The 461,373-nt window shown below is 54.0% G+C and carries 407 protein-coding genes, 18 tRNA genes, 3 rRNA genes, 3 other RNA genes, 7 pseudogenes and 1 other annotated feature (2 of these 439 cut by a window edge); of the genes and pseudogenes, 183 read left to right on the top strand and 255 right to left on the bottom strand.

Features of this window, described 5'->3' with window-relative positions; translation table 11 throughout:
* The 7 genes in view from GKC68_RS07140 to ccmA are tightly spaced (at most 54 nt apart) and all read right to left on the bottom strand, a layout consistent with a single transcriptional unit that may run on beyond the window.
* Positions 1-519, bottom strand: partial view of a DsbE family thiol:disulfide interchange protein gene (locus GKC68_RS07140; protein ID WP_015699815.1) — the 5' portion only. The gene continues 36 nt to the left of window position 1, outside the view; the window shows 519 of its 555 coding nt (coding positions 1-519); the start codon lies at positions 517-519; its stop codon lies off the left edge, out of view.
* Positions 516-2,474, bottom strand: coding sequence for a heme lyase CcmF/NrfE family subunit (locus GKC68_RS07135; RefSeq protein WP_342656712.1), 1,959 nt, complete (start codon positions 2,472-2,474; stop codon positions 516-518). Before GKC68_RS07135 ends, GKC68_RS07140 begins: the two co-directional genes overlap by 4 nt.
* Entirely contained in the window at positions 2,471-2,956 is a 486-nt protein-coding gene (gene ccmE, locus GKC68_RS07130) for a cytochrome c maturation protein CcmE (RefSeq protein WP_206115112.1), read from the bottom strand. The genes GKC68_RS07135 and ccmE overlap by 4 nt, the downstream gene beginning before the upstream one ends.
* Positions 2,953-3,186: a heme exporter protein CcmD gene (ccmD, locus tag GKC68_RS07125; protein ID WP_089528045.1), complete on the bottom strand. Its 234-nt coding sequence runs from the start codon at positions 3,184-3,186 to the stop codon at positions 2,953-2,955. Before ccmD ends, ccmE begins: the two co-directional genes overlap by 4 nt.
* Positions 3,183-3,923: a heme ABC transporter permease gene (locus GKC68_RS07120; protein WP_064366513.1), complete on the bottom strand. Its 741-nt coding sequence runs from the start codon at positions 3,921-3,923 to the stop codon at positions 3,183-3,185. The genes ccmD and GKC68_RS07120 overlap by 4 nt, the downstream gene beginning before the upstream one ends.
* Before the next feature lie 54 nt (positions 3,924-3,977).
* Positions 3,978-4,637: a heme exporter protein CcmB gene (gene ccmB / locus GKC68_RS07115; protein WP_014594214.1), complete on the bottom strand. Its 660-nt coding sequence runs from the start codon at positions 4,635-4,637 to the stop codon at positions 3,978-3,980.
* Positions 4,637-5,254: a cytochrome c biogenesis heme-transporting ATPase CcmA gene (ccmA, locus tag GKC68_RS07110; protein ID WP_110956531.1), complete on the bottom strand. Its 618-nt coding sequence runs from the start codon at positions 5,252-5,254 to the stop codon at positions 4,637-4,639. Before ccmA ends, ccmB begins: the two co-directional genes overlap by 1 nt.
* 243 nt (positions 5,255-5,497) lie before the next feature.
* Here ccmA and GKC68_RS07105 point away from each other — a divergent pair, with 243 nt between their 5' ends.
* From GKC68_RS07105 to GKC68_RS07085, 5 genes are all read left to right on the top strand, one after another.
* Positions 5,498-6,430, top strand: coding sequence for a formate/nitrite transporter family protein (locus GKC68_RS07105; RefSeq protein ID WP_110145352.1), 933 nt, complete (start codon positions 5,498-5,500; stop codon positions 6,428-6,430).
* Positions 6,431-6,503: 73 nt separating this feature from the next.
* Positions 6,504-6,575: transfer RNA gene (locus GKC68_RS07100), tRNA-Arg, on the top strand.
* A gap of 186 nt (positions 6,576-6,761) precedes the next feature.
* A complete protein-coding gene (locus GKC68_RS07095; RefSeq protein ID WP_342656711.1) occupies positions 6,762-8,039 on the top strand; it encodes an integrase arm-type DNA-binding domain-containing protein in 1,278 nt (425 codons plus the stop codon).
* Between the two features lie 62 nt (positions 8,040-8,101).
* Complete coding sequence (locus tag GKC68_RS07090) at positions 8,102-9,076, top strand: hypothetical protein (RefSeq protein ID WP_342656710.1); 975 nt, start codon at positions 8,102-8,104, stop codon at positions 9,074-9,076.
* A 92-nt stretch (positions 9,077-9,168) separates the two neighbouring features.
* The gene (locus GKC68_RS07085) at positions 9,169-9,399 is read left to right on the top strand and encodes an AlpA family phage regulatory protein (protein WP_338131918.1); all 231 of its coding nucleotides are present in this window, start codon (positions 9,169-9,171) and stop codon (positions 9,397-9,399) included.
* 43 nt (positions 9,400-9,442) lie between these two features.
* Here the strand turns inward: GKC68_RS07085 and GKC68_RS07080 are convergent, their stop codons facing one another.
* Positions 9,443-9,622 (bottom strand): hypothetical protein, encoded by a 180-nt coding sequence (locus tag GKC68_RS07080; protein ID WP_072209533.1) that lies wholly within the window; start codon positions 9,620-9,622, stop codon positions 9,443-9,445.
* A gap of 234 nt (positions 9,623-9,856) precedes the next feature.
* Here GKC68_RS07080 and GKC68_RS07075 point away from each other — a divergent pair, with 234 nt between their 5' ends.
* From GKC68_RS07075 to GKC68_RS07035, 9 genes are all read left to right on the top strand, one after another.
* Complete coding sequence (locus tag GKC68_RS07075) at positions 9,857-10,213, top strand: hypothetical protein (RefSeq protein WP_342656709.1); 357 nt, start codon at positions 9,857-9,859, stop codon at positions 10,211-10,213.
* Positions 10,214-10,241: 28 nt separating this feature from the next.
* The gene (locus GKC68_RS07070) at positions 10,242-10,526 is read left to right on the top strand and encodes a hypothetical protein (RefSeq protein WP_072404073.1); all 285 of its coding nucleotides are present in this window, start codon (positions 10,242-10,244) and stop codon (positions 10,524-10,526) included.
* Positions 10,523-10,900, top strand: coding sequence for a DUF5375 family protein (locus GKC68_RS07065; RefSeq protein WP_342656708.1), 378 nt, complete (start codon positions 10,523-10,525; stop codon positions 10,898-10,900). The genes GKC68_RS07070 and GKC68_RS07065 overlap by 4 nt, the downstream gene beginning before the upstream one ends.
* Before the next feature lie 9 nt (positions 10,901-10,909).
* Positions 10,910-13,582: a DUF927 domain-containing protein gene (locus tag GKC68_RS07060; RefSeq protein WP_342656707.1), complete on the top strand. Its 2,673-nt coding sequence runs from the start codon at positions 10,910-10,912 to the stop codon at positions 13,580-13,582.
* A gap of 366 nt (positions 13,583-13,948) precedes the next feature.
* Positions 13,949-14,674, top strand: coding sequence for a septation initiation protein (locus tag GKC68_RS07055; RefSeq protein ID WP_342656706.1), 726 nt, complete (start codon positions 13,949-13,951; stop codon positions 14,672-14,674).
* Entirely contained in the window at positions 14,674-14,949 is a 276-nt protein-coding gene (locus GKC68_RS07050; protein WP_342656705.1) for an ogr/Delta-like zinc finger family protein, read from the top strand. Before GKC68_RS07055 ends, GKC68_RS07050 begins: the two co-directional genes overlap by 1 nt.
* A 16-nt stretch (positions 14,950-14,965) precedes the next feature.
* Positions 14,966-15,790, top strand: a complete 825-nt coding sequence (locus GKC68_RS07045; RefSeq protein WP_342656704.1) for a hypothetical protein — start codon at positions 14,966-14,968, stop codon at positions 15,788-15,790.
* A 272-nt stretch (positions 15,791-16,062) separates the two neighbouring features.
* The gene (locus GKC68_RS07040) at positions 16,063-17,199 is read left to right on the top strand and encodes an AAA family ATPase (protein ID WP_342656703.1); all 1,137 of its coding nucleotides are present in this window, start codon (positions 16,063-16,065) and stop codon (positions 17,197-17,199) included.
* The gene (locus GKC68_RS07035) at positions 17,196-17,882 is read left to right on the top strand and encodes an RloB domain-containing protein (protein ID WP_342656702.1); all 687 of its coding nucleotides are present in this window, start codon (positions 17,196-17,198) and stop codon (positions 17,880-17,882) included. The genes GKC68_RS07040 and GKC68_RS07035 overlap by 4 nt, the downstream gene beginning before the upstream one ends.
* 746 nt (positions 17,883-18,628) lie before the next feature.
* Here GKC68_RS07035 and ugpQ read toward each other — a convergent pair.
* From ugpQ to GKC68_RS07010, 5 genes are read right to left on the bottom strand one after another with little or no spacing between them, the layout of a single operon-like run.
* Entirely contained in the window at positions 18,629-19,330 is a 702-nt protein-coding gene (gene ugpQ, locus GKC68_RS07030; RefSeq protein ID WP_342656701.1) for a glycerophosphodiester phosphodiesterase, read from the bottom strand.
* Positions 19,331-19,345: 15 nt separating this feature from the next.
* Positions 19,346-20,455, bottom strand: a complete 1,110-nt coding sequence (locus GKC68_RS07025) for an ABC transporter ATP-binding protein (RefSeq protein WP_342656700.1) — start codon at positions 20,453-20,455, stop codon at positions 19,346-19,348.
* Between the two features lie 5 nt (positions 20,456-20,460).
* The gene (locus tag GKC68_RS07020; RefSeq protein WP_028725055.1) at positions 20,461-21,525 is read right to left on the bottom strand and encodes a carbohydrate ABC transporter permease; all 1,065 of its coding nucleotides are present in this window, start codon (positions 21,523-21,525) and stop codon (positions 20,461-20,463) included.
* Positions 21,525-22,439: a sugar ABC transporter permease gene (locus GKC68_RS07015; protein WP_201785420.1), complete on the bottom strand. Its 915-nt coding sequence runs from the start codon at positions 22,437-22,439 to the stop codon at positions 21,525-21,527. The genes GKC68_RS07020 and GKC68_RS07015 overlap by 1 nt, the downstream gene beginning before the upstream one ends.
* A gap of 44 nt (positions 22,440-22,483) precedes the next feature.
* On the bottom strand, positions 22,484-23,860 hold the full coding sequence (locus tag GKC68_RS07010) for an extracellular solute-binding protein (RefSeq protein ID WP_028725057.1): 1,377 nt from the start codon (positions 23,858-23,860) through the stop codon (positions 22,484-22,486).
* Positions 23,861-23,953: 93 nt separating this feature from the next.
* On the opposite strand from GKC68_RS07010, the gene GKC68_RS07005 reads away from it, so the two are divergent.
* Complete coding sequence (locus GKC68_RS07005; protein WP_141240212.1) at positions 23,954-25,111, top strand: ROK family transcriptional regulator; 1,158 nt, start codon at positions 23,954-23,956, stop codon at positions 25,109-25,111.
* A gap of 214 nt (positions 25,112-25,325) precedes the next feature.
* Here the strand turns inward: GKC68_RS07005 and GKC68_RS07000 are convergent, their stop codons facing one another.
* The 15 genes and pseudogenes from GKC68_RS07000 to GKC68_RS06930 form a co-directional block, all read right to left on the bottom strand.
* Positions 25,326-26,183 (bottom strand): hypothetical protein, encoded by an 858-nt coding sequence (locus tag GKC68_RS07000; protein ID WP_028725059.1) that lies wholly within the window; start codon positions 26,181-26,183, stop codon positions 25,326-25,328.
* A 134-nt stretch (positions 26,184-26,317) separates the two neighbouring features.
* The gene (locus tag GKC68_RS06995; protein WP_047714241.1) at positions 26,318-26,851 is read right to left on the bottom strand and encodes a fimbrial protein; all 534 of its coding nucleotides are present in this window, start codon (positions 26,849-26,851) and stop codon (positions 26,318-26,320) included.
* 33 nt (positions 26,852-26,884) lie between these two features.
* Positions 26,885-27,388: a fimbrial protein gene (locus tag GKC68_RS06990; RefSeq protein ID WP_089528052.1), complete on the bottom strand. Its 504-nt coding sequence runs from the start codon at positions 27,386-27,388 to the stop codon at positions 26,885-26,887.
* A 9-nt stretch (positions 27,389-27,397) separates the two neighbouring features.
* Positions 27,398-27,910 carry a fimbrial protein gene (locus GKC68_RS06985; RefSeq protein ID WP_028725062.1) on the bottom strand — a complete coding sequence of 171 codons (513 nt, stop codon included), beginning with the start codon at positions 27,908-27,910 and terminating at the stop codon, positions 27,398-27,400.
* The gene (locus GKC68_RS06980) at positions 27,900-28,694 is read right to left on the bottom strand and encodes a fimbria/pilus periplasmic chaperone (protein WP_047714242.1); all 795 of its coding nucleotides are present in this window, start codon (positions 28,692-28,694) and stop codon (positions 27,900-27,902) included. Before GKC68_RS06980 ends, GKC68_RS06985 begins: the two co-directional genes overlap by 11 nt.
* A complete protein-coding gene (locus GKC68_RS06975; protein WP_047714243.1) occupies positions 28,673-29,347 on the bottom strand; it encodes a hypothetical protein in 675 nt (224 codons plus the stop codon). Before GKC68_RS06975 ends, GKC68_RS06980 begins: the two co-directional genes overlap by 22 nt.
* Positions 29,347-29,565, bottom strand: coding sequence for a FaeA/PapI family transcriptional regulator (locus tag GKC68_RS06970; protein WP_028725065.1), 219 nt, complete (start codon positions 29,563-29,565; stop codon positions 29,347-29,349). Before GKC68_RS06970 ends, GKC68_RS06975 begins: the two co-directional genes overlap by 1 nt.
* Positions 29,566-29,726: 161 nt before the next feature.
* Positions 29,727-30,281 carry a fimbrial protein gene (locus GKC68_RS06965; protein ID WP_058707267.1) on the bottom strand — a complete coding sequence of 185 codons (555 nt, stop codon included), beginning with the start codon at positions 30,279-30,281 and terminating at the stop codon, positions 29,727-29,729.
* On the bottom strand, positions 30,281-30,859 hold the full coding sequence (locus GKC68_RS06960; protein WP_342656699.1) for a type 1 fimbrial protein: 579 nt from the start codon (positions 30,857-30,859) through the stop codon (positions 30,281-30,283). The genes GKC68_RS06965 and GKC68_RS06960 overlap by 1 nt, the downstream gene beginning before the upstream one ends.
* 58 nt (positions 30,860-30,917) lie before the next feature.
* Positions 30,918-31,667: pseudogene (locus tag GKC68_RS06955) on the bottom strand (fimbria/pilus periplasmic chaperone).
* Positions 31,668-31,724: 57 nt separating this feature from the next.
* Positions 31,725-34,217 (bottom strand): fimbria/pilus outer membrane usher protein, encoded by a 2,493-nt coding sequence (locus tag GKC68_RS06950; protein ID WP_064366471.1) that lies wholly within the window; start codon positions 34,215-34,217, stop codon positions 31,725-31,727.
* Positions 34,218-34,259: 42 nt separating this feature from the next.
* Entirely contained in the window at positions 34,260-34,796 is a 537-nt protein-coding gene (locus GKC68_RS06945) for a fimbrial protein (protein WP_064366470.1), read from the bottom strand.
* Positions 34,797-34,871: 75 nt separating this feature from the next.
* Positions 34,872-35,447: a fimbrial protein gene (locus GKC68_RS06940; RefSeq protein WP_028725071.1), complete on the bottom strand. Its 576-nt coding sequence runs from the start codon at positions 35,445-35,447 to the stop codon at positions 34,872-34,874.
* A 1,342-nt stretch (positions 35,448-36,789) separates the two neighbouring features.
* Positions 36,790-37,119: an STN domain-containing protein gene (locus GKC68_RS06935; RefSeq protein WP_028725074.1), complete on the bottom strand. Its 330-nt coding sequence runs from the start codon at positions 37,117-37,119 to the stop codon at positions 36,790-36,792.
* Between the two features lie 385 nt (positions 37,120-37,504).
* Positions 37,505-37,744: a hypothetical protein gene (locus GKC68_RS06930; RefSeq protein WP_047715324.1), complete on the bottom strand. Its 240-nt coding sequence runs from the start codon at positions 37,742-37,744 to the stop codon at positions 37,505-37,507.
* A 265-nt stretch (positions 37,745-38,009) separates the two neighbouring features.
* Here GKC68_RS06930 and GKC68_RS06925 point away from each other — a divergent pair, with 265 nt between their 5' ends.
* Positions 38,010-39,230: an MFS transporter gene (locus tag GKC68_RS06925; RefSeq protein ID WP_110956519.1), complete on the top strand. Its 1,221-nt coding sequence runs from the start codon at positions 38,010-38,012 to the stop codon at positions 39,228-39,230.
* A gap of 31 nt (positions 39,231-39,261) precedes the next feature.
* Here the strand turns inward: GKC68_RS06925 and GKC68_RS06920 are convergent, their stop codons facing one another.
* The 5 genes from GKC68_RS06920 to GKC68_RS06900 all read right to left on the bottom strand — a co-directional run bounded on the left by GKC68_RS06920 (position 39,262) and on the right by GKC68_RS06900 (position 43,215).
* A complete protein-coding gene (locus tag GKC68_RS06920) occupies positions 39,262-40,137 on the bottom strand; it encodes an SMP-30/gluconolactonase/LRE family protein (RefSeq protein WP_028725077.1) in 876 nt (291 codons plus the stop codon).
* A gap of 467 nt (positions 40,138-40,604) precedes the next feature.
* Positions 40,605-40,886 carry a lipoprotein gene (locus GKC68_RS06915; protein ID WP_028725078.1) on the bottom strand — a complete coding sequence of 94 codons (282 nt, stop codon included), beginning with the start codon at positions 40,884-40,886 and terminating at the stop codon, positions 40,605-40,607.
* 242 nt (positions 40,887-41,128) lie between these two features.
* Positions 41,129-41,938, bottom strand: a complete 810-nt coding sequence (locus GKC68_RS06910) for a hypothetical protein (RefSeq protein WP_028725079.1) — start codon at positions 41,936-41,938, stop codon at positions 41,129-41,131.
* Positions 41,939-41,969: 31 nt separating this feature from the next.
* Positions 41,970-42,422 carry a universal stress protein gene (locus tag GKC68_RS06905; RefSeq protein WP_028725080.1) on the bottom strand — a complete coding sequence of 151 codons (453 nt, stop codon included), beginning with the start codon at positions 42,420-42,422 and terminating at the stop codon, positions 41,970-41,972.
* A 7-nt stretch (positions 42,423-42,429) separates the two neighbouring features.
* Positions 42,430-43,215: an IclR family transcriptional regulator gene (locus tag GKC68_RS06900; protein ID WP_047715326.1), complete on the bottom strand. Its 786-nt coding sequence runs from the start codon at positions 43,213-43,215 to the stop codon at positions 42,430-42,432.
* 150 nt (positions 43,216-43,365) lie between these two features.
* Here GKC68_RS06900 and GKC68_RS06895 point away from each other — a divergent pair, with 150 nt between their 5' ends.
* The 3 genes from GKC68_RS06895 (at position 43,366) to ypdK (ending at position 46,272) form a co-directional block, all read left to right on the top strand.
* Positions 43,366-44,967, top strand: a complete 1,602-nt coding sequence (locus GKC68_RS06895; protein WP_342656698.1) for an MFS transporter — start codon at positions 43,366-43,368, stop codon at positions 44,965-44,967.
* 6 nt (positions 44,968-44,973) lie between these two features.
* Positions 44,974-46,002 carry an HlyD family secretion protein gene (locus GKC68_RS06890; RefSeq protein ID WP_028725083.1) on the top strand — a complete coding sequence of 343 codons (1,029 nt, stop codon included), beginning with the start codon at positions 44,974-44,976 and terminating at the stop codon, positions 46,000-46,002.
* Positions 46,003-46,200: 198 nt separating this feature from the next.
* Entirely contained in the window at positions 46,201-46,272 is a 72-nt protein-coding gene (gene ypdK / locus GKC68_RS06885) for a membrane protein YpdK (RefSeq protein ID WP_006120362.1), read from the top strand.
* Between the two features lie 50 nt (positions 46,273-46,322).
* Here the strand turns inward: ypdK and alaC are convergent, their stop codons facing one another.
* Positions 46,323-47,558 carry an alanine transaminase gene (gene alaC / locus GKC68_RS06880; RefSeq protein WP_342656697.1) on the bottom strand — a complete coding sequence of 412 codons (1,236 nt, stop codon included), beginning with the start codon at positions 47,556-47,558 and terminating at the stop codon, positions 46,323-46,325.
* A 117-nt stretch (positions 47,559-47,675) separates the two neighbouring features.
* Positions 47,676-48,200 (bottom strand): GNAT family N-acetyltransferase, encoded by a 525-nt coding sequence (locus GKC68_RS06875; protein WP_342656696.1) that lies wholly within the window; start codon positions 48,198-48,200, stop codon positions 47,676-47,678.
* A 265-nt stretch (positions 48,201-48,465) separates the two neighbouring features.
* Here GKC68_RS06875 and GKC68_RS06870 point away from each other — a divergent pair, with 265 nt between their 5' ends.
* Positions 48,466-50,136, top strand: coding sequence for a sensor histidine kinase (locus GKC68_RS06870; RefSeq protein WP_342656876.1), 1,671 nt, complete (start codon positions 48,466-48,468; stop codon positions 50,134-50,136).
* Entirely contained in the window at positions 50,133-50,861 is a 729-nt protein-coding gene (locus GKC68_RS06865; RefSeq protein WP_028725086.1) for a LytTR family DNA-binding domain-containing protein, read from the top strand. The genes GKC68_RS06870 and GKC68_RS06865 overlap by 4 nt, the downstream gene beginning before the upstream one ends.
* A 53-nt stretch (positions 50,862-50,914) precedes the next feature.
* Here the strand turns inward: GKC68_RS06865 and glk are convergent, their stop codons facing one another.
* Both glk and GKC68_RS06855 read right to left on the bottom strand, forming a co-directional pair.
* A complete protein-coding gene (gene glk / locus GKC68_RS06860; protein WP_015699787.1) occupies positions 50,915-51,880 on the bottom strand; it encodes a glucokinase in 966 nt (321 codons plus the stop codon).
* Between the two features lie 162 nt (positions 51,881-52,042).
* The gene (locus GKC68_RS06855; RefSeq protein WP_342656695.1) at positions 52,043-53,695 is read right to left on the bottom strand and encodes a thiamine pyrophosphate-binding protein; all 1,653 of its coding nucleotides are present in this window, start codon (positions 53,693-53,695) and stop codon (positions 52,043-52,045) included.
* Between the two features lie 219 nt (positions 53,696-53,914).
* Between GKC68_RS06855 and mgrA the strand changes: the two genes are divergently transcribed.
* Together mgrA and GKC68_RS06845 are read left to right on the top strand one after the other, a co-directional pair.
* Positions 53,915-54,904, top strand: coding sequence for an L-glyceraldehyde 3-phosphate reductase (mgrA, locus tag GKC68_RS06850; RefSeq protein ID WP_028725088.1), 990 nt, complete (start codon positions 53,915-53,917; stop codon positions 54,902-54,904).
* A 152-nt stretch (positions 54,905-55,056) separates the two neighbouring features.
* Positions 55,057-55,371, top strand: coding sequence for a DUF2502 domain-containing protein (locus tag GKC68_RS06845; RefSeq protein ID WP_342656694.1), 315 nt, complete (start codon positions 55,057-55,059; stop codon positions 55,369-55,371).
* A 56-nt stretch (positions 55,372-55,427) separates the two neighbouring features.
* Here GKC68_RS06845 and GKC68_RS06840 read toward each other — a convergent pair whose 3' ends face one another.
* Together GKC68_RS06840 and GKC68_RS06835 are read right to left on the bottom strand one after the other, a co-directional pair.
* A complete protein-coding gene (locus GKC68_RS06840; RefSeq protein WP_342656693.1) occupies positions 55,428-56,105 on the bottom strand; it encodes an O-methyltransferase in 678 nt (225 codons plus the stop codon).
* Between the two features lie 117 nt (positions 56,106-56,222).
* Positions 56,223-57,464 carry an Nramp family divalent metal transporter gene (locus GKC68_RS06835; RefSeq protein WP_013026627.1) on the bottom strand — a complete coding sequence of 414 codons (1,242 nt, stop codon included), beginning with the start codon at positions 57,462-57,464 and terminating at the stop codon, positions 56,223-56,225.
* Between the two features lie 361 nt (positions 57,465-57,825).
* Between GKC68_RS06835 and GKC68_RS06830 the strand changes: the two genes are divergently transcribed.
* Positions 57,826-59,016, top strand: a complete 1,191-nt coding sequence (locus tag GKC68_RS06830; RefSeq protein WP_013026628.1) for a NupC/NupG family nucleoside CNT transporter — start codon at positions 57,826-57,828, stop codon at positions 59,014-59,016.
* Positions 59,017-59,242: 226 nt separating this feature from the next.
* Positions 59,243-60,004 carry a nucleotidyltransferase domain-containing protein gene (locus GKC68_RS06825; RefSeq protein ID WP_221611627.1) on the top strand — a complete coding sequence of 254 codons (762 nt, stop codon included), beginning with the start codon at positions 59,243-59,245 and terminating at the stop codon, positions 60,002-60,004.
* A 141-nt stretch (positions 60,005-60,145) separates the two neighbouring features.
* Here the strand turns inward: GKC68_RS06825 and GKC68_RS06820 are convergent.
* Positions 60,146-60,221, bottom strand: a tRNA-Ala gene (locus GKC68_RS06820).
* A 46-nt stretch (positions 60,222-60,267) separates the two neighbouring features.
* Positions 60,268-60,343: transfer RNA gene (locus GKC68_RS06815), tRNA-Ala, on the bottom strand.
* 359 nt (positions 60,344-60,702) lie between these two features.
* On the opposite strand from GKC68_RS06815, the gene GKC68_RS06810 reads away from it, so the two are divergent.
* Positions 60,703-61,491, top strand: a complete 789-nt coding sequence (locus GKC68_RS06810; RefSeq protein ID WP_028725094.1) for a formate/nitrite transporter family protein — start codon at positions 60,703-60,705, stop codon at positions 61,489-61,491.
* 112 nt (positions 61,492-61,603) lie between these two features.
* Positions 61,604-61,957 carry a YfeC-like transcriptional regulator gene (locus GKC68_RS06805; RefSeq protein ID WP_047715334.1) on the top strand — a complete coding sequence of 118 codons (354 nt, stop codon included), beginning with the start codon at positions 61,604-61,606 and terminating at the stop codon, positions 61,955-61,957.
* Between the two features lie 135 nt (positions 61,958-62,092).
* Here the strand turns inward: GKC68_RS06805 and gltX are convergent, their stop codons facing one another.
* Positions 62,093-63,511, bottom strand: a complete 1,419-nt coding sequence (gene gltX, locus GKC68_RS06800; RefSeq protein WP_047715335.1) for a glutamate--tRNA ligase — start codon at positions 63,509-63,511, stop codon at positions 62,093-62,095.
* 270 nt (positions 63,512-63,781) lie between these two features.
* Between gltX and GKC68_RS06795 the strand changes: the two genes are divergently transcribed.
* The 7 genes from GKC68_RS06795 to GKC68_RS06765 all read left to right on the top strand — a co-directional run bounded on the left by GKC68_RS06795 (position 63,782) and on the right by GKC68_RS06765 (position 65,046).
* Positions 63,782-63,857, top strand: a tRNA-Val gene (locus tag GKC68_RS06795).
* A gap of 47 nt (positions 63,858-63,904) precedes the next feature.
* A tRNA-Val gene (locus GKC68_RS06790) sits at positions 63,905-63,980 on the top strand.
* 41 nt (positions 63,981-64,021) lie between these two features.
* A tRNA-Val gene (locus GKC68_RS06785) sits at positions 64,022-64,097 on the top strand.
* A gap of 4 nt (positions 64,098-64,101) precedes the next feature.
* Positions 64,102-64,177 (top strand) — tRNA-Lys (locus GKC68_RS06780).
* A gap of 31 nt (positions 64,178-64,208) precedes the next feature.
* Positions 64,209-64,340, top strand: a non-coding RNA gene (locus GKC68_RS06775) — RtT sRNA.
* Between the two features lie 43 nt (positions 64,341-64,383).
* Positions 64,384-64,513, top strand: a non-coding RNA gene (locus GKC68_RS06770) — RtT sRNA.
* A 179-nt stretch (positions 64,514-64,692) separates the two neighbouring features.
* On the top strand, positions 64,693-65,046 hold the full coding sequence (locus tag GKC68_RS06765; protein WP_028725097.1) for a FlxA-like family protein: 354 nt from the start codon (positions 64,693-64,695) through the stop codon (positions 65,044-65,046).
* On the opposite strand, the gene GKC68_RS06760 is transcribed toward GKC68_RS06765, so the two are convergent.
* Positions 65,043-65,963, bottom strand: a complete 921-nt coding sequence (locus GKC68_RS06760; RefSeq protein ID WP_028725098.1) for a LysR family transcriptional regulator — start codon at positions 65,961-65,963, stop codon at positions 65,043-65,045. The two genes, GKC68_RS06765 and GKC68_RS06760, sit on opposite strands and share 4 nt — an antisense overlap.
* Positions 65,964-66,058: 95 nt before the next feature.
* On the opposite strand from GKC68_RS06760, the gene GKC68_RS06755 reads away from it, so the two are divergent.
* Positions 66,059-67,066 (top strand): bile acid:sodium symporter family protein, encoded by a 1,008-nt coding sequence (locus tag GKC68_RS06755; RefSeq protein ID WP_028725099.1) that lies wholly within the window; start codon positions 66,059-66,061, stop codon positions 67,064-67,066.
* 55 nt (positions 67,067-67,121) lie between these two features.
* Here the strand turns inward: GKC68_RS06755 and GKC68_RS06750 are convergent, their stop codons facing one another.
* The 3 genes from GKC68_RS06750 to zipA all read right to left on the bottom strand — a co-directional run bounded on the left by GKC68_RS06750 (position 67,122) and on the right by zipA (position 70,425).
* Entirely contained in the window at positions 67,122-67,340 is a 219-nt protein-coding gene (locus GKC68_RS06750; RefSeq protein ID WP_058706617.1) for a DUF3820 family protein, read from the bottom strand.
* Position 67,341: 1 nt separating this feature from the next.
* Positions 67,342-69,360, bottom strand: coding sequence for an NAD-dependent DNA ligase LigA (ligA, locus tag GKC68_RS06745; protein ID WP_342656692.1), 2,019 nt, complete (start codon positions 69,358-69,360; stop codon positions 67,342-67,344).
* A gap of 66 nt (positions 69,361-69,426) precedes the next feature.
* The gene (gene zipA / locus GKC68_RS06740; RefSeq protein ID WP_342656691.1) at positions 69,427-70,425 is read right to left on the bottom strand and encodes a cell division protein ZipA; all 999 of its coding nucleotides are present in this window, start codon (positions 70,423-70,425) and stop codon (positions 69,427-69,429) included.
* 218 nt (positions 70,426-70,643) lie between these two features.
* Between zipA and cysZ the strand changes: the two genes are divergently transcribed.
* The 5 genes from cysZ to crr all read left to right on the top strand — a co-directional run bounded on the left by cysZ (position 70,644) and on the right by crr (position 75,596).
* The gene (gene cysZ / locus GKC68_RS06735; RefSeq protein WP_342656690.1) at positions 70,644-71,405 is read left to right on the top strand and encodes a sulfate transporter CysZ; all 762 of its coding nucleotides are present in this window, start codon (positions 70,644-70,646) and stop codon (positions 71,403-71,405) included.
* 145 nt (positions 71,406-71,550) lie between these two features.
* Positions 71,551-72,519 (top strand): cysteine synthase A, encoded by a 969-nt coding sequence (gene cysK / locus GKC68_RS06730; RefSeq protein ID WP_028725104.1) that lies wholly within the window; start codon positions 71,551-71,553, stop codon positions 72,517-72,519.
* Positions 72,520-72,907: 388 nt separating this feature from the next.
* Positions 72,908-73,165 (top strand): phosphocarrier protein Hpr, encoded by a 258-nt coding sequence (ptsH, locus tag GKC68_RS06725; protein ID WP_003848868.1) that lies wholly within the window; start codon positions 72,908-72,910, stop codon positions 73,163-73,165.
* 160 nt (positions 73,166-73,325) lie between these two features.
* The gene (gene ptsI / locus GKC68_RS06720) at positions 73,326-75,053 is read left to right on the top strand and encodes a phosphoenolpyruvate-protein phosphotransferase PtsI (protein ID WP_028725105.1); all 1,728 of its coding nucleotides are present in this window, start codon (positions 73,326-73,328) and stop codon (positions 75,051-75,053) included.
* Positions 75,054-75,095: 42 nt separating this feature from the next.
* Entirely contained in the window at positions 75,096-75,596 is a 501-nt protein-coding gene (crr, locus tag GKC68_RS06715; protein ID WP_013026642.1) for a PTS glucose transporter subunit IIA, read from the top strand.
* 48 nt (positions 75,597-75,644) lie between these two features.
* Here crr and GKC68_RS06710 read toward each other — a convergent pair whose 3' ends face one another.
* The 10 genes and pseudogenes from GKC68_RS06710 to GKC68_RS06665 form a co-directional block, all read right to left on the bottom strand.
* Entirely contained in the window at positions 75,645-76,997 is a 1,353-nt protein-coding gene (locus GKC68_RS06710) for an ATP-binding protein (RefSeq protein WP_058706614.1), read from the bottom strand.
* Positions 76,994-77,674 carry a response regulator transcription factor gene (locus GKC68_RS06705; RefSeq protein WP_013026644.1) on the bottom strand — a complete coding sequence of 227 codons (681 nt, stop codon included), beginning with the start codon at positions 77,672-77,674 and terminating at the stop codon, positions 76,994-76,996. Before GKC68_RS06705 ends, GKC68_RS06710 begins: the two co-directional genes overlap by 4 nt.
* 179 nt (positions 77,675-77,853) lie before the next feature.
* Positions 77,854-78,735: a cysteine synthase CysM gene (cysM, locus tag GKC68_RS06700; protein WP_028725107.1), complete on the bottom strand. Its 882-nt coding sequence runs from the start codon at positions 78,733-78,735 to the stop codon at positions 77,854-77,856.
* A 117-nt stretch (positions 78,736-78,852) separates the two neighbouring features.
* Positions 78,853-79,940 (bottom strand): annotated as a pseudogene (gene cysA, locus GKC68_RS06695) (sulfate/thiosulfate ABC transporter ATP-binding protein CysA).
* Positions 79,930-80,805: a sulfate/thiosulfate ABC transporter permease CysW gene (cysW, locus tag GKC68_RS06690; protein WP_058706613.1), complete on the bottom strand. Its 876-nt coding sequence runs from the start codon at positions 80,803-80,805 to the stop codon at positions 79,930-79,932. Before cysW ends, cysA begins: the two are co-directional and overlap by 11 nt.
* Positions 80,805-81,638, bottom strand: a complete 834-nt coding sequence (cysT, locus tag GKC68_RS06685; protein WP_342656689.1) for a sulfate/thiosulfate ABC transporter permease CysT — start codon at positions 81,636-81,638, stop codon at positions 80,805-80,807. Before cysT ends, cysW begins: the two co-directional genes overlap by 1 nt.
* Before the next feature lie 2 nt (positions 81,639-81,640).
* Positions 81,641-82,654 (bottom strand): sulfate ABC transporter substrate-binding protein, encoded by a 1,014-nt coding sequence (locus tag GKC68_RS06680; protein WP_047715342.1) that lies wholly within the window; start codon positions 82,652-82,654, stop codon positions 81,641-81,643.
* A 207-nt stretch (positions 82,655-82,861) separates the two neighbouring features.
* The gene (locus tag GKC68_RS06675) at positions 82,862-83,482 is read right to left on the bottom strand and encodes an RpoE-regulated lipoprotein (protein WP_028725110.1); all 621 of its coding nucleotides are present in this window, start codon (positions 83,480-83,482) and stop codon (positions 82,862-82,864) included.
* Between the two features lie 65 nt (positions 83,483-83,547).
* A complete protein-coding gene (locus GKC68_RS06670; protein ID WP_058706611.1) occupies positions 83,548-84,009 on the bottom strand; it encodes a DUF2919 family protein in 462 nt (153 codons plus the stop codon).
* Positions 83,999-84,424 carry a GNAT family acetyltransferase gene (locus GKC68_RS06665; RefSeq protein WP_006117810.1) on the bottom strand — a complete coding sequence of 142 codons (426 nt, stop codon included), beginning with the start codon at positions 84,422-84,424 and terminating at the stop codon, positions 83,999-84,001. Before GKC68_RS06665 ends, GKC68_RS06670 begins: the two co-directional genes overlap by 11 nt.
* Positions 84,425-84,633: 209 nt before the next feature.
* Between GKC68_RS06665 and amiA the strand changes: the two genes are divergently transcribed.
* Together amiA and hemF are read left to right on the top strand one after the other, a co-directional pair.
* Positions 84,634-85,479, top strand: a complete 846-nt coding sequence (gene amiA / locus GKC68_RS06660) for an N-acetylmuramoyl-L-alanine amidase AmiA (protein ID WP_247103702.1) — start codon at positions 84,634-84,636, stop codon at positions 85,477-85,479.
* Positions 85,480-85,527: 48 nt separating this feature from the next.
* Positions 85,528-86,442: an oxygen-dependent coproporphyrinogen oxidase gene (gene hemF, locus GKC68_RS06655; protein WP_028725113.1), complete on the top strand. Its 915-nt coding sequence runs from the start codon at positions 85,528-85,530 to the stop codon at positions 86,440-86,442.
* 98 nt (positions 86,443-86,540) lie between these two features.
* On the opposite strand, the gene maeB is transcribed toward hemF, so the two are convergent.
* Complete coding sequence (gene maeB, locus GKC68_RS06650; RefSeq protein WP_028725114.1) at positions 86,541-88,820, bottom strand: NADP-dependent oxaloacetate-decarboxylating malate dehydrogenase; 2,280 nt, start codon at positions 88,818-88,820, stop codon at positions 86,541-86,543.
* Positions 88,821-89,181: 361 nt separating this feature from the next.
* Here maeB and tal point away from each other — a divergent pair, with 361 nt between their 5' ends.
* Positions 89,182-90,132, top strand: coding sequence for a transaldolase (tal, locus tag GKC68_RS06645; RefSeq protein ID WP_028725115.1), 951 nt, complete (start codon positions 89,182-89,184; stop codon positions 90,130-90,132).
* Between the two features lie 64 nt (positions 90,133-90,196).
* Positions 90,197-92,197, top strand: a complete 2,001-nt coding sequence (gene tkt / locus GKC68_RS06640; RefSeq protein ID WP_028725116.1) for a transketolase — start codon at positions 90,197-90,199, stop codon at positions 92,195-92,197.
* Between the two features lie 217 nt (positions 92,198-92,414).
* Here the strand turns inward: tkt and GKC68_RS06635 are convergent, their stop codons facing one another.
* Positions 92,415-93,776 carry a 2-hydroxycarboxylate transporter family protein gene (locus GKC68_RS06635; RefSeq protein WP_028725117.1) on the bottom strand — a complete coding sequence of 454 codons (1,362 nt, stop codon included), beginning with the start codon at positions 93,774-93,776 and terminating at the stop codon, positions 92,415-92,417.
* Between the two features lie 305 nt (positions 93,777-94,081).
* On the opposite strand from GKC68_RS06635, the gene GKC68_RS06630 reads away from it, so the two are divergent.
* The 3 genes from GKC68_RS06630 (at position 94,082) to ampH (ending at position 97,771) form a co-directional block, all read left to right on the top strand.
* Positions 94,082-95,719, top strand: a complete 1,638-nt coding sequence (locus tag GKC68_RS06630; protein ID WP_028725118.1) for a sensor histidine kinase — start codon at positions 94,082-94,084, stop codon at positions 95,717-95,719.
* Positions 95,709-96,395: a response regulator gene (locus GKC68_RS06625; RefSeq protein ID WP_013026659.1), complete on the top strand. Its 687-nt coding sequence runs from the start codon at positions 95,709-95,711 to the stop codon at positions 96,393-96,395. The genes GKC68_RS06630 and GKC68_RS06625 overlap by 11 nt, the downstream gene beginning before the upstream one ends.
* A 212-nt stretch (positions 96,396-96,607) precedes the next feature.
* Entirely contained in the window at positions 96,608-97,771 is a 1,164-nt protein-coding gene (ampH, locus tag GKC68_RS06620; RefSeq protein ID WP_014594262.1) for a D-alanyl-D-alanine-carboxypeptidase/endopeptidase AmpH, read from the top strand.
* On the opposite strand, the gene GKC68_RS06615 is transcribed toward ampH, so the two are convergent.
* The gene (locus GKC68_RS06615) at positions 97,768-98,835 is read right to left on the bottom strand and encodes a DUF1176 domain-containing protein (RefSeq protein WP_264214968.1); all 1,068 of its coding nucleotides are present in this window, start codon (positions 98,833-98,835) and stop codon (positions 97,768-97,770) included. The two genes, ampH and GKC68_RS06615, sit on opposite strands and share 4 nt — an antisense overlap.
* Before the next feature lie 490 nt (positions 98,836-99,325).
* Here GKC68_RS06615 and GKC68_RS06610 point away from each other — a divergent pair, with 490 nt between their 5' ends.
* Genes GKC68_RS06610 through GKC68_RS06575 form a run of 8 tightly spaced genes read left to right on the top strand, consistent with a single transcriptional unit; the run spans position 99,326 to position 107,246 of the window.
* Positions 99,326-100,156, top strand: coding sequence for a DeoR/GlpR family DNA-binding transcription regulator (locus tag GKC68_RS06610; RefSeq protein ID WP_110983541.1), 831 nt, complete (start codon positions 99,326-99,328; stop codon positions 100,154-100,156).
* A gap of 11 nt (positions 100,157-100,167) precedes the next feature.
* Positions 100,168-101,148, top strand: coding sequence for a substrate-binding domain-containing protein (locus GKC68_RS06605; RefSeq protein WP_028725122.1), 981 nt, complete (start codon positions 100,168-100,170; stop codon positions 101,146-101,148).
* A 2-nt stretch (positions 101,149-101,150) separates the two neighbouring features.
* Positions 101,151-102,656: a sugar ABC transporter ATP-binding protein gene (locus GKC68_RS06600; protein ID WP_047715347.1), complete on the top strand. Its 1,506-nt coding sequence runs from the start codon at positions 101,151-101,153 to the stop codon at positions 102,654-102,656.
* Entirely contained in the window at positions 102,649-103,638 is a 990-nt protein-coding gene (locus tag GKC68_RS06595) for an ABC transporter permease (protein WP_110145328.1), read from the top strand. Before GKC68_RS06600 ends, GKC68_RS06595 begins: the two co-directional genes overlap by 8 nt.
* Before the next feature lie 14 nt (positions 103,639-103,652).
* The gene (locus GKC68_RS06590) at positions 103,653-104,705 is read left to right on the top strand and encodes an ABC transporter permease (RefSeq protein ID WP_089528072.1); all 1,053 of its coding nucleotides are present in this window, start codon (positions 103,653-103,655) and stop codon (positions 104,703-104,705) included.
* Positions 104,705-105,397 (top strand): D-allulose 6-phosphate 3-epimerase, encoded by a 693-nt coding sequence (gene alsE, locus GKC68_RS06585; RefSeq protein WP_028725126.1) that lies wholly within the window; start codon positions 104,705-104,707, stop codon positions 105,395-105,397. Before GKC68_RS06590 ends, alsE begins: the two co-directional genes overlap by 1 nt.
* On the top strand, positions 105,394-106,290 hold the full coding sequence (alsK, locus tag GKC68_RS06580; RefSeq protein ID WP_028725127.1) for an allose kinase: 897 nt from the start codon (positions 105,394-105,396) through the stop codon (positions 106,288-106,290). The genes alsE and alsK overlap by 4 nt, the downstream gene beginning before the upstream one ends.
* Positions 106,287-107,246 carry a ribokinase gene (locus GKC68_RS06575; RefSeq protein WP_015699767.1) on the top strand — a complete coding sequence of 320 codons (960 nt, stop codon included), beginning with the start codon at positions 106,287-106,289 and terminating at the stop codon, positions 107,244-107,246. Before alsK ends, GKC68_RS06575 begins: the two co-directional genes overlap by 4 nt.
* 45 nt (positions 107,247-107,291) lie before the next feature.
* Here GKC68_RS06575 and nudK read toward each other — a convergent pair whose 3' ends face one another.
* From nudK to GKC68_RS06560, 3 genes are all read right to left on the bottom strand, one after another.
* Positions 107,292-107,870, bottom strand: coding sequence for a GDP-mannose pyrophosphatase NudK (gene nudK / locus GKC68_RS06570; protein WP_028725128.1), 579 nt, complete (start codon positions 107,868-107,870; stop codon positions 107,292-107,294).
* A gap of 155 nt (positions 107,871-108,025) precedes the next feature.
* Entirely contained in the window at positions 108,026-109,498 is a 1,473-nt protein-coding gene (gene ansP / locus GKC68_RS06565) for an L-asparagine permease (protein ID WP_028725129.1), read from the bottom strand.
* A gap of 272 nt (positions 109,499-109,770) precedes the next feature.
* A complete protein-coding gene (locus GKC68_RS06560) occupies positions 109,771-110,043 on the bottom strand; it encodes a DUF1471 domain-containing protein (protein WP_028725130.1) in 273 nt (90 codons plus the stop codon).
* A gap of 253 nt (positions 110,044-110,296) precedes the next feature.
* On the opposite strand from GKC68_RS06560, the gene narQ reads away from it, so the two are divergent.
* From narQ to GKC68_RS06530, 6 genes are all read left to right on the top strand, one after another.
* Positions 110,297-111,985 carry a nitrate/nitrite two-component system sensor histidine kinase NarQ gene (gene narQ / locus GKC68_RS06555; RefSeq protein ID WP_342656688.1) on the top strand — a complete coding sequence of 563 codons (1,689 nt, stop codon included), beginning with the start codon at positions 110,297-110,299 and terminating at the stop codon, positions 111,983-111,985.
* A 189-nt stretch (positions 111,986-112,174) separates the two neighbouring features.
* Complete coding sequence (locus GKC68_RS06550) at positions 112,175-112,807, top strand: response regulator (protein ID WP_064366437.1); 633 nt, start codon at positions 112,175-112,177, stop codon at positions 112,805-112,807.
* A gap of 165 nt (positions 112,808-112,972) precedes the next feature.
* Positions 112,973-116,089 carry a multidrug efflux RND transporter permease AcrD gene (acrD, locus tag GKC68_RS06545; protein WP_342656687.1) on the top strand — a complete coding sequence of 1,039 codons (3,117 nt, stop codon included), beginning with the start codon at positions 112,973-112,975 and terminating at the stop codon, positions 116,087-116,089.
* Between the two features lie 576 nt (positions 116,090-116,665).
* Positions 116,666-117,034, top strand: coding sequence for an ArsC family reductase (locus tag GKC68_RS06540; RefSeq protein ID WP_221611620.1), 369 nt, complete (start codon positions 116,666-116,668; stop codon positions 117,032-117,034).
* 1 nt (position 117,035) lies between these two features.
* Entirely contained in the window at positions 117,036-118,163 is a 1,128-nt protein-coding gene (dapE, locus tag GKC68_RS06535) for a succinyl-diaminopimelate desuccinylase (RefSeq protein WP_028725135.1), read from the top strand.
* Between the two features lie 21 nt (positions 118,164-118,184).
* Complete coding sequence (locus GKC68_RS06530; RefSeq protein WP_028725136.1) at positions 118,185-118,373, top strand: YpfN family protein; 189 nt, start codon at positions 118,185-118,187, stop codon at positions 118,371-118,373.
* A 35-nt stretch (positions 118,374-118,408) separates the two neighbouring features.
* Here GKC68_RS06530 and ypfH read toward each other — a convergent pair whose 3' ends face one another.
* The 6 genes from ypfH to dapA all read right to left on the bottom strand — a co-directional run bounded on the left by ypfH (position 118,409) and on the right by dapA (position 124,905).
* On the bottom strand, positions 118,409-119,089 hold the full coding sequence (gene ypfH, locus GKC68_RS06525; RefSeq protein ID WP_028725137.1) for an esterase: 681 nt from the start codon (positions 119,087-119,089) through the stop codon (positions 118,409-118,411).
* A gap of 73 nt (positions 119,090-119,162) precedes the next feature.
* Positions 119,163-121,130: a GNAT family N-acetyltransferase gene (locus GKC68_RS06520; protein ID WP_342656686.1), complete on the bottom strand. Its 1,968-nt coding sequence runs from the start codon at positions 121,128-121,130 to the stop codon at positions 119,163-119,165.
* Complete coding sequence (locus GKC68_RS06515; RefSeq protein ID WP_342656685.1) at positions 121,127-121,990, bottom strand: neutral zinc metallopeptidase; 864 nt, start codon at positions 121,988-121,990, stop codon at positions 121,127-121,129. Before GKC68_RS06515 ends, GKC68_RS06520 begins: the two co-directional genes overlap by 4 nt.
* 130 nt (positions 121,991-122,120) lie before the next feature.
* A complete protein-coding gene (gene purC / locus GKC68_RS06510) occupies positions 122,121-122,834 on the bottom strand; it encodes a phosphoribosylaminoimidazolesuccinocarboxamide synthase (RefSeq protein ID WP_047715358.1) in 714 nt (237 codons plus the stop codon).
* 146 nt (positions 122,835-122,980) lie between these two features.
* Complete coding sequence (gene bamC / locus GKC68_RS06505; protein WP_028725141.1) at positions 122,981-124,012, bottom strand: outer membrane protein assembly factor BamC; 1,032 nt, start codon at positions 124,010-124,012, stop codon at positions 122,981-122,983.
* A 14-nt stretch (positions 124,013-124,026) separates the two neighbouring features.
* Positions 124,027-124,905 (bottom strand): 4-hydroxy-tetrahydrodipicolinate synthase, encoded by an 879-nt coding sequence (gene dapA / locus GKC68_RS06500; RefSeq protein WP_028725142.1) that lies wholly within the window; start codon positions 124,903-124,905, stop codon positions 124,027-124,029.
* Positions 124,906-125,048: 143 nt separating this feature from the next.
* On the opposite strand from dapA, the gene GKC68_RS06495 reads away from it, so the two are divergent.
* Positions 125,049-125,630, top strand: coding sequence for a glycine cleavage system transcriptional repressor (locus GKC68_RS06495; protein ID WP_089528078.1), 582 nt, complete (start codon positions 125,049-125,051; stop codon positions 125,628-125,630).
* Between the two features lie 142 nt (positions 125,631-125,772).
* The gene (bcp, locus tag GKC68_RS06490) at positions 125,773-126,240 is read left to right on the top strand and encodes a thioredoxin-dependent thiol peroxidase (RefSeq protein ID WP_028725144.1); all 468 of its coding nucleotides are present in this window, start codon (positions 125,773-125,775) and stop codon (positions 126,238-126,240) included.
* Between the two features lie 37 nt (positions 126,241-126,277).
* On the opposite strand, the gene GKC68_RS06485 is transcribed toward bcp, so the two are convergent.
* Positions 126,278-127,348, bottom strand: a complete 1,071-nt coding sequence (locus GKC68_RS06485) for an AI-2E family transporter (protein ID WP_028725145.1) — start codon at positions 127,346-127,348, stop codon at positions 126,278-126,280.
* 214 nt (positions 127,349-127,562) lie between these two features.
* Here GKC68_RS06485 and GKC68_RS06480 point away from each other — a divergent pair.
* Positions 127,563-128,323: pseudogene (locus GKC68_RS06480) on the top strand (AraC family ligand binding domain-containing protein).
* Between the two features lie 52 nt (positions 128,324-128,375).
* Here the strand turns inward: GKC68_RS06480 and GKC68_RS06475 are convergent.
* The 8 genes from GKC68_RS06475 to GKC68_RS06440 all read right to left on the bottom strand — a co-directional run bounded on the left by GKC68_RS06475 (position 128,376) and on the right by GKC68_RS06440 (position 135,905).
* Positions 128,376-129,956 carry a sensor domain-containing diguanylate cyclase gene (locus GKC68_RS06475; protein ID WP_028725146.1) on the bottom strand — a complete coding sequence of 527 codons (1,581 nt, stop codon included), beginning with the start codon at positions 129,954-129,956 and terminating at the stop codon, positions 128,376-128,378.
* A 155-nt stretch (positions 129,957-130,111) separates the two neighbouring features.
* Positions 130,112-130,942, bottom strand: a complete 831-nt coding sequence (locus GKC68_RS06470; protein WP_264227990.1) for a phosphodiesterase — start codon at positions 130,940-130,942, stop codon at positions 130,112-130,114.
* 11 nt (positions 130,943-130,953) lie between these two features.
* Positions 130,954-131,940 (bottom strand): ABC transporter ATP-binding protein, encoded by a 987-nt coding sequence (locus GKC68_RS06465; RefSeq protein WP_047715363.1) that lies wholly within the window; start codon positions 131,938-131,940, stop codon positions 130,954-130,956.
* Entirely contained in the window at positions 131,937-132,752 is an 816-nt protein-coding gene (locus GKC68_RS06460) for an ABC transporter permease (protein WP_264227991.1), read from the bottom strand. Before GKC68_RS06460 ends, GKC68_RS06465 begins: the two co-directional genes overlap by 4 nt.
* Positions 132,749-133,630 (bottom strand): ABC transporter permease, encoded by an 882-nt coding sequence (locus GKC68_RS06455; RefSeq protein WP_028725150.1) that lies wholly within the window; start codon positions 133,628-133,630, stop codon positions 132,749-132,751. Before GKC68_RS06455 ends, GKC68_RS06460 begins: the two co-directional genes overlap by 4 nt.
* Positions 133,630-134,652, bottom strand: coding sequence for an ABC transporter substrate-binding protein (locus GKC68_RS06450; protein WP_028725151.1), 1,023 nt, complete (start codon positions 134,650-134,652; stop codon positions 133,630-133,632). The genes GKC68_RS06455 and GKC68_RS06450 overlap by 1 nt, the downstream gene beginning before the upstream one ends.
* A complete protein-coding gene (locus GKC68_RS06445; protein ID WP_028725152.1) occupies positions 134,636-135,661 on the bottom strand; it encodes a substrate-binding domain-containing protein in 1,026 nt (341 codons plus the stop codon). Before GKC68_RS06445 ends, GKC68_RS06450 begins: the two co-directional genes overlap by 17 nt.
* Before the next feature lie 106 nt (positions 135,662-135,767).
* A complete protein-coding gene (locus tag GKC68_RS06440) occupies positions 135,768-135,905 on the bottom strand; it encodes a hypothetical protein (protein ID WP_155301464.1) in 138 nt (45 codons plus the stop codon).
* Between the two features lie 109 nt (positions 135,906-136,014).
* Here GKC68_RS06440 and GKC68_RS06435 point away from each other — a divergent pair, with 109 nt between their 5' ends.
* Positions 136,015-137,478 carry a M48 family metallopeptidase gene (locus GKC68_RS06435; protein ID WP_014594290.1) on the top strand — a complete coding sequence of 488 codons (1,464 nt, stop codon included), beginning with the start codon at positions 136,015-136,017 and terminating at the stop codon, positions 137,476-137,478.
* Positions 137,479-137,483: 5 nt separating this feature from the next.
* Complete coding sequence (gene arsC / locus GKC68_RS06430; RefSeq protein WP_028725153.1) at positions 137,484-137,831, top strand: arsenate reductase (glutaredoxin); 348 nt, start codon at positions 137,484-137,486, stop codon at positions 137,829-137,831.
* Here arsC and hda read toward each other — a convergent pair.
* The 3 genes from hda to upp all read right to left on the bottom strand — a co-directional run bounded on the left by hda (position 137,828) and on the right by upp (position 140,706).
* Complete coding sequence (gene hda / locus GKC68_RS06425) at positions 137,828-138,535, bottom strand: DnaA inactivator Hda (protein WP_026021027.1); 708 nt, start codon at positions 138,533-138,535, stop codon at positions 137,828-137,830. The two genes, arsC and hda, sit on opposite strands and share 4 nt — an antisense overlap.
* Before the next feature lie 101 nt (positions 138,536-138,636).
* A complete protein-coding gene (uraA, locus tag GKC68_RS06420; protein WP_028725154.1) occupies positions 138,637-139,920 on the bottom strand; it encodes a uracil permease in 1,284 nt (427 codons plus the stop codon).
* 159 nt (positions 139,921-140,079) lie between these two features.
* Positions 140,080-140,706: a uracil phosphoribosyltransferase gene (upp, locus tag GKC68_RS06415; protein WP_013026702.1), complete on the bottom strand. Its 627-nt coding sequence runs from the start codon at positions 140,704-140,706 to the stop codon at positions 140,080-140,082.
* A gap of 230 nt (positions 140,707-140,936) precedes the next feature.
* Here upp and purM point away from each other — a divergent pair, with 230 nt between their 5' ends.
* Complete coding sequence (purM, locus tag GKC68_RS06410) at positions 140,937-141,977, top strand: phosphoribosylformylglycinamidine cyclo-ligase (RefSeq protein ID WP_013026703.1); 1,041 nt, start codon at positions 140,937-140,939, stop codon at positions 141,975-141,977.
* On the top strand, positions 141,974-142,612 hold the full coding sequence (gene purN / locus GKC68_RS06405) for a phosphoribosylglycinamide formyltransferase (protein WP_013026704.1): 639 nt from the start codon (positions 141,974-141,976) through the stop codon (positions 142,610-142,612). Before purM ends, purN begins: the two co-directional genes overlap by 4 nt.
* A 29-nt stretch (positions 142,613-142,641) precedes the next feature.
* Here purN and pstB read toward each other — a convergent pair whose 3' ends face one another.
* Genes pstB through GKC68_RS06390 form a run of 3 tightly spaced genes read right to left on the bottom strand, consistent with a single transcriptional unit; the run spans position 142,642 to position 147,149 of the window.
* Entirely contained in the window at positions 142,642-143,415 is a 774-nt protein-coding gene (gene pstB, locus GKC68_RS06400) for a phosphate ABC transporter ATP-binding protein PstB (RefSeq protein ID WP_028725157.1), read from the bottom strand.
* Between the two features lie 6 nt (positions 143,416-143,421).
* On the bottom strand, positions 143,422-145,056 hold the full coding sequence (gene pstA, locus GKC68_RS06395; protein WP_342656684.1) for a phosphate ABC transporter permease PstA: 1,635 nt from the start codon (positions 145,054-145,056) through the stop codon (positions 143,422-143,424).
* Positions 145,053-147,149 carry an ABC transporter permease subunit gene (locus tag GKC68_RS06390; RefSeq protein WP_342656683.1) on the bottom strand — a complete coding sequence of 699 codons (2,097 nt, stop codon included), beginning with the start codon at positions 147,147-147,149 and terminating at the stop codon, positions 145,053-145,055. The genes pstA and GKC68_RS06390 overlap by 4 nt, the downstream gene beginning before the upstream one ends.
* A 154-nt stretch (positions 147,150-147,303) precedes the next feature.
* Here GKC68_RS06390 and ppk1 point away from each other — a divergent pair, with 154 nt between their 5' ends.
* From ppk1 to mgtE, 5 genes are all read left to right on the top strand, one after another.
* Positions 147,304-149,364 (top strand): polyphosphate kinase 1, encoded by a 2,061-nt coding sequence (ppk1, locus tag GKC68_RS06385; RefSeq protein ID WP_028725160.1) that lies wholly within the window; start codon positions 147,304-147,306, stop codon positions 149,362-149,364.
* Positions 149,365-149,369: 5 nt separating this feature from the next.
* Positions 149,370-150,893 (top strand): exopolyphosphatase, encoded by a 1,524-nt coding sequence (ppx, locus tag GKC68_RS06380; protein ID WP_014594297.1) that lies wholly within the window; start codon positions 149,370-149,372, stop codon positions 150,891-150,893.
* 41 nt (positions 150,894-150,934) lie between these two features.
* Complete coding sequence (gene tehB / locus GKC68_RS06375; RefSeq protein ID WP_241018773.1) at positions 150,935-151,534, top strand: tellurite resistance methyltransferase TehB; 600 nt, start codon at positions 150,935-150,937, stop codon at positions 151,532-151,534.
* A gap of 98 nt (positions 151,535-151,632) precedes the next feature.
* Entirely contained in the window at positions 151,633-151,818 is a 186-nt protein-coding gene (locus GKC68_RS06370; RefSeq protein WP_013026711.1) for a YfgG family protein, read from the top strand.
* A 124-nt stretch (positions 151,819-151,942) separates the two neighbouring features.
* Entirely contained in the window at positions 151,943-153,376 is a 1,434-nt protein-coding gene (mgtE, locus tag GKC68_RS06365) for a magnesium transporter (protein ID WP_028725162.1), read from the top strand.
* Here the strand turns inward: mgtE and GKC68_RS06360 are convergent, their stop codons facing one another.
* Together GKC68_RS06360 and GKC68_RS06355 are read right to left on the bottom strand one after the other, a co-directional pair.
* Positions 153,377-153,880 (bottom strand): DNA-binding protein, encoded by a 504-nt coding sequence (locus GKC68_RS06360; protein ID WP_042678109.1) that lies wholly within the window; start codon positions 153,878-153,880, stop codon positions 153,377-153,379.
* Positions 153,877-154,146: a hypothetical protein gene (locus GKC68_RS06355; RefSeq protein ID WP_028725164.1), complete on the bottom strand. Its 270-nt coding sequence runs from the start codon at positions 154,144-154,146 to the stop codon at positions 153,877-153,879. Before GKC68_RS06355 ends, GKC68_RS06360 begins: the two co-directional genes overlap by 4 nt.
* 189 nt (positions 154,147-154,335) lie before the next feature.
* On the opposite strand from GKC68_RS06355, the gene GKC68_RS06350 reads away from it, so the two are divergent.
* Positions 154,336-154,515 carry a hypothetical protein gene (locus GKC68_RS06350; RefSeq protein ID WP_013026715.1) on the top strand — a complete coding sequence of 60 codons (180 nt, stop codon included), beginning with the start codon at positions 154,336-154,338 and terminating at the stop codon, positions 154,513-154,515.
* Between the two features lie 117 nt (positions 154,516-154,632).
* On the opposite strand, the gene GKC68_RS06345 is transcribed toward GKC68_RS06350, so the two are convergent.
* A complete protein-coding gene (locus GKC68_RS06345) occupies positions 154,633-155,406 on the bottom strand; it encodes a DUF3750 domain-containing protein (protein WP_058706593.1) in 774 nt (257 codons plus the stop codon).
* A gap of 452 nt (positions 155,407-155,858) precedes the next feature.
* Positions 155,859-157,829, bottom strand: coding sequence for a tetratricopeptide repeat protein (locus tag GKC68_RS06340; RefSeq protein ID WP_342656682.1), 1,971 nt, complete (start codon positions 157,827-157,829; stop codon positions 155,859-155,861).
* 359 nt (positions 157,830-158,188) lie between these two features.
* Between GKC68_RS06340 and GKC68_RS06335 the strand changes: the two genes are divergently transcribed.
* Positions 158,189-159,208, top strand: a complete 1,020-nt coding sequence (locus GKC68_RS06335) for an alpha/beta hydrolase (RefSeq protein ID WP_342656681.1) — start codon at positions 158,189-158,191, stop codon at positions 159,206-159,208.
* A 410-nt stretch (positions 159,209-159,618) separates the two neighbouring features.
* Positions 159,619-160,350, top strand: coding sequence for a complement resistance protein TraT (traT, locus tag GKC68_RS06330; RefSeq protein ID WP_058706589.1), 732 nt, complete (start codon positions 159,619-159,621; stop codon positions 160,348-160,350).
* Between the two features lie 189 nt (positions 160,351-160,539).
* On the opposite strand, the gene guaA is transcribed toward traT, so the two are convergent.
* Positions 160,540-162,120: a glutamine-hydrolyzing GMP synthase gene (gene guaA, locus GKC68_RS06325; RefSeq protein WP_028725181.1), complete on the bottom strand. Its 1,581-nt coding sequence runs from the start codon at positions 162,118-162,120 to the stop codon at positions 160,540-160,542.
* 69 nt (positions 162,121-162,189) lie between these two features.
* A complete protein-coding gene (guaB, locus tag GKC68_RS06320; RefSeq protein ID WP_028725182.1) occupies positions 162,190-163,656 on the bottom strand; it encodes an IMP dehydrogenase in 1,467 nt (488 codons plus the stop codon).
* Between the two features lie 168 nt (positions 163,657-163,824).
* Between guaB and xseA the strand changes: the two genes are divergently transcribed.
* From xseA to GKC68_RS06305, 3 genes are read left to right on the top strand one after another with little or no spacing between them, the layout of a single operon-like run.
* Positions 163,825-165,198, top strand: coding sequence for an exodeoxyribonuclease VII large subunit (gene xseA, locus GKC68_RS06315; protein ID WP_028725183.1), 1,374 nt, complete (start codon positions 163,825-163,827; stop codon positions 165,196-165,198).
* Between the two features lie 40 nt (positions 165,199-165,238).
* A complete protein-coding gene (locus GKC68_RS06310) occupies positions 165,239-166,252 on the top strand; it encodes a M4 family metallopeptidase (RefSeq protein ID WP_028725184.1) in 1,014 nt (337 codons plus the stop codon).
* Positions 166,249-166,581 carry a protealysin inhibitor emfourin gene (locus tag GKC68_RS06305; protein WP_028725185.1) on the top strand — a complete coding sequence of 111 codons (333 nt, stop codon included), beginning with the start codon at positions 166,249-166,251 and terminating at the stop codon, positions 166,579-166,581. The genes GKC68_RS06310 and GKC68_RS06305 overlap by 4 nt, the downstream gene beginning before the upstream one ends.
* Before the next feature lie 125 nt (positions 166,582-166,706).
* On the opposite strand, the gene GKC68_RS06300 is transcribed toward GKC68_RS06305, so the two are convergent.
* From GKC68_RS06300 to GKC68_RS06240, 13 genes are all read right to left on the bottom strand, one after another.
* The gene (locus tag GKC68_RS06300; protein WP_047715373.1) at positions 166,707-169,148 is read right to left on the bottom strand and encodes a glucose/quinate/shikimate family membrane-bound PQQ-dependent dehydrogenase; all 2,442 of its coding nucleotides are present in this window, start codon (positions 169,146-169,148) and stop codon (positions 166,707-166,709) included.
* 327 nt (positions 169,149-169,475) lie between these two features.
* The gene (locus GKC68_RS06295) at positions 169,476-169,697 is read right to left on the bottom strand and encodes a zinc ribbon domain-containing protein (RefSeq protein WP_072015877.1); all 222 of its coding nucleotides are present in this window, start codon (positions 169,695-169,697) and stop codon (positions 169,476-169,478) included.
* 71 nt (positions 169,698-169,768) lie between these two features.
* Positions 169,769-171,256, bottom strand: a complete 1,488-nt coding sequence (der, locus tag GKC68_RS06290; RefSeq protein ID WP_028725188.1) for a ribosome biogenesis GTPase Der — start codon at positions 171,254-171,256, stop codon at positions 169,769-169,771.
* A gap of 173 nt (positions 171,257-171,429) precedes the next feature.
* The gene (bamB, locus tag GKC68_RS06285; RefSeq protein WP_028725189.1) at positions 171,430-172,611 is read right to left on the bottom strand and encodes an outer membrane protein assembly factor BamB; all 1,182 of its coding nucleotides are present in this window, start codon (positions 172,609-172,611) and stop codon (positions 171,430-171,432) included.
* Positions 172,612-172,630: 19 nt separating this feature from the next.
* The gene (locus GKC68_RS06280) at positions 172,631-173,248 is read right to left on the bottom strand and encodes a YfgM family protein (RefSeq protein WP_028725190.1); all 618 of its coding nucleotides are present in this window, start codon (positions 173,246-173,248) and stop codon (positions 172,631-172,633) included.
* A 38-nt stretch (positions 173,249-173,286) separates the two neighbouring features.
* On the bottom strand, positions 173,287-174,561 hold the full coding sequence (gene hisS / locus GKC68_RS06275; protein ID WP_028725191.1) for a histidine--tRNA ligase: 1,275 nt from the start codon (positions 174,559-174,561) through the stop codon (positions 173,287-173,289).
* Between the two features lie 105 nt (positions 174,562-174,666).
* The gene (ispG, locus tag GKC68_RS06270) at positions 174,667-175,788 is read right to left on the bottom strand and encodes a flavodoxin-dependent (E)-4-hydroxy-3-methylbut-2-enyl-diphosphate synthase (protein WP_014594315.1); all 1,122 of its coding nucleotides are present in this window, start codon (positions 175,786-175,788) and stop codon (positions 174,667-174,669) included.
* 39 nt (positions 175,789-175,827) lie between these two features.
* Positions 175,828-176,829: a cytoskeleton protein RodZ gene (gene rodZ, locus GKC68_RS06265; RefSeq protein ID WP_110956486.1), complete on the bottom strand. Its 1,002-nt coding sequence runs from the start codon at positions 176,827-176,829 to the stop codon at positions 175,828-175,830.
* On the bottom strand, positions 176,819-177,550 hold the full coding sequence (gene pilW, locus GKC68_RS06260) for a type IV pilus biogenesis/stability protein PilW (RefSeq protein ID WP_342656680.1): 732 nt from the start codon (positions 177,548-177,550) through the stop codon (positions 176,819-176,821). Before pilW ends, rodZ begins: the two co-directional genes overlap by 11 nt.
* 81 nt (positions 177,551-177,631) lie before the next feature.
* A complete protein-coding gene (locus tag GKC68_RS06255) occupies positions 177,632-178,801 on the bottom strand; it encodes a bifunctional tRNA (adenosine(37)-C2)-methyltransferase TrmG/ribosomal RNA large subunit methyltransferase RlmN (protein ID WP_013026737.1) in 1,170 nt (389 codons plus the stop codon).
* Between the two features lie 183 nt (positions 178,802-178,984).
* Entirely contained in the window at positions 178,985-179,416 is a 432-nt protein-coding gene (ndk, locus tag GKC68_RS06250; RefSeq protein WP_003848684.1) for a nucleoside-diphosphate kinase, read from the bottom strand.
* Between the two features lie 176 nt (positions 179,417-179,592).
* Positions 179,593-181,920, bottom strand: coding sequence for a peptidoglycan glycosyltransferase PbpC (gene pbpC / locus GKC68_RS06245; RefSeq protein WP_058706582.1), 2,328 nt, complete (start codon positions 181,918-181,920; stop codon positions 179,593-179,595).
* A gap of 12 nt (positions 181,921-181,932) precedes the next feature.
* Positions 181,933-186,831 carry an alpha-2-macroglobulin gene (locus GKC68_RS06240; protein ID WP_342656679.1) on the bottom strand — a complete coding sequence of 1,633 codons (4,899 nt, stop codon included), beginning with the start codon at positions 186,829-186,831 and terminating at the stop codon, positions 181,933-181,935.
* Between the two features lie 133 nt (positions 186,832-186,964).
* Here GKC68_RS06240 and sseA point away from each other — a divergent pair, with 133 nt between their 5' ends.
* The gene (sseA, locus tag GKC68_RS06235; protein WP_264252618.1) at positions 186,965-187,807 is read left to right on the top strand and encodes a 3-mercaptopyruvate sulfurtransferase; all 843 of its coding nucleotides are present in this window, start codon (positions 186,965-186,967) and stop codon (positions 187,805-187,807) included.
* Positions 187,808-187,843: 36 nt separating this feature from the next.
* On the opposite strand, the gene sseB is transcribed toward sseA, so the two are convergent.
* The 5 genes from sseB to trmJ form a co-directional block, all read right to left on the bottom strand.
* Positions 187,844-188,608, bottom strand: a complete 765-nt coding sequence (gene sseB, locus GKC68_RS06230; RefSeq protein ID WP_058706580.1) for an enhanced serine sensitivity protein SseB — start codon at positions 188,606-188,608, stop codon at positions 187,844-187,846.
* A 51-nt stretch (positions 188,609-188,659) separates the two neighbouring features.
* Positions 188,660-189,946, bottom strand: a complete 1,287-nt coding sequence (pepB, locus tag GKC68_RS06225) for an aminopeptidase PepB (protein ID WP_028725199.1) — start codon at positions 189,944-189,946, stop codon at positions 188,660-188,662.
* A gap of 135 nt (positions 189,947-190,081) precedes the next feature.
* Entirely contained in the window at positions 190,082-191,242 is a 1,161-nt protein-coding gene (locus GKC68_RS06220) for an IscS subfamily cysteine desulfurase (RefSeq protein WP_058706579.1), read from the bottom strand.
* 89 nt (positions 191,243-191,331) lie between these two features.
* A complete protein-coding gene (iscR, locus tag GKC68_RS06215; protein WP_028725201.1) occupies positions 191,332-191,829 on the bottom strand; it encodes a Fe-S cluster assembly transcriptional regulator IscR in 498 nt (165 codons plus the stop codon).
* A 136-nt stretch (positions 191,830-191,965) separates the two neighbouring features.
* On the bottom strand, positions 191,966-192,712 hold the full coding sequence (gene trmJ, locus GKC68_RS06210; RefSeq protein ID WP_028725202.1) for a tRNA (cytosine(32)/uridine(32)-2'-O)-methyltransferase TrmJ: 747 nt from the start codon (positions 192,710-192,712) through the stop codon (positions 191,966-191,968).
* Positions 192,713-192,834: 122 nt separating this feature from the next.
* Here trmJ and suhB point away from each other — a divergent pair, with 122 nt between their 5' ends.
* Positions 192,835-193,638 carry an inositol-1-monophosphatase gene (suhB, locus tag GKC68_RS06205; protein WP_028725203.1) on the top strand — a complete coding sequence of 268 codons (804 nt, stop codon included), beginning with the start codon at positions 192,835-192,837 and terminating at the stop codon, positions 193,636-193,638.
* A 44-nt stretch (positions 193,639-193,682) separates the two neighbouring features.
* Here the strand turns inward: suhB and GKC68_RS06200 are convergent, their stop codons facing one another.
* The 3 genes from GKC68_RS06200 to GKC68_RS06190 all read right to left on the bottom strand — a co-directional run bounded on the left by GKC68_RS06200 (position 193,683) and on the right by GKC68_RS06190 (position 196,483).
* Complete coding sequence (locus GKC68_RS06200; protein WP_028725204.1) at positions 193,683-194,696, bottom strand: YrzE family protein; 1,014 nt, start codon at positions 194,694-194,696, stop codon at positions 193,683-193,685.
* 189 nt (positions 194,697-194,885) lie between these two features.
* Positions 194,886-195,866 carry a nickel/cobalt transporter gene (locus tag GKC68_RS06195; RefSeq protein WP_089528095.1) on the bottom strand — a complete coding sequence of 327 codons (981 nt, stop codon included), beginning with the start codon at positions 195,864-195,866 and terminating at the stop codon, positions 194,886-194,888.
* Positions 195,857-196,483 (bottom strand): DUF1007 family protein, encoded by a 627-nt coding sequence (locus tag GKC68_RS06190; protein ID WP_058706577.1) that lies wholly within the window; start codon positions 196,481-196,483, stop codon positions 195,857-195,859. Before GKC68_RS06190 ends, GKC68_RS06195 begins: the two co-directional genes overlap by 10 nt.
* A gap of 155 nt (positions 196,484-196,638) precedes the next feature.
* Between GKC68_RS06190 and csiE the strand changes: the two genes are divergently transcribed.
* Positions 196,639-197,907, top strand: a complete 1,269-nt coding sequence (gene csiE, locus GKC68_RS06185; RefSeq protein ID WP_064365776.1) for a stationary phase inducible protein CsiE — start codon at positions 196,639-196,641, stop codon at positions 197,905-197,907.
* Here the strand turns inward: csiE and GKC68_RS06180 are convergent.
* Complete coding sequence (locus tag GKC68_RS06180) at positions 197,889-199,037, bottom strand: 3-phenylpropionate MFS transporter (protein ID WP_028725208.1); 1,149 nt, start codon at positions 199,035-199,037, stop codon at positions 197,889-197,891. The genes csiE and GKC68_RS06180 overlap by 19 nt on opposite strands.
* A 130-nt stretch (positions 199,038-199,167) precedes the next feature.
* Positions 199,168-200,421 carry a serine hydroxymethyltransferase gene (gene glyA, locus GKC68_RS06175; protein WP_015699732.1) on the bottom strand — a complete coding sequence of 418 codons (1,254 nt, stop codon included), beginning with the start codon at positions 200,419-200,421 and terminating at the stop codon, positions 199,168-199,170.
* A gap of 324 nt (positions 200,422-200,745) precedes the next feature.
* Here glyA and hmpA point away from each other — a divergent pair, with 324 nt between their 5' ends.
* Positions 200,746-201,930, top strand: coding sequence for an NO-inducible flavohemoprotein (hmpA, locus tag GKC68_RS06170; protein ID WP_342656678.1), 1,185 nt, complete (start codon positions 200,746-200,748; stop codon positions 201,928-201,930).
* Between the two features lie 204 nt (positions 201,931-202,134).
* On the opposite strand, the gene glnB is transcribed toward hmpA, so the two are convergent.
* From glnB to purL, 5 genes are all read right to left on the bottom strand, one after another.
* Positions 202,135-202,473 carry a nitrogen regulatory protein P-II gene (glnB, locus tag GKC68_RS06165; protein WP_003848647.1) on the bottom strand — a complete coding sequence of 113 codons (339 nt, stop codon included), beginning with the start codon at positions 202,471-202,473 and terminating at the stop codon, positions 202,135-202,137.
* An 89-nt stretch (positions 202,474-202,562) separates the two neighbouring features.
* The gene (gene glrR / locus GKC68_RS06160) at positions 202,563-203,897 is read right to left on the bottom strand and encodes a two-component system response regulator GlrR (protein ID WP_058706575.1); all 1,335 of its coding nucleotides are present in this window, start codon (positions 203,895-203,897) and stop codon (positions 202,563-202,565) included.
* Positions 203,897-204,568, bottom strand: coding sequence for a two-component system QseEF-associated lipoprotein QseG (gene qseG / locus GKC68_RS06155; RefSeq protein WP_058706574.1), 672 nt, complete (start codon positions 204,566-204,568; stop codon positions 203,897-203,899). The genes glrR and qseG overlap by 1 nt, the downstream gene beginning before the upstream one ends.
* Before the next feature lie 3 nt (positions 204,569-204,571).
* On the bottom strand, positions 204,572-205,999 hold the full coding sequence (locus tag GKC68_RS06150; protein ID WP_342656677.1) for a HAMP domain-containing sensor histidine kinase: 1,428 nt from the start codon (positions 205,997-205,999) through the stop codon (positions 204,572-204,574).
* A 567-nt stretch (positions 206,000-206,566) separates the two neighbouring features.
* On the bottom strand, positions 206,567-210,457 hold the full coding sequence (purL, locus tag GKC68_RS06145; RefSeq protein ID WP_342656676.1) for a phosphoribosylformylglycinamidine synthase: 3,891 nt from the start codon (positions 210,455-210,457) through the stop codon (positions 206,567-206,569).
* A 267-nt stretch (positions 210,458-210,724) separates the two neighbouring features.
* Here purL and mltF point away from each other — a divergent pair, with 267 nt between their 5' ends.
* Positions 210,725-212,182 (top strand): membrane-bound lytic murein transglycosylase MltF, encoded by a 1,458-nt coding sequence (mltF, locus tag GKC68_RS06140; RefSeq protein WP_058706572.1) that lies wholly within the window; start codon positions 210,725-210,727, stop codon positions 212,180-212,182.
* Here the strand turns inward: mltF and tadA are convergent.
* Together tadA and yfhb are read right to left on the bottom strand one after the other, a co-directional pair.
* Complete coding sequence (gene tadA / locus GKC68_RS06135; RefSeq protein WP_311092664.1) at positions 212,179-212,673, bottom strand: tRNA adenosine(34) deaminase TadA; 495 nt, start codon at positions 212,671-212,673, stop codon at positions 212,179-212,181. The genes mltF and tadA overlap by 4 nt on opposite strands.
* Before the next feature lie 73 nt (positions 212,674-212,746).
* Positions 212,747-213,385 carry a phosphatidylglycerophosphatase C gene (gene yfhb / locus GKC68_RS06130; protein WP_311092663.1) on the bottom strand — a complete coding sequence of 213 codons (639 nt, stop codon included), beginning with the start codon at positions 213,383-213,385 and terminating at the stop codon, positions 212,747-212,749.
* 155 nt (positions 213,386-213,540) lie between these two features.
* Between yfhb and GKC68_RS06125 the strand changes: the two genes are divergently transcribed.
* Positions 213,541-214,380, top strand: coding sequence for a MurR/RpiR family transcriptional regulator (locus GKC68_RS06125; protein ID WP_014594334.1), 840 nt, complete (start codon positions 213,541-213,543; stop codon positions 214,378-214,380).
* Between the two features lie 104 nt (positions 214,381-214,484).
* Here GKC68_RS06125 and GKC68_RS06120 read toward each other — a convergent pair whose 3' ends face one another.
* The gene (locus GKC68_RS06120) at positions 214,485-214,862 is read right to left on the bottom strand and encodes a hypothetical protein (RefSeq protein ID WP_047715392.1); all 378 of its coding nucleotides are present in this window, start codon (positions 214,860-214,862) and stop codon (positions 214,485-214,487) included.
* A gap of 521 nt (positions 214,863-215,383) precedes the next feature.
* On the opposite strand from GKC68_RS06120, the gene GKC68_RS06115 reads away from it, so the two are divergent.
* Positions 215,384-215,632 carry a YfhL family 4Fe-4S dicluster ferredoxin gene (locus tag GKC68_RS06115; RefSeq protein ID WP_013026763.1) on the top strand — a complete coding sequence of 83 codons (249 nt, stop codon included), beginning with the start codon at positions 215,384-215,386 and terminating at the stop codon, positions 215,630-215,632.
* On the opposite strand, the gene acpS is transcribed toward GKC68_RS06115, so the two are convergent.
* The 11 genes from acpS to rpoE form a co-directional block, all read right to left on the bottom strand.
* On the bottom strand, positions 215,629-216,009 hold the full coding sequence (gene acpS / locus GKC68_RS06110) for a holo-ACP synthase (protein ID WP_006120525.1): 381 nt from the start codon (positions 216,007-216,009) through the stop codon (positions 215,629-215,631). The genes GKC68_RS06115 and acpS overlap by 4 nt on opposite strands.
* Positions 216,009-216,740 carry a pyridoxine 5'-phosphate synthase gene (gene pdxJ / locus GKC68_RS06105; protein WP_342656675.1) on the bottom strand — a complete coding sequence of 244 codons (732 nt, stop codon included), beginning with the start codon at positions 216,738-216,740 and terminating at the stop codon, positions 216,009-216,011. The genes acpS and pdxJ overlap by 1 nt, the downstream gene beginning before the upstream one ends.
* A 66-nt stretch (positions 216,741-216,806) precedes the next feature.
* The gene (recO, locus tag GKC68_RS06100) at positions 216,807-217,544 is read right to left on the bottom strand and encodes a DNA repair protein RecO (RefSeq protein WP_028725219.1); all 738 of its coding nucleotides are present in this window, start codon (positions 217,542-217,544) and stop codon (positions 216,807-216,809) included.
* Between the two features lie 4 nt (positions 217,545-217,548).
* On the bottom strand, positions 217,549-218,454 hold the full coding sequence (gene era, locus GKC68_RS06095; RefSeq protein WP_028725220.1) for a GTPase Era: 906 nt from the start codon (positions 218,452-218,454) through the stop codon (positions 217,549-217,551).
* Positions 218,455-218,498: 44 nt separating this feature from the next.
* Positions 218,499-219,179, bottom strand: a complete 681-nt coding sequence (gene rnc, locus GKC68_RS06090) for a ribonuclease III (RefSeq protein ID WP_014594336.1) — start codon at positions 219,177-219,179, stop codon at positions 218,499-218,501.
* Between the two features lie 130 nt (positions 219,180-219,309).
* Positions 219,310-220,284 (bottom strand): signal peptidase I, encoded by a 975-nt coding sequence (lepB, locus tag GKC68_RS06085; protein WP_206116258.1) that lies wholly within the window; start codon positions 220,282-220,284, stop codon positions 219,310-219,312.
* A gap of 9 nt (positions 220,285-220,293) precedes the next feature.
* Positions 220,294-222,093: a translation elongation factor 4 gene (lepA, locus tag GKC68_RS06080; protein WP_028725223.1), complete on the bottom strand. Its 1,800-nt coding sequence runs from the start codon at positions 222,091-222,093 to the stop codon at positions 220,294-220,296.
* 219 nt (positions 222,094-222,312) lie between these two features.
* Positions 222,313-222,777 (bottom strand): SoxR-reducing system protein RseC, encoded by a 465-nt coding sequence (rseC, locus tag GKC68_RS06075; protein WP_013026770.1) that lies wholly within the window; start codon positions 222,775-222,777, stop codon positions 222,313-222,315.
* On the bottom strand, positions 222,774-223,730 hold the full coding sequence (rseB, locus tag GKC68_RS06070) for a sigma-E factor regulatory protein RseB (RefSeq protein ID WP_028725224.1): 957 nt from the start codon (positions 223,728-223,730) through the stop codon (positions 222,774-222,776). The genes rseC and rseB overlap by 4 nt, the downstream gene beginning before the upstream one ends.
* Positions 223,730-224,383, bottom strand: coding sequence for an anti-sigma-E factor RseA (gene rseA, locus GKC68_RS06065; RefSeq protein ID WP_028725225.1), 654 nt, complete (start codon positions 224,381-224,383; stop codon positions 223,730-223,732). Before rseA ends, rseB begins: the two co-directional genes overlap by 1 nt.
* Before the next feature lie 26 nt (positions 224,384-224,409).
* Positions 224,410-224,988 (bottom strand): RNA polymerase sigma factor RpoE, encoded by a 579-nt coding sequence (rpoE, locus tag GKC68_RS06060; protein ID WP_006120509.1) that lies wholly within the window; start codon positions 224,986-224,988, stop codon positions 224,410-224,412.
* 371 nt (positions 224,989-225,359) lie between these two features.
* On the opposite strand from rpoE, the gene nadB reads away from it, so the two are divergent.
* Positions 225,360-227,021: an L-aspartate oxidase gene (nadB, locus tag GKC68_RS06055; protein WP_342656674.1), complete on the top strand. Its 1,662-nt coding sequence runs from the start codon at positions 225,360-225,362 to the stop codon at positions 227,019-227,021.
* Here nadB and GKC68_RS06050 read toward each other — a convergent pair.
* Entirely contained in the window at positions 227,003-227,755 is a 753-nt protein-coding gene (locus GKC68_RS06050; RefSeq protein ID WP_028725227.1) for a tRNA1(Val) (adenine(37)-N6)-methyltransferase, read from the bottom strand. The genes nadB and GKC68_RS06050 overlap by 19 nt on opposite strands.
* 167 nt (positions 227,756-227,922) lie before the next feature.
* On the opposite strand from GKC68_RS06050, the gene srmB reads away from it, so the two are divergent.
* A complete protein-coding gene (srmB, locus tag GKC68_RS06045) occupies positions 227,923-229,251 on the top strand; it encodes an ATP-dependent RNA helicase SrmB (protein ID WP_014594342.1) in 1,329 nt (442 codons plus the stop codon).
* A 207-nt stretch (positions 229,252-229,458) separates the two neighbouring features.
* Here the strand turns inward: srmB and grcA are convergent, their stop codons facing one another.
* On the bottom strand, positions 229,459-229,842 hold the full coding sequence (gene grcA / locus GKC68_RS06040; RefSeq protein WP_028725228.1) for an autonomous glycyl radical cofactor GrcA: 384 nt from the start codon (positions 229,840-229,842) through the stop codon (positions 229,459-229,461).
* Positions 229,843-230,098: 256 nt separating this feature from the next.
* On the opposite strand from grcA, the gene ung reads away from it, so the two are divergent.
* Positions 230,099-230,779, top strand: coding sequence for a uracil-DNA glycosylase (gene ung, locus GKC68_RS06035; RefSeq protein WP_014594344.1), 681 nt, complete (start codon positions 230,099-230,101; stop codon positions 230,777-230,779).
* A 57-nt stretch (positions 230,780-230,836) separates the two neighbouring features.
* Here the strand turns inward: ung and grpE are convergent, their stop codons facing one another.
* Entirely contained in the window at positions 230,837-231,418 is a 582-nt protein-coding gene (grpE, locus tag GKC68_RS06030) for a nucleotide exchange factor GrpE (protein ID WP_342656673.1), read from the bottom strand.
* A gap of 122 nt (positions 231,419-231,540) precedes the next feature.
* On the opposite strand from grpE, the gene nadK reads away from it, so the two are divergent.
* The 3 genes from nadK to bamE all read left to right on the top strand — a co-directional run bounded on the left by nadK (position 231,541) and on the right by bamE (position 234,699).
* A complete protein-coding gene (nadK, locus tag GKC68_RS06025) occupies positions 231,541-232,419 on the top strand; it encodes an NAD(+) kinase (protein ID WP_015699721.1) in 879 nt (292 codons plus the stop codon).
* Positions 232,420-232,503: 84 nt separating this feature from the next.
* Positions 232,504-234,165 (top strand): DNA repair protein RecN, encoded by a 1,662-nt coding sequence (gene recN / locus GKC68_RS06020; protein WP_342656672.1) that lies wholly within the window; start codon positions 232,504-232,506, stop codon positions 234,163-234,165.
* A 186-nt stretch (positions 234,166-234,351) separates the two neighbouring features.
* Positions 234,352-234,699, top strand: coding sequence for an outer membrane protein assembly factor BamE (bamE, locus tag GKC68_RS06015; protein WP_110957477.1), 348 nt, complete (start codon positions 234,352-234,354; stop codon positions 234,697-234,699).
* Positions 234,700-234,831: 132 nt separating this feature from the next.
* Here bamE and GKC68_RS06010 read toward each other — a convergent pair whose 3' ends face one another.
* Positions 234,832-235,125, bottom strand: coding sequence for an RnfH family protein (locus GKC68_RS06010; RefSeq protein ID WP_288430853.1), 294 nt, complete (start codon positions 235,123-235,125; stop codon positions 234,832-234,834).
* A complete protein-coding gene (locus GKC68_RS06005; RefSeq protein WP_006120491.1) occupies positions 235,118-235,552 on the bottom strand; it encodes a type II toxin-antitoxin system RatA family toxin in 435 nt (144 codons plus the stop codon). Before GKC68_RS06005 ends, GKC68_RS06010 begins: the two co-directional genes overlap by 8 nt.
* A 158-nt stretch (positions 235,553-235,710) precedes the next feature.
* Between GKC68_RS06005 and smpB the strand changes: the two genes are divergently transcribed.
* The 8 genes and pseudogenes from smpB to GKC68_RS05965 form a co-directional block, all read left to right on the top strand.
* Positions 235,711-236,193 (top strand): SsrA-binding protein SmpB, encoded by a 483-nt coding sequence (gene smpB, locus GKC68_RS06000; RefSeq protein ID WP_047715397.1) that lies wholly within the window; start codon positions 235,711-235,713, stop codon positions 236,191-236,193.
* Between the two features lie 43 nt (positions 236,194-236,236).
* Positions 236,237-236,599, top strand: a transfer-messenger RNA (tmRNA) gene (gene ssrA, locus GKC68_RS05995).
* Between the two features lie 193 nt (positions 236,600-236,792).
* On the top strand, positions 236,793-237,995 hold the full coding sequence (locus tag GKC68_RS05990; protein ID WP_342656671.1) for an integrase domain-containing protein: 1,203 nt from the start codon (positions 236,793-236,795) through the stop codon (positions 237,993-237,995).
* On the top strand, positions 237,995-239,116 hold the full coding sequence (locus tag GKC68_RS05985) for an SIR2 family protein (protein ID WP_008926726.1): 1,122 nt from the start codon (positions 237,995-237,997) through the stop codon (positions 239,114-239,116). Before GKC68_RS05990 ends, GKC68_RS05985 begins: the two co-directional genes overlap by 1 nt.
* On the top strand, positions 239,104-240,876 hold the full coding sequence (locus tag GKC68_RS05980; RefSeq protein WP_342656670.1) for an ATP-binding protein: 1,773 nt from the start codon (positions 239,104-239,106) through the stop codon (positions 240,874-240,876). The genes GKC68_RS05985 and GKC68_RS05980 overlap by 13 nt, the downstream gene beginning before the upstream one ends.
* Before the next feature lie 307 nt (positions 240,877-241,183).
* Positions 241,184-241,683, top strand: a pseudogene (locus tag GKC68_RS05975) (transposase); the annotation flags it as partial.
* Between the two features lie 50 nt (positions 241,684-241,733).
* Entirely contained in the window at positions 241,734-242,762 is a 1,029-nt protein-coding gene (locus GKC68_RS05970; protein ID WP_110145283.1) for an IS110 family transposase, read from the top strand.
* A 189-nt stretch (positions 242,763-242,951) separates the two neighbouring features.
* Positions 242,952-243,221: pseudogene (locus GKC68_RS05965) on the top strand (IS3 family transposase); the annotation flags it as partial.
* A gap of 310 nt (positions 243,222-243,531) precedes the next feature.
* Here GKC68_RS05965 and GKC68_RS05960 read toward each other — a convergent pair.
* The 5 genes from GKC68_RS05960 to GKC68_RS05940 all read right to left on the bottom strand — a co-directional run bounded on the left by GKC68_RS05960 (position 243,532) and on the right by GKC68_RS05940 (position 249,006).
* Positions 243,532-244,236 carry a fimbria/pilus periplasmic chaperone gene (locus tag GKC68_RS05960; protein ID WP_288428635.1) on the bottom strand — a complete coding sequence of 235 codons (705 nt, stop codon included), beginning with the start codon at positions 244,234-244,236 and terminating at the stop codon, positions 243,532-243,534.
* Positions 244,208-246,571 (bottom strand): fimbria/pilus outer membrane usher protein, encoded by a 2,364-nt coding sequence (locus GKC68_RS05955; protein WP_342656669.1) that lies wholly within the window; start codon positions 246,569-246,571, stop codon positions 244,208-244,210. Before GKC68_RS05955 ends, GKC68_RS05960 begins: the two co-directional genes overlap by 29 nt.
* Positions 246,572-246,629: 58 nt before the next feature.
* The gene (locus GKC68_RS05950) at positions 246,630-247,316 is read right to left on the bottom strand and encodes a DUF1120 domain-containing protein (RefSeq protein ID WP_230624253.1); all 687 of its coding nucleotides are present in this window, start codon (positions 247,314-247,316) and stop codon (positions 246,630-246,632) included.
* A gap of 408 nt (positions 247,317-247,724) precedes the next feature.
* Positions 247,725-248,183: a hypothetical protein gene (locus GKC68_RS05945; RefSeq protein ID WP_247103943.1), complete on the bottom strand. Its 459-nt coding sequence runs from the start codon at positions 248,181-248,183 to the stop codon at positions 247,725-247,727.
* Positions 248,176-249,006, bottom strand: a complete 831-nt coding sequence (locus GKC68_RS05940; protein WP_148667118.1) for a winged helix-turn-helix domain-containing protein — start codon at positions 249,004-249,006, stop codon at positions 248,176-248,178. The genes GKC68_RS05945 and GKC68_RS05940 overlap by 8 nt, the downstream gene beginning before the upstream one ends.
* A gap of 3,284 nt (positions 249,007-252,290) precedes the next feature.
* Between GKC68_RS05940 and GKC68_RS05935 the strand changes: the two genes are divergently transcribed.
* A complete protein-coding gene (locus tag GKC68_RS05935; protein WP_110982857.1) occupies positions 252,291-252,662 on the top strand; it encodes a LuxR C-terminal-related transcriptional regulator in 372 nt (123 codons plus the stop codon).
* A 254-nt stretch (positions 252,663-252,916) separates the two neighbouring features.
* A complete protein-coding gene (locus GKC68_RS05930) occupies positions 252,917-253,204 on the top strand; it encodes a Bor family protein (RefSeq protein ID WP_047713462.1) in 288 nt (95 codons plus the stop codon).
* 616 nt (positions 253,205-253,820) lie between these two features.
* Here the strand turns inward: GKC68_RS05930 and GKC68_RS05925 are convergent.
* The 3 genes from GKC68_RS05925 to GKC68_RS05915 all read right to left on the bottom strand — a co-directional run bounded on the left by GKC68_RS05925 (position 253,821) and on the right by GKC68_RS05915 (position 256,138).
* Complete coding sequence (locus tag GKC68_RS05925) at positions 253,821-254,087, bottom strand: hypothetical protein (RefSeq protein WP_342656668.1); 267 nt, start codon at positions 254,085-254,087, stop codon at positions 253,821-253,823.
* A 164-nt stretch (positions 254,088-254,251) separates the two neighbouring features.
* Positions 254,252-255,202, bottom strand: a complete 951-nt coding sequence (locus GKC68_RS05920) for a LysR family transcriptional regulator (RefSeq protein WP_110145276.1) — start codon at positions 255,200-255,202, stop codon at positions 254,252-254,254.
* Positions 255,203-255,739: 537 nt separating this feature from the next.
* Positions 255,740-256,138, bottom strand: coding sequence for a hypothetical protein (locus GKC68_RS05915; RefSeq protein WP_161935657.1), 399 nt, complete (start codon positions 256,136-256,138; stop codon positions 255,740-255,742).
* A 710-nt stretch (positions 256,139-256,848) separates the two neighbouring features.
* Here GKC68_RS05915 and GKC68_RS05910 point away from each other — a divergent pair.
* The 5 genes from GKC68_RS05910 to GKC68_RS05890 all read left to right on the top strand — a co-directional run bounded on the left by GKC68_RS05910 (position 256,849) and on the right by GKC68_RS05890 (position 262,891).
* A complete protein-coding gene (locus GKC68_RS05910; protein WP_342656667.1) occupies positions 256,849-259,023 on the top strand; it encodes a TonB-dependent receptor in 2,175 nt (724 codons plus the stop codon).
* Positions 259,024-259,253: 230 nt separating this feature from the next.
* A complete protein-coding gene (locus tag GKC68_RS05905; RefSeq protein WP_342656666.1) occupies positions 259,254-260,198 on the top strand; it encodes a siderophore ABC transporter substrate-binding protein in 945 nt (314 codons plus the stop codon).
* Positions 260,195-261,154, top strand: coding sequence for an iron chelate uptake ABC transporter family permease subunit (locus GKC68_RS05900; protein ID WP_047713512.1), 960 nt, complete (start codon positions 260,195-260,197; stop codon positions 261,152-261,154). Before GKC68_RS05905 ends, GKC68_RS05900 begins: the two co-directional genes overlap by 4 nt.
* The gene (locus GKC68_RS05895; protein WP_342656665.1) at positions 261,144-262,136 is read left to right on the top strand and encodes an iron chelate uptake ABC transporter family permease subunit; all 993 of its coding nucleotides are present in this window, start codon (positions 261,144-261,146) and stop codon (positions 262,134-262,136) included. The genes GKC68_RS05900 and GKC68_RS05895 overlap by 11 nt, the downstream gene beginning before the upstream one ends.
* The gene (locus GKC68_RS05890; protein ID WP_047713514.1) at positions 262,133-262,891 is read left to right on the top strand and encodes an ATP-binding cassette domain-containing protein; all 759 of its coding nucleotides are present in this window, start codon (positions 262,133-262,135) and stop codon (positions 262,889-262,891) included. The genes GKC68_RS05895 and GKC68_RS05890 overlap by 4 nt, the downstream gene beginning before the upstream one ends.
* A gap of 120 nt (positions 262,892-263,011) precedes the next feature.
* On the opposite strand, the gene GKC68_RS05885 is transcribed toward GKC68_RS05890, so the two are convergent.
* Positions 263,012-263,728, bottom strand: a complete 717-nt coding sequence (locus GKC68_RS05885; protein WP_028725260.1) for an IclR family transcriptional regulator — start codon at positions 263,726-263,728, stop codon at positions 263,012-263,014.
* A 175-nt stretch (positions 263,729-263,903) separates the two neighbouring features.
* Here GKC68_RS05885 and GKC68_RS05880 point away from each other — a divergent pair, with 175 nt between their 5' ends.
* The 4 genes from GKC68_RS05880 to GKC68_RS05865 are packed head-to-tail and all read left to right on the top strand — an operon-like array spanning position 263,904 to position 267,854.
* Entirely contained in the window at positions 263,904-264,596 is a 693-nt protein-coding gene (locus GKC68_RS05880; protein WP_028725261.1) for a diguanylate cyclase, read from the top strand.
* Positions 264,596-265,534, top strand: a complete 939-nt coding sequence (locus GKC68_RS05875; protein WP_028725262.1) for a hydroxyacid dehydrogenase — start codon at positions 264,596-264,598, stop codon at positions 265,532-265,534. Before GKC68_RS05880 ends, GKC68_RS05875 begins: the two co-directional genes overlap by 1 nt.
* Complete coding sequence (locus GKC68_RS05870) at positions 265,531-266,463, top strand: SMP-30/gluconolactonase/LRE family protein (protein WP_221611590.1); 933 nt, start codon at positions 265,531-265,533, stop codon at positions 266,461-266,463. Before GKC68_RS05875 ends, GKC68_RS05870 begins: the two co-directional genes overlap by 4 nt.
* 38 nt (positions 266,464-266,501) lie before the next feature.
* Positions 266,502-267,854, top strand: coding sequence for an MFS transporter (locus GKC68_RS05865; RefSeq protein ID WP_028725264.1), 1,353 nt, complete (start codon positions 266,502-266,504; stop codon positions 267,852-267,854).
* A 121-nt stretch (positions 267,855-267,975) separates the two neighbouring features.
* Here GKC68_RS05865 and GKC68_RS05860 read toward each other — a convergent pair whose 3' ends face one another.
* Positions 267,976-269,316, bottom strand: coding sequence for an MFS transporter (locus GKC68_RS05860; RefSeq protein ID WP_028725265.1), 1,341 nt, complete (start codon positions 269,314-269,316; stop codon positions 267,976-267,978).
* A 497-nt stretch (positions 269,317-269,813) separates the two neighbouring features.
* Positions 269,814-270,413 (bottom strand): NAD(P)H oxidoreductase, encoded by a 600-nt coding sequence (locus tag GKC68_RS05855; protein WP_342656664.1) that lies wholly within the window; start codon positions 270,411-270,413, stop codon positions 269,814-269,816.
* Between the two features lie 97 nt (positions 270,414-270,510).
* Between GKC68_RS05855 and GKC68_RS05850 the strand changes: the two genes are divergently transcribed.
* Complete coding sequence (locus tag GKC68_RS05850; RefSeq protein WP_028725267.1) at positions 270,511-271,416, top strand: LysR family transcriptional regulator; 906 nt, start codon at positions 270,511-270,513, stop codon at positions 271,414-271,416.
* Here the strand turns inward: GKC68_RS05850 and GKC68_RS05845 are convergent.
* The 5 genes from GKC68_RS05845 to GKC68_RS05825 form a co-directional block, all read right to left on the bottom strand.
* A complete protein-coding gene (locus GKC68_RS05845; RefSeq protein WP_342656663.1) occupies positions 271,406-273,289 on the bottom strand; it encodes a sigma 54-interacting transcriptional regulator in 1,884 nt (627 codons plus the stop codon). The two genes, GKC68_RS05850 and GKC68_RS05845, sit on opposite strands and share 11 nt — an antisense overlap.
* 142 nt (positions 273,290-273,431) lie before the next feature.
* Entirely contained in the window at positions 273,432-274,595 is a 1,164-nt protein-coding gene (locus tag GKC68_RS05840) for a metallo-dependent hydrolase (RefSeq protein WP_206116408.1), read from the bottom strand.
* 13 nt (positions 274,596-274,608) lie between these two features.
* Positions 274,609-276,003: a DASS family sodium-coupled anion symporter gene (locus tag GKC68_RS05835; RefSeq protein WP_047713398.1), complete on the bottom strand. Its 1,395-nt coding sequence runs from the start codon at positions 276,001-276,003 to the stop codon at positions 274,609-274,611.
* 75 nt (positions 276,004-276,078) lie between these two features.
* Complete coding sequence (locus GKC68_RS05830; protein WP_028725271.1) at positions 276,079-276,777, bottom strand: RraA family protein; 699 nt, start codon at positions 276,775-276,777, stop codon at positions 276,079-276,081.
* Position 276,778: 1 nt separating this feature from the next.
* On the bottom strand, positions 276,779-277,738 hold the full coding sequence (locus GKC68_RS05825) for a hydroxyacid dehydrogenase (RefSeq protein ID WP_028725272.1): 960 nt from the start codon (positions 277,736-277,738) through the stop codon (positions 276,779-276,781).
* 825 nt (positions 277,739-278,563) lie between these two features.
* Here GKC68_RS05825 and ompC point away from each other — a divergent pair.
* Both ompC and GKC68_RS05815 read left to right on the top strand, forming a co-directional pair.
* Positions 278,564-279,667 carry a porin OmpC gene (gene ompC, locus GKC68_RS05820; RefSeq protein ID WP_028725273.1) on the top strand — a complete coding sequence of 368 codons (1,104 nt, stop codon included), beginning with the start codon at positions 278,564-278,566 and terminating at the stop codon, positions 279,665-279,667.
* An 85-nt stretch (positions 279,668-279,752) separates the two neighbouring features.
* A pseudogene (locus GKC68_RS05815) lies at positions 279,753-280,141 on the top strand (GFA family protein).
* Between the two features lie 201 nt (positions 280,142-280,342).
* Here GKC68_RS05815 and GKC68_RS05810 read toward each other — a convergent pair.
* Together GKC68_RS05810 and GKC68_RS05805 are read right to left on the bottom strand one after the other, a co-directional pair.
* Complete coding sequence (locus GKC68_RS05810; RefSeq protein WP_342656662.1) at positions 280,343-283,444, bottom strand: efflux RND transporter permease subunit; 3,102 nt, start codon at positions 283,442-283,444, stop codon at positions 280,343-280,345.
* Between the two features lie 147 nt (positions 283,445-283,591).
* Positions 283,592-283,756 (bottom strand): hypothetical protein, encoded by a 165-nt coding sequence (locus GKC68_RS05805; RefSeq protein ID WP_230624234.1) that lies wholly within the window; start codon positions 283,754-283,756, stop codon positions 283,592-283,594.
* 370 nt (positions 283,757-284,126) lie between these two features.
* Here GKC68_RS05805 and GKC68_RS05800 point away from each other — a divergent pair, with 370 nt between their 5' ends.
* The 3 genes from GKC68_RS05800 to GKC68_RS05790 all read left to right on the top strand — a co-directional run bounded on the left by GKC68_RS05800 (position 284,127) and on the right by GKC68_RS05790 (position 286,625).
* Positions 284,127-284,666, top strand: a complete 540-nt coding sequence (locus tag GKC68_RS05800; RefSeq protein ID WP_110957052.1) for a GNAT family protein — start codon at positions 284,127-284,129, stop codon at positions 284,664-284,666.
* 196 nt (positions 284,667-284,862) lie between these two features.
* On the top strand, positions 284,863-285,561 hold the full coding sequence (locus GKC68_RS05795; RefSeq protein ID WP_028725277.1) for a response regulator: 699 nt from the start codon (positions 284,863-284,865) through the stop codon (positions 285,559-285,561).
* Positions 285,558-286,625, top strand: coding sequence for an ATP-binding protein (locus GKC68_RS05790; RefSeq protein WP_028725278.1), 1,068 nt, complete (start codon positions 285,558-285,560; stop codon positions 286,623-286,625). The genes GKC68_RS05795 and GKC68_RS05790 overlap by 4 nt, the downstream gene beginning before the upstream one ends.
* Here the strand turns inward: GKC68_RS05790 and GKC68_RS05785 are convergent.
* A complete protein-coding gene (locus GKC68_RS05785) occupies positions 286,622-287,566 on the bottom strand; it encodes an ATP-grasp fold amidoligase family protein (RefSeq protein WP_342656661.1) in 945 nt (314 codons plus the stop codon). The two genes, GKC68_RS05790 and GKC68_RS05785, sit on opposite strands and share 4 nt — an antisense overlap.
* A 586-nt stretch (positions 287,567-288,152) precedes the next feature.
* On the opposite strand from GKC68_RS05785, the gene GKC68_RS05780 reads away from it, so the two are divergent.
* The 3 genes from GKC68_RS05780 to GKC68_RS05770 are packed head-to-tail and all read left to right on the top strand — an operon-like array spanning position 288,153 to position 290,949.
* A complete protein-coding gene (locus GKC68_RS05780) occupies positions 288,153-289,151 on the top strand; it encodes an ABC transporter substrate-binding protein (protein ID WP_047713973.1) in 999 nt (332 codons plus the stop codon).
* A complete protein-coding gene (locus GKC68_RS05775; RefSeq protein ID WP_047713972.1) occupies positions 289,151-290,188 on the top strand; it encodes an iron ABC transporter permease in 1,038 nt (345 codons plus the stop codon). Before GKC68_RS05780 ends, GKC68_RS05775 begins: the two co-directional genes overlap by 1 nt.
* Positions 290,188-290,949 (top strand): ABC transporter ATP-binding protein, encoded by a 762-nt coding sequence (locus GKC68_RS05770; RefSeq protein WP_028725282.1) that lies wholly within the window; start codon positions 290,188-290,190, stop codon positions 290,947-290,949. Before GKC68_RS05775 ends, GKC68_RS05770 begins: the two co-directional genes overlap by 1 nt.
* A gap of 404 nt (positions 290,950-291,353) precedes the next feature.
* Here the strand turns inward: GKC68_RS05770 and GKC68_RS05765 are convergent, their stop codons facing one another.
* The 4 genes from GKC68_RS05765 to mgtA form a co-directional block, all read right to left on the bottom strand.
* Positions 291,354-291,695, bottom strand: a complete 342-nt coding sequence (locus GKC68_RS05765; RefSeq protein ID WP_254922529.1) for a FaeA/PapI family transcriptional regulator — start codon at positions 291,693-291,695, stop codon at positions 291,354-291,356.
* Between the two features lie 205 nt (positions 291,696-291,900).
* A complete protein-coding gene (locus tag GKC68_RS05760) occupies positions 291,901-292,374 on the bottom strand; it encodes a hypothetical protein (RefSeq protein WP_028725285.1) in 474 nt (157 codons plus the stop codon).
* Complete coding sequence (locus tag GKC68_RS05755; protein ID WP_110145260.1) at positions 292,361-293,140, bottom strand: helix-turn-helix domain-containing protein; 780 nt, start codon at positions 293,138-293,140, stop codon at positions 292,361-292,363. Before GKC68_RS05755 ends, GKC68_RS05760 begins: the two co-directional genes overlap by 14 nt.
* A gap of 478 nt (positions 293,141-293,618) precedes the next feature.
* Positions 293,619-296,291, bottom strand: a complete 2,673-nt coding sequence (mgtA, locus tag GKC68_RS05750) for a magnesium-translocating P-type ATPase (RefSeq protein ID WP_252294980.1) — start codon at positions 296,289-296,291, stop codon at positions 293,619-293,621.
* 678 nt (positions 296,292-296,969) lie between these two features.
* Here mgtA and GKC68_RS05745 point away from each other — a divergent pair.
* Genes GKC68_RS05745 through speG form a run of 6 tightly spaced genes read left to right on the top strand, consistent with a single transcriptional unit; the run spans position 296,970 to position 302,496 of the window.
* Positions 296,970-298,544, top strand: coding sequence for an ABC transporter substrate-binding protein (locus tag GKC68_RS05745; protein ID WP_028725288.1), 1,575 nt, complete (start codon positions 296,970-296,972; stop codon positions 298,542-298,544).
* Positions 298,544-299,596: an ABC transporter permease gene (locus GKC68_RS05740; protein WP_013026851.1), complete on the top strand. Its 1,053-nt coding sequence runs from the start codon at positions 298,544-298,546 to the stop codon at positions 299,594-299,596. The genes GKC68_RS05745 and GKC68_RS05740 overlap by 1 nt, the downstream gene beginning before the upstream one ends.
* Positions 299,593-300,441, top strand: coding sequence for an ABC transporter permease (locus GKC68_RS05735; protein ID WP_024471357.1), 849 nt, complete (start codon positions 299,593-299,595; stop codon positions 300,439-300,441). Before GKC68_RS05740 ends, GKC68_RS05735 begins: the two co-directional genes overlap by 4 nt.
* Complete coding sequence (locus GKC68_RS05730; protein WP_064366114.1) at positions 300,431-301,261, top strand: ABC transporter ATP-binding protein; 831 nt, start codon at positions 300,431-300,433, stop codon at positions 301,259-301,261. The genes GKC68_RS05735 and GKC68_RS05730 overlap by 11 nt, the downstream gene beginning before the upstream one ends.
* Entirely contained in the window at positions 301,254-301,937 is a 684-nt protein-coding gene (locus GKC68_RS05725) for an ABC transporter ATP-binding protein (protein WP_028725290.1), read from the top strand. The genes GKC68_RS05730 and GKC68_RS05725 overlap by 8 nt, the downstream gene beginning before the upstream one ends.
* A gap of 13 nt (positions 301,938-301,950) precedes the next feature.
* Positions 301,951-302,496, top strand: a complete 546-nt coding sequence (speG, locus tag GKC68_RS05720; RefSeq protein ID WP_058706862.1) for a spermidine N1-acetyltransferase — start codon at positions 301,951-301,953, stop codon at positions 302,494-302,496.
* On the opposite strand, the gene GKC68_RS05715 is transcribed toward speG, so the two are convergent.
* The 4 genes from GKC68_RS05715 to GKC68_RS05700 form a co-directional block, all read right to left on the bottom strand.
* On the bottom strand, positions 302,497-302,916 hold the full coding sequence (locus GKC68_RS05715) for a hypothetical protein (RefSeq protein ID WP_028725292.1): 420 nt from the start codon (positions 302,914-302,916) through the stop codon (positions 302,497-302,499).
* A 96-nt stretch (positions 302,917-303,012) separates the two neighbouring features.
* A complete protein-coding gene (gene mmuM / locus GKC68_RS05710) occupies positions 303,013-303,948 on the bottom strand; it encodes a homocysteine S-methyltransferase (RefSeq protein ID WP_047713966.1) in 936 nt (311 codons plus the stop codon).
* A complete protein-coding gene (gene mmuP / locus GKC68_RS05705) occupies positions 303,938-305,344 on the bottom strand; it encodes an S-methylmethionine permease (protein ID WP_028725294.1) in 1,407 nt (468 codons plus the stop codon). Before mmuP ends, mmuM begins: the two co-directional genes overlap by 11 nt.
* Positions 305,345-305,480: 136 nt before the next feature.
* A complete protein-coding gene (locus GKC68_RS05700) occupies positions 305,481-305,816 on the bottom strand; it encodes a DUF2002 family protein (protein ID WP_028725295.1) in 336 nt (111 codons plus the stop codon).
* A 151-nt stretch (positions 305,817-305,967) separates the two neighbouring features.
* Here GKC68_RS05700 and GKC68_RS05695 point away from each other — a divergent pair, with 151 nt between their 5' ends.
* The 12 genes from GKC68_RS05695 to emrB all read left to right on the top strand — a co-directional run bounded on the left by GKC68_RS05695 (position 305,968) and on the right by emrB (position 319,101).
* On the top strand, positions 305,968-306,285 hold the full coding sequence (locus GKC68_RS05695; RefSeq protein ID WP_028725296.1) for a DUF883 family protein: 318 nt from the start codon (positions 305,968-305,970) through the stop codon (positions 306,283-306,285).
* A gap of 290 nt (positions 306,286-306,575) precedes the next feature.
* Positions 306,576-306,818, top strand: a complete 243-nt coding sequence (locus GKC68_RS05690) for a redoxin NrdH (protein WP_028725297.1) — start codon at positions 306,576-306,578, stop codon at positions 306,816-306,818.
* 4 nt (positions 306,819-306,822) lie between these two features.
* A complete protein-coding gene (gene nrdI / locus GKC68_RS05685) occupies positions 306,823-307,236 on the top strand; it encodes a class Ib ribonucleoside-diphosphate reductase assembly flavoprotein NrdI (protein WP_342656660.1) in 414 nt (137 codons plus the stop codon).
* 26 nt (positions 307,237-307,262) lie between these two features.
* Positions 307,263-309,344, top strand: coding sequence for a class 1b ribonucleoside-diphosphate reductase subunit alpha (nrdE, locus tag GKC68_RS05680; RefSeq protein ID WP_252294971.1), 2,082 nt, complete (start codon positions 307,263-307,265; stop codon positions 309,342-309,344).
* A gap of 9 nt (positions 309,345-309,353) precedes the next feature.
* On the top strand, positions 309,354-310,313 hold the full coding sequence (gene nrdF, locus GKC68_RS05675) for a class 1b ribonucleoside-diphosphate reductase subunit beta (RefSeq protein WP_342656659.1): 960 nt from the start codon (positions 309,354-309,356) through the stop codon (positions 310,311-310,313).
* Between the two features lie 366 nt (positions 310,314-310,679).
* Positions 310,680-311,879 (top strand): glycine betaine/L-proline ABC transporter ATP-binding protein ProV, encoded by a 1,200-nt coding sequence (gene proV / locus GKC68_RS05670; protein WP_028725300.1) that lies wholly within the window; start codon positions 310,680-310,682, stop codon positions 311,877-311,879.
* Entirely contained in the window at positions 311,872-313,023 is a 1,152-nt protein-coding gene (proW, locus tag GKC68_RS05665; protein ID WP_064366110.1) for a glycine betaine/L-proline ABC transporter permease ProW, read from the top strand. Before proV ends, proW begins: the two co-directional genes overlap by 8 nt.
* Positions 313,024-313,082: 59 nt before the next feature.
* Positions 313,083-314,081 (top strand): glycine betaine/L-proline ABC transporter substrate-binding protein ProX, encoded by a 999-nt coding sequence (gene proX / locus GKC68_RS05660; protein WP_058706857.1) that lies wholly within the window; start codon positions 313,083-313,085, stop codon positions 314,079-314,081.
* Between the two features lie 146 nt (positions 314,082-314,227).
* Positions 314,228-315,427, top strand: a complete 1,200-nt coding sequence (locus tag GKC68_RS05655) for an MFS transporter (protein ID WP_047714611.1) — start codon at positions 314,228-314,230, stop codon at positions 315,425-315,427.
* Positions 315,428-315,697: 270 nt separating this feature from the next.
* Positions 315,698-316,228, top strand: coding sequence for a transcriptional repressor MprA (gene mprA / locus GKC68_RS05650; protein ID WP_014594402.1), 531 nt, complete (start codon positions 315,698-315,700; stop codon positions 316,226-316,228).
* A 148-nt stretch (positions 316,229-316,376) separates the two neighbouring features.
* Positions 316,377-317,549, top strand: coding sequence for a multidrug efflux MFS transporter periplasmic adaptor subunit EmrA (gene emrA, locus GKC68_RS05645; RefSeq protein ID WP_028725304.1), 1,173 nt, complete (start codon positions 316,377-316,379; stop codon positions 317,547-317,549).
* A gap of 16 nt (positions 317,550-317,565) precedes the next feature.
* Positions 317,566-319,101: a multidrug efflux MFS transporter permease subunit EmrB gene (emrB, locus tag GKC68_RS05640; RefSeq protein ID WP_028725305.1), complete on the top strand. Its 1,536-nt coding sequence runs from the start codon at positions 317,566-317,568 to the stop codon at positions 319,099-319,101.
* Between the two features lie 51 nt (positions 319,102-319,152).
* Here the strand turns inward: emrB and GKC68_RS05635 are convergent, their stop codons facing one another.
* Complete coding sequence (locus GKC68_RS05635) at positions 319,153-320,205, bottom strand: NAD(P)-dependent alcohol dehydrogenase (protein ID WP_342656658.1); 1,053 nt, start codon at positions 320,203-320,205, stop codon at positions 319,153-319,155.
* A 112-nt stretch (positions 320,206-320,317) separates the two neighbouring features.
* Here GKC68_RS05635 and GKC68_RS05630 point away from each other — a divergent pair, with 112 nt between their 5' ends.
* The gene (locus tag GKC68_RS05630) at positions 320,318-320,725 is read left to right on the top strand and encodes a helix-turn-helix domain-containing protein (protein WP_028725307.1); all 408 of its coding nucleotides are present in this window, start codon (positions 320,318-320,320) and stop codon (positions 320,723-320,725) included.
* 83 nt (positions 320,726-320,808) lie between these two features.
* Here GKC68_RS05630 and GKC68_RS05625 read toward each other — a convergent pair whose 3' ends face one another.
* Entirely contained in the window at positions 320,809-321,927 is a 1,119-nt protein-coding gene (locus GKC68_RS05625; protein ID WP_028725308.1) for a tRNA/rRNA methyltransferase, read from the bottom strand.
* Between the two features lie 159 nt (positions 321,928-322,086).
* On the opposite strand from GKC68_RS05625, the gene trxC reads away from it, so the two are divergent.
* The 5 genes and pseudogenes from trxC (at position 322,087) to pssA (ending at position 327,508) form a co-directional block, all read left to right on the top strand.
* Positions 322,087-322,506 carry a thioredoxin TrxC gene (trxC, locus tag GKC68_RS05620; protein ID WP_013026875.1) on the top strand — a complete coding sequence of 140 codons (420 nt, stop codon included), beginning with the start codon at positions 322,087-322,089 and terminating at the stop codon, positions 322,504-322,506.
* Positions 322,507-322,588: 82 nt separating this feature from the next.
* Complete coding sequence (locus GKC68_RS05615) at positions 322,589-323,269, top strand: tRNA-uridine aminocarboxypropyltransferase (protein WP_047714615.1); 681 nt, start codon at positions 322,589-322,591, stop codon at positions 323,267-323,269.
* Between the two features lie 108 nt (positions 323,270-323,377).
* Positions 323,378-326,053, top strand: coding sequence for a bifunctional acetate--CoA ligase family protein/GNAT family N-acetyltransferase (locus tag GKC68_RS05610; RefSeq protein ID WP_047714616.1), 2,676 nt, complete (start codon positions 323,378-323,380; stop codon positions 326,051-326,053).
* 74 nt (positions 326,054-326,127) lie between these two features.
* A pseudogene (locus GKC68_RS05605) lies at positions 326,128-326,163 on the top strand (hypothetical protein).
* Entirely contained in the window at positions 326,153-327,508 is a 1,356-nt protein-coding gene (gene pssA / locus GKC68_RS05600; RefSeq protein WP_028725311.1) for a CDP-diacylglycerol--serine O-phosphatidyltransferase, read from the top strand. The pseudogene GKC68_RS05605 and the gene pssA overlap by 11 nt, the downstream one beginning before the upstream one ends.
* Positions 327,509-327,552: 44 nt before the next feature.
* On the opposite strand, the gene GKC68_RS05595 is transcribed toward pssA, so the two are convergent.
* Positions 327,553-328,848, bottom strand: coding sequence for an MFS family transporter (locus GKC68_RS05595; RefSeq protein ID WP_028725312.1), 1,296 nt, complete (start codon positions 328,846-328,848; stop codon positions 327,553-327,555).
* A 225-nt stretch (positions 328,849-329,073) separates the two neighbouring features.
* The gene (locus GKC68_RS05590) at positions 329,074-330,114 is read right to left on the bottom strand and encodes a zinc-dependent alcohol dehydrogenase family protein (protein ID WP_342656657.1); all 1,041 of its coding nucleotides are present in this window, start codon (positions 330,112-330,114) and stop codon (positions 329,074-329,076) included.
* Positions 330,115-330,246: 132 nt separating this feature from the next.
* Between GKC68_RS05590 and GKC68_RS05585 the strand changes: the two genes are divergently transcribed.
* Positions 330,247-330,708, top strand: a complete 462-nt coding sequence (locus GKC68_RS05585) for an Lrp/AsnC family transcriptional regulator (protein ID WP_342656656.1) — start codon at positions 330,247-330,249, stop codon at positions 330,706-330,708.
* Positions 330,709-330,955: 247 nt separating this feature from the next.
* Here GKC68_RS05585 and rrf read toward each other — a convergent pair.
* The 8 genes from rrf to rluD all read right to left on the bottom strand — a co-directional run bounded on the left by rrf (position 330,956) and on the right by rluD (position 341,179).
* Positions 330,956-331,071 (bottom strand): 5S ribosomal RNA (gene rrf / locus GKC68_RS05580).
* A gap of 207 nt (positions 331,072-331,278) precedes the next feature.
* Positions 331,279-334,182, bottom strand: a 23S ribosomal RNA gene (locus tag GKC68_RS05575).
* 207 nt (positions 334,183-334,389) lie between these two features.
* A tRNA-Ala gene (locus GKC68_RS05570) sits at positions 334,390-334,465 on the bottom strand.
* 142 nt (positions 334,466-334,607) lie between these two features.
* Positions 334,608-334,684 (bottom strand) — tRNA-Ile (locus GKC68_RS05565).
* A gap of 75 nt (positions 334,685-334,759) precedes the next feature.
* Positions 334,760-336,299, bottom strand: a 16S ribosomal RNA gene (locus tag GKC68_RS05560).
* Together the 16S, 23S and 5S rRNA genes with 2 tRNA genes alongside form the textbook arrangement of a ribosomal RNA operon.
* A gap of 475 nt (positions 336,300-336,774) precedes the next feature.
* On the bottom strand, positions 336,775-339,348 hold the full coding sequence (gene clpB / locus GKC68_RS05555; RefSeq protein ID WP_033778005.1) for an ATP-dependent chaperone ClpB: 2,574 nt from the start codon (positions 339,346-339,348) through the stop codon (positions 336,775-336,777).
* A gap of 125 nt (positions 339,349-339,473) precedes the next feature.
* Positions 339,474-340,202 carry a purine nucleoside phosphorylase YfiH gene (gene yfiH / locus GKC68_RS05550; RefSeq protein ID WP_064366803.1) on the bottom strand — a complete coding sequence of 243 codons (729 nt, stop codon included), beginning with the start codon at positions 340,200-340,202 and terminating at the stop codon, positions 339,474-339,476.
* The gene (rluD, locus tag GKC68_RS05545; protein ID WP_064366804.1) at positions 340,199-341,179 is read right to left on the bottom strand and encodes a 23S rRNA pseudouridine(1911/1915/1917) synthase RluD; all 981 of its coding nucleotides are present in this window, start codon (positions 341,177-341,179) and stop codon (positions 340,199-340,201) included. Before rluD ends, yfiH begins: the two co-directional genes overlap by 4 nt.
* A gap of 129 nt (positions 341,180-341,308) precedes the next feature.
* Here rluD and bamD point away from each other — a divergent pair, with 129 nt between their 5' ends.
* From bamD to pheA, 4 genes are all read left to right on the top strand, one after another.
* Positions 341,309-342,040 (top strand): outer membrane protein assembly factor BamD, encoded by a 732-nt coding sequence (gene bamD, locus GKC68_RS05540; RefSeq protein WP_064366805.1) that lies wholly within the window; start codon positions 341,309-341,311, stop codon positions 342,038-342,040.
* Between the two features lie 277 nt (positions 342,041-342,317).
* A complete protein-coding gene (gene raiA, locus GKC68_RS05535; protein ID WP_028723195.1) occupies positions 342,318-342,650 on the top strand; it encodes a ribosome-associated translation inhibitor RaiA in 333 nt (110 codons plus the stop codon).
* 100 nt (positions 342,651-342,750) lie between these two features.
* Positions 342,751-342,874 (top strand) — a sequence feature (Phe leader region).
* The gene (locus tag GKC68_RS05530) at positions 342,752-342,799 is read left to right on the top strand and encodes a hypothetical protein (protein ID WP_193372328.1); all 48 of its coding nucleotides are present in this window, start codon (positions 342,752-342,754) and stop codon (positions 342,797-342,799) included. It overlaps the preceding feature by 48 nt.
* 22 nt (positions 342,875-342,896) lie before the next feature.
* Positions 342,897-344,060 (top strand): bifunctional chorismate mutase/prephenate dehydratase, encoded by a 1,164-nt coding sequence (gene pheA / locus GKC68_RS05525; RefSeq protein WP_028723196.1) that lies wholly within the window; start codon positions 342,897-342,899, stop codon positions 344,058-344,060.
* A 36-nt stretch (positions 344,061-344,096) separates the two neighbouring features.
* Here the strand turns inward: pheA and tyrA are convergent, their stop codons facing one another.
* The gene (gene tyrA / locus GKC68_RS05520; RefSeq protein WP_028723197.1) at positions 344,097-345,218 is read right to left on the bottom strand and encodes a bifunctional chorismate mutase/prephenate dehydrogenase; all 1,122 of its coding nucleotides are present in this window, start codon (positions 345,216-345,218) and stop codon (positions 344,097-344,099) included.
* Positions 345,219-345,224: 6 nt separating this feature from the next.
* Entirely contained in the window at positions 345,225-346,304 is a 1,080-nt protein-coding gene (locus GKC68_RS05515) for a 3-deoxy-7-phosphoheptulonate synthase (protein ID WP_342656655.1), read from the bottom strand.
* A gap of 283 nt (positions 346,305-346,587) precedes the next feature.
* Between GKC68_RS05515 and GKC68_RS05510 the strand changes: the two genes are divergently transcribed.
* Positions 346,588-347,118, top strand: coding sequence for a GNAT family N-acetyltransferase (locus tag GKC68_RS05510; protein WP_110957595.1), 531 nt, complete (start codon positions 346,588-346,590; stop codon positions 347,116-347,118).
* Between the two features lie 18 nt (positions 347,119-347,136).
* On the opposite strand, the gene GKC68_RS05505 is transcribed toward GKC68_RS05510, so the two are convergent.
* The 6 genes from GKC68_RS05505 to ffh all read right to left on the bottom strand — a co-directional run bounded on the left by GKC68_RS05505 (position 347,137) and on the right by ffh (position 351,506).
* Positions 347,137-347,691 (bottom strand): hypothetical protein, encoded by a 555-nt coding sequence (locus tag GKC68_RS05505; protein ID WP_342656654.1) that lies wholly within the window; start codon positions 347,689-347,691, stop codon positions 347,137-347,139.
* Positions 347,692-347,999: 308 nt separating this feature from the next.
* Entirely contained in the window at positions 348,000-348,347 is a 348-nt protein-coding gene (rplS, locus tag GKC68_RS05500; protein WP_006120707.1) for a 50S ribosomal protein L19, read from the bottom strand.
* Between the two features lie 42 nt (positions 348,348-348,389).
* A complete protein-coding gene (trmD, locus tag GKC68_RS05495) occupies positions 348,390-349,151 on the bottom strand; it encodes a tRNA (guanosine(37)-N1)-methyltransferase TrmD (RefSeq protein WP_028723201.1) in 762 nt (253 codons plus the stop codon).
* Between the two features lie 35 nt (positions 349,152-349,186).
* Entirely contained in the window at positions 349,187-349,735 is a 549-nt protein-coding gene (gene rimM / locus GKC68_RS05490; RefSeq protein WP_028723202.1) for a ribosome maturation factor RimM, read from the bottom strand.
* A gap of 18 nt (positions 349,736-349,753) precedes the next feature.
* Positions 349,754-350,002, bottom strand: a complete 249-nt coding sequence (gene rpsP / locus GKC68_RS05485) for a 30S ribosomal protein S16 (protein ID WP_033739514.1) — start codon at positions 350,000-350,002, stop codon at positions 349,754-349,756.
* 142 nt (positions 350,003-350,144) lie between these two features.
* Positions 350,145-351,506: a signal recognition particle protein gene (gene ffh, locus GKC68_RS05480; protein WP_006120711.1), complete on the bottom strand. Its 1,362-nt coding sequence runs from the start codon at positions 351,504-351,506 to the stop codon at positions 350,145-350,147.
* A 189-nt stretch (positions 351,507-351,695) separates the two neighbouring features.
* Here ffh and GKC68_RS05475 point away from each other — a divergent pair, with 189 nt between their 5' ends.
* Both GKC68_RS05475 and GKC68_RS05470 read left to right on the top strand, forming a co-directional pair.
* On the top strand, positions 351,696-352,493 hold the full coding sequence (locus GKC68_RS05475) for an inner membrane protein YpjD (protein ID WP_028723204.1): 798 nt from the start codon (positions 351,696-351,698) through the stop codon (positions 352,491-352,493).
* Positions 352,494-352,510: 17 nt separating this feature from the next.
* Positions 352,511-353,797 (top strand): HlyC/CorC family transporter, encoded by a 1,287-nt coding sequence (locus GKC68_RS05470; protein WP_028723205.1) that lies wholly within the window; start codon positions 352,511-352,513, stop codon positions 353,795-353,797.
* Positions 353,798-353,936: 139 nt separating this feature from the next.
* Here GKC68_RS05470 and luxS read toward each other — a convergent pair whose 3' ends face one another.
* From luxS to mltB, 18 genes are all read right to left on the bottom strand, one after another.
* Positions 353,937-354,452 carry an S-ribosylhomocysteine lyase gene (gene luxS, locus GKC68_RS05465; protein ID WP_013026899.1) on the bottom strand — a complete coding sequence of 172 codons (516 nt, stop codon included), beginning with the start codon at positions 354,450-354,452 and terminating at the stop codon, positions 353,937-353,939.
* A gap of 151 nt (positions 354,453-354,603) precedes the next feature.
* Positions 354,604-356,208, bottom strand: coding sequence for a glutamate--cysteine ligase (gene gshA / locus GKC68_RS05460; protein WP_028723206.1), 1,605 nt, complete (start codon positions 356,206-356,208; stop codon positions 354,604-354,606).
* Positions 356,209-356,239: 31 nt separating this feature from the next.
* Positions 356,240-356,668, bottom strand: a complete 429-nt coding sequence (locus GKC68_RS05455; protein ID WP_013026901.1) for a YqaA family protein — start codon at positions 356,666-356,668, stop codon at positions 356,240-356,242.
* Positions 356,665-357,231 (bottom strand): fructose-1-phosphate/6-phosphogluconate phosphatase, encoded by a 567-nt coding sequence (yqaB, locus tag GKC68_RS05450; RefSeq protein WP_028723207.1) that lies wholly within the window; start codon positions 357,229-357,231, stop codon positions 356,665-356,667. Before yqaB ends, GKC68_RS05455 begins: the two co-directional genes overlap by 4 nt.
* Positions 357,232-357,966: 735 nt before the next feature.
* Positions 357,967-358,043 (bottom strand) — tRNA-Arg (locus tag GKC68_RS05445).
* A gap of 190 nt (positions 358,044-358,233) precedes the next feature.
* A tRNA-Arg gene (locus tag GKC68_RS05440) sits at positions 358,234-358,310 on the bottom strand.
* Positions 358,311-358,631: 321 nt separating this feature from the next.
* Positions 358,632-358,708 (bottom strand) — tRNA-Arg (locus tag GKC68_RS05435).
* A 53-nt stretch (positions 358,709-358,761) separates the two neighbouring features.
* A tRNA-Arg gene (locus GKC68_RS05430) sits at positions 358,762-358,838 on the bottom strand.
* A 270-nt stretch (positions 358,839-359,108) separates the two neighbouring features.
* Positions 359,109-359,185, bottom strand: a tRNA-Arg gene (locus GKC68_RS05425).
* An 8-nt stretch (positions 359,186-359,193) separates the two neighbouring features.
* A tRNA-Ser gene (locus GKC68_RS05420) sits at positions 359,194-359,286 on the bottom strand.
* A 283-nt stretch (positions 359,287-359,569) separates the two neighbouring features.
* Positions 359,570-359,755, bottom strand: coding sequence for a carbon storage regulator CsrA (gene csrA, locus GKC68_RS05415; protein ID WP_006120718.1), 186 nt, complete (start codon positions 359,753-359,755; stop codon positions 359,570-359,572).
* Positions 359,756-360,005: 250 nt separating this feature from the next.
* Positions 360,006-362,633, bottom strand: coding sequence for an alanine--tRNA ligase (gene alaS / locus GKC68_RS05410; RefSeq protein WP_028723208.1), 2,628 nt, complete (start codon positions 362,631-362,633; stop codon positions 360,006-360,008).
* A 131-nt stretch (positions 362,634-362,764) separates the two neighbouring features.
* Positions 362,765-363,277, bottom strand: a complete 513-nt coding sequence (locus GKC68_RS05405; protein ID WP_014594422.1) for a regulatory protein RecX — start codon at positions 363,275-363,277, stop codon at positions 362,765-362,767.
* 113 nt (positions 363,278-363,390) lie between these two features.
* Positions 363,391-364,461: a recombinase RecA gene (gene recA / locus GKC68_RS05400; RefSeq protein WP_028723209.1), complete on the bottom strand. Its 1,071-nt coding sequence runs from the start codon at positions 364,459-364,461 to the stop codon at positions 363,391-363,393.
* 95 nt (positions 364,462-364,556) lie between these two features.
* Positions 364,557-365,051: a nicotinamide-nucleotide amidase gene (gene pncC, locus GKC68_RS05395; protein WP_028723210.1), complete on the bottom strand. Its 495-nt coding sequence runs from the start codon at positions 365,049-365,051 to the stop codon at positions 364,557-364,559.
* Positions 365,052-365,151: 100 nt separating this feature from the next.
* The gene (gene tam / locus GKC68_RS05390; protein ID WP_206115842.1) at positions 365,152-365,928 is read right to left on the bottom strand and encodes a trans-aconitate 2-methyltransferase; all 777 of its coding nucleotides are present in this window, start codon (positions 365,926-365,928) and stop codon (positions 365,152-365,154) included.
* Between the two features lie 183 nt (positions 365,929-366,111).
* Positions 366,112-366,447, bottom strand: coding sequence for a zinc ribbon domain-containing protein YjdM (locus GKC68_RS05385; RefSeq protein WP_014605175.1), 336 nt, complete (start codon positions 366,445-366,447; stop codon positions 366,112-366,114).
* A 73-nt stretch (positions 366,448-366,520) separates the two neighbouring features.
* Positions 366,521-367,603 (bottom strand): lytic murein transglycosylase B, encoded by a 1,083-nt coding sequence (gene mltB / locus GKC68_RS05380; protein ID WP_028723212.1) that lies wholly within the window; start codon positions 367,601-367,603, stop codon positions 366,521-366,523.
* A gap of 339 nt (positions 367,604-367,942) precedes the next feature.
* Here mltB and mutS point away from each other — a divergent pair, with 339 nt between their 5' ends.
* The 3 genes from mutS to GKC68_RS05365 all read left to right on the top strand — a co-directional run bounded on the left by mutS (position 367,943) and on the right by GKC68_RS05365 (position 371,983).
* Positions 367,943-370,504, top strand: coding sequence for a DNA mismatch repair protein MutS (mutS, locus tag GKC68_RS05375; protein WP_064366812.1), 2,562 nt, complete (start codon positions 367,943-367,945; stop codon positions 370,502-370,504).
* Between the two features lie 225 nt (positions 370,505-370,729).
* A complete protein-coding gene (locus GKC68_RS05370) occupies positions 370,730-371,206 on the top strand; it encodes a helix-turn-helix domain-containing protein (RefSeq protein ID WP_342656653.1) in 477 nt (158 codons plus the stop codon).
* Between the two features lie 45 nt (positions 371,207-371,251).
* A complete protein-coding gene (locus tag GKC68_RS05365) occupies positions 371,252-371,983 on the top strand; it encodes a 2-phosphosulfolactate phosphatase (protein ID WP_206115868.1) in 732 nt (243 codons plus the stop codon).
* Between the two features lie 68 nt (positions 371,984-372,051).
* Here the strand turns inward: GKC68_RS05365 and rpoS are convergent, their stop codons facing one another.
* From rpoS to cysG, 13 genes are all read right to left on the bottom strand, one after another.
* Positions 372,052-373,044 (bottom strand): RNA polymerase sigma factor RpoS, encoded by a 993-nt coding sequence (gene rpoS / locus GKC68_RS05360; RefSeq protein WP_006120728.1) that lies wholly within the window; start codon positions 373,042-373,044, stop codon positions 372,052-372,054.
* A gap of 51 nt (positions 373,045-373,095) precedes the next feature.
* Complete coding sequence (nlpD, locus tag GKC68_RS05355) at positions 373,096-374,211, bottom strand: murein hydrolase activator NlpD (RefSeq protein WP_028723220.1); 1,116 nt, start codon at positions 374,209-374,211, stop codon at positions 373,096-373,098.
* A 165-nt stretch (positions 374,212-374,376) separates the two neighbouring features.
* The gene (locus GKC68_RS05350; RefSeq protein ID WP_028723221.1) at positions 374,377-375,003 is read right to left on the bottom strand and encodes a protein-L-isoaspartate(D-aspartate) O-methyltransferase; all 627 of its coding nucleotides are present in this window, start codon (positions 375,001-375,003) and stop codon (positions 374,377-374,379) included.
* On the bottom strand, positions 374,997-375,758 hold the full coding sequence (surE, locus tag GKC68_RS05345; protein ID WP_028723222.1) for a 5'/3'-nucleotidase SurE: 762 nt from the start codon (positions 375,756-375,758) through the stop codon (positions 374,997-374,999). Before surE ends, GKC68_RS05350 begins: the two co-directional genes overlap by 7 nt.
* 282 nt (positions 375,759-376,040) lie before the next feature.
* Entirely contained in the window at positions 376,041-377,081 is a 1,041-nt protein-coding gene (truD, locus tag GKC68_RS05340; RefSeq protein WP_058705472.1) for a tRNA pseudouridine(13) synthase TruD, read from the bottom strand.
* Positions 377,078-377,560, bottom strand: a complete 483-nt coding sequence (ispF, locus tag GKC68_RS05335) for a 2-C-methyl-D-erythritol 2,4-cyclodiphosphate synthase (protein ID WP_028723224.1) — start codon at positions 377,558-377,560, stop codon at positions 377,078-377,080. Before ispF ends, truD begins: the two co-directional genes overlap by 4 nt.
* A complete protein-coding gene (gene ispD / locus GKC68_RS05330) occupies positions 377,560-378,276 on the bottom strand; it encodes a 2-C-methyl-D-erythritol 4-phosphate cytidylyltransferase (protein WP_028723225.1) in 717 nt (238 codons plus the stop codon). The genes ispF and ispD overlap by 1 nt, the downstream gene beginning before the upstream one ends.
* Positions 378,277-378,279: 3 nt before the next feature.
* Entirely contained in the window at positions 378,280-378,597 is a 318-nt protein-coding gene (gene ftsB / locus GKC68_RS05325) for a cell division protein FtsB (RefSeq protein ID WP_024471451.1), read from the bottom strand.
* Between the two features lie 168 nt (positions 378,598-378,765).
* Entirely contained in the window at positions 378,766-379,086 is a 321-nt protein-coding gene (locus tag GKC68_RS05320; protein ID WP_013026921.1) for a DUF3561 family protein, read from the bottom strand.
* A gap of 55 nt (positions 379,087-379,141) precedes the next feature.
* Positions 379,142-379,747: an adenylyl-sulfate kinase gene (gene cysC / locus GKC68_RS05315; protein WP_013026922.1), complete on the bottom strand. Its 606-nt coding sequence runs from the start codon at positions 379,745-379,747 to the stop codon at positions 379,142-379,144.
* A complete protein-coding gene (gene cysN, locus GKC68_RS05310; protein ID WP_028723226.1) occupies positions 379,747-381,174 on the bottom strand; it encodes a sulfate adenylyltransferase subunit CysN in 1,428 nt (475 codons plus the stop codon). Before cysN ends, cysC begins: the two co-directional genes overlap by 1 nt.
* An 11-nt stretch (positions 381,175-381,185) precedes the next feature.
* Positions 381,186-382,094: a sulfate adenylyltransferase subunit CysD gene (gene cysD, locus GKC68_RS05305; RefSeq protein ID WP_006120739.1), complete on the bottom strand. Its 909-nt coding sequence runs from the start codon at positions 382,092-382,094 to the stop codon at positions 381,186-381,188.
* An 11-nt stretch (positions 382,095-382,105) separates the two neighbouring features.
* Entirely contained in the window at positions 382,106-383,521 is a 1,416-nt protein-coding gene (gene cysG / locus GKC68_RS05300; RefSeq protein ID WP_028723227.1) for a siroheme synthase CysG, read from the bottom strand.
* Positions 383,522-383,772: 251 nt separating this feature from the next.
* Here cysG and GKC68_RS05295 point away from each other — a divergent pair, with 251 nt between their 5' ends.
* On the top strand, positions 383,773-384,783 hold the full coding sequence (locus GKC68_RS05295; protein ID WP_047715579.1) for an aminopeptidase: 1,011 nt from the start codon (positions 383,773-383,775) through the stop codon (positions 384,781-384,783).
* Positions 384,784-384,792: 9 nt separating this feature from the next.
* The gene (locus tag GKC68_RS05290; RefSeq protein WP_028723229.1) at positions 384,793-385,077 is read left to right on the top strand and encodes a YciI family protein; all 285 of its coding nucleotides are present in this window, start codon (positions 384,793-384,795) and stop codon (positions 385,075-385,077) included.
* A 67-nt stretch (positions 385,078-385,144) separates the two neighbouring features.
* On the opposite strand, the gene GKC68_RS05285 is transcribed toward GKC68_RS05290, so the two are convergent.
* Entirely contained in the window at positions 385,145-385,897 is a 753-nt protein-coding gene (locus tag GKC68_RS05285) for an IclR family transcriptional regulator (RefSeq protein WP_013026928.1), read from the bottom strand.
* Between the two features lie 362 nt (positions 385,898-386,259).
* Between GKC68_RS05285 and GKC68_RS05280 the strand changes: the two genes are divergently transcribed.
* The 6 genes from GKC68_RS05280 (at position 386,260) to GKC68_RS05255 (ending at position 391,059) form a co-directional block, all read left to right on the top strand.
* A complete protein-coding gene (locus tag GKC68_RS05280) occupies positions 386,260-386,652 on the top strand; it encodes a RidA family protein (RefSeq protein WP_028723230.1) in 393 nt (130 codons plus the stop codon).
* Between the two features lie 123 nt (positions 386,653-386,775).
* Positions 386,776-387,618, top strand: a complete 843-nt coding sequence (locus GKC68_RS05275; protein WP_028723231.1) for a transporter substrate-binding domain-containing protein — start codon at positions 386,776-386,778, stop codon at positions 387,616-387,618.
* Between the two features lie 47 nt (positions 387,619-387,665).
* Positions 387,666-388,403 carry an amino acid ABC transporter permease gene (locus tag GKC68_RS05270; RefSeq protein WP_028723232.1) on the top strand — a complete coding sequence of 246 codons (738 nt, stop codon included), beginning with the start codon at positions 387,666-387,668 and terminating at the stop codon, positions 388,401-388,403.
* Positions 388,400-389,044 carry an amino acid ABC transporter permease gene (locus GKC68_RS05265; RefSeq protein WP_028723233.1) on the top strand — a complete coding sequence of 215 codons (645 nt, stop codon included), beginning with the start codon at positions 388,400-388,402 and terminating at the stop codon, positions 389,042-389,044. The genes GKC68_RS05270 and GKC68_RS05265 overlap by 4 nt, the downstream gene beginning before the upstream one ends.
* Positions 389,041-389,778 (top strand): amino acid ABC transporter ATP-binding protein, encoded by a 738-nt coding sequence (locus GKC68_RS05260; protein ID WP_028723234.1) that lies wholly within the window; start codon positions 389,041-389,043, stop codon positions 389,776-389,778. The genes GKC68_RS05265 and GKC68_RS05260 overlap by 4 nt, the downstream gene beginning before the upstream one ends.
* A gap of 9 nt (positions 389,779-389,787) precedes the next feature.
* Entirely contained in the window at positions 389,788-391,059 is a 1,272-nt protein-coding gene (locus tag GKC68_RS05255; protein ID WP_028723235.1) for an alanine racemase, read from the top strand.
* 94 nt (positions 391,060-391,153) lie between these two features.
* Here the strand turns inward: GKC68_RS05255 and GKC68_RS05250 are convergent, their stop codons facing one another.
* Genes GKC68_RS05250 through cysJ form a run of 3 tightly spaced genes read right to left on the bottom strand, consistent with a single transcriptional unit; the run spans position 391,154 to position 395,405 of the window.
* Entirely contained in the window at positions 391,154-391,885 is a 732-nt protein-coding gene (locus tag GKC68_RS05250; RefSeq protein WP_047715580.1) for a phosphoadenylyl-sulfate reductase, read from the bottom strand.
* Positions 391,882-393,603 (bottom strand): assimilatory sulfite reductase (NADPH) hemoprotein subunit, encoded by a 1,722-nt coding sequence (gene cysI, locus GKC68_RS05245; protein ID WP_028723237.1) that lies wholly within the window; start codon positions 393,601-393,603, stop codon positions 391,882-391,884. Before cysI ends, GKC68_RS05250 begins: the two co-directional genes overlap by 4 nt.
* Positions 393,603-395,405 carry an NADPH-dependent assimilatory sulfite reductase flavoprotein subunit gene (cysJ, locus tag GKC68_RS05240; protein WP_028723238.1) on the bottom strand — a complete coding sequence of 601 codons (1,803 nt, stop codon included), beginning with the start codon at positions 395,403-395,405 and terminating at the stop codon, positions 393,603-393,605. The genes cysI and cysJ overlap by 1 nt, the downstream gene beginning before the upstream one ends.
* A gap of 273 nt (positions 395,406-395,678) precedes the next feature.
* Between cysJ and GKC68_RS05235 the strand changes: the two genes are divergently transcribed.
* From GKC68_RS05235 to GKC68_RS05225, 3 genes are all read left to right on the top strand, one after another.
* Entirely contained in the window at positions 395,679-396,506 is an 828-nt protein-coding gene (locus GKC68_RS05235) for an arylamine N-acetyltransferase (protein WP_342656652.1), read from the top strand.
* 129 nt (positions 396,507-396,635) lie between these two features.
* Positions 396,636-396,995 (top strand): 6-carboxytetrahydropterin synthase QueD, encoded by a 360-nt coding sequence (queD, locus tag GKC68_RS05230; protein ID WP_028723240.1) that lies wholly within the window; start codon positions 396,636-396,638, stop codon positions 396,993-396,995.
* Positions 396,996-397,171: 176 nt separating this feature from the next.
* A complete protein-coding gene (locus tag GKC68_RS05225; protein ID WP_342656651.1) occupies positions 397,172-397,771 on the top strand; it encodes an inorganic diphosphatase in 600 nt (199 codons plus the stop codon).
* A gap of 32 nt (positions 397,772-397,803) precedes the next feature.
* Here the strand turns inward: GKC68_RS05225 and queE are convergent, their stop codons facing one another.
* From queE to rlmD, 6 genes are all read right to left on the bottom strand, one after another.
* Positions 397,804-398,475, bottom strand: a complete 672-nt coding sequence (gene queE / locus GKC68_RS05220) for a 7-carboxy-7-deazaguanine synthase QueE (protein WP_047715583.1) — start codon at positions 398,473-398,475, stop codon at positions 397,804-397,806.
* 399 nt (positions 398,476-398,874) lie between these two features.
* Positions 398,875-400,170 carry a phosphopyruvate hydratase gene (gene eno / locus GKC68_RS05215; protein ID WP_028723242.1) on the bottom strand — a complete coding sequence of 432 codons (1,296 nt, stop codon included), beginning with the start codon at positions 400,168-400,170 and terminating at the stop codon, positions 398,875-398,877.
* 76 nt (positions 400,171-400,246) lie between these two features.
* Entirely contained in the window at positions 400,247-401,884 is a 1,638-nt protein-coding gene (gene pyrG / locus GKC68_RS05210) for a CTP synthase (glutamine hydrolyzing) (RefSeq protein ID WP_028723243.1), read from the bottom strand.
* Between the two features lie 229 nt (positions 401,885-402,113).
* On the bottom strand, positions 402,114-402,902 hold the full coding sequence (gene mazG, locus GKC68_RS05205) for a nucleoside triphosphate pyrophosphohydrolase (protein WP_342656650.1): 789 nt from the start codon (positions 402,900-402,902) through the stop codon (positions 402,114-402,116).
* A 92-nt stretch (positions 402,903-402,994) separates the two neighbouring features.
* Complete coding sequence (relA, locus tag GKC68_RS05200; protein WP_028723245.1) at positions 402,995-405,226, bottom strand: GTP diphosphokinase; 2,232 nt, start codon at positions 405,224-405,226, stop codon at positions 402,995-402,997.
* A 32-nt stretch (positions 405,227-405,258) separates the two neighbouring features.
* On the bottom strand, positions 405,259-406,578 hold the full coding sequence (gene rlmD, locus GKC68_RS05195; RefSeq protein ID WP_342656649.1) for a 23S rRNA (uracil(1939)-C(5))-methyltransferase RlmD: 1,320 nt from the start codon (positions 406,576-406,578) through the stop codon (positions 405,259-405,261).
* A gap of 86 nt (positions 406,579-406,664) precedes the next feature.
* On the opposite strand from rlmD, the gene barA reads away from it, so the two are divergent.
* Positions 406,665-409,394, top strand: coding sequence for a two-component sensor histidine kinase BarA (gene barA, locus GKC68_RS05190; protein ID WP_058705482.1), 2,730 nt, complete (start codon positions 406,665-406,667; stop codon positions 409,392-409,394).
* Positions 409,395-409,450: 56 nt separating this feature from the next.
* Here the strand turns inward: barA and GKC68_RS05185 are convergent, their stop codons facing one another.
* The 6 genes from GKC68_RS05185 to GKC68_RS05160 form a co-directional block, all read right to left on the bottom strand.
* Positions 409,451-410,590 carry a glycerate kinase gene (locus GKC68_RS05185; protein ID WP_028723248.1) on the bottom strand — a complete coding sequence of 380 codons (1,140 nt, stop codon included), beginning with the start codon at positions 410,588-410,590 and terminating at the stop codon, positions 409,451-409,453.
* Positions 410,591-410,664: 74 nt separating this feature from the next.
* On the bottom strand, positions 410,665-411,549 hold the full coding sequence (gene garR / locus GKC68_RS05180) for a 2-hydroxy-3-oxopropionate reductase (RefSeq protein ID WP_028723249.1): 885 nt from the start codon (positions 411,547-411,549) through the stop codon (positions 410,665-410,667).
* An 18-nt stretch (positions 411,550-411,567) separates the two neighbouring features.
* A complete protein-coding gene (gene garL / locus GKC68_RS05175) occupies positions 411,568-412,338 on the bottom strand; it encodes a 2-dehydro-3-deoxyglucarate aldolase (protein WP_342656648.1) in 771 nt (256 codons plus the stop codon).
* A 46-nt stretch (positions 412,339-412,384) separates the two neighbouring features.
* Positions 412,385-413,716 (bottom strand): glucarate dehydratase, encoded by a 1,332-nt coding sequence (gudD, locus tag GKC68_RS05170; RefSeq protein ID WP_342656647.1) that lies wholly within the window; start codon positions 413,714-413,716, stop codon positions 412,385-412,387.
* A 10-nt stretch (positions 413,717-413,726) separates the two neighbouring features.
* Entirely contained in the window at positions 413,727-415,073 is a 1,347-nt protein-coding gene (locus tag GKC68_RS05165) for an enolase C-terminal domain-like protein (RefSeq protein WP_272843208.1), read from the bottom strand.
* Positions 415,074-415,082: 9 nt separating this feature from the next.
* Positions 415,083-416,426 (bottom strand): MFS transporter, encoded by a 1,344-nt coding sequence (locus tag GKC68_RS05160; protein ID WP_028723253.1) that lies wholly within the window; start codon positions 416,424-416,426, stop codon positions 415,083-415,085.
* A 510-nt stretch (positions 416,427-416,936) separates the two neighbouring features.
* Here GKC68_RS05160 and garD point away from each other — a divergent pair.
* Positions 416,937-418,496 (top strand): galactarate dehydratase, encoded by a 1,560-nt coding sequence (gene garD / locus GKC68_RS05155; RefSeq protein ID WP_342656646.1) that lies wholly within the window; start codon positions 416,937-416,939, stop codon positions 418,494-418,496.
* Positions 418,497-418,604: 108 nt separating this feature from the next.
* Here the strand turns inward: garD and GKC68_RS05150 are convergent, their stop codons facing one another.
* The 4 genes from GKC68_RS05150 to syd all read right to left on the bottom strand — a co-directional run bounded on the left by GKC68_RS05150 (position 418,605) and on the right by syd (position 421,303).
* Positions 418,605-419,054, bottom strand: coding sequence for a flavodoxin (locus GKC68_RS05150; RefSeq protein ID WP_089527768.1), 450 nt, complete (start codon positions 419,052-419,054; stop codon positions 418,605-418,607).
* A 12-nt stretch (positions 419,055-419,066) separates the two neighbouring features.
* Entirely contained in the window at positions 419,067-419,846 is a 780-nt protein-coding gene (gene truC, locus GKC68_RS05145; RefSeq protein WP_028723256.1) for a tRNA pseudouridine(65) synthase TruC, read from the bottom strand.
* Positions 419,840-420,175: a YqcC family protein gene (locus tag GKC68_RS05140; RefSeq protein WP_047715589.1), complete on the bottom strand. Its 336-nt coding sequence runs from the start codon at positions 420,173-420,175 to the stop codon at positions 419,840-419,842. Before GKC68_RS05140 ends, truC begins: the two co-directional genes overlap by 7 nt.
* 579 nt (positions 420,176-420,754) lie before the next feature.
* Positions 420,755-421,303: a SecY-interacting protein gene (syd, locus tag GKC68_RS05135; protein ID WP_047715590.1), complete on the bottom strand. Its 549-nt coding sequence runs from the start codon at positions 421,301-421,303 to the stop codon at positions 420,755-420,757.
* Positions 421,304-421,364: 61 nt separating this feature from the next.
* On the opposite strand from syd, the gene queF reads away from it, so the two are divergent.
* The 3 genes from queF (at position 421,365) to xni (ending at position 424,536) form a co-directional block, all read left to right on the top strand.
* A complete protein-coding gene (gene queF, locus GKC68_RS05130) occupies positions 421,365-422,210 on the top strand; it encodes an NADPH-dependent 7-cyano-7-deazaguanine reductase QueF (RefSeq protein WP_024471444.1) in 846 nt (281 codons plus the stop codon).
* Positions 422,211-422,379: 169 nt separating this feature from the next.
* On the top strand, positions 422,380-423,744 hold the full coding sequence (ppnN, locus tag GKC68_RS05125; protein WP_342656645.1) for a nucleotide 5'-monophosphate nucleosidase PpnN: 1,365 nt from the start codon (positions 422,380-422,382) through the stop codon (positions 423,742-423,744).
* A gap of 33 nt (positions 423,745-423,777) precedes the next feature.
* Entirely contained in the window at positions 423,778-424,536 is a 759-nt protein-coding gene (xni, locus tag GKC68_RS05120) for a flap endonuclease Xni (RefSeq protein WP_058705491.1), read from the top strand.
* Between the two features lie 42 nt (positions 424,537-424,578).
* Here xni and rlmM read toward each other — a convergent pair whose 3' ends face one another.
* The 4 genes from rlmM to GKC68_RS05100 form a co-directional block, all read right to left on the bottom strand.
* Entirely contained in the window at positions 424,579-425,679 is a 1,101-nt protein-coding gene (gene rlmM, locus GKC68_RS05115; RefSeq protein WP_028723261.1) for a 23S rRNA (cytidine(2498)-2'-O)-methyltransferase RlmM, read from the bottom strand.
* Positions 425,672-426,067, bottom strand: a complete 396-nt coding sequence (locus GKC68_RS05110) for a DUF423 domain-containing protein (protein ID WP_028723262.1) — start codon at positions 426,065-426,067, stop codon at positions 425,672-425,674. The genes rlmM and GKC68_RS05110 overlap by 8 nt, the downstream gene beginning before the upstream one ends.
* A 48-nt stretch (positions 426,068-426,115) precedes the next feature.
* A complete protein-coding gene (locus GKC68_RS05105) occupies positions 426,116-427,033 on the bottom strand; it encodes a transcriptional regulator GcvA (RefSeq protein WP_014594466.1) in 918 nt (305 codons plus the stop codon).
* A 335-nt stretch (positions 427,034-427,368) separates the two neighbouring features.
* A complete protein-coding gene (locus tag GKC68_RS05100) occupies positions 427,369-427,590 on the bottom strand; it encodes a YgdI/YgdR family lipoprotein (protein ID WP_028723263.1) in 222 nt (73 codons plus the stop codon).
* A 211-nt stretch (positions 427,591-427,801) separates the two neighbouring features.
* Here GKC68_RS05100 and csdA point away from each other — a divergent pair, with 211 nt between their 5' ends.
* Together csdA and csdE are read left to right on the top strand one after the other, a co-directional pair.
* Positions 427,802-429,010: a cysteine desulfurase CsdA gene (csdA, locus tag GKC68_RS05095; protein WP_342656644.1), complete on the top strand. Its 1,209-nt coding sequence runs from the start codon at positions 427,802-427,804 to the stop codon at positions 429,008-429,010.
* Between the two features lie 2 nt (positions 429,011-429,012).
* Positions 429,013-429,462, top strand: a complete 450-nt coding sequence (gene csdE / locus GKC68_RS05090; protein WP_206116001.1) for a cysteine desulfurase sulfur acceptor subunit CsdE — start codon at positions 429,013-429,015, stop codon at positions 429,460-429,462.
* On the opposite strand, the gene tcdA is transcribed toward csdE, so the two are convergent.
* Both tcdA and mltA read right to left on the bottom strand, forming a co-directional pair.
* Complete coding sequence (tcdA, locus tag GKC68_RS05085) at positions 429,459-430,259, bottom strand: tRNA cyclic N6-threonylcarbamoyladenosine(37) synthase TcdA (protein ID WP_058705492.1); 801 nt, start codon at positions 430,257-430,259, stop codon at positions 429,459-429,461. The two genes, csdE and tcdA, sit on opposite strands and share 4 nt — an antisense overlap.
* Before the next feature lie 49 nt (positions 430,260-430,308).
* Positions 430,309-431,457, bottom strand: a complete 1,149-nt coding sequence (gene mltA, locus GKC68_RS05080) for a murein transglycosylase A (RefSeq protein WP_064366837.1) — start codon at positions 431,455-431,457, stop codon at positions 430,309-430,311.
* A gap of 204 nt (positions 431,458-431,661) precedes the next feature.
* On the opposite strand from mltA, the gene GKC68_RS05075 reads away from it, so the two are divergent.
* From GKC68_RS05075 to dsdA, 4 genes are all read left to right on the top strand, one after another.
* A tRNA-Met gene (locus GKC68_RS05075) sits at positions 431,662-431,738 on the top strand.
* Positions 431,739-431,799: 61 nt separating this feature from the next.
* Positions 431,800-431,876, top strand: a tRNA-Met gene (locus GKC68_RS05070).
* Positions 431,877-431,937: 61 nt separating this feature from the next.
* Positions 431,938-432,014: transfer RNA gene (locus GKC68_RS05065), tRNA-Met, on the top strand.
* A 196-nt stretch (positions 432,015-432,210) separates the two neighbouring features.
* Positions 432,211-433,539, top strand: a complete 1,329-nt coding sequence (dsdA, locus tag GKC68_RS05060) for a D-serine ammonia-lyase (RefSeq protein ID WP_247104104.1) — start codon at positions 432,211-432,213, stop codon at positions 433,537-433,539.
* A gap of 128 nt (positions 433,540-433,667) precedes the next feature.
* Here dsdA and amiC read toward each other — a convergent pair whose 3' ends face one another.
* Entirely contained in the window at positions 433,668-434,912 is a 1,245-nt protein-coding gene (amiC, locus tag GKC68_RS05055) for an N-acetylmuramoyl-L-alanine amidase AmiC (protein WP_028723269.1), read from the bottom strand.
* Between the two features lie 233 nt (positions 434,913-435,145).
* Between amiC and argA the strand changes: the two genes are divergently transcribed.
* Complete coding sequence (argA, locus tag GKC68_RS05050) at positions 435,146-436,474, top strand: amino-acid N-acetyltransferase (protein ID WP_028723270.1); 1,329 nt, start codon at positions 435,146-435,148, stop codon at positions 436,472-436,474.
* A gap of 34 nt (positions 436,475-436,508) precedes the next feature.
* Here the strand turns inward: argA and recD are convergent, their stop codons facing one another.
* From recD to rppH, 12 genes are all read right to left on the bottom strand, one after another.
* Positions 436,509-438,356, bottom strand: a complete 1,848-nt coding sequence (gene recD / locus GKC68_RS05045) for an exodeoxyribonuclease V subunit alpha (RefSeq protein WP_228225567.1) — start codon at positions 438,354-438,356, stop codon at positions 436,509-436,511.
* Entirely contained in the window at positions 438,353-441,892 is a 3,540-nt protein-coding gene (gene recB / locus GKC68_RS05040; protein WP_206115924.1) for an exodeoxyribonuclease V subunit beta, read from the bottom strand. The genes recD and recB overlap by 4 nt, the downstream gene beginning before the upstream one ends.
* A complete protein-coding gene (gene ptrA / locus GKC68_RS05035) occupies positions 441,889-444,780 on the bottom strand; it encodes a pitrilysin (RefSeq protein WP_342656643.1) in 2,892 nt (963 codons plus the stop codon). The genes recB and ptrA overlap by 4 nt, the downstream gene beginning before the upstream one ends.
* Positions 444,781-444,881: 101 nt before the next feature.
* Positions 444,882-448,259, bottom strand: coding sequence for an exodeoxyribonuclease V subunit gamma (gene recC / locus GKC68_RS05030; RefSeq protein WP_342656642.1), 3,378 nt, complete (start codon positions 448,257-448,259; stop codon positions 444,882-444,884).
* A gap of 112 nt (positions 448,260-448,371) precedes the next feature.
* On the bottom strand, positions 448,372-448,698 hold the full coding sequence (locus GKC68_RS05025; protein ID WP_228225563.1) for a prepilin-type N-terminal cleavage/methylation domain-containing protein: 327 nt from the start codon (positions 448,696-448,698) through the stop codon (positions 448,372-448,374).
* On the bottom strand, positions 448,658-449,062 hold the full coding sequence (locus GKC68_RS05020) for a DUF2509 family protein (protein ID WP_342656641.1): 405 nt from the start codon (positions 449,060-449,062) through the stop codon (positions 448,658-448,660). The genes GKC68_RS05025 and GKC68_RS05020 overlap by 41 nt, the downstream gene beginning before the upstream one ends.
* Complete coding sequence (locus GKC68_RS05015) at positions 449,059-449,586, bottom strand: prepilin peptidase-dependent protein (RefSeq protein WP_206115930.1); 528 nt, start codon at positions 449,584-449,586, stop codon at positions 449,059-449,061. The genes GKC68_RS05020 and GKC68_RS05015 overlap by 4 nt, the downstream gene beginning before the upstream one ends.
* On the bottom strand, positions 449,583-450,053 hold the full coding sequence (locus tag GKC68_RS05010) for a prepilin peptidase-dependent protein (RefSeq protein WP_028723277.1): 471 nt from the start codon (positions 450,051-450,053) through the stop codon (positions 449,583-449,585). The genes GKC68_RS05015 and GKC68_RS05010 overlap by 4 nt, the downstream gene beginning before the upstream one ends.
* A 192-nt stretch (positions 450,054-450,245) precedes the next feature.
* Positions 450,246-451,040: a thymidylate synthase gene (gene thyA / locus GKC68_RS05005; protein WP_342656640.1), complete on the bottom strand. Its 795-nt coding sequence runs from the start codon at positions 451,038-451,040 to the stop codon at positions 450,246-450,248.
* Positions 451,037-451,918, bottom strand: a complete 882-nt coding sequence (gene lgt, locus GKC68_RS05000) for a prolipoprotein diacylglyceryl transferase (RefSeq protein WP_024471441.1) — start codon at positions 451,916-451,918, stop codon at positions 451,037-451,039. Before lgt ends, thyA begins: the two co-directional genes overlap by 4 nt.
* 109 nt (positions 451,919-452,027) lie before the next feature.
* On the bottom strand, positions 452,028-454,274 hold the full coding sequence (gene ptsP, locus GKC68_RS04995) for a phosphoenolpyruvate--protein phosphotransferase (protein ID WP_028723278.1): 2,247 nt from the start codon (positions 454,272-454,274) through the stop codon (positions 452,028-452,030).
* A 12-nt stretch (positions 454,275-454,286) separates the two neighbouring features.
* On the bottom strand, positions 454,287-454,814 hold the full coding sequence (gene rppH / locus GKC68_RS04990; protein ID WP_013026988.1) for an RNA pyrophosphohydrolase: 528 nt from the start codon (positions 454,812-454,814) through the stop codon (positions 454,287-454,289).
* A 686-nt stretch (positions 454,815-455,500) separates the two neighbouring features.
* Here rppH and mutH point away from each other — a divergent pair.
* The 4 genes from mutH to GKC68_RS04970 all read left to right on the top strand — a co-directional run bounded on the left by mutH (position 455,501) and on the right by GKC68_RS04970 (position 458,507).
* Complete coding sequence (gene mutH / locus GKC68_RS04985; protein WP_028723279.1) at positions 455,501-456,178, top strand: DNA mismatch repair endonuclease MutH; 678 nt, start codon at positions 455,501-455,503, stop codon at positions 456,176-456,178.
* Positions 456,179-456,278: 100 nt separating this feature from the next.
* Entirely contained in the window at positions 456,279-456,989 is a 711-nt protein-coding gene (locus GKC68_RS04980) for a TerC family protein (protein WP_028723280.1), read from the top strand.
* 118 nt (positions 456,990-457,107) lie between these two features.
* Positions 457,108-457,326 carry a YgdI/YgdR family lipoprotein gene (locus tag GKC68_RS04975; protein WP_028723281.1) on the top strand — a complete coding sequence of 73 codons (219 nt, stop codon included), beginning with the start codon at positions 457,108-457,110 and terminating at the stop codon, positions 457,324-457,326.
* Positions 457,327-457,466: 140 nt separating this feature from the next.
* Complete coding sequence (locus GKC68_RS04970) at positions 457,467-458,507, top strand: NADP(H)-dependent aldo-keto reductase (RefSeq protein ID WP_028723282.1); 1,041 nt, start codon at positions 457,467-457,469, stop codon at positions 458,505-458,507.
* Between the two features lie 63 nt (positions 458,508-458,570).
* Here GKC68_RS04970 and lysA read toward each other — a convergent pair whose 3' ends face one another.
* The gene (gene lysA, locus GKC68_RS04965) at positions 458,571-459,827 is read right to left on the bottom strand and encodes a diaminopimelate decarboxylase (protein WP_342656639.1); all 1,257 of its coding nucleotides are present in this window, start codon (positions 459,825-459,827) and stop codon (positions 458,571-458,573) included.
* A 100-nt stretch (positions 459,828-459,927) separates the two neighbouring features.
* Here lysA and GKC68_RS04960 point away from each other — a divergent pair, with 100 nt between their 5' ends.
* Positions 459,928-460,848 carry a LysR family transcriptional regulator gene (locus GKC68_RS04960; protein WP_047715602.1) on the top strand — a complete coding sequence of 307 codons (921 nt, stop codon included), beginning with the start codon at positions 459,928-459,930 and terminating at the stop codon, positions 460,846-460,848.
* Here the strand turns inward: GKC68_RS04960 and GKC68_RS04955 are convergent.
* Positions 460,845-461,373, bottom strand: partial view of an MFS transporter gene (locus tag GKC68_RS04955; protein ID WP_342656638.1) — the 3' end only. 635 nt of this gene lie beyond the right edge of the window; 529 of the gene's 1,164 nt are visible here — the last part of the coding sequence; its start codon lies beyond the right edge, outside the window; it ends in the stop codon at positions 460,845-460,847. The two genes, GKC68_RS04960 and GKC68_RS04955, sit on opposite strands and share 4 nt — an antisense overlap.

Below are 461,373 nucleotides of genomic sequence, written 5' to 3'. Positions count from 1 at the left end.
GGGTTTGACTTCCTGCTGCCAGACGCGCGGGTTCAAATCCCCGGCGTGGCGATAGCGAATAATGCCTTTGCCATCAATCAGAAAGGTTTCAGGTGCGCCATAAACGCCGAGATCGAGGCCTAACATCCCGTTGCCGTCATACAGGCTGAGCGCATAAGGATTACCGAGCGTGTTCAGCCAGTTCACCGCCTTCTGGCGATCGTCCTTGTAGTTCAACCCTACAACCCGAACGCCCTGCTCTGCCAGCTCATTAAGGTAGCGATGCTCGGCGCGGCATGTCGGACACCAGGTTGCCCAAACGTTCAGCAACAGCGGTTTACCGGTGATCAACGTTTGCTGATCATAGGTTTTGCCTGGCTTATCCAGCGCCTCCAGCCTGAACACCGGTAAAGGCTTACCAATCAAGGCCGATTCCAGCCGCGAAGGATCGTCCCCTTCCGCATTACGTGATAACTGCCACAGCAGCGCGGCAGCCAGCAGTAAAAATAATCCCAGCGGAATAAACAGAATTTTTTTCATGCCCTTACCTCGCGATCGGCTTTCTTGCGCGAGCGGTAGCGCGGGTCCAGTAAACAGAACAGCCCTCCGACGGCCATAAACAAGCCGCCAAACCAGATCCAGCGCACAAAGGGTTTGTAGTAGATACGCACCGCCCAGCTACCGTCACTGAGCTCTTCACCCAGCGCGGCGTAAAGATCGCGGGTAAAGCCGCCGTCAATCGCCGCCTCGGTCATCATGGTGCGCGCGGCAGAATAAAAGCGTTTTTCCGCATACAACACGGCTTCTGGCTTGCCCTTGCGGGAAACGTCAATGACCGCCACGCCGCCACTGTAATTCGGGCCTTGTAAGTCCTGAACATCACGAAAAACAAAATGGTAGTGATGGATGTCGATGCTGTCGCCCGCTTTCATGCGCACGTCGCGCTCAACGCTGTATTGGGTGCTGAACGCAATGCCAATAACGGTGACGCCCACGCCGAGATGTCCAAGCACCATGCCCCAGTGACTGCGCGAAAGGTGACGTAATCCGGTAAAAAAACGATGACGATGAGTGGCACGCTCATGCAGCTCCATCAGGGTCAACAGGATGATCCATACCGCCATCAGTAATCCCACCACCGTCATGGCTTCAACACGATCCTGCAACCACCAGGGCAGCAGCACGGAGGCCAGCAGCGTCACGAGCAGCGCTATCAGCAGACGGCGCACCAGCTTTTGTGGTTCATCGCGTCGCCAGCGCACTAACGGCCCAATACCGAGCATTAACGCCAGCGGAGCCATCAGCCAGCTGAACATGGTATTAAAGAAAGGCTCGCCAACCGAAATGCTGCCCAGCCCGAGTTGCTTATGAACCAACGGTAACAGCGTACCCAGCAGGACCACCAGCATGGCCGCGATTAGCACCACGTTATTTCCCAGCAGAAAAGATTCTCGTGACCAGAGCTCATTTTGCACCCGACTGCGCACCTGGCCGCCTTTAATGGCATACAGCAGCAGCGAGCTGCCAATCACGATGACCAAAAATGCGAGAATAAACATGCCGCGCGCCGGATCGGAGGCGAAGGCATGTACCGAGACCAGCACGCCGGAACGGACCAGGAAGGTGCCGAGCAGGCTCAGGGAGAACGCAGTAATTGCCAATAACACGGTCCAGGCTTTGAAGGTGCCGCGTTTTTCCGTCACTGCCAGCGAGTGCATTAACGCGGTACCCGCCAGCCACGGCATAAAGGAAGCGTTTTCCACCGGGTCCCAGAACCACCAGCCGCCCCAGCCCAGTTCGTAATACGCCCAGGCGGAACCCAGCACAATGCCAATGGTCAGGAATAACCAGGCGGCGGTAGTCCAGGGACGCGACCAGCGCGCCCAGGCGGTATCCAGCCGTCCCGCCATTAATGAGGCGATGGCAAAAGCAAAGGCCACAGAGAAGCCGACATAGCCCATATACAGCAAGGGCGGATGAAAGATCAGGCCGATATCCTGCAACATTGGATTAAGATCGTGACCGTCCACGGGAAAATCGGGCAACGTCCGGCTAAACGGGTTTGAGGTGAGGATAATAAACAGCAAAAAGCCCAGATTGATCATCCCCATCACTGACAACACCCGGGCCAGTTCGTCCTGCGGCATACCACGGCTGAAAATCGCCACGGCCAGCGTCCAGCAACTCAACAGCAGCACCCACAGCAGCAACGAGCCTTCATGCGCGCCCCAGGTGGCCGCAATGCGGTAGTAAACCGGCAGCAGTGAGTTTGAGTTGTTGACGACATAGCTCAGAGTAAAGTCGTTAACGATAAACGCCCAGACCAGTAGCATAAAAGCCCCCGCAACGCAGACAAACAGCCCAACGGCAAGCGGACGCGCCATGCCCATCAGGCGGGCATCCTGGCGCCAGGCACCCCACAGCGGATAGACGCTGAGCAACAGCGCTAAGGCTAATCCAAGACAGAGTAAGAAACTGCCCAGTTCTGGCATCATGGTGTAGGTCCTGCCGGGTTATTCGCGACCTGTTGCCCAGAGGGGGCGGGTTTCATCGCGGCGCTAATTTCGGGAGGCGTGTAGTTTTCATCATGTTTTGCCAGCACTTCTTTGGCTTTGATCAGGTTGCCGGGTTCAAGTACGCCCTGCGCGACAACGCCCTGACCTTCGCGGAACAGATCCGGTAAAATGCCGACAAAGCTCACGTTGACCACACCCCGACCATCATAAAGCTGGAAGGAAACCGCCAGCGTGTGGGGATCCCTCGTTACGCTGCCAGGCATCACCACGCCGCCCACGCGCAGGCGCTGTCCGGGCTCAGGCTTGATGTGTGCATCGCCTTTTCCCTCCAGGATTTCACCCGGCGTATAAAACAGATCGATATTGGACCGCAGCGCATACATCACCAGTGCGGTCGCCAGCCCAAGTCCGGTAAGTATCGCCACCACGACATACAGGCGATTTCGACGGCGGGTATTCACTTCTCTTCTCCTGCCGTAGGGTTGGCGGTGCGTTTAACGTTGGCCGCTCGCAGGCGGCGCTCCCGCGCATCACGCTGGCGAATGTCCGCCAGCAAACGTCGGTGTGACCACATACTATGTAAGATCAGGGCGAAAAGCGGCACCAGCGTGCCTGCCACCGCCAGCCAGACATAAAAGGCGTAGCCGCCCATGGCAACGAAGTCATGCCATGAGGCAAAAGCGGGGGTCATACTTTGCTCCTTGTCTTCGCCAAGGCAATTGCCCAGGGACGTTTACGTTCCGTAAGCAGAATCAGGTTACGTAAGCGCATCAGCGTTAAGGTGATAAACAACAGCAGGTCACCCAAAATGGCCCAGCGCAGCGGCGTGCGCATCGGCGGCGCGATCGCCTGTTGCAGCAACCCGGACGATCCCTGATGTAAGGTATTCCACCACTGCACAGAGAAATGAATGATGGGCAGATTGATCACGCCGACCAAAATGAGCACGCCTGCGGCCCGCCCGGCCATGCGACGATCGTCGAAGGCCTGATACAGCGCAATCACGCCCAGATATAAAAACAGCAGCACCAGTTCTGACGTCAGTCTGGCATCCCATATCCACCAGGTTCCCCACATCGGCTTGCCCCAGGCAGAACCGGTGACCAGCGCGATAAAGGTAAACACGGCACCGATCGGTGCCATCGCCGCTGACACTAAATCGGCCATTTTCATCTGCCAGACCAGCCCCGTGAACGCCGCAACGGCCATCGCGCTGTATATCCCCATCGACCACATGGCCGCCGGAACATGGATATACATAATGCGAAAGCTGTCACCCTGCTGGTAGTCTGCCGGTGCATAGCCAAATCCCCAAACCCAGGCCAGCAGCAGTACCGCCGCACTGGCCAGAGCAAACCACGGCAGCAGGCGACTGCACAACTGATAGAGCCGTTCGGGCTTAGCCAGCTGATGTAATGCTTTCCACATGTTCAATTGCTCACATTAAAATAAACGCTAATAACACGTCTGATGCGTGCTGATTTAGTGCAGCGTAATTCGCAACGCCGCAGCGGTAGCAAAAGGCGCCAGCGTTGCACTCGCGACCAGCATTGCCCCCAGCAACGCCAGATAACCGCCAATGGCGACACCCTGTCCTGCGGCATCAATGGCCGCACTGGCAAAGATCAGCACAGGAATCGCCAACGGCAGGACCAACAGGCTGAGCAGCACGCCACCACGACGTAATCCCACAGTCAGCCCCACCCCGATTGCGCCAAGAAAACTCAGCGTTGGTGTTCCCAGCAGCAGCGTCAGGGCCACCGCTCGCCAGCTCGGGATATCCAGGGACAGCAACAGCGCCGCCAGCGGCGAAAGCAGGATTAACGGCAAGCCGGTAACCAGCCAGTGGGCAATCACTTTGCCCAGCACCATGACCGGCAGCGGCGTGGGAGACAATAAAAGTTGCTCCAGCGTGCCGTCATTGAAGTCATCGCGAAACAGCCTTTCCAGCGCCAGCAGCGAGGAGAGCAACGCGGCAACCCATACAATGCCAGGCGCGATCCGGGCCAGTTGCTGAGGATCAGGACCGATACCTAACGGGAAAAGCGTAATCACGATCAGGAAAAACCACAGTGGATTCACCACCTCCGCACCGCGACGACAGGCAATGCGTAATTCACGTTGAATAAGACGACACAACATTACGTCCACTCCATGGCATGCAGGCGAACGGTTTTTATCTGGCCGTTCAGCCCCGGCAGCGCCTGATGACTCGTCACAATAACAGAACCGCCCTGTTGCGCGTGTTCCGCAAAGCGCCCCATTAAGGTCTCGACGCCGACAGGATCAAGAGCGGTTAAAGGTTCATCCAGAATCCACAGGGTTGCCTGGGTCAGCCACAGCCGGGCCAGCGCGATTCGCCGCTGTTGCCCCGCAGAGAGCTGTGCGGCTGGCACGTCTTCATAGCCCGCCAGTCCGACGCTGGCCAGTGCGGTAAAAATGTGCTCATCGCGGCATTTCGGATGATAAAAGCGTAGATTTTCCAGCGCCGACAACGCAGAGGTGATTCCCGGCAGATGCCCAAGATAAAGCATGGCCTGATGCCAGACATCGCGTTGCTGATGAATCCGCTGCGACTGCCAACGCACCTCGCCGTGTTCCGGCGTGCTCAACCCGGCCACAATCCGTAGCAAAGACGTTTTACCGGCCCCGTTTGGCCCTTCAATTTGTACGATATCACCTGCCGACACGCGAAACGTGAGCGCCTCAAAGAGCGCCCGTTCATCACGCACACAAAGCAGATTCATGATTTCCAACATGGAGGGGTAAATCGCGCCAGCCAAATAAGGCGCAAATGATAGCACAATGTTGCAGTGTGCCGAAGACCGTGCGCGGGCCCCTTTCCCGCTGAGGTTGGATATTCGTGCTTTTCACGACGTTAAGCGGACAAAAAGCGCACCACAGCAAAATGTTGTAACTGTTGTTAGCTGTTGTAGAAACCATTTCGCGAGCCAAAAAACGACTACGCTTATAACGCATTTGCACTGTTACCAGGAGAAAACATGAAGCCTTCATCAAGCACCAGTCAGGGATCTAACGACGTAGACAGCGAAGAGAAAGAACAGGGTAAGGAGGATATTGAAGTGGATGAAGACGCCCTGCCCTCGCGCGCCGCCGCTATCCACGAAGAGATTCGCCAGGACGGGGAAAAAGAGCTGGAACGTGACGGCATGGCGCTGCTGTGGTCCGCCATTGCTGCCGGGCTGTCGATGGGCGCCTCGCTGATGGCTAAGGGCATTTTTCAGGTACATCTGGATGGCGTGCCCGGCGCGTTTTTACTGGAAAATCTTGGCTACACCTTTGGCTTTGTGATTGTGATTATGGCACGGCAGCAACTTTTCACTGAAAACACCGTGACCGCCGTCCTGCCCTTTATGCACAAACCCACTATGAGCAATCTTGGCTTATTGCTTCGCCTGTGGGGCATTGTGCTGCTGGGTAATCTTATCGGGACAGCGTTCGCAGCTCTGGCGTTTACTGAAATGCCGATTTTTGATGAAGCCACCCGCCAGGCCTTTACCGACATCAGCATGAAGGTAATGGAACATACGCCGGGCGAGATGTTTGCGAATGCGGTGATTTCAGGTTGGATCATTGCCACCATGGTCTGGATGTTCCCCTATGCCGGTGCCGCCAAGCTGTTTGTCATTGTAATGATGACCTGGCTGGTCGCACTGGGCGATCTGGCGCATATCGTGGTGGGTTCCGTCGAAGTGCTTTACCTGGTATTTAACGGCAGTGTTCCCTGGACCGAGTTTCTCTGGCCCTTTGCTATCCCGACGCTATTAGGCAACCTGACGGGCGGTACGTTGATTTTCGCCCTGATCAGCCATGCGCAGATTCGCAATGATATGGGCGAAGCGGCCCAGGCAAAGGCGAAAGCGGAACGACGCAAAGCCGAGAAAAAACGTCAGCAACAACAAGAAGAACGCTAAATTGCTGACAGAATGAGCAAACGCGCGGCGGTGTAGTGAATCCTGCCGCCTAACTGCGGTATACTGCGCTGGCGTCTCCTTAGTTAAATGGATATAACGAGCCCCTCCTAAGGGCTAGTTGCAGGTTCGATTCCTGCAGGGGACAATTTTCTTTCATTTCACCACGTTTCATAACATCACAAAATCCTCGATAAACTCTTTAAAATCAATGAATGAAGCTTCGAACAGGTTTCAGTTCATTTCATGACATTGCATGCTTCTGATGGTATCGTTGATGGTATTCCCGGTTCGATAAGCCGATACCATCAACCAATAGCTAAGATCACTCCTCATGGCACTTAACGAGCTATCCCCCAAAAAAGTTGAAAACGCCAAGCCCAAAGAGACAGACTACAAGCTGACCGACGGTAGCAGCCTGTATCTCTTAGTCAAAAAGAACGGGACTAAAGCATGGCGAATGAACTACAGGTACAACGGTAAGCAAGCTACGTTAGCGCTGGGCGTCTTCCCGGACGTTTCGCTAGCACTAGCACGTAAACGCAGGGATGAAGCAAGGCAACTTTTGGCTGAGGGTGTTGACCCAAGAGTTACTAAAAGAGTTGTTCCTGCGGAACCAACTTCGCCAATATTTCAAACGATTGCTTTAGAATGGCATCAAGGCTCGATAGGCCATCCTACATGGAAAGAAATTACTCGTATAAAAATTCTGAGAGAAATGGAAAATCATGTTTTTCCATTCATCGGAGATAAACCTGTCAGTTCATTAAAAACGAGTGATCTTCTAAAGTTATTAGTCAGAATGAATGAGCAAGGTATCGGTGCTACGACAGGGAGAGTTAAGACTACTCTTGCAAGTGTTTTTCGTTACGCTATTCAGTGTGGGATCATTGAATACAATCCAACTCATGACCTCAAAGGAGCGATTACTAGTCCTAAAACTAAACATCGCCCTGCTCTACCTTTAGAAAAATTACCTGAATTAATTTTTAAAGTTGAAAACTACACAGGAAGACCACTAACTAAGCTGGCGGTCTTATTTTCTCTTCATACCTTTGTTCGTTCAAGCGAATTAAGGCATGCAAGATGGAACGAAATTGATTTCGAAAACGCAATGTGGACTATTCCTGCGCAAAGAGAATTAATCGATGGTGTAAAATATTCAGAACGCGGGGCTAAAATGGGGAGTATTCATCTTGTGCCATTGTCAAATGAGGCCATAAACATTCTTAAAGAAATAAAAAAATTAAGTTATGAATATAATCTCATTTTTCCGGGTGATAGTAACCCTTATAAACCTATGAGTGAAAATACAGTTAACAAATCATTAAGAACGATTGGTTATGATACAAAAGTAGATATATGTCTTCACGGGTTTAGGGCAATGGCATGCTCAGCTCTTACAGAGTCGGGTCTGTGGTCAAGGGAAGCAGTAGAACGTCAGATGAGCCATCAAGAACGGAATGAAGTTCGAGCTGCCTATATTCACTTAGCTCAACACATGCACGAAAGGCGTAAGATGATGCAATGGTGGTCCAGTTATATTCAAGCTAACAAAGACGGCTACGTTGCGCCTTATGATATGGTAAAAAATAAATCTATTGATTCTTAAAAACACAAGAATGAAAATTTCCATTAATCTCGAAACGATGAAATTTATATAAAGGTGAATCTATGAGTGACCATATAAAACTTAACGTTTGGGAAAGAAACAATATACCTGCTCTTGAGTTTTGCTCTTTAAGAAGATCTGCTGAATTACTTAACTGCAAAATTGATGATCTTATCCATTTTGCGCAGATAGGAATTATAGAATTTTGCTTAGAGCTAAATGGTTTTGAAGCTGCACTACTCATGATGCGTAAAGGTGGGGATTTTAAAGATTGGGAAAATAAGTATCCTCCTAGCGTGTCAAATTACAGTAATAAGTCAGCACTAAGTTACTTTATACCTAAAGCAGATTTTGACTCCGACCCTATTGATGGGGAATCGCACGCTCCTCCAAAACAAATATATCATAACGAAAATAAACCGAACATAAAAAGCCCAATGCTATTACTATCAGGTTTATGGTCGATATGCATACTCAGCCCTACATCATCGTTATATAAAGAATTAAAGGTGTATGGTGAAGCTAAACTTCTTGCATATGATATTGCTTTTAAAGAAGCTAACATGCCTTTTACTAATGCTGCATTTGGTAGTAATGAGTGGGTAATACTAGCAATATCTCCTTACGAAGGTTTGTCATCCATGAAAGGAGGATTATCGCCATCCAAAAAAGAATTAATTGGCACTTTAAAAGTAGATGATGTTTATCTAACCAGGTACCAAATAGAAAAATTAGATAATGGAATGGGTAAAGAGTTACCCAGCTATGTTAATGGAGGTGTGTCTAATATAGAAGGTATTCGAAGAGTACACGGTAATGTTGAAGTATCAGCGACAAAGAGAGAAGCCGTTTATAAAGCAGCTATTTATTGGTTACTAAATGATCCGGAATCTTGCAATGGAAAGCGCGGCAAGCTGACTATTGATGCTTGGGCAGATAAAATCGTTTCTGAAAGGAACAACCCTAGAACAAGAGTTGAACTTGGAAAAGACAAGATAAAAGAATGCCTTAGCTCATCTAAAGCAGGAAAGTTTTAAGTGGCAATATTTTATCCCAACATAAAAACAAAATTGTGGCACTGATAATTTAGCTTTCATATTGCGATTATCTGCCGTGTTAATTACATAACATGGCAGATAATTTCATGACTTTAAAAACATATCCCACTACCGGACATGCCCGCCCTCGCGCCACTGCTGAGTTTTTGCAAATTAGCACGGTCACTCTCTGGCGGTGGCAAAAACATAACCCCGCCTTTCCTAAATCTAAACGTATTTCCCCACGGGTGTCTGTTTACGATGCCCAAGAAATTAGGCAATGGGTCAAAGATCAATCTTCTGGTGTGAGGGAAAACTGGTGAAGAAGTTAAAATACAAGGGAGAAAACATCTCCCTCTTAGTTAATCAATTTTTTGATACTAAACCTCGATTTTGTAGTTCTTTCCGCAGTACACGCTTGATCCATGCCGCCAATGATTCATCACCATCCTGCTGCTGTGCCTGTTCCATAAGTTCACGCAATTCAGGATCAAGCCGGAACTGGAATGGAGGATTTCCCCGCCTTTCATTTTTGTGTGTTGACACGTTAATTACACCCGTTGTAATGTGTTTGTGTGTAATGACACATTACACACAAGAGACTAAAATAGCAACGCCCCGGGATGTTTGCAGCATCGCCGAGGCGTCTCACCAAAACGTTATATGAGGTAACGAATATGGCTAAACAAAAGTTTACCTGGATATCTTGCTCAAGCAACAGTCAGACCGCAGAACACATTCAGCTTTTCAGCACTTCCCGTCGCTGCAAAGGAGGTCGTTATGCCTGATTATCCTCAGCATGGCGAACGCTGGCAGCATTCGCAGGGCTGGACGGTAACGGTGATGCACCTTTCAGCTGCGCCCTTCTCCGTTGCGTGTGCTAACCCTGAGTTCAGTCACGAGGTGACCTACCGCTACGACAGTGACGGGCAGGTCACCTCAGCCCCGCTGACGTGGTTCCTGGAGAGTTACACCTTTAAAGCGGCATCGCCGCGCGCTGATATGTCTGCTGACGGCGGGCATAACGGGTTCAGCCCGCTTGACCTGCACCCGTCGGTGACGTACCGGCGCTGGCGGGAGCCGGTGATGCGCCAGCCCGCTGAGCCGGACGACGGCCACTACTCAAATTACCTCTGACACGCAGCCAGCTTTAACGGAGTAAACCATGAATATTTCAAACGGGCACAACGGTGCTCAGGGCATCCCCTTGCCTGAATCCGGCGTTTTCAGCGCCTTTGAGTACGGCCTTCCTGCCGACGCCTTCGAAAAACTCAACCGGGCCATGCACGCCTGCGATCTGCTCCAGCTGCTGCTGTCAGAGCATCCCGGCGATGCGGGTTCGGTGGCGGGCCATACCGTGCCCGGCATGGCGGCGGTGATGGAGTACCTGCGCGCCGACCTGACCGACGTCACCCGCTGCTGCGCGCTCATCGGGGAGGCTCACGCATGAAAAAGCCACAGGTCTCTGTCTTTCCGGCGGAGCTGACGACCGCCCTTTACCGCCGCGCCATAGCCTCCGCCTGGCGGGCAAAGCATCTGGCCGACACCGGCAGCGAAATGCGCGGTCCGCACCGCATGACGGTGGAGCGCATCGAGATGGCCATCGCCCTGCATCTGGAGGGCACGATGGTAAACGAGTACGGCGAGGCACAGGGCGCGGCGGCGGCGCTGGCGCTACTCACCGACATGGTAGAGCCGACGCTCCTGACCGCACCGCCGGTGCTGACGGCGCGCGGGTGTGAGGTGATGACCGGCCTGTACGCCACGCTTCCGGCGGCGTTTGAATCCTTCTGCGACACCGGCGCGTCGCTGTACCGGCATTAAGGGGGCGTTATGACAGTACAGTCAGTATCACACATCACGACAGCGGCGCGCGGCCGCTGGCCGGTGATTTTTCAGCAGCTCGGCATCAGCGTGCCGGAAGGCGGCAGGCACGGCCCCTGCCCTGAATGCGGCGGCAAAGACCGCTTCCGCATGGATGACCTTGAGGGGCGCGGGACGTGGATTTGCAGCCAGTGCGGCCGGGGTGACGGGCTTGACCTGGTGAAGCTTGTCAAAGACAAAGGCGTTAAGGCGGCCGCGCAGGCGGTGGCGGAGGTGCTGGATTTGCGCGAGGTGCAGACCGTGCCGGTTAAGCCTGCCAGAGAAAAAGCCCCGAAACGCGACATGGCGCCGGTTGTTGACGCGCTGGTGAAGGCCGGCCGCAGTGGTGAAAGCGCCTATCTTGCCGGCAAAGGCTTTGCCGGTTATCCGGCCTGCCTCACCGGCAGCGCACAGCGCATCAGCGGCACGGCCTTTCCGGCGGGTTCCCTGCTGCTGCCGCTGACCACAGCAGACGGCGCGGTGACCGGCGCGCAGCTGATTGCCCCCACGGGGGAGAAAAGCCTGCTGCCGGGCAGCGTCATGAAGGCCGCATTCGTGGCGCTCAGTCCGCTGCCCTCAGAGCCGCCGGTGCAGGCGGTCATCACGGAGGGCTACGCCACGGCGCTGACGGTGAGCCAGCTGACCGCCGGATGCGTGGTGGCTGCCGTCTCGGCGGGCAACCTGCCGAACGTGGCGCAGGCGCTTCGGGCGCGCTGGCCGGAGGTGAAAATCGTCGTCGCCGGTGACAACGATTTTCAGGACGGCGGCGAAAACCCCGGTAAGGCGTTCGCGGAAAAGGCGGCCAGAGCGGTCAGCGGCTGGGTGAGCCTGCCGCCGGGTGAGATAAAGGCCGACTGGAACGACTTTCACCGCGAGCACGGCGTGACACGCGCCCGTGAAGCCTTCCGTAACGGTCTGGTGCTGTGCGGTGAGGGCCGCACGCAGCTGCCGCACGGGTTCCGGCTGACGCAGGAGTATCTCTGGTACGAAAAGCAGGTGCAGCGCAACGGCGAAACCGAAATCCAGAACGTGAAAATCTGCAACCCGCTGCGCGTCACGGCCATCACCTGCGACGCCGACGGCGGCAACTTCGGCCGCCTGCTGGAGTGGGAGGACACCTGGGGCGAGCGCAGGCGCTGGGCGATGCCGATGGAGATGCTGAGCGGCAGCGGTGAGGAGCTGCGCCGCGTGCTGCTGGTCAACGGCCTGTCGTACATCAGCACCACCGGCGAGGCCCGCGCGCGCCTGATGGAGTACATCTCGCTGTGCAAGCCGGAGCGCCGCGTGACCTGCGTGAGCCGCACCGGCTGGCACGGGCAGGTTTACGTGCTCCAGGACGAGGTGAGCGGCGACGGCGCGGACGGCGTCATTCTCCAGACCACCTCCGTGCAGGGCCGCGACTTCCGCGTGTCCGGCACCGTGGAGGAGTGGCGCGAGCACGTGGCGCGCTTCTGCACCGGCAATTCCCGCGTGGCGTTTGCGGTCAGCCTGGCCTTTGCCGCCCCGCTGCTGCGGCTGGTCGGGATGGACGGCGGCGGCTATCACCTCAAGGGGGAATCCACGGACGGCAAGACCACCACCATGAAGGCGGCCACCTCGGTGTGCGGCGGGCCGGACTACTGGCAGACGTGGCGCGCCACCGGCAACGCGCTGGAGGGCTGCGCCAGCCGCCGCAACGACGCCGCCATGATGCTCGACGAAATCCGCGAGGTGGACGGCCGCGAGGCGGGCAACATCGCCTACATGCTGGCAAACGGCCAGGGCAAGGGCCGCGCCGGAACGGACGGAGAGCTGCGCACCCGGAAACAGTGGCGGCTGCTGTTTTTCTCCACCGGCGAGCTGTCGCTGACCGAGCACGCCGCAAAGGCGGGTGAACGCACGTTTGCCGGGATGGAGGTGAGGATGATCCAGATACCCAGCGACTCCGGGAAGTTTGGCGTGTTTGAGGAGCTGCACGGCTTCGACAGCGGAAAGGCGCTGGCCGAACATCTGGAGTGGGCGACGTCCAGCTACTACGGCGCGCCGTTCCGCGAGTGGCTCAGGGCGCTGACCGCCGACCTCAGCGGGCTGACGGCGCAGGCCAAGGCGCTGATGAAGGAGTACACCGCCGCGCTGACGCCGCAGGATGCGGGCAATCAGGTGGGCCGCGCGGTCAACCGCTTTGCCCTGGTGGCGATGGCGGGCGAGCTGGCAACCCGGCTCGGCATCACCGGCTGGCAGGAGGGGGAAGCGCTGCGCGCAACCCGCGTGTGCCTGAATGCCTGGCTGAAAGACCGCGGCCACACGGCCAACCAGGAGGACATCGCGGCGCTGGAGCAGGTGCGCAGCTTCTTCACGGCCAACCAGTACAGCCGGTTTGCCGACTGGCACGACGAGCGCAACCGCCCCGGCAACATGGTGGGCTGGCGCAGGGTGGAAAAAGGCAACACCGCGCAGGGCACCGAGGCGGCCACGACGTTTTACGTCATGCCGTCCGGGTGGAAGGAAATCTGCAGGGGGTTTGACCCGCGCAAGGTGGCGCGACTGTGCGCCGACCGGGGCTACCTGATGGCCTCTGCCGACGGCAAGCTGCAGACCAGCATCCGCCCGCCAGAGATGAACGTGCGCAGGCTGTACGTCTTCAACAGCGAGGTGCCGGGCTGATGCAGAGGCCTTTGCGTGAGTCTTATTTTTAAAGGGTAACAGGTGTAACGGGTGTAACAGCCGCATGCAGTAAGGCGTCATCCTGTTACACCTCTTTCTCATGTGAGGTGTAACAGGTGTAACGCACCCGTCTGCGCTGTTACACCGTGTTACCCGTCGTGTTACACCGGAAGAATAATAAAAAGTGCTTGTAATTCATCGCTGTAACACCTGTTACCCGTGTTACACCGCAAACAGAAGGTAAGTCAGCCAGCCGCCCTTTTCTGGCAGGCGTTGTGTCAGGCACGGCACACGGCCCGCACATGGCTCACCTGTGCCAGCCCCGGCACAATTGACTTACTGAAAACGACCACACAGGAAGCCGACATGACCGACACCGCTTTATCCCTGCCCGCCGCCACGCAGGCCGAAATTGATAAGGTCAGCACCGCTAAGGCGGCATGGCTTGAGGCCCGCCGCGTGCAGGCCGACGCCGCTGAAAATGCCGAAACCATCCGCCAGCGCCGTGCGGAAACCGAAGCCACCGCGAACGCGCAGAACGACGAGTGGCGCGCCCTGTTCCGCGACAGCAGCGGAGCCATGACGCCGGAAATGCGCGCGCTGCGCACCGAAATCGCGCTGAACCGCGAGACGCTGGAGGAGTTCGACGCGCTGCTGGCCTCTCACGCCGAAGAAACGGCCTGCCTGCCTTTCGAGACCGCCGACCGGGCGCAGGAGTACATCAGCGCCCACAACAGCCTGGTGGAGCTGCGCGCCATGCAGCTCTGGCAGGACTTCATGCGTGACCACGGCCAGCCGCTGATTCAGACGCTGAGCCTCCTGCACATCACGCTGGGCCGTCAGGCCGCTCTGGTCACCGGCGTGGTGGACTCCGTGAACGACCCCGACAGCGTGCTGAAGAACTTCATCAAGCGCCACATCACTGAACCGGCCGTTTCCGGTGAGGCCATGCCCGACAGCGACCCGGTGTTCCGCCTGTGCGGCGTGTCTCCCGACGCCGACGCCAGGGCTGACGCGGGCCGCACCCTGTCACCGGCCGCCCGTCACAAGGCCAGAATCCGCCTGGAGTTAAAACAGAAGGAAAGCCGCTGATGGCCCTGAAATGTCCCGAATGCGGTCAGGTGGCCCACACCCGCACCAGCGCCTACGAGGCGCCATCCGTGAAGCGCACCTGGTATCAGTGCCAGAACCTCGACTGCTCCTGCACGTTCACCGCGCTGGAGAGCGTCGAGAAAATCATTATGAAGCCCAACAGGCCCGTGGCGGCAGAGCAGGAGCCGGAAAATGATGCGCCGGTGCGCCAGCCGCAGACGCTGGGCCGTTACGGCTCCGCCTGCACCCGTAAAGACCGCCACGCACAGCCCTGAGACAGAGGAAAACAGCATGACACAGCAAGAAATGACAGAAGAAGAGATTAAGGCAACCGGCCAGTACGTAGGGGAGCTTTTGGCACGAAGTCAGAAGCCGCTCAGGGATGCGGGCTGGCTCATGAAGCTGCCCGAAGCTGAATTAGCAGAACAGACCGCCGCGCTGGTAAAAAGCCTTCCGGCTGGCTGGCAGCCGCGCATTCAGCAACTCCAGGAAAAAATGCTGGCCTGGGTGGAGGCCAGAAAGGCCGAAGCCGCCGCCACGGAGAGCGTTGAGGCGCTGCGCCAGAGCCAGGCACAGACGGAGCAGGCAGGCCAGGACAACCGTGCGCGCTTCCGTGAGCTGCTGGAGCAGAACGGCGGCACCGTCACGCCGGAGATGAAAGCGCTGCGCGCGGAGTATCTGGAGCAGCAGGAAACGGCGACCGAGCTGGCCGGACTGATTACCCAGAGGGAAAAGCAGCTGCCGGGGCTGGCCGACGTGACCGGGCAAAAGGCCCACGCTTACATCACCTGCCATGAGCGAATCATTGACGAGCGCATTGATGCGCTCATTGATGAATTTTTTCTCTTCCACGCCATTGAGCTGACCAGCCTGCTGAGAATGAAGTACAGCCAGTTTGAACGCGATGGCTCACCCCATGCGCCGGGTGTACTTGAAGGGGCGAACGATGCAGACACGCTCTACCGTGGATATATTACGAATCTGATGCTGAGTTGGACGAATAAAAAGCTGCCGCTGATGTTCCGTGATGATGTTATCAGCCTTGCAGGCCCGTACCCCTTCAGGGCTGCCGGAACTGACCGGTGTAAGCGTCAACGGTTCCCCGGCCAGAAGTAAAAACCCCCTCAGCCCGGCACCTGCCGGGCTTTTTTTACGTCTGCTGTGCGAGTGCATGTCTATGCTGCATGAAAACGCATGAGTCTCAGGCACCCAAAAGCGGCAGCAAAGGCCAGCAGCGGCGCGGCCCGGCGCCACTCATGCAGGTGCATGAAAACCGCTACATGAAGTGCGCAGGCGTGGCGGGGCTACGAGCGCGCGCTGATTGAGTATGGTTAAGAATGTGTTATAAGATGATCATCCTCTTGGTGGTAGTCTAAAGGGAACTTACAATGAGAATCATTTCCATAAGTGCAAAAAACTCGCACAGCAATCTGATTATTAATAAGATCAATTTCGATAGTTTCACGCTTCTGGTGGGAGCATCTGGTGTCGGTAAAACCCAAATTCTTTCAGTCATCAACAATGCAAAAAGAATATCTAAAGGTGAAGGCTTTAGTGGCTTTAACTGGCATTTGGATTTTGATATTGATGGGCAACAATACTCATGGTCTGGAGAGTTCGAATCTTTAAAGGATTTTGACGACTTCTCTCGCTTTCTTTACTATGTTAGTGATGACGATAAACCAAAACCAAAACTCGTAAGTGAAAATTTGGTTGTTAATGGTATATCTTTAGCTCGCAGAGACAAAGATAACATCTTTTTTAAAGATAAAATCACAGTAAAACTTTCACCTTATGAAAGTATACTTTCTCTTTTAAAAGCAGAACCGGAAATTGCAACAGTAAATTCAGGCTTTGATCATATTTCAACCATTGATCTAGAAGAAGGTCATTATGCAATATTTGGGCGTGATGGTGATATTGATCCCGATAAAGATTTAACTTTCGATCAAATAAAAGAGTTAAAAAACAGCTTAAGAGCAAAGCTATTTTTATGCCAAGAAAAATTCCCAGAACACTTTTCCTCTATTATTGAAACTTACAAAGACATTTTCCCTTACATTGAAGGTGTTAAAGTACAAAGATATGAAGACCATACAGCACCAAGAGCCTATGCATCAACTTTTGTTATTAAAGTAAAAGAAAGAGGCATTGATAGTTGGATTTCACATGTATCTATGTCATCAGGCATGCTAAAGACGCTACTACAATTATCATATCTTTACCTTAGTCCTAAAGGGACTGTTTTTTTAATTGATGAATTTGAAAATGGATTTGGCGTAAACTGTATCAATGATATTACTGACATTCTTCTAACAACAGGAAGCGGTGTCCAGTTTATTATAACCAGCCATCACCCTTACATAATTAACAATATCCCAATCGATAAATGGAAGATAATTTCAAGAAAAGCCGGTATAATATCATCATTTAAATCTGAAGATTTCAAATTAAATGAATCTAATCATGAGGCTTTTACCAAACTGATCAACTTAGATATTTATTCTGAGGGTGCTGACAGATGAATTTGTATATCTTAGTTGAAGGCAGGCAAACGGAAAAAAAGGTTTATCCTCAGTGGCTTAAACATCTCACACCATCAATTAAAAAAGTAGACTATTTATCTGAAATAAGTGAAAACTCATATTTCTTACTTTCAGGGCAAGGCTATCCCCATATGTTGGACGTCAAGCTCAATGATAGTCTTAAAGACATCAGAGATTCAAAAAAAATCGATTATTTTTGGATAATCCTTGACTCTGATGGTTGCGATATGGATTTAAGAGAAAAAGACATCCATGAAAGGATTGAAAAGTCTGAAATAGATATAGGCGATTGTGAGGTCAAAGTAATTTTTCAGAATCCTTGTATTGAGACTTGGGGTTTGGGGCATAAAGATATGATATCCTTAAATCAACTTCATGGTGAATTAGGTAATCACTTTCGTTTCTATAATGTTAAAGATAACGATCCTGAAAAAATGTCAAAACCTATAAGTTTTTTAGGTTCTGTTGCCGCTTACCATGAGAGTTATCTCAAGGAGATGCTCTTACAAAAGAACATTAGATATACCAAGAAAAATCCAAATGGTTTAATCGAAGGAAGTTTTTTAAGCAAATTGATAGACCGTTCAAATGAAGAAGATAAGCATCTAGGCAGCTTCGCTATTTTTTATAGAATCGCTACTGAACTCGAATCACGACTTTAAATTTGATAACAAGCCCTATATAAATCTAGGGCTTGTTATTTATACATAATCAAGTCTACAAGTATTAACGTTGATGGCCACTTTATACTAAGGTCGCAATTTAAGAGTTGCCTAGCATTTTTTAGCCTTGCTCGTATCAGAATCCCACTCTTTTTGCTAATCCGGATTATCCATATAGATCATATAACCTGTATTACAGCCCATAAATTGAGGAAACTTATCCTTAGTCTAGAGTGCTCCTTAGGAATATTGCTGAAGAAGAAGTGTAAAACCATACTGATCAGCTTTAAAATCAATGATGGTATTCATGATGGTATCAGAAATTAATACATTAATTTAAAACTTTAAAAACAATAACTTATGCTTTAATTCGATTCCTGCAGGGGACACCATGTATGCCTCACTTGACCTCTTCCGCCATTACAAACCTTTTCATCCGTTCTAGACCGAAGGCCAAATCGATCAACGCCATCACCGTTGCCAAACGTTCTGAAAAAGATATAGCCGTGTTTATCTTTTCTGGCAAAACAGCATGCGCTAACAGGACTCAGGGCTAATCATCATATTAAACACGACTCTCCCGGTATCCCGGTTTTAGGCTGTAATTCAGCATTGCAAGAAAAGCGCGAGCGTTCGCGTTATATACGCATATAAGCCATCGTCTCCGTCATTCAATTGTCCCATTAAGATCATGAAGGTAAACATCGGCGACGACAGCAAGTTTTATCGTTTACTTATTCACAGAGCTAACGTCGAACGGTACTAAAAATATCCGGCCGATTAAGGTTAATATAATCGACGCCCGCCGCCGCGATTTCCTGATGAATCGCTATGTCGTCACCACCGTAATAAACCATGATTTCAAGCTCGGCCTGACGGCTCGCTTCAAGGATGGCGCGATTACGCATCTGTTCTACGCTCAACTCAATGATCGATGCATGATGGACGGTTCTTACAAGAGAGGGCGACAGCGCGATATCAAGGGTGATCATTTTACGAAAGTCCGGCGCGGCGGCCTGAAGACCGCGGCGCATTTCCTCGGAAAACGAAAAGAAGAAGGTGTCACGGACCATACCGAGATCCCGTACCAATGCAGCTACTTTAACCGGATCGCAGTATTTCAGCTCGATATAAACGCCCGCACGACCGCGCAAATGCTCAAGATAAGCATCAAGCCGCGGCACCATGGCACCTTTAAAGCGCTCGTCGAACCCGCTTCCCGCATCCAGCGCATCGATATCGCGCGATAAGGCATGACCCACAGGGCCGGTGCCGTTAGTGGTACGATCCAGCGTTTCATCATGGATAACGTAGAGCACGCCGTCGGCGCTCTCTCGCACATCCAGCTCAATGTAATCGGCCCCCTGTTCCAGCGCCAGGTCTGCGGAAAAGAAGGTGTTCTCTGGCGCAAAATGGTTGGCGCCACGGTGTGAGACGATTCGGGTCATTAGGGTATTTTCCTGTTAGCTGGCAGCATGAACATGTTTGCCGGGATGGCAGAACACGGAGAGGTTGGCATGGAGATCGACAATGCGTTTACCGGACGAATTAAAAATCAGAGTCAGCGCGGATTGGCATGTGATACCGATTCGGGAACCAGGCGCATGACGCACGGCTTCACCGTATTCCAGTGCATGGAGCCTGCCGGCTGGCGTGTCGATCGTGTAAAACACTTCGCGCCCCATCGGCTCAACGGTTAACACCTCTCCACACAGCGGCGCATCATCAGGGGCAACCAGGCTGATATCCTCCGGACGCAGGCCAAAACAGACGGGGCCATCGTATCCGTGATTCAGTTCGAGTGACATTTGTCCCAGTTGCAGGAAGCGCCCCAGGGCCTGCCCCTTCACCAGATTCATTGGCGGCGAGCCGATAAATCCTGCCACAAAGAGATCGTCAGGACGTCGGTAAAAGTCCTCTGGCGTACCGATCTGGACGATTTCGCCCTGATTCATACAGATAATCCGATCGGCCATGGTGATGGCTTCCATCTGGTCATGAGTGACGATCAAGGTGGTGAAGCCAAGACGTTTCTGCAGATTCTTGAGCTCTGTCCGCATGGTGATACGGAGTGTTGCATCGAGGTTAGAAAGGGGTTCGTCAAGTAACAGGATATTCGGTTCCTTGACCAGGGCCCGAGCCAGCGCCACGCGCTGCTGCTGCCCACCTGAAAGCTGCGACGGACGTCGATCGAGTAGTGCGCTGATTTGTACAAGACTGGCCGCGTCTTCTACGCGCCTGGCGATTTCATCTCTATCTAATTTTTTAAAGCGCAACGGAAACGCGATGTTCTCACGCACCGTCAAATTCGGGTAAAGCGCATAAGACTGGAAGACGATACCGACATTACGATCGCGGGCATCAATGCGATTGACATTGTGCCCGTCAAACGCGATCTCACCACTGCTCGGCGCATAAAGACCCGCCAGCAGAAACAGCGTCGTTGATTTACCGCATCCAGATGGCCCAAGGATGGCGACGAATTCGCCGTTCTCAATGCTAAGGTTGATCGGTTTCAGGACCTGGGTCTCGCCCCAGTTTTTGGTGACATTGTTGAGAGTGATTGAAGCCATGACAATTATCCCTTAATACCGCCAAAACTCATTTGGGTGATGTATTTCTGTGTGAAGGTGTAGAGAACGAGCACGGGGAGCAGGTAAATAATGCCGACGGCGGCGATCATGCCGTAATCCGCGCCCGTATTGTCCTGTGCAACAAAGAAGAGGTAGAGGCTCATTGTCATCTGGCTTTTGTCGATAAGTAGCGTCTGGACAAAGACGTACTCCTCCCAACCGCGCAAAAAGGTGAAGGTGGCAATCGCAATCAGCCCGCTACGCACCTGAGGCAAAACCACCATGCGGAAGGCCTGAAAACGGGTGGCGCCATCGGTCACCGCACTCATCTCAATATCCCAGGGCACGCCGTCAAAAAAACCTTTAAGAACAAAGATCGCATAAGGCAGCTCCAGCGCGCTCATGACCATCACCACGCCGGAGAGATGGTTGAGCAGCCCCATATAGTGGAGCTGGATAAAGATGGCGATGGTGAGTGCCAGCGCGGGAAAAGCATGTAACAGCAGCAAACCGCGAAGAAAATTCTCCCGGCCGGCAAAGGCAAAGCGGGATAGCGCGTAGGCTGCTGGCGTGGCGACGATCGTCACAATCAGCGTCTGGGAGACGGCAAAGATCAGGGAGCTGCCCAGTGCCGTCCAGACCGACGGCATCAGATCCACACGCGTTGTGCCGGTATTCGCGATATCCCGCAGCCAGAGAAACCGGTAGTTGTGCAACGTCAGATAGGGCATCAGAAAGATCATCACGAGTAACAACACGATGATGCCGAGCGCACTCCAGGACAATACCGGCCTGCGTAAGCGCTCTGCCATAACAGCAAGCACAATCGCGCCGAGATAAGCCACGCCCGCAATGGCGCTGGTGCGCCAAAGAACAAGCCGACTGACAGACGCATCAGAGGTAGTCAGGGATTTCGCCAGCAGCCAGAGGTAAGGCAGCAGGATCGGAACCGAAATCAGCGTCAGGAAGAGAATGACCACAGAGAGGAAGCCGACACGATTGACGGTACCTCTGCGTTCAAGACGGGCCCATTTCGATGTGACAACCGATCTGGTTTGCACGCGTGACATCACAATACCTCGATTTTCGGCGCGGCGAACGTCGCGCGCATATTGCTGACACGCCACTGTATTAAGGTCGCGGCGACGCCAATCACCATCAAACCCAGCGCCAGGGCTGCACCATAGGCATAAGCACCATTTTCAAAGGCACGACGATAGATATAGAGCGCATAGGGTGTGGAGTCGTAAACGGGACCGCCCCCGGTAATGAGCAGAATGTATTCGTAGGTCGTCATCAGGGAGAGCCCCTGATAGATCGTAATAAATCGAATGGGCTGAGACAGCGCGGGGGCCACAACAAAACGCAGCACGCCCCACTCGCTTGCCCCATCTATCCGTGCCGCATTGGCAAGATGTGAAGGGATGGAACGAATCGCTGACGTCAGAATGACCATGGCAAAGGATGCGCCGACCAGGCCATTTGCCACCACGATCAGAAACAAGGGGAAATCATTGCGCAGATTCATCGGCTGCAGCCCGAAGGAACCCGTTATCTGATTAAGCAAACCGGACGGCGTGGGATCGGCCACCCATATCCACAGAATGCTGTAGAGAACGGCCGGCGACATGCGCGGCAAAAGCCAGAGACCGCGAAACAGATTCCCGAGTCGGTCAGGGATTGCCGTTGATGTGATAGCCAGCAGCGCCCCCAGCCCGACATTGAAAAGAAACAGCGTCGCCGTTACGTAAATCAGCGTTGTGAGTAGCACGCCAGGAATACGCGCATCACGCGACACAATCCGCTCAAAGTTGTGCAGTGTAAATTGACCGACCCGAAGATCCGCGCCCATATCGGTAAAGGCAATGACGGTATTAACGATGATGGGCGCCAGGAAAAAGACGACCAACAGCGCGATAGCGGGCGCGAGATAGAAGACGGGCCGGGCGGGCCGGTGCGCCCGAGGCTGGAACTGCGACATCATCTCACCTCCCTCAATATTAACGTTCGCATTGGGTGGGCTAAACCCTATTTGTTGGCAACGGACGAACGGATTTCTATATCGTCGCCGAACTGGAGTTCTAACTCTTCAGCGATAAAATCCACGGCCTGTTTTGCGGTCATTTTGCCTGTTTCCACGGCCTGAAGGCCGCTGAACAGCACCTTGTTGTAGCTGCCAAACTGCGTCTGATTGGGCACGAACTTCGCATGCGCCATCATGGGCGAGGCAGCAGACAATACCCAGTTATCCCGGTATTTCGGCATCGCCGTTTGCGCGTTGCTGATGGCGGTGTGATAGGAGGTCACAGCATGTTCGTTGTTAAAATAGGGCAGCGTTGCTAATGCCACGAGTTCGGCAGCGATGTCGGCATTTTTACTTTTGGCATTCACCGTATAGAGAAGCGGATGCGACAGGTTTGAGGGTTGACCGCCCTTTTTGGCCGCGGGAGCAGGAATCCAGCCTATCTTATGAAAATAACCGTCTTTGTCCGACGGCCAGACCGCCCCATTTTTGTCACCCAGTTGCCAGGCCACCGCCCAAACGCCCTGGTGGAAAATAAACGCCTTCTCCTGCTTGAACGCGCCCTGAATAGCATCCCAGCTCATCGCCGTATTATCGACTGGCGTGACGCCCTGCTTAGCATTACGCGCATACCAGCCAAGAGCGTCGGCCATTTCCGCTTTGGGGAAGATGAGCTTGCCGGTCTTCTCATCCATAAATTTCACGCCGTATGACTGAAAAACCATGAGATAATCAATACCCACGTTCGGGCGGTGCAGCATGCCATACTGGGCCGCTTTACCGTCCACGACCTCTTTGGCCAGCGCAGTCAGATCGTCAAGCGTAAAATCACCCGATTCCACCCTGGCAGGGATAGCGTTAATAAACGCTTCATCCTTACCGATTTTTCTCAACATATCTTTGTTGTAGAAAAACATGCGTATTTCGGCATCCTGCGGTATGCCATAAATCTTGCCATCGTTTGCTTTTGCGGAATCCCACAGCACAGGCAGGATATCGCTGTAGACCCAGGGCGCAGCAGCGATCTTATCGTTCATTTGCAAGGCATAACCGTCCTTAGCAAACTGGCCAATCCACTCATGAGGCAGCACATAGATATCCGGCCCCTGCCCGACAGACATCGCCTTCAGCATGTCCATCGCGAAGTCGTCCCAGCCTTTGACCGCACTGCTGTTGGCCTGAATCACAATATGTTTATCGACCCCCGCAGCCTTGAATTGCTTGTTCATGATGTCGGCGGCATCTTCAATATTGGTGATGCGGTTGGGTGCGCTGCGCTCAGCAAGCGTCGAGAGTTTGATGGTGATCTCTTCGGCATGGGCAAGACCGACACAGAGCGCGGAGATCATTATGCTTGCCAGGAGAGTGCGTTTTTTCGACATGGTTTTTATTCCCGTTGTACCTATTATTTAAGTAAGTTAATTTATTTAAATGACAGGTTCATGACCACGCGATAAAAACAGGGAGAAGCAGGATTGACTTCATCGAAGCATTGGGAAGGAATTGGTACAACGCAGTCTGCGGTGCTGCGTTATCTGCGTCGCAACCACGCCGCATCGCGTGCCGAGCTCGCCGAGGGTTGTGGCGTAACAGCGGCGGCCGTTAGCATGATGACCCGCGATCTCATCAAGCGGGGGATCATCGTTGAAGGGGCGCGTCGCCCGTCTGGCCGGGGCGCTCCGCACATAGATCTCACGCTGAATTCCGCCATTGGTTATGCCGTTGGGATTCATGCCAGCCGCTTCTCCATTACGCTGACGCTGCTTGATTTCACAGGGAAGCGGGTTGACGAAATTGCGCTGCGCGGCCTTTACGATACCTTTGCCACGGCCCGGTCAGCGATTCAGAAGGGCCACAGAGCCCTGCTTGAGAGAAACCATATTGCGGAGCCCTTGGTAATTGGTGCAGGCATCGCCATGCCCACGCGATTCCAACGGGGCGTTGCTCCCCTGCATCTGGCACCCGAGGTGCTGTCCTGGGATGAACCCGGACTGTTCGAGTCCGTTCAGCAGGCGCTGGGCTGTCCGGTGTTAATTGAGAATGATGCCAATGCTGCAGCGATGGGTGAAATGACACTGGGTAATGCGGCTAATCATGAAGACTTTGTCTATCTCTATCTGTCAGAAGGGGTCGGCAGCGGCATTATTTTGGGTAAACAGCGTTATCGCGGTCATCTTGGCAACGCGGGTGAAATTGGTCTGTTGCTGCCTCTCGACAGACCACGTCCCTCGTTTACTGACCTTGCGGCCTGGTGTCAGCATCGCCTCGGCCAGAGACCGGATGGGCGCTCACAAGACATCTGGCAGCGATTCCTTGCTGAGAACGTCAGCGTTCTCGACGAATGGATCGAACGAACAGGCCCGGAAATCGCCCGTCTGGGCTTTATGCTGAACGCTGTTCTTGCCCCCGCGGCGATCTATGTGGGTGGAACACTGCCGCAAAGCGTTCGTGAACGGCTCGCTGTCTGGCTCGATTTCTCCAGGCTGGAGAGCCTAAACGGCAGCCGTGTCGTGCAACCCGAGATTTGCCTGCCGGATATCTCTGCCACGGATACCGTCGCATTTGGGGCCGCCGCCATGGTGCTGCACAACCTTGCCCGGCAGGATGGCGGGGATCGCGACGGGTTTAGCTGACATCTCACCTCACTGAGTAGTTAAAAAGCAGCGCCAATGCGTGGGCGCCTTATTCCGGGGCATGACATGTGAAAACAGTTGCGCCCTGTTACTCTGACTCACAGGGTGATAATTAACAGGCCTGGCTTCCTGTAGCCTTTTAGATCCAACCAGAATGGCCCGTTCAACATCGTCGCCCTGTCAGGCCCGGTAAATATCATCCCTGCCAGCACGATTACGGATAGGAAATAAACAGTACTGCTGTACTGTTAAAAGCGCCTGCCACAGGTTGCCCCTTCAGTTCCGCTTGCAGCTTATAAGCCGTTGAGCCCTGCTCCGTTGAAACCAGCCTTTGGGATTGTATCAACTGCCCATCGATGGTTAATTCAGCTTTCATGCCGTTACTTAAAGGGACAGAGGAATCTTCACTTGTCAGATCGATAATATAGTTGGCCGGTCCCGAGCAATATACGCTGATATCCTTTTCCCGCCGCTGTCCTTCAGCCTCTCCCACATGGACTATGCCAAAATCGATATCCACATTCGGTGTTTCCATCGCGCACCAGGTTTGGGTCGGCGGCGATAACTTACAAGAGTTATAACTGGTGGTAAACGTTGTGCCGAGCGCCGAATTAACATCACTAAGATAGCGTAAACAAACCTGGCCGCGCGTCAGTCGCGAATCGGACCCCACATTGTCAGGGACAGTCGCCATATATTGCCCGCCTGGGTCTATTTTCTCATGCAGACAATCGATAAATTGATGTATGTCATTGGTGGGACAGCCGTCCCCACGGGCAATAATATTCTCGGGTGGAACACGGGTGTTCGCGGGGCCTGCACAGCTTCCGCCAGTTTGCGTGCACCAGTAAAAATAAATCGCAATTCCTGCGTTTGCCGTCACGTAGTGAGGCTCATGAGGAACGATGTTAGTCGTGGCACGTCCAATATGAAATTCGACCTGTGTGCCGGGCAGTTTTTGCGTGTCACCCACAAAAATCGGGAAAGGTGCATTCTCATGTAATAAGGCTTTCACCGGGCATGACGAAAACAGCAGAAAAAACACGCTGGTCAGGAAATAAAAAAAACGCATGAGGTTTCCTCACAGACTATTCATTACAAAAGGCCTTAAACGCCGCCGTTCGCCACAGGATTTCCGACAGAGAGGCGCCAGGTGAAAACCGCGCCATGTGGGCGTCACCTTTCGAGGTAAGGCGTCCGCCGTTTTCACTGAAACTCAGCGCGTAACGTTACCCTGGCCGTGAAATCGCCTTCATTTAGCTCCGCGCCTTCACGCTGAACCAGCACGGCTTCTATCTTCGGTAGCGTCTGGCCATTCACCTTGTACGCTTTGTTGAGTTCAAACGCCGCATCGTTGATATACAGTTTCACGCCCAGATCCGCCTGCTCTGCGGTCACGACCGTTGCGCTCTCGTTATCAAATCCTGCCGCCGTCCCGGCGACAGTTAACACCAGGTTCCATGCCAGATTACTGCCATCGCACTCCAGCCCCGGGTTAACGGCCTGGCGATACAGACCATCGGGAACGCTTTTAATTCTGATGCTTTCCCCAAAGCTGATTTCCAGCGTGCTGTCCCCGTTCAGGATGCAGGACGGCGGGGTGATAAGCGTTCCTTTGAGCGCAAGATTGTTCGCGTAGACATCAGGTGCAATCAGGGCTAATCCCCCCAACAGCAGACTGCCCACCCCTATTCCGGGCCACCGATGTCGACCTTTCGCATATCCTTCATCACCAGGCATCCTGACTCCTTGATTTGTCATGATGTTCCATGTTTACAGGTAATTCGCTATCAACGACGCGACGACGCTGAACTCTCCGCCGTTGAGCGTTACGCCCTCCTGCCTGACGGGCCGAACGGTAAAGGTGAGATCAGGCATGCCCTGCGCGCTGACGTTCGTTTGGATCCAGTCGTTGAGCGGCATCGTTCTGTCACCATAGATCAGGCGAAAACCGAATCCCGCCTGATGACCGGCAAGCAGTTCAGGGTTGAACGCCGCGGTGATGCCATCAATGCGCAACCGCACATCGCGTGAGCTGCAGTCCAGCGGAACCACAACCTCCCGGCTGTAAATGTTGCTGTTGTCATCGTCCAGCCGGGTTGTCATCACGTCATCACCAAAATTCACCGTGATGGTGTCACCGTTATTAACGGTGCAGGGAATACGTTCAATTAGCGTGCCGCGAAACGTCATATCCGCCTTGGGGTTCTCGCTGGCTGCATTAACCGGCAAGCAGAATACGGCGCTAAACACGAGCGGAATATAAACAGGGTGCATGCTGGCTCCTTACTGATACTCAAACACCATCGTTCCATTACCTGTAAAGGTACCGGCCGTGGGCAGAGCGTTGCTCTGTACTGCCAGCACGGCCCATAATTCCGGCAAGGTGCCGTCGTGATAATTGAATGCAACGCTGTTGCCCGGCGTCAGCGTGGCATCCTCATGCATTAGCTGAATACCCAGTGCCGGTTTGCTGGTTGCAAGCAGTGAAGCATTAAATGCAGCCGGTTCACCGCTAATCGTAACTTTTAGCCCCTGTTTAGCCAGAGACGTACACAGCAGGCTGTAAATGATTCGCGTCTTTTTATAATCAATGCCGTTTATCCGGCTAATCACCACATCCTCACCAAAGTCCACGTCGATGGGCTCCTGGTTGTTGACCACGCATTCCGGCGTTTCCACCAGAATGCCGCGTACGGTCAGCGTGGTCATATCCCCATTGTTAACCTCTGCCTGTGCGCTGCTCATCATGAATGCAGTCAGCAGCAGAAGGCTGCACAGCCTGAAGTTAGCTGTCATTACGCACCGCCTGCTGTTGTCTAAAGGAAATCTCATTCGGTATGCGTGATTTCTCTGCCTGACAGGTGTTGCCATTGCAAATAAACGGCAATAACCGTTGGCTGCCGTAATCGCTGACGAACATCAGAACCGGCGTGCTGCCTAACTCACTAACGGTCGGACTGAGCAGTTGGCGGCTTTTCGGTGCCACCATGACGGGTTCAAAACGTGCCAGCCCGTTTCCGGTCAGGCTTCGTCTGATCTCGACGAAGGAAAAATGGTAGGGCGTTGGATTATGCACTTCATACTGGTTTCCCTGCTTAATTAGCGTCAGGGTTTCCGTGCCGGGAACCGTATCTGACATCGGATCCACGTTCAGTCCTTTAGGTCGATAGAAGACTTTGAGCCGGATCTGCATCGCCAGCGTCAGGACGTTGGCTTTATCCGATTTTGGCGGTATTTCCCGCAGATTAAGGTAGAAAACGCTTTCCCTGTCTGTCGGCAATGACGAGATGGCCGGGAGAACCTGAATACGCACCAGCGTCTTGCCGCCAGCTTCAACACGCTGCACCGGCGGCAATACCATCAGCGGGCCGCTGATTTTTTTCCCGTCTACATCTTCCATCCATCCCTGCGCCAGGTAGGGATCTTTTTCATTGCGGTTGGTTACGTTCAGGCTGATCGACTTTTCCCCCTGATTAAGGATCAGGCGCGATCGATCAACCGTCAGCGCGCCATGGGCATTCCCACTGGCTGCCAGCGCCAGAATGCCCCAGAGCTTTATCAATATCGCTTTTGTCCACATAGCAAAATGTCCTGTTGTTTTTCCGGCTGCCCGAGGCAACACCTGTCTCTTTGCGCACCAGGCGTGATGTTCTGCAGCATGCCGCCGCGCTGTCCCACCCCCTGCGCGTGCGCTAACCGGGCAGGGTTCAGCAGGTAATCGCTTTTAAGGCCGCGCAACAGGCGAAAACGAATCAGCAGAGAAACCTGCCCTGTTGCCCCAATTTTCTTCATCACAGTCAGTCGAATACCGCTGTCACGTTTACTGTGTGACTGGTGCGGTTTGCCCTGAATAAAGGCGCGCATATAGGTCACTTCTCGCCGGGTCAGGTAAATGGCCTCTTTTTTTACCGGCACCTTCAGGTGCGCGCATCGTGCCTTGATGTAAAGTTTCTCCATCAGTGCCTGCCGGGATTCGCCTGCGTCTGACAGCAGGATGCGCTTCGGATCCACCAGGCCGCTTAACACCGATAAGACCGGGTTACTGCCGGCAATCACAATCATGCATCCCTTTGCGAGCCGTGGATTCATGCTCCAGGCGAGCAGCGCTTGCATCGTCGGAAAGTAAAATCCCTGCAGGCGAATCTGCTTGCCCAAATGGTCTGACAGCGCCTGCTGTATCGCCTCAAGCCCAAGCTGGAAGAAGGCGTTTGAACACACACTTATGCCAGTCATCAACGACCCGCCCAGTGCCGGGCCGCCCCCCGCCAGGGCTTTTCACGCGGCAGCGCCTTGACCCGCCCTTCTTTCTCAAGATCCAGTAACAGCAATCGGGTTTTGTACACGCTCATATCCAGCGCGTCAGCGATGTCTCGGGTGGAGAGTCCCTTGTCCACGTCCCTGGCGGTGCCCAGCACGGCAAGGCACTGTTGTTTCAGGCGTTGGTTACGCATATCACCTCCCTGATCAGCACCCGGCCGCACGCGCTGGCCGGATGAGTTTGAGTAGCGGCTTGATGACCTGGATCTGACAAGCTGAAGATGTTCAACGGCTGGACCTCCTGATGCTGTGCGCTTTACGGCCTTGACTAAAAGGCGGCAGTGACGGTGCTGTTTTATTCGTATTGCAACTGAAAGGTGATCATTGCGCTGTATTCTCCTAACGTGACCTCGCCATTTGCGGCCGTACGCTGCAATCGGGCCAGCCACACCAGCCGATTTTCTGTGTCGGTGAGTTGAACAGGCGGCTGAAGCACACCGGGAAGTACCACGTTGCCCTGACCATCGTTGACCGCCAGCCCCAACCCTTCCACCGTGCCATTCAGCGCAAAAAGTGCAGAATTTACGGCGTTTTTATCGCCAAAAAACGTGACGCTTACCTGCGAGCCGACAGACAGGTCACACGCTTTTAGCGCAATGGAAAAGTCGACCGGATAGGACTGATGATTGTTGGTAAAGTGCCGGGCGACGACAGGCGAGAAAGCTACCGTCTGATCCACCGAATCCATGTCGACCAGACAGGGCACGGCAAGCAGCGTTCCGCGGAACACCACGTCCGTTGATCCCGCATCCGCTTTCGCCCTGACCACCAGCAGCGCGATGAACATCGTGAGGCCGATCGCTATCAGCAGACCGCCGCCTGCACGACGAAAAAGAATCTGGCTCTCCATCACTCGTACTCCATGCCAATGTTGATAACGGCCTGCCACTCGCCCGCTTCGAGCGGATCGCGGTTACGCCAGAGCTGCGCTTTGAGTACCAGGTCATTGCGCCCTTCGGCAAGCGGAACGGGTTGGCTTAACAGGCCGGGAATCAGGATGTTACCCAAAGGATCCTCCATGCGCAGAGAAAGACCGGATGCGCCTTTTATGCTGAAAAATCGCGCATCATCATCAGCCCTGTCGCCGAGGAGACGCAGTCTGACCGAGCGCTGATCGGCGAGCCATAACCTGTGGCGCAGGTCCTGTGGGGTGCCAGAATGCCGGGCGCCGCTGGGACAGTGATCCAGTACGAGATGAATATCGACGGGCACAGTGACATCGCCGCTCTTGTTTAACGCCGCCAACGCAACAGGGCTGAGCGTAATATGCTGAGCCTGAGATTCCGGCATTAATACACAGGGCGATGTGCTCAATGAGCCTGAGGCCTGCAACATTCCACTTAGCGTATTTTCCCACCGGACTTCCCGTCCGTGAGCGCGCGGGAACGTGGATATCAGCGGCACTGCGATCAGGGTTACTGCCATCATGTGTTTCCATCCGACATACCGTTCAGACGATCGCACTATCACTATTCTGTCTCCTTATTCAGTGCTGAGTGACGGCCACGGGATCGGCCCGACATACCGAGCCCTGGCAGAGAAAGGGCAGAACAGGTTTTCCACCAAAATCATTAATGGTGATAATTTGCGGATCGCGGGAAACCGAGGACTTCACCGTCTCACTCGACATCGGGGCGATCATGACGGGCACAAAGCTTTTCTCAACAGCACGGTTTCCTTTACTGATAATCCCCAGCAACGTCATGTAATAAGGTGTTGGGTTCTCCACGCGGAAACCGCCTTTCACTTTGTGCAGGACTAACTGATCATCATGGCGGCTGAAGCGCTCAGGGGTGATGCTGGCTGGTCGATAGAACAGTTTGATTCGGGTCTGCAGGGCCAGCTGCAACACGTTGGCGCGGTCGCTGCGCGGCGGAATTTCCCGGACGCTGAAATAAAACACACTTTCCCTGTCCTGCGGCAGCGAGGCGGAAGAGGGCAATGCGGTAATGCGAATGACGCTTTTTGCGCCCGGCTCCACGCGCTGCACGGGCGGCGTGACCCTGAGATAGCTGGTGAGCTTATTGCCTTGTGCATCTTCCAGCCAGGCCTGAGCCAGATAGGGCTCTTACTGATTGTCGTTGCTGATATTCAGGATGAGATTTTTTTCGCCACCGTTAAAAATGGCGCGCATGCGGTCAAGGGCAATGGCGGCCTGCGCGGTTTGCCCTGCCAGCGTCACCAGCACACTCGTTATCAACAGTAATGCCCACCTGTCTTTGCATTTTTTCATCATCTCGTTTGCACCTTGTATACGTTTGCTTTCAGATCCCAGACCGGCTGCACCGGAAGGTTACTCGCAGGGCAGCAGCAGTTGACTGTCAGGGATGTGCGACGGAAGCGTTGCCCGGCACTGTGCTTTGTCGCTCCAGAACAGCGTCAGCACCTCGTCGGCTTTAACCCCTGAAATCCAGGCTAAGCCCCCTTCACTCACCATGCCTAACTCCTGATCTTTTGCATTGCGCACGCTGGCCCCGAAAGGAGGAAAAGTGCCGTCAGCCATCGCGACAGTCGCCACGACTTTGGCGCCCTTGAGCACGTCAAAACGGCGGAAACCAATCGCCCCTTCGGTCAGTGAGACTTCCGCAACGGGCGCGCTACTGATTTCGATGTCATCCGGCAACCGATTCACATCGACCTTGACCGTGGCGCGATAGTAGCCGGGTACTGAGGGTTCCACGGCCAGGCCAAATCGGTTAGTCATGCCATTACGGCCTACCGGCACATTCGCCACGCCATCGGTGCTGACCAACACTCGGGTGCCACCTCTGACGCTGCTGCTATGGAGCGCGGCCCCTTCGCGGGTCGCTGTCAGGCCGCCGCTAATCGACAAGCCCGCTGAGGTATAGCCGTTCTGCTGCCAGCCCAGATTGGCGGTGATGTCTGCAGCCGTTCCTGCGTGGCTGTACAGCCCGCTCGCCTGCGTTGTGAGGCTCTCACTTTTCCCGCTTCGCGTTCCGGCCGACAGGCGATAACTGTCACCGTTTTCCAGGCGTTCATACCAGCCTGCGGTTTGGCTGTAAGTCTGTTGACTCCAGTTGCCGTTGTAGCTGGCCGTCCCCTGACCAAAGGGAACACTTATCGTTAGCCAGAGCGCATCATCCTTACGGCCGTAATCGCGCGTTCGCACGGCGGAAACGGTGGCGGAAAGATTGCGCCAACGGTTCAGGTCGAAATAACGACTGGCAGAAAGGCTGTAACGGTCGGCACGCGGGCGATCCCAGTACGTCTGGTGAGACCAGCTCAGGTAGGCAGAAAGGTTGAGATCTGCAAAACTTTTGCTCACCGTAACGGTATAAAGTTCTTTGCTGCTGCCCGTTACGCCATTGCGATAGCGCGCATCAAGATATTCCGTCATGGTCATGTAATTGCGTTCGGAAAAACGGTAGCCCGCAAAGGTCAAATCGCTGTTGAAGTCCTCGAAGCGCTTTGAATAACTCAAACGGTAGGACCGGCCCTGTAAATGTCCGCTGTCCGGTAACGATGTTGCAGACTGGGTGATATCCGCTGAGAGCGCACCAAACCGATAAAGATCACGTGCCACGCCAATGGCCAGACTGTGATAGTCCGCAGAAAGAATACTCCCGCCGTACAGCGACCAACTGTTAGCCACGCCCCATGATATTTCGGCGGTGCCGAATGTCGGTCCTTGCAGGTGGTGGTGAAAATCGGAGGGTCGCCCGGTGGCCAGCTTGTAGCGCACCTGGCCCGGCCGGGTCAGATAGGGCACGGTGGCGGTGGTGACCTGAAAGTGCTGTACGCTACCGTCCTGCTCTTCCACCTTTACGTCCAGTTGCCCGCTCACCGCACTGCTGAGTTCCTGCACGCGGAACGGTCCTGCCGCCACCATGGTTTCGTAAATGATCCGTCCCTGCTGGCTGATGATGACTTTGGCATTGGTGCGTGCAATGCCGCTCACCTCCGGCGCGTAGCCGCGCAGCCTGGGGGGCAGCTGGCTTTCGTCGCTGACCAATGACGCGCCGGTGAAGCGCCATGTATCAAAAATATCCGATCGGAGATAATCCTCACCCAGGGTGAGTTTCGCCATAAGCGACGGCAGCGCGCGATAAAGGTAAAAGCGACTCCAGTCGATACGTTGGGTCGTGCCGCCGCTGGGGCCGCCGGTGTTGTTATAGTTAGCCTGCCAGTCGCCCCGCAGACGCCAGGGCCCGTTGTTTGCACCGAGCGTACCGGTGGCACTGGCTCGCTGTGACTGACTGCCGTGTACTGGACGGGTGAAGCTGGTATTGATGTTATAATCCAGCATCACACCAGGTACGCCATTTTCCCAGCGTGAAGGGGGCAGCCAGGTGGCATCCTGATATTCGAGCCAGGCCTGGGGAACCGAAATATAGAGCGACGACGTTGAAAGATCCCCGCGCAGCCTGACACCGTCCAACGCGGAAAAATCAGCGCAGTCGTCATCATGGTCGAAGCTTATCTTTGCCAGCGCATCGTGCTTAAGACCGAGTAACTCAACCTGCTGACGCGTCAGACAGGCCTGCACATCTTCGGCACCATTCTCATCGCCCTGACGGCGGTTCTCTTTAAACACCACCTCTTGTTCAACGATATTCCGCTCATTCAACCGAAGTGTAAGACTATAGGTACCCGGCATGATGTAACCCGCACGGGCGAAACGGGATAAATCAATATTATTTCGATCTTCGGCATCAAGAATGTCAGTATTAAATTCAACAGCGCGTATCTCAACGCAATAACCCGACAGTATTATTAAAATGCTAAAAAAAAGACGATATCGATGTAATAGTTGCGATTTACCCATTTACGTTATCTTTTGTTATAGCGAATCGTGCAAGAAAGGGATTTACTGATAACTCAGCGTAAAACGTATTGCACCCGCCCAGTCGCCTTCTATAAAGACTTTTCCATCCGGAACCACCTGCATAACATAATCAAACTGATGTTCATTCTGACTCAGGACAACGCGGTGCATAGGGATGCCCGGCAATGCCTGCTCGCCGTCACTGTCAGTCACTTTGAGTGCGATCCCTTTGGCCTCGCCTCTCAGCGAAAATAAAGAGGGTGCGTGAGAAACCGCCTCACCTGAAAGGGTGAGCGCAATACTTCGCCATTTATCTTCATCTCTAAGGTCACAATTCACTAAGCGAATGGAAAACCGTTTTTCATTAAGCCCATTATTATTTTCCAGGATATGCGGCGTAAGTGAGTCGAACACAAATTCTTGCCAGACATCTTCAGTATGAATATTGCACGCCGATGTCAGAATCTGACCATTAACGTAAACGCGGCCCTGCCCCTCATCTTTAATCGGGGACGCCTGGACAGTGGCATGGCAAATAGAAAAGATGAATAGCGTCAAACGCAAATAAACAATATGCATCCTGTTTATGCCTGCAGATAACTCCCCTACCCGATCATGAGCTGACCGGATAAGGGAAACGTTTGTGATCAGGCCTTAGTCATACGCCAACGTAAAGTCAGCAATCGAGGTAAACTCACCGGATTTAATCGCATTATTGTCGTCCAGTCCCTGCAGATAGGCAGAGAATGCCAACGTATTATTGCCTTCAATTAAGGTACGGGCTTCACTGGAACCGCCAACGGGAATAATTGCGCTGGACGCATCGGTGATCACCACGCCCGCACCGGATGCGGTGCCCATAATGCCGAACTTATTATTATCTGTGGAGCCATCGGATTTTAAGGCAGCCGTTCCACCGAAGGTCACTTTCACCGTTGGCGAGGTGATAACAATGTTACCATTACCATCGTCGGTACTGTTCATGCGGCAGTTTTCCAGATCAATAGTGAAAACTTTTGGGCTGGATGTTCCTTGATCTTCAAGCTGTCGAGCTGAAATCTGTCCCAGTTCAACAGTTTGCTTTTCGCTGTCACTCCCGATGGAACATGCAGCATCAATGATATGACCATGGAAAGTGATTTTTCCCTGTCCCTGATTGGCCGCATGCGCACCTGTTGCGCCCATTCCCAGAGCAAGCATCATAACCACTGCAACTTTATTAATTTTCATACCTATTTAATCCCATTAATTGATTAATGCAATAAAAAATAAATATCATCAAACAGATGAATACCTATTTAACAAATATTTATACATTTAACAAAAGCATAGAAATTAATTAAAAATTACACCTTAAAACTGGCGAGGCCAATTATGCATTGGAGTTTTTGATTTACAAACAAAATAAAGAAATCAAATGTATATACGATCTTTAATACTAATTTAATCTTGCCACAAAGCAGATAAAACCATAAAAATTTAAACAATAGATTATTATCTCAATAAAGTGTCAAAATGTAGAATTAAAGATCGAAAAGTAAAACATATTAGAGTTACATATTAATTAAGAAGAATATTCTTAACGGCATCGCCTTTCTGCTCAATGTGATAACATTCCCAATATAGATTGGTTCACGCACAGCATTCGTTCGTTATAGTGACGCTCATGTTAAAAAATTATAACCTGATATAAATTACATGGTTAATAATCATTCCAGATTAGAGTGTCCTTTTTCGAAATTATTTCATTGCATTTGACCTCCGCTTGTGAAAAACCCGTTCGCTTCCAGCTTCGCCAGCGGTGTTTACCTCTGGATGTGATTTCAAGGCGTACCCTGCGCCAGCGCATGTTGTAGCGGTTGGCGAAAAGCTGTTTTTATTACGACATAGTAAAGGCCCCAGGCTACATTGATTTGTTAAAAAACCTTCATAAATAAAAAATAGTTTCTGAGAGGCATATTTACAGGCTGGCAGGAAAAGGCCAGTTAACGCGCGTGGCGTGCCGGGCGAAAATATCGGCAGAGATAGCGACCAGAACGTCCATTCTTTCTGTGGTTTCTGAATACAGCCTTTAGCAAAGCTAAAGAAGGCTATTATCGTTTAAAGAGTGGAAAAACGTGTAATTGTGAATGGCGTGATAAATATAAATTATGAAAATAGAAAAGCATTGCTTTTTTATTTTTTTTATGGCCACTGACAGTGAAAACAGGTTATCCATTTTGATCAAGATATTAATTTTGTCAGGGTTGATTGTTATCACCTTTTAACGCGCCCGTGAGGCATTCAGGCGGGTTAGCCTAAACGCTCTCAACGCTCCGCTGCGGGCGCCAGTGGTGTTTTTTGGCAGAGGGCGGATTGCACCGCTCCTGGCTACCCGGCAAATAAAAGTGACCGTCTGTTGAGCGTGGCGTGCCCCCGGGACAGCCCGCCATCCCGCGTTGCCCGTGCTTTCCTGGAAGGCCGCTTCCGCCATTGCTGTCCGCTCCGCCATGACTGGCGTAGCAGGCTGACATGGATAAGAGCCAGACCATTCCTGTTAGCGCCGCTAAGTTACGCATATTCTTCGCCCTGATTATTTAACCGTGATGGTGTCTGGTTTTTGCGCCACAATGGTAAGTGAGGTGCCTTTAATCGCCTGACTGACCGCTTCCCGAATCGTCATCGTTCCCTGCACAGGATTGACGTGGACAGCGCCGGTTCGTGACAAGTCCGTCTCAATAAAACAGCCTGACGCATGGGCTAACTGCTGTGCCGTTTCGTCAAAGCGTGGGAAATTTATATTGTAAGTCCCTTTGACGTCACATTTACCCAGAGGAATGTGACCATGGGATGAAGGGCTGCATGCCGTAGCGAGGATAGCGAGTATCATTACGCCAAGGCACTTGAGGGGCACTGAATTCATAGATCTCTCCGGCAGGGAAAACAGGCGTTCATTATTCCCACAACGGGTGGAGCCTGTCAGCAGGGGGAATATGTCTGAGTGTGACCACAGGTTAGTGGGCGTCTTCTATCCGAGTCTTTGACCCGCCCCGTCCAGCGTCAGACCCACCAGAGCGCGGGGTGCGGCATCGGGAAGCGCCGCAGCGCGAGACAGAGATGAGAATGTAAAACGAAAACGGCAGCCGGGTCAGGGAGAAGAGATCACTGGGAGAGATGAGGAGGTCGATGCCATCCCTGGCTTTACCACGATTTTACGGTCAGCTTTCAGGTGTGCTGTATGCGTTACGATTACGCGCTGTGCGTTACGCTGAACCGTGCCGGGCGTGGACCCCTTTCCTGTCAGGGCGTCATGCCCGTTGTTGCTGCTGATTGACAAGATATTGTGGTTGATTGATCGCCTTGCGCGCAATCCAGTAGAGCAGAACTCGCTCATCATCACTGTCACGGTCCGCCATTGACAATAATTTTAGCGCCAGCGTAGATTTCGTGACAGGCTGCTGTTCTGTGCTCAATTCGATCACTGCCTGACCGATAATGCAGCAAACTTCATCCTCACTGGTGATGGATTCATATGTCCGGTCTTTCATATTTCCTCCTGTTAAATGGACTTTAAGTCTGGCAAAAAAACACGCAATCTGCTGGTAAAAACCGCTAATAGTAACATTCCCTTACGTCTGTTTACCTGAATTCATCACATGGTTAGCCTGGTTACGTTTATCGTGCCTGCCATTCATGCCGCTCTCACGGCATTTCATTCCGTTCTGCATTCCATTCATGCTCTTTTCCCTCCCGCGCGTCAGGCATTTGTTTAATCTGGCCGCAGTTTCCAGTTTTCCTGTGGGAGTAAAAATAATGAATGAGCGACAACAGGCTGGTGGTCAGCGTACACGCTGGTTAACCCTTTTCGGCACAGTGATTACCCAGTTTGCGTTGGGATCGGTTTATACCTGGAGTTTGTTTAACGGTCAGCTGTCGCAAAAGCTGGCGGCATCGGTGAGCCAGGTGGCTTTTTCATTTGGGTTGCTGAGTCTGGGTCTGGCGGTAGCCTCTTCGCTTGCCGGTAAGCTGCAGGAACGTTTTGGTGTCCGTAAGGTGACCATTGGCGCGGGAGTCATGATGGCGCTGGGCTTATGGCTGACTTCACATGCCGATAACCTGGTCATGCTCTACCTGAGCGCAGGCATTCTGCTGGGGCTGGCTGACGGCGCAGGTTACCTGATGACATTGTCTAACTGCGTGAAATGGTTTCCTGAACGCAAAGGGATGATTTCCGCCTGCGCGATTGGTGCCTATGGCCTGGGCAGCCTGGGGTTCAAATTTATCTGTGGGGCGCTACTGGCTGAGTTTGGGCTTGAAAAAACCTTTGTACTCTGGGGGTTATTAGCCATGACGATGATAGTTATTGGTGCGCTGATGATGCGCGATGCGCCATTGCAACGCTCGTCGACGGCGCAACATCAGGCGGTCCGCAATTATACGTTGGCTGAGTCGGTGCGCCTTCCGCAGTACTGGATGCTGGCGCTGATGTTCCTGACGGCGTGCATGAGCGGGCTTTACGTCATTGGCGTCGCCAAAGATATCGGGGAAGGCCTGGTGCACCTCAGCACTCAGACAGCGGCTAACGCGGTCACCGTCATTGCCGTCGCTAACCTGAGTGGTCGGTTGGTGCTGGGCGTTCTGTCGGACAAAATGGTTCGTATCCGGGTTATCTCCCTGGCCCAGTTGATCGCTCTGACAGGGATGAGCGTATTACTGTTTACGCACATGAACCAGACCACCTTTTTCCTGTCGCTGGCCTGTGTCGCTTTCAGCTTCGGCGGCACGATAACCGTGTTCCCTTCCCTGGTCAGTGACTTTTTCGGCCTGAATAACCTGACGAAAAACTATGGTCTGATTTATTTGGGGTTCGGCATTGGCAGCGTGTTGGGCTCGCTGGTTGCCTCACTGTTTGGCGGTTTTACCGTGACGTTCAGCCTTATCATGACGCTATTGGTCATGTCCTTACTGCTGTCGCTCACTATCCGGATGCCGCAGAGTCAGTCCGGGCACGCGCCGCTGCTGCAACGCCAGTAATTTCAGGGGCCAGGACAGCCTGGCCTCTCTTTTAGCCGCGAAACAGCGGTTCCGCCATGCCGGCCACGTCCAGCTCAACCGCGAAAATGTCTCCCGATTGCGGGTAACGTTCCCGATCTTCTTTACTGAGATTTTCTCGTGAACTGGTGATATACAAGGTCTTTAACTCGCTGCCGCCAAAGGCCACCATCGTTGGCCACTTAACCGGCAGCCTGATCTCATCGACGATTTCACCATTCTGAGGATGGATGCGCACAACCCGGCCGCCATCAAAGAGCGCCGACCAGTAAAAACCTTCGCTGTCTACCGCTGCACCATCGGGTAAACCGCCGCTGGCGTCAAAACGTCGAAAAACCTCCCGCTCGCCCGGTTCGCCCTGCGCATCCAACGGATAGCGGTAAAGCACTGCATTGGGCGTATCCGTGTGATACATCCATTGGCGATCGGCGGAGAATGCCACGCCGTTTGAGATCTTGATATCACGCGCTTTCACCTCAAGTTTCAGGTCTGGCGTCACACGGCACAGCAAACCGCCGTTTTTATCCTGTGGCTCCCACAAGCTGCCGCACCAGAAATTGCCCCAGGGATCGACACGTCCGTCATTGAACCGGCTTTTCTCCGCGATGCCGGGATTATCAGCCACTTTTTTCTGTGGTTTGCCCTGCTCATCCAGCAGCCACACGCCGCCGCGTAGCGCGGCAATGATACCGCCCTGTTCACGTAAGCCTATGCACCCAATCTCCTCCAGTTGAGGAAAGGTCGTCAGTTCGCCACTGAGGGGATCAAAACGATGAATCGCCGGTGCCAGAATATCAACGCACCACAATACCTGCTCCTTTACCGACCAAAGCGGGCATTCCCCTAACTCCGCCTGAAGTTGCAGAATATTTTTTACCTTATGAGCCATGTTTGCCTCCCTTTTCAGACCTGCTAATAATGTAGCTCCGATTTCCCCAACCGGTACAACGCTTTTCTTACTTGTTTTTAAGACAGGTCTTACGCATATTAGCGCTTATTCATCCTGTTCTGATTGGAATAGTCAGATTCTTTATTCACCACCGCCCATTTTGAAATATAAAGAAATAATTATCGAGGTAACTCTACACTGGCTACATGTTTACTCCACTATTTCAGCGTAATATTTTAAGCATCGAAAAAGTGGAGATGTCGTATGAAAGCATTAAGTAGCACGGTCCTGTCCACAGTATCAGCGGGTTATTTTATCAGCGGGTCAAAAATGATATCAGGGCAGAATAACGACAGGCGGCGACAGGAAAGGATGTCCGCCAGATATGAGAAAAACTGAAGGGCAAAGATTTCACACAGCATAATATAAAAAAGAAGGTGGGATTTAATCCCACCTCGTTTTATTCGTTAACTCTTCACCGCGTAATTACACTGATACCAGGTTTTCTTCAGGCCTGGTATTGTGCTGTCCTGAGCAGGCAGATCTTCTACCTTATCGAAACCCTTATCCATACAGTATTTCGCCACATCAATTTCCATGGCATCGCGATTAACTTTTGACGGATCGAAACGGTACTGTACCGTATTTGAGGACGTGTCTTCATCGACCCGCTCAAACGCCCCGGGTTTGCTGGCGGTACAGCCGCTCAGCAAAATAAGTGCCAGTGCACCAATAAGTGTTTTTTTCATTTTTCCCTCACATTTTGACGCAGTGTAAGGTGCTGCAAAATGCGTATCTATAGGAATAGTACGCGACTGTCGAGTATTTACGAAGTTTTACCAATTGATTCAATACAGGTAAACAGTTGGCATAATGTGCCATTAACCTGCGAATCTCCATCTAACGAGAAACAGTCAAAGCACAACACCAGGTATTACTCTACTAATAAGAAGCCTCTCAATTTAGCCCGCGTTAAGCGGGCTTTTTTTGCTTATCCCTCGCCGGAAAGCGCAATCATTCTACGAAGTAGGTTCGCGGCCTGCTTGTCCGGGAGTGCGAGAATGGCACTGTAAAGATCGATGGACATGGCGCACATTGAAGAGCGGTCTACTGCCGTATCTGCTGGCATATTGAGCTGCTGCAGCTTATCGCCCCATTTCTGGTAAAGGCGGTCAACAATATTCTTCAAATCATTCTGAGCCTGATCGCGATCCAGCGGCTGCTCTTCCGTCAGGCTGTTAAGCAGCAAATATTCAGTGGCTTCTGCCTCTTTTTGGTTCAGCGCGGCCGGCAGCGTTTCTGCCAGATTCACACCGCCTTTCACCTGCGGGTAGAGAAACTGGAAACAGAGGCCGGGATCGCGTTTATTCAGCGCCTGCATTTCTTCGACAGAAACGCCAATATAATTAACGATGGCATGATTTGACGCGCGCATCAGGCGCTGATTGATCACATCCGTCAGCCAGCCTCTCAGCTCGCCAACGGCCTGAATCATAGGTTCCCCTTCACGCAGTTTATGGGCGAGTTCGCGTGTCAGTAATTGCCACAGGGCTGGCTCCTGAGTACGCAATACCCGATAGACCGTTGCCTGCGCCATATAGTCCGCAGCCCGTTCGTAGCGTTTTTCCTGCTGTTGCTGCGGCAAAATCCACTTGAACAATAAAATATTCGACAGGATGAGCGGCAGGATAAACAAGACGATGCCCTGCCAGACGCGCAACCGGGTCGTTCTGACCAACATAAAAATGATAATCGCCAGCAGCACAAAGGCCACCAGCGTAATTAAAAGCAGGGAAGTCATACTACGTTGTTAATCCTTACGCACATCGTTGTTAATCCTTACGCACATCAATCAGTACCGGGCAATGCGCGCGTTCAACAACGGCCGCACTCACAGATCCTTTTAATAAACGGTTAAAGGGAGACAAATGGCGTCGCCCCATAATAATCATGCTGGCGTTTAACTGTTGCGACTGCGCCACAATCGTGTCCGCCGCTTCGCCGGCCAGTATCATGCCGCGCGCCTTGACTCCAGCCTGCAATAAGGGGGCCAGCGCATGGCGCACCACCATTTCAGCGGTGTTCTGTTCATCCTGAGCCGCGACAAAATCCGCCGGATCTTCCCCTGCATCAATATCGATAGGCTGGCTGCAGGATGAATAAGCGGGATCGATGCAGCATAACACCATCACTTCTGCACGATGTGCCAGCGCTTCTTCAATCGTCAGGGAAATCACTTTCTTCGCAACCGGGGTGTTATCAATAGCCATTAAGACTGTTTTCATCGGGACGTTATCCTTCGACAGCGGCGATTTTGCCAATTTCGCGAATCAGCGCCTGTTTACATTGCAGCATTTCCTCACGATAACGTGCCTCGTGTTTCTTAAAACGTGCCGTAGGCACCAGTAATGACACCGCAAAGCGGCCGAAGATTGTATCCAGCGCGAAAGCCATGGTTGAAACGCCTTCCAGCGTTTCACCGCGATCGTAGGAAATACTGGTTTTACGCACCTCGTGAATCATCTGCAAAAGCGCCCCCAGCGTTTTAACCGTTTTATCGGTCAGTTCGCGCCAGTCATCGCCTACCCTCGCCTGCACGTCGGCATCGCTTTCCAGCGCCAGCAACGCTCTGCCGCCTGAGGTGCTGTAAAGCGGCAGATCCAGTCCGATGCGCGGCACCACGCGCAGATCGCGTGACGCCACAACATAATGCACAACCGCCAGCTGTGAGCCGCTTGCGCGGGCCAGCGATACGGTTTCATTGGTATCGGCAGAGAGTTTTTCCAGCAGGGGTTTCACTAAATCCACCACATCCGTATTGACGCTGGACAGAAGTTTCAGCAAAGCCGGCCCCAGGCGCAGCCCACCAGCCCCGCTGCTTCGCACCAGCTCTGCGCTATCCAGCGCCGCCACGATACGTTGTACGGTGGAACGTGGCAGATTGACCACCTGCGCAATCTCTCCCAGACTCATGCCACCGGGATGTTCACCTAAGGCATTAAGAATTTTTGCCGCCCGGGCAATCACCTGAATGCCGCCCGTTTTTTCATCCTCGCGGCTGGATGATTGATGAGTCATAGCGTCGTCCTTTTTGAGCTGACTTACTGTAACCCGAAAAGCGCACGTTTTACAGCATGTACCGCATTGCAATACAGCATATTGCCATGTAATATCGCCGCACTGTATCGCATTGCAATACATTGAACCATAATAATGAGAGCACCTGCTATGACAACCCAGCCCGGCAATGCGCCGACGCTGCATCCCTTTACCCTGCGACTGGCATTAGGCCTGCTTGGCGTCTGGATCGCCGCACTAACGTCAGGCCTTAACGATCGGGTCAGTGATATCGCTTTGGCCGATATTCGTGCCGCGCTGGGCATCGACTACGACCAGGGTAGCTGGATTATTTCTGTTTATCAGGCCGCCGAAGTCGCCGCCATGATGATTGCGCCGTGGTTTGCCGTGACGTTTTCCCTGCGCCGTTTTTCGCTGATCATGTCCGCCGGTTTTTTATTATCCGGCGTGCTGCTGCCGCTGATGACGAACCCTGCTCTGTTTATTGCCTTTCGCGTCGTGCAGGGCCTGTTTGGCGGGGCGCTTCCCCCGATGCTGATGACCGTCGCGCTGCGATTTTTGCCCCCTCCGATTAAGCTTTATGGCCTGGGCGCCTATGCGCTTACCGCCACGTTTGGCCCGAACATGGCCGCCTCGCTGGCGGCCTTTTGGACAGATGAAGTCAGCTGGATGTTTGTGTTCTGGCAGGTTGTGCCCGGCATGCTGATTGCCCTCGTATTGATGGCCTGGGGACTCCCTCAGGATCCCCTGCGCACCGAACGGTTTCAGCAGATCGACCTGTTTGGCATGCTCACCGGCTGCAGCGGCATGGCGCTGGTCGTTCTGGTGCTCACGCAAGGCGAACGGCTCGACTGGCTGGATTCGCGACTCATTGCGGCCATGCTTCTTACGGCGTTGCCGCTACTGATTGTGTTTTTGATTAACGAGTGGTTTCATCCGCTGCCGCTGTTTAAGTTGCAGATGCTGAGGCGGCGTAATTTGATGCACGGCTTACTGGTACTGGCGGGCGTACTCATTGTGTCACTGTCCGGCTCGGCGCTGCCTTCAACCTATTTTGCTCAGGTTGAGGGGTTCCGTATTGCCCAGTTTGCGCCGCTGGCCTTAACCATCGGCTTACCGCAGCTGATTATCGCGCCCTTTATCGCCGCTCTGCTGAATATTCGCTGGATTGACTGTCGCTGGGTGCTGTCGCTCGGCCTGGGGTTGCTTATCGCCGCTTGTCTGCTTGGCATGCAGATCACCACTGGCTGGGCGAGAGACAACTTTTGGCTGATTCAGGCCTTACAGGCCGCGGGCCAACCAATGGTCATTTTGCCGGTCCTGATGAGCGCCACCAGCGTCGTTGCCCCGCCGGAAGGCCCGTTCGCCTCGGCGATGTTTAATACCGTGCGGGGATTCTCCAGCATCGCCGCCTCAACCCTGGTGTCATGGTTCGTCAGCCATCGTGAGCAATTTCACTCCAGCATCCTGATTAATCAGGCGGCCAGCAGACCCTGGCTGATGACGGCCCCCGACAGCGGCCAGGCCAGTGGCCGCTATCCGCTTCTGCCAGACGGCAGCGCAAGCTCTGTTGAAAACCTGCGCGCGTTCGCCACCCAGGTTAAGCACCAGGCGCTGGTGCTCGGCCTGAGTGATACCTGGCTGCTGCTGATCGGTTTTGCGCTACTGCTGTTGCTGATCACTGCTCTGCTACCCAAGCGGGTCTGGTCGCCACAAACCTTGATCCACTCTGCAACCTCCACGTCGGGATAACTGAATATGCGTGCTTTAGTAATGAGAAAAACCCTGCTGCTTTCACTGCTGCTGCTGGTTTTACTGGCGATGGCGCTGGCTGTCTGGACAGTCATGACCCGTAACGATTATCGTACCAATGATGCCTGGGTGAATGCTGATTACACCATCGTCGCGCCAAAAGTGTCCGGCTATGTCGCCCATATCGACGTGAAGGATAACCAGCAGGTGGCGGCGGGCGAACGCTTAGCCACGCTGGACGATCGCGATTATCGCGTGGCGCTTGAAAGCGCCGAAGCTGATTTGCAGGTCAGTGAAGCCAAACTGTTGAGCAGCCAGGCACAGCTGGAGCAACAGCAGTCAGTTATTGCGCAGCAAAAGGCCAGCGTCGCGGCCAGTCAGGCCACGGCTCAGTATGCCGGTCAGAGTGCTGAACGTTATAACCGCCTTTACAAAAGCGGTACGGTGGCTGCAGACGAGCAGCAAAAAGCCAGTTCTGCACAGCGTTCGGCCACGGCCACGGTGCGCCAGAGCGAAGCGGCGCTGGCTGCCGCCATTAAGCAGGTTGGCGTATTGCAGGCGGCCGTCAGGTCGTCACAGGCCGATGTCGCCGCAGCGAAAGCCAAGGTCGATCAGGCACGTCTGAATCTTTCCTACACCCGTATTGTGGCGCCGGTAGCAGGCATGGTGGGACAGCGTACGGTACGGCTGGGGGCCTGGGTTTCCGCTGGCACGCGTCTGCTGGCGGTTGTACCGCTGCAGCAAACCTATATCACAGCCAACTATCTGGAAACGCAGCTGAAAGATGTTCGCCCCGGGCAACCCGTGCGCATCAAAGTGGATGCGTTACCCGATCAGGTCTTTACCGGCCATGTCGACAGTATTGCACCCGCGACGGGCGCGACTTTCTCGGCGATTTCTCCCGACAATGCGACAGGCAACTACACTAAGATCGTTCAGCGCTTGCCGGTGAAAATCGTGCTGGATAAAGGCCAGCCGAATCTGGCCCAGCTACGTGTCGGAATGTCCGCCGTTCCGGAAATTAACACTCAGTAAAAAATGTGAACAAACTCTCAGAACCAAACTATTTCTTTTCGGTCTGAATACGCGTAGATTAGCCCCGATCCTGTACTGAGTTATTCAGTTCGTCCGGGAAACCGTTGACCGTTGACCTGAACGGCGGCCTTATCCCTTCTGTCCGCGTTGCGCTGGATCGGGATCGCCAATATCGTAACCGCTCAGAGGAGTTCGTGTGTGAAATATGCATTGATGGGAATTTCTTTCTTCGTACTGCTTTGGGTCGGCACCTTTGTGCTGATGCTGTAGTTTCTGCAAGCAGTCCGTAAGGGGCGACAGACGGTCGCCCCAGTGGCGTACTATATTTGTTCTTCCATGCTTTTCACGCTGCCTGGCAGAATGCCGTCAGCACGAAACATCGCTTTAATCCCTCTTACTGCCTGACGAATACGATCGCTGTTTTCAATCAGCGCAAAGCGGACATGTGTGTCACCGTAATCACCAAATCCCACGCCTGGCGAGACGCAGACTTTCGCCTCCTGCAGCATATGCTTGGCAAATTCCAGTGAACCGAGATGAGCGTAGTAGTCAGGTATTTTTGCCCAGACATACATAGAGGCTTTAGGAATATCAACCATCCAGCCCGCTTCGTGGAGCCCTTTTACCAGCACATCGCGACGGCGTTTATATTGCTCGGCAATATCACGCACGCATTGCTGATCCCCTTCCAGCGCGGCAATCGCCGCCACCTGCAAGGGCGTAAACGTACCGTAATCGTGATAGCTCTTGATACGCGCCAGCGCAGCGACCAGTTCTTTGTTGCCGACCATAAAGCCAATGCGCCAGCCTGCCATGTTGTAGCTTTTTGACAGGGTAAAGAATTCGACTGCCACATCGCGTGCGCCCGGCACCTGCATGATAGAAGGCGCTTTCCAGCCGTCATAAACGATATCGGCATACGCCAGATCGTGGATCACCAGGACGTTATACTGCTTCGCCAGCGCAATCACGCGTTCGAAAAAGTCCAGTTCGACGCATTGAGACGTCGGATTCGAGGGAAAGCCCAGTACCATCATCTTGGGTTTGGGATAGCTTTCCCGGATGGCCCGCTCCAGCTCATTGAAAAAATCAATGCCTTCCACCAGCGGTACAGAACGGACCTGGGCACCGGCGATCACTGCGCCGTAGATATGAATAGGATAACTGGGGTTAGGCACCAGCACCGTATCGCCGTGATCGAGCGTGGCCAGCATCAGGTGGGCCAGGCCTTCTTTGGAGCCAATCGTGACGATAGCTTCAGATTCCGGATCCATATCAACCTGATAACGCTCTTGATACCAGCGTGAGATCGCGCGACGCAGACGAGGAATACCCCGCGACGTCGAGTAACCGTGCGTATCTTCGCGTTGTGCCACCTGGCACAGTTTTTCGACGATATGAGGCGGCGTCGCCCCATCTGGGTTGCCCATTGAAAGATCAATGATGTCTTCACCGCGCCGACGCGCAGCCATCTTCAGTTCAGCGGTGATGTTAAAGACGTAAGGCGGCAGGCGTTCAATGCGTGAGAAACGACGGGTTGTGCTGTTATCAGCCATGATATCCTCTGGAAAACGTTAGCGCCCGGACCGTCCGAGCGACGCTGGTCACTGCGGTGACCACAACAAGAACATAACGTGCCAATAACAACTTTGTCGATAGGAGCAGAAAATTTTTTATATGTGCGGATGGATCCGCTCAAGCAGCCAGTCATTCACCCAGCGGTCATTTAACAGATAATTATGTTGTAGTGTGCGCTGTAGCGTGAAGCCATTTTTTTCCAAAATCCGACGTGATGCCCAGTTCCCCTCCACCACTATCGCCTTGAGTTTGAGGAAATCAGCATCAAACAAACACTCACACAGTGCCTCCAGGGCTTCACTGCCAAAGCCCTGGCCACAGTGGCGATGCAGCAGCATGTAGCCGATCTCGGCCTGGCGAGCAGGCTGCCACTCCGGCGTGCAACCCAATAAGCCAATGGCCTCTCCGCTATCGCGCCGCCTGACGACCAGACACAACATGTGAAAACTGCCCACCTGCCAGGGTGCCAGACGTTGGGTGAAACGTTCGCGGATATCATCTTCGTCGGGAATGTCACTCACCCACTTCATCGTATCGCGATCTTCGTGCACAGCCCTGAACAGTTGCCAGTCTTCAGGGCGTAATGTCGTAAGCGTCAAACGTGAGGTTATTACCTGCATACTCTACTCCCGAGCGATGGCTTAAACGAGGATAACGGCACGAATCACCTTGTCAGGCGTTCGCGCCCTGCCCCAAATTCAGCGAGGGGTAATCTGTTCCCCTTTAATGCACTCAACATTTCCTCTTTTCCCTGTTTTAGATAAATTGATCTAAAACATGAACAGCCGCGCAGACCGTCAGGCATGCTGGCGCATCATCATCACATTTTTTATCATAGCGTTCTTTAACATAGCTGAAGAGTCGCCCGTGACTTCACACTTTAACATGCTCCTCGCCGTCTTTGATCGTGCCGCGCTGATGCTGATCTGCCTGTTTTTTCTGACGCGAACCCGGCCTTTTCGTCAGCTGTTACAAAAGGATGAGCATACCTCGCTGGAAAAAGCCGCCGTCATTACGATCTTTTCCCTGTTTGCCTTATTCAGTACCTGGTCAGGCGTTAACGTGGAGGGATCACTGCTTAACGTGCGGGTGATTGCGGTGATGGCGGGCGGCATTCTCTTTGGCCCCTGGGTGGGGGTTGCCACGGGCGTGATTGCCGGCCTGCACCGTTTTCTGATTGATGTTCATGGCGTTACCTCTGTGCCTTGCCTGATCACCAGCATCATAGCCGGGATCGTCGCGGGGGGAATCAACCGTCGGGTGCAGCGCGAACGGCGCTGGTTGGTAGGGATTCTGGGCGGTATGTTTTGTGAAACTCTGACGATGCTGCTTATTGTGCTATGGGCCAAACCTGTCGCACTTGGGCTGGCGATTGTGTCTGAGATCGCCCTGCCGATGATTCTCGGCGCCTCCAGCATTGGCTTAATCGTATTGCTGGTGCAGAGCGTGGAGGGCGAGAAAGAGGCCATTGCAGCGCGTCAGGCCAAGCTGGCGCTGGATATTGCTAACCAGACGCTGCCGCTGTTCAGGCAGGTGAACAGCGATTCACTTCGGAACATTTGCGATATTATCCGGCGGGAAATCAAAGCGGATGCCGTCGCCATGACCAATAAACAGAAGATTTTGGCCTATGTTGGCTATGGCGAGCACAACTATCAGCACGGCGATGACGGCATCAGCCCCACCACGGCGCAGGCGATTCACAGCGGAAAAATCATCATCAAAAACAATGATGAAGCCCATCGGACAAAAGACATTCATTCAATGATCGTCATTCCACTGCGGGAAAAAGGACAGGTTACCGGCACCTTAAAAATCTACTATCGCCGTGCGTACCGTATTACGGGTTCACTAAAAGAGATGGCCGTGGGCCTGTCGCAGATTATCTCCACCCAGCTTGAAGTTTCCCGCACCGAGCAGTTGCGAGAGATGGCCAATAAAGCGGAACTGCGTGCACTCCAGAGTAAAATAAATCCGCATTTCCTGTTTAATGCGCTCAATGCGATTTCATCTTCTATCCGCCTTAATCCGGATACGGCGCGTCAGTTGGTCATTAACTTATCGCGTTATCTGCGTTACAACCTCGAACTGAATGACGATGAGCTGATCGATATTAAAAAAGAGCTATGGCAGGTAAAGGATTACATCGCCATTGAACAGGCTCGCTTCGGCGACAAGCTGACGATGATTTATGACGTGGATGAGGATTTGCATTTCTCGCTGCCCAGCCTGCTGATTCAGCCGTTGGTCGAAAACGCCATCGTGCATGGCATTCAACCCTGTAAAGGCAAAGGCGTGGTCACGCTGAGCGTGCGCGATTTGGGCGACCAGGTCCGCATTGCCGTGCGGGATACAGGACAAGGCATTAGCGATGAGGAGATCGACAAGGTCGCGCGCAACGACATGCCGGGCAATAAAATCGGTTTGTTAAACGTGCATCACCGGGTCAAATTGCTTTCGGGCCAGGGGCTGCAAATCGTGCGTCATCAACCCGGCACAGAGATTGCCTTTACGCTGGGCAAAAACGGACAGCCACTGGTGGGGAATCTTGCATGAAAGCCATCATCGTAGAGGATGAATTCCTTGCCCAGCAAGAGCTGAGCTGGATGATTCAGCAACACAGTAAAATTGAGATTGACGCCTGCTTTGATGACGGACTCGACGTGCTGAAATATCTGCAACAGCACCGGGTTGATGTGATCTTTCTCGATATTAATATCCCGTCTCTGGATGGCATGTTACTGGCGCAGAATATCCATCAGTTCGTTCACAAGCCGCTGATTGTCTTTATTACCGCCTGGAAAGAGCATGCGGTCGAGGCCTTTGAACTGGAAGCATTTGACTATATTCTCAAGCCCTATCATGAGTCACGTATTATCACGATGCTCAACAAGCTGGAAGCCAGCTGGCAACAGCAGCATGCGATTACCCAGGCACCGAGCGCGCAACATGCCCTCACAGTTAACCTGATCAAAGATGAGCGCATCATCGTTACCGACGTAAACGATATTTACTACGTTGAAGCCCACGAAAAATTAACCTTCGTGTACACGCGCCGTGAAGATTACGTGATGTCGATGAACATCAGCGAATTTTGCGCGCGCCTGCCTGAACAGCAATTCTTTCGCTGTCACCGATCGTACTGCGTCAACCTGAATAAGATCAGAGAGATTGAACCCTGGTTCAATAATACTTATCTGCTGAAGCTAAGGGACAAGGATTTTCAGGTGCCGGTCAGTCGTAGCAAGGTCAAAACCTTCCGGCTGCTCATGCGTTTGTAGAGGAATGGCGGAATGGACACAGCCCTTCCCACCGGGAAGGGCAACGGCAGGCATTAGATAATGCGGCCCAGCGTTTGGCGCAGGTGCGCGCCAGCGCCTAATAAACCGGGTTGATCGTGGGTAATCATATAGACCGGAATCGTGGCGACATAATCGCGAAAGCGCCCTTTGTCTTCGAAGGCCGCCCGGAAGCCCGACGATTTGAAGAACTCCAGGAAGCGCGGCACGATACCGCCCGCGATGTACACTCCACCGAAGGTGCCAAGGTTCAGGGCCAGGTTACCGCCGAAACGTCCCATAATCACGCAGAACAGCGACAGGGCACGACGGCAGTCGGTGCAGCTGTCAGCAAGCGCACGCTCGCTCACTTCTTTGGGCTTGAGATTTTCGGGTACGCGATGATCGACTTTCACAATCGCCCGATAGAGATTGACCAGCCCCGCGCCGGACAGAACGCGCTCGGCCGACACATGGCCTAGCTCTTCCCGCAACACTTCGAGGATTTGATCTTCTTCTTCGCTGTTGGCCGCAAAGTCAACGTGGCCGCCTTCGCCGGGCAGACTGACCCAACGCTTATCAACATGAACCAGATGACTCACGCCCAGCCCGGTACCCGCGCCGTAAATGGCCACAGGCTTATCCTTGACCGGCTCTTTGCCACCAAACTGAATAACATGTTCCGCACCCAGCATAGGGATGGCCATGGAAACCGCTGTGAAGTCGTTAATAATTTCCAGGTGTTCAAAACCGATGTTTTCTTTCAGCTTTTTGGTCGAAAATGCCCAGTCGTGGTTGGTCATCTCCACCCAGTCATCGGTAATCGGGCAGGCAATGGCGATACAACCGTCTTTGATATCCTGCTTTTGTTCATCAAGATAGTGGCGGATGACGGCTTCGAGGCTGTCGTAGTCTGATGTTGCGAATGTTTTGGCCTGGGAGATGCTGCCGTTTTCCACCTCACACAAAGCGAGACGGGCATTGGTGCCGCCGACATCGCCGACCAAGGCATAAGTTGTCATTCTTCTGGTGCTCCGCTTGGGGGTCTTAAAGAGTTGGAGGACACTATAAAATCCTGCCGATAAAACAACAACGCTCACCGAAGTTATTGGTGAGCGTCTGACTCGTGTGTGCAACAGCCTAACCGCGTTAGGCTGGCCTGCACAGAGGCAACTTTCCGAATCTCAACCGCCGTTGCGCTGGCTCAGGCAGGCTGAGACTTTGCGCAATAAAGGCGGCAGGTCATCTTTTTGCATCACCACTTCAATAAACGACAGCCTGCGCTGCTGTGTGAGCTGCGCCATCAGCGCCTGGAGCTGCACGGTTTCACTGATGCGCCAACTCTGCGCCTGGCACGCCAGGCTCATCGCCTGCGGCAGCGCTGTCCAGTTCCATTGGGCAATATCATTATAACGTTGCGCGGCGCCGTGAATCGCCCGCTCCACAGTATAGCCTTCATTATTTAGCAGAAAAATGAGGGGATGCTGTTGATCTCGCAGCATGGATCCTAACTCCTGGATGGTCAACTGGGCCGAACCGTCGCCTATAATCAGGATAACGCGCTGCCCGGAGCGGGCCGTTTGCGCACCAAACGCCGCGGGTAACGTATAGCCGATAGAGCCCCAGAGCGGCTGCACTAAAAGCTGTGCCCCAACGGGCAAGCGCAGAGATGCGGCACCAAATGCCGCCGTTCCCTGATCCGCCAGAATAATATCGCCAGGCTGCAGGAACCCCTGCATTGCCTGCCAAAAAGCAGACTGGCTGATAATGGCGGCATCGGGAACCGGCTCTGCCGCCCGTAGCGCACGCGCGGCCTGCCAGCCTGCCCCCAGGCGTTCGAAGACAGGCAGCAGCGCCTGCAATGCCTCTGCCATCGACAACGGGGCAAACGTCTGTCCCGCTACGCTTGCGCTGTGCGGCTGAATATCGATAAGTCGCGCCTGACTGAACTGCTGCGTAAAACCCGCCGTGATGGTGTCGGTAAACCGTACGCCAGCACAAATCGTCACGTCCACCTCTTCAATTTGCTGCCGCACGTCACCTTCACTGCCCTCACCGGCATAGGTACCGACAAAGCCCGGCTGCTGTTCATCCAGTACACCTTTACCCATTAACAACGTGGCGCAGGGAAACGCACGTCCTGCCCGTAAAGCCGCCAGCGCCGGCTGCTGTTGCCAGCGCTGGGCAAGAAAATCGGCGAGCAGCGAAACTCGCTTCGCAGGTGCCAGTAACCGCTCGGCCGCCTGCTGAAAGGCGATGCGCACCTCATCAGACGACGCGCTAGTGGGCATTAGCGGCTGTTCAGGCGCAGAGGTTTGCCGCTGTGCAACGTCAACCGGCAGCATTAAATAGCCCGGGCGATGCTGCTGGAGCGCAGTGAGTATAACCCTGTCGATTTCAGCCGTGGCATTGTCAGCCGTCAACGCTGCCGTTGCGGCGCTGACCTCCTTCGCCATTCGGATAAAGTGGCCGAAGTCCCCGTCTCCCAGCGTATGATGCACACAATCCCCCTGCTGCATCGCCTGGCTTGATGGCGCGCCCACGATGTGGATGACCGGCAGGTATTCGGCAAAGCTGCCCGCCAGACCGTTGATGGCGCTGAGTTCTCCTACGCCAAAGGTGGTCAACAAGGCGGCTGCGCCCGTGCAACGCGCGTAGCCGTCTGCGGCGTAAGCAGCGTTCAGCTCATTGGCGCATCCCACCCAACCTATATCCGGGTGCGCAATAACGCGGTCCAGAAACTGCAGATTGTAGTCACCCGGTACGCCGAACAAATGCCTGACGCCGCACTCCTGTAAGCGAGCCAACAGATAATCACCAACCGTAAAATCGGACATAGCGAATTCCTTTGAGGGGATTGTTCTGATAAGTATCTGACATGGCGAAAATTTGGCGAGAATGGCAACAAAATTAGCCGATGCATTGCATGGCAAGCCCGCGTTACGACCGTGCATTATTCCGTGAATATGCGACTTCACACGAATTAATACTGAGTGTAAGCGGATACACTGAGGCGGTTTTGGCATATTTATTTGTTTTTTACTCAGGACCTGACTATGACAGCTTTCCCTCATCCGGACCGATATCAGCATATGCAGTGGCGTCGCAGTGGGCGCAGCGGCCTGAAACTTCCCGCGATTTCACTGGGCCTGTGGCATAACTTTGGCGACAACACGCAACTGAACGTGAGCCGTCAACTGCTGCGCCACGCGTTTGACCACGGCATTACGCATTTCGACCTGGCGAATAACTACGGCCCGCCTCCCGGTTCCGCCGAAGTGAATTTTGGCCGCATCATGCGTGAAGATTTTCAGGCTCATCGCGATGAACTGATTATTTCGACCAAAGCCGGGTACACCATGTGGGAAGGTCCTTATGGCGACTGGGGCTCCCGAAAATATCTGGTCGCGAGCCTGGACCAGAGCCTGCGTCGGATGGGGCTGGAATATGTCGATATCTTCTATCATCATCGTCCGGATCCGGACACACCGCTAGAGGAAACCATGCGGGCGCTGGATCATGTCGTCAGGCAGGGTAAAGCGCTGTATGCGGCAATTTCAAACTATCCCGCGGAACGGGCGGCCGACGCGATGGCGATTCTGCGCGATCTGGGCACGCCGTGCCTGATCCACCAGCCTCGTTATTCGCTATTTGAACGTACACCGGAGCAGGGATTACTTCAGACACTGGATGCGCATGGAGCAGGCTGTATTGCGTTCTCGCCGCTGGCGGGTGGCGTGCTGACCGATCGCTATTTGCAGGGCATCCCGCAGGATTCTCGCGTTGCGAGCGACAGCAAATTCCTGAACGAAAGCCAGCTTACCGACGAAAAGATGGAAAAAGTTCGCAGGCTTAATGCTATTGCGCAACAGCGCGGTCAGAAGCTGGCACAGATGGCGCTGACGTGGGTACTGCGCGATCCCCGCATTACCTCGGTACTGATAGGCGCGAGTAAAACGGCGCAAATCGATGATGCCCTACAGATGCTGAGTCAGGCGCCCCTCAGGGATGACGAACTGGCCGCAATTGAGTCCGCGCTGCTGTAACCGCACCGCCTGGTTCGTCAGGCGGCTGCGCCAGAAAACTCTCAAACCTTGAGTTTTAACGGTTTTTCAGACGGCTTCCACAGGTTTCTCCGGCCTGGTACAGGCAAAATAGCATCTCAGCAGCGGAGACACGCTGCCGTCAGGAGAAAATCATGATCCGTGGAATCTTACTGGCTGCCGTTGTAGCCATGTCAATGCCGCTGGCAGTGCACACCGCCCAGGCCTCAGATACCTCCGTGCGTCTCGCGCCCGGCGTGACGCTTCATCTGGGCGATCGCGACCGCCGGGGTTATTACTGGGACGGTCACCACTGGCGTGAGCCGCGCTGGTTTAACGATCGCTATGCTTATAAAGAGCGTCGCTGGTGGCGACACGAAGCGTGGCGACGTCATCAACAGTGGGAACGCGAACGCCGCTGGCACGTTGAACGCCGCGACCACCATCGCTATCCTGAACGCTATCGTTAAAGCGCGCCTGTCAGCCCGTACGGGTTGGCAGGCCACCTGAGGTGATAGTGCCCGCTCTACTTCACTCTGGCCATGACAAAGCCATCCCAGCCCTTTTCGCCTACGGTTTGAATCGCCGTCGCGTCCAGCCGGGGATCGCTGGCAAGCAGCTGAAAAAATTCACGCACACCCTGCAAGTTGCAGTCTGTGGAAGTCGCCTCTGTTACCGCCCCGCCGCGTACAACATTGTCGGCAATAATGATCGTGCCCGGGCGCGCCAGAGTGACTGCCCAACGCAGGTAGTGCGGATTGTTTCGCTTATCCGCATCGATAAAGATCAGGTCGAACGGCCCCTGCAGTTGAGGCAGCACGTCCAGCGCTGCACCGAGACGCAGATCGACACGTTCGGAAAGCCCCGCGCGGTGAATGTTCTGCCTGGCAACCTGCGCATGATGGCTGTCAGCTTCAAGTGTGGTAATTTTCCCTTCCGCACCCAGCGCCTGAGCCATCCAGAGGGTGCTGTAACCGCCCAGCGTGCCAATTTCCAGCACGCGTGATGCATTAATCATTTTGATAAACAGACCGAGCATCTTGCCTTGCAGGGCAGAAACATCGTGCGCAGGCAGCCCCGCCTGACGGTTGGCGACAAGCGCGGCTTGAAAATGGCTACCGGCAGGAATAAGTTGCTGAGAAAAGTAGTCGTCGACCGCAGCCCATTTTGGCTGGTCTTCTGAAGGATAATCCGGTGTCCGCATCGTTCCGCTCCTGAATCAACAAGACAGAAGAAAATATAAACGGATGCGGATAAAGCTCAATGCAACAGGCTTTAAAAGCTAAAGATAGTCTGCCTGACGGGTTGTCAGGCAGCGGCATTACATTCCCATCATCTGGCCGATCAGCAGATAGGCGTTAAGACTCACCACCAGCACCACGATGACGCGGCCGGTGTTTTGCATCAGCCGCGAATTGACCAATGCCTCGCCCATCAGCTCACGGTTGCCGGTGAAGGCCAGCAGCGGAATGAGAGCCAGCGCGATACCGAAGCTCAGCAACACCTGACTCATGACTAACACGCGCGTAGGATCCCAGCCGGCCCAGATCACAATAAATGAAGGCACCATGGTTACTGCGCGTCGCACCCACAGCGGAATATAGAATTTTATAAATCCCTGCATGACCACCTGCCCGGCCAGGGTGCCCACCACGGTAGAAGACAGCCCCGCCGCGACCAGGCTTAAGCCAAACACCGTGGCGGCAGCGTGGCCCAGTAACGGCTGCAACGTGGTGTAAGCCTGATCGAGCTCGGCAATCCCACTGTGGCCGCTAAAATGGAAGGCGGCAGCGGCCGTGGCCATCATCGCCAGGTTGACAAATCCCGCAATGGTCATGGCAATAGCGACATCAAGCTTGGTGGATGAATAGCGCCGGGCCTGACTGTCACTGCTTTTTCCCTGGGTTAATGCGGAATGCAGATAAATCACGTGCGGCATAATGGTGGCGCCCAGCACACCCGCGGCAAGAAAGACCGCATCCGCGTTGGGCAGAGATGGCAGCGCCATGCCTGTCACCAGTTCACTGACCTTGGGCTGGGAGAAAAACAGCTCCACAATGTACGCTGCCGCCACAAACAGCAACAGGCCGCCAATCACCAGCTCCAGCGGCTTTTGCCCCCGGTTTTGCAGCATCAAAATAAGCACGGTGGCCACGCCAGTGAGCACAGCGCCCTGCATCAGGGACACACCCAACAGCAGTTTGAATCCCAGAGCTGCACCGATAAATTCTGCGAGATCGGTCGCCATCGCGATGATCTCCGCCTGCACCCAATAGAACCACACTGCCGGACGGGGAAAGCGATCGCGGATGTGTTCCGCGAGGTTTTTGCCCGTCGCGATGCCCAATTTGGCTGACATTAACTGAATAAGCATCGCCATGATATTGGCCCATACCACGACCCAAAGGAGCTGGTAACCGTAAGCAGCACCCGCCTGGATATTGGTCGCAAAGTTGCCCGGATCGATATAGCCGATAGCGGCGATAAAGGCGGGCCCCAACAGGGCGAGTTTCACTTTTCTTGCTCCGCGAGCGGCGCGCTCGGCGGCACGGCTTTCAAACATATTGGCTACCCTGTCGTTGGTTTACCTGTGCAGCTTAAAGCGGCACAGGCGCAAGTGAAATGCGGTTTTAATAATCAGTGTAATAGATAGTGCTATAATGTATAGCCATTGCTATACATCGGAGGTGCAGAAAGCGTCAAGGTCAGGCGCAATCCCCTTACTCTACGTGTTGTTTAAATTACAGACAATAGGTTTAAGTGAATATGATGTGAACAATTTGGTTACAGGGCGTGATCGGTGAGAGTATTCTGAGAAAATTGGCGATATTGAATACTTATATTGTGGTGGAGATCTCGTTTTTCGGTAAGCCGTTACATAGAATACGCAGCAAAATACAATCCTCCTCAAATTTGGAGCAATCATGTCCCATATTTTGCAGTTTCTTTTAGCACTAGTGGTCGTTGGCGTGCTGGCCCTGCTGGTCAGCCACGACAGAAAAAGTATTCGGGTTCGCTACATCGTACAGCTTCTGGTTATCGAGATCGTTCTGGCATGGTTCTTCCTGAACTCGGAAGCCGGTCTGGGATTCGTCAAAGGATTTGCCGGTTTCTTCGATCATCTTCTGAAATATGCCGCTCAGGGTACTAACTTCGTGTTTGGTAACATGAATGATAAAGGCCTGGCATTCTTCTTCCTGAACGTATTGTGCCCCATCGTGTTCATCTCAGCCCTGATTGGTATTCTTCAGCACTTCCGCATCCTGCCATGGGTCATCCGTGGAATTGGTACCGTGCTGTCTAAGGTCAACGGCATGGGCAAACTGGAATCTTTCAACGCCGTGAGCTCTCTGATTTTGGGACAGTCTGAGAACTTTATCGCGTACAAAGATATTCTGGGCAAAATGTCACAACGCCGTATGTACACCATGGCGGCCACAGCGATGTCGACGGTTTCCATGTCTATCGTGGGCGCTTACATGACCATGCTGCAGCCTAAGTATGTTGTCGCCGCACTGGTGCTGAATATGTTCAGTACCTTTATCGTGCTGTCGCTCATCAACCCTTACCGCGTTGACAGCGAAGAAGATCTGCAACTGCAGGATCTGCATCAGGGTCAGAGCTTCTTTGAAATGCTGGGCGAGTACATTCTTGCCGGTTTCCGCGTCGCCATCATCGTTGCGGCCATGCTGATCGGTTTTATCGCGCTGATTTCGGGCCTGAACGCGCTGTTTGACTTCATCTTCGGCGTGACCTTCCAGGGCGTGCTGGGTTATGTCTTCTACCCCTTTGCGTGGGTGATGGGCGTGCCATCAGGCGAAGCCCTGCAGGTTGGCAGCATCATGGCAACCAAACTGGTTTCCAACGAGTTTGTGGCCATGATGGATCTGCAGAAAATTGCCGGTCAGCTGTCACCGAACGCGGAAGGCATCCTGTCAGTATTCTTAGTCTCATTCGCCAACTTCTCGTCTATCGGCATCGTCGCTGGCGCCATCAAGGGACTCAACGAGGAGCAAGGTAACGTGGTTTCACGCTTCGGTCTGAAACTGCTGTACGGCTCAACGCTGGTCAGTGTGCTGTCTGCGGCGATTGCAGGCCTGGTACTGGCATTCTGAGTTCGCGTTTTGCCAACATTAAGGCGAGTCAAACGACTCGCCTTTTTTTGTCTCCATCCCATTCATAACCCCTTGCCCGCCAGAACCTGCGTGCCTGGCAAGAAAGTTGACCCCACCTGTCGCCCTGATAAATACTGCCCTTGTCTGCTGAGCGGAAGATCTTGCGGTTTATCACGCACCTCCGCATCGTTCAGTCGTCCACTGTGTTTGCTATGCAGGAGCCATTATGAGCCTGGATCCACAGGGTTTTATCCTTACCCTGCCCTTTGCAGACGTTCAGCCCGCGTTTCAGGCTGTCATCGACGATGCCCTGGCCCACCTGAGCGCTGACTATCAGGATAGCCTGCACAGCGTTTATCTTTACGGTAGCGTAGCGTCGGGAAACGCCGTTGAGGGTGCATCTGATTTGGACCTGTGCCTGATATTCAGCCATTCACCTGATCAGGCGCAGCAAAACAGCCTGGCCGCTCTGAAAAAGGCGCTGGCCGTAAAGCATCCGGTAGTCAGTAAAGTCGATTTTGATATCGGCACGCTCGATGAGGCCCGCGCGCCGGAGAACAGCCTTTCCTGGGGATTCTGGCTGAAGCACCATTGCCGCTGTCTCTATGGCCAGGATCTCTCTGTGCTTTTTGGGCTTTACAGGCCATCCCGCGCGCTGGCGTGGGCGATTAACCGCGATGTCACAGAGGTGCTGAGCGAGTATGCTACGCGTCTGTCCCGTGCCAGCCAGCCCTGGCAACAGCGGCCACTTCAGCGCGCGGCCGCCAGAAAACTGATTCGCGCCACCAATATGTTACGTAAAGATAGCGATACGGACTGGCCGCGCAGCCTTGAGGAGCACGTTGCGCGGTTCGTTGCGCGTTATCCGGCGCGTGAAGCGGCAATAGCCTTCTTTTTCGCAGAAAGTCAGGCACCACGGGCGACAGCTGAGGCGTTTATTCTACAACTTAATGACTTCCGTCGATGGCTGACGCAACAATTAGGCTGAATTCAGGCATAACACCGGGTGAGAAGCGCCTGCTGTGTTGCAGAAAGATAATGTTACAGAGGATAAGTCGCACAGGAACGCTATATAAGCTTGTATAGATTGGCGTAGAGAAATATCACGATGGCTGAGAAGCCAGAGATTTGGTGGAGATAAGCGGGATCGAACCGCTGACCTCTTGCATGCCATGCAAGCGCTCTCCCAGCTGAGCTATACCCCCACATCTGGAAATCATTTTTTCAGTACCAAACTTTTGGGAAGAAGTTTGGTGGAGCTAAGCGGGATCGAACCGCTGACCTCTTGCATGCCATGCAAGCGCTCTCCCAGCTGAGCTATAGCCCCGAACCGAAAAAACCGTCGTGTTAAGCGACGGACGGCATAATATGCAACCCCCCATGGAGTGTCAACGGCAAAATCACATTCTGTGTTTGATCGCTGAAAAAGACGGCAAACTCAGCGTGATGACGTGCGTTTGTTTCTCTCCAACCCTTGTTAACATCATGAAAGGAGCCTGATTGAAGAGTAACTTTTTATCGGCAGTTAAGTTAATTCACGGTTAAATATGTTATAGGAATTATCTTGTCTTCCCTGTAATGTCGTGTAAAACTTAGCCCGCTATCTAATACGGCTGCATGGTTTTCTCCAGCGCACCGTTCTTCAACCAGGCGTTTTCGCTCCAATACAAAATCAATAGAGAATATATGTCGCTGCATACACCCAAAGAGATCGCCCAACTGGCGATTCAGGCTGGCGTGGCAAAAAGCCATGCTTCCATTAGCTCCTTAATCATTCTTGGCTTCATGGCAGGTGCCTTTATTGCTACAGGTTTCTTGCTGGATGTTCATGTCATTAACTCTCTCCCTGCTGACTGGGGCTCATTTGGCGGCTTCTTAGGGGCTGCGGTGTTCCCGGTGGGATTGATCCTGACCATTCTGGCCGGTGGCGAACTGTTAACCGGTAATATGATGACGTTGCCTGTTGCCTGGTTTGCACGCCGTATTAGTGGCTACAGCGTATTGCGCAACTGGTTCTGGGTAACGATTGCCAACTTCCTTGGCAGCATCGCTATTGCCTGGTTCTTTGGACACATGCTGGCCATGACCGAGGGTGATTACCTGAAAAAGACCCTGGCGATTGCGAATGCTAAAGTCCATGCCGATTTCCTGCATGCGTTCATTTCTGGCATCGGTTGTAACTGGCTGGTATGTCTTGCCGTGTGGCTGGCCTTTGCCAGTAAAGACGTCGTCGGTAAGATTTTTGGTATGTGGTTCCCTGTCATGGCGTTTGTGGCGATTGGTTTCCAGCACGTTGTCGCGAATATGTTCATTATTCCTGCTGCGATCTTTGCCGGACAGATGAGCTGGGCTGAATATTTGCCTAACTTCGTGGCGGTATTCTTAGGTAACGCCGTCGGCGGTGCCGTTTTCGTTGGTCTGGCTTACTTCCTCGCTTTCCGTCCCGCAGCCGAGCAGCCAAGCACTGCGCAATAAACCATCCCCTGCCTTTTGTTGAGAGACAAAAGGCAATTTCGTTTCCTGTTACTTTCACGCGTTACGATTTGCTGTAATATGTATGGCTAATGTATTGAACAGGGACAGCATCGTGAAAAAGGAATGGCTAACTCCGGAAGAACTGGCAATCGAAACGGGCTACAGTCGGCAGACGGTGAACAAATGGATCAAACGCGAGAACTGGACGACTACGCCAAAACCCGGCGTTCAGGGCGGAAAAGCAAGACTGATTCATATTGATGAACGCGTAAAAAGTTTCATTCAGTCGACGCGCAACCTTAATGAACCCACGGCAAATTATACTCCCCCACCGAATTCATTACCTGCGTTATTGATAAGTTCTGTCCAGCAAATGAGTCAGAACGAGCAAGAGCAGCTCACGGCGTTGATTTTGCGGGAAGGGATAAAAGGTGTGCTTGACCGACTGGGCATTCACGAACAATAAAAAAACCGGAAGCGCGATGCTTCCGGTTTTTTTTCGTCTCAGACAATCACGTCCCGCAGCCTGGTCTTCATCGGTTAATGACAGAAAGCGCTCTGACGCCATCAGCCGCAAGCCGCCTCTCGTGTAAGAGAACGGTTACTGGCTCTGTGCTTCACGCTCAGCAATAAAGGCCAGTGCTTTTTCAATACGCTCAACGCTACGGCTGCGGCCAATGGCTTCCACCGTTACATCCAGTCCGGGAGACTGACCTGCGCCAGTGACGGCGACGCGCAGCGGCATGCCGACTTTGCCCATGCCCACACCCAGCTCATCCGCGCTCTCCTGAATAGCCTGATGCACCGTTTCTGCATTCCAGTCAGTCAAGGCGGCCAGCTTGTCGCGAACCACTTCCAGCGGCTGACGCGCGACTGGACGTAAATGCTTTTTCGCGGCATCGGCATCGAACTCAGCAAAGTCCTGATAGAAATAGTGACAGGATGCCGCCATCTCTTTCAGCGTCTTGCAGCGCTCGCCCAGCAAGGTCACCAACTTCGCCAGTTCCGGGCCAGTGCGGGTATCAATGTTCTGCTGTTCAATATGCCACTGCAGATGGGTTGCCACGTACTCGGGCGGCAGCGTATTAATATAGTGGTGATTTAACCACTGCAGTTTTTCGGTATTAAAGGCACTGGCCGATTTACTGACCGCATCCAGGCTAAACAGCGCCGTCATCTCTTTGACAGAAAAAATTTCCTGATCGCCATGTGACCAGCCCAGACGTACCAGATAGTTAAGCAACGCCTCTGGCAGATAGCCGTCATCACGGTATTGCATCACACCTACTGCACCATGACGTTTAGACAGTTTCTTACCGTCGTCACCCAGAATCATCGAAACGTGGGCATAAACCGGTACCTGTGCGCCTATCGCCTTCAGGATATTGATCTGACGCGGCGTGTTATTGATGTGGTCTTCACCGCGCACTACGTGGGTGATGCCCATATCCCAGTCATCCACCACGACGCAGAAGTTGTAAGTCGGTGAGCCATCGGTACGGCGGATGATCAGATCGTCCAGCTCCTGGTTACTGAACTCAATCGGACCGCGAATCTGATCGTCAAAAATAACAGAGCCTTCCTGTGGATTACGGAAGCGCACTACATGCGGCTCATCAGCGGCATGATGCTCATGGCTGTCACGGCAGCGGCCGTCATAGCGGGGTTTTTCGCCGTTGGCCATCTGCGTTTCACGCAGCGCTTCAAGACGTTCTTTCGAGCAGTAACATTTATAGGCAGTACCCGCTTCCTGCATTTCATCAATGACGGCATTGTAGCGGTCGAAGCGTTTGGTCTGGTAATAAGGGCCTTCATCCCAGTCCAGGCTCAGCCAGTTCATCCCATCCATAATAGCTTCGATGGCTTCCGGTGTAGAACGCTCAAGATCGGTATCTTCAATGCGCAGTACAAACTCGCCCTGATGATGACGGGCAAAGAGCCATGAGTAGAGTGCAGTACGAGCGCCACCTACGTGTAAGAAGCCGGTAGGGCTTGGCGCGAAGCGAGTTTTGATTTTCATTCAGTATTGCCTTAAATGCGCAGGTTCGTTGTCTGGATGACAAAAAACGGGTTAGACGCGAAAACAGTGCGCATATTCTAGCATCTGATGATGAATCCTCAATGCATGCAAGACAGCAGAGCGGCAGCAAAGCCTGTATTTCTGCTAAGAAAACCAGCACATTGGATAAAATCCCTGCGGGATGTTTAAAATTAAACCGAACGCACAATTATGTTTTAAAAAGCGTTGACTCAAAATCAACTATCCCTATAATGCGACTCCACACAGCGGGGGTGATTAGCTCAGTTGGTAGAGCATCTCCCTTACAAGGAGGGGGTCGGCGGTTCGAACCCGTCATCACCCACCACTCTTAAGAAGGTTTAAGGTGGCCCGCAGTGACAAGAGATAAGATATGGGTGATTAGCTCAGTTGGTAGAGCATCTCCCTTACAAGGAGGGGGTCGGCGGTTCGAACCCGTCATCACCCACCATATCTTAGTCAGATGACACTCTTGTGAAGCAGTACCGAAGTGGGTGATTAGCTCAGTTGGTAGAGCATCTCCCTTACAAGGAGGGGGTCGGCGGTTCGAACCCGTCATCACCCACCACTTCGGGTCGTTAGCTCAGTTGGTAGAGCAGTTGACTTTTAATCAATTGGTCGCAGGTTCGAATCCTGCACGACCCACCAATGTTGAAAGGCGCCCTAAAGGCGCCTTTTTGCTGTGCGTAAAACGTGCGGGATGAGAACCTGCCGCAGGTTCGACTGAATCGCAAAGCGATTCAGGCTGATGCGCCAGCATCACCCGCAGGGCGAGGCCCACCGGGCCGAGGCAATCCTGCACGACCCACCAAATTTAAAAAAAAGCGCCTTCAGGCGCTTTTTTCGTTTCTGCGCGCCGATATCTGACGTGCAGGATGAGAACCTGCCGCAGGTTCGACTGAATCGCAATGCGATTCAGGCTGATGCGCCAGCCTCACCCGCAGGGCGAGGCCAGTAAACAAGACTATCCTGCGCCACTCACCCTGTAAAACGTGCAGGATGGTCGTCCCTCAGACACGCCTGCAAACCGCCCTTCATTTTTCTCCTGCTGCGCAAACTGACGCCAGACTGTAAAAATCTTTTCGTAAAATTAACATTCTGGGGCATGAAGCTTTTCCACGAGCGTCCGATAACCTAATACGTCTAATTGCAAGGAGATCATAATGACAACTATTACAACCAGCACCCCCAGCATCGGCAGTGGCTCGACGTCAGACAGCACCAGCGCCTCATCAGATACGGCTGCACAAATCGCCAGCCTGAATAAGCAAATTTCTCGTCTCAACGATCAACTGAAAAGTCTGGGCGATGACAAAACGCTGACGACAGAACAGAAAAAGAAGCAGCAAGACGTTATCAAGGCGCAGATCCAGGTTTTAGAAGCGCAAATCCAGCAGTTACAACGCAAAGAGCAACAGAAAGCTGAAGCAAAGCAGGCACAAAAAGAAGGTAATACTGCATCTGCAGATGGCGTTAACCGTCCAACGCAGACCAATCAACTCGATGTCTATATCTAAAACGCCGGTCTGGACTCGCGTTGTTGCGTCAGCAATCTTGCCTGCTGACGCACCTCCTGCCAGATCGCTTCGGCCGCTGGCGTTAAAGAGCGATTTTTACGCTTAATTAAAGTCAGGGTGCGATTGATCTCCGGATAAAGACGGCGCACCGTCAGCGCCCGTCCTGCCGGAAGCGGTAACGCCAGCGCCGGTAAAATGCTAATCCCAATGCCGGCATCGACCATAGGAAACAGCGTCGCGGGATGGCCGATCTCCTGAACGACATTAACGTTGATATTTTGCTGGCGTAAAGCCGCATCAATTAATACCCGGCTGCCTGAAGCGTAATCCTGCAGCACCATCGTTCGCCCATCTAACAGCGACCAGTTTGCCTGAACAACGTCTGCGAGTGGATCGTCCTCACGACACAACAGCAAAAAAGGTTCATCCAGAATCGCGCAGCCGTCAAAATCGGTGTCGTTAAGCGGTCCGATCACGATGCCAAAATCCACTTCAGCATTGCGGACGCTTTCTAAAACCCACTGCTGAACGCGATCGTGCAAAATGATTTTTATGTCCGGATAGCTATGCTGGCTGGCAGCAAGGCACTGCGGCATCAGGTGCGCAGAGATGGTCTGACTGGCCGCGATGCGCACCGTGCCACTGCGCTGTTCACCATAGCTGCGAATATCAAGCAGCGTGGTATTTATCTCTTCCAGCAGCCTTTCCATGCGAGATGCCAGCTGCTGTCCGGCCTCGGTCAGCACCACTTCACGCGTCGTCCGGTCCAGTAGGCGAACGCCAATTTCATTCTCCAGCTCTTTGATGCTGTGGCTTACGGCCGACTGGCTCAGGCCAATCGCCTGCCCTGCCTGACTAAAACCGCCGTAGTGCGCTACAGCAACAAAGGTGCGAAGCTGACGCAAAGAGTAATTCATCGATTTCTCACATAGATTAATCTAATAAATCAATTTTATTTCTAAACCCACATCGCGCACAATCACTCCAGACTTAATTTAACCGGATTGTAACGATGGGATTTTTACGCATTGACCCAATGATGATTAAGCTGATCATCACTGTACTGTTGGCCTCTTTTATCCCGGCAAGAGGCGGGTTTGTCGACTTTTTCGAATACCTCACCACCGCAGCGATTGCCCTGCTGTTTTTTATGCACGGTGCTAAATTGTCGCGAGAAAAAATCATCGCAGGTAGCAGCCACTGGCGGCTTCACCTGTGGATTATGTGCAGTACATTTGTCCTGTTCCCGGCGATTGGCCTGTTAATTGTCTGGTGGCATCCGGTGAAGGTCGGCCCAGAAATTTATACTGGCTTCCTTTATCTGTGCATCTTACCTGCTACTGTGCAGTCCGCCATTGCCTTTACCTCAATGGCGGGCGGAAACGTTGCTGCCGCGGTCTGTAGCGCCTCGGCATCCAGCCTGCTGGGCGTTTTCATCTCCCCTTTACTGGTGAATCTGGTGATGGATGTTAACAGTAACGGGCCGGGCGATGGCCTGGAGCAGGTGGGTAAAATCATGCTGCAGCTGTTGGTGCCTTTTGTGTTAGGTCACCTGTCGCGCCGTTGGATCAGTGGTTGGGTGGAAAGACACCGCAGCCTGATTGGTATTACGGATCAAACGTCTATTCTGTTGGTGGTCTATTCCGCCTTTAGTGAAGCGGTGGTAAACGGCATCTGGAAACGGGTTGGCGTTGATACGCTGCTGTGGATTCTGGCGGGATGTCTACTGCTGCTGACTATCGTTCTGCTAATTAACTACTTTGCCTCTCGCCTGTTTGGCTTCAACCGTCAGGATGAGATCGTTGTCCTGTTCTGTGGTTCCAAAAAGAGTCTGGCAAACGGCGTGCCGATGGCGAACATTCTGTTCCCCGCCAGTGCCGTGGGCATTATCGTCTTGCCACTGATGATCTTTCATCAGGTGCAGCTGATGGTGTGTTCGTTTATTGCCGGACGTTATAAGAAAACCAACGCGTTACAGGCTAAAAAAGAAAAAGCCGCTGCGGTGGAATCGCAGAAGTAACCGAAACGCACAGGAAATTGCTGCCTCGTATGCTCACTATAACGAGGCAGCGTAATTATTCACCGCGCTTCAGGGGCTTCACCAGGCCTTCCAGCCCTTCAATTTTAATCGTCAACGTCAGTTGCATTAGCTCACCTAAATGTCCTGAAGGAAAGTCGCCATTGCGGGCGAACCACAACAGGTAAGGTTCAGGCAAATCAATCAGCACCCGGCCTTTGTATTTGCCAAACGGCATGACCGTGTTAGCTATCTCAACCAGATACTGTTTGTCCATGTCAGGCTCCCAGCAGTCGAATCATTTCAGCTTCATCAATCACGTCGATGCCCAGCTCCTGCGCCTTCGCCAGTTTTGAACCGGCCGCTTCGCCCGCGATTAGCAGATCGGTTTTCTTCGATACGCTTCCACTGACTTTCGCGCCGAGTTCGGTAAGGCGCGCTTTCGCATCGTCACGGTTCATCTGTGACAGCGAGCCGGTGAGCACCACGGTTTTGCCTGCAAACGGACTGTCAATCTCTTCCGCTTTAACCACCACCACCTGGGGCCAGTTGATACCAATGTCTTCGACCAGCTGGCGAATCACGTCGCGATTGCTCTCTTCTTCCATAAAGTGACGTACGTGCGTCGCCACCACGGTGCCCACATCCTGCACTGCAATCAGCGCGTCCAGATCGGCATCCATCACCTTTTGTAGCTCGCCAAAATGGTTCGCGAGGTTAGCCGCAGTCGCTTCGCCAACCTCGCGAATACCGAGCGCATACAGGAAACGCGCCAGCGTCGTGGACTTGGCTTTCTCCAGAGCGTCGACCACGTTCTGCGCTGACTTCGCGCCCATGCGATCCAGCCCGGTTAAGGTTTCACGGTTAAGCCGGAACAAATCGGCCGGAGTTTTAACGTACTCTTTCTCGACCAGTTGATCGATAATCTTATCGCCCATCCCGTCGACGTCCATGGCGCGGCGTGAGACAAAATGCTTCAGCGCTTCTTTGCGTTGTGCGCCGCAGATCAAACCACCTGTACACCGGGTGACGGCTTCGCCCTCGACACGTTCGACATCAGAACCGCAGACCGGGCACTGCGCGGGGAAAACGATCTCACGGGCGTCCTCAGGCCGTTCACTGGTGACGACATTGACCACCTGAGGAATCACGTCACCAGCACGGCGAATCACAACTTTATCGCCAATACGTAAACCAAGACGTGCTATCTCATCGGCATTATGCAAGGTCGCATTGCTGACCATCACGCCAGCCACCTGCACCGGCTCCAGGCGCGCCACAGGTGTAATCGCGCCAGTGCGGCCCACCTGGAATTCAACGTCGCGCACGACGGTCATCTGTTCCTGAGCGGCAAACTTAAAGGCCACCGCCCAACGCGGTGCACGGGCGACAAAGCCCAGCTTCTCCTGCAGATCCTGAGAATCGACTTTGATCACGACGCCGTCGATGTCAAATCCCAGTTCTGCACGCTGCGCGTCAACCTCGTGATAAAAGGCCAGCGCTTCATCCGCGTTATGGACCAGACGAATACGATCGCTGACTGGCAAGCCCCACGCTTTAAACTGTTGTAGACGCGCCATATGGCTGCGTGGCATCTCGCCACCTTCCAGCAGGCCAATGCCATAACAGAAAAATGTGAGTGGGCGTTTTGCCGTAATACGAGGATCGAGCTGGCGCAGTGAACCCGCCGCAGCGTTGCGCGGATTGGCGAAGACTTTACCTTCGGTGCGGCGCGCTTCCGCATTCAGCTTTTCAAAGCCGCTTTGCGTCATAAACACCTCGCCCCGCACTTCGACGCGGGCAGGAATGTTCTCGCCTTTGAGCCGCAGTGGGATCGCGCGGATTGTGCGCACGTTGCTTGTAATATTCTCGCCGGTCGTGCCGTCACCGCGGGTTGCCGCACGGGTTAACAGTCCGTCTTCATACAACAGGCTCACGGCCAGGCCATCCAGTTTGAGCTCACAGCAGTAGACCAGATCGTCGCTGCTTTTTAGCCGATCCTGCACGCGCTTGTTAAACGCTCTGAAGCTGGCTTCGTCAAAGGCATTATCCAGTGACAACATCGGCACTTCATGGCGAACCTGCTCAAACACCATCAACGGTGCGGCACCGACGCGCTGCGTAGGGGAATCCGGCGTAATCAGGTCAGGATGCTGCGCTTCGAGTTCCCGCAGTTCGCCCATGAGGCGATCGTATTCCACATCCGGTACTTCCGGTGCGTCCATAACGTGATAAAGGTATTCATGATGGCGCAGCGTCGTGCGCAGTTCGGTGATGTGTTCCTGGACGGATTTCATATAACCCCATCAGATAAAAAACCCCCGACAGGCGGGGGTTTATCATAACAAATTGAAAAGTGTGGATTAGTCCCGGGATTCAACCACATCGCGGATACGCGCTTTGTAGGTTTCCAGTTTTTGTGGCGTCATCATACGGCGCTCATCATCGAGAACCACACCGCCCACATCGTCCGCAATACGCTGTGCGGACTGTAGCATCAGCTTAAAGTTTTGATTCGCATCGCCATAGGACGGCACCATCATGAAGATGGACACACCGGGCGTGGTGAAATCAGTCATTTCATCCGGATTGAACGAGCCCGGTTTCACCATATTGGCCAGGCTAAACAGCACAGGGCCGCTGCCCGCCGGGCTGAGGTGACGATGGAAAATATTCATTTCACCAAACTGAAAACCGGCCTGCAAAATCCCCTGTAACAGGGCTTCACCATTTAGCTGACCACCGGAATGGGCGGCGACATGCAGAACCAGCACCGCTTCTTTCGGCTTGCTGCTGGCTACAGGGCACGCTTCAGGTTGCTTAGGTGGCGGCGGGCTGACGACCTCAGGCGCGGGTTCAGGCTCGGCCTGATAAACGGGATTGGGCTGAACGGTATCCAGCGGGTCAGAATCCAGCAGAGGATCTGCCTGTACCGGTGGCGCAACAAAGGTTGGCTGAGGCGCGGGCTGCTGACGTGCAGGCGCTGGCCGCGGCTGTGCGGGTTCAGGCTTGGGTGCTGGCGCAAACAGGGGATCGCTTTCCGGCGCTGATGTGGCAGGCTGGCGTGCACGCTGTGGCGTTACAGGCGCGTGCTGCTCGTCTGGCTGCGTATCGCGAATATCATCGAAGTGAGGTTCCTGATGGTCGCGGGCATGGCGCACACGCACTTGACCCACGCCGTCATCAACGTCGTCGGTAAGCGTCTCATCATCATGTTCATCACGTTGTTTCAAACGTTTGTGCGGGCGATCGCGGAAGACTGAAGAGCGCTCTTTACGGCTGGTCCACAGTCCGTGAATAAGAAGCGCTATAATGGCGATCGCGCCAACAACGATTAATATCAGACGCAAATCCTGCATCATTGTATTCTCTGTTGTTCCAATACCTTGCCACCGCGGCAAACTTTATTCTCTAACTGTATTTGCCCTGCCAGATAAGTGCAAGTCTGTGCAGTATTTTCTCACAAATAAGATAGACCACCCACGCTTTTTCGCTGTTTTTTTACCCAAACGGCACCTGGAGAGGTGAAAAAGCCAGGTTATAGTAGAGGCGCCTTACCATCTTCAGGAGAACGGGCTTTATGGTTGTCAACAATTCGGTTTCCGCTTTTAACGGTTTGCATTACTTCAGCGAGGGCTGGAAGCTGGTCAGATTGCCCGGTATTCGACGCTTTGTGATTATCCCTTTACTGGTCAACATCCTTCTGCTGGGCGGGGCTTTCGTATGGCTTTTTTACCAGCTTGATAGCTGGATCCCGCAGTTGATGTCCCACGTTCCCGACTGGCTACAGTGGCTGAGCTATTTGCTGTGGCCGCTGTCGGTGATTTCCGTGGTACTGGTGTTCAGTTACTTCTTTTCCACCCTTGCCAACCTGATTGCCGCCCCCTTTTGTGGGCTACTGGCCGAACAACTGGAAGCGCGCCTGACCGGCAAACCGCTGCCTAACAGCGGCTGGGTAGGCCTGCTCAAAGATGTTCCCCGCATTATGAAACGCGAATTGCAGAAGCTGGGCTACTACCTGCCACGCGCGCTGGGCTTACTGCTGCTCTACTTTATTCCGGGCTTTGGGCAGACCGTCGCGCCCGTTTTATGGTTTATGTTCAGCGCGTGGATGTTATCGATTCAGTACTGTGACTATCCTTTCGATAATCATAAGGTGGGTTTTCAGCAGATGCGCCAGGCGCTGCGTCAGCACAAGACGGCAAACTTGCAGTTTGGTGCGCTGGTCAGCCTGTTTACAATGATTCCGGTCGTTAATCTGGCCATCATGCCAGTAGCAGTTTGTGGCGCAACGGCAATGTGGGTCGATCGTTATCGCGCAAAGCTTGCTCGTGGCACCTGAGCTAAATCATCAACTATCCTTATGCAATTTCTGGCAGGTCTTATTGCCATGAGACATATAGATATATGATTTCTTTCCTTCCGCCAGAAAGAAGAACAGGTATGCTCTGAGGGTTCCCAATAATTCATACAGTTAAGGACAGGCTATGAGCAAGATTTATGAAGACAACTCTTTGACAATTGGTCATACGCCGCTGGTTCGACTGAACCGCATCGGTAACGGCCGCATCCTTGCGAAGGTCGAGTCCCGTAACCCGAGCTTCAGTGTGAAATGCCGTATCGGTGCCAATATGATTTGGGACGCGGAAAAGCGCGGTATTCTTAAGCCTGGCATTGAACTTGTTGAGCCGACGAGCGGCAACACCGGCATCGCACTGGCCTACGTAGCGGCGGCACGCGGCTATAAACTGACGCTCACCATGCCGGATACCATGTCTGTTGAGCGGCGCAAGCTGCTGAAAGCGTTAGGCGCAAATCTGGTGCTGACCGAAGGCGCAAAAGGCATGAAAGGTGCCATCTCAAAAGCTGAAGAGATTGTTGCCAGCGATCCCGACAAATTCCTGCTGCTGCAGCAGTTCAGCAACCCGGCTAACCCGGAAATTCATGAAAAGACCACCGGCCCGGAAATCTGGGAAGATACGGATGGCGAAGTGGACGTGTTCATCGCCGGTGTGGGTACCGGCGGTACCCTGACCGGGGTAAGTCGTTACATAAAAAACACCAAAGGCAAAAAAGAATTGATCACGGTTGCGGTTGAGCCAGCCGACTCACCGGTCATTGCCCAGGCCATGGCGGGCGAAGAATTGAAACCCGGCCCCCACAAGATTCAGGGGATCGGTGCTGGCTTTATTCCAGGCAACCTGGAACTGTCGCTGATTGACCTGGCAGTGGCTATCACCAACGAAGAAGCCATCTCCACTGCACGTCGTCTGATGGAAGAAGAAGGTATCCTGGCCGGTATTTCATCTGGTGCCGCCGTTGCCGCCGCGTTGAAGCTGCAGGAAGATGAAGCTTACGCCAATAAAAATATCGTCGTGATTCTCCCCTCTTCCGGCGAGCGCTATCTCAGCACCGCCCTGTTTGCCGATCTCTTTACCGAAAAAGAGCTGCAATAGCCCGAACAGGGTGCGGATAATTGCCTAAAAAGCACCCGGATGGGTGCTTTTTTGTGGCCCAGATCTCACTTTCACCATGTCGCAGATTGATTTCACTCACGTGGCTCTGGTATTTAGACTGCCAATTATTTCGAAGCCTGAAATTAATCCTCCTTTGAAGTGGATCAAGCTGAGTCAAGATTCAGATTTAGTGAAAGGGCAAATCACGGCATAATTAACCGGTGACGTGCTCAAATCGCTTTTTGACACTCAGCGGGAATGAAAGACTCATTCAAGCGCATTGTTAGACAGTAAGATGTATACCCGCGCACCTTCACAGGCTAAAGTTAGGGCTCCAGGCTAGACTTTAGATCCATAACACTAATCCTGAAAAAGTTGGGGAAATAGAATGTTCCAGCAAGAAGTTACCATTACCGCACCAAACGGACTGCATACTCGCCCTGCTGCGCAATTTGTCAAAGAAGCTAAAGCCTTCCAGTCAGAAATCACTGTCACCTCCAATGGTAAATCTGCCAGCGCTAAAAGCCTGTTTAAGCTGCAGACGCTGGGTCTGACCCAGGGCACCGTTGTGACCCTTTCTGCGGAAGGTGAAGATGAGCAAAAAGCCGTAGAGCATTTAGTTAAGCTGATGGCGGAACTGGAGTAACGTCCTTTCTGCACCGCTTTAAAACGACTCTTCTGCGCCATTGCGTGCAACATCTTGATCGCGGACAAACTGTCCGCGTTATTGCTTTCGTAGAGTACGTGTCCCACGACTATGGCAATGCAACGAGTCCAGTCAGCCATCGTGATTAAAAGGTAGGGTTATGATTTCAGGCATTTTAGCATCACCAGGTATCGCTTTCGGCAAAGCTCTGCTGCTGAAAGAAGACGAGATCGTCATCAACCATAAAAAGATTTCAGATGATCAGGTTGAGCAGGAGATTCAGCGCTTTCTTCAGGGCCGCGGCAAAGCGGCTGAACAGCTGGAAGCCATTCGCATTAAAGCCAGCGAATCCCTGGGTGAAGAAAAAGCAGCGATCTTCGAAGGCCACATCATGTTGCTGGAAGACGAAGAGCTGGAGCAGGAAATTACCGACCTGATCAAAAAAGATCACGCAACTGCCGATGCCGCGGTGAATTCCGTGATTGACGCTCAGGCTAAAGCGCTGGAAGAACTGGATGATGAATACCTGAAAGAGCGTGCGGCGGACGTGCGCGACATCGGTAAACGCCTGCTGCAAAATATTTTAGGTCTGCATATTGTCGATCTGAGTGCAATCCAGGACGAATCTATTCTGGTGGCGAAAGATTTAACGCCGTCAGAGACCGCACAGCTAAACCTGAAAAAGGTGCTGGGCTTTATTACTGACCTTGGCGGTCGCACGTCGCACACGTCCATCATGGCGCGTTCGTTAGAAATTCCAGCGATCGTCGGCACAGGTAACGTGACCACCTCCATTAAGAACGGTGACTTCATCATTCTGGATGGCGTGAACAATGCGATTCACGTCAATCCGTCTGACGCCGTTCAGGAAGAGCTGAAAGCGGTTCAGAACCAGTATCTGTCCGAAAAACATGAACTGGCCAAGCTGAAAGATCTGCCCGCGGTAACCCTGGATGGTCATCAGGTTGAAGTCTGCGCCAATATCGGCACCGTGCGTGATATCGCCGGTGCAGAGCGTAACGGCGCTGAAGGTGTCGGGTTGTATCGCACCGAGTTCCTGTTTATGGATCGCGATTCGCTGCCGACTGAAGAAGAGCAGTTCCAGGCTTACAAAGCCGTTGCTGAAGCGATGGGCTCGCAGGCCGTTATCGTGCGTACCATGGACATTGGCGGTGATAAAGACCTGCCTTACATGAACCTGCCGAAGGAAGAGAACCCGTTCCTGGGCTGGCGCGCCATCCGTATTGCGATGGATCGTAAAGAAATTCTGCATGCACAGCTGCGCGCTATTCTGCGTGCCTCCTCATTCGGTAAGCTGCGCATCATGTTCCCGATGATTATTTCGGTCGAAGAAGTCCGCAGTCTGAAAGCCGAGCTGGAGATGCTTAAAGCGCAGTTACGCGAAGAAGGCAAAGCGTTTGATGAGTCAATCGAAGTCGGCATTATGGTCGAAACGCCTGCCTCAGCCGTGATTGCCCGTCACCTGGCGAAAGAAGTCGACTTCTTTAGCATTGGGACAAACGATTTGACGCAGTATACTCTCGCAGTAGATCGTGGTAATGATTTGATTTCGCACCTGTATAACCCAATGACACCGTCAGTGCTGAACCTCATCAAGCAAGTTATTGATGCGTCTCATGCTGAAGGTAAATGGACTGGCATGTGTGGTGAGCTGGCAGGTGACGAACGTGCTACACTACTGTTACTGGGAATGGGGCTGGACGAATTCAGCATGAGTGCCATTTCTATCCCTGGCATCAAGAAAATTATTCGTAATACACATTTCGAAGATGCGAAGGCGTTGGCAGAGCAGGCACTGGCTCAACCTACGGCGGAAGACTTAATGAACCTGGTCAACAAGTTCATTAAAGAAAAAACGCTCTGCTGATCCACGAGATGCTGGCCCCAAATTACTGCTTAGGAGAAGATCATGGGTTTGTTTTCTAAACTTTTTGGCGAAAAAACAGATAGCGCTGGGACAATTGATATCGTAGCGCCTCTGTCAGGCGAAATCGTGAACATTGAAGACGTACCAGATGTGGTGTTTGCAGAAAAAATCGTGGGTGACGGTATTGCGATCAAACCAAGCGGCAACAAAATGGTTGCGCCGGTTGACGGGACTATCGGCAAGATTTTCGAAACCAACCACGCCTTTTCAATCGAATCAGATAACGGCATTGAGCTTTTTGTTCACTTCGGTATTGATACCGTTGAACTGAAAGGCGAAGGCTTCAAACGTATCGCTGAAGAAGGTCAGAAGGTTAAAAAAGGCGACGTGGTTATTGAGTTCGATCTGGCACTGCTGGAAGAGAAAGCAAAATCAACGTTGACGCCTGTTGTCATCTCCAACATGGATGAAATCAAAGATCTGACGAAGCTTTCTGGTCAGGTCATTGTGGGTGAAACCCCTGTGATTCGCATCAGGAAGTAAACGAAAAACGGCACCTGAGGGTGCCGTTTTTTTTGCTCGTTTTCCGCGTTAATCCGGCTGCCAGCGCGGCAAACGCAGCGTGAGCTCCAGCCCGCCTTCCGGTCTATTGACGGCGTGCACTTCCCCATGATGCGCCAACACCACTTTACGTACGATAGCCAAACCCAGCCCGTAACCTTTGCCCATCAGCGGCGAATTCACGCGTACAAACGGGTCAAAGATGCTGGAAAGTTTGGTTTCTTCCACACCCGGCCCCTGGTCACGTACGTGAATAGCCAGCCACTGCGATTCCACCTTCAGGCTCACATGAATACGTTGTCCCGGCAGCGAGAAGCGCAGGGCATTGCGTAATACGTTTTCAATGCCACGGCGGCACAGTTCCGCATTGCCTCGCACCGTATGATCGGCGCGCTCATCAACGTCATACACGACATCCACACCAGGGATCTGCGCTTCATAACGCAAGTCTGTCACTACCGCCTCCAGCAATCCCGCAAGGTCAAAATAGTGTTCTCCCGGCATGCTTTCGTGTTCTGCACGCGCCAGAGCCAACAGCTCGCCAATCATCTTATCAAGCCGTTGCGCTTCTTCGTCAATGCGATCCAGTGAAGTACTGACATTCTCTGGCCTTTGACGTGCCAGCCCGGTGGCCAACTGCAGGCGAGCGAGCGGTGAGCGCAGTTCGTGAGAGATATCGTGAAGCAGCGCCTCACGCGCCTTCACCAGCGTATCCAGCCGTTCTACCATCGCATCGAATGCCTGAGCCACGCTCGACAGCTCATCGTGGCGTTTACGCAGCGCCGGGTAAAGCCGGACGCGTAAATCCCCATTAGCCACGCGCGAAAACCCTTCGCGCAGCTGTCGCATCGGCCGGGTCAGGTTCCAGGCCAACAGCAAACTGAACAGCAGCCCTACCGAACCAGCAAAAATAAACATGGGTTCGGGTATGTTCAGAAAGTTGTGTGGTCGCCCTTCCCGACTCAGTTTACGCATTCCTCTGAGGTCATACATCAGTTCATAATCGTTGCCGTCTGCACCCTTTACCTGACGCACCAGCCGATCGGGGAAAAACGCTCTATCAGTGGTATCGGAAACCGGCGGCGGCGCGCTGACGGCGGGCTGAAGGTCATCAACAGGACTCATGCTCAGGAACTGGCGTTCCTCAGGCGTCCACTCTGCTGTCATCACCTTGAGTGCGGCTGGCCCTTCACGTTCCAGCACGGACGTGGCTGATGCCATTAACACATCCGCCAGACGCTGTGTTACCTGGAGTTCAGGCGGATGGTGGCGGGTTCCGGAAAGTGAAAACCCCAGCCAGATAAGCTGGCTAATGATGAAAAATACCAGCCAAAAGCCCAGCAGGATTTTCCAGAACATGCGTCCGCGATAGCTGTGACTCATCGAATGCGATAGCCAATGCTGCGAACGGTCTCAATCGTAATGCTCTCTGCCGTGAGCGCACTGAGCTTCTGACGAATATTACTGATGTGAACATCCACGCTGCGATCGTAAGCTTCGCGCGGTCGGCCCAGACCTTTTTCTGACAGTTCGTCTTTCGTCACTACCCGGTCGGGTGAACGCAGCAGCAAATCGAGCAGGTTAAATTCTGAGGCGGTCAGGTCAAACGTTTTGCCCTTCCACTCCGTAATCCGCCTGGCAGAATTAAGGGTGAGCTCGCCCCACTGCAGTATCTCTTTTTTGTCCTGCTGGGGTGCAAGCTCCTCAACCCGTCGCAGGACCGCGCGCAAACGTGCAACCAGCTCGCGGGGATAACAGGGTTTGGGCATATAGTCATCCGCGCCCATTTCCAGCCCGATGACCCGATCAATATTATCGCCTTTGGCGGTCAGCATAATTACCGGCAGGCGGCTTTGCTGACGAACCTGACGCAGCACGTCGGTGCCGCTCATATCGGGCAACATAATGTCCAGTATCATGGCGCTAAACTCCCCCGACAGCGCTCCCTGAACCCCGGCACTGCCGGTTAACACCAGCTGAGCGTCAAAACCTTCTGTTATCAGGTATTGGCTTAACATGGTGCCTAACTCTACGTCGTCATCTACCAGCAAGATTTTCATTGTTATCTCTCATGCGTAACTGGCGCTATTTTGAACCGAGCCAACGTAATGCGCAGCCGGTTTTACGCGATCCTTACAGATGCGACTAAGCATAGTGCCAACTCCGGTAAACAAAAAAGGCTTATGCGCCCTGGTGGGCAACACACGCCTTTTTTAACGCATCGGTAATAAGGAGGACGCTACTGATAAATTCCGGTTGAGAGATAGCGATCGCCCCGGTCGCAGACGATAGCCACCACCACGCTCCCCGGATTCGCCCGGGCGATGCGCAGTGCGCCAGCAACCGAACCGCCGGAACTGACGCCGCAGAAGATGCCTTCACGTCGCGCTAACGCGCGCATGGTTTCTTCGGCTTCCTGCTGTCCCATATCAATGATGTCATCCACCAACTCAGGGCGATAAATGCCCGGCATGTAAGCCTGCGGCCAGCGGCGGATGCCGGGAATGCTGCTGCCTTCGGTAGGCTGCAGGCCAATCACCTTAACGCCGGTCTGGTGATCCTTTAAAAACCGGCCTACGCCAGTAATGGTTCCCGTGGTACCCATGCTGGAAACAAAGTGGGTCATTCGCTGTTTCGACTGCTGCCACAGCTCAGGCCCGGTGGTTTGGTAATGGCCGAGCGGGTTATCCGGGTTATTGAACTGGTCCAGTACCCTGCCTTCGCCCCGTGCCGCCATCTCCTGAGCCCGATCGCGTGCGCCTTCCATCCCCTGCTCGCGGCTAATCAGCACCAGTTCTGCGCCGTAGGCGCGCATCGCATCCTGCCGCTCCTGACTCATGTTGTCGGGCATCAGCAGCCGCAGCCGATAACCCTTCATCGCGGCAATCATCGCCAGCGCAATGCCGGTGTTGCCACTGGTGGCTTCGATCAACTGGTCGCCCGGAGTAATGTCACCGCGCAACTCGGCCTGGTGGATCATCGACCAGGCGGCCCGATCTTTCACTGAACCGGCAGGGTTATTCCCTTCCAGCTTAAGCCAGACTTCACTGCCGTTGTCAGGCGCCAGGCGCTGTAATCTGATGAGCGGCGTATTGCCGATAGTGTCTTCCAGAGTGGTCACGATGCATTTCCTGGCAAAACCCTCTCCGCCCTGATCCAGGCCACAGCCCGGGTTATCGCGGTATTCAGGTCATTAAAAAGGCGGGACACTGTCCCGCCCTGCGTGAAAAAGAAAATATCAGGCGCTGTGTGCAAAGGCAACCGCCCGTAACGGTGTCGCGCCCTGGTACAGTCGGGCCTGCTGAAGCCCCACGAACAGGCGCTCGCCGCGCAATGGCGCGGTCTGTTCACCGTCAAAGACCAGCGAGAAGGGCTCGCTCTGCCATCCCGTTGGCTGCACCACCAGCTGCCAGAAGTGACCACGAGGACTCACTTCTAAGACCTGAACGGGCAGCGGCGTTTCCAGGCTGCTTCGGCGCGAAACGTCGATTTCCCACGGGCGCAGGAACAGATCGACCGCGCCCTGATGTGCAGAGGTATAGCCTAACGGCCAGTGGTGCGCCCCGACATGGAACTGAGAACCATGCACTTCACCATCGAAGCGGTTAACCTCACCCAGGAATTCCAGCACGAAGCGCGTGGCGGGATCGCGCCAGACTTCATCCGGCGTCCCCACCTGTTCGATGCTGCCCTGGCTCATCACCACCACGCGATCGGCCACTTCCATCGCCTCTTCCTGATCGTGCGTGACGAACACGCTGGTGAACTTCAATTCTTCGTGTAGCTGACGTAACCAACGGCGCAGCTCTTTACGCACCTGAGCGTCCAGCGCACCAAAGGGCTCATCCAGCAACAAAATTTGCGGTTCCACGGCCAGGGCTCTTGCCAGTGCGACGCGCTGCTTCTGCCCCCCGAAAGCTGGGCCGGGAAACGGTTCGCCAGATGGGAAAGCTGCACCATCTCCAGCAGGCGCGTGACGCGTTTTTTTATTTCCGCACTGGACGGACGCTCACGGCGCGGCAGCACGGTCAGGCCAAAGGCAATATTGTCGAAGACCGTCATATGACGGAACAGCGCATAGTGCTGGAAGACAAATCCGACCTGGCGATCGCGGGCGTGCAGGCGGCTGACATCGTGGTCGTGAAAACGAATCTGACCGCTGTTCTGATGTTCCAGTCCAGCAATGATGCGCAGCAGCGTAGTTTTACCCGAACCGGACGGCCCCAGTAAGGCCACCATCTGGCCAGACGGAATATCCAGTGAGATATCGTTCAGCACCGCTGTGCGACCAAAGGATTTGTTGATCTGGTTAATCTCAATGCTCATGATTGTCCTCCAGTTGCAGGCGTTTGTGCTGTTGCTCTAAACGCCATTGCACAATGCTTTTCAGAAACAGCGTCACGATTGCCATCACGGTCAGTAAGGCTGCGGCAGTAAAGGCGCCCACCGTATTGTAATCCTGATGCAGCAATTCAACCTGAAGCGGTAAGGTATAGGTTTCACCGCGAATAGAACCCGAAACCACGGAAACCGCGCCAAACTCACCAATTGCGCGGGCGTTGGTCAGCACGACGCCATACAGCATGGCCCAGCGAATATTCGGCAGCGTCACGCGACGGAACATCTGCCAGCCCGAGGCACCTAACAGCACCGCGGCTTCATCTTCATGGCTGCCCTGGCTCAGCATCACCGGCACCAGTTCGCGCACCACAAACGGACAGGTAACGAAGACGGTGACCAGCACCATGCCAGGCCAGGAGAACATCACCTGAATATTATGGGCATCCAGCCAGCCGCCCGCCGGGCCATTGATGCCCCAGAACAGCAGATACATCAGGCCCGCCACGACAGGCGATACCGCAAAGGGAATATCGAACAGCGTCAAGAGCAGCTGACGTCCTGGAAAGGTAAAGCGTGTCACCAGCCAGGCCAGCAGCGTGCCGAACACTAAATTTACCGGCACAGTAATCAATGCAACCAGCACCGTGAGCCCTATGGCATGGAGCATGTCGCTGTCGGTCAGATTGCTTAAGGTGATGCCCAGTCCTTGATGCAGGGCCTCCCAGAAGATGGACACCATCGGCACGACCAGCAGCAGCAAGGATATCAGCGCACCGAGACCAATAAGCAGCCACTTGGCCCAGTTAACAGGCTGGCGGTCAGCATGATTGAGTTGCGAAATCTCTGCCATTAATGGCCTCCCAGACGACGACCAAAGCGGCTTTGTAAGGTATTGATAGCGAAAAGTAACAGCAGCGATGCCGCCAGAATGACCGAGGCAATGGCGCTGGCTGCCGGATAGTCAAACTCCTGCAGGCGCACGAAGATCATCAGCGAGGTCACTTCAGTTTTCCAGGCAATGTTGCCGGCAATAAAGATCACCGCACCAAACTCGCCCAGACTGCGGGTAAACGACAGCGCGGTGCCCGCGAGTAAGGCCGGTGCCACTTCAGGCAGAACGACCCGGCGGAAGCTCTGCCAGGGCGTGGCGCCCAGCGTTTGAGCCGCTTCCTCATACTCAGGCCCCAGCTCTTCCAGCACCGGCTGCACGGTGCGCACCACAAACGGAATACTGGTGAAGGCCATTGCGAGCGCGATACCGATCCAGGTATAGGAGATCTTGATATCGAGATGCGCGAACCACTGTCCGTACCAGCCGTTCACGGAAAACAGACCGGCCAGCGTCAGGCCAGCAACGGCGGTCGGCAGCGCAAACGGCAGATCCATCAGACCATCGAGCAGCGTGCGGCCCGGAAAACGGTAACGCGTTAAGATCCATGCCATTAACATGCCGAATACGGCATTAAACAGTGAGGCCACTCCGGCCGACAGCAGCGTGACCTTATAGGCTGCGATGAGCTGCGGATTGGTGACAACGTCCCAGTATTGCTGCAACGTCATCTGCGACAGCTGCATAATCAGTGCGCTGATTGGCAGCAGCAGCACCAGGCAGGTAAAGAGCAGGCTGGTGCCCAGGCTGAGACCGAAACCGGGCAGGACGCGTTTTTGGCTGGCTGCAAACATGATCACCGCCCCGCCGCTAATAACTGGTCCAGCTCGCCACCGCTGGCGAAATGGGTTTTCATCACGGTGTCCCAGCCGCCAAAAATGTCTTCAACACGAAACAGGTTCGTGGCAGGAAAACGGGCTTTTTGCTGCGCCATTAACTGCGGATTGTTCACGCGGTAATAGAAATCCGTAATAATTTTCTGCGCCGCAGGAGAATACAGCCAGGTCAGATAGGCTTTCGCTGCATCGGCTGTTTTATTCTGCTCGACGTTTTTATCCACCCAGGCAACGGGAAACTCCGCGAGAATATCGGTTTTAGGCACCACGACTTCGTAGTCGTCTTTGCCGTACTGGTTGCGGATGTTATTCACTTCAGACTCAAAACTGATCAACACATCACCCAGACCGCGTTCAGCAAAGGTGGTCGTCGCACCTCGGCCACCGGTATCGAAGACTTCAACATTTTTCAGAAATTTTGTCATAAAAGCGCGGGTTTTAGCCTGATCGCCCCCGTCAGCGTTGCTGGCGGCGCCCCAGGCAGCAAGATAGGTATAACGTCCGTTGCCGGAGGTTTTGGGATTAGGAAAAATCAGCTTCACATCGTCACGGGTTAAATCAGACCAGTCGTGAATCTGCTTTGGGTTTCCCTTGCGCACCAGGAACGCCATGGTGGAGTAAAACGGCGAACTGTTATTCGGCAGGCGGGTTTGCCAGTCGGCAGGGATCAGTTTGCCTTTATCGTGCAGTACCTGCACATCGGTGACCTGGTTATAGGTCACCACATCGGCACGCAGGCCTTGCAGGATCGCCAACGCCTGTTTGGATGACCCGGCATGGGACATCTTAATGGTCAACTTGTCGTCAGGATGGCTGGCATCCCACTGGCTGACAAACGGCGCATTCAGGGCGACGAATAATTCACGTGCAACATCGTAAGAGCTGTTCAACAGCTCGGTCGCGTTTGCGGCACCGGCCAGACTCAGCGACAGTGCGAGTCCGCTCACGATCTTTTTCATCGCTGGTAAGGTCATGGTTCACCCTGAGGAAATTTGATGCAGATCTCATCTGCTGATACAGCAGTTTATTTATAACTCAGCGTAAACCCGTAACGGTTTTATATATCGTTTACTGATTTCAAAGTCGAAAAAGGCATAAGGCGGCGGGAAAAGACAGAAGAAAAACAGAATTGGACGCGCAGGGCCGGTTATGCCCTGCGGTTGAGCGGTGTAAAAATAGACTTAGCGCTGCCAGACAATTTTGCTGAGCGTCCAGCTCTTGAGTGTGTCATCCGACGGCATTAAGCCTTCCGGGCCGTGCCAGGTGCCGCTGTAAACGTAGCGAAGATGCTGACTGTTGGGCGCGCGACACTCCACGTCACGGTTGTCCAGTCCGCTCGCCAGCACGCAGTTATTGAAGGCTTTGTCGAATTTGGCGCTAAACGCGTCACCGACTTTGCTGCCGTCGGCGCTGGCGATACGGCTGTCCAGCACCTCAATGCGATCGACCTGCGTCTGACCATAAATCACCAGCATCACTTTGCCGTCATCCATAGCCTGCCAGAATGACACAACCTGGCCGTTATGGCCGCGCATGCCCTGACGCAGATCGTACTTGCCTTTCAACCCCTCTTTTATGGCGGCTTCGGTCATGGCCGTTGAGCCATTGATGCCGCCCACGCCCTGCTCTGTGGCCGTAAGCGAGGAGCCAAACCAGTTCCACGGCAGCGCAGCAGACCAGTGATAGCTCAGTGGATTCCACCAGCTTACCTGCTGGCTGCTGTTAGCATCAGTACCGGAGGAACTGGCACACCCACTGACCAGCATGGCCACAGTCAGTAACGTGTAACGAACAGCTTTCATGAAAACTCCTGTTAATAAAAGAACATTAAGGCAGAACTGATTGGAGTCGCAAAGCGGCAAAAAGTTTATTCAGCATGCGGTTGGGGTAAAAAGCAGGCGCGAAGCCGAACGCTGCTGAATAACCAGAGCAGCGCGAGCAGATCGAATAGCGTCAGTAACAGGGGAAGCGGTGAACTGAGGAAGTCCGCCAGATACAGCTGTGCGCCTTGCCAAATCAGGTTAACTGCTACGGAAAGCATCAACACCTGACGCCAGCTGCGCCACAGTCGGGGCAAACGCGAACGATAGCCGGTCAGCAGCAGGCCCGCCAGCGCCGGTAAGCCAAGCGCCAGCCCTACCCAGAAGGCCTGGCGATCGGGGTAAAAGAGCGCCAGAAGATCGTTTCCCTGCTGGCGTGAGGCGCCAGCCATGATCAGCAGCAGCCAGGTACGCGACTGCAGCAGCAGAATCAGCCAAAAAAGAAACGGCAGGCGCAGCTGACCTTTATCGTCGTACTCTTCAGGCGGCCAGACGGAATTAATATTCACGATCTTCGATTAAACGTTTACCCAGCAACACCACATCGACCGTTTCATAGTCGAGTTTTTCATAAAAGGCGACGACCTGATCGTTCTCTTCACGCACCATCAAATGGATTTTTGGGCAGCCGCGCGCAATGAGCTTTTTTTCAAGTCGGTTCATCAAGGCATTGGCAAAACCGCGCCCCTGATAGTCAGGATGCACGGCCAGATAGTAGGCCGCCCCGCGATGCCCGTCGTAGCCGCCCATGACCGTTCCGACGACTTCACCGCCCACTTCAGCCACCAGAAAAAGATCGGCGTCGTGATGCATTTTGCGTTCGATATCCAGTTCCGGATCGTTCCACGGGCGTAACAAATCACAGCGTTCCCAGAGCGTGATCACTTCTTCAAAATCTTCCTGGCGGAAGGTGCGGATTTCCATCTTCTTTTCCTGCTATTTACCACAATTTGCTGATTATCACGCTTTCTTCGTCGGGCGCAACCCTCCCCACTGGCGGCAACGTTAAAAAAAAGGGATTTGGCTGTTAGTGAGCTGAAATACAAAGTAATAACCTGAAATGCTTGAAAGATCGCCCTGGCGCTAACGTTAAGCTATAACACTTTGCATGATTGTTGCTTATGGACCTGCACATGCATTTGCTTAAACGTTTGATTCACCGCCGCCAGCTTCTGCTGTCAGGACTGGCGCTGGCTGTTTTGTCCCCGCGCGCCGTACAGGCGAAAGAACAGCAGGCTTCGCTCTCTTCCCGTCACTCCTCACCCAGGCCAACCGCCAGTAACGGTAAACGCATTGTGATGATCGATCCGGGGCACGGCGGGATTGATTCGGGTGCGGTGGGCGAAGAAGGCGCGGAAGAGAAACATATTGTCCTGGAAATTGCCAACAACGTCCGTCGTGAGCTGCAGTCTCATCCGCGCATTGAAGTGCGGCTGACGCGCGAAAGCGATCACTTTATTCCCCTTTATCAGCGCGTGGAAATTGCCCATCAGCATGGGGCGAATCTGTTTATGTCCATCCATGCCGACGGCTATACCAGCCCCGATGCCAACGGCGCCTCAGTCTTCGCCCTGTCCAACCGCGGTGCCAGCAGTAGCATGGCGCGTTATCTGTCGAACAGAGAAAACGACGCCGACAAGATCGGTGGCGCAAAGGTGGAAGCGCAGGATCACTATCTGCAGCAGATCCTGTTTGACCTGGTGCAAACGGATACCATTAAGAACAGCCTGACGCTGGGCAAACATGTGCTGGATCAGATTCGTCCGGTGCACCACCTTCACAGTCAGCACACGGAACAGGCCGCTTTTGCCGTATTAAAATCGCCGTCGATTCCCTCGGTACTGGTGGAAACCTCGTTTATCACCAATCCACGGGAAGAGCAGCTATTGGGCACCAGCGCGTTTCGTCAAAAAATCGCGTCGGCTATCGCCAAGGGAATAATCAACTACTTTGATGAGTACGATCGCCGAATGTCATAATGAATCAGCTATAATCACGTCCAATTTTTACCAAGAGAAGCTCATCACATGCCAGATATCTCCCGTGTAAAAACGTTCCTGTTGGATTTGCAGGATGAGATTTGTCGCAAGCTGACCGCCGAAGACGGCGGTGCCCATTTTATTGAAGACAGCTGGCAGCGCCCCGGCGGCGGCGGCGGACGAAGCCGCGTGCTGCGTGATGGCGCCGTCTTTGAACAGGCCGGTGTCAACTTTTCGCACGTTCATGGCGACCAGATGCCCGCGTCCGCTACCGCGCATCGGCCTGAACTGGCCGGGTGCAGTTTTGAAGCCATGGGCGTGTCGCTGGTGATTCATCCGCACAATCCCTATGTGCCAACCAGCCATGCCAACGTCCGTTTCTTTATTGCCGAAAAACCGGGTGCCGAGCCTGTCTGGTGGTTTGGCGGCGGCTTCGATATGACACCGTTTTACGGTTTCGAAGAGGATGCGCTGCACTGGCATCAGACGGCATTTGATCTCTGCCAGCCTTTTGGCGAGGACGTGTATCCGCGCTTTAAAAAGTGGTGCGACGACTATTTCTACCTGAAACACCGTGACGAGCAGCGCGGGATTGGTGGCCTGTTCTTCGATGATGTTCATCTGCCAGGCTTTGAAAAAAGCTTCGCGCTGATTCAGGCGGTGGGCCGGGGATTCCTGGATGCCTATCAGCCCATCGTGGCGCGCCGCAAGTCGTTGCCGTTTGGCGAACGTGAACGTCAGTTTCAGCTTTATCGTCGTGGTCGTTACGTGGAATTTAATCTGGTGTGGGATCGCGGCACGCTGTTTGGCCTGCAAACCGGAGGCAGAACGGAATCAATTCTGATGTCTCTGCCGCCTCTGGTACGCTGGGAATATGATTATCATCCTGAGCCGGATTCGCCAGAGGCCGCGCTCTACCGCGATTTTCTGCCGGTCAAAAACTGGCTTAACCTGCCCGAGTGACGTTCGTCTTCCTGCCCCGCGTAACGGGCAGGAAGACAACGTTTACAGCGCTTTCATGCGCGAAGGTGAAAATCGGGGCTGCATGCGGCCCCGTTGTATTACAGCGGCTGGGTTTGTGCCTCAACCACGGCCAGCGCCACCATATTAACGATGCGCCGCACGGAGGCGATACGGGTAAGAACGTGTACCGGTTTGGTCATTCCCATCAGGACCGGCCCCACCGTCACGCCGTCAGCGTGCGAGACGCGCAGCAGGTTGTAGCTGATTCGTGCCGCCTCAACATTGGGCATAATCAACAGGTTGGCGCTGCCTTTCAGCGGGCTGTCGGGCATGATCTCCCGACGAATGCTCTCTACCAGTGCCGCATCGCCGTGCATCTCGCCGTCAATTTCCAGTTCAGGTGCGCGCTGCTGCACCAGCGCCAGTACGTCACGCATTTTTCGAGCGCCAGGGGAATTTGAGGTGCCAAAGCTGGAGTGCGACAGCAGGGCAACCCGCGGTTCAATACCAAATCGCCGCACGGTTTCGGCTGCCATTAACGTGATGTCCGCTAACTGCTCGGGTGTGGGATCTTCATTTACGTAGGTATCCGCGATAAAGGTGTTGCCGTGCGGCAGCAGCAAGGCATTCATGGCCCCTGCCACTTTCACATCGGAACGCAGGCCCAGCACTTTCTCCACAATCTCGTAGTGCTCGTTGTAATCCCCAATAGTGCCGCAGATGAGCGCATCCGCTTCACCGCGATAGACCATGATGGCCCCAATGAGCGTCGGATTTCCGATCACCGCGCGCTGTGCCTGCTCGGGCGTTACGCCGCGCCGCTTCATCATCTGGTAATACTCGTTCCAGTATGCTTTAAAACGGGGATCGGATTCGTTGTTGACGATTTCGAAATCCTTTCCGGCTTCGATCTTCAGCCCCTGCTTTTCAATGCGCATCGCGATGACGTTCGGGCGGCCGATCAAAACAGGCTTTGCCAGCCCCAACGACACTAATTCCTGCGTCGCATGCAGCACCCGCACCTCTTCTCCCTCTGCCAGCACCACCCGCTTCGGCGCTTTGCGCGCCTGAGAGAAAATTGGTTTCATAAACAGATTGGTTTTATAGACGAATTCCGTGAGCTGTTCGCGATAGGCGTCGAAGTCGCTAATGGGCCGGGTAGCCACACCGGAATCCATCGCCGCCTTCGCCACCGCCGGGGCGATCTGCACGATTAACCGGGGATCGAAGGGTTTGGGGATCAGATATTCCGGGCCAAAACTCAGGTCCTGATCGCTATAGGCCGAAGCCACCACATCGCTCTGCTCAGCCTGCGCCAGCTCGGCTATCGCGTGTACCGCCGCCAGCTTCATCTCTTCATTGATGGCCGTTGCGCCAACATCCAGCGCGCCCCGAAAGATAAACGGAAAACACAGGACGTTATTCACCTGATTAGGGTAGTCAGAACGGCCGGTGCAGATAATGGCGTCGGGCCGCACGGCCTTAGCGAGCGGCGGCAGAATTTCTGGCTGCGGATTCGCCAGCGCCAGAATCAGCGGATCGCTGGCCATGGTTTTGACCATGTCAGGCGTCAGGACGTCCGGGCCAGAGCAGCCCAGAAAAATGTCGGCGCCCTCAATAACCTCGGCCAGCGTACGTTTTCCCTGATCTTCAACCGCATAGTCGGCCTTGGTCTCCGCCATATTGGGCTCGCGCCCACGGTAGATCAGCCCTTTTGAATCGCACACCTGAATATTGTGCTTCTGCAAACCCAACGCAACCAGCAGATTCATGCAGGCAATCGCCGAGGCGCCCGCGCCGGAAACCACCAGCCGCACGTCGGAAATCGCCTTCTTGATAATACGCAACCCGTTTAACACCGCCGCAGTGCAGATAATCGCCGTGCCGTGCTGATCGTCGTGGAACACCGGGATTTTCATGCGTTGCCGTAACTGCTGCTCAATGTAGAAACACTCTGGCGCTTTGATATCTTCCAGGTTGATGCCGCCAAAAGTGGGTTCCAGCGCCGCGACAATCTCAATCAGCTTATCGGGATCGTGCTCATCGACCTCAATATCAAACACGTCAATCCCGGCGAACTTCTTGAACAAAACGCCCTTGCCTTCCATCACCGGCTTACCGGCCAGTGCACCAATGTTGCCCAGGCCCAGCACCGCCGTGCCGTTAGAAATGACCGCCACCAGATTACCGCGTGCGGTGTATTTATGGGCGGCCAGGGGATCGGCGGCAATTTCTAAACAGGGTGCGGCGACGCCGGGTGAATAAGCCAGGGCCAGATCGCGCTGGGTGGCCAGCGGTTTAGTGGGCGAGACCTGAATCTTGCCGGGAGTGGGATACTGGTGAAAATCGAGCGCACTTTGCTTCAGTTGGTCATCCATTTGACATCCTTCTTCGCCAGGTAAGTGAACGCCCAGTATAGAAAGCAGACAACCACAAAGCGGTGAGGCGCTTCAAAGAACCTCATTTCTTAAGGCACAGATTGTTACAGTCTGGTCTGCGTCATTTGTCATGGCTGCTATTCTTAATAACCGGGCAGTCGTTATCCGCAGAAATGTCATCCCGGATGATTGCGCGCTACCCTCATCGCACAACATTCAGAGAAAACGCATTTTCACTGCACCCAGTCTGTTGCAAGGTGGTGAGTCGGCGTTACTGCGACCGGTAATGTCTGCACTGATTAGGGCACGAGGCCAGAGGTGTTCCCTTTCGTTACAACGTTTTTTTTCAAGGAGTGTAGAAATGAACCAGCTTGAAGCCCTTAAACAGTTCACTACCGTGGTGGCTGACAGTGGCGATATCGAATCGATTCGAAATTATCACCCACAAGATGCAACCACCAACCCCTCGCTTATTCTGAAAGCATCTGCTCTCCAGCCTTACAAACACCTGATTGATGACGCCATCGACTATGCGAAAAAGCAGGGCGGCAGCAAAGAGACGCAGATCATCAACGCCAGCGACAAAGTGGCAATCAATCTCGGTATGGAAATCCTGAAAAGCATACCGGGCCGTGTCTCGACCGAAGTGGATGCGCGCCTCTCCTTCGATCGTGGCATGTGCGTCACGAAAGCGGAAAAGCTGGTTCGCATGTATGAAGAACACGGTATTGACCGCTCACGCATCCTGATCAAACTGGCTTCGACCTGGGAAGGCATCAAGGCGGCTGAAGAACTGGAAAAAAATGGTATCCAGTGCAACCTGACCCTGCTGTTCTCCTTCGCGCAGGCACGTGCCTGTGCCGAAGCCGGTGTTTACCTGATATCACCTTTTGTGGGCCGTATTTACGACTGGTACAACACCCGCAAACCAATGGATCCGTACCACGTGGATGAAGATCCCGGCGTGAAATCCGTCCGCCGCATTTACGATTACTATAAGAAGCACCGCTATGACACCATCATCATGGGTGCCAGCTTCCGTAAAGTTGAGCAGATACTTGCCCTGGCCGGTTGTGACCGCCTGACGCTTTCGCCTGACCTGCTGGAAGAGTTGCAAAACAGTGACGAGCCCGTAGAGCGCAAGCTCGAACCCTCAACCGAATGTTTCCACCAGCCTTCCCCGCTGTCCGAAGCTGAATTCCGTTGGGAGCATAATCAGGACCCGATGGCGGTAGAGAAACTGGCAGACGGTATTCGCCAGTTCGCCGTTGACCAGCAAAAACTGGAAGATGTGCTGGCGGCGCGCCTGTAGTTTTCCCCCCTCTTTTACCGGGCGGGAGCACTCCCGCCCCGATGCTTAACAAGGGAGACCCTTTATGTCCTCACGCAGAGAGTTGGCGAATGCGATTCGCGCATTAAGTATGGATGCGGTACAAAAAGCAAAATCAGGTCATCCTGGTGCGCCAATGGGCATGGCTGATATCGCTGAAGTCCTGTGGCGCGATTTCCTCAAGCACAACCCAACCAACCCCGCCTGGCTGGATCGCGACCGCTTTATCCTTTCAAATGGCCACGGCTCCATGTTGCTGTACAGCCTGTTGCACCTGACCGGATACGATCTGCCTATTGAAGAGCTGAAAAACTTCCGCCAGCTCCACTCTAAAACGCCGGGCCACCCGGAAATTGGCTATACGCCAGGCGTGGAAACGACCACGGGTCCGCTGGGCCAGGGCCTGGCGAACGCCGTTGGTCTGGCGATTGCTGAGCGCACGCTGGCGGCCCAGTTTAACCGTCCCGATCACGATATCGTCGATCACTTCACCTATGTTTTCATGGGCGACGGTTGTCTGATGGAAGGCATTTCTCATGAAGTCTGCTCGCTGGCCGGTACGCTGGGCCTGGGCAAACTGATTGGCTTCTACGATCACAACGGTATTTCTATTGATGGTGAAACCGAAGGCTGGTTTACCGACGATACGCACAAACGCTTTGAAGCCTATAACTGGCACGTTGTGGGTGAAATCGACGGTCATGACGCCGATGCGGTTAAAGCCGCGATTCAGGAAGCACAGAGCGTCACCGACAAACCGTCACTGATCATCTGCCGTACGGTCATTGGCTTCGGCTCACCGAATAAAGCCGGTAAAGAAGAAGCTCACGGCGCGGCGCTGGGCGAAGAAGAAGTGGCGCTGACCCGCAAGCAACTGGGCTGGAACTACCCGGCGTTTGAGATCCCCAAAGAGATTTACCAGCAGTGGGATGCCAAACAGGCCGGCGCTGAGCGCGAAAAAGCCTGGAACAACAAACTGGCGGCGTATAAGCAGGCTTATCCAGAGCTGGCCGCCGAATACGCGCGCCGCATGGACGGCGGTATGCCGGCAAACTGGGAAGCGGAAACCGCGAAGTTTGTCGCTGAGCTGCAGGCCAATCCGCAAAAAATTGCCAGCCGCAAGGCCTCGCAGAATGCCCTGGAAGCCTATGGCAAACTGCTGCCAGAGTTTCTGGGCGGTTCCGCCGACCTGGCACCGAGCAACCTCACCATCTGGTCTGGCTCAAAATCTATCAAAGACGATCCCGCCGGAAACTATATCCATTACGGCGTGCGTGAATTCGGGATGACGGCGATCGGTAACGGCATTGCCCACCACGGCGGCTTTGTGCCCTATACCGCAACCTTCCTGATGTTCGTTGAGTACGCCCGTAACGCGGCGCGCATGGCGGCACTCATGAAGGCCCGGCAGATTATGGTGTATACCCATGACTCCATTGGCCTGGGCGAGGACGGCCCGACCCACCAGCCGGTTGAGCAAATTGCCAGCCTGCGCGTGACGCCAAACATGAGCGTATGGCGCCCCTGTGACCAGGTGGAGACGGCGATAGCCTGGCAGGCCGCGATTGAGCGCCACCACGGCCCGACAGCGCTGATCCTGTCGCGTCAGAACCTGGCTCAGCCTGAGCGTACCGCAGAGCAGGTGGCTAACATCAAGCGCGGCGGTTATGTGCTGAAGGAGTGCGACGGCACGCCAGACATCATCCTGATTGCGACCGGCTCAGAGGTAGAAATAACTCTGGGTGCCGCGACGAAGCTGACAACTGGCGGTCACAAGGTGCGCGTGGTTTCACTGCCCTCCACTGACCTGTTTGACGCACAGGATGCCGCTTACCGTGAGTCGGTGCTGCCTTCTGCGGTTAAAGCGCGCGTGGCGGTAGAAGCGGGCATCGCCGACTACTGGTATAAATATGTTGGCCTGGACGGTGCCATTGTGGGCATGACAACCTTCGGCGAGTCGGCGCCAGCTGAGAAGCTGTTTGCTGAATTTGGTTTTACGGTGGAAAACATCGTCAGCCATGCAGAAGCACTGCTGAAACCCGCATAACCCACTTGCTGCTGAGCGACCTGCTGCTTCGCGTCAGGTCGCCTGACCAACATGACGTGCCAGCCCTGCGCTGGCACGTCGCTTTTCTGAACACCTGTTTTCGTCTCTCTCAGCCTCTCCCGCTTTCTCAGCCCACTACCAGGGATTCAGGCTATCTCACGCCTGCACCGTTCGGGAGCCATGCTGCTTTGCGAGCGCGTCAGTCGGCGTAACAGGTTTACTTGAGAAAATGGCTCAGTAATAGCAACGAGAGAGAAACGTTAATCGCCCCGCCGATGCGCGTGGCGATCTGCGCAAACGGCATCAGGCCCATGCGGTTACCGGCGGTAAGAATCGCCACATCGCCCGTACCGCCCTGCCCACTCTGGCAGCAGGAAACAATGGCAACATCGATGGGATGCATGCCAATCTTTTTCCCGACAAAGAAGCCCGTTGCAACCAGCGCACTGACCGTGCTGATAATCACCAGCAGGTTGGTGAGCGTAAACGCGGTAACCAGAATATGCCAGGGCGTGATGGCGACACCGACGGCAAACAGAACCGGATAGGTTACCGCCGTGCGGAAGAAGCGATAGACCACCTGAGAACCGGCAATGATACGCGGAGAAACCCCATTCACCAGTTTTACCAGCACGGCCAGAAACAGCATCCCTACCGGCGCAGGCAGCCCTGTCAGCTTCTGCCCTAACATCCCCACCATATAGAGCAGCACCGCCAGCAGCGCCCCGGACGCAATCGCCGTCACGTCAACTTTACCGGAGAAAACGGACTGCAGCGGCTCGGGTTCAACATTGGTCACGTTTGGCATCAGCTGGCCTTCCCCGGTGAGGTGCGGATAACGTTTACCCAGTTGGTTCAGACAGCCGGAGATAATAATGGCGGTCACGCCGCCCAGCATAACCATGGGCAGGATGCGGCCCAGCGCCACGCCCTGATCCATATGGAGCAATGCCGCATAGCCGATGGAGAGCGGAATGGCACCTTCACCGACGCCTCCCGCCATAATGGGCAGAATGATGAAAAAGAAAATCTGGAAGGGTTCCAGCCCCAGCGCTAAACCCACGCCCATGCCGACAACCATCCCCACGATTTCACCACAGAGCATGGGGAAAAAGATGCGCAGAAAGCCCTGGATCAGCACCGTGCGGTTCATGCTCATGATGCTGCCGACAATGATGCAGCAAATGTAAAGATAGAGAATATTGGTCGATTTGTAGAATTGCGTCGTGGACGTTACCACGATGTCGGGAAGCAAACCGTAGTACACCAGCGCAGAAGGAATAAAGGTGGCGCAGATCGCCGCTGCCCCTAAACGGCCCACCACGGGCAGGCGTTTGCCAAACTCTCCGCAGGCAAAGCCAAAAAAGGCCAGCGTGGCGACCATGACCACGATATCGCTTTTTAGCGTTCCACTCAGGCAGTCTACCGCAATGAGCGCACCGGCCAGCACAAACAGCGGCAGAGGAATAATCCCGACTTTCCAGTTATCCATAATATGCCACCACTGCTCTTTCAGGGTTTTCCTGCGCGGTGAACGGGTCAGCGTGTCAGACAGAAAAGAATTATCAGGTGAGCTCATTATTATCCTCTTTGCGTCATCGTTTTTTTTCAGGATGCCGGGAAAAAAGGCGGAATTACGTGAACAAGAAGGTATCTGGCATAAAGTTTTAATGGTGTTATTTCCAGAGCGTGATCCGTATCGTGATAATCGCCGTGGTGTTTATGGTTTTTATTCACCGCTACCGTTATTCGCCCTTCCAGGGGGCTTTTTTAGCGTAGGCATTCGATAAAAATTACTACTTATCAGACAATTAAACCGATGTAGTTCCTATTGTTAAAAAGATGATACATTGAAGTTATTATTCCAAAATACGTGTGACAGTCATGAAGTTGTCATTTCAAACGAAGCTGTTTCTTTCGCTCGTTGTTTTTTCGTCTGTCCTGTTCGTGTTACTGGGAAGCTATTATTACGTCAGCATTACCCGGCAGCTTTATCAGGCGATGAGCATGCGCGCGAAGGTTCAGGCAGACGAGATCGCGCTGATTCCGGAACTGAAAAAAGCGGTGGCGGATCGTGACATCCCGACCATCAATGTGCTCATGAAGGCTATCGCCCGGAAAAGCGATGCCAGTTTTATTGTGATTGGCGATAACCAGGCCCTGCATCTTTTTCACTCGGTGACGGCGGACCGGATTGGCAAACCGCTGGTGGGCGGCGATAACGCAGCGGTGCTGGCAGGGAAAAGTATCACCACCATTCGCACAGGCGGCCTGGGAATGTCACTGCGAAGTAAGGCGCCCATCCTCAACGATCGCGGCCAGGTCGTCGGTATTGTTTCCGTTGGCTACCTCGCCCGCTATCTGGATGCCATCACCTTCAGCAACATGATCAACCTGTTGATCGTAGCGGCGCTGGTGCTTATTGCCCTGTTTATTTTCTCCTGGTTTTTTACCTGTAATATTAAAAAACAGATTTTCTCGCTGGAACCGCGCGAGATCGGCCTGATGGTCCGCCAGCAAAAAGCCATGATGGAATCGATCTATGAAGGCGTCATTGTTATCAATGAACAGCTGCGGATCGAAGTGATTAATCAGGCTGCCCGCAAGCTGCTGGGACTGTCCCAGTCCGCCGAGGCGCTGCGCGGCGAGTCTGTCAGCCAGATCGTCTCCCCCGTGCCCTTTTTATCGCAGCCCGTGATGCTGGAAAAAGATACCCACGATGAGATTTGCCAATTTAACGCGCTGACCGTCATCGCCAGCCGGGTGCGTATCATGCTGGAGGACGCGCTAATGGGATGGGTGATCACCTTTCGCGATTTTAACGACATCGATTCCCTCAGCGCCCAACTCAGCCAGGTGAAACGTTATGTCGATAACCTGCGCATCATGCGTCATGAACAGCTTAACCGCATGAACACGCTTTCCGGGCTGTTGCACATGGGGCGTTTTGACGAAGCGATTGGTTATATTGAAGCGCAGTCCGAGCACGAGCAGGAGTTGCTGGACTTTGTTTCGGCACGATTCACTTCGCCTCTGCTGTGCGGCTTATTACTGGGCAAAGCGGCGCGCGCCAGAGAAAAAGGCGTCATTCTCCACTTTGATCCCGCGTGCCTGATGGATAAGCCGTTTCCCGCGCTGACCGATGCCGAACTGATTTCGGTCATTGGCAACCTGCTGGACAACGCCATTGAAGCCACCCAGCGCGCCCCGTTGCCTCATGAACCTGTTGAAGTACTGATTAAACTCGGTACCCGTGAGCTGATCATTGAAGTGGCGGATCGCGGCGTGGGCATTACGCCGGCGATCCGCGAGCGCATGTTTGAACGTGGCATGACGACCAAAACCCGAGGCGATCACGGCATCGGATTGTATTTAACCGAACGCTATATTACCCGTGCAGGGGGAACCATTGAGGTCAGTGACAACGTTCCCCGTGGCGCGGTGTTCTCGCTGTTTATCCCCTGTGCGCAAACCCACAGCTGTCCCGTAACGGAAACGGAGAAAGCCCGCGATGCAACATGATCCTGTTACTGTCCTGATTGTTGAAGATGAGCCTGAACTGGCTCAGCTTCATGCAGAACTGATTGGTAAGCACCCTGAGCTCAGGCTGGTCGGCATAGCCAGCTCCCTGGCAGAAGCCAGACAGCAGCTTGAACTGACCGCGCCACAGTTGGTGCTGCTGGATAACTACCTGCCTGATGGCAAAGGCATCACCCTGATTGGCGATCCGTTGCTGGCCAACGCGAACTGCTCCATTATTTTTATTACGGCGGCCAGTGATATGGATACCTGCAGCCAGGCCATTCGCAACGGCGCCTTTGATTACGTGCTTAAACCGGTATCCTGGAAACGCCTTAACCGCTCGCTTGCCAACTTCATCGCCTTCGCAGATCAGCAGCGCACATGGAAAATTGTCGATCAAAAAAATGTCGATGTGCTGTATCAGTTGCAGGCGAAGAACTATCCGCACGACAACGGCAGCAAAGGCATCGAGGAAAATACCCTGGCCCGGGTTCAGACACTGTTTACGCCTGCCACAACGCGCCTTTTTTCGGTCGATGAGGTGATGACCGAAACCGGGCTCAGTAAAACAACCGCCCGCCGCTACCTGGAGCACTGCGTGGAAACCGGCTTTCTGACGGTCGAAATGCTGTATGGCAAGGTGGGCCATCCCAGGCGCATGTACAAACGCACCTGACCGAACGGGTGTCCCGCGCTCGCCCTGCGCCGGTTCAGTCAGGTGGCTTTCAGGGGCAAAATGCGTCGCTAATCTCATGACGTCACAGGCCCGTCTGGCCCGCATGCTGTAATCCGAAACAAAAAAAACTGCCCTTTGCTCTTCCCGTCATCCGCAAACGGATTACTATAGGTTTTCACCCGATTCCTATAGCGAAGCCCTCTCCGTTGAAAATGCGCACTCCTTACGTCCTGGCTCTACTGGTTTCTTTGCTTCCCCTTAAAAGCATGGCGCAGGTTGCGCCCGATCCGTTGCTGGCATCCCAAATTGTTGACCGCTATGCAGAACATATCTTCTATGCCAGCGGTGCGACAGGCATGGCGCTGGTCGCAATAGATGGTAATCAGCGGGTTTTCGCCAGCTTTGGTGACACGCGGCCAGGGAACAATATTCGTCCCCAAAAAGATTCGTTAATTCGTATTGCCTCACTCAGCAAGCTGATGACCAGTGAAGTCATGGTGAAAATGGCCGAGCGCGGGGAGATTCGCCTTGACGATCCGCTCAGTAAATATGCACCGCCCGGAAAGCGGGTGCCCAGCTTTGATGGCCAGCCCATTCGGCTGATTAACCTGTCTACCCATACCAGCGGTCTGCCGCGAGAGCAGCCCGGCGGCAAACCCCATCGTCCGGTGTTTGTCTGGCCGACACAGAGTGAACGCTGGCGTTGGTTAAACACGGCCAGCCTGAAAGCCGCCCCCGGCACCAATGCGGCCTATTCCAATCTTGGTTACGACCTGCTGGGCGATGCGCTGTCGCGCGCGGCCGGTAAGCCCTATCCTGCCCTGCTGCAGCAGTTAATTACCCGTCCGCTGGGGATGAAAGACACCACCTTTACGCCGTCACCTGAGCAGTGCGCACGCCTGATGGTGGCGGAAAAAGGCGCCAGCCCCTGTAATAACACGCTGGCGGCCATCGGCAGTGGTGGCGTGTATTCGACGCCTGATGATATGGGGCGCTGGATGCAGCAGTTCCTCAACTCCTCGGTAAATCATCGCACGCCCCAGATCGACCGCCTGCAGACGCTGATCTACCGTCGCGACCAGTTGCATAAAGTTGACGGCATGGATGTGCCGGGCAAAGCCGACGCGCTGGGAATGGGGTGGGTTTATATGGGGCCAGCCAACGGTCGCCCTGGTATTATCCAGAAAACCGGCGGCGGCGGCGGCTTCATCACCTATATGGCGATGGTTCCCCAGCAAAACGTCGGGGTTTTTGTGGTCGTTACCCGCTCGCCTCTGACGCGCTTCACGCCGATGAGTGACGGCGTAAACAACCTGCTCGCTGAGCTGGTGGGCAATCAGAACGGCTCGCCGATGATGGTTCAGGCCATTCCCTAACCGCTCACCGCGGTTGGGGCTGACTGGCTCACCCAAAGCGTGGGCCAGTCGTCGCTGCTGTGCCAGGCATCGCAGGTTGATTCCTCGGCATACTCGGCTAGAACAAAATGCTCGCCGTCAAACTGCCAGCGGGTCGCGGTACCACAGTCGCCAAGTCCGCGTCCTTTGCCAAAGGTATAGAGCTGCCCGCTTGCGGCATCATAATCTGCATTAATCAGCTCCAGCTGGCGCTCTGATGCGCCCGGCGGGGTAAAAGGCAAGGTCAGCGTAAGCCCACGCGCCACATAGGGCGGCGCACGCGTGACTTCAAAAGCCAGATCGATCACGTTATAGGCGCCCATTTCACAGCTGACCAGCAGCAGCGCTTTTTTGTCTGTCAGCGGCGAGACGCTGACTTCGCGACGCAGAGGATCAAGGGAACAGGTATCCGCATTCACCCGCCACGTTCCGTAGTCGATCAGCCCGCTGGTCTCGTCACGCGTCAATGGCGCAGGCGCAGCCATCGCGGGCGGCAGTTGCGGTACGGCCGGTGCGGCCGGGATGCTGGTTCTTCCTCCGCGCCTGACCCAGGCACTCATGCTATTCACCCGGCCCTGCACATCGTCCATAAATAACAACGCGGCTTTCATACCGCGCAACGATATCTGCGGACCGGCATTGAACGTCAGCTGCAGGCTTTTCGCATCCATGGTCAGTTCAAGAAATTCGTTAATGGCGATAGGATTGCTGGTCGCAAGATGGTGTGGCTCAACCGTCCAGTGCTTGAAGTCAGGCCGCAGCCGACGTTGATCGACTAGCAGATTATCTTGCAGCGCCGGGCCGGGCAGCGCGCCGCTGTATGCGCTGCCGTAATCGATGCGCAGTAAAGGTTTGTCATCGGATCCCGCACTGCGGGAAAGCGTCATCACCAGGCCCTGGTCGCCAGGTATGCTGCGCGCAACGCAATGCGCCGCATTATTGCAGGTGAGTTGCCAGTCAGAAAACAGCTTCTGTACCGGATCAGCCTGAGCAGCGGCAACCATAAAAAAAGACAACGCAAACAGCGATTTCATCCCATACCACATTAAGAAAATCGAACCCCAACTTCTTTGAGTGGAAGATGATAGCGCAATAGCGCACGTCACGAGGGACGCATTCTGTGAAGTGCTCAGCAAGCGCAGCTAACCGACTAAAAAACATCCGCTTTACAACAAAAGAAAGGCAGCGATCTCTGCAGAATAGTCATCATGCTGTTTCACTTTGTTGCGCTCAATCGGATTCGTCGGACATTCCCGGCAGTCGAATCGGTCAAATACACATAAACGGTCAAAAACAGGCATGTTATAGTCGCCACAGGCACAGGCATAAAAACTTGTCAGCCCCATTTCTTACGGTTAAATAACCCTAATTTAGTGATATCAGTCACATCTTTAATATACCTATTACATATTTTTTCATAAAAAACCTAACAAATATCTTTTTACGTACGCTGTGAGAAGCGTGACCTGCGTAGCCACGCTCAGGCCACATTTTTGCCGCGTGCCTTCCAGTACTTTATAACCCTCGGAGGCCAGCATGTTGCCGATTGAACGCCAGCAGAGAATTATTGATGAATTAATGCGTAATGGACGCGTGATTGTCGCTGAACTGACCGCCTTGTGTCAGGTTTCACAGGAAACGATTCGTCGGGATTTAGCGCAACTGGAAAAGAAAGGCATACTTCAGCGAAGCCATGGCGGCGCTGTTCCGGTTAAACAATATAATGCAGCCATTCAGATAAATAACCGGGCCATTAATGAGTATGAATTATCTTTCCGGCAGCGAATTAATGAACATGTCGATGCCAAAATGACCATTGCTAAGCGGGCGCTGGGGTTTATCAGCCCAGGTGATTGTTTATTACTCGATAGTAGTACCACGTGTTTTTTTCTGGCCCGACAGTTACCGGATATTGAATTAACTGTATTAACGAATTCTTTACGTATTGTGCAGACCCTGGCGGCGCGCAGCAGTATTCGCACCATCTGCCTGGGTGGCGAATATTCCGATCGCTATGAAGATTTTCACGGCATCGTGACTGAACAACCGTTAAAAGAGTTTCAAATAAATAAAATCTTTTTTTCCTGTAGCAGCCTGGGCAACGACGGTTATTTACGCGAGGGGAATGAACATAATGCACATTTAAAACAACAACTCATTCTGGCAGCTGAACGTAAACATTTATTAATGGATAGCTCTAAGTTTCTTCGGCCCTCATTCGCGCGCGTTTGTCATTATCGCGATGTGGATTTTCTTATTACCGACCAGTTAAAAGATAAAGAGCTGGAACAGGAACTGGCGTGGAACGGGGTAAATATTATCGACTGTTCACAACGGCCTCACTCCGTGCAGCTTATTAATCAATAAATGGAGTCACTATGAAAAAACAGCTTATCGCCTGCTCCCTGATCGCGTTATTCGCATTCCAGGCTCAGGCAGCAGAAAAAATACGTATGGGCATCGTGGTGAAAATTGGCGGTATTCCATGGTTCAACGCGATGGAAGCCGGAATTAAAAGTGAAGCGGCGAAAAGCGGCATAGATGCATGGATGGTCGGACCCACCGCAGCCGATCCCGCCTTACAGGTACGCGCTATCGAGGATTTGATTGCGCAGAAAGTCGATATCATTGGCGTGGTTCCTAACGATCCTAAAGTCCTGGAGCCCGTCTTACAGCGGGCGCGCGATGCGGGCATCAAAGTGATTACCCATGAATCACCGGGTCAGAAATTCGCCAACTGGGACTTTGAGTTAGTGGATGCAGCCACGCACGGCATCAACCATATGAAAGCGCTGGCAGCCTGCATGCATGATGAAGGGCAATACGCCATGTACGTTGGCAGCCTGACGGTGCCGCTCCACCAGCAGTGGACCGACGCCGCGCTGGCGTATCAAAAACAGCATTATCCCAACATGCAGTTAGTCACCGACAAATTTGGCGTAGGTGAATCGCTGGATGATTCTATCCGCACCACTAACGAGCTGATGTCTAAATATCCAAATCTGAAAGGGATTTTAGCCTTTGGCTCACAGGGCCCTATCGGCGCAGGCCGGGCCGTAATGAACCGCAATAAGATTAACCAGGTGTGCGTCATCGGGGCCTTCAGTCCGGGCCAGGGCGCGCAGCTCGTCAATCGGGGCGCGATCAAAGGCGGCTATATCTGGAATCCCCATACAGCCGGTGAAGTGTTTGTCCGTCTTGCCGAGATGATGGAGAAAAACACACCCATTAAAGATGGCATGACCATTGAGGGATTAGGCAAGGTCCGGGTCGATGACACGACGCATACCATTCTGGGCAATAACACCGAAAGCCTGGATAAAGCTAACCTGCCGAAACTGATTAAGCTGGGGCTGTAGAGATGAGACCTGTCGCACCGCAGACGCTCGTAACGTTAGATGCGTTGTCGAAAACGTTTGGTGGTCATCGTGCGCTGAGCGATATTTCGCTGACGCTGCTGGCCGGAGAAGTGCACTGCCTTGCCGGTACCAATGGTTGTGGCAAAAGCACGCTCATCAAGGTGATTTCAGGCGTTCATGCGCCGGATGAGGGCAGCGAGATCCGTCTGGGCGAGGGGGAAATTTTGCCCCGCCTCTCAACCCAGCAGGCCAGAGACTTTGGTATACAGGTGATCTATCAGGATCTGTCTCTGTTCCCTAACCTGAGCGTGGCCGAAAACATTGCGTTTGAACACAACCTGCGTGGCCTGTTCGGCTGGCATCAGCGTAAAAGGCTGCATGCCAGTGCCCAACGTATCGTTGACGAGCTTCAGTTTGAACTCGATCTCAACGAGAAAGTGGCTCACCTCTCCATTGCTCAGCGGCAACAGGTCGCGATTTGCCGGGCACTGGTTGCCGATGCCAGACTGGTGATCATGGACGAACCCACCGCCTCGCTAACCCGAACAGAAGTGAATCAGCTGCTGCGCACGGTGCGCTATCTCAAACAGAAAAACATCTGTGTGGTGTTTGTCAGCCATCGACTGGATGAAGTACTGGAAATCTCCGATCGGGTGACGGTTATTCGCGATGGCCGCAGGGTTGGCAGCTGGCCAGCACAGGACATGACGCCGCACCGTCTGACGGAACTGATGACCGGACAGAAGCTGGAGTATCCGTTAAAAAACGCCACGCGCAGGCGCGATCGCGTGTTGCTCGAGGTCGAGCATCTCAGCCGGAGCGGGCAATATCACGACGTGAATTTTCGTTTATACGAAGGCGAGGTGCTGGGGCTCTGTGGCCTGCTGGGTTCGGGTCGTACCGAACTGGCTCTGTCGCTATTTGGTATGACCCAGCCCGACAGTGGCAAGATTTGGCTGGACACGAAACCGGTACGTTTCCGTAGCCATGAAGACGCCATCAAAGCCGGTATTGGCTATGTCTCAGAAGACCGTCTGACGCTGGGACTGGTTCAGCAACAGTCGGTGGCCGATAACATGGTGCTGCCGATTCTCGATAAGCTGCAAAACCGCTTTCACCTGATTGATGAATACCGTAAGAACAGGCTGATCCTGCAGTGGATTCAGCAGCTTGGCGTCCGGGTTGCCGATCCCGAGCAGGCAATTTCCACGCTTTCCGGCGGCAACCAGCAAAAGATTGTTTTAGCCAAGTGGGTACTCACTCAACCTCGCCTGTTAATTCTTGATTCGCCCACCGTCGGCGTCGATGTCGGCGCGAAGGCCAGCATTTACCAGTTGATCCACGAACTGGCACGAGAAGGCTTATCGATTATGTTGATTTCCGATGAAGTCCCGGAGGTCTGGCACAACTGCGACCGCATTTTGCATTTCCGCGAGGGGACGATCCATGCCGAATACCAGCCAGACCGGGTGCAAGAACAGCAACTGGCGGAGGTCATCAATGCCTGACTTATCCCGTTTACGTCCTCATTCCAGCCAGGGCTGGCTGACCTGGGTTTTACTGCTGTTTATTGGGGTGTTTTCGCTGTCCAGCGACCAGTTCCTCAGCGTACAAAACCTGCTGGATTTAGCCGAGAGCTATGCGGTCACCGGCATCTTCGCGCTTGGGCTCTTTGTGGTGCTGGTCACCGGCGGCATCGATATCTCCTTTGCTGCCGTGGCCTCGGTGGTGCAGTACTTCATCGCCACCCTGTTTGTGCACTATCAGTTTGATCACGCTCTGCTGAGTATTGGCCTGGCGGTGGTCTGCGGCACGCTGTTCGGCATGATCAACGCCTGGCTCATTACCTGGCTGCGGGTGGTCTCCATCATCATCACGATCAGCATGCAGTCGCTGCTGTTTGGGCTGCTGATGTGGTCAACCGGCGGACGCAGCCTCTATCAGTTGCCTGAATGGTGGATCACCCTTCGCAACGTGCTGCCGTTTGAGTGGCAGGGCCAGACGTTTCAGCTTGGCCTGCCCCTGCTCGTCCTGCTGGTCATCGCCACCCTGACGGCCGTGTTACTCAACAAAACGCATCTGGGCCGACAGCTTTATGCCGTGGGCGGTGATGCGGAGTCCGCGCGGCGAATCGGGATTCGCGTGGGTTTGATTCACCTCTTTGCCTACGGCTGGCTGGGCGCGATGGCGGCCATAGGCGGACTGGTGCAGGTTTATCGCATGGGTGAAGTGGTGCCAAACGCGTTGGTCGGCGGTGAACTGGATGTGCTGGCTGCCACCGTGCTGGGGGGTGCCAGCCTGATGGGCGGAAAAGGCACGGTCAGCGGCACCTTGATGGGGGTTTTCCTGATCGCCATTTTAAAGAACGGCCTCAACCTGATTGGCGTATCCAACTATTTCATGAACATCGTGGTCGGTGGCGTGATTATGGTCGCCATTGCCGTCACGCACTATAAAAAGCGCAAAGAGACTGACGTCAGCTTTGTCTGATGGGAGAAGCACACATGAAACCTTTATCTGCGTTGAAACCTGACGGTACCAATACCGGCCTGCTGCTGCTCATCGCGTTTACGCTGGCGCTGTTCAGCATCCTGCTGCCCGGCCGTTTTTTTACCGATGCCACCTTTATCAGCATGGCCTTTCAACTGCCTGAGCTGGGCTTGCTCACCCTGGCGATGTTTATTGCCATTCTGAGTGGCGGATTAAACCTGGCGATTATTACCACCGCCAACCTGACCAGCCTGTTCATCGCCTGGGTGCTACTCGGCATGTTACCAGACGGGGCGGGAACCGGTCAGCAGCTGGCCTGGCTGCTGCTGGCGGTGCTGGGTGCCATGTTGATTGCTGCACTGATTGGCCTGATCACCGGCGTGATGGTAACCCGCATCGGTGCCCATCCCATTCTGGTGACCCTGGCCACCATGATTACCCTCAACGGCATCGGCATCTGGCTGACAAAAGGCGCCGCGGTGAGCGGTATGCCGCCGGTGGTGCGCGCACTGGGCGCCGACACGCTGTTAGGCATCCCTCTGCCGCTGTGGGTCTTTTTCGTGGCCGCAGCGCTGCTGGCGGTGTTCCTCGGGAAAACCCGTGCAGGTAAGTGCATCTATATGGGCGGTAGCAACATTAATGCCACCTGGTTTAGCGGGATTAATACGCACCGCATGATCGTGCTGGTGTATGTAATTTCCAGCCTGCTGTGCGTGCTGGCGGGGCTGGTCATGATGGCGCGATTTAACTCTGCGCGTATGGGCTATGGCGATGCGTACCTGCTGCTGACCGTACTGGCCATTATTCTTGGCGGCACCGATCCCAACGGCGGTTTTGGCCGTGTGACCGGCGTCGTGCTGGCGCTGATCGCCCTGCAGATCCTCTCAACCGGCTTCAACCTGATGAATATCAGCCAGCACGTCAGCCTGGCGATGTGGGGCGCAGTGCTGATTGTGGTGCTGGCCGTGAAACAGGGTAAAGCCCGACTCAATGAACGCCGTGCCATGAAGCGCAGCAAGCGCCTGAGTGCGGTACTGAATCCTCTGACTGAGAAAAAGGAAGTATGATGCGAATTCAAATCTCCCCGTCATTGATGTGTATGAACCTGATGGAGATCAAGCAGCAGTTGGCTGTGCTGAACACCCGCGCTGACTTCCTGCATGTTGATATCATGGATGGTCACTACGTCAAAAATATCACGCTCTCACCGTTCTTTATTGAGCAAATTCGCCCGCACACGCCGGTGGCTATCGATGTGCATTTGATGGTTGAGCAGCCCACCGATTTTATTGAGGCCGTCGCCAACGCCGGAGCGGACTATATTTGCCCGCACGCAGAGACGATCAATCGGGATGCCTTCCGGGTGATCAACCTGATTCGCCGTTTGGGGAAAAAGCCGGGCGTGGTACTGAACCCCGCCACGCCGGTGTCCTTTATTCATCATTACCTGCATCTGCTGGATAAGATTACGGTGATGACAGTGGATCCCGGTTATGCCGGGCAACCCTTCATACCGGAAATGGTGGAGAAGATTCAGGCACTCAGTGCGTTAAAACGCGCCCACGGCCACCACTATTTGATTGAGATCGATGGCTCCTGTAATCAACGCACTTATCGCACCCTGCTGGAAGCCGGAGCGGAAGTGCTGATTGTCGGCACCTCGGGCCTGTTCAACCTGCATGACGATCTCTCCACCGCCTGGACAATGATGCGCGACAGTATTGATGCCGCCCAGGGACTGGCGCAGGAGTCTGCATGAAATCACGCTGGCTTGGCATTGATATTGGCGGCACCAGTACCCGTTTGCAGCTGATGGAAGAAGGCCGGAACTGGTGCGGCTTCCGTAAAGTGCCGACCGCCAGTTGGTCGCAACAGGCGGATGCGCTGGTCGCGCTTGGCGATCTGATTTGCGACACGCTGGAGGCGCAGCCGGTAAGCGGGGTGATGCTTGGCCTGCCGGGCATTCTCAGCCGTGACCGCCAGCAGGTGATCTCGCTGCCCTTTATTCAGGCGCTGGATCAACAACCCGTCGTGGCACGGCTTAGCGCGCGCCTGGGCGTACCGGTTGCCATGGATAAAGATGTAAACCACCTGATGCTGTGGGATCTGTTGCAGCTGGAGACGTTACCCAATCATGCCGTGGGGTTATATCCCGGCACCGGTCTGGGCAACAGCCTGTGGCTGGAAGGCCGCTTTTATCATGGTCATCATGGCGGCTCAGGCGAGCTGGGCCATATTCCGCTGGCGAACAACGACCTGCCCTGCCCGTGCGGCAACCGGGGCTGTGCCGAAACCCTGATATCCGGTCACTGGCTCAGCACCTGGGCGGCAGCACAACAGCCGGATACGGAGATTTCACAACTCTTTTCCCGACATGGCGATCATCCTGATCTGCGGGCGTTTGTGCAGCGGCTGGCACAGCTGATCGCCAGCGAAATGAACATTCTGGATCCCGAATACCTGATTCTGGGTGGTGGCGTACTGTCGATGGCGGATTTTCCCCTGACGCAGTTGCGCAGCGCCATCCAGCAACATCTGCGACCGCCCGTTACGCGCCAGGGTTTAAAAATCGTTTTCAGCCATGCAACCGATCACACGGGCTGTCGCGGTGCCTGTCTGGCCGCCGAGCGCTGTTTTGGAGGAGAAAAATGAAAGGCAAAGTGTGCGTGTTCGGTTCCTTCAACCTGGATATCGTGGCAGGCATGGCCCGCTTTCCGCTACCGGGTGAATCATTAATTGCCCAGCACAGCATGATGGGGCCCGGCGGCAAAGGCGCGAATCAGGCCACCGCCGCGCTTCGTGCGGGCGCCCGGGTGCACTACATCGGCAAAGTGGGCAACGACGACTTCGGCATCTTTGCCCGCCGGCATCTGGAAAAAACCGGCTTTGATGCCATTACGTTGTTCACCTGCAAAGAGAAACCTACCGGCAATGCGTTGATTTACGTGGCCGGTAATGACGCTGAGAATATGATTTCTGTCTATCCTGGGGCGAATCTCACTGTCAGCGCAGCGGAAGTGACGCGCTGCAGGCCGACCGTTGCTGCGGCGGATATTTTGCTGGTACAGCTGGAAAATAATCTGAGCGCGATTCAGCGCATGATCGATCATGCACGGGCGGCAAATACCTTTGTCATCCTTAATCCGGCCCCGTTTCAAAAAATCAGTGACGCGCTGCTGGCAAAGGTCGATCTGCTGACGCCCAACAGCACCGAAGCCATGCTGCTGACCGGGGTGAAGGTCACGGACCTCGCCAGCGCCCGGCAGGCCGCCCTTGTGCTGCACCGCAAAGGCGCACGTCAGGTCATTATTACCCTGGGTACGGCGGGCGCCTTACTGTCTGACGGGCAACAGCTGCTGCATATTCCGGTGTTTCCCGCCACGCCGCTTGATACAACTGGCGCGGGCGATGCCTTTAACGGTGCGCTGGCTGCCCGGCTGGCCGCCGGCGTTTCTCTGGAACAGGCCGCACTGTTCGCTGCGGCGTTTGCCTCCCTGTGCGTTGAACGGCAGGGAGCCGCTCATGCTATGCCCGCTTATGCCGATGCCCTGGCGCGCCTGCAGGCGCACCCGGAATGCGTGGCCGAAAGCGTGCTGGCCTGCGCGTAACCTTCAGGCAGAGGCGCCTTGGTGGCGCGTCTGCTCTGTACTCCATCAGAGCGTGAGCCAGCCTGCAATAAGCGCATGCTGCAATAACATAATGGTTTTGCCATCGCGGATGCGCCCCGTCTTCACCCACTTCATGGCCTCAGGAAACGTGATTTCCAGCACGTCAATGGCTTCATCCTCTACCCCGCCGCCCGCATTTTCCCGCAGCGCGTCGTGATATTCAGCCGCAAAGAAATGCACCAGCTCGGTCACGCCGCCCGGCGACATGTAAACCGAATAGAGTGTTTCCACCTCGCCCACCGCATAGCCGGTTTCTTCAATGGCCTCTTTGCGAATGCAGTCTTCAGGCGAGTCATCATCCAGCAAGCCTGCACAGGCTTCAATCAACATGCCGTCTTCATTACCGTTAACGTAGGTGGCAATGCGGAACTGACGCGTCAGTACCACACTGTTCTTGTCACGGTTATACAGCAGAATGGTGGCACCGTTGCCGCGGTCATAAACTTCACGCTTGTGACGAACGAGTTCGCCCCGGTTGTCGGTAATCTCATAAGTGATATTACGCAGGACAAACCAGTTCTCTGACAGCAGCTTATCTTTGATGATGTTGACCTTGAAGGACATGGACGCTCCACAGTGACAGGAAGGGAGCCTGAAATAATAGGACGTGTGTTAAAAGAAAACTATCTGAATTACAGCCCTTGCGCACGTCACAGTCCATTCTCACAGGCAAAAAAAATGCCAGCTCGCGGGCTGGCATTCAATGCGAAACGTCTCGGTTACGACGATTTTCCGTCGTGCTCGTGATGATCGTGTTCGGTCGCCGCGATGGCGTTCACACGCTTACGCACGCCAAACCAGCCCAGTACCAGAATCACCGCAATCAACGGAATGGAGGCGATAGTATAGGTGCCGTTTGGATAGTCGAACGCCATCAATACCAGCACGCTGAACAGGAACAGCAGCGTCAGCCATGAGGTAAAAGGCGCGCCTGGCAGCTTGAAGCTGACGTCGTCTGCCTTGCCTTCTTTAATCGCTTTACGCAGGCGTAGCTGGCAAAGCACGATAAAGCCCCAGGAAGAGATAATGCCGAGTGACGCCACGTTTAATACGATCTCAAACACCTGAGACGGCACATAGTAGTTAAGCACCACGCCGATGATATAGACGCCGACGGTCACCAGAATCCCGGCATAGGGCACCTGCTGGCTGCTCATTTTAGACATGAACTTCGGTGCGGAACCGCCCATCGACATTGAGCGCAGAATACGGCCGGTAGAGTAGAGACCGGAGTTCAGGCTGGATAACGCCGCACTCAGCACCACAATATTCATAATGCTGCCAATGTAAGGCACGCCCAGCTTAGAGAAGAAGGTCACAAACGGACTTTGCCCAGCCTGGTAGGCATTCCACGGCAACAACATCACTAACAGCACCACGGAACCGACATAGAACAAACCAATACGCCAGATAACGCTGTTGATCGCCTTGGGCAGCATGGTTTCCGGATCTTTACACTCGCCTGCTGCCGTACCGACCAGTTCAATCGAGGCGAAGGCAAATACGACGCCCTGCACCAGCACCAGCGCTGGCAACAGACCATGCGGGAACAAGCCGCCGTTATCCGTGATCAGGTGGAAACCGGTCGCATTGCCATCCAGCGGTTTACCGGTGCCGAGGAACACGACGCCGACAACCAGGAAAACGACAATCGCCAGCACTTTGACCAGCGCGAACCAAAACTCCATTTCGGCGAACCACTTTACGCCGATCATGTTCATGGTACCGACAATCGCCAGCGCCCCTAACGCAAATACCCACTGCGGCACATCACCAAACGCCCCCCAGTAATGCATATAAAGCGCAACGGCAGTGATATCCACAATCCCGGTCATGGCCCAGTTAACAAAGTACATCCAGCCCGCCACATAAGAGGCTTTCTCGCCCATGAACTCACGAGCATAGGAGACAAAGCTTCCGCTGCTGGGACGGTGTAAAACCAGTTCGCCCAGTGCACGCAGGATGAAGAATGAGAAGATACCGCAGACCAGATAGATGATGGCGAGGGCCGGACCTGCCGCCTGTAAACGGGCGCCTGCACCCAGAAACAGCCCCGTACCGATGGCTCCCCCGATGGCAATCATCTGCACGTGACGATTGCCCATGGCCTTCTTATAGCCGGAGTCGTGGGAATTGAGCCAGCGTCGTTTCGCAGCGCGCATGTCCGCTGCGGATTTTTTTGTAGATTTCATAGCCTTCCTGTTTGTCCTGACCATAAGTCATAGCGCATCCAAACGATTGCGTTCAGCACTGCGAAATGGGTTGTCTTCCTCTGTGCGGCCGCCTGTGAGTTTACGGAAAGCGGCGCGGGAATTTACGGCGATGAATCCTAACCGTTATGTAACATCGAAGCAAAAGATACCGAGGGGATAGGCAGGACGATTTGTAAAAAATTTTTCTGAGATCACAAAAAAACCGGCCATAGGCTGGCCGGTAAACACTACAGGGATGGAATGGAGAGGGTTTAGCGGTAAATTTCTGCGGTGCCGGTCCAGAGGCTGGAATCACCTGGTGTGTCCACACCGATGACCCGGAAGTGGCTGGCGCCTTCGGCTTTCGCCTGTTGTGAAAGCTGGCGGGTCACATCGTCAAGTGAACCATTGACGCTGGAAACAGAGACGCTGCCGATTTTTTGCAGATCCTGTGCCTCGCGTTGGTCCACCGCCGTGGCAGCCAGGGTAGAAAATGACGCAGTGGCCAACAGGGCGGCGGTAAGGTAAGCAGGTAATCGTTTCATAAATACTCCTGTACTCGCGTTGGTCGCTGTGGTTAAACACGTTATTGATTATTGGCGAGATAATGCAAGGCAACCTTTTTACGTTGTAAAGCTGTGCGAGTAATGGTCGGTCTGACGTCGGGATTCCTGGGAAACGTCAATCCGGGTGAGTAAAGCTGCTGAACGGTCTCATTTCAGGCTTTTTCATGACAGCTTGCCTGGCGTCCTCTGCCACCTCTTTTATCTTTCCCTGTCAGTGAAGGGGTTATTTGCCGTGATTGTTAAACGCTCTGTTACCCGAAGTATTGCGCAGTCTTTAACGCTGATTGTGTTGCTGGCTTTGCTAACAACCGGTCTGGCTTTGCTCACCCTTTCCAGCAGCCTGCGTGACGCGGAAGCCATTAATCTGGCCGGTTCGCTTCGGATGCAGAGTTACCGGCTGGCCTGGGATGCCAGGCTGGAGCCTCGCCTGCTGGTCGCGCACATGGCGCAGTTCCGGCACACCCTTGATGCACCCGTTTTACAAGGCCTCGATCGCCCCTGGGTGCCACATAACGTGATTAACCACTATCAACGTTTGCGCGCGGGCTGGCCAGCGTTAGCTCAGCATCTTGATGCGGGTGCAGCAGAAGTCTGGCAGCTTCAAATCCCCGTTTACGTGGGGGAAATTGACCGCTTTGTCCTGGAACTGCAGCGTTATGCTGAACTGAAAATGCGGGTGGTGGCGATCAGTAGCCTGACGGGCCTGGTGGCGATCGTGGCGCTGGCGTTGATGACGATACGCTTTACCCGTCAGCAGGTCGTTAAGCCGCTAAACGCGCTGGTGACCGCCAGTCGTTATGTGGAAAAGGGCAATTTTGCGTTCCCGCCTCTGCAGGTCCAGCAGCAGAATGAACTCAAGGTGCTGTCACACACCTTTAGCAGCATGGCCGCCCAGTTGCACGCGCACTATCAGCTTCTTGAGCAGCGGGTCCGCGATAAAACCCGGGATCTGACCCAGGCAAACCGCACGCTTTCGCTGCTCTATCAGAGCTCTCAGATTTTAACGCGCGGCCCCCTGCATCCGGCTCTGTTCGACAGCGTGTTAGCCAGCGTGCTTGCCAGAGAAAAGCTTGCGTTTATTCGCCTGGAAGGCGAGCAGTTTACCTTTGAGTCCGGGCAAATCGCCCCTTCTCAGCCCTGGCATCAGTTACCCTTGCAGCAGGGCGATCACCCTATTGGCACCCTGCACTGGCAAACGACCGTTACGACGCCGCCAGCAGCCTTAATGCAGAGCCTGGCGGCAATGCTGGCCCGGTCAGTCTGGATCTGGCAGACTCAAAAACAGCAGCAGCAGATGCTATTGATTGAAGAGCGCGCCACCATTGCACGCGAGCTGCATGATTCGCTGGCTCAGGCACTGACCTACCTACGTATTCAACTGACACTGCTACGGCGCACTGTCGATGCGCGCGATCGGGCAGCACATGACATTATTGCCGAATTCGATCTTGCGCTGGCTGAAGCTTACCGTCAGCTCCGTGAGTTGCTTGCCACCTTCCGTTTAACGATTGAAAAATCCGATCTGATGGCCGCCCTGCACGCAATGATCGCCCCCTTGCAGAAGCAGTCTGAGGCCGAAATCCATTTCACCTGCCAGCCAGGGCTTGAGGCGCTGGATGCCCAACAGCAGGTACATGTACTCCAGATTGCCCGCGAGGCGCTGCTTAACGCCATTCGCCATGCAAATGCACAGATGATTACCCTCGACTATCAGCGCACAGGTGAAGGCGAACATGTACTGAGCGTGACGGATGATGGTATTGGGATCGGCACGACAGAGGAACCGCAGGGGCATTACGGGCTGACGACCATGACGGAGCGAGCTGAACGGCTAGCCGGATCCTTACAGATTACGGCACAACCACGCGGAACACGTGTCACACTGCGTTTTCCGTCGCGTCCTGCGCTGCCGCGTGAGTAGTGCTGTTACACGCCATTGTGTATTTTAATCACCTCCTGAGATCGTATGAGATGTGGCAGATCAACACCTGAAGGCAGAATTAACCATTACAATCAACATTCTGCGCATCACTATTCTGGAACGGTCTGGAAAGCCGATCGTTCGTACTGCCCTTACCGCAGTCTGACATTCAGGGCACAGGGAGCTAACATGACACAACCTGCCTTAACCATGATGATCGTGGACGATCATCCCCTTATGCGCCGTGGCATCCGCCAGCTACTGGCGCTGGAGCCGCAGTTGCAGGTCATCGCTGAAGCCAGCAACGGGACTGAAGCGCTGGCGGAAGCCCGCCGTCTGGCACCGGATATCATCCTGCTCGATCTCAACATGAAAGGGATGTCAGGGCTGGATACGTTAAAAGCGCTTCGTCATGAAGGCATCAGCTCACGTATTCTGGTGCTGACGGTCTCTGACGCGCGCAGTGACATATACGCCCTGGTGGATGCGGGAGCGGACGGCTACTTACTTAAAGACAGCGAGCCCGAAATCTTGTTGCGCCAGATCATGCAGGCCCTACAGGGTGAGACGGTGTTTAGCGATGCGGTGAGGCACGCTCTGTCCATGCGACATAACAGTGACGATCCCTTCCGCTTGCTGACCGAACGCGAACGCGGCGTGATGCAGGAAGTGGCGCGGGGCTTGTCCAATAAAGAAGTGGCTCATGCACTTCATATCTCGGAAGAAACGGTGAAGGTCCACATTCGTAATGTCCTGCGCAAACTTGATGTACGTTCACGCGTTGCTGCAACAATTATGTGGATTGAGCGCCGAAACAGTTGATAAAAAACGCGCAAACTTACACATTCTCTATAATTTCTCCACTTTTCAAACCCGCCTCGCACGTAAAGTAGAGTCCTACCCGTGCGTGGTTTGCGTGGATTTTTCTGTGCGTCACGCGCTGCATCGCTCATATTAATAATAAAAGCAGTGAGGAGTGTCGGTTCAATGTCGAATTTCTTTATCGACCGCCCAATTTTCGCCTGGGTTTTGGCTATTTTATTGTGTCTTTGCGGCACGCTCGCCATTATTACACTTCCTGTTGAGCAATATCCCGATCTCGCGCCACCCAACGTGCGTATTACCGCTACTTATCCCGGCGCCTCTGCGCAAACGCTGGAAAATACCGTCACCCAGGTTATCGAACAGAACATGACCGGTATCGATAACCTGATGTATATGTCCTCCAACAGCAGCAATACCGGACAGGCGCAAATCACCCTCACCTTTACCGCAGGTACCAATCCCGATGAAGCCCGCCAGCAGGTTCAGAATCAGTTGCAGTCGGCCCTGCGCCAGTTACCTCAACCGGTGCAGTCACAAGGTGTAACCGTCAATAAAACCGGCGACAGTAACATTTTGATGGTGGCGTTTGTCTCCACTGACGGCAGCATGAACAAACAAGATATTGCTGATTATGTCGCCAGTAATATTCAGGAGCCCTTAAGCCGTATTGATGGAGTGGGTCAAGTGGATGCCTACGGTACGCAATATGCTATGCGCATCTGGCTCGATCCCTACAAGCTGACCGCCTATGCCCTGACCACCGATGATGTGGTCAATGCCATTAAATCCCAGAATACCCAAGTGGCCGTGGGCCAGGTGGGCGGTTTACCGGCTGTCAATAATCAGGCGCTGAACGCCACGGTGAACGCGCAGTCGATGTTGCAAACCCCCGATCAGTTTAAAGCTATCACCCTGAAGAATAATCCCGATGGCTCGGTGGTCACGCTGGGCGATGTCGCGACGGTGGCACTCGGTGCTGAAAAATATGACAACCTCAGCCGCTACAATGGCCAGGCTGCCTCCGGCCTGGGCATCAAACTGGCCTCCGGTGCCAACGAGATGAACACCGATAAACTGGTGCGGGCGCGGCTGGATGAGTTATCACACTATTTTCCGCACGGGCTGGAAGCGAAAATCGCGTATGAAACCACGCCCTTTGTTAAAGCCTCTATCACCGACGTGGTCAAAACCCTGCTGGAAGCTATTCTGCTGGTATTTGGCGTGATGTATCTGTTTATGCAGAACTTCCGGGCTACCTTAATTCCCACCATCGCAGTGCCCGTCGTGCTGCTTGGCACCTTTTGTGTCATCTTTGCCTTCGGCTACAGCATCAACACCCTGACCATGTTCGCTATGGTGCTGGCGATTGGTTTGCTGGTGGACGATGCGATTGTGGTCGTCGAGAACGTTGAACGTATCATGAGCGAGGAAGGGATCTCGCCGCGCGCTGCCACCCGCAAATCGATGGGGCAAATCCAGGGGGCACTGGTCGGAATTGCGCTGGTACTCTCCGCCGTATTTATTCCTATGGCCTTTTTTGGCGGCACCGTCGGGGCAATCTACCGCCAGTTTTCGGTGACCATTGTCTCCGCCATGATCCTGTCGGTGTTGGTCGCGATGATCCTGACGCCCGCCCTGTGTGCCACGCTGCTCAAACCCATCGCCAAAGGAGAACACCACGGCGAGCGCGGCTTCTTCCGCTGGTTTAACTACCACTTCAACCGCAATGCCGACCGTTACCAACGCGGTGTCGCCCACATTCTGCGCACGGGCGGCCGCTGGCTGCTGCTGTATGTGGGGTTAATTGGCATCATGGCGTTCCTGTTTCTTCATCTGCCTTCGTCGTTTTTGCCGCAGGAAGATCGGGGCATGATTTTGACCCAGGTCCAGTTGCCCGCCGGTTCCAGCATGGATCAGACTTCAGCGGTGGTGGCAAAAGTTGAAAAATACTATCTGACCAAAGAGAAAGATAACGTGCTGTCGGTCTTCTCAACGATCGGTTCCGGCCCCGGCGGGAACGGGCAGAACGTCGCGCGTCTGTTTATTCGTTTGAAAGACTGGGGTGACAGACCCGGGGCCGATCGCACCTCATTCGCCATCATTAAACGTGCCGGAAAAGCCTTCAAACACATCAATGAGGCCATGGTTATTGCGAGCAGCCCGCCGGCAATTACCGGGTTGGGCAGCTCATCGGGTTTTGACCTGGAAATACAGGATCACGGCGGCATCGGGCATAACAAGCTCATGGCGATGCGCGACATTCTGCTCGACAAGGCCAGTAAAGATAAGCTTTTGTCTCGCGTTCGTCACAACGGCCTGGATGACAGCCCACAGTTACAAATTGATATTGATGAGCGCAAAGCTCAGGCGCTGGGCGTTTCACTGGATACCATTAACGACACGCTGGCCACCGCATGGGGCTCGAGCTACGTGAATGACTTTCTGGATCGTGGGCGGGTGAAAAAAGTGTATGTACAGGCTGATGCGCCCTATCGCATGCTGCCCGGCGATGTCGATAAATGGTACGTGCGTAACAGCAGTGGCACCATGGTGCCCTTCTCGGCATTTGCCACCAGCCGCTGGCAAACCGGTTCACCGCGTCTGGAACGCTATAACGGCTACTCCTCTCTGGAAATCGTGGGGGAAGCCGCAGAGGGCGTGAGTAGCGGTACAGCGATGAATGAAATGGAGAAACTGGTCGAATCCCTGCCGCTTGGCGTGGGTTTCCAGTGGACGGGGGCATCCTATCAGGAGCGGTTATCGGGCTCTCAGGCACCCGCGCTGTACGTGGTTTCGCTGCTGGTTGTCTTCCTCTGCCTGGCAGCCCTGTATGAAAGCTGGTCGATCCCGTTCTCTGTCATGCTTGTCGTGCCGCTTGGCGTGATCGGTGCGCTGATTGCCACCTGGACGCGCGGGCTGGAGAACGACGTCTATTTCCAGGTGGGCTTGCTGACCGTGGTCGGGCTTTCGGCCAAGAACGCCATCCTGATTGTCGAGTTTGCCAACGAACTAAACAGCAAGGGCGGCGAGCTGATTGAATCGACGCTGGCGGCCTCACGCCAGCGTCTGCGGCCGATCCTGATGACGTCGCTGGCCTTCATCTTCGGGGTGCTGCCGATGGCGATCAGCAGCGGCGCAGGGTCAGGCAGCCAGCATTCGGTGGGAACCGGCGTGATGGGCGGGATGATTTCCGCCACGATTCTGGCCATTCTGTTTGTGCCGCTGTTCTTTGTGCTGGTGCGTCGCCGCTTTCCCCTGAAAGAGAAGCATCGGGACTGATTAACCCGCTTTCCTGACGGCGCCTCAATCAGGCAAAAAAAACGGCCTCTGTTCGCAGCGGCCGTTTTATTCGTGTGTGTGGTCAGAATTACAGCAGAGGGGAAAGTGCCCTGCTTTTCTCTTCACGTGTTACTTGTTGCGTAACATCGCTTCGATGAATTCTTTCCAGTTCCCCATTTCGGTGTCAATCATAGAACCCTCTCTTATTGTAGTGGCAATATTACGCCTTTTTTTTCGCCTGGTGAATACGTTTACACCTGTCATTACTATCGGCAAAGGCGACAAAATGCTGAGTATTTTCTGATTTGCTGGCTGACGCACAGTTCAGCAAGGGCCTAAGCTGACAGGTTTTAACGAGGTTTTGACCAGGACGTAGCCTAAAAATCACAATTAAGGAAATTCTTAATTCAGAAATGATAAATCGCGAAATCATTAGAGACGAAACTGAAACCGTTTACCCCTCACAGAGAACGCCTCTGTGCAGGGTATTTTTCGATACAGGCGCGATCGGGCGGATGCTGCATCAGATCACACTATGGTAAACTCCAGAGCTGATTTTAATGACAGGAGCAGGCGATGAGCGCGCAGTGGGTCATGTTTGGGATTAAAAATTGCGACACGATTAAAAAAGCACGTCGCTATTTAGAGGCGGCGGGCGTGGACTATCGCTTCCATGATTATCGTGCTGACGGCCTGACCGATGACCAGCTGCAGCAGTTTATCGACGTACTGGGCTATCAGGATCTGCTCAACACGCGCGGCACCACCTGGCGCAAGCTGCCCGAGGCAGAGCGCGAGGCCATCAGCGATGCCGCCAGTGCAAAAGCGCTGATGCTGGCCCAGCCCGCTATCATCAAGCGCCCTGTCCTGCGCGCACCCGACGGCTCGCTGCTGCTGGGCTTCAGCGAATCTCTTTACCAGAATCGTCTTCAGGAGAAGTCATAATATGTTTTGTCCGGTCATTGAGCTGACGCAGCAGCTTATTCGTCGCCCTTCTCTCAGCCCCGATGACGCCGGATGTCAGGCGCTGCTGATTGCACGCCTGGAAGCGATAGGTTTCCACATCGAAACCATGAACATCAACGACACGCTGAATTTCTGGGCCACGCGCGGCGAAGGCGAAACCCTGGCGTTTGCCGGCCACACCGATATTGTTCCCCCGGGCGATGCCAGCCGCTGGATTAATCCCCCGTTTGAACCCACCATCCGCGACGGCATGCTGTTTGGCCGCGGTGCAGCGGATATGAAAGGATCACTGGCCGCCATGGTTGTTGCCGCCGAGCGGTTTGTCGCCGTTCATCCTCATCACAAGGGGCGTCTGGCCTTTTTAATTACGTCTGACGAAGAAGCCAGCGGCGCGAACGGAACGGTAAAAGTGGTTGAGCGCCTCATGGCGCGTAACGAGCGTCTGGATTATTGCCTGGTCGGAGAACCGTCCAGCAACGAAGTCGTGGGTGACGTCGTGAAAAATGGTCGTCGTGGCTCCATCACCGCGAACCTGACCGTGCATGGCGTACAGGGCCATGTAGCCTATCCCCAACTGGCGGATAATCCCGTGCACCGTGCTCTGCCGGCGCTTAACGAGCTGGTCGCCACGGAATGGGATCAGGGTAACGCCTTTTTCCCGGCCACCAGCATGCAGATCGCCAACATACAGGCGGGAACCGGCAGTAACAACGTCATCCCCGGCGAGCTGTTTGTGCAGTTCAACTTCCGTTTCAGTACGGAACTCACCGATACCCTGATTCAGCAGCGTGTCGCAGAACTGCTGGACCGCCATCAGTTGCGTTACACCATTGAGTGGACGCTTTCCGGCCAGCCATTCCTGACCTCGCGCGGCAAGCTGGTTGATGCCGTGGTCAACGCCGTTACGCACTATAATGAAATTAAGCCGCAGTTGCAGACTTCTGGTGGAACCTCTGACGGACGTTTTATCGCTCGTATGGGCTCGCAGGTGGTGGAACTGGGTCCGGTGAATGCCACGATTCACAAAATTAACGAATGCGTGAAAGCATCAGACTTACAAATGCTGAGTCGGATGTATCAACGCATCATGGAACAATTGATCGCCTGACAGCGAGAAAAGAGCGGGCCTATGGAGTTTATTAAAGATTACTGGTGGATCCTGGTGATTCTGCTGATGGTGGGCGTGTTAATGAACGTCTATAAAGATCTGAAACGCATCGATCATAAAAAATTTATGGATAACAAACCCGATCTCCCGCCCCATCGTGATTTCAACGACAAGTGGGACGAGGACGACGACTGGCCGAAGAAAAAATAACGGTCATGCGCCCCCGCCATCGCGAGGGCGCGCGGTTACATCATCATAATGACATCGTCATCGCCAGGTTTTGCCCCGCCTGAGGCTTCATCGAAGTAACGTTTCGGCACGGTATACTGCAAATGATGCAGCGCAAAATTCATACTGCGCTGATCGATGGCATGCGCCAAATCCTCTACGATATCCAGCGTGACATCACCGCCCAGCGCGGTTAAACGCTGTTCCGCCTGTTGCGCCTGCATCAGCGGGATATGGTCATCGTAATCACCATGGATCAGATGCACGGTGGTCCGCGTGCTGGCCTTTTCCGGCAGCGTCACAAAGCGGCCGCTAAAGGCAATCGCCCGGCCAGCCAGATCGTCGTGGGCTTTGATGCCTTCCAGCACCATGCTGGCCCCCTGTGAAAACCCCACCAGTGCCGTGGCTTCGGGGCGCACCCCGCTTTTCTGCTGCCAGTGACGCACCGACTCGATAAACTGCGGCATGCTGCTGTCTACACAGGCCTGCTCGCTTTTATCATGCAGGCCGGCTTCGTTAAACCATTGACCGCCCGGCCCCGGCGATCCCACCGACACCACCAGCGCCGCCGGAAACGTTTTGGCAAACCAGCTGCCAATTTGGCCCATCGCGTCGGGATTGTCCCCAACGGCATGATAAAGCAGAAACAGCTGGGCAGCCTGGGTGGGCTGCTGAACAATTACATATTTCAGTGTCATATCGACCTCCTGCGACTACTCTACGCCACCGGGCGCAGGATGATAGTGGGAATATTTGAATGTCTTGGTGGATTTATTGCAATTGCTCGCGCAACGCTTCGCCTTCTCTGCCGGGTAACGCCAGTAGCGCAGCGGCGGCTTCAGCGCGCAAGGCCGTAATCAGCGTCTTGCGTCCGTTGAGCCGGGCAGACTGAGCCAGTTCAGCCAGGCTGGTGTCGGCGTTCACCGCCTGTCGCAGGAGCGGCAAAGGCTGCTGGCTGATGCCAACCAGCCGCTGAAGTACCGCCAGGCTCGCTTCCAGCGGGCGCTGCGCCCAGGCAAAACCGGCGGCCAGCCAGGCATCGTGCCGGGTAAACGTCTGGTCGCAGGCTGCCGGTAGCGGCAGGTCCAGCGGAATATGCGGTCTGAGCAGCGGCCAGTCACGGGCCAGGCTTCCCTCCGCCTTCTGCTGCAGCGCTTTGCCGGCCGTCGTCAGACCCCGCACGGCCATTGCCGCATAGCAACCGCTGCTGGCTTCTCGCTGACTGCCAATTCGCGCCAACGTAAAACCACAGGCTTGCCAGAAAGCCCAGAGAGGTTCAGTGTAGCCAAAGCTGACCGAGAGGTAATCATATCCGGCGGCATCCGCGCAGGCGGCGGCCACCAGCTGCTGGCCGATTCCCCGGCGGCGCGCAGGTGCGGCAATGGCAATCCGGCTAATCCGCAAGGCGCGCAGCGTGGCGGCTTCCGTCAGCCCGGCGTGCGCGGCCAGCGACTGCGCCACCAGATTACCGCGCGGCCGCCTGTGGCCCGCCCATACCGCTTGCGCCAGTTCATCCGTCAGCCCGCCCTCTTCTACCAGCCATAGCGCGCCCTGTAGCGCCGGAACCTCGCCCGCCAGCCACAGATGCATGCCTGGCGCATCCAACAGGCGACGCAGATCCAGTGGTGAGGTGCGGTAATGCGCACTGGTCAGCAGTTGGTAAGCCGCCTGCTGGGCGGCGAAGTCCCACACCTCTGCTCGCCGGGGCGCACGCGCCTCCAGGGACGGGGTTTCAGCGGCATCCTCAAACAGCAGAGCCTGGTTGATCCAGTGTTCCAGGGGATCGTGGCGAGCCCAGCGTAGCGGTTCATCCAGCGTAAAGTAGCGCACCTGCTGCAGCTCAGCGCAGAACTTGAGCATAAAGCCACGGCCGCTGCCTTCGTAACCCTGAATGGTCGTTACCAGCAATACGCGCGGGAAACGTGCTACCAGCGCATGGAGCAGCGGAGCGGGAATGGCCGCAGCTTCATCCACGATGAGCCAGTCACACTCGGGCGGGTCGGGCAGCGCCAGAATCGCATCCGGTGCCATGAACCGATAATGTTCTCCGGCGAAAGAGGCTAACACCGTGGTGCTAATTTTTGCCGGCGCGGTGATCAGGCAGCGCGTATTCTGTCGCGCCAGCATGCCTGCGAGCGCCGATTTGCCTCTGCCGCGCGCGGCGGTGATGACCGCCACGCCAGCGGAAAAATGCGCCAGCTCTTGCAGAATGCTTTGCTGCTGACTTGCGGCCTGACAGTGCCAGGCCGGCCGTGACGACCAGTTGGGCAACGCGAGCGGCTGCGGCTGCTGATGTAACAGCGCCTGCTTATCGTCTTCCGTCAGGCGTTGCAGGTGATGGACAAAATGGGGCGTGGTAATCGGCTCGCTGACATCAGCCCAGCGCAGGCTGTCCGCATCGGGCTGCTGCGCCCAGCGCGCCCAGGGGGGCACTAACAGAAGCAGCCAGCTACCGGCCGTCAGCGTTCCGGCCAGCGCCGCCAGCGCCTCGGCATGGAAACCCTGACGGGCATCAAACACGGCATGATGGAATTCGCGCCCCAGCAGCGTGCGAAATGCGGTCGGGGCGCAGTGCGTGACGGTTTCCGGCGGGTTATCACTCAGCCAAAGCCAGTCGCCTTCCAGCGTCTGGCTCCACGAGCGCGCGGTGTCCCGGCACCAGTCGGCTTCGCCGCCGATCACGGCCAGCCGCCGTATACCGGCGGCCTGCATGGCGCAGGTCGCTGCTTTCAGGTTCATCCTTTAACAGCAAAGGTGTCGCACTGGCCAGGGTTACCGCTGTCGAATCCGCGTTTGAACCAGGTATAGCGCTGCGCGGACGTACCATGCGTAAAGCTGTCCGGCACAACCCGGCCCTGGGTTTTCTGCTGCAGACGATCGTCACCAATGGCTTCGGCTGCGTTTAACGCTTCCTGTAAATCCCCCACTTCGAGGATTTTTTCCTGTTCCATATAGTGGCCCCAGACGCCCGCAAAGCAGTCGGCCTGAAGCTCCATTTTCACGGACAGTTGATTAATCTGAGTCTGGCTGGCCCCCTGCTGCATCTGACGTACCCGGGGTTCAATGCCCAGCAACTTCTGCACATGGTGGCCGACTTCATGCGCAATGACATAGCCCTGGGCAAAATCGCCGCCTGCCCCAAGCTTGTTTTTCATTTCGTCATAGAATGACAGGTCGATATAGACAGTCTGGTCTGCCGGGCAGTAAAAAGGTCCCATAACAGACTGTCCGGTGCCGCAGCCGGTGCGCGTCGCGCCGCGATACATCACCAGCTTCGGCGGCGTATACTGTTTGTTCATCTGTTTGAACAACTTGTCCCAGGTATCTTCGGTCGTCGCCAGCATGACCGAAGTAAACTTTGCCGCCTCATCCTGATTCGGGTTGGCGGTGCGCGGCGGCTGTTGGTTGCCCGATGTCACCTCGCCCCCGGTCAGCAACGGGGTCAGGTCATAACCGTAATAACCCGCCACCGCGACCAGAATCAGCATGATAATGCCCGCCTTGCCGCGTGGCAGAGGAATGCGTCCTCCCCGGTTAGCGGATGACTGATTACGGCGATCTTCGACATTGTCGCTTTCGCGACGTCCTTGCCAGCGCATGTTTTTGCTCCCTGTGGCGTATTAACTCAGATGGCATGATTTTAGATGCGTGACGGCGCAATCACCAGCTTTACACCAAAATGAAAAAGGAGAGCCTGGGCTCTCCTTTTCGTGACTTGCTGAGCGTTACTCAGTCAAGTTTGACGCCCAGGCGACGGGCGACCGCTTCATAGGCTTCAATCAGGCCACCCAGGCTCTGACGGAAGCGGTCTTTGTCCATTTTATCCAGGGTTTCTTTGTCCCACAGGCGCGCACCATCGGGTGAGAATTCGTCTCCCAGTACCACTTCGCCGTTGAACAGGCCAAACTCCAGCTTGAAGTCCACCAGAATCAACCCTGCCTCATCAAACAGGTTGCTCAGTACGTCGTTGGCTTTATAGGTGAGCTCACGCATACGGGCCAGATTCTCTTTGCTGACCCAACCAAAGGTTTCGCAGTAAGATTCGTTAACCATCGGATCGTGTTTAGCATCGTCCTTCAGGAACAGGTCGAACAGCGGCGGGTTCAGCACCATCCCTTCTTCAACGCCAAGCCGCTTCACCAGCGAACCGGCCGCACGGTTACGGATTACGCATTCGACCGGGACCATGTCCAGCTTTTTCACCAGCGCTTCGTTATCTGATAGCAGGGCTTCCATCTGTGTCGGGATGCCCGCTTCCTGCAGCTTCGTCATGATGAAATGGTTGAACTTGTTATTCACCATGCCCTTGCGATCAAACTGCTCAATGCGGGCGCCGTCGCCTGCTGATGTATCGTTGCGGAATTCAAGTATCAGCAGATCCGGGTTATCGGTGCTGTATACGGTTTTCGCTTTACCGCGATACAACTCAGCTCGCTTTTGCATCTTATTTCACTCCAAACATGAAAGATCCGGTTCTGAGGCAGGCATTTTGCGTTGATTGCCGTGACGCAATCGATTACCTCGTCTCGCGCTATTATGCCAAAAAACGAAATAAAAAGGCCGGAGAATCTCCGGCCTGGGGTAATTTTTTATTTGTTCATTGCGGCCTGGAACACTGCCACGAGCGCGTCGTTTTGCGCCTGCGTCAGCACATGGCCTTTAGGATCAATAAATTGCAGGCTGGTACGGTTGTCGAGGTCGCCAACCTGAACCTTGTAATCGCCGTTTGGCAACTCAGGATCTTTGGCACCCACGCTGTCCCAGGTGCTGCTGCCCGGCGCTTTGTAGGTCACTTTCATGCTGCCGGTTGAGCGCGTGCTGTCCGTCACTTCCATGCCGACGCGATTCATCGCTGCTGGCAGGCGCTGCCAGGCGACGTTGAATGGCGTTCGTAACACCAGCATCGGCAGGCCGGTGTCGTCGGCACCGCTTTGCACATCAATTGCACCACTGACGCGGCCAGCGGCAGCGTTTTCATTCGAGGTGGCGATCTTGTCCATCCCTGCGGCGATGTCGTTCAGCATCTGCGCGGTATAACGCTGAATCTGCACTGGCGAGGTCACGCTGTTGCCTTCCTGCTGCAGCTCCAGCAGACGGACGGTCAGGACCTGCTGGTAACTCTGCGACTGAACGCTGATTTGGTAACGACCACGGTACTGCTTATCTTCGTCTGCACGGTTCCACTGTACCCAGTCGGTGGTCAGCTGTTGTCCGGCGTCATTACGGGAAGCGATCGGGAAGTTATTAGACTGGACGACACCCACAACCTGCGACCAAATCGATCCCCGGCTGTTTTCAAACATCAGCACACCCGTGTTATTACTGAACTGGGCGCGTGAGCCGTTCATCAGCGCCAGAGGCTGGGCCGGTGGACGAATATCCAGCTGCTTGCCAACCGGCGCTTTGCTGGTTGAAGGCGGAATATCGTATTCCCCGTTCTGGACAGGAAGAATCATGCCCGACGGTGCCTTCAGCTCCCGCAGACCACTGGCCTGCAGGTAGGACTCATCACCGCTGACCTGGCGTTTGTAACGCTGATCGTTCGAACAGGCCGACAATAGCATCAGGGTGGAAAGCCCCACCACTGTTGCAATCGTTGACCGCTTTACTGAGTAATTCATTCACACTCCCTAAATTATCGCAAACCCGCTTTCACCAGCGCCTGCTCCACTTTCGGCTGTGCAACCGCAGTCAGTGGCGTCATGGGCAGACGCAGCGTGTCATTAGCGATTAATCCTAGCTGTTTTGCCGCCCATTTAACCGGGATTGGATTAGGTTCACAGAAAAGCGTCTGGTGCAGGTGCATCAGACGCTGATTGAGACGGCGAGCTTCAACGAAATTACCCTGCTGTGCGAGCCTGCACAGCTCGGCCATTTCGCGTGCTGCTATGTTAGCCGTCACCGAAATGACGCCTTTGCCGCCCAGTTGCATAAAGTCCAGTGCGCTGGCATCGTCGCCGCTCACCAGGATGAACTCATCATTAACCAGCTCTTGGATCTGACTGACTCGTGATAAGTTCCCCGTTGCCTCTTTGATTCCGATAATATTTTTGATTTCGGCGAGGCGGGCAACGGTTTCCGGCAACATATCACAGCCGGTGCGCGAAGGTACGTTATACAGCATTTGTGGCAGGCTGGTACTGTCAGCAATCGCTTTAAAGTGCTGAAACAGGCCTTCCTGCGTGGGGCGGTTATAGTAAGGCGTGACGGTGAGGCAGCCAATAACGCCAGAATTTTCAAAGCGTTTGGTTAGAGAGATGCCTTCAGCGGTGGCGTTCGCACCGGTTCCGGCAATCACGGGAATACGCCCATCCGCCAGTTCCAGGGTTTGCAGCACGACATCACCATGTTCCTCATGGCTCAGTGTGGCAGACTCGCCGGTGGTGCCGACGGAAACGATCGCCGCCGTACCGCTGGCGACATGGTAATCAATCAGTTTTCTCAAACTCGCACGGCAGACATTACCTTTGTCATCCATCGGCGTAACGAGTGCAACAATACTTCCCGTAAACATTGGCGATCCCCTCGACAAACAAGTGCTTCATGGTACGTTTTACACTTAGGGAAAAGCAAGCAAGCTCCGCTATTCCCGCGCTTGTCAGCAGTTTTTTTTATGTTTACCTTATGGTTATTAGCAAATGCACAGGGAATCCTATTTTGCAGCAATCTCAACCCCACCACTTGGTGATCACCGCACTGGGTGTTGACCGCCCGGGTATCGTCAATACGATTACCCGTCACGTCAGCAGTTGCGGTTGCAACATCGAAGACAGTCGCCTTGCCATGCTTGGGGATGAATTCACGTTCATTATGCTGCTGTCCGGTAGCTGGAACGCCATTACGCTGATTGAGTCAACGCTGCCGCTTAAAGGCGCAGAGCTGGAGCTGCTCATCGTGATGAAACGCACCCATGCGACCGCCCGCCCGCCGATGCCGGATACGGCGTTTATGCAGGTCGAAGTCGCTGACTCACCGCATATTATTGAGCGCTTTACGGATTTAACGGACAAGCACCTGATGAACATCGCTGAACTGGTGTCACGCATTCAGCCAGCCCAGCACGACAGGCCCGCTACGCTCTATATTCAGATGACGGCGCACAGCCCGACGCGGAGCGATGGTCCGGCCTTTGAACAGGCCTTTAATGAATTGTGCCAGGAGCTTAACGCGCAGGGTTCGTTGCGTCTCTACAGCCTGAGCGATGCCGATAATCGTGAACCGGCCGCACCCGGCAGGTAAAGACGAGCGCCCCCGTGACTGTTCTGCTACGTTAAAAGTGCAGTCAGGTGAGGAAACCGTCTTAAACAGATAATTTTCCATTTGGCAGTTTCTCGCCTCTTGGTGTATTAACCACAGCATGAACTCAAAATGGAGAGATGTGATGAACCCACTGAAAGCCGGTGATACCGCACCGAAATTTAGCTTGCCCGATCAGGATGGCGAACAAGTAAATTTAGCCGACTTCCAGGGGCAGCGTGTTCTGGTCTATTTCTATCCAAAAGCCATGACGCCGGGTTGCACCGTGCAGGCATGCGGTCTGCGTGACAACATGGATGAGCTGAAAAAAGCTGGCGTCGAGGTGCTGGGGATCAGCACGGATAAACCCGAAAAGCTGTCACGTTTTGCAGAAAAAGAGCTGCTTAACTTCACGCTGCTGTCGGACCAGGAGCATCAGGTTTGCGAGCAGTTTGGCGTCTGGGGTGAAAAAACCTTTATGGGGAAAACTTACGACGGCATTCATCGCATCAGTTTCCTGGTGGATGCGAAGGGCAAAATCGAAAAGGTGTTCGACGATTTTAAAACGTCTAACCACCACGACATCGTGATGGACTACCTCAAGTCAGCCTGATGTCTTCAGGGCGCGGCATCGTCCGCGCCCTGAACGTTTAGCGACTCAGCGTTTCATCTGGCAGGGCTTCAGGCCACGCGTGCACCACCGCCTTGACCAGTGTTGCGAGCGGAATCGCAAAAAACACGCCCCAGAATCCCCACATTCCGCCAAAGATCACCACTGACAAGATGATCACCAGCGGATGCAGATTGACCGCTTCAGAGAACAAAATCGGCACCAGCACATTGCCGTCCAGTGCCTGAATCACCAGATAGACGGTTAACAGCGTCCAGAACTCGCTATCAAGCCCCCACTGAAACAACCCTACGCCAATAACCGGAATGGTGACCAGCATCGCGCCGATATAGGGGATCAGAACCGAAACCCCCACTAATACGGCCAGCAAAAGCGAGTAGTTAAGGCCGAGGAACATGAAAGCCAGCCAGCTGGCGATCCCGACCACCACCATTTCCAGCACCTTGCCGCGAATGTAGTTAGTAATTTGCTGATTCATCTCCTGCCACACTTCCCCCGCCAGCCCGCGATTGCGCGGCAGCACGCGCCGAACGGCGTTCAGCATCTGCTCTTTGTCCTTCAGCAGGAAGAACACCATGAGCGGCACCAGCACGAGATAAATCATCAGGGTCATCAAGCCGACCAGCGAGGCCAGGGAATATTTCACCAGCGAATCGCCTACCCCGCTAAGACGACCGCGCAGGTTTTCAACGATGACGTCAATGATGCCCGCATCGACCAACGCGGGGAAACGTCGGGGTAAGCCCGCCGCATACAGATAGAGCTTGTTCAGCATGTTGGGCAGATCCCGCGTCAGGTTGATGCCCTGCTGCCAGGCGACGGGGGCGACAATCAAAACCAGAACCAGCAGAATCCCGGCAAACAGCACCAATACGATGCTGGTCGCCCAGCTCCGCGTACAGCCAATGCGTTGCAGCCGTACCGTCGGCCATTCAAGCAGGTAAGCGAGAACCAGCGCCACCAGCAAGGGCGCCAGCAACCCACTCAGAAAGAAAAGAATGCAGAATCCCGCCAGCAGAATCACCAGCAGGCCAATCGCCTGCGGGTCGCTAAAACGGCGTTTGTACCATTGAATCAATAAAGCCAGCATGCCGTCAGGTCCATAACGTCAAAAAGGGCCATGATTGTACCGGATATTCTGGTGTGGGAAAGGTGTGAAAAGCAGTCTGTAGCCTGACAGCTTTCGTTGACCAGGCGATGGTGGGCCTGCACGGCCCTGTTAACGGGAGTTTGAACCTGGCTAAGGCTGTCCACTGGCAGGCGAATCACCATCAATTCTGTTCACAGCGGGAAAATGAATGACGATGTTCGAATTATCCATAACGTTTCCGATACAGGTAAAAAATGGCGGGCTGTTTATTTCGCGCGGCGTGGGAACCCATCCTGCACGCAGGCTGACCTCCTGGGCGATCATTTTTGTTGAACGCGGGCAGTTAACAATTCGGGACTATGGCGAGCTGTTCAGCGTGCAGGCAGGCGAAAGCCTGCTGCTGAGACCAGGGCATTTGCATATGGGAGAAGGGATTTTTCCGGCCGAACTGAAATTTTACTGGCTGCATTTTGACTGGCAGAAACAGCCTGAGCAGCATGGCCTACACCAGGCACTGCTCCACCTTCCCCAGCATACTCGCGTTGGCGATCCGGCCTGTATCATCGCCCTGTTCCGGCAGTTCCTCAGCGAGCAGGAAAACATTCACCGCAGCGTCGCGCTGGCGTGTATTTTACTGCTTATACTGCAGCAGCTCGTGGCTCCGGCGCTGCACGAGGATGTTGTCGACAGCCCCGGCGTTGACCTGGCCTGGAAAGCCAATCAGCTTATTCGCACGCAGTATCACCTGGCGCTTTCAACCTCCACGCTGGCGAAAACGCGGCATTGCAATGCCGATTATCTGGGACGTGTTTACCGGCGCGTGTTTCGCCTGACGCTGACGGAAGCCCTTCACCGGCAGCGCGTCAGTGTGGGTTCAATGATGTGGGCTATTTCCGTCAGATATTCCGTAAGCATACAGGGTTAACCCCTGCCAGCTGGAAGCGACGCTATTGCCGGGAGCATATCAATTCCTGATAGCTCGCCCGGATTGCCGGGCGGGCCAGAAACCGTTAGCGCACAGTCTTGATCAAGAGGCTTTTGCGCGTTTGGCAACCACGGTGCAGTTGCGACCGCTGTTCTTAGCCTGATACAGGGCATCGTCAGCCCGCTTCAGGCTGCTTTCCAGCGGCAGCCGCCGGGCATCCCATTCCGCCACGCCGATGGAAATCGAGATATGGCCGACCGTCTCGATAGCGTTATCCGCGATGCTGATGCGTATGCGCTCGGCCATCGCCTCAGCCTCTTTAAGATGCGTATTGGGCAACAGCATTAAAAACTCTTCGCCACCGTTACGGCAAACCACATCCGACTGCCGGGCGCTCTGTCGTAGCGTCTGCGCCACCTGCCGAATCACCCGATCGCCCACGTCGTGTCCCCAGTTGTCATTGACGCTTTTGAAATGATCGATATCAAGGGCGAGCACGGCAAAAGGCTGGCGCATCGTCTGGTAGTAATCGAGCACCGCGTTAAGCCCGCGGCGGTTGAGTAACAGCGTTAGCGAATCGGTCTGCGCTTCCGAACTCAGGCGACCAATCTTGTCCTGTACCAGCCCAATACCGGTTAACAGCGCCCGTTTAACCTGGGCAGCTTCAAAGTACCATGCCCGAATGCCGCCAATTTCGTGGGTGACGCTTGAGGCATCGATCTTGCTGGCCTTGCGGGCCAGTTGCCAAAGCGGCATGGCAATCATCCGTGCCAGAATGACCGCCACCAGCAAAGTCAGCAAGGCAAAGGGCACAGAATGCTTCAGGACTTTCAGGAGCAACCCCGACAGCGGTTGCAGCGTGACGTCGACAGGTTTCAACGCCACCACCATCCAGCCCGTTGTGGGGACGATGGCGTAGCCGGCCAGCCGGGTCGGTTTGTCAGGCTCAGTCAAGACCAGCGAGCCGTTATCTTTTTCCTGACGCTCCCGATCGCTCATCAGGGGCGGCATGGTTTTGCCCACCATCTGGCGGTTTTGGTGATACAGCACCTGATTATCGCCGTCGAGCACAAATACGCTGGTGCCGTCGCGGTAAAACTGTTCACCCAGCAGCGCATTAAGAATACTTTTCTTTTTCAGGTAAATCGTTCCGCCAATATAGCCCAGGTAGCGCCCCTGGTTATTCCAGATCGGCCATGAGACAAAAATCAGCAGGTTATTGGCGGCAGAGAGTGTCGGTCTGCTAATCAGCGGTTGCCGGGTCTGCAGCGCTTCGCGGGACGCATCGCTGGTCAGATGCATCCCGTTTAAGGTCAGCGATTCGGGAGATATTGCGCGCACCGTACCCGTATCATCCACCACGGCGACCGAGTTAAAACTGTCGGTCTGCTCACGTAGACGGTTCACCTCCGCTTTGAGCAGTGCCTCATTATTGAAATCTTTTCCCAGTAAATTAGCACTGAAGTGCAGCTGAGACTGCGCCAGCCGGAAAAAGACTTCGCTGGTGGAGGCCAGTTTGGCAGCGTAAGCGCGATTGGCTTCCAGCGTGCTGTCGATCAGCACCATGCGTTGCACGCGCCAGGTTGCATATAAATTATTGGCAAGCGTGATGACTATGCTGGCAATAACCAGTAGCGCAATAAGCGTGCGTAAGTCCGCCCGGGGACGGTAATTCATTAGCATGGCGGGTACGCCACAGTGCAAAGATTCATTTTGCTGTGCCTGACTCTGTAGTTTTTATCGTGATTGCAGTCCTACAGCGTGTAAGTCTACACGCTGTAGGACAATTTGAGCAGGTTTAAGCGCGGCATTAGCCAAAAAGTCAGCCCGTATGGCTTTTAATCGATTAACCCGTTTTGATCATAAAAGGGCCAGGGACCCTCATAGTCTCCAATCGCACACTGATGCGTGGTCATTCCCTGCTGCGGATGCCAGCGATGCAGTAAAAATCCTGCCGGTTCCAGCATGAAGTTTGCCGGGCCATCCGGTTGCAGATCCAGCGCAACCTGATGAGACACGCCGGGAGCAATGCAGGCCAGCGTACCAGCAAAGCGGGTCTGAATTGCGCGGTGTACATGGCCGCACAGCACACGTTCGACCTGCGGATGACGACTGACGATCGCCGCCAGCGCATCAGGGACGCGTAAACGCTGGCGATCCATATGATCGATACCGCAGACAAACGGCGGGTGATGCAGCATCACCAGCGTGGGGCTGTCCGGTGACGCAGTCAGTGCGGCATCCAGCCAGTCAAGCTGCTGGTCATCAAGCTCGCCCCACGGCTGCTGCGGCACACTGGAATCGAGCGCCAGCAGTTGAACCCCCTTGACCTCCCGTTGCCAGTTGAGCGTCGGGCCCTGTTGCAAATAGGGATGATCGGGAAACGCCGCCCGTAGCGCCTGGCGATCGTCATGATTTCCCGCCATCAGGTAAAACGGCAACGCCAGGGTGGCCAGCGCCTGCCGCAGCGTCTGATACTCTTCTGCCGTACCAAAATCCACCAGGTCACCGGTTATGACCACCGCATCGGGCCGGGGCGTCAGGCCATTCAGGGTTGCGATCGCCCGTAACAGGGCATTATACGTATCGACTTTTTTATACGACAGACGACCGTGCGCTTTAATATGCAAGTCGCTGATTTGAGCAATCAACACAGGTTTAACGGACAAACGGTGACTCCTTAAAGGGTAAATTCGAGCGCGGCCTGCTCAGCCAGCGACCAGCTCACTCGCTGCCCGGCGTGCCAGGTTTCCCGTGCGTGACGTTCAACCTGAATCGGCTTGTCCAGCCCGATATCAATCATCAGGCGTTGAGACGCGCCGAGAAAGGTGCTGGCAACAATGCAGCCATGCTGCGCATAGTGGCCTTCGTCTGCCAGCAGCACATCTTCTGGCCGACAAAAACGCACTGGATGGCCTTGTTCGTCACGTGCGATGCAGTTAATCGCGCCAACGAAATCCGCCACAAAACGCGAGGCCGGACGCTGATAGATGGCCTGCGGCGTATCGATCTGCACCAGGCGCCCCTGCTCCATGACGGCTATACGATCGCCAAGCGCCATCGCTTCCTGCTGATCGTGAGTGACATACACGGCGGTGATAGCCAGCTTTTTTAACAGGCCCCCGATTTCCAGACGCAGACGCTCACGCAGTTTGGCATCCAGCGCCGCCAGCGGTTCGTCAAACAGCAGCACTTTAGGCCGCGCTGCCAGCGCTCTTGCCAGCGCCACGCGCTGTTTCTGGCCGCCGGAGAGCTTGTCGATATGACGATGTGCCAGTGACGTGAGATCGACCAGTTCCAGCATCTCATTGACCCGGGCCTCACGCTCGGGGCGCGGAATGCCCTGTACTTTCAGCCCATAGGCTACGTTCTGCGCCACGTTAAGCGTGGGGAACAGGGCGTAGTTTTGAAACACCATTCCTACGTTACGCTTCTCAATAGGCAGGTTGGTCACGTTACGATCGTCAAACCAGACTTCACCCGGCGCGTCAGTGCTCTCCAGCCCGCTGATAATGCGCAGCGTTGTCGTTTTTCCACAGCCGGACGGGCCCAGCAGAACCAGGGTTTCCCCTGCGCGTACGCTAAGATCCAGCGGATGCAGCGCCTGATGGTGATGAAAGCGACGCGCACAGCCGCGCAGCGTGACGTTAACCGCATCAACATTCATGCTTTTTGCTCCCTTGGTTGTTGGCGAGACTGGCGTTCAAGCCAGTGATTACAGGCGTTGAGCATCAACAGCAGCGGTAGAATCATTAAAATAAAGATCAGGGTATAAGCAGAACCGACTTCCAGCCGCATCGAGGCATAGCTGTCGGCCAGGCCCACTGGCAGGGTTTTGGTCAGTGGCGTATGCAACATCCAGGTGATATTAAATTCGCCTACCGATAACGTAATCACCATAAAGGCCCCGGCGAGAATGCCGTTGCGGCAGTTGGGAACCACCACGGTGAAAAAGCGACGCCAGAAGCCGGCCCCGAGGCTGGCGGCAGCTTCCTCCAGTCGGGGCAGCTGTATCGCCTGCATCACCGCCAGTACCGGGCGGATCATAAACGGCAGCGTAAAAAGAACGTGACCAATCAGGATAAACACCCAGCTGTCACGCAGGCTGCTGAACTGGCCATACAGCAGGATAATGCCCAGTGCGGTGGCCAGGCCCGGAAGCGCCACTGGCAACATCAGGCACTCTTCAATGCGCGATGCCCAGCGAGAGGGCGATTTCAGTAAGCCCCAGGCGGCCGGTACGCCGATCGCCACGGTGACGATCAAGCAGCTGACGGCAATGAGCAACGACAGCCAAAAGGTGTCGCTGTACATCTCCCAAACCTGCATCACCCATTTCAGCGTCAGTCCGCTGCGCAGGCCAACAAAATAGTTCTGCGTCATGCCCGCCAGCATCGACAGGATCACCGGCACAATCATGAACAGTGCAGTCAGTGTGGTGATCGTAACCTGCAGGTAAAACAGCCCACGGCGCTTCATGATGACGGCTCCTGTTTTGACTGGGTGAGGACGCGCGCCAGCATTAAGCCAGCCCAGGCGACAGCGCCCATGACCACCGATAACGCCGCCGCCGTGGCGAAGTTTGCGTAGTTGGTGAATTCGCCATAAATGGTCAGCGGCAGCACACTCAGGTCAGTTCCCAGGGTAAACGCAGTGCCAAATGCGCCCATACTGGTGGCAAAGCAGAGCGCACCGCTGGAGAGCAGCGCCGGTTTAAGTCCCGGCACGATCACATCCCAGACAATGCGCCACTGGCTGGCGCCTAACGAACGGGCGGCCTCTTCCAGCGAGCGATCCAGTTTTTCACTCGCGGCCACCAACGTCACAATGGCGCGCGGCAGCGAAAAATAGAGATAACCAATAAACAGCCCGGTGAGTGAGTAGGCCAGTGTCCAGCGCTCGTCAAACAGGCGCAGGCTGATCTGCGCCAGCACACCCTGTCGTCCTGCCAGCATCACCACTAAAAACCCCACCACCACGCCGGGAAACGCCAGAGGAAAGGTCAGCAGGGCCAGCAGAGTGGCGCGTCCGGTGAAACGCTGGCGAGCGAGGAAGCACCCTACCACGGTGGCGATGACCAACGTCAGTAGCGTTACCGTCAGCGACAGCAGCACGGTATTCACCAGGCTTTGCAGATACTGCGGCTGGGTAATTACCGTCCAGTAGCCACTGTGATGTGTGCTGCGATCCGGCGTCATGCCCATCTGTAATAATCGGGCAAAAGGTAACAGCCAGAACGCGGCAAAAAACAGTAAGGCTGGCAGCAGCATCCATGGCCAGTTTGCCCCCTGCTCGCGTCGGCGTGACCGGTGGCGCGTGGCCACCGGTAAATCGCTGCGGGCGTCAGACGCTGCCATTACCGAATCTCACTCAGATAGCGGGCAGAGAAGGCTTTCTGTGCATCGGCCATCTGCTGATAGTCCACGGTGTGCGCACGGGCGTAATCACTGTCTGGCAGGAAGCGCTTTTTGGCCTCGGCAGACATGGCTGAAGGCCGTACCGGGCGCAGATAGGCATTGGCCCAGATGGCCTGGCCTTTATCCGACAGCACGTAGTCCATGACTTTTTTGCCGTTAGCGGCGTGCGGGGCGTTTTTCACCAGGCTGATGACGTAAGGCACCGTGACCGTCCCTTCCTGGGGGATCACAAACACCACATTGGCATGATCTTTATATTTGGCGCGATAAGCGTTGAAGTCGTAATCCAGCAAAATGGGGATCTCGCCGGAGATCACCCGGGCATAGGCCGTCTGTTTCGGCACGACAGGTTTGTTCGCCTGCAGCTTTTTAAACCAGGCCAGCGCGGGAGTGAAGTCCTGCATACTGCCGCCTTTGGCCTGATTCACCGCCACGGCGGCCACGTAACCCACAAACGCACTGGCCGGATCGAGATAGCCCACCATTCCTTTGTATTCTGGCTTCAGCAGATCGTCCCAGGATGTTGGAATGGGTGCGCCGCCCAGCGCATCTACGTTGACCATAAAGCCCATCGTGCCGGAATGCAGCGCAACCCATTTCCCTTCTGGATCTTTCATGCCTGCCGGCACCTGGTCCCAGTTGGCCGGCTTATAGTCAGCAATCACGCCTGCCTGAGCCGCCTGAATACCAAAGCTGACGCCGTAATACACCACGTCGGCAACGGGATTATTTTTCTCGGCGACCAGTTGAGCCAGCGCCTGCCCAGAGTTCTTGTTGTCCTGCGGCACCACAATGCCGGTGTCTTTTTTGATAGCCTGCAGCTCGGTCGCCCAGTCTGCCCATTCAGGTGGGCAGTTGTAACAGATAGCATTCTCAGCAGCCTGCACCAGCTGGCTGGAAAATGCGCAGGCGGTGAAGAGCGCCGCCCTGGCAAGCACGGTGATTTTATTGTGTGTAGACATGATGGTTCCCTGATGTTGACGAATGAAAGACGGCAGCGATGCTCTCGCCTGAACGCAACCAGTGGTCCAGCAGGCACGAGTCATCATGAGAGGGTTGAAGAAGCATATCGATGGCACAGGCACCTAACCGATCGCTGGGCTGTACCACGCTGGCCAGCGAGGGTGAAAGCTGTTCGCCTATCGCAATGCCATCAAACCCCATGACCGACAGCTGGTGCGGAACCTGAATGCCGGCACGGGCGGCCGCGCCCAGCAGGCTGATCGCCAGGAGATCGTTACTGCAGATAACGGCGGTCAGCGGGTCCGGGCTGTTGATCAGCGGTAAAAGGGGCTCGAATCTGGATTGGGTATGGCTGGGCATATCAATTAGCGCCCTCGGGACAAATCCTGCCTGCTGCATCGCATCGCAATAGCCAAGATAGCGCTGACGGGCACGATCCGACTGCAGCATCGGTCCCGCCGCCATTACGATATGCTGATGGCCCAGCGCAATAAGGTGTGCCGTGGCTTCGGCCATTGCGCGACGGTTATCGACATAGACGCAGCGCCAGTTTTGCTGTTGCGGCACGTTATGCGCCAGAACAAACGGCATCCGCGCCTCTGCCAGCGGGGCTAATACGCTGCTGCTGTCCGCGTCGGAGACGGTCAGCACCATGCCCGCGACGCGCTGGCGCAGCATATGTTCAATAATGGCAGCTTCACGCTCGGGCTGGTAATCGGTCGTGGCCACCAGCAGGCCATAGCCCGCCAGACGCGCCTGTTGCTCCATAGCCTGAAGCTGCAAGGCAAACACCGGGTTACTGAGCGAAGGCAGCAAAACGCCCAGCGTTGTGGAGCTTTGCGTACGGAGCTGGCGCGCAATGTGGTTAGGTCTGAAACCCAGCTGCTCCGAGGCCTCCAGCACTTTTTTTAACGTGCCGGGCTTAAGCAGATGGGGATCGGAAAAGGCACGCGCCGCGGTTGCTCGCGAAACGCCGGCCAGAACCGCCACGCTGATTAAATCACTCATTTCCCCCCCCGGTTAATCGATAATGAGATCGATCTCATTGGCGCTTAACCTAACGGGGTTGTGTGACATCAACATCACGGAGAGATGACATTGCGGTGACAGCGGTTCACCACGTCGTCAACGCGCGGGCAGCACGACGAATGCCTTTTTCTGACTGCTGATACAGGGCGGTTGGGGTTGGCAAGCACCCGATAAGCCCGGAAGGGGCAATGCGCCGATCCCGGCTGCCACAACGCCATTTCATTCTTCCCTGGCTGTGGTTAAGATACCAAGACCGTAGCGCTGTTGATGAAAAAACAGAACATTTCCGCTGCTTACCTGTCCAAATCAGGGATTCATTACAGGATTAAGGCATGTTGAACCGGTTTAAAAAGACGCTGCTTGCTGCGCTACTCCCTGCACTGATGTTATCCGGCCCGTTGACCGCCCGTGCGGATATCAGTGATTCGCTGCCGGATATGGGGACCACGGCAGGATCGACCCTGTCGATTAATCAGGAGCTACAGATGGGCGACTTCTACGTCCGCCAGCTCCGCGCCAGTGCCCCGCTGATTAACGATCCTTTGCTGAATCAGTACATCAACCAACTTGGGCAGCGGCTGGTTTCGCATGCGGACGCCGTTAAAACGCCCTTCCACTTTTTCCTGATTCAGAACGATGAGCTCAACGCCTTCGCCTTCTTTGGTGGCAATGTGGTGTTGCATGCGGCCCTGTTCCGTTTTACGGATAACGAAAGCCAGCTGGCCTCAGTCATGGCCCATGAAATCTCCCACGTCACGCAGCGCCATCTGGCGCGGGCAATGGAAGATCAAAAACGTAATGCACCGCTCACCTGGGTGGGCGCGCTGGGTTCAATTTTACTGGCGATGGCCAGCCCACAAATGGGCATGGCCGCATTGACCGGTACGCTGGCCGGTACCCAACAGGGGATTATCAGCTTTACCCAAAATAATGAACAGGAAGCCGATCGCATCGGTATACAGGTTTTACAGCGTGCCGGTTTTGACCCGCAAGCCATGCCCAACTTTCTGCAAAAACTGGCCGATCAGAGCCGCTTTTCTTCGAAGCCTCCGGAAATCCTGTTAACCCATCCCCTGCCTGACAGCCGTCTTGCCGATGCGCGCAACCGTGCGAACCAGATGCGTCCGGTGGTGGTGCAGTCGTCTCAAGACTTTTATCTGGCCAAAGTGCGGTCATTAGGCATGTATTCGACCGGCCGTAACCAGTTAACTGACGAACTGCTTACGCAATATGCTAACGGTAATTCCCGCGAACAGCTGGCCTCGCAGTACGGTAAAGCCGTGCAGTTCCTGCAGGCTAAAAGCTTTGGTGAGGCGAAAAGGATCGTGGCACCGTTACTGGCGAAACAACCTGAAAATGTCTGGCTGCTGGACCTGATGACTGACATTGATATCGGCCTGAATCAGCCTCAGCAGGCGATAGCGATGCTGACCGCGACCCAGGCGTCAAAAACCAGCCCGGTCGTCCAGTTGAACCTCGCTAATGCCTATGTGGAAGCGAAACAGCCGGCGAACGCCAGCCGTATTCTCAACCGCTACACCTGGACTCATAAAGACGATACCAACGGATGGGACCTGCTGGCCCAGGCTTCCGCGCAGCAGGGGCTGACAGATGAGGAGCTCTTTGCCCGCGCCGAAAGTCTGGCGCTGAGCGGTCAGCTGGATCAGGCCATTAGCGCCCTGAGCCGGGCCAGTTCACTGGTGCCGCTCGGCAGCCTGAAACAGGCCCGTTACGATGCCCGCATCGACCAGCTACGCCAGCTCCAGCAACGCTTTAAGCAGTATCAACGAGGATAAACAGTATGGTGACCTTTTATCATAATCCGCGCTGCAGCAAGAGCCGGGAAACCCTGGCGCTGCTCACAGAGCGCGGCATCGCCCCCGAGATCGTGCACTATCTGGACACGCCGCCGGATCGCCAGACGTTACAGATCCTGCTGCAAAAGCTGGGTATGCAAAGTGCCCGTGAGTTAATGCGTCGTAAGGATCCGCTTTATGCGGCGCTGGGGCTGGATCGGCCTGACATCGGGGAAAGCGCGTTGCTGGACGCGCTGCTGGAAAATCCCAAACTGATTGAGCGCCCTATTGTGATCAACGGCGATCGCGCCCGGCTGGGACGTCCGCCAGAGGCGGTACTGGACATCCTTTAAAGGCCAAGGGTTTCTTTTACGAAAGGAATCGTCAGCTTACGCTGGGCGCTAATGGATGCGCTGTCGAGGCGATCCAACGTATCAAACAGCGTGCGCATTTCCCGGTCAAGGCGCTTTAGCAAAAAGCGCCCGACGTCTTCAGGCAGTTCAAATCCCCGTAGTCCTGCGCGCAGCTGTAAAGCCTGCAGTTTATCCTCATCGGAGAGCGGCTGTAACCGATAAATCTGCCCCCAGTCGAGGCGCGATGCCAGATCGGGCAGATGCAGATTGAGCTGACGCGGTGGGCGATCGCCGGTAATAAACAACCGGGTATTGCCGGTTTCCAGAATGCGGTTATAGAGATCGAAAATCGCCATTTCCCAGGCCTCTTCGCCCGCAATGCACTGAATATTATCAATGCAAACCAGCGGCAGTTGCTCCATGCCTTCCAGCACGTCCGGGACAAACCAGGTACGTTTATCGAGCGGCACATAGCCCACGGCTTCGCCGCGTGCAGACATTTCAGCGCAGGCGGCATGCAGCAGATGGCTGCGACCGCCCCCTTCACGAGACCAGAAATAAAGATAGCTGCCATGTTGCTGGCTAAGCGCACCCTTAATCGCGGCAATAAGCGAGGGGTTTTCACCCGGCCAGAAGCTGGCAAAGGTTTCGTCGTCAGGTAAATAGAGTGGCAATGACAATTGTGCCGGCGTGTTCAGAAGCACCTCAGCAAGAGAACAAGCAAGAATCGGGGCAAGTCTATCATAGTTTTTAGCCAGAGATGAATCGGGCATCCCTGCCCGACTTTTGACAGCTGACGGTGGGATTACGACTCGCGGTTGTCTTCCGCATCCAGAATCACTTCTTCAGGACGCAGGAGGGAAATGACGCGAAAAATTAAGGCCAGCGCAACGCCGACCAACGTGGCCAGCGCCATGCCTTTCAGCTCGGCAGCCCCGATATGCACTTTCGCCCCGCTGACGCCAATAATCAGGATAACGGAGGTCAGAATCAGGTTTTGCGCTTTGTTGTAATCCACTTTGGACTCAATCAGGACACGGATACCTGACGCGCCGATAACGCCATACAGCAGCAGGGATACGCCGCCCATCACCGGCACCGGAATCGCCTGAATAGCGGCCGCCAGTTTGCCGACGCAGGAGAGCAAGATCGCGAAAATGGCCGCGCCGCCAATCACCCAGGTACTGTAAACGCGGGTAATCGCCATGACGCCAATGTTTTCGCCGTATGTGGTGTTCGGTGTTGATCCAAAGAACCCGGAAATGACCGTCGATAAGCCATTGGCGAACATGGAACGATGCAGTCCGGGATCGCGCACCAGATCTCTTTTAACGATGTTCGCCGTCACGACCAGATGGCCCACATGCTCGGCAATGACCACCAGAGCGGCGGGCAGAATGGTCAACATGGCAATCCATTCAAAGCGCGGCGTATAAAACGTCGGTAAGGCAAACCAGTGCGCCCGCTCAACGCCGCTCCAGTCCACGATGCCCATGAAGGCGGAAAGCGCGTAACCGGCCAGCACACCGATCAGGATAGGAATGATCGCCATAAATCCACGGAACAAGACCGATCCAAACACGGTAACCGCCAGGGTCACCAGCGAAATCAGCACGGTTGTGCCGTTTGGCGACTGGCCTTCGGCTGGAAGCAGCCCCGCCATATTCGCGGCCACGCCAGCCAGTTCCAGACCAATGACGGCAACGATAGCCCCCATTGCTGCTGGCGGAAACATCACGTCCAGCCAGCCTGTTCCGGCTTTTTTGACGATCAGCGCGACAAGGCAGAACAACACGCCACACAGAATAAAACCGCCCAGCGCCACTTCATAACCCAGCGGCAGCAGGAGCAACACGGGTGAAATAAAGGCAAAGCTGGATCCCAGATAGGCAGGGATTTTCCCCTTACAAATAAACAGATACAGCAGCGTGCCGATGCCGTTAAACAGCAATACCGTCGCCGGATTGATATGGAACAGAATCGGCACCAGCACGGTGGCGCCAAACATGGCGAACAGGTGCTGCAGGCTGAGCGGAATCGTTTGCAGTAATGGCGGCCGTTCGCTAACGCCGATCGCGCGACGAGTCATTAAAAGTCCCCTTGAGTTAATTAACTGTTTTTAGGCAAAAAAAAGCCGACTCTCTGGTCGGCTGATGTATTTCATTGTCTGTCACGACAGAAAAAAGCGGCTCGGCCTGCTTCTGCAGGCTGAAAACAGCGTGATGCATGGCGCCGCGAATTTTCGTCATTACTTGGTGCCGAAGATTTTATCACCGGCATCACCCAGGCCTGGGATGATATAACCCTTGTCGTTAAGACCCTGATCCACAGAAGCGGTGTAAAGTTCCACATCCGGATGCGCTTTTTCCAGCGCGGCAATCCCTTCAGGCGCCGCAACCAGCACCAGCACTTTGATACTGCTGCAGCCCGCTTTCTTTAGCAGGTCTATCGTGGCAATCATTGAGCCGCCCGTGGCCAGCATGGGGTCAACCACCAGTGCCAGGCGCTCTTCGATATTCGAAACCAGTTTCTGGAAGTAAGGCACCGGCTCCAGGGTTTCTTCATCACGGTAGACGCCAACCACGCTGATGCGCGCGCTGGGCACGTGCTCCAGTACGCCTTCCATCATGCCCAGACCGGCTCGCAGAATAGGCACGACGGTGATTTTTTTACCTTTGATTTGATCAACCTGAACCGGGCCATTCCAGCCCTCAATGGTGACCTTTTCGGTTTCCAGATCGGCGGTCGCTTCATAGGTCAGCAGACTGCCGACTTCAGAGGCCAGCTCGCGGAAACGCTTTGTACTGATATCATGCTCACGCATCAGTCCCAGTTTATGTTTGACCAGCGGGTGTTTGACTTCCACGATCTTCATTGTTGTTCTCCCGGAGTGAGTTGAGCTAAAAAAAAATCGCGGGATTATACCGCCTTTTCGCCTCAGTGCCACATGTGCTTGCGCAATCAGAGGCATTTTGTCATGGCAAAGTAAGGATTGATGAAAATCGCCGGGGACGCAATCTGAGACTCGCAAACGTTTGCCTGCACTGGTAGAATTGCCGCGCTTTATATTAAACCACCAACCGCAACTCGCGTGGGGACCTCGCAGTGACCGACAAGACCTCTCTCAGTTACAAAGACGCCGGTGTTGATATTGATGCTGGTAACGCTCTGGTTGACCGTATTAAAGGCGTAGTGAAAAAGACGCGTCGCCCGGAAGTTATGGGTGGACTAGGCGGCTTCGGTGCGCTTTGTGCGCTGCCGCAAAAATACCGTGAACCCGTGCTGGTCTCCGGCACCGACGGCGTAGGCACCAAACTGCGTCTGGCGATGGATCTTAAGCGCCACGATGCCATCGGCATTGATCTGGTCGCGATGTGTGTCAACGATCTGGTGGTACAAGGCGCTGAGCCGCTCTTCTTCCTGGATTACTACGCCACCGGCAAACTGGATGTGGATACCGCGTCGGCGGTCATCACCGGTATCGCCGAGGGTTGCCTGCAGTCAGGCTGCGCACTGGTAGGCGGCGAAACGGCCGAAATGCCGGGTATGTATCATGGCGAAGACTACGACGTGGCCGGCTTCTGCGTTGGCGTCGTTGAGAAATCAGAAATCATTGACGGCAGCAAAGTGCAGGACGGCGATGTCCTGATCGCATTAGGCTCCAGCGGCCCGCACTCCAATGGTTATTCCCTGGTGCGCAAAATTCTGGAAGTCAGCGGGACCGATCCGCAGGTTGAGCAACTCGAAGGCAAACCGCTGGCCGATCATTTGCTGGAACCTACCCGTATTTATGTCAAAAACATTCTGAGCCTGATCGAACAGGTCGATGTGCACGCTATCGCGCATCTCACCGGCGGCGGCTTCTGGGAAAACATTCCACGCGTGCTGCCCGATAACACTCAGGCCGTGATTGACGAAAAAAGCTGGGAATGGCCGGCTGTGTTTAGCTGGATGCAGCAGGCCGGTAACGTCAGCCGTCACGAAATGTACCGTACGTTCAACTGTGGCGTGGGTATGCTGATTGCCCTGAGCCCTGCCGACGCGGATAAAGCCGTTGAACTGATGCGCGCCGCCGGTGAAAATGCCTGGAAAATCGGCGTGATTAAGGCATCAGAAGCGGAAGAGCGTGTGGTCATCACGTCATGAAAAAGCTGGTTGTGCTGATCTCCGGCAACGGAAGTAATCTTCAGTCCATCCTTGACGCCTGTGCAAACGGGCGTATTCACGGCAGCGTCGCTGCCGTGTTCAGTAATAAAGCCTCCGCCTATGGCTTAGTCCGCGCAGAGCGGGCAGGCATTCCGGCTATTGCGCTGGACGCCCGTGACTTTAGCGACCGTGAAAGTTTTGATCGCCAGCTTATGCGAGAGATCGACGCCTGCGCGCCGGATGTTGTGGTGCTGGCAGGATATATGCGCATTTTAAGCCCGGGTTTTGTGGCGCATTATCACGACCGGCTGCTGAATATTCACCCGTCGCTCCTGCCCAAATATCCCGGACTGCATACTCATCGCCAGGCTCTGGAAAATGGCGATGCGGAACATGGCACGTCAGTGCATTTCGTAACGGATGAACTGGACGGTGGTCCGGTGATTCTGCAGGCCAAGGTGCCCGTTTTTGCCGAAGACAGCGAAGCGGACATTACCGAGCGTGTGCAACATCAGGAACATGCCATCTATCCGCTGGTGATTAACTGGTTTGTTGAAGGCCGCCTGGCCATGCGTGAGGGAAAGGCCTGGCTGGATGGTAAGCCGTTACCGCTTCAGGGCTACGCCCACGAGTAACAGGCAGGGAGCCCGGCTCCCTGCCCTTTTCAACCATAGCGCCCGGTGATGTAATCTTCCGTCCGGCGCACCTTCGGCGTCGTGAAAATCCTGTCTGTTGTGTCGAACTCCACCAGCGATCCCTGATGCATAAAGGCCGTGTAATCCGACACACGTGAGGCCTGCTGCATATTATGGGTGACCAGCACCAGCGTGAAGTGCTGTTTCAGGGTGCTCATCAGTTCTTCGATCACCAGCGTTGAAATCGGGTCCAGCGCCGACGTCGGCTCATCCAGTAACAGAACGTCCGGCTCAATCGCAATGGCGCGGGCGATAACCAGCCTCTGCTGCTGCCCCGTGGAGAGCGTCAGGGCATTCTGTGCCAGCTGATCTTTCACTTCTCCCCATAACGCCGCCGCACGGAGTGCGCGTTCACAGGCCTCATTCAGCACCCGTTTGTCACGCACGCCCTGCAAGCGCAATCCGTACACCACGTTTTCGTAGACCGACTTGGGAAAAGGATTGGGTCGCTGAAAAACCATACCGACCCGGCGACGCAGCGCAGAGACATCCTGGGCAGGCCGCATGATCGACTGCTGCTCCAGAAGAATCTCGCCGTCGATGCGGCAGTTATCGATCACGTCATTCATACGATTAAAGCAGCGCAGCAACGTTGATTTGCCGCAGCCGGACGGCCCAATCAGGGCGGTAATACGGTTTTTGGGTAGCTGCAGCGAGATGTCCTGAAGCACCTGGCGCTCACCGTACCAGAGCGACAGGTGATCAACGGTTAGCGCAATATCAGTTTCGGGCATTGTAGTCATCGTCAGTTATTGAGTCATCAGGCGATAGCGTTCACGCAGACGGTGACGCAGGCCCATGGCTAGCAGGTTCAGCAACAGAATAATGAGCACCAGCAGCAGCGCCGTGGCAAACACCAGCGGCCGATCGGCCTCGGTATTGGGGCTTTGAAAGGCTAAATCATAAATCTGAAAGCCCAGATGCATAAATTTTCTGTCGAGGTGCAGATAGGGAAACACCGCATCAACCGGCAATTCCGGTACCATTTTTACCACGCCGACCAGCATCAATGGCGCGGTTTCCCCCGCGGCGCGCGCTACCGCCAGAATCAGCCCGGTTAACATCGCCGGAACCGCCATCGGCAGCACCACGTTCCATAAGGTCTCGGCCTGGGTCGCTCCCAGCGCCAGCGATCCCTGTCTCAGGCTGTTCGGGATGCGCGATAAGCCCTCTTCCGTAGCCACGATCACCACTGGCAGGGTCAGCAGGGCCAGCGTGAGCGATGCCCAGAGCAAGCCCGGCGTACCGAAGGTGGGATTCGGCAGCGCGCTGCTATAGAACAGTCGATCGACCGAACCGCCCACCAGCCAGACAAAGAAGCCCAGTCCGAACACACCATAGACAATGGATGGCACGCCCGCCAGGTTGACCACCGCGATGCGCACCAGTCGGGTCAGGGCATTGCGTCCGGCATATTCATGCAGCCAGACGGCTGCAATCACCCCCAACGGCATGACAACCACGGACATCAGCAGCACCATCAGAACCGTGCCGAAGATGGCGGGGAAAACGCCAAAATCGCTTTCGCCCTCAGCAGGCGAATCACTGACGAAGCGCCACAGTTGGTGGAAGAAGTGCCCTGTTTTTTCTGTCAACGTCATGGCATTGGGCTGCCAGGCGGTCACGATCTGCGACAGCGGGATACTGTGCTCGATACCGTTAACGTCACGCAGAATTAAGGCGTCACGCTGACTTTCCTCTTGCAGGTTGTTCAGCCTGCCATTGAGCTGAATAAGCCGACGCTCAAGTGCAGCCCGATTGGCGTCATATTCTGACTGCGCCTGCAAATCAAACTGCTTTGCCTCACGCTGCTGTTCAGCCTGATCGTCTAGCTGATCCAGTTGCTGATTCAGCCGGGCCATATCAACACGACGGATTTCGCTGGCCTGGCGTACCAGGATCTGCACCTGTTCAAGGCGCTGCTGTAAAAGTGCATTGATGTTTTTAGCCGTCAGCGCTTCATTGTCTTCACGCAGGCCCACAAACCAGCCGTAAGCATTGCCGTGACTGCGGCGCTGTAACACCATAATGTCCTCTGGCTGGCTGACTGCCGGTGTATTCTTGCTGAGCGCAATACGAAAATCCGGTGCGGCCCAGTCACGGTTGCCGGTTTTAATCAAATAGCGATGCAGCGTCGCGTGCGGGTCATCTGCATTGCCAGCCGGGGCCGGATACTGTGACTGCCGCTCAAGGGTTTCACCCAGCAGCCGGGTGTGACTGCCGTCAGGCTGCGTAAAGGTATAGAGCTCAACCTGATGAGGCCAAAAGGTACGCAGCCCCTGCCATCCCAGCAATCCTATCAATAAGGTAAACGCCAACAGGCACACCGTCACAGCACCGGCCGTTAACCAGCGCCAGCGGTCGTTTTGTCGCATCACCGTCATGCCTGCTCCTTGTACTGACTAAAGCGATGACGCAGGCGCTGCCGGATGAGCTCTGCCAGGGTATTAATCATTAACGTAAATATCAGCAACAAAAACGCACTCAGGAACAGAATTCGGTAATGGGCGCTGCCCACGGCCGCTTCAGGCATCTCGATCGCGATGTTGGCGGAAAGCGTACGCAGGCCGCTGAACAAGCCGCCTTCACTTTGCGGCGTATTACCGGTCGCCATTAATAAAATCATGGTTTCGCCGACCGCCCTGCCAAAGCCAATCATCAAGGCGGCAAAAATCCCCGCCGACGCGCCCGGCAGCACAACGCGCGTCAGGGTTTGCCAGGGCGTGGCACCCAGCGCCAGCGATCCTTGTCCCAGCGAGGCAGGCACGCTAAACAGGGCATCTTCAGCCAGGGTAAAAATTAACGGTACCAGCGCAAACCCCATCGCCAGCGCCGCCACCAACAGGTTACGTTGCGCGTAATGCGGTAGCCAGTCGCCGGCATCAGGTACGATCAGGGTCGGCAACCCTAATGTCAGCAGAGTGACACTCAGCAGCACAGGCAGAAGCAACAACACCTCTCGTCCTGGCTGGCGCCAGCGCTCAGGCAGGCGACGGCTCACTGCCCCACAGCCAAGCAGACTGCCGGCAAGCGTCATGGGCAGCAGCAACACGCCCACCAACGCCTGGCCTACGTGCGGCGCTAACCATAATCCGGCGATCAGTCCGATCACCACGCTGGGCAGGGCCCCCATCATCTCAATGGCGGGCTTAACCCAACGACGCAGGCCCGGTGCCATAAACCACGCGGTATACATCGCGGCGGCCAGCGCCAGCGGCGTGGCGAACAGCAGGGCCATACTGGCCGCTTTCAGTGTGCCCACGACCATTGGGATCAGGCTGAATTTCGCCTGGTAGCTGTCGCCGGCATTGGTGGATTGCCAGACCCAGTCGGCCCTGGGATAGTTTTCATACCAGATTTTTTGCCAGAAATTACGCCAGGTCACATCCGGCCAGGGATTCGTCAGCTTCAGCGTTTCCCAGCCTGACTGCCGCTCCAGCAGCAGGCTGTCACCACGGGGGGAGAATTGGGCCTGAAGAATACCCGCAGCCAGCTGGCGTTGCAGGACAGGCCCGTTCTGTTTACTGGCGAACACCTTCAGCATGCCGGTCTGATCAACCGTGGCAAACACTCGCCGCTGTGGCTCACCGATCATCGTGGCCTGTCCGGCGCTGTGCTCAAAGGTCCGGATGCGGTGTAAGCGCAGACCCTGTTGACCCGCGATGGAGAACCACTGAGAAATGCCGCTGTCATCCTGGATCAGCAGGCTTTGCCCGCCAGCCAGTAACAGCAACTGCCGGGGCGGCTGAGCCAGCGTCTGCGTTTCGCGCAGCCATGCTTGCGCGTCATCAATTTGCCAGACCTGCAGCAGGTTACCTTCGGTGGTATACAGCAGGTCGCCTTTGGGCGACAGTAACAGATGCTGAGGTTGCCGGACCGGCAGCGTAATCAGCGACGCCTGCTGGTTGCTGCCCAGCGTCAGTAGGTTTACTCCGGACTCACCGGAGGCGGCGATGCGCCACTGGTCAGGGGTAATCGTGGCCAGCGCCATCTTTTTAATCCCGCCCTGTGGCAGGCGAAACACCTTGTCGCCCAATGGGAAATGCCATTCACCTTCGCCCTGGCTTATCACCGGTTGTAGCAGCGTTAAACTGCCCTGGGCATTAAGCAGCAACGTCTTGTCGTCTGCGCTGGTCACGATCTGCTCCGGCACGGGCGAAAGCCCTAATGCCGGGGCTGCCGGTTGTCCGTTCAGCGGAATAAAGCGCGCCTTTCCGTCGCGGCTGATGCGCCAACCTACGTCGCCCAGATTGCCGATCGCCAGAGCCGGTGCCGAATCCCACAGACGTTGGCTGCTGACGCTTTGCACGCCCGGCGCGCTGAATAACGGCAGGACCACCCAAAGCAGCCAAAAGAACACCAGCATCATCAGCAGCAGAATGGCCGCTCCGCAACACGTGACGAGGCGCCGCGTGAAACGGTCAATAGCACGACGTCGGCGATCGCTAAACTGCACAGGAATATGGTTTACGCTCATGCGGCCCTGGTTATGCGGCAGAAATGAGTCGCTATGTTGCCCGTAGCGGGTTGATAAGACAACTTTTGCTGTTGGACAACCCTGCCATACTCTCGCCATAATGCGGTTGGATACTGTATCGTCGTCAGTCCTGCAACCGTCATACGGAGTGAGAATGGGTCAGGTAAAGCTTTATATCGAAAAAGAAATGAGCTGGTTGTGCTTTAACGAACGTGTTTTGCAGGAAGCGGCAGATAAAAGTAATCCGCTGATTGAACGTATGCGTTTTTTAGGTATTTACTCGAACAACCTCGACGAATTTTACAAGGTACGTTTCGCCGATCTGAAACGCCGTATCCTGATTGGCGAAGAGCAAGGCTCCGCCAGCACGCCACGCCATTTGTTAAAAAAGATCCAACAGCGCGTCCTGAAGTCAGATCAGGAATTTGACGCCCTGTATAACGACCTGCTGCTGGAGATGGCGCGTAATCAAATTTTCCTGATAAACGAACGTCAGCTGTCACCTAACCAGCAAAGCTGGCTGCGCCACTACTTTAAGCATGAGCTGCGTCAGCACATCACGCCGATTTTAATTACTCATGAAACCGATTTAACCGAGTTTCTGAAAGACGATTACACCTACCTGGCGGTTGAAATTATTCGCGGTCAGGATATTCAGTACGCCCTGCTGGAAATTCCATCGGATAAAGTGCCACGCTTCATCAATCTGCCAGCCGAACCGCCACGTCGCCGTAAGCCTATGATCCTGCTCGATAACATCCTGCGGTATTGTCTGGATGATATTTTTAAAGGTTTCTACGACTACGACACGCTCAACGCCTATTCGATGAAAATGACGCGTGATGCGGAGTATGACCTGGTGACAGAAATGGAATCCAGCCTGCTGGAACTCATGTCGTCCAGCCTGAAACAGCGTCTGACCGCTGAACCGGTGCGTTTTGTTTATCAGCGCGACATGCCGGATTCGATGGTGGCGCTGCTGTGCGACAAGCTGTCGATTTCAAATTACGACTCCGTGTTGGCGGGGGGGCGCTACCACAACTTTAAAGATTTTATCGGCTTCCCTAACGTCGGGAAAAACAACCTGGTTAACCGGCCGATGCCGCAAATCCGCCATATTGGCTTTGACGGTTTCCGTAACGGTTTCGATGCCATTCGTAATCGCGACGTGCTGCTTTACTATCCGTACCACACCTTCGAGCATGTTCTTGAACTGCTACGTCAGGCGTCATTCGACCCGAGCGTGCTGGCGATCAAAATCAATATTTACCGCGTCGCCAAGCATTCGCGCATTATGGATGCGATGATTCATGCCGCCTATAACGGGAAAAAAGTGACCGTTGTAGTCGAGCTGCAGGCCCGTTTCGACGAAGAAGCCAATATTTACTGGGCAAAACGCCTGACCGAAGCCGGTGTACACGTTATTTTCTCCGCGCCCGGGCTGAAGATTCACGCCAAGCTGTTTTTGATTTCCCGCCGGGAAGGCGAGGAGATCGTGCGCTACGCCCACATCGGTACGGGTAACTTCAATGAAAAAACGGCTCGTCTTTACACGGACTATTCCCTGTTAACCGCCGATGCGCGTATCACCAATGAAGTGCGCCGGGTCTTCAACTTTATTGAAAATCCCTATCGCCCGGTGACCTTTGACCACTTAATGGTTTCTCCGCAAAACTCGCGTCGCATGTTGTATGATTTGATCGATAACGAAATCGCCAACGCGCAGCAAAAACGCCCGAGTGGGATTACGCTGAAAATTAACAACCTGGTGGACAAAGGGCTGGTGGACAGGCTTTATACCGCATCCAGCGTTGGCGTAAATGTTAATTTACTGGTGCGCGGAATGTGCTCATTGATTCCAGACTTGCCCGGGATAAGTGAAAACATTCGTGTGATTAGTATTGTTGACCGCTTCCTGGAACACGACCGCGTATACATTTTTGAAAACGGTGGTGATAAGAAAGTGTTTCTCTCGTCCGCGGACTGGATGACGCGTAACATTGATTATCGCATCGAAGTGGCCGTGGCAATCCTTGATCCACAGATAAAGCAGCGCATCCTGGACATTATTGCTATTCAGCTTAGCGACACCGTTAAAGCACGTGTTGTGGATAAAGAGCTGACTAACCAGTACGTTCAGCGCGGTAATCGTCGTAAAGTACGGTCGCAGATGGCCATTTACGATTACATTAAGAAGCTGGAACAACCTGAATAACGCCTATGCCTATATCCCAAAAAAGTACGCCGAAACCACAAGAGTTTGCGGCAATTGACCTTGGCTCCAACAGTTTCCACATGGTAATTGCCCGCGTGGTGGATGGCGCTTTGCAGGTTCTGGGGCGTCTGAAGCAACGGGTACATCTGGCCGATGGGCTGGATGCCAAAAATTACCTGAGCGAAGAGGCAATGGAACGTGGGCTGAACTGCCTGGCGCTGTTTGCTGAACGTCTGCAGGGCTTTAACGCCAGCAACGTGACGATCGTGGGCACACATACGTTACGGCAGGCGGTGAATGCCGAAACCTTTTTGCAGCGCGCGGCTGACGTGATTCCTTACCCGATTGAGGTGATTTCCGGTCACGAAGAAGCGCGCCTGATTTTTATGGGCGTTGAACATACGCAGCCGGAAAAAGGCCGTAAGCTGGTCATCGACATCGGTGGCGGTTCAACGGAATTAGTGATCGGTGAAGATTTTGAGCCGCAGCTGGTAGAAAGCCGTCGCATGGGCTGCGTGAGTTTTGCCCAGCTTTATTTTCCCGGCGGTGAAATCAGCGTTGAGAACTTTCGTCGCGCCCGCCTGGCCGCCACGCAGAAGCTGGAAACGCTGGCCTGGCAGTACCGTCTGCACGGCTGGCAATATGCGTTGGGCGCGTCTGGCACCATCAAAGCCGCCTGTGAGGTGCTGCTGGCGATGGGTGAGAAAGAGAAGCTGATTACCCCTGAGCGCCTGACGAAACTGTATGACGAAGTCATTAAGCACAAGTCCTTTGCTGCGCTGAGCCTGCCGGGCCTGTCTGAGGAGCGTAAAAGCGTGTTCGTTCCGGGCCTGGCCATTCTCTGCGGCGTCTTTGACGCGCTGGCTATCCGTGAACTGACGCTGAGTGATGGCGCACTTCGTGAAGGTGTGCTGTACGAAATGGAAGGCCGTTTCCGCCATCGTGATATTCGCAGCCGTACGGCTCAGAGCCTGGCGAATCACTACGCCATCGACAGCGATCAGGCCCGACGCGTCCTGGAGACGACGGAACAGCTTTATCTGCAGTGGCGCGATCAAAATCCCAAACTGGCGAATCCGCAGCTGGCTGCGCTACTGAAATGGGCAGCCATGTTGCATGAGGTGGGGCTGACCATTAATCACAGTGGTTTACAGCGCCATTCAGCCTATATCCTGCAGAACACCAATCTGCCAGGCTTCAATCAGGATCAGCAAATGCTGCTGGCGGCACTGGTCAGATTTCACCGTAAAGCGGTGAAGGTAGATGAGCTGCCGCGCGTGACGCTGTTTAAGAAGAAGCAGTTTTTGCCCCTTATCTTCCTGCTTCGTCTGGGGACCTTGCTGAATAACCAGCGCCAGGCCACGACTCGCCCGGACGCGTTAAAACTCACCTGCGATGACGGTCACTGGACGCTCACTTTTCCGGCAGGCTATTTCAGTCAGAATAACCTGGTGCAACTTGACCTGGAGCGTGAGCAAACCTACTGGGATGAAGTAACCGGCTGGAAACTGATTCTCGCAGAAGCCTGATTGTGCGGGCACTGACTGCCCGCATCACCGAACCGATGACGATGACATTACGAACTGAACATTATTTTGCCGATACCTACGGCTTAACGCCCACCCATTCTGAAGTGGTCGACGCTTTGCCTAAGCTGACGCCCGGCAAAGCGCTTGACCTGGGATGCGGAAGCGGGCGCAACACGCTGTTTCTGAATCAACATGGCTTCGACGTGACGGCCTGGGACCATAATCCGGCAAGCCTGTCACGCCTGAATCAGATTGTTACCGCCGAAGGGCTGACTGGCATTCATACGGCGCAGCAGGATTTAAACCAGGTGCGTTTCAACGGCGCCTACCAGCTGGCGCTCTCTACGGTGGTGATGATGTTTTTAAAGCCGGAAACGATCCCCCAGCTTATTGCCGATATGCAGGCCTGCACCGTGAAAAATGGCTTCAACCTGATTGTTGCCGCCATGAATACCGAGGATGCACCCTGTCCGTCTGACTTCACTTTTGCCTTTAAATCCGGCGAGTTAAGTCATTACTATCGCAACTGGCACATTGTGAAGTACAACGAAAACTGGGGTCAGTTACATCGCAAAGATGAAAATGGCAACCGGATAAACTGCCGGTTTGCGACGCTCCTGGCGCAGAAAGCCAGTTATTAACATTGTTGTATTTTTTTTAAACAGCGGTTGATTTCAGCGGGCGACTGTGACTAAATATTGCTGTCGCCCGTCTTGGGTTTTTACAGGAATTACACTGCGTGAACAGCGCCCTTTCTCCACGAAGACGTAAAAAAAGCGTCAGCATGACGCGGATTGTTTTACTCATCAGTTTTATCATTCTGTTTAGTCGCCTCGTCTTTATCCTGCCCGCGGCTTTCGAGCATCATCAGCAAAAACAAACCGACTCTCCTCCGGCGATCACCACGCTTTCTGACAGCCGTTAATCCTAAGATGTCATAACCTGATTAATCGACGCGCGATCCCCCGCATCAGCGCCATTTTTTACATCCCTTTTACGGTCAAAACGCTACACTTCGTGCAGGTGCTTTCAGACTATAGGGATGCAATGTGTCAGCCTCACACACTCAACGTTTAAGTGAAATTCGTCATCGTATTCTGACGCTGCTGCTCAATGAGCACGATCTGGTGGATGAATTGCTGGATAAAGCCAGCCATCTCACCGCTGAGCAGCAACGTGAAAATGCGTTAAATCATGAAATTCTTCAGCAAGACATCAACCAGCTTCATGCCGCTGACCTTGCCGATATTCTTGAAGCCTTGCCTGAAGAAGCGCGTCTGGCACTCTGGAGCCTGGTACCGGGTGAGAAACGCGGTCATGTGCTGGTTGAAGCCTCTGAAACCGTCTGGGACAGCCTGACCGAAGCGATGAGCGATCGCGCCATCCTGCAGGCTATGGAACCCCTGGACATAGACGATCAGGCCTGGCTGGTACGTTACCTGCCTCGCGACCTCACCGGACGCCTGCTGACCTCACTTGAGCCCAATCTGCGCGCCCGCATCCTGAGCGTAATGCAGTTCGACCGGGATCGTGTGGGTCGGATTATGGACTTCAATATCCTCACGGTGCGCGAGGATGTGACCTTAGCCACAGTGCAGCGCTTTTTGCGTAAAGGCAAAAGCATGCCGGACGGTACAGACAAAATCTTTATCACCAATGAAAACAACCAGCTGCTGGGCGAACTGCTGTTAACCGATATCCTGCTGAACAAACCCAAGACCATGGTCAGCGACGTGATGAATTCGCATCCCACCACGTTTCAGCTTGATGATAAAGCCGAAGATGCAGCCAGTGCCTTTGAACGTTACAACCTGATCTCAGCGGCGGTCACTGACGCACAGGGTAAACTCATCGGTCGCATAACCATTGAAGATGTTGTTGATCTGGTTAACAAAGAGAACGAAAGCAATATCCGAAAAATGGGCGGGATCAGCCAGGAAGAAGATGTTTTCGCGCCGGTGCGCAAATCCGTGCGCAACCGCTGGGCATGGCTGGCAATCAATTTGTGTACGGCATTTATTGCCTCGCGCGTCATTGGTCTGTTTGAAGGCACTATCTCGCAGATTGTCGCCCTTGCTACGCTCATGCCGATTATTGCCGGGATTGGTGGGAACACCGGTAATCAGACCATCACCATGATTGTTCGCGCCCTGGCCCTGCATCAGGTTGAGCCGGGCAACTTTTCGTTCCTGTTTATGCGTGAACTCGGCGTCGCGTTGATTAACGGCTTGTTCTGGGGCGCGATTATGGGCGGAGTGACATGGCTCATGTACGATAACATGGCGCTGGGCGGCGTCATGATGCTGGCGATGGTGCTGAATCTCCTGCTGGCTGCGGTTATGGGCGTCATGGTGCCGCTGGTCATGACGAAAATGAAACGCGATCCCGCCGTGGGCTCAAGCGTCTTGATTACCGCCATCACCGATACGGGTGGTTTCTTTATTTTTCTGGGCCTGGCGACACTCTTTCTGATACCGCACTGATCACGAATGTTGATAACCATAGCGCTGCAGGGATCCCATCACGTTAAGCCGACGCGTCACCTGTGCCAGCTCACAGGTGACCGCAGGCAGTTGGTAGTGATTACGCTGTGCCAGCCACTCCAGCACATCGGCTAAATGCCAGATGGCCGTTTTGCCATCGTGAACCGGCAGCGGAAACTGTTTGCTGTGCGTGACCATCAGTTTACGCATGTTCTGACGGGATACGCCGATAAGATCGGCGACATCAGTTAGGCCGACAAAGTCAGGTGCGGCTTCAACCATGACAGCGCCCGGAATGGCAGACTGCACATCCTCTATCGCACTGCCGAGTGCGTGGCTCGCCGAATCTGCTTTGCGCGTAAACTCCAGTGCCAGCTTACCTGCCATACCGGCACCGACCAGCGCGTCGTCGCATCCTGCCTCCGCCAGTTTTTCCAGTAATGCGTCAATGGATTTGGCTGATTCAGGCAGTTCAAACCGCAGGGTGAAATGATAGTCCGTCATAATCCTTCCCTCTTTTTCCACTCACGGGTGGCCATACAGTTGTCTACCACGCGCCGTAGCGCTTTGGCATGGTTTTGCGCGCTTTTCGGGGTGCGCCAGATACAGGTCAGACAGTATTCACCACAGCGGCACGCCGACAGATTTGCCGGGCAGTACATTTTGCCCCATGCGTGATGGCCTTTAGCAACCACCAGCCATCCATGGAACTCTGCGTAACATAATGCGGCTTCAATCTCTTTGCTGGGATGTCGCTTTCTGACCACCATGGTGCCTATCATTCCTTGTTTTTAATGGGTTGTCAACTGACAACTCACTTATCCTTAATGCGGTAGATGAGCAGCATGGAGGTTGTCGGGCAGCAGGTAAAACAGGTTGCGGCTAAAATGGAAAAGGTTACGCAAAAAATTGTCAGTCTGACGTGACGGGCTAAAATCAATGTCAACAAAGGAGGAAGTATGTTTAAAACTGATGACCTGGTTCAATCGAAAACGGGCGGCCCCAAAATGGTGGTGCTACGTGCCGAAGGGGAAACGCTGTGGTGCGCTCGCGTGGACGATGCTACTCAAAAAGAAATCGAAGTTAACGCGGACAGCGTAAATCTCTACCATGAAGATGGCGATTTTGGCGTTTGTTAAAATGGGTGATGTGACTCAGGCGGACCGTCACGATCAAGACAATCCGAAGTTGGGTTACGCGGCCGCCCAACCTTCGGATAACCTGTTCCGCCTGCCGCGTCATCCATCAAACGGCTGTCAGATTTTATTTTCCTGCAGATTATTGTTTCCTAAACCGCCAATAAAAGGCAGTCTCAGCCGAAACGGCGCAAAGCCTATCCCCACGCTCAGTCCCAAAAGATTCACTTCAACCCCTTCTTCCGCCCCCAGCGTCATGCCCGCGACGCCAAGTATTGATACCTGAACCCCACGACCTGACGGCGGCAAGCCCACGGGGCGCCATAATGGCCGGTAGTCTTTTCCCAGGGCGTTGGCAGGCAGATCAAGCTTGAGATCCGGCACATTGCGACCAATGTGCGCCATAAAAGTATTACTGTTTGGCCCGGGCCAGGCATGATAGGTCGTGGGCCAGGGGTAGGATTTTATGGCGGCTTCAATCTGCGGGATCAGTTTTTGCGCATCCGGGCCACGATGCTCGACCAACAGTCGCGGTTTTGCCCCATACCAGTAGCCGTCAGGCAACGATGAATTACGTCTCACCTTATCGCCGCTCCCCCAGCTAATGACTTCGTAACGTGTATAGCGGCTTTCACCAGCACGTTTAAAGATAATCCACGGATGCACCGCGATAGCGCCTTTCCAGCCGTATGTCGGTGCGGCATAGACCTGAACGATGGCCTGACTGGCGTTGGCCTGTGGATCGGGCGCGACACCGGCCGAATCCCTTCGGGCAGTTGCCCAACCGCCCTGACCGGTGGCATCGCCCCCGCGCGTCGCCTGTGCCAGGCTTGCCGCTAACGACAGTAAAATCACGGTGAGAAAACAGAGACTGAAGATTTTCAGGGTCAGCATCGCGGTTCCTGTAGGTAAGAGATAAGGGATGATTTTGCAATGAAATAGAAAGTTTGTATTCATTAACTATGCTGCGATGTCATCCCGATATTGGTTCATCCTGGTGAGCGGCTGCGGGCTTAGCGCCAGCCGTAATGAAAGGCCGCCGTGACCATCACCTCCCGCGCTGAAAGGCGGGCTAAACAGAATCAGCCAGCCTGAGCGAGATCCGGCTCAGGTTCAGGACGCAAGCAGGAATGCTTCTCGGGCATGCACAGCGGACAGCCGCCTGGGCCGCCCCTGGCTTTGCCCTGCCGTCAGGACACAAGGCGGTGCTGCCCATCCCGAATGCGCGAGCAGCCTTCACGTCAGGCAGGATAAAAACGCATAAGGCGGATAAGAGATTCCACATGCTTTTCATGCCTGGCGATTTCAACGACAGCATAGGTTATCCTGAACTCGTCGTTTGAAAACTAGCCTGTTGTCGCCTTTTCCGCTACACGCTGCAACCACGCGTCATAGCGCTGCTGCGCCTCCGGCGCGACAGGTTGGCTGCGTGAGTTTATCTCACCTTCGATGCCAAATATTTTCCACATCAGCGGCGCGAGTCCTGCAATCACGCTGCTTTGAATGCTCTCCATTCTCAGCAATTCCAGACTGGATGTTTGGTAGCCCGGCAGTGCCTCGGAGTGATAATCGAAAGCTTTGCCCAACCCGGAAAGATACATGATTTTAGCGGCAGTCAGGGATGGCCAGTGACGGACAATATTCAGCGGCCAGTCCAACATGGCGCGCTCATTCCAGACTTCCGAATACGGAACCTGTTGGTTAGCCAGCAACGTCAGCATTAACGATTGCCCCAGCCCGGTCAGATAGACAGGCAACGCGTCAGCCGGAGGGCGTTGATAAAAGGCATCCAGGGGGTGTTCGCGCGTCAGGCCGGCCTGCATCAGTAATTTTTGCTCCAACTTCTGCATCACGTTGCCTAACCCGGCATCCGTTGCCTCTTCAGCTTCGGTCAACTGTTTACTGCGCGTGGTACAGTTCCACAGCGACAACGCAATCTGCCAACGTCGCTGTTCGCCCTCGCCAGTGCAACCAATTTCTCCCGTCACCACATACTTCATGTCAGGCGGCAGGATCGCATAAATATCCTCACCCACCATCGGTTCGCCAGTAAGAACAGGACCGTGGCCCTCCGCCATCAGAAGATAGGTGCACGCTGCATAATCACTCCAGTAATGTACGGCTTCAGCCAGATAGAGCGGAATTGCACGCGACAGTCGGCCAAGCTCATCTTCACGCTGTATGCCCTGGGCTGCGGTGCCATCCGGTATTTTTGATAACGCAAAGAAACCGATCTTCGCTGTCTCTTCGGGTTTTTGGTTAAACAGCCAGTCGGCTTTGCATAAGCCGTAATGCCAAATGGGCTGCGTAACGGATAACGTTGTGATTTTCACATCATCAGGCGCCACCTGCTGAACGGGTTCCGTTTGGCAACGTTTCTCTTCAAACGCTTGACTGTAATAATCAAGATGCTGCTTGAACGGGGCAAAATTCAGTGCATACAGCTGGTTAAGAAGCGTGAGTCCCTGATCCGTCTGCCCTTGCTCAAGGTAAGCCTGCAGTAAATTTATCCCGGCCTTGGGATCGTGCTTTTGAATATCGTAATGGGGTGCCACGAGGGCAATCAGAAGCGGAATCTCGCCATTTTTTCCCAGGTCGCCAGAGATCATATACAGCGCCTCAGCATCGTAGCGTCCGCCCGACAGCACCTCTTCATAAAGCGCACGAGCCTTGTCGGTTTCGTTATGCTCCAGATAAAAACGGGCCATCCAGAGCTGTGCCCGCCAGCTTCCCGGCATCGCGGCAACGCTGCGCAATCCCTCAATGTAAGCGTTCTCGCCTCCGCGCTCGCGCTGAATGCTCACCCACCAGAGTAAGCCGTTATCCAGGTTCGGATCGGTTTGAATAGCCTGCCAGAGCGTCTCATCTGCCCGTTTGTCCTCACCGCGCTCGGCAAACACTTTTGCCAGATTGGTGAGTAAGGTTCCTGTCGCGCCAGATTTATCCATTCCCTCTCGCAGGGTTTGTTCTGCCGCATCCAGGTGGCCGGTTTCCATCAGTACAATGCCGTGAAGGGTATGACTTCGTTCAGGATTACGGTCAATGTCCACCAAGCGCTCCGCTGCCGCAACCAGATCGGACCCAAATCCGTCTTTCAACCCCATCAAAATCGCGTTGTACAACGCGTCTGCATCATCCCAATTCTTTTCCAGATCGGGCAGAAAGACCTTCTCACGCCATTCGTTGCGTGCAATGTGCATTTCCTGTCCATGAGCATCGTAAGCCACAATCATCTCCCGTTCCTGAGCGGGCTCGTCTGGTGCGGTATCAGCGGGTTGGTTTTTATTGCGCAAAGAAGAGAGAAGACGCTTAAACATAGTTAATTCAGTCCTTGAGTTTGAGTCATCAAAAAGCCTGATTGCCCGTCGCTATCATGCCATGAAATGGACACATGCAGGCTGTTTTACACGCTGACAGCGTTGCGGTTCAGAGATGAGTGTAGCGCTCAAAAAAACAACTGGCACGAAATCGATTAACCCGCGGGTAAATCGTAAAAAAATGCCATCCCATACAGACGCCACGCCGCTTCCGGCGCCTTTTCGCCATCAGCAATACGCTCGCTCCAGTTATGAAATTTAAATAGCGCACTATTTAATAGTTTACAACTTAAGGATTACCTGTCATCTTAGCCAAACTAAATAGCACGCTACTTAATCGCAAACACAAGGAAATCAAAATGAACGTGAAACTCACCGCAGGTGCTTTATTGTTAGCCAGCCAGATCACATCAGCATGGGCCAGCCCTGTGGAGAATGCGCCTGAACCTACCGTTGGCGTCGCCGCCTTTCTTAAAGCTCTCAACAGCGGCGGCGGCAAGCCCATCGAGACCTTAACGCCGAAAGAAGCACGCGCAGTGCTCACCGGCGCGCAGCAAGGCGCCGCGCTGCCGCCCGCACTGATTTCTGAAAAAACCATCACAGCATTGGGCAAACCACTCAAACTGACGATTGTTAAACCCCAACACGCAACCGGCGTGCTCCCGGTATTCATGTTCTTCCACGGTGGCGGCTGGGTGCTGGGTGACTTCCCAACGCACGAACGTCTGGTGCGAGACCTTGTGAACGAATCCGGCGCTGCGGCGGTATTTGTGAATTACGAGCCCTCACCCGAAGCCCATTATCCGGTCGCGATTACCCAGGCTTATGAAGCGACAAAATGGGTAGCCGAGCACGGTGCGGAAATTGGCGTTGACGGTAAGCGCCTGGCGCTGGTCGGTAACAGCGTGGGAGGCAACATGGTGGCCGCCGTCGCGCTGCAGGCCAAACAACATAAAACCCCGGCGATTCGTTACGATGTGATGCTGTGGCCCGTTACCGATGCTCATTTTGATGATGGGTCTTATCATCAATTCGCCAATGGCTACTTCCTGACGCGAAACATGATGAAGTGGTTCTGGGATAACTACACCACGTCAGATAAAGATCGGAATAACATTCTGGCTTCTCCGCTGCGTGCCACTGAGGCGCAACTGGCCGGTTTGCCGCCTACGCTGATCCAGACTGCCGAACTCGACGTGCTGCGCGATGAAGGTGAAGCCTTTGGTCGCAAGCTGGATGCCGCCGGTGTGCCGGTAACGGTGACCCGCTACAATGGCATGATCCACGACTTCGGTTTACTGAATGCATTAAGTAAAGAGCCTACGGTGCGCACGGCGATTAGCCAGGCATCTGCGGAACTTAAGGCGCATCTGAAATAAAAAAACGCGTCTTGATCCGTGAAGACCGATCTCCGCCAGAACCCTGGCGGAGTCATAAAACCAGTCACTTTTGCTGACTGGTTTTTATGGCTGCGGTAAGCAGGCACCTGCATTTTAATGACTATGCTCAATCTGAACATTCATCCAGCTTGTCTGTAGTCGTCACCTTGTGACGCACGTAACATTTCCCTTACTGCCCTCGTTAATCGAAAGTAAACATCGTTGCTTCTGAAGAGCCGATAACGTCTTGATTACCTGAATCGAATCATAAATAAAAATTAATTATTTTTTGCCCCCTGCCGATAACTCGCACGTATTTCTGACAGAGAGGATCATCTTTGCGGGGGTACGTTTTGGCTAAAAACTTCGGGGGATTTCTTCCTCATTTTTTCGTTTAACAAGGAACTCAAATGAAAAACCGCTCTCTTCTGGTCGCCGCTGTTGCCGCTTCGTGTTTGATGCTTACGGGATGTGGTGCGATGAGCACCGCAATCAAAAAACGTAATCTTGAAGTAAAAACACAAATGAGCCAGACCGTGTGGTTGGAGCCCGCCAGTGAAAAAACAGTCTGGATACAAGTCCGCAACACATCAGACAAGGATATGAGCGACTTGCAGACGCTTTTATCACAAGATCTGCGTGCCAAGGGCTACAGCATTACTTCCAGCCCAGACAGCGCATACTACTGGATTCAGGCAAACATTTTAAAAGCAGAGAAAATGGATTTGCGTCAGTCTCAGGGATTTCTGACAAGTGGCTATGAAGGCGCAGCAACAGGCGCCGCTTTAGGTGCCGGTATCTCGGCTTACAATGGCAACTCGGGCGGTGCCGTACTTGGCATAGGTCTGGCCGCAGGCCTGGCCGGATTAGCTGCCGACGCACTGGTGGAAGATGTAAACTTTACCATGGTGACTGATTTACAAATTTCCGAGCGTAATAAATCAGCAGTCACGACTGACAATATTTCAGCATTGCGCCAGGGTACATCCGGAATCAAACTCCAGACCAGCAGCGAACAAGGCAATCGCATGAAATACCAGACGCGTGTGGTATCAAATGCAAACAAAGTAAACCTGAAATTTGAAGAAGCTAAGCCTGTATTAGAAGCACAACTGGCAAAATCTGTTGCTGGCATCATGTAACTGACGCATGACAAGCATTTGTGCAGCCTGTAGCTCAAACGGATTATTGTTTTCATCCGATATGATGCCGGCAGTGTAAGTGCCTTTGTTGGTATTGATGCATCAGTTTACTTCTTAATCACAGACGAAATAAAAAGCCCGCATTGCAGCGGGCTTTTTTGATGATGTCTTCAGTAAACGGACGCTAAATCATTCCCACTCAATCGTCGCCGGTGGCTTGCCGGAGATGTCATAAACCACCCGGGAAATACCGTTAACTTCGTTGATGATGCGGTTGGACACGCGGCCGAGGAAGTCGTACGGCAGGTGCGCCCAGTGGGCGGTCATGAAGTCGATGGTTTCTACCGCACGCAGTGAAACGACCCAGTCATACTTGCGGCCATCGCCCATGACGCCAACAGAACGTACAGGCAGGAACACGGTAAAGGCCTGGCTGACTTTGTTGTAGAGATCGGCTTTATGCAGCTCTTCAATAAAGATGGCATCCGCACGACGCAACAGGTCACAGTACTCTTTCTTCACTTCACCCAGCACGCGCACGCCAAGGCCTGGCCCCGGGAACGGATGACGATAGAGCATATCGTAAGGCAGGCCCAGCTCCAGACCGATCTTGCGCACTTCGTCTTTAAACAGCTCGCGCAGCGGCTCGACCAGCCCCATTTTCATCTCTTTCGGCAGGCCGCCGACGTTGTGGTGCGACTTGATCACGTGCGCTTTACCGGTAGCAGAGGCAGCCGATTCGATCACATCAGGGTAGATGGTACCCTGCGCCAGCCACTTCACGTCTTCCAGTCGCAGTGCCTGCTCGTCAAAGACTTCAACAAAGACGCGGCCGATGATTTTACGCTTCGCTTCCGGATCGTTTTCCCCGGCCAGGGCATCCAGGAAGCGTGCTTCACCGTCAACGTGCACAATGTTCAGACCAAAATGGTCACCGAACATGTCCAGCACCTGCTCGGCCTCGTTCAGACGCAGCAGGCCGTTATCGACGAATACGCAGGTCAGGTTTTTACCGATGGCGCGATGCAGTAGCATGGCGGTCACTGACGAATCCACACCGCCAGATAAGCCCAGAATCACTTTGTCGTTGCCGACCTGCACACGCAGGCGCTCGACGGCATCTTCGATGATTTTTGCCGGTGTCCAGAGCGCTTCACATTCACAAATATCGATAACAAAACGTTCCAGCATGCGCAGCCCCTGACGCGTATGCGTCACTTCGGGATGGAACTGCACGCCGTAGAAGCGTTTCTCTTCGTTCGCCATGATGGCAAATGGACAGGTTTCTGTACTGGCAACGGTGACAAAGTCAGCAGGGATAGCGGTCACTTTGTCACCGTGACTCATCCAGACGTCCAGCAACGGTTTACCGGCTGCGCTGATGGCGTCTTCGATATCGCGAATCAGGGCGCTTGCCGTGTTGACTTCAACCTGCGCATAGCCAAACTCACGCTCGTTGGATCCTTCCACCTTGCCGCCCAGCTGCATCGCCATGGTCTGCATGCCATAACACACACCCAGAACCGGCACGCCAGCTGCGAACACATAGTCAGGCGCGCGCGGACTGCCATGCTCAGTTGTGCTTTCCGGGCCGCCAGACAGAATGATGCCGCTGGGATTAAACTGGCGAATCTGCTCTTCGGTGACATCCCAGGCCCAGAGTTCACAGTACACGCCAAGCTCACGTACGCGGCGCGCAACCAGCTGCGTATATTGAGAACCAAAATCGAGAATCAGAATGCGGTGCTTATGGATATTTTCCGTCGTCATTGAGGGGTTTCCAGAACGGTGACTTAAAGTAAAGCGCCCGGCTGTTGCCGGGCGGGAAATCTTACGGGGTTATGAACCCATGCGGTAGTTCGGTGACTCTTTGGTGATGGTCACGTCGTGCACGTGGCTTTCATTAATGCCCGCGCCGCTGATGCGCACGAATTCGGCTTTGGTACGCAGATCATCAATGGTCTGGCAGCCGGTCAGGCCCATGCAGGAACGCAGGCCGCCCATTTGCTGATGCACGATCTCTTTCAGGCGGCCTTTATAAGCCACGCGGCCTTCGATACCTTCTGGCACCAGCTTGTCAGCAGCGTTATCGGTCTGGAAGTAACGATCCGATGAACCCTTAGACATGGCACCCAGCGAGCCCATTCCACGGTAGGATTTAAAAGAGCGGCCCTGATAAAGTTCGATTTCACCCGGCGATTCTTCGGTCCCGGCCAGCATCGATCCCACCATGACGCAGGACGCGCCCGCGGCAATCGCCTTTGCGATATCCCCAGAGAAACGAATACCGCCGTCTGCGATAACCGGAATGCCGGTGCCTTCCAGCGCGGCCACGGCATCTGAAACGGCAGTGATCTGAGGGACACCCACACCGGTAACGATACGCGTAGTACAGATGGAGCCCGGGCCGATACCGACTTTAACTGCGCTCACGCCCGCTTCAACCAGGGCCAGCGCGCCCGCACCTGTTGCAACGTTGCCGCCGACGATTTCAAGGTCAGGATACTTAGCGCGGGTTTCACGGATACGCTGCAGTACGCCTTCTGAATGGCCATGCGACGAGTCAATCAGCAGGACGTCCACACCGGCAGCAACCAGCGCATCTACGCGCTCTTCGTTGCCCGCACCGGCGCCTACAGCCGCACCGACGCGCAGACGACCCTGCGCATCTTTACAGGCGTTAGGTTTACGTTCGGCTTTCTGGAAGTCTTTAACGGTGATCATGCCCAGCAGATGGAAGCTGTCATCCACGACCAGCGCTTTCTCGACGCGTTTTTCGTGCATTTTTTGCAGGACGACATCACGGGCTTCACCCTCTTTCACCGTCACCAGACGCTCTTTTGGCGTCATCACGGCCGTCACGGGCTGGGTAAGATCGGTGACGAAGCGCACATCGCGACCGGTGATAATACCCACCAGCTCGTTATCCGCGTTTACGACCGGGTAACCGGCAAAACCGTTGCGTTCGGTCAGTTCTTGCACTTCCGCCAGCGTGGTGGTGGGCAACACGGTCTGCGGTTCGGTGACAACGCCGCTTTCATGCTTTTTAACCTTACGCACTTCATCTGCCTGGCGATCAATCGACATATTTTTGTGAATGAAGCCCAGACCGCCCTCTTGCGCCAGCGCAATAGCCAGACCTGCTTCGGTCACGGTATCCATTGCAGCAGAAAGCATGGGAATATTCAGACGAATGTTTTTGGTCAGCTGAGTGCTGAGATCGGCCGTATTCGGCAGGACGGTGGAGTGTGCAGGAACGAGCAGGACGTCGTCAAAAGTGAGTGCTTCTTTAGCGATTCTTAACATGGCAATACTCCACCTCGGGTGCGTGAGAATAGATAAAATATTGCCGCGGCATTATACAGGCCGTAATCGATTGCCTCCACTATTTTTTGAGAAAAAGTCTTGATCCGCGCAATTAGCAATGTAGTATCGACTGATTAACCTACTGATTTGGAATTTGATCTTCGTCACATGTCGCTGCCGCCAAACGCCAATATTTTTACCGTCAGCCGTCTCAATACGACAGTGCGTCAGCTGCTGGAGAATGAGATGGGCCTGGTTTGGCTAAGCGCCGAGATCTCCAATTTCACCCAGCCCGCTTCGGGTCACTGGTACTTTACCCTGAAAGATGATGGCGCCCAGGTCCGCTGCGCCATGTTTCGCAACAGTAACCGTCGTGTGACCTTCCGGCCTCAGCATGGCCAGCAGGTCCTGGTTCGCGCAAATATCACACTTTATGAACCGCGCGGCGATTATCAGCTGATTATTGAAAGTATGCATCCCGCCGGTGAAGGCCTGCTGCAGCAGCAGTTTGAGCAGCTGAAAGCCAGGCTGGCGCAGGAGGGCTTGTTCGAACCCGAACACAAGAAGCCCTTACCACAGCCGGCTAAGCAGGTTGGCGTGGTCACCTCTGCCACGGGCGCAGCCCTGCACGATGTTCTGCGCGTGCTGCATCGTCGCGATCCCTCACTGCCCGTTGTGATTTATCCCACTGCCGTTCAGGGCGCAGATGCGCCTGCCGCTATCGTGCGCGCAATTGAGCTTGCGAACCAACGTGCCGAGTGCGACGTACTGATCGTGGGGCGCGGCGGCGGTTCGCTGGAAGATCTGTGGAGTTTTAATGACGAGCGCGTTGCGCGTGCGATTTTTGCCAGTCGCATTCCCGTAGTCAGCGCGGTTGGCCATGAAACCGACGTCACCATTGCCGATTTTGTTGCTGACCTGCGCGCGCCAACGCCTTCCGCCGCGGCAGAGATTGTCAGCCGTAATCAACTTGAACTCCTGCGCCAGCTGCAGTCACAGCAACAGCGGCTGGAGATGGCAATGGATTATTATCTGGCGCGCCAGCAGCGGGTATTCAGCCGTCTGGATCACCGCCTGCAGCAGCAGCATCCTCAACTGCGTCTGGCCCGCCAGCAAACCGCACTGTTTCGCCTGCAGCAGCGGTTGGGTGAGGCGATGGAACAGCGGCTTCGCCATGCCACTCGCCAGCAGGACCGCCTGTCACAGCGCCTGGCGCAGCAGCAGCCACAGCAGCGCCTGTATCTGGCGCAAAAAAGCCTACAAAGCTGGCACTATCGTCTGCAACAAAGCATGGAAAAATTGCTTAACCGTGACAAAAACCGCTTCGGTCAGCTGGCGGCCCAACTGGAAGGCGTCAGTCCTTTAGCCACGCTGGCGCGTGGGTTTAGCGTTACGACCGACAACGCTGGCCAGGTGGTGAAGAAAACGCGGCAGGTGAGCACAGGCGATTTACTGCGTACCCGTCTCGATGATGGTTGGGTAGAAAGTCAGGTCACGCAGCTTATTCCCGAAAAACCGAAACGAAAGAAAAGCATTTCTTAACTATACTTCCTGGTACATCCCTCGTGCCAAGGAGTTAACAATGGCTTTCAGCGTTATCCCTCCCTATATTCTCCGTAAGATTATCGCCCACGGTTCCGGTCATCAGCAGGAGCAGGCGCGCCGTACCCTCACCCACGTTCAGCACCTGATGGCGGAGCACTGGCAAAAGACGGCGGCGCCGAAAACCACGCAGGCCGGGAAGATTGAGCGTGAAATCTATGATGCCAAAAATAAGGAAACGTTGCCGGGAACCCTGGTGCGCAAAGAAGGCCAGTCTTCAAATGGCGACGTTGCTGCCGATGAAGCCTGGAACTATCTGGGCATCACACACGACTTTTTCTGGCAAATCTATAAGCGAAATTCACTGGATAATCACGGACTGAAATTAGCGGGCACCGTTCACTACGGTGAGAAGTACCAAAACGCGTTCTGGAACGGTCAGCAGATGGTGTTCGGCGATGGTGATGGTGAAATCTTTAACCGTTTCACCATCGCGATTGATGTTGTGGCACACGAGTTGTCGCACGGCGTCACAGAAACTGAAGCCGGTTTGATCTACTTTGAACAGGCTGGCGCGCTGAATGAGTCCATGTCTGACGTCTTCGGCTCCCTGGTGAAACAGTTCAGCCTGAAGCAGACGGCCGATAAGGCCGACTGGATTATTGGTGAAGGCTTGCTGGCAAAAGGCATCAATGGCAAAGGTTTACGATCGATGTCGCATCCCGGCACCGCTTATGACGACCCGATGCTGGGGAAAGATCCGCAGCCGGGCCACATGAAGGACTATATCAAAACGCGTGAGGATAACGGTGGCGTGCACCTGAACTCCGGTATTCCCAATCGGGCCTTTTATCTGGCCGCAAAAGCCCTGGGCGGATTTGCCTGGGAGCAGGCAGGTCAGGCCTGGTATGACACGTTGTGCGATAAAGACTTACGGCAGGATGCTGACTTCAACGCCTTTGCACAGTTAACCGTACAGCATGGCAAAAAGCGCTTTGACACGAAGGTAGCAGGCGCAATTGAACAGGCGTGGAAAGAGGTAGGCGTGTTATGAGTCAACTCCCCGAGCTCACCGATGACGCAACCATTGTGGTAACACATGAAGGCGGTTTTGCTTTTATTCCGGGCTTACGGAGTGAGCGTCGATTCCCCTTGGGCGAACTGCCTCCTCCTGAAAAAGCACGCGTCTGTCAGGTGCTGGAACAGGCGATGCCCTTGGGCAAGCCCGAGGAAAAAGCTGCAGAGGTGGGACGCGGGGATCAATGCTACTTTCGCATCCAGATTCAATATGCAACACAGCGGCAGTCGGGAACGGTGGTCATACTGGTGCCTGAACAGTTGGCCCCGCCAGAACTCAAGTCGTTGTTGCGCGAAGGTAAGTAAGAGCGGCCTTCTCAGAAGGCCGTTTCTGCCCTGGCATCCATCGCACTATCCCGGACGATTCATCCGCAGAGATTATTCGCCAGACGTAAAAAAGGGCCATTACGGCCCTTGTGTTTTATTACCGCTTACTTGCTGTCTGGCAGCGCATAAGCAATCACATAATCACCGCGGTCAGGCGACTGACGTGCGCCGCCTGCTGAAATTACGATGTACTGCTTACCGGTTTTCGGCGAGACATAGCTCATCGGGCCGCCCTGACTGCCAACAGGCAGGCGGGCTTTCCACACTTCTTTACCCGTGGCGCTGTCAAACGCGCGCAGATAGTAATCCTGCGTACCGGCAATAAATACCAGTCCACCTTGTGTCGCCAGCGTACCGCCCAGCGTTGGCATACCAATCGGCATTTTCGCGCGCATTTTGATGCCAAACGGGCCGGTATCCTCTACCGTGCCAACCGGCACCTGCCAGACGATTTTCTGGGTTTTCATATCAATGGCTGACAGGGTACCAAACGGCGGCGCCTGACAAGGAATGCCCAGCGGTGACATAAAGCGGTTTTTATTCACGGCATACGGCGTGCCTTTCAGCGGAACAGCACCCATACCGGTATTAATAGCTTCACCGCCGTTGCTGCCACGGGAAACCTTGCTGGTATCAACCGGAATCATCTGTACCCACAATCCTAAACGCATGTCGTTTACAAACAACAGGTTGTTATTCGGATCGGTGGACATGCTACCCCAGTTCATCCCGCCCAGCGAACCCGGGAAGCTCAGCGACTTATCGGTCCCTGGTACGGTAAACAGGCCGTTGTAGCGCATTGATTTAAAGGCAATACGGCAGGCCAACTGATCGAACGGCGTGGCACCCCACATATCCGACTCTTTCAGCGTCTGATTACCAATCATCGGCATGCCGGTCGAATGCGGCTGGGTTTTCGTATATTGCTCATTCGGGATATCACCCTGCGGCATCGGCAGTTCTTCGACCTTTGTGAGCGGCTTACCGGTCAGGCGGTCCAGCACAAAGATCATGCCGGTTTTACCCCCAATGACGACGGCGGGTTTAGTGCTGCCGTCTTTCATCGGGAAGTCGATCAGGCTTGGCTGCATCGGCAGGTCGAAGTCCCACAGATCGTTATGCACGGTCTGATAAACCCACTTCTCTTTACCGGTTGTTGCATCGAGTGCCAGTACGGAGGCACCGTATTTATGATCGAGTGCGTTGCGGTTTGCGCCCCACAGGTCAACCGATGAGCTGCCCATCGGAATAAACACGGTGTTCATGGCCGGATCGTAGGACATCGGCGCCCATGAGTTTGGCGTACTGCGCGTATAGTCCTTGCCCGGCATCAGAATAGCATTCGGATCGGTATTACCCGGGTCAAAGGCCCAACGCATCTGGCCGGTGATCACGTCAAAACCGCGTAATACGCCGCCAGGCATATCTGTTTTGACGTTGTCAGCCACGCGCCCGCCTACGACAACGGTGGTACCGGCAATCGTGGGTGCAGAGGTGAGCTGATAAAGCGGATCGGGCGCATCGCCCAGGCCCTTTTTGAGATCCACGATGCCGTGGTTACCAAAGTCCTCACAGAACTCGCCGTTATCAGCATTAATGGCAATCAGGCGCGCATCGATGGTGTTCATCAGAATACGGCGCTGACAGGTGTCCCCGGCCGCCAGCGTGGCGCCCGGCACCGGCGTTGAGCCCGGCTGAGTCGGCTGGTTGAGCGGCTTAGTCGCGTCAAAATAGGCCAGACCGCGGCAGCGTGGCCAGACTTCTGCCTGCGCATTAATTTCACGTTTCCAGATCTGCTTGCCGCTGTCTGCTTCGACGGCGATGACATTATTGTGCGGCGTGCAGAGATAAAGCGTATTACCGACCTGCAGCGGGGTTTCCTGATCTTCCGCACCGTTACCGGTGGGGCTTTCTGGAATGTCACCCGTGCGGTACGTCCAGGCGACCTGCAGATCTTTGACGTTATCGCGTGTAATCTGGTCCAGCGCAACAAAGCGGCTTCCCCCTGCGGTATTGCCGTAGTGATCCCAGTTTTGCTGTTGCTTTGACTTATCTACCGGAATCAGCGGCAGTTCCTGACCGGTTGAGGCAACGGTAGGATGGGGCTGAAACATCTGAACTAAGGTCGCGACCATGCCCACGGCAATCACGGCAGAAAAGGCATACGACACTTTTGCCAGCGAAGGCTTGTTTTCGCGCTTGCGCAGTGCAGGCCAGGTGATGAACGCCAGAATCATCAGGCCCGCAGGCACCATCAGGCGGGAAACCAGAGGCCAGAATTGCAGTCCGGCGTCAATGACGGCCCAGATTAACGTTCCGACAAACACCAGCAGGAACAGGACAACCGCGGAAGATTTCGCACGGAAAAACTGAATGGCCGACAGCACCGTAACGATGCCTGCCACCAGAAAATACCAACTGCCGCCAAGCGTCGCGAGTTGTCCCCCGCCAACCGCAAAGAACAGGCCGGTTGCCAGTAGCACCAGCCCGAGCAGCACGGACCATATTCTCAACCCTTTACCGGATCGAGATGATGTTTCAGCCATAACACTTACTCTCCTGATAAACAAAGCCACTCCAGCCCGCTACGCGACCCGGCTTATCGCCAGTCACGTTGCAGGTAAAAGAAACAGCGTTGTTTTATTCTAATTAAAGCGGACCCGCGTTCATGAAATGCATGATGTGCACCGGAGACAGCCCGCACGGGGGCGGCCCCGTCATGACGCGGCAAAATTGTACCACCTGGTACGTTATCCCGTGAAGGTTTAAACGGACTTGTTACGAAGCAATAGCATTTTCGCTACAAATTACTACGCCGTTACGGTTCGCAGCGTTGGGATCTTCATGTGTTGCATGGGTAAAGTGGCCAGACGTCAGACAGGAAAAATCTTGTAAGTGAGACGACGTCTGGAAATTAAGCCGTGACCATGATGGCAAAAATAGTCGGTTGCGCCGCAACTTTTGAGTTGCTCAAGGGGCTGATGGCAGTCGGGGCAGACAGGCTGGTAGCGATAACGAACACCGCACCCGGTGCAGATAAGATCGCTCTCGCCAGGGGCCAGGGGTTGGTAACATTTTTCACAGGTTGCGCGCATACTTTCACCCGACTATGCAAATAAACGCAATCTTAGGGCAAAAAAAAGAGGGCCACCTGGCCCTCGATCAATTAACGCTTATTCTTCTTCATATGCGCCATCAAACGCTTACGCTTGCGCTGTTGCGTCGGTGTCAGCAGATTGCGTTTGCCTTCGTAAGGGTTTTCACCCTCTTTAAACTGAATGCGGATAGGCGTTCCCATCACGTTAAGTGAACGGCGGAAATAGTTCATCAAATAACGTTTGTAGGAATCCGGCAGGTCTTTAACCTGGTTACCGTGGATCACCACAATCGGTGGGTTGTAACCGCCCGCATGGGCATATTTCAGTTTAACGCGACGACCGCGCACCAGCGGTGGCTGATGGTCTTCCGCCGCCATATTCATGATGCGCGTCAGGAGCGAGGTATTGACACGTTTTGTCGAGCAGTCGTAGGCTTCCGTAACGGACTCAAACAGGTTGCCTACGCCGCTGCCGTGCAACGCAGAAATAAAGTGCACGCGTGCGAAATCGATAAAGCCCAGGCGAAAATCCAGCGTCTCTTTGACTTCGTCACGTACTTCCTGCGACAGGCCATCCCATTTATTTACGACGATAACCAGGGAGCGCCCACTGTTGAGAATAAAGCCCAGCAGCGACAGATCCTGATCGGAAATGCCGGCACGGGCGTCAATCACCAGCATGACGACGTTAGCATCTTCGATCGCCTGCAACGTTTTAATGACTGAGAATTTCTCTACCGTATCCGTAATTTTACCGCGCTTACGAACGCCCGCCGTATCGATCAACACATACTCGCGACCGTCACGTTCCATCGGAATGTAAATACTGTCACGGGTGGTGCCCGGCATGTCGTAAACGACCACGCGATCTTCACCGAGGATACGATTGGTCAACGTAGACTTACCTACGTTAGGACGGCCAACAATCGCCAGCTTAATCGGTAAGGTTGTAGGATCGAAATCGTCTTCTTCTTCTTCCTCTTCCTCACCGTTTTCTTCTGCCGCTAAAGCTGCCCAGTAAGCTTCGTTTTCATCTTCTTCGGTGACCTCAACCGGATCGACCTTTTCCATCCACGGCAGCAGCGCCGTTTCCAGCAGGCTGGTTACGCCACGACCGTGCGAGGCCGCGATAGCGTAAATTTCACCCAGGCCCAGAGAATAGAAATCCACTACCGCCTGATCCGGATCCAGTCCGTCGGTTTTATTCGCCACCAGAAACGTTGCTTTTTGACGAGAGCGGAGATGCTTTGCAATTTGCTGATCGGCGGCCATCATGCCTGCGCGAGCATCGACCATAAACAGCACAACGTCGGCTTCTTCAATCGCCAGCAGCGACTGCTCCGCCATGCGCGTTTCAACACCGTCTTCGGTGCCATCAATACCGCCGGTATCGATAACAATAAATTCGCGCCCTTCCACTTCGGCGCGACCATATTTGCGATCGCGAGTCAGTCCAGGAAAATCCGCTACCAGCGCATCTCGTGTGCGGGTTAAACGGTTAAATAGCGTAGATTTTCCCACATTGGGACGCCCAACCAGCGCGACCACAGGTACCATAACAATGCCTCAATAATGTATTAAATCGCCCGAATGGCGTGATTATAACGGCTTTAGCCGCTCAGTTCAGGCTTAAGGCGCTAAGGATACCATGCCTGACTAAAAACGAAACGGCCCCTGATAAAATCAGGAGCCGTTGTGCCAGGGAACCCCCCTGCCTGACAACTTACCCGCTAGCGAGTAATGGCGTAAACTTCACCGTCTTTCGACTGAATCAGCAGTTTGTCGCTGGCGACGACTGGCTCAGTCTGGAAGCCTGAGCTGTCCAGCTTTTGCTGGGCAACAAAACGACCGTCGGTAGTGTTCATCCAGTGCAGGTAACCTTCGCTGTCGCCGACCACAAGGTAGCCGTTATAGAGAACCGGTGAAGTCAGATTACGATGCAGCAGCTCGCTTTGACGCCAGATAGCGACACCGCCATCCGCGTTCAGGGCAATGACACGATCGTCCTGATCCACAAGGTAGATACGTCCGGCATCAACAATCAGATCTTTCACACCGCCAATTTCACGTTTCCACAGAATCTGGCCGGAGCGCAGATCCAGCGCGGAAAGGTTACCATTGTATGCCAGCGCATAAACGACGCCATTCACAATGACCGGCGTGGTATCCACGTCGCTCAGGCGATCAATTTCCGTTGCGCCGCTGGGCTGTGAAATACGCTGCTGCCAAATCAACTGGCCCTGGTTCAGGATAACGGCACTGACACGGCCGTTATCGCCGCCCACGATGGCACCACCAAAGGCAACAGACGGCGCAGATTCTCCGCGCAGCGACAGCGCGGGCATGTCCAGGTTCACGGTCCACTTCACCGCTCCCGTGGCCTGATCAAGGCCCTGCAGCATGCCGTTACTGGTATGAATTAATACCAGACCATCGCTGACCACAGGACGCGACAGCGCTTCACCCGCCGCTTTCGCCTGCCAGACAATGGCACCATCGCTGGTGTTCAGGGCATAAACCTGGCCGCGCTCACTGCCGATATAGAGGCGATCGCCGCTGACGGTGATGCCGCCGGACAGCATGGCAGAGAGGTTTTTCGAGAAGAAGCCGGTTTTCTCAGAGAGATCGACTTTCCATTTTTCTTTACCATCGACCGCGTCGAGCGCTTTTACGATACCAAAGCGGTCAGCAGCATAAACGGTGCCGTCTTGCCAGGTGGGGTGCAGGTTGGAGTAAAAATCACCGATACCATCACCCACGCCGGTACTCCATACCGTCTGAGGCGTAAACTGGTTTTCCACCTTCGGCAATGGGGCCATTTTCACTACATCTTCTTCGCCGCTGAACAGCGAGCAACCGCTGAGCAAGGTGACTGAGATCAGCCCCGGCAGCAGGTATTTACGTAATTCCATGCGCTCTCTCTTGACTGGCTTAGCTTAAGTTATTCATCTTCATCTGCATCATTTGCTTCAATGCCGGAGACGCGTCAGATTCTACGCCTTTACTCCATGCATCGCGCGCACCCTGCTTATCGCCTTTGCTCAGCAGCGCTTCACCGCGGATGTCAGCAACAATGGCCGTCCAGCCATCACCCTTCACACCGTCAAGGGTTTTAAGTGCCGCATCAGCCTGATTCTGTTGCAGTTGAATGCGTGCCAGACGCAGGTTGATCACCGCCTGCAGGTTGGCATCTTTCGTGTCTTTCAATCCGTTTTGCAGCAAGGTAGCGGCTTTGTCCAACTGATTGCTGTCAACATACTGCTTCGCCAGATCCAGTGCCGCCAGCGCGCCATACGTGTTGCTGTTTTCGCTGGCGAACGTGTTGACGGCTTCCAGGGTTTCTGGCTTTCCGGCCTGCATTGCGCTGGTGAGTTTCTGGTACTCAGCCGACACCGTTTTAGCAGAGTCCTGCTCATGGCTGGACCAGTAGCGCCAGCCACCTAACGCAGCAATACCGATAACGACGCCAACGACTAATGCTTTGCCGTTGTTGGCAAAAAAGCGACGCAGCGCATCAACCTGTTCGTTCTCATTGCTATACACTTCCACGCAATCCTTCTCCTTTCAATGGTTGTGCTATGACGCGCTTACTGTAACAGCGCGCGCAGTGCAGCCGCCGCATCTGCCTGCGCCAGCGTTTGCTGTTCGCCATTGCGCAGATCTTTTATCACGACCTGGCCTGCCTTCTGTTCATCTTCACCCAGCACCAGGGCAACGCGGGCGCCCCATTTATCCGCACGGGCGAACTGCTTCTTGAAGTTACCGCCGCCAAAGTTGGTCATCAGCTTCATTTCAGGCAACTGGTCGCGCAGTTTTTCTGCCAGCTGCATCGCCGCTGACTGAACGCCCTGACCTGAAGCGATAACATAGACATCGACATTGCGCGCGGGTTCAAATTCCGGATTCACCGCCTGCACTAACAACACCAGGCGTTCCATTCCCATTGCGAAACCGACACCCGGTGTGGCACGGCCACCCAACTGTTCTACCAGCCCATCATAACGACCGCCACCACAAACGGTACCCTGGGAACCCAGACTGTCGGTGACCCATTCAATCACCGTGCGGTTGTAATAATCCAGCCCACGCACCAGCCGCTGATTAACCGTGTAAGCAATACCCGCGTCGTCTAACAGCGCGCGCAGCCCGTCAAAATGCTCGCGTGACTCTGCATCCAGATAATCGCCCAACTGAGGCGCATCGTTCAGCAGCGTCTGAATATCAGGATTTTTACTGTCGAGCACGCGCATCGGGTTACTGTACATACGGCGCTTACAGTCTTCATCCAGCGCCTCTTTATGCTGTTCCAGAAACGCCACCAGCGCATCACGATAGTTGGCACGAGCTTCAGGCGAACCAATGGAGTTCAGTTCCAGTCGAACATGGTCGGCGATGCCCAACGCTTTCCACCAGCGTGCGTTCAGCATGATCAGTTCGGCATCGATGTCCGGCCCCTGCAGACCAAAGACTTCAACGCCTATCTGATGAAACTGGCGGTAACGCCCTTTCTGAGGACGCTCGTAGCGGAACATCGGCCCCATGTACCACAGACGCTGTTCCTGGTTATAAAGCAGACCGTGTTCGATACCTGCGCGCACGCAGCCCGCCGTGCCTTCCGGACGAAGCGTCAGGCTTTCGCCATTGCGATCGTCAAAGGTGTACATCTCTTTTTCAACCACATCGGTGACTTCACCGATAGCGCGTTTGAACAGGGGAGTTTGCTCGACGATAGGCAAGCGGATTTCGCTGTAACCATAACTCGCCAGCACTGACTTCAGTACATCTTCAACCCGTTGCCAGATGGCCGTATCCGCAGGCAGAAAATCGTTCATCCCGCGAATCGCTTGAATATTCTTCGCCACGTTAAAATCTCTTAATACAAAAAAACCTGTCCGGCATCATACCTCATGAGGATGAAACCGCACAGGCTCAGCTAAAAAAGTCATGCATGCCGTACACGCAAGGGATTATTTTTCCAGTTGCTGCACGTCAATACGACGGGTTTCATCCAGCATGGCCGCTTTGGCACGAATGCGCGCTTCCAGTTGATCGATCATATCGTCATTGTCCAGACGTTCGCGCTGGCGCACGCCATCTTCGTAGAAACCGCTTTTCTTATTACTGCCAGTCACGCCCAGCGTGGAAACGGTGGCTTCGCCAGGCCCATTCACCACGCAACCGATGATGGAGACGTCCATCGGCGTGATAATGTCTTCCAGTCGCTGCTCCAGCGCGTTTACCGTGCCAATCACGTCAAACTCCTGACGTGAACAGGTCGGGCAGGCGATGAAGTTGATCCCGCGAGAGCGGATGCGCAGCGACTTCAGGATATCAAAGCCAACCTTTACCTCTTCGACCGGATCGGCTGCCAGAGAAATACGCAGCGTGTCGCCAATGCCTTCGGCCAGTAACAGCCCCAGACCAATCGCCGATTTCACCGCACCGGCACGTGCGCCACCCGCTTCGGTAATACCAAGATGCAGCGGCTGCTCGATCTGCTTTGCCAGCAGACGGTAGGATTCAACCGCCAGAAAAACATCCGAGGCTTTCACGCTGACTTTAAACTGATCGAAGTTAAGACGATCCAGATGATCGACATGGCGCATCGCCGATTCCAGCAGGGCCTGCGGTGTAGGCTCACCGTATTTTTCCTGCAGATCTTTTTCCAGCGATCCGGCGTTAACGCCAATACGAATGGGGATGTTGTTATCGCGGGCGCAGTCAACCACCGCACGAATACGCTCGTTATTACCGATATTACCCGGATTGATACGCAGGCAGTCCACTCCGTACTCCGCGACTTTTAGCGCAATACGGTAGTCAAAGTGGATATCAGCCACCAGGGGGACGTTTACCTGCTGCTTAATCAGCTTAAACGCTTCGGCGGCATCCATCGTGGGCACTGAGACACGGACGATATCGACGCCTACGCGCTCAAGGGCTTTGATCTGATTGACCGTCGCGGCGACGTCAGTCGTGCGGGTATTGGTCATCGACTGAACGGCGATGGGTGCACCATCGCCAATGGGCACCTGGCCGACGTAAATACGTTTGGACTTACGGCGGATAATGGGTGCTTGGTTATGCATATTTCTTCTCCACAATTGCCCGGAACACGCGTTACGCTGTTATTGCGCACCCAACGTCAGGCGAGCAACCTGGTTATTACGGATAAAGCGACTTAAATCAACGGGTTTATTCTGATATTCAACATGAACGGCGGAAGGTGCGCCAATTTTCAGACGATACGGAGCCGTGCCTGACAGGCTCAGCTTGCCACCGCTGCGCTGGATACCGCTAAACAGTTTCTTACCCGTTGCATCGCTGACTTCCAGCCAGCAGTCGCCGGTAAAGGTCATCACCACGGCATTCGGATCCGCCGCCGGTTCGCTAACCGCCGCCGCGCCCACTGGCATCTGCTGCGCCGTACTTGTGCTGGCCGGTGCAGGGCTGGTCGTAGTCGGTGCCTGAGAAGGCGAAACAACGGCGTTATTCTCTTCCTGCTGGGCAGCAGCGGCAGTGCTGTTACTGTTTTCAGCAGGCGCTGTGCCGGTGGATTCATCGGCGTTCGCCGGTGTGCTGGCGGCATTATTGCTCAACGGCACGCTGGTGCTGTTATCGTTTGATGCACCGTTTGTCTGTCCCAGGGGGATAGACTGGCTGCTGTCGCTGTTACTGCCGTTTTGATCGGCCATCGACACCAGCTCATCCTGTGAGGCTTTATGGTTCTGCCACCACCAGGCGCCTGTCAGGCCGATCACGACAAAGACCACCAGCCAGGTAAAAATCATCAGCCAGCCGTCGCGTTTCTTACGCCGTTTGCCAAGGGAGAAGCTTTGCATCGGCTCAATTTTTGCGGCACGAACCGGCGTCTGCTTTTCCAACATCGGCAGCAGTTCCTCTTCAGGAATGTGCACCAGACGCGCATATGAACGGATGTAACCGCGCAGGAAGGTAGAGGCTAAATCCGCAGGTGATTTGTCTTCTTCAATATCACGTACGGTAGTAAGTTTCAGGCACAGGCGTTCAGCAACATGTTGCTGCGTGAGTCCCATTTGTTCACGGGCCAGACGCAGGCGTGTACCTGTGGAATGAACTGCAGAATTTTCTTGAGTGGCTTCAGTATTCATTAGCTAAATAACGCTGGTACTGTATCGATTGCGGAAAACGTCGCGCTAACTGGTCGCCATAACGTGAAACGTCTGCGGCATTTCCCTGTTGCGCGGCGAAACGTATGTGTAACGCCAGGCTGCGTGCCGTCTCCGGCAGCGGCTGGTAAAGCTCTAATAATAACGCTACGTTAGCCCACTGGTCATGTTCGACCGCGCTTTCAGCTTCGGCTAGTAGCGACGCTCCTTTACTCTGGTCCGCATCGAGCGCATATGACAAAGCAGCACGCGCTGCTTCTCTGTTTCCTGCCCGCAGATAACAATACCCCGACAGTTCATACGCATCGATACGGGCGTCTCCTTCCTGCGCACCCTTCGCCCGGATAAACTGTTGATGCGCTTCATCATACTGCCCTAAAGCGCAAAGAAACGCACCGTAATTGTTAGGGATGTAACCATTATGTGGCGCAATTCGCTGCGCATGCTGAAAATGATAATGCGCTGCGGCAGTGTGTCCCTGTCGCTGAGCCAGTCGGGCCAATGCCAGGGGCACACGGTAATCCTGGGGAGCGGCCGCCTGCGCCCGCAGGAGATTACGGCGCGCAGCAGGATAATCCTCTACCGCGAGGTAGTGCATACCCAGTTGCAAGCGAATCTCCGCTGCCCCCGGTTGGGTCGGCGAACGGACACAACCGCTTACAACAAAAACGGCCAGTAATGCCGTGCACATTCCTTTGCCCATCGCCTTTCCATCCTGTTATCGCTGTGGCTGGCAGCAGCCTGCCACGCAGAGACGGAATGGAAAACCCTGTTAGTCAGCCTTTCAGAGCGCCTTCACAGATATGGCTTCGCCCGCCATTTTCTTACGCAGGGTGCGTTTCGTACGGTCAATCACTTCACCGGCCAACTGGCCGCAGGCGGCATCAATATCATCCCCACGGGTTTTACGCACGATAGTGGTAAAGCCGTAATCCATTAACACCTTGGAGAAGCGGTCAATACGACTGTTCGAACTGCGACCATAAGGTGCACCGGGGAAGGGGTTCCATGGAATCAGGTTGATCTTACACGGCGTTTCTTTCAGCAATGCCGCCAGTTCATGCGCGTCATCGGTGCTGTCGTTGACATGATCCAGCAACACGTATTCGATCGTGACGCGTCCCTGGTTCGCATTGGACTTACCAATATAACGTTTGACCGCCGCCAGGAAGGTTTCAATATTGTATTTCTTGTTAATGGGTACGATGTCGTCACGCAGTTTGTCGTTTGGCGCATGCAGCGAAATCGCCAACGCAACGTCGATCATGTCGCCCAGCTTGTCCAGAGCAGGCACAACGCCCGAGGTCGACAGGGTGACACGGCGTTTTGACAAGCCAAAACCGAAGTCATCCAGCATGATTTCCATGGCCGGAACCACATTGTTCAGGTTAAGCAACGGCTCACCCATGCCCATCATCACCACGTTGGTGATAGGACGCTGACCGGTCACTTTGGCCGCACCGACGATTTTTGCGGCACGCCAGACCTGACCAATAATTTCTGACACGCGCAGATTGCGGTTAAAGCCCTGCTGCGCCGTCGAGCAGAATTTGCATTCCAGCGCGCAACCCACCTGAGAGGAGACACATAAGGTGGCGCGATCCCCTTCCGGGATATACACCGTTTCAACCAGCTGATCGCCGACGCGAATAGCCCATTTAATGGTGCCATCCGTCGAGCGCATCTCTTCAGCCACTTCCGGGGCGCGAATTTCGGTGAGTTCCATTAACCGGTTACGCAGCTTCTTGTTAATGTCGGTCATCTGCTCGAAATCATCGCAGCAGTAGTGGTAAATCCACTTCATCACCTGATCGGCACGGAAAGGTTTTTCACCGAGCGAGACAAAAAACTCACGCATTTGCTGACGGTTGAGATCCAGCAAATTGATTTTTTGGCTTTTGGGTGAGACGGAAATAGGCGAGGTGGACGCGGACGTCACAATCTGTTCGGACATAATGTTCTCTGGCCTCGTTGTTACACGTTATGGCGCTGTTGGGAAAAGAAAAAAATTGCGCCTTCACTAAGCTGGCTCAATGAAGGCGCAATATTGTACAACATCTGCTGCCTGATAACAGGCTAGAGTTGCCCGTGTTCAGCAGATTTTTGTAAAGCCCTGTACGCGTCAGTCGTTAAGCAATTAACGGGTGCGCGGGCAGATTTCGTTTTCGCCGAAGAAATAGGCAATTTCACGGGCGGCTGATTCGGCAGAATCTGAACCGTGGGTTGCGTTCTCGGTGAAGCTGTCAGCGTAGTCTGCACGCAGTGTGCCAGCCAGCGCGTTAGCAGGGTTCGTTGCACCCATCAGGTCACGGTGACGCTGAACGGCATTTTCACCTTCCAGAACAGAAACCACAACCGGACCAGAAGTCATGAATTCAACCAGACCGTCGAAGAACGGCTTGCCCTGGTGCTCTGCGTAAAAACCTTCAGCCTGCTCTTTGCTCAGCTGCAGCATTTTTGCGCCAACGATTTTGAAGCCTGCGCTTTCAAAACGGTTGTAGATGGCACCGATCACGTTTTTAGCGACGGCGTTTGGCTTGATGATAGAAAAAGTACGTTCGATTGCCATGATGACCTCTGTCTTGACGTTCTGAAGAAACCGAGGGCGCGCGCCCCGGCTAAGAAACGGCGCCGATTATAGGGGTTGAGTGTGACGTTGCCTATCACCGAACCCATAATTTATTGAAAAATCTTGATCTGAGTCAGGGCCAATACTTTTCAACTCTGATTTAGCGCAAAAAACACTCACCCACGGGTAAAAACGACAGAGGTCAGCTGACCAGCCTCATCCATGACCACCAGCTGATAGTCCCCTGCCCGATCAAGAGATAGTGACAGGGTGCCGTTCTGACTTTGCGTTTCGAGCGGCTCGCCGTTTAAAAACCACCAGCGCTGAACGCCCTGACCGCCCTGCACCGCCACCGGTATCACCAGCGTGGTAGTGCCCGGCAGCGGCTGAACGCGCTGTCCGTCAATAAGGCCAGTCACAATCAGCGGCGCGCTACTGCCCTGCTGCAAGGGTGGACACCGGGGATCAACCGCCGGTAAGCGCTGCGCCCGACGCTCCTGCGGCGGCAGCCAGGCTTCCAGCGGCAAAGGCCACGCCAGACGTTCATGGCTGATGGCATGCGGGCAATCCGCCGCAACCCGTAATCCCTGCTCGTTCTGCCAGTAATGCAGGTGCAATCCGCTCAGGCTTTCCTGCCCCGGTGCCAGCAAGGTCGGCGGCAGCGTGTCGTTCAGCACCCAACTCTGCCGCCGTTGTCGGCAGTTCTCGTCTCCCTCAGGCAGCGGCTGCCCGCCAGGCCAGCAGATGCCTGCCACGCTGACCGACGCCGGTCGCGGATCGGTGGGGATGGCCCGGCCAGCCAGGCGGTTCATCAATACGCTGTTAACCTGATTCATGACGGGAACCGCAGACGCGAAACCAAACTGCCCTGCAACCGGCGTTGCATCCGGTCGTCCGACCCAAACGCCAGTCAGATAACGCGGATTGATTCCCACGGCCCACGCGTCACGGTAGCCGTAGCTGGTGCCGGTCTTCCATGCCAGCGGTACCACCGCGGGCGCGCTGCCATCACCCGCAGGCTGAGCCTCACCGCCCAGAATACGGCGGATAATCCAGGCCGCACCGGGCGAAAGCAGTGGGCGTTCCTGTAAGGGCTGGTCTGCCATCCAGCGCAGCTGACCGGCGTTGCCATGTCGGGCGAAGGCGCTATAGGCGGCCACGATATCATCCATGCGCGCTCCGGTGCCGCCGAGAATCAACGACAGGTTAGGCTCTGCACCCGGTGGAAAACGCAGATTTAGCCCCACGTTGCGCAGGCGTGCGGCCACATTTTTCGGGCCCAGCGCCTCCAGCAACTGCACGGCGGGCAGATTGAGCGATCGCACCAGCGCCTCGCTGGCGCTGACCGGGCCATGAAAACCGGTATCGAAGTTACCGGGACGGTAATCGCCAAAACGACGCGGAACATCCTGCAGTAAAGACTCGGCATGGATCAGCCCCTCGTCCAGCGCCATGCCATAGACAAAGGGTTTCAGGACCGATCCCGGCGAGCGAACGCTGGCAATCATATCCACATGACCAAAACGGCTGTCGTCGCCGAAATCGGCGGAACCCACGTAGCCCCGCACCGCCATAGTGGTGTGATCCACCACCAGGATCGCCAGTGAGGTGCGCGGAGGAAGTTGGTTTTTCACATTCAGCGCCATGCTTTCCAGTTCGCGCTGCAGCGACGGATCCAGCGTAGAGACGATTTTATCGTGCGTAGTCATCGATAGCAGTCGCCGCGCCAGTAATGGCGCCATCTGCGGCATCTGGCGCGGCGGGAGCCAGACCGGCTCCTGGCGGATTTCAGCGACCTGTCGGGTCGACCAGACATGATACTGCGCCAGCCGATCCAACACCTTATTACGTGCCGCTTCTGCCCGCTCAGGCCAGCGATCGGGCCGCAGACGGCTGGGTGCCTGTGGCAATACGGCCATTAGCGCCGCCTCGCCCCTTGTCATCTGTGACGGCGCTTTACCCAGCCAGCTCCAGCTTGCCGCTCCAATCCCTTCCAGCGTGCCGCCAAAGGGCGCACGATTGAGATAAAGCGTTAAGATATCGGATTTAGAGAGATGCCACTCCAGTTGCAGCGCGCGCCATGCCTGAATCAGCTTGCCGCGCAGCGTTCGCGGCTGTGGGTCGATGATTCTGGCCACCTGCATGGTTAAGGTGCTGCCCCCCGAAATGACGCTGCCATGACGCAAGTCCTGCCAGGCCGCGCGAAGCAGGGCGAGCGGATTGATACCGGGATGGTACCAGAACCAGCGATCTTCATAGGTCAGCAACGCCTGTATGTACGTCGGCGACACGTCAGCGGGAGTGACCGGATAGCGCCAGATGCCCTGGTTGTCAGCGAAGCGCCACAGAGGTGTGCCGTCCTCGGCGACCACCACACGTGCCGGCTGAACCTCTTTAAGGGGCAAGGGGAATAACCGATCCAGAATCAGCGGGATAAGCAGCAAGGCCAGAATAAACAGCGGCAGGACGACCCACCGCTTTTTGATGTGCCTGTTTTTGATCACAACCCGGCCCGGCTACTGTTGTACATGCAGCTGTTGCGGCGTAGCTCCAACTGCCCGCCACTCAGGTACGTACATCGATTCCACCTGCGGTGGCGGCATATGGTAGCTGCCCGGCGTCACTGCGCGCGCCAGATACATCAAGGTTGCAGGACGATACGTATCCACCGCCAGCGCGGCAACGAAGCGATCGTCACGGAACTCAATATGCCGGATGTTGGCCTGCTGCATATCCATCATGCTCTCTTTTAACGCATCCGCACTGTCACCCAGGCTGGCACTGCTGTCTGCCAGATTCTGGTTTTCCAGCTCCAGTCCGGCCGGTAACAGATCCACCACCAGCGCATCGCTGATGCGGCGTTTCGCGGCCACGGTAAGACGGACAACCAGCAATTCACCGCTGCGCAGATTATTGAGATCCGCCGGTTTACCGTCCAGGGTGAAGTACTCTCGCTTAACGGACAGCATATGGCTGACCGGATTCGGCGGCGTCAGCGGATAACCCACCACATTCAGACTGCCATACAGCGGTGCCGAGCCAGGATTGCTCACGTCAACGCCTTGCGCCAGCTGTTGACTATCCAGCCCTTTATTCACAGGCCCACTGCTGCTTACGGGCGGTTGATGCCCCTGTAATATCGCCTGCCAATCCTTACCCTGTGCGGTTTGTAGCGTGCGCGCCGCCAGGTAAAGCGCATTATTCTCCTGTGTTGAGAACCAACGTTTGCCGTTCAGCTCTTTCGACAAAGAGAGCAGCAGGCTGTTTTGCAGTTCCGGCTGCAGCTGATATTCCGCTAACAGCGCGATCATCATTCCCTCATCGCGCACCGTGCTGCCGTAGTCGCCAAACCAGCTGCTTTCAGGTCGTGACAGCGTGGCGCCCTGCATCACAGCCAGCGGCGAACGCTGCCCATCCCCCATCAGCTTCAGCGCGACGCCCAACTGCATCAGCGCCAGCCCCGATTTGGCCTTGTCACGCTTTTCGTAAAGCGCACGCAACGCACCCAGTGGCGCCCGCTGCTGACGCGCCAGCACCAGGCCGGCATAAGCCTGAACGCTGAAACGCAATGCATCGGTGTCGGCACTGCCAGCGGCGGTGATTTGTGAAGGGTCCTGTAAATATCGCAGCAGCCGTGCGTTAGCCCGATCAATTACGTCAGGGGGCAAGGCATAGCCCGCTTCGCTGGCGCGCAGTAAAAAGTCAGTAACGTAAGGTGTGAGCCAGAACTCCTCTTCACTCTGCTTACTCCACAACCCAAAGCTGCCGTCAGCACGCTGCATCCCGGCCAGACGGGCGATGCCGGTGTCAACGGCGGCCCGACGAACGTCATCACTGCTGGTTTTTATTCCCATAGCGCTGAGCTGCGCCTGACTGGTATAGAGTGACGGCCAGAGACCGCTGGTGGTCTGCTCCAGACAGCCATAGGGATAGGCATAAAGCGCACTGATATAGCTGGCGATATTTAACGGCGGACGATTACTCAGGGTCAGTTGTCCACTCAGGGTTTCTGCATCCAGACCCGCAAATGCCGCCGCCGTGACCTGCCAGGGGCGATCGTGGTCAATTACGGCGGCAAAATTGAGGGTTTGCGCAGGATAAGGCGGCCTGACGCCAATCTTCCACGTCTGCTGACTGGGGCGCACCGTCTCCCCGGGCAGGTTCAGTCCTGAAATCTGCACCTGCACTTCGCCGTCACCAAACCCGGTTTTCGCCGTCACGGGCACCTGCAGGGTGGTCCTTTCGCCTTTTGCCAGCGTCACATTTTGTGTGGCCGCGCCCGACAGTTCTGTCAGACCTTTGGCAGTCAAATCGACCTTCAGCGTTTGCGGCAGATCCGTCAGGTTGGTGATATCCAGCGCCAGTGACGCGCTGTCGCCGCTGGCCAGAAAACGCGGCGTAGCCAGCTCGCTGACCAGCGGTGCAGCCACCACCAGCTTACGTTCGGCAGCGCCAAAGCTGTCATCACTCCAGACCTGCGCCATTAAGCGCAGCTCGCCGTTAAAGGCCGGAATGGGCAGCGTAATGGCGCCCTTGCCGTTTTTATCCAGCGTAACGGCCTGCAACTGCTGCGCCACGATATTGACGTGGGTGACCGGTTTTTTACCGCCGCGCGTCATGGATTCGTCTTCACCGTCCCCGCCAAAGCGCAGAGCGGCCAGCCGTCCCCCACCGTCAATCAGTTGACCAAACACATCGTACTGATCGACGTTATAACGCTTGCGACCAAAAAAAGCCGTCCAGGGATCCGGGGTTTTATAATCCGTTACGCTTAATACGCCGCTGTCCACCGCTGACAGCAGGACCTGTACCTTGTCAGGCAGCGGGCCGCCTTCACGGCTGGCCTGAACCTTCACCGTCAGGTTCTGCTCAGGACGGACCTTATCGGGTGCGTCCAGCGTCAGCGTTAACCGTCGCGCCTCGGTCGCCATCGGCAGATGTAACAGTCCGACCGCCCGTTTCGGCGTGGCGCCACTGGCCTTGTCCCCTTCCCGCACCACAATGGCACTGAAATAGAGATCGTGACGCTGCCAGTTGTCCGCGATCGGCACGTCCACCTGGGTTCCACCCTGCGGCACCGTTAAGGGTTGCCACCAGAGCGTCCCGCTACTGGATTCCACCATCAGATAGCCTTTCCCGGCCGTGGGCGATTCGACCTGCAAATGGACGGTTTCACCCGGCTGATACGCGGCTTTGTCCAGCTTCAGTTTGACCTGGTCCGGACGCAGTGCGCCCGTACCATTGGTATTATCCTGCCAGTCATAGCCCGCCTGAAAACGCACGCTGCTGATGATTTTTTCACCCGACTGGACCTCAAGCCGGTAGCTGCCCCACTCAACCGGGAAGCTGACCCTGGTGCTGCCGTCAGCGGGAATGCTGACAGATTGCTCATCTTCCTGCAGGTCTTTGGCATCGTAACGTGACTGCCAGCCTTCACTGTCAGAGAAGCTCCAGTAGTAGTCACGCCGTTCACGAATTAAACGTACGTCAAGCTTATCTGCCGCCAGCTTAGCGCCCTGACTGTTGGCATAAACAATATCGAATTCTGCCGGGCTGTTTTCCGGCACGGTCGGCTCATCGTGATAGCTGTCACTGCGGTAATCGTAAACCGACTTGTTGCCAAACAGCGGACGGATACCGGGCAACGCGTCCGCTGGCCAGATGGCCTGAGTAGCACGTCGGGTGACCGGACGACCGCCGGTTTCCAGCAGGCTGGCCTGCAGTATCAGGTTCAGCGGTGAGTGAAGCTGATCCCACTGATTATCCACGGTCAGTTGCGCCTTGCCGTTGGCGTCAAGCTTAAGATCGACATCGTCCAGACTGCGCTTCAGGCCCTGTTCGGTGATGTCACCAAACTGGTAGCCCGGCAGCGCAGCAACCGCCTCACGGGCCGGACGCAGATAGAGCTGTCCCTGCAGCTGATTCCCTGCCGCAGGGGCACCATAAAGATAGCGCCCCTCAATGTCGAACGTAACATCGGCGTCCGCTGGCTGGGGTTGTTCATCGTTTTTCAGCGTTAATGCCATGCGCTCAGGCAGAAAATCCTCAACGCGGAAATGCCACTGTCGCAGCTGGTTATCACCGGTATTCAGCCGCAGCATCCAGCCGCCGGTCATCGCCGAAGCCGGTAAAGCAAACCGCTGCTGATAGAAACCGTCCTGCGGCTGCCAGACCACCGTGCGCACTACTTCGCCGTCGGGCTGTACCAGCTCAGCCTTAACTGGCTGGGCGGGTAAAGGCTTGCCGTCCGCATCGCGCAGCAGCGCATTGACGATCACCGTTTCGCCAGGCCGATAAATATCGCGTGGGCCGAAGACGAAGAGCTGTTTGTCATAGCCTTCGGGCCCCGCTACGGGGAATTCGGCTAAATCCAGAGCCGGACGCGCCAGGTCGATCAGCGAGGTTTGTTCGCCCTGCATGGCCAGCAGGAACTTGCCTTTTTCGTCTGCATTAAGGCGCAAATGACCGCTGCTGTCGCTGGTGCCGCTTTGCAGCACCTGGCCTTTATCATTCAACAGCCTGATACTGACGCCGGAAAGCGGTGCGCCGTTTTCCAGACTCTGTGCGAAGAGTTCAAACTGGGTGGGAAAGCGGTGCAGCGACAGGCCGATATCGCTCAGGGTAAACAGCGTTGCAGGCATGCTGTAGTGATAAGTGCCCGCCTGCTTCATCACCGCCAGATAAACCCCTGGCTGCTGAAGCGGCTTAATGTCTTTCAGCGGCAACTGCAGTTTTTCCCGCGTGTTACGGGCCGGGTTGAGTTCAAAGCGGCCGGTATACACCAGTTGGCTGGTTTTCAGCAATTCCTGAGATTGCCAGGTAGACAGGTTGTTACCGTAATTCCACTGGGAAAGGAATTCCGCCAGGCCCGCATTTTTGATTCGGAAAAAATCCACATCTACCTGGTCTACGTTCAACGCCAGCACCGGCAGCCCCTGAGCGATACGCAATGGCAACAGGGAGCCTCGGCTGGCAAAGCCCACCATCGGCTCAATGTCGCGGGTAGTGATTTTTTTGCTGTAGGCCATTGTCAGGATCTCACCGCTGGCGGCGCGCAAGCCCGAATCGACGGTCACGGTGAACTGACGAGAGGGGTCAGGATGGCGAAAACGCAGGGCTTTACGGTTGCTGGAAAGCTCCCAACCACCATCGACTTTGCCGCGTTTATCGTCGGTCAACCTGACCTTTTGCGCCAGATCCTGTTTGTCATCCAGCGGCTGATTAAAGGTTAAAACCAACGCCGCCGCGCCATCAAGCTGTAATTCAGAGAGATCGATAACGGTGAGCGGTTTGCTGGCCTGCGCGCTGGCGGCAGGCGTTTCAGCGCTAACGGAAAAAGCAGGTAACGTGGCGACAGACAGCAGCGAACCACCGATCAGCATGCTGAACAGCAGCCGGTTAATGCGTTTTTTCATGGTAAATCCTTCACCGGGCCCCAGGGGAATTGTTTTGTAACGCTAAACGATTTCACATTTTAATCAACCCTCCCTTGAGATGGTGCGCACATTACACGACACTGGCATGACAGATTGCAGAGAAGAGGTTGTTATGACGACGCCACTGTTTGTGACCGCCGACTGGTTACAAGAACACTACAACGATGAAACGCTGCAGGTACTGGACGCACGTATGCTGCCGCCTGGCATGGATGCGGTTCGCAATATCCAGGCTGAATACCTGGCGGGTCATTTACCCCACGCACCTTTCTTTAATATTGAAGCACTTTCCGATCACACCAGCCCCTATCCACATATGCTACCGCGCGCTGAAAGCTTTGCCGTGGCGATGCGCGAGCTGGGCATCAGCAGTGATAAACACCTGATTGTTTATGATGAGGGCAACCTGTTTTCTGCCCCGCGCGCCTGGTGGATGCTGCGCGCTTTCGGCGTGGCCCAGGTTTCCATTCTGGCGGGCGGTTTGCAGGGCTGGAAAGCCGCGGGCTTTGCGCTGGCAGAGGGGGAGGTGAACCTGCCTGAGGGCGAATTTGAGGCTGAGTTCGATGACGGACTGGTGAAACGCCTGACTGACGTGCTGTTAATTAGCCATGAAGGCGGCGCACAAATTGTGGATGCCCGAGCGGCTAACCGCTTCAATGCTGAAGTGGATGAGCCGCGCCCCGGCTTACATCGTGGGCACATTCCCAACAGTCTGAATCTGCCATGGAACGCGTTGGTTGAGCAGGGAAAACTGAAGCCGGCGTCCGAACTGCGCGCCCTTTTTGCTCAGGCGGGCGTGGACCTGTCGCAACCCGTTGTCGCCACCTGTGGCTCAGGCGTTACGGCGGTCGTGTTGATTCTGGCGCTGACGTCGCTGGGCGTTCGGGAGGCTACGCTCTATGACGGTTCCTGGGGCGAATGGGGAAGCCGGGACGATTTGCCGATTGCGAAATGAATCAGGGAAGCGCGGCCGGTGAGGCCGCGCGCAGGATCAGAGTATACGCTGACCGCCTTTGAACTCGCGCAGGAAACTCCCCCAGCGACGTTCATAAAATGGCGTAATGTGGGCGGTAAAGAAGTGGCTGATGCCGCGATCGTCTGCCGTGACCTCGCAAATATCAATGGGTGCATCATCCAGTAACGTGTCGCTGGCGACGCTGCCAGCGGCCTGAATAATGGCCTCAATATCGCTGTCCGCTTCAATCCCAATCAGCAGGTTGGGTTGCTCATCCGCGCGTTCACGAATGCTGGCAACAAAGGCGCGTTTCACCTGCTTATATTTACTGAGCAGCTGGGTCAGAGAGTCAATCATCTGGGCAGGCGGTTCTGCCACTTCCGACAGCAGCAGTGACTGACCGCCTTCCAGCACGCTTTGCTGAGTGAGTGCACTGCCCTCTTCGCCCAGCAGATGGCTGATTTCCGCTGCCGAGAACTCTTTTCCCGTCGGCAGTTTTGGGTTCAAAAACAGGGTTTCGCCACGCGTCATTTCAAACAGGGTGCGCACGGGTAAACGTAAATACGCCTGTTCGCGCTCAACGGCTTCGCTCATCGCCTGTTCGGAGGTAAAAAACGGAATGACGCTGCTGCCATCCTCTTTTTCCCAGTGCTGGAGATCCACCGGCGTACTGGCATCCAGTTGCTGGCTGGTGCTTTCGCCGGGCACCCAGACGTCAGCTTCCAGCAACAGCTGGAAAAATTCAGGCCGGTGAGCAGGCTCGGTGGCGGCCAGCTTCAGCACCTCTTCAAGACGGTTCATAGTTTACTTCTACCTTGATAAAGCGGTGACCAGGTCACCGCTGGATTGCGCTTATTTCAGTAACAGGTTGGCGAGGGTACGGACCCCCAGACCGGTTGCACCGGCAGCCCACTGATCGACCGCGCTTTTGCGATAGGTCGCTGAGCAGTCAATATGTAACCATCCCTGCTGATAGTGGCTGACGAAGTACGACAGGAACGCGGCCGCGCTGCTGGCACCCGCCGAATGCGCCGGACTGGCAATGTTATTCAGATCGGCAAAGTTCGACGGCAGATGGTTGCGATGGAATTCCGCCAGCGGCAAACGCCAGAAAGGTTCGTTTTCGCTGACTGCGCTGCCCATCGCCGACTGCGCCAGGCCATCGTCAAAGGTAAACAGCGCGTGATAATCATTGCCGACCGCCGTCTTCGCGGCACCGGTCAGGGTGGCCGCATCGATCAGAAGCGTCGGGTTCTGCTCGCTGGCATCAATCAGGCCATCAGCCAGTACCAGGCGACCTTCAGCGTCGGTGTTCATCACCTCTACCGACTTGCCGTTGCGGTAGCGAATGATATCGCCCAGTTTAAAGGCATTGCTGCTGACCATGTTATCCGCGCAGCAGAGGTAAAGTTTAACCCGCTTATTCAGCCCGCGCGCGATCGCCAGCGCCAGCGCACCGGTAACAGTGGCCGCGCCGCCCATGTCCGACTTCATTGAGTCCATGCCAGCGCTCGGTTTCAGGCTGTAGCCGCCGGTATCAAAGGTAATGCCTTTGCCCACCAGACAGGCGTAAACAGGTGCCTCGCTGTCTCCGGTTGGGTTGAAATCCAGCGCCAGAAAGACCGGCGGGCGGTTAGAGCCGCGACCGACGGTGTGCAGGCCCATGTAGCCTTGTTCGCGTAAGTCGTCGCCTTTGGTGATGCGATAGCTGACGGCCTCACCACCCAGCTCACTAAGCAGGTCAATGGCGCTGTGCGCCAGCGTTTCCGGGCCCAGATCGTCTGCTGGTAAATTAATGGTGTCGCGCACCCAGCCAACAATTTTACGGCGGCGATCGAACTCCGCCTGCTCGTGTTCACCCAGTTGCGGCCAGTCCACCTGGTTTTTGCCCTTAGGCCCGCGATAACCCTGCCAGAATGCCCAGCACTGCTCAAGGTGCCAGCCTTCGCCAGCCAGTGACACATGACGAATGCCCTGGCCATCCAGTTTACGGGCGGCGCGTTGAATGGTCATCAAGGCATCCGCTTCACGCAGGTGCAGGGTCATGCCGTTATCATTGCTGCTTAACAGCGCTTTTTCGCCCCAGCGCGCATCGGCGGGCTGGCTGCTGAGCGTAATATTCATCGGTTGTGTATTCATTGTAGGGCTCCGTATTCGTTATTCGTTTCATCCAGCCTGTTTTAAGACGGCTTTTTCATTCAGATGTTACGCTGCACGCCGCAGATGTTGTCAGCGCACAGTTTGTCAGCCTCGGCTGGCAAATGCATCATGAGTTCATGAGTTCATGAGTTCACGCAGGCGCGTAACGGACTTCTGCACCAGCGCGATGGCATAATCGATCTCGTCTTCCGTGGTAAAACGCCCCAGCGAGAAGCGAAGCGAGCTGTGTGCCAGCTCTTCGTTCAGGCCAAGCGCACGCAGGACATAGGAGGGTTCAAGACTGGCAGAAGTACAGGCCGATCCAGACGACAGCGCAAGATCTTTTAACGCCATGATCAATGACTCACCTTCAACGTCGGTGAAACTTACGTTGAGAATGTTGGGACAGCTGTGCTGCAAATCGCCATTTACGCTGACGCCGCCGATCTGGCGCAGCCCCTGCCACAGCCGATCCCGAAGGGCAGACAAGCGGGCCATCTCTTCTTCGCGAACGTCACGGGCAATGCGATAGGCTTCACCCATCCCCACGATCTGGTGCACAGGTAAGGTGCCCGAACGCATATTGCGTTCATGGCCGCCACCATGGATTTGTGCATCGATCTGAACGCGCGGCTTACGGCGCACATACAGCGCGCCGATCCCTTTGGGGCCATATACTTTATGGGCGGAAAAGGACATCAGATCGACAGGGAGTTCACTCAGATCGACAGGGAGCTTACCTACACTCTGTGTGGCATCAACATGGAACAGGATGCCACGTTCGCGGCAGAGCGCGCCCATCGCGGCGATATCCTGAATCACGCCAGTTTCATTGTTCACGTGCATGATCGACACCAGAACGGTGTCTTCACGCAGTGCAGCGCGCAAATTCTCAATCGCGATCAGACCATTCGCGGCGGGCGTCAGCCAGGTGATGTCAAAGCCTTCACGTTCAAGTTGCAGGCAGGTATCAATCACCGCTTTATGTTCGGTTACGCTGGTGACGATATGCTTGCCGCGTGCCTGATTGAAATGGGCCGCGCCTTTAATGGCGAGGTTGTCGGATTCTGTGGCACCGGAGGTAAACACGATTTCACGCGGGTCAGCGTTCACCAGCTCTGCCACCTGATTACGCGCAACGTCTACCGCTTCTTCAGCCTGCCAGCCAAAACGGTGTGAACGAGAGGCCGGGTTACCAAACGTGCCATCCAGCGTCAGGAATTGCATCATTTTGCTGGCCACACGCGGATCGGCCGGGGTGGTTGCGGCGTAATCCAGGTAAATCGGTAATTTCATTGCGCTACAGCTCCGTATAGAAAATCATACGTATTTATAGCAGATTCAGCCCCTACCGCGTTAGCAGTAAGGGCCGGAGAAGAGGAGGATTACGAGGCGCGAAGATTGACGTTGATTTCCTGAGCACGGGCGTTCTGGAAACGGCGGTTGTCATTGGCGTTCTGACGGTCGGCCACGTCCAGGATTTCCTGATTATTCACCAGCTCAGCCAGCGTAATGTTGTTCAGGAACTCACTAATGCGCACACTCAGATCGCGCCACAGGACATGAGTCAGGCAGCGTTCGCCGCCCTGGCAGCCTTCTTTGCCCTGGCACTTAGTGGCGTCCACGGACTCATCGACCGCCGTGATCACTTCACCCACCGCAATCGCGCTGGCTTCTTTACCCAGCAGATAACCGCCACCCGGACCGCGGACGCTTGCTACCAGACTGTGTTTGCGTAAACGCGAGAACAGTTGCTCCAGATAGGAAAGCGAAATGCCCTGGCGTTCAGAGATGTCAGCCAGTGGAACCGGGCCCTGGTGAGAGTGAAGGGCAACATCCAGCATGGCGGTGACAGCATAACGTCCTTTGGATGTCAGTCTCATAGCATACAACCTCAATAGCGTCCGGTTATCGGAGGATTAGCGAAGATGGCAACAAGTCTGACATTCCTGAGTAATTTGGTCAACTATTTAACCAAGTAAATTACTCAAGTATTTAACCTGGTAATTTACTCAACTATTATTCGCCGTCCGTTCTGGTTCCTTTTCGCTTCTCGAAAGACGAGAGCATACCGCGCAAAATATTGAGCTCATCGCGTTCAGGACGGGCGCGCGTATACAGACGACGCAGTTTGCTCATGACCTGGCCCGGGTTGGCTTCACGGATAAACCCGCTTTCCAGCATCATGTTTTGCATGTGCAGATAGAAGCGTTCCAGATCATCCACTAGCGGATAAGGGGAAGCGTCGTACTGTGGTTTTGGGGTTTGGGTCTCTTGCGCCTGAAGCCAGGCCATACGCACTTCATAAGCAATAATCTGCACGGCCATCGCCAGATTCAGCGAGCTGTATTCCGGATTCGCCTGAATGGCCACGTGGTAGTGACACTTTTGCAATTCGTCGTTTGTCAGTCCGACGCGTTCACGGCCAAACACCAGCGCGACAGGCGCCTGCTGCCCTTCTTCAATACTTTTCACGCCGCATTCGCGGGCGTCCAGCATCGGCCACGGCAGAGATCGCGAGCGGGCGCTGGTGCCGACCACCAGACTGCACCCGGCAATCGCTTCATCCAGGGAGTCAACAATCTTTGCCTCACCGATAACATCACTGGCACCCGCTGCCAGTGAGATAGCCTGGGAGTCTGGCTTCACCAGCGGATTCACCAGATAGAGGTTAGTTAACCCCATGGTTTTCATGGCGCGCGCTACGGAGCCCATGTTGCCGGTATGAGAAGTTTCCACCAGCACGATACGAATATTTTGCAGCATAAGAGTTGGGATCGGTCAGAAAATGATGACGCGTACTCTAACATAAAGCAGGACATTTACCGAACACCCTGCTATACTCCGCGCCGTTTTCCCCGTTCTTTAACATCCAGCGAGAGATACCGATGCATCCAATGCTCAACATTGCCGTGCGCGCAGCGCGCAAGGCCGGAAATTTAATTGCCAAGAATTATGAAACCCCGGACGCTGTCGAAGCCAGCCAGAAAGGCAGCAACGACTTCGTAACGAATGTTGACCGCGACGCAGAACGCCTGATTATCGAAGTCATTCGTAAATCTTACCCAAAACATACCATTATCACTGAAGAAAGCGGTGAGCTTGAGGGCGAAGATCAGGATATTCAATGGGTAATCGATCCGCTGGATGGCACCACCAACTTTATTAAACGCCTGCCCCACTTCTCTGTTTCTATTGCCGTTCGTATTAAAGGCCGTACGGAAGTGGCTGTCGTTTACGATCCTATGCGTAATGAACTGTTCAGCGCCGTACGCGGACAGGGCGCACAGCTGAATGGTTACCGCCTGCGCGGCAGTATCGCTCGCGATCTGGATGGCACCATTCTTGCCACCGGTTTCCCCTTTAAGCTCAAACAGCACGCCCCAGCTTATATGAACATCATGACGAAGCTGTTTACGCAGTGTGCCGATTTCCGTCGCACCGGCTCCGCTGCGCTGGATCTGGCGTACGTCGCCGCAGGCCGCGTTGATGGCTACTTTGAAATTGGTTTGAAACCGTGGGATTTCGCGGCGGGTGAACTGCTGGTGCGCGAAGCGGGTGGACTGGTCACTGACTTCACAGGCAACCACGGCTACCTGCATTCAGGCAACATTGTTGCCGGTAATCCTCGCGTGGTGAAATCGCTGTTATCAGCGATGCGCGAAGAGCTGAGCGAAGCGCTGAAGCGCTAAAAGAAAAGGCGGCACGATAACGTGCCGCCTTTTTTATTGCTGGGTTAGCGACGTTCGTTCGTTAACACCTGACGTGGCTGAGTACGACGTCCTACCATTCCCATCACGCCTGCCAGTACCGCTTCAATAATCAGGATAAAGAATGCATACCAGCTGGCTTTCGCGGTTGCTTTCGCCGCCTGCTCGCCGGCTTCACGCGCTTTCTGCTCTGCCTGTTTTTTCAGTTCCTGATATTTCTGCATAGCCTGTTGATAGCTTTGTTCTGCCTGATTGACGATCTGTTCAGCTTCCTGATCGCTTTTTCCGGTCCGTGCTTTAATAATATTTTTTAAAGCATCACGATCGGCGGCCTGTAACGTATCTGAATGACGCGCAATAACGCCTTTAAACCAGTTTGCTAAATCTGTGTCTGCCGTTTGTGGGTGATTAGCCGTGTTATTTGCCTGATTCTCGGCATTCTGCGCTTCATTATTAGCATCCTGCTTCAGCTTTTCGGGTTGTAATTCGGGCTTACCCGTTTGACGCAGCGTCGTTTCCAGTTCTTGCTGCATATTGTCTAAATTAATATTGTTTTGCTGCAGTTTCTCTTTCGCCATTTGGGTAACCGATGGCGCAGCGGCTGAAATACCACTGCCGACCGCCTGAAAACCGCTACCAAGAATATTCATGGCACCGCCTAACACGCTGCTGGCAAGGCTGACAGCCAGATAAATAGTTAACACGGTGCTAATACCAAACATCAGCAATCCATGCAGTGCGCCTTCGCGCTGCGCCAGACGTCCGGCAACGTAGGCACCGGCCACGATGGCGAGTAGCATTTCTATGGCCGTCCAGACCAGCGCCCCGGTGCCCAGATGTTTAAAGGGGTTGTCTTCCTGTAAAGGATCAATCGTGGTAGCACCAATTGCCGTTCCCAACAAGGTTAATAATATATGAATTATCAACGCACAAATAACACCGGCAAAAACGGCACTCCATGAAATACGTTTAAGGGGCACACCCGCTGTTCCAGTTACCAGCGGATCGTTATAGCCATTATTAATACGGGTATCAGCCATGAGATATTTTCCTCGCAACACACGGTCGTGCCGTTTTTTATTCATTCCCAAATTGGGAGTGGGTTTAACTATTAACAGCGTAGACAGTGAAAACAAATTTCACCACTAAACAGTCAGCAGAAAAATAAAAAATAGTGAGGAAAAAAATGTAAATTCAGCAGCGGAAAACAACTTCCGCTGCTACAGGAATTAAAAGGGTCGGATACCGCCGGTAAAACCAGGCTGAGCAGACTGCCAGAGCGCACAGCCCACAACAATCAACGTCAGGCTGCCTACTAACGCCAGCACAGGCAACAGGCTGCGCGCACCTTTACCCACCTGGCTGTTCGCGCCCAGGCGTTGCGCCAGCGCGCGGGAACGCTGCACCAGTAAGCCAATGGCAGAAATGGTCAGGGCCGTCCCCACCGCCATAACGGCGGCAGAAAGGACGCCCCACAGATATACACCAATCACTTTAGAAAACAGCAGCATCATGATCGCGCCTGAACAGGGACGCAGCCCCATGGAAATCACCACCAGCAGCTGCGTTTTGCCATTAACGGCGCCCGCCATTTGCTGTGCGCTGGGCAAATGCGCATGGCCACAGCCACAGTGTTCATCATGCTGATGATGAGGACGCAGCGCATGAATCCTCATTGTCGGCTGAGGACGCAACAGCAGCCAAAGCGCCTTTATCGCCCGGTAGCCTATCCAGATACCCAAGGCAATAACCAACACATAACTGCTCTTCTCCAGCCAGAAACTACTAAGGTGCAGCTGCCGCGATGAGGTTTTCAGCACCACCAGCATCAGCGTGACCAGGATGATAGCCACTGAGCCCTGTAGCAACGAGGCCAGTAGCGTGAGTTTCATGCTGGTTTTGAGTTTTGCCGGATGCGTTGCCAGAAAGGTCGTGATCACGACTTTACCGTGACCTGGCCCTAGCGCATGCAGCACGCCATAGATCAGGCTGAATGCCAGTAACGACAGTCCGGCATGATGAGGCTGCTCGGCAACCTGCTGCAGGAGCTGGGTCATCTGGCGGTGCAGCACTTTTTGCCAGAGCACGCTTTGCAGGAGTATCTGGGGCCAGTGTAGCCAGATGGCCGCGCCCAAACTAACCAACCCTGCCGTAAACAGTGCCAGCGGCCACAGACGTTTTTTGGCGTGGGTCGTGAGCGTCAGTGACATGTCAGTATCACCGTTTGTGCAAACTGCCTTCCCAGATCCATATCCTCGGGCGGTGCATCAGCCTTGTCGAGCGAAAGCGCATACTGTTTCAAAGAGTCATCCGGTTTGGGCGTATGTAAGGTGAAGGCACAGCGTGACTGTAAAGATTGCGGTACAGTTAACGCATCAGGTTTGTCGTAGAACATATCCACAAAGTAGGTCGGATCGAAGGTTAAAATCTCAAAGCGTTCATTTTTGAGTAAAGGCGGCTCGGCCAGCGGTAGAACAAATTCCAGTACCGCCTTATTGCCGCTGCGCGACAGATTGTACTCGGTTGGTAAATTCAAGAATTTCACCCGCTGCTTGTTATGCCAGATTTCAGAAAAGTAATGCTGTCCCAGCACGTTCGCCATCACTCCCGCTGCCAGCTTTTTCCATACCACCGTCCCCGGTTTGGCATCGCTCGCGTCATACAGCAGGTCGGCGGAGGTAATCTCATCCATGGTCCACGTCATTTTCAGGCCGGTAAAACGATCGTCCTTCGTGACCAGCTCGGTTTTCATATCGATAAAGCTGTGTGGATGTGCCAGCGCTGACGAACTGACCAGGGTAAATAGTGCAAAAAATATGCGTCTCATAATGTTATAAAGTAACGTTCCTGATGAAAAGGTTTCTTAAGTAACAAAATTTTGTGACCCGCCTTAAACCTCTGAACAAAAAAACGGGTAAACCGTTCAAGGGTTCAGGAGGTTGACTATTCTTAGCTAAAAATAGCCAGCTGGAATAATGATTGATGAGTTCTGCTACATCTTCAGCACCACTCTTCACCGGTTCACAGCGTCGCTGTCATCTGTTGTTGTTGCTGTTTCTGCCCACTCCCGCCCTGACGCTTAAAAGATTAAGCCTGCTGAACGGAGTGGACATCGCCACCGCGAGACAGGACATCGCGGAAGTAGGTGACGAGATTCAGCGCTATCATCGACTGGAACTCCATCAGATGGTGGATGGCAGCCTGCGCATTCATGGTACAGAGCTGGATCGACGCATTTGCTTAATCCATAATTTGCGACGCAGCCTGCGGCTGTCGCAGGCCTTTGTCTGCGAGCATTTTGCCGCGCCCTTACGTCTGCGTCTGAAGCAGATGAAAATTGAAAAAGCGCTGTACGATGAAACCAATTTACAGGCGCTGATCCAGCACTGCAGCCTGTGCCTTAATCGCCCGTTCAGCACGCGCGATCAACTGTTTTTACAAATATTTATGAAATACGGCCTGTGCCAGCGCCAGCCTGCGATCTTTACGGCGCAGCAGCAGGCATGGCTGTCAGCGAAAGCAGAACGTCAGGCCGCAAAAGATGTCATTCATCACTGGCAAAAGCGCTGTCATCTGACGCCGGACGCCAGCGAAACGGATTTCTGGACGCTGTTATTCAGTCTGATCCATTTTCCGGACGCCAACCGTGTCGACCATCCCAGCGAGCAGCGACTGATGCGCGCCACACAGCGGCTCATTGATGATTTTGAGCACGTCGCCGGCACCACTTTTCATGACCGCAGCGAACTCCAGCAGCAGTTATATACCCACCTGGCACAGGCGCTGGATCGCACCTACTTTACAATGGCTATTGATGACAGTGTGGCACAAGACGTAACCAGGCTTTATCCGCGCCTGCTGCGCACCACACAGCAGGCACTGGACGGTTTCGAGCAGACATTTCAGGTTCAGTTCGCGCCTGAAGAGGTCAGCCTGGTGACGGTGATTTTGGGTGCATGGCTAATGCAAAGCAGCGCATTGCAGGAAAAACAGGTGCTGCTGCTGACCGGTGACGATCCCGAACTGGAACAGGATGTCGAGCAGCAAATCCGCGAGATCACCTTGCTGCCTGTTAACATCACCTATCAGCGCGTTGAAGATTTCCAGCGCGACGGCGCACCGCGCGAAGTCGATGTCATTATTTCGCCCTATGTCACCTCGCTGCCCCTTTTCTCTCCCCCACTTATCCACGCCGAACTGCCGCTGACTGAATACCATCAGCAGCGCATTCGCTATTTGCTGGAATCCTGACGCGGCCGCAGGAACAGGGCGGGCAGTGCCACCAGCGCCATCACCCAGAAGAGATGACCGTGCAGGTGAGTAAAGAGTACGCCGCAAATCATGGTCATGACGGCAATTCCGCCGCCCATTGCCAGCGCCGAATAGAGCGACTGCAAACGGATCACATCCGCCCCCTGCCGTGAAGCGATAAAGCGCATGGCGGCCAGATGGCATACCGTAAAGCTACCGCAGTGGAGGAGTTGCCCCACAATCAGCAGCGGCAACGCGGTGCTGGCGCCGAGCAGGCCCCAGCGAACCAGCGCACAGATGCCTGACAGCAACAGTAGATCCTGTGCGCGCCAGCGGTGAAACAGTCGATGGCTTAAGGCAAACACCACGATTTCCGCTACCACGCCCAGCGACCACAGATACCCCACTACCGATGCAGAATAACCGCTCTCCTGCCACCAGATGGCGCTGAAGCCATAATAAGCCGCATGCGCGCCCTGTAATAACGTCACGCACACCATAAAGCGCCAGACCGCGTTTTCCTTTATCAGATCGCGCCAGGCCTGCCAGCCTCCACCGACTCTGCCCTGCCTTTCGCTGCCCTGGGGATGGGTACGCGGGGTAAGCAGCATTCCTGCCAGCATACTGACCAACCCAACCGACAGCAGCATTAAGATCGCCGGCGAAGAGAAGGCGCTCACCAGCATACCGGTCAGAGCTGAGCTGATCACAAACGCCAGCGAACCCCACAAGCGAACGGGCCCGTAGGCAAGGCCAATTTGCTGCGTCCAGGTGGCGGCCAGTGCATCGCTTAAAGGAACCAGCGGCGAGAAAAACAGGTTAAAACCGGTCATGACTAACAGCAGCCACATCCACTGCTGCCCAACCCAATAGCCCGCCGCAATAAAGCAGGTCAGCAGGGCCAGCAGGCGTAATGCCGTAATCAGTTGTCCGGGATTTTTAACCTGAGAGGCAATGAATAAGCTGCCCACAAAGCGCGCCACCATGCCGCACCCCAACAGCAGGCCAATTTGTTCAGCATTCAGGCCCACACCTTTGAGCCAGACGCCCCAGAAAGGAAGATAAATGCCGTAGCAGAAAAAGTAGGTGAAGTAGCTTAGTCCAAGCCACTTGGCGGAGCCGATTGCCATGTTCCCTCCAGCAACGATGCTTCCAGGCAATGATATGGGGTCGTTACTTTGTCAGAGCCGGGTTATGCAGGCAATAAAAAAGGATGGCCATGGCCATCCTCTTGTCAGACTGTGTTTCCAACAGAAAGGGTTACGCGTAAACCGGCAGGCGCGCACAGATATCCAGTACTTTCTGCTTGGTACGCTCAATGGTGGCTTCGTCGTTGATGTTATCTAACACATCTGCGATCCAACCGGCCAGTTCGCGTACGTCTGCTTCTTTGAAGCCACGGCGCGTAACGGCAGGCGTACCGATTCGAACACCCGAGGTGACAAACGGGCTTTTCGGATCGTTTGGCACGCTGTTTTTGTTTACGGTGATATTCGCGCGGCCCAGTGCGGCATCGGCTTCTTTACCGGTCATGTTTTTGCTGACCAGATCGATCAGGAACAGGTGGTTATAGGTGCCGCCTGATACGATGTTATAGCCACGCGCGATCAGCACTTCTACCATTGCCTTAGCGTTTTTGGCGACCTGCTGCTGGTAGGCCTTGAACTCAGGCTCCATCGCTTCTTTGAAGGCCACGGCTTTACCGGCGATCACGTGCATTAGCGGGCCGCCCTGTCCGCCAGGGAAGACGGCTGAGTTAAGCTTTTTGTACAGCTCTTCATCGCCGCCCTGCGCCAGGATGATACCGCCGCGCGGACCAGCCAGGGTTTTGTGCGTCGTGGAAGTCACGATATGTGCATGGGGAACCGGGTTAGGGTAAACATCGGCAGCAATCAGACCGGCAACGTGCGCCATATCCACAAACAGCCATGCGCCAACGCTGTCAGCAATCTCACGCATTTTAGCCCAGTCGCAAATACCGGAATACGCCGAGAAACCGCCGATGATCATTTTAGGCTTATGAGTCTGTGCCAGCTCAGCCAGTTCGGTATAGTCAATTTTACCGGTTTCGTCGATGCCGTAAGGCACAACGTTGTACAGTTTGCCCGACAGGTTAACCGGTGAACCGTGTGTCAGGTGACCGCCATGTGCCAGATTCATGCCCAGAATGGTATCGCCGGGCTGCAGCAGCGCGGTGAAAACGGCAAAGTTAGCCTGAGAACCAGAATGAGGCTGCACGTTCGCATAGTCAGCGCCAAACAGGGCTTTAGCACGGTCGATAGCCAGTTGTTCAACAATGTCTACGTACTCGCAGCCACCGTAGTAGCGCTTGCCCGGATAGCCTTCGGCATATTTGTTAGTGAGCTGAGAACCTTGCGCCTGCATAACACGCGGGCTGGTGTAGTTTTCAGAAGCAATCAGTTCAATGTGCTCTTCCTGACGCACTTTCTCTTGCTCCATCGCCTGCCACAACTCGGCATCATAATCGGCAATGTTCATTTCACGCTTTAACATCCGCATCTCCTGACTGGCTATCTTTAAATCGGCAATTAACGCCCCTGAAGGCGAAGGCAGACAGTGTAAACCGTTTTATCGGGGTAAGGTAGGGTGAATTCCCTCTTTTTACGCAAACGTTTGGCTCCCGGGACGCCATGCCTTTTTATCCCCTTTTTGCAACGATTGACCGCCAATATCATTTCTTCACGCTGTAAAAGATTTTTTGCGCTTTTGTGGCGAAAACCGGCCAGTTGCTGCCAGTAACATCCAGCATGTGATTTACAGCATGAAAGAAACGATCATAAGATGCATTTTAAATGAAACTTTAAATGAGGTCTTGCCATGCTTGATGCTCAGACCATTGCTACCGTGAAATCATCCCTTCCCGCCCTGGCCGCCTGCGGCCCCGATTTGACTGCGCATTTCTATGACCGCATGCTTAACCAGCATCCTGAACTAAAAAATGTCTTTAACATGAATAATCAGCGTAACGGCGGGCAGCGTGAAGCCCTGTTCAATGCGATCTGTGCCTACGGCGCAAACCTCGAAAACCTGACGGCGATACTGCCGGCTGTCGAAAAAATTGCGCAAAAACACACCAGCCTGAATATCCAGCCCGCGCAGTATGCAATTGTGGGTGAGCATTTACTTGCTACCATCAAAACACTGCTGAATCCCGGTGATGACGTGCTGGCGGCATGGCGACGTGCTTACGGCGTACTGGCGGATGTGTTTATCCAGCGCGAAGAAGCGATTTATCGGGCGTCAGAGCAGCAAAAAGGCGGGTGGCGCGGGACACGGCCGTTTCGCATCAGCGCGATTGAGCAGCAAAGTGCCGTGATTAAGAGCTTTACTTTTGCGCCTGTGGACGGTGGTCCGGTTGCCTCCTTTAAACCCGGTCAGTATCTGACGCTTCACTTGCAGCCTGCAGGTTGTGAATATCATCAAATTCGTCAGTACTCACTTACCACAGGGAGCAACGAGAAAACATACCGTATTGCGGTGAAACAGGCGCCACAGGGAATCCTCTCCGGCTGGCTGCATCAACATGCAGAAGTGGGCAGTGAAGTGCAGTTGGCCGCCCCGCACGGTGATTTTTTTCTGCAGGTGAGCCCGACAACGCCGGTCACGCTTATTTCCGCCGGCGTTGGACAAACCCCAATGCTGGCAATGCTCCATGCGCTGGCTGAACAACGGCATCTCGCGCCCGTCAACTGGCTTCACGCCGCCGAAAATGGCAAACAGCATGCCTTCGCAGACGAAGTGACCACCCTCGGTGCCCTGCTTCCTGATTTTGTACAGCACATCTGGTATCGCGAGCCGGACGAACCCGATGCAGGCCGCTACGATACGCAAGGCATGATGGACCTGGCTACCCTGTCAGCGCGGCTGCGGGATGTGAATACCCACTTTTATCTCTGTGGGTCACTTGGCTTTATGCAATTTATCGTTAAGCGGTTGCATGCGGTCGGCATTTCGGCGGACAGAATTCACTATGAGCTGTTCGATCCACATAAAGCGATATGATCGGCGACTGCAAACGGCGCCCTTGAAGCAGTGGCGCCAGCCGTTCGGTACGCAGTGCTGCATTAACGCGGGTGGGGTAACACTTTGTGCTAAAACAGACAGCTTTTCGCCCCTCCCTTATATCAGGACGGGGCGAGATCCCGACGAATGAAACTTTTCCAACATTGCCGGGATTTCAGCTAAAGATTTTGCATCTAAAGTGAATTAAATCGCTTCTTCGTCTTCTTCACCAGTACGGATACGCACTACGCGGGCAACATCGAAAACAAAGATTTTACCGTCGCCGATTTTTCCGGTTTGTGCGGTGCGCATGATGGTTTCGACGCAGGTATCAACGATATCATCTCCGACAACCATTTCGATTTTCACCTTGGGCAGGAAGTCCACCATGTACTCTGCGCCACGGTAGAGTTCCGTATGGCCTTTCTGGCGACCAAATCCTTTTACTTCGCTCACAGTCATGCCGGTAATGCCGACTTCAGCAAGTGCCTCACGCACGTCATCGAGCTTGAAGGGTTTAATAATTGCGTCGATCTTTTTCATGTCAGATCCTTTCCTCGAGCCCTCCATGGTCAGAGGGATATTAAAGTATAAATGTCGCTGGCAGCGCCACAGACTAGGGGGGCAAAAAATTACTCTTTAAAGTCGCTGGCGTCCAGTTCATGCCGTGACAGCAGCTTATAGAATTCGGTACGGTTACGTCCAGCCAGACGAGCAGCGTTGGTGACATTCCCTTTGGTCATCTGTAGCAGCTTACGCAGATAGTTCAGTTCGAACTGATTCCGTGCTTCAACAAAGGTCGGTAGCGCGCTGTTTTCTCCAGTCAGCGCCTGCTCTACCAGCGCATCACTGATAACAGGCGAGGAGCTGAGTGCGACACACTGCTCGATAACGTTAACCAACTGACGCACGTTACCTGGCCAGCTGGCAGACATCAGGCGCTTCATCGCATCGACGGAGAAGCTGCGGATCTGCGGCTTATGCCGTTCTGCCGTTTGACGCAGCAAATGGTTAGCCAGTAGTGGGATATCTTCGGTACGTTGATGCAGCGCGGGGATTTTCAGGTTCACCACGTTCAGGCGATAAAAGAGATCTTCACGAAACGCGTTCTTTTCCATCGCTTTCGGCAGATCCCGGTGCGTGGCCGAGATAATCCGGACATCAATATCGATATCATTATTGCTGCCCAGCGGCCGGACTTTACGCTCCTGCAGCACGCGCAGTAACTTCACCTGCAGTGCAGGCGGCATATCGCCAATTTCGTCCAGAAACAGCGTGCCGCCTTCCGCGGCTTTAAACAGGCCTTCACGCGCGCTGACCGCACCGGTAAAGGCGCCTTTGGCGTGACCGAACAACTCTGATTCCAGAAGCTGCTCAGGTAAGGCACCGCAGTTAATGGCCACAAACGGCTTTTGCGCACGCGGACTGGCGGCATGGATAGCCTGTGCCAGGACTTCTTTACCGGTGCCGCTTTGTCCGTTAATCAGCACGCTGACGTCTGACTGAGCAACCATGTGTGCCTGTTCAAGTAAGCGCAGCATCTGCGGGCTACGGGTCACTATTGCTTCACGCCAGCGGTCGTCGCTGACTGGCGCTCGCTGCGCCAGGGCTTCGTCTATCGCCTTATACAGTGCATCGCGATCCACGGGCTTGGTCAGGAAGCTGAACACGCCCTGCTGCGTTGCCGCTACGGCTTCCGGGATTGAACCATGCGCCGTTAAAATGATGACCGGTAAACCCGTGTGACGCTTTTGAATTTCAGCAAATAATGCCAGACCGTCCATTTCATCCATGCGCAGATCGCTGATGACCAGCTCAATCTTCTCTTTCTGCAACAGCCGAAGCGCATCGGGCCCACTGGCCGCGGTCGTCACCTGATATCCCTCACTGGTCAGGCGCATGCCTAACAGTTTGAGCAGGCTGGGATCATCATCCACCAAAAGCAGGTGGGCCGCTTGTTTCACCATTACTGATCTTCCTCTTGTGGCAGTGCCGTTCCGTGACTGCCGTCAGGCATATCAGAGGTTTTGCGCGACGAAAGCTGGCGCTCAATATCGGTTAACCGCTCCAGTTTGCGCTGGGTATCACTGAGCTGCTGACGCAGTTTTATCTGTTGTTGACGCAGCGAATCTGACTGGGCATCGCTGCTCTGTTGCAAATGGGCATAGCGTGACCGCATGGCGCTGAGTTCAAGCTGGGCGACCTGATTACTGCGCCAGAGCTGAATTAACGCACGCATAGTGGGGGGGAACTGCTCGCTGTAGCCATCAAGCACGTTGACATAATCGCGGCGTTCCAGTGGCGTCACATTACCGTTTGCCATTAATACCCCTTGCTTAAAGGCTCGCGACCAGCCGTCCACCGGCCAGCGGTGTGCCTCCGCTCGTGCTTCAGCGGGAGAAAGTCGTTCGGCACAGTCTATACTGCGCATCCAGTAAAGGGGATTCGTCATGGCGGCGCTGTTCTCAATACGCCAGATATCGACGCAGCGCGTAGTGAGATAGTCGACCAGCCGTGCTTCGGGCACCACAACGCTGCCCGACGCGGGCTGGGCTGTTGCGGTGACCGGGGATGAGGCACACCCACTGAGGATCATGCTGCTCAGTGCGCTTATCATGAGGGCGGCGAAAAATTTCATGCTTCAGACTTTCCCGGCTGTGGTGTTCAGTTCAATGCGAAAACAAACATCAGCGTCGTCACGGGTAACCAATTGCAGGCTACCGTGCATGCGGCGCAGACAATCCTTTGCGATGCTTAACCCCAGTCCGCTGCCTTTGACCGGCCCTTTACGCTGATGACTGCCCTGAAAAAAAGGTTCAAAAATCATCTCCTGCTCATTTTCGGGAATGGGCGTACCGCTGTTAGCGACATCAATGATTATCCGATCACCTTGCCGCTGGCTGTGCAGCCAAATGTTACCGGATTCATTGCCATAGTTCACGGCGTTAGAGTAGAGGTTGTCAATCACGCTCATCAATAGCATAGGTTCTGCCAGGCAATCTGTGGCTTTCAGATCGATATTGACATGCATAAGCTTGGTTCGGGCTAAGAGTGCATGCGCATTAACAACGTCATACACGATGTCATTCAGATCCACCGTTTCCAGGGTAATCGGGCCATCAGCCAGTTTGCGGTTGTAATCAAGTAGCTGTTCAATAAGGCGTTGCAGGTGGCGACTGCTGTTATCCAGTATTGAGACGATTTCTTTCTGTTCAGGGTTTAGTATGCCCGCAACCTCATCAGCCAGCAGCTCTGTACCTTCACGCAGGCTGGCTAGCGGCGTTTTAAGTTCGTGTGAAAGATGACGTAAAAATTCATGTCGCTGGGTTTCCAGCCAGGCCAGGCGTTCACTTAACCAGATTATACGTTGCCCCAAAGAGCGTAACTCGCGCGGACCACGAAACACCATGCTGCTGCCCAGTTCGCGTCCTTCGCCAAGTCGGTTAATCATCCGCTCTACGCTTTTTACCGGGCCGATGATCATGCGGGTAAACAGCAGGGTTAACGTCAGGCTGATAATAAACAGGATAAGCGCCTGCCAGCCAAAAAACTGACCACGGTCGGCTATTTCACGTTGCAGTTGCAGACCACGTGCAAACACCACTTCTCGCGTATCCTGCACCAGTTGCACGTTTGTCGCAGAAAATTTTTCCAGCGCCTGTGACGCACCGGTCACAGGATTACCATTATCGCACTGCATGGTTTCCAGCTGCGGCAAAATGGCCTGCAACGTTTTAAACGCCGGTAAATCGGGCAGGCTGTCGGCATGGGAACTGAGCATCTGACCATAGCGGATACGCTGCGTCTGATAGAGCTTTGCCAGAGACGGATCGCCCAGCACACAGTACTGGCGATAACTCCGTTCCAGCTCGATAGCAGTGCGTGCCATCGCCTCGCTGCGCCTGACGTCAGTAAAGGTATTTCGGTTGGTGTCGGCAGCCTGATTACTTAACGCTGAGAGACTTTCCCAGGCCTGCCAGGCCAGCACCAACAGCGGCAGGAGCACCAGCAAAAAAGCCATCAGCACCAACTGGCGCAGGGACCCGGGAAATAAACGCCATTTTTTCACGCGACGGCTTCCTTAAAGATACGCTTACCGGATGCTAACGGAGTCAGCCCAGAGAAGGAAGAGGCAGAAAAGAAAACGGCAGGCGCAATGGCCTGCCGTTGACGCACCGCCATAGCAGTACGCGAGAATGGGTGGAGCCTAACTCAACGTTGCGTCCGATGCTTGATAACGATGCAGAACATACGATTATCGGTTGGGTGGACGACAGGCTCCGTTTGGTGCGTCATTCGGATTTTATGAGCTCTGCCCGCTATCGGGTGGCAATCATAAACAGATGAATGAGCAACAGGAATAGTATAGCAAGGTTCATGCCAGCTTTTAAAGCACCTTTACAATCAATAGGTTGAAAACCCATTCAGCTGAATTCGCTCATTTCAGACTGTCTGGTCTGCTAAATGTGTCGCCAGATGCCAACACAATTTTGCCCTTCCCTTTCAATCTATAGAAATCATAAAGATAGATGTCACCAATCGGCGACAACAAAAGGTGACGAATGTCTCCTTTTGCCAACAAAGTGGGGAATAAAAAAGGGAGGCGCTCAGGCCTCCCGGTCTTTTTTCGCCGTTCTTAACCCAATTGTTTCCGTGCATTGCGGAAAATGCGCATCCAGGGGCTGTCTTCGCCCCATTCAGCCGGGTGCCATGAGTTGCTGACCGTGCGGAACACACGCTCTGGATGCGGCATCATAATCGTGACGCGTCCACTTTCATTGGTCACCGCAGTAATACCGTTTGGTGAGCCATTCGGGTTTGCCGGATAGGCTTCCGTCACCTTGCCTGTGTTATCGACATAACGCAGCGCCACCAGCCCTTTCGATTCCAGTGCGGCAAGGTGTGCGCCATCACGCACCTCCACGAAGCCCTCGCCGTGCGATACGGCAATCGGCATACGGGAACCGGCCATGCCATCCAACAGTAACGACGGGCTGGCAGCCACTTCAACCAGGCTGAAGCGTGCTTCAAAACGTTCCGACTGGTTACGGACAAAGCGCGGCCACAACTCACTACCCGGAATCAATTCACGCAGGTTAGACATCATCTGGCAGCCGTTACACACGCCCAGCGCCAGCGTTTGTGGGCGATGGAAGAACGACTCGAACTGATCGCGTACGCGCGGGTTAAACAGAATGGATTTCGCCCAGCCTTCACCCGCGCCCAATACGTCACCGTAGGAGAAACCGCCACAGGCCACCAGCGCCTGGAAAGGTTCCAGATCGATCCGGCCCGCCAGCAGGTCACTCATATGCACGTCAACCGCGGTAAAACCTGCCCGATCAAAGGCGGCCGCCATTTCCACATGCGAGTTAACGCCCTGCTCGCGCAGCACGGCAACGCGAGGACGCGCACCGGTTGCAATCATCGGTGCCGCAACGTCTTCGTCTGGCTTAAAGGTCAGGTTAACGTTCAGTCCGGGATCGGTGTCATCCTGCTTTGCCTGATGTTCCTGATCGGCACAGGCCGGGTTATCACGCAGACGCTGCATCTGCCAGGTGGTTTCTGCCCACCAGGTCCGTAAGGTGGTGCGGCTTTCGCTGTAAACCGCGCTGTCGCCTGAGCGAATCACAAAGCGATCGCCCGACTGTGCGCTGCCCAGCACATGGCTGCAGTGCGCCAGGCCATGTTCAGCAAGAATCTGCTCCACGGCTGCGCGATCCGATGCGTTGATTTGAATCACCGCACCCAGCTCTTCGGTGAACAGCGCAGCCAGTGCATCGCTGCCCAGCGCCGCGATATCGACCTCAATGCCACAGTGACCGGTGAAAGCCATTTCCGCCAGGGTAACCAGCAGTCCGCCGTCTGAGCGGTCATGGTAAGCCAGCAGTTTTTGCTGGCTTACCAGCGCCTGAATGGCAGTAAAGAAGCCAGCCAGCTGCGTTGCATCACGCACATCAGCAGGCTTGTTGCCCAGTTGACGATAAACCTGTGCCAGCGCCGTCGCGCCTAAGGTATTAGCGCCGTTGCCAAGGTCGATTAACAGCAGCAGGTTGTCCCGATCGGCGACCAGCTGTGGCGTCACATTGCGACGCACGTCTTCCACTCTTGCAAAAGCCGTGATCACCAGCGACAGCGGCGAGGTCATTTCGCGCTGTTCGGTGCCTTCCTGCCAGCGGGTTTTCATCGACATAGAGTCTTTACCCACCGGAATGGTGATCCCGAGCGCCGGGCACAGCGCTTCGCCAACGGCTTTTACGGCTTCATACAGGCCCGCATCTTCCCCCGGATGGCCCGCTGCAGACATCCAGTTAGCCGAGAGTTTCACCCGCTTCAACGAACCGATCGGCGTTGCCGCCAGGTTAGTCAGTGCTTCACCTACGGCCAGACGGGCCGAGGCGGCGAAGTCCAGCAGTGCGACAGGCGCACGCTCGCCCAGCGCGAAGGCTTCGCCATGGTAGCTGTCAAGGCTGGCCGTCGTAACGGCGCAGTTGGCAACCGGGATCTGCCAAGGGCCCACCATCTGATCGCGCGCCACCATGCCGGTTACGCTGCGATCGCCGATGGTGATCAGGAAGGTTTTTTCCGCTACGGTTGGCAAGTGCAGCACGCGATTTACCGCGTCCGTCAGCGTAATGCCATCGCGCTGCAGGGCATCGCCCTTCGCCTGCAGTTTCACCACATCGCGCGTCATTTTCGGGGTTTTGCCCAGCAGGACGTCCAGCGGCATATCAATCGGGCTGTTATCAAAGTGGCTGTCGTTCAGGGTCAGGTGCTGCTCTTCGGTGGCTTCACCAATCACGGCAAAAGGCGCGCGCTCACGTTCGCAAATCGCGGCAAATTCGGCCAGCTTTTCAGGAGCAACGGCCATCACATAGCGCTCTTGTGACTCGTTACACCAGACTTCAAGCGGGCTCATTCCCGGTTCATCACTCAGGATGTCGCGCAGGTTGAAGCGACCGCCACGTCCACCGTCGCTGACCAGTTCCGGCATGGCGTTGGACAGGCCGCCCGCGCCCACATCGTGGATAAACAGAATCGGGTTGTCATCGCCCCGTTGCCAGCAACGGTCAATAACTTCCTGGCAGCGACGCTCCATTTCAGGGTTGTCACGCTGCACCGAGGCAAAGTCGAGATCCGCATCGGACTGGCCTGATGCCATGGATGATGCCGCACCGCCGCCCAGGCCGATATTCATCGCCGGCCCGCCCAGCACGACCAGTTTGGCCCCGACGGTGATTTCACCTTTCTGAACGTGGTCCGCACGAATGTTTCCGATGCCGCCCGCCAGCATAATGGGCTTATGGTAGCCGCGCAGCTCAGTACCGTTGTGGCTGTTAACCTGCTCTTCATAGGTCCGGAAGTAACCGTTTAGGGCCGGACGACCAAATTCGTTGTTAAAGGCTGCGCCGCCCAGTGGGCCTTCGGTCATAATATCCAGCGCGCTGACGATGCGCGCTGGCTTGCCAAAATCTTCCTCCCAGGGCTGTTCAAAGCCGGGGATGCGCAGGTTCGACACCGAGAACCCCACTAGGCCAGCTTTCGGCTTGGCACCGCGTCCCGTCGCGCCTTCATCACGAATTTCACCGCCGGAGCCGGTTGCCGCGCCAGGCCAGGGCGAAATCGCGGTTGGGTGGTTGTGCGTTTCAACCTTCATCAGAATATGCGCCGCTTCCTGGTGGTACGCATATTCACCTTTTTCAGCATCCGCGAAGAAGCGTCCCACCTCAGAACCTTCCATCACTGCCGCATTGTCTTTATAGGCTGACAGAACATAATCCGGCGTTTGCTCAAAGGTGTTCTTAATCATTTTGAACAGCGATTTTGGCTGTTTTTCGCCGTCGATAATCCAGTCAGCGTTAAAAATCTTGTGACGACAGTGCTCGGAGTTCGCCTGGGCAAACATATAAAGTTCGATGTCGTTAGGGTTACGGCCCAGCTTCGTAAAGGCCGCCAGCAGGTAGTCAATTTCGTCGTCGGCCAGTGCCAGACCCAACGAGGTATTGGCCTGAACCAGCGCCTGACGGCCCTCACCCAGCACATCAACGCTTTTGACCGGCTGAGGTTCATGGTGAGTAAACAGCTGCTCAGCCTCGCTGAAATCGCTGTAAACCGTCTCCATCATACGGTCGTGCAGCAGTGCGGACAGCGTTTGCCATTGGCTTTCAGAAAGCTGAGGTGCCTGGACATAAAAGGCCATGCCTCGCTCCAGACGACGCACCTGCGACAGATCGCAGTTATGCGCAATGTCCGTGGCTTTTGATGACCATGGCGATATCGTACCAGGACGTGGCGTGACCAGAATTAAACGCCCTTGTGGCGCATGTTCAGCGAGAGAAGGACCGTACTTGAGCAGGCGCTGCAGACGGGATTTTTCATCCTCACTCAGCGGCGCGCTGACATCGGCAAAATGGACGTACTCAGCGTAAATATCACTCACCGGCAGATGAGCGTCCTGAAAGCGGGCCAGCAATTTGTTTACACGAAATGCCGACAGGGCGGGCGAACCACGCAGAATTTCCATCATAAGATCTCTCGTCTTCGAAGCGCCGGGCGACGCTTCATTGGGCGCAACAGGGGAAAACGGGGCGTATTATAAAGAAACCCACTCCGCGACGAAACCGTTTGCGCAAAATTTATGGCCACCAAGATTTGCCTGAAATTTGCGCAAAAACTGCTTTATAAGTTGCTCTGCCGGTGTTTGTTGCGCAAAATGCCCCTCGCTCTGGGAGTTAAAACAAGATCAATACTGCCTTAAAAGACAGAGGCCTTGGAGCCATCGAGAGATAACTATTTGAAACGCCTAAAATTTAATTATCTGGTTATCGGTCTGCTTACCGTGCTGCTGGCTCTGGCACTGTGGCCGTCTATTCCCTGGTACGGGGGAGGACAAGATACGATTTCACAGATTAAATCACGGGGAGTGCTACGCGTCAGTACCGTAAACTCACCGTTGACTTACTACACCGTAAATAAAGCACCGGCCGGGATGGACTACGAGCTGGCGAAGCGTTTTGCCGATTATCTGGGCGTTAAGCTTGATATCACAGTGCGCGCCAACCTCAGCGAGCTGTTCGATGCGCTCGACGACGGCAAAGCGGATCTGCTGGCGGCAGGTCTGATTTATAACGATGAGCGTTTGTCACGTTATCAGATCGGCCCGGGCTACTACAGCGTTTCGCAGCAGCTGGTCTATCGCGTTGACAAACCGCGGCCAAAAAACCTGGGTGACTTAAAGGGGCGGCTGGTTGTTGCCTCTGGATCGGCTTATCTGTCGACGCTTAAAACCGCCCGGGCGGATCACTATCCCGATCTCGACTGGGCCATCTCGACCGATCAAAGTCCGAAAGCCCTGCTGGAAGCCGTGGCTGAGGGCAAGCTGGATTACACGATTGGCGATTCCGTGACGATTGCCCTGCTTCAGCGCATTCATCCCCAACTGGCCGTGGCTTTCGACGTCACCGATGAAGAACCGGTAACGTGGTATTTACCGCACGAAAGCGATGACAGCCTGAACGCCGCCATGCTGGATTTCTTTAACAGCATGGGAGAAGAAGGGGCGATGGCAAGACTTGAAGAGAAATATCTTGGTCACGTCGGCACCTTCGACTACGTGGATACCCGCACCTTCCTGCGTTCCATTGATAACGTGCTGCCCGATATCAAACCCCTGTTTGAAAAGTACGCCAAAAATATCGACTGGCGGCTGCTGGCGGCGATTTCCTATCAGGAGTCGCACTGGAATCCGCAGGCGACGTCGCCTACCGGCGTCCGCGGCATGATGATGTTAACGCGAAATACCGCTGACAGCGTTGACGTAGGTGACCGTACCGATCCTGAGCAGAGCATCCGTGGCGGCAGCGAGTATCTGCAAAACATGATGGAAAAGGTGCCACAAACAATTCCGGAAGATGAGCGTATCTGGTTTGCCCTGGCGGCCTATAACATGGGCTATGCGCATATGCTGGATGTGCGTAAGCTCACGGCTAAACAGGGTGGAAATCCCGACAGCTGGGCAGATGTCAAACTGCGGCTACCCATGTTGAGCCAGAAGCGCTACTACTCACAAACCACCTATGGCTATGCACGCGGTCAGGAAGCCTATAATTACGTAGAGAATATCCGCAAATATGAAATTAGCCTGGTGGGCTATTTGCAGGAGCAGGAAAAACGCATTGCCCAACAGGCGGCTCTGGAGGCAGAGCTGGGCAAAGGTTATCCTGCCGTCACGCCTGAGGTGGCAATGAATTAACTTTCGCGCTGCGCCTGACGCAGCGCTTTTTGTTGCTGGCGGCGCATGCGGAAAAAGCCGCTCAGCATTGCCGCGCACTCCTCTTCCAGCACCCCCTGATGCAGCGCCACCTGATGATTCATTCCCGGATGCCCCAGAATATCAATCAGTGAGCCGGCTGCGCCGGTTTTTACATCGTGCGCGCCATAAACCAGACGGCCAATGCGACTGTGCACCATCGCGCCCGCACACATAATGCAGGGCTCCAGCGTGACGTAAAGCGTGGTATTGAGCAGGCGATAATTCTCCAGCACTTTCCCGCCCTGACGTAAGGCCATGATCTCCGCATGGGCGGTAGGATCGTGCTGCCCGATAGGCCGGTTCCAGCCCTCGCCTATCACCCGATCGCCCTGAACCAGCACCGCACCGACCGGCACCTCGCCCTGCTCCCATGCGCGCTGCGCCAGCGTAAGCGCCCGGCGCATCCAGTATTCATCTTGTTCTTGAGTCACGCAGACCACTCCCGGCAGCAAAAAAGCGGCGCATTATAACCATCGAATCCGTAAAACCGAAGCGTGGCAGCGGTTATTCCAGCTGTTGTAATTCGCCACCCGGGGTGACGCGCCAGCGGTGCTGGCAGAAGAACAGCAGCGGGTTATCCTGTTTGCTGTCGCTGTAACCGCTATACAGCTGTAACGGCGTGCCGATTTGCTCTTCAAGCTGCACCACTTTTTCATGGCCGAGACAGCGCATTTTCAATATGCGTCCGCCTAAACCGGGCTGCATCTGGCTGGCGATGAGCTTCACCCGGGGGAGAAATGCGGAGTCGTAATAGACCTGCTCCACCAGCGACTGCGGTGAGCCCGTAATCAGCCATACATCGGCGTCATCGCTACTCAGGTATTCACTGAGTCTTTTCTGCACCACGGGAAAGGCTCTAACGCGTTGTCGAAACCATTGCGCGAATTCGGCCTCCAGCTGCAGCAGTGTTGCTTCAGAGCGGCCAAAGGTGATCGACCACAGCAGCAAACTCATCGGCCAGCGCGCGGCGCGTCCCTTAAACAGTAAACCTGCGCCCACAACCGGCAGCAACGGCACCACCAGCAGCAGATTAAGCGGCCTGCGGCGCAGCAGATAGCGCATGAACGTGCCAAACATGTCCTGTTGGTGCAATGTGCCATCAAGGTCGAAAAACACCACGCGACGTTGTATATCGTTGGTCAAACAACACTCCTTTTTACCTAATTGGCATCAACAGCCTCTATTGTAGTCATCTTCGTGCAACGAGGCGATGGCTGTCATTTTTTATTCCAGTGACTACAATGCGCATAGAATCATTTATTCCATGCGGAACATCCGCTAAATCATAAGGATTGAGCATGAGTTCATTGCTGCGCATTCGCCAGCTTTATCCCTCTCTGGCGCTGAACGAGCGTCGGCTGGCGGATTTTTTACTGTCACAACCGGATCGGGCACGGCATCTGAGTTCACAAAAGCTGGCGGAAGAATCCGGGGTCAGCCAGTCGAGCGTGGTTAAATTCGCACAAAAACTGGGATACAAAGGCTTTCCGGCACTTAAGCTGGCGCTGAGTGAATCGCTGGCAGATAAAGATGCCATCACCGTGCACAACCAGATCCTGAGCGACGATCCGCTCAAAGCCGTGGGTGAAAAGTTACTTACGGAGAAGCTCTCTGCGATTCGCGCCACGCTGGATATCAACAGTGAAGAGAAATTAAACGCCGTCCTGCAGTTACTCAAGCGCGCACGCCGCATTTTGCTGGTCGGCATTGGCGCTTCCGGCCTGGTGGCAAAGGATTTTTCATGGAAGCTGATGAAAATTGGTATTAATGCGGTGGCGGAACAGGATATGCACGCGCTGCTGGCCAGTGTTCAGGCTATGTCATCTGGCGATGTACTGCTGGCAATCTCCTACACCGGCGAACGACGTGAAATCAACCTGGCCGCGCAGGAAGCCGTTCGCGTAGGGGCGGATGTGCTGGCCTTTACCGGCTTTACGCCTAACACATTGCAGCAGTGCGCCACCCATTGCCTGTACACCGTAGCAGAAGAGCAGAGCACGCGCAGCGCCGCCATCTCATCTACCACCGCGCAGCTGGCGTTAACGGATCTGCTGTTTATGGCCCTGGTGCAGAACGATCCAGAGCGAGCATCCAGCCATATTCGTCACAGCGAAGCGCTGGTTAAGAAGCTGATCTAGGCAGAAAGCTCAAGGCATATACTTTGTCGAGACCATAACGAAAGAAGCCAGCATTCGCGCTGGCTTCTCAGAGAATTATAACGGTTAACCGGTATATGAACGGATTAGCTACCGCTGATGTCTTGCGTCGAAATAGGCAAGTACTGGCTCATACCGGTGCTGGCAGAATCCACAGCAGCCTTGTTTTTAGCAACCAGATAGAAGGTGTCAGCATAAGAATGCGGAGCGTGATCGGCGGAATAAAGCGCGAATTTTACGACTTTCTTTCCACCCTCATACTTACATTCCATGTCCCAGCTAATAGTCGAGCCAGGTGTCGCTTTACATTTTCCCTTTCCATAGGTGTATTGCAGGAAATTATTCGTTTTATTTTCTGCCGACGCAACGAAATCTGGTCGAGATCCGCCCGCTGACAGGCTTCCGTAAGCGGTTGTTGCGGCAAGAAGAGCTACGCCCACTACCAAAAAAATTCTTTTTTTCACCTGACACAATCCATCGATATTGTTGATGAATGGATATTATCGGAAAAATCTTAAGCGCGCATCTGATCTTCGCATTTTCTATGACAAAATATTTCTATTGCGCATTTTCCCTGCTAAATCCTTACAAAGGGCGGACAGGATGACGTGAGACACTTTTAACGCCTTCTCTCGCTTTAATCACCCAAGTTGCTGCTCAAAGAAAACCATCATTTATCATAAAATTCAGCCCTGTACTTCATTCACAAAAAAGAGATTTATAAACATGTGGTTACGCAATAAACCAGCTGCATTTTCGCTTTACCCCCTCGCCGTCATTTTTGCTTAAGGCAGAATATGATACTGTTCGCCACGTTTATTACAGCCGAATCCCGTTTGCAGGTCATTGACACAGTCTGCTAGTTTAAAACGGCAATAATGTAAGATATGTCGGGAAATAAAGTGTCATGGCAGGCTGTCCCGACCGCCGTCTTTGCCAGGCAAAGCATAAAAGACAAAAATTATTTATTGATTAAGATACCGCGATGTCTCTACTGATTACCGAACGATGCATTAACTGCGATATGTGCGAACCTGAATGCCCGAACCAGGCAATTGCGATGGGTGAGGCTATCTATGAAATTGATGTGAGCCGCTGCACGGAGTGCGTGGGTCATTACGATCTTCCAACCTGTCAGCGCGTTTGCCCGATTGATAACACGATCGTCATTGATCCACAGCACATCGAATCACGCGATGCGCTGTGGGATAAGTTTGTGCAGCTGCACGGTTAACTTTCGATGATCACCGTTGCGCAGGCATAGTGACGCTCATCTGCCAGCGTGACATGCACATGCTGCACGCCAAGACGTTGCGCCACCTCGGCGGCATGATCGAAGAAACGCAGCAGCGGTTTACCCAGCGCGTCGTTATAAACTTCGAACTGATTAAACGCCAGCCCGCCCCGAATGCCAGTACCAAAGGCTTTTGCCGCCGCCTCTTTAACCGCAAAACGTTTAGCCAGGAAACGAACCGGCTGACGGTGCTGTTGATATTGCTGCCACTCGGCCTCGCTCAGGACACGCCGCGCAAGACGATCGCCTGAACGTGAAATCACATCGGCAATGCGTTCTATTTCGACGATATCGCTGCCCAGTCCCAGGATAGCCATTAGCGACGCGCTTCTCGCAGCAGTGCTTTCATGGCTTTCACCGCCTCAGGCAGACCACTCATCACGGCACGTCCAATAATCGCATGACCGATATTCAGCTCATGCATCTCCGGCAGGGCGGCGATTGGCAGTACGTTGTGGTAAGTCAGCCCATGACCGGCGTTGACTTTTAGTTCACGGCTGGCAGCAAAGGTGGCGGCCTGACGGATACGTGCCAGTTCAGCGTCGCGCGCTGGGCCTTCAGGCGCTTCAGCATAGGCACCGGTATGAATTTCAATATAGGGCGCGCCGCTGGTCACCGCCGCCTCGATTTGGCGGTGATCGGGATCGATAAACAGGGACACCAGAATGCCCGCTTCGCTGAGCTGTTTCACCGCGGCGTTCAGCTTCTCCTGCTGGCCCGCGACGTCCAGTCCGCCTTCGGTGGTGACTTCCTCGCGCTTTTCCGGCACCAGGCAGCAGAAATGCGGTTTGATTTCACAGGCGATAGCCAGCATCTCCTCGGTCACGGCCATTTCGAGATTCATGCGCGTTTCAATGGTATCGCGCAGGATGCGCACATCCCTGTCGGTAATGTGGCGACGATCTTCGCGCAGGTGCACGGTAATGCCGTCTGCACCCGCCTGTTCGGCAATAAACGCCGCCTGTACCGGATCGGGATAATGGGTTCCACGCGCATTGCGAACGGTAGCGATGTGGTCGATATTCACGCCTAACAGTAACTCAGCCATGACAATCCTCGGTTCATTATGGTCATTGCGTTGAGTGTACCGCGCAGAGATAAGGCCAGGCTACGGTCAGTGCTCTGTCTCGTCAGAAATAGTGGGCTTTTTTTTCGGGGTAAACTGGCGAAAAAGCTCCTGGCTTTTTAGCGGCTTACCGCCCAGGTAGGGTTTGAGGGCCATACGCGTGAAACGTTTGGCTGCGCGCAGGGTTTCTGCATCCGGGAATTCGCGGGTAAACAGCGCCTGCAGTTCACGCCCGGTAAAGCTACGCTGGTTCAGCACCAGGCTGGCAATAAAGCCTTTCTCTTCACGGTAGCTGTAGGTCATGGTTTCGCTGACCGGTTCACCACTGCCCGCACAGTGCAGGAAGTCTACGCCATAACCCAAATGCCCCAGCAGCGCCAGCTCAAAACGGCGCAGCGCAGGCTCTGGTGATCCTTCGCCTGCCGCCAGCATCTGAATGCATTGCAGGTAGTCGAAAAACAGTTCAGAGAAGGGAATGTGCTGTTCCAGTACGCGAGATAGCAGCTCGTTAACGTACAGGCCGCAATATAGCGTGATGCCACTGAGAGGTAATGCCAGGGAGACCGCTTCAGCGTTGCGCAGGGTTTTGACTTCCCCACGCCCGCTCCAGCGCACCAGTAAAGGCGTGAAAGGCTGTAAGGTGCCTTTCAGCTGGGAACGCCGTGAACGTGCTCCTTTTGCCAGAACACGTACGCGGCCTTCACTTTCACTAAACAGATCGAGCAGCAGGCTGGTCTCGCTGAAAGGACGACTATGCAGCACAAAGGCGCGTTGCCAGCCTTCCATTTAATCAGAGATCGTCTGTGTAACCCAGGCTGCGCAGCGCACGTTCGTCGTCCGCCCAGCCGGATTTAACTTTGACCCACAGTTCGAGATGCACTTTCGCATCGAACATTTCTTCCATGTCTTTACGGGCTTCAATACCAATGGTTTTGATTTTGGCGCCTTTGTTGCCAATCACCATTTTTTTCTGCCCTTCACGCTCGACCAGAATCAACCCGTTGATATCGTAGCCGCCGCGATCGTTGGACACAAACTGCTCTATTTCAACCGTGACCGAGTAAGGCAGCTCAGCGCCCAGAAAACGCATCAGCTTTTCACGGATGATTTCTGAGGCCATAAAGCGCTGCGAACGGTCGGTAATATAATCTTCCGGGAAATGGTGATCGGATTCCGGCAGATGCTTGCGGGCAATGGCGGCGATGGTATCCACATTTTTACCGGTTTCTGCTGAAATCGGCACGATATCGATAAAGTTCATCTGCTGGCTCAGGAACTGCAGGTGCGGCAGCAGAATACTTTTGTCCTGAATATTGTCGACTTTATTGATCGCCAGCAGCACGGGCACTTTGCCATCGCGCAGCTTGTTTAATACCATTTCGTCATCTGGCGTCCAGCGCGTGCCGTCCACCACAAAGATGATGAGTTCAACGTCACCGATAGAACTGCTGGCAGCACGGTTCATCAGGCGGTTAATCGCCCGTTTCTCTTCCATGTGCAGGCCTGGCGTATCCACATAGATCGCCTGGTAGGCGCCTTCCGTATGGATACCCATAATACGGTGACGAGTGGTTTGCGGCTTACGCGACGTAATCGACACCTTCTGCCCCAGCAACTGGTTCAGTAAGGTGGATTTACCGACGTTGGGTCGGCCAACTATCGCGACAAAGCCGCTGTATGTAACGTTTTCGCTCATTCGAATCCTGAGGTTTTAGCGCCGGTTAAAGCGCCGGGATAATACTATTCCAGACCAAGTTTAATCAGCGCCTGTTCGGCGGCTGCTTGTTCGGCTTTACGGCGGCTGGAGCCTACGCCCACCACCGGTTCTGCCATGCCACTCACCTGACAGTGAATGGTGAATTCCTGATCGTGGGCTTCGCCACGTACCTGCACGACTAAGTAACTGGGTAGTGGCAGATGCCGCCCTTGCAGGTACTCCTGCAGGCGCGTTTTCGGATCTTTTTGTTTGTCACCCGGACTGATTTCATCCAGGCGGGTCTGATACCAGTCGAGGATCAGTTTTTCCACCGTTTGAATATCACTGTCGAGGAAAACGCCGCCAATCAGCGCTTCGACGGTGTCCGCCAGAATGGACTCACGGCGAAAGCCCCCGCTTTTTAATTCACCGGGGCCTAAACGCAGGCATTCTCCCAAATCGAACTCGCGCGCCATTTCTGCCAGCGTGTTTCCCCTGACCAGGGTAGCACGCATACGGCTCATATCCCCTTCATCCACGCGAGGAAAACGGTGATAGAGCGCGTTAGCAATCACATAGCTGAGAATGGAATCGCCTAAAAACTCAAGACGTTCGTTATGTTTACTGCTGGCGCTTCGATGGGTCAGGGCCTGCTGTAAAAGTTCAGAATGTGTAAAAGTGTAGCCCAGTTTGCGCTGAAGCTTGTTAATCAAGATGGGATTCATGCGATTCCAGTTCTGTTTTGCGTCTGTCACTCTGCATACCAAACAGGGCTGGAGAACCAACTCATTCTGTTTGGTGTGCAGTGGCCCCCACCCGGAGGGCCACCCTTTTCACCTGACTGTCAGGCTATGGTTAATGGATACCACCGATACGACTGAGTCGTACGCCGGTTGGCCACTGACCTTCTTGTTTTTCGAAACTCATCCAGATGGCGACCGCTTTACCCACCAGGTTACGCTCGGGAACAAAGCCCCAGTAGCGACTGTCGGCGCTGTTATCGCGGTTATCACCCATCATGAAATATTGCCCCTGCGGTACGACCCAGCTGGCCTGCGGCTGGCCGGGCTGCTGATAGTACATGCTCGCCTGGCTTTGTGCTTCTGTTACCAACAGGATGTTATGCGTCACGTCGCCCAGGGTTTCTTTGCGCGTCGCCAGACGTAATCCCCCCCGCATGGTGTCATTCAGCGGTAGCTGATAGAAACCGTTGCCCGCTTCGTTACCATCAAACCCGCTAAAGGTTTGAACAAATTTGCTGGGTTCAATATTGCTATAGGTGACGGGCAGCGCTTTGCTACAAGGCTTGCCGTTATCGCAGGCCGGATTAATGGTCAGCGTTTTACTGTACGGATCGTAGGTCACCCGATCGCCAGGCAGACCGATCACGCGCTTGATGTAATCCAGGCTGGGATCCTTCGGGTATTTAAACACCGCGATATCGCCGCGTTTTGGATGCCCGGTAGGGATCAGCGTGGTTTGCGTAATCGGATCTTTAATGCCATAGGCAAATTTTTCAACCAGAATAAAATCACCAATCAGCAGGGTTGGCATCATGGAACCGGACGGGATCTGGAATGGCTCATACACAAACGAGCGCACAAAGAACACCACGGCAAGCACCGGAAACACCGATGCGGCGGTTTCAATCCAGCCCGGCTTAGGGGCCATCTTCGCCAGCGCTTTGCTGTCGAGTGTTCCGCCCGCCTGCGCCTGCGCCGCCGCCTGCAACGTACGGCGCTTTGGTGCCCACTTAATACGATCGATCACCCAAAGAATGCCGGTAATCAACGTCGCTATCGCCAAACCTAGCGCGAACATATTAGCCATTTGAGATCCTTATTTGCTGTCTTTACCGACATGCAGAATGGCGAGGAATGCTTCCTGCGGCAGCTCAACGTTACCGACCTGCTTCATTCGCTTCTTACCATCTTTCTGCTTCTGCAACAGCTTTTTCTTACGACTCACGTCACCGCCATAACACTTGGCGAGTACGTTCTTACGTAGCTGTTTAACGGTTGAGCGAGCGATAATGTGGTTGCCGATTGCCGCCTGAATCGCAATATCAAACTGCTGACGTGGGATGAGCTCTTTCATTTTCTCAACCAGTTCACGTCCACGATAGGGTGCGTTATCACGGTGGGTAATCAGCGCCAGCGCATCGACACGTTCTGAGTTAATCAGCACGTCGACGCGCACCATGTCAGAGGCCTGAAAACGTTTAAAATTGTAGTCCAGTGAGGCATAGCCGCGTGACGTTGATTTCAGACGGTCAAAGAAGTCGAGAACCACTTCCGCCATCGGAATCTCATAGGTCAGGGCCACCTGGTTGCCGTGGTAAACCATGTTGGTCTGAACGCCACGTTTCTCGATGCACAGCGTGATGACGTTGCCCAGGTATTCCTGCGGCAGCAGCATATGACACTCGGCAATCGGTTCGCGCAGCTCTTCAATATTATTAAGCGGTGGCAGCTTCGAAGGGCTGTCTACGTAAACGACTTCACCGCTTGTGGTTTCGACTTCGTACACCACCGTCGGCGCGGTCGTAATCAAATCCAGATCGTATTCGCGTTCCAGACGTTCCTGAATGATCTCCATGTGCAGCAGCCCAAGGAAGCCACAGCGGAAACCAAAGCCCAGCGCCGTTGAGCTTTCTGGCTCGTAGAACAGCGAGGCATCGTTCAGGCTCAGCTTGCCCAACGCATCACGAAACGCTTCGTAATCATCAGAACTGATGGGGAACAGACCGGCATAAACCTGCGGCTTCACTTTTTTAAAGCCGGGTAAGGCTTTATCCGCAGGGTTGCGTGCCGTGGTCAGCGTATCGCCCACGGGTGCGCCAAGAATGTCTTTGATGGCGCACACCAGCCAGCCGACTTCACCGCAGTTCAGCTCGGTACGGTCAACCTGCTTCGGCGTGAAGATACCCAGACGGTCAGCATTGTAGACCTGCCCGGTGCTCAGCACCTTGATTTTGTCGCCTTTGCGCATAGTGCCGTTTTTCACGCGCACCAGGGATACAACGCCGAGGTAGTTATCAAACCAGGAGTCAATAATCAGCGCCTGCAAAGGGGCATCCGGATCGCCCTCTGGTGCCGGGATGTCACGAACTAAACGCTCCAGCACTTCCGGTACGCCTACGCCGGTTTTGGCTGAGCAACGCACGGCGTCGGTCGCGTCAATGCCTACGATGTCTTCGATTTCCTGCGCGGCACGATCGGGATCGGCGGCTGGCAAATCGATCTTATTCAGCACCGGCACTACTTCCAGATCCATCTCAATCGCGGTGTAGCAGTTGGCCAGGGTTTGTGCTTCCACGCCCTGTCCGGCATCAACCACCAGCAGTGCGCCTTCACAGGCGGCCAGTGAGCGGGAAACCTCATACGAGAAGTCAACGTGTCCCGGCGTGTCGATGAAATTGAGCTGGTAAGTTTCGCCGTCTTTTGCTTTGTAATCGAGCGTTACGCTCTGCGCCTTAATCGTAATGCCACGTTCACGCTCTAGGTCCATTGAGTCAAGAACCTGCGCGGCCATCTCGCGGTCGGTTAATCCCCCGCAAATCTGAATTAAGCGGTCAGAGAGCGTGGATTTACCGTGGTCAATGTGGGCGATGATGGAGAAATTTCTTATGTGCTTCATTTATAGGAATATCTTCACGTAGAGAATCAGTTAGAAACCTGAGCACAGACACATTCAGGAAGATCGCTCTTAACCCACAATCTTGTCAGCCTCATTAATGACGACGCATATTACACTGTTAAGGCCGCGCATAAAAGAATGGAACGTTGTGGAAGCGAAACAGTTTTTGGCGAGGCGCCATAATGACAGAAGCCGCAGCAAGTGCGGCTTGAGTGAGGATCAGGCTTCGCTTTCAACGCGCAGCGCGTCCGGCGGCAAAGCGATGTTCAAAATAACGGGCTGGAATGCCTCGCGATCGCCAAATTTCATCGAAATGCCTTTGGCCACGATAAAGCCCCCCACGCCGCCCAACAGCGCGCCGCAGGCCGCCGCGAGGTCGCTGCCAAACAGCGCCTGAAACAGGCCGGCAAACAGGAACAGACCAAACAGCGGCGTCATATAAACCAGCAGCGCGGAACCCAGCAGGCTGCTCTCTTTGATACCAAGTTCAACACGCTGGCCCGGCGTCAACGGCTTACTGCTGGCGATCTGCATCACGTGCGCGTTCTTTGGCCCCAGCTTATTCAGCATATGGCTACCGCAGCCTTTGCGTGCCTGACAGCTGTTGCAGGACGTTTTGGCTTCAGTGTGCAGCGTGGCGATGCCATCCTGCCATGCCACCACAGTGGCCCATTCTCTCATCATTTTTTTGCCCCGAATTCGACGCTGTCTGCGATACGTTTGGCCGTCACGGGCGGTAGTTCGCCGACGACCGTAATTTCGTTATTATCGCGTATTACGGTTTGCACCGTACGACGTCCCGTGCGCAATGTCTGTGCGGTGCTGTTTTTATCTGCCTGAGTGACATTGACCGCAAAGCTAAACAGGCCATCGCTGTAGAGCCGTGATTCAACCGATTTATTTAACGCGGGAATGGTGCGACGGCTTTGCGAGACCAGCGCCATGCCGGCAGGTAGCCAGGCGGGCTGCCAGTCTAACGAAACGTTATCGGTTTTAGTTAACGACAGCGACGGCGGCAGATTCGCTTTCTCCAGCCCCTGCATCAGATTGCGAACGCCGTCGTCCACCGCGAAGCTGATAACGCGAAACTGCTCCATCGTTTCACCATCCCGGTCAAGTAAATCGACCCGGAGCGGCAGCTTGGTATCCACGTCCAGCCAGACAACGTAGCTGTAGCGCGTGCCATCGCGTGAAACGATGCGCACGACGTCGCACATCTGGTCGGCAATGCGTGAACGGCCCACGGTGATAAAATCGTAGGCGGTATCCAGCTTGCCAAAGTCGGCGTAAATAATAGACGGTAGCGCATCCACAATGTGGTTGCCCGGTAGCGAGAAAGGCTCAATGCCAGGTTCAAAATAGCTGATATCGTTGCCGCGTTGAATCACTTCACGACGCGGACCGTCCATCTGCAACACCTGCGCATAAACGCGATCGTCGATAACCGCATGACGATAGCGCAGAGATTCCATGCCAAGGCGGGAAACGTTAATGTAGGCGAATTCGTAGTTGAGGGTCTGGCTTGCCTGCTCCATCTGCTGCAATAACGCCCCAGACGCAGAAACCTGCGCTGGGGCGGCAGATGACCACAACAGGCTGCCTGCCAGAAGGCTGACGGCATACCATAGCGGCTTCATTACTGCTGCTGCATTCCTAATGACTGATTACCAGGGACATTGGCCTGCGCTTGTTTAGGCGCATTGGTTTCGAACTGCAGCTGATCCGCATGCAGGCGACGCTGGAGTTCATAGTCCTGCAGCATGGCATTCACGCGACGGCGTTGATCCTGTACCTGCTGACTCGCATTACCGTTACCAAAGGCATCCGATGGCACGCCCAGGCTCACGGGAGAGGCTTTACCCATGACAGGTAAAGTGTTGAAGACCGGCGAATCAGAACTTTCGACGCTGCCGCTACCCGGTTGGTTATAGTGCTGAACGCCAACGATGACCGCCAGGGAAACACAGGCGGCAACACCAACCTGGGTAATCTGTGCCGCCCACGGGCGAACTTTATGCCAGAATGGCATTTTTTCCCAGCGAGAAGGTTCGGGCTGTGCTTCGGGGATCAAGGTTGTGACGTTGCGCTGAGGCTCTTTTTCAATCGCAGCAGCGACGCGTGCAGCAATGTCAAAATGCAGGTGCTCACCCACGTCACCGCGCATGGTATCGCGGATAAGATGGTAGCGCTCCCAGCTTTTTTGTAATTCTGCGTCTTTAGACAGCGCTGAAAACAGCTCATTGTCTAAAGCCTCACCATCCATTAAAGCGGAAAGTTTTTCTTTCTGCATGCCTAATACCCTTCCAGTAGCCGTTATCACTGACGTTGGATAAGCGGTTGAACTTTATTATCAATGGCCTCACGTGCACGGAAGATGCGGGACCTGACCGTGCCCACCGGGCAATCCATAATGACGGCGATCTCTTCATAGCTCAGACCGTCAAGTTCCCTGAGGGTAATTGCCATTCGCAAGTCCTCAGGAAGCGCCTCAATGGTACGAAAGACGATTTGTTTCAGTTCATCTGACAACATTAAGTTCTCAGGGTTCGAAATTTCTTTCAATGCACCCGCACTTTCGAAATTTTCAGCATCAATTGCATCAACATCACTGGAAGGCGGACGACGCCCCTGAGCGACCAAATAATTTTTTGCTGTATTCACTGCTATACGATACAGCCAGGTGTAAAACGCGCTATCGCCCCGGAACGAGTCCAGCGCACGATAAGCCTTAATAAATGATTCCTGAACGACATCAGGCACATCGCCTGAAGGGACATATCGTGAGACCAGGCTCGCCACTTTATGCTGGTAACGAATTACCAGTAAGTTAAACGCCTTTTGATCTCCCTTCTGAACCCGTTCAACAAGAACCTGGTCCGCTAACTGCTCGCTCATCCGAGGTAATGTCTCCCCAAATACTTTCTTATGCGTTAAGGAACTGCCAGCACACCGCTATTGAGCAAGCATGCGCTTTGAGTCATTGCGTGGCAAAAAGTTCACTCTCGGCCTCTTTTAAGCCACTTTGCGGCAAAATCACACAGTTTGTTCATTTTCGTTCAGTGTAACGCGCGCAAATCGCAGGCAGAGTAACCTATGACAACAGCTTTTTCATCCTTAAATCCTTGTAATCGATTAAGTTTGGTATAAAAAACCCGATTTAAACCTGCAAAACATTAACCTCTTGATATAACTAATAAATTAATTTTCAGACATGCATATTGCCGTGTTTATGTTCAAAATACTTCACAAAAAACGTCCAAACGCTTATGCTCGGTCCATTCTTGTTTAGTAAATTAAACACCATGACAACTTTCTCTTCCTCTGATTATCAGTGTGATGTCCTTATCGTCGGCAGCGGTGCAGCAGGATTGTCGCTGGCCTTGCGTCTGGCAAAGCATTATCAGGTCACCGTATTAAGCAAAGCGCAGGTCAATGAAGGCTCGACGCTGTATGCGCAAGGCGGGATTGCGGCGGTTTTTGACGAAACCGACAGCATTGATTCACATGTGGAAGACACGCTGATCGCGGGTGCAGGTTTGTGTGATCGGGCCGCCGTCTCCTTTGTGGCCAGTAATGCGCGGCACTGCGTGCAATGGCTGATTGATAACGGCGTGGCATTTGATACCGATCCTCAGGCTGCAGGCGAGATGCGCTATCACCTGACGCGTGAAGGCGGCCACAGCCACCGCCGTATCCTGCACAGCGCGGATGCGACGGGCCGCGAAGTGGAAACCACGCTGGTAGGCAAAGCGTTGCATCATCCCAATATCCGCATTCTCGAACGCACCAACGCAGTGGATCTGATTCTTTCGGATAAGCTCGGCCTGCCGGGCCCGCGCCGGGTGACCGGCGCCTGGATTTGGAACCGTAATCGTGAACGGGTTGAGACCTGCCGCGCACGTGCCGTGGTGCTGGCGACGGGCGGCGCGGCCAAAGTGTATCAGTACACGACCAACCCCGATATCGCCTCCGGTGATGGCATTGCGATGGCCTGGCGGGCGGGATGTCGCGTGGCTAATCTGGAGTTTAACCAGTTTCATCCGACCTGCCTGTTTCATCCCCAGGCACAAAACTTTCTGCTCACTGAAGCGCTGCGCGGCGAAGGAGCCTGGCTGGTGCGGCCCGACGGCTCGCGTTTTATGCCCGACTTCGATGCGCGCGCTGAACTGGCGCCGCGCGACATTGTCGCCCGCGCCATCGATCACGAGATGAAACGCCTTGGCGTTGACTGTATGTATCTGGATATCAGCCATCAGCCTGAAGCCTTTGTGCGTTCACACTTCCCGATGATCTACGAAAAACTGCTGACCTTTGGTTTCGATCTGACCAAAGACAGGATCCCGGTGGTGCCTGCCGCGCACTACACCTGCGGCGGCGTCATGGTCAACGCGCAGGGCCGCACCGATATCAACGGCCTGTATGCCATCGGTGAAGTCAGCTATACCGGCCTGCACGGTGCCAATCGCATGGCCTCCAACTCGCTGCTTGAATGCCTTGTCTATGGCTGGTCGGCAGCGGAGGATCTGCTGCGTGTTTTACCGGAGGTTGAAGCCGTTGATAACCTGCCGGCCTGGGACGACAGCCAGGTGGATGATGCCGATGAACGGGTGGTGATTCAGCATAACTGGCATGAGCTGCGGCTGTTTATGTGGGATTACGTGGGCATTGTCCGCACCACCAAACGGCTGGAGCGGGCACTGCGCCGCATTACCCTGCTGCAACAGGAGATAGACGAGTATTACCACCATTTCCGACTGTCCAATAACCTGCTGGAGCTGCGTAACCTGGTGCAGGTGGCTGAGCTGATGGTGCGCTGTGCGCTACAGAGAAAAGAGAGCCGTGGGCTGCATTTTATCCGCGACTATCCGGATTTGCTCCCTGAGGCCCAGCCTACCGTGCTGCAACCGGGTCAGGACATAAATAAATAGAAGTCACGCGTCAGGCTTTGCCAGGCGTCTGAGTACTGTCTGTCTGCATCGCGAATCGCCAGCCGCTCAAACAGGGTTTCCCCGGGGCTGGGTGAAAAGCCCAACAGAACCCGATGCGGGGGACGATGTGCGTACTCTGCGACATCAAAACGAAAGCGTAAGTGCCAGCCGTCAGCCTGTGCCAGGGCGATAACCTGCTGCCCTGTCGCTTCGGGTAAGACCACACAGAAAAATCCCTCTTCTTCGATCAGCGCGGCCGCACAGCGCAATAACGTCGGATGATCTAATGAACCGGTGGCACGTGCGCTGTCTCTTGCCGGGGTTGCGCAGGCCACGCCGGGATCAAAGTAAGGGGGATTACTGACGATAAGCGAGTAACGCGCTTCGCAGTTTTCAGCCCACTGGGCGATATCCTGTTGATGCACCTGCATACGCGCTGCCCACGGCGACTGCTGGATGTTTTCATGCGCCTGTTGCGCGGCGTCCGGATCTAACTCTACGGCATCAACCTCGACATTCGACGGGGTACGCTGGGCCAGCATCAGGGCTATCAGGCCCGAACCGGTGCCGATATCGAGAATCCTCTTTACCCCGGCGACCGGTGCCCATGCACCCAGCAAAATACCATCTGTGCCGACCTTCATCGCACAGCGGTCATGTGCAACAAAAAACTGCTTGAAGGTAAAACCATTCTTTTTTAATTGTGGCCGCGCCTGCGGCTTGTCCTGCATCATACTCAGCGACCATTCACCTTTTATCCTGCCGAACGGCAAGGCGTAAGTGTAACGTGGTGGGTTGGGGAATTCACGCCGTTGACGTAATCTGGCGCAGTCAATACCGATAAACAGATGAAGATTATGTTCGATCTGTCTATAATCAGCGCCCCAAACTGAGGTAGAACATGACCGTAACCACATTTTCCGAACTTGAACTCGACGAAAGCCTGCTCGAAGCGCTGCAGGAGAAAGGCTATACGCGCCCGACAGCAATTCAGGCTGCTGCCATTCCCCCCGCGCTGGAGGGCCGCGACGTTCTGGGTTCGGCACCTACCGGGACCGGGAAAACCGCCGCGTATTTATTACCGGTGTTGCAGCACCTGCTCGATTTTCCGCGCAAGAAGTCTGGCCCGCCGCGTATTTTAATTTTAACGCCAACCCGTGAGCTGGCCATGCAGGTTGCCGACCAGGCACGGGAACTGGCCAAACACACGCATCTGGATATCGCCACCATCACTGGCGGCGTGGCCTTTATGAACCACGCTGAAGTGTTTAGCGAAAATCAGGATGTCGTGGTTGCCACCACTGGCCGTCTGCTGCAATACATTAAAGAAGAAAACTTTGACTGCCGCGCCGTAGAAACCCTGATCCTGGATGAAGCCGACCGCATGCTGGACATGGGCTTTGCTCAGGATATTGAAACTATCGCGGGCGAAACGCGCTGGCGCAAACAGACGATGCTGTTTTCTGCCACGCTGGAAGGCGAGCATATCAAGGATTTTGCCGAGCGCCTGCTGAATGAACCGGTTGAACTGGAAGCCGATCCCAGCCGTCGCGAGCGCAAGAAGATCCAGCAGTGGTATCACCGCGCCGACGATCTTGAGCACAAGACAAAGCTGCTGGTTCATCTGTTAAAGCAGCCGGAAGTGACCCGCTCAATTGTGTTTGTGCGCAAGCGCGAACGTCTGCATGAGCTGGTCAGCTGGCTGCATGATGCCGGTATCCGCACCAGCTACCTTGAAGGTGAAATGGTGCAGGCTAAACGCAATGAGGCGATTAAACGCCTGGTCGAGGGCCGCGTTAATGTGCTGGTGGCGACCGATATTGCCGCACGCGGCATTGACGTCGACGATGTCAGCCACGTCATCAACTTCGATATGCCGCGCACCGCGGACACCTATCTGCACCGCATTGGCCGTACTGGCCGGGCCGGTCGGAAAGGTATCGCGATTTCGCTGGTTGAAGCACATGATCATCTGCTGCTGGGTAAAGTCAGCCGCTACGTTGATGAGCCGATTAAAGCGCGGGTGATTGACGAGCTACGTCCTGTTACGCGCGCGCCTTCAGCAAAAACGACAGGAAAGCCGTCGAAAAAGGCGCTTGCCAAGCGTGCAGAGAAAAAAGCGAAAGAAGAAGAGAAACCGCGCGTTAAAAAGCGTCACCGTGACCTCAAAAACGTGGGCAAGCGTCGCAAGCCGAGCGGCAGTACGCCGGGCAGCGAGAGTGCGGAATAAATCAGCACGGACTTAAAAAAATCGCCTCCAGTGAGGCGATTTTTGTTTTAAAAGGCCTGTAAATACGCGTTTAGCGTGATTTCAGACTCGAACTGGCGACCCTGGCCTGCCAGCCCAAACGCGCGCTGACCCAATTACATTTATCATATTGTTAATATTGATAAATTTTGCAGACAAGTGCAGCGTTTTATTTCAGCACCCGATCCGTTACAAACTTTCAGTAAAGGTGCGGGCAATCACATCGCGCTGCTGTTCCGCGGTCAGTGAGTTAAAGCGCACGGCGTAGCCCGAAACACGGATTGTCAGTTGGGGATACTTTTCGGGATGTTTTACCGCATCTTCCAGCGTTTCGCGGCGCAATACGTTGACGTTGAGATGCTGACCGCCCTCTACGCGAACCTGAGGTTTCACCTCAACCGGCACGTCGCGATAAGCCACGTCGCCTAACGCCCCAATCTTCACAATCTCATCCTCCTGATAGCCTGCAACGGCACAGAGGCAGCGCGCTTCGGCTTTTTCTTCGTCCAGCAGCCAGAAAGAGTTAATTAACGCCGGATTACTCGATTGGGTAATCTGAATACCTGTGATCATTTCAATCCCTCCTGCAAGGTGCGAACTTCGTCTACACCGTGACTCAGTCAATTTGAGCTGTTGGTATACCACCCGATGTCTGCCATAGTTTTGACCTGCATCAATTACAGCCGGGCGTTTTATCGCCACCCTGGTAAGCTTTTGATTTTAAAAACCCGTGTCGAGAAAATTTTGTTTAATTCTTCAAAAATTTTTGGGCTTCATGTCTGAAGACTGAACCGCTAAGCTTAGGGTTCGAAATACAAGGGAGTTGATCATGGCTGAAAAGCTGACCTGGCACGACGTGCTGGCCGAAGAGAAAGAAAAACCCTACTTCATTGAAACCCTAAAGCATGTCGCGAATCAGCGGGCCGCAGGCGTAACGGTTTATCCGCCTCAGAAAGATGTGTTTAACGCGTTTCGCTTAACCGAATTAGGTGACGTTAACGTCGTGATTCTGGGGCAGGACCCTTATCACGGCCCGAATCAGGCACACGGGCTGGCTTTCTCTGTGCTACCGGGCGTGCAGACGCCGCCGTCACTGCAGAACATGTACAAAGAACTGCAGCAGGACATCCCGGGATTTGAGCGGCCCAGCCATGGTTATCTGGCAAGCTGGGCGGAACAGGGCGTGATGTTACTGAACACCGTACTGACCGTTGAAGCCGGTAAAGCCCACTCTCACGCCCGCCTGGGATGGGAAACCTTTACCGATACGGTGATTAAAGCTATCAACGAACAGCGTGAAGGCGTGATCTTTCTACTGTGGGGCTCGCACGCCCAGAAGAAAGGCAGCATTATCGATCGCCAGCGCCATCACGTGCTGCAGGCGCCGCACCCTTCCCCGCTTTCAGCGCATCGTGGCTTCTTTGGCTGCCAGCACTTTTCTCAAACCAATGCGCTGTTACGCGATGCCGGTAAAACGCCGATTAACTGGACGCCAGTATTACCTGAGTAAACGCCATAAACACAAACGGCCGCGTCAGAGCGCGGCCGTTGCAGGGTAAGACAGTAATCAGGCTTTCGCTTTCGCCACGGCAACCATGGCCGGACGCAGCAGACGGCCGTTAAGCGTATAACCGCGTTGCATGACCATCATGACGTGATTAGGCTCGACATCTTCAGACTCCATCATTGACATCGCCTGGTGCACTTCAGGATTAAAGGGCACACCGGTTTCGCCGACCACTTCAACACCGAATTTACGCACCGCGCCCAGCAGGGATTTCAGCGTAAGCTCAATGCCTTCAACCATGGAGGCAGACTTCTCGTCTTCTTTGTTGGCCAGTTCCAGTGCACGTTCCAGGCTATCGATCACCGGAAGCAGCTCATTGGCAAACTTCTCCAGCGCAAACTTGTGCGCTTTTTCAATATCCATCTCGGTGCGGCGGCGAACATTTTCAATTTCTGCCTGCGCACGTAGCTGCGCATCACGCACGCCCGTCTGCAACTGGGCTAACTCAGCTTCAAGCTGAGCGATGCGCTCATCACGCGGATCCACCTCTACTGCTGTCTCCGCGTCCTGAGGTTGGTGTTGATCCTGTTGAATTTCGTCTGAGACTTGCTCGTTTGAGGTGTTCTGTTCTTTACTACTCATGAATTTCTCCGCGTTTTGCACATTCACGTCGCTGGTTGGCTTATTATGGGGATTGGTTTGACGGATTCAAGGGAACACGTCACATCATCGTGCCGATTTGGCTTATGAGGAACACCCACTCGATGAACAAACACTTTAACTGCATTGGTATTGTGGGCCATCCACGCCATCCTACCGCGCTCACCACACATGAGATGCTGTGTCGCTGGCTGACTGCCAAAGGCTATCCCGTTATCGTTGAACAGCAGATTGCACAGGAACTGTCGCTGGGGGATGTTCAGACCGGTACGCTGGCTGAGATTGGCCAACAGGCCGATCTGGCCGTCGTGGTGGGCGGCGACGGCAATATGTTAGGCGCCGCCAGAGTACTGGCGCGTTATGACATAAAAGTGATTGGCATTAACCGCGGTAATTTAGGGTTTTTAACCGATCTTGACCCCGATAACGCCCATCACCAGCTCGATGAAGTGCTGAACGGCAACTATTTTGTCGAAAGCCGCTTTCTGCTGGAAGCGCAGGTCTGCAAGACAGATTGCTCTCCGCGTATTGGCAGCGCCATCAATGAAGTGGTGCTGCATCCGGGCAAAGTTGCGCACATGATTGAGTTTGAAGTGTACATCGACGAAGTTTTTGCCTTCTCGCAGCGTTCCGATGGCCTGATTATTTCTACCCCTACCGGTTCCACCGCCTATTCGCTTTCCGCGGGCGGCCCGATTTTAACACCGTCGCTCGACGCCATTACCATTGTGCCCATGTTCCCGCACACCTTGTCGGCGCGCCCGCTGGTGATCAACAGCAGCAGTACGATTCGGCTGCGTTTCTCGGCACGGCGTAATGACCTTGAGATCAGCTGTGACAGCCAGATTGCGCTGCCTATCCAGGAAGGAGAAGATGTGTTGATTCGCCGTAGCGAAAATCATCTCAACCTTATCCATCCTAAAAATTACAGTTATTTCAATACGCTGAGCTCAAAACTGGGCTGGTCAAAAAAATTGTTCTGAAAATGAGCGCGCCCTCTTTACTGGATAAAAAACCAGTTTATACTGTATGAAAAACCATATGTGTTTATTCATACAGGTGACGCTATGCTGGCACAACTGACCATCAGCAATTTCGCTATCGTTCGTGAGCTCGACATTGATTTTCAACGCGGTATGACCGCCATCACCGGTGAAACCGGTGCAGGTAAGTCTATTGCTATCGATGCGCTTGGGTTGTGCCTCGGCGGTCGCGCCGATGCGGACATGGTGCGTCAGGGGGCCAGCCGTGCTGACCTGTGTGCGCGCTTTCAAATCAAAGCGTCGCCTTCTGCCCAGCGCTGGCTGAGTGATAATCATCTGGACGACGGCAACGAGTGCCTGCTGCGTCGCGTCATCAGCGCCGATGGTCGCTCACGCGGTTTTATCAACGGTACGGCCGTTCCTCTCTCGCAGTTACGCGATTTGGGCCAGTTGCTGATCCAAATCCACGGCCAGCATGCCCATCAGCTGCTGCTCAAACCCGATCATCAAAAGCACCTGCTGGATGCCTACGCCGGTCATGACGGCCTGCTCATTCAGATGCGGGCATCCTATCAGACATGGCACCAGAGCTGCCGTACGCTGGCGCAGCATCAGCAACAGGCGCAGGAGCGGGAATCCCGCCGTGAGCTGTTGCAGTATCAGCTTAAAGAGCTGAACGAGTTTGCGCCGGTAGCAGGGGAATTTGAGCAGATTGACGAAGAGTACAAACGCCTGGCCAATAGCGGCCAGTTGCTGTCAACCAGCCAGCAGGCGCTTCAGCTGCTAGCCGACAGCGACGACACCAATCTGAACAGCATGCTGTACAGCGCGCGTCAGATGCTGTCTGAACTCACTGCGATGGATGACAAGGTCAGCGGGGTTTACAACCTGCTGGAAGAAGCCGCCATTCAGCTGAGCGAAGCCAGTGACGAACTGCGCCACTACTGCGACAGTCTGGATCTGGACCCGAACCGCCTCTATGAGCTGGAACAGCGTATCTCCCGACAAATCGCGCTGGCCCGCAAGCATCATGTGACACCAGAGGGCCTGCCCGCCGTGCATCAACAACTGCTGGATGAAGCGGAACTGCTGTCACAGCAGGAAAGCGATCAGGAAAGCCTGCAGACGTTGGTAACCGAACACTACAAGGCTGCCCTGGCGTGCGCGGAGCAACTGCACGCGCAACGCAGCCGTTATGCAACCGAGTTACAGCAGCTGATTACCCAGAGCATGCATCTGCTCTCGATGCCGCACGGCCGCTTTGCCATTGAGCTGATTTTTAACCCGGAGCAACTGACCGCCGACGGCGCCAGCCGCATTGATTTTCAGGTAACGACCAACCCCGGACAGCCGTTGCAGCCGTTAGGTAAAGTCGCCTCTGGTGGTGAACTGTCGCGTATCGCGCTGGCGATTCAGGTTATTACCGCGAAGAAAATGGAAACGCCGGCGATGATTTTCGACGAAGTTGACGTAGGAATTAGCGGTCCGACCGCCGCCGTGGTCGGTAAGATGCTGCGCCAGTTAGGTGAATCTACCCAGGTGATGTGCGTAACCCACCTGCCGCAGGTTGCGGGTTGTGGCCATCAGCATTTCTTTGTCAGCAAGGAAACCGATGGCGAAATGACCGAAACGCATATGCAGCCTCTGGATAAGCGCGCACGCCTGCAGGAACTGGCGCGGTTACTGGGCGGCAGCGAGGTCACCCGCAACACACTGGCTAACGCGAAAGAACTTTTAGCGGCCTGATATGCACTTTTTTACCACAGCGTGGTCATATGCATGCTCTGTAGAGGTTTCCAATAGCGAAAAGGTTTATTATCATCGACAGCTAATGTCGCCTGAATAATAAAGCCTGCCGCAGGCAGAGTTCAGAATTTGATGGCAGAAGAACAGCCTGTAAAAGGCGTTTCGCCCCGGAAAAGGAATGTATAGATGCGCTGTAAAACGCTGACTGCCGCGGCAGTGGTAATGTTAATGATGACCGCCGGATGTTCCACTTTAGAGCGCGTTGTTTATCGCCCCGATATCAATCAGGGCAACTATCTGGTTGCTAACGATGTTGCCAAGATTCACAACGGTATGACTCAGCAGCAGGTTGCCTATACGCTGGGTACGCCAATGATGAAAGATCCCTTTGGCAGCAATGTCTGGTACTACGTCTTCCGTGAGGAGCCAGGCCACGAGAAGGTGAAACAGCAAACGCTGACCCTGACCTTTGACCGTAGCGGCGTACTGACCAACATCGATAACAAGCCCACGCTGTCTTCACAGGATAATTAATCCAGGACGCCAGGGTCGTTACCGATAAGCGACTTAGCATCACCGAACGCAGTAAGAGCGAACGTAAAAGACAGAACGTACAAAGGCGCTTAATCAGGCGCCTTTTTCATGCTCAGAAATCGCAACGAGAGATTATTTTTTACTGCTTGCCGCGCGCTCTGCTCGTTGACGACGAAGCTCTTTTGGATCGGCAATCAGCGGACGATAAATTTCAACCCGGTCGCCTTCATGCACGGTATCGCTCAGTTTTACCGGATGGCTGTAAATCCCCACCTTGCTGCTGGCGAGATCGATTTCAGGCCGCAGTTCCAGCAAGCCTGATTGGCGGATAGCCTGTTCAACCGTGCTGCCCTCTTCCAGTTTTACGTAATGCTGATACTGTTTTTCAGGCAGGGCGTACACTACCTCGACAGAGATATCAGGCACTGTAAACCTCTTTGGCGCGCTGGGTAAAGGCCTGCACCATGCTGTTGGCCAGCTCTTTAAAGATTCGACCAAATGCCATTTCGACCAGCATGTTGGTGAACTCAAACTCCAGGCTCAACTCGACCTTGCAGGCATCATCCCCGAGATCGATAAAGCGCCAACCGCCGGTGAGCTTACGGAACGGCCCATCGACCAGTTGCATATGAATGCTCTGGTTGTCAGTCAGCGTATTTCGGGTGGTAAACGTTTTGCTGATGCCCGCTTTCGACACATCGACTGACGCCGTCATTTGATTCTCTGAGGCATCCAGTACGCGGCTTCCGGTGCAGCCCGGCAGGAATTGCGGGTACGCATCCACATCATTTACAAGTTGGTACATTTGTCCGGCGCTAAAGGGGACAAGCGCCGAACGACTAATCTGAGCCATAATGGTTCCTGTTCGTCACAAAACCGCTAAATAATAGCATTTTCAGCGATTAAACAAAAATTCCTCGTTGCCATGGTGTGCTAGAATACCCTGTTTCCTGCTGCCCCGCTGGACTGGGGATGCGATAACCGACCAAGTGATGTAAAATACGCGGCATTATGACAAAGAAAAAAGCACACAAACCCGGTTCTGCCACCATTGCCATGAACAAGCGCGCCCGCCACGAATACTTCATTGAAGAAGAGTTCGAAGCCGGCCTGTCGCTACAGGGATGGGAAGTTAAATCACTCCGCGCGGGTAAAGCCAACATCAGCGACAGCTACATTCTGCTGCGCGACGGTGAAGCTTATCTGTTCGGCTCCACCTTTCAGCCGCTGGCGGTGGCTTCATCGCACGTGGTCTGCGATCCTACCCGCAGCCGTAAACTGCTGTTGAAGCAGCGTGAGCTGGACTCACTTTACGGCCGTGTGAATCGCGAAGGCTATACCGTTGTGGCGCTGTCGCTCTACTGGAAAAACGCCTGGTGTAAGCTAAAGATTGGCGTTGCTCGCGGTAAGAAAGAGCACGACAAGCGCAACGACATCAAAGATCGCGAATGGCAAATGGATAAAGCGCGTATCATGAAGAACGCCAGTCGTTAAACACTGGATTTCGATACGCTTTTTTGCTAGTATTTGAAGTTCTGGGGCTGATTCTGGATTCGACGGGATTGTGAAGCCTTAGGAGCATGCCGAGGGGCGGTTGGCCTCGTAAAAAGCCGCAAAAAAATAGTCGCAAACGACGAAAACTACGCTTTAGCAGCTTAATAACCTGCTTAGAGCCCTCTCTCCCTAGCCTCCGCTCTTAGGACGGGGATCAAGAGAGGTCAAACCCAAAAGAGATCGCGTGGATGCCTTGCCTGGGGTTGAAGCGTTAAACTTAATCAGGCTAGTCTGTTAGTGGCGTGTCTGTCCGCAGCTGACCGGCGAATGTAAAGACTGTACTAAGCATGTAGTGCCGACGGTGTAGTAATTTCGGACGCGGGTTCAACTCCCGCCAGCTCCACCAAAATTCTCCATCGGTGATTACCAGAGTCATCCGATGAAGTCCTAAGAGTCCGCACGGCGCAAGCCCTGCGGGCTTTTTTGTGTCTGTAACCTTCCGAGGCGATCCGCCTGAATCCAGAGATAATTGGTACACGAATTGGTACACGTTATAATGTGTACTAAAAACGTGTACCAATTATGGACGGAAACCAGTCATGGCGCGGATGACACGCCCACTCACCAATAACGAAATCCTCAAAGCTAAGCCTCAAGAGAAAGACTTCACACTGCATGATGGCGATGGACTTTTCCTGCTCGTCAAAACATCAGGTAAGAAGCTGTGGCGTTTTCGCTACCAGCGACCAAATAGTAGTAGCCGCACAAATCTGAGCCTAGGCTCTTACCCTGCCCTGACGCTCGCTGTAGCACGCCAGATGCGTGACCAGTATCTGTCGCTACTTGCGCAAGGGATCGACCCGCAAAAACAGCAAGAGGAAGTATCAGAGCAACGACAAATTGAGCTGGATAGCATTTTTTCAGTTGTGGCCGGAAAATGGTTCCAGCTTAAGAGCAAAAGCGTTACCGAAGATTATGCGAAGGATATTTGGCGATCGCTGGAGAAAGATATCTTCCCTTCCATTGGTGAGATTCCTGTTCAAGCACTCAAGGCCAGAACGATCGTTGAGGCATTGGAGCCGATAAAAGCTCGCGGGGCGCTTGAAACAGTCCGTCGCTTGGTTCAGCGTATCAACGAAATCATGATTTATGCGGTAAACACTGGCCTGATTGATGCTAATCCAGCATCAGGAGTTGGCATGGCCTTTGAAAAACCAAAAAAGCAAAACATGCCGACACTGCGGCCAGAAGAATTACCCAAGTTAATGCGTTCTTTGGTAATGTCGAATCTGTCCGTTACGACTCGCTGCCTTATTGAATGGCAACTCCTGACTCTGGTACGCCCTTCTGAGGCCTCTGGTGCTCTGTGGGCAGAGATTGATCGCGATGCAAAGATTTGGACAATTCCGGCAAAACGAATGAAGGCCAAACGTGAGCACATCATACCTTTATCGCCTCAGGCATTGGAAATTCTGGATGTGATGGAACCTATCAGTGCTCACCGTGAACATATCTTTCCGAGCAGGTATGATCCAAAAAGAGCTATGAATAGCCAGACAGCTAATGCTGCTTTAAAACGTATTGGGTTTGGAGGTAAGCTCGTAGCTCATGGATTAAGGTCAATCGCAAGTACAGCAATGAATGAGGCTGGCTTCAATCCTGACGTAATAGAATCAGCATTAGCTCACACTGATAAAAATGAAGTTCGTAGGGCTTATAATCGATCAATTTATCTAGATCAGAGGATTGATTTAATGAATTGGTGGGGTAAACAAGTGAGTAAGCATAAGGAGTTAAGCTAATGGATAAAGAGTTCCCTTGCAAAGCTTCAAATATTTATGACAAAAACATAAATTTTTTGTTCGGTTCAGGAGCCTCTGCTGCATACATACCTACTTTATGGCTAGATGATGACACAACATATGAAACCTTACTCTCACACGATGATGTTAAAGGTAAAACTGATGTAGAAAACTACATATTAAGCGCCTATTACAACAGCATTATTCATAAAACATTTTGCATTGAGCCAGAACCGATATCCAAGAAGTTCTCTAAAACCTTACAAGATTACAATAGATTTTTGTACGAACTGGTTTCTCTATTGGAAAGAAAAGGCTCGAATCAAATTAAAAGAGGAAACATCTTCACTACAAACTATGATCTCTTTTTTGAAACAGCAGCTGACATCGCGCTCAACAAAAAAAGCTTTTATTTTAATGATGGTGCTCTGGGGTTTAGAGAGCGAAGCCTAAATATTAGTAACTTCCATTTATCGCACTGGCACCAAGGAACTCACGATTTATATAAACAAGAGGTTCCAACAGTCAACATAATCAAAATGCATGGGTCGGTATCTTGGAATAAAAATAATGAGCAAAAAATTAACATCGCTTACCCCAAGATGGCGCCAGAAAAAACAAATTTAGAGTGCAATATAACCATAAAGGACTTTACCAAGAGTTTTAACAATACAGATGAAGACCTTTCTGATTACTTGGATCTTAGTCAAAAAGATATTGAAACCCTTTCTGAATTTAGAGTTCAATATAACAGGTTAGCAATAGTTAGCCCTACAAAAGAAAAGTTTTCTGAGACTGTTTTTCAGCAACATTATTATCAAAGCCTTAGACTTTTAAGTTATGAACTTGAAAAACCACAAACTGTTTTAATCTGCTTTGGTTTTTCATTTCAAGACGAGCATATTTTAGAAATAATTAAGCGTTCTCTCAGCAATCCAACATTGAAAGTTTTTGTATTTTGCTACAGTAAAGATAGTCGACGCTCCATAAATGAAACAATTAATGATTCGAGAATATCATATATTTACCCTAAAAATGATGCGCATAACATTTCTTTCGATGCTTTCATAGATAGAATTTTTACATCTGACAATGGAGATTGGATTTCATGGACGGATTGAATGTTGGCTATGTTACTCAAGTAAAAGGGACGATGGTTGTCGTGAAAGTTGATCATGCTTTGTATCAATCAACATACTTTCATCATGGTAAAATCCTTCGAGGTATAACTATCAACGAGTTCGTCCTAATTCGCAAGGGTTATCAGGATATAGTCGGAAAAATAATCGGTGAAGAAATCATTGAGAACTTTAATGTTCGACAAGATGAGATAGAACAAAAAAAATATGACAGATTCATTGAGCTAAGCATACTAGGTTATTTTTTTGAAGACCGGTTCTATTCTGGCATTAAATTCCTTCCAATGATAAATGACCAGCTTTATTTGATATCAGATGAAAAAATCTCTGAAATTTACAACTTCAGGAAAGGAAAAAACACACCTCTAATTAATATAGGGAAGTCTATTCTTGAAGAGTTGCCAATTAGCATTCCTATCAATGGTGTATTTAACTCGCACATAGGTATTTTTGGTAATACTGGCAGTGGGAAATCAAATACTTTGGCAAAACTATATCATTCACTTTTAACTCTCATTAAGGACAATGACGACTTTAAGCGAAAATCAAAAATTGCAGTCATTGACTTCAATGGCGAGTATGGAACTTTAGCTAAAACCTTTCCAAACATTACCAGCATCTTAGAATTGAATACTAAAAACCCTCAAGATAAGTTACATTTTTCCGAAGGTGAATTTTGGGACGATGAGTTGTTATCGGTTTTATTTTCAGCAACTGAAAAAACTCAAAAGCCATTCCTCACCCATCTTGTGAGAAACAAGAGTAATTACGATAACGACCTTGAAACTTATCTAAAAAGAACTATATCCCTCATGTTTGGAACTAATCAACACAGGGAAACCATTAACTTACTCAAAGGCTTAATTCCTTATTTCAGCGAAGGGGAACAAAAGCGAATCGCCGATGAATTGGCTCTTTTTTCTTGGCATTCAAACGCTAATAAATACGAGCATCCAAATGGATTCATCAACAAACACTCTGATGCATTGCCCCAATTGACTTGCACCTATAATACCTCGATAGCAGTAAGCAATGTTTTTGATGAAATATTCATACGTTCAACTTTACAACTAATAAACTCCGTATCTAAAAACTACGTTCAATATGAACACATATCACCACTAATAAACAAGATCACAGCAACAGGCCCATCCTTATCAAAGGTGATTGAAGTAACAACGCAAGAAAAAAAAAGGCTTCCACTTTCCATTATATCGTTAAAGAATTGCAATCAATCTACAAAAAAAACAATCCCCATGATGATTGCCAAGTGTTCTTTTTTAGAACATAAATCAACAGACAATGATTGTGAAAGCTTCCATTTAATTATTGACGAAGCTCATAACATTTTATCAGAAAGTTCAACAAGAGAGGCTGAAAGCTGGAAAGATTACAGACTGGAATTATTTGAAGAAATAATCAAAGAGGGTAGGAAATTTGGTTATTTTGTAACTATTTCCAGTCAGCGCCCTTTTGATATATCACCTACAATCATATCTCAATTACATAATTATTTCATACATAGATTAGTAAATGAGAATGATCTTTTTCTGTTGAAAAATACGTTAAGTACTCTTGATGCAGCATCGAGATCATTAATTCCTACACTTCCTCCCGGAGCCTGCATAGTCTCAGGAACAGCCTTTCACACTCCATTGATTGTTCAAATGGAAAGGCTTACTGAAGACACAGCTCCGCAGAGTGATACATTAAGTCTTGAAAATTTGTGGGGACTTTCTTAGACGCGCGCAATGCTATCCCCGCCACGCCTGCCCGCTTTATGCATCGTTTTTCATGCAGATGCATGATGCGGTTAGAGCCGCGCCCGGTATGGCCTGAACGGGGAGAAGCGGTGCATGATTTTGCATGCAGATCCATTCACGCTTTGCATGCATCACTCTTTACAAAGCTGCTGACCAGAAAAAGGGCTTCAGAAAGACAAATGACAGACACTAAAAAGCCGCTGGTTGTGTAAGCATCCCGGTAAACCGAACCATTCACTTTTAGAGATCTTCCGACATACTGATTATGTCCCCTGAGGAGATCGCCATGCGTAAAGTCCGATTCACTGAGCACCAGATCATCGCCGTTCTGAAATCTGTAGAAGCTGGTCGAACCGTTAAAGATGTGTGTCGCGAGGCCGGGATTTCTGAAGCCAGCTATTACAACTGGAAGGCTAAATATGGCGGGATGGAAGCCGCTGATATTAAAAAAATGAAAGATCCTGAGGACGAGAATCGTCGTCTTAAACAGATGTTTGCCGACCTCAGCCTTGAAAACCGCGCGATGAAAGACTTCATCGAAAAAAAGCCCTAAAACCAGCGATAAAGCGTGAGCTCGTCAGCTATCTGACTGCGCAGTTTACGATGAGCATACGCCAGGCCTGCAGGACGTTATCGCTGAGCAGGACTGTGTTTCATTATCAACCGGACACGCGACGTGATGAACCGGTGATTCAGAGGCTGACAGAGGCGGCTGAACGTTATCCCCGCTACGAATTTAAGAAACTTTTTCAGATGCTGCGCAGGCAGGGCAACGTCTGGAACCACATGCTGTAATCTTAAAACGATCCCGATCCGTGATATTTGAGGTGACAGCCATGAAAACCTTCGTTGGGCTTGATGTTTCTCAAAAGAAAACAAGCATCTGCGTTATAGACCATAACGGCAATAAAATTCGTATGGCTAACGTCGATACGCATCCCGGTGTTATCGCCAATTATCTCTTTTCTGAAGGATTTGATAACTCGAAAGTGGGTCTGGAAACAGGGCCACTTTGCGTCTGGCTTTACCATTCACTCAAGAGCTTTGGCCTGGACATTGATTGTATCCATGCCCGCCATGTTCATGCAGCATTGTCGATGCAGTTGAATAAAACTGATCAAAATGACGCTTTTGGTATTGCCCGGCTGGTCCTTTCCGGATGGTACAAACCAGTACATGTCAAAAGCCTTGAATGCCATCAGCAAAGACTCATTCTGACCAGCCGGGAAAAACTGGTTCAGCTCAGGGTTGCCGTAACTAATCAGATCCGAGGGCTCCTGAAAACATTCGGTGTTGTTCTTCCCCCCGGGAAAAACAGTGTGTTTGAGCGTTCTGTACTTGAGTCATCACCTTCGCTGGAAACCGTTAAACCCGCAGTGATTATGTTGCTAAATACGTGGGAACATCTTTCTGACCAGATAAAAAAATTTAACTCCATGCTGGAAAAGCTTGCCCGAAAAGATCCAGTTTGTCAGATATTACGATCTATTCCGGGTGTGGGTGTTCTGACAGCATTAAGCTTTAAAACATCAATTGATGATCCTTCGCGTTTCAGACGAGTAAGTGATGTCGGCGCTTTCCTCGGATTAACGCCCAAAAAGTACCAATCCGGTGAGGTAGACAGGAATGGGGGAATTTCAAAACAGGGCAACAGAATGACGCGCACACTTCTCTACGAAGCAGCATCCTGTCTGTTGACGCGTTATGGCACTGATACAAGCCTGGCCATATGGGCAAATGGACTCCGGCACAGAATGGGCTACAAGAAAGTTATTGTTGCCCTTGCGAGAAAACTGACAACACTGATGCTAAGTATGTGGAAATCAGAGACTACTTATAATGAACGGCTTAACGCTATAAATTAAGAAGTGGGAAGTCACAATCAAATCAGACTGAGACCGTCTTAAACTTCAATTCCGGGACTCGCTTTGCAGGGTGAAAGCCTTGCGGGAATCACATAGGAATGAAGACGACGTCTTGCAACATGTTGTAGCATTGAAAAAATGACTACGAAGACGACAAAGACTCCATCTGATCCTGATATTGACTGATTAGACGACAAGCGTGTACACGGGATTTACTGTTTGGTGAAACTGAATTTTCGTCGTAAGGGTAAACAACGCCTACCGGTACGCAATCCGATTCAGCTGGCAACGCCCAAAACACTCAATCAGAGCTGGTCGATTGATTTTATGCACCACGCGCTGATATGCGGCAGACGCTTTCGTACCTTCAATCTGGTGGAGGATTTTAACCGCGGCCCCCTGGCAACAGAAACCGACCTGAATATCCGAGCAGAGCTTGTTGTCAGGGTTCTGGAAAGAAATAGTGGAAAATCGTGATTATAAATTGAAAATTCGGATGGATAACCATGTTTAGTCGATTTTGGCGAACAGGTGCCTTGTCAGATGCGGATGTGGTCAGAACGATGATTATATCCCGGACATTCAGTGCACTACTCTGCTGCTGAGGTATGGCAGGAAACCTGTACGCCATGAGTCATTAAACCTTCAGCAGGGTTTTAAAACGAACACTCCGTTGTGTCAACAGGAACCCGCAATCCCAGTCAGTTGACTGGGATTGACACTGTTTAACTGTATGTACGGCAAAAAAATGATTCAGTTGATACCGTTTTCAGAGTGTGACCTTGTTCGTTTTTATTCTGTAATTATACTCGCTGACGCTTGTCAGATTGACATGCATTCCCGCTGAGAGGCTGCGGGCGGAAACCGCACACAGTTCCTCACCTGGCAGGACATACGGCTTTTTAAAGGTAATCTCAATTCTGCCTTCATCAGTGATTAGGGTAGGTGAAAAGCGAAACACTTTGGCTGTAGGGTTCATCATACAAAGGCTTTGATCCTTTATGCGATAGCGAATACGTTCCCAGATATCTTTCTGTTCCATATCTTTTCGCACGTTTACCACGACTGGCAAATCCTGGCCGAGAAGGATCTTGATTTTTCCTTCACTGACATCTCCCCCTGACGGCAGCCCTGAAAAGATAACGCGGGCAATATGCTCCTGTCTGTCGGGAGTATTGGTCTGATATATCACCCTCACACTCTGGCTTTCACCCGGCCCCATAAGTACGGTCTGCGGCTCGGTAAAAATGGTTCCACCCGCCAGCTTGTCATCTGGCAGCTGAACGATTTTACTGTAAAGTAAAACACTTTCAGACCCGCTGTTTTTTATGTCTATGGTCGCCTCCTCTTTTCCGGCCGGGATCAGAACAGCAGAAACAGAAGGCTGAATTTCTGCCATTGCCTGCTGAAGGACAACCGACGACATCAGCAGGACTGTTAAGGCATTACGAGCTTGAACAAGTAAACATGACATTTTTGATCTTTTCCTTTTTCTTGAGGCTGCCGGGCGACAGTCTGCACTTAACATTGATGTCCGCAGGGGACGCCATACCTGAATGTTCTATTTTCTGTACATCCTCCTCACTAATCAGAAGTACGTCCCTGTCGATGAACCGGGCGAGCATTTTCCCGTCCCGATCGTAAAAAACATCATTCTGGTGAACCCACGAAGGTTTGTTGGTCCATTTCATAAGCAATAGCCGGTTCCGATAGGTGCTGAAACGAAAGTAAGGCACGGCACCTCGGACGGCAGAAAATTCTCTGATGTTGTTTGAAATAATGACGCCCTTGGGTAATCCTTCAGGATTCACGCGTATAAAATCGCCCATGTTGGCTCTGACCGGGCTGATGATGACTTTTCCGTCATGATTAGTGACGCCGCCTCCCTGTAACGAAGAGACTTTCAGATACTGGCTGACACCGGTATCCACGATAGCCCAGGTGTCACTGATGGGGGACGGAGAAAAGATAACCCCGTGCCGGCTCGCGGCGATGGAGCCTGAAACATATGCCGCGGATGTCAGGTATGACTGACTGTTTTGTTTAGTCTGCGAAAGTGAAAGACTCGCCGAGGTGTAGGGGGTGGTCACGGAATTATCAACGGAAAACGTCTCATTCTGCTGTGCGCCCGTCGTGCGCGTATGGCTTGCGGTGAGTGTATAATCATCGCTGATACCGGCGCTCAGTGAATTGATGAAGCGGGATGTGTCCGCATAATGATAATACTGGCTACGCCATGATGAACGTCCTGAACCCCAGCGCAACGGAACGTTAAGGGCCAGATTCATGCTGAATTTATCCTTTTCAGAATGCCCCGGTGCCAGCGACATGTAGGCCAGATTCACCCCCACAGAGGCATGAGAGAGTGAGAGGTTCAGCCCGGCTGAAACAGAATCAAAACCTGCAGAGTCATAAAAGTTATAATGGGTGAATGCGAGGTTTCCGCTCACGCGTTCGCTGAGCCTGCTGCTGTAAACAAGGCCTGTACTGCTTCGCAGGCTGTTAGCTGCCTTCGTTGATCCCTGCCCCAGATAACTGAATTGCCGGCTGTTGCGCGTGTGGCTGAGACTGTAATGACTGATGGTGGCGTCCAGATTCACGCTTGAGCCGGCTTCGCCTGCTTCGTTGTGGGAAAAGATGAATGTCTGGCTTGAACGCAGCCGTCCGGTTTCAAGAGTATTGCTGAGCGAGATTGCGCGGTAGCGGGCCGTGGTGACCGCTGCAACGGAAGGCTGCAACCGATCGCTGAAGCGTTTACTGTACCCGCCCCCCGCTACCTGCATGCGCTTATCGCCGACCCTAACCCCCGAAAAGGCGTAATATCCCGGCAGACCGTCCTGGCTGGTGCTGATCTGAGCGCGGGAAATCAGCCTTGATTCGATTACCTGCCCGTTACGGCGGATTAAGACGGTGACATCATTTGTTAAATCGGCAACCGGTATATTTCTCAGGCTCGCATGACCTTTCTGCACGGTTTCTTTCCAGAGGAGCAGGTTATTCTGCAAAAACTCAACCGTGAGAACCTCATTCGCATCGTAATCAAAATTCACGAAGGCCTGGTGGTAGCCTGTTGCTGAAGAGACTATTGCGCCGTCAATGTAGCCCGTGCCGAATCCGCCATCGCTGACGACTGTCCGGCCCACCCTGACCCTGAAACTGCCAAGATCACGTTCGGCGTATCCGTCACGCACGGTACTGTATCTCGTGGCAGACTGCCGGCTACGGAATTCACTGTATGTCCCGTGGGCACGGATAACGATATTCGCTGCGTTCATACCGGTTTCGTAATCAACATTCAGGCTGCTCACAGGTTGTCCCGCGGCGCTAAAGTGGTAACCATAAGCGCTGTAATTGACGAAGGCGCCGGTGCCTCCACTGATGCGGTTTTTGCCGTCCCGAACGTTAAGGTACTGAGCAGGACCACTCAGCTTCAGCGTTCTGGCCAAACGGTCATAGGCCACGCTGAATACCTTATCAAGATGGTAAAACTGTCGGTGATTGTGCCTGATGTCGGTTCTGTGCCAGACATTACTGGTGATGCCTGATTTCTCTTTTATTTCTTTTTCATAATAAAGAGTGCCGTTCTGCCAGAATACAGAGCCGGTGGTTATATATTTGCCGTTGACGTAGATGTCTGTCTCAGAATAACCCTGTGGAATGACGTGTCTGTTCAGAGCGTTATCCAGTTGCGCAGCCGAAATGCCGTTGGCCTCCAGCAGCTTCCGGTCAAACTTGAGCGTTTCTGCGGATGAAGCAGAAAAATAAAAAAGGGTAAAAAAAATTAAAAGCGTACAGTGGATTTTTATCATAATTAATAAGGCATCCCGGCAGAGTGAGATGCCTTCCGTAAATTAATTAAAGGCGGGATCAGAAATAACGGACGTTGACCTGCGCAGTTCCCTGCCAGTCAACCTGTTGCGCATTGGTGATCATTTCCCCGTGGTTGAGCTGAGGCTCGACATCAAAAACCCATGAGATGGATTGTCCGGATGCGGGTTTATTTGTACCTTGATCCCAAGGCGTGTAATCCTCTTTCTTGTTATAGGCCCAGTCTTTGGTGTTTACGCGACCGAATGCAGTTCCGTTATGCGCACCACTGGCCGTATAACCGAAAGTGGTTGAATTGGTGACGCCATCCACTGTCGTGGAAACAGGATTCAGGGTGAAATTGCCGAGCTTATTCCCGGTAACAGGATCGAAACCGAGTCCGAATGCGCGGTTGATATCCGCATGGTTGGTTCTTCCGTCTGTGTTCTGCCCCACCATAACGCTGTCCTGATTGGGATCGGTCGCCCAGAACGCCACACTCTGGGGTGAAGGGCAATTGAACTGAAGGGTGACTTTTTTGGCCGGGAAGTTGTTGAATGCCTTTTGATTTAAACTGGCATGCTGTGTAATGCCCCAGTCAAGGTTGTCGCCACCGACGATGGTTGCAATACAGGCATTCGGAGCAATAATGCCATGAACATTAATATTGGTGGCTGAATAAGCACTGCTTCCCGTCAGGATAATGCCCGTGACTGATGCGAACGCGATAATTTTTTTAGTGAACATATGTTTCTCCATTTCAGATTAATAAATTTTCAGAGCCGAATTTCCCGGCCGAAAAAATCCTATCCCGAAAAAAAACGCAGCGACTCATACAAAAACCTCTGCTGATTAAGAAATAAATAAAATCATATAGATCATACACTTAATCACTAAATCTCTCTGATTTTATAAGAGAGTGACTGGCTGAGAGAGAATATAATGTGGTCTGTAAGAGAAAAGAGATTAATGAAGTTTTTATAAGGCGATTGCGCAACACCTCAGAGGTATAAAACCACCGCTGACTGTCAGGCAGAAAATAAGAATATGAAGGAACTTTATTTTGAGTGGATGTATACAGGAAGGAAACTGTACATCGCGTTATTAACATGATGTACAGTAGAAATTGAGAGATATCCTGTAATTCTACAGAACTCAGGGAGCTTTTTCACAAAGGTATTGCGGCACTACGCCAGAATAAATGAGCCACTGATTGTCACTGAGTGGCCGAATTTTAAGAAAAACGGTCTGGTTTTTACGGTTGAAGAAAGCGGGTAACCATTTATCTTCATCGTCTGGTGAAAGCGTCATAAGGGGGGAATTAATCACAACTGAAGATCTGAGTGCATAATCCCTCCCCCTCTTTTTATAAGTAAAGCCAATATTTCTGCTAATGTGCCCTGTTATCTGATTATCGTCGTAAAGAACACCTGAGAGCGTGAGTACGCCTTTTCCTGCGTTGAGGGAAAGGAGTGATACAATATCCAGCCTTTCCGTGTTTTTGATTACGGAAAACTCCGCTTTGCAGGTCAAAAACTTTTCTTTTTTGTGGAAATAAAGAAACATCAGGGAGGATGAAACCAGCAGTAATGCCGTTATGAATAACTTAATCACTTTTGATGTGCTCTATGAAATAATAAGAATGGCAGTTTGCGCGATGCGGTCCCCCCAGTGCATTCTGGCAGGAAATGACGGAAGTCCGCTCGGAGTTTTTGTAGGTTGTGATATACAGATAAGCCTGATTATTACAGTCAGGTATTAAATTCATGATGTTTTTATCCAGGTGCATTTCGCTGAGGCCACTGTCAGGATTAGTGAAAACATGACAGCCGGAAAAAGCGCTCGCGACAGGAGTGAAGTAAGTCTGAACCCTGCCTGCAGATGACCCGGATAACAGGAAGCTTTCTGTGAGAACGGTGACAGCTATGGCGGTGGAGCAGAAAAATAAAGGTCTGCTTAATACCCGGTAGCCTTCACCATAGCTTTTCTTTTCTCCCCCAACCGGATTTTTTTCTGAATGTTCAGTGTTGCGGGGGCTTGCTTCTCCGGTCGTCTCTGTGTTCAGAGGCGTTTGCGCCTCTGCAATGATTGCCGCAGATCGCGGGCTTTCACGGACGATCTCAGTCCGTGGTGAGAGTATAAAACCACGCCGGGGCATGGTACGAATGGTTTCATCGTTTATACCGGTACAGATAAGTGCCCTCCGCAGGTTTGAAATGTTCTGGTAAAGTGAGGTGGCTGTAGGCTCCATGCCAAAGCGTCGCCATGCGAAATCGTAAAGTTGCTGGTGAGTGACAAGTTCACCTGCTTTCTCAATGAGCAACTCCATACATAACGTTGCCGAAGCACTGAGCCGGACGCTGTTTTTTTTCCCCGATATTGTCTTTTTATCCGGTTCAAATATCACTGTTCTGTTTATTATGATTTTTCTGCTCAAAATTCCCTCCTGATGGCGTCTGCATTCATGTAAGTATAAAGTTCATCCAATCCACACTGAGCTAAAGTGTAATTAAAACATGAAACCTTTAAATAATTATTAATGATGCATATTAAACGACACTGTCATAATTCTTTAAACTCCCTTGTGTACTTTTAGTTATTCAAGTTTTGCAGGCATCCTTTTTTTGTAGCTAAACAGACAGTCTTTACTTTGTATTTACCCTAATATCACTCACATCACAGAAAAAGGATTTGTTTATTTTACAAAAAATCAGCCATCCAGCACCGATAATAATTCACAGAAGTGTAAGGTAATGAAAATTAATATCAGCTTAGAACACTATCTTCAGAAGTTATCAAGGATGTTTTTTATTTTTTCGACTCTGCATAATTTGCACACTTTTTTCTTGATGGCTTCATAGAAAGCCACATCGCGAAATTATGAAAAAAATATTGTCCAGAGGCAAATCAGCCGCTTGTGGATTGTTGAAAACTTAAGACATCACGTCCATTTGAGTCAGAATATACACGCCTTTACTGACCCTCATCGGTGTTTTCAGGCTCCGCTGTTTTTTTCTCTGGAGGAAGGGACGTTTTAGGACCGAAAGATACGGATTCATGAGTGGCAATTGACTCATGACTGCGGTTTCTGAGTGGGCAGTAGAACGGGCTGTGAGGGGGGAGCAACTGAGTGAATATTTTGAACTTGTCGGGGGCCGGAGAGTTTTAACCTGAACTCACCCTGCCAGCGCTAAACTGACGGTTCACAAAACCCGCCTGCAGCGCATGCAAGGCTGAGGTTTTTTCAGTTCTGCTGACCATGGGACTGGCGGGCCGTATCCCTCTGGTAAATAAGCTGCCTCAGACGGCCGGGGGCACGCCGTTTGCCGGCATCACTACTGCCAACCAACGCGACTGTTGACTCTCTTACGCGTTTCAAGCCCGTCGCAGGTAAGGGACCACAGTATTGCGCAGTTTTTTTGCACTGATTTTCAGATATCTAAAACAGGCGCGTCGGTGTAGGGCTGATGAACAGCTTTCATGTTGCACTATGACGTACTGGAGGCGGCCCCCTGTCTGGTTTAACAGATCAGTATGTTTGTTTAGCTCCGGCCTGAGAGATTTCTCAGGTGTTGGCGCAGAGATGAATTCTGCTGAACCTGCATGATGCACATGTATGCAGACATGTGGCTTTGTGTCAGGTTTACAGCTATGAAAATGGCTGTTCGCAGTGTACTGATGTGCCGGTGAAACAGAACGTTTTTCTGGGAGGTTTAGCCATACTGAAGCCGGCATGGGCTGTCTACGTTGCGGGGGGGACGAGAGCAAAAAAATTCTTCTGTTCCACCCTCCCTTTAAGAGATGATTGCTTTTTCTCTCACCAGGCACGACGTTTCCACCCGCCGCTGCATGTATTTCCGCTGAGGCACGTGTACATGCCAGCAGAAGCACCAGCGCTGAAAAAAAGCTAAACATTTTTATGACAACCAACATCGGATAAGTACCTGTTACATGAGACAGACGCTATGTTCTGTCAGAAGCTTTGGGTATGACAGTGCAATGTGGTGAAATTTATTTTTCCTGATATGAAAACAAGATGGCTTTGCTTTTGGCTTATGTCGATAAATATTCATCCCTCTGGTATCGGAGGAACGTAAGCTTCCCATACAGACCGCGTTGACGCCTCTTGGGGATAAATGCGCTCAGACTTAATCTCACAGATTTTGTTGAATTAACAGAATCAATCCGACAAGGTCTTCTCTGGGGGTGAAGCTGTCGTTTAACAGTGATATTTGATGGAATGATTGTCCGGAACTAAAGCATTTGCATCTGCTTTTTCAGACAAAGAAAATGACTGTTAACGGCTCCCTCCTGACATTCTCTCGCGGCTTTGTTACTCACTCTTACTCCTGGCCTCGATACGGCATTTGTTCTTACACCCTTTGCGCTGAGGGCTGAAAAAAAGGCTTTTCATGCTGCTCCGGGCATTAGTGCCGGCTGCGTTTTAAGGGGTAAACTGGTTGCCTGAGGTCTTGGTGCTCTTCTGGCGGTTTCAGAGAGGGCTTACACAGTGTTGAAAGCGTAAAGTTCCTCCTCAAGCCGTTCCGGCGTGTAGTCTCCCGGCTGCGGCCAGATAATATCCGTGCGGCTAAAACGCTTAAGCATTTTATGCGTAGCCTAAGTGCTGATGTTCAGATGCTCAGCGATTTCACGATAGGCCAGGGCGGCGTTGAACCTCATGCTGAGTGCAGTAGTGATCCTGGGGTTACTGATGTAAGGCGTGTTTCTGTCCACGGTAGTGTCCACGTTCGTGAAAGTGTCCATGGCAGGAAACACGTTAAAAAATAAAAGACGGTCTGCGTGTGACGCTTACGGAGAAACCCGCCAGAGTGATATAAAGCAGTATGAATCACACTCACTTGTGCTGCTGTGATGCGATGACAACGGCAACTGCCGCCAGGCGGGCTTATGAGTTACCGGACGTTTTAACGCCTACCTCTCGTGCGGTTCTCTCTTTGCCTTCAGGAATTTCCGTGCGGGCGTTAACAGCACGGAATCGACAATTTCAGTGCCTCTGCCATATACCAGACTCAGCTGCCTCACACCTCTAAACCGTCCAGTCTTTCCCGTCAAAACACCTTAGTTTTCATTTCAGGAAAAGTGAATTTTCTCTTTAAAGCGTTTCTGCCGGGTCCGTCGTTCATTACAGTATTCCGCACGTTCAGCGTTTTGTGTGTAAAACCACAGGAAGATGACGCAAATGAAAAGATGTACTGCCGAACCGGGCTGCATCTCTCCCTCTGCATCCGGCCCTCTTCTGTTATTCCTGCAGTCCGAGGGACCTGGCAAAATGCTCGTTACGGGAGACCGGGCAAACATGCTGTCTGATCCGGACAGGCGCATTAACAGAGTCTGGTGCGCAACCGGACACTGTAATCGGCAGCATATTGGTTTGATCGCTAACATCAATGGCAGAAATGAGGAATTTCCGTGTCTCACCACACGCATGAATTCTGCGACCACATCAGAGGCCGATGCGCTGCGGCTCCTTTTTCGGGCGAGTAATGCTGACGTTGCACGGTACAGGATACCTCTGCCTGTGAACTCAGACTCATGTTTCAAATACACGCGGGGTAACGCTTTTGAGGCCCACCTATTTGCGGAACCGAACTGCATTGCTCAGTTACGGCCCAGCGCGACCGGAGGCGGCAAGTGAAGCATGCTGACTACGCGATACAGCCGGGGCCAAAACTCACCGCAGGCTGACAGGCAGAGGTATTTATGGAGCTTACTGACAGGGAAGGAAACAGCATCACCCTCAGCGATAACGAGGTGGCGATCCTCTGGTTTTTGATTACCGGCATGACATCAAGGCGAATGTCTTACTGGCTGGATATGCCTGAGAAGTTGGTCAGTTATTACAAAATCCGGGCGATGAAAAAAGTCAAAGTCAAAAATAACGTTGAACTCCTCATGTGGTTTACTGAAGACCGGCACCGCTCTGAGGAACGGCATACCGAGCCTGAAACAGGCTGTTCATGGAAAGTCGCTCCCGCCACGGCCATAATCCATATTAACTCTACGGCTGAAGGTTGCCTGGATAAGTCCACCGGTGTAAAGCTGACGGGAAAAGGCCATACCTGTCCTGAGTGAATTACATTAATTGCTGACTGCGGATGAGTAAAAAGCGTAATGACGCAGGGTTATATCCAGCTCACGAGTCGGCAATGTTTATTTAATTTCCGAAAACAGGAAGCTGATAGTAGTCAGGGTATAATTGTGCGTACCAGTTTCATGACGTGTGATTTATTAAGGACAGTCAAGGTGGTTAAGACAAGGTTTAGGTAATAGATAATTTTTAATGAAATAATCTGACTTTATTCCATTTAATGCCATCTGGAGGGTGTTTGAAAAATATTGTCATACTCGTTCTCGCTTTTATGCTCGTTGGTTGTGCAAAGCAGTCGTTTGATATAAGGCCCAACAACCGTACTCACCCCGTGAAAGAAGAAACACACCATTTCTTCATTTCAGGGCTGGGCCAGGATAAAACCATTGATGCCGCTGCGGTCTGTGGCAGTGCTGATAAAGTGGCACGCACTGAAACGCAGCTTACTTTCATGAACGGCTTAGTGAACGTCCTGACATTCGGTATTTATACGCCACGCGAAGCGCGGGTATACTGTACGAAATAGTCTTTATAAGGGTTTACCGGACCTTATCCAACACAATCTGAACAGACTGCTGTATCCAGTCACCGGCTGCATCAGTCTGTTCATCACGGGTACTCATTATAATTCTTATGAAAAATATATTTCTCAGCAACACCTTCTTTTTTACCTTTATTCTGCTGCTGTGCTACGGCATGGCAGGATGTACAAAATACTATAAAGTTGAATTCAGCGAGTGGTCATTAAAAAACGATATCTGCCCGCAAAATACTGCTGCGGCAAATCTTTCCGGGCAGTGTGGCTAAGTCATCTCTTCATGGAGGTGAGGCTGCTCTTCAGCGTAAAAAGATCGCATATTGGGGCCGCTATTCAGCGCTCCTGCCGGAGTATTTCAGTTGGCAGGCATGCATTTTCCGGAGATACATGGCTCTGTCTTCAGAACTGATGAATTAAAATAGAGGGAATTAAAAGCGCAAAAAAAAATACAGCTTATGCAGCTATTCTTCGCTGCATGAAAAGACATCTAGTCCTCTCTGTCACAAAATTTTTTAGTATAAGCATGCTTCATGTCTGTTATGCTTTTATAAGCAGCGCGTAACTCAGAAAAATAATCACTTCCGTTATCGTGAGTGTCGATGCACTATTTTATTTTCATCTCTGTATAAAATAATTCATTTTTTTCAACCCCCGCAGAACAAAATAAGTTCAGGAAAGTGATGATGTCGGTACACTCCACAAAGTGATAGCCCTTTAGAACGTTCTTTAGGGACCGGACGTATAAGGTTTCATCTAAACCGGGCTGCGCGCGGCTTAATTTTTTACTGCCTGACAGCCACTTTTTTTCTACAGCGTCATTCATCTTCGCTGTTCCATTTAAGAGAGAGTGTATTACGGCGTAATCTTTCATGTCTGCCTGAGGTATGAAGCCCCCTCCGCCAGGTGGCGGGGGTGACGAGATGAAGTGAATAGTAAACGGATGTCAGAGGGGCGGCATTACTATGATATGAAAAGTGATTTTTACAAAATGTAAACCTGATCGCTTTACGGGGCCGCGCCGCTGCATGTCGGGCTTCAGTCTCCGCTGGGAGAAGTGCCCGGGGTGAGGGTAAAAAGGTTACTCCATTTGTTTTCCACAAAGCGGCTGAAGTCGCTGAAGAGCGCGGAGTAATGTTTCCTGTAGCGCCATACCATATAGGCAGGTAAAGGAGAAAGCTCCCATCCGGGAAGGATCTGGCAGAGACGTTGAGTGAGCCCCTGATTTTTGATCACCCAGCAGGGAACCCCCAGGCATATTCCGCGGTTCCGGAGCGTCATGTGCAGAAGACTCTGGATACTGTTTGAGTAAAACTCTGCCGGAGAGTCAATGCATACCCGCGCGACGGTTTCGCCACACCGGAACGCAACGGGATTACGCATTGAGGGATGGCTGAGTCTGAGCAGGCTGTGACCGCTGAGATCTTCAGGCCTGCGCGGTACCCCGTTTATCCGGAGATATTCTGACGAGGCATACATGCCAAACGGAACCGCATTGAGTTTTTTCTGGATAAGATCGGGGCTGTCAAGATACCCGCTTTTGATGACGAGATCGTCAAACTCCGGCGAGTCGGCGCTGAAGCTGCCCGCCTCCCGTGACAGAAGGTGTATTCTGACGCCGGGGTGATGATCTGTGTATTCCATGACCCAGTCACTGATGACACTGTCGCACAGTATACCTGGCGCGGAAAGCCGCAGCTCTCCCTTGATCTCGTCCCTGCACTCCAGACCGCTGAGCAGGTTATGGTAGGTTTCGCACATGATCAGCGCCTTTTCATAGGCCGTCTGACCGGCGGCGGTGATCTCAAAGCGGTGAGCATTACGGCTGATCAGGCGGGCCGAAAAAATGTCTTCCAGCCTTGCCACAACCTTACTGACAGAGGCGACGGATATCATTAACTCTCTGGCCGCAGCGGAAAAACTTTTCTTTTCCACTACCTTTATATAGATCAGCCACTCAAAAATCAGAGCATTTTTTTTATTTCTCATAAACCCGGTTCTTTTCTCTATGTCCGTATAATTTTCGCAGCCTCATGCCAATTGACTAACAGCATAATGATGCGACGCCTGAGGCGATTCAAAGACCGCGCTGTTGCTCTTATTACTGTTATCCCGTCCATCACGTCCATTTTAGGCAAAGGGATGCCTGAGGCTCTGCAGAAGCATCACGCCGTCTTTTTTGCTGACATCCTGAATGTTTTTCAGCTCATAAACTGCTGTCGCTGATTTAATGCGTGCTGACGTCACACCAGACTACCTTACTCTCCGCTTTTCTGTAGGGATGCTGATTCTCTGTAACGGACAGAATAAGTCTGGGAGATCGTCATTAAACCGCGATGAGTTTGGCACTATTTTACGTTTTTTCAGGGAGATGTCTGCATGTTTTACACAAATGAAAATTTACTTTTCTTTATTTACACTTCCTTTTTTTCTCTGCTGGCCTGATTTTTAGTTCTCATTTTTTAAACATGAGAGGGAGCCCGAAAAAATTCCGGGCACCCCCCCGGCTGCTCTTCTGCCCGGCCATTATGGACTCTGAGGTAAAAGAAACGCACGGCGATGCCGCTGGAAACCCCGGGAGAGTTTGATGCAGAGATCAGAAGACGAAAAAATGGCGGCGCCAGGTGCGACCGTCAGCGCGGTCAGGCAGTACCTGAGAAAGCGTGCTGCCATGGCGCAGAATGAGGTGGTGCGGCTTGTAAGACTGGCACAGGGTGAGTGCCGGTCAGGCAGAGGCGACTGGTCATGCCGGTACTGGGGCTGTCCGCCGATCAAGGCTCGATTGCAGATATGGCGGCGACGCTGAAAGCCTGTGGCGATGATATACACGGCCAGCATATCGCCAATTGCGGGCACTTCCAGCCGGAGGAACAGCCCGAAGCCACTGCCAACGCACTGGCCGCGTTTTTTGGCCAGTACAGGCATTAGACCAGTCTCTGTGCATGGATAACAAAACCATCGGCACAGTTTTGCTGGCCGTTCGGTGTGGACAATAAAGGTGAATGCGCCTTCCTGACGCCGCGTCCCTTTGCTTTGAGAGCCGCGGAGTATTACAGGCGCGTTGACGTCAAAAACGTGCCAGAGGGTGGAGCAGCCCGGAACACGTTTTAGCGGATGCGCCCGCTATCCACTGCACTTTCCCCCACCGCCTCTGAGTAGGATATTCATCATCATCCTGAATAAAAGATTCGCCTGATTTTCCAGTTACCCACAGATTACCCGTTACCTGTTCCGCAATTCCGGCCTGATCATTGTTAAAATATAAATAAAACGCTTATTGAAAGTTAATAACTAAGCCAAAAACTGTTAACTCCCTGTATATTTCCTTAAAGACAAAGAAGAAAATATCTAATATTTAAGCGTGACTTATAGACAGCTTATTATTCAAACCAGCATTAATAAAAATGTAAATTTAGCCAAAGATAATCCCAAAACCGTGCAGACTTAATCAGTTAGATCAGGCGCTTTTTGGGCACCCTGGTATTCACACGACGCTTCCCGGCAATTTAATTCGTTAAAAAAACCACTCAATTTCATGACGGATTTATTTTTTCGGTAATTGATAATGATTATTGAGTTGATTCCTATTTGCATATGGAATTATGCTTTCTTTCGCTCAGGGATATCTCAACTGGATGACAATCGTTAAAGGATTAATCGTTATGCTGCCGTTGAAAAAAATGACCCGCCATATTGCCACGAGTTTATTGGTTCCCGCTGTTGGCATGATCTCCCCCGCTCTGGCTGAGTCTGACAGGAATGAAGACAGTGAAGATGTCATGGTGGTAACGGCATCGGCGATTGAACAGCGACTGAAAGATGCTCCTGCATCAATCTCTGTGATCACGGCAGAACAGCTGGAAAGAGACATTGGTAAATCCGCCACGGACTTGGCCGATATTCTTGAACGTGTCGCAGGCGTGACCAAAGCCATTGGCACAGATGTCAGTTCCGGTATTCAGCTGCGCGGAATGCCCGCGGCTTATACGCTGTTATTGGTTGACGGCAAACGCATCGGCTCAAGTAACGGTATTAAAAGCACCCAGCAAAACTATTTCGACGATATTAACTGGATCCCCGTTGATGCGATTGAACGCATTGAAGTGGTCAGAGGGCCGATGTCCGCGCTCTATGGTTCGGATGCAATGGGTGGAGTCGTCAATATTATCACAAAGAAAAATAGCGATACCTGGCACGGCGCATTAACGGCAGGCACCCGGCGGCCGCAGGATGGCAACCGGGGCAATACCCAGACCTGGACAGGCAGCATCGGTGGTCCGCTGGGTCAGGGATTTGATTTGCGTGTTAACGGTTCGTGGAATAAGCGCGAAGCGGATAAAAGCGAAACCGACGCGTTGCGTTGGGGAAGCGGCCAGGAAGGCCGCAAAAATGAAAATTACGGCGCAGAACTCGGCTGGGATATCACCCCTCATCAGCGCATCGCCGTTTCCACTCAGCAGGGAACCGAGCGAGGTATTCCCGGTGAATCCTTGGATGGCAGTGAAATTGCGCTGCGCGGTGTGGATAAACTTGAACGTGAAAATTATGCGCTCGATTATCGCGGTATTTTTGATTTCGGCACGGCAAAGCTGAACGTTTATCAAAATAAATTTAAAAACTGGGTAACCGATATTCCGGTGATTTCTGGCGGTACGGTGACGGGCAGTCAGGATGTGGCGCTGTGGAATCAAGAACGCATTGTTGAAGGCGATATTAACCTGCCATTTGAATTCGGTTTACCGCATAACCTGACTGTCGGCGCACAGTGGAAAAAAGAAGAGCTGAACAACCCTCGCTCTGTTGGCGTGGTAGCGGACGCCTCCAGCAGCTATGGCAAACATCACGCTCAGGCCAAAAGTACCGGCCTGTTTGTCGAAGATCAAATCGACCTGCTGGATACTGTTTCACTGACGCTGGGCCTGCGCAAAGATAATACCGATTACGGTAACAGGACAACGCCACGCGCCTATCTGGTTTGGCAGGCCACGGATACGCTGACGTTAAAAGGGGGATATTCAGAAGGTTTTAAAGCACCCAGCGTGCGCCAGGCCAGTAAAGGCTTTATTGAATCCTCAAAAGGCGCTGGATGTAACGGCTATGCCGATTACCACGGCGGCGGCTGTTACACGATGGGCAGCGATAAACTCAAGCCTGAAACGTCACAAAACTGGGAAGTGGGCGCGATCTTCGATTATGAAGGATGGAGCGCGGGGCTGACGTTCTTCGACAGCCGCTTCAAAGACAAAATCGCCTCTGCGCCTGTTGGCTATTTACCCGGTGATACCTCAGGCCGCTACTGGCTTGAACGCGTCAATCTTGATAGGGCGCGAACCCAGGGCCTGGAAGGCAATGTGACCCTTCCCCTGATTTCAGAAGAAATGGGCCCCTGGATGAAGCGCCTGTCGCTGAGTAATACGTTCACGCGAATGCTCAAAGCCGAAGATTCTCTGGGCGTGATGCTCGTGACAACGCCAACGCTCGCCACGTGGTCCTCCCTTGACTGGCAGGTCAATGACGACATCAGCCTTTCATTTACCGCAAAATACTACGGAAAGATGCTGGGGCTGAACAGCAGCGCAGACCAGGCGGCGAGAGGCAATACCGCGACGGCACGCATCCGCAATGCCTACATGATTTATGGCCTGTCTGGCCAGTACCGGGCAACGAAAAACCTTAAGTTTAATGCCGGGCTGGACAATCTTTTTGATAAAAACCCTGTCTCTGACCATCCATCCTCAAGCGGGGTTTCAGGCAACAACTACGCGGTTCCCGGCCGCACGATGTATGCCTCAATAACGGCGTCATTCTGATCGTCTCACTGATGCTCTCATGCCTCCCCGTCATTAGCGCTGTCACCGGATGATTTATCTCAGCGAGCGTGGGATGGACAGAGAGCAGCCTGAACAGTAACTGGCCCGGCATGACGTTTTATGCATAACGGCCGCTACGTGATACAGGTGCGTAAAGCTGGAATTCAGAACAGCCTGTAACCCAAAAACCATGACCTTAAACGGACCCTAACCACGCGCAAGGAGAACACATGCGTTTCCCATTTCTGTCTATTCTATTGCCCCTGGCCTGGTTACTGACGGTTTTGCCTGCAGCATCTGCGGGTGAAGCATCAACGGTCAGGGTAGCGCATCTGCAGGGAACCACGACGCTGCCGCAGCATCCTCAACGCGTGGTGATCCTTAATCCGTCCACGCTGGATATTGCCGATGCATTAGGCATCACACCGGCGGGCGTCCCGCAAGCCGGTTTTACCTATCCGGCGCATCTGGCTAAATATAATGGTCAGAGCTATTTCAATGCCGGAACGCTGTTTGAGCCCGCCTATGAAACCTTAAGCGCCGCCGCACCGGAGGCGATCTTTGCCGGTGGCAGAGCCCTGGCAGCCTACAACAAACTCAGCGGTATCGCCCCCACCCTTTCTCTGGATATTGATCCGCATGATTTCATGCAAAGCCTGACGCAGCGCACAACGCGACTGGGGGAGATCTTTGGCAAACAGGCGCAGGCAGCAGCCGTTTTAACCGCATTTAATGCGCAGATTGCAGACCTTCGCCCCCTCGCCGCCCGGTCGGGGAGCGCCATGATGTTGATGGTTAACGGCGGCAAACTCAGCGCCTATACGCCGCACTCCCGCTTTGGTTTTGTGTTTGATGTGCTGCAGTTCAAGCCTGCTCTCTCTCTGCCCAGCGCCAGCAAACATGGCAATGCCATTTCACCCGAGTTGATCATGCAGGCGAATCCCGACTGGCTGTTCGTTCTGGACCGTGACAGCGCCATTGGCAGTAAAGAAGGCCTGTCGGCCCGTCAGGTTCTGGATAATCCGCTGGTGCGCCGCACCACCGCATGGAAAAAGCAACAGATTATCTGGCTGGATTCCGCCTCGCTGTATATTGCCGGCGGGATCCAGAGCTACAGCCTCATGATGAGCCAGATCAAACAACAACTGCTCGCTGCCGGAGAGCAGCCTGAATGAAATACGGGGCTTATCTCATCGGCCTGGGGCTGCTGTCTGCGCTAATCATGCTGAGCCTGGTCACGGGCGTGAGCCGTGTGTCATTAATCGACCTGTGGCACGATGCCGAAATGCGGGAAATTCTGTTTGTCAGCCGCTTTCCACGTACCGTCGCGCTGGTGCTGGCCGGCAGCGCGATGAGCGTGGCGGGCCAGATCATGCAGATGCTGACGCAGAACCGCTTTGTTGAACCCTCTGTGGTGGGTACCACCCAGTCCGCAAGCCTGGGGCTTCTGCTGGTGATGGTCTGGTATCCGGCGGCGCCCGTTATTGTCAAAATGTGCATCGCCTCCCTGTTTGCGCTGGCCGGAACGGTGCTGTTTATGCTGCTCATTCAGCGCATCCGGCAGAAAAGCGCGTTTATTGTGCCGCTGGCTGGCATCATGCTGGGCGCCGTTTTCAGCTCGGTAACGACATTTTTGGGGATGCAGTTTGATATCCTGCAGTCGCTGGGCAGTTGGGAATCCGGCGACTTTTCGAGTGTGATGCAGGGCCGCTATGAGCTGATCTGGATTGTCGGACTGATTACCCTGCTGGCGGCCTTGATTGCCGATCGCTTCACGGTGGCCGGTCTGGGCCAGGACTTCTCGGTTAACGTCGGGCTGAACTATCGCCAGATCCAGTTAACGGGGATGGCGATGATCGCCATTGTCAGCGGCGTGGTGATCGTTGTCGTCGGTGTCCTGCCTTTCCTGGGGTTGGTTGTGCCGAATATTGTCAGCATGATTTTCGGCGATAACCTGCGCCGCACCGTGCCCTGGGTCGCGATGACAGGTGCCATACTGGTTTTGAGCTGCGATATCCTGGGGCGGCTGATTATTTATCCCTTTGAAGTCCCGGTCAGTGCTTTACTCGGCGTACTGGGCGCGGCGGTTTTTCTGGTGCTGATTATCAGAGGAAGGCGCTATGGCAACTGATCTGTCACCGCTGTCCCGATCCCTGAAAAACGTTTCCTCGCCCGTCTGGCGAATCAGCCTGTTAGCCCTGCTTGCGGTTATTGTTTCCCTTGTCTTTATGACCCTGCATCTGCAGGGAAACATCAGCTACGTGTTGAAACATCGAGGGCAGATTTTATTCACCATCGTGCTGGTCGCCTTTGCATCGGGCATCAGTACGCTGCTTTTTCAAACCATCACGCAAAACCGCATTTTGTCGCCCTCGGTCATGGGCCTTGAGTCGCTTTTTGTGTTTATCCAAACCCTGCTGGTGTTTTTTGTTCAGCTTTCGCAACTGAGCCAGGTGGGAAGTATGGTGCCGTTTCTTGGCGAAACGGCACTGTTGATGATCTTTGCCACGCTGCTCTATCGCTGGCTATTTAACCGCAGTGGACTGGATCTTCACCGGGTACTGTTAACGGGCCTGGTGTTTGGCACCCTCTTTCGCAGCCTTTCGGGTCTGATGCAGCGTTTGCTCTCCCCTGGCGAATTCGCCGTGCTGCAAAGCCGGATGTTTGCCACTTTTACCCATGCTGACCCGATGGTGCTGGCCCTTTCGGCCGTGCTGATTACTGTAATTACGATCATCGTCTGGCGCATACGGCACCGCCTGGACGTTATTGCGTTAGGGCGCAATAGCGCGACGGCGCTTGGTGTCCCTTTTCAGCGTTATGTCACCGGCCTGTTGCTGTTGGTTTCGCTCCTGGTGGCAATTTCAACTGCGCTGGTCGGGCCGATGACATTTCTGGGACTATTGGTGGTCAATCTTGCCTGGCCCGTGGTGGGATCGTGGCGTCATCGCTACCTGCTACCGGGAACGGTGCTGATTGGCATCATCATGCTGACGGGCGGACAGTTAATCCTGGAGCAGGTGTTTAACATGGCGGGAACGCTGTCCGTCATTATTGAATTTTTAGGCGGTGGACTGTTTATTTACCTGATTCTGAAAAAGGTGGCGACGTGATTGAAGTTGTGAATGTGAATAAGGTTTACGGCCCGTTATCTGTCCTTAAAAACATCAACGAAACCCTGCCTTCATCGGGCATTACCTCAATCATCGGGCCCAATGGGGCAGGCAAATCAACCCTACTGTCGGTGATTAGCCGCCTGTTGCAGCCCGACAGCGGTGAGGTCAGAATCGATTCGCTCATCGTCAATGAAGCGCACAGTGAGAAGCTGGCGCAAATTATGTCGGTGCTGCGACAGGAAAATCAGGTCACCAGCCGGCTCTCGGTGTACGATCTGGTGAGTTTTGGTCGCTATCCCTATTCCAAAGGGCGCATCACGGAAAATGATAAGCATCATATCCATCAGGCACTCTATTTTCTGGATTTGCTCCCGCTTGCTGAACGTTATCTTGACGAGCTCTCAGGAGGCCAGCGACAGCGCGCTTTTGTCGCGATGGTGCTGTGTCAAAATACAAAATACGTGCTGCTGGATGAGCCACTGAATAATCTGGATATGAAACACAGCGTGACCATGATGAAGCAGCTTCGGCGAGCCGCTGACGAGCTGGGAAAATCCATCATTCTGGTTATCCATGATATTAACTTCGCCTCGACGTATTCAGACCATATTATTGCCATGAAAAACGGTGCGGTTTTTTTTCGCGGTACGCCGGCTGATATGATGAAACCCGATCTTATTGAGCGCCTTTTTGACATACCTGTCGTGGTTGAAAACGTGGCGGGACAGCACATTGCGGTCTACTACCGTTAGCCTTGCGCACCGGGCGAAACGCCGGGGGTTATGCCGTCGGCGCTTTCAGTCAACCTGCAGGCCAAGGCGCGCATGTAGAGCCTGTGGCTGTATTCATGCACGCGTTCAGCAACAGGTTTTTTACGCGTTGTGTGCGTAAACAACATCACAGAACGCTTTTCTCGCGCCGAGTTGAGCGGAAAGTCTGGCTGCGGACTCTCGCATCAGTTCACCCAATCCCGTCTCTTTGCGATCCAGCGTTAACCGTGATGACGGGCCGGTTAACGCGAGGGCAGCCGTTAATTTATCCCCTTCACCAAACACCGGAATGGCAAAGGCGGCAGTATGGGGATCGCGCGCGCCCGAGGTATAGAGTGGTAAATCCGGTGCCTCATCAAACAAGGTTTCGCCCATTCCCCAGTGACGCAGCACCTGGCTAATCGCCGAGTTATCCAGCGGATACAGCGAGCCCGGCAGTCGTGTATGTCGTAACCCATCGGATGATTCGGCACGAAAGACACAAAGACGCTGGCCGCTATCAATCACATACCAGCTGGCACTTTCCCTGGTGGCTGAGGCCAGCGTTTGCAGTTCGGGCTGAACCACGCTGGCCAGATGAAACGACTGTTCATAGAGCTTGCCCAGGTAAAGCAGCCTTGGCCCCAGGGTATAAATGCCGTTATCCCTTCTGACTACGTAACTCATGCGTTCCAGCGAATTCATCAGTCGATATACGGTGGTTTTGTGGTAGCCCGAAAGCTGCGACAGCGTCGTCAGGGACAGGCTTTCTTCGCCTGGCTTAAAACAATCCAGCAAGGCCAGCGCCTTCTCTACCGCAATAACGCCTTCGTTTCCCATTTCGCTTCTCCTGATTTTTGCTGGCACCGAGTGTACCCGAAACTGTGAGTCACATCTTGTTTACATCACAAACAAACTCGCAACACTGGCGTCGGGGTCAGTGTCACCGATATAGTTATTTCATTATGTACAACAGAGTTTTACCCAGTAAAACAATCAACCTGTGAGGTGACCCATGTCCGCCAACGAAAAACCGATGATCAACCGTGACGTTACGCGAGTCAGCAGTGATTATGTCAGACGTGCCGCTGAATTTCAGGCCGCGATTATTGCGGATGTCGCGGGCAGACGTGGCACATTGCATGGCCGCGTCAAACCGCTGGGCGCACATATGAAAGTGGCCGGGCCGGCGGTGACGGTGGAAGTGCGTCCGGGTGATAACCTGGCGATCCATGCTGCGCTGGCTGTGGCCAAACCCGGCGATGTCATTGTCGTAGATGGCAAGGGCGATATCAGCTGCGCGCTGTTAGGCGAGATCATGGCAACCCAGGCCGAAGCATCCGGCATTGCCGGGATTATCATCGATGGTGCGGTCAGGGATGCGGACGCACTGAGCACGCATACTTATCCCGTTTTCTCGGCCGGGCTCAATCCCTGCGGCCCAACGAAGTTCATTCCTGGTCGCGTGAATTACCCGGTTTCCGTCGCGGGTGCCACGATTAGCGCAGGCGATCTGGTGGTGGGTGACATTGATGGCGTGGTGGTGGTGCCACGCGATGAAGTAGAAGTGGTATTGGAGCTGGCGGCAAAAAAACTGGATATGGAAACCCGGCGTATTGCGGCGATCAAAGCCGGTGACAAAAGACCGGGCTGGTTGAACGGTGCCCTGCGTGCAGCGGGCATGTTAGCGGAAGGGGAGGAACTGTGATGCGCAAAAAAAACACCGTTATCATTACCGGGGCAGATATCGCTCCCGCCGCGCTCGCGATGCTGCAGGATTATGAGGTGGTCTTTGCCGGCACTAAGCCGTCAGAAGACGATCTGGTTGCGCTTTGTGAGCGGCACAATCCGGTCGGGATTGTGGTGCGCTATGGAAAAATTAACGCCCGCATCATGGATGCAGCGCCTGCCCTGCGCGTGATCTCCAAGCATGGCAGCGGCATTGACGTTATCGATCAAACGGCGGCGGCCGAACGAAACATCAGCGTCCAGTCTGCGCCCGGTGCCAATGCGGCAGCGGTGGCAGAACATACCTGGGCGATGATTCTGGCCTGCACCAAATCCCTGCTCCCGCTGGATCGCCGAATGCGTGACGGCCACTGGGATAAATCCACCCACAAGTCGCTTGAACTTGAAGGCCGGACGCTTGGTCTGGTGGGGCTGGGCGCGATTGGCGGTCGGGTAGCCGAGATTGGCCGCGTGTTCGGCATGCAGGTTATCGCTTACGATCCCTGGGCGAAAACGCTGCCCACGGGCTGCGAGCAGGTGGACGACTTAGCCACGCTGTATGCGCGCGCAGATATTGTGTCGCTGCACTGCCCGCTGACCGCACAAAACAGCAAGATGATCAATGACCTGGCGCTGGCACAGTTTAAATCCGGCGCCGTTCTGGTCAATACCGCGCGCGGTGGACTGATTGATGATGATGCCCTGATTCGTGCCCTTAACAGCGGCAGACTCAGCGGCGCGGCGCTGGACAGCTTCACCGTTGAGCCGCTGACTGCGCCGCACATCTGGCAAACGGTAGAAAACGTCATTATTACGCCGCACATCGGCGGCGTGAGTGATAATTCTTACGTGAAAATGGGCACGGCCTCCGTGACCAATCTGCTTAAGGTATTAGCGCAAAGGGAAGCCACCGTATGATGTGCCTGACCACACCGGAGGTCAGGCAGACATCGGTTTTTACCCGGTTACCCGACCGCTTCCGCGTACCTGACCATCACAATGCCTGGGCCACCGCGAATCGCGGCGGCCAGCTTACCGACTCTTTTCTTGAAGGGCCGGTCTGGCATCCCTCGGGCTGTCTTTACCTGACCGACATTCCCTATGGCCGCATATTCCGCGTTGATATGGCAGGCAACTGGGAACTTGTCGTGCAGTACGAAGGCGAGCCCAATGGCATGAAACTGACCGATCCCGATACGCTGCTTATCACGGATTATCGTCACGGGTTAATGAAGCTCTGCCTCAAGACACACGCGATCACGCCGTGGCTGTCGCGCCGTAACAGCGAGAGTTTTCGTGGCGTGAACGATTTAACGCCCGACAGCCGGGGGAACCTCTATTTCACCGATCAGGGGCAAACCGGGCTGCACGATCCCACAGGCCGGGTTTACCGCCTCAGCCAGGACGGACGGCTGGATATTCTGCTGGATAACTGCCCAAGCCCAAACGGGCTGGTGCTCTCGCCAGACGAAAAAGTGCTGTATGTCGCGATGACGCGCGGCAATGCGATCTGGCGCGTGCCGCTTCAGCGCGATGGTTCCGTCAGCAAGGTCAGTCAGTATTTTACCTCGCACGGTCCCAGCGGTCCCGATGGATTAGCCATGAACGCGCACGGCGAGCTGCTGATTGCCAATCCTGGCCTGGGCCGCGTCTGGCTGCTGAACGATCTGGCTGAGCCCGCAGAAATGCTCACCAGCCCCGTCGGACGCTCCACCACCAATCTCTGTTTTGGTGGCGAAAATTTACAGCAGCTGTTTATTACCGAATCGGTCAGCGGCAGCATTCTTACCTGTTCAATGAAAACACCAGGCCATCCACTGCCCTTCCTGTCCACCGATTTTCTCTGAGAACAACACTGCGTTTTCTGAACGCAGCGGAGGCAACCATGAATCTGCATTCTGTAAGCACTGGCTCACCTGTTGAGCCAGCAGCCGTGTCTGCATCCCATGAAGACATGAATCAAACGGATTTTGAACAAAGCGAACGGGCGGCGGCTAAAGCGTTCCGCCGTATCCTGCCTTTTATTTTCATCTGCTACGTGGTCAGTTATCTGGATCGCACCAATGTCAGCTTCGCTGCACTGGGCATGAACGCCGATCTGGGCATTACGGCTGAGCAGTTCGGGTTTGGTGCCGGGATGTTTTTTATCGGCTATTTCCTGTTTGAGGTGCCCAGTAACCTGATTATGCAAAAAGTGGGGGCTCGTATCTGGATCGCCCGCATCATGATCTCATGGGGCATCATCTCCATGGCGACCGCCTTCGTTACCGGGCCGGTCAGCTTTGCCTTTGCCCGTTTCTGCCTGGGCGTGGCTGAAGCAGGCTTTACACCAGGTATTTATCTGTTCTTCACCTACTGGTTTCCCGGAAGCTGGCGCGCAAAAATCACGGCGGCATTTTTAGTCGGCATCCCCGTGGCGAATATCATTGGGGCGCCCTTATCCGGCATGTTGATGCAAATTACCGGGCATGAGCATATCCGTAACTGGCAATGGTTGCTGCTGCTGGAAGGGTTTCCGGCCGTTATCCTCGGCGTCCTGTGCCTGTTCTTCCTCAACGATCGCCCGGCAAAGGCCAACTGGCTGAGCGAGGCGGAAAAAAAGTTGCTGAGCCGACGACTGGCAAACGAGCAACAGCAAATTGAAAAAGCGCACGGTGCCAGCCTGCGTGATGCACTGCGCAATCCCCTGCTTTACCTGCTGGCTTTTATTAATTTTTGCGGCATTGTCGGTTCTATTGGCGTGGGCCTGTGGATGCCGCAGATCATCAAGCAGATTGGCGTGAGCCATACCGCCACGGGTTTTCTGACCGCGCTACCTTATGTTTGTGGTGCCTTCAGCATGCTGTTCTGGGCGCAGCGGGCCAATGCCTCCGGCCACCGCATTCGCTGGATCAGCGCTGCGCTGGTTATCGCCGCCATCGCGCTGGCCTGCAGCGCCGTCGTGAATGAGCCGGTGGTGAAGATGCTTGCGCTGTGTTTTACCGTCAGCGGCATTCTGGCTTTTCAGGCGTCATTCTGGGCACTGCCTTCGGGTTTTCTCACAGGAAGCGCGGCCGCAGGCGGATTAGCCATGATTGTTTCTGTCGGCAATCTGGGGGGATTTGTCGGGCCTTCGCTTATTGGCTATGTGCGTCAGACAAGCGGGGGGTTTATGTGGGCGCTGCTGGCAGTTTCTGCCGTGTTGCTGATTGGCGCGTTTACCGTGGCGTTAATCAAAGATCCTTACCGCAAAGCATAGTCATCCCCCTCCCTGAGGCGCTGCGGCGCCTTTACCTTTCCTGTTAAGCCTTATTCCGCCATGTCATCGACGACAAAAAAAGCGCCCGCAGGCGCTTGACTGGTTTTTCAGATTGAACTCACTATTTGCTTGCCGGTGACAGGCTCTGTTCAACCTCGATTTTTGCGGCGCTTTTGCGGCCCATGATCAGCACTGCAATACCGCCGGCCGCGCAGAGTACTGCCAGTGGCACCATCGCCAGCGCATGGCTGCCGGTTTGCTCATTGATAATGCCGTAGACGTTGACCATCAGGCCACCACCAATCAAGTTCGCCATTGCGCCGATAGCCGCTAAGCCCGCCGCTGCGGTGGTAGAAGACATCCAGCCGGACGCCAGCGCCCAGAACGGGCCTTTCATGGAGTAAGCACCAATCAGAACCAGCGACAGAATCACCACGCTTCCCGCCAGCGACTGCGTAAGGAAGGCAGAGAGCAGCCCGCCCGCGATCAGGAAAAGCGTTAACGCGGTATGCCAGCGGCGTTCGCCCGTGCGGTCAGAGCTACGTCCCCAGACAATCATCAACACCGACGCCAGGCCATAAGGAATCGCGTTGACCAGCCCGGTGGTGAAGTTGTCGAGCCCAAACGACTTAAGCAACTGCGGCGACCAGACGCTGAGCGTTGAACCCGCAGCCGAAGCCCCTGCGTAAATCAGCGCCATCACCCAGATATGTTTGTGACGCAGGAGCCGCCACAACGAAATATGACCAATCACTTTACGTTTTGCGTTCTCTTCAGCCAGCGTGCTACTCAGCCAGTTACGCTGCTCTTCGGTTAACCAGGTCGCATTTTCAGGGCGATTGCTTAACAGGAAAAAGGCGGCAACGCCTAAAAGCACGGCCGGAATGCCTTCTAAAATAAACAGCCAGTGCCAGCCGCGTAACCCGAACCAGCCATCCAGCGAAAGTATTGCGCCCGAGATCGGTGAACCAATGAAGTTTGCCGCCGGAATGGCCACCATAAACGTCGCGATGACGCGGGCGCGGTACTTACCGGGGATCCAGTAGGTTAAATACAGGATAACGCCGGGGAAAAACCCTGCCTCGGCAGCACCCAGCAAGAAGCGCAGGAAATAGAGCATTTCAGCGCTTGAAACAAAGGCGGTGCAGACGGACACGATGCCCCAGGTCACCATAATGCGAGATATCCAAATCTTTGCGCCAATCTTTTGCATTGCTAAGTTGCTGGGTACTTCGAACAGAAAATAGCCGACAAAAAACAGACTGCTTGCCAGACCAAATACCGCTTTGGACAGGCCGAGATCCTTGTTCATTTGCAATGCCGCCATCCCGATGTTGCCCCGGTCAATGATAGCGATCAGATAGCAGACGATCAGGAAGGGGAGGATCCGTCTTATCACGCGTTTTACGGTCTGCTGTTCAATATCGGAGCTTAATGCGCCGTTCGGCATCTTTTCGGACATGGTGTTCCTCGCAGAATTGTCATGGTTTTACGCCTGGATACATCGCATGTTTTACTATGTAAAACCGTGGTGTACAAAGTACACTCATTATCTGGTCAAACTTTTTCCGCCGCAGGTAAATGTTATGAGGTTGTGTTATTTGTCACAAAAAGGTATCAGCATTAGCGGCGATATGTGACGCTGGAGGGGTTTTTACGTTTTGAAACGGGAGCGGGGTTAGGGAAATGCGACAGTCAAAATATCAGCAGAGACCGGCAAGGCTGGCTATTGAATTCCCACCCGCCCGCGGGATAAGGGTTGCCTCCAGTCCAGACGACCGAGAGGCGAGACGCGATTTCTGGCTGAGCCTCAAGCGCCTACGCAATGTCCGTGGCGGGCCCCAACACCAGAATGAACAGGGGGCGGCTATCCTCACGTAATGCTTCGTGAATGATCGCCTGAGCCCCCGCACTCACAGGCCGGGGTTTGTCGCTCAGCGCGTCAACTGCGCCCTGCCCTTATTCAACCAGCCTGTCTATCACCGCCTGCGCCTGCGCAAACAGTTGCTCGTAGTGTGACTGACGGTCATCAATCGTCTCCTCAACACCTAAGGTGTTATAGAGGAAATGGACCTCCACGTCAGCGTTCTCCAGGTAACCCGCTACGCCCATTGTGTAATCCGTGATGTTTTTCTCCCAGCCGTATTTAATAAAGCTTTGCTGAGAACCACCGACCAGTGCCAGCCAGCGTACTTTTTTATTTTTTAACGCGCTGTTGTCACCGTAGGCCAGACCGTAGTTCCATACGCGTTCCAGATAGCCTTTGAGCATGGCGGGATAGCTGTACCACCACAGTGGAAAGACAAAAATGATCGCATCACGATCGTCAAGCTCACTGAACAGACGATGCACCTCCGGAGAGTAGCGCTTAGCCGGATTATCCCACTCAGGTTCGTCCTCTTCCCGCATCACCGGATCAAAGCCACTGCGGTAGAGATCCAGCGTCTTAACATGTGCGCCCCGCTGCTCCGCCCGGTGGCACAGGCTTTCTACCATCTGTGCGGTGAGTGAATCGGCACGGGGATGTGACCAGACGATATACAGGTTTGTTGATTTCATCTTTCACCTCATCTTGTGTTGAGGCATTCACATTACGCTCGCCATATTAGTGTGTGAAACGTATGATTTGAGATGGGTTAATGAGAGATTTTCACCAATGAAACTGAACGTTTATGACTTTGCGACTTTTATCGCGGTTTCACGGCACAAAAGTTTTCGCGCGGCCGGTGACGAGCTTGGCCTGTCGCCCTCGGCGGTCAGCCACGCAATAAAGCAACTCGAGCAGCGGCTGAAAATCCGACTCTTCAATCGCACAACGCGCAGCGTTGCCCTGACAGAAGCCGGGGCAAATCTCTATGAGCGTTTGCGCCCGGCCTTTGATGAAATCACCGTGATACTCGATGAGGCTAACTGCTTTCGTCAGACGCCCATGGGCTCGTTAAAAATTAACTCATCGCGTCTTGCCTCACGCATGGTATTAATCCCACTGGTGGCAACATTCAGTCGGCTTTATCCGGATATCCGTGTGGAAATCACCACGGAAGACCGGCTGGTCGATATCGTGAAAGAGGGATTTGACGCGGGTATTCGCCTCAGCAGCAGGCTGGAAAAAGATATGATCGCGCTTCCCGTCGGGCCCAAAATCAGGTTGGTTGTGGTGGCTACCCCGGACTATTTCGCCCGCCATGCACCGCCTGAGCACCCGCGTGACATCGTTAATCATCAGTGCGTGATGTTCCGTCACGGCAGCGGTCGCATTTATCAATGGGAATTCAGCGGCCCGGAAGGCAGGCTTGAGATACTGCCGGCCGGTAATATCCTGCTGGACGATATGGACGCTCAACGTGATGCCGTGCTGTGCGGTGCCGGACTGGGCTACCTCTATCACGAACAAGTAAAAGATGAGCTGGCAGCTGGCCGTCTGGTTCCGGTACTGGAAGCGTGGTTACCAGAGCAGCCCAGCCTGCAGTTTTACTATCCTAATCGCCACTATATGTCATCGGCGTTGAGGGCATTTATTGACCACATCAAAGCCGCTTCACCAGCCGCGGCTAGCCGTTAAGATCGTACTCTTTTAACTTACGCAACAGGGTCGTCGGGCTGATGCCAAGGATGGCTGCCGCCCTGACCTTATCCCCTTGAGTTTGGGTGATGATACGCGTGATGAGGTGTTTTTCCTGCTTTTTAAGCAAATGTGTTTCACTCTCCGCAGGCTCAAAAAACGGGGATTGCTGGCTGGCAGAGCCAAAATCATCGGCAATCCGCGCGGCCCTGAGCAGTTCGTCTTTGTCCACAATATCGCTGTCGTGAAACACGGCCAGCCTGTAGATAACCGACTGTAATTCGCGGATGTTACCCGGCCAGCTGTGCCGCCTCAAGACATCCAGCGCATCCGGAGTAAACGCGATCTCTTTTCCCTGCTGATGCAGTAAATGCCGCGCCAGTAATTCAATATCCCCTTCGCGCTCAGCCAGTGCAGGCAGCCTGAGTTCCAGGATATTGATTCGGTAGTAAAGATCCTGGCGAAAAACGCCCGCCTGAACCAAAACATGCAGATCTTTATTGCTGGCGGTAATCAGCCGAAAGTCTGCCGCAATGAGCGCCTCTCCCCCCAGACGGACAAACTGCTTTTCCTGCAGGACACGCAGTAATTTAACCTGCACATTGAGCGGCGCTTCGCTGATCTCATCAATAAAAACCGTTCCCTTCATCGCCATTTCGAACACGCCGGGCTTGCCACCTTTCCGCGCATGAGTAAATGCCCCCTCAGCATAACCAAACAGCTCGCTTTCCAGGAGGTTTTCAGGAATGGCAGCACAGTTGATTGCGATAAAGGGGCCATGTTTTCGGATGCTGTGATGATGAATACTCTGCGCAAAGAGTTCTTTGCCGGTGCCGGTATCACCCAAAATATGAATGGGGGCATCATGACGCGCGCACAGCCTGGCTTTATCAATCGCGATGTTAATGCTGGCTGAATTACCAATAATGTCATCAAAAGCGTAGCGAGTATAAAAGCTTTGCTGTTTTATCTTTTTGTCTGCACTGTTTCGCCACTGGCTCTTCCCCTGAATAAACCCGGTAACAATGGAATAGCCATCCTGGCGCTTGGTGTAATGCTTTATTGAGGTACAGATTAAATCACCGTCGAGTTCTACGATCATTTCCTTTACGTCTGACTCATCGATAATTGAGCGATAAACCTCTTTGAAAGCGTCTTTGCGGTAAATTTTATCACCAGCATGACACTTAAAAAGGGTTTTCCCTCTGTTGTTAATGCTCACCACCTCCCCCATTTGGTCAATGCACATAATGCCTTCACGGGACTGATTCATCGCGGAATAGCTCATATCCAACTTCAGACTTTCCTGATGGATATATTTCAGCAAACTGAAGGCCTCGTTAATGGCTTGCTCAATTGAATTATTATCTGTGTCCCCCATCACAACATTGAGGTCATATTTCTTCGCCATCTCTGCAACCGTCAGACCGCCTATAACGACTTTGTAGTTATTTTCTGCAAGATTTTTCACAACACTTTCTATGTCATAGTGATTATAGACCTGACAGATTTTTAAATTTTCATTAGTCATGTTTTGGTAATGCTTGAGCGCGTTACAAAATTGGGGAAAACCTACCGCAGCAATTTTTTGCGTTTTATTTTTAGCCTGCTTAAGAATACGATAAATGCCATGAAAATCATGCGTTATCTCGATCACCGGAATGGTGACATTGCTACGTAGAAGCGCGGCAGTTCCGCCACGACTAATAATGATTTTCGTTCCAGACCGAATCATTTCATTCGCTTTATCTAATACTTCTGAATAGCCCGTTTCGTACACTGGCAGCTCAAGATGCTTTTCAATAAGAACATTTAAAATGCGTTGGGTAATGGTTTTTGAAACGGAGAAAATGACGATTTCATTAGACTTCATTGAAGATTCGCTTTTGTCGCTCGCTATTTCATCGAGTATAAGGATAACGATGAATGATATATTGACAGACGTCATTCCAGCTTGAGTAAAAAAGCCTTGTTATATTCAGGTCACAAGGCTTGAGAGGCGAGTAAGTTAAAAATTAGCCATGCAGGCGCCGATAGCAGATCTGACCATTACTGATCGTGACGCAGTTATCGATATAGCGTTCGCCTTGCAGTCTGACTCCCTGCGTATCTTCGAAAACAATTTTTTCATTGCGCAGTTTTACCACCGAAATATCGGCAAATGCCTTCGGCTCCAGCGTACCTATCTGCCCTTGCATTTTCATGAGTCGTGCCGGCGTGCTCGTGACCGCCCTGATAACCTCAAACAAAGACATGCCCATATTGAGATATTTAGACATGACATGTAGCAGACTGTAGACCTTATCGCTACGCAGACTGTTGCGCTGCGTTAAGTCGGTGCTAATGATATCCGGGTAGAACTCCTGATCCATCGCGTTGCGGGCAACGTTAAAATCGAAATGCGCCACACCATTTGAACAGTCAAAGACTACCCCTCTTTGCTGTGCCGCCAGAACAGACGGGTACACCTCGCCCCGACCGTTAAGAATGGTATGGCCTATGCCGTGGAAACAGTGCGCATAGATATCATCCGCGTTGAAATGCTGAATGAGTTCATTCGCCGGCAGACAGGAATCGGTGACATGCACACAGAGTGACGTCTCCAGCTCACGCGCCAGCGCAACCGTGGTTAAAAACGGATCGCTGCTGTACGACTTGCCTTTGGCAATATCCTGGCTGTAACGCAGTTTTAGCCCAAGGATATTCTCTTTATTTTCGCTTAATACCTGCCTGATTCGTGGCAGGTTATAGTTGGCCGGATTGGTGTTTTCCAGGTATCCCGTTGGCCCGCCACCCAGCGTAGACAAGCCAACATTGACCACATTAAGATAACTTTTTATCTTCACGGTAGCCGTATTAATCACGCTGTTACGGAACAACTTATAATTTACCCAGCCACTACTGCCGGCATCAACAACGCTGGTTACGCCGTTGGGTAAACAAACCACATCCGGGTTAACGCCTATCGCCGTCCCGCCGTGGAAAACATGCGCATGAAAGTCGATCAATCCGGGGAGAACAAGGCAACCCGCCGCATCAATCACCGTTTCCGCCTCGGTACTGTCAACGTTTTCAAGGTCAACAATACGGTTGCCGATGATGCCAATATCCCGCCGGAGGTAATCTTGTTTGTCACTGTCCACCGTCAGGCCATTTCTGATAAGCAAATCCAGTTTCATCTTTATCCTCCGGTTAAATACCTATCAATTTCCAGTAAGGAAGACCAATCAGGAAATAAACGATGACGTTAATCAGCACCATCATGGTGCCCAACAGCCAGAAGGTTTTTTGCGGCACGTAGCCACTGGAGAAGGTAAATACGCCAGCGCCGTTACCGTAGTGCGTCAGAAGTGCGCCGTAACCCGCCGAGAATGCCAGAGACAAGGCAACATATACCGGTTCTGCCTGGGTGGTCATACCGAGGGTGAACAGCACGGGATAGAAGGAGACAACAAATGCGCTGTTGGATACAAAGAAGTAACGCACAGCAAGACTGATAAAGATCAGCACGCCGATTGCGCTAAATTCGCTGAGATGAGACAGATCAAGGTAGTTTTTAATAACGCCGACCAGGAAGACATAAAATCCCCCTTTTGACAGCGCAACGGCGCATCCGTAAAACGCACCGTACCAGACAAATGTCTGCCAGGCCGCTTTCTCGCTGACAACATGTTCCCAACTAAGGACTTTAAATAACAACAGACAGGCGAGAAAGGCAAATCCGACCGGGATGAAAGGAATACCGGTAATTGATCCCGTCATCCATCCCAAAACGCCCATGATGAAGAAGACGATAAGCAGCTTCTCTTCACGTTTGATCGGCCCCAGTTCACGCAGCCCCTGCTCAGCAATCTCATTAACGTTATCGATCTTTTTCAGTTCTGGCGCATAGACTTTGTAAAGGAGCCATGGACAAAGCAGCAGGATAAATCCGGCTGGAATGATGGCAGCCTTAAACCAGGTCATCCAGTCCAGATTAACCTTCATGATTTCGTTAGCCAGTGAAACAGTAATAGCGTTGGTTGCCATACCGGTTAAAAACAGGCTCGACGTCCCCATCGACACCACATACATCAGGATAGTGAGATAGGCGCCGATCCGGCGGCTACCCTCGTCAGGCTTCGATCCCAGTGCCTCAGCTATATTTCTGAAAATGGGATAAACGATACCACCAGAACGCGACATATTCGATCCGGTTGCCGGAGCCAGCACCGTATCCGTTACCATCATCAGATAACCCAGCGTCAGCGTATTTTTACCGTAGCGTTTCAACAGAACGTAAGCGATACGCTTACCGAGCCCGGTAATGACAAATGCCTTACAAATAATAAAGGCACTGATAATAAACCAGACCATTGAGGTGCCGTAACCCGCGAAAAGAATATGTGGATCGATGAAGATCGATGCGATGCCCAAAATGATCAGCATAATTATCGCATCAGTGAAAGGTCGGAATACCAGTCCGCACAGCATCGCCAGATAAATGCCAACCATATGCCAGGTCGTGGCGGAAATCTCTTCAGGATTCGGTATTATCCAAAATAAAACCGGAAAGAATACGATCGGGAAAAGTTTTAAATAAAACATATTTTATTACCTTTGCTTTATCACCACGGAAGCATGGCTTCCGTGGCTTGAGCTAATCAATGTTTGCCAGGCAGACTAACGAAATACGTCGTCAATAAACTCAACGCGCTTCTCGTCCAGTGTTTTTCTGACCCAGGCGCGGTTTGCGGTTCCGTTTTTGGCCGCCTCGACTTTGCTCGCGTCAAATTTTGAATAGGCTTTTGCTTTTTCAAGCAAGGCTTCCGCATCAGCCAAGGGAACAACAATCACGCCATCCGCATCACCGACAATGAGATCGCCGGGCGATACCGCAACCCCGCCAACGGCAATTGGCGTATTGACCTCGCCGGGGCCTTCTTTAAACGGGCCAGCCGGGTTTGACCCCGTGGCAAACAGAGGAAAGTCCAGTACCGATAAGGCATCAATATCGCGGATGGGACCATCAAGAACGATACCGGCGATCTTCTTGCAGTGATGGGCATAAGCCACCATGATTTCGCCCATCAGCGCCCGGGAACGGTCACCTTCGTTGGATACCACGATGACGTCGTTTTCCGTGGCCATATCCAGTGCTGCATGAAGCATCAGGTTGTCGCCAGCCCGGGCTTTAACGGTAATGGCATAACCCGCCATGACCGGTTTTTGTGGTGAAGAAATACGCTGAATACCGTTGCCCAGTACGGCAATACGATTCATGGTGTCTGCAATATTCGCAGCGGGAAGCTGCGCGTACGCTTTGAGTAATTCAGGGTTGCCTTCAGGGCGTTTTAAATAAATACGATTGCCAATAGTCATCTTATTCTCCAAAGCCAGGAACGGGCCAGGTGGGTTTTTTACCTGATAAAACCTCATCGATACCGATTGCGGTATGCAGTGAAGCTCTGTCGGTGGCTTCTTTTGTGGCGGCACCAATATGCGGACCAATCACGACATTACTGAGTGAGAAAACAGGATCGTTCGGGTCAAAGGGTTCTTTCTTTAAGACGTCCAGGCCGGCACCGGCGATAAGATGATTAGCAAGCGCGTGATAAAGCGCTTTTTCATCCACAAGCTTGCCGCGAGCGGTATTAATGAAATATGCAGTGGGCTTCATCATGGCAAATTGCTTTTCGCCGACGAAATCCTGGGTTTCCGAGGTGGTTGGACAATGCAGAGAGACAAAGTCACTTTCCTGAAAAATGCGGTCAAAGTCCTCGGTACGCTCCACGCCCTCTGGCATTTCCGCCTGGGTTTTGTAGGGATCGTAAGCAATGACTTTCATGTTGAAACCGTGCAGGGCTTTGAGCGCCACGCGCGAGCCAATATTACCGACGCCTACTAAGCCAAGCGTTTTACCGTCCAGTTCGACCTTTGGCGTGCGCAATTTAGCCCAGTAGTAATCCTCCAGCATCTTCTCTTCAACCAGCCTGAAGTTACGCGAGCAGTGCAACATGTAGAAAATAGCCAGTTCTGCTACGGACATGCTGTTAGCAACGGGCGCGTTCAGAACAACAACGCCATGACGTTTGGCCGATTCAAGGTCAACAGTGTCGTAGCCCGCGCCGTGCCGGGCGACGACTTTCAGCTTCTTTGCTGCCTCAAAAACGCGGTCAGACATTTTTGATAGCCGGACAATAATGCCATCGCAGTCTGGAATATCACGAACAATGTCGTCTTCTTCCATTCCTGAACCAGCAATAAGCTCATAACCCCGACTTTCTAAATAAGCGCGCCCTTCTGCCATTATTTCCTGAGGGAGCAAAATTTTATATGCCATGTAAACTTCTCCTGTGTTGAATACGCAGAATGTATTGCAGCGTGCGTGCCAACACCGAAAGAATAACAATCAAAAAATTATAATCATTTGATTTTATGATATTTCATAGCCTCAACGCCCCAGATATGCGGTCGCATAAGGGTGATGATTATCACGAATAAAAAACAGGAGCTTTTCAAAAAGAAAAGAGAGAATGATTTACCATTTCATTCTGAAAGTGAAGATGTGCGGCAGTTAACAGTGAATGGATATTGAGAAACTGAACAGTTTTGCTGAGGACGTAGATCCGGGAAGATAAACGCGGTGAACAAATACTTGTGATAAACATATCCCCTTTATGTAAACACCTCGTTCTTATCACACACTATTTTAACAGAGTGCAATAGAGACGCTGAACATTATCAACCCGTCTCTCAGGGTAAGATCTCACCTTGCGTGTCAATAAATGCAAAATCTTTAATTACGTAAAAAAATCTCCCTCATCTTTATTCTTTTATTAATGAAGTAATAAAAACCAGAGAATACCAAAAAAAATAATCAACAAATAAGTCATAATAAGAACAAAACAAAGAACTCATAAAAAACAACGGAGAATTAAAGAAATAGCAACAATGAAAATATAAAAAAAATAATATCAAAACAAACAGAAAACACATCAGACCTTTTATTTAGACGCAGATCATACAAACATAAATAAATCGAAATGGCAGGAAACTTATTGTTGAATTCATACCGCATTGTCATTTAAAAGTAGTGAGCCATTTAAGCGCGCCTCATCCATCAGTGGCTCTGGTTAATATAAAATAAAATTACAGGATTTTTCTCATGAAACTTAAATTAGTTGCAGTGGCCGTAACGACATTGTTAGCAGCAGGTGTAACAAATGCTGCAGAAATCTATAACAAAGACGGTAATAAATTAGATCTTTACGGTAAAATGCAGGGATTGCACTATTTCACCAGTGATAAAGGTGAGCGTGGTGACAATTCATATGCTCGCCTCGGCGTAAAAGGGGAAACGCAGATCACCGACCAACTGACCGGATTTGGTCAGTGGGAATACAACATGCAGGCGAACCGCGATGAAAAATCTGAGAGTCAGTCATGGACGCGCTTAGGCTTCGCGGGGCTCAAATACGGTGACTATGGTTCGTTCAACTATGGCCGTAACTACGGCGTGGTTTACGACGTTACCTCCTGGACCGACGTGTTGCCGGAGTTTGGCGGCGATACCTATGGCTCTGATAATTTTATGCAACAACGTGCCAATGGTCTGGCGACCTACCGTAATACCGACTTCTTTGGCATGGTATCCGGACTTAACTTTGCCTTACAGTATCAAGGCAGAAACGGCGGTGCTGATGCTGAAGGCAACGGTGTGACCAATAACAACCGTAATGCAGCGAAGCAAAACGGCGACGGCTATGGTGCAGCAGTAACCTATGCCTCTCCTCTGGGCATCAATGCCGGTGTGGCCTATTCTCATTCCAAACGCACGCTGGACCAGAACGGTCTGGCATTGGGTGAAGGTGATAATGCCGAAACGTATTCAGCCGCGCTGAAATACGATGCCAATGCCGTTTATCTGGCGGCACAATATACCCAAACCTACAACGCCACCCGCATTGGTAATGGCAACCCAGGTTTCGCCAACAAAGCGCAAAACTTCGAAGTCGTCGCGCAGTATCAGTTCGACTTCGGTCTGCGCCCCAGCATCGCGTATCTGCAGTCAAAAGGGAAAGATCTTGAACACTTTGGCGACCGGGATCTAGTGAAATATATTGATTTAGGTGCGGCCTATTACTTCAACAAAAATATGTCAGCCATCATCGATTATAAAATCAACCTGCTGGATGAAACCGACTTCACTCAGGCAGCGGGCATTTCAACCGACAATATTCTGGCCGTCGGTCTGGTTTATCAATTCTGATTCCGACACACTCGTGTTAAGCCAGCTCTCAGAGCTGGCTTTTTTATCACCCGCCTATTTATCGCTCTGGGGTACAAGGAGGGTCTTGACAACATTTACCGGGCGTTGCCTTTGTGATGCGTGTCAGTTCGCCGTCGAGATCGATAAACTAACGTGCATGCCGGTCATTGCACGTTGTGTCAAAAACGGTCAGGTGGGATTGCCATCTACATTAAAGCGGCCAGTGCGCCAGCATGAAACAGGCAGTCAGCCTTACCCACATGTTTCACCTTGTCGTTACAGGGTAAACGCTATTTTTGCCCCGGCCAGGGTTCTCCAGTGTGGTTGTTGTTGACTGACAGCCAACGGTATTTTATTTCCTGTAAACAGCCTGACCTGACTGAAGATGTGCAGCGCCGTCTGGTGCTGGCCGCTGAAATCTACACCGAGACTCAGCCTGCCTTCTGGCGCCTTACAGGGCAATATGCCCGCTAGAGTGGCAAAGCGTTCGAAGCCGGGATGCCGCACCGCTAATCGGTTCCCTCAGCCATCCCTCATGCACCGACGCCATCAGCGCTGTCACGCCACGTCACAGCAGTAAAGATCATCACGCCATCTTAACGACCTTATGCGCTATCTGACCCGACAAGCGGACGAATGGCTATGTTGCCCTCGCCCGGCCTGATTCAGAGGCGCTTAGCGCTGCTTCGGTTTTATTTTTTCGACCGCCTTCATCACTGAAAAATAGAACAGGGGTACAAAGAATATGGCCAGTAGCGTGCCGCTGATCATCCCACCAAATACGCCGCTGCCGATCGCCTGCTGCGTTCTGGCACTTGCTCCGCTAGCCAGCATCAAAGGTACCACACCCAGGGTAAAGGCCAGCGACGTCATCAGGATTGGGCGTAAACGCATCCGCGAGGCTTCCAGCGTTGCCTCAACCAGCCCTTTGCCGCCTTCGTGCATCTGTTTAGCAAATTCGACAATCAGAATGGCATTTTTTGCCGACAGTCCAATAATCGTAATCATGCCGACTTTGAAGAATACGTCGTTCTGCATCCCCATCAGGCTGACGGCAATGACCGCGCCCAGCAGGCCAAGCGGCACGACCAGCATGACAGAGACCGGCACTGACCAGCTTTCATAAAGCGCCGCCAGCACCAGGAACACCACCAGCATGGACAGCACCATCAGCACAGGCGCTTCAGAGGCCGATTGCTGCTCCTGTAACGAGCCACCGGTCAACTCTATTGCAAAGCCTTCTGGCAGCTTTTTCGCCAGCCGGCTCATCTCGTTCAACGCATCGCCACTTGAATAGCCGTGTGCGGGATTGCCGGTTATCTTGATTGACTGATAACCCTGATAACGAACCAGCTGCAACGGGGAGGTTTCCCACTCCGCATGAACAAACTCAGAGAGCGGTACCATTCCGCCGGACGCATTGCGCACGTATAACCTGAGAATATCTTCGGGTTGCATACGATATTTCGCATCGGCCTGAATGATGACCTGCTGCATACGATCGCTGTTGGGAAAATCATTGACGTAAAGCGAACCTATCGCGCCGGAAAGCGTCTGGCTAATCTCATCAAAAGCCACGCCCATCGCAAAGGCTTTTTGTCGATCGATATTCAGCCGGATCATCTGCCCATCGGGTAAGCCGTCAACGTACACATCCCGGACGACAGAACTTTTCGCCGCTAGCGCCAGCAACTGCGCTTCCGCCTTTTTCAGCGCCGCATAGCCTTTGCCGCCGCGATCCTGCAGGCGCAATGTAAAGCCCGATGAGTTGCCCAGCTCGTCAATAGCCGGGGGGATAAGATTAAAGGTTTCCGCTTCAGGATTCGCTGACATCACTTTCTGCGCGCGCCCGGCTTCAGAAAAGACGGTGGCCCCCTGACGATCTCCCCATCCTTTTAAGGTGGTGAAGGCCATGGCGGAGTTAGGCCCGGAACCCGCGAAGCTGAAACCCATTATCGCGATAGTTGACTGCGTCGCCGGGCTCGAAAGCACCTGCTGTTCAAAAGCTTTTACCACGTTCAGCGTGCGTTCGCTGGTCGCGTCCGAGGGGAGCTGAATAGAGGTCATAAAGTAGCCCTGATCCTCCTCCGGCAGAAACGAAGACGGCAGGTTTTTTATCGCCAGGAAGAACAGCAGGCACAGCGCCGCATAAACCGCTAACGCACCGCCTACCCGTTTTAATAAACGGCTTACGCCTTGGCCATAAAGGTAAGTCATTGCTGCAAACTTATGGTTGAACCAGCCAAAGAAGCCTTTTTTCTGATGAGCATGCCGATCAACAGGTTTTAACAGCGTGGCACACAGCGCCGGCGTCAGGCTCAGCGCCAGGAAGGCGGAGATCAGGATAGAAACCGCCATTGAGAGCGTAAACTGCCGGTATATCGCCCCAACGGAACCACTGGCCATCGCCATGGGGATAAAGACCGCGCTCAGCACCAGCGTAATCCCGATGACCGCACCGGTAATCTCCTTCATCGCCTTTTGCGTTGCCGCTTTCGGGCCCAGCCCCTCTTCCGTCATGATTCGTTCGACGTTCTCCACCACCACTATCGCATCGTCAACGATGATTCCAATCGCCAGCACCATACCGAACATGGTTAATACGTTGACCGAGAACCCCGCCAGCAGCATCACGGTAAAAGTGCCCAGCAGCGCAATCGGCGCAACAATCGCCGGGATAAAGGTATAGCGAACATTCTGTAAGAACAGATACATCACGAGGAAGACCAGTATCATGGCTTCGATAAAGGTATGAATGACCTTCTCAATCGAGATCTTCACGAAGGGCGTCGTATCAAACGGAATGCTGTAAGCCATTCCCTCTGGCATAGCCTGACGCAGCTCGTTCAGACGGAGCTTGATCCGCTCTGCGGTTTTAACCGCATTGGCGCCTGGCGAAAGCTGAATCGCTGCCGCGGTAGAAACACGTCCGTTTTCACGGGTGGCAAAACTGTAGGTTTGCGATCCGAGCTCAACCCGCGCCACGTCGCTCAGCACCACGCGAGATCCATCCGGATTGGCGCGCAGGGTAATACTGGCGAATTCCTGGGGTGAACCAAGCTGGCCTTTAACCAGTAGCGGATAGCTGACCTGCTGGCCAGCAACCGCCGGTGCGTCACCGGTCCGTCCGGGCGCGATCTGGGTATTTTCCGTGTTGATTGCCCGACTGATATCGCTGACGGTCAGGCGATACTGGCTAAGCTTGACCGGATCGACCCAGACCCGCATCGCTTTCTCTGCGCCAAACAGCTGCACGCGGCCCACGCCTTCAATTCGACGAAGCTCTTCCGTGATATTGCGTGAAAAGTAGTCGCTCAGATCGGCCTCAGTGAGTTTGCCATCTTTAGACGTCAGCCCGACGATCATCAAAAAGTTAGCGCCCGAAGCCTCAACGCTCAGGCCATTCTGCCTTACGACCTGGGGCAAGCGCGGCTCAATCACTTTGATACGGTTTTGCACATCAACCTGAGCCAGCTCAGGATCGGTGCCGGGCGCAAAGGTCACCGTAATAGATGCCATACCGCTGGTATCGCTGGACGATTCGTAATACAGCACGTGCTTTGCCGAGGAAAGCTCACGCTCAATCAGCGCCACTACGCTGTTGTTCATCGTTTCCGGCGTCGATCCCGGATATGAGGCGGTGATGCTGATCGTCGGCGGTGCCACCGAGGGATAAAGCGCTACGGGTAATTTGGGAATGGAGAGCAGGCCAAACAAAATAATAAAGACGGCAATAACCCAGGCAAATACCGGTCGATTAATAAAAAACTGAGGCATGATTTACCCTGACTGAATATAAAAAAGATGAGGGCAGAAAACCGTCACCTGGTACGCTGTAAGCCACGCACGTGTGCGTGCTTTTTAGAGTGAAACGCCAGTTTGTCAATTCATCATGGTAATAACTGGCTTGTTTGCTATGTACATTTACGCATCCTTCAGTCGGCGCAGCGTGGCCTTATACAGAAGCCGGGTCACGCGCCCGCCCCGGCAGGCCAGCGCATTGGTGGTTACCGCCTCCCAGAAGGGCGTCTGGACGGTTCGCTCATGGCGATTAATCTGTTTCACAGGCCGGTAGATCGTCGCGATCACGCTTCTCTCCTGAACGCTTAACGCTCGCTGTAGCAGTACGACGCTGGAAGAATGCAAACCGGTGGTGAAGAGCAGTAAAAATAAAAAGCAAAAACCGGACCTCACTAAATTACGCGGCGTCATCACGAATACTCTCCAATAATGCGCATTATTCCGGAGTGTACCCGCCTGACAATGACCTATTATGTAAAGTTTATGGAGAGAGTATGGATAAGTAAAAATAAAAAAACGTCACATTCAGCGCAATATATTTGATAGACAATACAAAAGCGCAGGACGTAATATACGCTGAACGTTGACAGCGACAGAGATTATCAGGACACAAAATTACAAGATATTCTCCTTTATTTTATCCCGGGAAAAGTTTGAGATGAAAATAGCTGAAAGTGAACGCGTCTTCATCAGACGATTTTTACAACAGGATGCTCAGGGCCTGTTGAATTATTTATCCGCGCCTTATCCGGCCTGCTTTTTCGATGAGAAACTGGCCGATCTTGAGGCCGCCGTCCAGGAGGCGCGGAAAAGGAGCATTGACGCCACACAGTTTGCCCTGTGTCTGCAACAGACAGGCGACTTAATCGGTCATCTTTTTGCCTGTGATGACGAAGAACCGGATGCCCGTACCCGGAACGTAGGATGGTATCTGAATCCTGCCTACCAAGGCCATGGCTATGCTCAGGAAGCCGTAACCTGCCTGTTTAATTATTTATTTCGGGAAAAAAATGTCAGGCGCATTTATGCCTATGTCGCCGATGACAACGCAGGTTCGCAGCGGTTATGCCAGCGTTTGGGCATGCGGCTGGAAGGATGCTTTAAAGAGCATGTGTCATTCACGGATCACAATGGCATCGCGATTTATGAAAATACCCAGGTTTACGCCATCCTGCAAAAAGAGTGGCGTATCAGCTAACAGGCGTTCCATGCTTTCTGTCGCCGCGTGACGTGGCTGTTGGCTAAGGTCTGATTGCGGGTTTCATGCTGTTGCGCAGTGCTTTTGCTGGCCTGCCTGTCATGACAGGCGTAATGTTCCTGATGAAAGGACGCGCTTCTCCTCCGGCTGTGCTGCCCCATCATCCGCAACAGGTGTTTTTAATTTTGAGGGCGTTATGAGCAACGACAATCTAATCCTTGTGGCAGAGGATGACTTTGAAATCTCTGATATATTAATGAGTTATATCAAACGCGCCGGAATGAAAGCGGTACATGCAGCAGAGGGGGAAAGCGCTCTGGCCTTAATTAAAACCTTACAGCCTGACCTGGTGCTGCTGGATATCCAGTTACCGCTAATCGATGGCTGGAATGTGCTTTCAACGTTGCGTAAAGAAAGCAACACGCCGGTGATCATGGTGACCGCGCTGGATCAGGATATTGATAAGCTGATGGGGCTTCGCCTGGGTGCCGACGACTATATCGTTAAACCCTTTAATCCTTCAGAAGTGGTGGCCCGTATTGAGGCCGTGCTGCGCAGAGCAAAAAATCAGGCTGTCCCTCAATCCCTGATCAGAACCCGCTTTATGACCATCTACACCGATGAGTTCTGTGTGGAGATCCACAGCAATGGACAGACGTTTACGCCTGTGTTGACCACCACAGAATTCAAGCTTCTGACGCACATGGCAAAATATCCCCGTAAGGTCTTCAGCCGTGAAGAGCTGCTCAATGCCTGCCTGCCCGAAAGTGACACGCTAGACAGAACCGTAGACAGCCACATGAGTAAGTTGCGTAAAAAATTTGAGGGCTGTGGCTTAAACGGCGTACCGGAAAGCATTCGTGGGATTGGTTATCGGCTGGGTGAACAGAAGTGAATAAAGATAAAGCGCTTAGTCGGCAAATTCTTCTGTTTATGCTGTCCCTGACGTTCAGCATCATTATTGTGGCCGTGGTCGGTTCCTATCTGTTTTACAGCTTCATTATTGACAACTTCCCCGGCGGTTTGTCCGCCAGCAACAGTGAAAGCATGACGGTCTTTGACTGGGTCTGGATCGCTATCAGCTCGATCATCAGCTTCCTGATTGCCTTAGTGTTTGCTTTCAAACTCTCCGCCAAAATACTCAATCCCCTGAGTTCCGTTGCCACCAGTTTGCGACGGATTTCTCAGGGCGATTTGAGCGCACGTGCCGCAAACGGTCAGAGCAGCCTGGGTGAGGTGAATACCTTAGTCAGGGATTTTAACGAAATGGCGGAAAAGCTGCAGACGCTGGAAAACCAAAGAAAGTCCTGGAATGCGGCGATCGCCCATGAACTCAGAACGCCGGTCACGATTTTACGCGGCAGGCTGCAGGGGCTGGTTGAAGAGGTGTTTGAACCCGATCCGCCGTTGTTCAAAAGCCTGCTGAGGCAGACTGAAGGATTATCACGGCTTATCGACGATTTGCGCGTCGTGGGAGCGGCAGAAGGCGGATCCTTTACGCTGGATGTGAAAGCCGTGGTAATGAGCGACGTGCTGGAAAACGCTGGCGCATCGTTTGGTCACCCGTTTCGGGAGCAGGGATTTAACCTCATCATCGAGCAAAATAATGTCGTGACGCGGTGTGATCCGCTGCGCATTATTCAGTGCCTGACCATTTTATTTGATAACGCGCTTAATTACGCCACGCCGGGCATCGTCAGGGTCCGAAGCGGACATCAGGACAACCTGTTTTTTATTGAAGTGGAAGATACGGGGCCGGGCGTGCCCGACGACTTCCAGCGTCATATGTTTGAGCCGTTTCAACGCGGCGCCGCTGGTCGTGCGATAAACCCGGCGGGATGCGGGCTGGGTTTATCCGTCGCGAAGGCGATTATGCAGGCTCATGGGGGGGATATTCGTTACCGGACATCATCCCAGGGCGGCTCCCTTTTTTTACTGCGCTGGCCTGACGCGGACTAGCGCAAATCCGCCTCTGGGCTTGAAGGAAGGCGGAAGGTTTTATGGTACGCCTGCTGTTGCCACATCGCGCCAAGTATCGTGTCCCATTCCTGGGGAATGATTTTGAGCTTACCGCGCTGTGGCGTAAGCGTGATCTCGCTGAAGTACAGGCTGTCGTCCTTCAGCATTAAATCGACCCGGCAATAGTCGATATCTTTTGCCAGCGCCTGCGCAACAGAGAGGGCGCGATAAAACAGCGCCGGTTCCGGTATAAAAGCAGGATGATGGGGATAGGCTATCCGGAAGGGCTGCAGTTCCCATTTTCTGTTGTACACATTCACGTACTCCCTGCCCTGTTCATCAGTAAAGTCCGCTTCGATAATGCTCGCATTGCCGTCGAAGCAGTGAATACGCAACATTTCGGGCGTAGTGCTTCGGTCCCTTCCCTCAAACAGTTCGATATATTCTTCACACAGAATGGTGGGCGTAATGTCTTTGTATTGCCACTCTCGCGTGCAGTAATACATGTTCTTTTTCAGGGCTAAATCCAGCGTTAATAAAGCAGACTGACTATCGAACGCCGTTTTGTCTTTGCAGATTATCGTGCTGCCACTGTCGTGATTGCACTTTAAAACGAAGGTATCGGGCAACACGGTAAAATCAATCTCTTTGGTGCTTTTATAGGTCTTAATTAAGGGCGCGATCCTGACTTCATCCGTGCGGCTGGCGACGTAGTGACGCACAGCGAGCTTATCTGCCAGCAGCGTATAAAGCGGCTTCCTGTCATAGAGTAGCCTGTAGCACATTTTTTCATTCAACGTGACAGGATGAATCAGATCCGGCTCTCTGTTTAACAACGGGCGCAGTCGTTGCGTATGGAAAAGTACGTCGCTAATAAAAAAACACCTGATGATTTTGAGGTTATATTCAACATATTTAGCGATATAATTCAGCGTCTTCATCTTATCCTCCACGAAAGTGGCAGGATGATAAGCAGAATAGATTGCTGGAGTTTGTGTGGATGATGGAGCAGAGATGGAGCCGCCAGCGCTTGCCGAAAACGTTGCTGGCGCTGCCGACGCGCTTCGCCAGGGAAACGCAGACGCATTCCCGCGTGCGGTGCCCGCAACCCAGTCCGTCAGTCCGTCAGTCCGTCAGTCCGTCAGTCCGTCAGTCCGTCAGTCCGTCAGTCCGTCAGTCCGTCAGTCCGTCAGTCCGTCAGTCCGTCAGTCCGTCAGGAACGCTAAACCGCATATTGCCGTGCTTCACTCTCTTCCTATGGTTAATATTATTTCATCTATCATTGCATTAACTATTACTCCCCTAATTGTGATGAAGGTTTTACTCATCTGTTTTAGCTCAGTGTTATTTATTTTAATAATGACCAGGCTGGCACGTTGATTTGTTTCACTCAAGTAATCTTTATACATTTCAGCTAAAAGCCAACTCATATAATAATGATTTCTATTTACATTTTAGGTCTGATAAAATCCGCCGCGCCAGAATGTTAAAAAGCACGCAGTCTCATTTATTAATGGACAGATACAAATGAAAAAAATGCTTAGCCTGTTAAGTTTTATTTTCCTGACAACGAGTTCCGCCTGGGCGACCACCTATCCTCTGACGATTGAAAACTGTGGTCAGAAAGAGACATTCACCAAGGCACCTGAACGCGTGGTGGCGCTGGGGCAGAATACCGCTGAAATTCTGCTGCTGCTGGGGCTACAGGATAAAATGGTTGCCAGTGCATTCTGGCCGACCAAAGTCTTACCGCAGTTAGCGGAAAAAAATGCCAAAGTGCCGGTACTGACCGTCGAGATCCCCACGCTGGAATCCATCCTGGCGAAGAACCCCGATTTTGTTGCGGCACAGATTCAGCTGCTGATGGGGCCGAACAGCAAGGTCGCCAAACGCGAAGACTTTGCGTCAGTGGGCATCAACACCTATCTGTCTCCGGGCATGTGTGCCACAAAACAGAACACCGGCGATATCTACGGTAGCCGCGCCACGCTGTGGAATATGTCCTACGTTTATCAAGAGATCGCCGATTTTGCCAAAATCTTTAACGTAGAAGATCGCGGCCAGCAGGTGATCAACGACTTTAAAGCACGCGAAAGCGCCCTGAGACAGGCCTTCCCGAAAGGGAAGAAAGATCTCTCCTTCCTGTTTTGGTTCTCCAGCTCCTCGCCCTCTGCCGACGCTTACGTCGGCGGTAAAAACGGCGCATCCGGTTTTATTGCCAATGTGTTAGGCGGCCATAATGCCATCACCACTGAAACTGAATGGCCCACCGTAAGCTGGGAAAGCATTATTGCCACCAATCCGGATGTGATCGTTGTGACCAGCCTTGACCGTAATCGCTGGAAACTGGATAACGCCGAAGAAAAGATTAAGTTCCTGAAAAGCGATCCGGCGGTCAGCCAGCTGGATGCGGTGAAAAAAGGCCATATCGTGGTGATGGACGGTCAGGCAATGAACCCGACGATTCGTACCCTTTACGGGGCAGAACAGATTGGCGAACAGTTACGTAAGATGGATCTGAAGTAATGCGTGAAGGGGTTGTTCAGGCACGGCGTGGCATGGGTTTTATTGCTGTCGCAATCATCGCCATCGTCGTGCTGTTTATAGTTATCGCGCTCGGCGTCAGCGTAGGCGAATTATCGATACCGTTGAAATCCGTGGTGTACACCGTGACCAATAAACTGGGCATGACGGATGTGCCCGTGAACCGTATACACGAAAGCGTTATCTGGGACTTTCGTTTAAGCCGTGCGCTGGTTGCGGCGCTGAGCGGTGCCGGTCTGGCCATTTGCGGTGCTGTACTGCAAAGCCTGTTGAAAAATGCCCTTGCCGAACCTTACGTACTGGGCGTTTCTGCCGGCGCATCGACGGGTGCGGTGTTGATCGTGGTCTCGGGCGTCGGGGCCGGTGCGATTTCCCTGTCGCTGGGCGCCTTTACCGGCGCCTTTGCCGCCTTTGCCTTTGTTGCACTGCTGACCAATGGCGCACGCGGTGGCACAGAGCGTACCATTCTGGCGGGTGTGGCAGCGTCGCAGCTTTTCAATGCGATTACCGCCTATACCATCAGTACGTCAGCCAATGCCCAACAGGCGCGTGACGTGATGTTCTGGTTGTTAGGTAGCTTCAGCGGCGTGCGCTGGCCTGAGTTTCAGCTGGTTTTGGTGATAGTGGTCATCGGTTTAGCGGTCTGCCTGTACTATTCCCGCGCGCTGGACGCCTTTACCTTCGGTGACGACGCCGCCGCCTCGCTGGGGATTCCGGTCGGCGTGGTGCGTCTGGTGCTGTTCACGGCAACCGCCCTGATGACCGCCACGATTGTCAGTATGGCTGGCTCGATCGGTTTTGTCGGCCTGGTTGTTCCCCACGTGATGCGCTTCTTTTTCGGCCCGTTACACCGCCGCTTACTGATTGCCTGTGCCATCGCGGGCGCGATTCTGATGGTCCTGGCGGATATTGCTTCACGTATGTTGATTGCGCCGCAGAGCCTGCCGGTTGGCGTCGTGACCGCGCTGGTTGGCGTGCCTTTCTTTGCAATTATTATTTATCGCTCCAGGACGCAATAATGAGTATCAGCGCGGAAAACCTTACCTGGCGGGTAGGAAAAAAAGTCATCGTAAACGATGTGTCCCTGGCGGTCTCGTCGGGCGAAACCGTGGGCTTGCTGGGGCCGAACGGCTCCGGTAAATCGTCGCTGCTGCGCCTGCTGGCCGGTCTGCGTAAGCAACACAAGGGCAAGGTGATGCTGGATGGCAAGGATCTGTCCCTGATTGCCAGAAAGCAGCTTGCCCGCCGTGTGGCTTTTGTTGAGCAACATGCGTTAACCAGCGCCAATATGACCGTACGTGACGTCGTAAAGCTTGGAAGGATTCCGCATCACTCCCCTTTTTCCAGCTGGACACATCATGATGATGAGATAGTGGAAGCCGCGCTGACGCGGGTGGATATGTGCTCACGCTGCGATCAGGGCTGGCAGAGCCTGTCCGGCGGTGAACGCCAGCGCGTACACATCGCCAGAGCATTGGCCCAGGCGCCCAATGAAATTCTGCTCGATGAGCCCACTAACCACCTGGATATTCACCATCAGCTCCAGCTGATGAAGCTCATTAGCGAGCTTCCGGTCACCAGCATTGTCGCTATCCACGATCTGAATCATGCGGCGCTGTTTTGTGACCGGCTGATTGTGATGCTGGGGGGCGAACTGATTGCGCAGGGATCGCCTGATGAGATACTTACAGAGTCGCTGCTGTGGGACGTATTCAAGGTCAGGACGAAAATCGAGACGTCGCCCGTCCATGGCAAGAAGCATATTCATTACTATGCCTGATTCAGTGCTGCGTTAAATGTTTAACGCGATGTCACCGTTTCCGCTGCGCCCGGCCAGCCGTTTGTGATCGCCTGTTCTGCCTGCCGGTTTGTGTTCACTGTTGGCTTTTATGCGGTCGTGCCACTGCAGGCCTCTTTCTGCGCAAGGACAGGCTGCCAGTCTGGGCGCATGCTACGGCGCGCGGGCAGCGAGGGCGTTTTTGCCGTGCTGGCCGAAATCGCATCATGGGCAGCCTGCTGCTGCGCTACGCCCCTTCCCCGAGGCCATATTAAGCTGGCGCTTTTCCTTTCGTGCACGCCGTTGCCCTGCTGATAATATGTAGTCCCTTAAAAAAGCGTAGCGTTCATGGCTGCTTATTATCACGACAGAAATATTATCACGACAGAAATAAGATAATGAAAAATTTAGAGGATGAACCACTTGCAGGATTTACGCCCGGGCTCTTTTTTTAATAATCCACTATTTTCCAGTTTTAATAACCAGTTTCGCGCAGCATAAATAGACATATCGCATTCATCCGCGACATCACGCGTCACGATGCCTTCCGCCTGGCGCTTTATCAGGCACATCATCACATCTTTCATTTTTGGTTTTCTTTCCGTTTCCTGAAGCTGATTCCATTTCGCCTCACACTGAATTTTATAAGCTAAATTTTTCATCGCTGGCTCCTCGTAAGGTAAAAATCCGACTTCATTCTCGAAATCAAACGCTTGTATAAGCGCATATCGGTAACGGCTCTCCGCCACAACCGACCGCAATCTTAGCCGACGATGCAATTTAACAATTTTCGCCCTCAGGCAACCATAAACACTTAAACATGCTTGTTTTTAGATTTAATATCCTGAATTTATAAAAAAATACAAAATAATAAACCAGAAAAAGACAGCGGCGAGGCAAGAAGAATGAGGACAGGCGAGGGGCAGGCAAGGCCGTGCCTGCCCGGTCAATCCGTTAGCGGGTATGACAGATAATCAGTGGCATCACACGGCTACCGATAAGTACGGCATCGTTCATACCGGTTATTTTGCTGATATAAAGATAGGAGAAGTTGGTATTCAATACGCTGTCAGGAACATTATCCCGCACACCCGGATGAAGGGTAAAATGATTGAGTTTATACAGAGACTGAATATAAGGTGAATAGCGGAATTCGGCATTGCGCCTTAATACGTAATCCTTGCCATTTTTATGTACGATGCCATCAACGGAGACCATTGCGTCGCCAGAATAACGCAGCGTCAGCACAAAACTGGCGTCCAGATGAAAGTCAGTAGCGGCATCGCGCTGCTTTAAATTGGCCGCGCAGGTAAATTCAAACATGTCACTGTGCGATCGCACGTAATAATAGCTGGCATACATGACCACGCCCGCCAGGGCAATGATGAGGCACAGCAATAAGGCCAGACGTCGTTTAGGGTTTATCATTATCTGGCCTCCATCCCAGCTCGGTATAATTTGAGCACGCTATTTTTTCGTCTTTCGTTCTCACACAGTACGAGACATAGACGTTGCCGCTGTGGCCTGCCGTAACATTTCTGTCCACATAAAACATATACCGACCGCCCTTCTGACACGCCATTCCGCTGTCTGCAATCAGCTTGTGCCACACGCGTTCAACAGGAAAGGTCGATTCACCGGGGTGAACAGGAAGATAAAAGACGTCACAGCCGTCAAGCCGGGCGACGCTGACGGGCGTGATGCTTTTCTCTTTCAGAAGTAGCGGAAGAAGAAGCACGCCGAGTAACAGCAAGATAAAACCGCCAGACAGCCAGTAGGCGCGCCAGCTGCGTCGCGTGACGGATGTGGAAGTGGGCGCCGGTTCGCCCGCGGAATTTGGGGGCTGAAGGGCCGATTTTTGGATGCGAATGGCGGGATTGAAAACGAAGCCCACCTTGTACACCGTGGTAATCGCCTCCTGCTCTATGCCCAGTGAAGACAGGCCGCGTCGAATGGCAGAAACGTAGGCATTGAGGCTGTTGGAAGAAGGCGTTGCGCCCGTCTCTTGCCAGAAGTTATCCAGGATCTGCTCGCGGGACAGCACGACGCCGGCGCTTTTCAGGAACATTTCCAGTAAATGGTTGCAGGCAGGCGATAGCGGCACGCTGGTCTCGCTGGAATCCACCAGGCATAGCAGGCCCTGAGCCGGTATAAACCGCACCAAATCGTCAATCACATACTCCGTTTGTTGCATCCTGTTCACCGGCAACAAACTGCGTGTTTAGTCAATAAGCAACACATGCGTGGCAACAAACCCTTATCGGCATGGGAGAAAAGCGCAATGGCTCGCGAAGGCATACAAAGGGTGAACGCGGAATCCGCTACGGCAGGACCTGGCCCTCGTCATGGCGATAGCAGGTTCAGGTGGTTAACAACCTGCACCCGCAGCAGTGAACGCGGCCAGCCCCATACCGGCTCACCTCAAGATCCCCCGACACTGGCGGCTGGCGCGGTAAATAATGTGAAATTGTATCAGAGAAATCTGACGGGAGAGAGATAATGACCAGCAGCTTGATTACATTTATGGCATCACTTTCGAAGGATTGATCCAAAACAAAGTGTGCGATCGGCAGCAATACGGGGAGAGCACGGCGGGCGGTGGATGCCTGGCCAACGCGGTTTCGGCATCCACCTGTCGTTTATGACGTTATCGGTGTATTCCTGCAGCCGGATTAATACCAGCGGCCGAAACGTTTGATATAAAACATTTTCATTCCCTGCGCGACCAGGCAATAGCTGAATAGCGTCAGCACCAGCCAGGGGAAATAGTGCCATGGCAGGGGCACTAACCCGACCATTGCGCCCAGCGGCGAGAACGGCAGCAGAATACCGGCGGCGGAAATACCCAGCGTGGTCAGCAGCACTGGTAACCGGGCACAGCTCTGAACAAAGGGGATTTTCTGCGTCCGTAACATGTGCACCACCAGCGTCTGGGACAGTAACCCTTCAACAAACCAGCCGGACTGGAACAGCGACTGCGCACCGGCGTGATTGGCGCCAAACACATACCACATCAGGGCAAAGGTTGTGACATCGAAAATGGAAGACGTTGGCCCCATCCACAGCATAAAACGTTTGATGTTACCCGCATCCCATTTACGCGGTTTGCGCAGAAACTCGCGATCCATTTTATCCCAGGGCAACGCCAACTGAGAGACGTCATACATCAGGTTCTGAATCAGGAGCTGTACAGAGAGCATGGGCAGAAAAGGAATAAACGCACTTGCTATCAGCACGGAAAACACGTTGCCGAAATTCGAACTGGCCGTCATGTTCAGGTACTTGATGATATTGCCAAAGGTCTCACGCCCTTTTAGCACGCCTTCGCCCAGTACCGCTAAGTCTTTTTCCAGCAGAATAATGTCGGACGACTCTTTGGCAATATCCGTCGCGCTGTCGACCGAAATGCCGACATCCGCCTCGCGCAGCGCGGGCGCATCATTAATGCCATCGCCGAGAAAGCCAACGGTATGTCCATTCTGTTGCAGCAGTTTAAGCACGCGTGACTTCTGCTGAGGCGTAAGTTTGGTGAAGATCATGCAGCGCTCGACGTCCCGGCGCAGCTCGTCGTCACTCATGGCCTCGATTTCATTACCGGTCAGCATGGCTTCTGAAGCCAGCCCGATTTCCTGACAGACGCGCATCGTCACAAGAGGATTATCGCCGGTCAGCACTTTAACGCGAATTCCGCTGTCTTTCAGTGCCTGTATCGCCTTGCCCGCGCTCTCTTTAGGCGGATCAAGGAATGTCAGCAAACCTTCAATCGTTAATTCGCACTCATCTTCACGGCTGAGCGGCACCGATATCCCGTGCTCGCGCGTGGCCACCAGCAGCACACGAAAACCCTGCTGATTATAGTGCCGGGTTAGCGCGAGCAGCTCCGCGCGCTTTTGTTCGCACAGTGGAACAGTGGTATCGCCCTGACGTAGCGTGGTCGCCGCCGCCAGCATTTCTTCTACAGCGCCTTTGCAGATGAGTAACGGGCGGTGGCTTTGCAAATCCTCCACGATGACCGAGACACGACGACGAACGAAGTCAAAAGGAAGCTCATCCACTTTCTGAAACTGGCTGCACTGCGCTTTAGACAGCGTTTGCTCACCAAACTTCAGCACGGCGCGATCCATTAAATTTTTCGCACCGCTCTGGCTGCTGCTGTTAAGCCATGCCAGCAGCAGGACGCGAGCATCTTCTTCATCGTTAGCGTTGAGATGCGCCGACAGCAAAATATTGTCCTGTGTCAGCGTGCCGGTTTTATCAGTACAGAGCACATCCATTGCTCCCAGGTTCTGAATGGCGTTCAGGCGTTTAACAATCACTTTGCGGCGGGACATCGCAATGGCACCTTTTGCCAGATTGGCGCTGACAATCATGGGCAGCATTTCCGGTGTCAGGCCCACCGCAACAGCCAGCGCAAACAGCATGGCATCCATCCAGTCGCCCTTGGTAAAGCCATTCAGCAGTAACACAATCGGCACCATGACCAGCATAAAACGGATGAGGAGTCTGGACACGCTGTTCACGCCGCGGTCAAACGATGTCTGTGGACGGCGGCCGGACAGAGAGGCCGCCAGCGAACCAAACCAGGTCTCGCTGCCGGTGGCGACCACTAACGCTCTGGCCGTGCCGCTGGCAACATTGGTCCCCATCAGGCAGCTGTTTTTCAGCTCAAGCACGCTGCGACCGGGTTGCTCTTCAATCTCCACGCCTGCGCTGAGATCGTTTTTTTCTACCGGCAGGGATTCCCCGGTCAGGATCGCCTGACTGATGAACAGATCGCGTGAGGTCAGCAGGCGCACATCGGCGGGCACCAGATCGCCCGCGCTCAGTAAAATGACATCCCCCGGCACCAGTTCGCGCATATCGATATCGTAGCGACGGGAGATTGCACAGCCCTCTTCCCGACGCAGCACGGTCACCTGAGTACGCACCAGAGATTTTAGCGCCTGAGCGGCACGATTGGTGCGAAACTCCTGCCAGAAACGCAGCAGCCCGCTCAGCGTCACCATGGTAAGAATAATCGCCACGCCCGAGAGATCGGTTTCCTGGCCAGCCCGCAACGGCAGCCAGTAATCCGTTATAAAGCTCACCAGTGCCAGAACCATCAGCACATAAATAAACGGATTATTGAATGCCGTAATCAGCTGGATAAACGCAGAGGGGGCCTTCTCATGCATGACTTCATTACGACCATAGTCACTGAGCCGCGCGCTGGCTTCCGCATGGGTCAGGCCCTCGAAGCTGCTGTGCAGATTCGTCAGCGTCACATCGGTGCGATAACGTGCTTCACGTTCAATCGCATAAGGGGTGTGTGATTTTTTTGCTGCACGATGCGCATGGTAAGCCATCGCGGCTTGTTCGAGTTTCATGTCGCTCATGTCGACATCTCCCTGATTTAAAGCAACAGATATCCTGCATGCCAAATAATGCATGCCTGGTTTTCCGGTGATTACCGGTTTATTGAATCAGCCCGTCTCTTAGAAAAAGTTATTTTTCCCACTCTGCGGCCGTAATATCAGGCCGAAAGATGTCGGGCCTTGCGAAATAAACGCAAAGCAAAAGAAAGCTGAAAGTGAAAGGGTGCGCAGCCCGCAGCTACGCCTGTCGAGGCGGAGGAAAAAGTGCCAGAATATACATCAACATAGCGTGCTTTCGCGGTGACTACAGCGTTAATTTTAAGGAGAGCAATCGTGATCTAAAGAAGGGATTGCTGCCCGCCGTGTGGCAAGCAGCGAAATGCAGTTAGCTTGCCGGAGTGAAATCGCGTTTAGGGTGACTGTCCAATGTATGACTCCTGCAAATATTTTCACGTAGTATAAACACCAGGCCCTTCGGGTAAAGGAAAATAACCGCTCAATTGCCATCTCGTTTATTAACCGTTTCTGTTTCGCACAGCCGTTTTGTTTGCGTCTTATAACCGGCCTGCATTTGTTATAACTTTTTTGCATATCATTAGCCGATAATGGACTATTCTTTGCATGAGCCCTTTCGTACACTCGCGTTACTTTCTCAGGCAAGGATTTTCCATGAAAAAAATAATTCCATCACTGCTGGCTTTGTCACTGGCCACCGCCTTCAGCGTCAATGCTGCCACACCAAAAGATACGTTAGTCGTGGTGCAGTCGACCGATGATGCCGACAGCTTCGATCCGGCGAAGGGATTTGAACTCACCAGCGTACAGGCGTTTACCAATATTTATCAGCGGCTGGTCCAGTCTGACCCGCAGAACCCAATTGATTTAAAACCCACGCTGGCAACGTCCTGGCAGCCAGGCAGTGACAATCGCAGCCTGACATTTGCGTTGCGTAAAGACGCTAAGTTCTCCAGCGGCAATCCCCTGCGTCCGGAAGATGTGATCTTCTCGCTGGGTCGCGTCGTGAAACTGAATCTGGATCCCTCCTTTATTCTTACCCAGCTCGGCTGGAATAAAGATAATGTGGATAGCTTCCTGAAAAAGGTCGATGACGACCATGTGCAAATCAGCTGGACGGCCGACGTTAGCCCGGCCTATGTGCTGAGCCTGCTGTCAGCACCAGTGTCCTCCATAGTCGATGAAAAAACCGTGAGCGCGCACGCCGAAAAAGGCGATTTGGGCAACGGCTGGCTGGCCACGAACTCCGCCGGTAGCGGCCCGTATCAGATTCGCAAGGTCGTGATGCACCAGGCCGTGATCCTGACCGCCAATCCGACCTCTCCAGCCGGGGCGCCAAAGATCAAAAATATTCTGATCAAGAACGTGCCGGAACCCGCGGCCCGCCGTCTGCTGCTTGAGCAAGGTGATGCAGACATCGCGCGTAACCTGGGGGCCGATCAGATCGCCTCGCTACAGGGCAAAAGCGGTGTGAAAACCGAAGCCATTCCGATGGCCTCGCTGTATTACATTCAGTTCAACATCGGCAACAAAAATAACGCCGCCTTAAAAAATCCGGCCTTCTGGGAAGCCGCGCGCTACCTGTTTGACTACAAGGGCATTGCCGGACAGCTGCTGAAAGGCCAGTTCGATGTGCACCAGACGTTTCTGCCGAAAGGTTTTCTGGGTGCATTAAACGAAAACCCTTACAGTTACGATCCTGAAAAAGCCAAAACGATTCTGAAAAAGGCCGGCCTGACTAACGTCAGCTTCACCCTGTCTACCAGCAATCAGCCTCCCTACCTGGATATCGCTCAGGCCCTGCAGGGCAGCTTTGCCAAGGGCGGCGTGAAAGTGGAAGTGTTACCGGGACTGAGCTCTGAAGTCTCGACCCGCGTCAAAGCGCATAATTACGAAGGCACGATCAACGCCTGGGGCGCAGACTACTTTGATCCAAACACCAACGCCGCGTCATTTGCCTATAATCCGGAAGATGGCAGCAAGACGATTGCTTACCGTTCCGACTGGCACATTCCGGAGCTGAACAAACAGGTGCTGGCGGCAACGGCTGAAAGCGATCCGAAAAAACGCGTTGAGCTGTATCAGGCTATGCAGCGTGAAGTGCTGAAAAGCTCGCCTTATGTGATTGGCCTGCAGGCGAAAAACCTTATCGCCCTGCGCGACAACCTCAAGGGCTATGTTCAGGGCATCAACCCGGACATGGTTTACTACTCGCAGGTAACGAAGTAATGGCACAGTCTGCCTCTTCTGCCGGGCCCGCCCGGCATGTCTGGCGGCGCGTTGGCCGCCTTTCATCAGGCTTGCTGTCGCTGGCGATCACCCTGCTGGGTTTGCTGGCGTTCACCTTTATGCTGTCGCATCTGTCCCCGATCGATCCGGTACAGCAAATCGCTGGCGATCATGCCAGCGAAGCGACCTACGCGCAGGTGCGTCACGATCTGGGATTAGATCAGCCGGTACTGATGCAGTTCTGGCATTACATTGAACACCTGCTGCGCGGCGATCTCGGCGTATCCCGCCTGACCAACCAGCCGGTGAGCAGCGACCTGCTTCAGACGTTTCCGGCCACCATTGAGCTGGCGACCTGCGCGATGATTTTTGCCGTCATCTTTGGCGTTTCACTGGCACTGATTGCCGCGTGGAAGCCCGGCAGCTGGATTGATAATGTCGCCCGCTTTATCTCCCTGCTGGGCTACTCTGTGCCGGTTTTCTGGCTGGGCCTGCTGGGCCTGTTGCTGTTTTATGCGGTTCTGCACTGGTCTGCCGGACCGGGGCGGCTGGATGATATCTGGGCCTATACGCTGGAGCCGAAAACCGGCTTCGTACTGATTGACAGCTGGCTGTCGGGTGACCGGGAAATATTCTGGAATGCGGTGGCGCACTTATGGTTACCGGTGGTGATCCTGGGCCTGCTGGCGATGGCTGGCATCACCCGCCTGCTGCGTGCGGCGCTGCTGGAAGAGAGCAGCAAAGAGTATGTGGTGCTGGCACGCGCCAAAGGCGCGGGACGGGGGCGCATTCTGTTGCGCCATATTTTCCCTAACGTGCTCGGTACCCTGATTACCGTAATTGCGCTCTCTTACGCGACCTTGCTGGAAGGCTCGGTCCTGACGGAAACCGTATTTGCCTGGCCCGGCGTGGGGCGCTACATGACCAATGCGCTTTTCTCTGGCGATGTGCCGGCGATTTTAGGCGCCACCTTACTAATCGGCGGCTGCTTTATCCTGATTAACGCGCTGGCGGATGCCCTCACCTGGTTAACCGACCCGAGAACACGATGACGCAACAACTCACTGAACTTGAAACGGTGCGACCCCGTCGCCGCATCACCTCGTTAACCATTGGATTGACGCTGGTGACGATTGTGATTCTGATGGCAGTGCTGGCCCCGCTTATTGCCCCCTACGATCCGAATCTGCAAACCATCGCCAGCCGGTTGCTGCCGCCTTCGGCTGCACACTGGTTCGGCACCGATGGATTTGGTCGCGATTTACTCTCCCGGGTGATCTATGGCGCGCGCCCGACGCTGCTGCTGGTCTCGCTGATCCTGGTGCTGACCATTCCGGTTGGCCTGTTGGTGGGGATCACCGCGGGTTACGCGGGCGGCTGGACCGAGCGCGTATTAATGCGTATTACGGATATTTTTCTGTCGCTGCCCAACCTGGTGATTGCGCTGGCGCTGGTCGCAATGATGGGACCGGGACTGATGAACGGCGCGCTGGCTCTGGCGCTGACCAGTTGGCCGCCGTTTGCCCGCCAGGCACGAGCCGAAACCCTGGCGCTGCGCCGCAGCGACTATCTGGCGGCGGCCCGAATGCAGGGGATTACCGGTTTTCGCCTGATGTTCGGCCATATTCTGCCGCTGTGCCTGCCCACCGCGGTGGTGCGCGCCGCACTCAGCCTGGGTGGGATTATTCTGGCCGCCGCCGGACTGGGCTTCCTTGGCATGGGCGTGCAACCGCCGACCGCCGAGTGGGGTTCAATGGTAGCAGAAGGCAGTAAGGTCATATTTGACCAGTGGTGGGTCGCTGCTGCGCCCGGCGCGGCCATTCTGTTTGCCAGCCTGGCCTTTAACCTGACAGGCGATGGCCTGCGTGACCGACTGGATACCCGACATGCAAAATAACATTCTGGTAGAGTCGCTCAGCATCCGCAGCGACGACGCGACGCTGGTCGATAACATTAGCTTTTCAATCGGGCGTGAGCGCGTGGCGCTGGTCGGCGAATCCGGTTCCGGCAAATCCCTCACTGCACGGACCCTGATGGGACTGCTGTCTCCGTCACTGCATCTGCAGGCTACCCAGCTCCAGGTCGCCGGTGAAAATGCCCTGACCCTGAACGAACGCAGCTGGAGTAAGCTTCGTGGCGATCGGGTGGCCATGGTGATGCAGGATCCCAAGTATGCGCTGAATCCAGCGCGGACGATCGGCTGGCAGGTTGAAGAACCGCTGATTCTGCATCGCCGCCTGAGTCGGGCGGAACGTAAAGAAAAAGTCTGCGATATGCTGGACGCGGTGGGCTTGCCCGATCCGCGAGCCCTGATGCAGTTCTACCCGCATCAGCTTTCGGGCGGTATGGGCCAGCGCGTGATGCTGGCGATCGCCCTGATTACCGATCCGGCTTTTTTGATTGCGGATGAGCCGACCTCCGCGCTGGATCACGCCATGCGCGATCAGGTGCTGTCGCTGATCCGCCAACTGATTGAGTCACGCAACATGGGTCTGCTGCTGATTAGCCACGACCTGCAACAGGTCTCGGAACACTGCGAGCGGGTTATGGTGATGTACAAAGGCAGGGTGCTGGATACGCTGCCGGCCGCCGATCTGCCTCAGGCCACGCATCCCTATACCCGCACGCTGTGGTCATGCCGTCCCAGTAAAGCAACACATGGACAACCGCTGCCGGTTCTGGACCGCGCGGCGCTGGAGGCCAACCACCATGATTAATTTGCATAACCTCAGTGTGTCACACAAACAGGGCTACGATCTCCGCACGGTGGTGCACGACGTGAATCTACAGGTGAACGCCAGTGAGTGCTTTGGCCTGGTCGGCCCGTCCGGCTGTGGTAAGTCGTCGCTGCTGTGGGTTATGGCTGGACTGAATCCCCACTGGCAGGGCGAGATGCAGCTGGCCGGGCATCCGGTGCAGCCTGGCAAAACCTTTACCGGTGCGCTGCGCCAGGACGTGCAAATGGTGTTTCAAGACCCTTATGCTTCCCTGCATCCGCGCCACCGTTTGCGCCGCACGCTGGCTGAGCCGCTCAGGCTGCTTAAGCAGGATAACATTGACGATCGTATTGATGACAGATTTCGCCATGTCGGGCTGGACCCGTCGTTAGCCGATCGTTATCCTCATCAGCTGTCCGGCGGTCAGCGTCAGCGCGTGGCGATTGTTCGCGCGCTGTTGCTACAGCCCAAAATACTGCTGCTGGATGAGCCGACATCAGCACTGGATATGTCAATACAGGCTGAAATCCTCAATCTGCTTAACGATCTCAAGCGTCAGGATGGCCTGACCATGGTTCTGGTGAGTCACGATCCTGACGTGATTGACCATATGTGCGACCGTGCCGTACGCATGGCGCAAGGGCGGATCGTTGAGCACATTGCCGCCTCAGCCTAAGTAAGGAAAGATAATGACCATCAGACTCCGCCCGCTGGAAAGAGAAGATCTGCACTTTGTGCACCAGCTTGATAACAATGCCAGCGTCATGCGCTACTGGTTCGAAGAGCCGTATGAGGCTTTTGTTGAGCTGTCCGATCTCTATGACAAACACATTCACGATCAGACCGAGCGACGTTTCGTGGTAGAACATGAGGGGCAAAAAGCGGGACTGGTGGAACTGGTCGAGATTAACCATGTTCATCGCCGTGCTGAGTTTCAGATCATCATCGATCCGACCCATCAGGGCAGAGGCCTGGCAACCCAGGCCGCCCGCCTGGCGATGGATTACGGTTTCTCAGTCCTCAACCTGTACAAGCTCTACCTGATTGTCGATCAGGAAAATGAGAAAGCGATCCATATCTACAGCAAACTCGGTTTTGAGATCGAAGGCGTGCTAAAACACGAATTCTTTATCAATGGCGAGTACCGCAATACGATCCGTATGTGCATTTTCCAGCATCAGTATCTGGAACGGCATAAAACCCAGGGCAGCATGGTCAAACCCACTGCCCAGTAATCAGCCGCGCGCGCCGACCGGATTCATGTAAGGCCTTGGATGCTCAGGCTCCAGGTTGTACATGCCGCCATAGAACGGATCCACCAGTAACCAACCGGGTAAACCCAGCAGGGGAATATTTCCCAGCAGATACCAGAGGTTGGCGCGGGCCTCAATTGGCACCGTTACTGGCACATAGCCCGGACTTTCCAGCATCAGCAGATAGTGTTTTTTGCCAAAGTAGCGGTGGTTGGATTTTTCCAGGATAACGGTTTTCGGCGTGTATCCTTCCGCAACCGGGCGGCCGTTTTCATCCTGCACGGTAAAACGCGCGCCCGGCGGCTGTGAATCGATCAGAACCGATTGAGTTTCAGTGCCAACAATGGTGGCGCAGCCGCTCAGAAGCATCGCGGCGGCAAGCGCCAGAATGTGCTGTTTCATGGAAGGATCCGATAAAAGTCAGGAAGCACAGTGTAAACCGCCCTTCCCACCTTTTCATCTGTCTCAATCGGGCTATCATCGCCCGATTCTGCCGCTTTATTGCGGTTGACAATGCCGGGCAATAGCCGCGATGTCTTTGGGGGAGGTGCGGCAGCAGCCGCCAATCAACCGGGCACCGGCCTGCTGCCACTCGCTAAACTTGTCATGCAAGGTGCAGCCAGAGGGCGCAGAGTGCCAGGTTTTGCTGCTGGCGTCGTACTGCTCGCCCGAGTTGGGATAGACCACCAGCGGTTTGTCCGTCAGGCGCTGAAGCTGCTGCAGGGCCGGCGTAACGCTTTCCAGCGCAATACAGTTGATTCCTAATGCCACCACCTGCGATTGCGCATTGAGGTAAGCCGCCACCTCACGCAGCGGCGTGCCGTCGCTGATGTGTTCGGCATCACGCAGCGTGAACGAGAACCAGGCGCGACTGTCAGGGAATTCGCCTAACAGGGCAACCAGCGCCTGGGCTTCTGCAAAGGAGGGCAGCGTTTCGCAGGCCAGTACATCCACGCCCGCCGCCAGTAATGCGTTGATCCGTGGGCGATGGAACGCCATCATTTCAGCCTCTGGCAGCGCGTAATCCCCCCGGTATTCCGATCCATCGGCCAGAAACGCGCCGTAAGGTCCGACCGATCCCGCCACCAGCAGGATCTTTGCTTCGGCCTGCGTCGCCAGATAATCTGCGCGGGCACGTTTAGCCAGTTCGACGCTTTGGGCGATCAGCGCCAGAGACTGCGTTTCGTCGAGGCCCCGCGCCGCAAAGCCCTGTGGCGTGGCCTGATAGCTGGCAGTAATGGCGCAGCGCGCGCCGGCAGCAAAATAGTCGTAGTGCACCTGATAAATCAGCTCAGGGTTCTCCACCAGCACTTTAGCGGACCACAACGCATCCGCCAGATCGCAACCACGCGCCTCAAGCTCGGTCGCCAGCGCGCCGTCAAGAATCAGCGGTGCAGACTGTTGTAATGCGCGCGAAACAGGATTATGCGACATCCCTGGCCTCCTTAGCCTGTGTTTTTTTGTGCGTGACATGGTAAGCGCCATAGCAAAACAGCACAAACGGAATTCCGCACCACAGGGCAATACGCTGCGAGGGATCGAAAGCCAGCCCCACACAGGCCAGCAGGCAAAGCAGGAAGCCCAGGATGGGCGTGAGCGGATACAGCGGCGCGCGATAAGCCAGTTCCTGCAGCGATTTACCCTGTTGCACATGGCGACGACGAAAAACATAGTGCGACGCGCAGATGCTCAACCACACGGCCACCACTGCAAAGCCAGAGATAGCAGACAGCGCCACAAATACCGTATCCGGCGCGACCACGCTGGAGAACAGCGCCAGCAGGCCGCCGATCATACTGACCGTTATCGCCAGCAGCGGTACCCCGCGTTTGTTGACCCGGGCGAAGGCGCGCGGCAGCGTGTTCTCATTGGCCAGCGACCACAGCATGCGGCCTGAGGCATACAGACCCGAGTTCGCCGCAGACAGGATGGCCGTGAGTATCACAAAGTTAATGATATCTGCCGCCCAGGGAATGCCGATCTTCTCAAATACCAGCACAAAGGGACTTTTAACGATGCCAGCCTGGTCCATTGGAATTAAGGCGGCCAACACGAAAACGGTGCCGACAAAGAACAGGATCAGGCGCGCGACGGTAGTACGAATGGCCAGCGGCACGACTTTTTGCGGGTTTTCGGTTTCGCCTGCTGCAATGCCAATTAGCTCGGTGCCGGAAAAGGCAAAGTTCACCGCGACCATCGTCATCAGAATCGGTAATACGCCATTAGGCAACCAGCCGTGTGCAGTGATATTGCTCAAACCCGGCGCGGGCGTGCCGTCCTTCATCGGAATAAAGCCAAACATGGCCGCGCCGCCCAGGATAATAAAGGCGACAATCGTGATGACTTTGATGATGGAAAACCAGAACTCCCCTTCGGCAAAGAAACGGGTGGAAATCACATTGAGCAGATAGATGGCGATACAGAAGACCAGGCACCATAGCCAGACCGGCACGTGAGGAAACCAGTACTGCATACAGAACCCTGCCGCCGTCAGGCTGGAGCCCAACGCGACGGTCCAGGTCAGCCAGTACAGCCAGGCGACGGTATAGCCCGTGGCCGGGCTCAGATAGCGAGCGGCATAGACGTGAAATGCCCCCGTTTCAGGCATGGCGACCGACAGTTCACCCAGGCAGGCCATCACAAGCCATACCACCAGCGCACCAATCAGATAAGCCAGCAGCGTGCCTGCGGCCCCGGTGGTGGAAATAATGTAGCCGGTATTAAAAAACAGGCCGGTACCGATGACGCCGCCCAGCGATAGCATCACCAGGTGGCGAACTTTCATGGTTCGTTTAAATTGATCCTGCGAAGAAGTCGTCTGCTCGCTCATATACCCCATCCGTATGGACGTCTAAACATCTATATGCAGCAGATTTATACGCATTACGGCGCCGAAATGCAACGGGCGAAGCGGTCAGGCATCGACGGGAAGGGATCGTTGCCCCGCGTTTACGGGGCGGGGTGCGCTAGCCGAACACGCTCTGTATATAGCGTTCAAGCGCCATGCGGGAACTGAAGCCGTGTGGAATACCATAATGTTCCTGCGAATCACCCGCCAGGTAGAGAGGGAACCGCGTGTAGTGATCGCAGGTTTTTATTTCTGACGCCGGTTCGGCAAAGGGCTGACTTTTTTCTTTCAACGTTGGGTGAATAATTAGCGCCGTGCGCCCCATACGCGCTTCACGGTTAACATAAACATAGTTGTCGCCACGACGGTAGCCATAAGCGCGTGGTGTGATCTCATCGACTTCAAAGCCTACTTTTTCCAGTACGCGCGCTACCTCATCTGGTCGTAAATACATGCTTGATCCTCTCCTCTTCAAAAGCCACGCAACCTTACATCAGCGTGGCTGAACGGGCATTCGGAATTTTCCCTAAAGGGCCATCCCGCGCCTCGTTAAGTCAAACGTGGTCTACACTGAGTATTACGTGTTAATGACAAGGGAGCCAAAAATGTTTAATCGAACGCAAAAAAACGATGACATTGATATCAATCAGGATGTGAACGAGCTGGCTGATTCACTTGAAGCGCTGCTGAAATCTTACGGCAGCGAAGCGAAGGATGAGGTCAACTCTGCCCGCAGCCAGGCGGAAGCCCTGCTGAAGCAAACCCGTGCGAAATTGAACGGTGGTGGCAATCGTGTTTCGCAGGCCGCCCGCGACGCCGGTTATCAGGTTGATGCCTATGTGCATGATAAACCCTGGCACGGTGTCGGCATCGGCGCTGCGGTCGGGATTGTGCTGGGTGCGCTGTTAGTGTCCCGCCGCTAGTCCCTGCCCTGCCGTTATCATCAGCCTCGCTCAATGAGCGGGGCTTTTTTATGCCTGTTTTTTGCGCAACTGGCTTTACAAAATATTTTTTCGCGTGGAAGGGCGCGTCGCCACTGGCTTGCCGCATCCGAGGCCATTAACCCCATATATAGTACGCTTGACCGCAATTAACGCTACATCTAGTATTCATTTCATTGTCACACCACAAGATGTTAGCAAGGACGAAGCCTGATTCATGGAAAAAACTTCGTTATCCGCAGCAGCACCGCAATGAAAGAGGAATACGAATCATGCGCATTATTATTTACACTAAAAATAACTGTGTCCAGTGTAATGCCACGAAAAATGCACTGGATCGCCAGGGCATCGACTACCACCTCATCAACCTGGATACGCAACCGGAGGCCATCGATAACCTCAAGGCCTTGGGTTACCGCCAGGTACCAGTCGTCATGACGCATGACGATCACTGGAGTGGGTTCCGCCCTGACAAGATAGCTGGCCTGTCTCAGTCCGTGGCGATGGGCGGATAGCCGCATGTTTCCACTGGTCTATTTTTCCAGCCAGTCGGAAAACACCCATCGGTTTATTCTCCGTTTGGGCCTGCCCGCGTGCCGTATACCGATTGACGCAGAGCAACAGCTGCACATCGACCAGCCCTATATTCTGGTCGTGCCCAGCTATGGCGGCGGCGGCCACCGCGGTGCGGTGCCCAGACAGGTAATTCAGTTTCTCAATGATGACGCCAACCGCAACGGCTTACGCGGCGTTATCGCCGCCGGTAACCGTAATTTTGGCGAAGGTTACTGCCTGGCAGGCGACATCATTGCTAAGAAATGTCAGGTTCCCTATCTGTATCGGTTTGAACTGATGGGAACCCTCGACGATATCGCCAATGTGAAAGCGGGAGTAACCCAATTTTGGCAACGACAGATACCCTCAACGACGTAGCGCTGGATTACCATGCCCTGAACGCCATGCTGAACCTGTATGACGCTGACGGCCGCATCCAGTTTGACAAGGACCAGCAGGCCGCACGTCAGTTTGTTATTCAGCACGTGCAGCCCAACACCCAGCACTTTGCCAGCATCGCCGAGCGCCTGCGCTATCTGGTCGCTGAAGGCTACTACGAAGCTTCCATACTTAATCAGTATGATTTTAACTTTGTCTGCGGGCTGCACGACGAAGCCGATGCATGGGGCTTTGCGTTCAAGACCTTTTTGGGTGCGTGGAAGTACTACACCAGCTACACCCTGAAAAGTTTTGATGGCAAGCGTTACCTGGAAACCTTCGAGCAGCGTGCCTGTATGGTGGCGCTGACGCTGGCGCAGGGCGATGAAACCCTGGCGCGCTCGGTGCTGGAAGCTATCCTGAGTGGGCGTTTTCAGCCCGCCACGCCAACGTTTCTGAACAGCGGCAAGCAACAGCGCGGCGAACTGGTTTCCTGCTTCCTGCTGCGCATTGAAGACAATATGGAGTCGATTGGCCGGGCAGTAAACTCTGCGCTCCAGCTGTCAAAACGCGGCGGCGGCGTGGCGTTTCTGCTGTCGAACCTGCGTGAGTCCGGTGCGCCGATCAAGCGCATTGAAAACCAGTCTTCCGGCGTTATTCCGGTGATGAAAATGCTGGAGGATGCGTTTTCTTATGCCAACCAGCTCGGGGCACGTCAGGGAGCCGGCGCAGTCTGGCTGAATGCTCACCATCCGGATATTTTGCGCTTCCTGGATACCAAGCGTGAAAACGCAGATGAAAAAATCCGCATTAAAACGCTGTCGCTGGGCGTGGTCATTCCGGATATCACCTTCCAGCTTGCCAAAGAGAATCAGCCGATGGCGCTGTTCTCGCCCTACGATGTTGAAAGAATCTACGGTCAGGCATTTGGCGATATCAGCATCAGCGAGAAATACACGGAGATGCTGGCGGACGACAGAATCCGTAAAACCTATATTCAGCCGCGCGATTTCTTCCAGACGCTGGCGGAAATCCAGTTCGAATCAGGCTATCCCTACATCATGTATGAGGACAGCGTAAACCGGGATAACCCGATTGCCGGTCGCATCAATATGAGCAACCTCTGCTCAGAGATTTTGCAGGTGAACAGCGCCAGCGAATTCAACGAGGATCTCAGCTACCGCCGCATGGGCAAAGATATCTCCTGTAACCTTGGCTCGCTGAATATTGCCCATGCGATGGATTCTGGCGATCTGGCCCACACGGTGGAAACGGCGATTCGGGCGCTGACTGCGGTGTCAGATATGAGTGACATTGGCTCAGTTCCCTCCGTTGCGGAAGGCAATCGCCGCTCGCATGCTATCGGTCTGGGTCAGATGAACCTGCATGGTTATCTGGCGCGTGAAGGTATTGCTTACGGATCACCCGAGGCGCTGGACTTCACTAATCTCTATTTTTACTGCGTCACTTATTATGCTCTGCGCGCCTCGAATCAGCTGGCAAAAGAGCGCCAGCAGACTTTCGACGGTTTTAGCGCCTCAACCTATGCCACCGGCGCGTATTTTGACAAATATCTGCAAAGCGACTGGCAGCCGCGAACCGCCCGTATCGCCGCCCTGTTTGCCGATGCGGGCATCAGCTTGCCCTGTCACAACGACTGGCTGGCACTGCGTGAATCGGTGATGGCCTCGGGGCTGTATAATCAAAACCTGCAGGCGATACCGCCTACCGGATCGATCTCCTATATCAACCACGCCACCTCCAGTATTCACCCGATTGTGTCGCGAATAGAGATCCGCAAAGAGGGCAAAACCGGTCGCGTTTACTATCCGGCCCCCTTCATGACCAACGACAATCTGGAACTCTATCAGGACGCTTACCAGATTGGGCCGGAAGCCATTATTGATACCTACGCAGAGGCGACCCGACATGTGGATCAGGGCCTGTCATTAACCCTGTTTTTCCGGGATGACGCGACCACGCGCGACATTAATAAAGCGCAGATTTACGCCTGGAAGAAAGGGATTAAAACGCTTTACTACATTCGACTCCGTCAGATGGCCCTGCAAGGCACTGAAATTCAGGGCTGCGTCTCCTGCGCACTGTGAGAACCCATTATGCAACTCAGACAAATTCAAGCCATTAACTGGAACCGTATTCAGGACGAGAAAGATCTTGAAGTCTGGAACCGTCTGACCAGCAACTTCTGGTTGCCGGAAAAAATCCCTTTGTCCAACGATCTGCCGGCCTGGCAGACGCTGGATAAACAGCATCAGCAGTTGACCATCCGCGTATTCACCGGCCTGACGCTGCTGGACACCATTCAGAACGTGCTGGGTGCGCCGGGCTTAATGCCCGATGCGCTGACGCCACATGAAGAGGCCGTCTTGTCGAATATCAGCTTTATGGAGGCGGTACATGCCCGCTCATACAGCTCGATTTTTTCGACGTTGTGTCATACCAGCGATGTGGATGCCGCTTATCAGTGGAGCGAAGAGAATCAGGCGCTGCAAAATAAAGCTGAGATCATTCTTACCCATTACCGCGCTGACGATCCGTTAAAGAAAAAAATCGCCAGCGTCTTTCTGGAGTCGTTCCTGTTCTATTCAGGATTCTGGCTGCCGATGTACTGGTCAAGCCGTGGCAAACTGACCAATACCGCCGATCTGATTCGGCTCATCATCCGCGATGAGGCCGTTCACGGCTACTATATTGGCTACAAGTATCAAAAAGCCCTTGAGCAGGTTGATGAACGCCGCCGTGAAGCATTGCAGCAGTTCGCCATCGATCTGCTGCTGGCGCTGTATGAAAACGAGGTTGTTTATACTGAAGCGCTCTATGGCTATGTTGGCTGGGCGGAAGAAGTGAAAACCTTCCTGCACTACAACGCCAATAAGGCCTTGATGAATCTTGGCTATGAAGCGCTGTTCCCGGCAGAGTTAACTCGCGTTAACCCGGCAATCCTGTCGGCGTTATCCCCAAACGCGGATGAAAATCACGACTTCTTTTCGGGTTCGGGCTCCTCATACGTGATGGGCAAAGCGGTCGAAACGGAAGACGAAGACTGGAGTTTCTAAGGTTGTCTGTGCCGTTATGATAAGTCACAGGCGGTCATAATTACTGGCGCTGATTAATAAGCTGTTAGTTATCTTTAATCAGCGTCATTATTTTTATTCATTCCCGCCCTTCCGTTCGTCATTCTGCCAATATCTCCGCGCTGCACGGTCTAATGACTGTCGTTTTGCAAAATAAATCATAAAAAATTCATCTCCCCGCATCCCTTGTGATGACTGGAAATTATCGCAACAAGGCGTACTTTCCAGCCATGAATATTTCACGTCAGGGTTGACAGATAATCTGAGTATGTCAGGTTATAGCCTGCTTAAATTGAACAGGACACGTCATTTTACATTAAAATAATTTAATCAGGGCATGACTTACGGATGACAATAAAAGTAGAAGTAAAAAATCTTTATAAGGTATTTGGTGATAATCCACAAAGGGCATTTAAATATATTGATAAGGGCTGTAGTAAAGAGGAAATCCTCGAAAAAACAGGCTTATCGCTCGGTGTTAAAAATGCCAGTCTGGCCATTGAAGAAGGCGAGATCTTCGTCATCATGGGGTTATCCGGTTCAGGAAAATCCACCATGGTTCGCCTTCTCAATCGTCTGATAGAGCCGACGCGCGGCCAGGTGATTATTGACGGTGTCGATATTGCAAAAATATCGGACAGCGAACTGCGTGAGGTTCGCCGAAATAAGATCAGCATGGTATTTCAGTCATTCGCCTTAATGCCGCATCTTGACGTTGTAAATAATGCCGCTTTTGGCATGGAATTAGCCGGCATCCCCTTAGCAGAACGTCAGGAAAAAGCCCTTGAGGCATTACGCCAGGTTGGACTGGAAAATTACGCCCACGCCTATCCTGATGAGCTATCAGGCGGCATGCGTCAGCGTGTCGGGCTGGCACGCGCTTTAGCCATTAATCCCGATATTTTATTAATGGATGAAGCCTTTTCTGCACTCGATCCCTTAATTCGTACCGAAATGCAGGATGAGCTGGTGAAATTACAGGCCAGACATCAGCGCACTATCGTATTTATTTCACACGACCTGGACGAAGCCATGCGCATTGGCGATCGTATTGCCATTATGCAAAATGGCGAAGTCATTCAGGTCGGCTCACCCGATGAAATCCTGAATAATCCCGCCAATGATTATGTCCGTACGTTCTTCCGCGGCGTCGATATCAGTCACGTCTTTAGCGCTAACGATATTGCACGCCGAAATGCTGGCGCGCTCATTCGCAAAGCGACCGGATTAGGCCCGCGCTCGGCCATACAACTTCTGCAGGAAGAAGATCGTGATTACGGCTACGTGCTGGAGAAACAGAAATTTATCGGCGTAGTGTCAACCGACTCTCTCAAGGCGGCCCTGGCGGCAGGGCAAGGTCTGGAAAGCGCCCTGCTCGACGCGCCAGCGGCGGTTCCTGCCACGACCTCGTTAAACGAACTGCTCTCACACGTGGCGCAGGCTCCCTGTGCCGTTCCGGTGGTGGGAGAAGAAAATCAATACGTCGGCGTAATATCCAAAAGCACGCTGCTACGTGCTTTAGATCGTGAAGGAGCCAGCCATGAGTAAAGCGACAACGACCCCATGGGATAACCCGGCCCCGACGGATACCCAGAGCAGCCAAAGTAGCGATCCCTGGTCAGGTGCTGCAGACCAGAGCAGTGCCGCCGACAGTGGTCATCATGCGGCCACCGGCGGTGCAGATGCGTGGGGTACGCCAGATGGCGGTGCCGCGACAGGCTCCAGCAGCAGCACGGACTGGTTGAACAACGCGCCGGCCCCCCAGTCCGACCATTTCACTATCATGGATCCGTTCCATAAAACCTGGATTCCGCTGGATCACTGGGTCACTGAAGGGATCGACTGGGTCGTTAATCATTTCCGTCCGGTCTTTCAAAGCATTCGCTTACCGGTGGATTACATCCTCAGCGCGTTTCAACAGCTGCTGCTGGGCATGCCCGCGCCGGTGGCTATCGCGCTGTTTGCGCTAATCGCCTGGCAAATCGCCAGCCCGGCGATGGGCATTGCTGCGCTGATTTCGCTAATAGCTATCGGCGCGATTGGTGCCTGGTCACAAGCGATGATTACGCTGGCGCTGGTGCTCACCGCCCTGCTGTTTTGCATCATCATTGGCCTGCCTATGGGGATCTGGCTGGCGCGCAGTGAACGGGCGGCACGCATTGTGCGTCCGCTGCTGGACGCCATGCAGACCACACCGGCCTTCGTTTACCTGGTGCCGATTGTCATGCTGTTTGGTATCGGGAATGTCCCGGGCGTCGTCGTCACCATCATTTTCGCCCTGCCGCCCATTGTCAGGCTGACCATCCTGGGAATTAAACAGGTTCCTGCCGACCTGATTGAAGCCAGTGAGTCCTTTGGCGCCAGTCCGCGTCAGCTGCTGTTTAAGGTACAGCTGCCGCTGGCCATGCCCACCATCATGGCGGGTGTGAATCAGACGCTGATGCTCGCCCTGTCGATGGTGGTGATTGCCTCCATGATTGCCGTAGGTGGACTGGGCCAGATGGTGCTGCGCGGCATTGGTCGTCTGGACATGGGCCTGGCCTCCGTGGGCGGCGTCGGCATCGTGATTCTGGCCATTATCCTTGACCGCCTGACGCAGTCGGTGGCGCGTGACAAACGCAGCCGTGGCCGTCGCCACTGGTATCACACCGGCCCCATTGGCCTGCTGACACGTCCTTTCCGTCCATCCTGAATCCTGAGCGCGGCAGTCAGCTGCCGCCGTTATCGCGACAATAAAAACGAGGAATAATCATGCGCAAGACGCTCCCTGCTGCCGTTGCCATTTTGGCCACTGTCTCTGCTTCTCACGCTTTCGCGGCCGATCTGCCGGGTAAGGGCATCACGGTGAAACCGGTACAAAGTACGATTGCCGAAGAGACTTTTCAGACACTGCTCGTGAGCCGGGGCCTGGAGAAGCTGGGCTATACCGTTGAGAAACCGAGCGAAGTGGATTACAACGTCGCCTATACCACCATCGCCTCGGGTGATGCGACCTTCATGGCAACCAACTGGCGGCCGCTGCACGACGATATGTATAAAGCCGCAGGCGGGAGCCAGGCGTTTTATCGCGAGGGAACCTATGTTTCCGGCGCGGCTCAGGGCTATCTCATCGACAAAAAAACGGCTGAAAAGTATCACATCACTAATCTCGCCCAGTTGAAAGATCCCAAGATTGCCAGGCTTTTCGACAGCAATGGCGATGGCAAAGCGGATATGACCGGCTGTACGCCCGGCTGGGGCTGTGAGGCGGTCATTAACCACCAAAACGCAGCTTATGGACTGAGCAACACCGTCACCGCCAACATGGGCAACTATTCGGCGATGATCGCGGATACTCTGGCACGCTTTAAACAGGGAAAACCTGTCCTTTACTACACCTGGACACCTTACTGGCTGAGTGATGTGCTTAAACCGGGCCGCGACGTGGTCTGGCTGCAGGTGCCGTTCTCTTCATTGCCGGGTGAACAGAAAGGCGTGGATACCAAACTGGCTAACGGTGCGAACTATGGCTTCCCGGTCAACACGATGCACATTGTGGCCAACAAAGCCTGGGCGGAAAAAAATCCCGCCGCCGCGAAACTGTTTGCCGAGATGAGACTGCCGATTGGTGATATCAATGCGGAAAATGCCGCCATGCACGCAGGGCAAAGTTCTGAAGAGGATATCAATCGCCACGTAGACGGTTGGATCAAGGGCCATCAGGCTCAGTTTGACAAGTGGATTAACGACGCGCGCGCCGCGACGCAGTAAGGCTCGGCAGGCTGACGAAGGGCGGACACCTGTCTGCCCTTTTTTCGTTATGGCTGATTGACGGGCGCATGACATAAACATAGCCCTCAAATAATTTTTTAGGTTATTATTAACGCCACTTTATTAATATTTACCTTTGCCTCCCTATGACAACATCTCGCCCTGGTTTAACGTCTGCACTGGTGGGACTGATGTCCGTTGCCACTGGCCTTTGTGTTGCCAGCAATTATTATATTCAGCCACTGCTTCATACCATTGCCCAACACTTTGACCTGTCGGTGGCGCTCGCGGGGTTCATTGTGACCAGCGCACAGCTTGGCTATGCCTGTGGGCTGCTGTTGCTGGTCCCGCTTGGCGATATGCTGGAACGGCGCGGCCTGATAGTGGGCATGATGGTGCTGGCTGCGGCGGGCATGGTGATCATTGCTCTCTCTTCCTCATTTCCCTTCCTGCTGTTGGGCACGGTGATCACCGGACTCTTTTCGGTGGCGGCCCAGATTCTGGTGCCGCTGGCCGCGACGCTGGCAGAGCCGGAAAAGCGCGGCAAAGTTACCGGCACGGTCATGAGCGGCTTGCTGCTGGGCATCCTGCTGGCGCGAACCGTTGCGGGCGGCCTGGCGCAGTTAGGCGGCTGGCAAACCGTATACTGGGTCGCCAGCGTGTTAATGCTGCTGATGGCGATTGCGCTGTGGCGCACGCTGCCGCGCATCACACCTTCTGTTTCATTGAACTATCCGCAATTGCTGATTTCCCTGTTTCGGCTGTATGCCGCCGATCCTGTGCTGCGCACCCGTTCCGTTACCGGCTGTCTTACCTTTGCGAATTTCAGCATCCTGTGGACATCAATGGCATTTCTGCTCTCTGCCACGCCTTACGGTTTCTCGGAAGGAGAAATCGGGTTACTGGGACTGGTCGGCGCCGCCGGGGCCCTGGCAGCCAGGAAAGCCGGCTCGCTGGCGGATAGAGGTCATGCCAAATTCACCACCAGCGCAGGCTTGCTGCTGATGTTGCTGTCCTGGGCGGCGATTGCCTGGGGCGCGCAGCAGCTTGTGGCGCTGATCGTCGGCATCTTAGTGCTGGATCTGGCGGTTCAGGCCGTACACATCACCAATCAAAGCGTGATATACGCACGCCAGCCTGAGGCAAGGAACCGACTGAATGCAGGTTATATGACCAGCTACTTTATTGGTGGGGCGCTAGGCTCATTGCTGTCGGCCAATGCCTTCCATTTCGCGGGCTGGTATGGCGTCTGCGCGGCCGGCGCGACACTGACTTGCCTGAATTTACTGATCTGGTGGCGGAATCATCGCCTGGAACAAACGAATAGCCAGAATAGTGTGATTTAGCCTGTTCAGCGGAGTGTGAGTTTGCTATCGTTGGCCCAAAGTTATTCACGCCAGTTATTTTTTCTTTTGCAATCATTTGATGTCGTACCGTTTCACTGTACGACCAACGCGTATGAAATCGATGCGCTAAACCTTTACCCTGGGGTCAAGGATAGATCTTGAACGACCACAGTGCGACAGCCTGAGGATGACCTGATAAGGCCAGAACACTCAGCAATGACGCTGCCACCGTGGTGACTATAAAAGTTGAAATTAGTGAGGTTTTTTCTAATGGAAAGTTCGTTTACGCCCATTGAGCAAATGTTAAATATCCGTGCCAATCGTCACACGGATTTCCCCTTCCAGGAAATTCTCCTGACGCGCCTTTGCATGCATATGCAGGGTAAATTGCTGGACAATCGCAACAAGATGCTTAAAGAACAGGGTATTAATGAAACCTTGTTTATGGCGTTACTGACGCTGGATGCGCAGGAAGACCAGAGCATTCAGCCTTCAGAGCTGAGCACCGCCCTGGGTTCCTCACGGACTAATGCCACGCGCATTGCCGATGAGCTGGAAAAACGTGGCTGGATTGAACGTCGTGAAAGCGCTCAGGATCGCCGTTGCCTGCATCTGCATCTGACCGACAAAGGCAATGCATTTCTGCAGCAGGTGCTGCCGCCTCAACATCAGAGCCTACAATACCTGTGGTCTTCACTGACCGGTGATGAGAAGTCACAGTTGGAAAACATCACCCGCAAGCTGCTTACCCGTCTGGATAAGATGGAAGAAGATAAACTAACTGCTTCCCTGTCGCGGTAATAGCAAGATCTGCGACACAATCACCTGACGAAATCGTTACCTTAACCCTCTTTTATCCGGCCAGCGCTTAGTCGCTGGCTTTTTTGGCTCGGGCGAGGGTGAAAACGGAGTTTAACCCGCCGATTAAGTGGAAAACGTGGAGAAATAAATGAGTGCATCAGAGGCGCAAAGCCCGCATCAGCCAGTAAATAACAAGAAGAAAAAGCGCAAAGGTGCGCTGCTATTACTGGCGCTGATCGTCGTACTGCTTGGCATTGCGTGGGGCGTTTACTGGTTCCTGGTGCTACGCCACTATCAGGAAACGGACGATGCTTACGTTGCCGGTAACCAGGTGCAGGTGATGGCTCAGGTCTCAGGCAGCGTCAATAAAGTCTGGTTTGATGATACCGATTTTGTCAAAAAAGGGGATGTGCTGGTATCGCTGGATAAAACCGATGCACAGCAGGCGTTTGAAAAAGCCCAGACCGGGCTGGCGACCAGCGTGCGCCAGGTACATCAGGAGATGATCAACGCGAAACAGTATCAGGCCACCATTGCGCTCCGTCAGACCGCGTTAGATCAGGCGCAGGCCGACCTGAAACGCCGCGAGCCGCTGGGTGCCTCTAACCTGATTGGCCGTGAAGAGCTGCAACATGCACGCGATGCCGTGGCTTCTGCGAAAGCGGAGCTGGATGTGGCGGTTCAGCAGTATAACGCGAACCAGGCGATGATCCTGAATACCTCTCTGGAAAACCAGCCTGCCGTGAAGCAGAGTGCGGCACAGCTGCGCGATGCCTGGCTGGCACTGCAACGCACTGACATTCGCAGCCCAATGGATGGCTATGTCTCGCGCCGTAGCGTGCAGGTTGGCTCGCAAATCAATACCAGTACGCCGCTGATGGCGGTGGTGCCTGCAACCGACTTGTGGGTAGACGCTAACTTCAAAGAGACCCAACTGGCTGGCGTGCGTATCGGCCAACCGGCAACCGTTGTGGCAGACATCTACGGTGACGATGTGGTTTACCACGGTAAAGTTGTCGGTCTGGACATGGGAACCGGAAGCGCGTTCTCCCTGCTGCCGGCGCAAAACGCCACTGGTAACTGGATCAAAGTGGTTCAACGTCTGCCGGTCCGTATTGAGTTGAATCAGGATGAAGTGGCTAAACATCCTCTGCGTATTGGACTCTCTACGTTGGTAAAAATTGATACCGACAATAAAGACGGCAGCGCACTGGCAACCAGCGTTCGTCAGCAGGCTGCCTACAGCAGCAACGCCCTGGCCATTGACCTTGCACCGGTTGATAAGCTGATTACCGATATCGTCCACGCGAACGCCGGATGATCACCCGGAGGCTGTAATGGCACAAACACCGCTGAAAGGGACGCCGCTGGTCTTAATGACCATTGCGCTCTCCCTGGCGACGTTCATGCAGGTTCTGGATTCCACCATTGCTAACGTTGCTATACCGACCATTGCGGGTAATCTGGGGGCCTCAAACTCCCAGGGGACCTGGGTCATCACGTCTTTCGGGGTGGCAAACGCCATCTCAATTCCGATAACGGGCTGGCTGGCCAAACGCATCGGTGAAGTCAAACTCTTTACCTGGTCGACCATCCTGTTTGCGCTGGCGTCCTGGGCCTGCGGCATGTCTGAAAGCCTGGAAATGCTGATTTTCTTCAGGATAATTCAGGGGATCGTTGCAGGTCCGTTGATCCCACTGTCGCAAAGCCTGCTGCTGAATAACTATCCGCCCGCAAAACGCAGTATCGCCCTGTCACTCTGGGCGATGACGGTGATTGTGGCCCCCATATGTGGCCCCATTCTCGGCGGCTGGATCAGTGATAACTATCACTGGGGCTGGATCTTCTTTATCAACGTGCCGATTGGTGTTGTGGTCATCATGCTCACGCTGCAAACCCTGCGTGGTCGTGAAACCGAGACCCAGATCCGCCCCATTGATACCGTTGGCCTGGTGCTGCTGGTGGTCGGGGTTGGCTCGCTGCAGGTGATGCTGGATCGCGGTAAAGAGCTGGACTGGTTTAGCTCAACAGAAATTATTGTGCTGACGATTGTCGCGGTGCTGGCGCTGATGATGCTATTGATTTGGGAGCTGACAGACGATCACCCGATAGTCGATCTGTCGCTGTTTAAATCGCGCAACTTCACCATAGGCTGTTTGTCCATTAGCCTGGCCTACATGCTCTATTTTGGATCGATCGTTCTCTTGCCGCAGTTGCTGCAGGAGGTCTACGGTTATACCGCGACCTGGGCAGGGCTGGCCTCCGCGCCGGTCGGGATTATCCCGGTCATCCTGTCGCCCATCATTGGTCGGTTCTCCCATAAACTTGATATGCGAAAACTGGTCACGTTTAGTTTTATCATGTATGCCATTTGTTTCTACTGGCGCGCTTACACGTTTGAACCGGGCATGGACTTTGCCGCGTCGGCCTGGCCACAGTTTATTCAGGGCTTCGCGGTCGCCTGCTTCTTCATGCCACTCACCACCATTACGCTCTCGGGTTTGCCCCCGGAAAGAATGGCGGCGGCGTCCAGTTTGTCGAACTTTGTGCGTACGCTGGCGGGTTCGATAGGGACGTCGATCACCACCACGATGTGGACGGATCGTGAGGCAATGCACCACAGTAACCTCAGCGAATCGGTGACGCCTTATAACGTTAATGCGCAGCAGATGTACAGTCAGCTTGAGGGGATGGGCATGACGCATCAGCAGGCCTCAGCCTACATCGCTCAGCAGATCACCAATCAGGGATTGATCATTTCCGCCAACGAGATTTTTTGGGCCTCGGCGGGCGTCTTTCTGGTGCTGCTGGTGCTGATCTGGTTTGCCCGTCCGCCCTTTACCGCCGGTGGCGGTGGTGGTGGCGCACACTAGACGAACGCGATGGGGTTCTGGCGTGGAAGTCACGCCCGCCAGAACCCGTTTTTACGCCCAGCGCGTCGCTTTCATATCCATCACGAACCGGTATTTCACGTCACCTTTTAGCATTCGCGTAAAGGCTTCTTCGACCTGCTCTCCACGAATCATCTCAATGTCTGCGGTGATGTTGTTCTCGCCGCAGAAATCCAGCATCTCCTGGGTTTCTTTAATGCTGCCGATGGACGAGCCGCTGATGCTTAAACGACGGAACACCATTGGCGTCACGTTCGGTGAAACGTGCGGACTATCGGGAATGCCCACCAGCACCAGGCGGCCATTGGTTTTGAGCGTCGCCAGATAAGGGTCAAGATCGTGCGGGGCCGCCACGCAGTCAACGATAAGATCCAGCGCATTCTGGCTGGCCTGCATCGCCTGAGCATCGCGTGATACCACCACATGACGGGCACCGAGACGGCGGGCATCCGGGGCTTTGTCAGCCGACGAGGTGAAAAGCGTCACCTCAGCACCCAGCGCATTCGCCAGCTTCACCGCCATGTGGCCTAACCCACCCAGGCCAATCACGCCAACCTTATCGCCCGCTTTCACGTTAAAATGGCGCAGCGGTGACCAGACAGTGACGCCTGCGCACAGCAACGGCGCAACGCCGGCCAGCGGCAGGTGCTGCGGCACCGAAACCACAAAGTCCTGATCGACCACCACGTGCTCAGCATAGCCGCCTCGGGTAGATTCACCGGTGTATTTATCCGTACCGTTATAGGTCGCGGTGAAACCGGCTTCACAATATTGTTCTTCCTGCTGCTGACAGAAATGACAGGTGCGGCAGGAATCCACCATCACGCCCACGCCAACAATATCACCCGGCGTAAATCGGGTGGCAGCGCTACCGGTTTCGCTCACCCGTCCAACGATTTCGTGTCCCGGCACCAGGGGATAATGGCTTACCGCCCATTCGTTGCGTGCCATATGCAAATCTGAGTGGCAAACGCCACAGTAAAGGATTTCTATCCGGACATCCTGCGGCTGAAGCGGACGCAGCGCGATCTGTCCGGCGGTAAGGGGCTGGGTCGCATCGTGCGCGATCAGTGCATTAATTTTCATGGAGCCTCTCATAGTGACTGGCTTTTGATAACGGAGGGCGGCAAACTCTACTTAAATAGTGCCATTATTGATAGTAGTTACCATTTGGTAACCATGAAGGAGGGAGAAGACGATGCCTGCCTGGGTAGAGGGTAAACTGGTTTTTTATGTAGATTCACCGCCGCGCCGACTCATGGACCTTTTTTCTGCCAAGTGGAATCCAATGGTGCTGCATGCGCTGTATCACTGGCCGGGAGGCCGCGCGCGCACGGGCGAGTTGCAGCGAAGTTTGCAGGGGATATCAAAAAAGATGTTGTTTCAGACGCTGAAGGAGCTGGAGCAGCGCGGATTGATCACCCGCCATGTTTACGACGTGATCCCACCCAAAGTCGACTATGCGTTAACGGCGCTGGGTCAGACCTTCGCGGAACCGGTAGAGCAGCTGTATCAATGGGGGCTGGATAACCAGCGGGCGCTTGATGAGATGGACGAACATGTTGACCAGGCTACGTCCGACGCCGGGGATGGCAAGACAGGGTAACGGGCTGGCGGAGCATCATTCACGCCCCGCCGGGAACACTGAACCCGTATGGCACGTTTCACGGCGCCATACGTCAGTTGACATCAGGCGTTCTGACGCCACCATTCGGCCAGCAAAACGCCGGTAGCGACAGAGACGTTCAGACTTTCCACGTTGCCGGTGCCGCCAATCGACAGGCTCATATCGCCCTGCTGGAACGTGCTGTCAGACAAGCCTTCACGCTCCTGCCCCAACACCAGTACCATTTTGGCGGGTAGCACCGCGTCAGACAGGGGCGTGCCCTGATGGCTCGAGGTCGTCACGATGGTGTAACCCGCTTTGCGGAAGGCTTCGAGGCCTTCATTAAAGGTTGCGCCGCTGATAGCCTGAACGTGTTCAGCGCCGCCTTCCGCCGTGCGAACCGCTGCACCGGATTCCAGCAGCGAGGCATCGTTGACCAGCAGACCTTTCACACCGAAGTGCGCGCAGCTGCGCATGATCGCGCCAAGGTTGTGGGGATTGCTGACATCTTCAAGCGCCAGTACACAGTCTTTGCTTTCGGCCTTGTTAAGCCATTCTGCTACGTCCATGCCCATGCGTTTTTTGATCAGGAAGCAGACGCCGCCATGGTGTTCAGTACCGGAAGCTTTGGTGATCTCTGCGTCATCGACCACGTGGTAGGCTTTGCGGTTAGCTGCCAGCCAGCGCAGCGCATCGCGAAAACGTGGCGTCACGCTTTGCACAAACCAGGCGCGAACGATGCATTCAGGACGGCTCTGGAACAGCGCCTGACAGGCGTTTTCACCGTAAACGCGGGTTTCTTCCAGACGCTGGCGACGAATCTGCTCAACGTCAACCACGCCTTTACCGCTGATCCCCGGGTTTTCCGGTTTGTTGTCTTCTACTACCGGCGCGCGGGAGACGGTGCGCCATGGGGAATCACTGCTGCCGTAAGCGTCTCGATTGTCGCTGCCGCGATCGTTGCGGCGCGGTGCGCTGTCACTGCGGCGTGGCGCGCTATCACTGCGACGGCCTGTACTGCGTCCGCCCTCTTCACTACGCTCAGTGCGCGGGCCGGATGAACGACGATTGTCTTCACGGCGAGCAGCAGGACGGCCACCTTTGCCTGTACGAGGATTCGGCGCGCGCGCGCTTTGCTCATCTTCGCCACGCACATACATGACTTTGACCTTACCACTTTTGCCTTTAAATTCGTCGTTCATTTCTTCCTCCTGCATTGAGAGCGCGAAGATTACCTGATGTGACTGCGCTTAGCTATCAACTATTGAACCTATAGAGCAATCCACATTGAGACGATCTTACCACCCTTTCATAATGGACAATATTGAGCAAAGTGCTCTCGTTCATTATCAGAGGTTTATATGAATACGGTATGCACGTCTTGTCAGGCAACCAATCGCGTTCCCGAAGAACGGCTTGCCGATGGTGCCAAATGTGGTCGTTGCGGCGAAAGCCTGTTTTCCGGCGAGGTCATCAACGCCACCGCCGCCACGCTGGACAGCTATCTGCAGGACGATCTGCCGGTCGTGGTGGACTTTTGGGCGCCATGGTGCGGCCCCTGCGTTAATTTTGCCCCGGTGTTCAAAGACGTCGCACAGGAGCGCAGCGGTAAGGTCCGCTTCATTAAAGTGAACACGGAAGCCGAACCGGCGCTGAGCAGTCGCTTCCGCATTCGCAGCATTCCCACCATTATGGTCTTTAAGAAAGGTGAGATGGTGGACATGCTAAACGGTGCCATGCCGAAAGCGCCCTTCAACGAGTGGCTCGACGAATCCCTGTAAGCGCAAAAGGCCAGCCCGTGCTGGCCTTTTCCCTTTGTCCGACGCTTCGATTACACTACGCTTTTTCCTGTCCTGAATAATCATGTCTGAAAATGCCGTTTTGCGTTTACGTGCTCAACGTCTGGCCCGCGCCACACGTCCCTTTCTGGCGCGTGGAAACCGTGTGCTTCGTTGCCAGGGATGCCTGTTGCCGGAAAAACAGTGTCTGTGCGCCAGCATTCGTGTGCAGCCTGCCCGGAGTCGCTTTTGTCTGGTGATGTTTGATACCGAACCGATGAAGCCAAGTAATACGGGCCGGTTGATCGCCGACGTCTTGCCGGATACCCAGGCCTTTGGCTGGTCACGCACCGAGCCCGATCCTTTACTGCTGCAGGCCGTGGCCAGTGAGGCTTATCAGCCCCTGGTGGTTTTCCCTGCATCCTACGCCGATGAAGGTCGCAAGATTGTGCATTCGCCGCCGCTGTCAGGTAAACCGCCGCTGTTTATCATGCTGGATGGTACCTGGAATGAAGCCCGCAAGATGTTTCGTAAAAGCCCCTGGCTTGACCGCTTTCCGGTGATATCGCTCAACGTCACCACGCCGTCTCGCTACAGCCTGCGCGAAGCGCATGGCGAAGGTCAGCATTGCACCGCAGAGATTGCCGCAGCGCTGCTGCATCAGGCCGGCGACCGTGCGGCTGGCGAGGCATTAACCCTGCACTTTGAGCAGTTCCGTCAGGCCTATCTCGCCGGTAAGCCGCATCATCCCGGCCAGGAGAGGTAACACTCGCCCTGGCAGGACGAGTGTCATTATTCAGGCTGGGATCTGCCCGACGGTAAAAAAGCCCAAAAGCGTTTACACTCCCCTAAATGCCGACGAATGGAGAAGGTGATGAGTCAACGTGGACTGGAAGCGCTGTTAAGACCAAAATCAATTGCGGTAATCGGCGCCTCGGTCAAGCCGGGACGGGCAGGCTATTTTATGATGCGTAATCTGCTGGCGGGCGGCTTTAGCGGCCCGGTGTTGCCGGTGACGCCAAAATATAAAGCCGTTAGCGGCGTGCTGGCCTGGCCGGATATTCACAGCTTGCCCTTCGCCCCCGACCTGGCGGTGATCTGTACCCATCACAAAAGAAATCTGGCGCTGTTACAACAGCTCGGCGAGAAAGGCTGTAAAGCCTGCATCATCCTCTCCGCCCCCGCCAGTCAGCTTGCCGAATTAAAAGCCTGCGCCAGCCGCTGGCAGATCCGACTGTTAGGCCCAAACAGTCTGGGATTGCTGGCCCCGTGGCAGGGGCTTAACGCCAGCTTTTCTCCTGTTCCCATCGCCAAAGGCCGTATTGCCTTCATATCGCAGTCATCAGCCGTCTCCAACACCATTCTTGACTGGGCGCAGCAACGTAACCTGGGTTTTTCATGGTTTATCGCCTTAGGCGACAGCCTGGATACCGACGTGGACGATCTGCTGGATTTTCTGGCCCGTGACGGCAAAACCAGCGCGATTCTGCTTTATCTTGAACACCTTAGCGATGCCCGCCGGTTTGTGTCGGCCTCCCGGAGCGCATCCCGTAACAAACCTATTCTGATTATTAAAAGCGGCCGCAGTCGCCAGGCACAGGCGCTGCTTGGTACGCACAGCGGTCTCGATGCCGCCTGGGATGCGGCGATCCAGCGTGCGGGCTTGTTACGGGTGCAGGATACGCACGAGCTGTTCACCGCAGTTGAGTCCCTGAGCCATATGCGTCCACCACGCGGGCACCGGCTGATGATTATTAGCAATGGCGCCGCGCCCGCCGCGCTGGCGTTAGATGAACTCTATGCCCGCAACGGTAAGCTCGCCACGCTGAGCGAGCAAACCATAGAGCAGCTTAGTGCCGTTCTGCCGGAGGGCGTCGGGCACGGCAACCCGGTCGATTTAAAGGACGATGCAACGCCGGAACGCTATCTGGCCTGCCTGGCCGTCCTGCTCGACAGCCATGATTTAGATGCCCTGATGATTATTCATGCCCCCAGCGCTGTTGCCCCGGCGACCGAAACCGCAGAGAAAATCATTCAGCTCATTCACCAGCATCCGCGCGGAAAACAGCTCACGCTGTTGACCAACTGGTGCGGCGAATTCTCCTCTCAGGCGGCGCGCCGTGCTTTTACTCAGGCCGGCATTCCCACCTGGCGAACGCCGGAGGGCACCGTCACCGCCTTTATGCATCAGGTTGAATACCGGCGTAACCAGAAACTGTTGCGGGAAACTCCTGCCCTGCCGGTAAACCTGACCCAGGACAGCGCTCAGGCCCACCAGCTGCTGTCTCAGGCGCTGGATAAGGGGATCCTGTCGCTGGATACGCACGAAGTGCAGCCCGTTCTTAAAGCTTACGGCCTCGCGACGTTACCCACCTGGATAGCAAAAGACAGTGAGGACGCCGTCACGATTGCTGAACAAACCGGCTATCCGGTCGCGCTGAAGCTCCGTTCGCCCGATGTGGCGCATAAGTCCGACGTGCAGGGCGTCATGCTCTACCTGCGTAACGCCGCCGAAGTTAAACGCGCGGCGGACGCGATTATTGATCGGGTCAGGCAGACGCTGCCGCACGCGCGCATTGAAGGACTGGTGGTGCAGAGCATGGCGAACCGGGCTGGTGCCCAGGAGCTGCGGATTGTGGTGGAGCAGGATGCGCTGTTTGGCCCCATCATCATGCTGGGTGAAGGCGGCGTAGAATGGCAGGCAGAGAAACAGGCGGCGGTTGCTTTGCCGCCGCTGAATATGACTCTGGCGCGCTATCTGGTGATCCAGGCAATAAAAAGCGGCAAGGTCCGCAGCCGAAGTGCCTTGATTCCGCTTGATGTCGCTGGCCTGAGCCAACTGCTGGTGCAGGTCTCTAACCTGGTGGTAGATTGCCCGGAAATACAACGGCTGGACATTCATCCGCTGCTGGCGGCTGGTAGTGATTTCACCTTACTGGACGTTACGCTGACGCTTGCGCCTTTTGACGGTGATAACGAAACGCGTCTGGCCATCCGACCCTATCCTCAGCACCTGGAAGAACAGGTCGAGTTGAAGGACGGTCAGCACTGCTTATTCCGCCCTATCCTGCCGGAAGATGAACCCCTGCTGCGTGACTTTATCAGCCAGGTGACGAAAGAAGATCTTTACTACCGCTACTTTAGCGAAATTAATGAATTTACCCATGACGATCTGGCCAATATGACGCAGATTGACTACGACCGGGAGATGGCGATTGTTGCCGTTCGGCAGCATCAGGGGCAGCCGGAAATCATCGGTGTGACCCGTGCGATTTCGGATGCAGACAACGTTGATGCCGAGTTTTCGGTGCTGGTGCGCTCCGATCTTAAAGGGCTGGGGATGGGAAGACGTTTACTGGAAAAAATGATCCGTTACACCCGCGCGCATGGCCTGCAGCAACTGAATGGCATTACCATGCCCGGCAACCGCGGCATGGTGACGCTGGCAAAAAAACTCAACTTTGACGTGGATGTCCAGATGGACGATGGCATTGTCAGTCTTAAGCTTTTGTTACAGGATAATGTCAGTTTGCCGTGTAGAGAAAAGTAAAAATCGCCCAGTTCGTCGCGGTTGATGTTATTATTTAGCGTTATGACCCTGATTTGGTGGCAAAAGGCCATACAATGAACCGAGAAGAAGTGCACTGTGATGTTGTCTAAATTTAAACGCAATAAACACCAACAACACCTCGCACAGCTGCCTAAACTGTCACAATCTGTTGCGGATGTGTCGACGCTTTATTCGCCCGCCGAATTTCGTGAGACGCTTTTGGAAAAGATTGCGTCAGCGCAATCGCGCATTTGTATCGTCGCACTCTATCTGGAAAATGACGATGCGGGCCGCGCCGTCATGAACGCACTGTATGCCGCGAAACTCGCTCGCCCACAGCTCGACATCAGTATTTTAGTCGACTGGCACCGTGCCCAACGTGGCCGTATTGGCGCCGCGCGGGGCGTCACCAATGCCGACTGGTATTGTGACATGGCACAGCAGCATCCCGATCACGTCATTCCTGTTTATGGTATTCCGGTTAATACCCGTGAAGCGCTGGGCGTCCTGCACCTTAAAGGTTTCATTGTTGATGATACCCTGCTCTACAGCGGTGCCAGCATTAATGACGTTTATCTGCATCAGCATGACAAATACCGTTATGACCGCTATCAGGTCATCCGCAATGCGGGTCTGGCCGACACCATGTTCGAATGGATCAATCACCATTTAAAAGACGCCGAGGCAGTCAATCGCCTGGACTATGCTGAGCGCCCTTCCAGTCCGGAAATTAAAAATGAAACGCGTCAGTTTCGTCAGGACCTGCGCGGGTTCAACTATCAGTTTGAAGGCAACGCCGGCAACGATGAACTCACCGTGACGCCACTGGTCGGCTTGGGCAAGCGTAGCCTGCTGAACAAGACCATTTTCCATTTGATGCCCTGTGCTGAAAAGAAGCTCACCATCTGCACCCCGTATTTCAACCTGCCTGCGCTGCTGGTGCGCAATATCATTGGCCTGCTACGTCAGGGTCGTGACGTTGAGATCATCGTGGGTGATAAAACAGCGAATGACTTCTATATCGCTCCCGATCAGCCATTTAAGATCATCGGTGCCCTGCCCTACCTCTACGAAATTAACCTACGTCGCTTTTTAAGCCGGCTGCAGTACTACGTTAGCAACGGGCAGCTGACCGTGCGTTTATGGAAAGACGGTGAAAACAGCTATCACCTGAAAGGCATGTGGGTTGACGATGAGTGGCAGCTCATTACCGGCAACAATCTGAATCCGCGCGCCTGGCGGCTGGATCTGGAAAATGCAGTGCTCATCCACGATCCGCACCAGCAGTTGGCCGATCAGCGACAGCATGAGCTGATGCTGATTCGCCAACACACTACCGTGGTGAAGCATTTCCGTGAGCTGGAAAGTATTGCTGACTATCCGGCGAAGGTCCGTAAACTGATTCGACGCCTACGCCGTATTCGTATTGACCGCCTCATCAGCCGCATACTGTAAATCCTCAGAATGCCGCAGCCTGCCTGCGGCACTCCTATCCTCTGCTACAGCTTAATTCCTTTCCCATGCCGGTGGAGCAGCAGCGAAACCAGAAACGCCAGCGCGCCCATCCCAGAGACATACCAGAAGAACGTCGTTTCCATGCCATGGTGTTTCATCAATAACGCCACGTACTCCGCTGAACCGCCAAAAATGGCATTCGCCACCGCATAAGACAGCCCGACGCCCAGCGCTCGCACCTGCGGCGGGAACATCTCAGCTTTGAGAATGCCACTGATCGAGGTGTAAAAACTGGTAATAAGCAGTGCCAGCATAATCAGAACAAATGCCATGCCCGGACTCTGTACGTTTTGCAGCAGGGTGAGGATGGGCACGGTGCAGATTGCCGCACCGGCACCGAAAATCATCATGGACGTGCGTCGGCCTATTTTATCCGACAAACCGCCAATAACGGGCTGCAGCAGCATATAGACGAAGAGCACACCGGTCATCAATGCACTGGCGGTTTTCGCATCCATGCCTGAGGTATTTACCAGATACTTTTGCATGTAGGTCGTAAAGGTGTAAAAGCTCAACGAACCGCCCGCCGTAAAGCCCAGCACCATCAGGAAGGGTTTGGTGTGATTACGTAACAGGCCAATGACGCTACCGGCATCCCGATGCTCACGGCTCTGTTTATCGGACGTTTCGTCCAGAGAGCGGCGCAGCCATAACGCCACCACGGCCAGCGCAGCGCCTAAAAAGAACGGGATGCGCCAGCCCCATGTGCGTAGTTCCTGATCGGTTAAGATGAACTGCAGCACCACCACCGTTAGCACAGCGGCTAACTGCCCACCAATTAAGGTGACGTATTGAAAGGAGGCATAAAAGCCTTTGCGCCCTTCCAGGGCCACTTCACTCATATAGGTTGCACTTGTGCCGTATTCACCGCCCACTGACAGCCCCTGAAACATTCGTGCCAGTAACAGCAGGGCTGGCGCGGCTATCCCAATACTGTCGTAACCAGGCAAACAAGCAATCACCAGCGATCCAAAACACATCATGCAAACCGAAATCAGCATCGATTTTTTGCGCCCGTGGCGGTCGCCAATATAGCCAAATAACCAGCCGCCAATCGGCCTCATTAAAAAGCCTGCCGCAAACACGCCTGCCGTCTGGAGTAACTGGGTCGTGGTATCCCCTTGCGGAAAGAAGATATGGGCAAAGTAGAGTGAGAAAAATGAGTACACATAAAAGTCGAACCATTCGACCAGATTACCTGAGGATGCGCCTACGATGGCCCAGATACGTTTTTTTCTGTCGAGCAACTGCGCGTGGGGATGATTGTTCACGTCTGACATGCTATGCCTCGGCTCCTTGCTGATAAGCAGCGTTAAAGCGTTGAGTAAAGCATGGACGGGAATAAAACGGAAAGAGGTGTTGTCCTGAGATGACAAAATGTGACGTGTGTTGTTAATTTACTGAAATCATTAGGCGATATTTTAGGGCGTTTTTCCCTTTGAAGACGTTCTCAGCGGCATGTGGGGAACGCTGTCATGCCGCTGAGAAGGCTATCGCTGGAGGCGTTAAAACGCAGTCACTACCGTCACGCCCGGTGAGGCAAACTTATCCATATTTATTAACGCCTCTATGGATTGCTCCAGGGTGATGGTTCTGCCAATCAGTTTTTCTGGTCGCAGCTTTCCCGCATGAATCATATTCATCATCACGTCATAGCGATGAGCCTGCATGCCATGGCTACCAATTATTTCCAGTTCGTTGGCAATAACGCGCGCCATCGGAATAGGCGGCGCACTATGCTCACCTGCCATCAGGCCGATCTGCACATGCTTACCTCTTTTTCGTAGTGCGTTGATAGAATTGATACAGGTCGCCGTGTGGCCCAGAGCATCAACAGAAACGTGTGCACCGCCTTGGGTGATGTCCCTGACCGCCTCTGCTACATCCTGCACGTGTGAGGCATTCACCACGGCGACGGCACCCAGATCGCGTGCCAGCTGCAGCTTTTCCTCTGAAATATCCACCGCGACGACGTTAGCCCCAAGCGCATTGGCAATCATAATGGCGGAAAGGCCTACGCCGCCACAGCCGTGAACAGCAAGCCACTGACCCGCAGACGTTTTCCCTTGATCAACTACGCCCCTGAATGCGGTGATAAACCGGCACCCCAGACTGGCGGCTGTAGTGAAGTTCAGCGTATCCGGGAGGGCGATGAGATTTAAATCTGCCTGCTGTATTGCGACATATTCTGCGAAGGAACCCCAGTGAGTGAATCCCGGCTGGAATTGATGATCGCAGACCTGTTGGTTACCTGAATGACACTCATGACACAGGCCGCATCCCGCGACAAAAGGCACCGTGACATTATCGCCCGGTTGCCACTTCGTTACCGCGCTGCCGACCGCTTCAATCGTGCCGGCGAATTCATGTCCCGGCACATGGGGTAAAGGAATATCAGGATCGTGACCTACCCAGCCATGCCAGTCACTGCGGCAAACCCCTGTTGCTTTTACCTGAATCACAACGCCGTGGGCATCGGGGGTGGGATCCGGTAGCGTTTTCAGGACGGGTGGTGACAGAAATGATTCGTAGATAACCGCTTTCATTAGTAAACCCTCTTAAGTACTGTACTAAAAGTATACCGACAGGCAGTGAAATTACTTTTCTCGTATTGCAGAGGGATAAATGATTATGAAATTATCTTTCATTAACTACATCAATATTGAGTGGGTATTTCAGTGAGCATACTTGATAAGAAAGATGTGGCATTACTGCGCTATCTGCAGAAAGACGGCAGAGTATCGAGTCTGAAGCTTTCACAGGATTTGGATATGAGCCCTGCCTCAACATGGCGGCGCCTGAAGCGGCTTGAGGACGAGGCCTTTATTGAAGGTTATCAGGCAGTGGTGAACCGTCGAAAAGTGGGGTTTGGCGTGATGGCTTTCGTCCGTCTGGTCTGCAGCCAGCACAGTGAGTCGGTAACACGAGACTTCGAAGAGAGAATTAATGCCAATCCTTATGTGCTGTCTTGTCACAACATTACAGGCGAGGCCGACTTTCTTTTACAGGTGGTCGCGCGGGACTTAGATCATTACAGCCTGTTTATTGAGAAGGAACTGCGCAAACTGCCGGGGATCCTGAGCATTAACTCTTCAATTTCGCTGCGGGAAGTGAAGAAAAGTCATCCTTTGCCGGTCTGAGGGAACGGTTTACTTTCTGCCCCGGGAGGGTGGGCCTGAAGAATTTATGCAAAGAAACGGTACCGGGCGACAATGGAGGGAGTCTTACCAGACGGTTCAGTGCAAGCAGCAGCGTAGGATATCGGGCTTAAGAGGATTTAAGCGGCCATAAGATTCTGCCTTGCTGCTCGCTGAGCCCCACCATGCGCCAGACGACGGACGTAAAAAAGCCCTGAACGTCAGTTCAGGGCTTCTTTACTTGTTTGATGCCTGGCAGTTCCCTACTCTCGCATGGGGAGACCCCACACTACCATCGGCGCTACGGCGTTTCACTTCTGAGTTCGGCATGGGGTCAGGTGGGACCACCGCGCTACAGCCGCCAGGCAAATTCTTTGTGCCGAAACGCCTCTTTTACACCGTGACCGCGTTGCCATCGCTCAGCCACACCGGTCACATACTTCTGTATGCTCCCGCTGATGTCTTCGCTCTGCGCCTTGTCACGCCGCAAAATCGTGCGTTTCCGCAGATTCTTTATCCGGGAAACAATGCTGAAAATTCTCTGTCTCTCAACCAAAACGCCTCTGGCGTTGTAAGGTTAAGCCTCACGGGTCATTAGTACCGGTAAGCTCAACGCATCGCTGCGCTTACACACCCGGCCTATCAACGTCGTCGTCTTCAACGTCCCTTCAGGAGCCTTAAAGGCTCAGGGAGAACTCATCTCGGGGCAAGTTTCGTGCTTAGATGCTTTCAGCACTTATCTTTTCCGCACTTAGCTACCGGGCAGTGCCACTGGCGTGACAACCCGGACACCAGCGGTGCGTTCACTCCGGTCCTCTCGTACTAGGAGCAACCCCCCTCAATTCTCCAGCGCCCACGGCAGATAGGGACCGAACTGTCTCACGACGTTCTAAACCCAGCTCGCGTACCACTTTAAACGGCGAACAGCCGTACCCTTGGGACCTACTTCAGCCCCAGGATGTGATGAGCCGACATCGAGGTGCCAAACACCGCCGTCGATATGAACTCTTGGGCGGTATCAGCCTGTTATCCCCGGAGTACCTTTTATCCGTTGAGCGATGGCCCTTCCATTCAGAACCACCGGATCACTATGACCTGCTTTCGCACCTGCTCGAGCCGTCACTCTCGCAGTCAAGCTGGCTTATGCCATTGCACTAACCTCCTGATGTCCGACCAGGATTAGCCAACCTTCGTGCTCCTCCGTTACGCTTTGGGAGGAGACCGCCCCAGTCAAACTACCCACCAGACACTGTCCGCAGCCCGGATTACGGGCCTACGTTAGAACACCAAACATTAAAGGGTGGTATTTCAAGGTTGGCTCCACGCAGACTGGCGTCCACGCTTCAAAGCCTCCCACCTATCCTACACATCAAGGCTCAGTGTTCAGTGTCAAGCTGTAGTAAAGGTTCACGGGGTCTTTCCGTCTTGCCGCGGGTACACTGCATCTTCACAGCGATTTCAATTTCACTGAGTCTCGGGTGGAGACAGCCTGGCCATCATTACGCCATTCGTGCAGGTCGGAACTTACCCGACAAGGAATTTCGCTACCTTAGGACCGTTATAGTTACGGCCGCCGTTTACCGGGGCTTCGATCAAGAGCTTCTCCTTGCGGATAACCCCATCAATTAACCTTCCGGCACCGGGCAGGCGTCACACCGTATACGTCCACTTTCGTGTTTGCACAGTGCTGTGTTTTTAATAAACAGTTGCAGCCAGCTGGTATCTTCGACTGCCTTCAGCTCCACCCGCGAGGGGTTTCACCTACCGACAGCGTGCCTTCTCCCGAAGTTACGGCACCATTTTGCCTAGTTCCTTCACCCGAGTTCTCTCAAGCGCCTGGGTATTCTCTACCTGACCACCTGTGTCGGTTTGGGGTACGATTTTGTGTTACCTGATGCTTAGAGGCTTTTCCTGGAAGCAGGGCATTTATCACTTCAGCACCGTAGTGCCTCGTCGTCACGCCTCAGTGTAAAGTGAACCGGATTTGCCTGGAACACACACCTACACGCTTAAACCGGGACAACCGTCGCCCGGCTGATATAGCCTTCTCCGTCCCCCCTTCGCAGTAACACCAAGTACAGGAATATTAACCTGTTTCCCATCGACTACGCCTTTCGGCCTCGCCTTAGGGGTCGACTCACCCTGCTCCGATTAACGTTGAACAGGAACCCTTGGTCTTCCGGCGACAAGGTTTTTCACCTTGTTTATCGTTACTTATGTCAGCATTCGCACTTCTGATACCTCCAGCATGCCTCACAGCACACCTTCGACGGCTTACAGAACGCTCCCCTACCCAACAACACATAGTGTCGCTGCCGCAGCTTCGGTGCATGGTTTAGCCCCGTTACATCTTCCGCGCAGGCCGACTCGACCAGTGAGCTATTACGCTTTCTTTAAATGATGGCTGCTTCTAAGCCAACATCCTGGCTGTCTGGGCCTTCCCACATCGTTTCCCACTTAACCATGACTTTGGGACCTTAGCTGGCGGTCTGGGTTGTTTCCCTCTTCACGACGGACGTTAGCACCCGCCGTGTGTCTCCCGTGATAACATTCTCCGGTATTCGCAGTTTGCATCGGGTTGGTAAGCCGGGATGGCCCCCTAGCCGAAACAGTGCTCTACCCCCGGAGATGAGTTCACGAGGCGCTACCTAAATAGCTTTCGGGGAGAACCAGCTATCTCCCGGTTTGATTGGCCTTTCACCCCCAGCCACAGGTCATCCGCTAATTTTTCAACATTAGTCGGTTCGGTCCTCCAGTTAGTGTTACCCAACCTTCAACCTGCCCATGGCTAGATCACCGGGTTTCGGGTCTATACCCTGCAACTTAACGCCCAGTTAAGACTCGGTTTCCCTGCGGCTCCCCTATACGGTTAACCTTGCTACAGAATATAAGTCGCTGACCCATTATACAAAAGGTACGCAGTCACACCACGAAGGTGCTCCCACTGCTTGTACGTACACGGTTTCAGGTTCTGTTTCACTCCCCTCGCCGGGGTTCTTTTCGCCTTTCCCTCACGGTACTGGTTCACTATCGGTCAGTCAGGAGTATTTAGCCTTGGAGGATGGTCCCCCCATATTCAGACAGGATACCACGTGTCCCGCCTTACTCATCGAACTCACAGCCTGTGCACCTTTGTGTACGGGAGTATCACCCTGTACCCTGCGACTTTCCAGACGCTTCCACTGATGCACAAGCTGATGATGGTTCTGGGCTCCTCCCCGTTCGCTCGCCGCTACTGGGGGAATCTCGGTTGATTTCTTTTCCTCGGGGTACTTAGATGTTTCAGTTCCCCCGGTTCGCCTCATACAGCTATGTATTCACTGCATGATAGTGTGACGAGTCACACTGGGTTTCCCCATTCGGGTATCGCCGGTTATTGCGGTTCATATCACCTTACCGGCGCTTATCGCAGATTAGCACGCCCTTCATCGCCTCTGACTGCCAGGGCATCCACCGTGTACGCTTAGTCGCTTAACCTCACAACCCACAGGCGTTTTACGCCGCGTGTCATGAGCTTTTGAGAGACTCGAACACATTGTCATCATTCTTTATTACGGAAGAATGCGACCCTGTGTCGTTTCAAATTTTCAGCTTGTTCCGGATTGTTAAAGAGCAGAATACTTCGCAGCACACCGTTGCCGGTACGCTCTGAAGTATTTTCAGAAAAAAATACAGTAGTGAGTATGGTGGAGCTAAGCGGGATCGAACCGCTGACCTCCTGCGTGCAAGGCAGGCGCTCTCCCAGCTGAGCTATAGCCCCATACAGTTACTGCAGATACCACTACCACCACTCAACCGCGTGCACTTCGTGAGAAATGCACTTCGTACTCAGGCAAGGCGTGTGTCCGCGAAGCATAGTGAACTATGCGAGCCGGAGACATAACGCAGCATGAGTGCGAAGTTGGTAGGCCTGAGTGGACTTGAACCACCGACCTCACCCTTATCAGGGGTGCGCTCTAACCACCTGAGCTACAAGCCTGTAGAGGTTTTTTTTCTGCTCGTGACTTTCTATCAGACAATCTGTGTGAGCACTGCGCGGGAAGGTATCTTCAGGTAAGGAGGTGATCCAACCGCAGGTTCCCCTACGGTTACCTTGTTACGACTTCACCCCAGTCATGAATCACAAAGTGGTAAGCGCCCTCCCGAAGGTTAAGCTACCTACTTCTTTTGCAACCCACTCCCATGGTGTGACGGGCGGTGTGTACAAGGCCCGGGAACGTATTCACCGTGGCATTCTGATCCACGATTACTAGCGATTCCGACTTCACGGAGTCGAGTTGCAGACTCCGATCCGGACTACGACGCACTTTATGAGGTCCGCTTGCTCTCGCGAGGTCGCTTCTCTTTGTATGCGCCATTGTAGCACGTGTGTAGCCCTACTCGTAAGGGCCATGATGACTTGACGTCATCCCCACCTTCCTCCGGTTTATCACCGGCAGTCTCCTTTGAGTTCCCGACCGAATCGCTGGCAACAAAGGATAAGGGTTGCGCTCGTTGCGGGACTTAACCCAACATTTCACAACACGAGCTGACGACAGCCATGCAGCACCTGTCTCACGGCTCCCGAAGGCACTAAGGCATCTCTGCCGAATTCCGTGGATGTCAAGAGTAGGTAAGGTTCTTCGCGTTGCATCGAATTAAACCACATGCTCCACCGCTTGTGCGGGCCCCCGTCAATTCATTTGAGTTTTAACCTTGCGGCCGTACTCCCCAGGCGGTCGACTTAACGCGTTAGCTCCGGAAGCCACTCCTCAAGGGAACAACCTCCAAGTCGACATCGTTTACGGCGTGGACTACCAGGGTATCTAATCCTGTTTGCTCCCCACGCTTTCGCACCTGAGCGTCAGTCTTCGTCCAGGGGGCCGCCTTCGCCACCGGTATTCCTCCAGATCTCTACGCATTTCACCGCTACACCTGGAATTCTACCCCCCTCTACGAGACTCAAGCCTGCCAGTTTCAAATGCAGTTCCCAGGTTAAGCCCGGGGATTTCACATCTGACTTAACAGACCGCCTGCGTGCGCTTTACGCCCAGTAATTCCGATTAACGCTTGCACCCTCCGTATTACCGCGGCTGCTGGCACGGAGTTAGCCGGTGCTTCTTCTGCGGGTAACGTCAATCAACAAGGTTATTAACCTTATTGCCTTCCTCCCCGCTGAAAGTACTTTACAACCCGAAGGCCTTCTTCATACACGCGGCATGGCTGCATCAGGCTTGCGCCCATTGTGCAATATTCCCCACTGCTGCCTCCCGTAGGAGTCTGGACCGTGTCTCAGTTCCAGTGTGGCTGGTCATCCTCTCAGACCAGCTAGGGATCGTCGCCTAGGTGGGCCATTACCCCGCCTACTAGCTAATCCCATCTGGGTTCATCCGATAGTGAGAGGCCCGAAGGTCCCCCTCTTTGGTCTTGCGACGTTATGCGGTATTAGCCACCGTTTCCAGTGGTTATCCCCCTCTATCGGGCAGATCCCCAGACATTACTCACCCGTCCGCCACTCGTCACCCGAGAGCAAGCTCTCTGTGCTACCGTCCGACTTGCATGTGTTAGGCCTGCCGCCAGCGTTCAATCTGAGCCATGATCAAACTCTTCAATTTAAAGTTTGATTTGCTGCAACCAGTGCAGCGATGCTCAAGGAAAACGTCGTAATGAATTTATTACGTGTTCACTCTTAAGACTTGATATTTTTTACGTCCGGAGACGCTGATATCAATCCTGCGAGTGCCCACACAGATTGTCTGATAAATTGTTAAAGAGCAGTGCGCACAGCGGGTTAACCGTCTGTTGCGAGGTGGCGTATATTACGCTTTCCTCCTTCAGAGTCAACCTCTTTTTCAGAAGTTTTTCTCCGGCGGAAACTCCTGGGAGCCTCCTGCTGAACACCGCGTTACGTAAGCCGTTGTGCCGTGTCAGTGGAGGCGCATTATAGGCAAATATTTCGGGCTGACAAGCGCTAATTCAAATAAATCTTTCGAGTGATTACTTTCCAGGCAATGCGCTTTAAAAAAAGCCAAAACCACGAATTCCACGTACAAAAAACGGGCGTAACGCCCGTTTTTAATCAATGTGCCTTTACTGGTGGGCAGTAATGACGTCGTCTTTTACGTCCATCTCAATCACTTTGCCCGGGATCAGCTCACCAGAAAGAATCTGCTGTGCCAGTGGGTTTTCTATCTGCTGCTGGATAGCGCGTTTCAGTGGACGCGCACCGTAAACCGGGTCATAACCGTTTTCGCCCAACAGTTTGATCGCCGCATCAGAGATATGCAGCTGATAGCCTCGGTCTTCCAGGCGTTTGTACAGCCGCTGCAGTTGAATCTGTGCAATAGACGCAATGTGTTTCTCACCCAGCGGATGGAACACCACGACCTCGTCAATACGGTTCACGAACTCTGGACGGAAATGTTGCCCCACTACGCCCATCACCAGATTTTTCATCTCTGGATAATTCAGATTGCCGAAACGTTCCTGAATTAAATCTGAGCCCAGGTTAGAGGTCATGATCACGACCGTATTGCGGAAATCAACGGTGCGCCCCTGTCCGTCCGTCAACCGGCCATCATCCAGCACCTGCAGCAAAATATTGAAGACATCGGGATGCGCCTTCTCGATTTCATCCAACAGGATCACAGAATAAGGACGACGGCGAACCGCTTCAGTCAGATAGCCGCCCTCTTCATAGCCGACATAACCCGGAGGTGCACCCACCAGCCGCGACACAGAATGTTTTTCCATAAATTCTGACATGTCGATACGAACCATCGCATCGTCACTGTCGAACAGGAAGTTGGCCAGTGATTTACACAGTTCCGTTTTACCCACACCTGTGGGGCCCAGGAACAGGAACGACCCGACAGGACGATTAGGATCGGCCAGACCTGCGCGACTACGGCGAATGGCATTGGAAACCGCTTCAACCGCTTCATCCTGTCCGATGACTCGTGAATGCAGTTCCTGCTCCATACGCAGAAGTTTGTCGCGCTCCCCTTCCATCATGCGGGCAACCGGAATACCGGTCCAGCGCGCCAGAACATCGGCAATCTCAACGTCCGTTACGCGGTTACGCAGCAGCTTCATCGTCTTGCCTTCAGACTGTGTAGCGGAAGCCAGCTGTTTCTCCAGCGCCGGGATCTTACCGTACTGCAGTTCAGACATCTGTGCCAGATCGCCTGAGCGACGTGCCTGCTCAAGGGTAAGGCGCGCCTGCTCCAGCTCCGCTTTGATATTCTGCGTGCCGGTCAACGAGGCCTTTTCCGCTTTCCACTCTTCTTCCAGCTCGGCATATTCACGCTCTTTCTGGTTTAGCTCGGCTTCCAGCATATCCAGACGTTTGACGCTGGCATCATCAGACTCTTTCTTTAACGCCTGCTGTTCCAGCTTCAGCTGAATAATACGGCGCTCCAGACGATCCAGCGCTTCCGGCTTGGAGTCAATCTGCATACGGATACTGGATGCCGCCTCATCAATCAGGTCAATTGCCTTATCTGGCAACTGGCGATCGGCTATGTAGCGATGAGAAAGCGTTGCTGCCGCGACGATAGCAGGGTCAGTGATCTGCACATGGTGGTGCAACTCATAACGCTCTTTCAACCCCCGCAAAATCGCGATGGTATCTTCAACGCTGGGCTCTGCGACAAACACTTTCTGGAAACGGCGCTCCAGCGCTGCGTCTTTCTCAATATACTGGCGATATTCGTCCAGCGTGGTAGCGCCGACACAGTGTAATTCGCCGCGCGCCAGCGCAGGTTTCAGCATATTGCCGGCGTCCATTGCCCCATCTGCTTTGCCGGCGCCCACCATGGTATGCAGCTCATCAATAAACAGAATGACGTTGCCTTCCTGCTTAGACAGGTCACTGAGCACGCCTTTCAGACGCTCTTCGAATTCACCACGGTATTTAGCCCCTGCCACCAGCGCGCCCATATCCAGTGCCAGCACACGGCGGCCTTTCAGCCCTTCCGGCACTTCACCGTTGATAATGCGCTGCGCCAGCCCTTCAACGATGGCGGTTTTACCTACGCCGGGCTCACCAATCAACACGGGATTGTTTTTGGTACGACGTTGCAGTACCTGGATGGTACGGCGAATCTCTTCATCACGCCCAATCACCGGATCGAGCTTGCCTTTCTCAGCGCGCTCGGTGAGATCAATCGTATATTTCTTTAAAGCCTGACGCTGATCTTCAGCACCCTGATCGTTCACGTTGTCGCCTCCACGAAGTTGTTCAATCGCTTTGGTGAGCTTTTCGTTGGTGACGCCTGCAGATTTCAATATGTCCGCCAGCGAGCCACGTGAATCCAGGGCTGCCAAAACAAATAATTCTGATGAGATAAAGTTGTCGTTGCGCTTCTGTGCCAGCTTATCGCACAGGTTAAGCACTCGGATCAGGTCGGATGATGGCTGCACATCTCCGCCGCTGCCTTCTACCTGAGGCAAACGGTCAATAGCCTGATCAATTTGCGTACGTAACGATGCTACGTCAGTACCGGCTGAGGACAACAGGGGCGCAACGGAACTCCCTTCCTGCTTGAGCAACGCGCTCATCAGGTGCAAGGGTTCAATAAACTGGTTATCGTGTCCTAGAGCCAAAGACTGCGCGTCGGACAGAGCGAGTTGAAATTTATTAGTAAGACGATCCAGACGCATAATTCCTCCCATTACAGGTCAAATGCTACTGGAGATTAAAATGAGGTCATTCCTCAAATATTCAAGGTTAATGACCTGAAACAGGACTAAAAAACGCGCTGTCTGGATCGTCTTACGGGCTAAGACTATAACAGCCAAATTAAAGTTGCCATACGGCCGGTGATGCCATCCCGACGATAGGAGAAAAAATCGTCCTGCTCGCTAAAGGTACAACGTGAATCCGCGCTCACTGATTTCACGCCTGCAGCATGGAGCCGCTGACGGGCCAGTAGCCAGATATCCGCGTAGAATTTTTCCCCCGCCGGACGAAAAGCGGCAGCGGCCTCAGGATCGTGATCCATAAACGCGCGACGCACTTCTGCACCGACTTCGAACGCATCAGGACCAATGGCCGGCCCAAGCCAGGCGTGAATATTGCCGGGCGCAGCCTGAAACTGTGCCAGGGTATTTTCCAGTACGCCGCCACATAGCCCGCGCCATCCTGCATGCGCCGCAGCAACTTCACGGCCGTCATCAGAACAAAACAACACAGGCAGGCAGTCAGCCGTCATGATTGCACATACCACGCCCGTTTCCCGCGTGATACAAGCATCCGCCTGTAGCGGCGCGGTTCCCCCTGCGCTCAGGCTGGCAACGTCGGTTGAATGAACCTGCGCCAGCCACTGCGGCATCGCGGGCAACGCCGCAAGCGCTACAAGCCGCTCACGGTTGGCTGCCACATGATGCAGCCTGTCACCGACATGACTGCCGAGATTAAGCGAACGCCAGTTCCCCTCGCTCACGCCGCCCCGCCGTAATGTTGAGACGGCACGCACCCGATCGGGTGCCGGCCATTGTGGAATGATCAGGCTCATAGCCAGTCCAGCTGATCCTTGAACATCTCTGTATCCGCTTTCAGCGCATCAATCAGATCAATCATGTCCTGAGGTATCGCGGCATGGAATTCCATCTCAATCCCAGAAATAGGATGGTAAAGCCGGAGCATCGTCGCATGCAGCGCCTGGCGATCAAACCCGCGCAGCGTGCTAATAAAGTCTTCCGATGCGCCTTTTGGCGGACGCGGACGGCCACCGTAAAGCGGGTCGCCCACCAGAGGATGATTAATATGCGACATATGCACACGGATCTGGTGCGTACGGCCGGTTTCCAGGCGCAGACGCAACCGCGTATGAGCACGGAAGTGCTCCATAATGCGATAGTGAGTGACAGCCGGTTTCCCCATGGGATGCACGGACATATGCGTACGTTTAGTCGAGTGACGGCTAATCGGTTCATCGACTGTGCCGCCTGCAGTCATCGTACCGATGGCGACCGCTTCATATTCACGTGTAATTTCACGGCGCTGAAGGGCGTCAACAAGGTGCGTTTGCGCCGGGACGGTTTTCGCCACGACCATCAGCCCGGTTGTATCTTTGTCCAGGCGATGAACGATGCCCGCGCGCGGCACATCGGCAATGGCGGGATAGTGATGCAGCAGCGCATTGAGTACGGTGCCATCAGGATTGCCCGCGCCCGGATGCACCACAAAGTCACGAGGTTTATTGATGACAATGATATCTTCATCTTCGTAGACGATATCCAGCGGGATATTTTGGGGTTCCCAGCGCTGCTCTTCTTCGATCTCAGCATCGATGATCACGCGCTCGCCGCCGAGCACTTTTTCTTTCGGCTTATCAGTCACAGTGCCGTTGACACTGACGCGCTGGTTAAGGATCCACTCTTTTATGCGGGAACGTGAATAATCAGGGAACAATTCCGCCAAAGTTTGATCTAAACGTTGTCCGAGTTGTGACTCGGATACCGTTGCGGTGAGTTGAACTTGTTGTGCCATATACAGCTTCTTCGTTAACGTTGGGTTTTACGGCGATGCCGTTTAATATAATGTGCTATCGTACCTGGTCATTACCGGGAGCTATACGGACAGCTTCCGCCATAACATTTTGAGGATAATCACTTCGTCATGACGCGTATGAAATATCTGGTGGCTGCAGCCACACTGAGCCTGGCACTTGTTGGTTGTTCCGGCTCAAATGACGCGGTACCGGACAACCCGCCTTCTGAAATCTATGCTACAGCGCAACAAAAGCTGCAGGACGGTAACTTTAAAGCGGCGATTAAGCAACTGGAAGCGCTGGATAATCGTTATCCATTCGGTCCCTATTCGCAGCAGGTTCAGTTGGATTTGATCTACGCGTACTATAAAAATGCCGATCTGCCGATGGCGCAGGCCGCCATCGGCCGCTTTATGCGTTTAAATCCTACGCATCCTAATATCGATTACGTCATCTATATGAAAGGGCTGACGGATATGGCGCTGGATGATTCGGCATTGCAGGGCTTTTTCGGCATCGACCGTTCCGACCGCGACCCTACCCATGCTCGTGATGCATTCCGGGACTTTGCACAGCTGCTGCGCAGCTATCCAAACAGCCAATATGCAGCTGATGCCTACAAACGTCAGGTCTATCTGAAAGACCGTTTGTCAAAATATGAGCTTTCAGTGGCGCAATTCTATACCAAGCGTGGGGCCTATGTCGCGGTTGTTAACCGTGTTGAAGGCATGATGCGCGATTATCCGGACACGCAGGCGACGCACGATGCGTTACCGCTGATGGAAAACGCCTATCGCCAGCTGCAACTGAACGCCGAGGCGGATAAAGTCGCAAAAATTATCGCAGCGAACAACGACTGAGACGTTCGCGCGATGAGCCACAAAAAAAGCAGCCCTGGAGGCTGCTTTTTTATGCGCATAAAACAGGCAAAATATTGATTTACCTGTTGAGCTAACCCATCAAGAATGCCTTGATAAGGCCTTAGCTTCAAGGCTTTTCGGCCACATTCTCGCCCTTTCTCACAATTTGCCTTGGTTGACAAAAAGTGACATTTTTTTGTGATCAAAATCACACAAATACAGAATTATCGCGCTATGCTGGATCTATCCCGACGGCAATCACAGAGAGGTAAGCATAATGATCGTGAACATTACCAGTAAGCAAATGGAAATTACTCCAGCCATCCGTGAACACGTCGAAGACCGTCTCGCCAAGTTAGAAAAGTGGCAAACCGACCTGATTAACCCGCATATCGTTCTGTCGAAAGAGTCCAAAGAGTTTGTGGCAGACGCCACGATTAATACGCCAAACGGCACACTGGTCGCCAGTGCCAAACATGACGATATGTACACGGCTATCAATGACCTGATTGCAAAACTCGAGCGCCAACTTAATAAAGTGCAGCACAAATCTGAAGCGCGCCGCGCGGCCACCAGCGTGAAAGACTTTACCCCCGCCGCCGAAGAGTAAGTTTTGCCCTCACCTTCCTGACGCGCCTACGGGCGCGTTTTTTGTTGACAGCTTTTCATCTGTGCGGTTACTCTCAGAACAGCTTATTTCTGGAATCTGTCATGAAAACACTGTCGTTTTTCTTCGCTTTCTTTTTTACCTTCCCCTGACTGGGAGGCCATTCGTCGTGTAAAAAGAAAGCGAAGACGAACAACAAAGCCTCCCAACCGGGAGGCTTTTTTATTGGATAGCTTACAGGTGAGCCTTATGACCCCGGACAATCCGCTTCTGGCACTGCGTGATAAAATCAGCGCCGTTGATGAAAAACTACTGACGTTACTCGCTGAACGGCGTTTGCTGGCCGTGGAGGTGGCAAAGGCGAAGCTGGCAACGCATCGCCCTGTCCGCGACGTTGAACGTGAACGCGCACTGATTGAGCACCTCATCGTACTGGGTAAAAAACATCAGTTGGATGCGCAATATATTACCCGCCTGTTTCAGTTAGTGATTGAAGATTCGGTTCTGACTCAGCAGGCCTTGCTGCAAAAAAACCTCAACCATACGCATGCTCATGCGCCCCGCATCGCCTTCTTAGGCCCGAAAGGATCATACTCTCATCTGGCTGCCCGTCAGTATGCCGCGCGTCATTTCAGTAACATGGTTGAATGCGGTTGCCTGAAATTTCATGACATCATCAAGCAGGTGGAGAATAACGCGGCGGATTACGCCGTCTTACCGATCGAGAATACCAGCTCCGGTTCAATCAACGATGTGTACGACCTGCTGCAACAGACCAACCTCTCTATCGTAGGGGAACTGACGCTTCCGATTGAGCACTGCATGTTGGTCAGTAGCCAGAGCAACCTTGAACAGATCGAAACGGTCTACAGCCATCCGCAGCCTTTTCAGCAGACCAGCCACTTTATTAACCGCTTCCCGCACTGGAAGATTGTCTACACCGAAAGCACCGCCGCTGCCATGGAAAAAGTGGCCGCGTTGAACTCACCTAAGGTCGCGGCGATCGGTAGCGAAGCCGGTGGCGAGCTGTATCAGTTACAGGTGCTGGAGCGTAATCTGGCCAACCAACAGCAGAATCACACACGCTTTATTGTCCTGGCCCGTAAGCCCATCGAAGTGTCCGATCAGATTTCGGCGAAAACGACGCTGATCATGGCAACCGGTCAGCAGGCAGGTGCGCTGGTTGACGCGCTGCTGGTATTACGTCAGCACAATCTGATTATGAGCAAGCTGGAATCCCGTCCGATTAACGGTAACCCGTGGGAAGAGATGTTTTATCTGGATGTGCAGGGCAATCTGCAGTCTGAAAAGATGCAGCAGGCATTAGAAGAGCTGAGGGCAATGACGCGTTCTTTAAAAGTACTTGGCTGTTACCCCAGCGAAAATATCATTCCTGTTGAACCCGACAAGTAATCAGTAAAAAGGCATCCAACTGGATGCCTTTTTAGCTTATGGCCGGCTGTCGTTCGCCGAGCGCAGCAGGCTCCGGCTCTCAACCAAAAAGCGTTTTGCGTGGTCGCCAAACCACGCTTCGACCCGGTTGAAGCTGGCAATAAAGGCGTTTTTATCGCCTTGTTCCAGCAGGGCAATGGCTTCACCAAAGCGCTGATAATAGCGTTTGATAAGGTTCAGGTTATTTTCAGACGACATGATGATATCCGCATACAGCTGCGGATCCTGTGCAAACAGGCGCCCCACCATTGCCAGCTCAAGCCGGTAAATGGGCGAGGATAAAGACAGAAGCTGATCAAGATTGACATTCTCTTCAGCCAGGTGAAGACCATAAGCAAAAGTCGCGAAATGGCGCAGCGCCTGGATAAATGCCATGTTCTGGTCGTGTTCTTCTGCCCCAATGCGATGCAGGCGCGCTCCCCAGACCTGTATCTGCTCCAGAAACCACTGATAGGCTTCCGGCTGCCGCCCATCGCACCAGACCACAACCTGCTTGGCAAGACTGCCGCTGTCCGGCCCGAACATAGGATGCAGACCGAGTACCGGTCCCTGATGCGCCGCCAGCATCGCCTGTAGAGGACGATGCTTGACGGACGCCAGATCCACCAGGATACAGTCATCCGGCAGCGCAGGGAGTTGTTGAATCACCTGCCCGGTCAGATGGATAGGTACGCTGATGATCACCATACCGGCATCGCTGAACAGCGTTTCCGCCCGATCCCAGTCATCTTTATCCAGCGTTTTTACCTGGTAGCCCGACAGCGTCAGCATTTTATTAAACAGGCGTCCCATCTGGCCATTACCGCCGACGATCACCACCGGACGTAACTCGGGACGCAGGGTTTTAAACCCTTTATCATTTTCGCTGGTATAGGATTCTCGCATGACGCGGCGCAATACGTCTTCAATCAGATCGCCAGGCACGCCCAGCGCTTCGGCCTCTTTGCGACGGGACGCCAGCATAGAAGCTTCCCGCTCTGGAACATAGATTGGCAAACCATGGCGGCTTTTAACTTCGCCGACTTCCGCTACCAGTTCCAGACGTTTTGCCAGGAGATCCAGCAGTGCTTTATCTACCGTATCAATTTGTTCGCGTAATGCAGTTAATTCAGCCACCATTGCCCACTACACCTCGTGTGAAAGACGCGCCGACAGAACCTCGTTTAGCTCATCATGCATTTCGCGCAGTAACGCCTCGGTGACGTTCCAGTTGATGCAGGCATCGGTAACAGAGACGCCGTACTTCATCTCACTGCGCGGCTGCTCGGAAGACTGATTGCCTTCATTAATGTGGCTTTCCAGCATCAGGCCAATAATCGAACAGTTGCCTTTCTTGATCTGATCGATAGCCGATTGCGCGACGCCAGGCTGACGGCGGTAGTCTTTATCAGAGTTACCGTGGCTGCAATCTATCATTAAGGCCGGGCGGAGTCCCGCTTTAAGCATGGCCGTTTCACATTGTGCCACGTCTTCCGGACTGTAGTTTGGTGCTTTGCCGCCGCGTAAAATAACGTGCCCGTCAGGATTTCCCTGGGTTTGCAACAGGCAAACCTGGCCTGACTGATTGATACCCACAAACCGATGAGGCATTGCCGCCGCGCGCATGGCATTGATCGCCGTACCCAGGCTGCCGTCGGTACCGTTTTTAAAGCCCACCGGCATTGACAGGCCTGAAGCCATTTCACGGTGGGTTTGTGATTCCGTCGTGCGTGCGCCAATTGCCGACCAGCTAAACAGATCGCCCAAATATTGCGGGCTGTTTGGATCCAGCGCTTCCGTCGCTAACGGCAAGCCCATATCGACAAGATTAACCAGCAACTCACGGGCAATGTGCAAACCCGCTTCCATATCAAATGAGTTATCCATGAAAGGATCGTTAATTAACCCCTTCCAGCCAACGGTCGTGCGGGGTTTCTCAAAGTAGACGCGCATAACAAGGTACAGGCGATCTTTCACCTGCTCAGAAAGGCTTTGCAGACGACGCGCATAATCCAGAGCAGCTTCAGTATCGTGAATTGAGCATGGGCCACAAACCACTAACAGGCGGGGATCACGGCCTGCAATGATATCCGCAATCGTCTGGCGCGAGGCGGCGATTTGCGCCTGCTGCGCATTGCTCAGCGGGAATTTCGCTTTAAGCTCTTCGGGAGTAATCAACACCTGCTCATTGGCGATATGAACATTGTTTAACGCGTCTTTTTGCATCGTCCTGTCCTTTACACTCATTTATGCGGTCACGGGATCCTCATGGAGGAGACGGTCCACTGTATCATAAGTGGTACACATGACAATCCTGAATGTACACTTTATTTACCACCTGAAAACAATTAAGCCAATTAAGATAATTAGTCGATATTTATCAATATCTTAATATAAATCACCAAAACATCCATGCAATCAATAATGTAAATTTAAATGTACACTCATGGGATTTTTCACACAACCGTTGCCTGTTACTATAATGACGTCAACCTACAAGGATGAGAGCATGATTCCCACTGCTTCAACAATTCGCCTGCGACCTTTTGATTTAAAAGATATTGAGGCCTTCACTTCGGCCGTTAACGCCTCTCTGGACACATTATTGCCCTGGATGAGTTGGGCGCATCCGGCTTATCATCCGGATGAAGCCGAAAGCTGGATTCGCTTTACACACCTACAACGCGCACTTAAAGAAGCGGAAGAATTTGCCATCGTGGATGCCCAGAACCGGCTGTTAGGCGGTGCCGGAATTCGCTTTGCTAAAAAACCGGGAGAGTTTTGCGCTTTGGGGTACTGGGTTCGCAGTGACGCGCAGCGTCAGGGCGTTGCCACGCAAGCGGTAAAGCTGTTACTGGAATTTGGCTTTGCGCGCCCGGATGTACAGACAATAGAACTGCTGGCGGTTGAGAATAACTTCGCCAGCAGACGTGTGGCGGAAAAGAGTGGCGGGCGCTTTATCGATTACCGTTATGGTTTAATTGTTTTAGACAGCGGACCGGTCAACGCGGCGATCTATCATTTCCAGCGCCCTTCATGAAAAGGCATGAGGTGGAATTCAGCGGTCGTAGGCCTCAACATAAGCGATAAGCCAGCTGTTAACGTCCATGGTTTTCCCTGTATTACGCAGAATGATAATGCCGGATTCGATCCGTACCAGTTCGAATGCGCGCATCTCTCTGTGGAAATGACAATAGCCTTTGATAAACATCCCATCGCAGGACTCCACATCCACGCGCCGGTAAGCCACCTTACCCTCGTAGTCAAAATAGCTGAAGCCGATCTCTTTTAGACTCAGCCAGGGCATATCAACCTCGACCAGGGGTACATGCGCCGTCACCGCCGTCGTCTTTTTGTTCTTACGTGCCAGTTCTTTTTTGTGTTCGCGGCCTGCCCAAACGAGGATCACGTTAGCCGCCACAAAGATCAGGGCCGGACCATACAACCCCAGCGCAAGAAAAAGGGGAAACAACACGAATCCCATGCTTACCCAGACTGCGGTCAGGCAGCGGCAAAGCCACTTATGCTTGTTGCCTTCCAGTGCATAGCGCGCTGAACAGAAGGAGGCGAGCGAAAAGATAAAGCCGGAAACGAATAAAACGACGTCTTTCAAAACCTGTCCTTAGGGCAATGAGAGTGAATAAGAGAATAATCGGTTGTGTACGATGACGAGCAGATTGCGTTACGCAGCATCCCGGCGGTTTGCATGCTCAGGACGCACACACGGCATCGCAAAGATACCTGTTCAGTTCCAACCGGTTTTCCTTTATGTGAGACAGCGTTTTGGTCTGGCTCACTTTACCTACAGATGACGGCAAATATTCGGCGTAGGCATTTTGTAGGCACTGGCATAAAAAAGGGGCTGGCACATTGCCAACCCCTTGTTTGCTATTAACTTTTAGATGTCGCGTTAGCGATACCTTAGCTAAGACGCTCTTTGATACGAGCAGACTTACCAGTACGCTCACGCAGGTAGTACAGTTTGGCTTTACGCACAGCGCCACGACGTTTAACAGCGATGCTGTCAATTACCGGAGAGTGAGTCTGGAAGACACGCTCAACGCCTTCGCCGTTAGAAATTTTGCGAACAGTGAATGCAGAGTGCAGACCGCGGTTACGAATAGCGATAACCACGCCCTCGAATGCCTGCAGACGTTTTTTAGAACCTTCAACGACCCATACTTTCACTTCCACGGTATCACCCGGACGGAAGGAAGGTACGTCCTGTTTCATCTGCTCTTGTTCAATTTGCTTAATAATGTTGCTCATAATTAAATCTCTTATCCTGGGTAAACTGATAGTCAGGGAAGATTACTCTTCCGCATCATCGTTTTGTTGCTGGTGTTCCTGTTGGAACGCCTTAAGCAACCTTGCTTGCTCTTCAGTCAGAGCCAGGTTTTCCAGAAGTTCAGGTCTTCTCAGCCAGGTACGGCCTAGCGACTGTTTCAGGCGCCACTGGCGAATATCGGCATGGTTGCCCGACAGCAAAACTGGCGGAACGTCCATCCCTTCTAACACTTCAGGTCGGGTATAGTGCGGGCAGTCCAGCAACCCCTCCGAGAACGAATCCTCATCGGCTGACGCCTGCTTGCCGAGTACTCCCGGAATGAACCGGGCGACTGCGTCAATCATCGTCATTGCTGGCAGTTCCCCGCCGCTGAGAACGTAATCACCGATTGACCATTCTTCATCAATCTCGGTCTGGATTACGCGCTCATCAATCCCTTCGTAGCGACCACAGACAAGAATTAACTTGTCGCGTGACGCCAGTTCGCAAACGCCCTGTTGGTCCAGTTTGCGGCCCTGAGGTGAAAGATATATCACCCTGGCACCCTCTCCCGCCGCTGCTTTCGCTGCGGAGATGGCATCCCGTAAAGGTTGTACCATCATCAGCATTCCCGGTCCGCCACCATAAGGACGATCGTCCACAGTACGGTGCCGGTCGTGCGTGAAGTCACGTGGACTCCAGCTTTGAACGCTGAGCAGGCCATTTTTTACTGCCCGGCCAGTTACCCCGTAATCGGTAATAGCGCGAAACATTTCTGGAAACAGGCTAATTACACCAATCCACATTGTCTTCGCCGTTACGTTACCGTTTGATTCGGAGATCAAAAACCAGGATCCCAATCTACTTCAATAAGGCCAGTAGAGAGATCGACTTTCTTGATAACCTGTTCATCAAGAAACGGAATTAACCGCTCCTGTACACCAAACGCATCTTTCAGGTTTGCCTTGACGACGAGAACGTCGTTCGAACCGGTTTCCATCATATCGATGACTTTGCCCAGTTCGTAACCTTCAACGTTGACTACCTTGCAACCCATCAGGTCTTTCCAGTAGTACTCACCGTTATCCAGCGCAGGCAGTTGCGTCGAGTCGACCTGAATTTCGCAATTGGTCAACTGTGCCGCCGCATCCCGATCGTCAATGCCTTTGACTTTGATGATCAGGTCCTGATTGTGGTGCTTCCAACCATCCAGTTCTACCTGCTGCCATTTACCGGCGCGCTGGATAAACCAGGGTTGGTAGTCAAAGATGCTTTCAGCGTCTTCAGTGGAGGAAAACACTTTGAGCCAGCCGCGAATGCCGTATGCAGCGCCCATTTTGCCCAATACAATCGGGTTAACAGGTGCCTGTGCGGCAAGTTGTCTGCTCATGCTCACCACCGTGACAGATTAAGCTGCTTTCTTTGCTTCTTTGATCAGCGCGTTAACGCGATCAGAAAGCGTTGCGCCCTGGCCAACCCAGTGCTCGATACGATCCAGATCCAGACGCAGTGCTTCAGCCTGACCAGAAGCGATCGGGTTGAAGAAACCTACGCGCTCGATGAAGCGACCGTTGCGTGCATTGCGGCTGTCAGTAACGACGACCTGATAGAACGGACGCTTTTTAGCGCCGTGACGTGCCAAACGAATTGTTACCATAACATCCTCTTCAGTTAATAAAACACCCGGCCCCCATCGAGGAACGGGGTCCGGGTGCTGTATAAAAAGCCCGAAAATTTTACTCATTTTGGCGCAAAAAGCAACCTAAACTGAGCGCTCCCAGGCTTTTTTGTGGAACCCATTAGCGTCCGGGGAAACCTGGCGGCATCATACCTTTCATGCCGCGCATCATTTTCGCCATTCCGCCCTTCTTCATTTTCTTCATCATCCGCTGCATGTCGTCGAACTGCTTTAATAAGCGGTTAACGTCCTGCACCTGCATGCCCGAGCCGGTAGCGATGCGGCGCTTGCGCGAACCTTTGATGATTTCTGGTTTTTCACGCTCTTTGCGCGTCATCGAGTTGATGATGGCTTCCATGCGCACCAGCACTTTGTCATCCATCTGCGATTTCACGTTGTCAGGCAGTTGCCCCATGCCCGGCAGCTTGCCCATCAGGCTCGCCATGCCACCCATGTTACGCATCTGCTTCAACTGCTCAAGGAAGTCGTTAAGATCAAACCCGTCGCCGGTTTTCAGCTTCTTCGCCAGTTTTTCCGCTTGGGCGCGGTCAACTTTGCTTTCGATATCTTCGATAAGCGAGAGAACGTCGCCCATACCAAGGATGCGTGAGGCGATACGGTCCGGATAAAACGCTTCCAGTGCATCAGTCTTCTCGCCCATCCCCATAAATTTGATTGGCTTGCCCGTGATATGGCGAATCGACAGCGCGGCACCGCCACGGGCGTCACCATCCACTTTCGTCAGGATAACCCCGGTCAGCGGTAGCGCTTCGTTAAAGGCCTTAGCGGTATTCGCCGCGTCCTGACCGGTCATGGCATCCACGACAAACAGGGTTTCAACCGGATTAATCGCGGCATGAACCTGTTTAATCTCGTCCATCATCGCTTCGTCAACGTGCAAACGACCCGCGGTATCCACAAGTAATACGTCGTAAAACTTGAGTTTGGCTTCACGCAGCGCGTTGTTGACGATATCAACAGGCTTCTGGCTTAGATCAGACGGGCAAAAATCTACACCGACCTGTTGTGCCAGTGTTTCAAGCTGTTTGATCGCCGCTGGGCGATAAACGTCCGCCGACACCACCAGCACTTTTTTCTTGTGCTTTTCACGCAGGAATTTACCCAGTTTACCGACACTGGTGGTTTTACCCGCACCCTGCAGGCCCGCCATCAGCACAACCGCCGGCGGCTGCGCGGCAAGATCCAGCGCGTTGTTTTCTGCGCCCATCGCCGCAACCAGTTCGTTGCGGACGATTTTGATAAATTCCTGTCCCGGCGTCAGGCTTTTATTGACGTCATGGCCCACCGCGCTTTCTTTTACGCGGTTGATAAAATCACGCACCACCGGCAGCGCAACGTCAGCTTCCAGCAGCGCCATGCGCACTTCACGCAGCGTATCTTTAATGTTGTCTTCAGTCAGCCTTCCGCGGCCGCTGATATTGCGCAGAGTTTGCGACAAACGATCGGTTAAATTGTCAAACATTGTCTCTCACTTAAAAAAAATCGCGAGGCGCCATTCCGGCAGAATGCGGCGGATTATAACACGAAGCCAAGGCGATCTCTTCACTTCCACCTCAGTTCCTCTTCAATTCCACCTCAGATCGTTTGGAGCCTGCTGCGGCTGGCGCTATACTGCCCTTTTCCTTTATCTGACTGATGCCCGAAAGGAACTATGTCCGTTTTCTCGATTGTGGCGCTGTTCGCCTACTCCCTGAGTCTTGCACTCATCATCCCCAGCCTGTTGAAGCGTCAAAGCGGCTGGCGCAGGTTAGCTGTGCTGTCCGCCTGCGTGGCGCTCATCACGCATGCGATTGCTTTGCAGCAACGTATTTTTGCTGTCGATGGCGGGCAAAACCTCAGCCTGCTGAATATCGGCTCTCTGGTCAGCCTGTTGATTTGTGCAATCATGACCATTGTTGCCTCGCGAAATCGCGGCTGGCTACTGCTGCCGATTGTTTACAGCTTTGCATTAATTAACCTGGCTTTTGCCACTTTTGTACCCAATGCGTTTATTACGCACCTGGAAACCACGCCCGGCATTATGATTCATATCGGGCTGTCGCTGTTTGCCTATGCCACACTGATTATTGCGGCGTTGTACGCGTTGCAGCTTGCGTGGATTGATTACCAGCTAAAGAACAAAAAACTGGCTTTCACTCAGGACATGCCACCGCTGCTGACCATTGAACGTAAAATGTTTCACATCACCCAGGTTGGCGTTGTGTTACTGACGCTGGTGCTGTGTACCGGCCTGTTTTATATGCACGATCTGTTCAGCGCCGAGAACGTGGATAAGGCCGTGCTGTCGATTATTGCCTGGTTTGTCTACATCGTTCTGCTCTGGGGCCACTATCATGAAGGCTGGCGTGGTCGCCGCGTCGTGTGGTTTAACTGCGGCGGCGCAGCGCTGCTCACGATGGCGTACTTTGGCAGTCGCATACTGCAACACCTGCTCATTCACAGTTCTTAATAAAAGGAAGTTTTGCGGTGGAACATGTTTCGACCACGACCCTGATTGTCACGTTAATCATTATGGTTCTGGTTTCAGCCTACTTTTCCGGTTCTGAAACCGGCATGATGACGCTCAATCGTTATAAACTGCGCCATCAGGCTAAACATGGCCATCGCGCCGCCCGCCGCGTTGAAAAATTGTTAAAGCGCCCGGATCGCCTCATCAGCCTGGTGCTGATCGGAAATAACCTGGTCAATATTCTGGCGTCCGCCATTGGTACTATCGTAGGGATGCGTTTGTATGGCGATGCCGGTGTCGCGATCGCGACCGGTATCCTGACATTTGTTGTACTGGTATTTGCAGAAGTGCTGCCCAAGACGGTTGCTGCACTTTATCCAGAAAAAGTCGCTTACCCCAGTAGCTTTCTGCTCGGTCCGCTGCAATACATCATGCTGCCCCTGGTATGGTTGCTTAACACCATTACCCGACTGCTGATGCGACTGGTGGGCATCCGGGCGGATGGTGCGATCAATTCAGCGCTCAGCAAAGAAGAGTTGCGAACCATCGTTTATGAATCGCGTACGCACATGTCGCGCCGCAATCAGGATATGTTGTTATCTGTACTGGACCTTGAAAAGGTCAGTGTGGACGACATTATGGTGCCGCGTAACGAGATTGTTGGTATTAACATCAACGATGACTGGAAATCAGTCATCCGTCAGTTAAGCCATTCACCGCATGGCCGCATTGTCCTGTTCCGTGATTCGCTGGATGATTGTGTAGGGATGCTGCGGGTGCGCGAAGCCTGGCGCATGATGACCGAGAAAAAAGAGTTTACGAAAGAGATGCTGCTGCGTGCGGCCGACGAGATCTACTACATTCCCGAAGGCACGCCGCTCAACGTTCAGTTGGTGAAATTTCAGCGCAACAAGAAAAAGACCGGTCTGGTTGTGGATGAGTATGGCGATATCAAGGGCTTAATCTCTATCGAAGATATTCTGGAAGAGATTGTTGGGGATTTCACGACCTCAATGTCTCCCTCGCTGGCTGAAGAAGTGATGCCGCAAAATGATGGTTCCGTGCTGATTGAAGGTAGCGCGAATATTCGTGAGATCAATAAAGCCTTCAACTGGCAACTGCCTGAGCAGGAAGCGCGCACCATCAACGGTATGTTACTGGAAGCACTGGAAGAGATTCCGACAGTGAACACGCGCGTTCAGGTGAATCACTATGATGTTGATATTCTGGATGTGCAGGACAATATGATTAAGCAGGTTCGCATTACACCACAGACACCGCTCAAGCAATCCGTAGGATCCTGATGCTATAAAAACCGCCTTGTACGGCGGTTTTTTTCGCCCGACCCGCAGTTTTTTGAAAAGCCCATCGTTGTCATGCAGGCGCTGTTATAAAAAACGCCGCTCATGTGCGGCGTTTTACTGTCCGGACCAACTTAACTGACTAGATGTGCAGTTCTTTCAGTTTTTCGGCAGGCAGTTTCAGATCGTCATTGTGGTTAACACCGATCTCCTGCGCCAGCACGTTGCGGGCAATTTGCTGAGCTTCATCCAGAGAATGCAGTTTATAGCTGCCACACTGATATTCGTTCAGCTCTGGAATCTGATTCTGATCTTTCACCTTCAGCACGTCTTCCATCGCGCCTTTCCAGGCTTGTGCCACACGTTGCTCGTCTGGTGTACCAATCAGGCTCATGTAGAAGCCTGTGCGGCAACCCATAGGTGAAATATCAACAATCTCTACGCCGTTACCGTTGAGATGGTTACGCATAAAGCCTGCAAACAGATGCTCAAGCGTGTGGATCCCACGTTCAGTCAGAATGTCGATATTGGGGCGACAAAAACGCAGGTCAAAAACAGTAATCGTATCGCCATGGGGAGTCTTCATGGTTTTTGCTACACGCACTGCGGGCGCGGCCATGATGGTGTGATCAACAGTAAAACTATCCAGTAATGGCATACGTCACCTCTTGGTCTGAAAATTTTTTTGCGAACGATGAAACTTTTCCGATCGCCCAGCGTCTGAATATATGAAAGACGCGCATTTGTTATCATCCATCCCTGACAACAGAGATGTTAATTTGGCCACATTGATGTGGCCTTTTTCTTTTCTACCCTTCCCGGCCAGCCAGATAGGTTTCAAAATCTAACGTATCACTCGCTTCAAGCTGCTGCTGCGCGGCAACGGATGCCTGTGCCTGACGCGCAAAGTCTTCCGGCTTGAGCACGTCCAGTGGCTCGTTGACCAGCAACTGCTGATACTGCTCTGCCAGAGCGATGCCTGTTCCCGTCACGCCGGTTTCTTTCATGGCTTTGAGAATACGCGCCGAATAGGTTAGCTCAGGATCGTCGAAGGATGCTACCAGTTCATCACAGACTTGCTGATATTCTGTTGTGCCTTGATTGCTGTCTAGCGCTTCCGCAACGCGACGCAAATCAGCAAACAGTGTCTTGCCGACCTCGACCAGTGAATACTCTGCTTCACCACAACCGACTGCAATTTTCAGATCGGGTTTGCGCCCTTCCAGCACCACGCGATTCCAGTTCTGCCGACTGCACTGCAATTCATCAGAGCTCATCTCTGGCGCATCTGCCAGCGTGCACCAAATCAGGAACAGATCCAGGAACCGTACCTGGTTTTCATCTACCCCGATGGGCGAGAAAGGATTAATGTCCATGGAGCGCACTTCGATGTACTCGATACCGCCACGTTGCAGGGCATCGGAAGGCGCTTCGCCGGATCGGGTAACGCGCTTGGGACGAATCGGCGCATAGAGCTCATTCTCAATCTGCAGAACGTTAGTGTTCAGCTGCAACCAGTTTCCGTCTGCATCCCGCGTGCCCATCTTTACGAAGTCTTCAGAAGGCGTTTTAATCGCTTTTTTCAGGGCGCTGACATAACCCTCAAGAGAGTTAAAGGTAATACCCAGCGAGCTCTGCGACTTATTGGTATAGCCAAGGTCACTCAGACGCAGTGAAGTGGCATACGGAAGCCAGAGCGTACCTTTATTATCGGTGTCAAACGGCAGCGCGCTCTCTCTGCCCTGCAGGAAACTGGAACAAATTGCAGGCGATGCGCCAAACAGATAAGGGATGATCCAGCCAAAGCGATAGTAGTTGCGGATCAGCCGCAGATAACCGGCAGAAATGGTTTCTTTACCGCTTTCATAATCTTTTACGTCCGCCCAGGCCTGCCAGAAGGACAGCGGCAGCGAGAAGTTGTAATGGATACCGGAGATGGTTTGCATCAACGCGCCATAGCGGTTCTTTAATCCCTGACGGTAAAGGGTTTTCATACGACCGATATTGGATTTGCCGTATTGTGCCAGCGTAATTTTATCCGCATCCTCAATCAGGCAAGGCATGCTGAAAGGCCACATGCGCTCTTCACCGAGTTCGCGGGCAACATGACGATGAACGTCACGCAAAAAAGCCAGCATGTGATCGATGCTGTGATCAACCGGGGTGATAAACTCCAGCAGCGTTTCAGCAAAGTCGGTGGTGATCCAGTCATGCTTAAGCGCCGATCCCAGTGACTCTGGATGCGCGGTCGTCGCAAGATGACCATCTGGTTGCACACGCAGCGTTTCACGTTCAATGCCACGGCCAATGCCTTTAAGTGCATCAGGATGCGCTTCCAGCCAGGATAACGCTTTTGATACGTCGGGGATCACATTAACCTCCCGCTGTGTGAATAATTTATTTTTGTTCAGCATAGTGTTAACCCTAGCCCCGAATCAGTACGAATCAATGCCACCATTCCATGCCCTGTAATGTGGCGGTCGCAATAACGATATAACGCAGCGTTTTACCGATAGCCAGAAACAGTATCGAGGGCAACCAGCCAAAGCGTAACCAACCTGCAAGAACGCAGAGCAGATCGCCTACAACCGGTAGCCAACTTAACAACAGTGCTGCCGGCCCCAGCCGTTGCAACCACGTCATCGCTGTCTCATGCCATCGCCCCTGACGTTTTAACGGCAATAAGCGACCCAAAATTATGTTGGTCAAGCCACCCAGGGTATTCCCTAACGATGCGACTAAAATCAACCCATAGACTGATGCGCTTTTCGCGATCAGTAGTGCAACTAACAGCGCCTCTGAGCTACCCGGAAGTAACGTCGCACTGAGAAAGCTGCTACTCAATAAAGACACATAAGCCAGTGTTTCGCTCACAGCAGGCGAACATCAACCACGGCCATCCCAGCGGCCTTTGCTGCCTGCACGCCAAAATCAGCGTCTTCGAACACCACACAGCGCTCTGGCGCGATGCCCATCAGCGCAGCACAGCGTAGAAAAGTATCGGGCTCAGGCTTGTGACGCTGCACGTCGTCGGCCCCCACCACAGCAGAAAAGAGATCTCTGACACCCAACTGGCTGAGCAGCGCATCAGCCATAGCGTGCTCACTACCTGTACCCACAGCCAAAGGGCGGCGACCCGAGTACGCCTTGACGACCTCCATGAGCGGAAGCGGCTGCACGTTATCCAGCAGCATCGCTTTCACCGCTGCCGTTTTTTCAGCGGCGAGTAAATAAGGATCGCGATCTGAATTATTGGTTTCAATAATGAACTTCGCCAGTTGCCATGAGGGCGCACCGTTGAACGCCGTTACGCGCGCTTCATCGAACGCCAGGCCATAGCGTGACAGCACCTGGCGCCACGCTTTTCGATGTGTCGGTTCAGTATCAAGAATAGTACCGTCCATATCGAAAATCAGGGCGTCGTATTGATCGTAGATTGTCACTGAGGACCTCCAACAAATGAGCCATTACTTTAGCTGAATGTGCGTAGGTTGTCGCCAGGCGGGATGAACAGCAAATGCTTTGAAAGCATTAGCTATTTTAGTTTTCAGATAAAGGTGATCGGGTTGGAAAGCCTGTAAGGTCGCGAATTCCCTGTGATTTTAGCAGCGATGCAGGAGGTAAGCGCTATGCCAGGAATGTTATCAAGGATTAACAATCTTCAGCAGAAAATGTATCACCACAATCAATGTGATTCTGGCACAAGATTGCGACTACGATCACGCCTTAAAGCCCGGACGCGTTCAGGCCGCATAAACCAAAGCTTGCGCGACACAGGTGAGGTTTGAGGGCATTCAGGTGAGGCGTACTCAGGTCGTCTGAGTAAACAGAGAGGACGAACAGTGTTGTCTGAGCCTGATAACACCATGGCTTCACAGGTCATATGCGGGGGATTTCGGCCAGAAGATTCGTTAGACAGTGACTCGGCTGACGCCTCGCCCTTCGGGCCGTTGCTGAAGCAACGTTATCCTCCCTGGCTCTGCCTGACAAATCGACTATGTCTTACAGACCAGGAATACACGTCCATACCGAAAAGTATGGTGCATCCGGGAGGATGACTCGGCTGACGCCTCGCCCTTTGGGCCGTTGCTGAAGCAACGTTATCCTCCCCGGTGCTTGCTGTGATGACACCTGGTTATGACAGAGAGGCTTCGCTTGAGCACTGCAGAATATGGTGCATCCGGGAGGATTCGAACCTCCGACCGCTCGGTTCGTAGCCGAGTACTCTATCCAGCTGAGCTACGGATGCATTGATAATTTTTTATGGACTGACAGAAATCAAGCTGGGGGTAATACGAAGAATCGTGCATCCGGGTGGATGACTCGGCTGACGCCTCACCCTTCGGGCCGTTGCTGAAGCAAACGTTATCCTCCCTGGCTCTGCCTGACAAATCGACTATGTCTTACAGACCAGGAATACACGTCCATACCGAAAAGTATGGTGCATCCGGGAGGATTCGAACCTCCGACCGCTCGGTTCGTAGCCGAGTACTCTATCCAGCTGAGCTACGGATGCATTGATAATTTTTTATGGACTGACAGAAATCAACCTGGGGGTAATACGAAGAATCGTGCATCCGGGTGGATGACTCGGCTGACGCCTCATTCTTCGGGCCGTTGCTGAAGCAACGTTAACCTCCCTGGTGTTCACTGTGATGACACCTGATTATGACAGAGAGGCTTCGCTTTAGCACTGCAGAATATGGTGCATCCGGGAGGATGACTCGGCTGACGCCTCACCCTTCGGGCCGTTGCTGAAGCAACGTTATCCTCCCTGGTGCTTGCTGTGATGACACCTGATTATGACAGAGAGGCTTCGCTTGAGCACTGCAGAATATGGTGCATCCGGGAGGATTCGAACCTCCGACCGCTCGGTTCGTAGCCGAGTACTCTATCCAGCTGAGCTACGGATGCATTGATGATTTTTTATGGACTGACAGAAATCAACCTGGGGGTAATACGAAGAATGGTGCATCCGGGAGGATTCGAACCTCCGACCGCTCGGTTCGTAGCCGAGTACTCTATCCAGCTGAGCTACGGATGCATTATGAAATTCTTGTACAACGCAGGGTGCTAACGACTCACCATGAAGGAATTGCTAGTTCACTTTACAACTCTGTTCCGACAATGTTTTCTGCGGCGCTTCGCCTGACATCAACATATCCATATTCAACGATATAGTGCATCAGGGAGGATTATTCGGCTTACGCCTCACCCTGTGGGCCGTTGCTGAAGCAACGTTATCCTCCCTGGTTCTGGCTGACAAATCGACTATGTCTTACAGACCAGGAATACACTTCAATCACGAAGAGTATGGTGCATCCGGGAGGATTCGAACCTCCGACCGCTCGGTTCGTAGCCGAGTACTCTATCCAGCTGAGCTACGGATGCATCGGAAATGGCGGTGAGGGAGGGATTCGAACCCTCGATACAGCTTTTGACCGTATACTCCCTTAGCAGGGGAGCGCCTTCAGCCTCTCGGCCACCTCACCTTACGCGTTCTTCCGAACTGCGCTTCTGAACTTGTTTCTGCTCATCGGCACTGCGTGGCGCACATATTACTTTCCCGCACTTATAAGTCAAACAATTTTTCGGAAGGTTTTTTCCGTTTGAACAAATGACACGCAATTGGGACAAAATGACCGCAAAAAGAGTGAATAATCAACAATCAAAGATGATGAAGTTAACAAAAATGGTAGATAAAGAGGAAAAAGAAAAGGCGAGACGGGGGAAACAAAGGGTAGCGTCTCGCACAGGTGCGAGACGCTGAATCTGTCAAACGTTGGTTTGTTGCGTTTTTTCGGCCTGGATGCGCTGATAAATCTCTTCGCGATGCACAGACACTTCTTTTGGTGCATTAACACCAATGCGGACCTGGTTACCTTTGACGCCCAGTACCGTTACAGTCACCTCATCACCAATCATGAGGGTTTCACCAACTCGACGAGTTAGAATAAGCATTCTTTGCTCCTTGAAAGATTAAAAGAGTCGGGCTTGATAAAGCTTCCCGGCGTTATCCATCACTTAACGCTGTACACAGGCTATGAGAAATACACCATTGCACATCAACGCGCCAATACATTCTGCTGATAAATAGTTTAGCCGAAATACGCTACATCAACCCGACTTTGTCACTAGCAAATTTAACATCGTATTAAAAAGCGCCGGAACATCAGTTCTGGCGCTTACTACGATGAATTATTTTATTTCATTACAGACGGCTCGAAACCCATCCTTCAACACCTGCCAGCGCACCTTTCAGTGCAGTAGCATCACTGCCACCTGCCTGCGCCATGTCCGGTCTGCCACCGCCCTTGCCACCCACTTTAGGCGCAAGTTCGGCGATGAGCTCCCCAGCCTTAACACGGTCAGTTAAATCTTTCGTTACGCCAGCAATCAGTGACACTTTGCCCTCTGCTACCGTAGCCAGCACGATAATCGCCGAGCCCAGCTGGTTTTTCAGATCATCCACCATGGTCCTCAGCATTTTCGGATCGGTGTTGCTGAGCTCAGTCACCAGCAGCTTAACGCCTTTGACGTCGACCGCATGATTGCCCAACTGCGCACTTTCCTGCGCCGCCTGCTGATCGCGTAACTGCTGTAACTCTTTCTCAAGCGAACGCAGATGATCAACCAGCCCGCGCACTTTTTCATTCAGGTTACTGCTGTTGGCTTTCACCAGTTGGGCAATATCCTGTAGCTGGCTACTCTGCGCATAAACCTGTGCCAGAGCCGCCTCGCCTGTGATCGCCTCAATGCGGCGAATCCCTGCAGCAGTACCGGACTCGGCCTGAATGCGGAACAGGCCGATATCACCGGTCCGCGCAGCGTGCGTTCCGCCACACAGCTCAACCGAGAAATCCCCCATGGTCAGAACGCGAACCTGCTGATCGTATTTTTCACCGAACAGGGCCATCGCGCCTTTGGCTTTCGCCGCCTCAAGATCCATGACACGGGTTTCAACAGGCAAATTGCGACGGATCTGTGCGTTAACAATATCTTCGACCTGACGAATCTCCTGAGGTTTCATGGCCTCAAAATGTGAGAAGTCAAAACGCAAATATTTGTCGTTAACCAACGAGCCCTTTTGAGCAACATGTTCACCTAAAACCTGACGCAATGCAGCATGCAAAAGATGTGTTGCGGAGTGATTCAGACGAATACGAGCCCTGCGCGCCTCATCAACCACCGCCTCAAGACGATCGCCAACGCGTAATTGTCCGCTGCTGAGTTTGCCAACATGACCAATCGCCTGACCATATTTTTGCGTATCCTGTACGCTAAACAGCGCGTTATTACCTTTCAGCTCGCCCGTGTCGCCCACCTGACCGCCAGACTCGCCATAGAATGGCGTTTCATCCAGCACAATCACCGCGTCCTGACCGGCAGACAGGGCGTCAACGGCTTCACCGTTAACGAACAGCGCCTTGACGGTCGCCGTCAGATCCAACTGCTCATAGCCTTTAAACGACGAAGCCGCGTCGATACGAATCACGTTGCTGTAGTCTGCGCCGAAGCCGCTGGCTTCACGTGCGCGCTGACGCTGCTGTTCCATCGCCTTTTCAAAACCGGCTTCATCGATTTTGAGATTACGTTCACGGCAAACGTCAGCTGTTAAATCGGCAGGAAAACCGAAGGTATCGTATAAGCGGAAGACGGTTTCGCCATCCAGCGTATCACCTTGCAGTTTTGCCAGTTCCTCGTCCAGAAGCGCCAGGCCACGTTCAAGCGTTTTAGCAAACTGCTCTTCTTCACTTTTCAGAACGTTCTCAACCTGTGCCTGCTGACGCTGTAACTCTTTGCCTGCCTCGCCCATGACCTGAATCAGTGGGGCAACCAGCTTGTAGAAGAATGCGTCTTTAGCACCCAGCATATTGCCGTGACGCACGGCGCGGCGAATGATGCGACGCAGGACATATCCACGGTTTTCATTCGACGGAATGACGCCATCGGCAATCAGGAAGGCGCAGGAACGAATGTGATCGGCAATAACGCGCAGGGATTTATTATTCAGATCGGTCGCGCCGGTGACCTTCGCAACCGCTTCAATCAACGTCTGGAACAGGTCGATTTCATAGTTTGAATTAACATGCTGCAGAACCGCTGTAATACGTTCCAGCCCCATCCCGGTATCCACAGAGGGCTTAGGTAATGGCAACATCGTGCCATCCGCCTGACGGTTAAACTGCATAAAGACGATGTTCCAGATCTCAATATAGCGATCGCCATCCTCTTCAGGGCTGCCCGGTGGTCCACCCCAGATATGGTCGCCGTGATCGTAGAAAATTTCGCTGCAGGGACCGCAAGGCCCGGTGTCACCCATCTGCCAGAAGTTATCTGACGCGTAGGCGCTGCCCTTGTTATCACCGATACGGATAATACGCTCACGGGGAACGCCAATATCGTTGGCCCAGATATCGTAAGCTTCGTCATCGGTTTCATACACGGTGACCCACAGACGCTCTTTAGGCAGCTTAAACCACTGCTCGCCGGTCAGCAGTTCCCAGGCAAATGCAATAGCTTCTTTTTTGAAGTAGTCGCCAAAGCTGAAGTTGCCCAGCATTTCAAAAAAAGTGTGGTGGCGCGCGGTATAACCGACGTTTTCAAGATCGTTGTGTTTCCCGCCGGCACGTACGCAGCGTTGTGACGTCGTTGCTCGCGTGTAGTCACGCTTTTCCTGACCCAGAAACACATCTTTGAACTGGTTCATTCCGGCGTTGGTAAACAGCAACGTCGGATCGTTGTTTGGTACCAGGGAGCTGCTTGCTACAACCTGATGTCCCTTACTATTGAAAAAGTCGAGAAACGCTTGACGGATCTCAGCAGTGCTCTTGCTCATATATATCCTGGAATCACGCTAACGAAAGGTCCTTCTTTATCAGGCGTACCGCATCGTTACGGCAGCAAGCATAAGGAACCAAAAGGGGTAAGATAAATATTCTTCGGAGGGAAGTAAAATCACATCGACTTTTAGTCATCAAAATTTCTGAAAACCTGCTGAATATCCTCGCTCAGAAAGCCTTTGGCATGCAAAAAGCGCTGCACTTTGGCTTTTTCTTTCCATTCTGTCGGCAATGGGTGACCAAATTTTTTCTCGGCGAGTTCAGCCGCACAGGCCGACCAGTCGATATCGGTTTCTTCCATGGCGAGATCGATCGCATCACGACTGATGCCCTTTTGTGCCAGCTCCAGCCTGATACGCTGTGAACCAAATCCCTTGCGGCTTCGGCTCTGAATAAATCGTGCGGTAAAGCGCTCGTCATTTAACCAGCCGTTTTCACCACACCAGTTCAGCACCTTTTCCATTAGCTCGGGCGTAATGATTTCAGGATCTTTTTGTTTCATCCACGCGCTACGCTGAGCGGACAGCTGGAGCTTTTGTTTAAGCTCTTCGCGGCTGTGGTCACGCTGGCCCAGCAGGCGCATCGCACGATCCAGCAGGCGTGAAAATGAGATGACTTGTGGCTGAGATTGTTCAGACATACTGCGCACCTTTTACGAACGGAGGGAGAGTATGGCGGGAGACAGGAACAGAGGAAAGGCACGTGAGGCGTTAATGTAAAACAGGAGCGGAAAATCCGCTCCTGATTCAGGCTTTAATAATCTTCGTTGGCTTCGCTCGCCGCATTCTCAACGTCGTTGCCTGCCTCGTCCGCCGCGATGTTTTGATCGCCACCGTTAAGCAGCATTTCACGCAGTTTGATATCTATCTCTTCGGCCACTGCGGGATTTTCTTTGAGGAAGTTGCCGGCGTTTGCCTTGCCCTGACCGATCTTATCGCCTTTGTAGCTGTACCATGCACCGGCTTTTTCAATCAGCTTGTGCTTCACGCCAAGATCCACCAGCTCACCGAAGGTGTTAATGCCCTCGCCGTACATAATCTGGAACTCAGCCTGCTTAAATGGCGCCGCAATTTTGTTCTTAACGACTTTAACACGCGTTTCACTACCCACCACGTTGTCGCCCTCTTTAATCGCACCAATACGGCGAATATCAAGGCGAACAGAAGCGTAGAACTTCAGCGCATTACCACCGGTGGTGGTTTCCGGGTTACCGAACATCACACCAATCTTCATACGAATCTGGTTGATGAAGATCAGCAGCGTATTAGACTGCTTCAGGTTACCCGCCAGCTTACGCATTGCCTGGCTCATCATACGTGCCGCCAGGCCCATATGTGAGTCACCGATTTCACCTTCGATTTCGGCTTTTGGCGTCAGCGCGGCTACGGAGTCAACGATAATGACGTCAACGGCACCAGAGCGGGCCAGCGCATCACAAATTTCCAGGGCCTGCTCACCGGTATCCGGCTGTGAACACAGCAGATTGTCGATATCTACGCCCAGTTTCTTAGCATAGATGGGATCCAGTGCGTGCTCGGCATCGATAAAGGCACAGGTTTTGCCCTTACGCTGCGCGGCGGCAATAACCTGAAGTGTCAGTGTCGTTTTACCTGAGGCCTCTGGGCCGTAGATCTCAACGATACGTCCCATCGGTAAACCGCCCGCACCTAATGCGATATCCAGTGACAGAGAACCCGTTGAAATGGTTTCCACATCCATTGAGCGGTCTTCACCCAAGCGCATGATGGAGCCTTTACCAAATTGCTTCTCAATCTGGCCGAGCGCGGCAGCTAAAGCCTTCTGTTTGTTTTCATCAATTGCCATTTCTACTCCTAATCATGCCGGGTAAACACGCACGCATGGTGCCTGTGCACTTTCTGTTGCGGGTAATTATACTGTATAGTCATACAGTATCAAGTTTAATTTTGCAGAAATTGACCGGATAAGGTCTGGAGTGCCCAGCCAACTGACTGACGGCGCACGGCATCGCGATCGCCATCAAACTGCTGACGAAAAGCCATGACCACGCCACCCGGCGCCGCAAAGCCAAACCAGACCGTGCCTACCGGTTTGTCTTCACTGCCACCATCCGGGCCAGCAATACCGCTAACGGAAATAGCGTAATCGGCGCGCGCCCGCTGCTGTGCCCCAAGAGCCATTTCACGGACTACCGCCTCGCTGACGGCGCCGTATTGCGCCAGTGACGCCGCGCTGACACCGACCAGTTCTTGTTTGGCATCGTTACTGTAGGTGACAAAACCCCGTTCGAACCAGGCAGAGCTTCCACTCACGTCAGTAAACACTTTTGCTATCCAGCCGCCCGTGCAGGATTCTGCACAAGTCACGGTGGCGTTACGCTTTTTCAGCGCCTCACCTGTCTGCGCACTCAGCGCGTGCAACTGCTGGTCATTCATTTTTCGCTCCCTGTTGCCGTTGAGTGAACATGGTGCATGCTCTGCGCTTTTTCAAGCACTCAGGGCCACTTAGTCAACAAATTGCGCGTTACGCTCCAGTTTAACCGTTGCGTGTCGCCACCATGAAAAGCCGGGGGAACGCCAAGAGTATCTTGCCATCCTGACGGGCAGGATAGCCGGTAATAAGACACTGATGATAAGCAGCCAGAAACTGTTCCTGCTCAGAGACGTTCAGCGGCGCAAGGAAAGGACGCAGCCCGGTGGCCTTTAACCAGTGGATGATGGCCTGCGCATCGTCCATAACGTGATAGTACGTGGTTCGCCAGATATCAACCGCGCAGCCTGCCTTTGTCAGCACGTCATAATAGTGTTCAGTTGAGGGTAATTTTTTGCGTTCCGCCGCCTGCGCGCTGATCTTGTCGCGCCAGGGGCCGGATGCCGCGACCTCACGCATTAACTGATGCGAAGGTTCTTCCAGGTTATCGGGCATTTGAACCGCCAGCGCACCGGCAGGCGCCAGTTGACTGACCAGGCGTGGTAACAGGGTGGGATGATCGCCAAGCCATTGCAGCGACGCGTTGGCATAAATCACCTGCTGCGGGATGTCGGTTGTCCAGTTGCCGATATCCGCCTGAATAAACTGGCACTGAGGCAAACGCTCACGCGCCTGCGCGAGCATGGCGGCGGAACTGTCAAGCCCGATCACCTGCGCCTGCGGCCAGGCATCGTAAAGCAGTTCGGTGCTGTTACCGGGACCACAGCCCAGATCGGTAACGAACCGGACATCTTCAACCTCAATTCGTGCCAGTAATTCATGCGCAGGCCGCGTTCTTTCTGCCTCAAATTTACGATACAGCGCGGGATCCCAGTCTTGCATAGTGCGTCTCCTCTCAAGGGTTAAAGATTCACAGGAAATGAGACGTATAAATAAACATAAAGTGCCCCACCAACAGCAAAATATGTCAGCGGCACGCAAATGGGCACAAGGTCTTGATAAGGGAAAAGCCCGGTCGGGCTGGCAGGAATAAGATCGGGCGCAGCGAGCAGGCGCCCGGCAGAATCAGTTCTTTTTAACAAACTCAGATTTGAGCTTCATCGGGCCAAATCCGTCGATCTTGCAATCAATATTGTGATCGCCTTCAACCAGCCGGATGCTCTTAACCCGGGTGCCTATTTTCAACACAGACGAACTGCCTTTGACCTTCAGATCTTTAACGACCGTTACGCTGTCGCCATCGGCGAGTAAATTGCCGTTTGCATCACGAACGATCAAATCCTGACCACTGTCATCCCCTTCAGCCTGAGTCCAGATATGACCACAGGACGGACAGTTAAGGTTTTCAGCATCTTGCCAGGTGTAATCGGCATGGCAAACAGGGCAAGCAGGTAAAGACATAACGGCTCCAGAAAATGAGGACGGCACAATAGCGGGCCGCCATCATATATCCTTACAGTTGCTAAGGGTAGTTTTAAAACAGCGATCCCTGACGCGCCTTGCTGACCGCTTCTCCCAGTTGCCACACGGTCATCGCGTAATGCGTGCTGTTGTTGTAGCGGGTAATGGCATAGAAGTTAGGCAAGCCGTACCAGTACTGGTAGCTGGTGCCGAGATCCAGACGGAGCAGACTGACCTCGTCATGGCCATCCAGCGAACCCTGTGGAGAAAGCCCCGATGCTGCCAGCGTGCTGACGTTGTAGCGGGTTTTGAAACCGTTTTCGAGCATTGGCGCCTGACCACTGGCTGGCACGGCAACATTTTCACCCGGACGCCAGCCGTTCTGCTGGAAATAGTGCGCGACACTGCCTATCGCATCAACGGGATCCCACAAATTGATATGGCCGTCACCGTTAAAATCTACCGCATAAGCTTTATAGGACGATGGCATGAACTGACCGTAGCCCATCGCGCCCGCAAAGGAGCCTTTAAGATCGAGCGGATCGTCCTTCTCATCACGTGCCATGAGCAGGAAAGTCTCCAGTTCACCGCTAAAGTAAGCAGCACGGCGCGGGTAATCAAATGAGAGCGTTGCCAGCGCATCCAGAATGCGGGTTTTACCCATGATGCGGCCCCAGCGCGTTTCCACGCCGATAATGCCAACAATAATCTCAGGCGGAACGCCGTACACCTGCTGCGCACGCTGCAGTGCATCCTGATATTGATTCCAGAACGCGACGCCATTTTGCACGTTATCCGGTGTGATAAATTTATTGCGATAGCGAATCCAGGCGCCGTTAGGCCCACTCGGCGGCGTATAGGACGGTGCCTGACGATCCATTAAACGCAGGACGTAGTCCAGCCGCTTAGCCTGGCCAATAATGGCGTGCAGTTGCTGACGGTCGAAGCCGTGTTTCGCCACCATTTTATCAATGAACTGTTCCGCAACAGGATTGCTGGCGAAGTCACCAAACATCGGCTGAACAGCATGCGACGGCTCCAGCAAAAAGCCGCCTTTAGGCGCAACCCGTTCGGCGGGCGGCTGCGAAGAGTGTGGCTTACTGCTACAGGCGGCAAGCAGGGCAAAAAGCGGAAGGTAAGCAAGCTTAAAACGCATGAGATATCCATATAACAGGCCAGACCAGGGATGTTAATGTTAATCGTTGAACGCGGATACATACAAACGAGATCGTAAAAAAAACCTTTTTTAACAATCAAACCGACTGTTTTGTGAAATGCCTCTACTGCTTTCTCTCTCATCAAAAAAATCATTCAGTTGGCGACCCGACTTTGCTAACTTCGTTACCCGCTGCGGTAAGCCGGATGATGCCGGAGCCGTAAAATGGTACTCTTTCCGCGCGGCAGGTGCAGCATGATGGTCGCTGCATATCACCCTTGTTTAACCCAGCGAAAACCGTGACGGGAAAAGGAAGAGTCAACCTTGAGTAAGAATGAGATGAACAAAAAAGCGCACATGGACTTGAGCACTCACACGCCAATGATGCAGCAATATTTACGCCTCAAGGCTGAGCATCCGGATATCCTGCTGTTTTATCGCATGGGCGATTTCTACGAGCTGTTTTATGACGATGCCAAACGTGCCTCTCAGCTGTTAGACATTTCCTTAACCAAACGCGGTGCCTCGGCAGGCGAGCCGATTCCCATGGCCGGTGTACCCCATCACGCCGTCGAAAACTATTTAGCCCGGCTGGTGCAACTCGGTGAATCAGTCGCCATCTGTGAGCAAATTGGCGACCCTGCGCTGAGTAAAGGCCCGGTGGAACGCAAAGTCGTACGTATAGTTACCCCGGGCACCATCAGCGATGAAGCCCTGTTACAGGAACGCCAGGATAACCTGCTGGCGGCAATTGTTCAGGGGGCGCGCGGCTATGGTTATGCCACGCTGGATATCAGCTCAGGCCGTTTTCGCCTGAGTGAACCAGCCGATCAGGAAACGATGGCGGCAGAACTGCAGCGAACGAATCCTGCCGAGCTACTTTATCCGGAAGATTTTGCTGCGATGGCGCTTATCGATCAGCGTCGCGGTCTACGTCGCCGTCCGCTTTGGGAGTTTGAAATCGACACGGCGCGTCAGCAGCTCAACATGCAGTTTGGCACACGAGACTTAAACGGTTTTGGTGTTGAGCAGGCGCACCTGGGTCTGCGCGCTGCCGGTTGTCTGCTACAGTATGTGAAAGATACCCAACGAACCAGCCTGCCCCATATCCGCTCTCTCAGCATGGAGCGTCAGCAGGACAGCATCATTATGGATGCGGCCACGCGCCGTAACCTTGAAATTACGCAAAATCTTGCGGGCGGAACAGAGAACACGCTGGCCGCCGTGCTGGATAAAACCGTCACGCCAATGGGAAGCCGGATGCTAAAGCGCTGGCTGCATATGCCGCTGCGTGACAGTAGTATCATCGCGAAAAGACAGGCATCGATTGCAGAGCTGCAACCGCTTAGCGATGCGCTGCAACCCGTTCTGCGCCAGGTCGGAGATTTAGAGCGTATTCTGGCCCGACTGGCGCTGCGTACGGCGCGCCCGCGCGATCTGGCGCGCATGCGCCATGCCTTTCAGCAGTTGCCGGAACTCAACGATCTGCTGGCAAACGCCGAGTCTGCCCAGTTGAAAACGCTGCGTGCACAGATGGGCGAGTTTAGCGAACTACGAACGCTGCTTGAGCAGGCCGTTGTCGAATCTCCCCCAGTATTAATCAGGGATGGCGGCGTCATTGCGCCCGGTTATAACGCCGAGCTTGATGAGTGGCGAGCGCTCGCCGATGGCGCAACAGATTATCTGGATCGACTGGAAGTTCGCGAACGCGAAAAGCTCGGTCTGGACAGCCTGAAAGTGGGCTTTAACGGCGTTCACGGCTACTACATTCAGGTCAGCCGTGGTCAGAGCCATCAGGTGCCTATCCACTATGTTCGCCGGCAGACGTTGAAGAACGCAGAGCGCTACATCATTCCAGAGTTGAAAGAGTACGAAGATAAAGTCCTTACCTCTAAGGGCAAAGCGCTGGCGCTGGAGAAAAGCCTGTATGAAGGCCTGTTTGACCAGCTGTTGCCGCATCTTGAAGCGCTGCAGCTCAGTGCGGCAGCGCTGGCCGAACTGGATGTCCTGAGTAACCTCGCAGAACGTGCCTGGACACTTAACTACTGCCGTCCCACGCTGCACGACAAGCCTGGGATTAAAATTACCGCCGGCCGCCATCCGGTAGTGGAGCAGGTCCTGAAAGAACCTTTTATCGCGAACCCGCTCTCTCTGGCTCCACAACGCCGCATGTTGATCATCACCGGTCCGAATATGGGCGGTAAAAGTACCTACATGCGCCAGGCGGCGTTGATTGCTCTGATGGCCTGGATCGGCAGCTTCGTGCCGGCCGAAGAGGTGGTCATTGGGCCACTGGATCGTATATTCACCCGTGTGGGCGCGGCAGATGATCTGGCCTCCGGGCGTTCGACCTTTATGGTTGAAATGACCGAGACGGCCAATATTCTGCACAACGCGACAGAAAACAGCCTTGTCCTGATGGATGAAATCGGCCGCGGCACCTCGACGTATGACGGTTTATCGCTGGCATGGGCCTGTGCGGAAAATCTGGCTAATCGTATTAAAGCGATGACCCTGTTTGCAACGCACTACTTTGAACTGACGACCCTGCCTGAAAAACTGGAAGGCGTGGTTAACGTTCACCTGGACGCAGTTGAACACGGCGATACGATTGCGTTCATGCACAGCGTGCAAGACGGGGCTGCCAGTAAAAGCTACGGACTGGCCGTAGCTGCGCTCGCGGGCGTGCCCAAAGAGGTCATTAAACGGGCGCGCAATAAGCTGAAAGAGCTCGAAACGGTTTCCAGTCAGTCCGCGACGTCAAACATTGACGGCTCGCAGTTGCCGCTGTTGGTGGAAGAAACCTCCCCTGCCGTGGAAGCACTTGAGGCACTGGATCCCGACACGCTGACCCCGCGACAGGCGCTGGACTGGATCTATCGCCTTAAATCGCTGGTCTGATCACGGCCGCCCTTGACCGGGCGGCAATTGACTGCGCGTCAACGTTCTCTTGCGCCCGCGTTTCCCATTCTGCTGGCGCATTTTTCTGTTACTGCTTTACGCTATGACTGGCCGTTATAGCGGTGTCATACTGCTGTCGTGTGCCTGTCGTGCTGCGATCGTGTTCCTGTCGACGCTAACCGGGGATGCTGCTTACCGATTGTTTACTCTTTCGGAGACTGCACTATGCGTAACCTGAATAAAGTCAGAGAATATCGTCTTGCCCGCGCCTGGTCACAGGAGCAACTGGCCGAAATGGCCGGACTCAGCACCCGAACCGTACAACGCATTGAAAACGGTGATCCCCCCAGTCTGGAAACGTTAAGTGCGCTGGCAGCCGTCTTTGCGTGTAAAATCACCGACCTGACCAATGAGGCATCTGCGGAGAACGGCGAAGCGTTGGACTGCTACATTTCAGATGCCCGCCTGCAGCTTGCTGCCGAGAGTCGGTTTTACCGTTCTTTGTTTAGCGCCGTGGTGGTGTGCATATTGCTGTTTGTCCTTAACCACTTTACCTCGCCGAATGAGCGCTGGTCACTTTGGGTCGCTGCTGTTTGGGGAGCCTTACTCGTGGTCAGAGCATTACGCCTGTTTATTTTCAAGGAAGCGATCCGCCGTTGGCAGCAAAGACGGCTGCAAAAGTTATTACGTAGACAGGGCTAGCGCAGCCGATTGCGCCGCCTGTGAATAAAACAGCAGAGACATCTTATGCACTGGTACAGTCAGGACGCGTTTGAAATTCGTCTGGAATGGGGCATCGCCGCAATAGATCATCTTGCCAGCAATGTGGAGGCCATTGTGATAGTGGATGTGATGTCCTTTTCCACCTGCGTCAGTCTTGCCGTGGAGAACGGGGCGCGCGTGTATCCCTACCCGTGGAAAGATCACTCTGTCACGCAGTATGCGCAGTCCGTCGGTGCCATTGCGGCGAACAGCGACAGGCGATTCAGTGGCGAGGGCTACAGCCTGTCGCCCCGAACGTTACTTAGCGTTCGCCCGGACGAAAAACTGGTGCTGCCCTCTCCTAATGGCTCCGCAACCTGCTTCCGGACACGAGAGTGGGGCGTACCCGTGCTGACAGGCTGTCTGAGAAACCTCACTGCCACCGCCGAGGCCTGCCGCCCCTTTAAACGTCTTTTGATTGTCCCCTGCGGCGAACGTTGGCCGGACGGGAGCCTTCGCCCCTGTATGGAGGACTATGTGGTTGCCGGGGGGATCATTGCCGCACTTGAGCGAAACTCGCTGTCACCGGAAGCACAGACCGCTGTCGCAGCCTGGCATGCTCATCAGTTGCAGGGTTTCACGGCGCTGTTTCACTGTTCATCAGCGACAGAACTGATACAGCGCGGTTTTCCGGAGGATGTAACACTGTGCCTGACAAAAGATGCGGCCCGTCGGCCCTGTTTTCTGACAGGGGAGTATTTTGCCGCACAGACTTAAGCGTAAATAACAGACAAAAAAAAGCGATGGGGTTACCCATCGCTTTCTGTTGACGTGCCGTGCTCAGCTTATTCGCGGAACAGTGCTTCAATGCTGAGGCCCTGACCTTGCAGGATTTCGCGCAGACGGCGCAAACCTTCAACCTGAATCTGGCGCACACGCTCGCGGGTTAAACCGATTTCACGGCCAACATCTTCGAGCGTTGCCGCTTCATAGCCCAGCAGGCCGAAACGACGAGCCAGCACTTCGCGCTGCTTGGCGTTCAGTTCGAACAGCCATTTAACGATACTTTGCTTCATATCGTCGTCTTGCGTGGTGTCTTCTGGGCCGTTGTCTTTTTCATCGGCCAGAATATCCAGCAGCGCTTTCTCAGAATCGCCCCCTAATGGAGTATCAACTGAGGTAATACGTTCGTTGAGACGCAACATACGGCTTACGTCGTCAACCGGTTTATCCAGTTGTTCTGCAATTTCTTCCGCACTCGGCTCATGGTCAAGCTTGTGAGAAAGTTCACGCGCAGTACGCAGATAAACGTTCAGTTCTTTAACAATATGGATTGGCAGACGAATTGTACGGGTCTGGTTCATGATTGCCCGTTCAATGGTCTGACGAATCCACCAGGTGGCGTAGGTTGAGAAGCGGAATCCACGTTCTGGATCGAACTTTTCAACGGCGCGGATCAGGCCGAGGTTACCTTCTTCAATCAGGTCCAGCAGAGCCAGACCGCGATTGCTGTAACGTCGGGCAATCTTTACCACCAGGCGTAAGTTACTTTCGATCATGCGGCGACGAGAAGGAATATCACCTCGTAATGCGCGGCGAGCAAAGAGAACTTCTTCCTCTGCCGTCAGCAATGGAGAATAGCCAATCTCCCCAAGATAGAGCTGAGTAGCGTCAAGTACACGTTGCGTCGCACCCTGCGCCAGCAACTCCTCTTCTGCTACATCATTGTCGCCAGAGTCATTTTCGACGAGCGCCTTCTCATCAAAAATTTCTGCTCCATTCTCTTCGAATTCCGCGTTCTCATGTAACTCGTTTACTTTCAGCGTATTCTGGCTCATAAGTGGCTCCTACCCGTGATTCCAGGGCAGACTCCTGAGGACTCTGCCGGATTATCGCTGCGGCAAATAACGCAACGGGTTTACGGATTTCCCCTTGTAACGAATCTCAAAGTGTAATCTAACTGAACTGGTTCCGGTGCTACCCATGGTAGCGATTTTTTGCCCAGCCTTAACTTCCTGTTGTTCCCGGACCAGCATTGTATCGTTATGGGCGTAGGCACTCAGGTAATCATCATTGTGTTTGATGATGATTAAATTACCGTAACCACGAAGCGCATTGCCTGCGTAAACCACCCTGCCTGAAGCAGTGGCTACAACTGGCTGTCCGCGCGAACCTGCGATATCAATCCCTTTGTTACCACCCTCGGTGGCTGAGAAGTTATCGATAATCTTGCCTTCAGTCGGCCAACGCCAGCTTCCCACAGGGGTTGTGCTGTTAGTTGTACTGCTAACCGTAGGCGGTGCGGTAACGGCTGGAGCTGTTGTCGTTGCAACATTTGCTCCCTTCGAAGGCAACAATTTGCTGCCATTCGATTCACCCGAATCATCAGAATACGTAATAACAGGCTGCTGTGCAACAGGGGCCGGTTTTATTTGTGGTGCACTCACCACGCCGCTTTGCGTTGCGTCTGCGGCGGTAATGGCGTTGCCACCGGTGATCGGCTGGCCAGAGCCGTTATCAACCTGGAGCGTCTGTCCCACATTCAGGTTGTAAGGGGCCTGAACATTGTTGCGCTGGGCCAAATCGCGGAAGTCATTGCCCGTAATCCAGGCGATATAGAACAAAGTATCCCCACGTTTTACGGTGTAGGTCTGGCCAGAATAGCTACCTTTAGGAATGTTCTGATAACTTCTGTTGTACACAATCCGGCCATTTTCAGTTTGCACATTATTATTATTGGCACTAATGATTCCCGAATTGTTCTGCGGTAAAGGTGTACTACGGCTTAACATTCCGCCCTGCGGTGGCACTGAGGGCACGCCACCGGTGGCTGGCGCAGTACCAGAGGCAGCCATATTACTGTTGTCATTAACGCTGTTGCTGTCTCCGATATTGCTTATCGGCGCCTGAGTATTATCACCTGAACTACAGCCTGCCAGCCAAAAACTCACCAGTGAAAGCGCCGCCAGACGGCGTAACTGAAAAATTGTGCTTCCCGTGCTCATTAATCCCCCGTGGTGGCAACCTTTAAAAAACTGACTTACTCGTCTCACCAGCACAATACACTGTGCGGCACGTTAAACGCTGGATTTTCGTTGAATGAACTGGATAGTAGCAATATCAACTACCTGATTCCATGAAACAGTTATGAAGAAATGCTAACAAGGCAGTCAGGCCAGATCGCCCTGAACTAAGGGAACGAAACGAACCGGCTCAATGGTTTCCTCTGTAATCTCATTGCCGCGGCGGCGCAGACGCTTTAACACCTGCTGCTCCTCACCTACGGGCAGCACCATAATGCCGCCTTCCGCCAGTTGCGCTATCAGCGCAATCGGAATTTCAGGCGGCGCCGCGGTAACGATAATGGCATCAAAAGGGCCACGAGACGGCCACCCCTGCCAGCCATCGCCGTGGCGGGTTGAAACATTGTGTAAATCAAGCTGTTTCAGGCGCCGTTTGGCCTGCCACTGCAGGCCTTTAATGCGCTCAACCGAGTAAACGTGTTCAACCAGGTGAGCGAGAATGGCGGTCTGGTAGCCGGAACCGGTACCAATCTCCAACACCCGCGCGCGCTTCGTCAGCCCCAGCAAGGCGGTCATGCGTGCCACCATATAGGGCTGCGAGATGGTTTGGCCGGAGCCGATGGGCAGCGCCATGTTGTCCCAGGCTTTGTGTTCGAAGGCTTCATCAATAAAACGTTCGCGCGGGACATCGGCAATGGCTTTTAACAGGTGCTCATCTTGAATGCCCTGTTGACGCAGCTGTGACAGCAATGTCTCAATACGCCGACTTACCATGCCAGGTGTACCTCAGCGTTGGCCAGCCAGGTGCTGAGAACAGCCTGCGCATTATGCGCAGTCAGATCGACGTGCAATGCAGTCACTGACACATAGCCCTCATCCACGGCGGCAAAGTCAGTCTCAGGGCCCGCATCCAGTTTTTCACCGGGCGGGCCAATCCAGTACAGCGGATTGCCACGAGGGTCGGTTTGCGCAATCACCCGATCGGCCGGATGACGGCTGCCGCAGCGCGTTACGCGAATGCCCTTTATTTCAGCCAGAGGTAAATCGGGCACGTTGATATTTAAGATGCGTCCGGTGCGCAGCGGTTGTTGCGTCAGCGCTTTAAGAATGGCACAGGTCACTGCCGCGGCAGTGTCATAGTGCAGCTGGCCATTTAGCGATACCGCCACGGCGGGCAACCCCAGATGGCGGCCCTCCATTGCGGCCGCTACCGTACCGGAATAGATCACATCATCCCCCAAATTGGGGCCGGCATTAATGCCTGACACCACGATGTCTGGGCGGGGCTGCATAAGCGCATTCACGCCCAAATAAACGCAATCGGTGGGCGTACCCATTTGCACAGCAATATCCCCGTTTTCATGGGTAAAGGTGCGCAACGGGGTTTCCAGCGTCAATGAGTTAGAGGCACCACTGCGATTACGATCCGGTGCCACAACCTGCACCTCGGCAAATTGACGCAAAGCCTTTGCCAGCGTCTGAATACCAGGCGCATGGATGCCATCATCGTTGCTGAGCAATATCCGCATTTAATTCTGACCTTTTCTGTTCAACCGGGCCGCCGTGATATGGACCTGTTTTGAGGCATGGCAACAAGTTAAGAGTGGACAGCGACTTTTGCATTCTAGCGGTGAGCGAGAGGAAGTGGTAGGCGAAAATCAAACGAACGGGCAGGAAAAGAGCAAGGTCGCTACGATGTTAAAGCATCTGGAACAATGAAATACGCACACTGCCATGCCAACCGGCCGCCTACGCGGCTCGTTGGCAGCCTGGCGACGAGGCCGGTTCTGATACACAGGCGACGTCGTGGCTTATTCGTCAGGCATGTCAGGTAACCCGGTGCTGTTTAGCAACTCCCGGACAACGCTGGTGGCAAAGCTGCCTGCGGGCAGCCAGAATTGCATCTCCAGCGTGGCCTCATCCTGCCAGCGCCAGCGCAGGTCACGCGGGACCACCAGCATCGCACGGCGTCCTGCGTCCACGCGCTCACGCTCAAGCAGACCGCGCAGCTCACCGGCATCGGCCAGGCACTGCTGTTCAAAAGCCAGCGCATCCGCCTGAGGGCCGGGCTCGCCCTGCCCCGGTAACGGTGCCGTAATGCGAAGCGCATGCTGATTAACACGCGTCTGCAGTTCAGCCAGCTCTTCCGGCTGGGCAACGAACCAGCTGCCACGGCCGGTAAGCTGCAGTGCATCTCCGTTCATAACCTGGGTTAACCCGCCCTGCTGCGCTAAACGCATGCTGGTCACCTGATTAAACAGCGCACTGCGCGCCGCCGAGAGCATCAGTCCGCGCTTGCTGCGATCGCGTATCTGAATCTCGTTCCGCGCTAACTTTGCCGCCGTCACCAGGTTATTGCCGTTGCGGCCAAAGCGTTGTTCGCCAAAATAGTTGGGCACGCCGTTATCACGGATGCTAACCAGCCGCGCCTCTGTTTCCTCACGATGGCTGACCTGACGGATCACCAGCCGGAATGCATTTCCCGCCAGAGCGCCGATGCGCAGCTTGCGCTTATGGCGCACCACCTCAAGTATGTCAACGCCGTCCAGCGCAAACCCCGCCAGAACGGGCATGGCATTGCCGGGGACGCGAAAGCAAAGCGTCTGTTCCGTGACCGCGTGGCGATCTTTCATGCCCGCATAACTCAGGTCACGCACGCTGACCTTCATAAACTTCGCCAGGGCTTCAGCAACAAAACGGGTATTGGCGCCGCTTTTGCGAATACGCACCAGCACGTGCTCACCCTCGCCATCCGGCTGATAACCCAAATCTTCCACGACCACGAAATCTTCCGGTGTCGCTTTAATCACGCCTGTCGCCTTTGGCGTACCCTGCAGATAGTGCAGCGTCATGCCGGGTCCACTTTCAACAGTAAGGCCACCGCTTCACAGGCAATACCTTCACCCCGACCGGTAAAACCGAGTTTCTCGGTGGTGGTGGCTTTAACGTTAACCTGGTCCATGTGGCAGCCCAGATCTTCGGCAATGTTAATGCGCATTTGCGGCACGTGCGGCAGCATTTTAGGTGCCTGGGCAATCAGCGTGACATCAACGTTGCCAATGCAGTAGCCTTTGGCCTCGATGCGGCGCCATGCTTCACGCAACAGCCCGCGGCTGTCCGCGCCTTTGAACGCCGGATCGGTGTCCGGAAACAGCTTGCCAATATCGCCCATGGCCACCGCGCCCAACAGCGCATCGGTGAGCGCATGCAGCGCCACATCACCATCGGAATGGGCAATAAAGCCATACTCAAAGGGGATTCGCACACCGCCAATCACCAGCGGACCTTCTCCACCGAAGGCGTGAACGTCAAAACCGTGACCGATACGCATTATGTGCTCTCCTTTGACTGAATCTGATTGAGATAAAAAGCCGCCAGGGCTAAGTCTTCCGGGCGGGTAACTTTAATGTTGTCGCTACGGCCTGTTACCAGCTCAGGATGATAACCGCAGTACTCCAGCGCCGAGGCTTCGTCGGTAATCGTCGCCCCTTCGTTCAAGGCTCGCACCAGGCTGGCCGTCAGTAAGGCCCGGGGGAAAAATTGCGGGGTTAAAGCATGCCACAGGTTATCGCGATCGACAGTGTGCGCAATCGCCGCCTGACCCGGCTCGCCGCGTTTCATGGTGTCACGCACAGGTGCCGCCAGAATGCCGCCCGTTTTGCTGGTTTCCCGCAACTGCAGCAGACGATCCAGGTCGTCAGGATGCAGGCAAGGCCGTGCAGCATCGTGAACCAGCACCCAACTGGCACCCTGAGCTGCCTGCAGACCGGCCAGAACCGACTCCGCGCGCGTATCGCCCCCGGTGACGCAAATCACGCGCGGATCCTCTGCCAGGGGCAAAGCAGCAAAGTGCCGATCGTCTGGGCTTAACGCGACGATAACCTGCGAGACAGCTGGATGGGAAAACAGGCGGGCAATACTGTGTTCCAGAAGGGTGTGCTGACCAATCGTCAGATACTGTTTAGGGCAGATTGCCTGCATGCGGCTGCCGATACCGGCAGCGGGCACAACGGCAATCACATCCGCAGAGTGGGACCGATTGTTCATGTTTTATCGTTGTTGGTTTTGCGCGGCTTGTTGCGCGTTGCGTTTGTTCTGGTCAGGGACCAGACGATAGAAGGTTTCACCAGGCTTAATCATGCCTAATTCGCTGCGTGCGCGTTCCTCAATCGCTTCAGAGCCGCCATTGAGATCGTCAATTTCAGCAAAGAGTTGATCGTTGCGCATTTTCAATTTGGCGTTATTCGCCTTTTGTACCGCAACGTCATCGTTGACGCGCGTAAAGTCATGGATGCCGTTCTTACCCAGCCACAATGAATATTGCAGCCAACCCAACAGCACCAACAGCAGTAACGTCAGTTTTCCCATCCCGCCCCCTAAAAACGGCCCAATCATCCCATAACTTTACTCAGGACTCCACACTGACAGTAAAAATGGCGAGCCATGCTGTTTATGCAGACAAATAAAGGAGGAAAAGATCGGACGCAAAGCAGGAAAACTTTTGTAACCTGCTGCTGCGTTTGGACATCAGTGTCCTTACCAGCGGGACAGAAACAGGAACAGTAACCAGAACTGACAGGCCACCGCAGCAACACAGATCAGAACGGTCCAGAGCAGTTGCCCACGGAGCCAGGTATTCAATACCATCCCTGTGAGAACGGAAACAGGAAACAGGGCCAGGAAAAAGGGCCACGTGTAGAGGAAGAAAAACAGCGTGCTGGAGCCGTACAACAGGAAAGGTATGGCAAGCGCGCACCAGTAACAGATAAAGCCAATGACGCCTCCAGGAAGGACGGAACGAGGCTCATCCGGTGTACGGTGGTCTTTGCGTGCCAGCATGGGAGTAATGTTCTGCATAAATATCCTGTCAACGCGAAGGCGGCAAAACGAAAGGCGCTTTGCCGCTGTCTGTTCAGGAACTGATAATATCGCGCTGACGCAGCAGATCTAACAATTGGGCCGTCAGTTTTGTAACCAATTGTTCCCCGTTAAGCCAGATTTCTGGCTGGTCCGGCGCTTCATAAACGCTGTCTATTCCGGTGAAATTCTGTAACTCGCCTGCACGGGCTTTTTTGTACAACCCTTTAGGATCGCGCGCTTCACACACTGCCAGCGGCGTATCGACAAAAACCTCGATAAACCGGTCGCTGTCCAGCAGATCGCGCACCATCTGGCGCTCGGCACGGTGCGGTGAGATAAAGGCGGTAAGGACGACCAAACCGGCATCCACCATCAGTTTGGCCACCTCGCCTACACGGCGGATATTCTCTTTACGATGTTCATCGCTAAAGCCCAGATCGCGACACAACCCGTGACGGACATTGTCGCCGTCCAGCAGATAGGTGCTGACACCGATGCGGTGTAGCGCCTGCTCCAGCGCCCCCGCAACGGTGGATTTACCGGACCCCGAAAGGCCGGTAAACCACAGTACCACGCCCTGATGGCCATGTTGCTGTTCGCGTGCCTGCCGCGTAACCGGATGGTCATGCCATACTACGTTTTCATCGTGTTGGGCCATTACTGACCGCCCAGCAGATCGCGCGCATTCCAGTGCGGGAAGTGGCGACGGACCAGCGCATTAAGCTCGAGTTCGAACGCGCTGAACTCGCCGTTGTGCTGCGGCCGATCGTTCAGTGGTTCATGAATCAGCCCCGCGCCTACGGTGACGTTACTCAGACGGTCAATAATGATCATGCCGCCGGTTACGGGATTTTGCTGATAGCTGTCAAGCACCAGCGGCTCATCAAACGTAAACTCAGCAAGGCCAATCCCGTTCAGCGGCAGGTTGTCCACCTGCCGTTTCTCCAGTGAATTAATTTCAACCTGATGAATGACCTTTTCTACTCGCCCACGGGCTTTCTTACCGGCGATTTTTACATCGTAGCTCTGCCCAGCCTGAAGCGGCTGCTCAGCCATCCACACCACATCGACGGTGGCGGACTGAACGGCGCGCAACTCGGCGCTGGCGTCCACTAACAGATCGCCACGGCTGATATCGATTTCGTCGTTCAGGACCAGCGTAATGGCCTCGCCCGCTCCCGCTTCCTGCAGATCGCCGTCAAAGGTCACGATGCGGGCAATGGTAGACTCCACACCTGAAGGCAGCACTTTAACGCGCTGCCCCACTTTCACCACGCCAGAGGCCAGCGTACCGGCATAACCGCGGAAGTCGAGATTGGGACGATTAACATACTGCACCGGGAAACGCATCGGCTGGTGATCCACCACCGCGTTTAACTCCACGGTTTCCAGAACGTCGAGTAACGTCGGGCCGCTATACCACGGCATGCTCTGGCTCTGAGAGGCGACGTTTTCGCCTTCCAGCGCCGACATCGGCACAAAGCGAATATCCAGGTCTTCGGGCAACTGCCCGGCAAAATCGAGGTAATCCTGCTTGATCTGCTCAAACACAGACTGCTGGTAATCCACCAGATCCATTTTGTTTATGGCCACAACCAGATGCCTGATGCCCAGCAGCGTCGAAATAAAGCTGTGGCGACGCGTCTGATCCAGCACGCCTTTGCGCGCGTCGATCAGCAGGATCGCCAGGTCGCAGGTTGATGCGCCCGTTGCCATATTGCGGGTGTACTGCTCATGGCCTGGCGTGTCGGCGATGATGAACTTACGCTTTTCGGTGGAGAAATAGCGATAGGCGACATCAATGGTAATCCCCTGCTCGCGCTCAGCCTGTAAACCATCGACCAGCAGCGCCAGATCCAGTTTCTCGCCCTGGGTGCCGTGACGTTTGCTGTCGCTTTGTAATGAAGACAGCTGATCTTCATAGATCTGACGCGTGTCATGCAGCAAGCGGCCAATCAGCGTACTTTTGCCGTCATCGACGCTGCCGCAGGTCAGAAAACGCAGCAGGCTTTTATGTTGTTGTGCGGTCAGCCAGGCTTCAACGCCGCCCTGTTCGGCAATCTGTTGTGCAATTACGGTATTCATCTGGCGTCTCCTTAGAAATAACCCTGACGTTTTTTCAGTTCCATCGAACCGGACTGATCGCGGTCAATCACACGGCCCTGACGCTCGCTGGTGGTGGAAACCAGCATCTCTTCGATAATCTCAGGCAAGGTTTGCGCTTCAGATTCCACCGCACCGGTTAACGGCCAGCACCCAAGGGTACGGAAACGCACCATGCGCTGTTTAATCACTTCACCTGGCTGGAGGTTAATACGATCGTCATCGATCATCATCAACATGCCATCACGTTCCAGTACAGGACGCGGCGCGGCCAGATAAAGCGGCACGATCTCAATGTTTTCCAGGAAGATGTATTGCCAGATATCCAGCTCGGTCCAGTTAGACAGCGGGAAAACACGGATGCTCTCGCCTTTGTTAATCTGGCCGTTGTAGTTGTGCCACAGTTCCGGACGCTGATTTTTTGGATCCCAGCGGTGAAAACGGTCACGGAACGAGTAGATACGCTCTTTGGCACGTGACTTTTCTTCATCCCGACGGGCGCCGCCGAAGGCCGCATCAAAGCCATACTTATTCAGCGCCTGCTTGAGTCCTTCGGTTTTCATAATGTCGGTGTGCTTGGCACTGCCGTGCACAAAGGGGTTGATCCCCATCGCCACCCCTTCGGGATTGCGATGTACCAACAGCTCCGCGCCCATCGCTTTGACAGTGCGGTCGCGGAATTCATACATCTCGCGAAATTTCCAGCCGGTGTCCACGTGCAGCAACGGGAACGGCAACGTGCCTGGGTAGAAGGCCTTACGTGCCAGATGCAGCATGACTGAGGAATCCTTGCCGATGGAATACATCATGACCGGATTGCCGAATTCGGCTGCCACTTCGCGGATAATATGGATGCTCTCCGCCTCCAGTTGGCGCAGATGAGTGAGTCGTTTTTGGTCCATCGTTTTTCCTCTCAAGCCAGATTGACAACGGCGGACTCGCGAGCCCCCTGCTGTGCCGAATGCTGAAACCAGGCCAGTTGCCCGTGTAAATTAACCACTTCCCCAATCACCAGCAGGGCCGGGGAAGGCGCTGACGCTGCCAGCGTCTCCAGATGTTCGAGTGTGCCGGTCAATACCTGCTGATCCGGCCGGGTACCGCGCCCAATCACCGCAACCGGTGTTGAAGGCGCGCGCCCATGAAGAATAAGCTGCTGGCTGATGTGAGCCGCCTTGACAGCGCCCATGTAAATCGCCAGCGTCTGACGGGCACGCGCGAGGGATGGCCAGTCAATATCATCGCCATCCGGACGGCAGTGTCCGGTGATAAACAGCACGCTTTGTGCGTAATCACGGTGCGTCAGCGGAATGCCGGCATAGGCGGTAGCCCCTGCGGCGGCCGTTACGCCAGGCACGACCTGGAAGGGAATGCCCGCTTGCTGCGCCGCCTGCAACTCTTCGCCGCCGCGGCCAAAAATAAAGGGATCGCCGCCTTTAAGGCGCACCACACGTTTGCCTTTCTGCGCCAGCTGCACCATCAACTGGTTAATTTCGTCCTGCGGCAGGAGATGGGCGCTGGCACGCTTGCCCACGCAGATACGATCGGCATCGCGCCGGACCAGATCGAGCACCTCATCGCTGACGAGATGATCGTAGAGCACCACGTCCGCCAGCTGCATCACCTGCAGCCCGCGCAGGGTTAACAGGCCGCTGTCGCCAGGCCCCGCGCCAACCAGAATAATTTCGCCCTGTCGGGGCGGCTGATCGCCTAGTTCGCTATCCAGCGTCTGTTTAGCGGCCGTAACGTCGCCCGTCGCCATCTGACTGGCAAAACGGCCGTTGAATATTCTTTCCCAGTAACGACGACGATCGGACATACGGCTGAAGCGAGCTTTGACTTTGTCACGCCACTGACCTGCCAGCTCGGCCATTTGGCCCAGATGGGATGGCAGCAGCGTTTCGAGTTTCTCGCGCAGCATGCGCGCCAGCACCGGCGCGGTGCCACTGGAGGAGATCGCCACCACCAGTGGCGAGCGATCAACAATAGAGGGGAAAATAAAGCTGCATTTAGGCTGATCGTCTACCACGTTTACCAGCTTGTGGCGGGCATTTGCTTCGTCATAGACCTGCGCATTCAGCGCATTGTCATCGGTAGCGGCAATGACCAGAAAGACCTTGTCGAGCTGAGCGGGTTCAAAGGACGTGGCCAGCCATTCAAGCTGCTGTTCATCCAGCAAAGCCTGTAACTCGGGGCAGAGTTCGCGTGAGGCGATTTGAATGCGCGCCCCGGCCCGACGCAGCAGCTCAATCTTGCGCGCCGCGATATCTCCGCCGCCAACGACCAGTACGGGTCGTCCAGCGAGATCGGCAAAAAGAGGCAAATAATCCACGTTAACCCTGGTGTTGTTACGATGCGTAATCGCGACTATACGTTCACAGGTTTATCGAGATGAAATTACGAATTGGAATGAGATGTTACCGAATGGAATAACGCCCGGCAAAAGCTCAGAACAAAATGTGCTTAGCGAATGATCTTGTGGGGCTTTCCGGACGATTCAAATTGTGTAATCACCGTCACAGTTTCATACTAGGCACAAAAAATATGGCCCTCTTTTACGGAATCATTCACAAGGAACCCGACATGTCCGCCTTTCTCCGCCTGGCCGTGCTGCTTGGCGGCTGCATTATTTTCAGCGCTCAGGCCGTGACCGACCTCACCGGGCACTTTGCTGAGCAACAGGTGCGTCATATTGCCACCTATTTTCCCGGCCGCATGAGCGGCAGTCCGGCTGAACTGATGGCGGCCGACTATCTGCAGCAGCAGTTTACTCAACTCGGTTTTGAAACTAATACCCGGCAGTTTAATACCGGCTATGCCTGGCGCGAAAATGACGGCACCTCGCGCTGGCGTAAGCTTACCGCGACCTCGGTGATTGCCGCACGCGCAGGCAGCGCCCCTCAGGAGATTTTGGTGGTGGCCAGCCTGGATACGTGGATTCCGCTCAGCGACGACGAACAGGCGCGCGGGCTTGGCGGCCTGCGTTTGCAAGGCGTTGATGACAATGCATCTGGGCTTGGCGTGATGTTGGAACTGGCCCGGCAGATGAGTCATAAACCGCTCCATTATGGCGTGCGCTTTGTCGCGCTCAGCGCCAGCGAATCACAGCTGCACGGTATAGAAGACTATGTGGCACGCATGAGTGAAAAAGAGAAAAAAAATACGCTGCTGGTGATCGATCTCAACAGCCTGATTACGGGCGACCACCTTTATTTCAACAGCGGCATGAACACGCCGCGCGCCGTGCGTAAACAGACCAGCGAACGCGCCTTGCTGTTAGCTCGCCGCTATGGCATTTCTGCCGTCAGTCGTCAGATGAAGAGCACTGATTTTCAGGGCATCAATCCTTTCGACGCGGCAGGATTCCCTTTGCTTGACGTCACTACGCGAAACTGGAACCTGGGCAGCAAGAATGGTGAACAGCAACGCACCCGTTCCCGGCATTTCCCGGATGGCACGACCTGGCATCAGACCGATCGCGATAATCTGGATTTTTTAGATCGCTGGCTACCCGGCCGGATTGGTCTTCGTACCCATGACAGCGTTAAAGTGCTGCTGCCATTGCTGAGCGAGTTAACCAACCCCAAAGTGTGAGGACAGACGATGTATGTCATTTACCTGAGTTATTTTCGGCCCATCGAGGAAGTGGAAGCCCTGCTGGCACCCCATATAACGTGGCTGGATCGCTATTTTGACAACGGTGAGTTTATTGCTGCCGGCCGCAAAGATCCCCGCACGGGCGGCATGATCATGGTAAAAGACATGGATCGCGCCCGGCTGGATACGATTCTGGCGGAAGATCCCTTTGTCGCCGTGGCCCATTATGAGGTCACGAAGGTTAACGTGACGCGCACAGCCGATGCGTTTGCGGGGCTGAAAGACCTGTAGCCCCTGAGCCAACAGCGTCGGGCGCCCCGTTTCCCCACGCGGCGCTGCTTTCAACTTGCCCGTTGGCTCAGGTAAAGTCAGACAGCTTCTGACCCGCGTTAATTAAGGTTTTCAGCAGCATCTGACGCCGCGCTTCTGGTGTATCCCGGCTTACCATAAAACAGATGGCCGCCACCGCCAGATCGTTGCGGGCGCGAATAGGCGCAGCCATACAGCAGGTAAAGCTCTCTGACAGCCCTTCCGTCATGGAGTAGCCAAGATGCCCGGCCCGGTGAATGTCAGCCAGAAAGTCCTGCTTATCCAGCACCTTGCCGTTCGCCAGCTGGTAATCCTCTTCCGGGATCAGGGCCAAAATCGCCTCATCGCTCCAGTTACTCAGCAGCAAGCGGCCGGTGGCTGTCCAGGGAATCGGGATTTTAACGCCGATATCGGAGGTTATCTTGAACGGATGGGCATTGCTCTCTGACAGCACCACCGTGTATTTATTGCCTTCCAGCATACACAGCTGCACGGTTTCACCATGCTCAGCAACCATCTCGATCATTAACTGATGGGCACGACGGATCAGGGGATTGTGCGCCATATAATCCGCACCGTAATAGTGCATTTCACGACCAAAATAGATACTGCCTTCCGAATCAATTTCGACCAGCCCCGCCTCACTCAACAGATTAACCAGTTCATACACGCTTGAGCGGGGCGCGCCCGTCGCCTCGATCAGTTCACGCATCGCCATGGGCTGGCGGGCAACGTGTAACTGACGAAAAATCGCGATCACACGGTCCACGCCACGTGCTCTGGCGGGTTTATCTTCCTGCATATCCTTATTCTCCTGCCGGGATCGTCACGTTAAGGTTGATGGAATACATCATACACAGCCCACTTTGTTTTACCTACGGTCGCGCACGCTATCTCGTCTTTTCTTTTTTTCACGACATGCTATTTATCAGGGCACCAAAAGAGCGCACGCAATAATGATAAAAAGAGATCTTCATCACCATTTATTTAAAAAACTTACCATTAATGGCAAATATTCGTGAAGCCAGTTGTAAAGCATCAAAATAATCCCTGATCAGGCTATTGCAAAAGAAATAACATTGTGCAAATCTCGATCTATCCGGTATTACAGATTTGATTCCGGTATATCAGACAAGATGCAGAAATGATTCTAAGGGCACAAGCATGACAATTAAGCGCTATGGCACAGAGGGCGGTGTCGGTACCGGAGGACAAAAGCTGCCTTTTGCCCGTGCGGTAGAAGCCGACGGCTGGCTGTATATCTCCGGGCAGACGCCAATGAAAGGCGGCGAGGTCGTTGAAGGCGGCATCATTGAACAGACGCGCCTGGCCTTCGACAACTGTCTGACCATTATGCAGGAAGCAGGCTATCGGATTCAGGATGTGGTGCATGTGACGGCGGTCCTGACGGATGCACGTTACTTCAGCTCATTTAATAAAGTGTTTAGTGAGCTTTTTCATGATAACCCGCCCGCCCGTATTTGCAGCGTGCAGGACCTGGTTGTGGATTGCAAAGTCGAAGTCGATATGACGTGTTTCAATGCCGGGCGGAAATAAACGCTGACTCTTATCTCCCCGGCTAAAAATAAACGCATTCGATATAAAAGTGATAATTAAAAACGCCTCTCCACATTATTTAATAATGTTGGTGATATCCCTCTTTTATTTGAGAGCAGAAATATGAATACCACTTTCCAGCAAAATGTATTCACCCGGTTCCTGCCTGCCCTGTTCACCGTGGTGGCACTGGCCGGTTGTACGCCAACGGACAATAAAAATGAAACTGCAGGGGCCGCACCGGCATCCACGCTGCAAACCGTGCTTCAGCGTGGTACGTTGCGGGTGGGTGACTGCCTGAGCTTTGCGCCCTTCGGTTTTTACGATAAAGCCGGTAATCCCGACGGTTACGATGTCGATCTGGCCAAATCCCTTGCAAAAGCGATGGGGGTAAAGCTCGAAATGGTGAATACCACCAGCGCTAACCGCATTCCTAATCTGCAAACCAATAAAGTGGATGTCGTGTTCTGTAATTTCACCCGCAACCTGGAGCGCGCCAAAGAGATTGGCTTTACTCAGCCTTACGTGGTGGCCAGTGAAGCGATGCTGGTTCGTAAAGTAAGCGGAATCAAATCGGCCCACGACATGGCAGGAAAAACCATCGCGACGGTCAAAGGCTCGACCAACGGCGACGAAGTTCGCAGCATGGGGATCGATGTAAAGATCCAGGAATATGATTCCTCTCAGGCAGCGATTCTGGCCGTGAAGCAGGGTCAGGCAGATGCCATGATTGAAGATAATAACTTCCTCGCCTATCAGGCCAAACTCGACCCAACACTGGAAGTCACGAATGAAGCCCTGGTTCCGCTGGAATACAACGCGTTCGGCGTGAAGCAAGGCGATCAGGTGTGGACGAACTATCTCAACGAATTCCTGTTTGAAATTAACGCATCAGGTGAGAACGCACAGCTCTACCAAAAATGGTTTGGCAGTAAGCCTCGCTATCCGCTGAATCCGCAGTTCTGACAGAAGAGGACGCAGGTCACACCTGTGTCCTTCTGAGGAGGCTTTTAATGCGCTACCAATGGCTGACACTCTGGCAATATGCCGATACCTTTCTCGCCGCGACCTGGTTAACGCTTCAGGTTACGTTGCTGGCTTTTATGCTGGCGCTGGTACTGGGACTGCTAGCCGCGCTGGCGAAATCTGCGCCTTTTGCGCCTTTGCGCTGGTTGAGCCACGGCTACGTGGAATTTATTCGTAACACGCCCGTGTTGCTGCAGATTTTTATCGTCTTTTTCGGGCTTCCCTCGCTGGGCATTACCATGAGCGCCTTTACCGCGGGCGTGCTGGCGCTGGGGATTAACGTCGGTGCGTATCTGGCTGAGGTTTTTCGCGCCGGTATTCAGTCCGTCCCCAAAGGTCAGCTGGAAGCCGCCTGGATTCTGGGCATTAGTCGTCGCCAGCGATTTTTAAACGTGGTCATGCCACAGGCCGCGCGCGCCGTCTGGCCCGCAATTATTAACAACCTGATTCAGCTACTGTTGGGCACCTCACTGCTGTCAGCCATTGCGCTACCGGAGTTGACGGGCACCGCAACGGTCATCAATGCGCGTACGCTGCTCTACATTCAGACATTCAGCGTCGTCGCGTTGGTCTATCTGTTTCTCAGTAACCTGTTTTCCTGGCTGGGCAGTGTCGCGGGACGCCGACTGTTTATGCCGCCGCTGGTTGTGTCGGTCAAACGGCCTATCTGGTCGCAGGCGAAAAGAATGTTTTCCCATACGATTAAACGGGAGCCAGCCCAATGAGCGAACTGATCCTCAGCAGTCTGCCGCTCTTATGGCGCGGTCTGGTGATTACGTTATTGCTGTCGGTCGCTGCCATTGCGGGCAGCACGTTGCTGGGTTTACTGGCCGCGATTTTGCGTACCAGCCGCATTCCCGTCGCCCGGCAAATTGCCGTGATCTATACCGAGCTGTTTCGCGGCACGCCCGTGCTTATCACGCTGATGTTTATTTACTTTGGCGTGGCCTATTTTGGGTATGACATCAACCTGTTTGCCGCAGGCATTATGGGCCTGAGCATTTATCAGGGCGCTTACATTGCCGAGATTTTTCGTGGCGGGATTGAAGCCGTGCCGAAAGGACAGTGGGAAGTTTCGTGGATCCTTGGGCTCTCAAGGCGGCAGACGTTTATCAGCGTGATTCTGCCGCAAACTCGCGGCATCGTATTGCCGCCGCTGGTGGGTCAGTATCTGTCGCTGATTAAAGATACCTCTATCGTCAGCATGATAGGCATGTCGGAACTGATGCATCAGGGCCAGGCCATCGTCGATCGCATCGGACAGCCCGTTGTGGTTTATGGTCTGGTTGCCCTGCTCTATTTCGTTATCTGTTTTCCGCTTTCCCGCTGGGTCCAGCATCAGCAAACCAGGAACTCGTTATCATGAAAAATGCAGCCATTACTCTGAGCCGGATTACGAAGTCATTTGGCGCTACACAAGTTCTGAAAGAGATCAGCCTTGATGTCTCGCCCGGAGAGGTGCTGGTGCTGATCGGCGCATCCGGTTCCGGTAAAAGTACCGTACTACGGATCATGAGTGGTCTGGAAAAGGCCGACGGCGGCGAAATTTGGGTTAACGGCGTTCCGCTGCACGACCCAAAACGCAATCGTGATATTTGTGGTCAGGTGGGAATGGTGTTCCAGCAGTTCAATCTGTTTCCTCATAAAACCGCCCTCGGCAATGTCACCCTGGCGCTAATAAAAGCGCAGAAGCTGTCAGCGGCCGAGGCGAATTCGCGCGGGATGGCAGCGCTGGAGCGCGTTGGACTGGCTGACCGCGCCGATCACTATCCTTCTCAGCTCTCCGGGGGACAGCAACAACGTGTAGCCATTGCGCGCGCCCTGGCGGTGCAGCCTAAAATCATGTTCTTTGATGAAGCCACCTCCGCTCTCGATCCTGAATTAGTTGGTGAAGTAATGGAAGTGATGCGCGGGCTGGCGCGCGAGGGCATGACGATGGTGGTGGTGACCCACGAAATGGGGTTTGCCCGGAAAACAGCCGATCGCGTTGTTTTTATGGATCAGGGCGTGATTGCTGAGCAGGGTAAGCCGGACGACATTTTTGTTCATCCGCAGAATCCGCGCACGCAACAGTTTCTCTCACGCGTACTTGAGCACTAAGGAGCCGCCATGCCTTTACATTTCCCGCTGGTCGCAGACGCGAAGCTGGACACTGCGCAGCCGTCGCCCCGCTTTAAATCGGTTGCCGGTGAGGGCGATGCTCCCCTCAAGGTCGGCACCGCCGTGCTGAGTAGCGAAGATGTCTTTTCACCCGTCATGGTAATGAAACAGTCCGCTCTGGAAAACAATCTGCGGCAGTTAGCGGCGTTTTGCCAGGAGAAAGGCGTCATGCTGGCGGCACATGGCAAAACCTCAATGGCACCGGCAATCTTACGCCGGGCCGTGACGCAGGGCGGCGCGTGGGGAATTAGCGCAGCAACACCTGCTCAGGTGCGCGCCCTGCGCCATTTCGGTATCCGCAACGTGTTTCTGGCAAACGAATGTGTCGATCCTGGCGGAATTCGCTGGATTGGTGAATGGCAGCGTCGGCATCCTGACCACGGCTTTCTCTGTTATGTTGACTCCCTGGCGGGCGTTACGCTGCTGGAGCAAAACCTGGGCGACACGGCCATTGCGGTCTTGATTGAAGTGTCGATTCCCGGCGGCAGAACAGGATGCAGAACCGAAGAGGAGGTGCTGGCGATTGCTGAGCGCATCGCCCAAAGTCGCCATCTTCATCTTGTTGGTGTCGCAGGCTACGAAGGCGCGCTGGGTGCCGGGCGGGATGCGGCTGGCGTGGCGTTAATTCAGCACTACTGCAACGTTATGCTGGACTGCGCCAGAATGCTGGCTGAACGCCAGCTGTTCCACAGCAAGACAATTCTGCTCAGCGCAGGTGGTGGGGCGTGGTTTGATGTGGTGACAGCCTGTTTTACCCAGGCCATTTTGCCGCTGCCGGTTCAGCCTTTGATTCGCTCGGGTGCCTATATGGCACACGACAGCGGGCTCTATTCGCGTATAGCGCCTTTTTCCCAGCCCGGCGCTAACCATCATTTCGAAGCGGCCCTGGAAATCTGGGGGCGCGTGCTCTCCCGCCCTGAATCTGGTCTGGCGCTGCTGGATTTTGGCAGACGGGACGTGCCTTTCGATCAGGATTTGCCTGTGCCTTTGTGGATTCGCCAGCCGGATGGCACCGCGCCACGAACCGGCACGCATCTGCACATCAGTGAGGTTAACGATCAGCACGCCTATTTACGCGTGCCTGACGATGAATCGCTGATGCCGGGAGACTGGGTCGGATGCGGTATTTCTCATCCATGCACGGCATTTGATAAATGGCGTTATCTTCCCTTAGTGGATGATGAATACCGGGTGGTGGACAGCGTCGAGACGGCGTTTTGAGCGTAGCCGACATCCTTCCCCTGAGGCGATGACGGGGCCATAGCAAAACGGGCGACCCCAGAGGATCGCCCGTTACCCGAGCTAAGCGCGTCAGTTAGCCTTCGTGCAGGCCGCACTCACGTTTCAGGCCAAAGAAACGCGTTTCTTCTTCTGCCATCCCCGGCTCCCACTTGCGCGTGGTGTGCGTATCTCCGACGGACAGATAGCCTTCCTCCCACAGCGGATGGTATTTAAGGTTGTGGGTTTGCAGATACTGATGAATCTGGCGGTTATCCCAGTCAATAATTGGCAGCACTTTAAACACGCCGCGCTGCACGCCCAGTACCGGCAATGAAGCGCGGCTGCCTGACTGATCGCGGCGCAGACCTGCAAACCAGGTTTGGGCGCCCAGGGTTTCCAGCGCCCGGTTCATCGGCTCAACTTTGTTGATTTGGTTGTACTGTTCAATGCCCTCTACCCCTTGCTCCCACAGCTTGCCGTAGCGTGCTTCCTGCCACGCTGGCGAGGTTTCCGCCCGGAACACCTGCAGGTTAAGGTTAAGCTGGTCGGCCAGTTCATCAATAAAGCGGTAGGTTTCCGGAAACAGATAGCCGGTATCGGTGAGGATGACCGGAATATCCGGTTGTACGCGCGTCACCAGATGCAGCGATACCGCAGCCTGAATGCCAAAGCTGGACGAGAGCACGTAAGCCCCCGGCAGATTCTCCAGTGCCCAGCTTACACGCTCTTCAGCCGTGGCCTTTTCCAGTTGGGCATTGGTCGCCGCCAACGCCATTGCGCGCTGGACCTTCGACATCTCATTCAGTGCTGCAAGATCGATACTCATTTTGCCTCCTGCCAGAAGTCGCGCGCAGGATCCAACACCGGCGTAACAATGCCAGCCCGAATCACGAAGTCACCAAAGCCTTCTGCGGCCTCGCGTTCTTTCGCCCAGCGACCTACCAGCTCATCAAGTGTGGCGAGAATTTCACTTTCAGTAATATTTTCGCGATACATACGTGGAATGCGCGTCCCGATGCGGTTACCCCCGATATGCAGGTTGTAACGACCCGGCGCTTTCCCCACCAGGCCCACTTCTGCCAGCATGGCACGGCCACAGCCGTTCGGACAACCGGTAACGCGTAACACTATGTGCTCTTCGCCTACGCCATGGCTGTGCATGATCTCTTCGACTTTCGTCACAAAAGACGGCAGAAAACGTTCAGCCTCGGCCATCGCCAGCGGACAGGTTGGAAACGCTACGCAGGCCATCGAGTTTTCCCGCTGGGCCGTCACGTTTTCCATCAGGCCGTGCTCGCGGGCAATCGCTTCAATCTGCGCTTTTTGGCTTTCCGGCACGCCTGCCACAATCAGGTTCTGGTTGGCGGTCAGACGGAAATCACCCTGATGGATTTTGGCGATTTCAGCCACGCCGCTTTTCAGCGGACGTCCCGGATAATCCAGCAGACGACCGTTTTCGATGAACAGCGTCAGATGCCACTTGTTATCAATGCCCTTGATCCAGCCAATGCGATCGCCACGGGTGGTGAATTCATAGGGGCGCGTCGGTGCAAAAGTGATACCGGCGCGTTTCTCGACTTCCGCCTTGAAGGTTTCTACGCCTACGCGTTCCAGCGTGTATTTGGTTTTGGCGTTTTTACGATCGGTACGGTTGCCCCAGTCGCGCTGCGTCGTCACTACCGCCGCCGCCACATCCAGGATCTTATCAACCGGGAAGTAGCCAAATTCGCTGGCGGTGCGCGCGTAGGTGGCTTTATTACCGTGCTCAATGGACAAGCCGCCGCCCACCAGCAGATTAAAGCCCACCAGCTTGCCGTTTTCCGCAATCGCGATAAAGTTCAGATCGTTAGCATGTAGATCGACATCGTTATGCGGCGGAATCACTACCGTGGTTTTAAACTTACGCGGCAGGTAGGTCTGGCCCAGGATCGGCTCTTCGTCGGTGGTGGCGACTTTTTCCTGATCCCACCAGATCTCTGCATAGGCGCGTGTTTGTGGCAGCAGATGCTCCGACAGCTTTTTGGCCCACTCATAGGCTTCCTGATGCAACTCAGACTCCACTGGGTTTGAGGTGCACAGGACGTTACGGTTAACGTCATTCGCTGTCGCCAGCGCATCCAGCCCCACTTCGTGCAGCATCTGGTGCGTCGGCTTCACGTTCTTCTTCAGAATGCCGTGAAACTGGAAAGTCTGACGGTTGGTCAAACGGATGCTGCCGTAAAGGGTTTTATCGGTAGCAAATTTATCAATCGCCAGCCACTGGGTCGGCGTAATGATCCCGCCCGGCAGACGGCAGCGCAGCATCATCGCGTGGCGAGGCTCAAGTTTTTGCTCTGCACGTTCAGCACGAATATCGCGGTCATCCTGCTGGTACATGCCGTGAAAACGGATCAGCAGGAAGTTATCGCCGCTGAAACCACCGGTCAGGCCCTCGTCGAGGTCCTCAAGGATGGTACCGCGCAGGTAGTTACTCTCTTTTTTTAAACGCTCAGCGTCGGTGAGTTTGCCTTCAACCACCAGCGGTCCTGGGTATTTTTCAGTCATTAGTAAACGTCTCGCTGATAACGGCGCTCAATGCGCAGCTCACTTAAAAATTCGTCAGCCGTTTCACGATCCATAGCGCCGTGTTCGACCACCACATCCAGTAATGCCTGCTCAACGTCTTTTGCCATACGATTGGCGTCGCCGCAGACGTAAAGGTGCGCGCCTTCCTGTAACCAGCTCCACACCTCCGCACCTTTGGCGCGGATTTTATCTTGTACGTAAACTTTCTCGGCCTGATCGCGCGACCAGGCCAGATCGATATTCGTTAACAGGCCATCTTTCACGTATCTCTGCCATTCCACCTGATACAGGAAATCGTCAGTAAAGTGTGGATTGCCAAAGAATAGCCAGTTTTTACCGCTGGCGCCGTCGTTCTCGCGCTGCTGCATAAAGGCGCGGAACGGCGCAATACCGGTGCCAGGCCCAATCATAATAACCGGTGCATCCGGGTTGGCGGGCAGACGGAAATTATCGTTGTGTTCGATAAACACGCGCACCTCACCGTCTTCTTCAATGCGATCCGCCAGCCAGGTGGAAGCGCCGCCGCCGCGCGGGCGCCCTTCAATATCAAAGCGCACGGCCCCCACGGTGATATGTACTTCGGTATCGGTTTCGGCCTGAGACGAAGCGATAGAGTAAAGACGCGGCGTTAACGGACGCAGCAAGCCGGATAACTGTTCTGCGCTCAGTTGGGCTGGTGCCAGACGAACCATATCAACAATCGGGTAGCGTTGCGCATACTGCTGCAGTTTGGCTTTATCATCCACCAGCGACAGCAGTTCGTCGTTACGCGCTAAGCTCGCATATTGCGCCACGATTTGCGCCGTATTGACCGTTAACTCAAAATGCTTCTGCAACGCCTCTGCCAGCGGTAACGTCTGGCCCTGCACCTCTACTGGCTCATCGCCTTTTAGCCACACCAGCTCAAGCAGCTCATTCACCAGGGCCGCGTCATTCTCATACCAGACGCCCAGCGCATCACCGGGCTGGTAGCGTAACCCTGAATCGCCCAGGTCGATTTCGATATGGCGCACATCTTTATCCGAATCGCGCCCGGTAATTTTCTGGTTAACCGCCAGGCTGGCAATAAGCGGCTGCTCTTTGGTGTAAGGGCTGGTAAAGACTTCGTTCACGCTGCCGGCGACGGTTGCCGCACTCTGGGCCGGTGACGCCGCCGGTACGCGTTCTTTCAGTGCGGCAGTGATTGCCGCGCGCCAGGCGCTGGCCTGCCCGGCATATTCAACATCCGCATCGACCCTATCCAGCAGTCGTTCCGCACCCAGCTCGGCCAGGCGGCTGTCAAAATCTTTGCCCGCTTTGCTGAAGAATTCATAGGAGGTATCGCCCAGACCAAACACGGCAAAGGCCGCGCCGTCCATTTTGGGCGCTTTCTTAGACATCAGGAATTTATGCAGCGCAACGGCCTCTTCCGGTGGTTCGCCTTCGCCCTGCGTCGAGGTCACGACAATGAGAATTTTTTCCTGGCCAATCTGCTTAAATTTAAAGTCGCCTGCGTTGACCAGATTCACGGTCAGCTTTGCCGCCTGCAGGTCATCGCGTAACTGCTCGGCTACCCGACGGGCATTGCCGGTTTGTGAGGCAGAGAGCAGCGTAATCGCCGGGGTTTCAGCCTGTGCAGGCGCGCTGGCAACCGCCTGGCCTGGCGTTTGATTGACCATGCCCCAGAAATAGCCAGAGAGCCAGGCCATCTGAGTGGTGGAAAAATCTGTCGTTGCTGCCTGTAAACGAGCAAGTTGCTCCGGAGAGAGCGGGAGCATTGAGCCTGGTGCCTGAGTCGTCATCGCGATAAAAATTCCAGTAGCAGAAGTCCGGACCGAATAGTAGCGGAAGAGAAGAAAGGGTACAGGCTGCCATATTAACGATTAAATACGCCTTCGACATATCAAATAACCAAAATGACTAAATGGTTTTTCAGATAAAATTAATCGTTAAAAGTGGTAAGAATATTGAGAGTTAACGCACTCAGGTAATCACAGCGCGCATTAGACTTTACGACGGGTGATCGCGGCAAATTGCTGGGTTAACGACAGGAAAACGACCAGGAGCGACGACAGGTGCGAGGCATTATCACCGCGTTACCGCAAGCAATGGCGGAGCAGATTCTGCAAAAACTGGGGTTTAGCGCCCCTCCCGACCCTGATGAGGTCGGACTGAGTGAGATATACCGCGCCTGGTGCCAGTCGGTACCCTTTGACAATCTCCGCCGACGTCTCATCACGGACCACGACAGCGCCCTCCCCTTGCCCGGCAGCACGGCTACCGATTTTTTCACTCACTGGTTAACCTACAGCACTGGCGGTACCTGCTGGGCGAGCCATGGCGCACTGCATGCCCTGCTGATACATGTGGGATTCAACGTGCAGTTTGGCCTTGCCACCATGCTGTCCTCACGTCCGGCACCCGCAGGTTCTCCCGGTCATGGCATGCTGTTCGTTAACATGGATGCAGGCACGCGGGTGGTTGACAGCACACTGCTCCATGGCTATCCGCTCCCGCTGGAAGCAGGGCTGAATCCCCATCCCGTCTGGGGCACACGCGTTTTTGAGCGAGACGACAGTTGGTACATACACTGGAAACCGCTGGGTCGGGCGGGGATCGACTGCAAAATTCTGACTACCGACCTCCCCGTTGACGCGTTTCAGTCACGCCATCAACAGAGCCGACATAGCAGCCGCTTTGACGGTGCCTTGCTGATTCGCCGCGCCAGCGCCGAAAGTATCACCGGAATCGTGAAGGGAGAACGGGTTATCAGGGACCCTGAGGGAAAGGAAACCTTTACGCCGCTGTCGCATTCAGAGCAGCAACGGCTGCTGATTGAGGATTACGGCATAGCGGAAGCTATCGTGGCGCGGCTTCCGGCTGACGATCCGGGTCATGGCTGATCGCATTTTGGGAAAGGCGCGCGAGTCCTTTTACTATTCTGGCTTAATCGTCGTTTAACGGCGCTTAGCAGATGCGAAAAACTGCCCTTTCAGGTAGAATTCAGCCGTTTTTAATGCCTGAGAGCGATTATGTCTACCACGTTATTTAAAGAGTTCCAGTTCGAAGCCGCACATTATTTACCCAATGTGCCGGCAGGACACAAATGCGGCCGTCTGCACGGTCACTCATTCCTTGTTCGTCTGGAAATTACCGGTGAAGTGGATGCGCATACCGGCTGGGTCATGGATTTTGCTGAGCTGAAAGCGGCGTTTAAACCCCTCTATGACAGGCTCGATCACCACTATCTTAATGAGATCCCCGGACTGGAGAATCCCACCAGCGAAGTCCTGGCAAAATGGATTTGGGATCACATGAAGCCTCGCCTGCCGCTGCTGAGCGCGGTGATGATCAAAGAAACCTGTACCGCAGGCTGCACCTATCGCGGTTGATCTGCTCTGAACGGCAGCGCAGGGCCGGTCACCCGCTTACTGACCTGTTGATCGGCCTGCTGCCGCCTCTCCTGCCCGACATCAGCTGAACTCTCATCCTCTGTCTGACGTCATCCTTCTGTCATCTTTCCCCACCAGGCTGTTCTCTCCTTCATTAAAGATCAAGAGAATCAACAATGAACCTGGTAAAACCGCTTTTTGCTTGTCTCTTCTTTATCACCGCCTCTGCCGCCGTTCAGGCGGAAAACATCCTCAGCTTTCCACAACCCGACTCACTGCCCGACGAATTCTATGCTGTGACGGAAATTCCCGCAGGCGGAATCATCAAATATGAAACCGATGCGAAAACCGGTTATATCGTTGCCGATCGTTTTCAGTCGATGCCGGTCGCTTATCCGGCAAACTACGGTTCGCTGACGCAATCGCTGGGCGGCGATAACGATCCGCTGGATGTGATCTTCTACACCCGCGCCCCACTTGCGCCCGGGACATTAATTAAACTGCGCCCGATTGGGGTACTGAAAATGATCGACGGTGGCGAAGTGGATGACAAAATCGTGGCGGTTCCGGCCAGCAAAGTCGATCCGACCTATGATGCGATACAGACGGTCACCGATCTGCCAAAGCTGGAACAGCAGCGGCTGGAAGCATTCTTTCGCGTTTATAAAGCGCTGCCGGAAGGGCGTAAAAACGTGGAGCTGAAGGGATTCGAAGACGCCAGCGCGGCCAAAGCGGAGATCAAACAGGCTTTTGAGGCCTGGAAAGCGAAGCAATAACGGTCAGGCGGCGAGAGGCCGCCTGAGTCTTATCAGGCGATGTTCAGATATTTATGTGTCTGCATCGACAGGCGCCAGTTGCGCGCAATACAGGTTTCAATACACAGTTTTGTCGCCTCATCTTTGCGGCTAATGGGCTGCAGCGCGATGATTCGAGCTTTGCTGTCCTGAATGCCAGCCAGCAGGTCGTCTAACGCCTCCACATCACGTTGCCGGGCAACCGGATGTTTGATTTCATCCGCACGGCTCAGGGCCTGAGCCAGCACGTCGTATCCGCCGCGCATATTTACCTTGGGTGAAACGGTAACCCAGGTGTGTTCGGAACAGTGGATTTCATGCGTCCCGCTGGTTTCAATCTGGCATTGAAATCCTGCCGCCTCCAGCGATGCGGTCAGCGGGCGTAAATCGTAAATGGCCGGTTCGCCGCCAGTGATCACCACATGGCGGGCCGTCCAGCCCTGTTGCGCAATGCTGTTGAGCAGCGTCGCCGTATCAGCGTTGCCCCAGGCATCGCTTTCCACCGTTTTGACCAGAATATCGCCTAATGATGTTTCCCGATCCGCCTGTTTTTCCCAGGTGTGTTTGGTGTCACACCAACTGCATCCTACCGGACATCCCTGTAAGCGGATGAAAATAGCCGGCACGCCGGTGTAATAACCTTCGCCTTGCAGCGTCTGGAACATTTCGTTAATCGGGTACTGCATAATGGTCTCTGTGGTTTTAGCAAAACGCGATTATCGCAGATCTCCGGGTTGAGATCATGTCAGGTGATGCTGAAGCCGCGCGTCCTGCCCAAGGTTGACTATCACAACGGTCAAAATATCTGCCTTGAAGTCAACCATGACCTGGGCTGTTAATCCCATCGCTATTCCCCCTTCTGCCTGTCAGAAATGTGAACCTGACGCGCGTGCTTCAGGCCAGCGGTAAGGTGCGGCGTGAGCCCGGCGCACCTTGCTCGTTATTCAGTGTCGGTGGGTTTTATTAACAACGGATGTAAACAGCATACACGGCGCGCAAAATTGTGGCGGAAGCCGCATAAGGTCCGGGCATAAAAAAACCCGCCACGTGGGCGGGTTATGATCAGAAGTCAGACGGCAGTAAACTTACTGACCTTTAACTTCTTTCAGACCGTTGAAAGGAGCTTTTGAACCCAGCGCTTCTTCGATACGGATCAGCTGGTTGTATTTAGCAACACGGTCAGAACGGCTCATTGAACCGGTTTTGATCTGACCCGCAGCCGTACCGACCGCCAGGTCAGCGATGGTCGCATCTTCAGTTTCGCCTGAGCGGTGAGAGATCACAGCGGTATAGCCTGCATCTTTCGCCATTTTAATTGCCGCCAGAGTTTCGGTCAGTGAACCGATCTGGTTGAATTTGATCAGGATAGAGTTAGCGATGCCTTTCTCGATACCTTCTTTCAGGATCTTGGTGTTGGTTACGAACAGGTCGTCGCCCACCAGCTGGATTTTGTCGCCCAGCACTTTGGTCTGGTAGGCGAAGCCATTCCAGTCAGACTCGTCCAGGCCATCTTCGATAGAAACGATCGGATACTGTTTAGTCAGATCTTCCAGGAAGTGGGTGAACTCTTCTGAAGTAAACGCTTTACCGCCTTCACCGGCCAGAACATATTTGCCATCTTTGTAGAATTCAGAAGCTGCACAGTCCATGGCCAGGGTGATGTCTTTACCCAGCTCGTAACCGGCTGCTTTTACCGCTTCAGCGATAACGGCCAGCGCTTCGGCGTTAGAACCCAGGTTTGGCGCGTAGCCACCTTCGTCACCCACCGCCGTGCTCATGCCTTTACTTTTCAGCACTTTTGCCAGGTTGTGGAACACTTCAGAACCCATACGGATCGCTTCTTTAACGTTAGAAGCGCCAACCGGCTGAATCATGAATTCCTGAATGTCGACGTTGTTGTCTGCATGTTCGCCGCCGTTGATGATGTTCATCATTGGCAGTGGCATTGAGTATTTGCCCGGGGTGCCGTTCAGTTCAGCGATGTGCTCATACAGCGCCTGACCTTTAGAGGCCGCTGCGGCTTTCGCTGCTGCCAGGGAAACAGCCAGAATGGCGTTGGCACCGAAGTTAGATTTGTTCTCAGTACCGTCCAGGTCGATCATGATTTTATCGATGTTCGCCTGATCTTTCGCGTCTTTGCCTTTTACCGCTTCAGCAATCGGGCCGTTAACCGCAGCAACGGCTTTGGTTACGCCTTTGCCCAGGAAACGGGATTTGTCACCGTCACGCAGTTCCAGTGCTTCACGAGAACCGGTAGATGCACCTGACGGTGCCGCAGCCAGACCAACGAAACCACCTTCCAGGTGAACTTCTGCTTCAACAGTTGGGTTGCCACGTGAGTCGATAATTTCGCGACCGATGACTTTTACGATTTTGGCCATTACGATTTTCCTCAGTACAAGTTAGTCAATCCTAAGACAAACAACGCGCGAAAAGTTCGCGCGTTGTTCGTTAAACTTATTTCGCTAAACGCTTCTGATGCTCATGTGCTGCTTTCACAAAACCCGCAAACAACGGATGACCATCGCGAGGCGTCGATGTGAACTCAGGGTGGAACTGGCAAGCAATAAACCATGGATGATTCGGGATCTCAATGATCTCAACCAACTGATCGTCACCCGAACGCCCTGCCACGCGCAACCCCGCTGCCTCAATTTGCTTCAGCAGCATGTTATTCACTTCATAGCGGTGACGATGGCGCTCAACAATGGTGTCAGAACCGTAAAGCTGGCGAACCTTGCTTTCCGGATTCAGCTGGCACTGCTGGCTGCCCAGGCGCATGGTGCCACCCAGATCGCTCTGTTCAGTACGCACTTCCACGTTGCCATCTTCGTCACGCCATTCGGTGATCAGTGCCACCACCGGATACTTACAGTCTGGCACAAATTCAGTGGAGTTAGCGCCTTCCATTCCGGCAACGTTACGGGCGAACTCCATCAGTGCGACCTGCATGCCGAGACAGATGCCGAGATAAGGCACGTTGTTTTCACGCGCGTATTTTGCCGTCATCAGCTTGCCTTCTACGCCACGGTAGCCAAAGCCGCCAGGGATCAGAATGGCATCCAAATCTTTCAGCAATTCGACACCACGGGTTTCAACGTCCTGTGAGTCGATCAGCTTGATGTTTACAGTCACACGATTTTTCAGACCACCGTGCTTCAGTGCTTCAATAACGGATTTATAGGCATCCGGCAGCTCGACATATTTGCCCACCATGCCGATGGTGACTTCGCCGCCCGGATTGGCTTCTTCATAAATTACCTGCTCCCACTCGGCCAGATTGGCTTCCGGGGCGTTCAGGTTGAAACGCTTACAGATGTAGTCGTCCAGGCCCTGTGATTTCAACATGCCAGGAATTTTATAAATTGAATCGACGTCTTTCAGCGAGATAACGGCTTTTTCCGGCACGTTACAGAACAGGGCAATTTTGCCACGCTCGTTAGCAGGCACCGCACGATCGGAGCGGCAGATAAGCACGTCAGGCTGAATACCGATAGAGAGTAGCTCTTTGACCGAGTGCTGCGTCGGCTTGGTTTTCACCTCGCCAGCGGCGGCCATGTAAGGCACTAACGTCAGGTGCATATACATCGTATGCTCGCGGCCAACGTCCACCGCCATCTGACGAATCGCTTCCAGGAACGGCAGGGATTCGATATCACCGACCGTACCGCCGATTTCGACCAGCACCACATCGTGGCCTTCACCGCCTTCAAGAATGCGCTCTTTGATCGCATTCGTGATATGAGGGATGACCTGAATAGTGGCGCCAAGGTAGTCACCGCGACGCTCTTTGCGCAGGACTTCTGAGTAGATACGCCCCGTGGTGAAGTTGTTGCGGCGCGACATTTTCGTGCGGATAAAGCGCTCGTAATGACCCAAATCCAGATCGGTTTCGGCACCATCATCGGTGACAAAGACTTCACCATGCTGAGTAGGGCTCATGGTACCCGGATCGACGTTGATGTACGGATCCAGTTTCATGATGGTCACATTAAGACCACGTGCTTCGAGAATGGCTGCGAGGGAGGCTGCGGCAATGCCTTTACCCAGAGAGGATACGACCCCGCCGGTCACAAAAATATAATTCGTTGTCATGCTGAACCTGAGAGTTTAGGTTTAAAGACGGTGGAATAACCAGGACGGGAAAACAGTATACTGGAAACCGCTATCAGCCACAATTGATGAATCACATCCCTCTCCCAAAGCATTGCTGCGGGTAACATAGCGGATAGCGGTAAACAAAATTTTGACCTGCGTCACAAATCTGACGTCAGGCTGAATCGAGTAAGCTCGAGCGCGCACTTTATGCGCGCTGCAGGAATAATCAGCTTTTTTCCATTGCCTTCACCTGCTGCCAGGCGGCCTCCATCTGTTCCAGCGTCGCGCCCGGCATTGTCAGGCCCTGCGCGGCGATAATAGCTTCTACCGCGCGGAAACGTCGCTCAAACTTGTCGTTGGCTTTCTGCAGCGCCGTTTCGGCCTTGCTGCCCAGATGACGAGAGAGGTTAACGGTCGCAAACAGGAGGTCGCCAATCTCTTCTTCCAGCTTTTGAGGATCGATAACGCTTTGCTGCGCTTCATGCATGACTTCGTCAATCTCTTCATGCACCTTATCGACCACCGGCCCCAGCGTGCACCAGTCGAAGCCCACGTTGTGGCATCGTTTCTGAATCTTATGGGCGCGCATAAGGGCTGGCAGGGCTTTGGGAATATCGTCCAGCGCCGAGTGCTGGGCTTTTTCTGCCCGTTCCGCGCGTTTAATGGCTTCCCAGTTTTTCAACACACCTGCGCTGTTCTCTGCCGTGCCGTCCGCAAAAATGTGTGGATGGCGGCGTTCCAGCTTGTCACTGATGGCATGGCAGATATCATCAAAATCAAAACGCCCCTGCTCCTGGGCCATCTGGGCATAAAACACCACCTGAAACAGCAAATCGCCCAGTTCCCCGCGCAAATCGTCGAAGTCCTCGCGCTGGATGGCGTCCAGCACTTCGTAGGTTTCTTCCAGCGTGTAAGGCGCAATACTGGCAAAGGTTTGCTCGCGATCCCACGGGCAACCCTGCTGCGGATCGCGCAGGGTTTTCATCATGCCCAGCAGGCGATCAATTGACGTCATAGGGAAATCCTTCAGGTGTTCAGTTGGCATAACAGCGGTGATGAAAGCAGCCAGGCGCACGTCGGTCAAGACATGCGCCTGATAATGGACGATCAGTGCAGGCGGCGGGCATCGATAATGTCAGGCACCTGATTGAGGCGAGACAGCACGCGCCCCAGGACCTGATGGTTATAAATCTCAATGTCCATATCAATGGTGGCGAGCTGTTTTTTGGTATCGCTGCGGCTTGAAACGCCCAGGACGTTAACCTTCTCATTCGCGAGGATGGTGGTGATATCGCGTAACAGCCCGCTACGATCGTTGGCCGTCACCCTTACGACCAGCGAATAGCCGCTGGAGTAGCTTTCGCCCCATACGGCATCCACAATGCGCTCGGGCGCGGTGGAAATCAGCTCAGACAGCTGGTCGCAATCGGCACGGTGAATCGAAATGCCCCGTCCGTGCGTGATAAAGCCCACGATGTCGTCACCCGGAATCGGCTGACAGCAGCGTGCAATATGGTGCATCAGGTTGCCCACGCCTTCCACGACCACACGGCCGCTCTCTTTGCGTGACGTTGGCGCATGCGATTTTTGTGTGAGCTGGCGCAGGGCTTCACGATCCTGCTCTTCCGCCGTCGGCTTGTTGAGCTTCGCCTGCAGGAAATTCACCATCTGATGAAGGCGAATGTCCCCCCCGCCGATGGCAGCCAGCAACTCGTCCAGCGAGGTAACGTTATAGCGCGGCAGCAGCAATTTCTCGGCTTCACGCAGGCTGATATCCATCTGATTCAGCTCGTTATCCAGAATCTGACGGCCAGCAAGAATGTTTTTATCGCGATCCTGCTTGCGGAACCAGTTATGGATTTTAGCGCGGCCACGGCTGGTGGTGATGAACCCCAGGTTAGGGTTCAGCCAGTCACGACTCGGGTTCGGCTGTTTTTGGGTGATGACTTCCACCTGATCGCCCATCTGCAACTGATAGGTGAAAGGCACGATGCGCCCACCGATCTTGGCTCCGATACAGCGGTGACCAATGTCGCTGTGAATGTGGTAAGCGAAATCCAGCGGGGTAGAACCTGCCGGCAAATCGACCACGTCCCCTTTTGGCGTAAAGACATAGACGCGGTCATCAAATACCTGGCTGCGCACCTCTTCCAGCAGCTCGCCGGAATCCGCCATCTCTTCCTGCCATGAGATTAGCTTGCGTAGCCAGGCAATGCGCTCTTCGTGACCTGCCGCGCCGCGCGCATGGCTGGACGAGGGCCCTTCTTTGTATTTCCAGTGCGCGGCGACGCCCAGCTCGGCGTCCTCATGCATCTGGCGGGTACGGATCTGGATTTCGACGGTTTTGCCCTCGGGCCCCAGAACCACGGTATGAATGGACTGATAGCCGTTAGGTTTGGGGTTGGCGACATAGTCGTCGAACTCGTTGGGCAGGTGGCGGTACAGCGTGTGCACCGTGCCCAGCGCGCCGTAGCAGTCCTGCAGTCGCTCGGCAACAATACGCACTGCGCGAACATCAAATAGCTCATCAAACGCCAGCGACTTCTTCTGCATCTTGCGCCAAATGCTGTAGATATGTTTAGGACGGCCGTAGACTTCGGCCCGCACGCCCTCTTTAGCCATCTCTTTGCGCAGATTTTCGACAAAGTTATCGATGTACTGTTCACGGTCGATGCGACGCTCGTGCAGCAGCTTAGCAATGCGCTTGTACTCGTCGGGATGCAGGTAGCGGAAGCAGTAATCTTCCAGCTCCCACTTAAGCTGACCGATGCCCAGACGATTCGCCAGCGGGGCATAAATATTGGTGCTCTCTTTCGCCGCCAGTACGCGTTCATCTTCCGGCGCGTCTTTCACTTCGCGCAGGTTCATGATGCGCTCAGCCAACTTCAGCACCACGCAGCGGAAATCTTCAACCATGGCGAGCAACATACGGCGGACATTATCCACCTGCTCAGACGCCATTGAATCGTTATGAATGGCTTTCAGCTGACGAATGGCGTCCATATCGCGGACCCCGTGCACCAGCGAAACGATGCCCGCCCCGACGGTTTTTTCCAGCTCTTCTTCGCTGACGACTTCGTCATTCGCGAGCGGGAAAATCAATGCGGCACACAGGCTTTCGATATCCATGCTGAGCATCGAGAGGATTTCCACCATCTCGATGCCGCGCCACAGCAGCAGCGACTGGTGGGGATGACCCTGAGTCTGCGCTTCACAATAGCGCCAGGTTTCAGCAAGGCGATCACAGGAATGCGGGTTAGCAACGCCAAGACTGGCGATCCACTGGTCAAGGGCAAACTCCCCTTCCGTATTTAAATGCGCACTTCTGACCGCAACCATATCCTCTCCTGCACAGCGCCCCTGCCGGACACTTATATTTTTTTTCTGAACAGCACCATGGATTCGAGATGACGGGTATGCGGAAACATATCCAGCATCGCGACCCTTTCCAATTGGTAACCCGCTGACAGCAATGTTTCACTGTCACGTGCGAGTGTCACAGGATTACACGAAACATAGACCACGCATTCTGGCGATAATTTGACGACATGTGCCATGACACCTGCCGCCCCAGCGCGAGCCGGATCGAGTAATACCTTGTTAAATCCCTGCATAGCCCAGGGCTGGCGCGAAACATCTTCTTCCAAATTATGCTGGAAGAATTTGACGTTTTTTAGCGCATTCACGTCGGCATTATACTCTGCCTGCTGCACTAATGCTGCAACGCCCTCCACACCTACGGCACTTTGTACCGATTTTCCTACAGGAAGCGTAAAGTTTCCCATGCCGCAAAACAGATCCAGCACCCGATCTTCAGGTTGCAAATCAAGCCACGCAATGGCCTTCGCCACCATCTGCTGATTAACCGTATCGTTGACCTGAATAAAATCCTTTGGACTGAAGATTAGCTCAAGCTGGTGAGAATGATAAAACGGCTGCCGATCTGCAGATGCGCGCAGCGTCTCGCTTCCATCATCCAGAAACAGCATCAGTTGGTGCTGATGCGAAAAACGTTCCAGTTTTGCAATATCATCGCCGCTTAATGCATCGAGATGGCGCAATAACAGCACCGGGCCGTTGTCAGCCAGCACCAGCTCAACATGACCTAAACGTTTGACAGCATTAAGCATAGTGAGACAATTGCGCAGCGGAATAATCAGCGCCTCAAGCTGGGGCACCATGATGGGGCACTGCTGGATATCGACAAGATCGTTGGTGGACGCCTGGCGAAACCCCATCAGCAACTGCTGAGTTTTGTTCTGCCACTGCAGGCCAAGCCTGGCGCGCCGACGGTAGCCCCAGGTAGGTCCGGCAATGATCTCATCAACCGCCACCGGCTGGCTCGCAGCCTGGGTCAACATCCGTGCCAGCGCACGTGATTTACTTTGCTGTTGTAACGCCTCGTCGGCATGCTGCTGCTGACAGCCGCCACAGCGGGTAAAATGGGGACAGCGCGGCTCAACCCGTGAAGGACTGTGGTTAAGCAGGCGCACGGCTTTCGCTCTGGCATACTGGCGTTTATCCTCCAGCAGGGTGACCTCGGCCTGCTCTCCGGGCAGCGCGCCCGAGACAAACAGGGTTTTGCCCTTGTAGCGGGCAACGCCCTGACCAAACGGGTCGAGGTCTTCAATGGTGACGGTGATCCGTTGTTGGGTCGTCACGCGCTTTTTTGCGGAGTAAAATTGCGCCATAGTGTGGTTCTTTCTCTTTAAGATTCGATGTGCACAAGGTTCAGCAGATGCACAGGGACGTTCATGCCGGACAGCAGGCGACTATTATGACCAAATACAGCCTGCGGGCGCGAATGATGATTTTAATTTTGGCCCCAACGTTACTGGTTGGGTTACTGCTCAGCTCATTTTTTGTCGTACATCGTTATAACGAGCTGCAGCGTCAGGTCATCGATGCCGGGGCCAATATCATTGAACCGCTGGCGGTTTCTACCGAATACAGCATGACATGGCACAATCGCGACGCGCTGCGTGAACTCGTCAGTTTACTGCATCGCCGCCATTCCGGGATCGTGCGTGCCATCTCCGTTTTTGATGATGATAATCAGCTTTATGTCACCTCTAATAATCACCAGAACCTGAGTCTGGAAAGCAGGCAGGCTATTCGCGCGCTGCCTGAGGATGTGTCCGTTGAAGGCAGTGGTAACCGACTAATCTTACGCAAGCCGATTATCTCTGAACGTTACGCCGTGGACGAGCTGCCGGGTCAGGATGCCAAACCCGCAGGTAACCCGCTGGGCTATGTGGCAATAGAACTGGATCTGCAGTCCGTGCGTTTACAGCAATATCGGGAAGTGTTTATTGCTACCCTGATGCTGCTGTTCTGCCTGTGTATTGCCATGCTGTTTGCCTACCGCCTGATGCGGGACGTCACCGGCCCTATTCGTAATATGGTCAGCACCGTTGACCGAATTCGCCGTGGACAACTGGACAGCCGGGTTGAAGGCCACATGCTGGGTGAGTTAAGTATCCTGAAAAACGGTATTAACGCGATGGCGATGTCGCTCACCGCCTATCGCGAAGAGATGCAGCACAATATCGATCAGGCCACATGGGACCTGCGGGAAACGCTGGAGCAGTTGGAGATTCAGAACGTCGAGCTGGATCTGGCCAAAAAGCGCGCGCAGGAAGCCGCCCGTATCAAATCCGAGTTTCTGGCAAATATGTCGCATGAGTTGCGTACGCCGCTTAATGGCGTGCTGGGCTTTACCCGTCAGATGTTGAAAACGCCGCTGCGCACCACGCAGCGCGACTACATGCTGACCATTGAGCGCTCGGCCAACAATCTCCTGTCCATCATTAATGACGTGCTTGATTTTTCCAGACTTGAAGCCGGCAAGCTGATGCTGGAGTCCATTCCCTTTCCGTTGCGCGCCACCCTGGATGAAACCCTGGTTTTGCTGGCCCCGTCCGCCCATGAAAAGGGGCTGGAGTTGACCGTGGTCTGCGATAACAGCGTGCCGGACAACGTGATCGGCGATGCGCTCCGCCTGCAGCAGATCCTGATCAACCTGATGGGCAACGCGATTAAATTTACCGAAAAAGGGACCATCAATTTACGGGTAGAACAGCACACGATTACGGCAACGCATGTTGAACTGGAGATTCAGGTTCGCGACACCGGGATTGGCATTTCTGAAGAGCAGCAGGCTCAGCTGTTTCAGGCATTTCGCCAGGCGGATGCCAGCATTTCCCGCCGCCACGGCGGATCGGGGCTGGGCCTGGTCATTACCCAAAAACTGGTAAGGGAAATGAACGGGGAAATCACCTTCGTCAGCCGTCAGAACCACGGTTCCACCTTTTGGGTGCGCGTTAAACTGGACCTTAATCCCAATGCGCCGAGTATGCCGCGAGTACTGGATGCACTGTCGAACACGCGCATGGCCTATGTGGAGGCGAACCCCGACGTCGCCAGCGCGGTGGTCGAGATTTTAGGTGCCACGCCGTTACAGGTTGAGCACAGTTTAACCCTGGAGGGCCTGAGCCAGTCGCGCTATCCCATTGTGTTAATGGCCATGCCGGTCAACGCCAGCCAGTCGCAGGTGCTTGAGGACAGGTTGATCCATACGCTTTTGGAGCGTGGCGACCAGGTCATTATGGCGCTGCCGAGTCCGATGATGTTACTGGCGGATGAGCTGAAAGTGCGTGGCATTGATGGCTGCATCGCAAAACCGGTCTCACAGACGCGCCTGTTGCCAATGCTGCTGGAGCTGCACGCCCGTCACAGCAGCGAACTATCGGCCTCACCGCGTCTGCCGCTGACCGTGATGGCCGTCGATGACAATCCCGCCAACCTCAAGCTGATTGGGGCGCTGCTGGAAGAGCAGGTTCAACACATTGTACTGTGCAATAATGCGGAGCAGGCCATCCGTGTGGCCCACAGGCAAGAGCTGGACGTGATCTTAATGGATATACAAATGCCCGATATTGATGGCATTCGGGCCAGCGAGATTATCCGCACGCTGCCCAACCACGCAACCACCCCGATAGTCGCCGTTACCGCCCACGCTATTGACGGTGAACGCGAACATCTCATCCGGGCCGGTATGAACGACTACCTGGCCAAACCTATCGATGAAAACAAGCTCGCTCAGGTTCTGGCCCGCTATATGCCCAGCCCGAGCACCACGGCGCCCGATATTCCCCAAATATTACCCACGCTGGACTGGAAGCTGGCATTACGCCAGGCAGCGAATAAGCCGGATCTGGCGCGGGATTTACTCCGAATGCTGTTGGCATTCCTGCCGGAAGTGCACGGTAAAATGGCGCAGTGTATTGCCGACAACGACGCGACCTCTCTGCGTGAGATCATTCATAAACTTCACGGCAGCGCCAGCTACAGCGGCGTTCCGCGGATGAAACAGCTGTGCCGCAAGCTTGAGAAAGAGCTTCACCAGGCAAGCGATATTGAAGCCCTTGAGCCGGAACTGCTGGAGCTTCAGGATGAAATGGAGAACGTCGCCAGACAGGCAAGGCGCATCCTCTCCATGCCTTAGCCGGGCATACTGCGGAAGAACGAACGGCCCTGTCAGGTGAAGGGCCGTGAATACGCTTAGTGAAACCCGGCGATTTTCATTGTGGCAGCCACGTTGCGCGCGGTGAGACGGACATTGTTTTCTGCCTCTTTTAGCGCCTCATCCAGCGAGCAAATACGGTAAAGCACGCTAAATACCGCATCCAGGCCATGCTGATGCACCACACCGACATCGTCAGTCAGGCTACCGGCAATGCCTATCACGGGAATATTAAAACGTCTGCCGACTTTCGCGACACCAATCGGCACCTTGCCCTTGATGCTCTGGCTGTCGATTCGCCCCTCGCCGGTAATGACCAGATCGGCATCTTTTACCTGCTCCTCCAGGCCCAGCGCTTCCGTCACAATCTCAATCCCACGGCGTAATTCCGCCTGACAAAACGCGTGCAGCGCAGCCCCCATGCCACCGGCCGCGCCGCCGCCGCTGATCTGCAGCACATCAATACCCAAATCGCGCTGAATAAGCGCAGCGTAGTGCGTCAGGGCGCGATCCAGTTGCTCGACCCGTTCCGGCGTCGCGCCTTTCTGAGGGCCAAACACCGCAGAGGCACCGTGATCGCCCGTCAGCGTATTGGTGACATCGCAGGCCACTTCAACGCGGCACTGCCGAATGCGCGGGTCCAGTCCGGTAACGTCAATGCTTGCCAGGTCAGGTAATGCGCCACCTCCCCGACCAATTTGCTCGCCCTGTTTATCCAGTAAGCGAGCGCCCAGCGCCTGCATCATGCCAGCACCACCGTCATTGGTGGCGCTGCCACCGATACCGATAATGATGTGTTGGACGCCTTTATCCAGCGCGTTTTTAATTAGCTCCCCAGTCCCATACGAGGTGGTGATCAAGGGATCCCGCTGCGCTGCCGGTACCAGCTCCAGGCCGCTGGCCGCCGCCATCTCGATATAGGCGGTATCTTCATTACCCGACAGGCCGTAAAACGCCTCGACGGGCTCCCCCAGCGGACCGGTCACCTTTAACCTGACCCGTTTTCCCTGCGTCGCGGCCACCATGGCTTCCACCGTGCCTTCTCCGCCATCAGCGACCGGTATTTTCACATAATGGGCATCGGGGAAAATTTCACGGAACCCCGCTTCGATTGCCGATGCCACTTCCAGGGCCGAAAGACTTTCTTTATATGAATCCGGTGCGATTACGATTTTCATAGGCAATCCAGGCGGTATCAATTAACGATCAGAGCGTGAAATCGGCCCGGCCTCCACAGAAGCCGGGCAAGGCATTAGCGAGAGATCTCAACCTTTGCTAATTTCTCATAATAGCAGGCCAGCGCGCTGTGGTCGGCAGTCCCCTGCCCGTCATTACGCAACGCCTGCATCATTTCCATCACGGCCGCCGTCAGCGGAAGGTGCGCACCAAGGCTGTGCGAGGTATCCAGCGCGTTAGCCAGATCCTTGATATGTAAATCAATGCGGAAACCCGGCTTAAAGTTACGGTCCATCACCATGGGCGCTTTGGCATCCAGCACGGTGCTACCCGCCAGTCCGCCACGAATTGCCTGATACACCAGTTCCGGGCTGACGCCCGCTTTGGTCGCCAGCGACAAGGCTTCAGACATTGCGGCAATATTCAGCGCCACAATGACCTGATTTGCCAGCTTCGTCACATTACCTGCGCCGATATCGCCGGTATGAACCACCGATCCCGCCATGGCTTTCATGATGTCGTAGCACTGGTCAAAAACGGCTTTATCGCCGCCAACCATTACTGATAACGTCCCGTCAATCGCTTTGGGCTCGCCGCCGCTTACCGGCGCATCCAGCATGTTAATCTGCTTTGCTGCCAGGGCATCGTGGACTTCACGGCTCGCGAGCGGCGCAATGGAGCTCATATCGATCACAATCAGGCCCGGTTTCGCGCCATCGATGATGCCGTTTTCGCCCAGGCAAACCTCTTTCACCTGTGGGGAATTTGGCACCATGGTGATCACCACATCGCACTGTTGCGCCAGTTCTTTGGCATTCGCCGCTGTGGTCGCGCCCAGCTTCACCAGCTCAGCTTCGTTTTCTGCATTGTGATCGCGTACCACCAGTGAATAACCGGCTTTCAGCAGGTTTTTACTCATTGGTTTGCCCATGATGCCCAGGCCAATAAAGCCAATTTTCATGTTGTTTCTCCTGGATGATTACTTTTTAAATTTGTCGCATAACGCCTGCGTGGCACTGCGGAAAACACCGAGATCGCTGCCAACGGCAACAAAGGTTGCGCCCCATTCGAGATAGCGACGGGCATCGGCTTCCACCGGCGCCAGAATGCCGCTGGGCTTGTTGGCGGCTTTTGCCCGCTCAAAGATGTGTTTGATGACCTTTAACACCTCCGGATGGGCCGGCTGCCCGAGATAGTCGAGTGCGGCCGACAAATCGCCCGGTCCGACAAAAATACCGTCCACGCCTTCAACGGCGGCGATGGCGTCAATGTTGTCAACGGCCTGTTGGGTTTCTATTTGCACTAATACTGAAATGTTGTCGTTGATGGTGGCGTTATAATTCGGCACCGTGCCGTACATGTTGCTGCGATGGGAAACCGACACGCCGCGAATTCCGGCAGGCGGATAGCGCGTTGAGGCAACTGCACGTCTGGCTTCGTCTTCGTTCTCGACAAAGGGAACAAGGATGTTATTAAAACCAATATCCAGCAGGCGCTTGATGATGACCGGTTCGTTACAGGGTGGACGTACCACCGGCGCGCTGCGACTGCCTTTTAGCGCCATTAGCTGGGGAACAAACGTGGTGATATCGTTCGGTGCGTGCTCGCCATCCAGAACTAACCAGTCAAATCCGGCCAGCCCTAACACCTCGGTCGAAACAGGACTTGCCAGGGCGCACCAACTGCCAATCAGGGTTTCCCCTGCCAGCAGGCGGCGGCGAAATTCATTTGGCCAGGCTGTATTACTCATGGTTTGACTCCTGTGGAACGGGCTTCCTTAAGGAAGCCGAAAAAAGTTAACGCACCAGGCACGGGCGCTTGTTATCAAATGTCCATTGCGGGATCAGGAACTGCATGGCCTGTGCGTCATCACGTGCGCCCAGGCCATGCTTTTGATACAGCGCGTTGGCCTGCATCACCCGATCTCTGTCCAGCTCGATTCCCAGACCCGGCGCCTGCGGCACCGCAACCTTTCCCCCTTGAATCTGTAAAGGTGCTTTAGTGAGCTGTTGGTTGCCTTCCTGCCAGATCCAGTGAGTATCAATGGCCGTGATCTTGCCTGGTGCGGCAGCGGCAACATGGGTGAACATCGCCAGTGAAATGTCGAAATGATTATTGGAATGCGACCCCCACGTCAGGCCAAAATCGTGGCACATTTGCGCCACGCGCACGGAACCCTGCATCGTCCAGAAGTGCGGATCGGCCAGTGGGATATCGACCGACTGTAATGACAACGTGTGGCCCATTTGACGCCAGTCAGTGGCGATCATATTGGTTGCAGTCGGCAGACCGGTAGCGCGCCGGAACTCGGCCATCACTTCGCGTCCCGAATAGCCCTGCTCCGCGCCACAGGGATCTTCTGCATAGGCGAGGACGTTTTTAAGCTGCTTACCCAGCGTAATGGCTTCGTCAAGCGACCAGGCACCGTTGGGATCGATAGTGACGCGCGCCTGGGGGAAGCGCTTCGCGAGTGCAGTAATCGCTTCTGCCTCATCACTGCCGCTCAGCACGCCGCCTTTAAGTTTAAAATCGTTGAATCCGTATTTTTCATAGGCCGCTTCGGCCAGCCGCACCACGGCATCCAGCGTGAGCGCTTCCTGATGGCGCAGGCGATACCAGTCGCAGGTATCGTTGTCCTGATGCTGGTAGGCCAGCGAGGTCTTGTTGCGATCGCCAACGTAGAACAGATAACCCAGCATTTCGACGTTGTCGCGCTGCTGTCCGTCGCCCAATAGCGAGGCGACATTGACGCCCAGATGCTGCCCCAGCAGATCCAGCAGTGAGGCTTCGATGCCAGTGACCACGTGAATAGTGGTGCGTAAATCAAAGGTCTGATTACCTCGCCCAGCGGCATCGCGATCGGCAAAGGTGGCGCGAACCCGGCACAGGATGTTTTTATATTCGCCAATCGTTTTGCCCACCACCAGCGCGGCAGCCTCTTCCAGGGTTTGACGAATCTTTTCGCCGCCGGGGATTTCACCTACGCCAGTATGGCCTGCGTTGTCTTCAATGATAACGATATTGCGGGTGAAAAAAGGCGAATGTGCGCCGCTCAGGTTCAGCAACATGCTGTCATAGCCGGCAACCGGGATGACCTGCATGGCGGTAATTTTTGGTGTGATATTCATCGGTTATCCCTTAAGCAGAGGCCCGGCCAAAGGCCGGCCGTTTACGGTCAAATGTCCAGCCTGGCAGCAAGTACTGCATGGCGGTGGCGTCATTACGTCCGCCCGCCGGCAGTGATTTGTAGTGTTCGTTTGCCAGGCGGAGTCGTTCCCAATCCAGTTCAATGCCCAGGCCAGGCACATCTGGCACCGTGATTTTGCCCTGACGGATCTGCAGCGGTTCTTTTGTCAGGCGTTGATCGCCCTCCTGCCAGATCCAGTGCGTATCGATGGCGGTGGGATTACCGGGCGCGGCGGCACCGACGTGGGTGAACATCGCAAGAGAAATATCAAAGTGGTTATTCGAGTGACAGCCCCAGGTTAAGCCCCATTCATCGCACAGTTGCGCGACCCGAACGGCGCCGCTCATCGTCCAGAAGTGCGGATCGGCCAGTGGGATATCGACAGCATTGAGCATCAGCGCATGGTTCATTTCACGCCAGTTGGTGGCGATCATATTGGTGGCGACCGGTAATCCGGTCGCACGACGAAACTCGGCCATCACCTCGCGCCCTGAATAACCCTGCTCGGCGCCACAGGGATCTTCTGCATAGGTCAGGACATCCTGCATGCCCTTACAGAATCCGATCGCCTCGTCCAGCCACCACGCGCCGTTAGGATCGACGGTGATGCGCGCCTCAGGGAAGCGCTTTTTCAGCGCCTGCGCGGTGGCGATCTCCTGTTCGCCCGGCAGCACGCCGCCCTTGAGTTTGAAATCTTTGAAACCGTATTTATCCTGCGCCGCCTCGGCCAGCCGGACAACCGACTCGCTATTCAGCGCTTCCTGATGACGCAGGTGATACCAGTCATGCTGCGCCTTCTCACCCGTCAGATAAGGCAAATCGGTTTTACGGCGATCGCCTAAGTAGAACAGGTAGCCTAAAACCGTCACCTCATCGCGCTGCTTACCCGGTCCAAGCAGTTCGGCGACCGGCACGCCCAGACACTGTCCCAGAAGGTCCAGCAGTGCGGCTTCCAGTGCCGCGACCGCGTTGACGCGCAGCTCAAAGGTCCAGGCCCCTTTGCCAAACGTCTCGAAATCGGCGGACTGATTCCCTTTATGTATCTGCTGCACCAGGCGGTTCAGGCAGGCAACCTGCTGTCCTGTCACGTGCGGAACAGCATCCATTAAGGTCTGATAAATCGTCTCACCACCCGGCGCTTCACCCAGCCCGGTGTGTCCCGCACTGTCGGTCAGGATCACAATATTGCGCGTGAAGCAGGCATTGTGTGCCCCGCCAATGTTGAGCAGCATACTGTCGTAGCCAGCCACAGGGACCACCTGCATTGTCGTGATAACGGGCGTCGATTGCGTATTCATGCAGACTCCTTAGCGTGTTTTCAGCTCAATACGCTTGATGTTATCCACCAGCACCAGGTAGCTGAGTACGGCAACGAACGCGTGGATGCCGACATAAACCAGCGCGCCGTTATAAGAACCGGTAGAGGCAATGATGTAGCCGATCGCGATGGGGGTAATAATGCCGGATGCATTCCCGAACATATTGAACAGACCACCGCTCAGGCCGCTAATCTCTTTCGGTGCGGTGTCTGCCATCACTGCCCACCCCAGCGCGCCAATCCCTTTACCAAAGAAGGCGGTTGCCATGAACAGCACCACGACCCAGTCCGTCTCGACATAGTTACAGACCACCATGGACGTCGAGAGCAACATGCCGAGCACAATCGGGGTTTTACGGGCGATATTGAGTGAGCCGGTTTTACGCATCAGCCAGTCTGAGATCACCCCGCCGAGCACGCCACCGATAAAGCCGCACAGCGCCGGCACCGAGGCGACAAAGCCCGCTTTAAGGATCGACATGCCCCGTGCCTGCACCAGATAAACCGGAAACCAGGTGATAAAGAAGTAGGTCAGGGCATTGATGCAGTACTGACCAAGGTAGACACCGATCATCATGCGCGACTGCAGCAGTTGCTTGATCTGGAACCACTTATCACTGAAGCTGACTTTTTGCTTCTCGCTTTTCTGATCCATATTGATCAGCGCGCCGCCCTCCGCCATGTAGTCCAGCTCCGCTTTGTTCACGCCGGGATGATCGCAGGGATCGTAAATCACTTTGAGCCAGATAAAGCTCAAAATAATGCCCAGCCCTCCCATAAACCAGAACACATGCGCCCAGCCCACCGCGGAGGTCAACCAGCCCATGATGGGCGCGAAGATTACCGTCGCGAAGTATTGTGCGGAGTTGAAAATCGCCACGGCAGTGCCGCGCTCCTGAGCCGGAAACCAGGCTGCCACAATACGGCTGTTACCCGGGAATGAAGGCGCTTCCGCCAGCCCGACCATAAAGCGCAGCATAAACAGCGCCATGACGATGGTGTAGCCGCTGAACACGTCCACGAACCCCTGCAGCAGGGTAAACAACGACCAAAGAAAGATACTCCAGAAATAGACGCGCTTAGAACCAAAGCGATCCAGCAGCCAGCCACCGGGGATTTGCCCAATGACATAGGCCCATGAAAAAGCAGAGAAGATAAATCCCATCCCCACGGGATCGAGGCCGATTTCTTTTGCCATGGCCGAACCCGCGATAGACAGCGTGGCGCGATCGCCGTAGTTGAATGAGGTCACAATAAACAGCATGACCACTATCCAGTAACGCGCGTTCGTCCGTTTTTGTACCGCCTCCGTTGTCTGGTGATAACTACTCATGATGCACTCCTGAAATATAGCGAAAGCTACATTCGCTCTGACTGCATACACATCGCGTTGGGTATCAGAGAGATGTAGGTTAAACACGGCGATTTTTTTTATGGCAAACCGATAATGCGTCGTGACGAATAACCTGATCGGGAAAACGGAAATCAGTATAAGAAGCGGGTTTGGGTGAGGCATTGGAACATCACCCTGGAATAAGGTGAATTAACAATGATTTTTTGGGCTAATGCATAAACTGCTGCGGGACGTTTCACGTTATTTGTAAAAAGTCACAAAAAGCACGCCCAAAGGGGCGCTGATAAGCGGCTTTGTGAGAATCTTCACTTGATTTAGTAAAAAGATAATAAAACCGCGTCATTTCACAGCCGAATATAGGTCAATTGCACAATGTGCAGGCGGTAACACCTTCTTATACTGAGGGTGGCAAATACCGAACCTGTGACACCTGACGTCTCATAATGAATGCGCCGTACCAGCAAGGCGCTACACACTGGAAGGTGAGCGATGAACCCCATTTCAAAAGAGCAACCGCTTTACATTAAAGTGCACGAAAACGATAACGTTGCGATTGTGGTAAACAGCCAGGGGCTGACTGCGGGCACCACGTTTAAAGATGGATTAACACTAACCGAACATGTACCGCAGGGGCATAAGGTGGCGTTAGCCGCCATTCCGCAGGGTCAGCCTGTGTTGCGCTATGGTGAAGTTATTGGCCTTGCCATTCGTGATATTGCCCAGGGCAGTTGGATCGATGAATCACTCATTGCGCTTCCGGACGCACCGGATTTGCAGAGTTTGCCCCTGGCGAATAACGTGCCGCCTGACTTACCGCCGCTTGAAGGTTACACCTTCGAGGGCTATCGCAACGCTGACGGCAGCGTGGGCACCCGTAACCTGTTGGGCATTACCACCAGCGTTCACTGCGTGGCGGGCGTGGTGGATTATGTGGTGCAAATGATAGAGCGTGATTTGCTGCCCCGTTATCCCAATGTCGACGGCGTGGTTGCGCTAAATCATCTCTATGGCTGCGGCGTGGCAATCAACGCGCCTGCGGCGGTTATCCCTATCCGTTCCGTTCACAACCTGGCCCTTAACGCGAATTTTGGCGGGGAAATCATGGTCGTCAGTCTGGGTTGTGAAAAATTACAACCTGAGCGCTTGCTGACCGGGACGCCCGACGTGCAGCCCATCTCGCTGGATGAGGAGGATATTGTGCGTTTGCAGGATGAGAAGCTGGTGGGCTTTGGCGCCATGGTGGATGAGATCCTCCAGGTCGCAGAGCGCCATCTGAAACGGCTTAACCAGCGCCAGCGTGAAACCTGCCCTGCCTCGGAACTGGTCGTAGGCATGCAGTGCGGCGGCAGTGATGCTTTTTCCGGCGTGACGGCGAATCCCGCGGTGGGCTTTGCTTCCGACCTGCTGGTGCGCAGCGGCGCGACCGTTATGTTCTCTGAGGTCACCGAGGTGCGCGATGCCATTCACTTACTGACACCGCGCGTGATCAATCAGGAAGTGGGGCAGCGGCTGATTGAAGAGATGGCATGGTATGACCGCTACCTTGATCAAGGCAAAACCGATCGCAGCGCCAATCCCTCACCGGGCAACAAGAAAGGTGGGCTGGCAAACGTGGTGGAAAAAGCCCTGGGTTCCATTGCCAAATCAGGCCGAAGCCCGATTGTGGAGGTGCTGTCGCCCGGACAACGTCCGACACGACGTGGACTGATTTTTGCCGCGACGCCCGCCAGCGATTTTGTGTGCGGTACGCAGCAGCTCGCCTCAGGCATCACCCTGCAGGTCTTTACCACCGGCAGAGGAACCCCGTATGGCCTGGCGGCAATCCCGGTGATAAAAATGGCGACCCGTAATGCGCTGGCCGAGCGCTGGCATGACCTGATGGACATCAATGCTGGCACAATTGCGACAGGCGAGGAAACCATTGAGCAGGTTGGCTGGCGGTTGTTTGAATTGATACTGGACATTGCCAGTGGCAGAAAGGAAACCTGGTCAGATCGCTGGGGAATTCGTAATCAGCTGGCAGTATTCAATCCCGCGCCGATAACCTGAGAAACGGGGGCGCACAGGGCATTGACGGAACGCGCTGTACGCAGAATCCTGTTATCGTAACACCGCTGCCGCCGGTGTCATCCCGACGGCAGCGGAACAGCCTTGATCTTATCCGAGCTGCTTGCCCCACTGCTCAACCCACGGCGTGGTTACGGATTCAGGTTCTGGATGTTCCGTGGCATCAACCAGCAGAACCTCACCCACCCGTTTAGCCTGATGCTCCTGTAACAGGGCATCAAAGCGCTTACCCGCACCGCAGAAATTCTCGTAGCTGCTGTCGCCCAAGGCAATAACGCCGTAGCGCAGCCCTGGCTGGTGGCCCAGTTTGTCCTGCACGTCATGGAACAGGCCAGAAATAGTATCCGGGAAATCGCCTTGTCCGGTGGTGGATGTAATCACTAAGGCAACATCATCCGCATAGTTTTGCCATTCAGCGAGCGTAGGATCTTCAAAAATCCTTACGTCATGGCCCTGCTGCTGCAGTACCGGTTCAGCTTCTTCTGCAACCAGTAATGCATTGCCATAAACGGTGCCTACAAAAATACCAATTTTCGCCATTTCTTTTCCCCTTTATTCCGTCCCGCTATCCTGACCTGAGCCAGCCATAAACTCAACCCGTGGCACATCCGGTAAACAGGCCTGCCAGCCAAACTGATCCATCACCCGTTGCCAGACAAGATCAAGTCCGGCGCGAATAACCAGGGGTTCCCCCGTCACCGGGTGGCTGAGCGACAGGCTGCTGGCATGCAACATTAAACGATTTGCGCCAAAGTGTGCAGCCGCCCCTCGATTCTGACGCAAATCGCCATGGGCCGAATCGCCAATAATGGGATGGCGAAGATGGGACATATGCCGACGCAGCTGATGCTTGCGTCCGGTTTTGGGTTTGAGCTCAATCAGGCTGTAACGCGCAGTGGGATAACGACTCACTGCCACTGGCATTTCTACGGTTGCCAGTGAGGCGTAATCGGTCACCGCAGGCTGGGGCGCGCGCGGGTCGCTGACAAATTTGTCGGCAATTTTATCCAGCTCTTCGACCAGCGGATAATCCAGCCGATCGCGGCCTTCCAGCCAGCCGCGCACCACGGCATGATAGGTCTTCTCCATCTGATGATGCTCAAACTGCTGGGACAGCAGGCGGCCCACCTCACTGGACAGGCCCATTAGCAGAACGCCCGATGTGGGGCGATCGAGCCGGTGGGCCGTGAAAACATGCTGGCCTATCTGGTCGCGTACCGTCTGCATGACAAACTGCGTTTCATGGCGATCAAGCCAGCTACGGTGGACCAGCCAACCGGCGGGTTTGTTCACCGCCACCAGCCACGCATCCTGATAAATGATCTCTAACATCGGGCAGACTCATCCTCCAGAAGGGCATCCAGCTGCTTTAACGTCAATACCAGCAGGGCACGACCGGGCTGCCCGGGCGCTAACGCCACTTCAAAATAGGGGGCGATCGCGACGTTCTTCGGCAAAGGTTGCCGGGCGTCAATGATGGCCTGAACGCGCGGTATCAGCACCCACTGTAACCATTCCAGTGGCTGAAGCGTATCAAGGAAAAAAGGTTGCTGGCTGGTGAACGCGTGATCGTCTGGCGCAACAGACTGCCAGAGATCGTGCTCGCGCATTATCGCTTCGACCTGTTCGAGTCGTTGCAAAATTAAGTGTTCCAGCGTCATGCTTCACCTCTGACCGGATAAAAATGGGCGGCAAGCATAACCCGCAGGCACAAAAAAAGGGAGCACTGTATTAAACAGTGCTCCCGGTTCGTTTGCAGCTTTCCCGCTACGTTAGTGCTCCCTGCTCATCCGTGACAACTTTTCCCGTGCGAATTCCATTCGCGTATCATCCTGACAAATCCTTAGCATCCCGGCCCGCCACCTCTTCTGAGGGGCTCTCATTCTCCGTCCTGGAGGTGTCCTTTAACTCAATCCAGAGTGTCCTGCTTCATCCTGAAGCCTTCCTTGTGACGTAAACTCCGTTACGTTCCGGCCTCCTGGCTACCATCATCCTGACGGCTCCTGTTGTCCAGGACATCCTGTCCGCGAGTGATATTCTCGTCAGAAATTACACAGAGCACAAGGTGGTAAAACGCCTTATAACGATATCTTATGAAAAGGGCTTATCAGCGCAGCTAATAAGTTAATGATTTACAATATTTTTACATCCTGCCGACAGGATCACCGCGTGAAGGTTAGAGCGATCTCTCACAGAGCTTGTAAGAGATCTCTCACACTGCCGATAGCGGAAATCTGCAACTAGTCACTAAGCGGTTGTAAATTATTAAGAAATGATGGGATATCAGGTGCCAGCGTCTGGCGATGTTTGCGCCCTGGCGTTTCCAGAATGACATGTCCGCTCAGGTTACATAGCGAGATAATGTTTTCTTCAGCCTCTGTTGTCGCGATAAACAGCGTCGGCGCCTGCTTCAGACGGCGCTGCATGACTAAATGACCAATCAAGTTTTCCTGCAGTCGGACAAAATCCTCTTCGCTCCAGACCTGCAGAAGCGTGAGCCTGATGTGGTCGTAAGTGGCGCGCATGTCTCCCGCGAACTGGTGGGTATAAAATGCGGTAATCTGCGGCTGGAGCTGGATATCCAGCGCGCGCTCAACGGCATCCAGAGACGGCGGCAGGCTAAAGGGCTGCGGCTGCCACAGCGCCCGCTCGCCACGATTTTCAATCAGGCAGGGTGAAGGCACGCCATAAAGATCGCTACTGGCCGGTGCATGGCCATTATTCTGCTGCCAGTGCAGACAGTATCGGGTGGTAAAATCAGTTAACGCTTCAGCCGTTTGCTGCATCATTCAAATTCTCACTTCTGATAGGTTACACTTACTCACTTTGATGACCTCAGTGGTAACCGTTATGTCTTCTTATCAGCCGGATCCGGCGCTCAGCAACCTGACGCTTGGCAAGCCCACAGCTTATCACGATCGCTACGACAACAGCTTATTACAGGCCGTGCCGCGCAGCATGAACCGCGAACCACTTGGCCTTTATCCTGATAACCTGCCTTTTACGGGAGGCGATATCTGGACGCTGTATGAACTCTCCTGGCTCAACAGCAAAGGCGTGCCGCAGGTGGCGGTTGGCGAAGTGGTGCTGGACGCCCACAGTCGTAATCTTATTGAGTCCAAGAGTTTCAAACTCTATCTTAACAGCTTTAACCAGACGCGGTTCGCAGACTGGGGCGAGGTGCGCCAGACGCTGGAGCAGGATCTGCGTGTCTGTGCCGAAGGCGAGGTGCGCGTCGCGCTGTTTCGGTTAAATGAAATTGAAGGTCAACCCGTGGGACACTTTGCAGGCTACTGCATAGATGAGCAGGATATCGAAATTGAAGATTATGCCTTCAATGCCGATTATCTGATTAACGCAGCCGGTCAGGAACAGGTGGAAGAAACGCTGGTCAGTCACCTGCTGAAGTCTAACTGTCTGATCACGAATCAGCCTGACTGGGGCTCGGTGATGATTCGCTATAAGGGTCCACGGCTCGATCGCGAAGCGCTGCTGCGCTACATCATTTCATTTCGTCAGCATAATGAGTTTCATGAACAGTGCGTTGAGCGTATCTTCAATGACCTGATGCGTTTTTGTCAGCCCGAACAGCTCACCGTTTATGCGCGTTATACGCGTCGGGGCGGACTGGATATCAATCCATGGCGCAGTAATGTGCCCTTTACGCCGGGTCATTCTCGTCTGGTTCGTCAGTAGTTTGCGAGGTATTCCTCAGGCTGCCGGTCAACGATAGCGTTCCACTTGAGTCAGCCCTGCCGACAAGGCTACTCTGGGCAAGGCGGCACACAGTGGATTGCCAACCAGGGATTTTCGTCACTGCATTTGCAGTGTCAGCTATCACCCCAGCGGGTGCAAAGGAGTTCATTTGATTACACATGTCAGCCCTCTTGGCTCTATGGATCTGCTCTCCCAACTGGAAGTAGATATGCTGAAGCGCACAGCCAGCAGCGATTTATATCAACTTTTCCGTAACTGCTCGCTCGCCGTGCTCAATTCTGGCAGCCAGACTGACAGCAGCCACGAGCTCCTGTCCCGCTTTGAGAACTTCGATATTAACGTGCTGCGCCGCGAACGCGGTATCAAGCTTGAACTGATCAATCCTCCCGAAGAGGCCTTTGTTGACGGCCATATTATCCGTTCACTGCAGGCTAACCTGTTTGCCGTGCTGCGCGATATTCTGTTTGTTAACGGCCAGTTAGCCAGTTCCGGCCAGTTACCCTGCGCAGAAGACAACGACTCGGTCATGATTACCAACACCGTGTTTTCTATTCTGCGTAATGCCCGGGCATTACACGTGGGCGAATATCCTAATACCGTTGTCTGTTGGGGCGGCCACTCGATTAACGCAGTGGAATACCAGTACTGTCGTAACGTCGGTACGCAGTTGGGCCTGCGTGAACTGAATATTTGTACCGGCTGTGGCCCGGGCGTGATGGAAGCGCCCATGAAAGGGGCGGCGGTAGGCCATGCGCAGCAACGCTACCGCGACAGCCGCTTTATCGGTTTAACCGAGCCGTCGATTATCGCGGCTGAACCGCCTAACCCGCTGGTGAACGAACTGATCATCATGCCAGACATCGAAAAACGTCTGGAAGCCTTTGTTCGCATTGCACATGGCATCATTATTTTCCCTGGCGGCGTGGGTACGGCAGAGGAGTTTCTGTACCTGCTGGGCATTCTGATGAATCCGCAAAATGAGCATCAGGTTCTGCCGCTCATTCTCACCGGGCCGAAAGAAAGCGCCGACTATTTCCGTGTGCTGGATGACTTTATTGTCAGCACGCTCGGGGAGCAGGCACGTAAGCATTATCAGATCATTATTGATGATGCCGCCGAGGTGGCCCGCCTGATGAGAAAAGCGATGCCGCAGGTGAAAGAACACCGCCGCGAAACGGGTGATGCCTACAGCTTTAACTGGTCTATCCGCATCGCACAGGATTTGCAGGTGCCCTTTATGCCAACGCATGAAAATATGGCCAATCTCAATCTCTACACTAACCAGCCGCCGGAAAAACTGGCAGCCGACCTGCGCCGGGCGTTCTCGGGCATTGTGGCAGGTAACGTTAAAGAGATGGGCATCCGTGAAATCCGGGAAAAAGGCCCTTATAAACTGCACGGTGATGCCGACATCATGCACCGCATGGATGAACTGCTACAGGGCTTTGTGGCGCAGCAGCGTATGAAACTGCCAGGTACTGCCTATATCCCGTGCTACGAAATCATTAAGTAAATCAGGAGGCAGCCGCCGGGCTGCCCGTACCTTATGTCACATCACTTACTTATTGTTGATGCACTCAATCTCATTCGCCGTCTTCACGCCGTACAAGGCTCTCCCTGTGTGGGCGGCTGCGTGGCGGCCTTGCGCCAGCTTCTCGGCCACACGCGTCCTTCTCACGTTGTAGCCGTGTTTGACGGTGAAGCGCGCCATCAGGGATGGCGGCATCAGCTGCTGCCCGACTATAAAAGCGGTCGCCCGCCCATGCCGGAAAATTTGCAGGCTGAAATGCCCGCGTTGCAGGCGGCATTTCGGGACGTGGGCGTGAGCTGCTGGATTGCCGAACAGGATGAAGCCGACGATCTGGCGGCCACGCTGGCGGTAAAAATGGCACGGGCGGGCCATCAGGCCACTATCGTTTCCACCGACAAAGGCTACTGTCAGTTACTGGCGCCGGAGATTCGCATCCGCGATTATTTTCAGAAGCGCTGGCTGGATTTGCCATTTATTGAAACGGAGTTTGGCGTTGCGCCCACTGTGCTGCCCGACTACTGGGGATTATGCGGCATCAGCAGCAGTAAAATCCCGGGAGTCGCGGGCATCGGCCCCAAAAGCGCCCGGGAACTGCTGCAGCAGTTTGGCTCACTGGAATCGCTTTACCAACAGTTGGATCAGGTCCCCACCAAATGGCGCAATAAACTGCAGACAGGGCAAGAGATGGCGTTCATCAGCCGGGACGTCGCCCGGCTGAAACAGGATTTGGTGCTGGAAGGAAATCTGAATTTACTGCGTTACAGCGGTGACTAGCATCGTCAACCGCTCGGGCGCCGTCGCGCCCGAGCGGTTCGATTAGCGCTCGTCGCGACGGCCACCGAACGCGGCCCAGATACGACGAATATGCACCGTTACCTCTTCACGATCGTGGTAGAGCTGGCGTGCGCGAATTTGCGCATTAATACCCTTTTCCGTGAGGCGCTGCTCGATCATGGCCAGATTCTGCGTGACTTCTTCATACCGCTTCTTCATGGGCAGCTTCAGGTTGAAAATGGCCTCACGGCACCAGCCATTCACCAGCCAGTCCGCCATCAGATTGGCCACGCGAGCCGGTTTTTCCACCATGTCGCACACCAGCCAGCTGATATTGGTGCGCGGTGGGCGGAAGCGGAAACCGTCTTCGCGTTCGTGAAAGACCTGTCCGGTATCCATCAGACTCGGTGCCATGGGGCCGTTATCCACGGCGTAGACCATCATGCTGCGTTGCACCAGCTGATACGTCCAGCCGCCAGGACAGGCGCCCAGATCCACCGCATACATCCCGCTGGCTAACCGCTCATCCCACTCGTCGGCGGGCACAAAAACGTGGAAAGCCTCTTCCAGCTTAAGCGTTGAACGGCTTGGCGCATCAGAGGGAAACTTAAGACGCGGAATGCCCATATAAAAGGGGGAATTGTTTTCTGGCAGCGAATAGCCCACGTAACAGGTACCGGGAGCAATAAAGAACACGTGCACCACCGGACGTTTTGGGCTTTCGTAATTAAGTAGAATTTTGCTCTCACGCAGGCTGGCACGCAGGGGAACGGTAAACTTGCGGCAGAATTTGGTGAGCTCTTTTGCTTCATTGGTGTCAGGCACCTCAACACGCAGCTCGCCGCCTTTCTCGACCACACCGCTCAACATGCCAACGATCGGCGAAATACGATCGTCCTGGGGCAAGTCACGCAGCAGCTCGCCGACAACCAGCATCTGGCGGGCGAAAATCAGCGTTTCAAATGGCAGTTCCCGAATCAGCCTTTCCGCATCGGGCTGCTGATAGCATTCAAACAGCACATAACCGGCATCGTCTTTTACCCGTGGAAAGCCGTAGACGTTACGCTCTGCTGCTTTCGCACTAATCTCTGCCGCACACTCTTTTTCGAAGCCGGAGCGGCAATACAGTAAAACTTTATTCATGGCGTTCTGCCTTGGTTTTAAGACGCAGTGCGCCAATCAACATCAATAGCCAGCCGATAAGGAAGAATACGCCTCCGACTGGCGTGATAAATACAAAAAACGTTAAATGCGACAGCGCCAGTGAATAGAGGCTGCCGCTAAATAATACGGTTCCCAGCGCCATAGACGCACTGCTCCAGTAAAACCAGATGTTACAGCGATACAGCATTGCCGCACCCAGCCCCATTACAGCCAGCGTATGGTAAGCCTGATATTCTAACCCGGTGTGAATCCAGGCCATTTCAGTGGCTCCCAGCGTTTTGTTCAACACGTGAGCACCAAAAGCACCAAAGGCCACCAGAAAAAAGCCGCTGATGGCCGAAAAAATAAACATGGCACGTCTGGACATCAATCTATCCTCAAGGTGCGTTTGCAGGTCCCTGCAAAAAAGCAAAAGTTACTGATCATAACGAAAGCGGAATTTTTCTTGTTCGGTTGCCGCTTTAGCGAGGATCCACTGTCGAAAGGCGGCTATTTTACCCAGTTCTGCCTGGCTGTCATGACAAACCAGATAAAAAGCATTTTTGCTCACTAAAACGTCATTAAACGGACAAATCAACCGCCCCGCTTCGATTTCGCTTTGCGCCATAACGTTATTGGCCAGTGCCACGCCCTGACCATGAATCGCCGCCTGCAGCACCATAGCGCTGTGACTGAAGATGGGGCCCTGTTGGACGTTGATATGCTGAACGCCGAGCTGGCGAATATAGGATTGCCAGTCACGACGCGACGCATCGTGCAGCAGAGTAAAGCGAGCCAGATCCATAGGGGTTTTAAGCGGATTTTCCCCGGTCATCAACGCCGGAGAACAGACCGGTAGCAGGTATTCTGCGTAGAGTTTTTCCACCCGTAATCCAGGCCAGTTGCCCCGACCATAGAAAATCGCCACGTCCACATCGTCGGCCAGTTTCTCCTCATCGCGGTCAACGGCCTGGATACGGACATCGATTCCCGGATAAGCCAGATTAAAGCTGGAGAGGCGCGGCACGAGCCATTGAATGGCAAAACTCGGCAATAAACTGACTGTGAGCGCGCCTTTGGCACTGCGTGCCTGCAGCTTGCGCGTGGCTTCATTCAGGGCAGAGAAGATTTCTTTAATGTCCAGATAGTAGCTTTGCCCCTCTTCCGTGAGCAAAAGCGAACGATTCCTCCGCCTGAACAGCTTTAATCCCAGAAAATCTTCCAGTGATTTGATCTGATGGCTGACGGCAGCCTGGGTGACAAACAGCTCTTCAGCCGCTTTGGTAAAGCTTAAATGGCGTGCTGCGGCATCGAAAACCCGCAGTGCATTGAGGGGAGGAAGACGTTTTGACATGGTTATCCATAGCCAGCCTGGCAAAAAATACGCGAACTAATACAAAGGCTTTACGTATTAGAATTTATAATCCGAGACATTATAAATTGTCCGTTGATGAAGCTCCAGCAAATACCTATAGTTGCGCTACTTCCTGAGCCGGAACGAAAAGTTTTTAGATTTGTGAGTGAGTTCGCAGATTTTCTGAAAGCTTTTGGCTTGTGGTCGTGATGTTGTGTTTGCAATTTTGGTCTGACCTTTACAGATCAAGCTTTTTAATTCCTGTAGATTTACCCTGTCTGTCCATTGTGATATTGAGTAGCACCGCAAATTGCGGTGCTTTTTTTATGCCCTGATTACTTCATTTCAACCATTTCTTTCACATCTGAACGGTTAATCTGCTGCTCATTGCCATTCGCATCTTTATAGCTGATCATACCGGTGTCAGTATCGACCTTTGGTTTGCCTTCAGCGACGATAGTGCGTCCATCATTGGTATGCATCACGTAGTTGCTTGAACAGGCAGCCAGGGTAAAAGCCATTGTACAAACGGCCAGCATTGCGGCGAGTTTTTTCATCTTCTATCTCCTTGCAGATTGATTGCACCAAACCCCCCGCGTTACGCTGACCAAAGAAACGGTCAAGTGCGATCGACTGTAAGTAGGTCGTCTCGCCATGCGGGTTAAGTTTATACCTTGCAATACTCAGCATAACCCGCTTTTCCAGCTTTGCCAGACAGACAGCCATCTTTCAGCCTGGACCTGAAAATTAACAACCTGTGAGCCACGTATGAGCGCCTTCAATCCTTCTTCATTTCGTCAGCAGTTTCCTGCGCTAAACGATGCCGGTGTCTATCTTGACAGTGCCGCCACCATGCTGAAACCGCAGACGGTGATAGACGCGACGCAGCAATTCTACAGCCTGAGCGCTGGCACCGTTCACCGGAGCCAGTTTGCTGCTGCCCGCCAGTTAACGGAGCAGTACGAACAGGCGCGCGGCATGGTGGCACACTGGCTGAATGCCGCCAGCGATCGCCAGATCGTATGGACGCGCGGCACCACTGATGCGATAAACCTGGTGGCGCATGGCTGGTTAGCGCCGCGTTTACAACCTGGCGATGAGATCATTGTCAGTGAGGCAGAACATCATGCGAATCTGGTGCCCTGGCTGATGGCTGCGCAGGCCAGCGGCGCGCGGGTGGTGAAATGGCCGATTGGTGCCGATCGCCTGCCGGATATCTCACTGCTGCCTGCGCTGATTAACAACCGGACCCGGCTGCTGGCGGTCGGGCAGATGTCTAACGTGACCGGCGGCTGTCCCGATTTAGCGCAGGCCATTGCGCTGGCCCACGCAGCAGGCGCAAAAGTTATGGTGGATGGCGCTCAGGGCGTGGTGCATTGCCCACCGGATGTGCAGGCGCTGGATATTGATTTTTATGCTTTTTCCGGCCACAAGCTCTACGGGCCAATGGGCATTGGCGTGCTGTACGGAAAAGCGGAACTGCTGGAAGAGATCGTTCCCTTACAGGGCGGCGGCAAGATGCTGACACAGGTCGATTTTACCGGTTTTACGCTGCAACCCGTTCCCTGGCGTTTCGAGGCAGGCACACCCAACGTTGCTGGCGTTACCGGGTTAAGCGCCGCGCTCGGCTGGCTGCAGCAGTTGGATATGCGCAAAGCCGAGATGTGGAGCCAGCAGCTTGCCAGCCTGGCCGAGGAGCAACTGGCTGAACTGCCCGGCTTTCGTAGCTTCCGCTGTGGCAGTGCCAGCCTGCTGGCCTTCGACATTCAGGGCATTCATCACAGCGACATCGTGACGCTTCTGGCCGAGCACGGTATCGCCCTGCGGGCGGGTCAGCATTGTGCTCAGCCATTGATGGCGGCATTAGGCGTTGACGGCACGCTGCGCGTTTCGTTTGCACCTTATAATAATCTTCAGGATGTCGATGCCCTGCTGCGCGCCATGCGCAGCGCCATCGATCTGTTATCGGAGTTTTAATGATAAACGCAACGCTGTTAGCGCCTCACCCGTTCGGCGCTGAAATCACTATGGCTGATTTACAGGCTACCTTCTCCCGCTTTCATCAGTGGGAAGATCGCTACCGGCAGCTGATTTTACTGGGACGGCAGTTACCCGCGTTACCTGACGCGTTGAAAACAGCGGATATCGAACTGAGCGGCTGCGAAAACCGCGTCTGGTTCGGCAGTCAACTGGGGGAGCAAGGTACCCTGCACTTCTATGGGGACAGCGAAGGTCGTATCGTGCGCGGTCTGCTGGCCGTGTTGCTGACCGCCGTTGAAGGCAAGACGCCAGCTCAGTTGCTGGCGTCCGATCCGCTCGATCTGTTGGAGGCGCTGGGCCTGCGCGCTCAGCTTAGCGCATCACGCAGCAGTGGCCTGAAAGCGCTGGCTGACGCAGTGCGGCAGAGTGCCCAACGGTATCAGGGTTAGGCCTGGCGCGCCGCGCGCGCCAGAAACTTCTTCAGGGCATGGGATACCGCAACAAAGCCGAAGGTGGCCGTCACCATCGTTGCCGCACCAAACCCGGATTCGCAGTCCATTCTTTTCGGCCCTTCTGCCGTACTGCGTGAGGCGCAAACCGTGCCATCCGCCTGCGGATAGACCAGCGCCTCAGTAGAAAATACGCAGTCGATGCCCAGCTTGCCTTTGCTGTTCTTCACGACACCAAACTGTTTAAGGCGCTCGCGCAGTTTGGCTGCAAGAGGATCCTGGATCGTTTTGGCTAAATCGGTGACCTGAATTTGTGTCGGATCGATTTGGCCGCCAGCGCCACCGGTAGTGACCAGCGGGATCTTGTTGCGTCGACACCAGGCAATCAGCGCGGCTTTGGGCCGCACGCTATCGATGGCATCAATCACGTAATCGATATCGCCCGTCAGCAGGGTCGCCGTGTTTTCCGGCGTGATAAAATCATCAATGCACACCACTTCACAATCAGGATTAATGGCGCGCAGGCGATCCGCCATGACTTCCGTCTTGGCTTTACCCACGTTGCCTTGGATCGCATGTATCTGACGATTGGTATTGGTAATGCAGACATCGTCCATATCGATCAGGGTAACCCTGCCAATACCGGTGCGGACCAATGCCTCTGCAGCCCAGGAACCTACGCCACCAATCCCAATGACGCAGAAATGGGCATCCGCAAACCGCTGCAGCGCCTGCTGGCCATAAAGACGTGCCGTGCCACCAAAGCGCTGGTGCCAGGCATCGTTTAACACTTTCATAGTCAAACCTGTTACAGAGTGCGGGCCAGAACGCCCGCCACATCAAAAATTAGTTAGCACCCAACAACAGGGTGCCGTTGTTGCCGCTCTGCGCATTGCTGAACAGCGGCTGACCGGCACCAGGGGCAGATTTAAGCACCCATACGCGTCCATAATGGTTATAGAAACCAGCAAGATGAGCGGCATCCGGGCCCACGCCCTGATAAATGTCGAAGTGCTGACCTTTGATGGCACCACCAACATCCAGCGCCACCATCATTCGCATTTCATATTTACCGTTAAATTTCCCTTTTTCATTTAACTGCGGCACTTCTGCCAGCAACACCGTTCCGGCAGGGATTAGTGAACGGTCTGACGCCACAGAGGCTTTTGCCACCAAAGGTACAGCGCTGGCGCCACGCACCGGCACATAGTCTTCTGGTTTGAAAAACACAAATGAAGGGTTGGTTTCTAACAGCGCACGCACTTCCTGCGGAGAATGCTCATCAGCCCACTGGCGGATCGCCTGCATGGACATGTCTTCTCGCTTCACTTCGCCACGATCGATCAGCTCTTTACCGATGCTATGATAACTCCAGCCGTTTTTTCCGCCATAACCAAAAAAGCGCATTGGACGCCCGTCGCCAAAATCAACGTAGCCGCTTCCCTGCACGTCCATAATAAAGTTATCGATGAGTGAATTACTCCAGGCAATCACATAGCGATCGTCCAACCCACCACTATATATAGAAGCACGGCTTGGCAGCTTCTGTCCGCGCTTGCGTGGCGGCATCCGGTAAATGGGATACTGGAACTCACCCTGACGGGTGTAACGTGCCTCAACGACAGGCGTGTAGTACCCGGTGAACTGCACGTTGCCGTAATTGTCTGTGCCTTCCATCTGAAACGCGTTCAGACCAAACTGTCGCAGCTGGCGCGTGTCGCCGCCGGCTATCAGCCAGTTTTCTACCGCACTGTAAGTACTGTTGTTGCGGAGAAACAGGCCAGAGGAGGCAAACTGAATCTGCCGGACCTGTTCACCAAAGTCCCGGCCGTTAACCGGGCGGCCTTTGGCGTTAGGTTGATTGACCAGCGCAAGGGGCTGATCCAGTTTGCCGTCTTTATATTGCTGACCCCGATCGGTTGGCTTACCGCTACAGCCAGCCAGCAGCGCTAAAAATGCGCCAGTAAGTGCGTACTTCGCCCAACGTCCTTTCATCTTCATCTCTTTTTATAACTGTTCGCCACGCGACGATAGCAAAGCCGTCATCAGAATGAAATCCATCCTGTTTCGTCATAACGGATATCGGCACAATAAATCACCAAATGGAGGAATCCTTCATCAATTAACAGCAAATTTAGCCTTTTAGGGCAAAAAGGGGTTGCAACAATCATCGTGCGGAGTATAGTGCGCATCCACGGACGCGGGGTGGAGCAGCCTGGTAGCTCGTCGGGCTCATAACCCGAAGGTCGTCGGTTCAAATCCGGCCCCCGCAACCAATTCTTCTGTGATTTTGCTCAGACAGAAGAGACATTGTGAAAGTCGCTATGCGCAATCGGACGCGGGGTGGAGCAGCCTGGTAGCTCGTCGGGCTCATAACCCGAAGGTCGTCGGTTCAAATCCGGCCTCCGCAACCAATTCTTCTGTGATTTTGCTCAGACAGAAGAGACAATGTGAAAGTCGCTATGCGCAATCGGACGCGGGGTGGAGCAGCCTGGTAGCTCGTCGGGCTCATAACCCGAAGGTCGTCGGTTCAAATCCGGCCCCCGCAACCACTTTAAACACCTGAAAGGGTGTTTTTTTGTTTCTGCAATTCGCTAAACCGCCCGTGCAGCCACCTCGCCTTCTCTTCCTCTTTTTTTAGCTGTTATCGCGTTTGCCACTCAGACAGAACCCTGTTCAGGCCGCAGCTATTGCGCTTGCCGCTCTATTTCTGTTTTGATGATTCATTCGGACATCACAAGGTCTGCTATGAATAACCACAATATTGCTGCACTGATCGCTCAGTTTCCGCAGGTCGCGGATTTAATTGCGCTCAATGAAATCACCTGGTTTAATCCCGCCACGACCACCGTCGCAGAAGCCTTACCCCATGTTGGCCTGACGGCCGAGGATGTTGAAGAGGCGCATGCACGTCTGAACCGGTTTGCACCTTTTCTGGCACAGGCCTTTCCTGAAACGGCCGCCATGGGGGGAATTATTGAGTCGGAGCTCGTAGCCATACCGGCGATGCAGGCGCGGCTACAAAGGGAATACGGACAACACATTGCGGGTACGCTGCTGTTGAAGAAAGACAGCCACCTGCCAATTTCGGGTTCAATCAAAGCGCGTGGTGGGATTTATGAAGTGCTGACCCATGCCGAGAAACTGGCACTGGATGCAGGTTTACTGACCCGGGAAGAGGATTACAGCAGGCTGCTCTCGCCTTCGTTCAGACAATTTTTTAACCGGTACAGTATTGCCGTGGGCTCAACCGGCAATCTTGGCCTGTCGATTGGCATCATCAGCGCCCGTCTTGGCTTTAACGTTACCGTGCATATGTCGGCGGACGCCCGCGCATGGAAGAAAGCCAAACTACGCAGTCATGGCGTCACGGTAATTGAGTATCAAGAGGATTATGGCGTGGCGGTGGAGCAAGGACGTAAAGCGGCAGAGTCCGATCCGGACTGCTTCTTTATTGACGATGAAAACTCCCGCACCCTGTTTTTAGGTTATGCCGTTGCCGGGCAGCGCCTGAAGGCTCAGTTTGAACAGCAGGGCCGCGTGGTTGACCGCCATCATCCATTATTTGTCTATTTACCCTGCGGCGTGGGCGGTGGCCCCGGCGGCGTCGCCTTTGGTCTGAAGCTGGCCTTTGGTGAACACGTTCACTGCCTGTTCGCCGAACCCACCCACTCGCCCTGCATGTTGTTGGGTATCTGCACGGGTTTGCATGAGGGTATTTCGGTACAGGACATTGGCATCGACAATATCACGGCAGCCGATGGGCTGGCGGTCGGACGCGCTTCCGGCTTCGTTGGTCGGGCCATGCAGCGCCTGCTGGACGGGCTCTATACGCTTGACGATCAAAGCCTGTACGACATGCTGAGCTGGCTGGCGCAGGAAGAAGACCTGCGGCTGGAGCCCTCGGCCCTTGCCGGTATGGCTGGCCCCCAGCGCGTCTGCAGTGCCGCAGCTTACCTGCAAATGCACGGCTTTACCGCGACGCAGTTAGGTCAGGCGACACATCTGGTCTGGGCAACGGGCGGCGGAATGGTGCCGGAAGACGAAATGGCCCATTATCTGGCAAAGGGGCGCTGAGCACCCGGTGGCTTCTGAACAGCAGGCTAACCTGCGCGGCCTGACCCTGTAGCCGCGCAGAATCGCTTCCGGTCCTGGCGTTTCAGCAGGCCAGGAAAACGCGCCAGCGGCCGTTTCCTGAGGGTCACTCAGCGATGAGCCAGTGCGGCCCCGCTTTTAAAATAGGCTTTAATCCCTTCAAGAATCGCCTCTGCCACCTGGTGCTGATAGCGCGTGGTGCGCAGCTTACGCTCTTCCTCCACATTACTGATAAAGGCGGTTTCTACCAGGATAGAAGGAATATCTGGTGCCTTGAGCACGGCAAAACCGGCCTGATCCACGGTGCGTTTGTGCAGGTGATTGATGCGCCCCATGCGGTGCAAGACTTCTTTACCAAACTTCAGGCTGTCATGGATCGTCTGGCGCTGCACCATATCAAACATGGTGTGATCCAGATAGCGATCTCCACTCATGCTGACGCCGCCGATCTGATCGGCTTCGTTCTGGGTTTGCGCCAGAAAACGCGCCGCCGCAGAGGTCGCGCCGCTGGTCGACAGCGCAAACACGGAAGAACCGCGCGCGGCCCGGCTGGTAAATGCATCGGCATGAATTGAGACAAACAGGTCGGCACGTTGCTTGCGTGCTTTAGCGACCCGCACCCGCAGAGGAATAAACACATCCTCGTTGCGGGTCATGTAAGCCTTCATGTTGCGCTCTTTTTCGATCAAGGTTTTCAGCCGACGGCCGATCTTCAGCACGATGTCCTTCTCACGGGTTTTATATTTACCGTGGGCGCCGGGATCTTCACCGCCATGCCCGGGATCGATCATGATAATGATCGGGCGATCGCGTCCCGCTTTACCGGGCAGAGGCGCCTGAACGGCCTCATTTTTTTCCAGATCGCCCTGATTGTAATCTTTAAGTAATGCCAGAAGCGGATCATCTTCAACGCTATCCTGGCTGGGATAGAGATCGACCACCAGTCGGTGTTTGATCGTGGACACCGGGTCAAGGCTGAAGATTTTAGGGGACACGTTGCGTTTCAGTTCCAGTACGACGCGTACGGTATTGGCATCAAACTGCCCCACTCTGGCGCTTTTAATAAAAGGATCGTCAACACGCACGTGCTGATTCACGCCCTTAAGGACTGAGTTGAGATGCAAACCATCGATATCAATGACCAGGCGGTCAGGGTTCGTCAGGGCAAACTGCCTGTACTTAAGGGCGACGTTAGACTCCAGCGTCATACGCGAGTAAGTGGAGGAGGGCCAGATGCGAACCGCTAAAATATGGCTGGTCGCGGCCATACTCACACCGCTGACGCTGAGCAGTAACAGCGCCCCTGTCCCTTTTAATAATCGTCTACGTGAAACCAGGGGATTACCTTCCGACATGCCACTCCAGCTGTTATAGGGTGTTTAAAAAAACGGCAGCCAAATAAAATGGCGGCGAAAACTTTATCCAATCCTGCAGGCGATGTCACCCCGGAAACCCCAAATAATGCAGGCTGTTAGCGGCTTTGGCACCAAAAAAAACGTAAATTATCGTCAGGATTAGCGCTTGCAAAACGATGGCTAAAGGCATAAAAATACACAAAATACGAATAAACATTCACTGAGGGTTAGCCGTGAAGGAACGTAGTACCGAACTGGTTCAGGGTTTTCGCCACACCGTTCCCTATATCAATGCGCATCGGGATAAGACATTCGTCATCATGCTCGGCGGTGAAGCCATTGAGCATGAGAATTTCTCCAGTATTGTCAATGATATCGGCTTGCTGCATAGCCTGGGTATCCGTCTGGTCGTGGTGTATGGCGCGCGCCCACAGATTGATGCCAGCCTGGCGGCACATCAGCTGGAACCGGCTTACCACAAATATACCCGTGTGACCGATGCTCAGTCGCTGGAACTCGTCAAACAGGCCGCAGGCCGGCTGCAGCTGGATATCACGGCACGGCTCTCAATGAGCCTGAACAACACACCTTTGCAGGGCGCGCACATTAACGTGGTGAGCGGTAACTTCATTATTGCTCAACCGCTCGGCGTGGATGACGGGGTGGATTACTGCCACAGTGGACGCATTCGTCGTATTGATGAAGAGGCCATTCATCGTCAGTTGGATAACGATGCCATTGTGCTGCTTGGCCCGGTGGCGGTGTCGGTCACCGGTGAAAGCTTTAACCTGACGTCGGAAGAGGTTGCCACCCAGCTCGCCATTAAGCTCAAGGCTGAAAAGATGATTGGCTTTTGTTCTGAGCAGGGCGTGATCGATCGTGAAGGTAATATCGTCTCAGAACTGTTTCCTAACGATGCGCAGGCGCGCATTGATGAAATGGAAAGCGAGGGTGACTTTCTTTCGGGTACCGTGCGTTTTTTACGGGGCGCGGTAAAAGCCTGTCGCAGTGGCGTGCGCCGCAGCCATCTCATCAGCTACCAGGAAGACGGCGCGCTGCTGCAGGAGTTGTTCTCACGCGACGGCATTGGGACGCAGATTGTGATGGAGTCGGCCGAACAGATCCGCCGTGCCACCATTAACGACATCGGCGGTATTCTGGAACTGATTCGCCCGCTGGAGCAGCAAGGTATTCTGGTACGCCGCTCACGTGAGCAACTGGAAATGGAGATCGATAAATTTACCATTATCCAGCGCGATAACCTGACCATCGCCTGTGCCGCGCTTTATCCGTTTATGGATGAAAAGATTGGGGAAATGGCCTGCGTTGCAGTGCATCCGGACTATCGCAGTTCATCGCGCGGCGAGTTGCTGCTACAGCGCGTCGCGCTTCAGGCTCGGCAAATGGGGCTGGAAAAACTGTTCGTGCTGACTACGCGCAGTATTCACTGGTTTCAGGAGCGCGGTTTTACGCCGGTGGATATTGAGTCGCTGCCAGAGAGTAAGAAAGAGATGTACAACTATCAGCGCCGCTCAAAGGTGCTGATGGCGGATTTAACCTGACAGTCAACGGGCGGCAGCCATGCCGCCCTTGCTGTTACGCCTGCCCGGCCGCCCCTAACCTTTCCACCAGCCCGCTTCGCCGCTGCGTTTGCAGCTGTACGGCGCGGTCAAATATTGCACGATCGCTGTAAAGCGTCAGTTGACTGCGCGCACGCGTAATTGCGGTATAAACCAGCTCGCGGGTCAGCACCGGCAGAAACTGGGTCGGCATGACCAGCGCGGTATGGTCAAACTCCGATCCCTGCGACTTATGTACCGTCATAACCCAGGCGGTTTCATGAGATGGCAAACGGCTGGGCTGAATCGCTTTCACGCTGCCGTCTGGCAACGGAAAAAAGACTCTGAGCTGGCCTTCCTCATCGCGCAGAGTAATACCGATATCGCCGTTAAACAGCCCCAGTGCGCTGTCATTACGGGTGATCATTACCGGCCTTCCCGCATACCAGCGGCTGCCCAACGCAGGACGTCTGATGCGCTGCAGCTGCATCAGGCGTTGCTCAATGCGCTGGTTCAGCCCGTGCACGCCAAAGGGCCCTTCACGCAGAGCACACAACAGCTGATAACGGCTGAAGGCGTCAATGACCTGCTCTGGCGTAGCCTGATGCTGAACGGCATGCAGATAGTCGCTATAACCCCGCGCCACCTCGTCCAGCATGGCCTGATAAGCGTCGCCGTCGTTCAGGGGCTGAAAAGAAACATCCTGGTGTCCGGCGGCAAAAATCGCGCTCATCTGGCGCGCATCGCCCTGATTCACCGCCCGTGCCAGCTGACCTATTCCGGACTTTTCATCAAAACGATAGCTCTGTCGCAGCAGGCAAATGCTGTCGCGAACGGCTGGCGCGGCCTCAACATCGTCGCCTGTGAGCGTGCAGCCGGTCAGGGCCGTCAGCTGTGCAGCCCGTGATGGGCTAAATCCTGTTTCACTGCAGCGGCAAATATCCCCCAGCACGGCGCCCGCCTCCACCGAAGCCAGCTGATCGCGATCGCCCAGAAAGACCACGCGCGCGTGGTGTGGCAAGGCAGAGATCAGTTTTGCCATCATGCTCAGGTCAACCATTGAGGCCTCATCGACCACCAGCACATCCAGATGCAACAGGTTGCCCGCGTGATAGCGCAGACGCTGCGTGTCCGGTTGCGCACCCAGCAGGCGGTGCAGCGTCGTCGCTTCCGCAGGGAACCGGGCGCGCTCTTCCTCGCTCACGGCCAGTCCCTGTAGAGCTTTACCCAGCGACTCCGTTAAACGGGCCGCGGCTTTGCCTGTGGGCGCCGCCAGCTGTATGCGCAGCGGCACCGTATTCAATCGGATTAGCGCAGCCAGCAGCTTTGCCACTGTGGTGGTTTTACCGGTTCCCGGACCACCTGAAATCACGGCGGTTTTTCGCGTCAGCGCCACGGCTGCGGCAATCTTTTGCCAGTCGTCAGGACGGCTGCCAAACAGGCTGGTCAGTACCTCGCTGGCCCGGTGCGCATCAAATGTTCCTTCGTCGGGCTGCAACGAGAAAAAGCGCGCAACCTGCCCTTCGCTCTGCCACAAGCGATGCAGATACAAACGCTCATGGCTCAGCACCAGCGGGGTGACGGCACTGCCATCACTGATTGCTGACCAGCCCGCCAGTGCAGCATGCACATCGTCCGGCGCGCCTGCGGCCTGCCACAGTGCCCGGGCCAGCGCCGGCTGACGCCCCGCAAAGAGCCCGGCCTCGCTCAGATTAGCCAGCGGCAGACAGACGTGACCTTCTCCGGCATCGGCACTGACGCAGGCCGCAGCCAGCAGCAGAAAAGGCTGGGCGTCATCCGCAATCAAGCGGGCAAACTGGATATCCAGAGGACGCAGTAAACGCTTTTCGACTGCCTGGCGCAGTAAGACGTTCATCTCACTCATAACCTTTCCTCTGTATTGCCAAACAGCCTGTCCATTTCATCAATAAACGCCGGGTCGGGTCGGGTGGCGAAAATGCCGTTGTCGGCCGGGCTGCCATCGACGCCACGCAGAAACAGGTAAAAGACGCCGCCGAAATGCTGTTGGTAGTCATAGCCTGCCAGACGGTGCTGGAGATAACGGTGCAGCGCCAGGGTATACAGCTGGTATTGCAGATCGTAGCGGTGGTCGATCATCGCCTGCTCCATCGCCTCGGGCGTGTATGCGGCATGACTTTCCCCCAGCCAGTTCGATTTATAATCCAGCAGATAATATTTTCCCTGCCAGCGGAACACCAAATCAATAAACCCTTTCAACATGCCTTTCACCTGGCGGAAATCCAGAGCCGGACCGCGCTGCGACAGCGGATCGTACCGGCGTACCAGCGCATCCAGATCGGTCGCGGTCAGCAGGTTATTGATCGGGAGATAAAATTCCATTTCAATCAGCCGGTCGCGGCTGTTAATACTGGCCAGCGTTACGCCTTCCTTGTTAAGCGGCGTTGTCAGGACGCGCGCAATCCACTGCTGAATGACCGGGAGCCAACTGAGTGAATACCCGTTTTGCTGGAGCTGATCTTCCAGCCACAGCGCCTCTGGCGGTTCGGTGAAATCGATTGATTCAAACAATCCGTGGAGAAACGTCCCGGGTGCCGCACCGCGCGGAAAATGGTGCGGCGTCAACAGGATATCCTCTTCGTCTGCCGTTTCGCCTGCGGCGTCGATATCAAATTTAGGCAAGGCGTCCAGCAGCGGTGAGCTACCGTGCTGCTGCAAACCCGAATAACTGGTGACGCGCCAGCTGTCAGCCAGCGCTCGCGTCATTTCCCGACTGCTCAACGCATCGTTGCTGCCCAGGCCTTCATGCCAGATCGCTCCGGGCTGGAGCCCGCTGCTGATAACCTCAATTCCCGCGCCCTCAAGCGCCTGCAGATGCTGACTGAGCTGCGCGGCATCGGCGATTTCGCCGCGCTGCACCAGGAAACCGAGCGCGCTTTTGTGCAGGTCGCTTTCACCCGCTTTTTTACGCGCGCCCTTAATCAGCGGTGCAATGCCTACGCTGCAGTGGTGAACCGAACGGGTCAGTGCCACGTAGAGCAGGCGTAAATCCTCAGCCAGACGCTCCTCTTCTGCCAGCGTCAGGCTGTACTCATCCCCCTGCACATCCAGCATCGCAGCAAAGCTTTCACGATCGTGATACAGCGCACTGGCGGCCTCGCGGAATCCGGCGGCAAAGGGCAGCCAGACCAGGGGATACTGCAATCCTTTCGATTTATGGATGGTGACGATTTGCACCAGATGACGATCGCTTTCAAGACGCAGTTGCTGACTGGCGGCCTGACTATCGGGGCGGGCAATTTGCTGTGCCAGAAAACGCACCAGCGCATGGGTGCTGTCGAGCTGAACCGCCGCCTCCTGTAGGAGTTCACCCAGGTGCATCAGATCGGTTAAGCGCCGTTCGCCATTGTCTGATGCCAGCATATTTTCGGCCAGTTGCCGCGTGATCATCACGTCGCGCAGCATGGGTAAAACGCCACGCTGATGCCAGATTTGCTGCCAGCTGACAAACTGCTCCACCAGTGCATCCCAGTGGCGTTCGTTCTGCGCCAGCGCGTCCAGTTCGGCGGCATCAATAGCAAAGATGGACGTTGCCAGCGCGCTGCGCAGCAATCGCTCCTGTTCAGGTGACTGAACCGCCTGCAGGAGCCATAACAGTTCACGCGCTTCCGGCGTGGTGTAAACGCTGTCGCGGCTGGAAAGATAAACGGAGGGAATCGACAGGCTGTTTAGCGCATCGCGGATCAGGCTGGCCTCGTTGCGGCTGCGCACCAGCACGGTAATGTCCGATGCCTTAACCGGCTGAAGTGCATCGCCTTTGCCAATCAGCGCCTGTCCCTGCTGTCCGGCTACCAGCCAGCGGCTGATATCCGCAGCACACTGCTGCGCCATAAATTGTTGGTAGTCACTCACTCCCACACCTTCACCTGGCTGAAGCCAGAAGCGCAGCGCAGGCTGCGGTTGCTGCTGATAAATCAGCGTCAGGGCCTGATTAGGCGCAGCCGGACTCACCGGGAGAAAAGGAATGGAAGAGAACAGAAACGGCGAATCAACCTGTGAAAACAGCCGGTTAACGCTGTGCACCATGTCAGGCGACGAGCGCCAGTTAGTATCTAATGTGTAGTGAGCACTAACTTCACTACGGGCCCGCAGATAGGTAAAGATGTCCGCTCCGCGGAAAGCGTAGATCGCCTGTTTGGGATCGCCAATGAGCAGCAGGGCTGACTCTGGCTGATGGAGATACAGCGTACGGAAGATACGATACTGCTGCGGATCGGTATCCTGGAATTCATCAATCAGCGCGACCGGGAAGCGCCCGCGAATCGTTTCCGCCAGTAGTGCCCCGCCCGGCTGTTGAAGCGCCTCATCCAGACGGCTCAACAGGTCATCAAAGCCGAGTAGTGCGCGCTGACGCTTTTCGCGCTGGACCGCCTCGCGGACCTCGGTCAGGGCCTGCCAGATAATGACGTCTCGCAACGTCAGCGGTTCGGCCAGAAAGCGATCTACCGCATCAAACAATGCATGCTGCGGTGGCTCACCCTTTTTGGTCTTCTCGTGCAGCACCTGCTGCCCAAAGCGTTCCAGCTCTTTGGGCAACTGGTAATCAAGCGTGTCATCGAGTGCCCACTGGGTAACTTTAGCCACCCAGTTAGGTAAGTGCTTACTGCTATAACTGCGCTTATCAACACCAGACGCGCTAATGAGCCCTTCCACATCGGCGCTGGCAGCCTGCCACTGCTGCTTAAGGGCGTTAATTCGCTCAAGATTGGCCGCATGGCGGGAGGCCAGCGTTTCTTCTGGGCGAGGTGGGCGCCTGAGCGTCGGTGACTCCCCCTGCAGCCAGGGCCGCAGCGTGATCAGTAAACTGTCCGGTCCGCTCCATTCCGCCGCAATGACTCTGGCCACATCCAGCGACAAGGGATAACACTGGCGACGCCAGAAATCGGCCGTGGCCTGTCGGAGTAACGTTTGTTCGTTTTCAATCAGCTCCTGCTCGAACAGCATGCCCGATTCAAAAGCGTTCAGGTTAAGCATGCGCTGACAAAAACCGTGGATGGTAAAAATGGCCGCCTCATCCATTTGTCGCTCGGCCGCCAGCAGTTGTGACGCGGCCTGGGGCAGGTCTGAGATCTGCTCCATCAGCTGTTGGTGCATGGGGTTATGGCTTTTACCGCGCACGCAGGCCAGACGTAGCTGATGGATATTGTCACGGATACGACCCCGCAGTTCAGCCGTAGCGGCTTCGGTAAAGGTCACCACCAGAATCTCTTCAACGGACAGCGGCCTGCGCCAGGCGTTCTCGCCGCCCAGTCCTAATAGCAGACGTAAATAGAGCAGGCCGATCGTAAAGGTTTTACCGGTCCCCGCTGATGCCTCTATTAACCGCTCGCCGCTCAGCGGCAGCGTTAAAGGGTTAAGCGACTCGGGCCTTGACTGCATCATTGGGTTTCACTCTTTACCGGCAGCGACTGCTGCAGTTTGGCGATTTCCTGCCAGGTTCTCCAGCCGGGAAGCGGAGCAAATTCAGTTTTGCGCTCGCCGCTTCCGGCGATCTGCGACGTCATGGCCATGCCTTTTTTCTGCATCACCGCCTGCTGAAAGAAATCGGCCAGACCGGCGGGCGTCAGCTGCTGTACCTGATCCATCAGCTTCTGCCGGGTATCAAAATCGTCGTTCTGACGATCGAAATCCCGGCTGAAACGATCGGCTTCTTCGTTCAGCGTTTGCGGGCGCTGTCTGAGATCGTTGAGCATCGCCTGCTGATACTGCGTAAAATCGGCCTGGCTCATCGTACGCAGACGCTGCTCAGCCTGCGGATAAAATGCCTGATAGCGCTGCATCAGATAGGCGGGCTGCTTGCTGTTACTCTGCAACAGAAAACCAATTCCCCACTGACGTCCCACCGGCATCCGGAAGGCAAAGACGGCGTAGCCCAGTTGCTCTTCCGTCCGTAGCTGATTGTAAAACCATGGCTGCACGATCTGGCTGAGCATCGCGCTGTTGGCCATGCTCTGGTATTCGTCATAGCCCAATGGAATATAGAGCGCAGCCAGAGCAGAGTCTGTGCTGCTGCCGTGCTGCTCCAGATTCGCTTTTAACGGCTTTTCAACGCTGAGGTAGTTGCTGTGCCAGTAGTGAGTCCCTTTGCACTGCATCTGCTGTTTCAGATCGCGCCCCAACTGCGTGACGCTGTCGGCGCTCAGGTTGCCCACCGCCATCATCTCCGGCGTGGCATTCTTAATTAACGCATCGCGGTAAGCCACCACCTCATCCAGCGTAATGCCGCTCACCAGTTTGCGGCGTGTTTCTCGCTGAGTATAAGGCAGTTGCGACAGGAGCTGCATTGGCTGAATAGCCTGCTCAAAGGCTTTGCCTTTTTCGGCCGCGTCCAGTCGCTCCAGGTACCAGGATTTAGCCTGCTCCAGCTGCGACTCACTGGGCTGGAAGGTGCGGTAACGTTCCACCAGCTGTTTAAGCAAAGCGGGCAGGCGTTGCGTAAAGCCACTGGCGTTAAAGACCAGACCATCGTTCTCACTGGTCGAAAAGCTGATACCGCCAATGGAGGCCTGCGAGCTCAACGCATCCAGCGCCAGGCTGGCCAGATAATCATTCAGACCAAACAGCACCTGCTGGCGCGCATCGCTAATGGCCTGCTGGTTTCGCAACGCCACGGTAATGCTGGCTTTGGGCTCATTCGCATAGAACTGGCTTGGCATCCAGTAAATACGCATCCCGAAATCGTTATCCAGCTTTACCGGATGGCGATAGGCCTTCTCTGGGGCAGAAACCAGCGTAAAATCATCGGGAATATAGGGATTCAGCACCGGCAGCGCGAGCTGAATCTCGCGCCCGCGCTGTTGCCACTGCGCAAACGTCTGAGCGCTAATCTTGTCAACCTGATAGGGCGCATTGACGAAATAGGCCAGCCTGTTGTGCGGCTCCTGCGGGCTGATATACCAGATGCGCGCCTTCTGCGGCGTCATCTCATCCAGACGGGCCTGAATCGCTCCGGCATCGTACCGGTCAGCAAGGTAAGGAGCATCCAGCGTATGCTCTACCGGTACCCGTAGCATCGTATCGGCCAGCCACTCGATGTAGTCCATGTTGCGGGTAATGGAGGGATAACGGAAATCCAGCGCCAGAACATGTGAAACTTCGTCGAAGTAGCGACGATCGATGCCTTTTTCGCGCAGCATGGCTATGTAGCTAAAGACGGCCGCCACGACGTCGTCGCGCTGGGCGAGGCCTTTATCGGTGAGTGAGACGCTGATCGTAAAGATGCCGCTGTTGCGCTCGGTAACCGGATCGGCTCCGGCGTTGACGCCATCGGCCAGCCCCTGTTTTTGCAGCCAGTCAGCCAGCGTATTGGGGCTACGGTTGCCAATTAAATAGCCGATGAGCGTGTCCGTTTTACTACGGAAGCGATCGCTGTTATTCGGGATGCGGAACTCAATTTTCAGCTGTTTACGGGGTTGTGCAGGCACATAATAAATAAGAATGCCCTGCTGCGCCTCGGTGACAACAGGCTCGTTAATCATCGGAACGCTGGCGTTGTGGTTAGCCACCCGACCAAAGGTGCCTGCCGCAATGGCGGCCATCTGCGCCAGGGACTGGTTGCTGTAAATAACGGCCTTCATCAGGTTGGCAGAATAGTGGCTGTGGTAGAAGTCCAGCAGCGCCTGATGCAGGTTACTGCCGGGTTTATCTCGCAGGGTTTCAAGATTGCCCCCATAGAAGTGCGCAGCCGGATGGGCCGGATTGATCGTCTCTGCCCCCACCTGCCCCATGCGCAAAGCGTCGCGGGCGCGCGCCATTGTCAGCTCAGCATTGACCGCATGGCGTTCCCGATCGGCATTGACGGGATCCAGTAACGGCGCCGCAATGGCGTCGGCCAGGCGATCGACGGCTGGCGCAAGGGCATCGTTTTCCACTTCAAGATAAAAAGCGGTGCGGTAGGACGCCGTGCTGGCATTGTGGCTGCCACCATGCTTTTTGAGGAAGTCCGCCAGGCTGTCAGGTTCGGGATAACGCGTTGAGCCCATCAGCACCATGTGCTCAAGATAATGAGCCAGGCCAGCCTGTTGCGCAGGATCGTCCAGTGAACCAATCGGCAGGGTTAAAGCCGCCAGCGATTTGGGCGCATCCTTGTCTGACACCAGCAGCACTGTCATGCCATTATCCAGTGTAATAGCCTGATACTGACGCGGATCCTGTTCGCTTTTACCGATGGCACTGTTGACGGGCTGCCAGCCCTGGCCCGCTTCAGCCTGAACCGTAAACGCCACCAGGCTGAACAGAATAGCCAGGATCAAGCGTGCATGTGTGCGCATGTAAACCTCTTACGTTACCCAAAAGCCGCCTTGCCAGCGCATTGGCGGCTGAAAATACAACAAATGTTTGTTGGTGTTCTCATCACCTGCAAAGGTGTGATTTACCGATCGTCCTGATGGGCCTCCAGCACCGGTGAGTACCAGCACGCCGCCGCCTCGGTTATGCGCTGTAGCTGGGGTTCATCCAGTACTCTGCACAGCCGCTGCAAATAGGGATCGCTTCCCTCGCCCTCCTGCTGATAACCCCCCATCCAGGCCGCCAGCAAATTGTTGCGGGCTTTGAGCTGCGTGGCCTCATCACTGAGGAACTGATGGCTTTTCTTATCAAAACAGGTGCTAATCCAGGCGCCCCCGCTTTTGGTCAGGAGCATCAAGGGTTCGCGCATTCCTTGCAGATAACCTTGCATGTAGCGCGCTAACTGGGCCGTGGCGTCATCCGGCGCAACGGCGTGGAAGCACCAGTAGCTCTGCTGACGGCCAAACATGCGGCTTCTGCCGTTACCGCCCAGTGCACAATAAACTAAATGTTCGAGCCAGAGTAATAAACCATCATTGATGTTCAGGACGCCTGGCCGCCAGCGCAGTAGCCCGTCACTCTGCACCTGAGTCAACCAGCCGGACAGGTTGACGCCGTCCAGATCCAGATTGATTTCCCAGCTTTCCCCTTCGCTACGTTGAGAGGTGACATCTGCCGCCACCTCTTGCATCTCTTCACGCTGAGCCTGCCAGAACAGTTCACCAAACGCGCCGTAAGGTAAGTTTCCGGCAGCGCGGTGATGGGCATAAAGACGATCGGTGTCCTCGCCTGTTACCAGTGCATTCAGCAGCTGGGCATTAATCTGGTAACGCTCCAGGCTATCCAGTGCAAAGGGTTCGCTGTCGGGTAGTTCATTTTCTTCAAGCCAGAAACTCACGCCCAGGCGTTGCTGAAACCAGGCCCGCACGGGATGACGCCAGAATCGCAGGAACTGTTCAAGGGCTAATGTCTCTACGGGCGGCGTGAGCAGGGGCTGAACGAAATCGGGCTGGGGCTGACCCGTACCCCGCGCGGCGGGAAGCCATTCGCGGGCAAAACTGTGGGCTGCCGACGCGGGCTGAAAGTTCTCGGGCGCGAACGGCATCCGGCTATGTAAGTGTTCCAGATGCGCCCTGACCCGGCGCGCGCTCTCGTCCAGATCCTGGTCTTCATCGCCTGGCAGATAAAAACTTTGCCCAATATATTCCAGTAATTCTGTGACCAGCACGGAAGGATAACGTTCGGTATTGTCCTGTATGGCGCGTCCGATATAGCTGATATAGAGCTGTTGCTGCGCGGAGATCAGGGCCTCCAGAAACAGGTAACGGTCGTCATCACGGCGGCTACGGTCACCTTTACGCGACTGCTGTTGCATCAGGTCAAATCCCAGCGGCGCCAGGGTACGCGGATAAACGCCATCGTTCATCCCCAGTAAACACACGACGCTAAACGGGATGGAACGCATTGGCATCAGGGTACAAAAGTTGATTTGTCCGGCGAGAAAACGCTGACTGATACGCTGCTGGTCCAGTCGGCCGCGCAGATCGTCGCGCAGCAACACCACCGGAATGGGCTCATCGAAGCGTGCGTCCATGCCGTATTCAATCAACGCCTTCCACTGCTCTTCCACCAGCAGCAGTGCAGCTTCAGTTTCGGGATCGGCCGTAAAGAATGCATTGAGCAGCTCGCGGCACAAAGGCAGCCATGCTTCCAGCGGGCGCGGTTCGGACAGCACCTGACGCCAGTGGTTGAGCCGCGACAGCAGCTCAGCCAGATGACCTGCCAGTTCGGCCACCAGTCCACTTGACTCATCGTAGGGCAGGATGCCCTGCCAGTCGCCGTGCTGGCTTTCCATCGCATAGCCAAGCAGCATGCGTTGCAGCCCAAAGCGCCAGGTATGCTGACCGGTAACCGGCAGGGCCAGCGCCTCAACGCTGGCATCATCCAGCCCCCAGCGTACGCCCGATTCGCTCACCCAGCGCCGCAGTAAACGCAGTCCGCTTTCGTCAATCGAGAAGTGGTTCGCTAAGGCGGGCACGTCCAGCAGCGCCAGCACATCTTCGGAGACGAAACGGCTGTCGGGCAGCGCCAGTAAATGCAGAAAAGCCACAATCGCCGGATGCGCCTGACTGGCACGGCGGTCAGAGATGGCAAATGGCAGATAACGTTCGGCCGGAGCATTAGCAAACACGGCCTGAATAAAGGGCGCATAGGCGTCAATGTCGGCGACCATGACAATGATATCGCGGGCTTTTAACCCGGGATCCGCCTCCATCCGTGCCAGTAAATGATCCTGCAACACTTCCACTTCGCGTTGGGCACTGTGACAAACCTGTATGGCGATGGAGCGATCCGCTGGATCCAGACAACGCTTTTGCCCACTGTAGGCCAGTTCGTCGGCCGTCAGACCGATCACGGCCTTGTCCTGCAGATTGAGAAGATCGTGCTGCATGCTGTGCAGCAGGTTGTCTTCCTCTACATCGACAAAGGCATCAATTTCGCTGTTAAGATCCATCTGGCTGAGCAGGTAAAGGTTGTCGCGCCCCAGCTTGCCCCAGGAGGCCAGGAGCGGGTTCGTGAGCTGCTGCTCGCCTTCGTCACTGAACAGCGCAGGCGCACGCGCCGCATCGCTAAACAATCCACGATACTCCTCCCGATCGTGGCGGCGACGCTGACGACTTTGTAACTTCGCCAGAAAAGCATAATCCTGAATGTCGCCCCAGTAGTCGCGGCAGGGATTCGTGAACAGCAGATAGATATCGATATGTCGCCCCAGCGCCTGTAACGCCTGAAGGTAGACCGGCGGAAGCGCTGATATCCCGCAAATAAAAACCCGTTCGGGCAGGTTGGCTGGTGGGGTCTGCGTCTGCTCCAGCGTATGAATAAAGCGCGCATAGAGGTTGGCACGGTGCCATTTCGGCTGGCCCAGTTCCTCGGTGTAATTCACCAAGTCACGCCAAAGCGCCGCCTGCCAAATCTGGGCATCGCCCAGGCCGTCGATGTGTTGACCCCGCTCCCAACTGTTCAGCCAGTCGGCGCGATAAACCAGATACTGGTCAAACAGGTCAGCGACGCGGGCACTGAGCTGAAACAGTTTGCGCTTGTCACCATCATCGCTCAGGTAATGGCGCAGTGAGGCAAACTCATCCTGAAGCAGCAGCGAGGGTAAACGGTGCATCAGCTTCCAGCTCATGCTGGCTTTGCTAAAAGCGCTCTCGACCGGAATGTCCGGCAGTACGCGAACAAACATTTCCCAGATAAAACTGGCCGGTAGCGGAAATTCAATATTCGCCGCAATGCCAAAGGTGTGCGCCAGCTCCATCTGTAACCATTGCGCCATGCCCGGACTTTGTACCAGCACCATTTCGGACGCAAAAGGATCGTCAAGCGGATCCAGTTTAATCACTCTGGCTGCCAGGCTTTTGAGCAGATCAAGCTGATTAGAGTGATAAACGTGAAACATGAAAACTCCTGTGGTAAATCAAAACAGCATAGCGACCTCTGAGGATACTCACTCTACCGCGTATCGCATTTCAAGCCTACCAAAAGGCGGGTAAGCATAGTGCCTTAACCGCTTAACAGGTTAAACGCATCAGGCTGGCGTGACGTTGATGCGGCCCGCTCACCTCAGCTTTTTCCAGCACACAGCCTCCCGGACCTTGTGTTTTCTCGAAACGGGACTGCCAGCCTGGCACCTCATGGCCAAGCAGTCGCTGCTCTGCAACGCGCCAGGCTTCTCGTTGCTGCCACTGCTGACTGAAACCCAGCGTCAACACCCGGTGATACTGAAGGAGAGCGCTGGTGCTCACAGCCATCAGGAGCAGGGCAAACAGGGCTTCCGGCAGGCTGAAGCCACGCACGTCAGAAACATTGCTCTGACGCGGCCAGCGGGCAGTAGTCAATCCAGCCCTGCGGCAAAGGGTGAATGGTGCTGCCCTGCCCCCGTACCCAGCGCCACAGGGCCATCTCGCCAGTGCGGTCTTCACCTTTAAGTAATCCTTTGTCATCTGCGGTTCTTTGCAGGCAGCTCTGCCAGCCATACTGCTTCTCCTGTTGGCAGACCAACGGCGGTTGCTCGGGCCACTGTAAGGTCAGCCCCCACTGCAGCGCCGACTGCGCCTGCCAGAATTCCTGAATGAAACGCTGCTCATCGGCAACCCCGCGCATCCCCTGCGTCAACATGTCACGGCTGGCGTGCAGCGTTATGCCACCTGTCAGCATGATGATTAACACCATCCCCAAGGCGCTATTACCCTGCGCCTTCACAAATTCATGCCCTCTATCCAGCGCACCACTGTTTCCTCCTGCTGACCCGTTCGTCCCTGCAGCATTATCCTGACCCGCTGGCCCGTCCGCTGCAGTTCAAAGGCTTCCACAGAGAGAAACGCGGGGTCGGACAAGCGCTCCCAGCCACTGCCATTGCAGTTATCCACACCGCGTTGCATCTCCAGCTGCTTTTGCCGCAGCCGGTAGCCGTAATAGTCGCTTTCACCATGGCTGATATCTTCCCAGCGACCGTTGCTGTTCTCATCAAAGCGGATAAGCAGACAACTCCCGGTTATTGTTAATCCTTCACGGCCACATTCTCCCGGGCAATAGCCTGCCCGTCGCACGGCTTTTTCCAGTGTAGACAACATCTGCTGCAGCTCCGTTTGCAATTGCACCCGCTGTTGCAGACGGAGGTTCTCCCCCAACAGCAGCGGCATAAAGCGCCCTGCGCCCACCATCAGTACCGCACTGATGGCCATCGCAATCAGCATTTCCAGCAGGCTAAATCCGGCCACTTTCATTCGCAGCCGGCTTCCTCTGAGGAGCACAGGCGAATCCGCGCCCGTGACGAGATAATCAGCCGGATTCGTCCCGCTGGATTGACCAGCTCAATGCTGCCCGCTCTGGCCACGTTACGACGTCCGTAAAAGCCAGGCTCACCGCGCAGCGGCTGCAAGGTCACGCCCGTGTGCGGCGCAATAAAATGCAGGCGTCTGGTGGGATCACAGCCGTTCACCGGCGCATCGCCAACGCCTAAGCACCAGGGCTGCATGGTTCGCGCCCACAGCACAAAGTCGCGGTTTTGCCAGTTGGCCTGAGCCCGTACGCTGAGCAAAAAAAACTGCAGCTGGCGAGCGCTATCCCGTAATTGTTGACGCTGCTGCCAGCGCTGCCAGCCCTGAGTGGCAAACGCGCTGAGAATGCCGACAATCACCATGACAAACAGTAGCTCTGCCAGCGTAAACCCTTTTGATGTTGGTCTTTTCATGGCAACAGCGTGCGATCTGGCGGGCGGGATGGCAATGAGTAAAAGCGGGAACGGGAAGCGGCGCTGCAGACTATTTCAACTGCATGCCGTGTTTGAAGCATCGTTTGAGATCATCGCCGCAAAGCGCCGGGCGGAAAGATAAAAAAAGCCCCAGCATGCAACGTTATACCGGGGCTTATTATCAGGAAAACGTCAGACGGCAACCGGGGCTTTAATCGCCGGATGCGGATCGTAAGCTTCAATCTCGAAATCGTCGAAGCGATAATCGAACAACGAAGCAGGTTTTCGCTTGATGACAAGCGTCGGCAGCGGTCGCGGCTCACGTGTCAGCTGCAGACGTGCCTGCTCCAGATGGTTGCTGTAAAGGTGCGTATCGCCCCCGGTCCAGACAAAATCGCCCACGTCCAGATCGCACTGCTGTGCCACCATATGTACCAGCAACGCATAGCTGGCGATATTAAACGGCAGCCCCAGGAAAATATCGCAAGAGCGCTGATAAAGCTGACAGGAGAGTTTACCGTCCGCAACATAGAACTGGAAAAACGCATGGCAGGGTGCCAGCGCCATTTCATCCAGCTCGCCGACGTTCCAGGCTGACACGATAATGCGGCGGGAATCCGGATCGCGTTTCAGTTGTTCAATCACCTTGGTGATTTGATCAATTTCCTGACCGCTTGCCGTGCCCCAACTGCGCCACTGCTTGCCGTAGACTGGCCCAAGATTACCCTGCTCGTCTGCCCACTCATCCCAGATTGAGACGTTGTTTTCTTTCAGGTAACCGATATTGGTGTCGCCCTGCAGAAACCACAGCAGTTCATGAATGATGGAGCGCAGGTGGCACTTTTTTGTGGTGACCAGCGGAAAACCATCCTGCAGATTAAAACGCATCTGGTGACCAAAAATTGAAAGCGTGCCTGTACCGGTACGGTCAGATTTTGGTGTGCCTTCGTTCAGCACGTAGCGCATTAAGTCCAGATACTGTTTCATTTTTCCTCGTGAAGTTGTTGCTGCGGGCGACGGCGGTACGCCCAAATCATCATAATCACACCGGCAATAATCATTGGGATCGACAGGAGTTGCCCCATGCTCAGTCCACCGGTGAGCAAACCAAGCTGGGCGTCTGGCTGACGGAAGAATTCAACAATAATGCGGAATGTACCGTAGCCAATCAGGAACAGGCCAGAGACGCTGCCCATCGGGCGAGGTTTACGAATAAACAGGTTCAGGATAATGAACAGCACGATGCCTTCAAGAAACAGCTCGTACAGCTGTGAAGGATGACGCGGCAGCACGCCATAGGTGTTCAGTAAGGCCTGGTATTGTGGGTTGTTGGCCGCCAGCGCGATATCTTCGCTGCGCGAGCCGGGGAAGAGCATGGCGAAACGGAAATTGGGATCGACACGGCCCCAGAGTTCACCATTGATAAAATTACCCAGGCGACCGGCGCCCAGGCCAAAGGGAATAAGCGGCGCAATAAAATCAGAGACCTGGAAGAAATTACGTTTGGTGCGACGCGCAAATATCAGCATCACCAGGATCACGCCAATCAGCCCGCCGTGGAATGACATACCGCCATCCCAGACTTTGAACAGGTAAAGCGGATTATCGAGAAACAGCGGCAGGTTATAAAACAGCACATAACCAATACGCCCACCCAGGAAAACGCCCAGGAAGCCCGCGTAAAGCAGGTTCTCTACTTCCTCTTTTTTCCAGCCGCTGCCTGGCTTGTTGGCCCGACGCACCGCCAGCCACATGGCGAAAACAAAACCCACCAGATACATCAATCCGTACCAGTGAAGCGAAAGCGGTCCGATCGAGAAGATTACCGGATCGAACTGCGGAAATGCGATATAGCCGTTATTCATCATTCACCGTTTATTTTCAGCCCTGAAAAGGGGACGTGATGTACATAAATTAGGGCTGGGCATGATAGCACAGCCAGTTTTCTGAGTAGCCGCAGAAATGTAACCTGGGTTAACGACCGCCGCGAATCAGGCCGCCCAGGCCGCGCTCTTCCATAAACGCCGAGACCAGCTGACGCACATCTGACGCTGAACAGGCTTTGAGCGCCTGGATACTGAGTTTCTGGACTTCTTCATAATCCAGATGACGCAGCAGATATTTAACGCGTGAGACATTCTTGCCGTTCATGCTGAGATGGTGATATCCCATCCCTATCAATAGCGCCACACACATCGGATCGCCCGCCATTTCACCACATAAGCATAATTCCAGATTCGCCAAATGGGCTTCAATGGAAATTGCCTGTAGCGCACGCAGCATAGCCGGATGCAGCGAATCATACAGGTTCGCCACGCGGGTATTGTTACGATCCACCGCCAGTAAATACTGCGTCAGGTCATTGGTCCCGACAGACACAAAATCGACGCGCGACGCGAGGTGCGGGATCATAAACAGCATAGAAGGCACTTCAATCATAATCCCGATGCGCGGCGCCGGAATGGTATAGCCGAGCATCTCTTCCACTTCTGTCCCGGCACGCTGAATGAGCCGCCTGGCTTCGTCTATCTCATCGATATGGCTGATCATCGGCAACAAAATACTCAAATTGCCTGACGCGGCGTTAGCACGCAGCATCGCGCGCACCTGCACCATAAAAATCTCGGGTTGGTCGAGCGTGAGACGAATGCCCCGCCAGCCCAGGCAAGGATTCTCTTCACTGATCGGCATGTAAGGCAGCTGCTTATCTGCCCCGATATCCAGCGTGCGCAGCGTAACCGGCTTTTCGTGGAACAGCTGCAGCATGCCCTGATACTGAGCAACCTGCTCTTCTTCCGATGGAAAACCGCTTTGCAGCATAAAGGGAATTTCAGTGCGGTAAAGGCCAATACCGTCAACCCAGCTGCCCAGCGTTTGCTCATGCTCCGGGCTCAGCCCCGCGTTCAGCATAACCTGTATACGTTGACCGCTACGCAGCTCGCCCGGCCTGTCCACGCCGCCTTCAGCCATTTTGCTGAGGGCATTTTCTTCACTGATTAGCCGCTGGTACTCCTGCACCAGAACCGGTTCAGGATCGATCAGCAGTTCACCGCGATAGCCATCGACAATCAGCAAACGTTTATTTAACTGACTGGGTTGAATGTCCGCACCCATGACGGTCGGAATGCCCATCGCCCGGGTCAAAATGGCCGCATGGGAGTTCGCCGCGCCGTCGCGTACCACAATCCCTGCCAGACGCTCGTGCGGAATTTCCGCCAGCGTTGTGGCGGTGAGTTCGTCAGCCACCAGCACGAAACGCTCAGGCCAGGCGTTCACGCCCACCAGAGAATCATCGAGATGGAACAGCAAACGTTGACCCAACACCCGCAGATCGCCGGCGCGCTCTTTCAGATAGCTGTCCGTCAGGCTGGCAAACTGGGCGGCAAACTTTTCAATGACGGTTTTGACCGCCCACTCGGCAACGGATCCCCGCTCGATCTCTGCGAAAAGATCCTTTTTCAGGCGTGCGTCCGTTAAGAGGTGCGAGTAGAGATCGAAGATCGCCGCACTCTCTTTTTGCGCGCTGGCGGTAAAGCGTTTACTGAAGCGGCGGAATTCACTGGCGGCTTCGGCCATGGCCAGCGACAAACGCTCGCGTTCACGCTGCGGATCCAGCGTTGAGGCGGCAGAAACCTGATCGAGTAAGGGCTGGGTTTCGTCTACCCAGCCCGGCGCGACGGCAACGCCTGGGGCGGCAGCAATAGCCCGAATGCGTGCCAGACGATATTGACCAAACAACTGACTCAGTTGCGATTGCGACAGTAAGGCAGCCAGCTGCGTGGCCAGGGTAACGAGAAACGACTCTTCACTTTCGTCAAACTGTCGATGTTCACGCTGCTGAACCACCAGCACGCCCATAAGCTGGCGGCGGCTGATAATAGGCACGCCAAGGAAAGAGCGATAGCGCTCTTCCTTTACTGAAGGAATGTACTTAAAGCTGGGATGGCTCTGCGCATCGGCAAGGTTAATCGGCTCAGCGAGTCGCCCCACCAGACCGACAATACCTTCATCAAACGCCAGCTTGACCGTTAGCCCACGCGGTTTTTTCAGACCGCGTGTCGCCATCAGGTAATAACACCGGCGTTCGTGATCGGCGAGGTAGACGGAACAGACTTCCGTTTCCATCGCCAGGCAGATCTCATTAACCAGAATGTCGAGTGCTTCATTCAGACGTGGCGCACTCGCCACCTTTTCAACAATTTCTCGCAACTGAGTGAGCATAAAGGGCGTGGCCTATCCTCTTTTACGTCGATGGGCAGGATGATTTCGCTGCACCGCACTCTCCTGCATGGACATCACTACGCCAGCGAACTCTTTCATCACCCGACGATAAACATCGCGCTTAAAAGAGACAACCTGACGGACCGGATACCAAAAGCTTACCCACCGCCAGCCGTCGAATTCCGGCGTGCTGCTGTGCTGCACATTAATGTCTGCGTCATTACACATCAACTGCAGAAGAAACCACTTTTGTTTCTGACCAATACAAACCGGTTTTGTGTCCCAACGCACCAAACGTTTTGGCAACTTGTAGCGCAACCAGTTACGGGTAGATGCAAGTATTCGAACATCTTTGCGGTGTAGTCCGACTTCTTCGAACAGTTCGCGATACATCGCCTGTTCCGCGGTTTCACCGGGATTGATGCCTCCCTGAGGAAATTGCCAGGAGTGCTGTCCAAAGCGCCTGGCCCATAACACTTGCCCCTGCCTGTTACAAATTACGATACCAACATTCGGGCGGTAGCCATCATCATCGATCACTGGACTACCTCAAAAGCTAAATTTGAATGGTCTGATTGTTTCACACTCCTTACAGGCGGTAAACCACTGGATTTGCGGGCGCTTTGAGGCGTAAAGTCGGGATAACTCACAGACTCATGCGAAGTTATAAACAAAAGGCCGTAAAAAGAGAGATCTTATTCACGTTTTCTGTGGATAGCTTTGTGCAGAACACGGGAGTTAACTGAATAACGTACCAGGATGAATCTGAAGGTGCCAAACACCAGACCACGACTTCCTATTGAAATATAAAAATTTTTTTTTGCTCTGCTGCCTTTTACCCTGGCGGAAAGGAGGCGGATAATTCCTTCGCGCTGACAATTGGCTAAAGATCCATCACAATGCTTTTTATCCACAGCGATCGGCTCAAGCTTGCATCAAACGGCTTAATTTTTGTTGAAAAACAGTAAAGTCAAGGCTGTAAATGGAACCAGTAGGCAACCTGAAACGGGGTTATCCCATTTTTCTGTGGATAACTGGGCTTAAGATCCTGTTCATTATTGAGAGCAAGTTGGGATAACCTGCGACATTCGTTGGAGCCTGCCAATTTCGCTGTAAAAAAAAGTACTATGTTTCATGTTATTATGTGAGTTATACCGCGTTCTTTCCTGTGGAAAACCTGAGGCTGCCGCAGGCTGCTTAATTATTAATCATTATGAGTTATTCACATGACATTCCTTCCCGGGCCACCTGAAGACGAGTCAACACTGTTATCGCGCGCCCAGTCACTGGCAGGTTTAACGCTGCAAACCCTGGCCGGTCAGGCAGGCATTCCGATACCGGCCAACCTGAAACGGGATAAAGGCTGGGTCGGGATGCTGCTGGAATGGCATCTGGGTGCCAGTGCGGGCAGTAAAGCAGAACAGGATTTCGCACATCTGGGAATTGAACTAAAAACGATCCCTGTCGATCGCTATGGTAAACCGCTGGAAACAACATTTGTTTGCGTTGCGCCTCTCACCGGAAACAGCGGCGTCACCTGGCAAAACAGCCATGTCCGCCATAAGCTGGCGCGCGTCCTGTGGATGCCGGTAGAGGGCGAACGTGACATTCCGTTAGGCGAACGTCGGGTTGGCGCGCCGCTGCTGTGGAGCCCCGACGCGCAGGAAGACGAGATGCTGCGCCAGGACTGGGAGGAGTTGATGGATATGATCGTACTGGGTCAGGTAGAACGCATCACCGCCCGTCACGGTGCCTGGCTGCAGATTCGCCCCAAGGCAGCAAACAGCAAAGCCTTAACGGAAGGGATCGGCGATCGCGGGCAGCCCATCATGACGCTGCCACGCGGTTTTTATCTCAAGAAAAGTTTTACAGGCCCGCTTCTGGCACGCCATTTTCTGGTCTGACAGCCTTATTCTCGCGTCCCTGGCGTTATTTAAATGTGAGTTAGACAAATTTGGTGCGTATAATCTTTGTTTAATTTTCGTTTAGGATATGAGTGCAGGTATGTTCGAGTGGATTACCGATCCCAACGCCTGGCTGGCGCTGGGCACCCTGACCATTCTGGAAGTGGTTCTGGGCATTGATAACATTATCTTTCTGTCGTTAGTGGTGGCAAAACTCCCCAAACATCAGCAAGCCCGCGCACGCCGTATCGGTTTAATGGGCGCAATGCTGATGCGTCTGGGTTTACTGGCCTCTATTGCCTGGGTCGCAAGACTGACCAACCCATTGTTTACCCTCATGGATCATGCTTTTTCAGCACGCGATCTCATCCTGCTGTTTGGTGGATTATTCCTGCTCTGGAAGTCCAGCATGGAGATTCATGAAACGATTGAAGGCGAAGAAGCCGAGCACAAATCCAACGTTCACTCGTTCATGGGCGCCATTGTTCAAATCATGTTGCTCGACATCATTTTTAGTCTCGACTCCGTTATTACGGCCGTGGGCCTCTCCGACCATCTGTTTATTATGATGGCGGCGGTGGTGATTGCGGTATTAATGATGATGGTCGCTGCCCGCAGTATTGGCGAGTTCGTTGATCGTCATCCGTCGGTCAAAATGCTGGCTCTCTCGTTCCTGATTTTGGTGGGTTTTACCCTGATCCTGGAGAGTTTCGCGGTGCATGTACCAAAAGGTTACATTTATTTTGCCATGTTCTTCTCGATGGCCGTTGAGTGCCTTAACCTGATGCGCAGTAAGAAAAAAACGCACTAATGTTGTCAAGGGCGGCTCCGCGCCGCCCGGTTATTTTCAGATTGATACGATTAACCCAATCGGTAAAAGGATTTATTACTACACTTTTTGCAGTGGACGATTCGTGAGGATAAGCATAATGAAAGGGCTGAGTAAAATTGTATTATTGGCCGTTGCTGCGGTGACATTGGGTGGATGCAGTTCCAATTATGTTATGGCAACAAAAGATGGCCGGATGATTATGACCGAAGGCAAGCCGAGCATTGATAAAGATACGGGGCTGGTGCAATACACCGATCAGTCAGGCCATACGGTGCAGATCAACAGTGACGAAGTTTCTACCATTATTGAACGCTAGATGCGAAAAGTATCGGCCTGTCGCCCTTCCCCCGCGTCGGCAGGCAATTTCTCTCTGTTATCCCCCTTTCTTAGCCGCTACGCCTCGCGCTATAGTCCCTGAAGTCATATTACTTATCCCTACAGAAAAGGAAGCCGGCAATGCACTATCACCGTATCCCCCATAGCTCGCTGGAAGTGAGCCAGCTTGGATTGGGCACCATGACGTTTGGTGAGCAAAACAGCGAAGCCGACGCCCACGCTCAACTGGATTTAGCCCTCAGTTCGGGCATCAACCTGATTGATACTGCCGAGATGTATCCTGTTCCCCCGCGTCCCGAAACGCAGGGGCTGACCGAAAAATATATTGGCAGCTGGTTAAAAAAGACCGGTAGCCGGGACAAAATCGTTCTTGCCAGTAAAGTTGCCGGCCCAACGCGCGGCAACGATGCGTCGATTCGTCCTAATATGGCGCTGGATCGCAAAAATATCCGCGAGGCGCTGGATGCCAGCCTGAAACGTTTAAACACCGACTACATCGATCTGTATCAGCTTCACTGGCCGCAGCGTCAAACCAACTTTTTTGGCAAGCTGGGCTATCAGTACAGTGAGAACAGCGTTCCTGTCACGCTGTTAGAAACGCTGGAGGCTCTGGCTGAGCAGGTACGGGCAGGTAAGATCCGCTATATCGGCGTGTCGAATGAAACGCCGTGGGGCGTCATGCGTTATCTGCAGCTGGCAGAAAAGCATGAACTGCCGCGTATCGTCTCTATTCAAAACCCCTACAGCCTGCTAAATCGCAGCTTCGAAGTGGGCCTGGCGGAAATCAGTCAGCATGAAGGCGTGGAGCTGCTGGCCTATTCATGCCTGGCGTTTGGTACGTTGAGCGGTAAATACCTGAATGGCGCGCAGCCCGCAGGTGCACGTAATACTTTGTTTAGCCGCTTTACCCGCTACAGCGGTGAGCAGTCTCAACTGGCGGTGGCGGAATATGTGGCGCTGGCCCAAAAACATCAGCTTGATCCTTCACAAATGGCACTGGCGTTTGTTCGTCAGCAACCTTTTGTGTCCAGCACCCTGCTGGGCGCAACCACGCTGGATCAGTTAAAGATCAATATCGACAGCGCTAACGTGACGCTCAGCAGTGAGGTTCTGGAAGAACTCGAAGCAATCCATCGCCGTTACACCTATCCAGCCCCCTGACGGGCACGGCCAGCCGTGCGGTGGCACGGCTGGCCTATTACTCGTCGTCTTTCAACAGGCGCGTTAGCCTCGTTCCAGCGCCAGCAGATCTTCAATGCGCTGCGCGCGGCGGATTTCTCTCGGCTCGCCGTTTTCAAACAGGATCTCAGGAATCAGTGGGCGGCTGTTGTAGTTTGAGGACATCGATGCGCCGTAAGCGCCGGTGTCGTGAAACACCAGATAATCCCCGACTTTCGCGGCCGGAATAGCCCGGGTTTCCACCTTGCCACCTTCAAGCTGGGTGAAAACATCGCCCGACTCGCACAAAGGGCCTGCAACCACGCTGTCAATCGTTGTCTGTTCATCGATCGCCCGGTTATCGCCCGCCATCACCGAGATATGATGGTAGCTGCCGTACATGGAGGGGCGCATCAGATCACTGAAGCCTGCATCCACCAGCACAAAGTGACGGCTGCCCATCTCTTTTACTGCCCGAACCTGAGAGACCAGCACGCCTGACTCCGCGACCAGGAAACGGCCGGGTTCGATTTCCAGCTTCACGGCATGACCCAGATGGTCCGCCACGCGCTGGCGTGCCGCGTCCCACAGGCTGAAATAGTGATCGGTATCGATCGCCTCTTCCCCGTAGTGATAGGGAATGGATAAACCGCCCCCGGCAGAGATAGCCTCAAGATCCTGGCCAAATTCCACGACCAAATTCACCATGGCATCGCAGACCTGCTGCAGGTGCGCATAGTCCACGCCTGAACCGATATGCATATGAATGCCGATCAGGCGCAGTCCATATTGTTCGATAGCCGCCTGAGCAGCGGGCAAATCGCTGGGCCAGATACCGTGCTTACTGTTTTCGCCACCGGTATTGGTTTTTTGGCTGTGCCCGTGGCCAAAGCCCGGGTTAACGCGCAGCCAGACGGCATGTCCTGGCGAAACGGCACCCAGTTGATGCAACATATCGACGGATCCGGCGTTAACCGGCACCTTAAGCTCTGCAATCCTGGCAAGCGTGGGGTTATCCAGGACATCGGCAGTGAATACGATTTCGTCACTGTTGGGCTGAAAGCCGGCCACCAGCGCACGTTCAATTTCGCCCAGGGAAACCGAATCAACCTTAACGCCCGCAGAATGCATCAGTCGCAGAATGTGAGTGTTAGAACAGGCTTTTTGCGCAAAGCGCACCACATCAAATGCGTGGAGTTGAGCAATACGCTGTTGGATAACCTGCGCATCATAAGCCCAGAACGGGCCGCTGTACTGACGTGCCAGCGGCAGTAAATTATCGACATTCAGGGCGGTTTCGGTGGTACTAAGTGGACGAGGCATGGGTTTCTCCTGTGGCAATAAAACCATTAAGCCAGAATCGTGCCATGCCGAAAAATATCTGTTTTAATAGCATCTATGCAAAAATGATATGGAATGATGCATGGCAAAAATCAACTGGCGGCATATCGAGATTTTTCATGCTGTTATGACCAGCGGAAACCTCACGCAGGCTGCGACCCTGCTGCAGACGTCCCAGCCTACCGTCAGCCGCGAGCTGGCGCGACTGGAACGGCAGCTGAGTCTGACGCTGTTTGAGCGCGTGCGCGGCCGCTTACAGCCTACCGTACAGGGCTTGCGGCTGTTCGAAGAGGTGCAGCGCTCATGGTATGGGCTGGACCGCATCATTGATGCCGCAGAGGGATTACGCCAGTTTCGCCAGGGTGAGCTCTCTGTCGCCTGCCTGCCGGTTTTTTCCCAGTCACTGCTGCCGCCCGTCTGCCAGACCTTTTTGCAGCGCTACCCTGATGTCAGTCTGAACATTATTCCGCAGGAATCTCCGTTACTGGAAGAGTGGTTGTCGGCTCAGCGTTACGATTTGGGCATTACCGAAACGCAGCACGCCCCCGCCGGGACCGATCGCCAGGCGCTGCTGACCTGCGATGAAGTGTGCGTGTTACCGCAGCACCATCGCCTGGCGCAGCGCGCATTGCTGACGCCGCAGGACTTCGCCGGTGAGAACTATGTCAGCCTGTCGCGCACGGACAGCTACCGCCAGTTGCTCGACGCACTGTTTCATGAGCAAGGTGTGACACGCAGGATGGTGATGGAAACCCACAGCGCGGCGTCCGTGTGCGCGATGGTGCAGGCCGGCGTGGGGATCTCAGTGGTGAATCCGCTGACGGCGCTGGATTACGCCGACAGCGGTGTGGTGATGCGCCCTTTTAGCGTCGCTGTGCCTTTTACCGTGAGCCTCGTCAGGCCGCAGCATCGGCCAGCTTCCGCGCTGGTAGAGGCGTTCGTGAACCACCTGCAGCAACAGGTGGCCCGTTTTCCCGAGCAGATTGCGGACAGACTCGCTTAGGCATGCACCCGGGCCGCAGCACCGCCCGATTTGCGGAAGGTGATCAAGCAAACCAACAGTCCAACCGCCGCCAGCGCGGCGGCGGCAACAGGAACCGCGGTCAGTCCATAGCCGCGCGCAATCACCGCGCCGCCCACCCACGCGCCAAGCGCATTGCCGACGTTAAAGGCAGAAATATTCAGGGTGGAAACCAGATTAGGTGCCTCTTTACCGTGACGCACCACATTGATCTGCAGGCCGGGGACCGTGGCAAAGGTTGCCATTGCCCACAGGAACAAGGTGATCTCCGCCAGCCAGAGCGCGTGGCTGGTCCAGCTAAACAGCAGTGAGAACAGCGTAATCAGCGAAAAACTGCCTGTCAGGCTCAGGGAGACTTTGCGGTCGGCCATTTTGCCCCCCAAAATATTGCCTACGGTCAGGCCCGCGCCAATCAGGAACAACGTCCAGCTCACGCCACGATCGCTGATGCCGGTAATCTGCAGCAGCAGCGGTGCTATGTAGCTAAACAGGGCAAACATGGCGGCA

The sequence above is a fragment of the Pantoea sp. RSPAM1 genome, assembly GCF_038816185.1.
In the GTDB taxonomy this organism is placed as follows: Bacteria; Pseudomonadota; Gammaproteobacteria; order Enterobacterales; family Enterobacteriaceae; genus Pantoea; species Pantoea ananatis.
This window is presented reverse-complemented; position numbering and strand designations above follow the sequence as displayed.

What these genes read in the sequence shown, in the direction of transcription:
- upp (WP_013026702.1), bottom strand. Translation starts at nt 140,706, where the DNA reads ATGAAGATCGTGGAAGTCAAACACCCGCTGGTCAAACATAAACTGGGA.
- guaB (WP_028725182.1), bottom strand. Translation starts at nt 163,656, where the DNA reads ATGTTAAGAATCGCTAAAGAAGCACTCACTTTTGACGACGTCCTGCTC.
- GKC68_RS05370 (WP_342656653.1), top strand. Translation starts at nt 370,730, where the DNA reads ATGCGTAACCTGAATAAAGTCAGAGAATATCGTCTTGCCCGCGCCTGG.
- GKC68_RS04975 (WP_028723281.1), top strand. Translation starts at nt 457,108, where the DNA reads ATGAAAGGGCTGAGTAAAATTGTATTATTGGCCGTTGCTGCGGTGACA.
- era (WP_028725220.1), bottom strand. Translation starts at nt 218,454, where the DNA reads ATGAGCGAAAACGTTACATACAGCGGCTTTGTCGCGATAGTTGGCCGA.
- GKC68_RS06240 (WP_342656679.1), bottom strand. Translation starts at nt 186,831, where the DNA reads ATGAAAAAACGCATTAACCGGCTGCTGTTCAGCATGCTGATCGGTGGT.
- GKC68_RS06460 (WP_264227991.1), bottom strand. Translation starts at nt 132,752, where the DNA reads ATGAAGCGCCGTGGGCTGTTTTACCTGCAGGTTACGATCACCACACTG.
- GKC68_RS05955 (WP_342656669.1), bottom strand. Translation starts at nt 246,571, where the DNA reads ATGATAAAAATCCACTGTACGCTTTTAATTTTTTTTACCCTTTTTTAT.
- GKC68_RS06915 (WP_028725078.1), bottom strand. Translation starts at nt 40,886, where the DNA reads ATGAAAAAAACACTTATTGGTGCACTGGCACTTATTTTGCTGAGCGGC.
- ftsB (WP_024471451.1), bottom strand. Translation starts at nt 378,597, where the DNA reads ATGGGAAAACTGACGTTACTGCTGTTGGTGCTGTTGGGTTGGCTGCAA.
- cysZ (WP_342656690.1), top strand. Translation starts at nt 70,644, where the DNA reads ATGGTTGTCAACAATTCGGTTTCCGCTTTTAACGGTTTGCATTACTTC.
- GKC68_RS06595 (WP_110145328.1), top strand. Translation starts at nt 102,649, where the DNA reads ATGCCTGACTTATCCCGTTTACGTCCTCATTCCAGCCAGGGCTGGCTG.
- rpsP (WP_033739514.1), bottom strand. Translation starts at nt 350,002, where the DNA reads ATGGTAACAATTCGTTTGGCACGTCACGGCGCTAAAAAGCGTCCGTTC.
- GKC68_RS05140 (WP_047715589.1), bottom strand. Translation starts at nt 420,175, where the DNA reads ATGACGCTGGAACACTTAATTTTGCAACGACTCGAACAGGTCGAAGCG.
- pyrG (WP_028723243.1), bottom strand. Translation starts at nt 401,884, where the DNA reads ATGACAACGAATTATATTTTTGTGACCGGCGGGGTCGTATCCTCTCTG.
- GKC68_RS06615 (WP_264214968.1), bottom strand. Translation starts at nt 98,835, where the DNA reads ATGTGGTATGGGATGAAATCGCTGTTTGCGTTGTCTTTTTTTATGGTT.
- GKC68_RS05860 (WP_028725265.1), bottom strand. Translation starts at nt 269,316, where the DNA reads ATGTCCGAAAAGATGCCGAACGGCGCATTAAGCTCCGATATTGAACAG.
- amiA (WP_247103702.1), top strand. Translation starts at nt 84,634, where the DNA reads ATGCATTTGCTTAAACGTTTGATTCACCGCCGCCAGCTTCTGCTGTCA.
- srmB (WP_014594342.1), top strand. Translation starts at nt 227,923, where the DNA reads ATGACCGTAACCACATTTTCCGAACTTGAACTCGACGAAAGCCTGCTC.
- GKC68_RS05100 (WP_028723263.1), bottom strand. Translation starts at nt 427,590, where the DNA reads ATGAAAAAACTCGCCGCAATGCTGGCCGTTTGTACAATGGCTTTTACC.
- nrdE (WP_252294971.1), top strand. Translation starts at nt 307,263, where the DNA reads ATGCTGAACCTGTATGACGCTGACGGCCGCATCCAGTTTGACAAGGAC.
- GKC68_RS06905 (WP_028725080.1), bottom strand. Translation starts at nt 42,422, where the DNA reads ATGAAAACAGTCTTAATGGCTATTGATAACACCCCGGTTGCGAAGAAA.
- cysI (WP_028723237.1), bottom strand. Translation starts at nt 393,603, where the DNA reads ATGACTGAAAAATACCCAGGACCGCTGGTGGTTGAAGGCAAACTCACC.
- GKC68_RS05925 (WP_342656668.1), bottom strand. Translation starts at nt 254,087, where the DNA reads ATGAAAGATTACGCCGTAATACACTCTCTCTTAAATGGAACAGCGAAG.
- GKC68_RS05260 (WP_028723234.1), top strand. Translation starts at nt 389,041, where the DNA reads ATGAAAAATGCAGCCATTACTCTGAGCCGGATTACGAAGTCATTTGGC.
- crr (WP_013026642.1), top strand. Translation starts at nt 75,096, where the DNA reads ATGGGTTTGTTTTCTAAACTTTTTGGCGAAAAAACAGATAGCGCTGGG.
- tal (WP_028725115.1), top strand. Translation starts at nt 89,182, where the DNA reads ATGAACCAGCTTGAAGCCCTTAAACAGTTCACTACCGTGGTGGCTGAC.
- acpS (WP_006120525.1), bottom strand. Translation starts at nt 216,009, where the DNA reads ATGGCTATCCTGGGACTGGGCAGCGATATCGTCGAAATAGAACGCATT.
- queE (WP_047715583.1), bottom strand. Translation starts at nt 398,475, where the DNA reads ATGCAGTACCCGATTAACGAAATGTTCCAGACGCTGCAAGGCGAAGGT.
- bcp (WP_028725144.1), top strand. Translation starts at nt 125,773, where the DNA reads ATGAACCCACTGAAAGCCGGTGATACCGCACCGAAATTTAGCTTGCCC.
- GKC68_RS06455 (WP_028725150.1), bottom strand. Translation starts at nt 133,630, where the DNA reads ATGGCAGCGTCTGACGCCCGCAGCGATTTACCGGTGGCCACGCGCCAC.
- GKC68_RS05830 (WP_028725271.1), bottom strand. Translation starts at nt 276,777, where the DNA reads ATGACTATTGGCAATCGTATTTATTTAAAACGCCCTGAAGGCAACCCT.
- GKC68_RS05725 (WP_028725290.1), top strand. Translation starts at nt 301,254, where the DNA reads ATGATTAATTTGCATAACCTCAGTGTGTCACACAAACAGGGCTACGAT.
- GKC68_RS05625 (WP_028725308.1), bottom strand. Translation starts at nt 321,927, where the DNA reads ATGAACGACGAATTTAAAGGCAAAAGTGGTAAGGTCAAAGTCATGTAT.
- GKC68_RS05775 (WP_047713972.1), top strand. Translation starts at nt 289,151, where the DNA reads ATGCGTGAAGGGGTTGTTCAGGCACGGCGTGGCATGGGTTTTATTGCT.
- GKC68_RS06900 (WP_047715326.1), bottom strand. Translation starts at nt 43,215, where the DNA reads ATGACTCATCAATCATCCAGCCGCGAGGATGAAAAAACGGGCGGCATT.
- GKC68_RS04960 (WP_047715602.1), top strand. Translation starts at nt 459,928, where the DNA reads ATGGCAAAAATCAACTGGCGGCATATCGAGATTTTTCATGCTGTTATG.
- GKC68_RS05105 (WP_014594466.1), bottom strand. Translation starts at nt 427,033, where the DNA reads ATGTCAAAACGTCTTCCTCCCCTCAATGCACTGCGGGTTTTCGATGCC.
- cysJ (WP_028723238.1), bottom strand. Translation starts at nt 395,405, where the DNA reads ATGACGACTCAGGCACCAGGCTCAATGCTCCCGCTCTCTCCGGAGCAA.
- mmuP (WP_028725294.1), bottom strand. Translation starts at nt 305,344, where the DNA reads ATGAGCGAGCAGACGACTTCTTCGCAGGATCAATTTAAACGAACCATG.
- GKC68_RS06180 (WP_028725208.1), bottom strand. Translation starts at nt 199,037, where the DNA reads ATGGCAATCGGCTCCGCCAAGTGGCTTGGACTAAGCTACTTCACCTAC.
- GKC68_RS05835 (WP_047713398.1), bottom strand. Translation starts at nt 276,003, where the DNA reads ATGTTTTATTTAAAACTTTTCCCGATCGTATTCTTTCCGGTTTTATTT.
- GKC68_RS05870 (WP_221611590.1), top strand. Translation starts at nt 265,531, where the DNA reads ATGATGTGCCTGACCACACCGGAGGTCAGGCAGACATCGGTTTTTACC.
- GKC68_RS07105 (WP_110145352.1), top strand. Translation starts at nt 5,498, where the DNA reads ATGAAGCCTTCATCAAGCACCAGTCAGGGATCTAACGACGTAGACAGC.
- emrA (WP_028725304.1), top strand. Translation starts at nt 316,377, where the DNA reads ATGAGTGCATCAGAGGCGCAAAGCCCGCATCAGCCAGTAAATAACAAG.
- mgrA (WP_028725088.1), top strand. Translation starts at nt 53,915, where the DNA reads ATGACAGCTTTCCCTCATCCGGACCGATATCAGCATATGCAGTGGCGT.
- GKC68_RS06830 (WP_013026628.1), top strand. Translation starts at nt 57,826, where the DNA reads ATGTCCCATATTTTGCAGTTTCTTTTAGCACTAGTGGTCGTTGGCGTG.
- GKC68_RS07055 (WP_342656706.1), top strand. Translation starts at nt 13,949, where the DNA reads ATGACCGACACCGCTTTATCCCTGCCCGCCGCCACGCAGGCCGAAATT.
- GKC68_RS05385 (WP_014605175.1), bottom strand. Translation starts at nt 366,447, where the DNA reads ATGTCTTTACCTGCTTGCCCTGTTTGCCATGCCGATTACACCTGGCAA.
- GKC68_RS06895 (WP_342656698.1), top strand. Translation starts at nt 43,366, where the DNA reads ATGACAACCCAGCCCGGCAATGCGCCGACGCTGCATCCCTTTACCCTG.
- GKC68_RS07035 (WP_342656702.1), top strand. Translation starts at nt 17,196, where the DNA reads ATGAATTTGTATATCTTAGTTGAAGGCAGGCAAACGGAAAAAAAGGTT.
- GKC68_RS06760 (WP_028725098.1), bottom strand. Translation starts at nt 65,963, where the DNA reads ATGAATTACTCTTTGCGTCAGCTTCGCACCTTTGTTGCTGTAGCGCAC.
- ndk (WP_003848684.1), bottom strand. Translation starts at nt 179,416, where the DNA reads ATGGCAATCGAACGTACTTTTTCTATCATCAAGCCAAACGCCGTCGCT.
- GKC68_RS05405 (WP_014594422.1), bottom strand. Translation starts at nt 363,277, where the DNA reads ATGTCTGAACAATCTCAGCCACAAGTCATCTCATTTTCACGCCTGCTG.
- GKC68_RS05615 (WP_047714615.1), top strand. Translation starts at nt 322,589, where the DNA reads ATGTCTGAAAATGCCGTTTTGCGTTTACGTGCTCAACGTCTGGCCCGC.
- GKC68_RS05770 (WP_028725282.1), top strand. Translation starts at nt 290,188, where the DNA reads ATGAGTATCAGCGCGGAAAACCTTACCTGGCGGGTAGGAAAAAAAGTC.
- nadB (WP_342656674.1), top strand. Translation starts at nt 225,360, where the DNA reads ATGCTCGGTCCATTCTTGTTTAGTAAATTAAACACCATGACAACTTTC.
- alaS (WP_028723208.1), bottom strand. Translation starts at nt 362,633, where the DNA reads ATGAGCAAGAGCACTGCTGAGATCCGTCAAGCGTTTCTCGACTTTTTC.
- tam (WP_206115842.1), bottom strand. Translation starts at nt 365,928, where the DNA reads ATGCAAGACTGGGATCCCGCGCTGTATCGTAAATTTGAGGCAGAAAGA.
- gshA (WP_028723206.1), bottom strand. Translation starts at nt 356,208, where the DNA reads ATGCTGAACAAAAATAAATTATTCACACAGCGGGAGGTTAATGTGATC.
- GKC68_RS06935 (WP_028725074.1), bottom strand. Translation starts at nt 37,119, where the DNA reads ATGAATTCAGTGCCCCTCAAGTGCCTTGGCGTAATGATACTCGCTATC.
- ptsI (WP_028725105.1), top strand. Translation starts at nt 73,326, where the DNA reads ATGATTTCAGGCATTTTAGCATCACCAGGTATCGCTTTCGGCAAAGCT.
- lepA (WP_028725223.1), bottom strand. Translation starts at nt 222,093, where the DNA reads ATGAAGCACATAAGAAATTTCTCCATCATCGCCCACATTGACCACGGT.
- GKC68_RS06295 (WP_072015877.1), bottom strand. Translation starts at nt 169,697, where the DNA reads ATGCGCGCAACCTGTGAAAAATGTTACCAACCCCTGGCCCCTGGCGAG.
- GKC68_RS07020 (WP_028725055.1), bottom strand. Translation starts at nt 21,525, where the DNA reads ATGTCACGCGTGCAAACCAGATCGGTTGTCACATCGAAATGGGCCCGT.
- pncC (WP_028723210.1), bottom strand. Translation starts at nt 365,051, where the DNA reads ATGAATGACCAGCAGTTGCACGCGCTGAGTGCGCAGACAGGTGAGGCG.
- ligA (WP_342656692.1), bottom strand. Translation starts at nt 69,360, where the DNA reads ATGAAATCCGTCCAGGAACACATCACCGAACTGCGCACGACGCTGCGC.
- GKC68_RS07010 (WP_028725057.1), bottom strand. Translation starts at nt 23,860, where the DNA reads ATGTCGAAAAAACGCACTCTCCTGGCAAGCATAATGATCTCCGCGCTC.
- ompC (WP_028725273.1), top strand. Translation starts at nt 278,564, where the DNA reads ATGAAACTTAAATTAGTTGCAGTGGCCGTAACGACATTGTTAGCAGCA.
- xni (WP_058705491.1), top strand. Translation starts at nt 423,778, where the DNA reads ATGTCACATCACTTACTTATTGTTGATGCACTCAATCTCATTCGCCGT.
- garL (WP_342656648.1), bottom strand. Translation starts at nt 412,338, where the DNA reads ATGAGTAATACAGCCTGGCCAAATGAATTTCGCCGCCGCCTGCTGGCA.
- purL (WP_342656676.1), bottom strand. Translation starts at nt 210,457, where the DNA reads ATGATGGAAATTCTGCGTGGTTCGCCCGCCCTGTCGGCATTTCGTGTA.
- GKC68_RS05010 (WP_028723277.1), bottom strand. Translation starts at nt 450,053, where the DNA reads ATGAAAAGACCAACATCAAAAGGGTTTACGCTGGCAGAGCTACTGTTT.
- GKC68_RS05980 (WP_342656670.1), top strand. Translation starts at nt 239,104, where the DNA reads ATGGACGGATTGAATGTTGGCTATGTTACTCAAGTAAAAGGGACGATG.
- zipA (WP_342656691.1), bottom strand. Translation starts at nt 70,425, where the DNA reads ATGATGCAGGATTTGCGTCTGATATTAATCGTTGTTGGCGCGATCGCC.
- recN (WP_342656672.1), top strand. Translation starts at nt 232,504, where the DNA reads ATGCTGGCACAACTGACCATCAGCAATTTCGCTATCGTTCGTGAGCTC.
- truD (WP_058705472.1), bottom strand. Translation starts at nt 377,081, where the DNA reads ATGACGCTGCACTATCTGCAGGGTACGCCAAAGGCGACAGGCGTGATT.
- hmpA (WP_342656678.1), top strand. Translation starts at nt 200,746, where the DNA reads ATGCTTGATGCTCAGACCATTGCTACCGTGAAATCATCCCTTCCCGCC.
- GKC68_RS07060 (WP_342656707.1), top strand. Translation starts at nt 10,910, where the DNA reads ATGACAGTACAGTCAGTATCACACATCACGACAGCGGCGCGCGGCCGC.
- arsC (WP_028725153.1), top strand. Translation starts at nt 137,484, where the DNA reads ATGGTGACCTTTTATCATAATCCGCGCTGCAGCAAGAGCCGGGAAACC.
- GKC68_RS05280 (WP_028723230.1), top strand. Translation starts at nt 386,260, where the DNA reads ATGACAATTAAGCGCTATGGCACAGAGGGCGGTGTCGGTACCGGAGGA.
- bamD (WP_064366805.1), top strand. Translation starts at nt 341,309, where the DNA reads ATGACGCGTATGAAATATCTGGTGGCTGCAGCCACACTGAGCCTGGCA.
- pstB (WP_028725157.1), bottom strand. Translation starts at nt 143,415, where the DNA reads ATGACTACAATGCCCGAAACTGATATTGCGCTAACCGTTGATCACCTG.
- GKC68_RS07090 (WP_342656710.1), top strand. Translation starts at nt 8,102, where the DNA reads ATGAGTGACCATATAAAACTTAACGTTTGGGAAAGAAACAATATACCT.
- tkt (WP_028725116.1), top strand. Translation starts at nt 90,197, where the DNA reads ATGTCCTCACGCAGAGAGTTGGCGAATGCGATTCGCGCATTAAGTATG.
- recB (WP_206115924.1), bottom strand. Translation starts at nt 441,892, where the DNA reads ATGATGCAGTCAAGGCCCGAGTCGCTTAACCCTTTAACGCTGCCGCTG.
- GKC68_RS05850 (WP_028725267.1), top strand. Translation starts at nt 270,511, where the DNA reads ATGAAACTGAACGTTTATGACTTTGCGACTTTTATCGCGGTTTCACGG.
- nudK (WP_028725128.1), bottom strand. Translation starts at nt 107,870, where the DNA reads ATGTCCTTCAAGGTCAACATCATCAAAGATAAGCTGCTGTCAGAGAAC.
- GKC68_RS06300 (WP_047715373.1), bottom strand. Translation starts at nt 169,148, where the DNA reads ATGGCTGAAACATCATCTCGATCCGGTAAAGGGTTGAGAATATGGTCC.
- ansP (WP_028725129.1), bottom strand. Translation starts at nt 109,498, where the DNA reads ATGAAATCTACAAAAAAATCCGCAGCGGACATGCGCGCTGCGAAACGA.
- GKC68_RS07070 (WP_072404073.1), top strand. Translation starts at nt 10,242, where the DNA reads ATGAATATTTCAAACGGGCACAACGGTGCTCAGGGCATCCCCTTGCCT.
- GKC68_RS05715 (WP_028725292.1), bottom strand. Translation starts at nt 302,916, where the DNA reads ATGAAACAGCACATTCTGGCGCTTGCCGCCGCGATGCTTCTGAGCGGC.
- qseG (WP_058706574.1), bottom strand. Translation starts at nt 204,568, where the DNA reads ATGAAATTTTTCGCCGCCCTCATGATAAGCGCACTGAGCAGCATGATC.
- csrA (WP_006120718.1), bottom strand. Translation starts at nt 359,755, where the DNA reads ATGCTTATTCTAACTCGTCGAGTTGGTGAAACCCTCATGATTGGTGAT.
- GKC68_RS05015 (WP_206115930.1), bottom strand. Translation starts at nt 449,586, where the DNA reads ATGAAAGTGGCCGGATTTAGCCTGCTGGAAATGCTGATTGCGATGGCC.
- GKC68_RS06855 (WP_342656695.1), bottom strand. Translation starts at nt 53,695, where the DNA reads ATGTCCGATTTTACGGTTGGTGATTATCTGTTGGCTCGCTTACAGGAG.
- pssA (WP_028725311.1), top strand. Translation starts at nt 326,153, where the DNA reads ATGTTGTCTAAATTTAAACGCAATAAACACCAACAACACCTCGCACAG.
- surE (WP_028723222.1), bottom strand. Translation starts at nt 375,758, where the DNA reads ATGCGGATATTGCTCAGCAACGATGATGGCATCCATGCGCCTGGTATT.
- GKC68_RS05695 (WP_028725296.1), top strand. Translation starts at nt 305,968, where the DNA reads ATGTTTAATCGAACGCAAAAAAACGATGACATTGATATCAATCAGGAT.
- GKC68_RS06005 (WP_006120491.1), bottom strand. Translation starts at nt 235,552, where the DNA reads ATGGCTCAGATTAGTCGTTCGGCGCTTGTCCCCTTTAGCGCCGGACAA.
- grcA (WP_028725228.1), bottom strand. Translation starts at nt 229,842, where the DNA reads ATGATCACAGGTATTCAGATTACCCAATCGAGTAATCCGGCGTTAATT.
- GKC68_RS05270 (WP_028723232.1), top strand. Translation starts at nt 387,666, where the DNA reads ATGCGCTACCAATGGCTGACACTCTGGCAATATGCCGATACCTTTCTC.
- GKC68_RS05800 (WP_110957052.1), top strand. Translation starts at nt 284,127, where the DNA reads ATGAAAATAGCTGAAAGTGAACGCGTCTTCATCAGACGATTTTTACAA.
- mmuM (WP_047713966.1), bottom strand. Translation starts at nt 303,948, where the DNA reads ATGTCGCATAATCCTGTTTCGCGCGCATTACAACAGTCTGCACCGCTG.
- truC (WP_028723256.1), bottom strand. Translation starts at nt 419,846, where the DNA reads ATGTTAGAGATCATTTATCAGGATGCGTGGCTGGTGGCGGTGAACAAA.
- GKC68_RS06635 (WP_028725117.1), bottom strand. Translation starts at nt 93,776, where the DNA reads ATGAGCTCACCTGATAATTCTTTTCTGTCTGACACGCTGACCCGTTCA.
- iscR (WP_028725201.1), bottom strand. Translation starts at nt 191,829, where the DNA reads ATGAGACTGACATCCAAAGGACGTTATGCTGTCACCGCCATGCTGGAT.
- guaA (WP_028725181.1), bottom strand. Translation starts at nt 162,120, where the DNA reads ATGACGACGGAAAATATCCATAAGCACCGCATTCTGATTCTCGATTTT.
- dapE (WP_028725135.1), top strand. Translation starts at nt 117,036, where the DNA reads ATGTTTTGTCCGGTCATTGAGCTGACGCAGCAGCTTATTCGTCGCCCT.
- GKC68_RS05785 (WP_342656661.1), bottom strand. Translation starts at nt 287,566, where the DNA reads ATGAAGACGCTGAATTATATCGCTAAATATGTTGAATATAACCTCAAA.
- proX (WP_058706857.1), top strand. Translation starts at nt 313,083, where the DNA reads ATGCGCAAGACGCTCCCTGCTGCCGTTGCCATTTTGGCCACTGTCTCT.
- GKC68_RS06450 (WP_028725151.1), bottom strand. Translation starts at nt 134,652, where the DNA reads ATGTCTACACACAATAAAATCACCGTGCTTGCCAGGGCGGCGCTCTTC.
- trmD (WP_028723201.1), bottom strand. Translation starts at nt 349,151, where the DNA reads ATGTGGATTGGTGTAATTAGCCTGTTTCCAGAAATGTTTCGCGCTATT.
- yfiH (WP_064366803.1), bottom strand. Translation starts at nt 340,202, where the DNA reads ATGAGCCTGATCATTCCACAATGGCCGGCACCCGATCGGGTGCGTGCC.
- garD (WP_342656646.1), top strand. Translation starts at nt 416,937, where the DNA reads ATGAACCCCATTTCAAAAGAGCAACCGCTTTACATTAAAGTGCACGAA.
- GKC68_RS06125 (WP_014594334.1), top strand. Translation starts at nt 213,541, where the DNA reads ATGAGTTCATTGCTGCGCATTCGCCAGCTTTATCCCTCTCTGGCGCTG.
- GKC68_RS05265 (WP_028723233.1), top strand. Translation starts at nt 388,400, where the DNA reads ATGAGCGAACTGATCCTCAGCAGTCTGCCGCTCTTATGGCGCGGTCTG.
- ispD (WP_028723225.1), bottom strand. Translation starts at nt 378,276, where the DNA reads ATGAACAATCGGTCCCACTCTGCGGATGTGATTGCCGTTGTGCCCGCT.
- raiA (WP_028723195.1), top strand. Translation starts at nt 342,318, where the DNA reads ATGATCGTGAACATTACCAGTAAGCAAATGGAAATTACTCCAGCCATC.
- grpE (WP_342656673.1), bottom strand. Translation starts at nt 231,418, where the DNA reads ATGAGTAGTAAAGAACAGAACACCTCAAACGAGCAAGTCTCAGACGAA.
- GKC68_RS06305 (WP_028725185.1), top strand. Translation starts at nt 166,249, where the DNA reads ATGAGTCAACTCCCCGAGCTCACCGATGACGCAACCATTGTGGTAACA.
- nrdI (WP_342656660.1), top strand. Translation starts at nt 306,823, where the DNA reads ATGTTTCCACTGGTCTATTTTTCCAGCCAGTCGGAAAACACCCATCGG.
- GKC68_RS06995 (WP_047714241.1), bottom strand. Translation starts at nt 26,851, where the DNA reads ATGCCTGGTGATGAAGGATATGCGAAAGGTCGACATCGGTGGCCCGGA.
- GKC68_RS06920 (WP_028725077.1), bottom strand. Translation starts at nt 40,137, where the DNA reads ATGGCTCATAAGGTAAAAAATATTCTGCAACTTCAGGCGGAGTTAGGG.
- GKC68_RS06840 (WP_342656693.1), bottom strand. Translation starts at nt 56,105, where the DNA reads ATGCGGACACCGGATTATCCTTCAGAAGACCAGCCAAAATGGGCTGCG.
- GKC68_RS07000 (WP_028725059.1), bottom strand. Translation starts at nt 26,183, where the DNA reads ATGCGTTTTTTTTATTTCCTGACCAGCGTGTTTTTTCTGCTGTTTTCG.
- GKC68_RS06050 (WP_028725227.1), bottom strand. Translation starts at nt 227,755, where the DNA reads ATGATGCAGGACAAGCCGCAGGCGCGGCCACAATTAAAAAAGAATGGT.
- GKC68_RS06750 (WP_058706617.1), bottom strand. Translation starts at nt 67,340, where the DNA reads ATGGACAAACAGTATCTGGTTGAGATAGCTAACACGGTCATGCCGTTT.
- GKC68_RS05910 (WP_342656667.1), top strand. Translation starts at nt 256,849, where the DNA reads ATGACAATCGTTAAAGGATTAATCGTTATGCTGCCGTTGAAAAAAATG.
- GKC68_RS06600 (WP_047715347.1), top strand. Translation starts at nt 101,151, where the DNA reads ATGAGACCTGTCGCACCGCAGACGCTCGTAACGTTAGATGCGTTGTCG.
- GKC68_RS07075 (WP_342656709.1), top strand. Translation starts at nt 9,857, where the DNA reads ATGCCTGATTATCCTCAGCATGGCGAACGCTGGCAGCATTCGCAGGGC.
- GKC68_RS05865 (WP_028725264.1), top strand. Translation starts at nt 266,502, where the DNA reads ATGAATCTGCATTCTGTAAGCACTGGCTCACCTGTTGAGCCAGCAGCC.
- ptsH (WP_003848868.1), top strand. Translation starts at nt 72,908, where the DNA reads ATGTTCCAGCAAGAAGTTACCATTACCGCACCAAACGGACTGCATACT.
- GKC68_RS05990 (WP_342656671.1), top strand. Translation starts at nt 236,793, where the DNA reads ATGGCGCGGATGACACGCCCACTCACCAATAACGAAATCCTCAAAGCT.
- GKC68_RS05320 (WP_013026921.1), bottom strand. Translation starts at nt 379,086, where the DNA reads ATGCAGAACATTACTCCCATGCTGGCACGCAAAGACCACCGTACACCG.
- ffh (WP_006120711.1), bottom strand. Translation starts at nt 351,506, where the DNA reads ATGTTTGACAATTTAACCGATCGTTTGTCGCAAACTCTGCGCAATATC.
- GKC68_RS05165 (WP_272843208.1), bottom strand. Translation starts at nt 415,073, where the DNA reads ATGAATACGCAATCGACGCCCGTTATCACGACAATGCAGGTGGTCCCT.
- GKC68_RS05740 (WP_013026851.1), top strand. Translation starts at nt 298,544, where the DNA reads ATGGCACAGTCTGCCTCTTCTGCCGGGCCCGCCCGGCATGTCTGGCGG.
- GKC68_RS05365 (WP_206115868.1), top strand. Translation starts at nt 371,252, where the DNA reads ATGCACTGGTACAGTCAGGACGCGTTTGAAATTCGTCTGGAATGGGGC.
- GKC68_RS05780 (WP_047713973.1), top strand. Translation starts at nt 288,153, where the DNA reads ATGAAAAAAATGCTTAGCCTGTTAAGTTTTATTTTCCTGACAACGAGT.
- GKC68_RS06990 (WP_089528052.1), bottom strand. Translation starts at nt 27,388, where the DNA reads ATGCACCCTGTTTATATTCCGCTCGTGTTTAGCGCCGTATTCTGCTTG.
- GKC68_RS06610 (WP_110983541.1), top strand. Translation starts at nt 99,326, where the DNA reads ATGTTGCCGATTGAACGCCAGCAGAGAATTATTGATGAATTAATGCGT.
- rluD (WP_064366804.1), bottom strand. Translation starts at nt 341,179, where the DNA reads ATGGCACAACAAGTTCAACTCACCGCAACGGTATCCGAGTCACAACTC.
- alaC (WP_342656697.1), bottom strand. Translation starts at nt 47,558, where the DNA reads ATGGCTGATAACAGCACAACCCGTCGTTTCTCACGCATTGAACGCCTG.
- GKC68_RS05840 (WP_206116408.1), bottom strand. Translation starts at nt 274,595, where the DNA reads ATGAAACTGGATTTGCTTATCAGAAATGGCCTGACGGTGGACAGTGAC.
- cysD (WP_006120739.1), bottom strand. Translation starts at nt 382,094, where the DNA reads ATGGACCAAAAACGACTCACTCATCTGCGCCAACTGGAGGCGGAGAGC.
- smpB (WP_047715397.1), top strand. Translation starts at nt 235,711, where the DNA reads ATGACAAAGAAAAAAGCACACAAACCCGGTTCTGCCACCATTGCCATG.
- traT (WP_058706589.1), top strand. Translation starts at nt 159,619, where the DNA reads ATGAAAAACCGCTCTCTTCTGGTCGCCGCTGTTGCCGCTTCGTGTTTG.
- GKC68_RS05475 (WP_028723204.1), top strand. Translation starts at nt 351,696, where the DNA reads ATGTCCGTTTTCTCGATTGTGGCGCTGTTCGCCTACTCCCTGAGTCTT.
- GKC68_RS06925 (WP_110956519.1), top strand. Translation starts at nt 38,010, where the DNA reads ATGAATGAGCGACAACAGGCTGGTGGTCAGCGTACACGCTGGTTAACC.
- GKC68_RS05185 (WP_028723248.1), bottom strand. Translation starts at nt 410,590, where the DNA reads ATGAAAATCGTAATCGCACCGGATTCATATAAAGAAAGTCTTTCGGCC.
- alsE (WP_028725126.1), top strand. Translation starts at nt 104,705, where the DNA reads ATGCGAATTCAAATCTCCCCGTCATTGATGTGTATGAACCTGATGGAG.
- recD (WP_228225567.1), bottom strand. Translation starts at nt 438,356, where the DNA reads ATGAGTGAGATGAACGTCTTACTGCGCCAGGCAGTCGAAAAGCGTTTA.
- GKC68_RS06930 (WP_047715324.1), bottom strand. Translation starts at nt 37,744, where the DNA reads ATGAAAGACCGGACATATGAATCCATCACCAGTGAGGATGAAGTTTGC.
- GKC68_RS05905 (WP_342656666.1), top strand. Translation starts at nt 259,254, where the DNA reads ATGCGTTTCCCATTTCTGTCTATTCTATTGCCCCTGGCCTGGTTACTG.
- alsK (WP_028725127.1), top strand. Translation starts at nt 105,394, where the DNA reads ATGAAATCACGCTGGCTTGGCATTGATATTGGCGGCACCAGTACCCGT.
- glnB (WP_003848647.1), bottom strand. Translation starts at nt 202,473, where the DNA reads ATGAAAAAGATCGACGCAATTATTAAACCCTTCAAGCTCGATGACGTG.
- rseB (WP_028725224.1), bottom strand. Translation starts at nt 223,730, where the DNA reads ATGAAGCCGCTATGGTATGCCGTCAGCCTTCTGGCAGGCAGCCTGTTG.
- rseC (WP_013026770.1), bottom strand. Translation starts at nt 222,777, where the DNA reads ATGATGAGAGAATGGGCCACTGTGGTGGCATGGCAGGATGGCATCGCC.
- GKC68_RS05960 (WP_288428635.1), bottom strand. Translation starts at nt 244,236, where the DNA reads ATGTCATGTTTACTTGTTCAAGCTCGTAATGCCTTAACAGTCCTGCTG.
- GKC68_RS06435 (WP_014594290.1), top strand. Translation starts at nt 136,015, where the DNA reads ATGTTGAACCGGTTTAAAAAGACGCTGCTTGCTGCGCTACTCCCTGCA.
- dsdA (WP_247104104.1), top strand. Translation starts at nt 432,211, where the DNA reads ATGAATAACCACAATATTGCTGCACTGATCGCTCAGTTTCCGCAGGTC.
- GKC68_RS05515 (WP_342656655.1), bottom strand. Translation starts at nt 346,304, where the DNA reads ATGCAAAAAGACGCGTTAAACAATGTTCATATCGCCAATGAGCAGGTG.
- GKC68_RS05630 (WP_028725307.1), top strand. Translation starts at nt 320,318, where the DNA reads ATGCCTGCCTGGGTAGAGGGTAAACTGGTTTTTTATGTAGATTCACCG.
- GKC68_RS06345 (WP_058706593.1), bottom strand. Translation starts at nt 155,406, where the DNA reads ATGCTGACCCTGAAAATCTTCAGTCTCTGTTTTCTCACCGTGATTTTA.
- GKC68_RS05635 (WP_342656658.1), bottom strand. Translation starts at nt 320,205, where the DNA reads ATGAAAATTAATGCACTGATCGCGCACGATGCGACCCAGCCCCTTACC.
- GKC68_RS05350 (WP_028723221.1), bottom strand. Translation starts at nt 375,003, where the DNA reads ATGGTAAGTCGGCGTATTGAGACATTGCTGTCACAGCTGCGTCAACAG.
- GKC68_RS06200 (WP_028725204.1), bottom strand. Translation starts at nt 194,696, where the DNA reads ATGGCTGATACCCGTATTAATAATGGCTATAACGATCCGCTGGTAACT.
- relA (WP_028723245.1), bottom strand. Translation starts at nt 405,226, where the DNA reads ATGGTTGCGGTCAGAAGTGCGCATTTAAATACGGAAGGGGAGTTTGCC.
- hemF (WP_028725113.1), top strand. Translation starts at nt 85,528, where the DNA reads ATGCCAGATATCTCCCGTGTAAAAACGTTCCTGTTGGATTTGCAGGAT.
- speG (WP_058706862.1), top strand. Translation starts at nt 301,951, where the DNA reads ATGACCATCAGACTCCGCCCGCTGGAAAGAGAAGATCTGCACTTTGTG.
- GKC68_RS06220 (WP_058706579.1), bottom strand. Translation starts at nt 191,242, where the DNA reads ATGAAATTACCGATTTACCTGGATTACGCCGCAACCACCCCGGCCGAT.
- proW (WP_064366110.1), top strand. Translation starts at nt 311,872, where the DNA reads ATGAGTAAAGCGACAACGACCCCATGGGATAACCCGGCCCCGACGGAT.
- GKC68_RS05150 (WP_089527768.1), bottom strand. Translation starts at nt 419,054, where the DNA reads ATGGCGAAAATTGGTATTTTTGTAGGCACCGTTTATGGCAATGCATTA.
- GKC68_RS05915 (WP_161935657.1), bottom strand. Translation starts at nt 256,138, where the DNA reads ATGCCTGTACTGGCCAAAAAACGCGGCCAGTGCGTTGGCAGTGGCTTC.
- GKC68_RS06350 (WP_013026715.1), top strand. Translation starts at nt 154,336, where the DNA reads ATGTTTAAAACTGATGACCTGGTTCAATCGAAAACGGGCGGCCCCAAA.
- rnc (WP_014594336.1), bottom strand. Translation starts at nt 219,179, where the DNA reads ATGAATCCCATCTTGATTAACAAGCTTCAGCGCAAACTGGGCTACACT.
- GKC68_RS05655 (WP_047714611.1), top strand. Translation starts at nt 314,228, where the DNA reads ATGACAACATCTCGCCCTGGTTTAACGTCTGCACTGGTGGGACTGATG.
- maeB (WP_028725114.1), bottom strand. Translation starts at nt 88,820, where the DNA reads ATGGATGACCAACTGAAGCAAAGTGCGCTCGATTTTCACCAGTATCCC.
- garR (WP_028723249.1), bottom strand. Translation starts at nt 411,549, where the DNA reads ATGAAAATTGGCTTTATTGGCCTGGGCATCATGGGCAAACCAATGAGT.
- ptrA (WP_342656643.1), bottom strand. Translation starts at nt 444,780, where the DNA reads ATGCGCACACATGCACGCTTGATCCTGGCTATTCTGTTCAGCCTGGTG.
- GKC68_RS05920 (WP_110145276.1), bottom strand. Translation starts at nt 255,202, where the DNA reads ATGAGAAATAAAAAAAATGCTCTGATTTTTGAGTGGCTGATCTATATA.
- GKC68_RS05590 (WP_342656657.1), bottom strand. Translation starts at nt 330,114, where the DNA reads ATGAAAGCGGTTATCTACGAATCATTTCTGTCACCACCCGTCCTGAAA.
- uraA (WP_028725154.1), bottom strand. Translation starts at nt 139,920, where the DNA reads ATGACTCGTCGCGCGATCGGCGTTAGCGAACGGCCGCCATTACTGCAA.
- ung (WP_014594344.1), top strand. Translation starts at nt 230,099, where the DNA reads ATGGCTGAAAAGCTGACCTGGCACGACGTGCTGGCCGAAGAGAAAGAA.
- GKC68_RS06310 (WP_028725184.1), top strand. Translation starts at nt 165,239, where the DNA reads ATGGCTTTCAGCGTTATCCCTCCCTATATTCTCCGTAAGATTATCGCC.
- nadK (WP_015699721.1), top strand. Translation starts at nt 231,541, where the DNA reads ATGAACAAACACTTTAACTGCATTGGTATTGTGGGCCATCCACGCCAT.
- mprA (WP_014594402.1), top strand. Translation starts at nt 315,698, where the DNA reads ATGGAAAGTTCGTTTACGCCCATTGAGCAAATGTTAAATATCCGTGCC.
- sseA (WP_264252618.1), top strand. Translation starts at nt 186,965, where the DNA reads ATGACGACGCCACTGTTTGTGACCGCCGACTGGTTACAAGAACACTAC.
- GKC68_RS05745 (WP_028725288.1), top strand. Translation starts at nt 296,970, where the DNA reads ATGAAAAAAATAATTCCATCACTGCTGGCTTTGTCACTGGCCACCGCC.
- GKC68_RS06255 (WP_013026737.1), bottom strand. Translation starts at nt 178,801, where the DNA reads ATGTCCGAACAGATTGTGACGTCCGCGTCCACCTCGCCTATTTCCGTC.
- GKC68_RS06965 (WP_058707267.1), bottom strand. Translation starts at nt 30,281, where the DNA reads ATGGAGAGCCAGATTCTTTTTCGTCGTGCAGGCGGCGGTCTGCTGATA.
- nrdF (WP_342656659.1), top strand. Translation starts at nt 309,354, where the DNA reads ATGCAACTCAGACAAATTCAAGCCATTAACTGGAACCGTATTCAGGAC.
- eno (WP_028723242.1), bottom strand. Translation starts at nt 400,170, where the DNA reads ATGGCCAAAATCGTAAAAGTCATCGGTCGCGAAATTATCGACTCACGT.
- GKC68_RS06810 (WP_028725094.1), top strand. Translation starts at nt 60,703, where the DNA reads ATGTCGCTGCATACACCCAAAGAGATCGCCCAACTGGCGATTCAGGCT.
- ispF (WP_028723224.1), bottom strand. Translation starts at nt 377,560, where the DNA reads ATGCGTATCGGTCACGGTTTTGACGTTCACGCCTTCGGTGGAGAAGGT.
- GKC68_RS07025 (WP_342656700.1), bottom strand. Translation starts at nt 20,455, where the DNA reads ATGGCTTCAATCACTCTCAACAATGTCACCAAAAACTGGGGCGAGACC.
- recA (WP_028723209.1), bottom strand. Translation starts at nt 364,461, where the DNA reads ATGGCAATTGATGAAAACAAACAGAAGGCTTTAGCTGCCGCGCTCGGC.
- queD (WP_028723240.1), top strand. Translation starts at nt 396,636, where the DNA reads ATGTCTACCACGTTATTTAAAGAGTTCCAGTTCGAAGCCGCACATTAT.
- GKC68_RS06195 (WP_089528095.1), bottom strand. Translation starts at nt 195,866, where the DNA reads ATGTCACTGACGCTCACGACCCACGCCAAAAAACGTCTGTGGCCGCTG.
- GKC68_RS06625 (WP_013026659.1), top strand. Translation starts at nt 95,709, where the DNA reads ATGCAACATGATCCTGTTACTGTCCTGATTGTTGAAGATGAGCCTGAA.
- GKC68_RS06520 (WP_342656686.1), bottom strand. Translation starts at nt 121,130, where the DNA reads ATGAACCTGAAAGCAGCGACCTGCGCCATGCAGGCCGCCGGTATACGG.
- GKC68_RS06870 (WP_342656876.1), top strand. Translation starts at nt 48,466, where the DNA reads ATGCTCCTCGCCGTCTTTGATCGTGCCGCGCTGATGCTGATCTGCCTG.
- GKC68_RS05690 (WP_028725297.1), top strand. Translation starts at nt 306,576, where the DNA reads ATGCGCATTATTATTTACACTAAAAATAACTGTGTCCAGTGTAATGCC.
- rimM (WP_028723202.1), bottom strand. Translation starts at nt 349,735, where the DNA reads ATGAGCAGACAACTTGCCGCACAGGCACCTGTTAACCCGATTGTATTG.
- GKC68_RS06515 (WP_342656685.1), bottom strand. Translation starts at nt 121,990, where the DNA reads ATGCGCTGGCAAGGACGTCGCGAAAGCGACAATGTCGAAGATCGCCGT.
- rodZ (WP_110956486.1), bottom strand. Translation starts at nt 176,829, where the DNA reads ATGAATACTGAAGCCACTCAAGAAAATTCTGCAGTTCATTCCACAGGT.
- pilW (WP_342656680.1), bottom strand. Translation starts at nt 177,550, where the DNA reads ATGGGCAAAGGAATGTGCACGGCATTACTGGCCGTTTTTGTTGTAAGC.
- GKC68_RS06865 (WP_028725086.1), top strand. Translation starts at nt 50,133, where the DNA reads ATGAAAGCCATCATCGTAGAGGATGAATTCCTTGCCCAGCAAGAGCTG.
- GKC68_RS06485 (WP_028725145.1), bottom strand. Translation starts at nt 127,348, where the DNA reads ATGCTGGCTTTATTGATTCAATGGTACAAACGCCGTTTTAGCGACCCG.
- trmJ (WP_028725202.1), bottom strand. Translation starts at nt 192,712, where the DNA reads ATGCTGCAAAATATTCGTATCGTGCTGGTGGAAACTTCTCATACCGGC.
- GKC68_RS05900 (WP_047713512.1), top strand. Translation starts at nt 260,195, where the DNA reads ATGAAATACGGGGCTTATCTCATCGGCCTGGGGCTGCTGTCTGCGCTA.
- GKC68_RS06975 (WP_047714243.1), bottom strand. Translation starts at nt 29,347, where the DNA reads ATGACTGGCATAAGTGTGTGTTCAAACGCCTTCTTCCAGCTTGGGCTT.
- cysW (WP_058706613.1), bottom strand. Translation starts at nt 80,805, where the DNA reads ATGGCAGAGATTTCGCAACTCAATCATGCTGACCGCCAGCCTGTTAAC.
- GKC68_RS06355 (WP_028725164.1), bottom strand. Translation starts at nt 154,146, where the DNA reads ATGGTGGTCAGAAAGCGACATCCCAGCAAAGAGATTGAAGCCGCATTA.
- queF (WP_024471444.1), top strand. Translation starts at nt 421,365, where the DNA reads ATGTCTTCTTATCAGCCGGATCCGGCGCTCAGCAACCTGACGCTTGGC.
- ppk1 (WP_028725160.1), top strand. Translation starts at nt 147,304, where the DNA reads ATGGGTCAGGTAAAGCTTTATATCGAAAAAGAAATGAGCTGGTTGTGC.
- suhB (WP_028725203.1), top strand. Translation starts at nt 192,835, where the DNA reads ATGCATCCAATGCTCAACATTGCCGTGCGCGCAGCGCGCAAGGCCGGA.
- syd (WP_047715590.1), bottom strand. Translation starts at nt 421,303, where the DNA reads ATGATGCAGCAAACGGCTGAAGCGTTAACTGATTTTACCACCCGATAC.
- rseA (WP_028725225.1), bottom strand. Translation starts at nt 224,383, where the DNA reads ATGCAGAAAGAAAAACTTTCCGCTTTAATGGATGGTGAGGCTTTAGAC.
- tyrA (WP_028723197.1), bottom strand. Translation starts at nt 345,218, where the DNA reads ATGGTGGCTGAATTAACTGCATTACGCGAACAAATTGATACGGTAGAT.
- GKC68_RS04980 (WP_028723280.1), top strand. Translation starts at nt 456,279, where the DNA reads ATGTTCGAGTGGATTACCGATCCCAACGCCTGGCTGGCGCTGGGCACC.
- GKC68_RS06705 (WP_013026644.1), bottom strand. Translation starts at nt 77,674, where the DNA reads ATGAAAATCTTGCTGGTAGATGACGACGTAGAGTTAGGCACCATGTTA.
- ugpQ (WP_342656701.1), bottom strand. Translation starts at nt 19,330, where the DNA reads ATGACCCGAATCGTCTCACACCGTGGCGCCAACCATTTTGCGCCAGAG.
- GKC68_RS07045 (WP_342656704.1), top strand. Translation starts at nt 14,966, where the DNA reads ATGACACAGCAAGAAATGACAGAAGAAGAGATTAAGGCAACCGGCCAG.
- GKC68_RS05985 (WP_008926726.1), top strand. Translation starts at nt 237,995, where the DNA reads ATGGATAAAGAGTTCCCTTGCAAAGCTTCAAATATTTATGACAAAAAC.
- glrR (WP_058706575.1), bottom strand. Translation starts at nt 203,897, where the DNA reads ATGGTGAAACAAGCGGCCCACCTGCTTTTGGTGGATGATGATCCCAGC.
- GKC68_RS06680 (WP_047715342.1), bottom strand. Translation starts at nt 82,654, where the DNA reads ATGACCTTACCAGCGATGAAAAAGATCGTGAGCGGACTCGCACTGTCG.
- cysN (WP_028723226.1), bottom strand. Translation starts at nt 381,174, where the DNA reads ATGAATACCGTAATTGCACAACAGATTGCCGAACAGGGCGGCGTTGAA.
- GKC68_RS06665 (WP_006117810.1), bottom strand. Translation starts at nt 84,424, where the DNA reads ATGGAAATCCGCACCTTCCGCCAGGAAGATTTTGAAGAAGTGATCACG.
- GKC68_RS06340 (WP_342656682.1), bottom strand. Translation starts at nt 157,829, where the DNA reads ATGTTTAAGCGTCTTCTCTCTTCTTTGCGCAATAAAAACCAACCCGCT.
- GKC68_RS06890 (WP_028725083.1), top strand. Translation starts at nt 44,974, where the DNA reads ATGCGTGCTTTAGTAATGAGAAAAACCCTGCTGCTTTCACTGCTGCTG.
- mltA (WP_064366837.1), bottom strand. Translation starts at nt 431,457, where the DNA reads ATGAAAGGACGTTGGGCGAAGTACGCACTTACTGGCGCATTTTTAGCG.
- GKC68_RS06950 (WP_064366471.1), bottom strand. Translation starts at nt 34,217, where the DNA reads ATGGGTAAATCGCAACTATTACATCGATATCGTCTTTTTTTTAGCATT.
- GKC68_RS06980 (WP_047714242.1), bottom strand. Translation starts at nt 28,694, where the DNA reads ATGTGGACAAAAGCGATATTGATAAAGCTCTGGGGCATTCTGGCGCTG.
- ampH (WP_014594262.1), top strand. Translation starts at nt 96,608, where the DNA reads ATGCGCACTCCTTACGTCCTGGCTCTACTGGTTTCTTTGCTTCCCCTT.
- GKC68_RS06550 (WP_064366437.1), top strand. Translation starts at nt 112,175, where the DNA reads ATGACACAACCTGCCTTAACCATGATGATCGTGGACGATCATCCCCTT.
- gudD (WP_342656647.1), bottom strand. Translation starts at nt 413,716, where the DNA reads ATGAATATCACACCAAAAATTACCGCCATGCAGGTCATCCCGGTTGCC.
- glk (WP_015699787.1), bottom strand. Translation starts at nt 51,880, where the DNA reads ATGACAACTTATGCCTTGGTCGGCGATGTCGGCGGCACCAATGCCCGT.
- ptsP (WP_028723278.1), bottom strand. Translation starts at nt 454,274, where the DNA reads ATGCTCACTCAGTTGCGAGAAATTGTTGAAAAGGTGGCGAGTGCGCCA.
- cysT (WP_342656689.1), bottom strand. Translation starts at nt 81,638, where the DNA reads ATGTTTGCAGCCAGCCAAAAACGCGTCCTGCCCGGTTTCGGTCTCAGC.
- GKC68_RS05875 (WP_028725262.1), top strand. Translation starts at nt 264,596, where the DNA reads ATGCGCAAAAAAAACACCGTTATCATTACCGGGGCAGATATCGCTCCC.
- GKC68_RS07135 (WP_342656712.1), bottom strand. Translation starts at nt 2,474, where the DNA reads ATGATGCCAGAACTGGGCAGTTTCTTACTCTGTCTTGGATTAGCCTTA.
- GKC68_RS06940 (WP_028725071.1), bottom strand. Translation starts at nt 35,447, where the DNA reads ATGAAAATTAATAAAGTTGCAGTGGTTATGATGCTTGCTCTGGGAATG.
- proV (WP_028725300.1), top strand. Translation starts at nt 310,680, where the DNA reads ATGACAATAAAAGTAGAAGTAAAAAATCTTTATAAGGTATTTGGTGAT.
- GKC68_RS05885 (WP_028725260.1), bottom strand. Translation starts at nt 263,728, where the DNA reads ATGGGAAACGAAGGCGTTATTGCGGTAGAGAAGGCGCTGGCCTTGCTG.
- rplS (WP_006120707.1), bottom strand. Translation starts at nt 348,347, where the DNA reads ATGAGCAACATTATTAAGCAAATTGAACAAGAGCAGATGAAACAGGAC.
- GKC68_RS05290 (WP_028723229.1), top strand. Translation starts at nt 384,793, where the DNA reads ATGTATGTCATTTACCTGAGTTATTTTCGGCCCATCGAGGAAGTGGAA.
- GKC68_RS06540 (WP_221611620.1), top strand. Translation starts at nt 116,666, where the DNA reads ATGAGCGCGCAGTGGGTCATGTTTGGGATTAAAAATTGCGACACGATT.
- GKC68_RS07085 (WP_338131918.1), top strand. Translation starts at nt 9,169, where the DNA reads ATGGCAGATAATTTCATGACTTTAAAAACATATCCCACTACCGGACAT.
- bamB (WP_028725189.1), bottom strand. Translation starts at nt 172,611, where the DNA reads ATGGAATTACGTAAATACCTGCTGCCGGGGCTGATCTCAGTCACCTTG.
- GKC68_RS07015 (WP_201785420.1), bottom strand. Translation starts at nt 22,439, where the DNA reads ATGATGTCGCAGTTCCAGCCTCGGGCGCACCGGCCCGCCCGGCCCGTC.
- GKC68_RS06985 (WP_028725062.1), bottom strand. Translation starts at nt 27,910, where the DNA reads ATGACAGCTAACTTCAGGCTGTGCAGCCTTCTGCTGCTGACTGCATTC.
- trxC (WP_013026875.1), top strand. Translation starts at nt 322,087, where the DNA reads ATGAATACGGTATGCACGTCTTGTCAGGCAACCAATCGCGTTCCCGAA.
- mltB (WP_028723212.1), bottom strand. Translation starts at nt 367,603, where the DNA reads ATGCGTTTTAAGCTTGCTTACCTTCCGCTTTTTGCCCTGCTTGCCGCC.
- lepB (WP_206116258.1), bottom strand. Translation starts at nt 220,284, where the DNA reads ATGGCTAATATGTTCGCGCTAGGTTTGGCGATAGCGACGTTGATTACC.
- cysC (WP_013026922.1), bottom strand. Translation starts at nt 379,747, where the DNA reads ATGGCCCAACACGATGAAAACGTAGTATGGCATGACCATCCGGTTACG.
- GKC68_RS05855 (WP_342656664.1), bottom strand. Translation starts at nt 270,413, where the DNA reads ATGAAATCAACAAACCTGTATATCGTCTGGTCACATCCCCGTGCCGAT.
- GKC68_RS07050 (WP_342656705.1), top strand. Translation starts at nt 14,674, where the DNA reads ATGGCCCTGAAATGTCCCGAATGCGGTCAGGTGGCCCACACCCGCACC.
- GKC68_RS07065 (WP_342656708.1), top strand. Translation starts at nt 10,523, where the DNA reads ATGAAAAAGCCACAGGTCTCTGTCTTTCCGGCGGAGCTGACGACCGCC.
- GKC68_RS07120 (WP_064366513.1), bottom strand. Translation starts at nt 3,923, where the DNA reads ATGTGGAAAGCATTACATCAGCTGGCTAAGCCCGAACGGCTCTATCAG.
- GKC68_RS05970 (WP_110145283.1), top strand. Translation starts at nt 241,734, where the DNA reads ATGAAAACCTTCGTTGGGCTTGATGTTTCTCAAAAGAAAACAAGCATC.
- GKC68_RS05755 (WP_110145260.1), bottom strand. Translation starts at nt 293,140, where the DNA reads ATGCAACAAACGGAGTATGTGATTGACGATTTGGTGCGGTTTATACCG.
- tehB (WP_241018773.1), top strand. Translation starts at nt 150,935, where the DNA reads ATGACATTACGAACTGAACATTATTTTGCCGATACCTACGGCTTAACG.
- GKC68_RS05795 (WP_028725277.1), top strand. Translation starts at nt 284,863, where the DNA reads ATGAGCAACGACAATCTAATCCTTGTGGCAGAGGATGACTTTGAAATC.
- xseA (WP_028725183.1), top strand. Translation starts at nt 163,825, where the DNA reads ATGTCGCTGCCGCCAAACGCCAATATTTTTACCGTCAGCCGTCTCAAT.
- GKC68_RS05825 (WP_028725272.1), bottom strand. Translation starts at nt 277,738, where the DNA reads ATGGCATATAAAATTTTGCTCCCTCAGGAAATAATGGCAGAAGGGCGC.
- GKC68_RS05810 (WP_342656662.1), bottom strand. Translation starts at nt 283,444, where the DNA reads ATGCCTCAGTTTTTTATTAATCGACCGGTATTTGCCTGGGTTATTGCC.
- GKC68_RS04970 (WP_028723282.1), top strand. Translation starts at nt 457,467, where the DNA reads ATGCACTATCACCGTATCCCCCATAGCTCGCTGGAAGTGAGCCAGCTT.
- gltX (WP_047715335.1), bottom strand. Translation starts at nt 63,511, where the DNA reads ATGAAAATCAAAACTCGCTTCGCGCCAAGCCCTACCGGCTTCTTACAC.
- GKC68_RS06755 (WP_028725099.1), top strand. Translation starts at nt 66,059, where the DNA reads ATGGGATTTTTACGCATTGACCCAATGATGATTAAGCTGATCATCACT.
- mutH (WP_028723279.1), top strand. Translation starts at nt 455,501, where the DNA reads ATGACATTCCTTCCCGGGCCACCTGAAGACGAGTCAACACTGTTATCG.
- cysK (WP_028725104.1), top strand. Translation starts at nt 71,551, where the DNA reads ATGAGCAAGATTTATGAAGACAACTCTTTGACAATTGGTCATACGCCG.
- csdA (WP_342656644.1), top strand. Translation starts at nt 427,802, where the DNA reads ATGAGCGCCTTCAATCCTTCTTCATTTCGTCAGCAGTTTCCTGCGCTA.
- GKC68_RS06605 (WP_028725122.1), top strand. Translation starts at nt 100,168, where the DNA reads ATGAAAAAACAGCTTATCGCCTGCTCCCTGATCGCGTTATTCGCATTC.
- tcdA (WP_058705492.1), bottom strand. Translation starts at nt 430,259, where the DNA reads ATGAAAGTGTTAAACGATGCCTGGCACCAGCGCTTTGGTGGCACGGCA.
- GKC68_RS06630 (WP_028725118.1), top strand. Translation starts at nt 94,082, where the DNA reads ATGAAGTTGTCATTTCAAACGAAGCTGTTTCTTTCGCTCGTTGTTTTT.
- GKC68_RS05110 (WP_028723262.1), bottom strand. Translation starts at nt 426,067, where the DNA reads ATGTCCAGACGTGCCATGTTTATTTTTTCGGCCATCAGCGGCTTTTTT.
- pdxJ (WP_342656675.1), bottom strand. Translation starts at nt 216,740, where the DNA reads ATGGCTGAGTTACTGTTAGGCGTGAATATCGACCACATCGCTACCGTT.
- GKC68_RS05950 (WP_230624253.1), bottom strand. Translation starts at nt 247,316, where the DNA reads ATGTTCACTAAAAAAATTATCGCGTTCGCATCAGTCACGGGCATTATC.
- GKC68_RS06845 (WP_342656694.1), top strand. Translation starts at nt 55,057, where the DNA reads ATGATCCGTGGAATCTTACTGGCTGCCGTTGTAGCCATGTCAATGCCG.
- GKC68_RS06875 (WP_342656696.1), bottom strand. Translation starts at nt 48,200, where the DNA reads ATGCAGGTAATAACCTCACGTTTGACGCTTACGACATTACGCCCTGAA.
- bamE (WP_110957477.1), top strand. Translation starts at nt 234,352, where the DNA reads ATGCGCTGTAAAACGCTGACTGCCGCGGCAGTGGTAATGTTAATGATG.
- GKC68_RS06465 (WP_047715363.1), bottom strand. Translation starts at nt 131,940, where the DNA reads ATGAATGTTGATGCGGTTAACGTCACGCTGCGCGGCTGTGCGCGTCGC.
- bamC (WP_028725141.1), bottom strand. Translation starts at nt 124,012, where the DNA reads ATGAATTACTCAGTAAAGCGGTCAACGATTGCAACAGTGGTGGGGCTT.
- lgt (WP_024471441.1), bottom strand. Translation starts at nt 451,918, where the DNA reads ATGAATAACGGCTATATCGCATTTCCGCAGTTCGATCCGGTAATCTTC.
- acrD (WP_342656687.1), top strand. Translation starts at nt 112,973, where the DNA reads ATGTCGAATTTCTTTATCGACCGCCCAATTTTCGCCTGGGTTTTGGCT.
- amiC (WP_028723269.1), bottom strand. Translation starts at nt 434,912, where the DNA reads ATGTCGGAAGGTAATCCCCTGGTTTCACGTAGACGATTATTAAAAGGG.
- GKC68_RS06710 (WP_058706614.1), bottom strand. Translation starts at nt 76,997, where the DNA reads ATGAGTCACAGCTATCGCGGACGCATGTTCTGGAAAATCCTGCTGGGC.
- barA (WP_058705482.1), top strand. Translation starts at nt 406,665, where the DNA reads ATGACCAAATACAGCCTGCGGGCGCGAATGATGATTTTAATTTTGGCC.
- rpoS (WP_006120728.1), bottom strand. Translation starts at nt 373,044, where the DNA reads ATGAGCCAGAATACGCTGAAAGTAAACGAGTTACATGAGAACGCGGAA.
- GKC68_RS05250 (WP_047715580.1), bottom strand. Translation starts at nt 391,885, where the DNA reads ATGAGTATCGATCTTGCAGCACTGAATGAGATGTCGAAGGTCCAGCGC.
- GKC68_RS06825 (WP_221611627.1), top strand. Translation starts at nt 59,243, where the DNA reads ATGAGCCTGGATCCACAGGGTTTTATCCTTACCCTGCCCTTTGCAGAC.
- GKC68_RS05880 (WP_028725261.1), top strand. Translation starts at nt 263,904, where the DNA reads ATGTCCGCCAACGAAAAACCGATGATCAACCGTGACGTTACGCGAGTC.
- GKC68_RS06190 (WP_058706577.1), bottom strand. Translation starts at nt 196,483, where the DNA reads ATGAGACGCATATTTTTTGCACTATTTACCCTGGTCAGTTCGTCAGCG.
- GKC68_RS07095 (WP_342656711.1), top strand. Translation starts at nt 6,762, where the DNA reads ATGGCACTTAACGAGCTATCCCCCAAAAAAGTTGAAAACGCCAAGCCC.
- GKC68_RS06445 (WP_028725152.1), bottom strand. Translation starts at nt 135,661, where the DNA reads ATGAGTGATTTAATCAGCGTGGCGGTTCTGGCCGGCGTTTCGCGAGCA.
- GKC68_RS05595 (WP_028725312.1), bottom strand. Translation starts at nt 328,848, where the DNA reads ATGTCAGACGTGAACAATCATCCCCACGCGCAGTTGCTCGACAGAAAA.
- GKC68_RS06970 (WP_028725065.1), bottom strand. Translation starts at nt 29,565, where the DNA reads ATGCGTAACCAACGCCTGAAACAACAGTGCCTTGCCGTGCTGGGCACC.
- GKC68_RS06560 (WP_028725130.1), bottom strand. Translation starts at nt 110,043, where the DNA reads ATGAAACGATTACCTGCTTACCTTACCGCCGCCCTGTTGGCCACTGCG.
- der (WP_028725188.1), bottom strand. Translation starts at nt 171,256, where the DNA reads ATGGTACCTGTGGTCGCGCTGGTTGGGCGTCCCAATGTGGGAAAATCT.
- GKC68_RS06360 (WP_042678109.1), bottom strand. Translation starts at nt 153,880, where the DNA reads ATGACGGACTATCATTTCACCCTGCGGTTTGAACTGCCTGAATCAGCC.
- GKC68_RS06475 (WP_028725146.1), bottom strand. Translation starts at nt 129,956, where the DNA reads ATGCTAATGAATTACCGTCCCCGGGCGGACTTACGCACGCTTATTGCG.
- GKC68_RS07040 (WP_342656703.1), top strand. Translation starts at nt 16,063, where the DNA reads ATGAGAATCATTTCCATAAGTGCAAAAAACTCGCACAGCAATCTGATT.
- GKC68_RS06335 (WP_342656681.1), top strand. Translation starts at nt 158,189, where the DNA reads ATGAACGTGAAACTCACCGCAGGTGCTTTATTGTTAGCCAGCCAGATC.
- csiE (WP_064365776.1), top strand. Translation starts at nt 196,639, where the DNA reads ATGAGTTCTGCTACATCTTCAGCACCACTCTTCACCGGTTCACAGCGT.
- GKC68_RS05295 (WP_047715579.1), top strand. Translation starts at nt 383,773, where the DNA reads ATGTCCGCCTTTCTCCGCCTGGCCGTGCTGCTTGGCGGCTGCATTATT.
- GKC68_RS05610 (WP_047714616.1), top strand. Translation starts at nt 323,378, where the DNA reads ATGAGTCAACGTGGACTGGAAGCGCTGTTAAGACCAAAATCAATTGCG.
- thyA (WP_342656640.1), bottom strand. Translation starts at nt 451,040, where the DNA reads ATGAAACAGTATCTGGACTTAATGCGCTACGTGCTGAACGAAGGCACA.
- GKC68_RS06765 (WP_028725097.1), top strand. Translation starts at nt 64,693, where the DNA reads ATGACAACTATTACAACCAGCACCCCCAGCATCGGCAGTGGCTCGACG.
- rlmM (WP_028723261.1), bottom strand. Translation starts at nt 425,679, where the DNA reads ATGAATAAAGTTTTACTGTATTGCCGCTCCGGCTTCGAAAAAGAGTGT.
- GKC68_RS05275 (WP_028723231.1), top strand. Translation starts at nt 386,776, where the DNA reads ATGAATACCACTTTCCAGCAAAATGTATTCACCCGGTTCCTGCCTGCC.
- sseB (WP_058706580.1), bottom strand. Translation starts at nt 188,608, where the DNA reads ATGAACCGTCTTGAAGAGGTGCTGAAGCTGGCCGCCACCGAGCCTGCT.
- GKC68_RS05255 (WP_028723235.1), top strand. Translation starts at nt 389,788, where the DNA reads ATGCCTTTACATTTCCCGCTGGTCGCAGACGCGAAGCTGGACACTGCG.
- GKC68_RS05935 (WP_110982857.1), top strand. Translation starts at nt 252,291, where the DNA reads ATGGAGCTTACTGACAGGGAAGGAAACAGCATCACCCTCAGCGATAAC.
- mgtA (WP_252294980.1), bottom strand. Translation starts at nt 296,291, where the DNA reads ATGGCTTACCATGCGCATCGTGCAGCAAAAAAATCACACACCCCTTAT.
- GKC68_RS05845 (WP_342656663.1), bottom strand. Translation starts at nt 273,289, where the DNA reads ATGAAGTCTAATGAAATCGTCATTTTCTCCGTTTCAAAAACCATTACC.
- ccmB (WP_014594214.1), bottom strand. Translation starts at nt 4,637, where the DNA reads ATGTTGTGTCGTCTTATTCAACGTGAATTACGCATTGCCTGTCGTCGC.
- GKC68_RS06835 (WP_013026627.1), bottom strand. Translation starts at nt 57,464, where the DNA reads ATGTTTGAAAGCCGTGCCGCCGAGCGCGCCGCTCGCGGAGCAAGAAAA.
- emrB (WP_028725305.1), top strand. Translation starts at nt 317,566, where the DNA reads ATGGCACAAACACCGCTGAAAGGGACGCCGCTGGTCTTAATGACCATT.
- ispG (WP_014594315.1), bottom strand. Translation starts at nt 175,788, where the DNA reads ATGCATAACCAAGCACCCATTATCCGCCGTAAGTCCAAACGTATTTAC.
- GKC68_RS06960 (WP_342656699.1), bottom strand. Translation starts at nt 30,859, where the DNA reads ATGATGGCAGTAACCCTGATCGCAGTGCCGCTGATATCCACGTTCCCG.
- GKC68_RS05510 (WP_110957595.1), top strand. Translation starts at nt 346,588, where the DNA reads ATGATTCCCACTGCTTCAACAATTCGCCTGCGACCTTTTGATTTAAAA.
- GKC68_RS06115 (WP_013026763.1), top strand. Translation starts at nt 215,384, where the DNA reads ATGTCTCTACTGATTACCGAACGATGCATTAACTGCGATATGTGCGAA.
- pstA (WP_342656684.1), bottom strand. Translation starts at nt 145,056, where the DNA reads ATGACGGTGATGCGACAAAACGACCGCTGGCGCTGGTTAACGGCCGGT.
- GKC68_RS06530 (WP_028725136.1), top strand. Translation starts at nt 118,185, where the DNA reads ATGGAGTTTATTAAAGATTACTGGTGGATCCTGGTGATTCTGCTGATG.
- GKC68_RS06910 (WP_028725079.1), bottom strand. Translation starts at nt 41,938, where the DNA reads ATGACTTCCCTGCTTTTAATTACGCTGGTGGCCTTTGTGCTGCTGGCG.
- pheA (WP_028723196.1), top strand. Translation starts at nt 342,897, where the DNA reads ATGACCCCGGACAATCCGCTTCTGGCACTGCGTGATAAAATCAGCGCC.
- ppx (WP_014594297.1), top strand. Translation starts at nt 149,370, where the DNA reads ATGCCTATATCCCAAAAAAGTACGCCGAAACCACAAGAGTTTGCGGCA.
- purN (WP_013026704.1), top strand. Translation starts at nt 141,974, where the DNA reads ATGAAAAAGCTGGTTGTGCTGATCTCCGGCAACGGAAGTAATCTTCAG.
- rpoE (WP_006120509.1), bottom strand. Translation starts at nt 224,988, where the DNA reads ATGAGCGAGCAGTTAGCGGACCAGGTTCTTGTTGAACGGGTTCAGAAG.
- mazG (WP_342656650.1), bottom strand. Translation starts at nt 402,902, where the DNA reads ATGACGTCAATTGATCGCCTGCTGGGCATGATGAAAACCCTGCGCGAT.
- GKC68_RS06945 (WP_064366470.1), bottom strand. Translation starts at nt 34,796, where the DNA reads ATGCATATTGTTTATTTGCGTTTGACGCTATTCATCTTTTCTATTTGC.
- dapA (WP_028725142.1), bottom strand. Translation starts at nt 124,905, where the DNA reads ATGTTTACGGGAAGTATTGTTGCACTCGTTACGCCGATGGATGACAAA.
- pepB (WP_028725199.1), bottom strand. Translation starts at nt 189,946, where the DNA reads ATGAATACACAACCGATGAATATTACGCTCAGCAGCCAGCCCGCCGAT.
- GKC68_RS05735 (WP_024471357.1), top strand. Translation starts at nt 299,593, where the DNA reads ATGACGCAACAACTCACTGAACTTGAAACGGTGCGACCCCGTCGCCGC.
- GKC68_RS05760 (WP_028725285.1), bottom strand. Translation starts at nt 292,374, where the DNA reads ATGATAAACCCTAAACGACGTCTGGCCTTATTGCTGTGCCTCATCATT.
- luxS (WP_013026899.1), bottom strand. Translation starts at nt 354,452, where the DNA reads ATGCCATTACTGGATAGTTTTACTGTTGATCACACCATCATGGCCGCG.
- GKC68_RS05160 (WP_028723253.1), bottom strand. Translation starts at nt 416,426, where the DNA reads ATGAGTAGTTATCACCAGACAACGGAGGCGGTACAAAAACGGACGAAC.
- recO (WP_028725219.1), bottom strand. Translation starts at nt 217,544, where the DNA reads ATGGAAGGCTGGCAACGCGCCTTTGTGCTGCATAGTCGTCCTTTCAGC.
- GKC68_RS06675 (WP_028725110.1), bottom strand. Translation starts at nt 83,482, where the DNA reads ATGAAAGCTGTTCGTTACACGTTACTGACTGTGGCCATGCTGGTCAGT.
- lysA (WP_342656639.1), bottom strand. Translation starts at nt 459,827, where the DNA reads ATGCCTCGTCCACTTAGTACCACCGAAACCGCCCTGAATGTCGATAAT.
- GKC68_RS05895 (WP_342656665.1), top strand. Translation starts at nt 261,144, where the DNA reads ATGGCAACTGATCTGTCACCGCTGTCCCGATCCCTGAAAAACGTTTCC.
- GKC68_RS06390 (WP_342656683.1), bottom strand. Translation starts at nt 147,149, where the DNA reads ATGAGCGTAAACCATATTCCTGTGCAGTTTAGCGATCGCCGACGTCGT.
- GKC68_RS06590 (WP_089528072.1), top strand. Translation starts at nt 103,653, where the DNA reads ATGAAACCTTTATCTGCGTTGAAACCTGACGGTACCAATACCGGCCTG.
- nlpD (WP_028723220.1), bottom strand. Translation starts at nt 374,211, where the DNA reads ATGAGCACGGGAAGCACAATTTTTCAGTTACGCCGTCTGGCGGCGCTT.
- glyA (WP_015699732.1), bottom strand. Translation starts at nt 200,421, where the DNA reads ATGTTAAAGCGTGAAATGAACATTGCCGATTATGATGCCGAGTTGTGG.
- clpB (WP_033778005.1), bottom strand. Translation starts at nt 339,348, where the DNA reads ATGCGTCTGGATCGTCTTACTAATAAATTTCAACTCGCTCTGTCCGAC.
- GKC68_RS05730 (WP_064366114.1), top strand. Translation starts at nt 300,431, where the DNA reads ATGCAAAATAACATTCTGGTAGAGTCGCTCAGCATCCGCAGCGACGAC.
- GKC68_RS05225 (WP_342656651.1), top strand. Translation starts at nt 397,172, where the DNA reads ATGAACCTGGTAAAACCGCTTTTTGCTTGTCTCTTCTTTATCACCGCC.
- GKC68_RS06440 (WP_155301464.1), bottom strand. Translation starts at nt 135,905, where the DNA reads ATGAAATGGCGTTGTGGCAGCCGGGATCGGCGCATTGCCCCTTCCGGG.
- recC (WP_342656642.1), bottom strand. Translation starts at nt 448,259, where the DNA reads ATGTTTCACGTTTATCACTCTAATCAGCTTGATCTGCTCAAAAGCCTG.
- purC (WP_047715358.1), bottom strand. Translation starts at nt 122,834, where the DNA reads ATGCAAAAGCGAGCTGAGTTGTATCGCGGTAAAGCGAAAACCGTATAC.
- ccmD (WP_089528045.1), bottom strand. Translation starts at nt 3,186, where the DNA reads ATGACCCCCGCTTTTGCCTCATGGCATGACTTCGTTGCCATGGGCGGC.
- mutS (WP_064366812.1), top strand. Translation starts at nt 367,943, where the DNA reads ATGAACAAAAAAGCGCACATGGACTTGAGCACTCACACGCCAATGATG.
- GKC68_RS05700 (WP_028725295.1), bottom strand. Translation starts at nt 305,816, where the DNA reads ATGTATTTACGACCAGATGAGGTAGCGCGCGTACTGGAAAAAGTAGGC.
- GKC68_RS05285 (WP_013026928.1), bottom strand. Translation starts at nt 385,897, where the DNA reads ATGCAGGAAGATAAACCCGCCAGAGCACGTGGCGTGGACCGTGTGATC.
- ccmA (WP_110956531.1), bottom strand. Translation starts at nt 5,254, where the DNA reads ATGTTGGAAATCATGAATCTGCTTTGTGTGCGTGATGAACGGGCGCTC.
- rlmD (WP_342656649.1), bottom strand. Translation starts at nt 406,578, where the DNA reads ATGGCGCAATTTTACTCCGCAAAAAAGCGCGTGACGACCCAACAACGG.
- GKC68_RS06575 (WP_015699767.1), top strand. Translation starts at nt 106,287, where the DNA reads ATGAAAGGCAAAGTGTGCGTGTTCGGTTCCTTCAACCTGGATATCGTG.
- ypfH (WP_028725137.1), bottom strand. Translation starts at nt 119,089, where the DNA reads ATGACACTGAAATATGTAATTGTTCAGCAGCCCACCCAGGCTGCCCAG.